The organism is Klebsiella sp. Shm-1 (genome assembly GCF_040804525.1).
Taxonomy (GTDB): Bacteria; Pseudomonadota; Gammaproteobacteria; order Enterobacterales; family Enterobacteriaceae; genus Klebsiella; species Klebsiella pneumoniae.
Genome location: NZ_CP161823.1, coordinates 4,889,464 through 5,240,714, shown reverse-complemented (window position 1 = coordinate 5,240,714; position 351,251 = coordinate 4,889,464). Strand labels below are relative to the sequence as shown.

Genomic DNA, 351,251 nt, shown 5'->3' with positions numbered 1-351,251 from the left:
GGCGGACTCCACTCGAACATAAAATCGATATCAAAGAAAAACTGAAACAATCGTGATTGTTGGCACACGTCGACAAGACCCTGCATTAGCCGAAAAGCCCCTGCACAAAAGGGGTGACGTGCGAACCGCTATCTGCGGTTATTACCCGCTGCGGATCCGGGGATCGCGATCGGGACCGGGGATCATAGCCTAAACTGAGAAAGAGATCTTGTGTTTCTCAACAGATTCTTCCCGATTTATCCACAGGAAGGATCGAAACCGGGTAAGTGTAATCGATCCTGCGGGGAGTGAAGCACGATTTCCGCCGCATATTGGAAAAATTAATGAGCTATGCCGCTTTTGGGCGGAAACGATCTAATAAAGATCCTTGCGGATCCTTGCGCTTTACTGGCCAGGCCGTATAATCCCCCACCCGGCGCGTAATGCCCGTTTTCGTCACGCGTCTCAGCTTATTTTTTGTGCGACGAGGTGCGAGAAATAAGGAAAGAGAATTGACTCCGGAGTGTACAATTATTACAATCCGGCCTCTTTAATCACCCACGCTGAGGCGTAAGTCGTTCGAAGTTCGTTCGGGTCTACGCAAAAGTCAGTGAATTTATTCAAGTTTAGGTAGAAATCGCCATGAAACGCACTTTTCAACCGTCTGTACTGAAGCGCAACCGTTCTCACGGCTTCCGTGCTCGTATGGCTACTAAAAATGGTCGTCAGGTTCTGGCACGTCGTCGTGCTAAAGGCCGCGCTCGTCTGACCGTTTCCAAGTAATAAAGCTAACCCTGCGTGGTTAAGCTCGCATTTCCCAGGGAGTTACGCTTGTTAACTCCCAGTCATTTCACTTTCGTCTTCCAGCAGCCACAACGGGCTGGCACGCCGCAAATCACCATCCTCGGCCGCCTGAATTCGCTGGGGCATCCCCGCATCGGTCTCACCGTCGCCAAGAAAAACGTGAAACGCGCACATGAACGCAATCGGATTAAACGTCTGACGCGTGAAAGTTTTCGTTTGCGTCAACATGAACTCCCGCCAATGGATTTCGTGGTGGTGGCGAAAAGAGGGGTTGCCGACCTCGATAACCGTGCTCTCTCGGAAGCGTTGGAAAAATTATGGCGCCGCCATTGTCGCCTGGCTCGCGGGTCCTGATCGGCCTGATTCGAGTTTATCAGCGCCTGATTAGTCCGCTACTCGGGCCGCATTGTCGTTTCACCCCAACCTGTTCTCAATACGGAATTGAGGCCTTACGCAGGTTTGGAGTGATAAAAGGCAGTTGGTTGACGATGAAACGCGTATTAAAATGCCACCCTTTACACCCTGGTGGTGACGATCCCGTCCCGCCTGGACCATTTGATACCAGAGAACACTAACGATGGATTCGCAACGCAATCTTCTTATCATCGCTTTGTTGTTCGTGTCTTTCATGATCTGGCAAGCCTGGGAGCAGGACAAAAATCCGCAGCCCCAGCAGCAGACCACGCAGACTACGACCACAGCAGCGGGTAGCGCCGCCGACCAGGGCGTACCGGCCAGTGGCCAGGGGAAACTGATTACGGTTAAAACCGACGTGCTTGAGCTGACTATCAACACCAACGGTGGCGATATTGAGCAGGCGCTGCTTCTGGCGTATCCAAAAACGCTGAAATCGACCGAACCGTTCCAGTTACTGGAAACCACGCCGCAGTTTGTCTACCAGGCGCAGAGCGGCTTAACCGGCCGTGACGGTCCGGATAACCCGGCAAACGGCCCGCGTCCGCTGTACAACGTCGATAAAGAGGCGTTTGTGCTGGCCGATGGCCAGGATGAGCTCGTTATCCCGCTGACCTACACTGACAAAGCCGGCAACGTCTTCACCAAAACCTTCACCCTGAAGCGCGGTGGCTATGCGGTGAACGTGGGTTACAGCGTGCAGAATGCCAGCGAGAAGCCTCTGGAAGTCTCGACCTTCGGTCAGCTGAAGCAGACCGCTGCGCTGCCGACCAGTCGCGATACGCAGACCGGTGGCCTGTCCACGATGCATACTTTCCGTGGCGCCGCGTTCTCCACTGCGGATTCGAAATACGAGAAATATAAATTCGATACCATTCTGGATAACGAAAACCTGAACGTCAGCACCAAAAACGGTTGGGTTGCCATGCTGCAGCAGTACTTCACCACCGCATGGGTGCCGCGGAATAACGGGACGAATAACTTCTACACCGCCAACCTCGGCAACGGCGTTGTCGCTATTGGCTACAAATCGCAGCCGGTACTGGTGCAGCCAGGCCAGACCGACAAACTGCAGAGCACGCTGTGGGTCGGCCCGGCTATTCAGGACAAAATGGCTGCCGTTGCGCCGCACCTGGATCTGACCGTCGACTACGGCTGGCTGTGGTTCATCTCCCAACCGCTGTTCAAGCTGCTGAAATTCATCCACAGCTTCCTCGGCAACTGGGGCTTCTCGATCATCGTTATCACCTTTATCGTTCGTGGCATCATGTACCCGCTGACCAAAGCGCAGTACACCTCCATGGCGAAGATGCGCATGCTGCAGCCGAAGATTCAGGCCATGCGTGAGCGTCTGGGCGACGATAAACAACGTCAAAGCCAGGAGATGATGGCGCTGTATAAAGCGGAAAAAGTAAACCCGCTGGGCGGCTGCTTCCCGCTGATTATTCAGATGCCGATCTTCCTTGCGCTGTACTACATGCTGAGCGCCTCGGTTGAACTGCGTCATGCGCCGTTTATCCTGTGGATCCACGACCTGTCTGCTCAGGACCCGTACTACATCCTGCCGATCATCATGGGCGCGACCATGTTCTTCATCCAGAAGATGTCGCCGACCACCGTGACCGACCCGATGCAGCAGAAGATCATGACCTTTATGCCGGTCATCTTCACGGTGTTCTTCCTGTGGTTCCCGTCTGGCCTGGTGGTGTACTACATCGTCAGCAACCTGGTCACCATTATTCAGCAGCAGCTGATTTACCGTGGTCTGGAGAAACGTGGCCTGCATAGCCGCGAGAAGAAGAAATCCTGATACTCTTCATTCTTCAAGCCGCAGATGCGTTGGCTTCATTAGTTCGCCCCAGTCACTTACTACAGTAAGCTCCTGGGGCCTCACTAACTTGCCGCCTTTCTGCAACTTGAATTATTTCGAGTATCTACGGTAGCGTTAATGCCAGAGAAGGCGGTCAATGGACCGCCTTTTTTACATCTACATAGAGAGTCACCATGAGCCATAACGACACTATCGTCGCCCAGGCAACCCCTCCGGGACGCGGGGGTGTGGGCATCCTGCGTATCTCCGGCCTTAAGGCGCGCGACGTCGCGCAGGCGGTGCTGGGCAAGCTGCCGAAGCCGCGCTATGCCGACTACCTGCCGTTCAACGACGTTGACGGTACCCCGCTGGATCAGGGGATTGCGCTGTGGTTCCCCGGGCCGAACTCCTTTACCGGGGAAGATGTGCTTGAGCTGCAGGGCCACGGCGGCCCGGTCATTCTCGACCTGCTGCTTAAACGTATTCTGACCCTGCCGGGCCTGCGCATCGCCAGGCCGGGTGAGTTTTCCGAGCGCGCGTTCCTCAACGACAAGCTCGATCTGGCGCAGGCAGAGGCCATCGCCGACCTTATCGACGCCAGTTCAGAGCAGGCGGCGCGCTCGGCGCTGAATTCGCTGCAGGGGGCGTTCTCCGCGCGGGTGAATCATCTTGTGGAAGCGCTCACTCACCTGCGCATCTACGTGGAAGCGGCCATTGACTTCCCGGATGAAGAAATCGATTTCCTTTCCGACGGCAAAATTGAAGCCCAGCTGAACGAGGTGATGGCCGATCTCGACGCCGTCCGCGCTGAAGCTCGTCAGGGCAGCCTGCTGCGCGAAGGGATGAAAGTGGTGATCGCCGGGCGGCCAAATGCCGGTAAATCAAGCCTGCTGAACGCCCTGGCGGGCCGCGAAGCGGCGATCGTCACCGATATCGCCGGTACCACCCGCGACGTGCTACGCGAGCATATCCATATCGACGGCATGCCGCTGCATATCATCGATACCGCAGGCCTGCGCGATGCTAATGACGAAGTGGAACGTATCGGCATCGAGCGCGCCTGGCAGGAGATTGCCCAGGCCGATCGGGTGCTGTTTATGGTCGATGGCACCACCACCGGCGCCGTTGACCCGGCGGAGATCTGGCCAGACTTTATCGAGCGCCTGCCCGCTAAATTGCCGATTACCGTAGTGCGCAATAAAGCCGATGTCACCGGCGAAGCGCTCGGTATCAGCGAAGTAAATGGCCACTCACTTATTCGCCTGTCGGCACGTACCGGCGACGGCGTGGAGGTGCTACGTAACCACCTCAAGCAGAGCATGGGCTTCGATACCAATATGGAAGGCGGCTTCCTCGCCCGCCGCCGTCACCTGCAGGCCCTGGAAGAGGCGGCGAACCATCTGCAGCAAGGCAAAGCCCAGCTGCTGGGCGCCTGGGCCGGCGAGCTGCTGGCGGAAGAGCTGCGCCTCGCGCAGCAGGCGCTGAGCGAGATCACCGGGGAGTTCACTTCCGACGATCTGCTGGGCCGCATCTTCTCCAGCTTCTGCATCGGTAAGTAACCGTCAGTCCGTAAACGTTCACTAACCCGTATTAACGCCGCGTTAATGCGGGTTTTTTCTTGCCCTTTGCAACGCAACGTTCTCTACTTTTATCTCCCCCTCTGCCGCGAGACTAAAACATGACCGTTGAATATACCGTGATCGAGAAGGTGCCCTCCGCCGAAGCGTTTTGCCACCTGCGGGTAGCCGCCGGCATGTCGCCGCGCCCCCTGGAAGGCGCCAGAGCCGGACTGCCGCATAGCTGTTATGGCGTACATATCCTCTGGCAGGAGACGCCGATCGCGATGGGACGCATCGTCGGCGACGGCGCGATTAATTTCGATATTGTCGACGTCGCCGTCGATCCGGCTCACCAGGGAAAAGGCCTTGGCCGGCTGGTGATGGAGAAGCTGGTCGCCTGGCTGGACGCTAACGCCTTTGATGGCGCCTACGTTACGCTGGTGGCGGATGTGCCGGAACTGTACGCGAAGTTCGGCTTCGAAAGCGTTCGCCCGGAGAGCGAGGGGATGGCCCGCGTCTGGCGAACCCGCAGTCGTTAGCTCGCATTTCCTGCCAGGAAAAGAGCGTTGTCCAAATGGCAACTCGTCTTACGGCGCGTTCCTCACTATGCTGAACGCCATTCACATCGCGAGGATCCCATGACACGCTTTCTTCTCTGCAGCTTTGCCCTGGTTCTGCTCTACCCCTCCGGCATCGATATGTATCTGGTCGGCCTGCCGCGTATTGCTCAGGACCTGGGGGCCAGCGAGGCGCAATTACATATCGCCTTCTCGGTCTATCTGGCCGGTATGGCCTCCGCGATGCTGTTTGCTGGCCGCATCGCCGACCGCTCGGGGCGTAAGCCTGTCGCTATTGTAGGTGCAGCGATCTTTGTTATCGCCTCCCTGCTCTGCGCCCAGGCGCATACCAGCAGCCACTTCCTCATCGGACGCTTTATCCAGGGGATCGGCGCCGGCAGCTGCTACGTGGTGGCTTTCGCTATCCTGCGCGATACGCTGGACGACCGTCGCCGCGCCAAGGTGCTGTCGTTGCTCAACGGCATCACCTGCATTATCCCCGTCCTGGCGCCGGTGCTTGGCCACCTGATTATGCTGAAATATCCGTGGCAGAGCCTGTTCTACACGATGACCGGCATGGGCGTCATGATCGCTGTGCTGTCGGTCTTTATCCTGCGTGAAACGCGGCCGACGGCGCCTCCGCAGGCAGCGTCACCGCAGCATGACGCTGGCGAATCGCTGTTGAACCGCTTTTTCCTCAGCCGCTTACTCATTACCACCCTCAGCGTGACGGTGATCCTGACCTACGTTAACGTCTCGCCGGTACTAATGATGGAAGAGATGGGGTTCGACCGGGGAACTTACTCAATGGCGATGGCTCTGATGGCGATGATCAGCATGGCGGTCTCCTTCTCAACGCCGTTCGCCCTGTCGCTGTTTAATCCCCGCACCTTAATGCTGACCTCACAGGTGCTGTTTCTGGCGGCAGGCGTGACGCTGAGCCTCGCGACTCGCCAGGCCGTCACCCTGATCGGGCTGGGCATGATTTGCGCCGGCTTCTCCGTTGGGTTCGGCGTCGCGATGAGCCAGGCGCTGGGGCCGTTCACGCTGCGCGCGGGCGTCGCCAGCTCGGTCCTCGGCATCGCGCAGGTGTGCGGTTCATCGCTGTGGATTTGGCTCGCCGCCATCATCGGACTCAGCGCAATGAATATGCTGATCGGGATACTCATTGCCTGTAGCATAGTGAGCCTTGTTTTGTTACTGGTCGTCACCCCGCCGCGGGTTGCGCAATACGATGAAGAAGCCGCTGTCGAGTCTTGATCTTAATTTACTCCTCTGCCTGCAGCTCCTGACCCAGGAGCTCAGCGTTACCCGTACGGCGAAGCGGATGAACGTTTCGCCGTCAGCGGTGAGCAAGTCGCTGGCCAAACTGCGCGCCTGGTTTGACGATCCGCTGTTTGTGAAAACCCCGCTGGGCCTGGCGCCCACGCCGCTGGTCAGCAGCATGGAGCAGGATCTGGCGGACTGGATGCAGATGGGCAACCAAATCCTCGATAAACCGCACCATACCATGCCCAGCGGCCTCAAATTCGAACTGGCGGCGGAAACGCCGCTGCTGATGATCCTGTTTAACACCCTCTCTCAGCGCATCTATCAGCGCTATCCGCAGGCATTGATTCGTTTGCGCAACTGGGACTACGACTCCCTGGACGCCATCATCCGCGGTGAGGTGGATATCGGCTTCTGCGGACGCGAAAGCCATCCGCAGTCGCGTGAGCTGCTGAGCCTGCTGCCGTGGTATATCGATTTTGATGTGCTGTTCACCGACCTGCCGCAGGTCTGGCTGCGCGCCGATCATCCGGCGCTCAGGGAAGAGTGGGATCTGGCGGCATTCTTACGCTATCCGCATATCACTATCTGCTGGGAACAACGCGATACCTGGGCCCTGGACGACGTGCTGCAGGAGCTGGGGTATAAGCGTAACGTGGCGCTGACCGTGCCGGGGTTTGAGCAATCACTTTTTATGGCCGCTCAGCCGCAGCACACCATGCTGGCCACCGCGCCGCGCTACTGTCAGCACTATAATCAGCAGCACCAGCTGCCGCTCGTCTCCCGGCCGCTCCCCCTGGAGGCGCAGCATCTGGAAAAGCTGCGCGTTCCCTTCACCCTGCTATGGCATAAGCGCAACAGCTACAACCCGAAGCTTGTCTGGCTTAGAGATACGCTGAAAGCGCTCTATTCCGGTACGCTTTAAGCCTTGTTTCGTGCCCATAGCACCTTATTTGCGCAAGAATTTGTAAAATTCAAACAAATTCCCTTTTCAATGGGGGATTTCGGCATTAAAACCTGTTAATACCAGGCGATAATAGCGCCCGCAGTTTTATCCAGACCATTACTCACGGAGCGACGTATGGCAACGCATTTTGCAAGAGGGATACTCAGTACCGGGGAGCCGCTATCGACACGTTTGTCAGCGGCCTGTCATCAATCCGCACGTCTTCTCCCGACATATCGCCAGGCTCGCTTTTGCGCGTCGCGCTCGCTGCTTGCCGAGCTGCTGTTTATGCTTTACGGCATCAGCGAGCTGCCTGAAATCATCAACGAAGCCAATGGCCGACCGGTTTTTAGCGATCGCCAACTCCCCCGCTTTTCGATCGCTTATACTGGCAATATCGTTGGTGTTGCCCTCACCACCGAGGGGGATTGTGGCCTCGACATGGAACTGCAGCGCACTGTCCGCAGCCACGACGCCGACCGGCACAATTTCAGCAACAATGAGAATCTGTGGATTAACATACAGCATGATCCGGACGAAGCGCGCAGCCAGCTGGTAGCGCTGCGCCGCAGCGTGCTAAAGCTGACCGGCGAAGCATCAACGCAGCTGCAGCTGCTGCCCGGCTCTGGCCGCCTGCGCACCGCCGGCAGTCAGCCAATCGAAGCGGTATGTGACGCCGAATCGCTGCTGGTATGGTCCATTGCCGCAACCCCGAACATCGGCTCGCTGAAGGTCTGGGAATATGATGCTAAGGGAGGTGACTGGCGCAGCCTGGCGGATGCGCAGCAGCGCGCACGCGAACCGTCAGCCCGCCTGATGCGCTTTACCAGCTTACCCATGGAAAAAACCTTATCCCTCAATTGACCGGTCTTGCCGGCATCATGATCCAAAGGAGCAATCATGTCAGATACCTTGAAAGTGGTTACGTTACTCGGCAGCCTGCGTAAAGGGTCGTTTAATGGAATGGTCGCGCGCACCCTGCCCGGCATCGCGCCAGCGGGCATGGATATCTCCGCGCTGCCGTCGATCGGTGATATCCCGCTGTACGATGCTGATATGCAGGAGGAAGAAGGTTTTCCGCAGCGCGTGCAGGAGATTGCGCAACAGATCCGCGAGGCGGATGGGGTAGTGATAGTCACTCCAGAATATAACTATTCCGTGCCTGGCGGCCTGAAAAACGCCATCGACTGGCTGTCACGCCTGCCCGAGCAGCCGCTGTCCGGCAAACCGGTACTGATTCAGACCAGCTCAATGGGCGCCATCGGCGGTGCGCGCTGCCAGTATCATCTGCGGCAGATTCTGGTCTTCCTTGATGCGATGGTAATGAATAAACCGGAATTTATGGGCGGCGTCATCCAGAACAAAGTGGATCCGCAGGCGGGTGAAGTGGTCGATCAAAGCACACTCGACCATCTGCGCGGCCAGCTGACCGCCTTTGGCGACTATATTCGGCGGGTTAAAGCATAAAAAAAGCCCGGCAGCGATGCCGGGCTTTTTCATCATGCGTGCGGATTAATGTGCATCGATAAAGACAATTTTCAGCACGAACAGCAGCGAAACGATAATCACACACGGGCTGAGCTCGCGCAGCCGGCCGGTACCGATCTTCATCACGCAGTAAGAGATAAAGCCCAGGGCGATACCTTCGGTGATCGAGAAGCTAAACGGCATCATCACTGCGGTGATGAACGCAGGCACCGCCTCGGTCAGGTCGCTCCACTTCACGCGCGCGAGGCTGGAGGTCATCAGCACGCCAACGTATATCAGCGCGCCCGCGGCGGCATAGCCAGGAACCATCCCCGCCAGCGGAGAGAGGAAAATAACCAGCAAGAACAGGATACCAACGACAACGGCGGTCAGGCCGGTACGCCCGCCCACGGAAACGCCGGAAGAAGATTCGATATAGGCCGTCACCGACGAGGTACCGATGAAGGAGCCCGCCACCGACGAGACGCTATCGACAAACAGCGCTTGCTTCATGCGCGGGAATTTACCGTTGGCATCCGCGAGACCCGCTTTATCCGTCACGCCAATCAGCGTCCCGGAGGAGTCAAACAGGTTGACCAGCATAAAGGAGAAGATCACGCCGGCCAGGCCCAGGTTCAGGGAGCCCGCCAGATCGACCTGACCAATCACCGAAGCCACGCTCGGCGGCGCCGAGACGATCCCGGTGTAATGCACGTCGCCCAGCATCCACCCCAGCAGGGTGGTCACAACGATAGAGACCAGTACCGCGGCGTGAATGTTGCGCGACGCCAGAATCGCGATGATAAAGAAGCCCAGCACGCCCAGCAGTACGCTGTGGGAAGTCAAATGACCAATGCTGACCAGCGTTTCCGGATTGGCGACAATCACCCCGGCGTTTTTCAGGCCCATCATGCCGATAAACAGGCCGATACCGCTGGTGATACCTACACGCAGGCTAAGCGGAATATTGGCGATCATCCAGTAACGTACGCGGAAGATGGTCAGCAGCAGCAGGCCCACGGCGCCCCAGAAGATGGCGCCCATGCCCACCTGCCACGGCAGCCCCATCGCCTGCACCACCACAAAGGCGAAAAAGGCGTTCAGGCCCATCGCCGGCGCCAGGGCGACCGGCAGGTTCGCGAACAGACCCATCAGGATACTGCCGAAAGCGGCAATCAGACAGGTGGTCACAAACACGGCGCTGGTATCCATGCCCGCTACGCCAAGAATTTGTGGGTTAACAAAAACGATATACACCATCGTCAGGAACGTGGTGAAACCGGCGATGGCTTCGGTGCGCACCGTGGTGCCGTGCTCGCGCAGCTTAAATACGCGCTCCAGCAGACCCTGGCCAGAAGACTGGCTGGTTTGTTGTTGACTCATTATCGGTTTCCGAACGTAAGGAGGGAAAATTCGAGGCTATCCTATACCAAATTACGGCACCAGGCGCGGTTGTATGGTAATTTTTTTCATTTATTTTGCTTATACGGCAACGATTGCGTCGCGGCATTGAGCATTACGAAAACGTTAAACTTGTTAATATGGAAAGGCTATGACTCAACCAGAAGCAGTATTTTTTGACTGTGACGGCACGCTGGTCGACAGCGAGGTGATTTGCTCCCGCGCCTACGTTCACATGTTTCAGGAATTCGGCATTACGCTGGACCTCGCCGAGATTTTTAAGCGCTTCAAAGGTGTGAAGCTGTACGAAATTATCGACACCATCAACGCTGAGTATGGCGTTAACCTGCAAAAGGCCACCCTGGAGCCGATTTACCGGGCGGAGGTCGCTCGCCTGTTCGATAGCGAGCTGGAGGTGATTCCCGGAGCCCAGGCGCTGCTGGATGCGGTAAGCGTCCCGATGTGCGTGGTTTCCAATGGCCCGGTCAGTAAGATGCAGCACTCGCTCGGACGCACCGGCCTGCTGCGCCATTTCACTGACCGCTTGTACAGCGGCTACGATATTCAGCGCTGGAAGCCCGACCCGGCGCTGATGTTTCATGCGGCAGAGGCCATGCAGGTAAAAGCCGAAAACTGTATTCTGGTGGATGACTCCAGCGCCGGCGCTCAGTCGGGGATTGCCGCCGGCATGGAAGTGTTTTATTTCTGCGCCGATCCGCACAACCAGCCGATCGATCATCCCAAAGTGACGACCTTTACCGATCTGGCAGAGCTGCCGGCATTGTGGCAGGCGCACGGCTGGGATATCACGCGTTAAGGGCCTGGTGAGCGGCACGTTGGCATCGATGCCCCCCCGCTATGCGTCTGCGTAAGCGGGGAATAGAACTAGCGGCTTTTTATTGCTGCAATTCCGCCGCCGCCGCTTTATCGGCAATAATCACCAGTGAAGGGTGCAATTTGAGCACTGAAGCCGGCACCTGCACGCTGACCGGACCTTCCACCACTTGCTTTAACGCGTGCGCTTTTGCCGCACCGCTGACAATTAGCAATAAATTTTTCGCCGCCATCACGCTTCTCGGCCCCATGGTGACATAGCTGTCTGGTACTGCCGAGATATCCCCGCCCATCTCGCTGTTAGCGATAAGAGCAATCATTTCCCCATGAATCGGCACTTCGACCGTCTGATCATGAAAGCGGGTGGTATTCGGCAGGTTGCCGCAAAAATGGCCGTCGGCCCCCAGCCCCAGCACCATCAGATCCAGACCGCCAGCCTCTTCCAGCTGGCGATCGTGCTGAGCGGCGTTGTCCAGCGTCAGCTTGTGAATGTTCTCTTCTTTGATCTGCGCCGGGGTAAAAAACAGCTGGCGCAAATTAGATATCGTGACGCCTTCTCGCGACTGGCCGCGAAAAGGGATCTCATCGAAGTTGTAATAGTGCACCCGATCATAGAATGCTTTGCCTTTCACGGCGGCGGTCAAATGCTCATACATCCGCTTTGGCGTGCTCCCCGCCGTCACCGCCAGATTCACCCGCCGCGGCGCCGTGATATAGCCCAGAACATGATGGCTGGCGACCAGGCTCATCTCTTCATAATCTTCGGTCACAATCATTTTCATCTTGTCGTCCTTCACAAGCACAAAACGGGGGCTGAAGGCCCCCTAAAGGTTATTTAAACAGTTTTTGCACAAACTCGGCGTAGGCCGGGCGCCAGACGTCCATTTCATGGTTCAGGCCGGGATACTGGTGGTAATCAAATTTAATCTGCTGTTTTTCCAGCTCGCTTTTCAGACCAGCAATGTCTTTACCGGTCACAGAATCTTTTTCCCCGACGACCACGGTAAAGTTACGCAGCTGCTTATTGATCGCGTCAGGCTGCTTCAGCTGCGCTTCCACGCCGGCATTCGGCACCGTGGTAGTCGTAACGCCGCTAAAGGTGGCGAGCCAGCCAAAGCTCTCCAGATGATTCATTCCGGAAACCAGCGCCTGATAACCGCCCTGCGAGAGGCCCGCCAGCGCCCGACCGTCGGCATCTTTACGCACGTTAAATCGGGCATCGATCAGCGGAATAATATCCTGCATGAGCTCTTTATCCGCCGCCTGCGCATTAAGTGGATAGAAGGTTTTGCGCCGCTCCTGCGGCGGGAAGTTTTCCGCGACCGCTTCCGGGATATCGGTTTCGGTATCCGGGACCACCACCAGCATCGGCTTAATCTTGCCCTCCGCCAGCAGGTTATCCATGATTTGCGGGATCCGCCCCTGATCGATGGCCGACAGGCCGCTGTCGCCAAAGCCATGATAGAAATAGAGCACCGGCAGCGGATCGCCGGTTCCGCTATAGCCCGGCGGCGTCCAGACATAGAGACGACGTTCGGCGTTCAGAGCCTTCGAGTGATAGGTGAGGGTGCGCAGATCGCCATGCGCAACCTCCCGATCGTCAAGAATACTGCCCGGCACCAGAATCAAACTGGTGTTCACCTGGCGCTGCGGCTTCTGATAGCGGCTGCCGGTATCTACCGAGCGGAAGCCATCCACATCGAAATAGTATTCATAGAGATTGGGCTTCATCGGCTCGCTTTTCCATGTCCAGACTCCGTGCGCTGCTTTGGTCATGTCGTGCGAGACAAAGGAGTCCGGCGTGGCGCCAGTCACTATCGAGACCCGCCGGGCATCAGGGGCAAACAAGCGGTAAGTGATACTCTTATCCGCGTTAACCTGGGTGATAAAGTGGCTCACCGGCAGGCTTGGGTCCGACATCGCGGGTAATGGCGCCGCCTGGAGGGTAAACGCCGCGCCCGCCAGCGCCAGGGCGAAATAAATTGCATGTCGTTTCATCGTTGTTCCTCTTTCGTTGTGTCCGTTCAGTTATCGTCTCACCACCAGATTTCCGCCTGCGCCCCCACGGCAAACTGATCGTTCTTCCCGTCTTCAAAAATGCTGGTGGTATTATTCGCGGCCTTATCCAGGTCAATATCCTTCGCTTTAATATAGGTGGCATAGAAACGAATTTCCGGGCGCGAGGTCAGCATACTGGTATTGACTTTGAAGGTATGGAACAGCGTGGTCTTGTAGCCGGACTCGTTATATTTCTTGCCGGTAACATCTTTGTTTTGCTGTTTGAAGTACCCCAGCTCGACGCCGGTCTGGTTATATTTATCCCAGATATAAGCCGGTCGCAGAACCGTACGGATAGATTCAAAATCGGAGTGGGCCCCGGTTTCGTAGCTATAGACGTCGTTACCAAAAGAGTAGACGATGGCATTCGCCATAATAACGTCATCGCGTAAATAGGTTTCCCCCTGCGAGGTTAAGCGCACGGCGGTGCCATTGGTATGATCGCCATAATAGCGGCCATTAAAGGTGGTATAAGGGCTGGATCCGGCATAGCGTGAGAAGCTGCTGGCAATAGAGTTATTGGCCAGTAAGAAAGAGAATTCGTTAAAGCCGCCGTTAGCAAATTTCTGCGTTAACGAGGTACCAGCCATCCAGGTATCTTTCCACGGATAATAACCTTCATTGCCCTCTTTATATTTCTCAGAGGAACTTTGGTTGGCGGCGACATAGCGTCCGCTAACCATCAGGCTGGCTTTATCCCACAGCGGAATCTCTTTGTAACGAACGTCCAGGGTGTTGGTGTTAATTTGCTGCTTATTGCTTAAAGAACGGTCATAATCATCGACATCTTCGCGAATCAACGCGATATCGAATTTCCCGGCGCCCACCTGCCAGTTTTCCAGCCCTACGCCGGCCGCCGCATCGGTTCTCTGCGTTTTCCAGTCCAGCATCTGGATTTCAATTTTTGGTGCCCCGTGTTTGCCGACCCAGAAATCGGCTTCCGGCGCAAACGGCAGGAACCCTTTGGTGTTAACATACATATCCGAGAATTGAATGTAGTTTTCGCCGCCGGCATTGTCACCAAACCAGCCAGTGGAATACTGCTGGCCGACGTTCCCGTCGAGCATCACGATGGCGTCGACGCGTTTATCGCCTTCCTGAAACACCCGCTGCTTCAGCTGCAGATCGAACCAGCCGGAATATTCATTGCCCAGGCGGCCAAGCGAACCGATCGCCCATGATTTTGGCGAGCCGTGCGAGGCGGTCCCCCAGCCGGAACGGAAGTAGCCGTTATAGCTAAAGCCAATTTCATCTTTCACGAACTTGCTAAAGTCTTTCAGCGTCATCGCGCTGTAGGCTGGCGCGCCATCGGTGACAGGTTGTTGATTTTTAACCAGCACCGCATCCGGTTTAACCGCCGTTTTCGGCCCGGCAGTCGCCCCCCCGGTCTTGCGCTTCTGACCTTCCGCAGGAGGAGACCATGAGGCCCAAATCTGGTCTCTTTTTCTTTCCTGGTCCTGATATTTTTTGAGCTCTTTTTGCGTGTCTTTGAGCGCTTTTTCCAGCAGCTCAAGCCGTTGTTCCACCGTCAACTGGCTCGCTAGCAGATTAGTTGAATAACAAAGTGGCGCCAGCAAGACTATCGCCGAAGCGATCCTGTTTTTTCTCATCATAATATTCCCTTATATAATCATTGGCGTAAATAAAACACGACAACAACCCTATTCCGTGCCGGTGCTAATAGCCGTATCCATACCGTTTGACGTCGCGGCGGCTGTTATTTTTGCGGTTAGACAAAAACAAAAAAACCTGAAGAAGACCATCTGCCTTGGCAGATAATCCTCTTCAGGTTTTGCCCGCGCATCGCGGTAGCAACCCTCATTCAGCCATTATTGGCCCGCATAAAACAAAAAACCTGATATCGCCCCCAGGAGCAATATCAGGTTTTGCCTGCTGTCGCAGTCACAATCCGTTTAAACCATCCTGAGCGTTAAAACTCAGGGAGTGGCAGCTGATTGTTACGCGATAAAATGAATAACTCAAACGGGCAGATTGTTAATTGTGACGATAATCTCAGCAATCTCGCTGCCGCGGGGTAAAACATATCTAATTCTGATAAATCCATTTACCAGAATTAGACAGAATGATTATTACTCTTTCGGATCTTTGCCAGCGAGCAGTTTATCCAGCTCATCGCCGCCAACGTGACGGAAATCCTGACCTTTGACGAAGTAGAAAATATATTCGCAGATATTCTGGCAGCGGTCGCCGATACGCTCGATGGAGCGCGCGCAGAACAGCGCGGTCAGGACGCTGGGGATAGTGCGCGAGTCTTCCATCATGTAGGTCATCAGCTGACGCACGATGCCTTCATACTCCTGGTCGACTTTCTTATCTTCGCGATAGATACGTACCGCTTCGTCGAGATCCATACGCGCAAACGCATCCAGTACGTCATGCAGCATCTGCACCGTGTGGCGGCCCAGCGATTCGAGGCTCACCAGCAGCGGCTGGTGCTGCTGGGAAAACTTCTCCAGCGCGGTGCGGCAGATTTTATCCGCCACGTCGCCAATGCGTTCCAGCTCAGCGATAGTCTTGATGATCGCCATCACCAGGCGCAGGTCGCTGGCGGTAGGCTGGCGCTTGGCGATGATGCGCACGCACGCTTCATCGATAGCCACTTCCATCATGTTGACCTGCTTGTCGCCGTCGATGACGCGTTTCGCCAGATCGCTGTCCTGGTTATGCATGGCGGTGATGGCATCAGAGAGCTGCTGTTCCACCAGCCCACCCATGGTCATCACCTGGGTGCGGATATACTCCAGTTCAGCGTTGAACTGGCCGGAAATATGTTTGTTAAGATTTAGGTTGTCCATGGTGTCTCCTGATTGCCCAACTGGTGAGAGCCTGAAAGCACAAGGGCAAATCAACCGTAGCGGCCAGTAATATAATCTTCAGTTTGTTTCTTCGCGGGCTTAGTGAACAGGTCATCCGTGTTGCTGAACTCAATCAGCTCGCCAAGATACATAAATGCCGTATGGTCGGAGCAACGCGCAGCCTGCTGCATGTTGTGAGTCACGATAACGACGGTGTAGTCCTGTTTCAGCTCGGTGATCAGCTCTTCGATACGCCCGGTGGAGATCGGGTCCAGCGCGGAGCACGGCTCATCAAGCAGCAGCACTTCCGGGCGGATCGCGATACCGCGGGCAATGCACAGACGCTGCTGCTGACCACCGGAGAGAGAATACCCGCTCTGGTGCAGTTTATCTTTGGTTTCGTTCCATAATGCGGCTTTGGTCAGCGCCCACTGCACGCGCTCGTCCATATCGGCACGGGACAGCTTTTCAAACAGGCGCACGCCGAAGGCGATATTGTCGTATATGGACATCGGGAACGGCGTTGGTTTCTGGAACACCATGCCAACCTTAGCGCGCAGCAGGGCGATATCCTGGGTGTTAGTCAGAATGTTGTCGCCATCCAGCAGGATCTCACCTTCCGCGCGCTGCTCCGGATACAGTTCAAACATCTTGTTGAACGTGCGCAGCAGGGTGGATTTACCACAGCCTGACGGACCGATAAACGCCGTCACCTGGTTTTTGGTGATATCCAGGTTGATGTTCTTCAGGGCATGGAATTTGCCGTAGTAGAAGTTCAGGTTACGAACTGAAATCTTACCCGGAGCTGTATTCACCATACTCATCTCAATCTCTTCCTCATTCAGCGCAGCAGTTGCTGCGCCGCAAAAAATTAACCGTGTTTCTTCTTGGCGAAGATAACGCGCGCCAGGATGTTCAGCAGCAAGACGCACAGGGTGATAATCAACACCCCGGCCCATGCCAGTTGCTGCCACTCCGCAAACGGACTCATGGCAAATTTGAAAATGGTCACCGGCAGGTTAGCAATCGGCTGCATCATGTCGGTGCTCCAGAACTGGTTGGACAGCGCGGTGAACAGCAGCGGCGCCGTTTCCCCGGCGATACGGGCAATAGCCAGCAGGATCCCGGTCATAATCCCTGAGACGGAGGCTTTCAGGGTGATCGCCGAGATCATCTTCCACTTCGGCGTCCCCAGCGCATAGGCCGCTTCACGCAGGCTATCCGGCACCAGCTTCAGCATGTTTTCGGTGGTACGAATAACGATAGGCACCTGCAGCAGCGCCAGCGCGATAACGCCCGCCCAGCCCGAGAAGTGCTGCATCTGCGCCACCACAATGGTGTAGACGAACAGACCCACCACGATAGACGGCGCGGAAAGCAGAATGTCGTTGATAAAGCGGATGATTTCCGCCAGCACCGACTTGCGGCCATACTCCGCCAGATAAATTCCGGCGAGGATACCCAGCGGCGTACCAAATACGGTTGCCCACAGGATCAGCAGGCCGCTGCCGGCGAGGGCGTTAGCCAGTCCACCGCCCGCCGTATTCGGCGGCGGCGTCATTTCGGTGAACAGCGCCAGACTCATGCCGTCGAAACCGCGGGTTATCGTCGCCATCAGGATCCAGATAAGCCAGAACAAACCAAACGCCATGGTCGCCATCGACAGCGCCAGAGCGATACGGTTCTTCATGCGGCGTTTGGCCTGCATCTTGCGACGGGATTCCGCCAGTTCGGCGGTAGTTTGCAATTCAATGGTCGCCATTAGCGTGCCCCCTCATTCTTCGCGAGGCGCATAATCATAAACTTCGACGCGGCCAGAACGATAAAGGTGATAACGAACAGGATCAGGCCCAGCTCCATCAGCGCCGCCACGTGCAGGCCGGTTTCCGCTTCGGCGAACTCATTAGCCAGCGCGGAGGTAATACTGTTCCCCGGCATATACAACGAGATGCTGTCGAGCTGGTAGGTGTTGCCGATGATAAAGGTGACCGCCATGGTTTCACCCAGCGCGCGGCCCAGACCGAGCATCACCCCGCCGATCACCCCATTCTTGGTGAACGGTAAGACAATGCGCCAGATCACCTCCCAGGTGGTGCAGCCGATGCCATAGGCCGACTCTTTCATCATCACCGGGGTCTGTTCGAAAACATCGCGCATGACCGCAGCGATGTAAGGGATGATCATGATGGCCAGAATGACGCCAGCGGCGAGAATACCGATACCAAAAGCCGGGCCGGCAAACAGCGCGCCGACGAACGGGATGGTCGACAGGACGTTGCCGACCGGCTCCTGGAAGTAAGTCGCAAACAGCGGGGCGAAAATAAACAGGCCCCACATGCCGTACACGATGCTCGGGATTGCCGCCAGCAGCTCAATCGCAATGCCCAGCGGACGCTTGAGCCAGGCGGGGGACAATTCTGTCAGAAACAGCGCGATGCCGAAGCTCACCGGAACGGCGATCAGCAGCGCGATAAAAGAGGTGACCAGGGTTCCGTAAATCGGGACCAGCGCGCCGAAGATCTCGTTAGGCGCATCCCACTCTTTGGTCCACAAAAAGGCAAAGCCAAACTTTTGAATGCTCGGCCAGGAAGAGATGATCAGGGAAACGATGATGCCGCCCAGCATCAATAGCACAATCAGCGCAGCCAGTTTTACCAGCGCACTGAAAATCATGTCACCCTTTTTCCCCGGAGGGGTAAATGCAGGCTTGGTTGCAGCCATAGATTACTCTTTACGTATTAAAACTTGTTCGAATAAATGCCCGGTGGCGTTGGCTCCCGGGCCTACAGTCTGAACCGTAGGGCGGGCAGCGCCTGAACGCCCCCGCCATCTTCGTCAAAAATCTACTGTTAGTACAGCGCTTTACCGCTGCTGTCTTTGACGTTGGTTTTCCATGCCGCGCGAACCTGCTCTACCACGCTTTCCGGCAGCGTCGCGTAATCCAGCGCATTCGCTTCTTTCCCGCCGTTTTTATACGCCCAGTCGAAGAACTTCAGCACTTCAGCGGTCTGTTCCGGCTTGTTCGTCGCCTTATGCACCAGGATGAAGGTGGTTGAGGTGATCGGCCATGCATTCTCGCCTTTCTGGTTGGTCAGGTCCTGAGCGAAAGACTTGCTCCAGTCAACGCCTTTTGCGGCGTTAGCGAAGTTGTCTTCAGTCGGGCTAACCGGCTTGCCGTCGGCAGAGACCAGTTTGGTGTAGGCCAGGTTGTTTTGCTTAGCGTAAGCGTATTCGACGTAACCAATCGAGCCCGGCAGACGCTGAACAAAGGCGGCGATACCATCGTTGCCTTTACCGCCCAGACCGGTTGGCCAGTTTACGGTAGAGCCGGCGCCAATTTTCGATTTCCACTCTTCATTCACTTTGGACAGGTAGCTGGTGAAAACGAAGGAGGTACCAGAACCATCGGCGCGGCGGACCACGGCGATGTTCTGCGACGGCAGCTTCAGGCCCGGGTTGAGCTTAGCGATCGCTTCGTCATCCCATTTTTTAATTTTACCCAGGTAGATATCACCGAGGGTTTTGCCATCCAGCACCAGCTCGCCAGATTTCACGCCAGGCAGGTTAACCGCCAGTACCACGCCGCCAATCACGGTGGGGAACTGGAACAGACCTTCCTGAGTCAGTTTGTCATCAGCCAGCGGAGCATCAGAAGCACCGAAATCAACGGTGTTGGCAATAATCTGCTTAACGCCACCAGAGGAACCAATACCCTGGTAGTTCACTTTATTGCCGGTTTCTTTCTGATAGGTATCAGCCCATTTGGCATACACCGGCGCAGGGAAAGTTGCGCCTGCGCCAGTCAGGCTTGCTGCTGCGAAGGCAGAGAAAGCGCTCATCGATAAGGTCGCGGCGACAACTGTTGCGACGGTGGTACGCATAACGTTCATAATGTCTCCTGCTGGGATTCGTAAATCATTGTTTCGAGGCTATGGTGAGCAAAATAGGTCAAAGAGGTGACAGTAAAATGTACGAATTATGACAGTTTTATGACAGGCCGGGAGAGTGGATTTTACGCCAAATAATACGCTTATAACTCAGATGGTTATCTTTAATCATGACCGTGCAATGTCAAAATAATTTTCTTTTTATGACGGCGAAATCGGACCGTAAAACGATCGTTTGTCATCTACCGCCAGCCAAAATATTACGCACGTAATCGGTGGAAAACAGCAGGTGCAAATAAAAAGGGCCGCCGTCGGCAGCCCTTTGCAGGATAGGATGCTTTACTCAACCGTTACCGATTTCGCCAGGTTACGCGGCTGGTCAACGTCAGTGCCTTTGATCAGCGCGACGTGATAAGCCAACAGCTGCAGCGGAACCGTATAGAAGATAGGGGCGATGGTCTCTTCCACATGCGGCATCTCAATGATGTGCATGTTATCGCTACCGTTGAAGCCGGCTTCACCGTCGGCGAAGACGTATAGTTCACCGCCGCGGGCACGAACCTCTTCGATGTTGGATTTCAGTTTTTCCAGCAGTTCGTTGTTCGGCGCCACCACAATCACCGGCATTTCCGCATCAATCAGCGCCAGTGGGCCGTGCTTAAGCTCGCCCGCCGCATAGGCTTCCGCGTGAATGTAGGAGATCTCTTTCAGCTTCAGCGCCCCTTCCATAGCGATCGGATACTGATCGCCACGGCCAAGGAACAGCGCATGGTGCTTATCAGAGAAGCGCTCTGCCAGCTGCTCAATACGCTTGTCCTGGGAGAGCATCTGCTCGATACGGTTCGGCAGAGCCTGAAGGCCGTGCACGATATCATGCTCGATAGACGCATCCTGACCTTTCAGTCGCGCCAGTTTCGCCACCAGCATCAACAGCACGGTTAGCTGAGTGGTAAAGGCTTTGGTCGAGGCCACGCCGATTTCCGTTCCGGCTTTGGTCATCAGCGCCAGATCGGACTCGCGCACCAGCGACGAGCCCGGCACGTTGCAGATGGCCAGCGAGCCGAGATAGCCCAGCTCTTTCGACAGACGCAGCGCCGCCAGGGTATCGGCGGTTTCACCGGACTGGGAGAGGGTGATCATCAGGCTATTGCGACGCACTGCGGACTTGCGATAGCGGAATTCGGAGGCGATTTCCACATCGCACGGGACGCCGGCTAACGCTTCGAACCAGTAGCGGGAGACCATCCCGGAGTTATAGGAAGTCCCGCAGGCAACTATCTGAATATGTTCAACCTGAGCCAGCATTTCATTGGCGTTCGGCCCCAGTTCGCTGAGATCCACTTCGCCATGGCTGATGCGCCCGGTCAGGGTGTTCTTAATCGCGTTCGGCTGCTCGAAAATCTCTTTCTGCATATAGTGGCGGTAGATACCTTTATCGCCAGCGTCATACTGCAGATTGGATTCGATCTCCTGGCGCTTCACTTGCGCAGCGGACTTATCAAAAATCACCACCGAACGGCGAGTCACTTCCGCGATATCGCCTTCTTCGAGGAAGATGAAGCGGCGGGTAACCGGCAGCAATGCCAGCTGGTCGGAAGCGATAAAGTTTTCACCCATCCCCAGGCCAATTACCAGCGGGCTACCGGAGCGGGCCGCCAGCAGAGTTCCCGGGTCACGGGTATCCATGATCACCGTACCGTAGGCGCCGCGCAGCTGCGGGATAGCGCGCAGGACGGCTTCACGCAAGGTACCGCCTTGTTCCAGCTCCCAGTGCACCAGATGGGCAATAACTTCGGTATCGGTCTCGGTGACGAAGACATAGCCGCGAGACTGCAGCAGGGCGCGCAGCGGCTCATGGTTTTCGATGATCCCGTTATGGACCACCACAATGTGTTCAGAAACATGCGGATGCGCATTGCTCTCAGACGGTTCGCCGTGCGTCGCCCAACGAGTATGGGCGATCCCGGTACCACCGTGTAACGGTTGCTCTTCTACCGCCTGAGCCAGCATCTGAACTTTACCCAGGCGACGCACGCGGGTCATATGACCTTCGCTGTCGACCACTGCCAGACCGGCAGAGTCATAGCCACGGTATTCCAGACGACGTAAACCTTCGAGAAGGATTTCAGCAATATCACGCTGCGCGACTGCGCCAACAATTCCACACATAGTTAAATTTCCTGATAATGGCGATATGCCATGCGTTGTCGCTGACCTGTATTTGCCCGTTTTCCGGGCGCCCCGAGCCTTGTAGAGAGTGGGGTTATTGTTATGGTACTGCCTGCGGACGGGGATCTATGTTGACCCTCTCATCCTGGTTCGCCGGGAAAATTTCCCCGGCGATAATCCAAATTATTTCTTCTTCACCGGACGCTGCCAGCCCTGTTTGTGGACCTGCGGTACGCGGCTCAACACCAGTTCGTTATCGGCGATATTGCGTGTGACGGTGGTGCCGGCGGCGATCGTGACGCCGTTGCCTACCGTGACCGGGGCCACCAGCTGGGTATCCGAGCCGACAAAGACATCATCGCCAATAATCGTTTTATGCTTGTTCGCACCATCGTAGTTGCAGGTGATGGTGCCCGCGCCGATATTGACGTTATCGCCAATCTCCGCATCGCCCAGATAGGTCAGATGACCCGCCTTGGAGCCTTTCCCGAGACGCGCTTTTTTCATTTCCACGAAGTTACCAACGTGGGCGCCTGCCAGCAGTTCGGCGCCCGGGCGCAGACGGGCAAATGGACCGATGGTGCAGGCCGCCTGCAGCTGGGCATCTTCCACCACGCTGTAGGGGCTAATTTCGCAGTCATCGCCGATGGTGCTGTTTTTGATCACGCAGCCGGCGCCGATTTTCACTCGATCGCCCAGCACCACGTTGCCTTCCAGAATAACGTTAGTATCGATCTCTACATCGCGCCCGTGCTGCAGCGTACCGCGCAGATCGAAACGCGCCGGATCGCGCAGCATCACGCCCGCCAGCAGCAGCTTTTCGGCCTGCTCCGCCTGGTAGACGCGCTCCAGGCGCGCAAGCTGCAGGCGGTTGTTGACGCCTTCGACTTCGCTCAGGCGCTGCGGATGCACTGCGACGATCTGGTGTCCTTCCTGGTGCGCCATGGCGATGATATCGGTGATGTAGTATTCGCCCTGAGCGTTGTTATTGGTGAGTTTCGCCAGCCAGCGCTTTAGATCCGCTCCGCCGGCGATCAGGATCCCGGTGTTGATTTCCTGGATCTGGCGCTGGGCCTCGCTGGCATCTTTGTGCTCAACGATGCCCGTCACCTGGCCATTTTCACGGGTAATGCGGCCATAGCCGGTTGGGTCATCCAGCTTCACCGTTAACAGACCAATCCCACCCTGTGGTTTCGCGGCGCGCAGGCGCTGTAGCGTCTCAACGGAGATCAGCGGCACGTCGCCATAGAGCATCAGGATGTCTTCATCATCATTGAAGAATGGCGCCGCCTGCTGCATAGCGTGCCCGGTTCCGAGCTGCTCGGCCTGCAGCACCCAGTTCAGGTTGTCTTCATGCAGAGTCTGACGTAGCAGATCGCCGCCGTGGCCGTATACCAGGTGTACCGCACATGCGCCTAAATCGTTAGCGGCATCAATGACATGCTGCACCATTGGCTTCCCGGCCAGGGTATGCAGCACCTTAGGAAGATCGGAATACATGCGGGTCCCTTTGCCTGCAGCAAGGATAACCACGCTCATCGCACTATTTGACATACTCATCCTGACGGTAGTTAGAACGAAAAGTAAAAGCCTTTCACGTTGAAATTTCTACATATTTTTCATCATAAAACGAGACGTGGAGAAAACGTCCAGGCTCACTGTTTTACCCCATTTTATGACGCTATTTTTAACCACTGCAAATCAGTTTAACGCTGAAAAAGGAGGGCGGGGTGGAGAATCATTAACTATCTCACTGCTTTTGCTGTTTTTTCGCCACCTGAATAAAGCCGCAGCGGCAGGCGTTTATCAGCACCCACAGCGGGAAGAACCAGGATAAATATTCGCCAGTCGCTGGCGGGGGAGGGCGGTAAAGTGATGGATGCTATCCATAAAAAACGAAAGGCCACCTATCAGGTGACCTTCTTTTCCCGGTTTCACATCGCCAGTGTTGTCGTTTTGATGGGCGATACGTCGTGTCAGCGGGCGAGATAGCGCGGAGCTTAGAAGCTCAGGACGCTAAATTTAGCGATGATTTTATGGAACAGTTTCATGAGGATTTCCTGACGCAGGTGCAGTTTATAACGCTCTTTTTTGTGATATACATCACAAAAAAGAGTTTACGCCTCATCATTTAACTAATCAATAACAATTAAGGGTGAATGCTGTTTTCACTTCATCCGCTCGTCAGCAGCGGGCAATAAAAAAAGCCAGCCTGGAACCCAGACTGGCTTTTTACGTTCAAGCCGGTGTTACATCGCTTTTTTGGTCAACTCGATAACGCGCAGTTTAGCGATCGCTTTGGCCAGTTCCGCAGACGCCTGAGCGTAATCCACATCGCCGTGAGAGCTCTTAATGTGCTCTTCCGCTTTGCGTTTCGCTTCCAGCGCTCGCGCTTCGTCGAGGTCCTGACCGCGAATTGCGGTATCCGCCAGGACGGTCACGCTGCCAGGCTGCACTTCAAGAATGCCGCCGGACAGATAGATAAACTCTTCATGACCGTGCTGTTTAACGATGCGAATCATACCAGGCTTAATGGCGGTGAGCAGCGGCGCGTGGCCCGGGTAAATACCCAGTTCACCTTCGCTACCCGTTACCTGGATTTTTTCGACCAGACCAGAGAACATTTGTTGCTCTGCGCTGACGACGTCCAGGTGGTAAGTCATTGCCATATCACCCTCCGATTAAGGCGTTAAAGTTTTTTGGCTTTTTCCACGGCTTCGTCGATGGAACCGACCATGTAGAACGCCTGCTCTGGCAGGTGATCGTATTCGCCTTCCATGATGCCTTTAAAGCCACGGATGGTGTCTTTCAGCGCCACGTATTTGCCCGGAGAACCGGTAAAGACTTCTGCCACGAAGAACGGCTGGGACAGGAAGCGCTGGATCTTACGCGCGCGAGCTACCACCAGTTTGTCTTCTTCAGACAGTTCGTCCATACCGAGGATGGCGATAATGTCTTTCAGTTCCTGATAACGCTGCAGGATGGACTGAACGCCACGCGCGGTGTCGTAGTGTTCCTGACCAACAACCAGCGGATCCAGCTGACGGCTGGTGGAATCCAGCGGGTCAACGGCCGGGTAGATACCCAGGGATGCGATCTGACGGCTCAGTACTACGGTTGCATCTAAGTGAGCAAAGGTAGTGGCTGGGGATGGGTCAGTTAAGTCATCCGCCGGTACGTATACCGCCTGTACGGAGGTGATAGAACCGGTTTTGGTGGAGGTGATACGTTCCTGCAGAACGCCCATCTCTTCCGCCAGGGTCGGCTGATAACCTACCGCTGAAGGCATACGACCCAGCAGCGCGGATACTTCAGTACCGGCCAGGGTGTAACGATAGATGTTATCGACGAACAGCAGTACGTCACGACCTTCGTCACGGAATTTCTCAGCCATGGTCAGGCCGGTCAGCGCAACGCGCAGACGGTTTCCCGGCGGCTCGTTCATCTGGCCGTACACCAGGGATACTTTATCGATAACGTTGGAGTCGGTCATTTCGTGGTAGAAGTCGTTACCCTCACGAGTACGCTCACCTACGCCCGCAAACACAGAGTAACCGGAGTGCTCGATCGCGATGTTACGGATCAGCTCCATCATGTTTACAGTTTTACCTACACCCGCACCGCCGAACAGACCAACTTTACCGCCCTTGGCGAACGGACACATCAGGTCGATAACTTTGATGCCGGTTTCCAGCAGTTCCTGAGAGCTGGACAGCTCTTCATAGGACGGTGCCGCGCGGTGGATAGCCCAACGCTCTTCTTCGCCGATGTCGCCTTTCATGTCAACCGGTTGACCCAGTACGTTCATGATACGACCCAGCGTTGCTTTACCTACCGGGACTTCGATCGGGTGCTCGAGGTCTTTTACATCCAGACCGCGGCGCAGACCATCAGAAGAACCCATGGCGATGGTACGTACGATACCGCCGCCCAGCTGCTGCTGAACTTCCAGCACCAGAACTTCATTACCATTCTGTACCTCAAGGGCTTCGTACACGCGTGGTACGGCATCCTGAGGGAACTCGACGTCGACCACGGCGCCGATTACCTGGACAATCTTTCCAGTAGCCATCTTAAATCCTCTACGAAATAACCTGGTTAAACCGCGGCGGCCCCCGAGACGATCTCGGTGAGTTCCTGAGTAATGCTGGCCTGACGAGCTTTGTTGTATACCAACTGCAGCTCTTTAATCAGGCTGCCGCCATTATCGGTCGCGGCTTTCATCGCCACCATACGGGCGGCCTGCTCGCTGGCCAGGTTTTCAACCACGCCCTGATAAACCTGAGATTCGACGTAGCGGCGCAGGAGGGTATCCAGCAGCGCTTTCGGATCGGGCTCATACAGGTAATCCCAGGATTTACGTTTCAGATCAGCATCTTCTGATGCCGGTAACGGCAGCAGCTGAGTGATCGTCGGAACCTGAGACATGGTGTTAATAAATTTGTTGCTGACAACGTACAGCTTGTCCAGACGGCCTTCATCATAGGCCTGCAACATCACTTTTACCGGGCCGATCAGTTCGGACAGGGATGGGTTATCCCCCATACCGGTCACCTGTGCAACCACGTTGCCGCCCACGGAGTTAAAGAAAGAAACGCCCTTAGAGCCGATCATTGCGAGGTCGCACTGAACGCCTTTATCGGACCATGCTTTCATTTCCGCCAGCAGTTTCTTGAACAGGTTAATGTTCAAGCCGCCGCACAGACCACGGTCGGTCGACACCACCAGGTAGCCCACGCGCTTAACGTCGCGTTCTTCCAGGTAAGGGTGCTTATATTCCAGATTACCGTTCGCAAGGTGACCAATCACTTTGCGCATAGTATCTGCGTAAGGACGGCTGGCCGCCATGCGCTCCTGCGATTTACGCATTTTGGAAGCGGCGACCATCTCCATCGCTTTAGTGATCTTTTGCGTGTTCTGGACGCTTGCGATCTTACTACGTATCTCTTTTGCGCCGGCCATGAGCTTCTCCTCAATGCCTTGCGGCCTGCCCTAAGACAGACCGCCAGACGTTACCAGGACTGGGTTGCTTTGAAGGAATCGAGGATGCCTTTCAGCTTGCCTTCGATTTCGTCGTTATAGCCACCGGACTGGTTAATCTCTTGCATCAGCGGAGCGTGATCACGGTCGACGTAAGCCAGCAGAGCGGCTTCGAAGCTACCGATTTTCGCCAGTTCTACATCAGCCAGGTAACCACGTTCTGCTGCGAACAGAACCAGAGACTGCTGCGCGACGGACATCGGCGCATACTGTTTCTGTTTCAGCAGCTCGGTCACTTTCTGACCGTGGTCCAGCTGTTTGCGGGTTGCATCGTCAAGGTCGGATGCAAACTGGGAGAACGCCGCCAGTTCACGATACTGCGCCAGCGCGGTACGGATACCACCGGACAGTTTCTTCATGATCTTGGTCTGCGCTGCACCACCAACACGGGATACGGAGATACCCGGGTTAACCGCAGGACGAATACCGGCGTTAAACAGGTTGGTTTCCAGGAAGATCTGACCATCGGTAATAGAGATTACGTTGGTCGGAACGAATGCGGAAACGTCACCCGCCTGCGTTTCGATAATCGGCAGCGCGGTCAGAGAACCGGTTTTCCCTTTCACTTCACCTTTGGTGAAGGCTTCAACGTATTCGGCGTTAACACGCGCAGCACGCTCCAGCAGACGAGAGTGGAGGTAGAATACGTCGCCCGGGAACGCTTCACGTCCAGGCGGACGACGGAGCAGCAGGGAGATCTGGCGATAAGCAACAGCCTGTTTAGACAGATCATCGTAAACGATCAGCGCATCTTCACCGCGGTCGCGGAAGTATTCGCCCATTGCGCAACCAGCGTATGGCGCCAGGTATTGCAGTGCAGCAGATTCAGATGCAGTCGCTACCACTACGATGGTGTTAGCCAGCGCGCCGTGCTCTTCCAGTTTACGCACCACGTTAGAGATGGTGGACGCTTTCTGACCGATAGCGACATAGACGCACTTGATGCCGGAATCACGCTGGTTGATGATGGCATCGATAGCCAGCGCAGTTTTACCGGTCTGACGGTCGCCGATGATCAGTTCACGCTGACCACGACCGATTGGGATCATGGCGTCAACGGATTTGTAACCGGTCTGTACCGGCTGATCGACGGACTGACGTTCGATTACGCCCGGCGCGATCGCTTCAACGGCGGAGAAACCGTCGTTTTCCAGCGGACCTTTACCATCAATTGGCGCGCCCAGGGTGTTAACCACGCGGCCCAGCAGGCCACGGCCTACCGGAACTTCCAGGATACGGCCAGTACATTTCACCTTCATGCCTTCGGCGAGGTCAGCGTACGGACCCATTACCACCGCACCTACGGAGTCGCGCTCCAGGTTCAGTGCGATAGCGTAACGGTTACCCGGCAGGGAGATCATCTCGCCCTGCATACATTCGGCAAGGCCGTGGATGCGGATAACACCGTCACTTACAGAAACAATAGTACCTTCGTTATGAGCTTCGCTCACAACATTGAACTGAGCAATGCGCTGCTTGATCAGTTCGCTGATTTCGGTGGAATTCAGTTGCATGCTCCAGTCCCCTTAAGACTGCAAGACGTCTGCAAGGCGCTCAAGACGGCCGCGTACGCTGCCATCAATGACCATATCACCCGCACGGATGATAATACCTGCCATAACAGACTTATCGATTTTGCAATTCAGCTTAACTTTGCGTGACAGACGTTTTTCCATCGCGCTGACGATCCTGGCAAGCTGTTCATCACTCAGTTGGTTGGCAGATATTACTTCTACCTCTGCGATGGCCTCACTGGCCGCGCGCAGGTGAATGAATTGCTCAAGAACGTCCGGGAGCACCTTCAGACGATTATTTTCCGCCATCACCTTAATCAGGTTCTGGCCATTTTCGTCGAGTTGCTCGCCGCAGATAGCGATAAACGCTTCTGAGAGCGTTTCCGGCGCCAAAGCACCGGAGAGAAGCTCTGCCATTTGGTCGTTTTTGGTCACTTCGGCGGCAAACGCCAGCATATCCTGCCAGCGTTCAACACTGTTGTGTTCGACGGCAAAGTCAAAAGCTGCTTTGGCGTAGGGGCGAGCTACCGTTACAAATTCAGACATCAGCCCCTCCCTCCTTACAGTTCAGCGACAAGTTTATCCACGATGTCGCTGTTAGCAGCTTCATCCACGGAACGTTCGATGATCTTCTCGGCGCCAGCAACAGCCAGGATAGCGACCTGCTTACGCAGCTCCTCGCGTGCACGTTTACGCTCAGCATCAATTTCAGCCTGCGCTTGTGCAACGATTTTGGTGCGTTCCTGTTCTGCTTCAGCTTTAGCTTCGTCCAGAATCTGAGAGCGGCGCTTGTTCGCCTGCTCAATGATTACCTGGGCTTCCGCTTTCGCTTTTTTCAGCTGGTCGGTCGCGTTGGCCTGTGCAAGGTCCAAATCTTTCTTAGCGCGTTCTGCAGAAGCTAAACCGTCAGAAATCTCTTTCTGGCGTTTTTCGATGGCAGCCATTAAAGGCGGCCATACGTATTTCATGCAGAACCATACGAAGATAACAAACGCGATGGCCTGGCCGAGGATTGTTGCGTTCATGTTCACAGCACAATACCTCTTTAATTAACTCTGTGGCTTAGGTTTCTAACAACTTACTACGCGACGGCGAACATCACGTACAGACCCAGACCTACAGCGATCATCGGGATAGCATCCACCAGACCCATAACGATAAAGAACTGAGTACGCAGCAGAGGGATCAGATCCGGCTGACGCGCTGCGCCTTCCAGGAATTTACCTCCGAGGATGCCGATACCGATCGCAGCACCGATTGCCGCCAGACCCATCATCACAGCGGCAGCCATGTACAGCAGATCCATATTCAGGTTTTCCATGACAGTCTCCAGTTTGTTTCAGTTAAAACGTAGTAGTGTTGGTAAAAAATCAATGCTCTTCAGATGCCATCGACAGATAGACAATCGTCAGAACCATGAAGATGAAGGCTTGCAGCGTAATAATCAGGATGTGGAAAATGGCCCAAGGCACATTCAGAACCCACTGTGACCACCACGGCAACAGACCAGCAATCAGAATGAAAATCAGCTCACCGGCATACATGTTGCCGAACAGTCGCAGACCGAGAGAGACCGGTTTGGACAGCAGGCTTACCCCTTCAAGGATTAAGTTGACAGGAATGAACGCCCAGTGATTGAACGGCTGCATGGTCAGTTCTTTAACGAACCCACCAACGCCTTTCATTTTGATGCTGTAGAAAATAATCAGGATGAACACGCCAAGCGCCATCGACAGGGTGATGTTCACGTCGGCAGACGGAACCACGCGCAGTGCAGGCAGGCCGAGTATGTGCTCACCGATCCAAGGTAAGAAATCGATAGGCAAGAGGTCCATCAGGTTCATCAGGAAGACCCAGACGAACACGGTCAGCGCCAGCGGCGCGATAACCTTGCTCTTGCCATGGTACATGTCTTTGACGCTGCCATGGACGAAGCCGATGATCATTTCGATGAAGGTTTGGAATTTCCCTGGTACGCCGCTGGTCGCTTTCTTAGCAACGCTACGGAACATGGCAAGGAACAGCAGACCGAGAACCACCGAGAAGAACATGGAGTCAATGTTGAGCGTCCAGAAGGTGGCTGTGTGGTTGTGCGGATCCACCAGCGAGAATGTACGCAGGTCCAACTGAAGGTTGTTCAGATGGTGTCCTATGTAATCCTGCGGCGTCATATTTTCTGAAGCCATGATGCCTTTACCCTTTGTTGTTAATTACAGCTGGCGCCAGAACTTGTACCACCAGCACCAAAACCCACGTCACGATCAGTGGCAAAAATACCACTTTTAAAACGGCCAGCGCCACCGCCAGAAGGGCGAAGGTCAGCAACACCTTGAAGGCTTCACCGAAGGCGAAGGTCCAGGCCACACGGCCTTTTGCTGGTGTATGCGCCTGATGACGCCAGGCAAAAATTATAAACATCAGATTTGGCAAGGCCACTGCCAAACCGCCGCATACAGCGGAAATGCCCCAGAAGGGGTCTTTGAGGCTGAACAGCAGTCCATTTGCCATTACTGCCAGTAACTGAATAAACAGAAGCTTGCGAGCAACGTTTCGACTCAAGAGCGACACTGACATCACGTTTTTACTCCTGCTCCCTTTGAGGTATGTCGCGTGTCGTATAAAACGTCCTTTAAGACGAAGAGTCAAGCATCAAAAAGCGGACAAATTATACGGTGACGCCCCGTGATTTCAAACAATAAGTAGCAAAATAGTGAATAAATGTTTAATTATTTTCCAACGGACAACTTTCCGTGCATTTCAGCGTTCTGTGAGCGGTCATACAAAACTGCAAATAACGAGGAAACACGGCAATTAAAGCGTGCATCAGATCACATAATAAACATTTCAAGCGCCCTTTAATGAATCAAGGACATAAAACACTATTTTTCATGCTTTTGATATTCAAGATAAAAAGTGAGGACATTATCTAAAACAACCTCACATACAATAAAAACCTTTTATTGACATTTATAATAAAAATTTAACATCACTATGCTGTTCATCATTGTCGATTTTTAGCACCCTGATATTTTCAAAGTTGACTATTTTGTCAGTGAATCACTTACGCTAAGTTAACTGCAAGAAAAGCCTTAGTAAAAACAAGGTTAAATGCAGCCCGTTAATATCGGGGGACGTCCTTTATTTTTGTAACATGCGCGGGCCACATTTTTTCCACATTTTTTGATAAAAATTAACTCGATTTTGGCTTAATCACCACCAGGTGCCGCTCCCCTTCCAACCGAGGAACATGCAGCTCAATCACCTCGACAATGTCATACCCTTCCGGCAGACTTTCCATTTCTTCTTTTTGCGCTAACCCTTTGAGCGCATAGAAGTGACCATTCGCTGCAGGCAGATGATGGCACCAGCTCACCATATCATTAAGCGATGCGAAAGCGCGGCTTATCACGCCATCAAACGGCGGCTCGGCCGGGAAGGCTTCCACGCGGCTCTGCACCGGGGTGACGTTATCCAGCTTCAGCTCGTGCTGCACCTGACGCAGGAAGCGCACGCGCTTGCCAAGGCTGTCCAGCAGGGTGAAATGTGACTCCGGACATACGATGGCCAACGGGATCCCCGGCAACCCCGGGCCCGTACCAACATCGATAAAGCGCGAGCCCTGCAGATAAGGCGCCACGATGATGCTGTCGAGAATATGACGCACCAGCATCTCATTCGGATCGCGAACGGAGGTCAGGTTATAGGCTTTGTTCCACTTATCGAGCAGTCCGACGTAAGCCACCAGCTGATTTTTCTGGTGATCGGTGAGCGAAATACCCGCTTCATCCAGCAGACGAGAAAGTTTGTTGAGCACGGTAAGTACCTTCAAAAAATAATGAGCCCGGAGGCGCTAACGCTTACCGGGCTATGAATGATAAAGGCGAACGCTGATTATGCAACTGGGAAATCAGCGCGGCAGGCAGCCGCAATCAGGCGCTGCGGCGCAGCATCCCCTGCTTTTTCAGCCAAACCAGCAAAATAGAGATCGCCGCCGGGGTGATCCCGGAGATACGTGACGCCTGCCCTATCGACGACGGTTTATGGTCGTTCAGTTTGGCAATCACCTCGTTAGACAGCCCAGTGACCTGGCGGTAGTCGAGAGTCGCTGGCAGCAAGGTATTCTCATTGCGCTGTTGTTTCTCAATCTCATCCTGCTGGCGCGCGATATAGCCCTCATACTTCACCTGGATCTCTACCTGCTCAGCCGCCTGACGATCTTCCAGTCCCGGGGTGAATGGCGAGAGTTGAACCAGCTGTTCGTAGGTCATTTCCGGACGACGCAGCAGATCTTCGCCGCTAGCTTCACGCGACAACGGCGCGGTCAGGTGAGCGTTCACTTCGTTGGCGCTCTCTGCCTGCGGATTCACCCAGGTGGATTTCAGACGCTGGCGTTCACGTTCGATGCTTTCCAGCTTCTCGTTGTAGCGCGCCCAGCGTTCGTCATCCACCAGACCCAGCTCGCGCCCCTGTTCGGTCAGACGCAAATCGGCGTTGTCTTCGCGCAGCATCAGACGATATTCAGCGCGGGAAGTAAACATGCGGTACGGTTCTTTGGTACCCAGGGTGCAGAGGTCATCTACCAGCACGCCGAGGTAAGCCTGATCGCGACGCGGCGCCCAGCCCTCTTTTTCCGCAGAGAAGCGGGCGGCGTTAAGTCCGGCCAGCAGCCCCTGAGCCGCCGCCTCTTCATAACCGGTGGTACCGTTGATTTGGCCGGCGAAGAACAGACCCTGAATAAATTTGCTCTCAAGCGTTGGCTTCAGATCGCGCGGGTCGAAGAAATCGTACTCAATAGCGTAGCCTGGACGGACGATCCGCGCATTCTCCATCCCCTGCATCGAGCGGACGATTTGCATTTGCACATCAAACGGTAGGCTGGTGGATATACCGTTCGGATAAATTTCGTTTGAGGTCAGTCCTTCCGGCTCGAGGAAGATCTGATGCTGGTTGCGATCGGCAAAGCGCATGACTTTGTCTTCGATCGACGGGCAATAGCGAGGTCCGATCCCTTCGATCACTCCGGCGTACATAGGACTGCGATCGAGGTTATTGCGGATCACATCGTGGGTTTTCTCGTTAGTGTGGGTGATATAGCACGGTACCTGGCGCGGATGCTGATCCGCGGATCCCATGAACGAGAAGACCGGCATCGGGTTATCGCCATGCTGCTGCGCCAGCACGCTGAAATCGATGGTGCGCGCGTCAATACGCGGCGGAGTACCGGTTTTCAGACGACTTACGCGCAGAGGCAATTCACGCAGACGACGAGACAGCGGGATAGACGGCGGATCGCCGGCGCGGCCGCCGCTGTAGTTGTCCAGACCAATATGGATTTTGCCGTCAAGGAAGGTCCCGACGGTCAGCACTACCGCTTTAGCGCGGAATTTGAGGCCCATCTGGGTGACGGCGCCCACGACGCGATCGTTTTCGACAATCAGATCTTCAACCGCCTGCTGGAAGATCATCAGGTTCGGCTGGTTCTCCAGCGCGGTACGTACTGCCTGACGATAAAGCACGCGGTCAGCCTGGGCGCGGGTGGCGCGCACTGCCGGTCCTTTGCTGGCGTTTAGTATCCTAAACTGAATACCCGCCTGATCGATCGCTTTGGCCATCAAACCGCCGAGCGCATCCACTTCTTTTACCAGGTGTCCTTTCCCAATGCCGCCAATCGCCGGGTTGCAACTCATTTGCCCCAGCGTGTCGATATTGTGTGTCAAAAGCAGGGTTTGTTGACCCATACGCGCTGCGGCCATTGCGGCCTCAGTGCCTGCATGACCCCCGCCAATGATAATGACGTCAAAAGGATCCTGATAAAACATGGTGGTCTGCCTCGCATAAAGCGGTATGAAAATGGATTGAAGCCCGGGCCGTGGATTCTACTCAACTTTCGTCTTTCGAGAAAGACTCCGGGATCCTGAGTATTAAAAAGAAGATCTTTATATAGAGATCTGTTCTATTGTGATCTCTTATTAGGATCGACTCTCTTTGTGGATAAGTCGGATCCGCGAAGTAAGATCAAAAGCTTAAGAAGGATCACTATCTGTGAATGATCGGTGATCCTGGTCCGTATAAGCTGGGATCAGAATGAAGGGTTATGCACAGCTCAAAAACCATACTACGGTTATTCTTTGGATAACTACCGGTTGATCCAAGCTTTTAAGCATGGTTATCCACAGAAGATCGGACGATCTTTACAATTCTCAGAGCAAATTTTTCCAGGATCCCAGCCAGATTTCCGCTGGATCCTCCGGAATTTCGTGTTCAAGGACGTTGATCTTCAGCGTCTCACCGATCTGTTTTGCCCCGCAGGCCTTCAGCGCCGCTTCTAATTTATCGATCGCGCCGCAAAAGGTGTCGTATTCGCGGCTGCCGATCCCTATAGCGCCAAAGCGCACGGCGGAAAGATCGGCCTGCTTCTCCTGCAGCGCGTCATAGAAGGGAACCAGGTTGTCGGGAATGTCGCCGGCGCCATGGGTGGAAGAGATAATTAACCAGATCCCTTGCGCCTGCAGATCGTCCACCAGCGGACCGTGCTGGATTTCAGTGCTATAGCCGGCTTCTTCCAGCTTTTCCGCCAGATGCTCTGCTACATATTCCGCACTGCCCAGGGTGCTGCCGCTGATAAGTGTAATGTCTGCCATAGATCGCCGATCGCCCGCTCAACTGTTCAGAGTGGCGTATTGTACGCTGTGAGCGAGCTGGGATCTACCTGTGGAAAAATGTGGGATTAAAAAAAGCGATCAGGGCTTGATGGTGCGCATGATCGGGTTCTGCAGCACGATCAGAGTTTCAGTGGACTGAATTTCATCGATTGTTTGGATCTTGTTGATAAGTACCTGCTGCAGAGCATCGATGGATTTACACATCACCTTAATAAAGATGCTGTAGTGGCCGGTGGTGTAGTAAGCCTCGGTGACCTCCTCCAGACTTTCCAGGCGGGCGAGGGCGGAGGGATAGTCTTTGGCGCTTTTTAAAATAATGCCGATGAAGCAACCGACGTCGTAGCCCAGCTGCTTGGGGCTGACGTCAATGCGCGCGCCGGTAATGATACCCGCCTGCTTCATCTTTTCGACGCGCACGTGAATGGTGCCCGGGCTGACGCTGAACTGTTTGGCCAGTTCGGCATAGGCGGTACGGGCGTTGGCCATCAGCGCATCAAGAATGCCGCGGTCCAGATTGTCGATCTGATAATTTTCCATATCTTTTTCTTATGAAGTTTGAGGGGTCTTACTATTTTAGCGCCATATTTTAATGAATTGAAAGTTGATGCGCCTTTTTATTGATTGATTATTGTATTGCCGCCCTGTTTTGTTGCTTAATCAATGGCAACAGGACGCAGGAGTCATAAAAATGAAAACCGCATATATCGCAAAACAACGCCAGATCAGTTTCGTTAAATCCCACTTTTCCCGTCAGCTGGAAGAGAAGCTTGGCCTGATTGAAGTCCAGGCGCCAATCTTAAGCCGCGTGGGCGATGGGACGCAGGATAACTTGTCCGGCTGCGAGAAAGCGGTTCAGGTAAAAGTGAAAACACTGCCCGACGCCCAGTTCGAAGTGGTTCATTCGCTGGCGAAGTGGAAGCGTCAAACCCTGGGACAACACGACTTCAGCGCGGGCGAAGGGCTGTACACGCACATGAAAGCCCTTCGCCCCGATGAAGACCGTCTGACGCCTATCCATTCCGTCTATGTTGACCAGTGGGACTGGGAGCGCGTGATGGGGGATGAAGAGCGTCACGTCGGCACCCTGAAGGCAACCGTCGAGGCGATCTACGCCGGGATCAAAGCCACCGAGCTGGCGGTCAGCCAGGAGTTTGGCCTGACGCCATTCCTGCCGGAACAGATCCATTTTGTTCACAGCCAGGAGCTGCTGAGCCGCTATCCGGAGCTTGATGCCAAAGGTCGTGAGCGGGCTATTGCCAAAGAGCTGGGCGCCGTCTTCTTAATTGGTATCGGCGGCAAACTAGCTGATGGCAAGCGCCACGACGTGCGTGCGCCGGATTATGATGACTGGAGTACTGAGGTTTCTGAAGGTTTTGCCGGCCTGAACGGCGATATCCTGGTGTGGAACCCGGTGCTGGAGGATGCGTTCGAGATCTCCTCGATGGGGATCCGCGTTGACGCCGAGGCGCTAAAGCGCCAGCTGGCGCTGACCGGCGATGAAGATCGCCTGAAACTGGAGTGGCACCAGGCGCTGCTGCGCGGCGAGATGCCGCAGACTATCGGCGGCGGCATTGGCCAGTCTCGTTTGACGATGCTGTTGCTGCAGCTTGACCATATTGGTCAGGTGCAGTGCGGCGTATGGCCAGCGCAGGTTCGCGAAAGCGTTTCCGCGCTGCTGTAACGATTAGCGCCGCCAGCGTCGCAGCAGGCGGCTACGCAGCCCGGTGTCAAAGCGCCAGATATGATCGAAGATGCGCATGATGCCGGGTTTGCCGTGAACCGACATCGCCACCGCGTGAAAACGGTGCTGATGCTTACGCTGTAACTCCCCCACTTGAGCAATCACCTCATCCGGCAACCGTTGGGCAATAAAGTCGGAGATCACCACGGCATCCGCATCCACCCACTGCGGGTTTTGCAAACGTTCAATAATGGCGCGAAAACAGCTGGCCAGATCGGTGCCGCCGCGAAAACGCTGGCTCAGGAAACGGATCGCCTGCTCCAGTCCGCTCTCGCTGGTCAACTCGTAATGCACCACTTCGCTGGAAAACAGCATAATGAAGCAGCGACGGTTATCGGCCAGCGCGATGCGCATCAGGGCCAGACAAAAGGCCTTAGCGCACTGTTCGTTAAAACCGCCCATCGATCCTGACGTATCGACGCAGACAATGAACGGCCCGCGCGGTTGCTCATCAAAATCCTGCCGCGTTACCGGGCGTTCGGTAATTTTCTCGCGCCAGGCATCGCCGTGTAGCCGGTAGGTGAGCAGCTGTTTCTCCACCAGCTTGCGATAAAATTCAAACTCCAGCTCCGTGATGCCAAGCGTCGCCAGCTCCGGCGGCAGCAGGCGTAGAATGTCGTCGCTCTGCTGGAGGCCGTCGACCTGTTCAGGCACCGTTGCCGGCTCGCGTACCAGGCTGCGGAAGGTTTCCATCGGCGCATCTTTCTTCGGCACGGATTTCGCTTCCCTTGAACGCCCCAGCTGTTCCGCCAGCTGCAGCAGCTCCGGTTGCTGGTTAAGAAAATCGCCATAGCGCACGATCAGCTGGTAGTCGCCTCGTTTGAGTTCGCCGGCGCTCATATCCCACAGGCGTCCGGCGGCGGTATCATTTTCCGCCAGCACCGGATCGAGCTGACCGCTGAGCGTCATTCGTTCCTGGACCTCACTGAGCAACTGGTCGCGCTCCTCGTCCAGCAGCTGCTGGTTAAGGCTGGTGGCTTGCACCACCAGGCTCAGGCGCCAGCGCTGTAAAAACAGCGTATGCAGCGCCGGGGTAAAGGTGGCATTGTCATCCACCAGCTTCTGCGCCTGGGCGGCAAAAGGGGACTGGAGCTGGTGCAGTTTGCCGAGAATTTGCGGGAGCTGGACGATAAACTGCGAGGTAGAGAGCAGCTGAGCCTGCTGATAGGTTTGCACTTCGGCGTCCAGATCCGGCGGGATGTTAACTTCTTTTAAGCGGGCGCGAACGGCTTCCCGCCAGCGCGGAATATCCGCCGCGATGATGTTTTTCAGGCGGGGAAATTTTTCAAAGAACACCGCCAGTTGAGGAGAGGCCAACAGCGCCAGCAGCATCTCCTCGATCATTCCCTCTTCGCTGACTGCCAGCATGACATTCAGCATATCGAGCGTCATGGCTGCTTCGCCTGTTTAATCTGCGCGCCGACGTCCTGCAGGCTGGCTTCGATTCTTCCCAGCCATTCGACCGGGATAAACAGGCACTTTTGCTGCTCGCTGAAGCGGTTGTGTTGCTGGTGCCACTCATCATCCAGCGCTTCCAGCTGCTGGCGAATTTCCGCCGGCATATTCTCCTGCGCTGCGCTGCCGGGCAGCGCGAGGCGTGAGCCCTGCAGGCTCACATCGCGGACGACCAGATGCTGGCTGGTGTCGACATCCATATTGAGTAGTTGAGCAAAGCCGATCCCGTTGAGCTTACCGCGGATCTCGCCGCCCTTTTCCAGCCAGTTGGCTAACGCCTCGCGTTCAAAAGTAATGTGGATCACTTCCATATCGTGAAGTTTGAGCGGCTGCTGCAGCAGCAGCGTCAGGGTGGTCCCCTGGATCTCCGCCGGCAGTTCATAGTGCGGTTTGCGGCTAAACATCCCGCCAAGGCGGGTGACCTTCAGCGCCGTTTTGTCGCTTTGCTGTTGTTGGATCTGAATGCGTCGCTGCACAATCGCCCCCAACCGCGTCAGCATCGCCTGCTGTTGCCAGGCGTGACAGGTCATGAGCGTTTCCAGCTGCTGCGACATCAGGTTCATACTTTCGACGTTGTGCCACAGACAATCTTTCAGCAGGATTAGGTCGATCGGCGCGATGCTGTCGCGGCCGCTGAAGAAGGCGCTGGCCTGCAGCAGGCGAATAGCCTTTTTCCAGCGGCGATCCGAGACGTAGGGGGCATTTGGCAGGGCGTCCAGCTGCTGGCGGAGCTGGAATATCAGCTCAAACACCGCGTCCGGCAGTTTAATATTGCCGATCTGCTGCTGCCATTGGGTAAATTCCTCGTCGCTCACCTGCAGCGCGCTGGGCACTGGATTGCTGTTTTCATCCTGCTGGCTGACCAGCATCGAACGGAAATTACCTTTATCCTGCACTTTATCAAGCCATAGACGGATCAGCATTCGGTCATACAGCGCTTCCAGGCTGCTGTCGGCTTCCGGGAGTTCGTTCGACGCGGCCACCAGCAGGCGCATTGGGATTTTCTCTTCATGCGCGCCATTGCGGAAGTGACGTTCGTTAATCGCCGTCAGTAGGGTGTTGAGGATAGCCGGACCTGCTTTCCATATTTCATCGAGAAACACGATTTCCGCTTCCGGCAGGTAGCCGGCGGTTAAACGTTCGTAACGGCCTTCATCTTTCAGCGCCTGAATGGACAGTGGCCCAAAAACCTCTTCCGGGGTGGAGAAGCGGGTCATCAGGTATTCAAAAGCGCGCGCCTGCTGGAAGGCGAATTTGAGGCGGCGGGCAATCAGGCTTTTGGCGATCCCCGGTGGACCAAGCAAAAAAACGCTCTCGCCGCTGAGCGCCGCCAGCAGGCAGAGGCGTATCGCGTGGCTGCGTTCAAAGAGTCCTTTTTCGAGTGCCGCGCTGAGCCGGGAAATTCTTTCAGCCAGTAAATGTGTTTGAGCCATAATTGAGTTGCGTGCTTTGTCATGTATCGTTATTGGGACGAGTATAGATGTTAGAGCCGGGGCGGTAATAGCCTGAAGAATCGATTTATTTTTTTTGAGCCAGGTTAATATGGTGTCTGTTAGGGGTACGATTTCACAAATAATCGTGCATACTGTGCGCTTTTTGTGGGCCAAGGGACTAGGCACACATTTGTTTTATAAACGAAAAGACTAGTCTATGAGCACTGATAATAAACAATCGTTGCCGGCGTTAACGCTGGCGGCCATCGGCGTGGTGTACGGCGATATCGGTACCAGTCCACTGTATACCCTGCGCGAATGCCTGTCAGGTCAGTTTGGCTTTGGCGTAGAGCGCGATGCCGTTTTTGGCTTTTTGTCGCTGATTTTCTGGCTGTTAATCTTTACCGTATCGATCAAATACATCACCTTCGTGATGCGGGCGGATAACGCCGGGGAAGGCGGGATCTTAACGCTGATGTCGCTGGCCGGACGTAATACTTCGGCCAGAATGACCTCCGTGCTGGTGATCCTCGGCCTTATCGGCGGCAGTTTCTTCTATGGCGAAGTGGTGATTACCCCGGCGATTTCGGTAATGTCGGCGATAGAGGGGTTAGAAATTATCGCCCCGCAGCTGGATACCTGGATTGTCCCTATCTCCATTATCGTGCTCACCCTGCTGTTTGTGATCCAGAAGCACGGGACTGGCATGGTCGGCAAGCTGTTTGCGCCGATTATGCTGATCTGGTTCCTGTTGCTGGCGGTGCTGGGCGCGCGAAGCATTTACGCTAATCCGGAAGTTCTGCAGGCGCTGAACCCCTACTGGGCTGTGCACTTTTTCCTGCAATACAAGACCGTTTCCTTTATTGCGCTTGGCGCGGTGGTGCTGTCGATTACCGGGGTGGAAGCGCTGTACGCCGATATGGGCCACTTCGGCAAACTGCCGATCCGCGTTGCCTGGTTCTCCGTCGTGCTGCCCTCGTTGGTGCTGAACTATTTTGGCCAGGGCGCGCTGCTGCTGAAGCACCCGGAAGCGATTAAAAACCCGTTCTTCCTGCTGGCGCCTGAGTGGGCGCTGATCCCGATGCTGATCATCGCCACGCTGGCGACGGTTATCGCCTCCCAGGCAGTGATTTCCGGGGTCTTCTCCCTGACCCGTCAGGCAGTGCGTCTGGGCTATCTGTCGCCGATGCGCATTATCCATACCTCGGAAATGGAGTCCGGGCAGATTTACATTCCGTTCATTAACTGGCTGCTGTACGTTTCTGTGGTCATCGTTATCGTCAGCTTTGAGCATTCGTCTAACCTGGCGGCGGCGTATGGTATCGCCGTAACGGGCACCATGGTGCTGACCTCCATTCTGTCGGCGACCGTGGCGCGCAAAAACTGGCACTGGAACAAGCTGTTTGTCGGTCTGATGCTGGTGGCCTTCCTGTGCATTGATATTCCGCTGTTCTCGGCGAACCTCGATAAGATTGTCTCCGGCGGCTGGCTACCGTTGTCCCTGGGGATGGTGATGTTTACGGTGATGACGACCTGGAAGAGCGAGCGTTTCCGCCTGCTGCGCCGGATGCACGAGCATGGCAACTCGCTGGAAGCGATGATCTCTTCGCTGGAGAAGTCACCGCCAGTGCGTGTGCCGGGTACTGCGGTGTATATGTCCCGCGCCCTGAACGTGATCCCGTTTGCCCTGCTGCATAACCTGAAGCACAACAAGGTGCTGCATGAGCGAGTGATCCTCCTGACCCTGCGTACCGAAGATGCGCCTTACGTGCATAACGTTCGCCGGGTGCAGATTGAGCAGCTGTCACCGTCCTTCTGGCGGGTGGTGGCCAGCTACGGCTGGCGGGAAACGCCTAACGTTGAAGAGGTGTTCCACCGCTGTGGCCTGGAAGGACTCAGCTGCCGGATGATGGAGACCTCGTTCTTTATGTCGCATGAGTCGCTGATTATCGGCAAACGGCCATGGTATCTGCGCCTGCGCGGTAAGCTTTATCTGCTGCTGCAGCGTAACGCCCTGCGGGCGCCGGATCAGTTTGAGATCCCGCCAAACCGGGTTATCGAGCTCGGTACCCAGGTCGAAATCTGATGTCAAAAAAGCCCTTCCGTTACGAAGGGCTTTTTGTTTCTCACTCCGGTTGTTATGTCCTGTCGCTGCCTCGCGAAACGTTTCGATGGCGATCACATTTCTCTCTTCTGGTGATGGTTTTCTGCTCACGCATTGATAATAATTATTTTAGCGAAACGTTTCGCTAGTGGAGCAAAAGAGAAAAAATGAAAAAAGGCACCGTACTTAACGCTGATATTTCCGCGGTCATTTCCCGCCTGGGCCACACCGATACGCTGGTGGTCTGCGATGCCGGATTACCGGTTCCCCGCAGCAGCACGCGCATTGATATGGCGCTAACTCAGGGCGTACCTTCATTTATGCAGGTGCTGGAAGTGGTGACGACGGAAATGCAGGTTGAAGCGGCTGTCATCGCGGAAGAGATTAAAACCCATAATCCGCAGCTCCACGCGACGTTGCTCACTCACCTCGAGCAGCTGCAGCAGCACCAGGGAAATACCATTGAAATTCGTTACACCAGCCATGAGCAGTTCAAAAAACAAACCGCAGACAGTCAGGCGGTAATTCGCAGCGGGGAGTGTTCCCCGTTTGCGAATATCATTCTCTGTGCCGGCGTCACGTTCTGAGGTCGCCGTCATGGAAGCCTTATTGCAACTGAAAGGGATCGACAAAGCGTTCCCTGGCGTCAAGGCGCTCTCCGGCGCGGCGCTGAATGTCTATGCCGGCCGGGTGATGGCGCTGGTAGGGGAAAATGGCGCCGGCAAGTCCACTATGATGAAGGTGTTGACCGGGATCTACACCCGTGATGCCGGCTCTTTGCTGTGGTTAGGCAAAGAGACGACCTTTAACGGCCCAAAATCCTCCCAGGAAGCCGGGATCGGCATTATCCATCAGGAACTGAACCTGATCCCTCAGTTGACGATCGCCGAGAACATCTTCCTTGGCCGCGAGTTCGTTAACCGTTTTGGCAAAATCGACTGGAAGCAGATGTATGCCGAAGCCGACAAGCTGTTGGCAAAGCTGAATCTCCGCTTTACCAGCCAGAAACTGGTGGGCGATCTATCGATTGGCGATCAGCAAATGGTGGAGATCGCCAAAGTGCTGAGCTTCGAATCGAAAGTCATCATTATGGATGAACCGACCGATGCGCTGACCGATACCGAAACCGAATCGCTGTTCCGCGTCATCCGCGAACTGAAGTCGCAGGGGCGCGGTATCGTCTATATCTCCCACCGTATGAAAGAGATCTTCGAGATTTGCGACGACGTGACGGTCTTTCGTGACGGGCAGTTTATCGCCGAGCGCGAGGTCTCGTCGCTGGATGAGGACCGACTTATCGAGATGATGGTCGGCCGTAAGCTGGAAGACCAATATCCACACCTCGATAAGGCGCCCGGCGCGGTGCGCCTGAAGGTCGACAACCTCTGCGGCCCGGGGGTGGATAACGTGACCTTTACCCTGCGCCAGGGGGAGATCCTCGGCGTTGCCGGGCTGATGGGCGCCGGGCGGACCGAACTGATGAAAGTGCTGTACGGCGCGCTGCCGCGCAGCAGCGGTTCCGTGACGCTCGATGGCCGCGAAGTGGTGACCCGTTCGCCGCAGGATGGTCTGGCGAACGGCATTGTCTATATCTCCGAAGACCGTAAGCGCGATGGTCTGGTTCTCGGGATGTCGGTAAAAGAAAACATGTCCCTGACGGCGCTGCGCTATTTCAGCCGGGCGGGCGGTAGTCTTAAGCATAAAGATGAACAGCAGGCGGTGAGTGATTTCATCCGCCTGTTTAACGTGAAAACGCCGTCCATGGAGCAGGCGATCGGCCTGCTTTCCGGCGGCAACCAGCAAAAGGTCGCCATCGCCCGCGGGCTGATGACCCGGCCGAAGGTGCTGATCCTCGATGAACCGACCCGCGGCGTCGACGTCGGGGCGAAGAAAGAGATCTACCAGCTCATCAACCAGTTCAAAGCCGACGGCCTGAGCATCATTCTGGTCTCCTCCGAGATGCCGGAAGTGTTGGGCATGAGCGATCGCATCATAGTGATGCATGAAGGGCATCTCGGCGGTGAATTCACACGCGAGCAGGCCACCCAGGAAGTATTGATGGCTGCCGCTGTGGGCAAGCTTAACCGTGTGAATCAGGAGTAAGAAAGATGACAACCCAGGCTGTTTCTGGTCGCCGCTATTTCACAAAAGCGTGGCTGATGGAGCAAAAATCGCTGATTGCCCTGCTGGTGCTGATCGCGGTGGTATCGACCATGAGCCCCAACTTTTTTACCGTCAATAACCTGTTCAATATTCTGCAGCAAACCTCCGTTAACGCCATTATGGCGGTAGGGATGACGCTGGTCATACTGACCTCGGGGATCGATCTGTCCGTCGGTTCCCTGCTGGCGCTCACCGGTGCGGTGGCAGCGTCGATCGTTGGCATTGAGGTTAATGCGCTGGTGGCGGTCGCGGCTGCCCTCGCATTAGGTGCGGCGATCGGCGCAGTCACCGGGGTGATTGTAGCGAGAGGCCGCGTGCAGGCCTTCATCGCCACCCTGGTGATGATGCTGCTGCTGCGCGGCGTAACCATGGTGTACACCAACGGCAGCCCGATCAATACCGGCTTTAGCGATAATGCCGATCTGTTCGGCTGGTTTGGCATCGGGCGTCCGCTGGGGATCCCAACGCCGGTATGGATCATGGCGATTGTCTTCCTGGCGGCCTGGTACATGCTGCACCATACTCGCCTGGGCCGTTATATTTATGCCCTGGGCGGTAATGAAGCGGCGACGCGTCTGTCCGGGATTAGCGTCAATAAAGTTAAAATTATCGTTTACGCCTTGTGCGGAATGCTGGCTTCGCTGGCCGGGATCATCGAAGTGGCGCGTCTCTCCTCCGCGCAGCCGACAGCGGGGACGGGCTATGAGCTGGACGCCATTGCGGCGGTGGTGCTCGGCGGCACCAGCCTCGCTGGTGGCAAAGGACGCATTGTCGGCACGCTGATTGGTGCGCTGATCCTTGGCTTCCTGAATAATGGTCTTAATCTTTTAGGCGTTTCTTCCTATTACCAGATGATCGTTAAAGCGGTGGTGATTTTGCTGGCGGTACTGGTAGATAACAAAAAGCAGTAACTGAGAACTCTACAGGACATCTTAACTATGAATATGAAAAAACTGGCGACCCTGGTCTCTGCTGTTGCGCTAAGTGCGACCGTTAGCGCGAACGCGATGGCCAAAGACACCATCGCTCTGGTTATCTCTACCCTCAACAACCCGTTCTTCGTGTCGCTGAAAGACGGCGCGCAAAAAGAAGCTGACAAGCTGGGCTACAACCTGGTGGTGCTGGATTCCCAGAACAACCCGGCGAAAGAGCTGGCGAACGTCCAGGATTTAACGGTGCGCGGCACCAAGCTGCTGCTGATCAACCCCACCGACTCTGATGCCGTCGGCAACGCCGTGAAGATGGCGAACCAGGCGAAAATCCCGGTCATCACTCTCGACCGTCAGGCGACAAAAGGCGATGTCGTGAGCCATATCGCCTCTGACAACGTGCAGGGTGGGAAAATGGCTGGCGATTACATCGCGAAAAAAGTGGGTGAAAGTGCAAAAGTCATTGAGCTGCAGGGCATTGCCGGAACTTCTGCGGCGCGCGAGCGTGGCGAAGGCTTTAAACAGGCCGTGGCGGCGCACAAATTCAACGTCCTGGCCAGCCAGCCGGCCGATTTCGACCGCACCAAAGGCCTGAACGTGATGCAGAACCTGCTGACCGCACATCCTGACGTCCAGGCAGTGTTCGCGCAAAATGATGAAATGGCGCTGGGCGCCCTGCGCGCGCTGCAGACCGCAGGCAAGTCCGATGTGATGGTGGTTGGATTTGACGGCACTCCGGATGGCGAAAAAGCAGTAAACAGTGGCAAACTGGCGGCGACCGTCGCACAGTTGCCGGAGCAGATCGGCGCGAAAGGCGTTGAGACTGCTGATAAGGTACTGAAGGGCGAAAAAGTGGAAGCTAACTACCCGGTTGAGCTGAAGCTGGTCGTTAAGCAGTAATATGCGATTCGGACTGGCAACGGTCCGAGGGACAATATAAAAAAAGAAAAGCAGGGCATGCGCCACCGGATCCCGGTGGCGCGCTTTCCCGGGAACAGAAATGATGAAAACTGCAGGCAAACTTGTCGTCCTTGGCAGTATCAATGCCGATCACATTCTTAACCTTGACGCTTTCCCGACGCCGGGCGAAACCGTCACCGGCCACCATTATCAGGTGGCGTTCGGTGGAAAAGGGGCCAACCAGGCGGTGGCCGCCGGGCGCAGCGGAGCGGATATCGCGTTTATCGCCTGCACCGGCGATGACGATATCGGTGAACGCATCCGTCGTCAGCTGGCGAGCGATAAAATCGACGTGGCGCCCGTGCGCGCGGTTGCCGGGGAAGCGACCGGGGTGGCATTAATTTTCGTTAACGCTGAAGGTGAGAATGTCATCGGTATTCATGCCGGCGCCAATGCGGCGCTTTCCGTCTCCCAGGTTGAGGCGGAAAAAGAGCGTATCGCCAGCGCACAGGCGTTGTTGATGCAGCTGGAGTCGCCGCTGGAGAGCGTCATAGCGGCGGCGAAAATCGCCCATCACCATCACACCACCGTGGTGCTGAACCCCGCGCCAGCGCGTGAACTACCGGATGAACTGCTGGCGCTGGTGGATATTATTACCCCTAACGAAACCGAAGCGGAAAAGCTGACCGGTATTCGCGTTGAGAGTGACGAAGATGCGGCAAAAGCCGCCGACGTGCTGCATGCCAAAGGCATTGGTACGGTGATGATCACCCTCGGCAGCCGCGGCGTCTGGCTCAGTGCCGAAGGCGAAAGCCGCCGGATCCCAGGGTTTCGCGTACAGGCCATTGATACTATCGCGGCCGGTGATACCTTTAACGGCGCGCTGGTGACCGCGCTGCTGGAAGGGACCGCCCTGCCGGAGGCGATTCGCTTTGCGCATGCCGCAGCGGCGATCGCCGTAACCCGCAAAGGCGCTCAGCCGTCCGTGCCTTGGCGCACAGAGATCGATGAATTTTTAGCGCAACAGGGGTAATGCTTGGCTACGATGAAAGATGTGGCCCGCATCGCGGGCGTTTCCACATCGACGGTGTCACACGTCATCAATAAGGACCGCTTTGTCAGCGAGGCGATTACCGCCAAAGTTGACGCTGCGATCAAAAGCCTCAACTACGCCCCCTCTGCGCTGGCGCGTAGCCTCAAGCTCAATCAAACCCGTACCATCGGCATGCTGATCACCGCCAGTACCAATCCGTTTTATTCGGAGCTGGTGCGGGGCGTGGAGCGTAGCTGCTTTGAGCGGGGTTATAGCCTCGTGCTCTGCAATACCGAAGGTGATGAGCAGCGAATGAATCGTAATCTGGAGACGCTAATGCAAAAACGCGTCGATGGATTACTCCTGCTGTGCACGGAGACTCATCAGCCCTCCCCGGAAATCATGCAGCGCTATCCGTCGGTACCGACGGTTATGATGGACTGGGCCCCCTTTGATGGCGATAGCGATCTGATTCAGGATAACTCGCTGCTCGGCGGCGATATGGTGACCCAGTATCTGATTGACCAGGGGCATTCACGCATTGCCTGTATTGCCGGCCCGCTGGATAAAACCCCGGCGCGCCTGCGTCTTGAAGGCTATCATGCCGCGATGGCGCGCTGCGGCCTGCCGGTTGCCGAAGGATATGTGGTGACCAGTGATTTTGAGTTTGGCGGCGGGTTTAGCGCGATGCAGCAGCTGCTGGCGTTGCCGCAGCGTCCGCAGGCGGTGTTTGTCGGTAACGATGCGATGGCGGTTGGCGCTTATCAGGCGTTATACCAGGCCGGGCTGCAGATTCCGCAGGATATGGCGCTGGTGGGCTACGATGATATTGAGCTGGCACGTTATATGACGCCGCCATTGACCACCATTCACCAGCCAAAGGATGAGCTGGGGGAACTGGCCATCGACGTACTGATCCATCGCATGGCCGATCCGCAGCAAAAACAGCAGCGCGTTCAGTTAACGCCGGAGCTGGTGGTTCGCGGTTCCGCTTAGCGTTTATGCCGCTCGCTAATCAGGTTGCGGCCATCCTTCGCTCTTAACAGCATAAACATCAGCGCCGATATAATGGTTATCACGCCCATGGTTATAAAGGTGTAGTGAAACTGCTGTACCGTGCTTGCATTATCAAAACCTTCATAGAAGCGTAGCACCGCAGCGCTGATGGCCACCCCGAGACTAATTGAAAGCTGCTGGGTGACGGCCAGCAGGCTGTTGCCGCTGCTGGCATTATCATCGGTCAGATCGGCCAGGGTAATGGTATTCATGGCGGTAAACTGCGTGGACATCGCCATCCCCAGCACGAACAGCGGCAGAAGAAGCATCCACAGCGGCATCTCTGGCGACTGCAGCGAGAACTGGGCGATCATAAGGCCAATAAACACGGTGATCCCCACCAGGGTCTTACGATAGCCAAACCAGCGCAGCACCTGGGTAACGGTGGATTTCGCAATAATCGAGCCGATAGCGGTGGGGGCGATCATACAGCCGGCGATAATGGCCGGATAGCCGAAACCAACCTGCAGCATCAGCGGCATCAGAAACGGTACGCAGCCGGTACCCAACCGCGTGGCGAGGTTGCCGGCAATGCCGACCGAGAACGTATGGGTCTTAAATAAAGAGAGCGAGATAAGCGGCGTCGGATGGCGACGCGCGTGACGCACATAGGCCACGAGCAGTAACAGACTGACGGCAATCACGGCCAGCGCCTGCCATGTCGCCACGATTTTTTCCCCAAACAGTTCAATACCGCTGGAAAATAACACCAGACTTAAGCCAAATAACAGAAAACCGCCTATATCGAAGCGTCGGCGCGGCGTTGTGAAATTTGGCATGTATTTACGGGCGTACAGAATGCCAATTACGCCGATCGGAATGTTTATCAGGAAAATCCAATGCCAGCTGGCCCAGGTCACAAATACCCCGCCGAGTACCGGGCCCAGAATCGGCCCCACCAATCCCGGCATGGTGACAAAGTTCAGGACCGGCAACAGTTCGCTGCGGGGGTAGGCACGCAGCAGGGCCAGCCTCGCCACCGGCATCATCATCGCCCCACCGATCCCCTGAATTACGCGAAAAATGACCAGTTCCGTTAAGGAACTGGAGAGGGCGCAGGCGAGGGAACCGAGGGTGAACAGGCTAACGGCGATGATAAAGACCCGGCGCGTGCCGAAGCGATCGGCCAGCCAGCCGCTGACCGGGATCAGCATCGCCACCGTCAGCGTATAGCTGATAATGGCCGACTGCATCGCTAAGGGAGAACGATTAAGACTGTGGGCGATAGCCGGGAGGGCGGTGTTAAGAATGGTGGCATCCAGCGCCTGCATAAAGAAGGCCATCGCCGCGATCCACGGCAGGCCAGCCATGCTGCGCCCTTTTTTTCCGCTCATGCCAAATCCTTGTTATTGATTTACGTGGTGTGGGGCGTTCAACAATGCCTGGCAGGCGAGCAACGCCCCCGGCGCATCACTGTTAAGAATGGCATCGACAATCGCCTGGTGGAGATCGAGCTTCACCACTTCATTTTGCGTAATCGACGTGAAGTAGGTGTGGTAGACCGAATGAAACAGCGAGGCGAAAGAGCTGAGGAAAGGATTACCGCTCATTTCATAGATATGTTCATGCCAGGCCATATCGACTTCTATCCAGCGTTCGCGCTGAAAATGGCGTTTCAGAGCAATCATCTCTTCCATTAATGTATTGAGCTGCGCTTTTTGCCCGGCGGTGCCGTTGGCGGCGGCGAGAAAGCAGGCCTGTGGCTCCAGGCTGCTGCGCATGACGAGAAAGTGGCTCACCACCTCTTCGAAGTTATCTTCTGTTAGCCACCAGGAGAGCAGTTCCTTATCAAGGAAATTCCAGCTGCTGCGCGGCATCACCCGGGTGCCAATGCGAGGGCGGGGCAGCAGCATGCCTTTTGCAGTAAGCGTCTTCACCGCTTCGCGGACGGCGGTACGGCTTACGCCGAACTGCTCCCCCAACTCCATTTCGCCGGGAAGAATGCTTTCCGGCTGATATTCGCCAGTCAGTATTTTTTGGGCGAGCTTTTCGGCCAGTACCCAGGAAATGTTCTTTTGTGCCGCCAGTTGCTGTGCGCTTAAAGACATAAATGCCGTTCCTTTCTTTCCTCTACTCTAACAGTATGCCACCAGGCGCCCCGTTTCGTCGGTTAAAACGGCAAAACGGCGGTTTTTTGCGACATTCCTCGCCGCATTGTTGAAAAAAGAGACGGTTGAAAACTTTTTTTGCATTTCCCCTTGTCACCTCAGAATTACTCCCTATAATGCGCCTCCACTGACACGGAACAACGGCAAACAAGCCGCCGGGTCAGCGGGGTTCCGGTGAGAACCTCGCAGAGAAAAGCAAAAATAAATGCTTGACTCTGCAGCGGGAAAGCGTAATATGCACACCCCGCGCCGCAGCGAAAACGAAGCGGCACTGCTCTTTAACAATTTATCAGACAATCTGTGTGGGCACTCAAAGTGACATGGATTCTTAACGTCCTCGGACGAAAAATGAATACCAAGTCTCAAGAGTGAACACGTAATTCATTACGAAGTTTAATTCTTTGAGCATCAAACTTAAATTGAAGAGTTTGATCATGGCTCAGATTGAACGCTGGCGGCAGGCCTAACACATGCAAGTCGAGCGGTAGCACAGAGAGCTTGCTCTCGGGTGACGAGCGGCGGACGGGTGAGTAATGTCTGGGAAACTGCCTGATGGAGGGGGATAACTACTGGAAACGGTAGCTAATACCGCATAATGTCGCAAGACCAAAGTGGGGGACCTTCGGGCCTCATGCCATCAGATGTGCCCAGATGGGATTAGCTAGTAGGTGGGGTAACGGCTCACCTAGGCGACGATCCCTAGCTGGTCTGAGAGGATGACCAGCCACACTGGAACTGAGACACGGTCCAGACTCCTACGGGAGGCAGCAGTGGGGAATATTGCACAATGGGCGCAAGCCTGATGCAGCCATGCCGCGTGTGTGAAGAAGGCCTTCGGGTTGTAAAGCACTTTCAGCGGGGAGGAAGGCGGTGAGGTTAATAACCTCATCGATTGACGTTACCCGCAGAAGAAGCACCGGCTAACTCCGTGCCAGCAGCCGCGGTAATACGGAGGGTGCAAGCGTTAATCGGAATTACTGGGCGTAAAGCGCACGCAGGCGGTCTGTCAAGTCGGATGTGAAATCCCCGGGCTCAACCTGGGAACTGCATTCGAAACTGGCAGGCTAGAGTCTTGTAGAGGGGGGTAGAATTCCAGGTGTAGCGGTGAAATGCGTAGAGATCTGGAGGAATACCGGTGGCGAAGGCGGCCCCCTGGACAAAGACTGACGCTCAGGTGCGAAAGCGTGGGGAGCAAACAGGATTAGATACCCTGGTAGTCCACGCCGTAAACGATGTCGATTTGGAGGTTGTGCCCTTGAGGCGTGGCTTCCGGAGCTAACGCGTTAAATCGACCGCCTGGGGAGTACGGCCGCAAGGTTAAAACTCAAATGAATTGACGGGGGCCCGCACAAGCGGTGGAGCATGTGGTTTAATTCGATGCAACGCGAAGAACCTTACCTGGTCTTGACATCCACAGAACTTTCCAGAGATGGATTGGTGCCTTCGGGAACTGTGAGACAGGTGCTGCATGGCTGTCGTCAGCTCGTGTTGTGAAATGTTGGGTTAAGTCCCGCAACGAGCGCAACCCTTATCCTTTGTTGCCAGCGGTTAGGCCGGGAACTCAAAGGAGACTGCCAGTGATAAACTGGAGGAAGGTGGGGATGACGTCAAGTCATCATGGCCCTTACGACCAGGGCTACACACGTGCTACAATGGCATATACAAAGAGAAGCGACCTCGCGAGAGCAAGCGGACCTCATAAAGTATGTCGTAGTCCGGATTGGAGTCTGCAACTCGACTCCATGAAGTCGGAATCGCTAGTAATCGTAGATCAGAATGCTACGGTGAATACGTTCCCGGGCCTTGTACACACCGCCCGTCACACCATGGGAGTGGGTTGCAAAAGAAGTAGGTAGCTTAACCTTCGGGAGGGCGCTTACCACTTTGTGATTCATGACTGGGGTGAAGTCGTAACAAGGTAACCGTAGGGGAACCTGCGGTTGGATCACCTCCTTACCTTAAAGAACCTGCCTTTGTAGTGCTCACACAGATTGTCTGATGAACGTAAAGAAGCAAGGCGTCTTGCGATTGAGACTTCAGTGTCCCCTTCGTCTAGAGGCCCAGGACACCGCCCTTTCACGGCGGTAACAGGGGTTCGAATCCCCTAGGGGACGCCACTTGCTGGTTCGTGAGTGAAAGACGCGTGCCGATGTATCTCAAAACTCATCTTCGGGTGGCGTTTGAGATATTTGCTCTTTAAAAATCTGGATCAAGCTGAAAATTGAAACGACACACAGTCAATGTGTGTTCGAGTCTCTCAAATTTTCGCAATCAGAAGTGAAACATCTTCGGGTTGTGAGGTTAAGCGACTAAGCGTACACGGTGGATGCCCTGGCAGTCAGAGGCGATGAAGGACGTGCTAATCTGCGAAAAGCGTCGGTAAGGTGATATGAACCGTTATAACCGGCGATGTCCGAATGGGGAAACCCAGTGCAATTCGTTGCACTATCGTTAACTGAATACATAGGTTAACGAGGCGAACCGGGGGAACTGAAACATCTAAGTACCCCGAGGAAAAGAAATCAACCGAGATTCCCCCAGTAGCGGCGAGCGAACGGGGAGCAGCCCAGAGTCTGAATCAGCTTGTGTGTTAGTGGAACGGTCTGGAAAGTCCGACGGTACAGGGTGATAGTCCCGTACACCAAAATGCACAGGTTGTGAACTCGAAGAGTAGGGCGGGACACGTGGTATCCTGTCTGAATATGGGGGGACCATCCTCCAAGGCTAAATACTCCTGACTGACCGATAGTGAACCAGTACCGTGAGGGAAAGGCGAAAAGAACCCCGGCGAGGGGAGTGAAAAAGAACCTGAAACCGTGTACGTACAAGCAGTGGGAGCACCTTCGGGTGTGACTGCGTACCTTTTGTATAATGGGTCAGCGACTTATATTCTGTAGCAAGGTTAACCGTATAGGGGAGCCGCAGGGAAACCGAGTCTTAACTGGGCGTTAAGTTGCAGGGTATAGACCCGAAACCCGGTGATCTAGCCATGGGCAGGTTGAAGGTTGGGTAACACTAACTGGAGGACCGAACCGACTAATGTTGAAAAATTAGCGGATGACTTGTGGCTGGGGGTGAAAGGCCAATCAAACCGGGAGATAGCTGGTTCTCCCCGAAAGCTATTTAGGTAGCGCCTCGTGAACTCATCTTCGGGGGTAGAGCACTGTTTCGGCTAGGGGGTCATCCCGACTTACCAACCCGATGCAAACTACGAATACCGAAGAATGTTATCACGGGAGACACACGGCGGGTGCTAACGTCCGTCGTGAAGAGGGAAACAACCCAGACCGCCAGCTAAGGTCCCAAAGTCATGGTTAAGTGGGAAACGATGTGGGAAGGCACAGACAGCCAGGATGTTGGCTTAGAAGCAGCCATCATTTAAAGAAAGCGTAATAGCTCACTGGTCGAGTCGGCCTGCGCGGAAGATGTAACGGGGCTAAACCATGCACCGAAGCTGCGGCAGCGACACTATGTGTTGTTGGGTAGGGGAGCGTTCTGTAAGCCTGCGAAGGTGTGCTGTGAGGCATGCTGGAGGTATCAGAAGTGCGAATGCTGACATAAGTAACGATAAAGCGGGTGAAAAGCCCGCTCGCCGGAAGACCAAGGGTTCCTGTCCAACGTTAATCGGGGCAGGGTGAGTCGACCCCTAAGGCGAGGCCGAAAGGCGTAGTCGATGGGAAACAGGTTAATATTCCTGTACTTGGTGTTACTGCGAAGGGGGGACGGAGAAGGCTATGTTAGCCGGGCGACGGTTGTCCCGGTTTAAGCATGTAGGCTGGTTGTCCAGGCAAATCCGGATAATCAAGGCTGAGGTGTGATGACGAGGCACTACGGTGCTGAAGTAACAAATGCCCTGCTTCCAGGAAAAGCCTCTAAGCATCAGGTAACATCAAATCGTACCCCAAACCGACACAGGTGGTCAGGTAGAGAATACCAAGGCGCTTGAGAGAACTCGGGTGAAGGAACTAGGCAAAATGGTGCCGTAACTTCGGGAGAAGGCACGCTGGTGTGTAGGTGAAGCCCCTGCGGGTGGAGCTGAGACCAGTCGAAGATACCAGCTGGCTGCAACTGTTTATTAAAAACACAGCACTGTGCAAACACGAAAGTGGACGTATACGGTGTGACGCCTGCCCGGTGCCGGAAGGTTAATTGATGGGGTTATCCGTAAGGAGAAGCTCTTGATCGAAGCCCCGGTAAACGGCGGCCGTAACTATAACGGTCCTAAGGTAGCGAAATTCCTTGTCGGGTAAGTTCCGACCTGCACGAATGGCGTAATGATGGCCAGGCTGTCTCCACCCGAGACTCAGTGAAATTGAACTCGCTGTGAAGATGCAGTGTACCCGCGGCAAGACGGAAAGACCCCGTGAACCTTTACTATAGCTTGACACTGAACATTGAGCCTTGATGTGTAGGATAGGTGGGAGGCTTTGAAGCGTGGACGCCAGTCTGCGTGGAGCCAACCTTGAAATACCACCCTTTAATGTTTGATGTTCTAACGTTGGCCCCTTACCGGGGTTGCGGACAGTGTCTGGTGGGTAGTTTGACTGGGGCGGTCTCCTCCCAAAGCGTAACGGAGGAGCACGAAGGTTAGCTAATCCTGGTCGGACATCAGGAGGTTAGTGCAATGGCATAAGCTAGCTTGACTGCGAGCGTGACGGCGCGAGCAGGTGCGAAAGCAGGTCATAGTGATCCGGTGGTTCTGAATGGAAGGGCCATCGCTCAACGGATAAAAGGTACTCCGGGGATAACAGGCTGATACCGCCCAAGAGTTCATATCGACGGCGGTGTTTGGCACCTCGATGTCGGCTCATCACATCCTGGGGCTGAAGTAGGTCCCAAGGGTATGGCTGTTCGCCATTTAAAGTGGTACGCGAGCTGGGTTTAGAACGTCGTGAGACAGTTCGGTCCCTATCTGCCGTGGGCGCTGGAGAATTGAGGGGGGCTGCTCCTAGTACGAGAGGACCGGAGTGGACGCATCACTGGTGTTCGGGTTGTCATGCCAATGGCACTGCCCGGTAGCTAAATGCGGAAGAGATAAGTGCTGAAAGCATCTAAGCACGAAACTTGCCCCGAGATGAGTTCTCCCTGAGACTTTAAGTCTCCTGAAGGAACGTTAAAGACGATGACGTTGATAGGCCGGGTGTGTAAGCGCAGCGATGCGTTGAGCTAACCGGTACTAATGAACCGTGAGGCTTAACCTTACAACGCCGAAGATGTTTTGGCGGCGGATTTGAGAATTTTCAGCTCTGATTCAGAGTCCGAAGGATTTTGCGCTGAGACAAGGCGGCAAACGACGCGATGGAAGGAGCATACATAAGTATGTGACTGACACTCGCGAGAGCAGCCAACGCAGTATGAGCGCAAAAGACACAGGACGAGCACAAAGAATTTGCCTGGCGGCACTAGCGCGGTGGTCCCACCTGACCCCATGCCGAACTCAGAAGTGAAACGCCGTAGCGCCGATGGTAGTGTGGGGTCTCCCCATGTGAGAGTAGGGAACTGCCAGGCATCAAATAAGTGAAGAGCCCATCCTGCCGGATGGGCTTTTTGCGTTTCTGTCGTCCGGCCAGCGTGCCGGCATGTCTCCCCGGTGGCGCTGCGCTTGCCGGGGCTACGGATCCGACACGGGGCTACGTCCCTGTGGCCGGACAAGGTGCGCAGCACCGCCTCCGGGAAAATCCCTCCTATATCACCGTCGATAAATGACTATTGCCTCTCTAACCAACTCACAATAAATGTCGCGATCTGTGGTACATCATTTAAATCCAGCAGCGGAAGTGAGGTCGCGATCGATACATCGCTGGCCACGGCGATGGTATGCTCATCAATTACCAGCTCTTCTACACGATGGCCGCTGTTTTGCCGAAAAAGCAGGATCTTCGGCACGGGTTCATGTTTGAACCCCTCCACTAAAACCAGGTCCAGTTTGCTGGCATCCATTCGACTGACCAGCCACGTGAGATCTAATTCCGGCTTCTCTGGCGTCTCGGTCATCAATGCCCACCGCTGTTCGCTGGCGACAATAGTTTGCGCAGCGCCCGCCTTACGCAGTTCATAGCTATCTTTGCCCGGCTTATCCACGTCCATATCATGATGGGTGTGCTTTATCAGTCCCGGGCGTAATCCTAGAGCGCAAAGCTCAGGGATAAGACGCTTTAATAATGTTGTTTTTCCGGTACCGCTCCATGCGGCGATCGCCAGTAATGGGATCATGATGGCTCCTGCATCTGCTGCAAATCTTCGAGCGTATTTACATTAATGAAAGCAGTTTTCACATCGCTGAAATTCACCGGGCGCCCACCCATTTGTCGCATAAAAACCATCACCCTGCGCTCTCCATGTGCCAGATAAGCCTCCAGTTCCGGAATGATTTGACGATGAACTAATGCAACGGCAGGATGATCCCGTTCGCCGTCATGGGCCCAAACGACCGGTGCGTCCCCTCTCTGCTGGATAAAGCGCTCCACCAAAAAGGACGGAATGAACGGCGTGTCGCAGGGGCAAAAAACAAACCATGGGCTCGCGACCTGCTGCATCACAGCAAGCATTCCGGCCAGCGGCCCCTGATAACCCTCCTGTATGTCTCGAAAGACCGGATATCCGCTGGCACGCCACTGTTCAAGATGACGATTGGCGCTAATGACTAACTCATCTACCTGCAGGGCTAATGCTTCCGCGACGTGTCGCCAGAGAGGGCGACCATTTAGCGCCTGTAATCCTTTATCAATGCCGCCCATCCGCGTGGCCCTGCCGCCCGCCAGCACGACGCCGGTTATCGCCTCGCTTTGCATATGAATATCGCCTCTTTCATTGTGGGATTGACCCTGTTAACTTGTCCCTATCAAGAGTAAGGAGCATGACCATGAAATGTAAACGTCTGAATGAAGTAATTGAACTCCTCCAGCCAGCCTGGCAAAAAGAGCCTGAACTGAACCTGATGCAATTTTTGCAGAAGCTGGCGAAAGAGGCCGGCTATGATGGCGAACTGAGCGATCTTTCCGACGATATTCTGATCTATCACCTGAAGATGCGCGACTCTTCCAAAGATGCTGTCATCCCGGGTATTCAGAAGGATTATGAAGAGGACTTTAAAACCGCGCTGCTGCGCGCCCGCGGGGTAATAAAAGAGTAAAAGGTTGTAAGCGCTACCGCGTAAAGTGCAATGAGATGATATCCTGAACTATTCGTACGATTATCGGATGTCAGGATGCACGATAAGGCTTTTACTTTTCAGACGCTTCGCCCGGATACCATTATCGATGGGTTATTCGATCTGGGTATGCGGGTGGACTCCGGTCTCACCCCGCTAAACAGCTATGAGAACCGCGTTTATCAGTTCCAGGACGAAGAGCGCCATCGCTATGTGGTAAAGTTCTATCGTCCTGAGCGCTGGTCCGCAGAACAGATCCTTGAAGAACACCAGTTTGCGCTTCAGCTTGTAGAAGATGAAGTGCCCGTTGCTGCGCCGCTCTTATTTAATGACAGCACGCTTCATCAGCATCAGGGATTCTACTTTGCCGTTTTCCCAAGCCTTGGCGGTCGTCAGTTCGAAGCGGATAACCTTGATCAGATGGAATGGGTTGGCCGCTATCTGGGGCGCCTGCACCAGACGGGCTGCAAACAGCGCTTTACTGCCCGCCCGGAAATTGGCGTGCAGGAGTACCTGCTGGAACCGCGTCAGGTGTTTGAGCAGGCGACGCTGATCCCCTCTGGCCTGAAGGCCGATTTCCTGAAGGCGACCGATAAACTCATTGCTGCCGTCATGGAGCAATGGCACGGCCGCGGGAACACGTTGCGCCTGCACGGTGACTGCCATGCCGGTAATATCCTCTGGCGCGACGGACCACTGTTTGTCGACTTAGACGATGCGCGTACCGGCCCGGCGATTCAGGATCTGTGGATGCTGCTCAACGGCGATAAGGCTGAACAGCGTATGCAGCTGGAGACTATTGTCGAGGCCTATGAGGAATTCAGCCCCTTTAACAGCGATGAAATCGCGCTGATTGAACCTTTACGCGCTATGCGACTGGTTTATTATCTGGCGTGGTTGCTCAGACGCTGGGACGATCCCGCTTTCCCGGTCAATTTCCCCTGGTTAACCGGGGAGGATTACTGGCGGGGGCAGACGTCGACTTTTCTTGAGCAGGTGAAGGTTCTACAGGAACCCCCGCTTCAGTTAACGCCAATGTATTAATGTGATATATCCAGGAGAGAGTAAATCATGAAAAAAGTTTGGCTGGCGCTGGCTGGTATGATTCTGGCTTTTAGTGCATCCGCTGCCCAGATCACCGACGGCAAGCAGTACATCACCCTTGATAAGCCGATAGCTGGCGAGCCGCAGGTGCTCGAGTTCTTTTCGTTCTACTGCCCGCACTGCTACCAGTTTGAAGAAGTGCTGCATGTCTCTGACAATGTGCGTCAGAAACTGCCGGAAGGCACTAAAATGACCAAATACCACGTTGAGTTCCTGGGTCCGCTGGGCAAGGATCTGACGCAGGCATGGGCGGTGGCCATCGCGCTGGGCGTTGAAGACAAAATTACTGCGCCGATGTTCGAAGCCGTGCAGAAAAACCAGACTGTGCAGAGTGTGGCTGACATTCGTAAAGTGTTTGTCGATGCTGGCGTGAAAGGGGAAGACTACGATGCCGCATGGAATAGCTTCGTGGTGAAATCTCTGGTCGCTCAGCAAGAGAAAGCGGCAGCCGATCTGCAGCTGCAGGGCGTACCGGCTATGTATGTTAATGGTAAATACCAGCTGAATCCGCAGGGGATGGACACCAGCAATATGGATGTCTTCGTCGCTCAGTATGCGGATACCGTGAAGCAACTGGTAGAGAAGAAATAAAAAAAACGCCGGTCACTGACCGGCGTTACTTTATCTGTTTTGCAATAGCTACCGTTCTTTGTCCCTCATGATGTCAGTCAACTGACGGTCTTTCTCTTCCCATAGGCCATTCAGCCAGCGCTGGAAGCTGCGCTTAAAGTTCTTATCGTTAACGTAATCGCCGTGCAGCTCTTCGCCAATAGGGACCAGATTGATACGGACCACAATGCGCGTCAGGCGGCCGCTTAACATATCGTAAAATGGTCTTGTATGATTATCCGGGTAGCACAGCGTGACGTTCAGCAGTTTATCGAACTGCGAACCGAGTACGTTGAGCGCCATGGCGATACCAGCGGCTTTCGGCGGTAACAGGTTGTGGTAAGGAGAGCGCGTTTCGCGCTTTTTTTCTTCGGTAAAACGCGAGCCTTCCACAAAATTGACGATAGTCGTCGGATGCGCGCGAAATTTTTCACACGAACGGCGGGTGGTTTCGACATCTTTACCGCGGCGCTCCGGGTGACGAATAAGATAGCTGCGCGAGTAGCGGCGCATAAAAGGCATATCCAGCGCCCAGCAGGCGAGGCCAATGAAGGGTACCCACGCCAGCTGTTGTTTAAGGAAGTACTTATTCATCGGAATATGCTTGCGGAACAGCACGCACAGCACCACGATGTCTGCCCAGCTGTGGTGGTTGCTGATCAGCAGATACCAGTTCTTTTTGTTCAGGCCTTCCAGACCCTGGACGTCCCATTTTAGCCAGGGATTGAGATGCAACAGCAGCGCCAGCCCTTCGCACCAGCAGTACATCATAAAATTGCAAAAAACGGATATAGAGCGCCATACCGCTGGAATGGGGACCAGCAGTTTAATCAGCCCGGCGACGATGATCGGTACAGAGCAGATAATGGTGACTAAGATGGTTAAGGCGATACTCAGCGGAAGTGTTATCGCAGCGAGTAATCTCGACATAGTTAGTTTATTCAGAAAGTTAGGCTGACAAAGAGCGCCTTTAAGCTGCGCAAGAGGCTGATTTTACCAGAAAACGCGGCAAATGACGGGTCTTACCAGAACAGAAAAAAACAAGGATCTTCTATCCACATGGAAGATTAGGTCATCAAATTAATGCCAGGATCGTTGATCTGTTTTTAAGTGGTTGATAAATAGTAAATAATACTATTTATTCATTTATTTTCAGGGGCGGATAAGCTGACGTTGTAAAACTATACACAAAGTTATCCACAAGCTAAGTTGTCGCGCGATCGCGACGATCGTTGAATCTTTTCCGCGAATTGCGGGAAAAATTCAGGATTTCATGCCCGTCTGTGGCATCCTTTATCCATAATCTGATAAACAGGCACGGAAATTATGGTTCAGATCCCAGAAAACCCTCTCATCCTCGTTGACGGCTCCTCCTATCTTTATCGGGCGTATCATGCGTTTCCGCCGCTGACTAACAGCGCAGGGGAGCCCACCGGGGCTATGTACGGCGTACTGAATATGCTGCGCAGTTTGATACTGCAGTATCAACCGACTCATGCCGTCGTGGTCTTTGATGCGAAAGGGAAAACCTTCCGTGATGAATTGTTCGAGCATTACAAATCTCACCGCCCGCCGATGCCGGACGATCTGCGCGCGCAGATTGAGCCGTTGCATAAGATGGTGAAAGCGATGGGGCTGCCGCTGATGGCAGTCCCGGGCGTCGAAGCTGACGATGTGATTGGCACCCTGGCGCGGGAAGCGGAAAGGGCAGGTCGCCCAGTCCTGATCAGCACCGGCGATAAAGACATGGCCCAGCTGGTGACGCCGGGCATCACCCTGATCAATACCATGACCAACACTATCCTCGGGCCGGATGAGGTGGTTACTAAGTACGGCGTCCCGCCGGAGCTGATTATTGATTTCCTGGCGCTGATGGGCGACTCCTCGGATAACATTCCCGGCGTGCCGGGCGTGGGCGAAAAGACCGCCCAGGCGCTGCTGCAAGGCCTCGGCGGCCTTGATACGCTGTATGCGGAACCGGAGAAGATCGCTGAACTGAGCTTCCGCGGCGCGAAAACGATGGCGGCGAAGCTCGAGCAGAACAAGGACGTGGCTTATCTCTCTTATCAGCTGGCGACCATCAAAACCGACGTCGAGCTGGAGCTCACCTGCGAAGAGCTGGAGGTGCAGCCGCCGGCGGCAGACGATCTGCTGGCGCTGTTCAGACAGTATGAATTTAAGCGCTGGACCACCGACGTTGAGGCCGGAAAATGGCTGCAGGCTAAGGGGGGCAAACCGGCTGCGAAACCTGCAGTGCCTGCAGCAGCGGCAGAAGCGGAAGAAGAGGTTGAAGCCGCTACTGCACTTTCAGCAGAGCATTATGTCACTATCCTTGATGAGGCTACGCTGCTCACCTGGATCGATAAGCTGAAGCAGGCGCCGCTCTTTGCCTTTGATACGGAAACCGACAGCCTGGATAACATCTCCGCCAACATGGTTGGTCTTTCATTCGCTGTTGAGCCAGGCGTGGCCGCCTATGTCCCGGTAGCGCATGATTATCTTGATGCGCCGGATCAGATCCCGCGCGAGCGCGTGCTGGCGCTGCTTAAACCGCTGCTGGAGGATGAGAAGGTGCTCAAGGTCGGGCAAAATCTCAAATACGATCGCGGCATTTTGGCTAATTACGACATTGAGCTGCGCGGGATTGCGTTCGATACCATGCTCGAGTCTTACATTCTCGACAGCGTGGCGGGCCGCCACGATATGGACAGTCTTTCCGACCGCTGGCTGAAACATAAAACCATTACCTTCGAAGAGATCGCTGGCAAGGGTAAGAATCAGCTCACCTTTAACCAGATTGCGCTGGAAGAGGCTGGTCGCTACGCGGCGGAAGATGCCGACGTTACGCTCCAGCTGCATCTGAAGATGTGGCCGAAGCTACAGCAGCATGAAGGCCCGCTGAATATCTTCCAGCATATTGAAATGCCGCTGGTGCCGGTGCTGTCTCGCGTTGAGCGCAACGGCGTTAAAATCGACCCCGCCGTGCTGCATGCGCACTCGCAGGAAATTGCCCAGCGCCTGGTTGAGCTGGAGCAGCGAGCACATGAGATCGCCGGGGAAGCGTTTAATCTCTCCTCCACCAAACAGCTGCAAACGATCCTGTTTGAAAAACAGGGTATCAAGCCGCTGAAGAAGACGCCGGGCGGTGCGCCGTCCACCTCTGAAGAGGTGCTGGAAGAGCTGGCGCTCGATTATCCGTTGCCGAAAGTGATTCTGGAGTATCGTGGGCTGGCGAAGCTGAAGTCGACCTATACCGATAAGCTGCCGCTGATGATTAACCCCAAAACGGGCCGCGTGCATACCTCCTATCATCAGGCGGTCACCGCCACCGGCCGTTTGTCGTCTACCGATCCAAACCTGCAAAACATTCCGGTGCGTAACGAAGAAGGGCGCCGTATTCGCCAGGCGTTTATCGCGCCGGAAGATTACGTCATTGTCTCGGCGGACTACTCGCAAATCGAGCTGCGCATTATGGCGCACCTGTCGCGGGATAAAGGCCTGCTGACCGCCTTCGCGGAAGGGAAGGATATTCACCGGGCGACGGCGGCTGAAGTATTTGGCTTACCGCTGGACAGCGTCAGCAGCGAACAGCGGCGTAGTGCGAAAGCCATCAACTTCGGTCTGATCTACGGCATGAGCGCCTTTGGCCTGGCCCGCCAGCTGAACATCCCGCGTAAAGAAGCGCAGAAGTACATGGATCTTTATTTCGAGCGTTATCCGGGCGTCCTGGAGTATATGGAGCGCACCCGCGCACAGGCGAAGGAGCAAGGGTATGTTGAAACGCTGGATGGCCGTCGACTCTATTTGCCGGATATCAAGTCCAGCAATGGCGCTCGTCGTGCCGGCGCGGAGCGTGCGGCGATTAACGCCCCGATGCAGGGGACGGCTGCGGATATTATCAAGCGGGCGATGATTGCCGTTGATGAATGGCTGTGGAGCGAGAAACCTCGCGTGCGGATGATCATGCAGGTTCACGATGAACTGGTCTTTGAAGTGCATAAGGATGAGCTCGATGCCGTATCGAAAAAGATCCACGAACTGATGGAGAATAGCACTACGCTGGCGGTACCGTTGCTGGTGGAAGTGGGCAGCGGCGAAAACTGGGATCAAGCGCACTAAGTATACAAAGCGCAACGCGATTTTCTGTAAGTAAGCAACATAACTTATAGAGTTTTGTGAGGATCATTTGAATTTGCTATGTAAATAGTGAAAAAAAACTACAAAAAATGCTTTATCCGTGAGCGAAAGAAGAGTAAAGTTATTCGCGTAGGGTACAGAGGTAAGATGTTCTATCTTTCAGACCTTTTACTTCACGTAATCGGATTTGGCTGAATATTTTAGCCGCCCCGGTCATTTATGACCGGGGCGTTTTTTATTGCGCGAAAGAAAAGTTTTAGGCTGTGAAAACAACGTAGTATGAACGTCCGGATAGGGCGCTACGCGCCGTTATCCGGAAAAAGCGGGGGTTACTCGGCGTCTTCGACGGCTTCTTGCGGCGGGATTTCGTTAAACCAGCTATCCAGCTTCTGTCGCAGCTTATCGACGCCAGATTTTTTCAGCGAAGAGAAGGGTTCAACCTGGACATCGCCATTGAAGGCCAGTACCGCTTCACGCACCATATTCACTTGCGCTTTACGCGCGCCGCTGGCGAGTTTATCGGCTTTGGTGAGCAGTACCAGCACCTGAATATCGCTCTCTACCGCCCATTCGATCATCTGCTGATCGAGATCTTTAAGCGGATGACGTATGTCCATCAGCACCACGAGACCCTTCAGGCAAAGACGTTTTTCCAGGTATTCCCCCAGCGCGCGCTGCCACTTGATCTTCATCTCTTCGGGTACTTGCGCATAACCATAGCCGGGCAGGTCGACAAGGCGCTTGCCCTCAGCGACTTCGAACAGGTTAATCAGCTGCGTACGCCCCGGGGTTTTGGAGGTACGCGCCAGGTTCTTCTGATTAGTCAGCGTATTCAGCGCGCTGGATTTTCCCGCGTTGGAGCGGCCGGCGAACGCCACTTCAATACCGGTATCGGCAGGAAGATGGCGGATATCTGGCGCGCTAGTGACAAAGTGCGTCAGTTGATAATTCCAGTTGGTCAAGACGGTCGTCTCCGTTAAAACAGGCTATGGCAGGGATTATACCTGAACAGCAGAAAAAGGCTGTTTTTACCGCACGCCGTTCCTGTAAGTAAAAACCATATGGTTTGTGAGACATTGACTATTCTTTGTATAGGACATACCTGAGGAAAATAAGACAAAACATATTTAAAGTATTGAAAATTAATCAATTATAGAAATAGAGAATTCTGAAAATAGATTTTTAACTGCCAGACTGGTTGTCGATTTTTGTCAACAAGGTAAAGTAATACACAACGGCGGGGATGCTGAAAGGATTAGGACTCAGGACGAGGAGTCAGGAAGCGCCAGGAGGCGAAGACCACAGGATAGTCAGGATGACGCGCGTCTTGGAGACGTTTTACAGGGAAAAGGAAGAAACAGGGACCGTTGGACGCTAAGGGAAAGACAGGGTGAGTCGTTAGCGAACAGGGAAAGAAGAGCCCGTTAAGGGTGGTCAGTGAGGAAAAAGGCGACAGAGTAATCTGTCGCCTTTTTTCTTTGCTTGCTTTCTGCTAGATTCCGCCTCAATTCTATACTGAATACTACTGTCTGAAGATTACACATCATGAAAAAACCGACATCCGCCACCCGTGGCAAATCCGGCCGCAAGTCGCGTGAAGAGTTAAATCAGGAAGCTCGCGATCGCAAACGGCAGAAGAAACATCGTGGCCACGCGGCAGGCAGTCGCGCGAACGGCGGCGATGCGGCTTCAGCGGGTAAAAAACAGCGTCAGGCGCAAGATCCGCGCGTGGGTAGCAAAAAACCGATCCCGCTGGGCGTGAGCGAAAGCAGCGCTCCAGCCCCCAAGCAGCATAAACCAAAGAGCGAGAAACCTATGCTTTCACCGCAGGCTGAGCTGGAGTTGCTGGAGAATGATGAGCGCCTGGACGCGCTGCTGGAACGTCTGGAAGAGGGCGGCACCCTTAATGCTGAAGAGCAGAGCTGGGTGGACGCCAAACTGGATCGCATTGATGAGCTGATGCAGCAGCTCGGCCTCTCTTACGATGATGAAGATGAAGAAGAGGAAGAGCGTCAGGAAGATATGATGCGTCTGCTGAAGGGTGGAAACTAACATTTGCATCCCATCGGATTCCCGGTACTCCTTATAACCCTTCTGGTTATATGTTATCTGCTGTGGTTATTCGTTAAACTACGACGGTTGTCGCGGCGTCAGAAATGGCTGCGCAACCGGCTCATGACCCGCGGTGCGGTGGGGCCGGGACGGCGTACCCGTCGGCGGCACCATCGGAAGGAGTGAGCATGTCTGAGCAGATAATCGACTGGGATCTGGCCCTGATCCAGAAATATAACTATTCCGGGCCGCGCTATACCTCGTATCCCACCGCGCTGGAGTTTTCACCGCAATTTGGCGCGGCGGAATTCGATGCCGCTGTGGCCCGTTACCCACAGCGTCCCCTGTCGCTGTACGTGCATATCCCGTTTTGCCATAAGCTGTGTTATTTCTGCGGCTGCAATAAGATAGTCACCCGCCAGCAGCATAAGGCCGATCAATATCTCGATGTCCTTGAGCAGGAGATCATCCACCGCGCGCCGCTGTTTGCCACTCGCCAGGTGAAGCAACTGCACTGGGGGGGCGGCACGCCAACTTATCTCAATAAGGCGCAAATCAGTCGCCTGATGGATCTGTTGCGCAGCCATTTTCATTTCAGCGCGGAAGCCGAGATCTCCATTGAGGTCGATCCGCGTGAGATCGAGCTGGATGTCCTCGATCATTTACGCGCTGAGGGTTTCAACCGCCTGAGTATGGGCGTACAGGACTTCAATAAAGAGGTTCAGCGTCTGGTTAACCGTGAGCAGGACGAAGCGTTCATCTTTGATTTGCTCAACCATGCGCGGGAGATTGGTTTTACCTCGACCAATATCGACCTCATTTATGGCCTGCCGAAGCAAACGCCGGAGAGCTTCGCCTTTACCCTGCAAAAGGTCGCCGAGCTCAATCCTGACCGCCTGAGCGTGTTTAACTATGCGCATCTGCCCACGCTCTTTGCCGCTCAGAGGAAGATTAAAGATGCCGATCTGCCCTCCGCTGAGCAGAAGCTGGAGATCCTGCAGGAAACCATCGGCTCGCTGACGACGGCAGGCTATCAGTTTATCGGCATGGACCATTTCGCCCGTCCCGATGATGAATTAGCGGTCGCGCAACGTCACGGCGTACTGCATCGTAATTTCCAGGGCTACACCACTCAGGGCGATACCGATCTGCTGGGGATGGGCGTTTCGGCGATCAGCATGATTGGCGACAGCTACGCCCAGAACCAAAAAGAGCTCAAGCAGTACTACCAGCAGGTAGCAGAGCAAGGGAACGCCCTGTGGCGCGGGATCGCGTTAACTCGCGATGACTGTCTGCGTCGCGACGTGATTAAAGCGTTGATCTGTAACTTCCAGCTGGATATCGCGGCGGTCGAGGCGCAGTGGGACGTGGATTTTGCGTCTTATTTCGCCGAGGATCTGAAGCTGCTGGCGCCGCTGGCGCATGACGGGCTGGTGGCTGTGGATGATAAGGTCATTCAGGTGACGGCGAAAGGCCGCCTGCTGATCCGCAACATCTGTATGTGCTTTGATGCCTACCTACGGCAAAAGGCCCGGATGCAGCAGTTCTCACGGGTTATTTAATATTTTCCCCCTCTCCCGCAGGAGAGGGGGAACAATTAGCTGAACAGCCCGACCAGCGCAGCGCACAGCACGGCAGCGACTGCCGTTTGTGGCGTGTGACTCGCAGCGGCGCCGCTCGATATCATACTCACCAGTGATTCAAACATGATGCTCTCCCCTAATGCCGGGCACGATCATACTCAACTCATCGGAACAGTAAAGTACAAAATAGCAGCACTTTGCGCCGATCGGCTATTTTTCATCATGCTGTTGAACCCTACTCCATACCCAATTCTTTTAGCTTACGCGTCAGGGTATTACGTCCCCATCCCAGCAGGCGCGCAGCCTCCTGTTTGTGTCCCTGGGTATGGCGCAGGGCGGTCGTTAGCAGCGTGCGTTCCATTTCGGGTTGCGCTTCTGAGAGCAGGTTTTGATGACCGGATCGCAACGCCCGATCGGCCCACTGACCCAGCAGCGTCGCCCAGCTGTCAGGCTGCATCTGCGTTGGGCTATCAGGAATCGTGGTCTCAAACAGTTCGCTCGGCAGATCCTGCGTCAGCACCTCCTGGCCGGCGGCCATGACGGTGAGCCAGCGACAGGTGTTTTCCAGCTGACGGACGTTGCCTGGCCACGCCAGGCGGGTCAGCGCTGTCTCCGTTTCCGGATGCAGCTGTTTGGCTTCAACGCCGAGCTCGCGGGCGGCTATCTGCAGAAAATGGCGGGCCAGGCGTGGAATATCTTCCCGGCGCTCGCGCAGCGGCGGTAAATGCACCCGGATGACGTTCAGGCGGTGGAACAAATCTTCACGAAATTTCCCCTCCTGCACGCGCTGTTCCAGGTTCTGGTGGGTAGCGGCGATGATCCGCACATCGACCTTGACCGGCGCGTAACCGCCCACGCGATAAAACTGACCATCCGCCAGCACGCGCAGCAGACGAGTCTGGACATCAAGCGGCATATCGCCAATTTCATCCAGGAACAGCGTACCGCCGTCAGCCTGTTCAAAGCGACCCTGACGGACGGTATTGGCGCCGGTAAAGGCTCCTTTTTCATGGCCGAACAGCTCGGACTCAATCAGGTCCTTGGGGATCGCCGCCATATTCAGCGCGATAAACGGCGCTTTTGAGCGTGGACTATGGCGATGCAGGGCATGTGCGACAAGCTCTTTACCGGTACCGGATTCGCCATTGATCAGCACGCTGATGGATGAGCGCGACAGGCGGCCAATAATGCGAAAGACATCCTGCATAGCTGGCGCTTCGCCGATGATGTCGGCGGTTGGGCTACTTATCGGCGCATTTCGCGGCTGCTGCTGCTCTTGATAGTGGCTTATCGCCCGGTCGACGAGGGCGACGGCTTCATCGATATCAAAAGGTTTGGGCAAATAATCAAAAGCGCCCTGCTGATAAGCGCTGACCGCGGCGTCCAGATCGGAATGCGCGGTCATTATGATGACCGGAAGCATTGGATGGCGCTGCTTAATCTGTTTGAGCAGCGCCAGACCATCCATTCCCGGCATACGGATATCTGACAGCAGTACATCCGGGGTTTTGGTGGTGAGGGCATCTAGCACCTCATTGCCGCTTTCGAACGTTGTGCAGCTCAAGCCGGCTCCGGTGAGCGCGCGTTCAAGCACCCAGCGGATGGAGCTATCGTCATCAACGATCCAGGCTATCCCTCGTTGCATAAACACCTCTACTTCCGAATAGGCAGGTATACCGAAAATTCGGTATGACCCGGCCAGCTGGTGAATTCAATTTTGCCGGAGTGCTGATCGATAAGGCTACGGGCGATAGATAAGCCCAGGCCGGTACCGCCTTCGCGGCCGCTGACCATCGGATAGAACAGCGTATCCTGGAGATGGGGCGGAATACCCGGGCCATTATCTTCAACGTCGATGCGGGCGGCGAGGCGATAACGCACCCCGTGCAGCGTCAGCTGGAAAGCGGTGCGGGTGCGAAGAATAATTTCGCCCCCTTCCGGCCCCAGAGCCTGCAGCGCATTACGGACGATGTTCAGCAACACCTGTTCAATTTGATCCGGGTCGTGGGGTAGCTCTGGTAGGCTGGGGTCGTAATCGCGGATCAACTTCACGTTGTCCGGCAACTCCATGGAAACCAGTTTAACTACCCGTTCGGCGACTTTGTGGATGCTTTCGGTAACGTGCATGCCCGGATGCTGTGGTCCGAGCAGGCGGTCGACCAGATTTCTTAACCGGTCGGCCTGCTCAATGATCACTTTGGTATATTCCGTTAGCGCCGGGTCGGGCAGCGCTTTGCTGAGCAGCTGGGCCGCGCCGCGCAGGCCGCCTAACGGGTTTTTTATCTCATGCGCCAGGCCGCGGACGAGGTCGCGAGCGGCGACCTGCTGCGCATGCTGCAGCTGCTCCTGGCTCAGGCGGCGCTGATTATCCATCGGCGCCATTTCCAGCAGAATAAAGCCTTCCGGCAGCCGCTGGGCGGTCAACGACAGGATGTGCGAACGGCCATCGATAACCAGCGTCACTTCGTTATCGGTAAACCCCTGGCCCGCCTGCAGGCTCTCCTGCATCAGCCCGATATTCAACGAAAAATAGCTCAACAGCTCAGGTAATGGGGTGCCAAACAGCTTGCGCGAGCTCTGCGCCAGCAGCTGCTGCGCCGCAGGGTTGGCAAAGTGCACCGCCAGGTCATCATCGACCAGTAAAATACTGTTGATAAGGGAGTTAAGGATCTGCCCAGCATCGGGCAGTGTGCCTGTTGCCATTCGACAGTCTCCTGAAAATGAATGCACCAATTTAGTGCAGTATAGCTTTTTATCGGTAAAAAGCTCGCGAGATCAGCGTGTTGGTGGAGAAAAAAGCCCATCCTGAGATGGGCTGAAAGTTTCCACGGCAACAAAATATCCCGGGCATCTCGCGCCACAACACTACATACCCTGGATTTACAGCAAAATTAGACGCTGTAGTACAGTTCGAACTCAACCGGATGCGGAGTCATGCGTACGCGGTCGTTCTCTTCCATACGCAGGGCGATGTAGGCATCGATAGCGTCATTGGTGAACACGCCGCCAGCGGTCAGGAACTCGCGGTCAGCATCCAGGGCCTGCAGGGCTTCTTCCAGAGAACCGGCAACCTGCGGGATCTCTTTCGCTTCTTCCGGCGGCAGGTCATACAGGTTTTTATCCATTGCTTCGCCCGGATGGATTTTGTTCTTGATACCATCAAGGCCAGCCATCAGCAGCGCCGCAAAGCACAGGTACGGGTTGGCAGCCGGGTCCGGGAAGCGCACTTCGATACGACGCGCTTTCGGAGAGGTCACCACCGGAATACGGATAGAGGCAGAGCGGTTACGGGCAGAGTAAGCCAGCATAACCGGCGCTTCGTAACCCGGGACCAGACGCTTGTAGGAGTTGGTGGTCGGGTTCGCCAGGGCGTTGATGGCTTTAGCGTGTTTGATTACGCCGCCGATGTAGAACAGCGCCTGCTCAGACAGACCGGCGTATTTGTCGCCGGAGAACAGGTTGGTACCGTTTTTCGCCAGGGACATATGGCAGTGCATGCCGGAGCCGTTGTCGCCGAACATCGGTTTCGGCATAAAGGTCGCGGTTTTACCAAAGCGGTGAGCGACGTTGTGAACAACGTATTTGTAAATCTGAATTTCATCCGCTTTTTTGGTCATGGTATTGAAGCGGGTTGCCACTTCGTTCTGACCTGCGGTTGCTACTTCATGGTGATGGGCTTCAACAACCAGACCCATCTCTTCCATGATCATACACATGGTGGAACGGATGTCCTGAGAAGAGTCTACTGGCGGAACCGGGAAGTAACCCCCTTTCACGCCCGGACGGTGACCTTTGTTACCGCCTTCGTATTTGGTGGAGGAGTTCCACGCACCTTCAATGTCATCGATCGCGACATGGGAGCCGGAGATAGAGGCGCCAAAACGGATGTCGTCGAACAGGAAGAATTCTGGTTCTGGCCCGAACAGGACGGTATCAGCGATGCCGGTGGCGCGCAGGTACTCTTCAGCGCGTTTCGCGATGGAGCGCGGGTCACGGTCATAGCCCTGCAGGGTGCCTGGCTCGAGGATATCGCAGCGGATGATCAGGGTCGGTTCTTCGTAGAACGGGTCAATGACCGCGGTGGACGCGTCCGGCATCAGGACCATGTCAGATTCGTTGATACCTTTCCAGCCACCAATCGAGGAGCCATCAAACATTTTGCCTTCTTCGAAGAATTCGGCATTTACCTGATGAGACGGAATCGTGACGTGCTGTTCTTTACCTTTGGTATCGGTGAAGCGCAGATCGACAAACTTCACTTCGTGCTCGTTCAGCATCGTCAAAACGTGTTCAGCGGACATACTTAAACTCTCCCGGATTGGTCATTGTCGTCGTGGTAACGAAAACTTCATACTGCTTAAAAGTGGCGTTGTTGCCTTAAAAAAAATAAAGCGAAATCTGTGCCAACTTTTAAATGCCCTATAAAACGCTGTATCATGCGCACCATAGTGCAAAAGGACTGCACCATGATGGAGATAATGCACCAAAATAGTGCTTCAGTGTGAACATTGAGCACCATTTTGGTGCAATTTTTGTTACGGTGCCCTTTTATCGCTCCGTGAAAGCGGTCACAAAGAAACTCTGCAATACTTGTTTGCGGAGGATGTTTGTGATCCTGTTCAGTCCTTCGCTTAATACGTGTACAATAACGCGCTATTTCTAATGCCTGAGGCAAAGTTGTGATCGAAAATCTGCGTAATATCGCCATCATCGCGCACGTTGACCATGGTAAAACTACCCTGGTTGACAAGCTGCTACAGCAATCCGGTACGTTCGACGCACGTACTGAAGCACAAGAACGTGTGATGGACTCCAACGATTTGGAGAAAGAGCGTGGGATTACCATCCTCGCGAAAAACACCGCAATCAAATGGAATGATTACCGTATCAACATCGTTGATACCCCAGGGCACGCCGACTTCGGAGGTGAAGTTGAGCGTGTTATGTCCATGGTTGACTCTGTGCTGCTGGTGGTAGATGCCTTTGATGGCCCGATGCCGCAAACGCGCTTCGTGACCAAAAAAGCTTTTGCCCACGGTCTGAAGCCGATCGTGGTCATCAACAAAGTTGACCGCCCGGGCGCGCGTCCGGACTGGGTTGTCGATCAGGTGTTCGACCTGTTCGTTAACCTCGATGCGACCGACGAACAGCTGGACTTCCCGATCGTTTACGCGTCCGCGCTGAACGGTATCGCGGGTCTGGATCACGAAGACATGGCTGACGACATGACCCCGCTGTACCAGGCGATTGTCGATCGCGTGCCGGCGCCGGACGTTGATCTTGACGGTCCGCTGCAGATGCAGATCTCCCAGCTGGACTACAACAACTACGTTGGTGTTATCGGCATCGGCCGCATCAAGCGCGGTAAAGTGAAGCCGAACCAGCAGGTCACTATCATCGATAGCGAAGGCAAAACCCGTAACGGTAAAGTCGGTAAAGTGCTGACTCACCTGGGTCTGGAGAGAATTGAGAGCGACGTAGCTGAAGCTGGCGACATTATCGCGATCACCGGTCTGGGCGAGCTGAACATCTCCGACACCATCTGCGACCCGCAGAATGTCGAAGCGCTGCCGGCCCTGTCCGTTGATGAGCCGACCGTTTCCATGTTCTTCAACGTCAACACCTCTCCGTTCTGCGGTAAAGAAGGTAAGTTCGTTACCTCTCGCCAGATCCTGGACCGTCTGAATAAAGAGCTGGTGCACAACGTGGCGCTGCGCGTTGAAGAAACCGAAGACGCTGATGCGTTCCGCGTTTCCGGCCGTGGTGAACTGCACCTGTCCGTTCTGATTGAAAACATGCGTCGTGAAGGTTTCGAGATGGCGGTTTCCCGTCCGAAAGTTATCTTCCGCGAAATCGACGGCCGTAAGCAAGAGCCGTTCGAGAACGTGACGCTGGACGTCGAAGAGCAGCATCAGGGTTCTGTCATGCAGGCGCTGGGCGAGCGTAAAGGCGACCTGAAAAACATGAATCCGGACGGTAAAGGCCGCGTACGTCTCGACTACGTGATCCCAAGCCGCGGTCTGATCGGCTTCCGTTCAGAGTTCATGACCATGACCTCCGGTACCGGTCTGCTGTACTCCACCTTCAGCCACTACGACGACGTTCGTCCGGGCGAAGTGGGCCAGCGTAACAACGGCGTACTGATCTCCAACGGTCAGGGTAAAGCGGTAGCGTTCGCGCTGTTCGGTCTGCAGGATCGCGGTAAGCTATTCCTCGGCCACGGCGCTGAAGTTTACGAAGGCCAGATTATCGGTATTCACAGCCGTTCCAACGACCTGACGGTAAACTGCCTGACCGGTAAGAAACTGACCAACATGCGTGCGTCTGGTACTGACGAAGCCACGGTTCTGGTTCCGCCGGTTAAGATGACCCTGGAGCAGGCTCTGGAGTTCATCGATGACGACGAACTGGTAGAAGTTACTCCGACCTCTATCCGTATCCGTAAACGTCACCTGACCGAGAACGACCGTAAACGCGCGATGCGCGGTGCAAAAGAAGAGTAATTTTTTCTTCTTGTTGTTCGCTAAACCCCGCCTCACCGGCGGGGTTTCTTTTTTTCATTCCTGCATCACACGCCAATAGTCAAATCCAGCCTTTCCCGCTAAAGTTAATTTTCCACGGCGCGGAAGGAGACAAAAATGCTCTATATCTTTGATTTAGGTAATGTGATTGTCGACATTGACTTCAACCGGGTATTGGGAGCCTGGAGCGATTTAACCCGCATCCCGCTGGCGACGCTGAAGCAGCATTTCACCATGGGTGAGGCTTTCCATCAGCATGAGCGCGGCGAGCTCAGCGATGAAGACTTTGCCGCCGCCATGTGCCATGAAATGAATATGCCCCTCAGCTATGAACAGTTTGCTCACGGCTGGCAGGCGGTGTTTGTCGCGCTGCGCCCGGAGGTGATTACCATCATGCATAAACTTCGTGCCCAGGGGCATCGGGTGGTGGTGCTCTCCAATACCAATCGTCTGCACACCACGTTCTGGCCCGATGAATACCCGGAAGTGCGCGCGGCCGCCGATCGCATTTATCTGTCGCAGGAGATGGGATTGCGTAAGCCTGAAGCGCAAATTTATCTGCGAGTACTGGAAGAAGAGGGGGTTTCCGCCGCAGATACGGTCTTTTTTGATGATAACGTCGATAATATAGCAGGGGCCAACCGGTTGGGGATCACCAGTATCCTGGTGACTGGTAAGGAGACCATCCCTGACTATTTCGCGAAACAGCTATGCTAAAAACCGTTCATCAAAAATTACTCCACCATACCCGGCCGCTGCTGGCGTGGCTAAAGCTGCTGTGGCGGCGCATTGATGAAGACCATATGACCACTCTGGCGGGGAACCTCGCCTATGTGTCATTACTGTCCCTGGTGCCGCTGATTGCCGTCGTGTTCGCGCTGTTTGCGGCCTTTCCTATGTTCTCCGAAGTCAGCGTGCAGATCCGTCATTTTATCTTCGCCAATTTTATTCCGGCGACCGGGGATGTAATCCAGGGATATATCGAGCAGTTCGTGGCCAACTCCAGCCGCATGACCGCCGTAGGCGCCTTTGGCCTGATCGTCACCTCGCTGCTGCTGATGTACTCGATCGACAGCGCGCTAAACACCATCTGGCGCAGCACGCGCAGCCGCCCCAAAGTTTATTCCTTTGCCGTTTACTGGATGATCCTGACCCTCGGCCCGCTGCTGGCGGGCGCCAGCCTGGCGATCAGTTCCTATTTGCTGTCGCTGCGCTGGGCAAGCGACCTGGACGGCGTAATTGATAATCTGCTCCGCCTATTTCCGCTGATCCTCTCCTGGGCAGCGTTCTGGCTGCTCTATAGTATTGTACCGACTACCCAGGTACGTAACCGCGACGCGGTGATCGGGGCGCTGGTGGCGGCGCTGCTGTTTGAGGCAGGTAAAAAGGCGTTTGCCCTCTATATCACCACCTTTCCGTCCTATCAGCTAATTTATGGGGTGATTTCGGTGGTGCCGATTTTGTTCGTCTGGGTGTACTGGACCTGGTGTATCGTCTTGCTTGGCGCTGAAATTACTGTCACTCTCGGTGAATACCGCAAACTTGAAACAGAAGAAACAGAACAACCATGATTGCATTAATTCAACGCGTATCCCGTGCAAGCGTTACCGTGGCGGACGAGGTGACGGGCGAAATTGGCCCAGGGCTTCTGGTGCTGCTGGGCGTCGAGAAAGACGATGATGAACAAAAGGCGAATCGCCTTTGTGAACGCGTGCTGGGCTACCGCATCTTCAGCGATGCGGAAGGGAAAATGAACCTGAATGTCCAGCAGGCGGGCGGCAGCGTGCTGGTGGTTTCGCAATTTACGCTGGCGGCCGATACCGAGCGGGGGATGCGACCGAGCTTCTCGAAAGGCGCTGCCCCTGACCGCGCTGAGGCGCTGTATGAGTATTTCGTCGCCCGCTGTCGCCAGCAGGAAATGCACACCCAGACCGGAAGATTCGCTGCGGATATGCAGGTTTCTTTGGTCAATGATGGTCCCGTGACCTTTTGGTTGCAGGTATGACCCAGCTTCCGGGCAGGCTGCGGGTAACAAAAGAGAGTACGACTATGTATCACCTTCGTGTACCGCAAACAGCAGAAGAGTTAGAGAGCTACTACCAGTTCCGCTGGGAGATGCTGCGTAAGCCGCTGCATCAGCCTAAGGGATCGGAACGTGACGCCTGGGATGCGATGGCGCATCATCAGATGGTAGTGGATGAAGAGGGCAACCTGGTTGCCGTCGGCCGGCTATATATCAATGCGGAGAATGAAGCCTCCATCCGCTTTATGGCTGTGCATCCCTCGGTGCAGGATAAAGGGCTGGGTACGCTGATGGCGATGACCCTGGAGTCCGTCGCGCGTCAGGAAGGGGTTAAGCGGGTTACCTGCAGCGCGCGCGAAGATGCGGTGGAATTTTTCGCCAAGCTCGGATTTGTCAATCAGGGTGAGATCACCACCCCGACCACCACGCCGATCCGTCATTTTCTGATGATCAAACCGGTCGCGTCGCTGGACGATATTTTGCACCGCGGCGACTGGTGCGCACAGCTCCAGCAGGCGTGGTATCAGCATATTCCGCTGAGTGAAAAAATGGGCGTACGTATTCAGCAGTACACCGGGCAGAAATTTATTACCACCATGCCGGAGGCGGGGAACCAGAATCCGCACCATACGCTGTTCGCCGGCAGCCTGTTTTCGCTCGCTACCTTAACCGGATGGGGGCTTATCTGGCTGATGCTGCGCGAGCGGCACCTGGGAGGCACCATTATTCTGGCGGATGCGCATATCCGCTACAGCCAGCCTATTAGCGGCCGCCCCAGCGCCATCGCCGACCTCGGTTCTCTGAGCGGCGATCTCGACCGACTGGCGCGCGGGCGTAAAGCCCGCGTGCAAATGCAGGTGGAGCTTTTTGGCGACGATAAACAGGGCGCCGTTTTCGAGGGGATCTACATCGTGTTGCCGGCGAAGCCCTTTGGCTCGTACGAAGAGGGCGGCAACGAGGAAGAGTAAGCGCCTGCGGCAGTTATCGTCCTGGCGATGCCACACGCCAGGCGATATCCCGCATGGCATCACGCGCGGCGTTGCTGATGCCTCCCAGCTGAAAGAAGCCGTGGATCACCCCCAGATAGCGCTGACAGGAACTCTCCACCCCTTGCTCCGTCAGCCTTCGGTACAGCACTTCGCCCTCATCACGTAAAGGATCGAACTCCGCCGTCAGAATGTGGACCGGTGGCAGACCGTGAAAATCTTCGCGCCACAGCGGACTGGCATCCGGATGGGTAGCGGGTGTGGCCGCTAAATACATTTCGTAGCCGCTAAGCAGCGTGTCCCGGGTAATGATGTAATCCTCGCCGTTGCTGGCGTAGCTTGCCATGCTGGCGGTAGCGTCGAGCATCGGGTAAATCAGGATAAGCTGTGCAGGCTGCCATGCTCCCGCCGCTTTCAGGCGCAGAGCCGTGACCAGGGCGAGATGCCCGCCGGCGCTGTCGCCGGCCAGGGTGATGCGTGATGCGTCAACGCCAAGCTGCTCCGCGTGCCGGTGGATAATCATGACACCTTGTTCTGCGTCATCGTGCGCCGCCGGAAAGGTATGCTCCGGCGCCAGGCGGTACTGTACAGCGATCACCCGGCAACCGCTGAACATGGCTAACTGACGGAGTTGGTTATCGTGGGTGGTAAAGCCGCCGCTGACAAAACAGCCGCCGTGGTAGTAGATAAGCGTGGGTAGCAGGCCGTCGGCTGTGGGCGGTGAAACGACGCGGAAGTGCATACCCTCCAGGGTGATATCCTCCACCCGCACTCGCGTTTCCGTCTCCCCGGCGAGTACCGCACTGGCGATATAGCCGGCCCTCCGATCATCAATATGCTGATCGCGTGATGACGGACGACCTGCCGCAATAAATGCCTCAACCAGAGAAGCAATCCCTTTTTCCAGCGCCATATGAAGTTCCTTATACTGTTTTAATATCCAGTGTTATAGCCTGGATTATGGCGAAAAGACAGGCCTGTTGAGGTCGCCTGTGCATTATGGAAAGCGGCTCGCAAAAAAGAGTTTACCTGACAAAATCCTGTTTGTTTCCGATTCCAAAAGCTGTAGATTGCTCATAACTTCATCACTGGTGATATACTTGAGGTATATATGAGCATGATGGCTGAAAGGGATATGGGCAGAATTCTTCTCGATTTATCAGACGATGTCATTCAACGTCTCGATGACCTCAAAGTGCAGCGTAACATTCCGCGAGCGGAACTGTTACGTGAAGCGGTTGAACAATATCTGGAGAAACAAGATCGAGCTAAAGATACCATCTCCAGTGCGCTGGGTCTGTGGCAAGACTGCGAAGAAGACGGCATGGAATATCAACGTCAGCTACGCAAGGAGTGGTAATGACCTCCGGATCTGCGCTTTTTGATACCAATATTCTTATTGATTTATTTAGCGGGCGTCGCGAAGCCAAACAGGCGCTGGAGGCCTGGCCACCGCAGAATGCGATCAGTCTGATTACCTGGATGGAGGTGATGGTTGGCGCTAAAAAATATCACCAGGAGCAGCGCACGCGAATGGCGCTGAGCACCTTTAATATCATTAACATCTCACAGGATATTGCAGAGCGAAGCGTTGCGCTGCGGCAGGAGTATAAGCTTAAGCTGCCGGATGCCATCATTCTGGCGACGGCGCAACTCCATCGTCTGGAACTAATTACGCGGAATACGAAGGATTTTGCCGGTATTCCTGGCGTAGTCACGCCGTACGAAATCCACCCTGAATAATTCGAGTGGCAGGAGGACGACAAGTGAGCGATAAACTCGTCTGAAACGAATATCTCCAGCCAAAGGTTGGCCTCTGATAACGGTCAGTGACGCGTGTGAATAATCCCTGCGCACGTTCGTGTCACAAGAAGGAAAACGGGCGACAAGAGCCGCCCGAAATCATACTGCAGAACTTACTCCCCTTCGCCGGGGAACATGAACGGGTTAATTGAGCTTCTGGCGAAGCCCTCCTGTTCCATGCGGGCGTCGAGCACCAGGGAGGCCAAATCGTCGGCGACGGCTTCGACTTTCGGATCCTTCTCCTGATACATAATCTTCAGGTAGGTTCCGCAGTCGCCGCAGCTTTCGGCTTTCACCGCCGCCTGCTCGTTGTCCAGCGACCAGTAGTGCAGGTCGCGGCTCTGCTCGCAGTTGCTGCACTTGACGCGTACTAAGTGCCACTCAGTTTCGCACAGGTTGCAGTGCAGATAGCGCAGCCCCTGAGTGGTGCCGATTTGCACGATGCTGGAGACCGGCATCGAGCCGCACACCGGGCAGAACTGGCGCTGTTCGCCGTATTCGGCGCGCGCTTTTCCTGGGATCAGACTGGCCATCTGCGCCCAGTAGAGCGACAGCGCAGCCCAGATAAACGGCGCTTTGTCGCTACTGACGGAGGCGAAATCGGAAACAAACAGCGCGCTGGCCATCTGCTCCAGCTCCTGCTCAGAGGCTTTTTCCAGATTCTCAATGACCGCCAGCGCCGGGCCGCTCATCTCCGGCTTCAGCTCGGCAATCAGCGAGTGCAACAGCTTGTGCCAGTGCTTGTCGCGCGGCAGGACGTGGATATCCAGCGGCGGCTTGCCCTGTTCGCTGGCCGCTTTAATGCGGGCGGTGAGATCCATCTGCAGCGGATGGTCGTACAGCACTACTTCCTGGGCATGGGCAATCAGCGCGGCAAAGCGCAGGTAATCGCCTAGCGGGTTATTAGCGGCCAGCTCGCGCAAGCGTTCAGCGCGGCGGTTATACAGATTTTTCAGCCTGGGGAACAGTAACGGCGGAATTGCTTCCGCCGTGCGTTTCTCGCTCGAACCCAGCTCGTCTTGCGGGATTATGCGAATACTCATTCAGATGACTTATCCTGTTTCTGGCGGACCTCTCGGTACCAGCGCGGGTGATGTTTCTTCGCCCACGTTTTGGTAACCCAGCCTTCCACCATCGCGGTAATGGTGCCTTTCACCCAGAGGGCGGCGTAGATATGCACCATGATAACCACAATTAACGCCACTGCGGCAAATGAATGCAGCATCAGCGCAAATCGGATCACCGGGATTGAGAAAGCCGGCGCAAAATACGGACGCCAGATGATCACACCGCTCACCAGCAGCAGTACCAGGAAGATAATCGCCGCCCAGAATACGCATTTCTGGCCGAAGTTATAGCGCCCGGTATCGCCCACCTCCTCGTTGACGACGATCTTACGAATATTCTTCGCCCAAAAGATATCATCCCGATTGATTAGGTTGTGATGCCAGTAACGGAAAAACATGATGATAAACGACGCGAACATCACTACCCCGACGAACGGGTGGAGAATTCGCGCCAGCTGCGGCGTGCCGAGGATATGCATCAGCCAGTTAAAGGACGGGAAGAAAAAGCCTAACCCGCTCACCGCCGCCAGGACGAAGCAGAAGGCGGTGACCCAGTGGTTGATGCGTTCCGGCGCCGTGTAGCGCACGATGGTGTCACGTCTTTTCATTTGCGCACCTCGTCTTTCTCTTCATGCAGATTGTCCTCTTCCTCTTCCGCGCGGTTCGGACCGACGCCGACGTAGTGGAAGATACTGGCTGCGAAGGTCGCGGCGAAGCCGACGGCCGCCAGCGGTTTCCAGATGCCTTTCCAGAACTTGACGGTCTGGCTGATCTCCGGGTTTTCCGGCAGGCCGTGGTACAGATTCGGCTTGTCGGCATGGTGCAGCACGTACATGACGTGGGTGCCACCGACGCCGGCCGGATCGTACAGGCCCGCATTGTCATAACCGCGGGTTTTCAGCTCAGCCACGCGTTCGCCGGCCAGCGTTTTCATATCCTCTTTGGAGCCAAAGTGGATTGCGCCGGTCGGGCAGGTTTTCACACAGGCTGGTTCCTGGCCGACGGTCACGCGGTCTACGCACAGGGTACATTTGTAGACGCGGTTGTCTTCCGGGCTCAGACGCGGTACATCGAACGGACAGCCGGCGATACAGTAGCCGCAGCCGATGCACTGCTCGGACTGGAAGTCGACAATGCCGTTGGCGTACTGAATGATCGCGCCTTCTGACGGGCAGGCCTTCAGGCAGCCCGGGTCCGCGCAGTGCATGCAGCCATCCTTGCGGATGAGCCATTCCAGCTTGTCGTTTTGTTCCACCTCCGAGAAGCGCATGACCGTCCATGACTTGGCGGTCAGGTCCGCCGGGTTGTCATACACCCCGACATTGTGACCGACTTCATCACGAATATCGTTCCATTCGGAGCAGGCCACCTGACAGGCTTTGCAGCCGATACAGGTGGTGACGTCGATAAGCTTCGCCACCTCCTGCTGGTGGTCCCGCGCCTGAGGCGCGGGGGTGAAACCGTTAGTCGCGGAACGACGAATAATATCTTGCGATTGGTAAGCCATAAGTCGTCTCCGTTACACCTTTTCCACGTTCACAAGGAAAGCTTTGAACTCCGGCGTCTGCGTATTCGCATCACCGACGAACGGCGTCAGGGTATTGGCAATAAAGCCTTTTTTCGCCACGCCCTCATAGCCCCAGTGAATAGGAATGCCGATGGTATCGATATCCTTACCGTCAACTTTCAGCGTGCGAATACGTTTGGTCACCACCGCCTTGGCTTTGATATAGCCGCGGTTGGAGGAAACTTTCACGGTATCGCCGTGGCCGATGCCGAGCTTATTCGCCAGTTTTTCCCCGATCTCCACGAACTGTTCCGGCTGGGCGATGGCGTTAAGTAGCGCATGCTTGGTCCAGTAGTGGAAGTGCTCGGTCAGACGGTAAGTGGTGCCGACGTACGGGAACTTCTCGGCCTTACCCATCTGCTCGAGATCGCCTTTGAAGACGCGAGCGGCCGGGTTAGAGACCACGTTCGGGTGCAGCGGGTTGGTCCCGAGCGGCGTTTCAAACGGCTCGTAGTGTTCCGGGAACGGTCCTTCCGCCATCTTGTCGATAGCGAACAGACGGCCCATCCCTTCCGGCTGCATGATAAACGGACCGACGTCGCTGCCAGGCGCGGCGGCGCTGTAGTCCGGAATATCCACGCCGCCCCATTTGGCGCCGTCCCATTTCAGCAACTGACGCTTCGGATCCCACGGTTTACCCTGCGGGTCCGCGGAGGCGCGGTTATACAGGATGCGGCGGTTGAGCGGCCAGGCCCAGGCCCAGCCCAGGGTATTGCCGAGACCGGATGGATCGGCGTTATCGCGGCGCGCCATCTGGTTACCTTCCGGCGTCCAGCTCCCGGCGAAGATCCAGCAGCCGCTGGAGGTGGTGCCATCATCTCGCAGCTGCGCAAAGGAGCTCAGCTGTTGGCCTTTCTTGACGATCACCGCGCCGGTTGCCGGGTCGGTGATATCCGCCAGCGCTTTACCGTTGCTTTCCATCGCCACTTCTTCCGATGCCGGCTCGTGTGGCGTGGAGTAGTTCCACGTCATGTTGAGCACCGGCTCCGGCGCCGGGCCACCCTCTTCGGCATACATCTTACGCAGGCGAGTGAAGATACCGGCGAGAATTTCACCATCGGTGACGGCGATCCCCGGGGCGTCCGCGCCTTTCCAGTGCCACTGCAGCCAGCGGCCGGAGTTGACGATAGACCCATTCTCTTCGGCGAAGCAGGTGGAGGGCAGACGGAACACTTCGGTCTGGATTTTCGCCGGATCGACATCGTTCGACTCACCATGGTTTTGCCAGAAGGTGGACGTTTCGGTATTGAGCGGGTCGATAGTCACGAGGAACTTCAGCTTCGACAGGGAAGCGACGACCTTGTTTTTATTCGGGAACGAGGCGACCGGGTTAAAGCCCTGGCAAATATAGCCATTCACTTTGCCCTGATTCATCATCTCGAAGTACTGCAGAACGTCGTAGCTCTTATCCCACTTCGGCAGCCAGTCATAGCCCCAGCTGTTTTCCGCGGTGGCTTTGTCGCCGAAGAAGGCTTTCATCATGGAGACGAAGAACTTCGGATAGTTGCCCCAGTAGTTGACCTGGTCTTTCAGTAGCGGCTTCGGCGTGTTAGCCGTCAGGTAGGTCTGCAGGTCGGCCTGTTTTTCGTTCGGCAGCGACATGTAGCCTGGCAGGCTGGTGGAGAGCAGGCCGAGGTCGGTCAGACCCTGGATATTGGAGTGGCCGCGCAGGGCGTTGACGCCGCCGCCCGCCATCCCCATGTTGCCGAGCAGCAGCTGGATCATCGCCATGGTGCGGATATTCTGCGCACCGATGGAGTGCTGGGTCCAGCCGAGAGCGTACAGGAACGATGCGGTCTTATCCGGCGCGCTGGTTTCAGCAATGTATTCACAGACTTTGAGGAAGTCGGCCTTCGGCGTACCGCAGATGTTTTCGACCACATCCGGGGTATAACGGGAAACATGCTGCTTCAGCAGGTTCCAGACGCAGCGCGGATGTTGCAGCGTAGTATCGCGTTTGGCGAAGCCGTTTTCGTCCAGCTCATAGTTCCAGCTGGTTTTGTCGTACTGACGTTTTTCTGCGTTATAGCCGCTGAACAGCCCGTCGTCGAAGCTATAGTCCTCACGCACGATCAGGCTGGCGTTGGTGTAGGCTTCGGTGTATTCACGGTTGAATTTTTCGTTATTCAGCAGATACAGGATCACGCCCGACAGGAAGGTAATGTCGGTACCGGAACGAATCGGGGTATAGAAATCAGCCACCGACGCCGTACGCGTAAAGCGCGGATCGATAACGATGAGCTTGGCGCCGTTATGAATTTTGGCTTCCATCGCCCAGCGGAACCCCACCGGATGCGCTTCTGCGGCGTTACCGCCCATCACTACGACCAGGTTGGCGTTTTTAATATCAACCCAGTGGTTGGTCATCGCACCGCGACCAAATGTTGGAGCAAGACTTGCTACCGTTGGTCCGTGTCAGACACGCGCCTGGTTATCCACCGCCAGCATCCCGAGGGCGCGGGTGAATTTTTGCGTTAAATAGCCGGTTTCGTTACTGGAGGCGGAGGCGCACAGCATCCCGGTAGTCAACCAGCGGTTGACGGTGGTGCCGGCGTCGTTTTGCGCGATAAAGTTGGCGTCGCGGTCCTCTTTCATCAGCTTGGCGATGCGATCGAACGCTTCGTCCCAACTGATTTGCTGCCATTTATCGGAGCCTGGCGCGCGATATTCCGGGAATTTCAGGCGGCTTTCAGAATGGATAAAGTCCACCAGACCAGCCCCTTTCGGACAGAGCGCACCACGGTTGACCGGATGATCCGGATCGCCTTCGATATGGAAAATGGATGCTTTGGCGTTTTTCGCGCCGTCGCCGAGGCTATACATCAACAGCCCACAGCCGACAGAACAGTATGTGCAGGTGTTACGGGTTTCGCGCGTGCGCAGCAATTTGTACTGCCGTGTCTCCGCGAGCGCAGTTGCCGGGGCAAAGCCCAGCGCTGCTGCCGTGGTTCCCGCCATACCGCCAGCGCAGATCTTAAAGAACTGCCTTCTGCTGACCTGCATGGTTCGCTCCTTGTTTCGACATTGTCACATGTAGTTATTTGCTTTGCGGTGAAGGCCGCAAAGGTTCAGAATTAGGGCAAATTTCCCTCATTCCTGAAGGGATAAAAACAGAATACCACATTGTGTGTATGCCTGTTCCAATACGGTTAAAGCAAAGTGAACAAGAAGCCTCTCGAACAAATCAAAAACGTGACGAATGTCACAGGATATCGCCAGGTCTCCCTCTGGAAACGCGAGGATCTGCAACACCCTCAGCCAGATGAGTTAGCGGAAGAGGTGCCCGTCGCGCTGGTCTACAACGGTATCTCCCACGTGGTGATGATGGCCTCCCCGAAAGATCTGGAGCAATTCGCCGTCGGCTTCTCCTTATCCGAAGGGATTATCGAGCACCGGCGGGAGATTTTCGGCATGGACGTGGTAGCGGTGTGCAACGGCCTTGAGGTGCAGATTGAGCTCTCCAGCCGGCGTTTTATGGGCCTCAAAGCCCGGCGTCGCGCGCTGGCCGGGCGCACCGGCTGCGGCGTATGCGGCGTCGAGCAGCTCAATGATATTGGTAAGCCGGTCCAGCCGCTGCCGTTCACTCAGTCGTTCGATTTAGCCAATCTCGATCAGGCCCTGGCGCATCTTAACGACTTTCAACCGGTTGGCCGGCTCACCGGCTGTACTCACGCGGCCGCGTGGGTCCGGTTGACGGGCGAACTGGCGGGCGGGTTTGAAGACGTTGGCCGGCATGTCGCCCTGGATAAATTGCTGGGCCGGCGGGCGGAAGTCGGCGAGGGGTGGCAGCATGGCGCCGCGCTGGTCTCCAGCCGCGCCAGTTATGAAATGGTGCAGAAGGCGGCGATGTGCGGCGTCGAGATCCTGTTCGCGGTCTCGGCGGCCACCACCTTAGCAGTGGAAGTTGCCGAGCGCTGCAATCTGACGCTGGTGGGCTTTTGCAAGCCGGGCAGGGCGACAGTTTACACCCATCCGCAGCGTTTAATTGCGGGTTAAATATTGGTCAATAAATTTGAACAATGACAGCAAATCCTTCCGCTTTTTGTTTAGCGATGTGCGGGATACTATTTAACACATCAAGGCACAGCGCCTTATCTAAACAACTAAATGAAAGGGTTTATATCATGAAAAGCATCAAAACTTTTGTCGCAGTAATCGCTATGGCCGCCTCTTTCGCTTCCTTCGCTGCTGAAACCGTGACCGCAACCGCCTCCACAATGGACGGCGCGGAAGCGAAAATCGCCGCACAGGCGCAGGCTGCCGGCGCTTCGTCTTACAAAATCACCGAAGCGTTTACCGGCAACCGCGTGCATATGACTGCCGAACTGAACAAATAAGCGTATAGCAACTGTCGAAAGAGCGCCTCAGGGCGCTTTTTTTGTTTTCGTTTTCCGCTTCCCGTCTCTGCGAAATTTGCCAATATTTTCCTCTGCTACGAAAAAAATGTGGCACTAATCACGTTTCCGTTCTTTTCTTAAATCCTCCTTTTTATGGCAAAGGAAAGGTCAGCACGCCTGAATATCTCGATTTTTTAACGCCATGAAATTTAAAGATATTAAAAACAGAAAGCGATGGAGATCACTCTCTTTAAATGGGATATGTATCACAAAAATAGGTGTTTCGCCGTACCTGTCAACTATTCACTGCGGTAATTTAATACGCATTATGTGATCTTCATTGCAAATAGAAGGCTTGTACTCAGGGAAAAATGTTGTCAGGCAAATGAGCGAGGATGCGTCATGAAAATTGGTATCGTTATTAGCGGCGGGGATGTTTCTGGAATGAATAATTTTATATTCCAGATAGCCAGGCAGGCTAATGCTGATATCACGCTGTTTAATGGCGGTATTCCAGGGCTACTGGAGAAAAGTCATCAGGATATGGCGTGGCGCGATCTGGTTGATTATTCAATTACCGCGGTGCCGATCATTACCTCGGGGCGAACCAGTCGCAAACTGCAGCGCAGTGAATATGAAAGCATTGCTAAAAAACTTAAATCTCTGCGTATTGATGTGCTCATTATGGCCGGGGGGGATGGCAGCCTGCAGTTTCTGAATACCCTTAGTGAATTTGAGATTAATTGCTTTGGTGTGGGAATGACTATCGATAATGATGTGTATGGCAGTGATTATACGATTGGTTTTTCCACGGCCTGTGAGCAAATTATTAAAGAAGTCTCTCGTTTAAGAAATACCGGAAGAGCGCTGCCCGGTCGGGTTTTTATGGTTGAGATATTAGGAGGCTATTGTGGAGAACTAACGTTGCAGTCCGCCATTAAATGTAATGCGGATATTGCCCTGATCCCGGAGGCACAGATGCCGTTGGCCGTGCTCGCGGAACGGATTACCCGGAAGCTGAGTACGCAGAATAGCGTCGTTATCCTCTGCTCAGAAGGCTATACCAAAGAGTACTCTCCCGGCTTTCAGGGGGCGATTGATACCATGATTAAACAGCTGGAACCACAAATAGGTGTCCGTATCCGTAAAACGATCGTCGGCTATGGTTTACGCAGCGGTGATCCAACCTGCGAAGAGATTTATCAGGGCACTATAATGGCCAGTGAAGTGGTTCGCTGTATTCAGTCAGGTATGAAAAATAAAGCCATAATAATTAATTCCAGTAACAAACCTATTCCGATTGATTTAGTCAGTATGAAAAAACGTCTGGTCGATACTGAAGGACATCATTATAAACTTGCCAAGCAACTCAATATTATTTGAGGAGACCCTCCATGCTGAAAATTTTATGCGTATGTGGCTGCGGCCTCGGTTCAAGCTTTGCCATTGAAATGACGGCGAAGGCAGTTTTAAAGAAGCTGGAAATTCCCGCTCATATTGAACACACCACCGTTTCCGAAGCTGGGGCTTTTAAATCGGATATGATTCTGACGCAAAAAACCTTTGCCGACATCTTAACCGCCGATGCCAGTGAAGAAGAAATTAAACGTGTCGTGGTATTGAATAAACTTACTGATAAAGAGGAGATTGAAACTAAGATCGTCGCATTCTTAAAAGAACGTCATCTGAAGGTGGCTGATTATGAATAGCTTCGTTGCGTTTATCGTTAAGGATTTACTCGGCCAGGCATCCATTCTTATTGCTTTTATTGCCATGCTTGGCCTGATCCTGCAAAAGAAATCGCCAGGCAAAACCGCGGAAGGGACATTTAAAACGCTGCTCGGTTTCTTAATTATGATGGCCGGGATAAACATCATTGTCGCCACGCTGACCTTCCTGAATGATATCTTCACCCAGGGATTTGGCATGAAAGGCTATATTACCGATGTGGCCGCCATCGCCGGGTTAGCGAATCGGGAATTAGGTTCGGAGGTGGCGCTGACGCTGCTGGTGATCTTTGCCGTCAATATTATTATCGCCCGGCTGACGCCGCTGAAATATATTTTTCTGACCGGCCAGGCGCTACTGTGGATGGCGACGATCGGCGCCGTGATTGGCTATAAGTCCGGGCTCACCGGCGTACCGCTGATTTTAACCGGGGGCATCTTCGGCGGCGTGATGGCGGTGTTAATGCCGGCCCTGGCGCAGCCGGTGGTCAGGCGCATTACCGGGTCTGACGATGTGGCCCTGGGGCACTTCTGTACTATCGGCTATCTGGTGCAGGCTGCGGTCGCTAAAGTGGTCGGAAAAGGCTCTCGCTCCACGGAAGATCTCGAACTGCCTGATAACTTTAAGTTTCTGCAGGATACCTATCTGGCCATGGCGGTGGTGATGGTGCCGATGTATCTCATCCCGGCTATCGCGGCGGGGCCTCAGTACATCGCGCAGTTCTCCGGCGGCATTAATTACCTGATGTATGCCTTCATGCAGTCCATTCAGTTTGTCGCCGGGGTCTTTGTCCTCTATAGCGGCGTGCGTTTATTACTCAATGAGCTGGTGCCGGCTTTTCGCGGTATCGCGATGCGTATTGTCCCGGATGCAAAGCCCGCTCTCGATTGCCCGGTGCTATTTCCCTATGCGCCGAATGCGGTGATTGTTGGATTTCTGGCAACGACTGTCGGCTCGATTATCGGCATGCTGGTTTTCCCGATGTTCGGCCTGGCGATGATTCTCCCCGGGCTGTTAACCAACTTTTTCGCCGGCGGTACGGCAGGGGTATTTGGCAATGCGCTGGGCGGACGTCGCGGGGCGATGATCGGCGGGGTGATTCACGGCCTGTTTATCACATTTCTGCCGGCCATTCTGGTACCCATGCTGGAGAGCTACGGCTTTACGGGCGTCACCTTCAGCGATTCAGACGTCATTAGCTCCGGTCTGGTATTAGGCCACGCCTTCCAGAATAACTGGCTCTTTGTCGCCTTGTTTATTGTGTTTGTCGCCGCACTGGCATGGTTTGTAAACGGTAAATCCGCTAAGCCGAAAGGGGAAAGTGTTCATGAGTCTGTATAATTTTAATGAGATTTTAAAAATCGCTCAGGAAAGAGATTTTAAAGCGATTGGCTCGTTTAACTTGCACTGTATTGAGATGTTACCGGCTTTTTTCAAAGCCGCGCAAAACAGCCGCAGCCCATTAATGATTCAAATATCAACCGGTACCGCAGAGTATCTGGGGTATCGGTTACTGGTCGATGCCGTGCGTTCATTAGCAGACAGTGAAAATATCCCGACCTGCCTGCATCTCGATCACTGCTCCGATATTAAAGCCATCGAGACGGCAATGAATGCGGGCTTTTCTTCGGTGATGTACGACGGGTCTCACTTAAGCCTCGAGGAAAATATCGGTAACACGCGGATTGTGGTAGAAATGGCCCGGCCGCGGAATATTACGGTAGAAGGTGAGCTGGGGGCGATCGGCGGGTCAGAGGATGGAAAAGCGGTGGCTGCCGAAGATATCTGTTTTACTACCGTCGAAGACGCGACGCGTTTTGTGAAGGAGACACAGGTCGATATGCTGGCCGTCTCCGTGGGCACTGTGCATGGCCTGTACACAGGTAAAGCGCAGATACAGCATGCGCGGCTGAAGGCGATAAGCGAAGCGACGGGCGTGCCGCTGGTGCTGCATGGCGGCACAGGTGTCAGCGATGAGGATATGCGGCTGGCCGTCACCGAAGGGATTAATAAAGTGAACGTCGGAACGGAAATGAACGTGCAGTGGGTCGATCGCTGTAAATCAACGTTTGAGAAAGGAAAAGTAAATGACAGCGTACGGAAATTTTTAATTCCCGCCAACCAGGCAGTGACTGCCGTATTAATGGAAAAAATGGCGCTATTTAAATAGCGTTTTTACCGACACATATCTTTTGTTGCCCTGTCTTCCGCCAGGGAGGGAGCTTGCTATGTTTGAATCATTGAAAACGCTGTGGAAAAAAGAGCAAAACCCGCTGCAGGATTATGATCAACAGTCCCGTCAGCTGGCGGAAGAGATCGCCAGACTGGAAGGCGAATTACAGCGCCAGCCCGATAATAGCGACGTGCAAAAAACATTGATGTTGACTTACAACCGGGCATTATCGGTATATGCCAAAAGTAAGAGCCACCGGCAGGATATCGATGCGCTGTTTCTGCAGATTGATAATTTACGCAATATTATTCGCCGCAATATCTAGGAACAGAGAATGACCATAAAAGAACTGCTTATTGAGGCCGATGCCATTCAGGTTGGCGTTGTGGAGTCCGACTGGCAGCGGGTAATAAAGCTGGCTGCCCGCCCGCTGGAGGCAAAAGGCTTTATTTCGACGGAATATAGCCAGGCGGTGATCGACAATACTTTAAATCATGGCGCTTATTACGTTTTTGATGAAGGGATTGCCATCCCCCATGCCCGCCCCGAATGCGGCGTCAGACGCAACTGCTTTAGCCTGGTGGTGCTGGAAAAGCCTATTCCCTTTGCGGACAGTGAAAAAGCGGACATTGTTATTATGTTTGGCGCCCGGGACAGCAATGCGCATATCGAGGAGGGCATCCGTTCCATCGTCGCGCTGCTGGATAATAATGACACCATGGCCAAACTGCGGACGGCCCGCAGCCGGGAGGAGGTTGTCGCATTACTATGAACAGACATCTGACCCCAGGCTGCAAAACGGCCATTTTAATCAACGGCATTCCGGCGTCGGGGAAGAGCACCATTACCCGTTTGCTGGCGGAGACCTTTAGCCTGCCGGTATTGACGATCGACGGCATCAAAGAGCCGTTTATGGCGCGCCTGGCCCCTGTCGACCGGCCGATGAATCGCCAGCTGGGCTGCGCGGCGTATGAGGTGATCTGGTCGATTGTCGGCGCATCGCCTGCCAGCATGGTCTGGTTGATCGACGCCTGGTTCGGCTTTCAGCCGCGGGAGACCTTGCAGAGACTGCTACAGCAGGCGGGCGTGGAGCAGGTGATTGAGGTCTGGAACCATATCTCTCCGGAGCTGGCCGTCGCGCGCTATGCCTCGCGGCTGGCGACGCGGCCGCCGGGCCACCCCGGAGAAGAGTATTTGCCGGAGCTGGCCCAGCTGGCCGGGCGGGCGCAGCCCATGTCGTTAGGACCTGTACTGACGATAGACCAGCGGCACCCGCTGCAAATCGAACCGGTTATTCAGTGGCTTGAAGGCACGATCGCCGGACAGCACAGCGGTTTTACAGATTACGCTTACTCGTCCTAGGGCATACCCGCCAGGCGCAGCAGCGCGGTCACCACGGCGGCGGCGATAATCACGCCGATCAGCGGGACCTTGCGCCAGGCGAGGAACACAGCGAAAGCAACGCCCAGAACGCGCGCCATACCGGCGAAATGTGCGCCCTCATAGAAAGTGGTGGCCAGGGCGACGGAAAAAAGCAGCACCGTCGCCGCATCGGAAAGCAGCGCCTGCGAGCGCTCGGAAAATGCCAGCCGATTGCCGAGCTTCGCGCCGCCGAGGCGCATCAGATAGGTTCCCAGCGACAGGATGGCGATACCGGCGATAAACAGCGTCATATTGCCCATTATTTTTTCCTCGACAGTAAACCGAACAGCGAAAGCAGCACCGGCAACCCGGTGGGCACAAACGGTACGGCGGCAAGCGCCAGCGCGGCGCCGCTGGCGGCGCGGATCAGCGTAGTGCGGTTTTTAAAGGCCGGGATCACCAGCGCCAGCAGGATCGCCGGGAAGACCGCATCAAGCCCGATGGTTTCCGGCGCTGGCAGCAGTTTGCCGACGGCCGCGCCGGTTAGCGTACCGAGGGGCCAGATCAGCGCGACGCCAGCGCCGCACAGCCAGTAGGCCGCTTTGCGCTGCGCGGGGGTGGGCTGCGACAAGCCAAAGACCACGCTCTCGTCGTTCATAATGTGGCATCCGATAAAGCTTAAGGCGCGCCGACCAACCAGTTCGCGTACGGTCACCCCGAACGGGATATGACGCGCATTGACTAACAGGCCGGCGGCGGCGGCGGCCAGCGGACTACCGCCGCTGGCGACAATGCCGATAAACATGAATTCAGAAGCGCCTGCCAGCACGGACACCGAAAGCAAGAGCGGCACCCATAAAGGGAAGCCGTAAGCCACCGCCAGCGACCCATAGGACATGCCCACCACCCCGACGGCAAGGCAGACCAAAACAATCGCTTTTATCGTGTCTCCGCTGAGACTGGAGAGAGTTTGTTTCATATCACTTAGCCATATCGAACGAATTTCCATTATAATGAACATATAATGATCGTTTTTCAAGGCGAACGAATTGTTCGATATAAAAAACAAGGGGCGGGTATGACACAGCCAATCAGCGTTATCGCCAAAAGTCTGGTGCGGGAGCGGGCGCGGACCGGGCTTTCGCTGGCGGAAGTCGCGCGTCGGGCGGGTATCGCAAAATCCACGCTATCGCAACTGGAGTCCGGCAACGGCAACCCGAGTCTGGAAACGCTGTGGTCGCTCTGCGTAGCGCTGGATATTCCATTTGCCAGGCTGCTTGAGCCGCAGGTGAACAAAACGCAGGTGATCCGCCGCGGCGAGGGGACCAAAGTGGTGGCAGAGCAGGCGAACTATCAGGCCATTTTGCTGGCCGCCTGTCCGCCCGGCGCGCGTCGGGACATCTATTTGCTGCTCACCCAGCCCGGCGCCGACCGCATTTCGCATCCGCATCCGCCAGGCTCGGTGGAACATATTATCGTCACCCAGGGGCGGGCGCGGGTAGGGCTAACGTCGGCGCCGGAAGAGCTCGGCGAGGGCGACTATATCTGCTACCCGGCGGATCAGGAGCATGTTTTTCAGGCGCTGGAGCCGGATACGCAGGCCCTGCTGATCGCTGAGCAAAACTGACATCGCGTCGGCGGGGGACGCGCGCTCGCTGGACGTCATAGCCATATTGCGGGAAACTAGCTTTCCTATGCGAAAACAGGGATTTTTATGTCGCTGAAAGCCATTGCCAAACAACTTGGGATCTCCGTCACGACCGTCAGCCGGGCGTTGAACGGCTACGACGATGTGTCGCAGGAGACCCGCGCCCGGGTTGAGGCTGAAGCGCAGCGCCGGGGCTATCGCCCCAACACTTTCGCCCGCCGCCTGAAAATGGGCACCATCGATGCCGTTGGTCTCGTCTTCCCTGTCCGCCCCGCGCCGCTCAACAATAACGTTTTTCTCGAGATGGTCGGGGAGATCAGCCATGAGCTGGCGCGCCATGACATTGATTTGTTGCTGATCGCCGATGATGAGCAGGCGGATAAACATGGCTATATGCGCATGGTGCAGGGCCGTCGCGTCGATGCATTAATCGTGGCCCATACTCTGGATGACGATCCGCGGCTGGCGCAGCTGCAGGCCTCCGGCTTTCCGTTTCTGGCGCTCGGCCGTAGCCGCCTGGCGCAGCCCTACGCCTGGTTTGATTTCGATAACTATGCCGGCACCTGCCGCGCCACCCGCCATCTGATTCAACAGGGCCACCAGCGTATCGCTCTGCTGGGCGAGAACAACAATCAGGCGTTTATTTTGCAACGGCGTAACGGCTACCTCGATGCCCTGCGCGAGGCGGGGTTATCCGATGCATGGCTGCGTAGCGTGCCGGCGACGCGCCGCGGCGGCTATCAGGCCACGCTGGAGCTGCTGCGTCTGCCTGAGCCGCCTACCGCGATTATCACCGACTGCAACACCCATGGCGATGGCGCCGCGATGGCGCTCGCCCACCTGGGGCGTTTAACCGGCGACAACCGCGTCGCCCTGGTGGTATACGACGGGCTGCCGCAGGACAGCATCATTGAGACCGATGTCGCCGCGGTGATCCAGTCCACGCGCCAGGGCGTGGGAAGGCAGATTGCCGATATGGTGCGTCGCTTAATCGCTGGGGAGGATCTCGCCACGCTGCAGGTGCTATGGCAGCCGGAATTTTTCCCGGGCGAAACCGCCTGATCTTACCCCTTTTTAACCCGTAATTCTGAAGCCGATCACGGATCCGAAACGTTTTGGTTGGCATCCGAAACGTTTCGGATCAACAGTAAGACATTCCTTGTGATGGAGATGTCTGATGTCTGATTCGCTGATTCACCTGCAAAGCGCCGGTGCCGATATTGTAATTAAAACCCGCCCTTTCGCCGAAATTGTCTACTGGGGACCGCATTTAAGCCACTTTTCGCCGCAGGATGCCGACAGCCTGACGCGCCCGGTCGCCAACGGCAGACTGGATGTTGATTCGCCAGTGACCTTAATGGCGGAGCTGGGCCATGGTCTGTTTGGCGCGCCGGGCATTGAAGGCCATCGTCAGGGGCTGGATGCCTCTCCGCTGTTCACCACCAGCGAAGTGCGGCACGAGGGCCAGACGCTGACCCTGGTCAGCGAAGATCCGCAGGCCGGCCTGCGCCTGCAGAGCGAGATCGCGTTGGATGCCAGCGGCGTGCTGAGCGTGCGCCATGGCGTGACCAATCTGCGCGCCAGCCCATGGCAGGTGGATCGCCTGGCGGTCACATTGCCGGTCGCCGAACGCGCTCGCGAGGTGATGGCTTTCCATGGCCGCTGGATCCGCGAGTTTCAGCCTCATCGCCTGACGCTGGAGCACGACAGCTTTGTGCTGGAGAACCGCCGCGGGCGCACCTCTCACGAACATTTCCCGGCCCTGATCACCGGCAGCCGCGCCTTTAGCGAGATGCAGGGTGAAGTTTGGGGCGTGCATCTGGCCTGGAGCGGTAACCATCGCCTGCGGGCGGAGGTGAAAACCGATGGCCGTCGCTATCTGCAGGCCGAGGCGCTCTATCTGCCGGGCGAAATGGCGCTGGCGGAAGGGGAAACCTTGTGGACGCCGTACCTGTATGCCAGCTACTCGGCGAATGGGCTGAACGGCATGAGCCAGCAGTTCCATCGTTATCTGCGCGAACGGATTATTCGTTTCCCGGGCAACAAATCGCGCCCGGTGCATCTCAACACCTGGGAGGGGATCTATTTCGACCACGACCCGGACTACATCATGCGTATGGCCGACGAAGCGGCGGCCCTGGGCGTCGAGCGCTTTATTATCGATGACGGCTGGTTTAAAGGGCGCAACGACGACTGGGCGGCGCTTGGCGACTGGTATCTCGATGAGAAAAAATACCCCTACGGCCTGACGCCGATTATCGATCACGTGAAGTCTCTAAGTATGGAATTCGGTATCTGGGTGGAGCCGGAAATGATTAACCCGGATTCCGATCTGTACCGGGCGCACCCGGACTGGGTGCTGGCGCTGCCGGGCTATACCCCGCTGACCGGCCGCCATCAGTTTGTCCTGAACCTCAACATTCCCGAAGCGTTTGATTATCTGCTGGAGCGGATGAGCTGGCTGCTGGGCGAGCATGCGGTGGACTACGTGAAGTGGGATATGAACCGCGAGCTGGTGCAGCCTGGGCATCAGGGACGCGCCGCTGCGGACGCGCAAACGCGCCAGTTTTACCGCCTGCTGGATACGCTGGTGGCCCGTTTCCCGCACATTGAATTTGAATCCTGCTCCTCCGGCGGCGGACGGATCGATTATGAAGTCCTCAAACGCAGCCATCGCTTCTGGGCTTCTGACAACAATGACGCCCTTGAGCGCAACACCATCCAGCGCGGCATGAGCTACTTCTTTCCACCCGAGGTAATGGGCGCGCATATTGGCAATCGCCACTGTCATGCCACCTTCCGCCAGCATAGTATCGCCTTTCGCGGCCTGACGGCGCTGTTCGGTCATATGGGCCTTGAGCTGGATCCGGTGAGCGCCGATGAAGAAGAGCGCGCCGGATACCGAAAATATGCAGCCCTGCATAAACAGTGGCGCGACGTGATCCATCACGGCGTGCAGTGGCGAATAGATATGCCGGACGCCACCACCCTTGCCCATGGCGTCGTCAGCCCGGATAAAGCGCAGGCGATCTTCCTCGTTAGCCAGCTGGCGATGCCGGACTACACCCTGATGGCGCCGCTGCGCCTGGCGGGCCTGGAGGCGAGCGCCCGCTATCAGGTGACGCTCCTCGATCATCCGAACATTCAGATCACCGGCGAGGGCGGCCACACCATGCGGAAGCTGCCGGCATGGATGACGACGCCGCAGACGGTGAGCGGTGAGTGGCTGCAGCAGGCGGGGCTGGCGCTACCCATCCTCGACCCGGAAAGCGCCATTCTGATTGGTCTGCAACGCGTGTGATGGTATCGGGCCGCGCTGCGGCCCTTCTTGAGGAAAATATAATGAACCCGACCGTCTGTACCCACAAAAACAACCCCAACTTCTGGATTTTCGGGCTGTTCTTCTTTCTCTACTTCTTCATCATGGCCACCTGCTTTCCGTTTCTGCCGATCTGGCTGTCGGACGTCATCGGCCTGAATAAAACCGAAACCGGCCTCGTTTTCTCCAGCCTGTCGCTGTTCGCCATCTGTTTCCAGCCGATCCTCGGAGTGATCTCTGACAAGCTGGGGCTGAAAAAACACCTGATGTGGATCGTGACCGTTCTGCTGGTGCTGATTGCTCCCTTCTTCCTTTATGTTTTCGCTCCGCTGCTGAAAACCAATATCTGGCTCGGGGCGCTGAGCGGCGGCGCCTATATCGGCTTTGCATTCTCCGCAGGCGCCGGCGCGATGGAGGCCTATATCGAACGGGTAAGCCGCAACAGCGGGTTTGAATACGGCAAGGCGCGCACCTTTGGCTGCCTGGGATGGGCGCTGTGCGCGACTACCGCCGGAATGCTGTTCAGCATTAATCCCGAATGGGTGTTCTGGATGGGGTCGGCCGCCGCGCTGCTGCTGGTGGTGCTGGTGGCCATCGCCAAACCGCAGGCCAGTCAGTCCGCGCAGGTAATGGACTCGCTCGGCGCCAATCGCCCGGCGATCGATTTAAAAACGGCGGTGCGCATGTTCCGCCAGCGTAAGATGTGGATGTTTATTCTGTATGTTATCGGCGTGGCCTGCGTGTATGACGTTTTCGATCAGCAGTTCGCCACCTTCTTCAAATCGTTCTTCGCGACCCCGGAAGCGGGCACCCGCGCCTTTGGTTTCGCCACCACTGCGGGAGAAATATGTAACGCCATCATTATGTTCAGCTCGCCGTGGATTATTAACCGTATCGGAGCGAAGAATACCCTGCTGATCGCCGGGATGGTGATGGCGGCAAGAATGATTGGCTCTTCCTTCGCCACCACCGCCGCGGAAGTCGTAGCGTTGAAAATGCTCCATGCGCTGGAGGTGCCGTTCCTGCTGGTGGGCGCCTTTAAATACATCACCGGCGTGTTTGACGTCCGGCTGTCGGCGACCATTTATCTGGTGGGCTTCCAGTTCGCCAAGCAGGTGGCGGCGATCTTTCTCTCCGCTTTCGCCGGCAATATGTACGATCGGATCGGCTTTCAGGATACCTATATGATCCTCGGCGGTATTGCCCTGACCGTCACCTTAATCTCCGCGTTTACGTTAGCGGGTAAGACGAAAACCGAGCCGCTGCGCGATAATGCAATGACCGTTTAATCGACCGGCCTCCCGTCTGGAGGGAGGCCAGTTATTTTTACGCCAGATAAAACACTTCTTTGAGCTCCGCGCTCAGCGGGCTGTTGTCCGGGTTGCTGGGCATCACCTCGCGCATGTATTTCCACCAACGCTGGCATACTTCCGTGCTGGCGACCGCTTCCCAGCGGGCTTCCGATTCAATCTCCACCGTCGCGAACAGGAGATGGCGTTCTTTATCGAGATAGATGGCGTAGTGGTGCGCGCCGTGATCCTTCAACACTGCCTCCAGCTCCGGCCAGATGGGGTTATGGCGGCGCTGGTACTCCTCGTGCGCGTCGGGGTTCACCTGCATGACGAAGGCTTTACGGATCATAAGGCCTCCAGATAGAGCTCGCGAACCTCATCGCGGCTGGCGGGGCGCGGGTTACACGGCGCGCATGGGTCGGCCAGCGCTTTATCCAGCCAGCCTTCGATATCGGCTTTGCTGACGCCAAGCTGGCTAAAACCCTGGGGGATCCCTACGCGTTTGCTCAGCGTGCGGATGGCATTGATGGCCTCCATGCTGGCAGCTTCATCGCTCATGCCGCGAGTATCGACGCCCATCGCCTGCGCCACGCGGGCAAAGCGCGCCACCGCGTTCGGGCGGTTAAAGTTTTCGATGATCGGCAGCAGGATGGCGTTGCATACCCCGTGCGGCAGATTATGGGTGGCGCCAGGCTGATGGGCCAGGGCATGTACCAGCCCGAGACCGGCGCTGTTGAACGCCATGCCCGCCAGATACTGGCCAAAGGCCATCTGCTCGCGGGCCTGCAGATCGTGCCCATCGTCTACCGCTTTCGGCAGCCACAGGTTAATCAGACGAATGGCCTCGAGGGCGTTGGCGTCGGTCAGCGGATGGGCGCCAACGGAGACAAAGGCCTCGATGGCGTGGGTCAGGGCATCCATGCCGGTGGCGGCGGTAACGGCTGGCGGAATGTCGAGCATCACGCTGGCGTCGTCGACGGCGATATCCGGGATCAGGTTCGGGTCGATAATCACCTCTTTCACCTGCCGCTCGCTATCGATAATTACCGCGTTGCTGGTCATCTCCGCCGCCGTGCCGGCGGTGGTGTTGATGGCCACCAGCGGCACGCCAGCGTTTTTCACTTTGCCGACGCCGGAGTAGGCGGTGGAGGGGCCTGGGTTGGCGGTGAGGATTTTTATCGCTTTGGCGGTATCAATCGGGCTACCGCCGCCGAAGGCGATCAGGTAATCGCAGCGGGCCGCCTGGTAAGCCGCATAGCCTTGCTGCACCAGCGCTTCGGTGGGGTTGGGGAATACCTCGTCAAATAGCTGATAAGCCATCTGCTGTTCATCCAGCGCGGCGAACAGGCTGTCCAGCAGGCCCAGCTTCACCAGCTGACCGTCGGTGACGATCAGCGCCTTGCCCCACTGTTTGCCCGCTACCAGCTTGACCATATCACCGATCGCGCCTGCGCCGTGGAGGCTGATTTTAGGTAGTGCCAACATAAAACTCATGATAATTCTCCTTAATGTTGATTTTGGGAAATCCGTTTCCCCTACCCTGACCCTCTCCCGCAGGGAGGGGGCCAGGGTGAGGGGGAAATTAACATCGTCTTCGCTGCATCATCCGCCGGGTAATAATCGGCAGGGAGATCACCACGATCAGCATGGCGCCGATAATCACCGACATCACGATGCCGGGGACGTTCAGCAGGCTCAGGCCGAAGGTCACCAGCCCCATCAGAAAGGCGGCGATGATCACCCCGGGCATGCTGCCGGAGCCGCCGAGAATATTGACGCCGCCGAGCACCGCCATGGTGACAACCGCCAGCTCCCAGCCCATCGCCAGGGTGGGGCGGGTACTGCCGAGCCGTGAGGTCAGCAGGACTGCCGCCAGCCCGGCCATCAGCCCAACCAGCGCGAACAGCACCAGGTTATGACGCTTAACGTTGATCCCAGAGAACCAGGCGCCGGTCGGGTTATTGCCGATGGCGTAGGTCCGGCGACCAAAGTTGGTTTTATGCAGCAGAAAGGTGAAGGCGGCCGCGAGGAGGATAAACAGCGCAAACTCAAAAGAGAGCGCCCCCCACACGTACCCCTGGCCGAACCAGGCAAAGCTCTCCGGATAGTGATTGAGTGCCTGATCGCCCAGCAGGATATAGGTGATGCCGCGATACAGGCTCATGGTGCCGATGGTGATCACAATGGACGACAGGTTAAAGCGGGTCACCAGCAAGCCGTTGAACAGGCCGCACAGCAGACCTACGCCCAGGCCGATGACCACCAGCAGCGGAGTGTCCATCCCCGCTGCCGCGCAGAAGCCCATCACCGTTGAGCTGAGCGCCATCGTCGAGGCTACCGACAGATCGATTTCCCGGGCGATAATCAGCATCGCCATCGGCAGGACGACGATCGCCTTCTCGGTAAAGGTAAAGGTGGCGTCCGACAGGTTCCAGATATTGAGGAAGTACGGGGAAGCCACGGCGTTGCCGATAAATACCGCCAGGGTGACCGCCAGTAAAAACCCTTCCCAGCACAGCAGGCGGCGCAGCGGCGACGGCGCGGCCGGGGCGTTTTTCATCTCTTCAGATACCATCATTTTGCTCATGATTTCACCGCCTGTTTCTGTCTGGCTAACGCCGCGTTGCGCAGGATTAACCGCCCGTGACCGCGATTGCCGCGCTCGTTGAGCAGCACCGCCATGACGATCACCGCCCCGGAAATCGCCATTTGCCAGAAGGGCGAGATGCCGATCACCGGCAGGGCGTTATTAATGACCCCGAGGAACAGCGCGCCGCACAGGCAGCCCAGCACCCGTCCGCTTCCGCCCATGGTGCTGATACCGCCGATCACGCAGGCGGCGACCACCTGGAGTTCAAAACCGTTGGCGACGTCGACATAGGCGACGGCGAAGCGCGAGATCCACAGATAGCCGCAGAAGCCGGCCAGCGCGCCGGAGAGACAGAAGCTGACGAACTGCATTTTTCCGGCGTTAATGCCGGTGTAGTATGCCGCCGTCGCGTTGCCGCCCGCGGTGTATAAGGCCCGGCCGGTGCGGCTGTAGTGCAGGAAATAACCCACCAGCAGCAGCGCGGCGATGGCGCACCAGCTCAGTAGCGGCAGCCCAAGGAGGGGGCTGCGCGGCAGACTGAGAAAATCAGCACTCATCTGATGTGAGTTAACCCAGCCGCCGTCAGTCAGCAGGAAGATAATGCCGCGATAAATGCTCATGGTGCCCAGGGTCACCACAATGGCGGGAATGCCGAGGCGCCAGACCAGCAGGCCGTTAATTACTCCCATCAGCAGGCCCAGCAGAGTCGCCAGCGCCAGCAGCGCTACCACCGGAATACCCGGATAGTGGGCGTTAAGCAGGGCGACGATCATCCCGGTCAGCGCCAGGTTGGCGGCCATCGACAGATCAATGCCTTTGGTGAGCAACACCATCATCTGGCCGAGGGCGAGGATGATAAGGATGGCGGTATCGTTAAACATCTCCACCAGATTGCCCGGTGAAACGAACGACGGCGCCCGGCTGCCGATGGCGCCGATCATCAAAATAATGACCACCGCCAGCAGCGCTTCGCGATGTTTCAGCCATGCGTGTCCCATCATGCCGCCTCCTGGCCGATGCCGCTAGCGGCGCTAACGATGGTTTCCGCCGTCGCTTCCCCGGCCCGGTACTCGGCGACCATCTGCCCTTCGTGCATTACGATAATCCGGTCGGCCATGCCCATCACTTCCGGCAGCTCTGACGACACCATAATCACCGCCAGCCCCTGGCTGACCAGCTCGGACATAAACTGATGCACGGCGGCCTTTGAGCCGATATCGATGCCTTTGGTCGGCTCATCGAGAATGATCACCTCGGGCTGGGTCGCCAGCCATTTGCCAATCACCACTTTCTGCTGGTTGCCGCCGGAGAGGGTCTCCACCGGCTGCCGCCAGCTGAAGGCTTTTACCTGCAGGCGCGAGGCGTACTCGTCGGCCAGCCGCCATTCCCGGGCGTCGTTCAGGACGCCGTTAGGGTTGAGCTTGCTGAGCTGCGGTAAACTGATGTTCTGGGCGATAGGCAGGGCGATGATCGCTCCCTGTTTCTGCCGCTCTTCCGGCACGCAGACGATGCCCGCGCGGATGGCGTCGGCGGGCTGGTGAAAGCGCATGGTTCTGCCGTTCAGGCGGATCTCGCCGGAGGAGGGGCGCGAGACACCGGAGAGCGCCTGCATCAGCTCGGTGCGTCCGGCGCCCACCAGGCCGTAAAAGCCGAGAATTTCTCCCTTGCGCAGGCGGAAGCTGATATGGGCAAACTCGGTAGGATGACAGAGATCGGTCACCTCCAGCACCGTTTCTCCGGGGGTGCAGTCGACTTTCGGGTAGGTTTGGCTGATCGCCCGGCCCACCATCATCGACACCATCCGCTCTTCGGTGATGTCGCTTATCGCCCCGGAGCTGACGTACACCCCATCGCGCAGGATGGTGTAATAATCGGCCAGCTCGAAGATTTCATCGAACTTATGCGAGATAAACAGGATCGCTTTGCCGTCCTGCTTCAGACGCTCAACGATGTGATAAAACTCGAGGATTTCATGCTGGGAAAGCGCGGCGGTCGGCTCATCGAGGATCACCACCTGGGCGTCGAAAGCCAGCGCCCGGGCAATCGCCACCATGTGACGCTGGGCGATGCTGAGGGTTTTCAGCGTGGCTCGCGGGTCGATCTGGACTTCCAGCCGGGTGAGGATCTCGTTGGCTCTGCGGTGCATCGCCGGCCAGTCGAGCGTTTTCAGCAGTCCCTTATACAGATACTGGCCGACGAAAATGTTTTCGCTGACCGAGAGTTCGTCAAACAGCACGGTTTCCTGGTGAATGGCGGTGATCCCTACCTTATGCGCCGACTCCGGCGTTGGCAGATGAATGGGGATCGCTTTATAGAGGATCTCGCCCTCTTCGGGCTGATAAATACCGGTCATCACTTTGACCAGCGTGGATTTCCCCGCGCCGTTTTCGCCGATTAAGGCGGTCACTTTGCCGGGCCAGAGATCAAGCTGCACGTTCTCAAGGGCGCGCACACCGGGAAAAATTTTGGTGATCCCCTTCAGCGACAGCAGTGGCGTTGATGCTGACATGATAGTTCTCCACAAAAATCACCCCTCACCCTAACCCTCCCCCACAGGGGCGAGGGAACGGTCCGGCGTCCGCTGGCCGCATCGCGCAGAGGGCCGGGGTGAGGGAACAAGGATTAGAAAATTTTCGAGAACTTATCGATGTTGCTCGCATCGTAGACAAACGGCTTGGCCATCGCGCCATTCCCCTCGGCGTCCAGCTTCACTTTGCCCAGCTTGCCCATACTGGCTTCGGTTTTGGTCGCCGTGCCTTTGACTAAATCGTCGGCCAGATAGGTGGCGGCGTAGCCCAGGTCAATCGGGTTCCAGATGGCGAAGCTTTTGCTGGCGCCGGACTTGATCGCGCCGGCCATTTCCGACGGCAGCCCCAGCCCGGTGACATACACTTTGCCGATTTTGCCCTGGTCCTTCACCGCCTGCGCGGCGGCAACAATCCCCACCGACGACGGCGAGACAATGACTTTCAGGTCCGGATATGATTTCAGCAGACCCACCGCTTCGCGGTAGCTTTTATCCGACAGATCGTCACCGTAGGCGACGGTGACCAGCTGCACCGACGGATACTGCGGTAGCACCTTTTTCATCTCCTCAATCCAGATGTTCTGGTTCGTGGAGGTTGGGGTGGCGCTTAACACGGCCACCTCGCCTTTCTCAACGTTCAGCGCCTGCAGCGCATCGGCGGCAAGCTTGACGTTGGTTTCGCCAATTAAGGCGTTATTTGAGGGGTTAAGATGGATCTGACGGCCTGCCGGCGCCACGCCGGAGTCCCATGAGACCACCTTGATGCCGCGCTGCATCGCTTTTTTCAGCACCGGCACCACCGCGTCCGGATCGTTGGCGGAAATGGCGATCGCATCCACCCCCTGGGCGATCAACCCGTTCAGCACGTCGATCTGCGCCTCGGCGGTGGTAGTGGTCGGGCCGGTGTAGATCACTTTGACATCACCTAACTCCTTGGCTGCCTGTTGGGCGCCAACGTTGGCGGCTTCGAAGAAGCCATTTCCCAGCGATTTCGCCACAAGGGCGATTTTAACTTCGGCTAAGGCGGAACCGGACAACGCCAGGGCGGCAACGGTGAGGATCAAGCTTGTCTTTGTTTTCATTGCTTTTACTCCACATGAGTTAGTTTTGTAGGGTTTGCAGGTGATATTTCGCCCCGTCTCGGTGAGCGGGGCGCGATGTTGTTATGGATAAAGATCTAAAGCGGACTGCAGCGGCTGCACGTTGAAGCGTTTGCCAAGGGCGATAAGCTCGTCGCGGGTGATGGTCTGCTTCATCCCGCCCATCGACAAGACTTTCACCAGCACTTCGGCGGACTTCTCGGCGGTATCGATCAGGCCGAAGGTCTCATCCAGCGTGGGGCCGCTGCCGAAGACGCCGTGGAACGGCCACAGCACCAGCGAGTGTTTTTGCATGGTTTCGGCGGTCGCCTGGCCGATTTCATCGGTGCCCGGCACCATCCACGGCAGAATGCCGACGCCATCCGGGAAGACCACCAGACATTCGGTGCTACCTTCCCACAGCTTACGGGTGAAAAGATCGCTGTGGTTCTCCAGAACATAGGTCAGGGCGATCAGGTTGGTGGCATGGCAGTGCATGATTACCCGGTCTTTGCCGCCGGTCAGTTTGATGCGCTCGCTGTGCGACAGGAAGTGTGCCGGCAGCTCGGAGGTCGGGACGGCATCCTCCGTCAGGCCCCACAGGATATGGTATCCCGCGCCGTCGCTGTCGACCTTCACCACGCCGAGGTTAGCGGCCGGGTCGAGCTGGACGTTACGGAAGAATTTGCCGGAGCCGGTGACGATAAACGGCTGGTTGGCCAGGGTTGGCATCGGCTGGCTGAGGGCGATATAGCGCGGTTTGGCGTGGAAATCCGCCGCGTAAGGTTCGATATCCGCTTCATCCAGACGCAGCGTCAGGTTGCCGCCGTTGCGTTCGTCCCAGCCTTTCAGCCAGGCGTCGGAGGTGGCTTTGATCATGCCCTGGACGAACCAGGCGTCGATAATGGTCTGCATAGTCTTGTCTTTCCTGTTGATTCGGTGCGGGGTTGACCCCCTCACCCTAAATATGTGCGTGCCCCCGGATTGCGCCGTAAACGGCTTATCCGGGCTACCGGTTCGTAGCCCGGGTAAGGCGTCAGCCGCGACCCGGGGAAGCTCGTGCATTACCCGCGCTGGCTCAGAACCGCATTCTCATAAGCCCGTACGCTGTCCAGCCACTGGCTGCCCGCCGGCGTGTCGTGACGCTGACAGTACATCTCCCAGATGGCCTGCCACGGCAGCGATTTTTGCTCTTCGAGCAGCGCCAGGCGGGCGGTGTAATCGCCGTCGTTCTCCAGCTGGCGCAGCTGGGCGGTCGGTTCCAGCAGGGCGCGCAGCAGCGCTTTTTTCATATTGCGGGTGCCAATCACCCAGGCCGCGATGCGGTTGATGGAGGCATCGAAGAAGTCGAGGCCGATGTGCACGCGGTCAAACAGGTTATGGCGAATGATTTCGCTGGCGATGGCCTGGGTTTCATCATCCAGCAGCACCACGTGGTCGCTGTCCCAGCGCACCGGGCGGCTGACGTGCAGCAGCAGGCGCGGGATGTAGAGCATGGCGGCGGAGATCTTGTCGGAGATCACTTCCGTCGGATGGAAGTGGCCGGCATCGAGGCACAGCGCCGTCTGACGGCTGGTGGCGTAACCCATATAGAACTCGTTGGAGCCGACGGTGTAGCTTTCGGCGCCGATGCCGAACAGCTTGCTCTCCACGGCGTCGATATGGTGCGCCGGGTCGAGCTTCTCGCTGATCACCTCATCAAGGGCGTTCAGCAGCCGCTGGCGCGGGGCGAAGCGGTCAACGGTTATATCCTTCATGCCGTCCGGCACCCAGATATTCATCACCGACGGCGTGCCCAGCTGTTCGCCAAAATAAGCGGATACGCGGCGGCTGGCTTTGCAGTGGTCGATCCAGAACTGGCGGATCTCATCGTTGGCGTGCGACAGGGTAAAGCCGTCGGCGCTCAGCGGATGCGAGAAGCAGGAGGGGTTGAAATCCAGCCCCAGTTTGTTGGCTTTCGCCCACGTAACCCAGTTTTTAAAGTGCTCCGGCTTAATCTCATTGCGCGCTACCGGCGCGTCGGATTCCAGGTAAATAGCGTGCAGATTGAGACGCTTTGGCCCCGGGATCAGGCTCAGCGCCTGCTCAAGGTCGGCGCGGAGTTCTTCTGCATTGCGCGCTTTGCCCGGGTAGTTGCCGGTCGCCTGGATACCGCCGGTCAGGCTTCCCGCCGGGTTTTCGAAACCGGCGACGTCGTCACCCTGCCAGCAGTGCATGGAGACGGGCAGACGGTCCAGCTGGCGCAGGGCCTCCTCGACATCCACGCCGACGGCGGCGTAGCGCTGCTTAGCAATTTCCCAGGCTTGTTCAAGTTGAGTGGTCATGCGCAAAGCTCCTTGGTCTGTTGTGGCTGAAACTGCGCCACGAAACGGGCAATTTCACTATCAGGATTGGGGGTAAAAGTGGTGAGCGCCGCGTTGCCGCGCACTACCTGACGAAACTCATCGACATTGGCCAGCTCGTCGAGGGTCATTAACTGGATGCCGATATTGCCGAGGGTGGAGGCCTCTATCGGGCCGGCCACGACGGCGATCCCGCAGGCGTCAGCGCACAGCTGGTTGAGCTGCGTGTTCTGACAGCCGCCGCCGACGATATGCAGCTGGCTGAAGGGGTGGCCGCGCAGCGCCGCCAGCTCGTTAAGCACCCGGGCGTAGAGCAGCGCCAGGCTGTCGAAAATGCAGCGCGCCAGTTCGGCATCGCTTTCAGGAACCGGCTGCCCGGCGTCGCGACAGGCGGCCTGGATCTCGGCGCTCATACTGGCCGGGTTGATAAAGCGGTCATCGTTGCAGTCAATTATGAAGCGGCACGCCGGTAGCGCGGCGGTGCGGGCGATCAGCCCCTGCAGGTCGCTGACGTTTTGCTCTTTTAGCACCCGCTGCAGCAGCCACAGGCCCATGATATTTTTCAGCACCCGATAGCGGCCTTCGGCTCCGCCTTCGTTGGTGATATTGGCCTGCAGCGCCGCGTCGCAGGTGTACGGCGTCAGGCTTTCAAACCCCATCAGCGACCAGGTGCCGGAGGAGAGATAGGCGGCATGGCGGTCGGCCAGCGGGGAGGCGATCACCGCGCTGGCGGTGTCGTGGCTGGCGACAGCGACTACCGGAATTCGGTTACCCTGCGGGCAGATCCAGTGGCCTATCACATTGCCGGGGTGGGTCGGCTTTCCGAACCACGCCAACGGCGCGCCGGTCCAGTTCAGCAGCGTCTCATCCCAGCTATCGCTGTTAATATTGACCAGCTGGGTGGTGGTGGCGTTGGTATATTCCCAGTTCAGATTGCCGGTCAGGCGGAAGCTGAAATAGTCGGGGATCAGCAGGGCATGGGCAGCCTGACTGACCAGCTCCGGCTGCTGCTCCACCAGCGCGCGCAGCTGATAAAGCGTGTTAAACGGCAAAAACTGAATGCCGCTGCGGCGATAGATTTCCGCCCGGCCCAGCTGCGCTTCAGCGTGACGCAGCAGGCCCTGGGTGCGGTCGTCACGATAGGAAATCGGCAGCCCGACGCGCTGGCCCTGCTTATCCAGCAGGACATAATCTACCCCCCAGGTATCGATGCCGATACTGTCTATCAGAATGCCCTGCTCACACACTTTCTCCAGCCCGCGGCGGATCTCGCCTTCCAGGCTATCTACATCCCAGCAGTCGAAGCCGTCTACTTTCTGCAGACTATTGGTGAAGCGATGAATTTCGCGCAGCGTCAGGGCGCGCGGCCCGGGCTGATAGCTGGCGAGCATCACCCGCCCGCTGGAGGCGCCTAAATCGACAGCGACACAATGACGAATACTCATGAAACGATCCTTCTTAAAATCATTGTCCGCAGTCTAAAAAAGGCCGTTTACTGACACCTTCTCGCTACGGACAGCCAAAACTGGCCGCTGGCAAGAAAGCAAAGGTGACCGTGAGGGACATCACAGTTTGCGGTTTTAGGGGATGGCGAGGGGGATGTGATGGCCTCCGCAGTTCCGCATCTTTCCGGCTGATTCTTGAAAAAGCGGCAGGATTTACGAATTTCGCGGTCAAAAATTGAAGGCCGGATAGCCAACCCTTCATTACTATCAGCCGGTGACTGATAATTTTTCTCATTACGAGGGTGGCATCATGACCATATTGCACAGTACGGATTTCTTTAAGGCCGGGATCTCGACGGTGGCTATTGAACCCCGCCTCCCTCAGTCGGCCTTTCCGGAACATCACCATGATTTCCATGAAATAGTTATCGTGGAGCAGGGATCGGGTATTCACGTCTTCAATGGCCAGCCCTACACCATTGGCGGCGGTTCGGTCTGTTTTATCCGCGATCACGACCGCCATCTTTACGAGCACACGGATAATCTGTGTCTGACCAATGTGCTCTATCGCGCGCCGGATGCGTTTCGCTTTCTCGCCGGGGTCAGTCAACTACTGCCCCAGGAACAGGAAGGAAACTACCCCTCGCACTGGCGGGTGAATCAAACCGTCCTGCAACAGGTGCGGCATATCGTGGCGCAGATCGAGGCCGTGGGGAGCGATACGGATACTCATGCCGTCGCCAGCCGTGAGATCCTGTTTATGCAGCTGCTGGTGCTGTTACGTAAAAGCAGCCTTGCGGAAGAGGCCACCAACAACGATGCGCGGCTGAATCAGCTGTTGGCCTGGCTCGAAGACCATTTTGCGCAGGAGATCTGCTGGGAGGAGGTGGCGGCGCAGTTTTCGCTGTCGCTGCGTACGCTGCACCGCCAGCTGAAGCAGCAGACCGGTCTGACGCCACAGCGCTATCTTAATCGGGTGCGCCTGATGAAAGCCCGCCACCTGCTGCGCCACAGCGATGAAAGCGTGACTGATATCGCTTTTCGCTGCGGCTTCGGCGACAGTAACCACTTTTCGACGCTTTTTCGCCGGGAGTTCGACTGGTCGCCGCGCGATATCCGCCAGGGGCGCGACGCCATTCTTCAGTAACGCGAGAAGAGTCAACGTATTGCAGACTAAAAACGCGAATAATGCGCCGTTATCCGCGTTTGGAGTGTGAGCCGTGGCCGGTCTGATTTTACGTAAAGAGGAGTTTTTCCCTTCCGCCACACAGGCAGTGGCGGTGGCAGACCGCTACCCGCAAAATGTCTTTGCCGAACATACCCATGAGTTCTGCGAGCTGGTGCTGGTGTGGCGAGGCAACGGGCTGCACGTCCTTAACGATCGCCCCTGGCGCATTACCCGCGGCGATCTGTTCTACATTCGCGCCGAAGATAAACACTCCTATGCTTCCGTTAACGATCTGGTTCTGCAGAACATCATCTATTGCCCGGAGCGGCTGCAGCTCAATTTTGACTGGGCCGGGGCGATCCCTGGCCTCTTCGGCACGCCGTGGAAGCCCCACTGGCGCATGGGCAGCACAGGTATGGCGCAGGCGCGCCAGGTGATTAGCCAGCTTGAGCATGAGTGCGCCCGGCGCGACGCGCAGGGAAATGCGATGGCCGAACTGCTTTTTGCCCAGCTGGCGCTGACGTTGCAGCGCCATCGCTACGCGACGGATGATCCCGCGGCGACGCAGCGCGAAGCGCTGCTGGACAAACTGCTGGCCGCGCTGGCGGCCAGCCTTAGCCGCCCCTTTGTTCTGGAGCGTTTCTGCGAGCAGGAGGGCGGCAGCGAGCGGGCGCTTCGCCAGCAGTTTCGCCAGCAAACCGGGATGACCATCAATCACTATTTACGCCAGCTGCGGATCTGCCATGCGCAGTATCTGCTGCAGCATACCGAGCGCTTAATCGGCGATATCGCCATGCAGTGCGGCTTTGAGGACAGTAACTACTTTTCGGTGGTTTTTAGCCGGGAAATCGGCATGTCGCCGGGGCAGTGGCGGCAGCGCAGTCGCGCCGCCGCCTGAAGAGCGTCGTTGTCAGGCATATGATCCGGTGATTAACTGGCCATTCCCAGACCGACGATATTGGCGGCGATGATAATCACCACGCAGCCGAGGCTCAGGACGCTCACCGGACGACGGCCGGCGTTGTTCCACTCCTTCAGCACCAGACCCACCACACCGCCGCACAGCACGTAGAAACTCATGTGCAGCATCCAGCTCATATAATCATACTGCGCCGGAATGCTGGCGTGGCCCCAGGCATAGAAGAAGAACTGGAGGTACCACATCAGACCGCCGAGGGCGGAGAGCAGAAGGTTGCTGATGATAAGCGGTTTGGCCAGCGAGAAATCGGCTTTGACTGACAGGTTCTTCACTTTCGCCAGACGAATAAAGCAGAAGCCAAGGTTAACCAGCGCCCCGCCGCCCATAATCACCACGTAGCTTGGCAGCGCTGCGTACAGCGGGTCGACGCCGAGCGCCGCGGCGGCATCATGCATCGGTTTGGCGGCGTTCATCGCGAACGACATCCCTGCGGAGAAGATACCGCACATTACCGCCAGCAGAAGCCCTTTCTTCAGATTGAACTCTTCGGCTTTGATGCCCATTTTGCGCTCTTTCAGCTGGCCTGCGCGGGTGACGATGCCGACGCCAATCACCGCCACCAGCACGCCGAGCAGCGTCATTTGACCGCCCTGGGTGTGCATCAGCACTGCAAACTGACCGTTAATAATCGGCGTCATCAGCGTGCCGACAATCAGCGTGATGCCAATGGCGATGCCAATCCCCATCGACATGCCAAGATAGCGCATGGTCAGGCCATAGTTGATATTACCAATGCCCCACATGGCGCCGAACAGAAAGACCGGCAGCAGCGTGGAGGCGCTAAAAGAGCGGTAGTAGGCCCAGAAGTCGGGTAACAGCGTGGCGCTGATGGCCCAGGGCAGAATCAGCCAGGAGACGATCCCCCCGACCGACCACATGGTTTCCCACGACCAGTGTTTTACTTTCTTGAACGGGGCATAGAAACAGGCGGCACTGGCGGCCCCTATCAAATGCCAAAAAATACCCATCGTAATCGCGTGGTTCATTGATTTTATCCTCATCTTTTTTATCGGAGACGGCGGCTTCCGATGGGATGAGTGTAAAAATTGGCAGCTTTGGCCGCCTTCAGGACGTTGCCACAGGATGGCGAACCCTGGCAACCATGGGCTTAATTAGTTGTTCTACATCACAAAACGACGGGTATTTCTTCTGGTTATATCCATATGAAAAATACGGCATTGATAAGCATTTTCAATACCATTTAATTAACTATAATGGACAAACTGCTTACGCGGCGTTAACACTTGAGCCGCTCGACAATAATGGAGATGATTATGAGCTATACCCTGCCATCCCTGCCTTACGCTTACGATGCTCTGGAACCGCACTTCGACAAGCAGACGATGGAGATCCATCACACTAAACACCACCAGACCTACGTGAACAATGCCAACGCCGCGCTGGAAAGCCTGCCGGAGTTCGCTAACCTGTCCGCTGAAGAGCTGATTACCAAGCTGGATCAGCTGCCGGCTGACAAAAAAACCGTACTGCGTAACAACGCCGGCGGCCACGCGAACCACAGCCTGTTCTGGAAAGGCCTGAAAACCGGTACCACCCTGCAGGGCGACCTGAAAGCGGCTATCGAGCGCGATTTCGGTTCCGTGGAGAACTTCAAAGCGGAATTCGAAAAAGCCGCTGCTACCCGTTTCGGCTCCGGCTGGGCGTGGCTGGTCCTGAAAGGTGACAAACTGGCCGTTGTCTCCACCGCCAACCAGGATTCCCCGCTGATGGGCGAAGCCATTTCCGGCGCTTCCGGCTTCCCGATTATCGGCCTGGACGTCTGGGAACACGCTTACTACCTGAAATTCCAGAACCGCCGCCCGGACTACATCAAAGCCTTCTGGGACGTAGTGAACTGGGACGAAGCTGCAGCGCGTTTTGCCGCCAAAAAATAAGGTTGCATTGCGCTAAAAGAGAAGCGAGTCTGATGACTCGCTTTTTTTATATCTGTAGCAAGGAGAGCAGCCATGCATTATCCGGTGAATGTCTTTGTCGGCAAAATCAGGGACTACGCGGGCAGTCGCCCCAGCGCGATCGACAAAATCCAGGTCGACGGAGAATTGCAGCTCGGCGATCTCGGTCTCGATGGGGACCAGCAGGCGGAGAAGAAAATCCACGGCGGGCCGGACCGCGCGCTGTGTCATTATCCGCGCGAACACTATGCCGACTGGATCCGTGACTTCCCCCAGCAGGCCGAGCGGTTCTGCGCGCCGGCGTTCGGCGAAAACCTCTCCACCACCGGGCTTACCGAGCAAAACGTTTATATCGGCGATATCTTTCGCTGGGGCGAGGCGCTGATCCAGGTCACCCAGCCGCGATCGCCGTGCTTCAAGCTCAACTTTCATTTTGCGATCAATGATATGGCGCAGCTGATGCAAAACAGCGGAAAAACCGGCTGGCTGTACCGGGTGATTGCCGGAGGGCAAGTTTCCAGCGATGCGCCGCTCGAGCTGGTTTCCCGGCTGAGTGATGTCAGCGTTCATGAGGCCGGGGCGATTGCCTGGCAGATGCCGTTTGATGATGATCAGTACCACCGCTTATTGTCGGCAGCGGGCCTGTCTGTTAGCTGGAGCCGAACGATGCAGAAACGGCGTTTAAGCGGCAAGATAGAGGATAGTTCGCGGAGATTATGGGGGAAATAATCCCCCATATTAAGTATTCCCGGGGATGCTCCCGGCGCAGCGCCGCACAGCGCAGGCCGGGTCGGCGTCAGGTTCGTTTATACAGCGGCAGCCAGATTGTTAAACGCAGACCACCCAGCGGGCTGTCGTCGGCCTTCACCCAGCCGCGGTGCTGCTGAATAGCGGTTTCGACAATCGCCAGCCCCAGGCCGGTGCCGCCGGACTCGCGGTCGCGCGCCTCGTCGGTCCGGTAGAATGGCCGGAAAATCTGTTCGCGATCTTCCGGGCTGACTCCCGGGCCGTCGTCATCGACGTTAACCGTAATCCCGTCTTTATCCACCGAGAAGCTGACGGAAATTTTCGTATGCGAGTAGCGCAGGGCGTTGCGCACGATATTCTCCAGCGCGCTTTCCAGCGCATTAGGGTTACCGTACAGCGGCCATGGGCCCGGCGGATACTCAACGGTGAAAGATTTCCCCATCTGCTCAGCTTCAAAGGCCGCATTGTCCAACACTTCGTTCCATAGCTGATTGGCTTTCACCGTCTCGCTGACCAGGGCGTTTTTCGCCTGATTGCGCGACATCACCAGCAGGTCGTTGATCATGCTGTCCAGCCGGTGCGCTTCAGTTTCGATACGCTCCAGCTCCTTACTCTCTCCGCTGCGGCGACGCAGCAGGGCGGTACCTAATTGCAGGCGCGTAAGCGGCGTGCGCAGCTCGTGCGAGATATCGGACAGCAGCCGCTGCTGGCTGGTCATCATCCGCTCCAGGGCCGTCACCATCTGGTTAAAACTGGCGCCAGCGGCTAAAAACTCCTGCGGCCCGGCTTCCAGCTCCGGATGCTGGCGCAGGTTGCCCTGGGCGACTTCATCGGCGGCATTTTTCAGCTTACGCGCCGGTTTCGCCAGGCTCCACGCCAGCCACAGCAGCAGCGGGGCGCTGACCAGCATCGTGACGATTAGCAGCAGCAGCGGCCGGTCAAACAGCAGGTTGATAAAGTCGGATTGTGAGGTGCTGGCGGGACGAATCAGATAGAGCTGATAGTTATCCTCCCCGTCCCGGACGGAAAACGGGCCCACCATTTCCAGGCGGCCATAGCGTTTTTTCTGCGGATGATCGGCGTTATCGGCCTGGCCGATAAAGTTACGAATGATCTGCATTTCGTTGCGTTCTGCGCCGATCACGCGGCCTTCGCTGGTCACCAGCAGCAGGCGTTGTCCCGGAGGCGCCCATTTATCGATGGCGCGAAACAAACGACGCCACCACATCAGGTCGTTTGGCGGATCGTTGGCCAGCTCGGCCTCGACGTGCTGCTCGATCATGATGCCCTGACGCTGCTCGCTTTCCAGCAGCTCGGTCATCTGCCGGGAATCCAGTTTGGGCAACATCAGCACCAGCATCAACACCAGCGCCAGCGTGAGCCAGAAGATGGCGAAGATGCGTGCAGTCAAACTTCCAATCATGAAGCGGAAACCATCAGATACCCGCGGCCACGCAGCGTTTTAAACCACGGATGGCCATCTTTGCGCTCCGGCAGCTTACGCCGCAGGTTGGAAATATGCATATCGATGGCGCGGTCGAACGGCGTCAGGCGCTTGCCTAACACTTCCTGGCTTAAATGCTCACGGGAGACTACCTGACCGAGATGCTGCGCTAACAGATAGAGCAGGGTGAACTCGGTGCCGGTGAGCTCCAGCGTCTGGCCATCGAAATTGGCTTCCTGGCGGCCCGGATTGAGGCTTAAGGCATCCACTTCCAGGGTTGGTGAGCCGGCTTCGGTCGTCTGCTGCTGCTCGCTCCAGTGGGAACGGCGCAGAATCGCGCGTATACGGGCCACCAGCTCGCGATCGTTGAATGGCTTAGGCAAATAGTCATCCGCGCCCAGCTCGAGGCCGAGAACGCGATCCAGCTCGCTTCCGCGCGCTGTTAGCATGATAACCGGAGTCTGGTGTGTCTGACGCAGCTCTTTCAGCGTATCGATACCGTTTTTCTTCGGCATCATCACGTCGAGCAGCAATAAATCAACGCTGTCGTCCAGAAGGGCCAGCGCCTGTTCCCCATCATGGGCCACCAGCACGTTAAAACCTTCCATATCGAGCAGCTCTTTTAACAGGGAGGTGAGCTCCCGGTCATCATCAACTAACAGGATTTTATTCATTGTTTAAATACCTCCGAGGCAGAAATTACGTCATCAAGGCCCGCTAATCCATGACTTTACGTTGTTTTACACCCCCTGACGCATGTTTGCAGCCTGAATCGTAGACTGTCTCTCGTTGAATCGCGACACAAACGTTTTGGGAGTATGTGATGCGCAATGTTATCGCTGCCGTCATGGCCTCAACGCTGGCGCTAAGTGCATATAGCCAGGCCGCTGAAGTCGTTACCAGCGTTAACTGGCTCCCCGGAGACGACGGGGGACAGCGCGGTAGCCAAAGCCATATGTTTGACGGCATAAGTTTAACCGAGCAGCAACGTCAGCAGTTACGGGATCTTATGCAACGGGCACGCCACGACAGGCTCCCCGTTAATGTTAGCGAAATGGAGACAATGCATCGCCTTGTCACCGCAGAAAATTTTGATGAAAACGCTGTGCGCGCTCAGGCAGAAAAGATGGCGCAGGAACAGGTTGCCCGCCAGGTCGAGATGGCTAAGGTTCGCAACCAGATGTACCACCTGCTTACGCCAGAGCAGCAAGCGGTTTTAAATGCTAAGCACCAGCAGCGTATGGATCAGTTGCGTGAGGTTGCAAGGATGCAGAAAGGCTCAGCGATGATGCTTTCGAGTAGTAGCAACACCCTGCAACCCCAGTAACAAACCCTGTTTTCCTTGCCATAGACACCATCCCTGTCTTCCCCCACATGATGTGGGGGTTTTTTTTGCCCTTTTTACGGTAAATCAACTCCTTCGCCTATCCCGTGAGCGTCACAAGTTCGGGTTATACTAAGCGCATTGCAGGAGAAGGAGCCTATATGAATCAATCTTATGGCCGGTTGGTCAGTCGCGCCGCTATCGCCGCGACGGCTATGGCCTCCGCGTTACTTTTGATCAAAATTTTTGCGTGGTGGTATACCGGTTCTGTCAGTATTCTGGCTGCGCTGGTGGATTCGCTGGTGGACATTGCCGCCTCGCTGACCAACCTGCTGGTGGTTCGCTATTCGCTACAGCCTGCTGATGAAGAACATACCTTTGGTCATGGCAAAGCGGAGTCGCTGGCGGCGCTGGCGCAAAGCATGTTTATCTCCGGCTCGGCGCTGTTCCTGTTTCTCACCGGCATTCAGCACCTGGTGCGTCCGGAGCCGCTGCAGGCCGCCGGCGTCGGGGTCGTCGTCACATTGATCGCCCTCGTTAGTACGCTGGCGCTGGTGACTTTCCAGCGCTGGGTGGTGCGAAAAACCCAGAGCCAGGCGGTGCGGGCGGATATGCTTCATTATCAGTCTGATGTTATGATGAACGGCGCCATTCTGGTGGCGCTGGGCCTCTCCTGGTACGGCTGGCATCGCGCCGACGCGTTGTTTGCCCTGGGGATTGGCATCTATATTTTATATAGCGCGCTGCGGATGGGCTATGAGGCGGTTCAGTCACTACTCGACCGCGCCTTGCCTGACGAGGAGCGTCAGGACATTATCACCATCGTGACCGCATGGCCCGGCATCCGCGGGGCGCACGATCTACGAACGCGGCAGTCAGGGCCGACCCGCTTTATTCAGATTCATTTGGAAATGGAAGATAACCTCCCGCTGGTGCAAGCCCACGTGATTGCAGACCAGGTGGAGCAGGCGATTCTGCGCCGTTTCCCGGGGTCCGATGTCATTATCCATCAGGATCCCAGCTCTGTGGTGCCAGCGGCGCAGCAGGGCTTTTTTGAGCGTTAGGTTATAGTCTGTAAACTCGATGTAAAAATGTGGGGCAGATCGGCATTTTTTGTATAAATTACCGCCGTTTGGTCTGACCTGAATCAATTCAGCTTGAGGCGTTTGATATACTATTGTCATTAGCGTCGTGCACTCCTGGTGAGGGAGCGCTTCAGGCAACAGAATTATTTTTTGCTTCCTAAGTTCAGAGGTAGTCATGATTAAGAAAATCGGTGTGTTGACAAGTGGCGGTGATGCGCCGGGCATGAACGCAGCAATTCGTGGCGTTGTGCGCGCGGCATTAACGGAAGGTCTGGAAGTTTTTGGAATCTATGACGGTTACCTCGGATTGTATGAAGACCGTATGGTTCAGCTCGACCGTTACAGCGTTTCCGACATGATCAACCGCGGCGGCACCTTCCTGGGCTCCGCTCGCTTCCCGGAATTCCGCGAAGAACACATCCGCGCTGTGGCTATCGAAAACATGAAGAAGCGCGGCCTGGACGCGCTGGTGGTTATCGGCGGTGACGGTTCCTATATGGGGGCGATGCGCCTGACCGAGATGGGCTTCCCATGCATCGGCCTGCCGGGCACTATCGACAACGATATCAAAGGCACTGACTACACCATCGGCTTCTTTACTGCCCTGAGCACCGTGGTGGAAGCGATTGACCGTTTGCGCGACACCTCCTCTTCGCACCAGCGTATCTCCGTGGTGGAAGTGATGGGCCGTTACTGTGGCGACCTGACCCTGGCGGCGGCGATTGCCGGCGGCTGTGAGTTTATCATGGTGCCTGAAGTGGAATATACCCGTGACGATCTGGTGGCAGAAATCAAAGCCGGTATCGCGAAAGGGAAAAAACACGCTATCGTGGCCATCACCGAGCACATGTGCGACGTTGACGAGCTGGCAAGCTACATCGAGAAAGAGACTGGCCGTGAAACTCGCGCCACCGTCCTCGGCCACATTCAGCGCGGCGGTTCCCCGGTTCCTTACGACCGCATCCTGGCTTCCCGCATGGGCGCCTATGCGATTGAGCTGCTGCTACAGGGCCATGGCGGCCGTTGCGTCGGCATCCAGAACGAGAAGCTGGTGCACCACGACATCATCGATGCCATCGAGAACATGAAGCGTCCGTTCAAGAACGACTGGCTGGATTGCGCGAAGAAACTGTACTAAGTTACGCGCCGGATAAACAAAAGGCCTTCTCATGGAGAAGGCCTTTTTTATGGCGGAAGGTTTATTCGATATCCAGCGGGTCTTCCGACAGGATCATCCCGGTGTTATCGGCATACAGATGGTCGCCGGAGAAGAAAGTCACCCCGCCGAAATTGACGCGCACGTCGCTTTCGCCGATGCCTTCGCCAGCCGCGCCGACCGGAATAGCCGCCAGCGCCTGAATACCAATGTCCAGCTCCTCAAGGTCGTCAACCTGGCGCACCGCGCCATAGACCACCAACCCTTCCCATTCATTCTGGACGGCCAGACGCGCCAGGTCAGCGTCAATTAACGCGCGTCGTACTGAGCCGCCGCCGTCGATCAGGAGAATATGACCACGGCCATTCTGCTCGAGCAGATCGTAGAGCAACCCGTTATCCTCGAAACATTTAACCGTAATGATCTGTCCACCAAACGACGACCGTCCTCCAAAGTTAGAGAACAGCGGTTCCACGACGTTGACATCTTCCTGGTAGATGTCACAAAGCTCGGAAGTATCGTATTTCATAGGCTTAACGTTCAGTTGCTGCGAGAGTTTTTAGTATATCCCGCGAATCGCATTGTTGGCAAAATCATCAATTGTTAATTGATATTTGTCAGTTAAGCCATCAGCTTACTGGCAATAATTCCGATAACAAACAGCAGGTTGGTTAGTAAAGCCCCTTTGACCGTCTTTTCGAGCATTGGCCGCATCGCCAGCGGATCGGATTCGCGCAGGACGTAGCGCGCCTGTTTCACCAGCAGCGGCGTGGCGAGAATAAACAGCCAGCCCCAGGCTGAATGCAGCGCCAGCAGGTTAAACAGCGCCAGACACAGCAGGGCGCCGAGCAGCAGGCAGGCATGATAGCGGCGGGCATTGACCGGGCCCAGGCGCACGGCGAGGGTGTTCTTCCCGTTCTGCCGGTCGCTGTCGATATCGCGCAGATTATTGATGTTCAGCACGGCGGTCGCCAGCAGACCGCAGGCTGTCGCCGGCAGAAAAATGGCCGCTTCCACATTATGGGCTTGCAGATACCAGCTGCCGAGGACGCTCAGCCAGCCGAAGAAAACGAGTACTGAGATATCACCCAGACCAATATATCCATACGGACGGGTGCCCACCGTGTAGGTGATGGCGGCCACGATAGACAGGCCTCCCAGGGCGAGGAAGCCGATGAAATCGCCGACGCTCTGCCAGGCGGCGCACAGCAGCGCCAGACCAAACAGGCAGATGAGTACGACGGTGACGATCAGAGCGCGCTTCATCTGCTGGGGGGTAATCACCCCTTTCTGCATCCCGCGCAGCGGCCCGATGCGATCCGGTTTATCGCTCCCCTTAACCGCGTCGCCGTAGTCATTGGCGAGGTTGGAAAGAATTTGCAGCAAGCCGGCGGTGATCAGCGCCAGCAGGGCAACCCAGGGATCAAAATGGCCCTGCTCCCAGGCAAGGACGGTGCCAACAATAATCGCGGCAAATGCCAGCGGTAACGTTTTAGGACGCAGGCTTTCCAGCCACGCCTGTGAACGGCTGATATCAGTCATAGTTATTCTAGCCAATAAAAATGGGGGCGATAGCCCCCATCAACAGTGATGAAAATGCATTGCACCGGATTATAGGATAAAACGGCTCAGATCTTCATCTGCCACCAGAACATCCAGGTGTTTACTCACATATTCGGCATCAATAGTGACGGTCTGGCCGTTCATCTCGCTGGCATCATAGGAGATATCTTCCACCAGGCGCTCCAGCACGGTGTGCAGGCGACGCGCACCGATGTTCTCGGTGGTTTCGTTTACCTGCCATGCGGCCTGGGCGATGCGCTTGATGCCGTCTTCGGTGAATTCGATGTTCACCCCTTCGGTCGCCATCAGCGCCTTGTACTGCACGGTGATGGAGGCATTCGGCTCGGTCAGGATGCGCTCGAAGTCGTGGGTGGTCAGCGCCTTCAGCTCAACGCGGATCGGCAGACGCCCCTGCAGTTCCGGGATCAGATCGGATGGGCTGGCCACCTGGAATGCGCCGGAGGCGATAAACAGGATGTGGTCGGTCTTGACCATCCCATGTTTGGTGGAGACGGTGCAGCCTTCCACCAGCGGCAGCAGGTCGCGCTGTACGCCTTCGCGGGAGACGTCCGGGCCGGAGGTGTTGCCGCCGCGCTTACAGATTTTGTCGATTTCGTCGATAAAGACGATACCGTGCTGCTCTACAGCGTCGATGGCTTCCTGCTTCAGCTCTTCCGGATTGACCAGTTTGGCCGCTTCTTCTTCAATCAGAAGCTTCATCGCGTCTTTGATTTTCAGCTTACGCGGTTTCTGCTTCTGACCGCCGAGGTTCTGGAACATAGACTGCAGCTGGCTGGTCATCTCTTCCATGCCCGGAGGGGACATGATTTCAACGCCCATCGGCGCCGCAGCGAGATCGATTTCAATCTCTTTATCGTCCAGCTGGCCTTCACGCAGTTTTTTACGGAACGCCTGGCGCGCTGCAGACGGTTCCTGCGACGGCTCAGTCTGGCCCCAGTTGTTCTTCGCCGGTGGGATCAGCACGTCAAGCACGCGCTCTTCCGCCAGCTCTTCCGCGCGGTAACGGTTCTTATCGATGGACTGCATGCGAACCATTTTGATCGCCGCATCGGTCAAATCGCGGATGATGGAGTCCACTTCTTTACCGACATAGCCCACTTCGGTGAACTTCGTCGCTTCAACTTTGATAAACGGCGCGTTGGCCAGTTTTGCCAGACGACGGGCGATTTCGGTTTTACCGACGCCGGTTGGGCCGATCATCAGAATGTTTTTCGGCGTGACTTCATGACGCAGCTCTTCGTTAAGCTGCATCCGACGCCAGCGGTTACGCAGGGCGATAGCAACAGAACGCTTGGCGGCGTCCTGACCGATAATGTGTTTGTCCAGTTCGCTGACAATTTCGCGTGGGGTCATTTCAGACATGGGAGATCCTTACGCTTTAGAAGGTAATTCTTCGATGGTGTGGAAATGGTTGGTATAGATGCAGATATCACCTGCAATATCCAACGCTTTCTCGGCGATGTCGCGCGCGCCCATATCGGTATTTTCCAACAGCGCGCGGGCCGCGGCCTGGGCGTAAGGACCGCCGGAGCCGATAGCAATCAAATCGTTTTCCGGCTGTACCACGTCACCGTTACCGGTGATGATAAGCGACGCGTTTTCGTCCGCGACGGCCAGCAGCGCTTCCAGTTTGCGCAACATCCGGTCAGTTCGCCAGTCTTTGGCCAGCTCAACGGCGGCCTTCACCAGATGGCCCTGGTGCATTTCCAGTTTACGTTCAAACAGTTCGAACAGCGTGAAGGCGTCGGCGGTGCCGCCAGCGAAACCGGCAATCACTTTGTCGTTGTACAGACGACGCACTTTCTTCACATTGCCCTTCATCACGGTGTTGCCCAGCGTGGCCTGGCCATCACCGGCAATAACAACATGGCCGTTACGGCGAACACTTACAATTGTAGTCACGAGCAGACCCCTTGGTTGCAAAAGCGGAACAGGGGCCCCGCGCTGTCCGCGGGGCCGAATGCAATTATAGATGGGGGGGATTTTGAGGGTTTCAACCCCTGGCGGCGAGACGAATGCAGTTCGCGTGTCCAGCCATCTTCAGGCGGGTGATCATCTCGTTGGCGCTTTCTTTGCCTTTCAACGGGCCAATAACCACGCGGTTCCAGCCGTTGTTAGTGGTAATGTGCGAAGCAAACCCTTCGAAAGCCAGCTGAGCGCGGACGGTTTCGGCCTGCTCGGCGCCTTTAAAAGAGCCGCACTGGATCATCCAGCTACGATCGTCTTTCTTCTCGGCAGTGGTTTTCGGCGCTTCTTCCACCCGAGCTACCGGCGCCGCGGCCTGGGTACGCGGCTGCGTGGTATTGGTATGCGCTGGCGTCTGCAGCAGATCCTGGTACGGCTGCTGGTTTGACGCGGTCTGCTTCGGCTGTTGCTGCTGAACCGGCTTCGGCTGCTGTTGGACGGTCTGCGCCTGAGTCTGCGCCCACTGTTGCTGCTGCGCCTGCTGCTGTTGCTGCGCTAAACGCTGACGCTGAAGCGTCTGCTGGCGCTGCGCCGGCGTTTGTTCGTTCCATGGCACTTCGGTCAGCTGGGTCGGCTGCTGGCGCATATCGGCCTGCATCTGGGCGAGCAGCTGGCGCTGCTCGTCGGTCAGCTGTTCCGGTTTCATGACTTCGCCACCGGCGGTCGGTTCGGTCGGCGCGCGGACGCCAGGCTGGCGGCTTTCCAGCTCTTTAATATAGCGCCAGCGCTCTTCCGGTTTGGGCGGCAAGCCGTTGCCGGCGGCCTGGCGATTTTGCATCGCTTCCGCTTCTTCTTTCTTATGATGCGTAATGAAATAGAGGCCACCGATAAAGGCCACCAGCACAGCCGCCGCGATCGCCACCATCGCCGGTGAAATCGCCGGAAGGCTGCTTTGCTTATTCCTTGAGCTTCGGGTCGTGCTCTTTTTGCGCCGCGAAGAAGCCGGTTGGCTGCGGCGTACATAATCTCGTTGTGCCACTATCGTTTCGCTGTCTTATATTCGTTCGTCAGCCCGCCATGTTACTTAAGCGGCGGGCCTTTGACCAGAAGAGCAGGCCCGAAAGCCTGATGGTTATCGTCTGATTTTTTGCGTACTGCCGCGAACAATCAGTTCGCAATCGAGCAGACGCGAGCCGCTGTTCACGTTATGCCCCTGCATTTGCTCCAGTAATAGCAGCATTCCTTCACGGCCGATATCAAACCGTGGCTGTGAAACCGTGGTCAACGGCGGATCGCAAAATTCAGACAACGCGATGTTATCGAAGCCGACAATTGACAGGTCGTCCGGCACTTTCAGACCGCGACGTTTTGCCAGCGATAAGGCGCCCAGCGCCATCACATCGCTATGGCAAAAGACCGCCGTGGGCGGCACCGGCTGCGCCAGCAGCTGCTCCAGCGCATTGGCGCCGGCTTCGAAGGTAAAGTTGCCGCGAGCAATATAGTGCGGATCGACGGTGATACCGCTGCGGCGCAGCGCCTGCACATAACCCTGCAGGCGATAATGGCACAACGGCATATCTTCCGGGCCGGCGATACAGCCGATACGCTGATGTCCCAGCTCGTGGAGATAATTTACCGCGTTAAAGGCCGCCGTCAGGTTATCGATATGGACGGTGGGCAGCTCCAGCTCCGGCGCAAACTCATTCGACATGACCATTGGCGGCAAATTGCGCTGCTCTTCCACGCTGGCGTCAAACGGCAGGCGCGAGCTGAGCAGCACCATGCCGTCGATCTGCTTGGTGATGATAAGGTCGATAAAGGTTTTTTCTTTCTGATTCTGGTGGGCGCAATCGCCGATTAACACCAGATAGCCGTGCTCGGCGGCAGTGACTTCAATACCGCGGATCACTTCACTAAAGAAGGGATCGCAGATATCCGGGACGATCACGAGGATCGTTCGCGATTCGTTGCGCTTCATATTGCGTCCGAGCGACTGCGGTAAATAGCCGACTTCCAGCGCCGCCTGCTCGACCCGGTTACGGGTGGCTTGCGACACCTTATCAGGGTTCATCAACGCTCGGGACACGGTTGCCGTGGAAACGTTTGCCTTGAGGGCGACGTCTTTCATGGTGGCGGCAACCACTTGTTTTTTGGGCTTCACCTGGTTTCTCCTCGCTGAATGGCGCTGGCATTTCCCTTGGGCGCTAACTGCTGCATCATTTTTATCAGATAGTCGCGGCAGTGAGTTACAGAATTTTCATGAAAAACGTGATGCTTGTTAAATTTTTCGATCCGGCTCGCAAGAGAAGGCTTATCCTTCAATCGGATCGACATCCAGCACCCACTTCACTTTTCTCGCCTCCGGAAGCGTATTGATCAGCGCCAGCGTACCGCTAACGATATGTTGCAGACGCACCCGCGAAGGATGCTGCAGCAATATTTGCCAGCGCCAGCGGCCGCCGCGCTTTGGCGCCAGCGCCGGAACCGGACCGAGCACCCATAGCTTTTCGTCGGCCAGCGGGCTGGCCTGCAGCAGATTGCGCAGCTGTTGTAAAAACAGCGGCGCCTGCTGGTTGTTATGGTCTTCCGCACGAATCAGCACATGGCTGGTCCACGGCGGCAGCTGCATCGTCTGCCGCTCTGCCAGCGCCTGTTCGGCAAAGGCGTCGTAGCCTTTATACAGCAGGGTCTGCAGTAGAGGGTGTTCCGGATGGTGGGTTTGAAGAATGACCTCGCCCTGTTTTCCTGCCCGGCCCGCTCGTCCGGAGACCTGGGTATAAAGCTGAGCGAAACGCTCTGCGGAGCGGAAATCAGCGGAAAACAGCGCCCCGTCGACATCCAGCAGGGAGACGAGGGTGACGTCCGGGAAGTGGTGCCCTTTGGCCAGCATTTGGGTGCCAATCAGAATACGCGCCCCGCCGCGATGGACGGCGGCGAGATGCTCCTCCAGCGCTCCTTTGCGGCTGGTGGTATCGCGGTCGATACGCGAGATAGGCACCTCAGGGAACAGCGGCGCCAGGGCCTGCTCCAGCTGCTCGGTGCCGATCCCTACCGGCACCAGATGCGTGGAGCCGCAGGAAGGACACTGGCGCGGGATTGGGCGCTGGCTGTCGCAATGGTGGCAGCGCAGATGGTGCTGCGCCTGGTGCAACGTATAGTAACTGTCGCAGCGCGGGCATTCCGCTATCCAGCCGCAATCGTGGCACAGCAGCGCTGGCGCAAAGCCGCGGCGGTTAAGAAACAGGATCACCTGGTTATCCGCTTGCAGGTGCTGGCGCATACGGCTAATCAGCGCGGGAGACAGGCCCGCCTGCAGCGGTTGCCCTTTGAGATCGAGCACGTGCTGCTGGGCCGGGCGCGCATTGCCCGCGCGTTTGCTTAAGGTTAACTGGCGATATTTACCCTGGCGGACGTTATGCAGAGTCTCCAGCGCCGGCGTCGCCGAGCCGAGAATTATCGGGATCTGCTCGCTGTGGGCGCGCCATACCGCCAGGTCGCGGGCATGGTAGCGCCAGCCTTCCTGCTGCTTGTAGGAGCTGTCATGCTCTTCGTCGATGACGATGACGCCGAGATCTTTAAATGGGGTAAACAGCGAGGAGCGGGTGCCGATCACAATGGCCGCTTCGCCATTTTTCGCCTTCAGCCAGGCCGAGAGACGTTCGCTGTCATTGAGCCCGGAGTGCAGCACTTCCACCGGCGCGTTAAAGCGCTGGCGAAATCGGGCGATGGTTTGCGGCGTCAGGCCGATCTCCGGCACCATCACCAGCGCCTGGCGCCCCTGCGCCAGCACATTCTCCAGCACGCTCAAATAGACTTCCGTTTTCCCGGAGCCGGTAATACCCGCCAGCAGCCAGGCGGAGAAACGATCGGCGGCGCTGTGGATCGCCCCGACGGCGGTGGCCTGCTCGGTATTCAGGCGCAGGCGTTCGCCGGCAACCGAATACGCGCTGCGCCAGTCGGTGAGGGCGGGCGCTTCGCAGGCCAGCTCCGCCAGCCCTTTGCCGCGCAGCGCCTGCAGCGCCGCTTCATTGAATTCCAGTTCGCCAACCTGATGACGCCAGATTTTGCCCTGGCGCAGCGCCGCCAGCGCCTGCTGCTGCTTCCGGGAGCGTTTCAGACCGTTAAGGTCGACAACCTGCCCCTGCTCGGTGGCGAACCAGTACCACAGCGGCGTGGCGCTGGCGGGTTTGCCCTGGCGCAGCATAACGGGTAATGCATGGAACAGCACATCGCCGATCGGGTGATGGTAATACTCAGCCGCCCACATCAGCAGTCGCCAGACAGTCGTGGAGAAGGCCGGCTCGTCGTCCAGCGCTTCGGCGACCGGTTTTAGCTCATCCAGCGGCAGTTCGCTGCGCTCGCTCACCGCCGCGACAATGCCGATCCGCTCCTGTTTGCCGAACGGCACCCGCACCCGACAGCCCGCTTTGACCGCCATGCCTTCAGGCAGCAGGTAGTCAAAAGTGCGCGGTAGCGGAACGGGTAGGGCAACGTGGGCGACGGACATGTCATCTTCCTGACTTGAAATCTGGCGGGATAGTATACACATTACGATAAGGCGGCGCGGATCAGTTTGCATATGCTGGTCAAATTCTGTATGATTCGCCGCCTTTGATGCGCTTTATATCGCATTGAAGATTGACCATTACCGCGTGCTTCACGCTGTCAGCAGCGTAGAAGGCGACGGGAAATTACTAATATCGCGTGGTGTCTGGCGTTAGGGCTGGAAGAGCGACGCGGCCTTAACTGAGGTTCTCCCATGAAAAAAGGTATTCACCCAAATTACGACGAAATTACTGCTACCTGTTCTTGCGGTAATGTCATGAAAATCCGCTCCACCGTTGGTCACGACCTGAACCTCGACGTGTGCGGCAAATGCCACCCGTTCTTCACCGGCAAACAGCGTGATGTTGCTACCGGTGGCCGTGTTGACCGCTTCAACAAGCGCTTCAGCATCCCGGGCAGCAAGTAAGTTGCCAGAAGAAGCCGCCTCAGGGCGGCTTTTTTGTCTCTCCCGCCTGCCTGGGCGGGAAAGAAAAAAGGGCGGAAGATTATTCCGCCCTTTTTATCGTCTCAGTATTCCCACGTATCCGGGTCGATTCCCAGTTCACGCATAATCGCTTTCGCCGCTTCCGGGATCTCATCGCTGCGCTCTTTACGCAGGTCTTCATCGTTAGGCAACGGTTGTCCGGTAAAGGCATGCAGAAACGCTTCGCACAGCAGCTCGCTGTTGGTCGCGTGACGCAGGTTATTCACCTGACGACGCGTGCGTTCATCGGTGAGGATTTTTAACACCTTCAGAGGAATGGAAACCGTAATTTTCTTTACTTGTTCACTCTTCTTACCGTGCTCAGCGTATGGGCTGATATATTCGCCGCTCCATTCAGCCATGAGATACCTTAATCCTCTGTTTATTAGTGAAGGGCCAGAATATTCCGCCCGGGCTATAATTGCGCGTAGTTTACCGTATGCGCGGGCTTTCTGACATGAGATAAGCCGCCGACGACGTGCGCTAATGCATATAATTTTAACGGCTATTTGCACTTTGCTCAATCTATACGCAAAGAAGTTTAGATGTCCAGATGTATTGACGTCTATTGTGACAATGATTACTCTGGAGCCTGACTTTTCACCGATTCAGCCCAGGAACTTCCCAACATGACGCGTAAACAGGCCACCATCGCAGTGCGTAGCGGTTTAAATGACGACGAGCAGTACGGTTGCGTTGTCCCGCCGATTCACCTCTCCAGTACCTATAACTTCACCGGCTTTAATGAACCGCGCGCCCACGACTACTCCCGTCGTGGCAATCCGACGCGCGATGTGGTGCAGCGCGCCTTAGCGGAGCTGGAGGGCGGCGCCGGCGCGGTGCTGACCAATACCGGAATGTCGGCGATCCTGCTGGTGACGACGGTGTTCCTTAAACCTGGCGATCTGCTGGTGGCGCCGCACGACTGCTACGGCGGCAGCTACCGTCTGTTCGACAGCCTGGCGAAGCGCGGCTGCTATCGCGTCCAGTTTGTCGATCAAAGCGATGAGCAGGCGCTGCGGGCGGCGCTGGCGGAAAAACCGAAGCTGGTGTTGGTGGAAAGCCCAAGTAATCCATTGCTGCGGGTGGTGGATATTGCGAAAATCTGTGGTCTGGCGCGTGAGGCCGGGGCAATTAGCGTGGTGGACAACACCTTCCTGAGCCCGGCGTTGCAAAACCCGCTGGCGCTGGGCGCCGATCTGGTGCTGCATTCCTGTACCAAATACCTCAATGGTCACTCCGATGTGGTGGCCGGGGTGGTGATTGCCAAAGATCCGGCAACTGTCACCGAACTGGCATGGTGGGCGAATAATATTGGCGTCACCGGCAGCGCCTTCGACAGCTATCTGCTGTTGCGCGGGCTGCGGACGCTGTCTCCACGGATGGAAGTGGCGCAGCGAAATGCCCTGGCGATCGTTGAGTATCTGAAAACCCAGCCGCTGGTGAAAAAGCTGTATCATCCATCGCTGCCGGAAAACCAGGGGCATGAAATTGCGGCGCGTCAGCAAAAAGGTTTTGGCGCAATGTTAAGCTTCGAGCTTGACGGTGACGAGCAGACGCTGCGCCGTTTTCTGAGCGGGCTGTCGCTGTTTACACTGGCGGAATCGCTGGGGGGCGTTGAAAGCCTGATTTCCCATGCGGCAACGATGACGCATGCCGGCATGGCGCCTGAAGCGCGTGCCGCCGCCGGAATTTCAGAAACGCTCCTGCGTATATCGACCGGTATTGAAGATGGTGAAGATTTAATTGCCGACCTGGAAAATGGCTTCCGGGCAGCAAACGAGGAATAAAGATGAGTGTGATTGCGCAGGCAGGGGCGAAGGGTCGTCAGCTGCACAAATTTGGTGGGAGTAGTTTAGCGGATGCGAAATGTTACCTGCGCGTCGCGGGGATCATGAAGGAGTATTCGCAGGCGGGGGATATGATGGTCGTCTCCGCCGCTGGCAGCACCACCAACCAGCTGATCAGCTGGCTTAAGCTTAGCCAGAGCGATCGCCTTGCTGCGCATCAGGTTCAGCAGTCGCTTCGCCGCTATCACACCGAGCTGATTGGCGGTCTGCTGGAGCCTGCGGCGGCGGATACGTTGATAGCCGCCTTTATCCACGACCTTGAGCGTCTGGCTGGTCTGCTGGACGGCGGGGTTTCCGAAGCGGTCTATGCGGAAGTGGTCGGCCATGGGGAAGTGTGGTCCGCGCGCCTGATGGCGGCGGTCCTCAATCAGCTGGGTATGGAAGCCGCCTGGCTGGACGCGCGCGCGTTCCTGCGCGCGGAACGCGCCGCGCAGCCGCAGGTGGATGAAGGATTATCCTATCCGCTGCTGCAGCAGCTGATGGCGCAGCATCCTAACAAACGTCTGGTGGTGACCGGCTTTATCTCCCGCAACCAGGCCGGCGAAACCGTCCTGCTGGGCCGTAACGGGTCTGACTACTCTGCCACCCAGATCGGCGCGCTGGCGGGCGCCTCCCGGGTCACTATCTGGAGCGACGTTGCCGGGGTGTACAGCGCGGATCCGCGCAAGGTGAAAGACGCCTGCCTGCTGCCGCTGCTGCGTCTGGACGAAGCCAGCGAGCTGGCGCGCCTGGCCGCGCCGGTGCTCCATGCCCGCACGCTACAGCCGGTTTCCGCCAGTGATATCGATCTGCAGTTACGCTGCAGCTACACGCCGGAACAGGGTTCCACACGCATTGAGCGCGTGCTGGCCTCCGGTACCGGCGCACGGATTGTCACCAGCCATGACGACGTCTGCCTGGTGGAGTTCCAGGTGCCGGCCGGTCACGATTTCAAACTGGCGCATAAAGAGCTGGACGCTCTGCTCAAACGCGCCCAGCTGCGCCCGTTAGCCGTTGGCGTCCATGCCGACCGTAAGCTGCTGCAGTTCTGCTATACCTCCGAGGTGGCCGACAGCGCGCTGAAATTGCTCGATGAAGCCGGTCTGCCGGGCGAGCTGCGTCTGCGTCAGAAGCTGGCGCTGGTGGCGATGGTGGGCGCGGGAGTCACCCGTAACCCGCTGCACTGCCACCGTTTCTGGCAGCAGCTCAAAGGGCAGCCGGTGGAGTTCACCTGGCAGTCTGAAGAGGGGATCAGCCTGGTGGCGGTGCTACGCGCCGGGCCGACGGAAAGCCTGATCCAGGGGCTGCATCAGTCCTTGTTTCGCGCCGAAAAGCGTATTGGCCTGATGCTGTTCGGCAAAGGGAACATTGGTTCCCGCTGGCTGGAGCTTTTCGCCCGTGAACAAACTACGCTCTCGGCGCGTACCGGTTTCGAGTTTATTCTCGCCGGCGTAGTCGACAGTAAACGCAGCCTGCTGAATTACGACGGGCTGGATGCCAGCCGGGCGCTGGCTTTCTTCAACGATGAAGCGGTGGAGCAGGATGAAGAGTCGCTGTTCCTGTGGATGCGCGCGCACCCGTATGATGATTTAGTGGTGCTGGACGTCACCGCCAGCGAACAGCTGGCCGACCAGTATCTTGATTTCGCCAGCCATGGCTTCCACGTCATTAGCGCCAACAAGCTGGCGGGCGCCAGCAGCAGTGATAAATATCGTCAGATCCACGACGCGTTTGAGAAAACGGGGCGCCACTGGCTATATAACGCCACCGTGGGCGCCGGCTTGCCGGTGAACCATACGGTGCGCGACCTGATTGACAGCGGCGATACTATTCTCGGCCTGAGCGGTATCTTCTCGGGAACGCTCTCCTGGCTGTTCCTGCAGTTTGATGGCACCGTGCCGTTCACCGACCTGGTGGATCAGGCGTGGCAGCAGGGGCTGACCGAGCCGGATCCGCGCGTCGATCTGTCCGGTAAGGATGTGATGCGTAAGCTGGTGATCCTCGCGCGGGAAGCGGGCTATGACATCGAACCGGATCAGGTGCGTGTGGAATCACTGGTGCCGGCGCACTGTGAAGAGGGGTCGGTCGATCACTTCTTTGAGAATGGCGAAGAGCTGAACGAGCAGATGCTGCAGCGTCTGGAAGCGGCCCGCGAGATGGGGCTGGTGCTCCGCTACGTGGCGCGCTTTGATGCCAACGGCAAAGCACGCGTCGGTGTGGAAGCGGTACGCGAAGAGCACCCGCTGGCGGCGCTGCTGCCGTGCGATAACGTGTTTGCCATCGAAAGCCGCTGGTATCGCGATAACCCGCTGGTGATCCGCGGGCCCGGCGCCGGGCGCGATGTGACCGCCGGGGCGATCCAGTCGGATATTAACCGCCTGGCGCAGCTGCTGTAAGCGTCGCGTTATACTCTTGAACCAGTGAGGCCACTATTTGCGTTACGCGCCCTGCGGAATACAGGGCGCTCTGCGCAAACGCGGGTCTGTTTTTCAGCCATATTGTAAACCGTCGGCTGGCCGCAAGGTCTGGTAGAAAGGCGTTCTCTTCTGCAGTGCCGGCAAGCCGGCAGACCATTTTCTGATTCTCTTCCTGCGTCCAACGCTGCCATGAGTTTTGCCACCAGCCATGATGGGTTTTCCCCTGTAGCTGCCACGGAGCCGGGCTGGCTGGGTTCCTTATCTCTTCTTCCACATACCATAGATCGCCTTGCCGCTGACGAAAAAGCGGCGCCCAGGCAACGATCGCCGCGCCGCGTAAAAAGCATTCATGCGCAATAACGTGCGTTTTCACCTCTGGAAACCGCTGGCTGAGCAGTTTGAAATGACCGTGCGCGGCGATAACCGGGCGCAATATATTGCCGCGGGCATGGCGCTTTTGCATTGCGCTGCCGTACTGGATTTCATCGAACTGACTGCGTTGTAAAAAGCGCATTTCAGTGAGAGAAATACGTTGAATAATATCGTCAGTCTCCTCCCTGTCGGCTTGTCCGCCGCGCCAGTGATAGCGTAATGATTCGCCTACCGCGAAAGGAGTGAAATTAGAGGTAAGATGAATAACATTACCGCGCACGGCATCAAAGCTTAATAAAAAATAGAGCTTTTGCCCGGCGGCATTACCCTGGAATGGCGCTATCAACGGTACGCTGCAAATACGTCGTGGGGCTTCAATTGGGGCGATGTGTGGGAATTTTGGCGTCCAGACCTTTTTACAGTGGCGGCACTGAAGGCGTTGCGTACCCTGCGGATTGCGGCCGTAGCGAATAGTATCCCGCTGATAGCATACCGGGCAAAAATAGCCGTAGCGGCGGGCATGATCCGTCAGATAAGCCGCCAGCCAGGGGCGGAATTCCCGTTCGCTAAACAGGGGGGGATAGCTGCCGCAGGCTGCGCAGTAGAGCGCCGGGTAGCCCAGCCGAAAATTCGGGAAATGATACTCAGCCGCAGACGGTAAACCTAAATTACGGCAGCCAAAAGTTTTACAGGCATTAATGGTAAAGAGAGTATCCACTGGCAGGTCAATACCAACGATTTTTACAGGTCGTTAATTTTGTCCTGCTCAGGTTGCATACAACTGTGAATGCTCTCACATAAAAAAGTCTTTCAGAACGTAACTTAGCGGTTCTTTATCACTCTGAAAGGAACTCCGATGAAACTAAAAACAATGAGCGCAGCACTTCTGTTGACTTTGCCTTTCTGGGCCTGCGCCAAAGATGTCACCATCATTTATACCAACGATCTTCATGCCCATGTCGAACCTTATAAAGTGCCATGGATAGCGGATGGTAAACGAGATATTGGCGGTTGGGCGAATATCACGACGATGGTGAAACAGGAAAAAGCGAAAAATAACGCGACCTGGTTTTTTGATGCCGGAGATTATTTTACCGGGCCTTACATCAGTAGCCTGACGAAGGGTAAAGCGATAATCGATATTATGAATACGATGTCCTACGATGCGGTGACTATCGGTAATCATGAGTTCGATCACGGCTGGGATAATACGCTGCTTCAGCTTAGCCAGGCGACATTCCCGATTGTTCAGGGCAATATTTTTTATCAGAACAGCGATAAATCGTTCTGGGATAAGCCCTATACCATTATCGAAAAAGATGGCGTGAAAATTGGCGTGATTGGCCTGCACGGCGTGTTTGCTTTTAATGACACCGTTTCTGCCGCGACGCGAGTGGGTATCGAAGCGCGTGATGAGGTGAAATGGCTACAGCATTATATCGATGAACTTAACGGTAAAGTGGATCTGACCGTGGCCCTGATCCATGAAGGCGTCCCGGCGCGTCAGTCGAGCCAGGGGGGAACCGATGTGCGTCGTGCGCTGGATAAAGATATTCAGACTGCGGGTCAGGTGAAAGGTCTGGACGTTTTAATTACCGGCCATGCTCACGTTGGCACACCGGAGCCCATTAAAGTGGGTAATACGTTGATTCTTTCTACCGATAGCGGCGGCATCGATGTGGGTAAACTGGTGCTGGATTATCAGGAGAAACCGCACCAATTCACGGTGAAGCACTTTGAGCTGAAGACGCTTTATGCCGATGAATGGAAGCCTGATCCGCAGACAAAACAGGTCATCGACGGCTGGAATAAGCAACTTGATCAACTGGTGCAGCAGGTCATTACACAATCGCCCGTTGAACTGACCCGTGCGTATGGTATCTCTTCGCCGTTGGGCAATCTTGCCGCTGACGCCTTGCTGTTGGCAGCAGGTAGGAGTACGCAGATGGCGTTAACCAACTCGGGCGGGATCCGTAATGAAATCCCCGCCGGAGCGGTAAGCATGGGGGCCGTTATCAGCACCTTCCCGTTTCCCAACGAGCTGGTCACCATGGATCTAACCGGGAAGCAGTTGCGTAGCCTGATGGAGCATGGCGCCGGGTTGAGCAACGGCGTGCTGCAGGTCTCCCGGGGACTGGAAATGAAGTATGACAGCAGCAAACCTGTGGGCCAGCGCGTTGTGTTATTCAGGCTAAACGGTAAACCGATTGACGATACGACGGTTTACCATATTGCCACCAACAGCTTCCTTGCAGATGGCGGCGATGGTTTTGTCGCGTTTACCGAGGGGCAGGCGCGTAATACCTCCGGCGGCTATTACGTTTCAAATGCGGTCGTAGACTATTTCAAAGCCGGGCAAAAGAAGATAACGGATGAGCAGCTTAACGGGCAGCGCGTTGTCGATGTGAAGAAATAAGTTTTTAAGGCCGGGCAGTCAGCCCGGCCTTAAGCGATCAGTGGGCCGCAAATACCGCCCTGGCGGCAAACAGGCCGTTGAGGGCCGCCGGGAATCCGGCATAGACTGCCATCTGCATGATCGCTTCCGTAATCTCCTCTTGCGTCAGGCCGACGTTTAATCCTGCGGCAATGTGTACTTTCAGCTGTGGCTCGGCGTTACCCAACGCCGTGAGCGCGGCGATGGTGGCGATTTCCCGGCTGCGTAAATCGAGCCCTGGCCTGGCGTAAATATCGCCGAAGGGGAACTCAATCAGATAGCGGGCGAAATCGGGGGCGATATCCCGCAGGCTGTCGACGACAGCTTCCCCGCCCTTACCATCCACCCGCTGAAGCATTTCCTGACCGATGATATAACGTTCGCTGGACATCGTTTTTTCCTCTCTGTGATGGTGCGTTAAGAGGAAGGGTAGGGAAGTGTGCCGGACTTGAGTAATACCCTTTTCGTGATACCTTTTCAGTATGACAACTTCAAGATTACATTCTCTGGATATTCGCCTGCTGCGCGCCTTTGCCGTGGTAGCGGAGGAAAATAACATCAGCCGGGCGGCGCAGCGGTTATTTATCTCGCAGCCGCCGCTGACCCGCCATATCCGCCATCTGGAAGCGCAGCTGGGGGTGACGCTGTTTCAGCGCCATAGCAAAGGCCTGATCCTGACCGACGCGGGTAAAGAGGTGCTGGAGATGATTCAACCTCTGCTGGCGCTCCAGGAACGCACGCTGGCGGCATTGAGTGAGCTCGCCGTTCACTCGCCGCAGGCTCTACGTCTGGGCGTGACGACGGCCTTCGAACAGGGCATTTTCGCCGCCGTTGAGGCTGCGCTGAGCGAACATACCCGCGCGTTGCATATCACCCGCCACGCCTCACCGGCGCTGGCTCAGCAGGTACGCAAAGGCAAACTCGATGCGGCGCTGGTCGCGCTGCCGCTCAATACTGAAGGGCTGCACCTGCACCCATTGCCGTATCATGAGCCGCTCATTGCGGCATTACCGGCCTCCTGGCCGGAAGCCGCCAGGCCAGGGCTGACGTTAAGCGCGCTCAATCATCGGCCGCTGTTCTGGTTTAAACGCGAGCGTAATCCTGGTTTCTTTGACTACACGCGCCGCATTTTCGACCGGGCTGGCTATGCCCCGACGTATGTGGAAGAGCCGGCCGAGCATGATGTGCTGCTGGCGCGTATTGCGCGCGGGGAAGGCATGATCCTGCTGCCGGCGTCCTTTTCCGCGATTCAGCGTCAGGGGGTGGCGTTCTGCCCGGTGGCTGAGGGCGACGCGATGCCGTTAAGCCTAGGGGTTATTTATCCGCCTCACCAGGCAGAGTCCGTGCAGCAATGGCTTTCTCTGCTGGATGGCATTCTGGCGACTGGCTAGTCTCAGGCTGACTCGCGAGCCACCTTATATTGCCCACCGAGCCGCTTCCTGTGCGTGGCCAGGTGATCGGAAGATGAACTTTTTTCATGTAGGTGACCTATTCCTCACTCTTTACGCAGATTTTTCTATTGACGCCCGCGCGCTTTTCCGTCATTTTTACATCTGGACGTCTAAACGTATAGAAGTTCGCAATATAACAGCCATTACATGCGATTGATGAGGTAAGGTATGAGCTTTTTTCACGCCAATCAGCGGGAAGCCCTGAATCAGAGCCTGGCGGAAGTCCAGGGCCAGATTAATGTGTCTTTTGAATTCTTTCCGCCGCGCACCAGTGAAATGGAGCAAACCCTGTGGAAATCCATCGATCGCCTGAGCAGTCTGAAACCGAAGTTTGTTTCGGTAACCTATGGCGCGAACTCTGGCGAGCGCGATCGCACCCACAGCATCATCAAAGGCATTAAAGAGCGAACCGGTCTGGAAGCAGCGCCGCACCTGACCTGTATCGATGCCAGCCGCGATGAGTTGCGCACTATCGCTCAGGATTACTGGAACAACGGTATCCGCCATATCGTCGCCCTGCGCGGCGACCTGCCGCCGGGCAGCGGTAAACCGGATATGTACGCCGCCGATCTGGTGACGTTGCTGAAAGAGGTAGGCGATTTTGATATCTCTGTCGCCGCGTATCCGGAAGTGCATCCGGAGGCGAAAAGCGCGCAGGCGGATTTACTGAACCTGAAGCGCAAAGTAGAAGCAGGGGCCAACCGCGCGATCACCCAGTTCTTCTTCGATGTGGAAAGCTACCTGCGTTTTCGCGATCGCTGCGTCTCGGCAGGCATCGACGTGGAAATCATTCCCGGTATCCTGCCGGTCTCCAACTTTAAACAGGCGAAAAAGTTTGCGGATATGACCAACGTCCGTATCCCGGTGTGGATGTCAAAAATGTTCGAAGGGCTGGATAACGACGCCGAAACCCGTCAACTGGTGGGGGCGAATATCGCCATGGACATGGTGAAGATCTTAAGCCGGGAAGGGGTCAAGGATTTCCACTTCTACACCCTGAACCGCGCCGAGATGAGCTACGCCATCTGCCATACGCTGGGCGTACGCCCGGCCTGAGTTTTCATTAACGTTTAGTGCGATGGCGAAGCCGGTATTCGCCATCGCTTTTTTTTGCCCAAAACGCTGATACAGGTCAGGGGAGAGCAGAAGATAAAGCGCGTATAGTGCCAGCCTGATAATTGACAGGGATGGGTTATGCAATGGCAAGGAAGAGCGATCCACTGGCGTTTGGCGGGTTGGCGTTATTAACGCTGATCTGGAGCTTTAGCTGGATCGCGATGAAGCAAGTGACGAGCTATATCGGCGCTTTTGACTTCACGGCGCTGCGCTGTATTTTTGGCGCCGTGGTGCTATGGATAGTGATGTTGATCCGCGGTAAAGCGCTCAAGCCGACGCCTTTCGGCTACACCCTGGCGATCGCGTTATTGCAAACCTGTGGCATGGTCGGTCTGGCACAGTGGGCGCTAATGAGCGGTGGCGCCGGTAAAGTGGCGATCCTGAGTTATACCATGCCATTCTGGGTTGTGGTGATGGCCGCGTTATTCTTAGGTGAGCGCATGCGGCGATGGCAGTATATCGCCATCGGGGCGGCATGCGTGGGCCTGATACTCGTACTTCAGCCTTGGCAACTCGACTTTACCTCCCTGAAAAGCGCCTTGCTGGCGATCCTCTCTGGCGTGAGCTGGGGGGCAGGTGCGATCGTCGCGAAGCGTATGTATACCCGGTATCCGCAGGTTGATTTGCTGGCGCTAACGACATGGCAGATGCTATATGCCGCCGTAGTAATGAGCGTAGTGGCCTGGCTCGTCCCGCAACGGGCGGTAGACTGGCAGCCCGACGTTTTCTGGGCCCTGGCTTACAGCGCAATCCTTGCAACGGCGCTGGCCTGGAGTCTGTGGCTTTTTGTACTGCGTAATTTACCGGCAAGTATAGCCGGTCTGAGTACGCTGGCCGTACCGGTCTGTGGCGTGCTATTTTCCTGGTGGCTACTACATGAAAATCCAGGAAAGGTGGAAGGTTGTGGCATTGCGTTGATAGTACTGGCGTTGGCGATGATCAGTATCAAGAGACGAGGGGCATAGCCTGCTCCGGCCTGTAGAGATGCATAAAAAACACCCGGCTGATGCCGGGTGTTTTGCTCTGGTTTATTCCCATTCCTGCAGGAAGCGCTGACCATACTGGTCGGCCACCAGCAGCGCGGCGTAGACCTGGTCGGAATCAACGCCGCCCGGCATATTGTGAATGGTTTCGCCTTCAGCGCAGGCGGCTTCCGCCACCAGACGCATTTTGGTCGGGATATCACCTTTGATATCCAGCTGCGCCAGGGTGATCGGCAGCCCAACGCTGTGGCACAGCGCGGCGACGGTCTCTATTTCGTCCACCGGCGCATTTTCCAGCACCAGCTGCGTCAGGGTTCCGAACGCCACTTTTTCCCCGTGATAATAGTGATGGGCGTCAGGGATGGCCGTCATGCCGTTATGAATCGCGTGCGCCGCCGCGAGACCACCGCTTTCGAAACCCACGCCGCTCAGATAGGTGTTGGCTTCCACCACCCGCTCCAGCGCCGGGGTGACCACGTGCTGTTCGGCGGCCAGCATCGCTTTTTCACCCTCTTCGAGTAAGGTGTTGTAGCATAGCTCGGCCAGCGCCAGCGCCGCCTGGGTGCACTTCCCGCCCGCCATGGTGGTGGCGCCGCTACGGGAGCAGGCGCGGGCTTCGAACCAGGTAGCCAGCGCATCGCCAATCCCGGCGGCCAGCAGGCGGGCCGGCGCGCCGGCAACGATCTGCGTATCGACAATGACCATGTTGGGGTTGCGCGGCAGCATCAGGTAGCTGTCGAATTCCCCTTCGTCGGTGTATATCACCGACAGCGCGCTGCACGGCGCATCGGTGGAGGCGATGGTGGGGGCGATCGCCACCGGCACATTCATAAAGTGGGCCAGCGCTTTCGCGGTATCCAGGGTTTTGCCACCGCCGATCCCCAGCACGGCGGTGCACTTCGCGTTGCCGGCGATATCGCGTAGGCGGTTGATTTCATTATGCGAACACTCACCGCCAAACGGCGCGATTTCGGCCGCCAGGCCAGCGTCGGCCAGGCTTTTACGCAGCATCTCTTCCGCAAACCCCAGGACGAACTTATCACCGACCACCAGCCAGCGCTCGGCCAGCGGTTTCAGATAGTCGCCGAGGCGCTTGATGGCGCCTGCGCCCTGGATATATTTGCCTGGTGATTGAATAATGCGATCCATTTCGATTCCTCCTCGATGACCGTGACGCCGCCCGCAGGCGGCTCGCGGATCCGGTTACAGATTCAGCGTGCCAAAGGCGTTATTCCAGTCTTGTTCAAACTTCTCTATGGCTGACTCTACCGCAGGGGTGCCGAGCATTTGTTGCGCTACATCTAGTGGAAGGGTGATTGCTTCGCAGCCAGCCAGCAGACAATCCAGCGCCTGGCGTGGCGTTTTGAAGCTTGCCGCCAGAACTTTGCTCTCGGGCGCATGCATTTCCAGCAGGGATTGCAGCTCCTGCACCATGCGGATGCCGTCCCCGCCCTGGGCGTCGACGCGGTTAACGTAAGGCGCGACGTACTTTGCGCCGGCCAGCGCGGCCAGCAGGCCTTGCGAAGCGCTGTAGACGGCGGTGCCAAGGGTCGGGATGCCTTCTTTCTTCAGCAGTTTGATAGCGGCGAGCCCTTCGGCGGTGACCGGGATTTTGACCACAATGCCCGGCACGGCATTGCTCAGACGTTTGGCCTCTTCCACCATGCCCTGCGCGTCGCGGCTCATGGTCTGCGCGAAGAGGGTGCCCTCCGGACCGACGGCTTTTTGCAGGCGCGGCAGCACATCCCAGACCGGGACTTTACCGGCGGCGATAATGCTCGGGTTGGTGGTTACCCCGGCCAGCGGGTAGATGCGGGCCAGGCGTTCCACTTCGGCGACGTTGGCGGTATCCAGATAGAGTTCCATTGTGTTTTCCTCAATGCTTAATTCGGTGCTGTCGTTGAGGTAAGCATACGGCTTTCGTTCGAAGGATAGCCAGATGACAAATTTGCCAAAAACTGGATAAATGTACGCATCGTGATTAAGGATGATTTAGATCACATTTATCGGCGCGGGCTGGGATGGGAGGTAACTATAGCGCGCACAAAAGTCAGGTTTAACACACAAAAATCTAGTTTTTTACCGGGGATGCTTTTTCCGTCAGCTGGCTATGGTACTGGCGGCGGTATTCAGACGGCGAGCGTTCCGTAGTTTTGCGGAACAGGCGGCAGAAGTAGTTGCTGTCGGCGAAGCCGCAGGCGTGGGCGATGTCTTTCACTTTCATATCGTGGCCCTTCAGCAGCATACGGGCCTGTTCGAGACGAATATGGTTTAGATATTCATTGAAGCCCATTGGCCCACATTTCTGGAACAGATGGGAAAGATAGTTGGGAGAGAGGTAGAACGCCTGGGCCACCGATTCCCGGCTCAGCGGTTCCGCATAATGGATGTCCATATATTGGCGGATCGCTTCAAACAACGCCTGGCTGCGCGAGGAGGTTTGCGCCTGGCTGCCGAGAAGATCATGGCAGTGGCTGAGCAGGCTGACGACGATGCTGCGGGCGGTTTGCTGCTCCTGCGGTTGCATCCGGAGTTCATTGAGCGCCTGCAGCAGAAATGATCCGACGCGCGGCCCGCGGCGCAGCGCCTGCCGCTTGTCGACAACAGTTATCGCCTTGCCATTCCAGTGCTGCAGCGAGCACTCCAGCTGCTGCTTAGCGAACAGGATGCTTAACAGCAGGCAAGGCGCTTGCCACTGCGGGCAGTTCCAGCTATCGCCAGGAATATAGAGCACGTCGTTGGCTTCGAGGGGAGGGGCGTTATCGCCGAGCGCCTGGTCGGGCAACTGCCCATCGAGGAGGATATTCAGACGGGGAAAATCCACCTGCACCACCGGCTCAGCAGGCGAGCGCGTCTCGCCGGCGAAATAAACCCGGCCGAGGCTGGTCTGCTTTTTTAGCAATGCATCAATAAGCTGATTGATATCGTTGTCCATCATTCTTCCGTTCAGCGCATCACCCTTTTCATCATACCGGACATTATTCCAGCGGTAAAAGCGCTTGCCTGTCGCTCTTGCCTCCCAGATAAGATATGTTATATCGTAACAATTTGTCGCCATTGATAGCAAACTCAGGAGAGAGTAATGACCAGAAAGATCCCCCTGCTGGCCTTAGGATTCGGCATGGCTTTAGCCAGCGCCCAGGCGTTCGCCCACGGCAACCATAGCCATGGCCCGGCGTTAACCGAAGTGGAGCGTCAGGCCAGCGAAGGCATTTTTGCGGATAAAGATGTGCAGGACCGCGCGCTGAGCGACTGGGAAGGCGTCTGGCAGTCGGTGAACCCGTATCTGCTCAACGGCGATCTCGATCCGGTGCTGGAGCAGAAGGCGAAAAAGCCCGGCGGCAAGAGCGTGGAGGAGTATCGCGCCTATTATAAGAAGGGCTACGCCACCGATGTGGAGCAGATTGGCATTGAAGATGACGTGATTGAGTTCCACGTTGGCCAGACCGTCAATAGCTGCAAATACCGCTATTCAGGCTATAAAATTCTGCATTACGCCTCCGGTAAGAAGGGCGTGCGTTATCTGTTCGAGTGCCAGCAGGGCGATGCCAACGCGCCGAAATTTGTGCAATTCAGCGACCATATCATTGGCCCGCGTAAATCACAGCATTTCCATATTTTCATGGGCAATGAATCACAGGAGGCGTTGCTGAAAGAGATGGATAACTGGCCGACCTATTATCCGTATGCGCTGCATAAAGAACAGATCGTTGATGAGATGCTGCACCACTAGAACGGGCGGAAAACCCCCGGCCGGGCGGCCGGGGAGAGATAGATTAACCGGTGTTACGCATACCGGCGGCGACGCCGGCGATGGTGACCATCAGCGCTTGTTCAACGCGCGGATCCGGGTCCTTGCCCTCTTCTTCAGCCTGGCGTGAACGGTGCAGCAGTTCCGCCTGCAGGACGTTCAGCGGGTCGGTATAGATATTACGCAGCTGGATAGACTCGGCGATCCACGGCAGGTCGGCCATCAGATGGGAGTCGTTGGCGATGGCCAGCACGACGTTGATATCGGCAGCCAGCAGCTTGCGCAGCTCGGAACCCAGCGCCCACAGCTCCGGCTTCACCAGGCGCTGATCGTAGTACTCCGCCAGCCACAGGTCGGCCTTCGAGTAAACCATCTCCAGCATGCCGAGGCGGGTAGAGAAGAACGGCCAGTCGCGACACATGGCTTCCAGTTCACTCTGTTTTCCACCTTCGACCACCTTCTGCAGCGCAGCGCCAGCGCCCAGCCAGGCCGGCAGCATCAGGCGGTTCTGGGTCCAGGCGAAGATCCACGGAATGGCGCGCAGCGACTCGACGCCGCCGGTTGGACGACGTTTTGCCGGACGCGAACCCAGCGGCAGTTTGCCCAGCTCCTGCTCCGGGGTCGCAGAGCGGAAGTAAGGGACGAAATCTTTGTTTTCACGCACGTAGCCGCGATACATCTTGCACGACACGTCGGACAGCTCGGCCATGATGTCGCGCCATTCTGCTTTCGGCTCCGGCGGCGGCAGCAGGTTGGCTTCCAGAATGGCGCTGGTATACAGCGACAGGCTGCTGATGGTGACTTCCGGCAGGCCGTACTTAAAGCGGATCATCTCGCCCTGCTCGGTAACGCGCAGGCCGCCTTTCAGGCTTCCCGGCGGCTGCGAGAGCAGCGCGGCGTGGGCCGGCGCGCCGCCGCGGCCGATAGAGCCGCCGCGACCGTGGAACAGCGTCAGTTCAATACCGGCTTTTTCGCAGGTTTTGATCAGCGCGTCCTGCGCCTGGTACTGCGCCCAGGAGGCGGCCATCACGCCGGCATCTTTAGCGGAGTCAGAGTAGCCGATCATGACCATCTGCTTGCCCTGGATAAAGCCGCGGTACCAGTCGATATTCAGCAGCTGGGTCATGACGTCGTTGGCGTTGTTGAGGTCATCCAGCGTTTCGAACAGCGGGGCCACCGGCAGAGCAAAGCCAATCCCGGCTTCTTTCAGCAGGAGATGAACCGCCAGCACATCGGACGGCGTTTTCGCCATCGAGATCACGTAGGCGGCGATCGATCCGCGCGGCGCCTCGGCGATCACCTTGCAGGTGTCGAGAACTTCACGCGTCTCTTCGCTTGGCTCCCACTGGCGCGGCAGCAGCGGACGTTTGGAATTCAGTTCGCGGATCAGGAAAGCCTGTTTGTCGGCTTCCGACCAGCTTTCGTAGTCGCCGATCCCGAGGTAACGGGTCATTTCACCCAGCGCTTCGGTATGGCGGGTGCTTTCCTGACGAATATCAATACGCACCAGCGGTACGCCGAAAGACTTCACGCGGCGCAGGGTGTCGAGCAGTTCGCCGTTGGCGATAATGCCCATGCCGCAGGCCTGCAGCGATTTATAGCAGGCGTACAGCGGCTCCCACAGCTGCTCGTTCTGAGTGATCAGTCCCGCCGGTTTCGGCAGCTTCTGACCTTTCAGACGCGCTTCCAGCCAGGCCTGGGTCTCCATCAGCTGAGAGCGCAGTTTTTTCATCAGATAACGGTAAGGTTCCTGAGCGCCCTCGGCGCCAGCCAGGGCGCGCAGCTCGTCGGTACACTCCACCATCGACAGTTCGGAGATCAGCACCTGCACGTCTTTGAGGAACAGGTCGGTCGCTTTCCAGCGGCTGAGCAGCAGCACGTGGCGGGTGATGTCGGCAGTCACGTTCGGGTTGCCGTCGCGGTCGCCGCCCATCCACGAGGTGAAACGCACCGGGACGAAGTCCACCGGCAGCTGATAGCCAAGGTTGGCTTCCAGCTGTTCGTTCAGCTCGCGCAGATAGTTAGGCACCCCTTCCCACAGGCTGTTTTCCACCACCGCGAAGCCCCATTTGGCTTCATCGACCGGGGAAGGGCGGTGCTTACGAATTTCATCGGTATGCCACGACTGGGCGATCAGCTGGCGCAGACGGCGCATTAGCTGATGGTGCTCGTAGTCAGCGATATCTTTGTTGTCCAACTGCTTAAGGCAGTTGTTCACTTCCACCATTTTATGGATCAGCGTCCGGCGGGTGATCTCGGTCGGGTGGGCGGTTAACACCAGCTCCAGAGACAGCGATTCCACCGCTTGTTTGATGGTCTCTTCGTTGAGATTGGGTTGGTCTTTGAGCTTTCTCAGGGTACGCGCAATGACTTCCGGATTGCTGGCCGCTTCGCCATTGGCCGAAATGCTGTGGTACTGCTCAGCGGTGTTGGCCAGATTCAGAAACTGGCTGAAGGCACGGGCCACCGGCAGCAGTTCGTCGTTTGACAAATTCTGCAGCGTGGTCAGCAGCTCCTGGCGGTTAGCTTCGTTGCCGGCGCGTGAAGATTTGGACAACTTACGGATAGTTTCGACACGATCAAGAATATTTTCTCCCAATGCATCCTTGATGGTATCGCCCAGCACCTTGCCGAGCATACTGACATTACTACGCAATGCGGAATATTGTTCGTTCATGTTACCCCAGACACCCCATCTCATTTTATTTTGTTATATCCGCTGCGCTGGAACGTGAGCAACGGATAAGCAACCCGTCTTTTATAAAGCCACGTAAATACCCCCACGTCAATTACTGCGAAATCGCTTCAGCAAACGAGTAAATCGCCGTAATTTGCGAAATTTAATTCAGGGAGCGCTGGATAAGTATCGCTTATGGAAATGTGACGATCGTCACCGTTCCGCCCCGGGAGAACGGGGCGGAAAAAGAGGGCGATTTTAGTGCCAGCAGAAGTGATGAACCACCTGGCTAATCAGCTCCCGGGTCGGCTTGATAAAGCGCGTCTCCAGATACTCGTCAGGCTGATGGGCCTGATTGATGGAGCCCGGGCCGAGAACCAGCGTCGGACACAGCGTCTGGATAAACGGCGCTTCGGTGCAGTAATTCACCACGTCGGTCTGCGCGCCAAGCAGTTTCTCGACCACCTGCACCAGCTTATGGTCCGGCGGGCACTCGTAGCCGGGGATCGGCGGATGCAGCTCAGAGACCGTCAGGCGGCCCGGCCAGCGTTCGCTGACCGGGGCCAGCGCCTCGCCCAACAGACCATTAAGATCGTTTAGGGTCATCCCCGGCAGCGGGCGGATATCCATATGCAGTTCACAGCAGGCGCAGATACGGTTTGAGGCATCGCCGCCATGGATAGCGCCCAGGTTGAGGGTTGGGTAAGGGACCGTAAACGCCTCGAAGTGATAGCGCTCTTTAAGCAGATCGCGCAACTGCATAATCCGGCCGATGGCGTCGTGCATCAGCTCAATCGCGTTGACCCCGCGCGCCGGATCGCTGGAGTGGCCGGACTGGCCCTGAATACGGATCGCGTTGGACATATGGCCTTTGTGGGCGCGGATCGGCTGCAGGGAGGTGGGCTCGCCGATGATGGCGCAGTCCGGGCGCAGCCGGGTGGTTTCGGCAAAGTAGCGCGCGCCGGCCATGCTGGTCTCTTCGTCGGCAGTGGCCAGAATATATAGCGGCTTTTTCAGCGTGGTGACGTCGACATCGCGCAGGGCGTCGAGAATAAAGGCGAAGAAGCCTTTCATATCGGCCGTGCCGAGGCCGTAGAGCTTGTTATCGTGTTCGGTGAGGGTGAACGGGTCGCGCGTCCAGCGGCCATCATCGAACGGCACGGTATCGGTATGCCCGGCGAGCAGCAGGCCGCCGGCGCCGTGTCCGGTGCTGGCCAGCAGGTTGAATTTATGGCGCGTATCCGGCACCGGCTGTATCTCAACATTGAAGCCGAGATCGCGGAACCAGCCTGCCAGCAAATTGATTAAAGACTCATTGCTTTGATCGAGAGCCTCTTCGGTCGCGCTGATGGATGGTGTGGCGATCAACGCGCGGTAAATCTCGATAAAGGGCGGTAAATTGTTTTTCATTGTTGACACACCTTGGGTCGTGATAGTATCAATATTCATGCATTTATTGTGAATAAAAATACAATATCGTTGAGCGTAAGAAAACCCATCGAATGTAAGGAGATGCGCTTCCAATGTTAAATACGCTGATTGTGGGTGCCAGTGGTTATGCCGGCGCAGAGCTGGTGACCTATATCAATCGTCATCCGCATATGAACATAACCGCTTTGACGGTCTCCGCGCAAAGCAATGATGCGGGAAAATTAATTTCCGACCTGCATCCGCAGCTCAAAGGCATTGTCGATATGCCGCTGCAGCCGATGTCCGATATCAGCGAATTCAGCGCTGGCGTGGACGTGGTGTTTCTCGCCACCGCGCACGAAGTGAGTCACGATCTGGCGCCGCAGTTCCTTGCCGCTGGCTGCGTGGTGTTCGATCTCTCCGGTGCCTTCCGCGTTAACGATGGGGCGTTCTACGAAAAATATTACGGTTTCACTCATCGGCATCCCGACCTGCTCAAACAGGCGGTGTATGGTCTGGCGGAGTGGAGCGCGGATGCGCTTAAAGACGCGCAGTTAATCGCAGTGCCAGGCTGCTATCCGACGGCGGCGCAGCTGTCGCTGAAGCCGCTGATTGAGGCCAATCTGCTGGATCTCAACCAGTGGCCGGTAATCAACGCTACCAGCGGGGTGAGCGGCGCGGGTCGTAAGGCCGCGATCGGCAACAGCTTCTGTGAAGTTAGCCTGCAGCCGTACGGCATATTTAACCATCGCCATCAGCCGGAGATTGCCAGCCACCTCGGGGCAAAGGTAATTTTTACCCCGCACCTGGGTAATTTTAAGCGCGGCATCCTGGAAACCATTACCTGCCGCCTGAAGCCGGGCGTCGGCCATGCGCAGATCGCGGCGGTTTACCAGCAGGCTTACGCCGATAAACCACTGGTACGTTTATATGATAAAGGCGTGCCCGCTTTGAAAAGCGTCGAAGGCCTGCCATTCTGTGATATCGGTTTTGCCGTGCAGGACGATCATCTCATCGTCGTCGCGGCAGAGGATAACCTGCTGAAAGGCGCCGCAGCGCAGGCGGTGCAGTGCGCGAATATTCGTTTCGGCTTCGCTGAGACGCAGTCTCTTATTTAAGGTGTGATGATGAACCCATTAATTATCAAACTTGGCGGCGTATTACTCGATAGCGAAGAAGCGCTGGAGCGCCTGTTTACCGCGCTGGTTAACTACCGTGAAGCGCACCAGCGTCCGCTGATTATCGTCCACGGCGGCGGCTGCGTGGTGGATGAGCTGATGAAGCAGCTCAACCTGCCGGTGCAGAAGAAAAATGGCCTGCGCGTTACGCCGGCTGAGCAAATCGACATCATCACCGGCGCGCTGGCGGGAACCGCCAACAAGACGCTGCTGGCGTGGGCGAAAAAACATGGTATTTCCTCGGTAGGCCTGTTCCTCGGCGATGGCGATAGCGTGAAGGTCACGCAACTGGATGCTGAGCTGGGCCATGTCGGGCTGGCGCAGCCGGGCTCCCCGGCACTGATTAACACCCTGTTAGCGGGCGGTTACCTGCCGGTGGTGAGCTCTATCGGGGTGACCGATGAAGGCCAGCTGATGAACGTCAACGCTGACCAGGCGGCGACAGCGCTGGCGGCCACCCTGGGGGCGGATCTGATCCTGTTGTCTGACGTTAGCGGTATCCTCGACGGTAAAGGGCAGCGCATTGCCGAGATGACCGCCGAGAAAGCGGAGCAGCTGATCGAGCAGGGAATTATCACCGACGGCATGATTGTTAAAGTGAATGCGGCCCTTGACGCCGCACGTGCTCTGGGTCGTCCGGTGGATATCGCCTCCTGGCGTCACGCCGAGCAGCTGCCGGCGTTATTTAACGGCACGCCGATCGGCACACGTATTCTGGCTTAAGATTTCATGCCCGGCGGCGCGTCGTCTGCCGGGCTTACAAGACCGTAGGCAGGGCGGCACAATGCCGCCGGCGGAACTAACGAATAAAGGAAGCATGTTATGGCACTTTGGGGCGGGCGTTTTACACAGGCAGCAGATCAACGGTTCAAACAGTTCAACGACTCGTTGCGCTTCGACTATCGTCTGGCGGAGCAGGATATCGTTGGCTCTGTCGCCTGGTCGAAAGCGCTGGTAACGGTCGGCGTTCTGAGTGCCGCTGAACAGCAGCAGCTGGAAGAAGCGCTGAACGTGCTGCTGGAAGAGGTGCGCGCCAATCCGCAGCAAATCCTTGCCAGCGATGCCGAAGATATTCACAGCTGGGTGGAAGGCAAGCTGATCGATAAAGTGGGCCAGCTGGGCAAGAAACTGCACACCGGGCGCAGCCGTAACGACCAGGTCGCCACCGATCTTAAACTGTGGTGCAAAGATACCGTTGTCGAACTGCTCTCGGCGAACCGCCAGCTGCAGAGCGCGCTGGTGGAGACCGCCCAGCAGAATCAGGACGCGGTAATGCCGGGGTATACCCACCTGCAGCGCGCCCAGCCGGTGACGTTCGCGCACTGGTGTCTGGCCTACGTTGAAATGCTGGCGCGTGACGAAAGCCGTCTGCAGGACGCGCTGAAGCGCCTCGACGTCAGCCCGCTGGGCTGCGGCGCGCTGGCGGGGACGGCGTATGAAATCGACCGCGAGCAGCTGGCCGGCTGGCTGGGCTTTGCCTCCGCCACCCGCAACAGCCTCGACAGCGTGTCCGATCGCGATCATGTGCTGGAGCTGCTTTCCGATGCGGCTATCGGCATGGTGCATCTGTCGCGCTTTGCGGAAGATTTGATTTTCTTTAACTCCGGCGAGGCGAACTTCGTCGAGCTTTCCGACCGTGTAACCTCCGGCTCCTCGCTGATGCCGCAGAAGAAAAACCCGGACGCCCTGGAGCTTATCCGTGGCAAATGCGGCCGCGTGCAGGGTGCGCTGACCGGCATGATGATGACGCTGAAAGGACTGCCGCTGGCCTACAACAAAGACATGCAGGAAGATAAAGAGGGGCTTTTCGACGCCCTGGATACCTGGCTCGACTGCCTGCATATGGCGGCCCTGGTGCTGGACGGCATTCAGGTAAAACGCCCGCGCTGTGCGGAAGCGGCGCAGCAGGGCTATGCCAACGCCACTGAGCTGGCGGATTATCTGGTGGCGAAAGGCGTACCGTTCCGCGAGGCGCACCATATTGTCGGTGAAGCGGTAGTGGAAGCCATTGCGCAAGGGAAACCGCTGGAAGCGCTGACCCTGGCCGATCTGCAGAAATTCAGCCCGGTGATTGCGGACGATGTGTATCCGATCCTGTCGCTGCAGTCCTGCCTCGAGAAACGCGCAGCGAAAGGCGGCGTCTCGCCGCAGCAGGTAGCCCAGGCTATCAACGAGGCGAAGGCTCGTTTAAGCTAATCCTTAGATATCTGCCCTCCCTGACCCGGCCAAGCCCAGCGACGCCGGGTTTTTTATGCAAAAAAAAAGCGGACGCAAGGTCCGCAAAAGTTCACGTTGGCTTTAGTTGTTCGGGTAGAGAAACAGTGTGACGGGTCAGTGATTTTCACAGGTAGACCGTCTTTATGGGCGTATTATTGAACAGAAAACTTGATAGGGATAATCGTTCGTTGCTATGCTATCTATCGCCATGGACTATCGTGGCGATGGAGGATGAATAATGAATATTCGCGATCTTGAATACCTGGTAGCGCTCGCCGAACACCGCCACTTCCGGCGGGCGGCTGACTCATGCCATGTGAGCCAACCGACGCTCAGCGGACAGATCCGCAAGCTGGAGGATGAGCTTGGCGTCATGCTGCTGGAGCGCACCAGCCGTAAGGTTCTGTTTACCCAGGCGGGGCTGTTGCTGGTGGATCAGGCGCGTACCGTGTTACGCGAAGTAAAAGTGCTCAAGGAAATGGCAAGCCAACAAGGGGAAACCATGTCCGGGCCGCTGCATATCGGCCTGATCCCGACAATTGGCCCGTACCTGCTGCCGCACATCATTCCGATGCTGCATCAGACCTTCCCGAAGCTGGAAATGTATCTGCACGAAGCGCAGACCCATCAGCTGCTGGCTCAGCTCGACAGCGGTAAGCTCGACTGCGCCATCCTGGCGCTGGTCAAAGAGAGCGAGGCCTTTATCGAGGTGCCGCTGTTCGATGAGCCGATGATGCTGGCTATCTATGAAGATCATCCGTGGGCGAACCGCGATCGGGTGCCGATGTCGGATCTGGCCGGTGAAAAGCTGCTGATGCTGGAGGATGGCCACTGTCTGCGCGATCAGGCGATGGGCTTCTGCTTTGAAGCGGGGGCGGATGAGGATACCCACTTCCGCGCGACCAGCCTGGAAACGCTGCGCAATATGGTGGCGGCAGGCAGCGGCATTACCCTGCTGCCGGCGCTGGCGGTGCCGCAAGAGAGAAAACGCGATGGCGTAGTCTACCTGCCGTGCATTAAGCCAGAGCCAAGACGCACCATCGGTCTGGTTTATCGTCCGGGCTCCCCGCTGCGCAGCCGCTATGAACATCTGGCGGAGGCCATCCGCGGCACGATGGATGGCCATTTCGACAAGGCGTTAAAACAGGCGGTTTAAGCCGTTCAGCGCGGCAACCCGGTACGCTTCCGCCATGGTCGGGTAGTTAAAGGTGGTGTTGACGAAGTACTCAATGGTGTTGCCACCGCCTTTCTGCTCCATGATCGCCTGGCCGATATGAATAATTTCGGCCGCGCGCTCGCCAAAGCAGTGAATGCCAAGGATCTCCTTGGTTTCACGATGGAACAGGATCTTCAGCGTACCAACGCTCATACCGACGATTTGCGCCCGCGCCAGGTGTTTAAACTGGGCGCGGCCCACCTCATACGGCACTTTCATCGCCGTCAGCTGCTGCTCGGTTTTCCCGACGGAGCTGATTTCCGGAATGGTATAGATCCCGGTCGGGATATCTTCAATCAGATGCGCTGAGGCTTCGCCTTTCACCAGCGCCTGGGCGGCAATGCGTCCCTGATCGTAAGCGGCAGAAGCCAGGCTTGGATAGCCGATGACATCGCCAACCGCATAGATGTGCGGAAGGGCGGTCTGATACATGCTGTTGACCTTCAGCTGACCGCGGCTGTCGGTCTGCAGACCGATATTTTCCAGCGCCAGGGTGTCGGTGTTGCCGGTGCGGCCGTTAGCGTACAGCAGGCAATCGGCCTTCAGCTTTTTGCCGGACTTCAGGTGCATGATCACCCCGTCATCCACCCCTTCAATTTTCTCATACTCCTCGTTGTGGCGAATAACCACGCCGCTGTTCCAGAAGTGATAAGAGAGCGAGTCTGACATCTCCTGATCGAGGAAGGCCAGCAGACGATCGCGGGTGTTGATCAGATCGACCTTCACCTCCATGCCGCGGAAGATCGACGCATATTCACAACCGATCACCCCGGCGCCGTAAATGATCACATGGCGCGGCTCATGCTGCAGGCTGAGAATCGAATCGCTGTCATAGATGCGCGGGTGGTGGAAATCGACATCCGCCGGATGGTAGGGACGCGATCCGCAGGCGATAACGAATTTCTCCGCGGTCACAGTCTCGACCGTGCCGTCATGGCACTCCAGCGCCAGAGTATGCTCATCCACGAAGTGGGCATTGCCCTGCAGAATTTCACAGTGGTTGCGCTCATAGAATCCCTGGCGCATATGAGTCTGCTGGTTGATGACGCTGTCGGCATGGTTAAGGATGTCGGCGAAAGAAGAGCGAAGAAGGCGGGAGTGGTCGCTGTAGAGGGGGTTTTGGTTAAACTCGATAATACGGCTGACGGCATGGCGGAGGGCTTTCGACGGGATGGTGCCCCAGTGGGTGCAACCGCCGCCGACATTATGGTAGCGCTCAATGACGGCAACGCGTGCTCCCTGTTTCACCAGTCCCATGGCGGCGCCTTCCCCGCCAGGACCGGAACCAATCACTATTGCATCATAATCCCAAGAGTGTGACATGGCATTACTCACCTGTTTTATACATAAAATAAACACGATGATAACATTCGCTGCGCTTTAACCCAATTATCGTTGTGCTTTTTTGCAGCATAAAAGCAGAAACGGCTCGTAAACAATCATTCACAATCCAGGGCAAACCGATTAGTTTTAATCTCTGGTATAGTGCCAGCAGGGCTATTGGAAGGATTCATACATCGTGATGGGCGTAAGAGCACAACAAAAAGAAAAAACCCGCCGTTCGCTGGTGGAAGCGGCATTCAGCCAACTTAGCGCTGAGCGGAGTTTCGCCAGCCTGAGCTTGCGTGAAGTGGCCCGGGAAGCAGGGATCGCGCCGACGTCCTTTTATCGTCATTTTCGCGACGTCGATGAGCTGGGCCTGACGATGGTCGATGAGAGCGGACTGATGCTGCGCCAGCTGATGCGCCAGGCGCGCCAGCGGATAGCCAAAGGCGGCAGCGTGATCCGCACCTCGGTCTCCACCTTTATGGAATTTATCGGTAACAACCCGAACGCCTTCCGCCTGCTGCTGCGTGAGCGCTCGGGAACTTCTGCGGCGTTTCGCGCCGCCGTCGCACGCGAGATCCAGCACTTTATTGCGGAACTCGCCGACTATTTAGAACTCGAAAACCATATGCCGCGCGCCTTTACCGAAGCGCAGGCTGAAGCTATGGTCACCATCGTTTTTAGCGCTGGCGCGGAAGCGCTGGATGTCGGCCCTGAGCAGCGCCGGCAGCTGGAGGAACGGTTGGTACTGCAGCTTCGAATGATCTCGAAAGGCGCGTATTACTGGTATCGCCGTGAACAAGAAAAAATGTCACATCATTCCGAATAACGTGAAGGACGAGCAATGAAACACTCAGTTCAAGATAAAGGTACGCTGCTGCTGGCGCTGATTGCCGGGTTATCCATTAATGGCGCCTTTGCGGCGCTGTTCAGTTCGATAGTTCCGTTTTCCGTCTTCCCCATTTTATCCCTGCTGCTGACGGTCTACTGTCTGCATCAGCGCTATCAGAATCGCAGTATGCCCGTTGGGCTACCGGGCCTGGCCGCCGCCTTTTTTATTCTCGGGGTGCTGTTGTACAGCACCGTCGTGCGTGCGGAGTACCCGGATATCGGTTCTAACTTCTTCCCGGCCGTTCTGTCCGTCGCGATGGTCTTCTGGATCGGCTACAAGATGCGTAACCGCAAAGATACCGCAGCCGAGTAAGCCGCCAGCGGTAAAAAAACCGGCAATATGACGTTGCCGGTTTTTTTGGGCCTATTTGCGGGTCAGCAGGACGCCGCACTCCATGTGGTGGGTATACGGGAACTGGTCGAACAGCGCCAGCCGGGTAACGTTGTGCGTCTGGCTTAGCGTTTCCAGATTGCGACACAGCGTTTCCGGGTTGCACGAAATGTACAAAATACGCGGATAGGCCTGCACCATTTTTTCCGTCTCGCTGTCCAGCCCGCTGCGCGGTGGATCGACGAAGATGGTTTCGCACTGATAGCTATGCAGATCGATACCCTGCAGCCGGTTGAACTGCCGCACCCCGTTCATCGCCTGAGTAAACTCTTCCGCCGCCATGCGGATAATCTGCACGTTGTCGATATGGTTAGCGGCGATGTTGTACTGCGCCGCCGCCACCGACGGTTTGGCGATTTCGGTGGCCAATACGCGATCGAAATTACGCGCCAGCGCCAGCGAGAAGTTACCGTTGCCGCAGTACAATTCCAGCAGGTCGCCAGTCGCCCCTTTGGTGACATCCAGTGCCCACTCCAGCATCTGAATGTTCATGGCCGCGTTCGGTTGGGTAAAGCTGTTTTCCACCTGACGGTAGATCATCTCCCGCCCGCCAACCGGCAGGCGTTCATCTATATAGTCTTGATCGAGCTCGATTTTGGTTTTGGTCGCCCGCCCAATCAGATGCACATTGAGCCCCTGGGCTCGCAGGGCGTCACGCAGCGCCTCCGCTTGCTCACGCCAGGCATCGTCCAGCTTTTTATGATACAGCAGCGAAACGACCGCCTGGTTGCTGAGGGTGGTCAGATAGTCAATCTGGAACAGCTTCTGGCGTAGCACGGGATTGTTGCGTACGCCCTCCAGCATGGCGGTCATCAGCTGATTGATCAGCGCGCTGGCGGCCGGGAAGCTGTCAACGCGAATCCGCGACCGGGTCTGCTGATCGAAAATAATATGGTACAGATCGTCGCCATCGTGCCACAGACGGAACTCGGCGCGCATACGGTAGTGGCTGACCGGCGAACGAAACACTTCCGGAACCGGCGCGGCAAAAGGCGCCATCATGGTTTGCAAACGGACGACTTTTTCTGCCAGCTGCGCTTCGTATTGTTCGGTAGGAAGGTGTTCGGGGGTCATGATGTATCCTGAATAAAATAAGTACGCGGGGATTGTAGGGAAAGCGCCGGGGATGTCCAGCCTCGAATGCCGCGGGAAATATAATTAGCAGTCTGGACATCTATATGGTTCTGATTGTAGCATTCGCCTACCGGTCCTGTGAGTTAAAAGGGAACCCAGTGGAAATCTGGGGCTGACGCGCAGCGGTAAGGAAGGTGAGAAATGAGCGCACTCGGTGCAGACACTGCGGCTAGCCGTGGGAAGTCATTATTTCTTGAAACAGCCTCCAAGCCCGAAGACCTGCCGGAATACGTCGCACTGGGTTTTATCGTCGCGAGCAACTGATAAAACCTGCGGCATCCTTTTTCTGTTTCGGATGCTTTTACAATGATTAAAAAAGCTTCGCTGATGACGGCCTTATCCGTCACGGCATTTTCCGGCTGGGCGCAGGATAGCAATTCAGATACGTTGGTGGTGACAGCAAACCGTTTTCAACAGCCGGTCAATACCGTGCTGGCGCCGACCGACATTGTGACGCGCGATGACATCGACCGCTGGCAGTCCAAAGATTTAAACGATGTCATGCGTCGTCTTCCCGGGGTCGATATTGCCCGCAACGGCGGCATGGGGCAGAGCGCTTCGCTGTATGTTCGGGGGACGGAGGCTCGTCACGTGCTGGTGCTGATCGACGGTGTGCCGATGGCGCGTCCGGGGATCTCCAACGGCGTAGATATCAGTCAGATCCCTATCTCACTGGTCCAGCGGGTGGAATACATCCGCGGCCCGCGCTCCGCGGTGTACGGCTCCGGAGCGATCGGCGGGGTGGTGAACATCATCACCATGACCGACGCTGAGCGTTCGCAGATCAACGCCGGCGCGGGTACGAACGGCTATCAGTCCTATGACGGCGCCTTTAACAAGCGGTTTGGCGATACGTTGGTTACCGCTGCTGGCGCCTATCAGACCACCAAAGGGTTTAACGTCCAGCCGAATTCCTCTTACAGCGGCGACAGCGATCGCGACGGCTACCGCAATAAAATGCTGTGGGGCGGGGTACAGCATCAGTTCGATGACAACTTCTCGGGGTTCTTCCGCGGCTATGGTTATTCCGCCAACGCTGACTATGACCAGGGTAACTGGGGCTACGCAGGTGGAAACGATGAAGATCAATCCTATACCCAATCCTGGGATACCGGTCTGCACTACCACTCCGGAATTTACTCCTCCCAGCTGATTGCTAACTATCAGCGCATCAAAGATTACAACTACAGCAGCGACGCTGGCCGCTATGCCGCGGGCACCACCCTGGATGATATGGAACAGCGCTATATCCAGTGGGGAAATAATGTTGTGGTAGGCCATGGGGCAGTGAGCGGCGGCGTTGACTGGAAACAAGAGAAGCTGAAATCCAGCGGAACGACCAGTACCGACGTGTATAAGCGTGACACCACCGGTCTTTATCTGACGGGACAGCAGCAGATTGACAGCGTGACGCTGGAAGCTTCCGGCCGTGAGGATCATGACGAGCAGTTTGGCTGGCACGGTACCTGGCAGACGGCCGCAGGCTGGGAATTTATCGACGGTTATCGGACAACGCTCTCGTACGGCACAGGATTCCTCGCCCCCTCCCTCGGGCAGCAGTACGGTGCAGAACGCTTTGGCATCGCCTCTAACCCGAATCTGAAGCCAGAGGAGTCGAAGCAATGGGAAGCGGGCCTTGAAGGGTTAACGGGGCCGGTCGACTGGCGCCTCTCCGCGTATCGCTATGAGATTCAAAACCTCATCGATTACGACAACAACGCCTATTACAACGTCAAGTCGGCGACGATTAAGGGGCTGGAGTGGACGGGGAATATAACCACCGGGCCGGTGGAGCACCATCTGACGCTGCAGTATGTTGACCCTCGCGATGATGAAACCAATAAGATCCTCTATCGCCGGGCGAAGCAGCAGGTGAAATACGAGCTGAACGGCCAGGTCTACGATCTGGGGTGGGATGTGACGTATCACTACATCGGCAAGCGTTACGATTATGACTACGACAACTCGCGTACCGTCAATATGGGTGGGTTGAGCCTCTGGGATGTCGGTTTATCGTATCCCGTCACCTCACACCTGACAGTTCGTGGTAAAATAGCCAACCTGTTCGATAAAGATTACGAGACAGTTTATGGCTACCAATCTGCAGGACGGGAATACACCTTGTCTGGCAGCTACACCTTCTGATCCACGTCCCACCGTGCTGGTGTTTGATTCCGGCGTCGGTGGGTTGTCGGTTTATAATGAGATTCGGCAGCTGCTGCCGAATCTGCATTACATCTATGCTTTCGATAACGTTGCCTTCCCCTATGGCGAGAAGAGCGAGGAGTTTATCGTTGAGCGCGTTGTGGAAATCGTCACTGCTGTCCAGCAGCGTTATCCCCTGGCGCTGGCGGTGATCGCCTGCAATACCGCCAGTACCGTCTCCCTGCCTGCCCTGCGTGAAAAGTTCGCTTTCCCCGTCGTTGGCGTGGTGCCGGCGATCAAGCCCGCCGCCCGTTTAACGGCGAACGGCATTGTTGGCCTGCTGGCGACGCGCGGTACCGTAAAGCGTCCTTATACCCGTGAGCTGATCGACCGCTTTGCCAATGAATGTCGGATTGAAATGCTGGGGTCGGCGGAGCTGGTGGAGCTGGCGGAAGCGAAGCTGCACGGCGAGCCTGTGCCGTTAGAAGAGCTGCGCCGTATCCTGCGCCCATGGCTGCGGATGCAGGAGCCGCCGGATACGGTGGTGCTGGGCTGCACCCACTTTCCTCTTTTACAGGAGGAGCTGCAGCGCGTTCTGCCGGAAGGCACACGGCTGATCGATTCCGGCGCGGCGATTGCCCGTCGCACCGCCTGGCTGTTAGAGCATGAAGCGCCGGATGCGAAGTCCAGCGACGAGAATAAAGCATTCTGCATGGCGCTGACGGCAGAAACAGAACAGCTTTTACCCGTTCTGCGTCGCTATGGCTTCTCGACGCTGGAAAAATTACCGCTCTAAGGGCGTTTTGCACAAAAAAGAGACGGTTGAATAATTTTTTGAAAACAGGGCTTGTCAACGTCTCAGAACTCCCTATAATGCGCCTCCACTGACACGGAACAACGGCAAACAAGCCGCCGGGTCAGCAGGGTTTTGGCGGTGAAGTTCAGCGCTAAAAACTGACAGAGAAAAGCAAAATAAGGGCTTGACTCTGAATGAGGAAAACGTATTATACGGGACCTCGCAACGGTGAGCTGAAAGCCGCGTTGCAACTGCTCTTTAACAATTTATCAGACAATCTGTGTGGGCACTCAAAGTGACATGGATTCTTAACGTCCTCGGACGAAAAATGAATACCAAGTCTCAAGAGTGAACACGTAATTCATTACGAAGTTTAATTCTTTGAGCATCAAACTTAAATTGAAGAGTTTGATCATGGCTCAGATTGAACGCTGGCGGCAGGCCTAACACATGCAAGTCGAGCGGTAGCACAGAGAGCTTGCTCTCGGGTGACGAGCGGCGGACGGGTGAGTAATGTCTGGGAAACTGCCTGATGGAGGGGGATAACTACTGGAAACGGTAGCTAATACCGCATAATGTCGCAAGACCAAAGTGGGGGACCTTCGGGCCTCATGCCATCAGATGTGCCCAGATGGGATTAGCTAGTAGGTGGGGTAACGGCTCACCTAGGCGACGATCCCTAGCTGGTCTGAGAGGATGACCAGCCACACTGGAACTGAGACACGGTCCAGACTCCTACGGGAGGCAGCAGTGGGGAATATTGCACAATGGGCGCAAGCCTGATGCAGCCATGCCGCGTGTGTGAAGAAGGCCTTCGGGTTGTAAAGCACTTTCAGCGGGGAGGAAGGCGGTGAGGTTAATAACCTTGTCGATTGACGTTACCCGCAGAAGAAGCACCGGCTAACTCCGTGCCAGCAGCCGCGGTAATACGGAGGGTGCAAGCGTTAATCGGAATTACTGGGCGTAAAGCGCACGCAGGCGGTCTGTCAAGTCGGATGTGAAATCCCCGGGCTCAACCTGGGAACTGCATTCGAAACTGGCAGGCTAGAGTCTTGTAGAGGGGGGTAGAATTCCAGGTGTAGCGGTGAAATGCGTAGAGATCTGGAGGAATACCGGTGGCGAAGGCGGCCCCCTGGACAAAGACTGACGCTCAGGTGCGAAAGCGTGGGGAGCAAACAGGATTAGATACTGGTAGTCCACGCCGTAAACGATGTCGATTTGGAGGTTGTGCCCTTGAGGCGTGGCTTCCGGAGCTAACGCGTTAAATCGACCGCCTGGGGAGTACGGCCGCAAGGTTAAAACTCAAATGAATTGACGGGGGCCCGCACAAGCGGTGGAGCATGTGGTTTAATTCGATGCAACGCGAAGAACCTTACCTGGTCTTGACATCCACAGAACTTTCCAGAGATGGATTGGTGCCTTCGGGAACTGTGAGACAGGTGCTGCATGGCTGTCGTCAGCTCGTGTTGTGAAATGTTGGGTTAAGTCCCGCAACGAGCGCAACCCTTATCCTTTGTTGCCAGCGGTTAGGCCGGGAACTCAAAGGAGACTGCCAGTGATAAACTGGAGGAAGGTGGGGATGACGTCAAGTCATCATGGCCCTTACGACCAGGGCTACACACGTGCTACAATGGCATATACAAAGAGAAGCGACCTCGCGAGAGCAAGCGGACCTCATAAAGTATGTCGTAGTCCGGATTGGAGTCTGCAACTCGACTCCATGAAGTCGGAATCGCTAGTAATCGTAGATCAGAATGCTACGGTGAATACGTTCCCGGGCCTTGTACACACCGCCCGTCACACCATGGGAGTGGGTTGCAAAAGAAGTAGGTAGCTTAACCTTCGGGAGGGCGCTTACCACTTTGTGATTCATGACTGGGGTGAAGTCGTAACAAGGTAACCGTAGGGGAACCTGCGGTTGGATCACCTCCTTACCTTAAAGAACCTGCCTTTGCAGTGCTCACACAGATTGTCTGATGAAAAACAGCAGTAAAAACCTCTACAGGCTTGTAGCTCAGGTGGTTAGAGCGCACCCCTGATAAGGGTGAGGTCGGTGGTTCAAGTCCACTCAGGCCTACCAAATTTGCGAAGCAAATTTGAAGAGGTTGCAAACGATGGGGCTATAGCTCAGCTGGGAGAGCGCCTGCTTTGCACGCAGGAGGTCTGCGGTTCGATCCCGCATAGCTCCACCATCTTTACTGCGAACACAAGAAAACTTCAGAGTGAACCTGAAAAGGTGCACTGCGAAGTTTTGCTCTTTAAAAATCTGGATCAAGCTGAAAATTGAAACGACACACAGTCAATGTGTGTTCGAGTCTCTCAAATTTTCGCAATCAGAAGTGAAACATCTTCGGGTTGTGAGGTTAAGCGACTAAGCGTACACGGTGGATGCCCTGGCAGTCAGAGGCGATGAAGGACGTGCTAATCTGCGAAAAGCGTCGGTAAGGTGATATGAACCGTTATAACCGGCGATGTCCGAATGGGGAAACCCAGTGCAATTCGTTGCACTATCGTTAACTGAATACATAGGTTAACGAGGCGAACCGGGGGAACTGAAACATCTAAGTACCCCGAGGAAAAGAAATCAACCGAGATTCCCCCAGTAGCGGCGAGCGAACGGGGAGCAGCCCAGAGTCTGAATCAGCTTGTGTGTTAGTGGAACGGTCTGGAAAGTCCGACGGTACAGGGTGATAGTCCCGTACACCAAAATGCACAGGTTGTGAACTCGAAGAGTAGGGCGGGACACGTGGTATCCTGTCTGAATATGGGGGGACCATCCTCCAAGGCTAAATACTCCTGACTGACCGATAGTGAACCAGTACCGTGAGGGAAAGGCGAAAAGAACCCCGGCGAGGGGAGTGAAAAAGAACCTGAAACCGTGTACGTACAAGCAGTGGGAGCACCTTCGGGTGTGACTGCGTACCTTTTGTATAATGGGTCAGCGACTTATATTCTGTAGCAAGGTTAACCGTATAGGGGAGCCGCAGGGAAACCGAGTCTTAACTGGGCGTTAAGTTGCAGGGTATAGACCCGAAACCCGGTGATCTAGCCATGGGCAGGTTGAAGGTTGGGTAACACTAACTGGAGGACCGAACCGACTAATGTTGAAAAATTAGCGGATGACTTGTGGCTGGGGGTGAAAGGCCAATCAAACCGGGAGATAGCTGGTTCTCCCCGAAAGCTATTTAGTAGCGCCTCGTGAATTCATCTTCGGGGGTAGAGCACTGTTTCGGCTAGGGGGTCATCCCGACTTACCAACCCGATGCAAACTACGAATACCGAAGAATGTTATCACGGGAGACACACGGCGGGTGCTAACGTCCGTCGTGAAGAGGGAAACAACCCAGACCGCCAGCTAAGGTCCCAAAGTCATGGTTAAGTGGGAAACGATGTGGGAAGGCACAGACAGCCAGGATGTTGGCTTAGAAGCAGCCATCATTTAAAGAAAGCGTAATAGCTCACTGGTCGAGTCGGCCTGCGCGGAAGATGTAACGGGGCTAAACCATGCACCGAAGCTGCGGCAGCGACACTATGTGTTGTTGGGTAGGGGAGCGTTCTGTAAGCCTGCGAAGGTGACCTGTGAGGGTTGCTGGAGGTATCAGAAGTGCGAATGCTGACATAAGTAACGATAAAGCGGGTGAAAAGCCCGCTCGCCGGAAGACCAAGGGTTCCTGTCCAACGTTAATCGGGGGCAGGGTGAGTCGACCCCTAAGGCGAGGCCGAAAGGCGTAGTCGATGGGAAACAGGTTAATATTCCTGTACTTGGTGTTACTGCGAAGGGGGGACGGAGAAGGCTATGTTAGCCGGGCGACGGTTGTCCCGGTTTAAGCATGTAGGCTGGTTGTCCAGGCAAATCCGGATAATCAAGGCTGAGGTGTGATGACGAGGCACTACGGTGCTGAAGTAACAAATGCCCTGCTTCCAGGAAAAGCCTCTAAGCATCAGGTAACATCAAATCGTACCCCAAACCGACACAGGTGGTCAGGTAGAGAATACCAAGGCGCTTGAGAGAACTCGGGTGAAGGAACTAGGCAAAATGGTGCCGTAACTTCGGGAGAAGGCACGCTGGTGTGTAGGTGAAGTCCCTGCGGATGGAGCTGAGACCAGTCGAAGATACCAGCTGGCTGCAACTGTTTATTAAAAACACAGCACTGTGCAAACACGAAAGTGGACGTATACGGTGTGACGCCTGCCCGGTGCCGGAAGGTTAATTGATGGGGTTATCCGTAAGGAGAAGCTCTTGATCGAAGCCCCGGTAAACGGCGGCCGTAACTATAACGGTCCTAAGGTAGCGAAATTCCTTGTCGGGTAAGTTCCGACCTGCACGAATGGCGTAATGATGGCCAGGCTGTCTCCACCCGAGACTCAGTGAAATTGAACTCGCTGTGAAGATGCAGTGTACCCGCGGCAAGACGGAAAGACCCCGTGAACCTTTACTATAGCTTGACACTGAACATTGAGCCTTGATGTGTAGGATAGGTGGGAGGCTTTGAAGCGTGGACGCCAGTCTGCGTGGAGCCAACCTTGAAATACCACCCTTTAATGTTTGATGTTCTAACGTTGGCCCCTTACGGGGTTGCGGACAGTGTCTGGTGGGTAGTTTGACTGGGGCGGTCTCCTCCCAAAGCGTAACGGAGGAGCACGAAGGTTAGCTAATCCTGGTCGGACATCAGGAGGTTAGTGCAATGGCATAAGCTAGCTTGACTGCGAGCGTGACGGCGCGAGCAGGTGCGAAAGCAGGTCATAGTGATCCGGTGGTTCTGAATGGAAGGGCCATCGCTCAACGGATAAAAGGTACTCCGGGGATAACAGGCTGATACCGCCCAAGAGTTCATATCGACGGCGGTGTTTGGCACCTCGATGTCGGCTCATCACATCCTGGGGCTGAAGTAGGTCCCAAGGGTATGGCTGTTCGCCATTTAAAGTGGTACGCGAGCTGGGTTTAGAACGTCGTGAGACAGTTCGGTCCCTATCTGCCGTGGGCGCTGGAGAATTGAGGGGGGCTGCTCCTAGTACGAGAGGACCGGAGTGGACGCATCACTGGTGTTCGGGTTGTCATGCCAATGGCACTGCCCGGTAGCTAAATGCGGAAGAGATAAGTGCTGAAAGCATCTAAGCACGAAACTTGCCCCGAGATGAGTTCTCCCTGAGACTTTAAGTCTCCTGAAGGAACGTTAAAGACGATGACGTTGATAGGCCGGGTGTGTAAGCGCAGCGATGCGTTGAGCTAACCGGTACTAATGAACCGTGAGGCTTAACCTTACAACGCCGAAGATGTTTTGGCAGATTTGAGAGAATTTTCAGCTCTGATACAGATTAATCGATACGTCGGTGAGACGTGTTGATAAAACAGAATTTGCCTGGCGGCACTAGCGCGGTGGTCCCACCTGACCCCATGCCGAACTCAGAAGTGAAACGCCGTAGCGCCGATGGTAGTGTGGGGTCTCCCCATGTGAGAGTAGGGAACTGCCAGGCATCAAATTGCAGTAAGCCGGGGTGACAACCGGTGGTAATAAAGCGAAGAAATTCGGTGGAGCGGTAGTTCAGTCGGTTAGAATACCTGCCTGTCACGCAGGGGGTCGCGGGTTCGAGTCCCGTCCGTTCCGCCACTTATTTAACATTAAGCCTGCTCAAATAGCAGGCTTAGTGGTAAGAAAATTTTAGGGGCGTAGTTCAATTGGTAGAGCACCGGTCTCCAAAACCGGGTGTTGGGAGTTCGAGTCTCTCCGCCCCTGCCATTTATAAGAATCCTTTGCTCAGGCAAAGGATTTTTTTTTATCTCTAATCTCCATTGGCAATATCCCCGACGAAAATACCTTGCTGATCTCCGTCCATGGAGAGTAGCGTTTATTCCAGAATAGGGTTTTTCAGGATCTCATGGATCTGCGCCTGCTTATCGCTATTTTGTAACCAGATCGCATAAAGTGGACGGGATAACGTAGCGCTGTCCATGACCGTATGTAACCCATGCTTCTCTTTCGCCCAGCGAACAGGTAGCCAACAGCAGCCGTTCAGGCGCGATAATTGCTGATAGATCAGTTCAGCTGAAGAGGTAGTGAGCAGCGGAACATCATCGCTTCCTATCAGTCCCACTTCGTTTTGCTGAAAATCAGGCCCCCATTCAAGGCGCAAGTAATTCAATTCATTTCTGTTTTTTGCAGGCGATGCGCAATACAGGGCAAGAGTAAAATTACCCAACAGCTGGCTGCTTAATTCATCCATCTTCGGCGATTCGGTGGTGATCAGCAGATCCAACTGGCGTTCGTGAAGCTGTTTAACCAACGACTGCCGCTGCGCGATACGGGCTTCAAACTGGAGATTGTAAGGTGCGCTGTAGAGGGTACCGAGCCAGCTGTTAAGCATACATTCCCACAGGGAGGCGCTGGCCCCAATGGAGAATTCATTATGTCGCGAAGAGTGTGCCACCTCCTTGCGCGCAGCCTGCCAGGTATTCATGAGCGTTTCGGCATAGGGGAGGAGCTTTTCGCCGGCGGTCGTCAGGCGGATGTTATTACGATGACGGGTGAACAGATTCACACCAAGTTGATTTTCCAGCTGACGAATACGAAAGCTGACTGCTGACTGTGTCAGGTAAAGCGCCTCTGCTGCTCGCCCAAAGTGACGAGTTCTACTCACTTCCAGGAAAGTCTTGAGCAATTCCGTATCCACACCGTTCTCCACAAAATTATTTGTCGTGATGATTTAAATGTTTTGTTTGACGCTCTGTCAAGCGTAACTAATACTCCGCGCCATAAATAGCTCGGCCAAAGAATCAGGAGCGTGTAGGATGGCGGAAAGCTTTACGACGACTAATCGTTTTTTCGACAATAAAAATTATCCACGCGGGTTCTCCCGTCACGGTGATTTCACCATCAAAGAGGCGCAACTGCTGGAACGTCATGGTTATGCCTTTAACGAACTGGAACTGGGTAAGCGCGAACCTGTTACCGAAGATGAAAAACAATTTGTCTCGGTGTGCCGTGGTGAACGTGAGCCGGTGACGGAAGCAGAACGCGTATGGATTAAGTATATGGCGCGTATCAAGCGGCCGAAGCGTTTCCATACTCTGTCCGGCGGCAAACCGCAGATGGAAGGCGCTGACGATTACACCGAAAGCGATGACTAAGAAAAAAGGGCGTAAGCCCTTTTTTTACGCCATCATTTTCTGCAGATGGTTGAGCATCCGATCTATTGCCCGATAGCTGAGCGCCTCCTGCAAATGACAGCGTTCAATCTCTTCAACCTCTGCCAGATCGGCAATGGTTCTCGCAACCTTTAACAGACGCTGCCAGGCGCGAATAGAAAGCCCCAGCTGCGTTAGCGTCTGTTCCAGCCAGACAGCATCCTCCCGCCTTAAGCGACAGCAGTTCTTCATTTCACGATTCTCAAGATGGGCATTGAGTTTATTTTGCCTGAGCATTTGTCGTTCACGCGCCGCCAGCACCCGCTGCCGGACCGTTGCGCTCGATTCTTCGCCCTGCGAGCCCTGACTCAGTATTCCTGGCGGCGGCAATGGGATCTCTAAGGAAAGATCGAAGCGGTCGAGGAAGGGGCCTGACAGGCGTCCAAGGTAGCGCAATGTCTGCTCCGGCGATGCACGATTATGTTTACCCTGATAATGTCCTGTCGGGCTTGGATTCATCGCTGCAATAAGCTGAAAGCGCGCCGGATAGTCAATTTTGGCGCGCGAGCGTGATATGTGGATCTTGCCTGACTCAATGGGTTCGCGTAGCGCATCCAGTACCCGCCGCTCAAACTCCGGCAGTTCATCAAGAAACAGCACGCCATTATGGGCCAGGGAAATCTCACCGGGGACCGGTATCGAGCCGCCGCCCACCATCGCTGCCAGCGAGGCGCTATGGTGGGGGGCGCGGAACGGCCTCTGACGCCACCGCGTCTTTGCGGTGTGGAGGTTGACCAGACTCTGTATGGCCGCGCTCTCCAGCGCTTCCTGATTGCTTAATGGCGGCAGGAGACCGGGGAGTCGGCTGGCTAGCATGGTTTTCCCGGTCCCGGGCGGGCCTATCAGGAGCAGGTTGTGACCACCGGCGGCCACAATCTCCAGCGCTCGTTTGCCCTGCTGCTGGCCGATAACATCGAGCAGATCTTCGTAGCGTTCATCCCGAGCAGGCGCCTCGGCGAGAGGCGGCGAAAGCGATGTCTGCCCCGCAAGAAATGCGCAAACCTCCTGCAGATGGTCGGCGACCAGACAATCGCTGCCGCCGATCAGGCCGACCTCCGCCGCATTGTCAGAGGAGACGACAATGCGCCGGCCGGCTTTGATGGCCTCCATTGCGCTGGGGATCGCCCCTGGAACGCCTCGTAACCCACCTGTAAGGGCGAGTTCGCCCACAAACTCATATTGATTCAGTCGCGTCGTGTTGAGCTGCTCTGAGGCAACGAGAAGCGCGAGAGCGATGGGCAGATCGTATCGTCCGCCTTCTTTGGGCAGATCCGCTGGCGCCAGGTTAATGGTTATCTTCTTCGCAGGAAAAGCGTAGCCGCTGTTGATCAGGGCGCTGCGGACCCGGTCGCGGGCCTCTTTCACGGTGGTTTCCGGCAGCCCGACCATAGTTAGACCAGGAAGACCGTTGCTGAGATGAACCTCAACGGTAATCAATGGCGCTTCGATACCGAGCGCCGCGCGAGTATAGACGATAGCGAGCGACATAAAACCTCCTGGACAGAGAAGAATTATGGTTGGCATGACGTAAAGCGAGAATGGAAAAAGTGCGAATTTAGAACTGCGTATCCATACTTTTCGCGGCACATCGTTACATTTAGCCGAAAATGGACGTTTGATCGCAAAACAGAGCTATGTTGGCAAAGAGGGCGCCGAAGAGCGCGGCAGGGGTGAGAAAACTGAATTTTTTTCATTTTTGATTTTTTTCATATAAAACAATTATTTTTATTGAAACCGTTAGGCTGATCAGCAACGAAGATATAAAAAAATCTTGTGCTTTATGTGATGTCTGTGGTAACTCTTTAGGTATTCCTTCGAACAAGAAGCCAGAAAGTATAGAAAATGACAGCCCTTCTACGAGTGATTAGCCTGGTCGTGATTAGCGTGGTGGTGATTATTATCCCACCGTGCGGGGCTGCACTTGGACGAGGAAAGGCTTAGAAATCAAGCCTTAACGAACTAAGACCCCCGCACCGAAAGGTCCGGGGGTTTTTTTATAACTGAAATAACCTAAGCGAGGAGCAGATGATGACTTTTAGCATAAAATTCTGTTTCTCCCGATTTATGACGGGGAACTAACTATGAATGGCGCGCAGTGGGTGGTACATGCTTTGCGGACACAGGGAGTCGACACAGTTTTTGGCTATCCGGGTGGCGCAATTATGCCGGTTTACGATGCACTGTATGACGGCGGCGTGGAGCACCTGCTGTGCCGGCATGAGCAAGGGGCAGCCATGGCGGCCATTGGTTATGCGCGAGCAACCGGTAAAACCGGGGTGTGTATCGCGACGTCCGGCCCGGGCGCGACCAATCTGATCACCGGCCTGGCGGACGCCCTGCTTGACTCTATTCCCATCGTAGCCATCACCGGCCAGGTGGCCGCACCCTTCATCGGCACGGATGCGTTCCAGGAAGTAGACGTTCTCGGTTTGTCACTGGCCTGTACTAAGCACAGTTTCCTTGTGCAGTCTCTGGACGAACTGCCGCGGGTTATTGCTGAGGCTTTCCAGGTGGCAAACTCAGGCCGTCCAGGTCCGGTGCTGGTTGATATCCCTAAGGATATTCAGATGGCGCAGGGCGACCTCGATCCCCATTTCTCTACCGTCGCCGATGAGATGGCATTTCCGCAGGCGGAAGTGGCGCAGGCTCTGCAGATGCTGGCCCAATCGCAGCAACCGATGCTGTATGTTGGCGGCGGGGTCGGCATGGCGCAGGCGGTACCGGCTTTGCGCGAATTCCTGGCGGTGACCAGGATGCCGGCAACCTGCACCCTGAAAGGGCTGGGCGTGGTGGATGCTGATTATCCCTATTATCTCGGCATGCTGGGAATGCACGGCACTAAGGCGGCCAACCTGGCGGTACAGGAGTGCGATCTGCTGATCGCCGTCGGCGCGCGCTTTGACGATCGCGTGACCGGTAAGCTCAATACCTTCGCACCGCATGCCAAAGTGATCCACATGGACATCGATCCGGCGGAGCTGAACAAGCTGCGTCAGGCGCATATCGGTCTGACAGGCGATCTGAACTGCCTGCTGCCGGCGCTGCAGCAGCCGTTAGCTATCGATGGCTGGCGCGAGCGGAGTGCCGCACTGCGTGCCGAGCATGCCTGGCGTTACGATCATCCCGGTGAGGCAATCTACGCGCCGCTGCTGCTGAAGCAGCTTTCCGACCGCAAGCCGGCGGACAGCGTGGTGACCACCGACGTTGGCCAGCACCAGATGTGGTCGGCTCAGCATATGACCTATACCCGCCCGGAAAACTTTATCACCTCCAGCGGCTTAGGCACCATGGGCTTTGGCCTGCCGGCCGCCGTTGGCGCCCAGGTGGCGCGCCCTAACGATACGGTGATCTGTATCTCCGGTGACGGCTCCTTCATGATGAATGTACAGGAGCTGGGCACCGTTAAACGCAAGCAGTTACCGCTGAAGATCGTGTTACTCGACAACCAGCGGTTAGGGATGGTTCGACAATGGCAGCAGCTGTTTTTCCAGGAACGTTATAGCGAAACCACTCTGACTGATAACCCTGATTTCCTCACGCTGGCCAGCGCCTTCGGTATTCCTGGCCAACACATCACCCGTAAAGACCAGGTTGAAGCGGCACTCGACACCATGCTTTCGAGCCAGGGGCCATACCTGCTTCATGTCTCAATCGACGAACTTGAGAATGTCTGGCCGTTGGTGCCGCCCGGCGCCAGTAACTCTGAAATGCTGGAGAAATTATCATGATGCAACATCAGGTCGCTTTACAGGCACGTTTCAACCCGGAAACCTTAGAGCGCGTGCTGCGCGTTGTCCGCCACCGGGGTTTCCACATCTGCGCAATGAACATGGAAACCGCGCCGGACGCACAGAACATAAATATCGAATTGACCGTTGCCAGCCCGCGGCCCGTCGAATTACTGTTTAGTCAATTAAGCAAACTGGTCGACGTTGCCTGCGTCGAGATCCAGCAACCCACATCACAACAAATCCGCGCCTGAGCGCAAAGGAAGAAAAATGACGACGAAAAAAGCTGATTACATTTGGTTCAATGGCGAGATGGTTCCGTGGGGCGAAGCGAAAGTTCATGTGATGTCCCATGCGCTGCACTACGGTACCTCGGTATTCGAGGGGATCCGTTGCTACGACTCGCACAAAGGCCCGGTGGTGTTCCGTCATCGCGAACATATGCAGCGTCTGCATGATTCAGCCAAAATTTATCGTTTCCCGGTCTCCCAGAGCGTCGACGAATTGATGGAAGCCTGCCGCGAAGTCATTCGAACCAATAATCTGACCAGCGCTTATATCCGTCCGCTGGTGTTTGTTGGCGATGTCGGCATGGGGGTAAACCCGCCTCCGGGTTACAACACTGACGTGATCATCGCGGCGTTCCCATGGGGAGCCTACCTCGGCGCAGAAGCGCTTGAGCAGGGGATCGATGCAATGGTCTCTTCCTGGAACCGCGCGGCGCCGAACACTATCCCGACGGCAGCGAAAGCCGGTGGTAATTATCTTTCCTCGCTGCTGGTTGGCAGTGAAGCGCGTCGCCATGGCTATCAGGAAGGTATCGCCCTCGATGTTAACGGCTATATCTCCGAAGGCGCAGGGGAAAACCTGTTTGAAGTGAAGGATGGTGTACTGTTCACCCCGCCGTTTACCTCTTCCGCGCTGCCGGGCATTACCCGCGACGCCATTATCAAGCTGGCGAAAGATCTTGGTATCGAAGTCCGCGAGCAGGTGTTGTCCCGTGAATCCCTGTATCTGGCGGATGAAGTCTTCATGTCCGGCACTGCGGCGGAAATCACCCCGGTACGCAGCGTGGACGGCATCCAGGTCGGCGCAGGCCGTCGCGGTCCGGTAACCAAACGCATTCAGGAAGCCTTCTTTGGCCTCTTCACCGGTGAAACAGAAGATAAATGGGGCTGGTTGGATCCGGTAAGTAAGTAATTAAAAATGGGACGGCACGCACCGTCCCATTTAATAAACACAGATGGGAGTAAAAAGAGCATGCCTAAGTACCGTTCCGCCACCACCACACATGGCCGCAATATGGCGGGCGCCCGCGCGTTGTGGCGCGCAACCGGAATGACCGATGCCGATTTCGGCAAACCGATTATCGCCGTCGTTAACTCCTTTACCCAGTTTGTCCCCGGGCACGTGCACCTGCGCGATCTCGGCAAACTGGTTGCCGAGCAGATTGAAGCCGCCGGTGGCGTGGCCAAAGAATTCAACACCATCGCAGTGGATGATGGGATCGCTATGGGCCACGGGGGTATGCTCTATTCACTGCCATCCCGCGAGCTGATCGCCGACTCGGTGGAGTATATGGTTAACGCCCACTGCGCTGATGCCATGGTTTGTATCTCCAACTGCGACAAAATCACCCCGGGGATGCTGATGGCCTCCCTGCGTTTGAATATTCCGGTGATCTTTGTTTCCGGCGGCCCGATGGAAGCCGGGAAGACCAAGCTGTCAGATAAAATCATCAAGCTTGACCTGGTGGATGCGATGATTCAGGGGGCGGATCCGAAAGTGTCCGACGAGCAGAGTAATCAGGTGGAACGCTCCGCCTGCCCGACCTGCGGCTCCTGTTCCGGGATGTTCACGGCGAACTCCATGAACTGCCTGACCGAAGCGCTGGGCCTGTCGCAGCCGGGCAACGGCTCTCTGCTGGCGACCCACGCCGATCGTAAGGAGCTGTTCCTAAACGCCGGGAAACGTATCGTGGAGCTGACCAAACGCTATTACGAGCAGGATGACGCTTCCGCGCTGCCGCGCAATATCGCCAGCAAGGCGGCCTTTGAGAACGCTATGACGCTGGATATCGCCATGGGCGGCTCCACCAATACCGTTCTGCACCTGCTGGCGGCGGCGCAGGAAGCTGAAATCGACTTCACCATGAGCGATATCGATAAGCTCTCCCGCAAAGTGCCGCAGCTGTGTAAGGTGGCGCCGAGCACGCAGAAATACCATATGGAAGATGTGCATCGCGCCGGCGGCGTGCTGGGCATTCTGGGCGAGCTGGACCGCGCCGGGCTGCTGAATCGCGAGGTCAAAAACGTCCTTGGCCTGACGCTGCCGCAGACCCTGGAACAGTACGATGTGATGGTGACCCAGGACGACGCGGTGAAAAAAATGTTCCGCGCCGGCCCGGCGGGCATCCGTACCACCCAGGCGTTCTCGCAAGACTGCCGCTGGGATACCCTGGATGACGATCGCGCCGAAGGCTGTATCCGTTCTCTGGAACACGCTTACAGCAAGGACGGCGGCCTGGCGGTGCTGTACGGCAATTTCGCAGAAAACGGTTGTATCGTGAAAACCGCCGGCGTGGACGACAGCATCCTGAAATTTACCGGTCCGGCGAAAGTATATGAGAGCCAGGACGATGCGGTTGAGGCCATCCTCGGCGGTAAAGTCGTGGAAGGCGACGTCGTGGTGATCCGCTACGAAGGGCCGAAAGGCGGGCCGGGGATGCAGGAAATGCTTTACCCCACCAGCTTCCTGAAGTCGATGGGGCTGGGCAAAGCGTGCGCGCTGATCACCGATGGCCGTTTCTCCGGCGGCACCTCAGGGCTCTCTATCGGTCACGTCTCTCCGGAAGCGGCGAGCGGCGGCAACATTGCGCTCATTGAAGATGGCGACATGATCGCGATTGATATTCCGAACCGCAGCATCCAGCTGCAGCTGAGCGATGCGGAAATTGCGGCGCGTCGTGAAGCCCAGGAAGCGCGTGGCGACCAGGCGTGGACGCCGAAGAATCGCCAGCGTCAGGTCTCCTTTGCTCTTCGCGCCTACGCCAGCCTGGCGACCAGCGCCGACAAAGGCGCGGTACGCGATAAATCCAAGCTGGGTGGCTAATCATGGCGGATTCACAACCCTTGTCCGGCGCCCCTGAGGGCGCCGAGTACCTGCGAGCAGTGCTGCGCGCGCCGGTTTATGAAGCGGTGCAGAAAACGCCGCTGCAAAAAATGGATAAGCTCTCGTCGCGGCTGGATAACGTTATTCTGGTGAAGCGTGAAGATCGCCAGCCGGTACACAGCTTTAAGCTGCGCGGCGCTTACGCGATGATGTCCAGCCTGACTGCCGAACAGAAATCCCACGGGGTGATCACCGCTTCGGCGGGCAACCATGCCCAGGGAGTGGCGTTTTCCGCATCGCGGCTGGGCGTTAAGGCGCTGATCGTGATGCCGGTAGCGACCGCCGATATCAAAGTCGATGCCGTTCGCGGCTTTGGCGGCGAAGTGCTGCTGCACGGCGCCAACTTTGACGAAGCGAAGGCGAGAGCGATTGAGCTGGCGCAACAGCAGGGTTTTACCTGGGTGCCGCCGTTCGATCACCCGATGGTCATCGCCGGACAGGGAACCCTGGCGCTGGAGCTGCTGCAGCAGGATGCCCATATTGACCGCGTATTCGTCCCGGTGGGCGGCGGCGGTCTGGCAGCGGGCGTGGCGGTGCTGATCAAGCAGCTGATGCCGCAGATCAAAGTGATCGCGGTGGAGGCGGAAGATTCTGCTTGCCTGAAGGCGGCGCTGGACGCAGGCCATCCGGTGGATCTGCCGCGCGTCGGCTTGTTTGCCGAAGGCGTGGCGGTCAAACGCATCGGCGATGAAACGTTCCGTTTATGCCAGGAGTATCTGGACGATATCATCACCGTCGATAGCGATGCTATCTGCGCGGCGATGAAGGATCTGTTCGAAGATGTGCGGGCGGTGGCGGAGCCTTCCGGCGCGCTGGCGCTGGCGGGGATGAAAAAGTATATCGCCCAGCATAACATCCGCGGCGAGCGTCTGGCTCATATTCTGTCCGGGGCCAACGTCAACTTCCACGGCCTGCGCTACGTGTCCGAGCGCTGCGAGCTCGGGGAACAGCGCGAAGCGCTGCTGGCGGTGACGATCCCGGAAGAGAAAGGTAGCTTTTTGAAGTTTTGCCAGCTACTGGGGGGCCGCTCGGTGACGGAGTTCAACTACCGCTTTGCCGATGCCAAAGACGCCTGTATTTTTGTCGGGGTACGCCTGAGTCGTGGCCTGGAAGAGCGCAAAGAGATCCTCCAGTTACTGAACGACGGCGGCTACAGCGTGGTGGATCTCTCTGATGATGAGATGGCTAAGCTGCATGTGCGCTATATGGTCGGCGGCCGGCCGTCAAAAGCGCTGCAGGAGCGGCTGTTCAGCTTCGAGTTTCCGGAATCGCCGGGGGCGCTGCTGAAATTCCTGCATACCCTTGGCACCCACTGGAATATTTCATTGTTCCACTACCGCAGCCACGGCACTGACTATGGTCGGGTACTGGCGGCCTTCGAGTTGGGCGAGCACGAGCCGGACTTTGAAACTCGTCTCAATGAGCTGGGCTATGAGTGCCACGACGAAACGCATAACCCGGCATTCCGCTTTTTCCTCGCGGGTTAGTGGTTGGGAAGAATTTTCCAGAAAGCATCAATAAGCGGCTCATGCAGCCGCTTTTTTTGTGCGCAAACACCCAGCTCAAACGGCGTTTGCTCATCACTGCGCTCCAGGATCATCACCCTGTTGCGTACCGGCTCCGGACTGTTCTCCAGCACCACTTCCGGCAGCAGCGCCACGCCGCATCCCAGGGCGACCATCGACACCATCGCTTCGTGCCCGCCGACGGTGGCGTAGATCGACGGATTGCTGATTTTATGCCGCCGAAACCACAGCTCGATGCGCCGACGTACCGGCCCCTGGTCGGCCATGATAAAGGGCACTGTCGACCAGTCGGGGCGCTCGACGGTCACCTGGTTGCGCACCGGGCAGGGAAGGGCCGGGGCAATTAACACCACGGCGAGGTTCTCCAGCATCGAAAACGCCACCGACCCTGGCAGAGTCTCCGGCTTACCGGCAATCGCCAGGTCGGCTTCGCCGGTGACGACCTTCTCCATAGCGTCGGCGGCGTCGCCGGTCGAGAGCTTGATCTCCACCGAGGGGTGCGCGGCGCGAAAGCGGTCGAGGATCGGCGGCAGATGGCTATAGGCGGCGGTGACGGAGCAGAAGATATGCAGCTCGCCGGAGAGCGAAGGGCCCTGCTGATCGATGACGTGACGAAGCTGCTGATACTGCAATAAAGTCTGTTGGGCAAAGGTACGTAACTCTTCCCCGGCTTCGGTAAGGGTCACCGTGCGATTATCTCGCACGAACAGCGGCTGGCCGAGGTCCTCTTCCAGGCGTTGGATCTGGCGCGAAAGCGTCGACGGGCTGACGTGCATGGCCCGCGCGCTGCGGCCAAAATGGCGGCTTTCCGCCAGATGCAGAAAGGTTTTCAGATCGCGTAAATCCACGGCGCGTACTCCCCGGTTTTGTATTTCATAAAATGCAACGTGACGTTGTGAATATATCAATTTCCGCAATAAAATTCCTGTCATATAGTAAGTTCATTCTCGCAAAAGCGAACCGAACAATAAGCACGACACAACATCACGGAGTTACAGACATGGCTAACTACTTTAATACACTGAACCTGCGCCAGCAGCTGGCACAGCTGGGCAAATGCCGCTTTATGGCGCGCGACGAATTCGCCGATGGCGCAAGCTACCTTCAGGGTAAAAAAGTGGTCATCGTCGGCTGCGGCGCGCAGGGCCTGAACCAGGGTCTGAACATGCGTGACTCCGGCCTGGATATCTCCTATGCGCTGCGTAAAGAAGCGATCGCTGAGAAGCGCGCCTCCTGGCGTAAAGCGACTGAAAACGGCTTCAAAGTCGGCACTTATGAAGAGCTGATCCCGCAGGCCGACCTGGTGGTTAACCTGACGCCGGACAAACAGCACTCAGACGTTGTGCGCTCCGTACAGCCGCTGATGAAAGACGGCGCAGCGCTGGGTTACTCCCACGGCTTCAACATCGTGGAAGTGGGCGAGCAGATCCGTAAAGACATCACCGTGGTGATGGTGGCGCCGAAGTGCCCGGGCACCGAAGTGCGTGAAGAGTACAAACGCGGTTTCGGCGTACCGACGCTTATCGCGGTACACCCGGAAAACGACCCGAAAGGCGAAGGCATGGCGATTGCCAAAGCATGGGCTGCGGCGACAGGCGGCCACCGCGCGGGCGTGCTGGAATCTTCCTTCGTGGCGGAAGTGAAATCTGACCTGATGGGCGAGCAAACCATCCTTTGCGGCATGCTGCAGGCGGGTTCTCTGCTGTGCTTCGACAAGCTGGTGGCGGAAGGTACCGATCCGGCGTATGCAGAAAAACTGATTCAGTTCGGCTGGGAAACCATCACCGAAGCGCTGAAGCAGGGCGGCATCACCCTGATGATGGATCGCCTCTCCAACCCGGCGAAACTGCGCGCTTATGCGCTGTCCGAGCAGCTGAAAGAGATCATGGCGCCGCTGTTCCAGAAACACATGGACGACATTATCTCCGGCGAATTCTCCTCCGGCATGATGGCGGACTGGGCGAATGATGATAAGAAACTGCTGACCTGGCGTGAAGAGACCGGCAAAACCGCCTTCGAAACCGCGCCGCAATATGAAGGCAAAATCGGCGAGCAGGAGTACTTCGATAAAGGCGTTCTGATGATCGCGATGGTGAAAGCGGGCGTTGAGCTGGCCTTCGAAACCATGGTGGCCTCCGGCATCATCGAAGAGTCTGCTTACTACGAATCACTGCATGAGCTGCCGCTTATCGCCAACACCATCGCCCGTAAGCGTCTGTATGAGATGAACGTGGTTATTTCCGATACCGCTGAATATGGTAACTACCTGTTCTCTTACGCTTGCGTACCGCTGCTGAAAGAGTTCATGACCACCCTGCAGACCGGCGACCTGGGCACAGCGATTGCCGAAGGCGCGGTAGATAACGCGCAGCTGCGCGATGTGAACGAAGCGATTCGCAGCCACGCTATCGAGCAGGTTGGTAAGAAACTGCGCGGTTATATGACTGATATGAAGCGTATCGCGGTAGCCGGCTAATTCCTCGTCGTCTTTCGACTTGCCGATGCGTTGGCTACGGTACGTACACCCCAGTCACATAGTAATCTTTGTTCCTGGGGATGTACTTCCTTGCCGCCTTCCGGCAAGCCGAAATCCATAGAGGCATGGATTTGTTTAGTAGGCCTGATAAGCGAAGCGCCATCAGGCAAAAACCCGGAGATTAAGATCCCCGGGTTTTTTTATTATTTCCGGTACAGCACTTTGATGATGTGGTAGCCGAACTGGGTATGCAGCGGGCCGGTTGGCTCCAGTTCAGGGCAGGAGAAGACCACTTTATCGAAGGCTGGTACCATCTGGCCCTGGCGGAACTCACCCAGATCGCCGCCGCGTTTGCCTGACGGACAAATGGAGTGTTTCTTTGCCAGCTTGCCGAAATCGGCGCCGTTTTTGAGCTGCTCGAGCAGATCGAGCGCCAGTTTCTCTTCTTTTACCAGGATATGCAGTGCTGCCGCGGTTTTAGCCATGATTGCGCCTTGAGTGAGTTGGGATAAATCAGGGCGCCATAGTATCACGCGCTAGCGGCGATACAGCACCTTGATGATGTGGTAGCCGAATTTGGTTTTCACCGGGCCATAGGGTTTGAGCAGCGGACAGCTGAAGACGGCTTGATCAAACGGACCGACCATCGCGCCTTGCTGAAACTCGCCTAAGTCGCCGCCGTTGCGGCCAGACGGACATTTAGAATAGCGTTTCGCCAGATGATCGAAGCTGACGCCCCGCTCCAGTTTGGCGAGGATCTCCAGCGCCAGTTTCTCTTCTTTGACCAGGATATGCAGGGCCGCTGCGCTTTTTGCCATGACATCATTCTCAGGATGGTTTGCGTGGCTGACACTTTACCATCAGTCAGTAAATCTCGGCTCCGCTTTCTGCTACAATCCCCACCCCGTTCGAAGATTGAGCAAGACTCCCATGCGTTTAAACCCTGGCCAACAACAAGCCGTCGAATTCGTCACCGGACCGTGCCTGGTGCTGGCGGGCGCCGGTTCCGGTAAGACCCGCGTTATTACGAATAAAATCGCCCACCTGATCCGCGGCTGCGGCTATCAGGCGCGCCATATCGCGGCCGTGACCTTTACCAACAAAGCCGCGCGCGAGATGAAAGAGCGTGTTGGGCAAACGCTGGGGCGCAAAGAGGCGCGTGGGCTGATGATTTCCACCTTCCACACTTTGGGGCTGGATATCATTAAGCGCGAATACGCTGCGCTGGGTATGAAGTCTAACTTTTCCTTATTCGACGATACCGACCAGGTGGCGCTGCTTAAGGAACTGACCGAAGGGTTGATCGAAGATGACAAAGTGGTGCTTCAGCAGCTGATCTCGACGATCTCCAACTGGAAAAACGATCTAAAAACCCCGGCGCAGGCCGCCGCTGGCGCGAAAGGCGAACGGGATCGTATTTTCGCCCACTGCTATGGGCTATACGACGCGCACATGAAGGCCTGCAATGTTCTCGATTTTGACGATCTGATCCTGCTGCCAACGCTGCTGCTGCAGCGCAACGAGGAGGTGCGCGAGCGCTGGCAAAATAAGATCCGCTACCTGCTGGTAGATGAGTATCAGGATACCAATACCAGCCAGTATGAGCTGGTGAAACTGCTGGTGGGTCAGCGGGCGCGCTTTACCGTGGTGGGCGATGACGACCAGTCGATCTACTCCTGGCGCGGCGCGCGGCCGCAGAACCTGGTGCTGCTCAGCCAGGACTTCCCGGCGCTGCAGGTGATCAAGCTTGAGCAGAACTACCGCTCATCCGGGCGTATTCTGAAAGCCGCCAACATTTTGATCGCCAATAACCCTCACGTCTTTGAAAAGCGGCTGTTCTCCGAACTGGGATATGGCGCAGAGCTGAAAGTGCTCTCCGCCAACAATGAAGATCATGAAGCGGAGCGCGTGGCCGGGGAGCTGATCGCCCACCACTTCATTAATAAAACCAATTACAAAGACTACGCGATCCTTTATCGCGGCAATCACCAGTCGCGGGTCTTTGAAAAGATGCTGATGCAGAACCGCATCCCGTACAAAATCTCCGGCGGCACGTCGTTCTTTTCGCGTCCGGAAATTAAAGATCTGCTGGCCTATCTGCGCGTGCTGACCAACCCGGACGACGACAGCGCCTTCCTGCGTATCGTCAACACGCCGAAGCGCGAGATCGGCCCGGCGACGCTGCAAAAGCTCGGTGAGTGGGCGATGGGCCGCAACAAAGGATTGTTCACCGCCAGCTTTGATATGGGTCTCAGCCAGACGCTGACCGGGCGCGGCTATGAATCCCTCACCCGCTTCACCCACTGGCTACGCGAGATCCAGCAGCTGGCCGAACGCGAGCCGGTCAACGCCGTGCGCGATTTGATTCGCGGGATCGACTACGAATCCTGGCTATATGAAACCTCGCCCAGCCCGAAAGCCGCGGAAATGCGCATGAAAAACGTCAACCAGCTGTTTACCTGGATGACCGAGATGCTGGAAGGCAGCGAAATCGATGAGCCGATGACCCTGACCCAGGTGGTCACCCGCTTTACCCTGCGCGACATGATGGAGCGCGGCGAATCGGATGAAGAGCTGGATCAGGTGCAGCTGATGACTCTCCATGCGTCAAAGGGGCTGGAGTTCCCCTACGTTTATCTGGTGGGAATGGAAGAGGGATTGCTGCCGCACCAAAGCAGCATTGATGAAGATAACGTCGATGAAGAGCGACGGTTAGCCTACGTTGGCATCACCCGTGCGCAGAAAGAGCTGACCTTTACGCTCTGTAAGGAGCGCCGGCAATATGGCGAGCTGGTGCGTCCTGAACCGAGTCGTTTTCTGCTGGAGCTCCCTCAGGACGACCTTATCTGGGAGCAGGCACGCAAAACCATTACGCCTGAAGAGCGGATGCAAAAAGGCCAGGCCAACGTCGCTAATATTCGGGCGATGCTGGCAAAGGCGAAAAAAGCTTAGCGTCTCAGGCGATAAACTGCTGCCAGGCGGCGGAGAAGGGCATCACCAGTATTAGCGAGGGCAGCATATTGGCGGTAGGGAAGGCACGGATCCCGCACAGACGGAAACCGGTCGCCAGCATAATGATGCCGCCGCAGGCGGTGAAGTCGGCGATCATCGACGGATTGATTAACGCCATGATAAAGGTTGCCGCGAAAAACAGGATAACGAAAACAATTAGCTGGGGAATAAAGATCACGGTGATGATATACCCCAGCGTGGAGGCGAAAATCGCGGCAGTAAAAAAGTCGAGGATCGACTTGGTCAGCAGAATGGTCGGGTCGCCGGTCATCCCTTCGGTTAAGGCGCCGAAGATGCCGGTACCGCTGGCGCAGAACAGGATCAGCACGGCGATAAACTGATTCATAAAATCTTCCGCACCGACGCTGGCGCTGGACTGCGCCGGAAAGATACGTTCAATGGGGCTGCGCAGCGTTGTTCCGGCTCGTTCAATCCATTTTTCAATATTCAACAAGCCGCCGATAATCGTGCCGACAATAATAGCCAGGGCAATCGGCGGCAGGTTATGTAATTTATTGACAAAGAATATGCCCATACTGATTGAGATCAGTCCGGCGATCAACGGTAAGGTTTTTTTGAAATGTTCCGGAATAAAACGATTCAGTGAAGCGCCCGCCAGCGCACCAACGAGAAGCGAGCCGCTACAGACAAATATACCTATAGCCATAATTTATTTTCCCTAATAAAAATCAGGGCCTGAATATACAGGCCCTGAAATATTTAAATTAATTATTTAATGTTAAATACGCGGCTGGCATTACCCCAGGCGATTTTCTCTTTCAGGCCTGCTTCAAGTTCTAAAGGATCAAACCAGTCGCAGGCCTGATGAATATCTTCATACGGATAATCGACAGAGAACATCACGCGATCGGCGCCCATGACTTCAATAGCATTATTCAGTGAATGGGTATTGAAATGGCCGCTGGTGGTAACGATGAAGTTATTCTGCAGGTAGTGCATTAACGGTTTTTCCGCTTTACCCAGACCGCAGCCGAAACGCTGACGATAAAGACGATGTTGAGTGCGCGGCAGCATATGTACCAGCCCTTCGCCGAGGTGACCCAGCACCAGATTGAGGTTAGGATAACGATCGAACAGACCGCTCATCATCAGACGAATAGCATGCACTGCCGTTTCCTGAGCGAAGCCCCAGGCAGAGCCGATCAGGCTTTCGTAACCGGTATAGATGCCGCGCGCCGGGCCTTCCAGCGGTTCACGAGGATGCAGATAGACAGGCACGTTCAGCTCGTTGACCTTATCCCAGAATACCAGCATGGATTCGTCATCAAGATACAGGCCATGCTCGCTATCTTTAACGTTGGTGTAGCCGTTGATCAGCGCACCTTTCATGCCTAACTTTTTCACGGCGCGCTCCAGCTCTTCCGCCGCGGCTTCCGGGTTCTGCAATGCCAGGGTGGCGAAGGCGCTGAATTTGTCCGGATTTGGCTTAACATAATTCTCAACGATAAAATCGTTGGTATCGCGGGCAAAAGAGACGGCTTTGGCTTTATCTAAAATAGACTGGGCGCCAGGTGAAGTCAGAGAAAGAATTACATGATCAATATGACGCTGCGCCATTTCTTCCAGCTGAGTGCTGCGATCCAGCAGGCGGCGTTCAACATCTTTCATATATTCTGTGCCGTTACGACCTGCTTCACCAGATGAATCCCACAGACGGTTATTTTCAGGAGTGGATACGTGTTCTTCTAAAGCAATTTTTCCGCGCATGATATTTTCCTTGCGATATGAGTCAGTGTGGCTTGATGCGAGGAGAATAAAAGCTTTCACGTATTACCAGCAATAAACCAAACGTAATAGGGGTTATTAATAAAACCAATACACGGGCGTATTTTGTTACTTAGATTTTAATAGAAGTACTCTGCTGTGCGGGATCGGCAAGCGTAGCGATCAGCGAGCGTAGCCAGATATGTCCGGGATCGCGGTGCAGCCGCTGATGCCAGACCTGACGGATGGCGATTTTGGCGAGGGGAAAAGGCAGCGGCCAGCTGCGGCAGGGATAGCGCCGGGTGATATGCCGCGCCACCTGTTCCGGGACGGCGGCAATCATATCGCTTTCGGCCACCAGCTCACCGGTACCTAAAAAACTTGGTAACGTTAGCGCAATGCGCCGGGGCATGTGGTGCTCATCAAGCAGCTTATCCATATCGCCATGGGCAGTCCCCTCCACGCGGATCGCCAGATGCTTTTCCTGGCGCCAGTCTTCGGCGCGGAGCTGTGCGCGAATGCGAGGATGGTTTTCCGCAGCCAGGCAGACATATGATTGATCGAAGAGATGTTGCTGGTAGACGCTTTCCGGAAGCTGCGTCAGATAGCCGATCGCGAGATCGCATTTCCCGGATTCGAGGGCGTTGAGGGTCTGCTCATCCAGATTCTGTACCGTAAAGGTGATCCCGTCCGCCGCCTGCTGCTGGAGCGCAATTTGCAATAAAGGCAGCAGCGTCATTTGGCTGATATCGGTCATACCGATCGTAAAATTACGCTGGCTCTGCTGGGGAAGAAATTCAGGTTTGACCGCTAAATCGTTATCGGCAAGCTGGAGAAGAGTCGAGATGGTGGGGGCGATCGCGTCCGCTCGCGGCGTCGGGATCATCCGCTGCCCGACCCGGACAAACAGCGGGTCAGCAAAATGATCTCGTAGTTTTTTCAGCAAAAGGCTGCCGGTGGGCTGGCTGATATCGAGCGCGTCCGCTGCTGGGGAAACATTGCCCAAGCGGTAGAGCGCAGAGAAAAAGCGTAGCGATTTGAAATCCAGTTCTTCCCGCATCCGCCCTCCTGGCTGGATATTATTTCAGCGTATCGCCGCTGGCGACCCGAAGTATCCAGTGGACGTAGCTTTGCCACTGACACTCCTGATCGACCATCTCCCGACCCAGCGGATGTTCATCCAGCCAGTTTCCCGGCAATATCAGCGTCAGTTGTTCGTCTTGAGCGGTCAGCTGAATGGCGGGCAACAGATCGTCGCGCCGCCGGCTGGCAAACAGGATTGCCAGTCGCAGCAGACGACACAGATGCTCAGCCACCCGCGGCGGGACGGCATTCTGTTGATGAAGCGAAGAGAGGTCGATAGCGTTAGTCTGGTTAAGGAGCAGCGTGGCAATCAGCTTCTTCTGCGCCGGGGTAAAGCCCGGCAGGTCGAGGTTATTGACCAGATAGGCGGCGTGCTGCGGCGCGCGCTTAAAATCCACGCTCAGCCCAATCTCATGCAGCGCACAGGCGCTAAGGAGTAAATCACGGCTTAGCGGATCCAGCTCCCAGCTGCCATCCAACTGACTGAGCAGATGACTGGCAAGGCCGCCGACGCGCTGGGCCTGTTCGGTGTCGATCATAAAACGACGCTGAATATTACGCAGCGTGCGGCTGCGGATGTCCTGCTCAACGGAGAGATGCAGCATGCCGTACACCAGGCCTTCGCGTAACGCGCCGCCCGCGAGGGTCATACACTGAATATTCAGTTCGCTGAAGATAGCGATCAGGATCGCCAGCCCGCTAGGAAACACCAGCGCCCGCTCAAGGGTTAAGCCTTCGATCTCCAGCTCTTCCAGACGTCCGCACTGGATAGCGCGCTGTTTAAGCTGCTGGAGTTTGGCGAGGGTGATTCGTTCATCCATCCCCTGCGCCATCATAATTTCCTGCAGAGCCTGAACGGTGCCGGAGGCGCCAACGCACACTTTCCATCCGTGATAGCGCAGCACATCGGCGACGGGCAGTAGTACCTCGCGCGCAGCCGCTTCGGCGAGATCGAAATTCTCTTTCGTCAGACTACGGTCGGCAAAATAGCGTTCAAGCCAGGTGACACAGCCCATCGACAGGCTAAACAGCGAGGTTGTTTGTGCGCCGGTCCCGGTCACCAGCTCGGTGCTGGCGCCGCCGATATCGACCACCAGGCGCTGATCGGCGCCGCCGGTGGTGTGGGCGACACCCTGGTAAATCAGGCGCGCTTCTTCTTCGCCGCTGATCACTTGCACTGGAGTGCCGAGGATCTCCTGCGCTTTCGCCAGAAACTCCCCCGCATTGACGGCAAGACGCAGCGTGGCGGTGGCCACGACGCGGATTTGCGTCGGCGGAATATCCTGCAGGCGCTCGGCAAACAGGCGTAAGCACTGCCAGCCCCGTTCCATCGCTTCTGCGGAGAGGGTGTTGTCGCTATTCAGGCCGGCGGCCAGTCGAACCTTACGCTTAATGCGGCTCAGCGTCTGGATGCTGCCCGCCACCTCGCGCACCACCAACATATGGAAACTATTGGAGCCCAAATCAATGGCGGCATATAGCGAGGTGGAGCTCATACTCTTCATCGTTCAGAAGGCTCCCTGGTCGGTGGGGCGCTTAGGCCCGATCCACATCACTGAGCGGGTCGCCAGAGGAAGGTCGCCCTGGCAGATTCTGAATGACTGAGCGTATGGCATAGATCTCTTAACCTGAACGACGACGATTGCGCGGTGGACCGTTACGGCGCGGGCCGTTGCCTGGGCGCGCACGGGTCAGACGCAGCGGCTTAGGCAGGTCGGTCATCAGCGCGTCCGGGTTGTACTTACTGACCGGAATTGAGTGACCAATATAGGTTTCGATCGCCGGCAGATTCAGCGCATACTCTTCGCAGGCGAGGCTAATGGAGTGACCGCTGGCGCCAGCGCGACCGGTACGGCCGATGCGGTGAACGTAATCTTCGCAGTCGTCCGGCAGATCGTAGTTAAAGACGTGAGTCACGGCCGGAATATGTAAGCCACGGGCGGCAACATCGGTCGCGACCAGAATATCGAGGTCGCCACGGGTAAATTCTTCGAGAATGCGCAGACGTTTTTTCTGCGCCACGTCGCCGGTCAGCAGACCTACGCGATGGCCGTCGGCGGCGAGATGGCCCCAGATATCTTCGCAACGGTGCTTGGTATTGGCGAAAACGATGGCGCGATCGGGCCACTCTTCTTCCAGCAGCGTCTGCAGCAGGCGCATTTTTTCTTCATTGGAAGGGTAGAAGAGCTCTTCTTTAATACGGTGGCCTGTCTTCTGTTCCGGCTCGACTTCAACGTACTCGGCGTTATTCATTTGTTCGAACGCCAGTTCGCGGACGCGATAAGAAAGGGTCGCGGAGAACAGCATGTTCAGGCGCTGAGTGGCCGGCGGCATGCGGCGGAACAGCCAGCGGATATCTTTAATAAAGCCGAGATCGTACATGCGATCGGCTTCGTCCAGCACGACAACCTGAATGGCGCCGAGGTTAATGTGGTTCTGCTTCGCGTAATCGATCAGACGACCAGTGGTGCCGATCAGAATATCGACGCCGCTTTCCAGCACTTTCAACTGCTTATCGTAGCCGTCGCCGCCGTAAGCCAGACCCAGCTTCAGACCGGTGGCCTGCGCCAGTGGCTCAGCGTCGGCGTGGATCTGTACCGCCAGTTCACGCGTCGGCGCCATAATCAGCGCGCGCGGTTGGTTAACCTGGCGATCGGCGATAGCCGGGTGAGAGAGAAGATAATGAAACGTTGACGTCAGGAACGCCATCGTTTTACCGGTACCGGTTTGCGCCTGCCCGGCGACATCGCGGCCTTCCAGCGTCAGCGGAAGGGCGAGGGCCTGAATGGGTGTGCAATTATGAAACCCTTTCTTTTCAAGGGCTTCAATGACTGCCGGGTGCAGGGCGAAGTCGGAAAACTTCTGTTCTGTTAAATGTGTTTTGCTCATAGTGTGGTAGAATATCAGCTAACTATTGCATTAAGAAAGCGTATCCGGTGAAATAACGTCAACCTTTCGTTGGCGGTGTACGAAATTATTCAAGGTACGTCTACGGTAACTGAACGAATCCAGGATAGCTTAGACTACTAAGCGAGTCGGGAGCGATAAATCTGCAGCATGCAGTTCGCGTTCGGGCACCCTGGCGTCAACAGGCGAGTCCATGATGGATTGCGCCAGTTGGCAGGCCAGAGAATTGAGGTATCCTGAAGAATAGCGTGCATAACGTAGCCGCAGCGCGTCGTTGATGGCTACGACACCAACACACCAGGCTTATTCCTGTGGAGTTAAATATGAGCGATAAAATTATTCACCTGACTGACGACAGTTTTGACACGGACGTACTCAAGGCTGACGGGCTGACCCTCGTCGATTTCTGGGCAGAGTGGTGTGGTCCGTGCAAAATGATCGCCCCGATTCTGGATGAGATCGCTGAAGAGTATCAGGGCAAACTGACCGTAGCTAAGCTGAACATTGACCAGAACCCGGGCACTGCGCCGAAATACGGCATTCGCGGTATCCCAACCCTGCTGCTGTTTAAAAACGGCGAAGTGGCGGCCACTAAAGTTGGCGCCCTGTCCAAGGGTCAGCTGAAAGAGTTCCTCGACGCTAACCTGGCGTAAGCGAATTGCTGTTCCGGCGTCCAGATTCCTATTTTTTGCGGAACTCTGGACGCCCGGCTGGAGTCGTGCTAAGTTAATCCACAGACTTCGTTTTAAACATACCTTGTTTGAATCTTGTTTTACCCGAAGCATCCCGCATAAATGCGCGTGAAGCTAATAATTCCGGGCTTTTCACTCATTCCGTCTAGTCGTTTCAGTTCTGCGTTCTTTCCTGTGACCAGGCAACGTACAGACACGAGATGAAGGCCGTTAACAGGCATGGAAGTTCCTGCCATACCATTCACAACATTAAGTTCGAGATTTACCCCGAGTTTAAGAACCCACACCACTATGAATCTTACCGAATTAAAGAATACGCCGGTTTCTGAGCTGATTACTCTCGGCGAAAATATGGGGCTGGAAAACCTGGCTCGTATGCGTAAGCAGGATATTATTTTTGCCATCCTCAAGCAGCATTCGAAGAGTGGCGAAGATATCTTTGGCGACGGCGTACTGGAGATACTGCAGGATGGATTTGGATTCCTCCGCTCCGCAGACAGCTCCTACCTCGCCGGCCCTGACGACATCTACGTATCCCCCAGCCAAATCCGCCGTTTCAACCTCCGCACTGGTGACACCATTTCCGGTAAGATTCGTCCTCCGAAAGAGGGTGAACGTTACTTTGCGCTGCTGAAAGTTAACGAAGTTAACTACGACAAGCCGGAAAACGCGCGTAACAAGATCCTGTTCGAGAACTTAACGCCGCTGCACGCGAACTCTCGCCTGCGTATGGAGCGTGGTAACGGTTCTACCGAAGACTTAACCGCTCGCGTACTGGATCTGGCCTCCCCGATTGGCCGCGGCCAGCGTGGTCTGATCGTCGCGCCGCCGAAAGCCGGTAAAACCATGCTGCTGCAGAACATCGCGCAGAGCATCGCATACAACCACCCGGACTGTGTCCTGATGGTACTGCTGATCGACGAACGTCCGGAAGAAGTGACCGAGATGCAGCGTCTGGTGAAAGGTGAAGTGGTTGCTTCCACCTTTGACGAGCCGGCATCCCGTCACGTGCAGGTTGCCGAGATGGTTATTGAGAAAGCGAAACGTCTGGTTGAACACAAGAAAGACGTTATCATCCTGCTCGACTCTATTACCCGTCTGGCGCGTGCCTACAACACCGTGGTTCCGGCTTCCGGTAAAGTGTTGACCGGTGGTGTGGACGCCAACGCCCTGCACCGTCCGAAGCGTTTCTTTGGTGCGGCACGTAACGTCGAGGAGGGCGGTAGCCTGACCATCATCGCCACGGCGCTGATCGACACCGGTTCCAAAATGGACGAAGTTATCTACGAAGAGTTTAAAGGCACCGGTAACATGGAACTGCACCTCTCTCGTAAGATTGCTGAAAAACGCGTCTTCCCGGCTATCGACTACAACCGTTCCGGTACCCGTAAAGAAGAGCTGCTTACCACTCAGGAAGAGCTGCAGAAAATGTGGATCCTGCGCAAAATTATCCATCCGATGGGTGAGATTGATGCGATGGAATTCCTCATCAATAAGCTGGCAATGACCAAGACGAATGATGACTTCTTCGATATGATGAAGCGCTCGTAAGGTAAAAAAAGCCAAAAACGCCACGCCTTTGCGTGGCGTTTTCATTTTGGGGTTTGTATGATCCAGAGACAGAGAAAGCGGGACGAAAGTTGTCGTATAATGGCGCCGGATAGCAGGCGGAGACAGCTTTAACAGACTAAAATCTATACAATAAATTTGTAATGTTCTGCTTTTCCCCTTCTGGAGTTGGGGCATCATCGCTATACTTCCCGGATTAACTATGCTGAGAGCACATGCGTTGTGAATTTACTCACTGCTATTACTGAATTAATCAGTATTTTCTTATTCACGACCCTCTTTATTTTTGTCGCGCGGAAAGTGGCAAAAAAGATCGGGTTAGTGGATAAACCCAACTATCGCAAACGGCATCAGGGGTTGATTCCGTTGGTCGGTGGTATCTCAGTTTATGCAGGTATCTGTTTCACTTTCGCCATCGCCGATTATTATATTCCTCACGCCTCGCTGTATCTGGCCTGCGCGGGGGTATTGGTGCTGGTTGGCGCGCTTGACGATCGCTTCGACATCAGCGTGAAAATTCGCGCGGTCATTCAGGCCGCGATCGCCGTGATTATGATGATGGCAGGGAATCTGCATCTGAGTAGTTTGGGCTTTATTTTTGGCTCGTGGGAACTGGTGCTGGGGCCCTTCGGCTTCTTCCTGACGCTGTTTGCCGTCTGGGCCGCTATCAATGCGTTCAACATGGTCGATGGTATCGACGGCCTGCTCGGCGGACTGTCATCGGTCTCTTTTGCGGCGACCGGGATTATCCTTTGGTTTGATGGTCAGTACAGCCTGGCGATGTGGTGTTTCGCGATGATCGCCGCCATTCTACCCTATATTCTTCTCAATCTTGGCGCCCTCGGCCGCCGCTATAAAGTCTTTATGGGTGACGCCGGCAGCACGATGATTGGCTTCACCATCATCTGGATCCTGCTGGAAACCACGCAAGGTAAAACGCATCCCATTAGCCCGGTGACCGCGCTGTGGATTATCGCTATCCCGCTGATGGACATGGTGGCGATTATGTATCGCCGCCTGCGCAAAGGCATGAGTCCTTTCTCACCGGACCGTCAGCATATTCATCATTTGATCATGCGCGCCGGGTTTACTTCCCGCCAGGCGTTTGTCCTGATTACCCTGGCCGCCGCCCTGCTGGCGCTGGTTGGCGTCGTGGCGGAATACACCCGCATTGTGCCGGAATGGGTGATGTTAATTCTCTTTTTGGTAGCCTTCTTTCTTTATGGCTACTGTATTAAGCGCGCCTGGAAAGTGGCGCGCCTGGTTAAGCGCATCAGACGCAGAATTCGGCGACACAGCGGCAATAATCCGAAACTAACCAAGTAGAGCTGGGGATGTGATGACTCAACCATTACCGGGAGCACAAGCAGTGAACGTTGAGAACGAGCTGGATATTCGCGGGCTGTTTCGCGCTTTATGGGCAGGAAAAGGCTGGATAGTCGGCGGCGCCGTACTCTTCGCCGCCATCGTGCTGGTGTACACTTTCTTTGCTCGCCAGGAGTGGAGCGCCACGGCGATCACCGATCGGCCTACTGTCAATATGTTGGGGGGATACTATTCCCAACAGCAGTTCTTACGCAATCTGGACATTAAAGCCGACCTCGCCTCGGTCGACCAGCCTTCCGCCATGGATGAAGCGTATAAAGAGTTCATCATGCAGCTGGCCTCCTGGGATACCCGGCGCGATTTCTGGCTGCAAACGGACTACTACAAGCAGCGTCAGTCGGGTAATGCCCGCGCTGATGCGGCGATGCTGGATGACCTGATTAACAATATCCAGTTTATGCCAGGCGATGCGGCCAAGAGCATTAACGACAGCGTCAAACTGACCGCCGAGACCGGGCAGGATGCCAATAATCTGTTGCGTCAGTATGTGGCCTTCGCCAGCCAGCGGGCGGCAGGCCATCTTAACGACGAACTTAAAGGCGCCTGGGCGGCGCGGACGGTGCAGATGAAGGCGCAGGTGAAGCGCCAGGAAGAGGTGGCCGAGGCCATCTTCAACCGCCGGACGCACAGCGTGGAGCAGGCGCTGAAGGTGGCTCAGCAGCACAATATTTCACGTAGCGAAACGGATGTTCCTGCCGATCAGTTGCCGGATTCAGAGCTATTTTTATTGGGCAGGCCGATGCTGCAGGCCAGGCTGGAAAACCTGCAGGCCGTCGGGCCGGAATATGACCTCGATTACGACCAGAACCGCGCCATGCTGAGCACGTTGAACGTCGGTCCAACGTTAGATCCGCGTTTTCAGACTTACCGGTATTTGCGGACGCCGGAAGAACCTGTAAAACGCGATAGCCCGCGCCGTGTATTTCTGATGGTGATGTGGGGGATTGTGGGTGCGCTAATCGGCGCAGGCGTGGCGTTATCGCGTCGTCGTGTCCTGTGATTGCGGCCTGTGGTGAAGGGCAGATGACCTTCATCGCCTAATCGAAGAGAATCGATGTGAAAGTACTAACTGTATTTGGCACGAGGCCGGAAGCCATCAAGATGGCGCCTCTGGTCCATGCGCTGGCAAAGGATCCTCATTTTGAGGCGAAAGTATGCGTGACCGCGCAGCATCGGGAGATGCTCGATCAGGTGTTGAAACTTTTCTCTATTGTCCCGGACTACGATCTCAACATCATGAAGCCGGGGCAGGGGCTGACCGAGATCACCTGTCGCATCCTTGAAGGGCTGAAGCCGGTGCTGGAGTCGTTTAAACCCGACGTGGTGCTGGTGCATGGCGATACCACTACCACCATGGCGGCGAGCCTGGCGGCGTTTTACCAGCGGATACCGGTGGGTCACGTAGAGGCCGGCCTGCGCACCGGCGATTTAAGTTCGCCGTGGCCGGAAGAAGGCAACCGTACGTTGACCGGCCATCTGGCGACATACCATTTCGCCCCCACGGAAACCTCGCGGCAGAACCTGCTACGGGAAAATATTGCCGACAGTCGCATCACGGTCACCGGGAATACGGTCATTGACGCCCTGTTCTGGGTGCGGGATCGGGTGCTGGGTGATGAAGCGCTACGGGAGACCCTGCTGCAGCGCTATCCTTTCATCAGCCACGGTAAAAAGATGATTCTGGTTACCGGCCACCGGCGGGAAAGCTTTGGGCTCGGTTTTGAACAGATCTGCCAGGCGCTGGCCGAGATAGCCCATACCCACCCTGAGGTGCAGATTGTCTATCCGGTTCACCTGAATCCTAATGTCAGCGAGCCGGTGAATCGTATTCTTGGTCATATTGACAATGTGATGTTGATTGAACCGCAGGATTACCTGCCGTTCGTCTGGCTGATGGATCGCGCCTGGCTGATCCTGACCGATTCCGGCGGCATTCAGGAAGAGGCCCCCTCGCTGGGTAAGCCGGTGCTGGTCATGCGCGATATGACCGAACGTCCGGAAGCGGTGGCCGCCGGCACCGTGTGTCTGGTGGGCACCGACAGCCAGCGCATCGTCGCGGAAGTGACGCGACTGCTGGAGGATGATGCTGCATACCAGGCGATGAGCCGCGCGCATAATCCCTATGGCGATGGCGAAGCATGTCGTCGCATTTTGTCTGCACTTAAAAATAATCAGGTAACGCTATGAGTTTTTCTACCATTTCAGTGATTGGCCTTGGCTATATCGGGCTGCCAACCGCTGCCGCGTTCGCCTCCCGGCAGAAGCGGGTGGTCGGCGTTGATGTTAATCAACATGCCGTGGAGACCATTAACCGTGGAGAGATTCATATCGTGGAGCCGGATCTGGCGAGCGTGGTGAAGACCGCGGTCGAGCAGGGGTATTTAAGCGCCACCACCACCCCGGTGGAGGCGGATGCTTACCTGATTGCCGTGCCGACGCCGTTTAAAGATCGCCACGAGCCGGATATGGTGTTTGTCGAGTCGGCCGCCAAATCCATTGCGCCGACGTTAAAGAAAGGGTCGCTGGTGATCCTCGAGTCCACCTCACCGGTCGGGTCGACCGAACAGATGGCCGAGTGGCTGGCGGAGATGCGCCCGGATCTTAGCTTCCCCCAGCAGGTGGGTGAAGCGGCAGACGTGAATATCGCCTACTGCCCGGAGCGGGTATTGCCCGGTCAGGTGATGGTCGAGCTGATTAAAAACGACCGCGTTATCGGCGGCATGTCGCCGGTCTGCTCCGCTCGCGCCAGCGAGCTGTATAAAATCTTCCTTGAAGGCGAATGCGTGGTGACCAACTCGCGCACCGCCGAGATGTGCAAGCTGACGGAAAACAGCTTCCGCGACGTCAACATCGCTTTTGCCAACGAACTGTCGCTGATTTGCGCCGACCAGGGGATTAACGTCTGGGAGCTGATCCGCCTGGCGAACCGCCATCCGCGCGTCAATATCCTGCAGCCGGGCCCGGGTGTTGGCGGCCACTGTATCGCCGTCGACCCATGGTTTATCGTGGCGCAAAACCCGCAGCAGGCGCGTCTGATCCGCACCGCTCGCGAGGTCAACGACCACAAGCCGGAATGGGTTATCGAACAGGTGAAAGCGCAGGTGGCGGACTGCCTGAATGCCACCAACAAGCGGGCCAGCGAACTGACGATCGCCTGTTTTGGCCTCGCTTTTAAACCGAATATTGACGACCTGCGCGAAAGTCCGGCGATGGAAATTGCCGCGCAGATTGCCCGCTGGCACAGCGGCACGACCCAGGTGGTTGAGCCCAACATTCACGCGCTGCCGAAGAAACTCGATGGACTGTGTACGCTGGCGACCCTTGAGGCGGCGCTGGCCAGCGCCGATGTGCTGGTGATGCTGGTCGATCATAACCAATTTAAAGCCGTTAGCGGCGATAGCGTCACCCAGGCGTTTATCGTCGACACCAAAGGAGTGTGGCGGTGAGAACCATTCTGGTCACCGGCGGCGCGGGCTTCATTGGTTCGGCGGTAGTGCGGGAGATTATCCAGCACACCGCCGATCGCGTGGTGGTGGTGGATAAACTGACCTACGCCGGCAATTTAATGTCGCTGGCGCCGGTGGCGCAGGATGCGCGTTTCGCCTTTGAACAGGTGGATATCTGCGACCGCGCCGAGCTGGATCGCATTTTTCGTCAGCATCAACCGGATACGGTGATGCACCTGGCGGCGGAAAGCCATGTCGATCGTTCGATTGACGGCCCGGCGGCGTTTATCGAGACCAATATCGTGGGCACCTATACGCTGCTGGAGGCGGCCCGTAGCTGGTGGAATACCCTGGCTACGGCGCAAAAATCGGCGTTTCGCTTCCATCACATCTCCACCGATGAAGTGTATGGCGATCTGCACGGCAGCGATGATTTCTTTACCGAGACCACGCCCTATGCGCCAAGCAGCCCCTATTCGGCTTCGAAAGCCAGCAGCGACCACCTGGTGCGCGCCTGGCTGCGAACCTATGGCCTGCCGACGCTTATCACCAACTGCTCAAATAACTACGGCCCGTATCACTTTCCCGAGAAGCTGATCCCGCTGACGATCCTTAACGCGCTGGCGGGCAAGCCGCTGCCGGTGTATGGCAATGGACAACAGATCCGCGACTGGCTGTACGTGGAAGATCACGCCAGAGCGCTGTATCTGGTGGCGACCCGCGGCGAACCGGGCGAAACTTACAATATCGGCGGTCATAACGAACGTAAAAATATCGAGGTGGTGGAAACCATTTGTCAGCTGCTGGAAGAGCTGGCGCCGGATAAGCCGCAGGGCGTGGCGCACTATCGCGATCTGATCGCCTTCGTTGCCGATCGTCCGGGCCACGATCTGCGCTATGCCATTGATGCTTCGAAGATTGCCCGCGAGCTGGGCTGGACGCCGGCAGAGACTTTCACCTCCGGTATGCGTAAGACCGTGGCGTGGTATCTGGCGAACGAGGCCTGGTGGCGTCGGGTTCAGGACGGAAGCTATCAGGGCGAGCGTCTTGGGCTGCAAAGCTAATCATCTCTGGGGGGAATGATGAAAGGTATTATTCTGGCGGGCGGTTCCGGAACGCGGCTACATCCCATCACCCGCGGCGTATCGAAGCAGCTGTTGCCGATCTACGATAAGCCGATGATCTACTACCCGCTGTCGGTATTAATGCTGGCCGGGATCCGTGAGATCCTGATTATCACCACGCCGGACGACCTACGTGATTTCCAGCGCCTGCTCGGCGATGGCTCAGAGTTTGGCATTGCGCTGCACTATGCCGTACAGCCGACGCCGGATGGTTTAGCCCAGGCGTTTATCATCGGAGAAGCCTTTCTTAACGGCGAACCGGCGTGTCTGGTGTTAGGCGACAATATCTTCTTCGGCCAAAGCTTTAGCCCGAAGCTGCGCAGCGTCGCTGCCCGCACGGAAGGGGCGACGATTTTTGGCTATCAGGTGATGGATCCTGAGCGCTTTGGCGTGGTGGAGTTTGATGATAACTTCCGTGCGCTATCGCTGGAAGAGAAGCCGAAGCAGCCGAAGTCGAACTGGGCGGTCACCGGTCTCTATTTCTACGATGGCAAGGTGACGGAGTATGCCAAACGGGTCAAGCCATCCGAGCGCGGCGAGCTGGAAATCACCTCCATCAACCAGATGTATCTGGAGGATGGCGCATTGACCGTCGAACTGCTTGGACGCGGCTTTGCCTGGCTGGACACCGGCACCCACGATAGCCTGATCGAGGCCAGCATGTTCGTGCAGACCGTCGAGAAGCGCCAGGGCTTTAAAATCGCCTGTCTGGAAGAGATCGGCTGGCGTAACGGCTGGCTGGACGACGACGGCGTCAAACGTGCGGCGAAGCGGCTGGAAAAAACCGGCTACGGCCAATATCTGCTGGATCTGCTCCGTGCCCGTCCGCGCCAGTATTGACCCCCTGGAGTGGGAGAACCGCTTCTTTGCCGTGAACAGCGCGATCGTGCGCTTTGACGAGCACGCGCCGCGGCTGACGCCTGAGGCGCTGGCGGGGTGGTCGCGAGTGCAGGCGAAGATCGCCGCCAGCGACACCGTCCGGCTGGACGCGCTGCAGCGGCTGGGTTTTCAGCTGGTGGAAGGTGAGGTCGATCTGGCGCTGCCGGTGGGCAGCCCTGCAGATGCCGGCGCAGACGTCGCCGTGGAAGCGGATATTGCGCCGCTGCGCGAGCAGGCGGCGCAGGCATTTGCCATGAGCCGCTTTCGCGCGCCCTGGTACGCTGCCGACGCCAGCGGCCGCTTCTATGCCCAGTGGATTGAAAATGCGGTGCGCGGCACCTTCGATCATCAGTGCCTGATTTATCGCCATCCTGAGGGCGATATTCGCGCCTTTGTCTCCCTGCGGCAGATCACTGCGACCGAAGCGCGTATCGGCCTGCTGGCCGGACGCGGCGCCGGGGCGCAGTTGATGCAGGCGGCGCGGTACTGGGCCGCCTCGCGCGGACTTTCTACACTGCGGGTGGCGACCCAGATGGGCAACACCGCCGCGCTTAAACGTTATATTCTCAGCGGTGCTAACGTGGAAAGCACCGCCTACTGGCTATACAGGTGACCCCCATGATCCCATTTAACGCGCCGCCGGTGGTTGGAACCGAGCTTGATTACATGCAGTCTGCGATGAACAGCGGCAAGCTGTGCGGCGACGGCGGCTTTACGCGCCGCTGCCAGCAGTGGATGGAGCAGCGATTTGGCACGGCAAAAGCGCTACTGACCCCTTCCTGCACGGCTTCGCTGGAGATGGCCACGCTGCTGCTGGATATCCAGCCGGGCGACGAAGTGATTATGCCCAGCTATACCTTTGTCTCCACCGCCAACGCCTTTGTGCTGCGCGGGGCGAAAATCGTCTTCGTTGATATCCGTCGCGATACGATGAATATCGACGAAACGCTCATCGAAGCCGCCATCACCGATAAAACCCGGGCGATTGTCCCGGTGCATTATGCCGGCGTAGCCTGCGAGATGGACACCATCATGGCCATCGCCGACAAATACAACCTGTTTGTGGTGGAAGACGCCGCGCAGGGGGTGATGTCCACCTACAAGGGGCGCGCGCTGGGCACCATCGGCCATATCGGCTGCTTCAGCTTCCATGAAACCAAAAACTACACCGCCGGCGGTGAGGGCGGGGCGACGCTGATCAACGATCGCACGCTGGTGGAACGCGCGGAGATTATTCGCGAAAAAGGCACCAACCGCAGCCAGTTCTTTCGCGGCCTGGTGGATAAATATACCTGGCGGGACATTGGCTCCAGCTATCTGATGTCCGACCTGCAGGCCGCCTATCTGTGGGCGCAGCTGGAAGCGGCGGAGCGCATCAACCAGCAGCGCCTGGCCCTGTGGCAGAACTACTATGATGCGCTGCTGCCGCTGGCGCGCGCCGGGCGTATCGAACTGCCGACGGTTCCGGCCGACTGCGGGCAAAACGCGCACATGTTCTACATTAAGCTGCGCGATATCGAGGATCGCAGCAGACTGATCGCCTGGCTGAAAGAGGCGGAGATCCTCGCGGTATTCCATTACATTCCCCTGCACAGCTGCCCGGCAGGCGAACAGTTCGGCGAATTCCGCGGTGAAGACCGCTACACCACTCAGGAGAGCGAGCGTCTGGTACGCCTGCCGCTGTTTTACAATCTGTCTGTGGTGAACCAGCGGACGGTGATTAACTCGCTGCTGAGCTACTTCTCCTGATATGTCGTTAGCAAAAGCCTCACTGTGGACGGCGGCATCGACGCTGGTCAAAATCGGCGCCGGTCTGCTGGTCGTCAAGCTGCTGGCCGTCTCGTTTGGGCCGGCGGGCGTTGGCCAGGCCGGTAACTTCCGGCAACTGGTCACCGTACTCGGCGTGCTGGCCGGGGCCGGGATATTTAATGGCGTCACGAAGCTGGTGGCGCAGCATCACGACGATCCCCCGCGCCTGAAGCAGGTGGTGGGCACCTCGTCGGCGATGGTGCTTGGCTTTTCCACCCTGCTGGCGCTGGTATTTTTACTGGCGGCGGCGCCGATAAGCCAGGGGCTGTTCGGCCATACGCACTATCAGGGGCTGGTACGCCTGGTGGCGCTGGTGCAGATGGGGATCGCCTGGGCGAATTTCCTGCTGGCGCTGATGAAAGGCTTTCGCGATGCGGCGGGTAACGCCTTCTCGCTGATTGCCGGGAGCCTGATCGGCGTGGCGGCTTACTATGCTTGCTACGTGTTGGGAGGCTATCAGGGCGCGCTGCTGGGGCTGGCGTTAGTTCCAGCGCTGGTGGTGGTCCCGGCGGGTATTATGCTCTGGCGGCGGGGTAATATCCCGCTGAGCGCCCTGCGTCCGCGCTGGGATAACGGTCTGGCGGGACAGCTATCGAAATTTACCCTGATGGCGCTGATAACCTCGGTGACCCTGCCGGTAGCCTATGTGATGATGCGTAATCTGCTGGCGGCGCATTACGGCTGGGAGGCGGTCGGGATCTGGCAGGGGGTGAGCAGCATCTCCGATGCCTACCTGCAGTTTATTACCGCCTCGTTTAGCGTCTATCTGCTGCCGACGCTGTCGCGGCTGAGCGCCAAAACGGATATCACCCGCGAGATAGTCAAGTCGCTGAAATTCGTCCTGCCGGCAGTAGCGGCGGCGAGCCTGACGGTCTGGCTGCTGCGCGATTTTGCCATCTGGCTGCTGTTTTCCGATCGCTTTACCGCGATGCGTGACCTGTTCGCCTGGCAGCTGGTGGGCGACGTTTTAAAAGTAGGCGCCTACGTCTATGGCTATCTGGTGATCGCCAAAGCGTCGCTGCGTTTTTATATTCTGACGGAAATCAGCCAGTTCGCACTGCTGACCGCATTCTCACACTGGCTTATACCGGCGCACGGCGCGGTTGGCGCGGCGCAGGCATATATGGCCACTTATATTGTTTATTTCGCCCTTTGTAGTGGCGTGTTTTTACTCTGGCGTAAACGGGCATGACAGCACTGATACATGTACTGGGATCGGATATCCCGCATCATAACCAGACCGTACTGCGGTTCTTTAACGACGAACTGGCCGCCGACCCGCAGGCCAGGAGATTTATGATCGTCGGTGATGAGGCCAGCGTGCGTGATGGGTATCCGGCGCTGGACATCACCTGTTATCCGGGGAAAAAGGCGCTGGCGCAGGCAGTGATTGCTACCGCGAAAGCCAACCGCCAGCAGCGCTTTTTCTTCCACGGCCAGTTCAATACCGGGCTGTGGCTGGCGCTGTTGAGCGGTGGCATCCGCCCGTCGCAGTTTAACTGGCATATCTGGGGGGCGGATCTGTATGAAAATTCTGCCAGCCTGAAGTTTCGCCTGTTCTATCCGCTGCGCCGTATGGCGCAGGGGCGGGTAGGGCGCGTTTTCGCCACCCGCGGCGATCTCAGCTGGTTCGCTAACCGCCATCCGCGCGTCCCGGGCGAGCTGCTCTACTTCCCGACCCGTATGGATCCGGCGCTGAATACCCTGGCCGATAACGCTCCGCGCGGTGATACCCTGACTATTCTGGTGGGCAACTCCGGGGATCGCAGCAATGAACATATTGCCGCGCTGAAGGCAATCCATCAGCAGTTTGGCGATACGGTAAACGTCATCGTGCCGATGGGCTATCCAGCGAAAAACGACGCCTATATCAATGAGGTTCGCGAGGCGGGGGCGGCGCTGTTTAGCGGTGAGCATCTGCAGATCCTCAGCGAGAAGCTGGAGTTTCATGATTATCTGGCGCTGCTGCGCCGCTGCGATCTGGGCTATTTTCTGTTTGCCCGCCAGCAGGGGATCGGCACCCTGTGTCTGCTGATTCAGGCGGGCATCCCCTGCGTGCTCAATCGGGAAAACCCGTTCTGGCAGGATATGGCCGAGCAGCATGTGCCGGTGCTGTTCACCAGCGACGCGCTGGACGTCAGCGTGGTGCGCGAAGCGCAGCGTCAGCTGGCGAGCGTGGATAAATCCGCTATCGCCTTCTTCCGGCCGAACTATCTGACGGGCTGGCGGCGGGCGCTACGGTTAGCGGCGGAGGGGCAGGCATGACGTTAATGCAATTTAGCGGGCTGCTGGTGGTCTGGCTGCTGTCGACGCTGTTCATCGCCACAGCCACCTGGTTTGAGTTCCGTCGGGTACGCTTTAACTTCAACGTTTTTTTCTCGTTGCTGTTTCTGCTGACCTTTTTCTTCGGCTTCCCGCTGACCAGTATTCTGGTGTTCCGCTTTGACGTCAGCGTGGCGCCGCCGGAGATTTTGCTGCAGACGCTGCTGATCGCGGTGTGCTTCTACGCAGTCTACTACGTGACCTATAAAACGCGGCTGCGTTCGGCATCGCGTGAGGTTGCGCATCGCCCGCTGTTTACCATGAACCGGGTGGAAACCCATCTGGCGTGGGGCATTTTGATGGGGCTGGCGCTGCTGTGCGTCGGCATCTTCTTCGCCCACAACGGTTTCCTGCTGTTTAAGCTCAACTCCTACAGCCAGATTTTCTCTGCTGAAGTGTCCGGCGTGGCGTTGAAGCGCTTCTTTTACTTCTTTATTCCGGCGATGCTGGTGGTCTATTTTCTGCGCCAGGATTATAAGGCGTGGATCTTCTTCCTCGTCAGCACGGTGGCCTTTGGTTTGCTGACCTACGCCATCGTCGGCGGGACGCGCGCCAATATCATCATCGCCTTCGCCATCTTTCTGTTCATCGGTATTATTCGCGGCTGGATCAGCCTGTGGATGCTGGCGGCGGCGGGTGTGCTGGGTATTGTCGGCATGTTCTGGCTGGCGCTGAAGCGCTACGGGATGAACGTCAGCGGCGACGAAGCGTTTTATACCTTTCTGTATCTCACGCGCGACACCTTCTCACCGTGGGAGAACCTGGCGCTGCTGCTGCAGAACTACGACAAGATCGATTTCCAGGGTCTGGCGCCGATGATCCGCGACTTCTACGTCTTTATCCCCAGCTGGATGTGGCACGGTCGCCCGACGATGGTGCTCAATACCGCCAACTACTTTACCTGGGAAGTATTAAACAACCATTCGGGGCTGGCGATTTCGCCGACGCTGATTGGCTCGCTGGTGGTGATGGGCGGCGTCTGGTTCGTACCGCTGGGCGCCGTGGCGGTAGGGTTGATTATTAGATGGTTCGACTGGCTGTATGAGCTGGGCAACCGGGAGAGCAATCGCTATAAAGCGGCTATCCTGCACAGTTTCTGTTTCGGCGCTATCTTCAACATGATAGTGCTGGCGCGCGAGGGGCTGGATTCGTTCGGCTCCCGCGTGGTGTTTTTCCTCGTGATCTTTGGTATCTGCTTGCTGGCGGCGAAACTGCTGTACTGGTTCCTGGATAGCGTGGGACTGATTCATAAGCGCGTAAAACCGCTTTCGCAACCGCAAGTCTGAGAAGGATGGACATGACTGGGACCATTTCCGCGCCGTTGTACCTGTTAAGAGGGCTGCAGCTCATAGGCTGGCGCGATATGCCGCACGCTCTGGATTATTTGTTTGCCGACGGCGTTCTCCGCGAGGGGACGCTGGTAGCCATTAATGCTGAGAAAATGCTGGCCGTAGAGGATAACCCGGAGGTACGGGCGCTGATTGAGGCGGCGGAGTTTAAATATGCCGATGGCATCAGCGTGGTGCGTTCGCTGCGCAAAAAATACCCGCAGGCCCAGGTATCCCGCGTCGCCGGGGCCGATCTCTGGGAAGCGTTAATGCAGCGCGCCGGCGCTGAAGGGACACCGGTGTTTTTGGTTGGTGGTAAACCTGAGGTCCTGGCGCAGACAGAATCCAGGCTGCGTCAGCGCTGGCAGGTGAACATCGTCGGCAGCCAGGACGGTTATTTCACCCCTGAGCAACGCCAGGCATTGTTCGAACGCATTCGCGACAGCGGGGCGAAAATCGTCACCGTCGCGATGGGGTCGCCGCGCCAGGAGATCTTTATGCGCGACTGCCGGCGCCTGTATCCGCACGCGCTGTATATGGGCGTCGGCGGCACTTACGATGTTTTTACCGGGCACGTCCATCGGGCGCCGAAGTTCTGGCAGGATCTGGGGCTGGAGTGGTTCTATCGCCTGCTTTTGCAGCCGAGCCGTATCAAAAGACAGTTCCGTCTGCTGCGCTATTTACGTTGGCATTATTCCGGTAAGCTCTGATATTCCACTGCAACCAGGCGAGTTTGCATACATATTCTGTGTAATCTCTTCACTCGCCTGATACTTTATTTGCCATTTCCGCAAAATTAATTAACCATTCGCAGGCTTCATACGCGCCGGGGAGACCTGCGCGTCGGCAAGGCTATGGTTTCAGTTAATAACAATAACCGGGAGTACCCGGAATACGGCAAACACAAGAGGATATATGACTGAGAAAAAAGCGGAGCTTCAGCGTGGACTGGAGGCCCGGCATATTGAACTGATCGCCCTTGGCGGGACGATTGGCGTGGGGTTGTTTATGGGGGCGGCCAGTACCTTGAAATGGGCTGGGCCTTCCGTGCTGCTGGCGTACATTATCGCTGGCCTGTTCGTCTTTTTCATTATGCGCTCAATGGGCGAAATGCTGTTCCTTGAGCCTGTCACTGGCTCCTTCGCGGTGTATGCGCATCGCTATATGAGCCCCTTCTTCGGCTATCTGACCGCGTGGTCCTACTGGTTTATGTGGATGGCGGTGGGGATCTCGGAGATTACCGCCATCGGGGTCTATGTGCAGTTCTGGTTCCCGGAGATGGCGCAGTGGATCCCGGCGTTGATTGCCGTGGGGCTGGTGGCGCTGGCGAACCTCGCGGCGGTCCGGCTGTACGGTGAAATCGAGTTCTGGTTCGCCATGATAAAAGTGACCACCATTATCGTGATGATCGTCGTGGGTCTGGGCGTCATTTTCTTCGGCTTTGGCAACGGCGGCCACTCCATCGGTTTTGGTAATCTCACCGAACATGGTGGTTTCTTTGCCGGCGGCTGGAAGGGCTTCCTGACGGCGCTGTGTATCGTGGTCGCGTCCTATCAGGGGGTGGAGCTCATCGGCATTACCGCAGGTGAAGCGAAAAACCCGCAGGTGACGCTGCGCAGCGCGGTGGGCAAAGTGCTGTGGCGGATCCTGATTTTCTACGTCGGCGCGATTTTCGTTATCGTCACTATCTTCCCGTGGGATCAAATCGGCTCCAATGGCAGCCCGTTCGTACTGACGTTTGCCAAAATCGGTATTACCGCGGCGGCGGGAATTATCAACTTCGTGGTGCTGACGGCAGCGCTTTCCGGCTGCAACAGCGGAATGTACAGCTGCGGACGTATGCTGTACGCCCTGGCGAAGAACCGTCAGCTGCCGGCGGCGATCGGTAAGGTATCGCGCAACGGCGTTCCGTCCGTCGGTGTGGCGCTGTCGATTCTGATCCTGCTGGTGGGCTCCTGCCTGAATTACATTATTCCTAATCCGCAGCGGGTGTTCGTCTATGTCTATAGCGCCAGCGTCCTGCCGGGGATGGTGCCCTGGTTTGTGATCCTGATTAGTCAGCTGCGTTTCCGTCGCGTGCATCAGGCGGCGATTGCCAGCCATCCGTTCCGTTCGCTGCTGTTTCCGTGGGCCAACTATTTCACGATGGCCTTCCTGATCTGCGTGCTGGTCGGGATGGGACTGAATGATGAAACCCGCATGTCGCTCTTCGTCGGCATTATTTTTCTGGCCGCCGTCACCCTGATTTATAAGGTGTTTGGCCTCGGAAGACAGGGGCAAGTCAATAATACGGCTGAATAACCGTCAAAACGAACAAAGCATGAGCAAACGATAATTTTCTTTAAAAAGGCACTAGACAGCGGGGTAGGAAGTCCGTATTATCCGACCCCGCAACGGCGCTAAGCGCCCGTAGCTCAGCTGGATAGAGCGCTGCCCTCCGGAGGCAGAGGTCTCAGGTTCGAATCCTGTCGGGCGCACCATTAACCCGGTGCTGGAGCTGCGGTGGTTTTAATACCGCGTAAAAGGTTTGCAGTGGTGGCTATAGCTCAGTTGGTAGAGCCCTGGATTGTGATTCCAGTTGTCGTGGGTTCGAATCCCATTAGCCACCCCATTATTTGATAGAGTTGTGAATTTGCGAAGGTGGCGGAATTGGTAGACGCGCTAGCTTCAGGTGTTAGTGTTCTTACGGACGTGGGGGTTCAAGTCCCCCCCCTCGCACCACGACTTTAACGAATTGAACTAAAAATTCAAAAAGCAGTATTTCGGCGAGTAGCGCAGCTTGGTAGCGCAACTGGTTTGGGACCAGTGGGTCGGAGGTTCGAATCCTCTCTCGCCGACCAATTTTGAACCCCGCTTCGGCGGGGTTTTTTGTTTTCTGCTGCCGTCCGCCATCTCTTATTTCTCTGATCTTGCTGATAAAAAATCTTCTCTTTGCTTAAGAATACGCGTCAGGAAAACTCTCAATTCATCACTGTGGTAGATGCAATTTCCCCGGATCCTGTGCGATAATAACCGGGTAGATGCTCATTCCATCTCTTATGTTCGCCTTCGTGCCTCATAAACTCCGGAATGATGCAGAGCCGTTCTTACGGTGCTTATCGTCCACTGACAGATGTCGCATTTATGCCTCATCAAACACCATGGACATTACGTTGAGTGAAGCACCCAATTTGTTGTCAAACAGACCTGTTTTAACGCCTGCCCTGATTTCAGCGCAGGCGTTTTTTTCTTTCAGGGATCCGTCAATGCGAAGGCGGGGGAGAAGGGCTATCGCCCCGCAGGAGGCGATAGCCATGCCAGGTTATGGCTGAGGATTATTCTGCAGCGTCAGCAGCAGTCCATCGCGGCGCATAGCGGCGGCTTCTTCCGGCTGATGCAGGCGGTCCAGGGCATCCGCCAGCCAGGCGTAATCAAAGGCATCCGGACGCTGCTTAAGCGCGGCGCGGAAGGCGATGCTGGCCTCCTGCCATTCGCCGTGCCGCATCAGCGACTGGCCCAGGGTGCTCCACAGCAGCGGACGGTCGCCAACGGCTTTGATCTGCTGGCGCAGCACTTTCTCCAGCTGTTCCGGGTTATTGGTCTTCAGACGCGGGATCGGCATCACCAGACGGTCATCATACTGTTTCTTCAGACCATCAATAATAATTTGCTGCGCGGTATCGTGATCGTCGCTCTCGATGAGGCGCTCGGCCATCGCCACCTGCAGCGGCACCAGCGCCCGCGTTTTACGGCTCTGGTTGCGCCACCATTCGCGTAGTCCTTCGCTGCCGCCATCGGCCAGCGCTTTATCCATCAGGCCAACCCAGGCCAGCTGTTCCAGCGCCGCGCGGTGCGCTTCATCGCCGACGTTAGCTTTCGCCATCGACGGAATGATGTCCAGCAGCGACTGCCAGGCGCCGGTGCGGGTGTATGCCTGTTCGGCGAGGCGCAGCACTTCCGGATGACGCGGGGTAATTTCCAGCAGCTTATCGATGCCATGGCGCGCAGCGTGATTTTCATTACGCGCCAGCTGCAGGCGAACGCGAGTGATTTCCACCGGGATCAGGTCATCGCCCGCCAGCTCGGTGGCGCGCTCCAGATGCTGGTTGGCCCGCGCTTCATCGCCGCGCTGCTGGGCCGCTTCCGCCGCCAGCAGATAGTTCACCACCGGCTGTTCGGCGTGATCGGCATTTTTCGCCATCAGCTTCTCAACCTGCTGGTAATCACCTTCCGCCAGCTTAAGCAGCGCCTGCTCGGTTTGCTTACGCGCGCGACGGCGTTTACGGCCGACAAACCAGCCGCGCGTATGCGCCCCGGTGCGGAAAATGCGGCGCAGCAGCCATTCAATGGCGAACAGCACCACCATGGCGAGGATCAGGATGATCACCAGCCCGGTCACGCTGGTCTCGATATTGTAATTATCGGTCTGGATCAGGACGTAGCCCTGATGCCCGGCGATCATCGGGCCGAGCACGATCCCGGCGATCAACAGTGCGAAGAGTAAAAGAATTTTCAGCATGCGTTACTCTCCTTGCGGCGCAGCGGGGGCGGCCGGCGCAGCAGGTGCGGGCGAAGGCGCGCCGCCCGCGGTAACGGCAGGCTGCGCCATCAGGTTGCGCACTCGGGTCTGCATCAGTTTTTCCAGCAACGCCTGACTCTGCAGCGTTTCCGGCACCGTCATGGTAATGCTTTGCTGACTGAGCTTATCCACCTCGTCGAGGAAGGCTTTGGTGGTGGCGTCATCGGTATCATAATAGGCGCGTACCCAGGTCGAGACGTTATCCAGCGACTGTTTCCAGGTCTCTTCCTGATGGCGCGGAACTGCCTGCGCGGCGACCAGCAGGCGAGAGCGAATATTTTCCCGCAGATAGATATCCTGATTCGGCGCCAGCAGCGGGACCGCCGTTTCATCGCGGCGGCGCACGGTGATAAAGTTGTCCATAAAGTTCTGCCAGCTTTTCTGCAGGTTGACGCGCCATTCGCTGATAGAGCTGGAAAGCTCATCGCTATCAGCGTCCATCGGCGAATCGTCATCGTTATTATCGGCCAGCCGCAGGTTATCGATTTGGTTCGCCAGCTGATTAACCTTGAGGATCATGCCGTCATAGTCCACCTGGCTTACCGCGGAGAGGGTGGCGATGTCGTCGGTGATCGCCCGGCGGGCGCCGATGAGGCTTGGGTCGTTCATGTCGGCGAGGCTGGCGTCAGCGCTTTTCAGCAGCGCGGCGGCGGTGGTGACATCCTGATCGCTCCACAGCTTACGTCCCGCCAGCTTGACGAGGAAGTCGGCCTGGGCCAGCAGCCAGGTTTTGGCATCGCTACCGGAAATCACCGCCACTTTTTGCTGCAGCTCATCCAACTGTTTGGCCAGCGTCTCCTGCTGATGTTTGGCTTCGTTTAGCTGGTCGGCCTGCTGTTTGATAACACCTTCCAGTTCACTTTTTTGATTTTCCTGCGCTTTTTGCAGCGCCGCGACCTGGCTTGCTAATTCAGAGGTAGTTGCGTTTTGCCGCGTGGCCTGTTGTTTGTTCAGGCCATACAGGCCGATGCCGGCGGCTATCGCAATGGCGATAGCGATCGCGCTGAGCGCCAGGCTGGTTTTATTGCCTGCCTTCTTCTTCTCAGTGTTCTCTGGCTGTGGTGTGGTCTCCACGGCCTCCCTGGTCTCTTCAACCACGGCGGATTGATTTTGTTGTTCCGTCATTATGGCTTCCAATGTTGAGAGTTATTGTAATGCGCGTAGCAGCGCATCGTTGTCGGCGCTATCGGCAACCTGAATCTCCTGCCAGCCCAGTTCCCGGGCCTGAAGGGCCAGACGTTCGCTGACAACGACAACGCGGCAGTGCAGGAGCCACTGTTCGCGATACCATTGCGGTATTAACGACCATAGCTGCTGCAGCATCTCGCCGCTGGTGACCACCAGCGTGGTGACTCCGCGAGATTGCCAGCGCATCGCTTCTTCTGCGCCATCGTAATGTTTTGCACTACGTTGATAACATTCACAAAATGTGACCCTGGCGCCGCGCTCGGTCAGCGTCGCGCCTAAGAGTTCCCGCCCGCCATTGCCGCGTAGGATCAGCGCATTTTTCCCGGCAATGTTTTGTAATTCAGGTAATTGTAGCAAGACTTCGCTAATTTCCCGATCTAACGGGTAATGGATATGCTGCCCACTGACCGTATGCAGGGCCAGCGCCGTCGTGCGGCCAATGGCAAAATAGCGCGGAGAAGTGGGCCAGGGCAGGCCCTGCAGCTGCAGACGGGCATGGGCGAATTCCACCGCATGCTGGGATAGCGCAAATAGCAGATCGTCGGGCCCCAGTCGGGCAAGCGCATCGCCCAGCGCGGGAAGCTCCCTGCCAGGCGTAAATTCTATCAGCGGAAAGCTCCAGGCCACGCGTCCCATGGCCCGCAGACGGCTGACCAGCGCTTCTCCTTGCGGTAGTGGACGAGTGACCAGGATGCTCATCGCGGGGCTTCTCCATCATAAACCGCCGCGAGAATCTCGCGGGCGCCATTATCCAGAAGCTCTTCCGCCAGCGAGATGCCGAGGGCTTCCGCTTGTTCCGCTGGCCCGCGTCGTTCGCCGCGCACCAGCTGTGAACCATCCGGAGCGCCAACCAGCGCCCGCAGCCACAGTTCCCCGTCCTTCAGTTCCGCATAGCTGCCGATCGGCACCTGGCAGCCGCCTTCGAGGCGGGTGTTCATCGCCCGCTCGGCGCGCACGCGCACCGCCGTTTCCGTATGGTTGAGAGGCGCTAACAGCCCCCGGGTCCATGCATCATCAAGACGGCATTCGATGCCGACCGCGCCCTGGCCGACCGCCGGCAGAGATTGCTCAGGCGACAGCGGCTGGCGAATACGCGCTTCCAGCTGCAGGCGCTTCAGGCCGGCGGCGGCGAGGATGATGGCGTCGTACTCGCCGTTATCCAGCTTACTCAGCCGGGTACCGACGTTACCGCGCAGAGAGCGGATCGCCAGGTCCGGACGGGTGGCGGCCAGCTGGCACTGACGGCGTAAACTTGACGTGCCAACGACGCTGCCGGCCGGCAGTTCGTCAATCGAGGCATAGCGATTGGAGACAAACGCGTCGCGCGGATCGTCGCGCTCGCAGATAGTCACCAGCCCCAGGCCCTCCGGGAATTCCACCGGCACATCTTTCATCGAATGGACGGCGATATCGGCGCGCCCTTCGAGCATGGCGAGCTCTAACTCTTTCACAAATAAGCCTTTGCCCCCCACCTTTGCCAGCGGAGTATCAAGGATGACATCCCCGCGCGTGACCATCGGCACCAGCTCGACCTTCAGTCCGGGATGCGCTTGTTCCAGGCGCGCTTTAACATACTGCGCCTGCCATAGCGCAAGCGGGCTTTGCCGTGTGGCAATTTTCAAAACTTTGTCTAACATGCTTGTTACCGTCATTATCGACCACTATCCATCCTAACATTGTTGTCTTACGGATGTTAGTTTTCACGGTTTATGTGGGAGGTGGCTCCGGCCCACTCTTTTTTAACCTTTCATGCGCGTGGCGGTTGCCGGAGACGTAGTGAGGAATTTACAGGTAATAAACGGTGCTACACTTGTATGTAGCGCATCTTTCTTTACGGTCAATGAGCAAGGTGTTAAATTGATCACGTTTTAAACCATTTGTCAGTCCGCTGCTCATCACAACCACACCGACGACGAATGGTGACGGTTTTTGTTGAAATACTGAAATCCTCCGTACTATTGTACCTCGGGTTTTTGAACATCAGGCGATATGTCTTGTACCTCTATATTGAGACACTGAAACAGAGACTGGATGCCATCAACCAATTGCGCGTGGATCGCGCGCTTGCTGCCATGGGACCCGCTTTCCAGCAGGTTTACAGTCTACTGCCAACGTTATTACATTATCATCACCCGCTGATGCCGGGTTACCTTGACGGTAACGTTCCCCGTGGCATTTGCCTCTACACGCCTGATGAAACCCAACGCCACTATCTTGAAGAACTGGAGCTGCATCGCGGTATGCAGACTCAGGAGCCGCCGAAAGGCGAGCTGCCGATCACCGGCGTCTACTCGATGGGCAGTACTTCCTCCGTCGGCCAGAGCTGCTCTTCCGATCTTGATATCTGGGTATGTCACCAGGCCTGGCTGGATAGCGAAGAGCGCCAGCTGCTGCAGCGAAAATGCAGCCTGCTTGAGAGCTGGGCTGCCTCGCTCGGCGTGGAAGTCAGCTTCTTCCTGATCGACGAAAACCGTTTCCGTCATAACGAAAGCGGTAGCCTCGGCGGCGAAGACTGCGGTTCGACCCAGCATATCCTGTTGCTTGATGAGTTCTACCGCACCGCGGTGCGCCTCGCCGGCAAGCGTATTCTGTGGAATATGGTGCCGTGCGATGAAGAAGAGCATTACGATGATTACGTGATGGGGCTGTATGCCCAGGGCGTGCTGACGCCTAACGAATGGCTCGATCTCGGCGGCCTCAGTTCGCTGTCGGCGGAAGAGTACTTCGGCGCCAGCCTGTGGCAGCTGTATAAAAGTATCGACTCCCCCTATAAAGCGGTGCTGAAAACGCTGCTGCTGGAAGCCTACTCCTGGGAATACCCCAATAACCGCCTGTTAGCGAAAGATATCAAACAGCGTTTGCACGACGGGGAGATTGTCTCCTTCGGCCTCGACCCGTACTGCATGATGCTGGAGCGCGTGACCACCTATCTGCAGGCCATCGAAGATGAAACCCGCCTCGATCTGGTGCGCCGCTGCTTCTACCTGAAAGTTTGTGAAAAACTCAGCCGCGAACGCGCCTGCGTCGGCTGGCGTCGCGAAGTCGTCAGCCAGTTGGTGAATGCCTGGGGCTGGGACGAAAAGCGTCTGATGATGCTCGACAACCGCGCCAACTGGAAAATCGATGAAGTGCGCAAGGCGCACAACGAACTGCTCGACGCCATGATGCAGAGCTATCGTAATCTGATCCGCTTCGCGCGGCGCAATAACCTTAGCGTATCCGCCAGCCCGCAGGATATTGGCGTGCTGACCCGTAAGCTGTATGCGGCCTTTGAAGCGCTGCCGGGGAAAGTGACGCTGGTAAACCCGCAAATTTCGCCGGATCTGTCGGAACCGAACCTGACCTTTATCCACGTGCCGCCGGGCCGCGCCAACCGTACCGGTTGGTATCTGTACAACCGCGCGCCGGACATGGAATCGATCATCAGCCATCAGCCGCTGGAATATAACCGTTATCTTAATAAACTGGTGGCCTGGGCCTGGTTTAACGGCCTGCTGACCTCACGCACCCGCCTGTTTATTAAGGGCAACGGCATCGTCGATCTGGCGAAGCTGCAGGAGATGGTGGCCGACGTGTCGCACCACTTCCCGCTGCGCCTGCCGGCGCCGACGCCAAAGGCGCTGTACAGCCCGTGCGAAATCCGCCACCTGGCGATTATCGTCAACCTCGAATATGACCCAACCGCGGCCTTCCGCAACCAGGTGGTGCACTTCGATTTCCGTAAGCTGGATGTTTTCAGCTTCGGCGAAGAGCAAAAATGCCTGATCGGCAGCGTCGACCTGCTGTATCGCAACTCGTGGAACGAAGTGCGTACGCTGCACTTTAACGGCGAACAGGCGATGATCGAGGCGCTGAAAACGATCCTCGGCAAAATGCACCAGGACGCCGCGCCGCCGGACAGCGTGGAGGTGTTCTGCTATAGCCAGCACCTGCGCGGCCTGATCCGCACCCGCGTGCAGCAGATGATCTCCGAATGTATCGAACTGCGTCTCTCCAGTACCCGCCAGGATACCGGGCGCTTCAAAGCGCTGCGCGTCTCCGGCCAGACGTGGGGGCTGTTCTTCGAGCGGCTTAACGTTTCGGTGCAGAAGCTGGAAAACGCCATTGAGTTCTACGGCGCTATCTCGCACAACAAGCTGCACGGGCTGTCGGTGCAGGTGGAAACCAATCACGTTAAGCTGCCGGCGGTGGTGGATGGCTTCGCCAGCGAAGGGATTATTCAGTTCTTCTTTGAAGACGCGGATAACAACGACAGCGGCTTTAACATCTATATTCTTGATGAGAGCAACCGCGCCGAGGTCTATCATCACTGCGAGGGCAGTAAAGAGGAGCTGGTGCGCGACGTCAGCCGCTTCTATTCGTCATCGCACGATCGTTTCACCTACGGCTCCAGCTTTATCAACTTCAACCTGCCGCAGTTCTATCAGATTGTCGAGGTAGACGGGCGCACCCAGGTGATCCCTTTCCGCACCCAGGCGATTGCCGCTGCGATACCCACCAGCCAGGACGTTACCGCCTCGCCGGTGCTGCAGCAGCGCTACTCGTAGATTTGGCCCGGATAAGGCGCGATGCGCCGCTATCCGGGAAACACGTCATTAACGGAATTTCACCGTCTCACCGGCCTGCTGGCTCGCCGCCTGCTCCAGCAGATCCCAGAAGGTTTCGCCGCTGCGATCGCAGATCCACTCGTCGCCTTTGAGATCGAAGTGATAGCCGCCCTGTTTGGTGGCCAGCCACACCTGGTGCAGCGGCTCCTGACGGTTAATAATGATTTTGCTGCCGTTTTCAAAGCTGATGGTCAGCACGCCGCCGTTGATTTCGCAGTCGATGTCGCTATCGCCGTCCCAGTCGTCCAGACGTTCTTCGATGGTCATCCACAGGCTATCGGCCAGGCGATGGAATTCACTGTCGTTCATAATTTGATTCTGCTTTTTTGATTTTTGAAGATGGGCCGCAGTATAGCGCGAAACAAAAGCGCGCGCAGTCGGATGCTAAAGGCTTGCTTTTACGTCTTCTCCTGCGATGATAGAAAGCAGAAAGAATGAATCACGGGCAACTATCAATGAAAAACGTTTTTCCTACGCTTGCCGTTTTGTTTGCGATCTTCAGCCTGACCGGCTGCGGTCTGAAAGGGCCTCTCTATTTCCCACCGGCGGACAAAACCGCGCCGCCGCCGACCAAACCGGTTAACCCTGGCATTCAGAGCGCAACGCCGGATCGTAACGATCGTGGCGATATCGGTGGTCCGAGCCAGGTCAATTACTAACGATAACGTTCTGTTCCGCGCAACTGGAGTAGATGATGCAGTTCTCTAAAATGCATGGCCTTGGCAACGATTTTATGGTCGTTGACGCGGTAACGCAGAATGTTTTTTTCTCGCCGGAGCTGATTCGCCGCCTGGCGGATCGCCACCTTGGCGTCGGGTTCGATCAGCTATTGGTCGTCGAACCGCCCTACGATCCGGATCTGGATTTCCACTACCGGATCTTTAACGCCGACGGCAGCGAAGTGTCGCAGTGCGGCAACGGCGCGCGCTGTTTTGCCCGCTTCGTCCGGCTGAAAGGCCTGACCAATAAACGTGATATCCGCGTGAGTACGGCCAACGGGCGTATGGTATTAAGCGTAACGGAAGACGATCTGGTGCGGGTGAACATGGGCGAGCCCAACTTCGAGCCGTCCCAGGTGCCGTTCCGCGCCAACAAAGCGGAAAAGACCTATATCATGCGTGCCGCCGAGCAGACAGTATTGTGCGGCGTGGTGTCCATGGGAAATCCGCACTGCGTCATCCAGGTTGATGATGTGGATACGGCAGCGGTGGAAACTCTCGGCCCGGTGATGGAAAGCCATGAGCGTTTTCCGGAGCGCGCCAATATCGGCTTTATGCAGGTGGTCGGCCGGTCTCATATCCGTTTGCGCGTCTACGAACGCGGCGCGGGGGAAACCCAGGCCTGCGGCAGCGGCGCCTGCGCCGCGGTGGCGGTGGGGATCCAGCAGGGGCTGCTGGCGGAAACGGTACGCGTGGAATTACCCGGCGGTCGACTTGATATCGCCTGGAAAGGCCCGGGCCAGCCGCTGTTTATGACCGGCCCGGCGGCCCATGTCTATGATGGATTTATTCATTTATGAAACCAATCGGGGAAGAACAGCAGGAGGTTGCCAGCGCGTTGAACGATCGCGCAGTGGTGGACTATCTGTTGCAACATCCTGAATTTTTTATTCGTAATGCCGCCCAGGTCGAACATCTCCGCGTCCCGCATCCGGTACGCGGTACGATTTCGCTGGTGGAGTGGCACATGATGCGGGCGCGTAACCATATTCATGTGCTGGAAGAGAATATGTCGCTGCTGATGGAGCAGGCGGTCGCTAATGAAAGCCTGTTCCAGCGCCTGCTGCAGCTGCAAACGCGGCTGGCGGCGGCGGAGAGCCTCGACGATATGCTCAACCGCCTTCACCGCTGGGCACGCGAGCTGGGGCTGGCGGGCGCCACGGTGCGCCTGTTTCCTGACTGCTGGCGCCTCGGCGCGCCCTCGAAGTTTACCCATCTGGCATTAAACCGGCAGGCGTTTGAGCCGATCCGTATTCAACGTCTGGGCCAGGCGCGCCACTATCTTGGGCCGCTGAACGGCCCGGAGCTGCTGGTGGTGCTGCCGGAGGCGAAGGCCATTGGGTCTGTGGCGATATCGCTGCTGGGGGGCGATAATGCCCCGGGGGTGATGCTCTTCAGCAGCCGCGATGCGCAGCATTATCAGCCAGGGCAGGGGACGCAGCTGTTGCAGGAGATTGCCCAGATGCTGCCCGGCCTGCTGGAGCGCTGGATTGAACGCGCATGACCGATTCTCCTCTCTTCTCCGCCGTCGCCCGCTTTCTTCGCCATCTTGGCGTTGAACGCCAGCTCAGCCCGATCACGTTACTGAATTACCAGCGACAGCTGGACGCGCTGATCGCCCTGGCGGATGAGGCGGGCCTGAAAAGCTGGTCGCAGTGCGATGCCGCTCAGGTGCGAAGCTTTGCGGTGCGTAGTCGCCGCGCGGGGTTAGGCCCGGCAAGCCTGGCGCTTCGCCTGTCGGCGCTGCGCAGTTTCTTCGACTGGCTGGTCGGTCAGGGCGAGCTCAGCGCCAATCCGGCGAAGGGGATTGCCGCGCCGAAAATTCCCCGCCACCTGCCAAAAAATATTGACGTCGATGACGTCAATCGACTGCTGGATATCGATCTCAACGATCCGCTGGCGGTGCGCGATCGGGCGATGCTGGAGGTGATGTACGGCGCGGGATTGCGTTTGTCCGAACTGGTCAACCTGGATATCAAACACCTCGATCTCGAAAGCGGTGAGGTCTGGGTGATGGGCAAAGGCAGCAAGGAGCGTCGTTTGCCGATCGGTCGCAACGCGGTGGCATGGATTGAGCACTGGCTGGATTTGCGCGGCCTGTTCGGTACCGATGACGACGCGCTGTTTTTGTCGAAGCTGGGCAAACGTATTTCGGCGCGCAACGTACAGAAGCGATTCGCCGAGTGGGGCATTAAGCAGGGGCTGAACAGCCATGTGCACCCGCACAAGCTGCGCCACTCCTTTGCCACCCATATGCTGGAGTCGAGCGGCGATCTGCGCGGCGTGCAGGAGCTGCTGGGGCATGCTAACCTCTCCACCACCCAAATCTATACCCATCTTGATTTTCAACACCTTGCCTCGGTGTACGATGCCGCGCATCCGCGCGCTAAACGGGGGAAATAATGCGTTTTTACCGACCTCTGGGCCAGATTTCCGCGCTGACGTTTGACCTGGACGATACCCTTTACGATAACCGCCCGGTGATTGACCGGACGATGCACGAGTCGCTGGCCTTTGTGCGCAGCTACCATCCTTCGCTCAGCCAGTTCGACGCCCATGAGCTTAATCAGCTGCGTCAGACGCTGCTGGCTGCTGAACCTGAGATTTATCATGACGTGACCGTCTGGCGCCACCGTGCGCTGGAGTTAGGTATGCGTAATGCCGGGCTCTCCGCCGAAGCGGCGAAAGCGGGGGCCGATGCGGCGATGGAACACTTCGCCCACTGGCGCAGCCGCGTCGATGTCCCGCAGGAAACGCACGATACGCTGGCGAAGCTGGCGAAGAAGTGGCCGCTGGTGGCGATTACCAATGGCAACGCCCGCCCGGAACTGTTCGGTCTGAGCGACTATTTCCGCTTCGTGCTGCGCGCCGGGCCGGATGGCCGCTCCAAGCCGTTTGCCGACATGTACCACCTTGCGGCGGAGCGTCTGAATGTGCCGCTCGGGCAGATTCTGCACGTCGGCGATGATCTGACCACCGACGTGGCCGGCGCTATTCGCTGTGGGATGCAGGCCTGCTGGATCAAACCGCAAGGCGCGGACCTGATGCACACCGCGGACAGCCGCCTGCTGCCGCATATTGAAATTTCACGGTTGGCATCTCTGACCTCGCTGATATAATCACCAGTCACTCTGTATATATTAACAGGGGTTCGTGGAACCCCTTCTCTTCCGGCGGTGCCAATGGACGTTTCTTACCTGCTCGACAGCCTTAATGACAAACAGCGTGAAGCCGTAGCGGCCTCGCGCACCAATATGCTGGTTCTGGCAGGGGCGGGCAGTGGTAAGACGCGCGTTCTGGTGCACCGTATCGCCTGGCTGCTGAGCGTGGAGAACTGTTCCCCGTATTCCATTATGGCGGTGACCTTTACCAACAAAGCGGCGGCGGAGATGCGTCACCGTATCGGCCAGCTGATGGGCACCACCCAGGGCGGCATGTGGGTGGGCACCTTCCACGGCCTGGCGCACCGTTTGCTGCGCGCGCACCATCTGGATGCCAACCTGCCGCAGGACTTCCAAATCCTCGACAGCGAAGACCAGCTGCGTCTGCTGAAGCGTCTGATTAAGGCGATGAACCTCGATGAGAAACAGTGGCCGCCGCGCCAGGCAATGTGGTACATCAACAGCCAGAAAGATGAAGGACTGCGCCCGCATCATATTCAGAGCTACGGCAACCCGGTCGAGCAGACCTGGCAGAAGGTCTATCAGGCCTATCAGGAAGCCTGCGACCGCGCCGGGCTGGTGGACTTCGCCGAGCTGCTGCTGCGCGCCCACGAGCTGTGGCTGAACAAACCGCATATCCTGCAGCACTACCGCGAGCGCTTCACCAATATCCTCGTCGATGAATTCCAGGATACCAACAACATTCAGTACGCCTGGATCCGCCTGCTGGCGGGCGATACCGGCAAGGTAATGATCGTCGGCGATGACGATCAGTCTATCTATGGCTGGCGCGGCGCGCAGGTCGAGAACATTCAGCGCTTCCTTAACGACTTCCCCGGCGCGGAAACTATTCGCCTGGAGCAGAACTATCGTTCAACCAGCAATATTCTTAGCGCTGCCAACGCCCTGATTGAAAACAACAACGGGCGCCTGGGCAAAAAGCTGTGGACCGACGGCGCCGACGGCGAGCCGATTTCGCTGTACTGCGCCTTCAACGATCTCGACGAAGCGCGCTTTGTGGTGAACCGAATTAAAACCTGGCAGGAGAACGGCGGCGCGCTGGAGCAATGCGCCATTCTCTATCGCAGTAACGCCCAGTCGCGTGTGCTGGAAGAGGCCCTCCTGCAGGCCAGCATGCCGTACCGTATCTACGGCGGCATGCGCTTCTTCGAGCGTCAGGAAATCAAAGACGCGCTCTCTTACCTGCGCCTTATCGCCAACCGCAACGACGACGCGGCCTTTGAGCGCGTAGTCAATACGCCGACCCGCGGCATTGGCGACCGCACGCTGGACGTGGTGCGCCAGACGTCGCGCGATCGCCAGCTGACGCTATGGCAGGCCAGTCGCGAGCTATTGAAAGAAAAAGCGCTGGCCGGTCGCGCCGCCAGCGCCCTGCAGCGCTTTATGGAGCTGATTGACGCGCTGGCGCAGGAGACCACCGATATGCCGCTGCACGTTCAGACCGATCGGGTGATTAAAGACTCCGGCCTGCGCGCGATGTACGAGCAGGAGAAAGGCGAGAAGGGCCAGACCCGTATTGAAAACTTAGAGGAGCTGGTGACGGCGACGCGCCAGTTCAGCTACAACGAAGAAGATGAAGATCTGATGCCGCTGCAGGCGTTCCTCTCCCACGCCGCGCTGGAAGCGGGCGAGGGGCAGGCGGACACCTGGCAGGACGCGGTTCAGCTGATGACCCTGCACTCGGCGAAAGGGCTGGAGTTCCCGCAGGTGTTCATCGTCGGCGTCGAAGAAGGGATGTTCCCGAGCCAGATGGCCCTTGATGAAGGCGGCCGCCTGGAGGAGGAGCGTCGCCTGGCCTACGTCGGCGTAACGCGCGCCATGCAGAAGCTGACGCTGACCTATGCGGAAACCCGCCGTCTGTACGGGAAAGAGGTTTATCACCGCCCGTCGCGCTTTATCGGCGAGCTGCCGCAGGAGTGCGTAGAAGAAGTGCGTCTGCGAGCCACGGTGAGCCGCCCGGTAAACCATCAGCGACTGGGCGCGCCGATTGCCGAGAGCGATACCGGCTACAAGTTAGGCCAGCGCGTACGGCATCCGAAGTTTGGCGAAGGCACTATTGTCAACCTCGAAGGCAGCGGCGAGCACAGCCGGCTGCAGGTGGCTTTTCAGGGCCAGGGAATCAAATGGCTGGTGGCGGCTTACGCCCGGCTGGAGGCAGTGTAACTTTAAGAAAAATATCATTATTTTGTAATATTCTGCTACCTTTATACGTTAAGGCGCCTGATTTGCGCTTTCGCGTTCCGTTGCGTGTTGACGCCGATTTTGCGCTGGCGTAACATGCGCGCACGATTACGCTAAGAGGACATTCGCCTTGGACACACCCAGTAGATGCTGGCTCAACTTCCTGTCATTCAGGAACAACTCCTAAGGCTATCCTCTTATGCTGATAGCCTTAGCGGTTGTCAGCGACCTGCCCCATTCCCGTCGCGCTGAGTCAGGCTTAATGGTCTGAAACCCAATTTGTTTCTGTGTGCCCACCGAACTGTCCGATAATTTTTTTGCATTGGGAGTCCCGGTCATGCTGAGCGCATTTCAACTGGAAAACAATCGTTTAACGCGCCTGGAAGCCGATGAGATCAAACACCTCGCCAGCTCGGTGTGGGTCGATCTGGTCGAGCCTGACGACGATGAGCGAAGCCGCGTGCAGACGGAACTGGGTCAAAACCTGGCGACGCGCCCGGAACTGGAAGATATCGAAGCCTCCGCGCGTTTCTTTGAAGATGAAGACGGGTTACACATCCACTCGTTCTTCTTTTTTGAAGATGCCGACGATCACGCCGGCAACTCTACCGTGGCGTTTACCATCCGCGAAGGCCGCCTGTTCACGCTGCGCGAGCGCGAACTACCCGCTTTCCGCCTCTACCGTATGCGCGTGCGTAACCAGACGCTGGTCGACGGCAACGCCTACGAACTGCTGCTCGACCTGTTCGAGACCAAAATCGAGCAGCTGGCGGATGAAATTGAAAACATCTACAGCGACCTGGAAAAGCTGAGCCGCGTCATTATGGAAGGCCATCAGGGCGACGAGTACGACGAAGCGCTGTCGACGCTGGCGGAACTGGAAGATATCGGCTGGAAGGTGCGCCTCTGTCTGATGGATACCCAGCGCGCGCTGAACTTCCTCGTGCGCAAGGCGCGCCTGCCGGCGGGCCAGCTGGAGCAGGCGCGGGAGATCCTGCGCGATATCGAATCTCTGCTGCCGCACAACGAATCGCTGTTCCAGAAGGTGAACTTCCTGATGCAGGCGGCGATGGGTTTTATCAATATCGAGCAGAACCGCATTATCAAGATCTTCTCGGTGGTCTCGGTGGTATTCCTGCCGCCAACTCTGGTGGCCTCCAGTTACGGGATGAACTTTGAATTTATGCCGGAACTACACTGGAGCTTTGGTTATCCGGGAGCCATCGTGTTTATGATGCTGGCCGGCCTGGCGCCATATCTCTACTTCAAGCGTAAAAACTGGCTGTAAAAAAAGGGAGCGTCGGCTCCCTTCTTTACTGGCTGATGCAGGCTTAGCCTCTGCGCAACCGGCGCTGGGTATACAGCGCATCGACGATAAACACCGCCAGCGCGACCCAGATAAAGCCAAAGGTCACCATTTTATCCTTGCCCGGCACTTCGCCGTAGAACGTCACCGCCAGCAGGAACATCAGCGTTGGGCCGATGTACTGGAAAAAGCCCAGCGTGGAGAGCCGCAGACGCGTTGCCGCCCCGGTAAAGCACAGCAAAGGGATGGTGGTCACCACGCCCGCGGCCATCAGCAGCAGATTGAGCGACCAAGGGTTCTCGCCCATATGGCTGGTCGGGCTGTCGGTGATGCCGAACAACCAGATTGCCGCCACCGGCAGCAGCCACAGCGTTTCCACCAGCATGCCGGTTTGCGCATCGACAGCAATTTTCTTTCGCACCAGGCCGTAAAAGGCAAAACTGAAAGCCAGCCCAAGACCGATTATCGGCAGCGAACCAAAGGTCCACAGCTGGACCAGCACGCCGCAAAAGGCGAGGAGCACCGCCAGCCACTGCAGACGACGGAAGCGTTCGCCGAGGAAAATCATCCCCAACAAAATATTCACCAGCGGGTTGATAAAGTAGCCGAGGCTGGCTTCCAGCATATGGTGGTTATTCACCGCCCAGATGAACAACAGCCAGTTACCGCCGACCAGCACTGCCGAGAGCGCCAGCAGGAAGATCTTGCGCGGCGTTTTCAGCAGCTTTTTCACCTGTGGCCACTGGCGGCTGACGCTGATGAGCGCCACCATGAAGAAGAAAGACCAGATCACGCGATGGGTTAGAATTTCATCGGCGGGAACATAGTAGATAAGTTTGAAGTACGCTGGCGCGATACCCCAGATAAAGTAGGCGGCGAGGGCCAGAATGATCCCCAACCGCGTCTGTTTCGCATCCATCGGTAAAATCCATTGCCAAAGAGAGTGATGTTACTCGATTTTGGCCAATCAACCCACCATATAGGTGGCCGTTGCGCTGGCAATATAGACCTGAGCTTCGTTATGCAGTTCCACGCGGGCAACCGCCACTTTATTGCCGGCGCGCAGCAGGGTGCTGGTGGCGGTAAAACGTTCGCCGCGGCCCGGACGCAGATAGTCCACGCGCAGGTCGATGGTTCCCATACGGGAAAGCCGTTGGCGCAACTCTTCTTCGTTGATGGTGTCATGGCGGGTAAGGGTACTGCCGACGCAGACCAGGCCAGCGGCAACGTCCAGCGCGGAGGCGATCACCCCGCCATGCAGAATGCTTTGCGCCCAGTTGCCGACCATCATCGGCTGATTATTAAAGCTAAGCTGGGCAAACGCTTTTTCGTAGCGTTCCAGTTCGAGACCGAGGGCGCGGTTAAACGGCATGTGATAGACGAAAATCTCCCCTACCAGTTTCAGGGCTGCTTCGGCAGTAAGTTCAGACATAACACCGGTTCCATTCGTTAATAAAATGTTGATTTTATGCTTCTAAAATATTGATTTCCACTTTCGGAGCGGATTAGGGGGCAGGTGATTAATAAACAGGTAGAATGGCTTCAGGTTAAACAAAAATAAAAACTATTTTTCAGGAGACCAGCATGCGTATCTCTTTGGCCTGCCTGGTGGCGCTGTGCGCGCTACCGGCCGGTGTTATGGCGCAGGACGCGTCGGTACACGACAAACCGGCAGTGCGCGGCAGCATTATCGCCAACCTGCTCCAGGACCATGATAATCCTTTCCTGCTCTACCCTTATGAGAGCAACTATCTGCTCTATACGTGGACCAGCGACCTCAATAAAGAGGCGATCCGCAGCTATGACTGGGCCGAAAATGCCCGTAAAGATGAAGTGAAGTTTCAGCTAAGCCTGGCGTTCCCGCTGTGGCGCGGTATCCTGGGCGATAATTCGCTGCTGGGCGCGTCCTATACCCAGAAATCCTGGTGGCAGCTCTCTAACAGCAAAGAGTCGGCGCCGTTTCGCGAAACCAATTATGAACCCCAGCTGTTTTTGGGCTTTGCGACCGACTACCAGTTTGCCGGCTGGACGCTGCGCGATATCGAGATGGGGTATAACCACGACTCGAATGGGCGTTCCGACCCCACCTCGCGCAGCTGGAATCGGCTTTATGCCCGCCTGATGGCGCAAAACGGTAACTGGCTGGTGGAAGTGAAGCCCTGGTATGTGGTGGGCAACACCGATGATAACCCGGATATCACCAAATATATGGGCTATTACCGGCTGAAGGTGGGCTACCAGCTGGGAGAGGCGATCCTCAGCGCGCAGGGGCAATACAACTGGAACACCGGCTACGGCGGGGCGGAACTTGGCGTGAGCTATCCCATTACCAAACATGTTCGCGCCTATACGCAGATCTACAGCGGCTATGGCGAGTCGCTTATCGACTATAACTTTAACCAAACGCGCGTCGGCGTCGGGCTAATGCTCAACGATCTGTTTTAATCGTTGCACTCTGGCTCGCAGGCGCTGAAAATAGCGCCTGTTTTCTTTTCAGGCAAATGGGGTCAACGTGGCACAGGCGGAAGTATTAAATCAGGAATCGCTGGCTAAGCAGGTTTTACAAGAGACCTTCGGCTACCAGCAGTTCCGTCCTGGCCAGGAAACGATTATCGAGACGGCGCTCGAAGGCCGGGACTGCCTGGTGGTCATGCCGACCGGTGGCGGCAAGTCGCTGTGCTATCAGGTGCCGGCGCTGGTCATGGGCGGTCTGACGGTCGTGGTCTCACCGCTGATCTCGCTGATGAAGGACCAGGTCGATCAGCTGCTGGCCAACGGCGTGGCGGCGGCTTGTCTGAACTCGACGCAAAGCCGCGAGCAGCAGCAGGAGGTGATGGCCGGCTGCCGCAGCGGGCAGGTTCGTCTGCTGTATATCGCGCCGGAACGGCTGATGCTGGATAATTTTCTTGAGCATCTGGCGAACTGGAACCTGGCGATGCTGGCGGTAGACGAGGCGCACTGTATCTCGCAATGGGGCCATGACTTCCGTCCGGAATATGCCGCGCTGGGCCAGCTGCGTCAGCGGATGCCGCAGATCCCGTTTATGGCGTTGACCGCCACCGCCGATGATACCACCCGCCGCGATATCGTCCGCCTGCTGGGGCTTAACGATCCGCTGATTCAGGTCAGCAGCTTCGACCGTCCAAACATCCGCTATATGCTGATGGAGAAATTCAAGCCGCTCGATCAGCTGATGCGCTACGTTCAGGATCAGCGCGGCAAATCGGGCATTATCTACTGCAACAGCCGTTCGAAAGTGGAAGACACCGCCGCCAGGCTGCAAAGCCGCGGTATTAGCGCGGCGGCTTACCATGCCGGTCTGGAAAACGACGTGCGCGCCGAGGTGCAGGAGAAATTCCAGCGCGACGATCTGCAGATCGTGGTGGCGACGGTGGCCTTCGGGATGGGCATTAACAAGCCGAACGTCCGCTTTGTGGTGCATTTTGATATTCCGCGCAATATAGAATCCTACTATCAGGAGACCGGCCGCGCCGGGCGTGATGGCCTGCCGGCGGAAGCGATGCTGTTTTACGATCCGGCGGATATGGCGTGGCTGCGCCGCTGTCTGGAAGAAAAACCCGCCGGGCCGCTACAGGATATCGAACGGCATAAGCTGAATGCGATGGGGGCGTTTGCCGAAGCGCAGACCTGTCGCCGTCTGGTGCTGCTGAACTATTTTGGCGAAGGGCGTCAGGAGCCGTGCGGCAACTGCGATATCTGTCTTGACCCGCCAAAGCAGTACGATGGCTTAATGGACGCCCGCAAGGCGCTTTCAACGATTTACCGGGTCAATCAACGCTTCGGAATGGGTTACGTGGTGGAGGTCCTGCGCGGGGCCAACAACCAGCGCATCCGAGAGATGGGCCACGATAAGCTGCCGGTTTACGGTATCGGCCGGGAGCAAAGTCACGAGCACTGGGTGAGCGTGATCCGCCAGCTGATTCACCTTGGGCTGGTGACGCAGAATATCGCCCAGCACTCCGCGCTGCAGCTGACCGAAGCCGCGCGACCGGTGCTGCGTGGCGAAGTGCCGCTGCAGCTCGCCGTGCCGCGTATCGTGGCGCTGAAGCCAAAGGCGATGCAGAAATCCTTTGGCGGCAATTACGACCGTAAACTGTTCGCCAAGCTGCGTAAATTACGTAAAGCGATCGCCGACGAAGAGAACATCCCGCCATATGTGGTCTTCAACGACGCGACGCTTATCGAGATGGCCGAACAATCGCCGCTGACCGCCGGCGAGATGCTCAGCGTCAACGGCGTGGGGACACGCAAGCTCGAGCGTTTCGGGAAGCCGTTTATGGCGCTGATCCGGGCGCATGTTGATGGCGACGATGAGTAGTCAGCTGGCTGAAAAAGTGCCAGAATAGTTTCTCTCTTCATTATTTTCCTGCGAGTTAACTATGCTGATGCTTTTCCTCACCGTGGCGCTGGTGCATATCATTGCGCTGATGAGCCCGGGGCCGGACTTTTTCTTTGTCTCACAAACGGCCATCAGCCGCTCGCGCAGAGAGGCGATGATGGGTGTGCTGGGGATCACCTGCGGCGTCATGGTCTGGGCGGGAGTGGCGCTGCTCGGCCTGAACCTGATCCTCGCCCGGATGGCGTGGCTGCATAACATTATAATGGTCGGCGGGGGCCTGTATCTATGCTGGATGGGCTACCAGATGCTGCGTGGCGCGCTGAAAAAAGAGAAGGTGGCCTCGGCGGAGCCGCAGGTGGAGCTGGCCCGCAGCGGACGCAGCTTCGTGAAGGGATTGCTGACCAATCTGGCGAATCCGAAAGCAATTATCTACTTCGGCTCGGTGTTTTCGCTGTTCGTGGGTGACAGCGTCGGCGCCGGCGCGCGCTGGGGCATTTTCCTGCTGATTATCGTTGAGACGCTGGCCTGGTTTATGGTGGTTGCCAGCCTGTTCGCCCTGCCGGGGATGCGCCGCGGCTATCAGCGGATGGCGAAGTGGATCGACGGTATCGCCGGTACGCTGTTTGCGGGCTTCGGCATCCACCTGATTATCTCGCGTTAACCGGCATGCTGTTTCCCACCCGGTTGTTTCCGGGTGGGAAAGTATCAGTGGCGAAGCCGCTGCAGCTCGTCTTCAGACAGACCGGTCATTTCCATAATCGCCTGGTCATCAATACCGCGACTGCGCATCGCTTCGGCAACCTGCACCAGAGCCTGGTGTTTCCCTTCTTTTATGCCTTGCTGTACGCCTTCCCTGATGCCTTTCTCCATACCTTCTGCAAGCCATGTTTCCGCCAGCGTCATCAGTAATCCTCCATGCTGCGGCACGCGCTGTGCCAGCCCGTACAAGAGTGTCCGAGTATCTTCGGCATCCCCTGCCTGAGCCATATAGTTTACCAATACGGTGATTTGTTGTCCGCTCATCTGCTCCAGCATTAAGAGGTGGGTCAACTTATCCAGCAATTGCGCCATATCGCGCTGGCGGATGTGCTTTTGCACCAGCGTCAGGGCTGCCATGCTGCGGTGCTGCATGATGTCGTCGTCGGGGATCACCGTGATATCGACCAGCGGAAACGCCCCGCTATACAGCTGGCTGGCGGTCTCAGGATCGGCAAAATTATCCAGCCAGCGCATCGACCAGGGATAGGGGCTGCGTCGTCCCTGATAGAAGAGAATAGGGATAACCAGAGGCAGCGTTTTATGGCCGCTCTCCAGGTGCCGCTGCATGGCGGCGATGGCATAGCGCATTAAGCGAAAGGCCATCAGCTTATCGGGTGCGCTCTGGTGCTCGATCAGAACATGGACATAGCCCGCACCGCGGGTGGTTTCCAGCGAATATAGGATATCGCTGTAGTAAGGCCTGAGATCGTCTTCAAGAAAGCTGCCGGATTCCAGACGCAGGGTGTCCAGTTTGCAGATCTGTGTTAACGACGGAGGCAGGTGGAGCTCGATAAAATCGCGCGCCGTCTCTACCCGTGAGAGAAAAGTTTTAAATACCGCATCATGAGGGGTCGCCGTTTCCGCCATTGCCGTTCATCCATGAATCACGTATCTGGCGGCATCCTGGCACGGCGGGTTCAGCGCCGACAGCGGGCAAAAAAATTAATTACCCACTTTGCGCGCCGGCTCGCGCAGAGAGAAAGCGTCGTTCACCTGGCGAGCCTCTCTTTGCGAGCGAGATTCCATGATTCAGGCATGGCGGGCGGAGGCGAGCAGCGCCCCGACCAGCATAAACAGTGAACCAAAGACTTTGTTCAACGCCTTCATCTGCTTTGGCCCTTTGATCCATGCGGAAATGCGCTGCGCCAGGGTCGCATAGCCAATCATCACAATGATATCGACGACGATGGTGGTGACGCCCAGAACGATATATTGCATCACCTGCGGCTGGTGCGGCAGGATAAACTGCGGAAACAGGGCGGCCAGAAAAACAATGCTTTTGGGATTGGTGAGATTTACGAACACCGCGCGCTGAAACAGTTTGCCGCGCGTCTGCGCCTTCGCCAGCGTATTCAGGTCGATCGCCCCTGCCGCCCGCCATTGCTGGATACCCAGCCAGATCAGGTAGGCGGCGCCGGCCCATTTCAGCACCTCAAAGGCCAGCACCGAGCGGGAGAAGAGAGTGCCGAGACCAACGCCAACCAGCACGATATGAATGGCCAGCCCAGTCTGCAAACCGGCAATCGACGCCGCCGCGCCGCGGTATCCGTGGTTAATGGAAGTGGTCATGGTATTAATCGCTCCGGAACCCGGCGACAGGCTGAGAATAATTGATGTCAGCAGGTAGGCGAACCACCACTCAATGGTCATGAGAAACTCCCTGATTGTCTGTTTTTATGCCACAATACGCTATTGTGTCAGCATTGTGTGATACACGGTAAAAAAACGATTTTCAGCGGTTAACAGGGGTGTAAACCCGATGTTTGGGCAGAAAAAGGACTGGGAAACACGAGAAAACGCGTTTGCGGCCTTTAGCATGGGGCCGCTGACGGATTTCTGGCGACAGCGCGAAGAAGCTGAATTTAAAGGCGTCGACGATGTACCGGTACGCTTTGTCCGCTTTTGCGCGCAACATAACGATCGTCTGGTGTTGATTTGCCCCGGGCGCATTGAAAGCTACGTGAAGTATGCTGAAGTGGCCTACGATCTCTTTCACTGCGGCTTTGACGTGATGATCATTGACCATCGCGGGCAGGGACGCTCGGGCCGCCTGCTCTCAGATACCCACCGCGGACACGTGGTTAACTTCAGCGACTATGTTGATGACCTGGCCGCGCTCTGGCAGCAGCAGGTGGTTCCTGGACACTGGCGAAAACGGTTTATCCTTGCCCATTCTATGGGCGGAGCGATTGCCACGCTTTTTCTGCAACGTTACCGGGCGCATTGCGATGCAATAGCGCTCTGCGCGCCGATGTTCGGGATTATCATTCGGCTGCCGGACTGGATGGTGCGCCATATTCTCGACTGGGCTGAGGGCCATCAGCGCATTCGCGAAGAGTATGCTATCGGCACCGGGCGCTGGCGGGCGCTGCCTTTTGCCGTTAACGTGCTGACGCACAGTCGGCAACGCTATCGTCGCAACCTGCGCTTCTATGCCGATGAGCCGCGGCTGCAGGTCGGCGGTCCGACCTGGCACTGGGTGCGTGAGGGCATGCTGGCCGGCGACGAAGTGCTGGCGAATGTGGAAAAAGATACCGCCCCGACGCTGCTTTTACAGGCGGAGGAGGAGCGGGTGGTCGATAATCTGATGCACGACCGCTATTGCGAATTACGGGCCGCTGCCGGCCATCCCTGTGAGGGCGGTAAGCCGCTCGTCATTGAAGGGGCATATCATGAGATCCTTTTTGAAAAGGACGCTATGCGCTCAGTCGCGCTCAATGCCATCGTCGAGTTTTTCAATCGACATACTTAATCCGACGATAACGCTCGTCGCCCTGCTTAGAGGTTAACTTTTTTATGTACCAGGTTGTTGCGTCTGATTTAGACGGCACGCTGCTTTCCCCCGATCATTTCCTGACCCCGTATGCCAAAGAGACGCTGAAGCTGCTGACCGCCCGTGGGATCAATTTCGTCTTCGCCACCGGCCGTCACTACATCGACGTCGGGCAAATCCGCGATAATCTCGGCATCCGGTCGTACATGATCACCTCTAACGGCGCCCGCGTTCACGATAGCGATGGTCAGCAAATCTTTGCCCATAACCTCGATCGCGATATTGCCGCCGACCTGTTTGAGATCGTGCGTAACGACCCGAAAATCGTCACTAACGTTTATCGGGAAGACGAGTGGTATATGAACCGCCATCGTCCGGAAGAGATGCGCTTCTTCAAGGAGGCGGTGTTTAACTTCAAGCTGTATGAGCCGGGCGAACTGGATCCGCAGGGGATCAGCAAAGTATTCTTTACCTGCGAGGATCATGAGCATCTGCTGCCGCTGGAGCAGGCGATGAACGCCCGCTGGGGCGATCGGGTGAATGTCAGCTTCTCCACCTTAACCTGCCTGGAAGTCATGGCGGGTGGGGTATCGAAGGGGCATGCGCTGGAGGCGGTGGCGAAGATGCTCGGCTACACTCTTTCCGATTGCATCGCCTTCGGCGACGGTATGAACGACGCTGAGATGCTGTCGATGGCTGGCAAAGGCTGCATCATGGCCAACGCCCACCAGCGGCTGAAGGATCTGCATCCGGAACTGGAAGTGATCGGCAGTAACGCCGACGATGCTGTCCCGCACTACCTGCGTAAGCTATACCTCGACTGAAAAAGATTGACGACTGGCGAATAAGTGTCCAGTCGTCAACCAGACTCTTCGCTACAATGCCTGTTCTTTATCCAACGAGACGACCATTGTGGCGCTGTTAATTATCACCACTATCCTGTGGGCCTTTTCTTTTAGCCTGATTGGCGAATACCTGGCCGGTAGCGTCGACAGCTATTTTTCGGTGCTGATGCGCGTGGGCCTGGCGGCGCTGGTGTTCCTGCCTTTCCTGCGCACGCGCGGCCAGTCTCCGCGCACGATCGTGCTCTATATGCTGGTGGGCGCGATGCAGCTAGGCATCATGTACCTGCTGGCTTTCCGCGCCTATCTCTATCTTACGGTCTCGGAATTTCTGCTGTTTACCGTGTTTACTCCCCTGTATATCACACTGATCTACGACCTGCTCAGCGGACGTAAGCTGCGCTGGGGCTATCTGCTGAGTGCCGCGCTGGCGGTGCTGGGGGCGGCGATTATCCGCTATGACAAAGTCAGCGATCATTTCTGGACCGGGCTGTTACTGGTACAGCTGTCAAACCTCTGCTTCGCCATCGGTATGGTGGGGTATAAGCGTCTGATGGAGGTGCGTCCGATGCCGCAGCACAATGCCTTTGCCTGGTTCTATGTCGGGGCCTTTATCGTGGCGGTGGCGGCGTGGTTTATGCTCGGCAACGCCCAGAAGCTGCCGACCACCACGCTGCAGTGGAGCGTGCTGGTGTGGCTCGGCGTGGTGGCTTCCGGGCTGGGTTACTTTATGTGGAACTATGGCGCCACCCAGGTGGATGCCGGCACGCTGGGGATCATGAATAACGTCCATGTCCCCGCCGGGCTGCTGGTTAACCTTGCCATCTGGCAGGAGCAGCCGCACTGGCCGAGCTTTATTAGCGGAGCGTTGGTGATCCTGGCCTCGCTGTGGGTCCATCGCCGCTGGGTCGCTCCGCACTCCGGACAAACGGCAGATGATCGCAGGCGTGGTTCCGCGCAGAGCGAATAAACGCTTCGGTGACCGGTTGACGCTGTTCGCCATCGCGAACGGCCGCGTACAACCGGCTCCATAATCCCTCACCCAGGGTTTTGGTGACCACCAGGCCCTGGCGTTCAAAGCTTTCCACCACCCAGTGCGGCAGCGCGGCGATGCCCATCCGGGCAGCCACCATCTGAATCAACAACAGCGTGTTATCGACGCTTTTCAGCTGCGGGCTGATGCCGGCCGGCTGCAGGAAGTGGCGCCAGATATCGAGGCGCCCGCGCTGCACGGGATAAATCAACAGCGTTTCCGCGGCCAGATCCTCCGGGGTAACCAGCGTCTTCATAGCTAACGGATGCTCGGGCGCCAGCACCAGACGCACCTCAAAATCAAACATCGGCGAGTAGTGCAGGCCGCTGCGCGGCAGAATATCGGAGGTCATCACCAGATCCAGTTCACCCTGCTGTAGCGCAGGCTGTGGGTCGAAGGTGACGCCGGAATGGAAGTCGACCTCCACATGTGGCCAGCGGGCGCGGAAATTCTCCAGCGCCGGCGTCAGCCACTGAATACAGCTGTGACATTCGATAGCCAGCCTCAGCCGGGTCTGCTGTGGTTCGTTACAGTCCTGCAGGGCACGAGCGATCTGCGGCAGCACCTGGTTGGCCAGCTGTAAGAGGATTTCCCCCTGAGGAGTAAAACGCAGCGGCTGGCTCTTACGCACAAAGAGACGAAAGCCAAGGCGCTGTTCCAGATCGCTGAACTGGTGAGACAAGGCGGACTGGGTCTGGTGCAGGGCCGCTGCCGCACCCGCCAGTGAACCGCTGTTCCGCAACGCTTGCAGCGTTTTCAGATGTTTAATTTCGATCATGAAAGTCCTTCACTTCGCCATGAGCAATTTGCGCTTGAGGAATATACAGTAACTGTCAATTATGGATGTGTAAACATCTGGACGTCTAAAACTCGTCATATTTCGACTTGCAGATGCGTTGGCTGCCTTGCTTACCCCAGTCACTTCCTTCAGTAAGCTCCTGGGGATGCGCATCGTTGCCGCCTTCCGGCAAGCCGAACTATTGAGATTTTTTCTTCAGATTCAATGAAATAAGAGAGGAACAAAAATGACAATTATTAACCACACCCTCGGTTTTCCTCGCGTTGGCCTGCGCCGCGAGCTGAAAAAAGCGCAAGAGAGCTACTGGGCGGGCAACGCCACTCGCGAGGAACTGCTGGCGGTAGGCCGTGAGCTGCGCGCCCGTCACTGGGAGCAGCAGAAACAGGCGGGCGTTGATCTGCTGCCGGTGGGGGATTTCGCCTGGTACGACCATGTTCTGACTACCAGCCTGCTGCTTGGCAACGTGCCGGCTCGTCATCAGAACAAAGACGGATCCATCGACATCGATACCCTGTTCCGCATTGGCCGCGGCCGCGCGCCGACTGGCGAACCGGCCGCCGCTGCGGAAATGACCAAATGGTTTAACACCAACTATCACTATATGGTGCCGGAGTTCGTGAAGGGCCAGCAGTTCAAACTGAGCTGGACCCAACTGCTGGATGAAGTAGACGAAGCGCTGGCGCTGGGCCACAAGATCAAGCCCGTGCTGCTGGGGCCGGTAACCTATCTGTGGCTGGGTAAAGTGAAAGGTGAACCGTTTGACCGCCTGACCCTGCTGAATGCCATCCTGCCGGTTTACCAGCAGGTGCTGGCCGAACTGGCGAAGCGCGGCATCGATTGGGTGCAGATTGATGAACCGGCGCTGGTGCTGGAGCTGCCGCCAGCGTGGCTGGAGGCCTTTCAACCGGCTTATGACGCCCTGCAGGGCCAGGTGAAGCTGCTGCTGACTACCTATTTTGAAGGCGTTAGCGACAATCTCGCGACCATTGCTGCGCTACCGGTCCAGGGGCTGCACGTCGATCTGGTGCACGGCAAAGATGATGTTGCCGAACTGCACAACCGCCTGCCGGCCGACTGGCTGCTGTCCGCGGGCTTGATCAATGGGCGTAACGTCTGGCGCGCCGATCTCACCGAAAAGTATGCGCAAATTAAAGACCTCGTCGGTAAGCGCGAGCTATGGGTCGCGTCATCCTGCTCTCTGCTGCATAGCCCGATCGATCTAAGCGTGGAGACGCGCCTTGATGCGGAAGTGAAGAGCTGGTTTGCCTTCGCGCTGCAGAAATGCGGTGAGCTGGCGCTGCTGCGCGATGCGCTGAACAGCGGCGATACGGCGGCGATTACCGAGTGGAGCGCGCCAATCCAGGCCCGTCGCCATTCGACCCGCGTGCACAACGCGGAGGTGGAAAAACGGCTGGCGGCGATCACTGCTCAGGACAGCCAGCGCGCCAGCCCCTATGAGGTTCGCGCGCAGGCACAGCGCCAGCGCTTTAACCTGCCGAAATGGCCGACCACCACCATCGGGTCATTCCCGCAAACGACCGAGATCCGCGGCCTGCGCCTGGACTTCAAAAAGGGTAACCTTGACGCCAGTCATTATCGGACGGGGATTGCGGAACATATTAAGCAGGCGATCGTCGAGCAGGAGCGGTTAGGTTTAGACGTACTGGTGCACGGGGAGGCCGAGCGGAACGACATGGTGGAATACTTCGGCGAACATCTGGACGGTTTTATCTTCACGCAAAACGGCTGGGTGCAGAGCTATGGTTCCCGCTGCGTGAAGCCGCCGGTGGTGATCGGCGACGTCAGCCGTCCGCAGGCGATCACCGTCGACTGGGCGAAGTACGCGCAGTCGCTGACCGACAAGCCGGTGAAAGGGATGCTCACTGGACCGGTGACCATTCTGTGCTGGTCCTTCCCGCGGGAGGATGTCAGCCGTGAAACCATCGCGAAACAGATTGCGCTGGCCCTGCGTGATGAAGTGGCGGATCTGGAGGCGGCGGGGATCGGCATCATCCAGATTGATGAGCCGGCGCTGCGCGAAGGGTTACCGCTGAAGCGCAGCGACTGGGATGCCTATCTGCAGTGGGGTGTGGAAGCCTTCCGCCTTAATGCTGCGGTCGCCAAAGACGACACGCAGATCCATACTCACATGTGCTATTGCGAGTTCAATGACATCATGGACTCCATTGCCGCGCTGGACGCTGACGTGATCACCATTGAAACCTCGCGGTCCGATATGGAGCTGCTGGAGTCGTTCGAAGCGTTCGAGTACCCCAATGAGATCGGGCCGGGAGTATATGATATTCACTCGCCAAACGTGCCGAGCGTGGAGTGGATCGAAGCGCTGCTGAAGAAAGCTGCGCAGCGTATCCCGGTGGAGCGACTGTGGGTTAACCCGGACTGCGGCCTGAAAACTCGCGGCTGGCCGGAAACCCGCGCCGCGCTGGCGAATATGGTGCAAGCGGCGCGAAATCTGCGCCAGTCCGCCTAATCGTTACGCGAAAAATCAAAAAGGAGGCATTTGCCTCCTTTTTTCATGCTTAGGGCGATTACCCTTTTTTACCGCCATACTGAGCAAACCAGGCGAGCATCCGCTGCCAGCCATCTTTGGCTGACTCTTCATGATAGCTGGCGCGATAGTCGGCGTTAAAGGCATGATCGGCTTCGGGATACACCACGATTTCCGCCGTGGCGTTGGCTGCCCGCAGCGCCTGACGCATAGTCTCGACGGTGTCCTGCGGAATGCTGGCGTCTTTAGCGCCGTACAGACCAAGCACCGGGGCGTTGAGATCGACGGCGATATCTACCGGGTGCTTCGGCGAATTCAGTGATTTTTCTCCCACCAGCTTACCGTACCAGGCCACTGCCGCTTTAAGCTGCGGGTTATGCGCGGCATACAGCCAGGTAATGCGTCCGCCCCAGCAGAAGCCGGTGATCAGCAGACGATGGGCATCGCCGCCGTGGCGCGCCGCCCAGCTGGCGACGTGGTCGAGATCCGCCAGCACCTGCGCGTCCGGCACCTTGCTGACCAGCTCTTTGAACAGGGTCGGGATATCGTGGTACTCATCCGGATCGCCCTGACGGAAGTACAATTCAGGCGCGATAGCCAGATAGCCTTCCTGTGCCAGGCGGCGACAAAGATCGCGAATATGTTCATGCACGCCGAAAATTTCCTGTACCACGATAACGATCGGCAGCGGACCGTCGGCATTTTTCGGGCGGGCGTGGTAGGCCGGCATGTTTTCACCCTGAGAGGGAATCGACGTCTCTCCGGCGATAATATGCTCTTCCGGCGTATGAACGGCGGTTGCGGCGTGTGGTGAAGCTGCAGGTGCGAATCCAGGTTGCTTGGTGGTGGTCATGGTATTCTCCGTACCCTTATTTATTAGCGCATCAGTAACTATAGACCCTTTACCTTTAGTTCGTGCGGTAATAAAGCACAGTGCCTGAAAGCGGCTATCTTTTGTTCTGTGATGATGAATATAACTTGTTAATGTGATGTGTATCACTATTTACTGAAAAACAACTGCAATCATTATTGGTCTTGGTGACTATCATCACAAAATGTTGCCAGGGGCTTCTGTACAGTACCGTTTTGCTTCTGCTGATAATTCGACCCACAGAGGAGTTTTTTATGTCCAAGTCTGATGTTTTTCATCTCGGCCTCACCAAGAACGATTTACAAGGGGCTACGCTGGCTATCGTCCCTGGCGATCCGGAGCGTGTGGAAAAGATCGCCGCGCTGATGGATAAGCCGGTTAAACTGGCATCTCACCGCGAATTTACCTCCTGGCGCGCGGAGCTGGACGGCAAACCAGTGATCGTCTGCTCTACCGGCATCGGCGGCCCGTCGACTTCCATCGCCGTGGAAGAGCTGGCGCAGCTGGGGGTGCGTACCTTCCTGCGTATCGGCACCACCGGCGCGATTCAGCCACATATCAATGTTGGCGATGTGCTGGTGACTACCGCCTCCGTTCGTCTGGACGGCGCCAGCCTGCACTTCGCGCCGATGGAGTTCCCGGCCGTCGCAGACTTCGCCTGTACCACCGCGCTGGTGGAAGCGGCGAAATCAATCGGCGCCACCACCCATATCGGCGTGACTGCCTCCTCGGATACCTTCTACCCGGGCCAGGAGCGTTACGACACCTTCTCCGGCCGCGTGGTGAGCCGCTTCAAGGGCTCAATGGAAGAGTGGCAGGCAATGGGCGTGATGAACTATGAAATGGAATCCGCCACGCTGCTGACCATGTGCGCCAGCCAGGGCCTGCGCGCCGGGATGGTGGCTGGGGTTATCGTGAACCGTACCCAGCAAGAGATCCCTAACGCCGAAACCATGAAGCAAACCGAAAGCCACGCGGTGAAAATCGTCGTGGAAGCGGCGCGTCGTCTGCTGTAACTCAACACTTTCCCTGTCAGGCCGGATCCTCCGGCCTTTCTTTTTTGCGTCGCCTCTCGCAGGAAATTCCTTTTAAACTGGACGTTTGTACAGCACAATTCTATTTTGTGTCATCAGGTTATCGCAGGGGGCGTCGTGGATCTCTCCATTATTATCAGCGCGGTTATCGCACTGGCAGCCGGGTTAATGGTCGGCTGGCTGGCGACCAAAGCGCGCGCCGATCAAATTCGGGCCGATCTCATCGAGGAACGGCGAGAGTTGGATATTGAGCTGAGCGCCGCCCGCCAGCAACTGGCGCAGGAGGCCCACTGGCGTGAGGAGTGTGAGCTGCTGAACAACGAGCTGCGCAGCCTGCGGGATATCAATACCTCGCTCGAGGCCGATCTCCGTGAGGTCACCACCCGGCTCGAATCCACCCAGCTGCATGCGGAAGATAAGATCCGCCAGATGATGAACAGCGAGCAGCGCCTTAGCGAGCAGTTTGAAAACCTCGCCAACCGTATTTTCGAACACAGCAACCGGCGGGTCGATGAGCAAAACCGCCAGAGCCTGCATGGCCTGCTGACGCCGCTACGCGAACAGCTGGACGGGTTCCGCCGCCAGGTGCAGGAGAGCTTTGGCCAGGAGGCGCGTGAAAGACATACCCTGGCGCATGAGATCCGCAATCTGCAGCAGTTGAACGCGCAGATGGCACAGGAGGCGCTGAACCTGACCAAAGCGCTGAAGGGGGATAACAAAACTCAGGGCAACTGGGGGGAAGTGGTCTTAACCCGCGTGCTGGAGGCCTCCGGCCTGCGCGAAGGCTATGAGTACCAGACTCAGGTCAGTATTGAGACCGACAACCGCTCGCGGATGCAGCCGGACGTTATCGTGCGCCTGCCGCAGGGTAAGGACGTGGTGATCGACGCCAAAATGACCCTGGTCGCCTATGAGCGCTATTTCAACGCCGAAGACGACTACACCCGCGAAGTCGCGCTGCAGGAACACCTTGCCTCGGTGCGAAACCATATTCGCCTGCTGGGACGCAAGGATTATCAACAGCTGCCTGGCCTGCGCTCGCTCGACTATGTGCTGATGTTTATTCCCGTTGAGCCGGCGTTCCTGCTGGCCATCGATCGCCAGCCTGAGCTCATCAGCGAGGCGTTGCAAAATAATATTATGCTGGTCAGCCCGACGACGCTGCTGGTAGCCCTGCGCACTATCGCCAATCTGTGGCGCTATGAGCACCAGAGTCGTAACGCGCAAAAGATTGCCGAGCGGGCGGGGCGCCTTTACGACAAAATGCGCCTGTTTGTGGATGATATGTCTGCCATCGGCCAGAGCCTGGATAAGGCGCAAGAGAGCTATCGCCAGGCGATGAAAAAGCTCGCTTCCGGGCGTGGTAATCTGCTGGCTCAGGCGGAGGCCTTTCGCGGCCTGGGCGTGGAGGTCAAGCGCGGGATTAATCCTGATTTAGTCGAACAAGCTACAGCTCAGGACGAGCAATATCGTCTCGAAGATGAGGATAACCTGCCGGAAAATGACGCATTTTCACCCGACTCTGCCGAGACGGTGCGTAGCCGGGAGGCGGCTCCGCCACGCTGAAACGTATGGGAAATGCGCTGAGTCTGATACACTCAGTGAACATTTTCTTGAAAAGCAAGCAGGCATAGAGATGGTTGAGGATTCACAAGAAACGACGCACTTTGGCTTTCAGACGGTCGCTAAAGAGCAGAAAGCAGATATGGTGGCGCATGTATTCCATTCTGTCGCCGCAAAATATGATGTGATGAACGACCTGATGTCGTTTGGGATCCATCGTTTGTGGAAGCGTTTCACCATCGACTGCAGCGGCGTACGTCGCGGGCAGACCGTGCTGGATCTGGCGGGCGGTACCGGTGATTTGACGGCCAAGTTCTCCCGCCTGGTAGGGGAAACCGGCCGCGTCATGCTTGCTGATATCAATGATTCTATGCTCAAAATGGGCCGCGAAAAGCTGCGCAATATCGGCATCGTAGGCAACGTTGAGTATGTTCAGGCCAACGCGGAAGCCCTGCCTTTTGCTGATAATACCTTTGACTGCATCACCATCTCTTTCGGTCTGCGTAACGTGACCGACAAAGAGAAAGCGCTGCGTTCGATGTACCGCGTGCTGAAGCCGGGCGGACGTCTGCTGGTGCTGGAGTTTTCTAAACCCATTATCGAACCGCTGAGCAAAGCCTACGACGCTTACTCCTTCCATATCCTGCCGAAGGTGGGCGAGCTGGTGGCAAAAGATGGCGACAGCTATCGCTACCTGGCGGAATCTATTCGTATGCATCCGGACCAGGAAACCCTGAAAGGGATGATGCAGGATGCGGGCTTCGAAAACGTGGATTACTACAACCTGACGGCGGGTATCGTTGCTTTGCATCGCGGTTACAAGTTCTGACAGGAGGGACGCTATGCCTTTCACACCCCTGGTTACCGCTGGCATTGAAACGGCGCTGAATACTTTCCTCTGGCGCGACAAAGCGCTTAAACCCGCTCGCCAGCGCCTGTTGGGCAAGGTATTGCGGGTCCAGCTGCAGGATTTCGCCACGCCCGTGGTGCTGGTATTCAGCGAACGCCAGGTTGACGTCCTGAGCGCCTGGGACGGAGAGGCCGATTGTACCGTGATTACCCGGCTCAGCGTGCTGCCAAAACTGCGCAATCGTCAGCAGCTCACGGCGCTTATTCGCAGCGGTGATCTGGAAGTGCAGGGCGATCTGCAGGTGGTGCAGAATATGGTCTCCCTGTGCGACCTGGCAGAGTTTGATCCCGCTGAACTGCTGGCGCCCTATACCGGCGATATTGTGGCCGAAGGCGTCGGTAAAGTCCTGCGCGGCGGCGCTCAGTTTCTGCTGAAGGGCGCAGAACGCCAGCAGCGCTATGTCGCGGAAGCGATCACTGAAGAGTGGCGGCTGGCGCCGGGGCCGCTGGAGCTGGCCTGGTTTGCTGAAGAGACAACGGCTATTGAGCGCGCGCTGGCCGCACTGGAAAAACGGCTGGAAACGCTGGAGGGCAAATGACGCCAGGAGAATTACGGCGCCTGTATTTCATCATCCACACCTTTTTGAGCTACGGGCTCGATGAGCTCATCCCCAAAATGCGGATCACGCTGCCGCTGCGTATCTGGCGGCGGATGCTGTTCTGGATGCCAAACCGCCATCAGGATCAGCCTCTTGGCGCCCGCCTTCGGCTGGCGCTCCAGGAGCTGGGGCCGGTGTGGATAAAATTCGGCCAGATGCTTTCCACCCGCCGGGATCTCTTTCCGCCGCATATTGCCGATCAGCTGGCGCTGTTGCAGGACCGCGTGGCGCCCTTTGAAGGGAAGCTCGCGCAGCAGCAGATAGAGAAAGCGATGGGGGGGCTGCCGGTCGAGACCTGGTTTGATGATTTCTCCGTTGAGCCGTTAGCCTCGGCGTCCATCGCCCAGGTGCATACCGCGCGTCTGAAAGAGAATGGCAAAGAGGTGGTGATCAAGGTTATCCGCCCGGATATTTTGCCGATCATTAAAGCGGACATGAAGCTCATCTACCGCCTGGCGCGCTGGGTACCGCGTCTGCTGCCTGACGGTCGTCGTCTGCGCCCGCAGGAGGTAGTTCGTGAATATGAAAAAACGCTGCTGGATGAGCTGAACCTGCTGCGGGAATCCGCCAACGCTATTCAGCTGCGGCGTAATTTCGAAGACAGCCCGATGCTGTACGTGCCGGAGGTGTACCCCGACTACTGCAGCGAAAGCATGATGGTAATGGAGCGCATTTACGGTATCCCGGTGTCCGATGTGGAGGCGCTGGAGGCCCAGGGCACCAATATGCAGCTGCTGGCGGAGCGGGGCGTGCAGGTCTTCTTCACCCAGGTGTTCCGCGACAGCTTCTTCCATGCCGATATGCATCCTGGCAACATATTCGTCAGCTACGAGCATCCGGAAGATCCGCAGTATATCGGCATCGACTGCGGTATTGTCGGCTCACTGAACAAAGAAGATAAGCGCTATCTGGCGGAAAACTTTATCGCCTTTTTCAACCGCGATTATCGTAAAGTTGCCGAGCTGCACGTCGATTCCGGTTGGGTTCCGCCCGATACCAACGTTGAAGAGTTTGAGTTCGCGATCCGCACGGTCTGCGAGCCGATCTTTGAGAAGCCGCTGGCGGAGATCTCCTTCGGCCACGTGCTGCTTAATCTGTTCAATACCGCGCGGCGTTTCAATATGGAAGTCCAGCCGCAGCTCGTTTTACTACAGAAGACATTACTTTACGTAGAAGGGGTAGGCCGGCAGCTCTATCCTCAGTTAGACTTGTGGAAAACGGCGAAGCCTTTCCTCGAGTCGTGGATCAAAGATCAGGTCGGCATTCCGGCGCTGGTGCGCGCGTTTAAAGACAAAGCGCCGTTCTGGATCGAAAGAATGCCGGAAATACCTGAGCTGGTGTATCAGAGCCTGCAGCAGAGCAAACAGCTGCAGACCAGCGTCGATACTATTGTGCGGGATATGCGTGTGCGTCATGTGCGCCAGGGCCAATCCCGTTACCTGTTTGGTATAGGCGCGGTTTTATTGCTCAGTGGTACGCTGCTCTTTATCCATCGCCCTGAGTGGGGAATGATGCCCGGTTGGCTGATGGCCGGCGGTGTGGTGACCTGGCTTATTGGCTGGCGGAAAACCCACTGATCGGTTCGCCTCTTCATGACGCAGGCTTATTTGCGCAAAATCATGTCGGCGGCCTGACGAAGAGGCGGCTCGCAGGATGGCGTGTATAATGCGTCCACACAATTCATCATCTGTCATAGGGGAACGTGTATGGGTGGTATCAGTATTTGGCAGTTATTAATTGTTGTCGTCATCGTAGTTCTGCTTTTTGGGACGAAGAAGCTGAGCTCGCTGGGGTCTGACTTAGGGGCATCTATCAAAGGCTTTAAAAAAGCCATGAGTGATGATGATAAACCCGAAAAGTCGGCGCCAGACGCAGATTTCACGGCGAAAACCATCGCCGATAAACAGGATGATGCAAAAAAAGACGAGACAAAACGCCACGACAAAGAGCAGGTGTAACTCGTGTTCGATATTGGTTTTAGTGAACTACTGCTGGTGTTTGTGATTGGCCTCATTGTTCTGGGGCCACAGCGGCTTCCCGTAGCGGTTAAAACGGTAGTTGGCTGGATCCGTACGTTACGCTCGCTGGCGACCACGGTACAAAATGAGCTGGCCCAGGAGCTAAAACTGCAGGAGTTCCAGGAGAGCCTGAAGAAGGTGGAAAAGGCTAGCCTGAATAACCTGACGCCGGAGCTGAAAGCCTCGATGGATGAACTGCGCGAGGCCGCGGAGTCGATGAAGCGCTCCTATAGCGCCCACGATCCCGAAAAAGCCAGCGACGAAGCCAATACCATCCTTAATCCGGTGGTCAAAGGCAGCGAAGCGCAGCGCCAGGACGTCACGCCGGCGACGGCAGAACATCAAGCCAGCGCTCCGGCTCATGCGCCAGATCCCGTTGCCGACGAGCAATCTGCTTCACCGGCTGACCTTCAGGCAGAGAAAACGTCCGCTACGGCGGCAGCTCCCCATTCTTCCCCCGCATCGAGTGATAAACCGTAAACATGGGCGTAGACGATACACAACCGCTAATTTCGCATCTGATTGAGCTGCGCAAGCGTCTGCTCAACAGCATCATTGCTATTCTGGTGATCTTCCTGGCGCTGGTCTATTTCGCCAATGATATCTACCAGCTGGTCTCGGCCCCGCTTATCAGTAAGATGCCTGTGGGCGCGACGATGATCGCCACCGATGTCGCTTCACCTTTCTTTACGCCGATAAAGTTGACCTTCATGGTGTCGGTGATCCTGTCGGTGCCGATTATTCTTTACCAGGTATGGGCCTTCGTCGCGCCGGCGTTGTATAAGCACGAACGCCGGCTAGTGGTGCCTTTACTGGTATCCAGTACCCTGCTGTTCTATATCGGCATGGCTTTCGCCTATTTTGTCGTGTTTCCGCTGGCGTTCGGCTTCCTGACCCATGCGGCGCCGGAAGGGGTGCTGGTCTCGACCGATATTCGCAGCTATCTCGACTTCGTGATGGCGCTGTTTATGGCATTCGGGGTCTCCTTTGAGGTGCCGGTCGCCATTGTGTTGCTCTGCTGGATGGGCGTTACCACGCCGGAAGACTTGCGTAAAAAAAGGCCGTATGTGCTGGTGGGTGCCTTCGTGGTGGGCATGCTGCTGACGCCGCCGGACGTATTCTCGCAGACGCTGCTGGCCATTCCGATGTACTGTCTGTTTGAAGTCGGGGTGTTCTTCGCCCGCTTCTACACCGGGAAGCGCCTGACGCGCGATGACGACGCCGCGGCCGAAGCTGAAGCCGCAGAGCACAGAGAAGAGTAATACCGCCAACCGCCCGTCAGGGCGGTTGGCATATGGGAGCGATCATGTTTGATATCGGCGTTAATCTGACCAGTTCGCAGTTTTCCCGCGATCATGATGAGGTAGTGGCGCGCGCCCTGGCGGCGGGGGTTAACGGCATGCTGCTGACCGGCACAAATTTGGCGGAGAGCCAGCAGGCGCAGAAACTGGCGAGCCGCTATTCCGGCTGCTGGTCCACGGCGGGGGTTCATCCCCATGACGGTAGCAGCTGGACGCCAGCGGTCGCCGAGGCGATTTATACCCTCGCCGGCGAGCCGCAGGTGGTGGCGATAGGCGAGTGCGGTCTGGATTTTAACCGGAATTTTTCCACGCCGCACGAGCAGGAGGTAGCGTTCAGCGCCCAGCTGGCGCTGGCCGCTGAGCTGTCGATGCCGGTGTTTTTGCACTGCCGCGACGCCCACGATCGGTTTCTGACGCTGCTTAAACCCTGGCTTGAGAAGATCCCGGGCGCGGTGCTGCACTGCTTTACCGGCAGCCGCAGCGAGGTGCAGGAATGCCTGGATCTGGGCCTGTTTATTGGTATTACCGGTTGGGTATGCGATGAGCGGCGGGGACTGGAGCTGCGCGAGCTGCTGCCGGCGATCCCGGCGGAACGTCTGCTGCTGGAGACCGATGCGCCTTATCTGCTGCCGCGCGACCTCAAGCCGAAACCGGCCTCGCGGCGTAACGAGCCCGCGTATTTGCCGCATATCCTGGCCAGCGTCGCGGCCTGGCGCGGCGAGGAGGCGCAATGGCTGGAGGCGCAAACGGACGCAAACGTCAGGGCGCTGTTTGGCGTCGACATTAACGGCGTTTAGATTTTCTGGAAGTCGGTATTTTTAACGCTCTGCAGGACTTGCTTATTCAGCAGGTTTAACAGCAACATAGAGCGCGCTTCGCCGTCGGGCTCGGTGAAGATCGCCTCCAGGCCTTCAAACGCGCCGTCGGTGATTAGCACACTATCGCCCTCATGCGGCGTTTCCGGGTCGGTAATACCTTCCGGTTTGTAGATAGAAAGCTGATGGATGACCGCCGAGGGGACGATAGCGGGTAGGGCGCCAAAGCGCACGAAGTTGTTAACCCCGCGAGTGGCGCTGATGGTGGTGGTATGAATCACCTCTGGATCGAACTCAATAAACAGGTAGTTCGGGAACAACGGTTCGCTGACCATGGTGCGTTTACCGCGAATGATTTTTTCCAGCGCAATCGTCGGCATCAGGCAGTTAACTGACTGACGTTCCAGATGTTCCTGGGCTCGTTGTAGCTGCCCACGTTTGCAATACAGTAAGTACCAGGCTTGCATAATGACTCATTCCACTTCTAATAACGGCAAGCATAACAAATGGCTGGTGTAATCGCGAAAGCCATTATAATTGAAATCCAAATTTCAGCGTTCTTTCACGCTAATTTAACAAAATTACAGCATCGCGCCGTCGAACACCGTATAATTAGCCGCCTGTAGAGAGGTCAATAACACTTCCATGAAATATCACGATCTTCGCGACTTTCTGACACTCCTGGAACAACAGGGCGAACTAAAACGTATCACTCTGCCGGTCGATCCTCACCTGGAAATCACCGAAATTGCCGACCGGACTCTGCGCGCCGGCGGCCCGGCGCTGCTGTTTGAGAATCCGAAAGGCTACACCATGCCGGTGCTGTGCAATCTGTTCGGCACGCCGCGTCGCGTGGCGTTGGGGATGGGGCAGGAGGATGTCAGTTCGCTGCGCGAGGTGGGTAAACTGTTGGCCTTTCTGAAAGAACCTGAGCCGCCAAAAGGCTTCCGCGACCTGTTTGATAAGCTGCCGCAGTTCAAGCAAGTGCTGAATATGCCGACCAAACGCCTGCGCGGCGCCCCCTGTCAGCAAAAAATCATCCAGGGCGATGATGTCGACCTGAATAAAATCCCGATTATGACCTGCTGGCCGGAAGATGCCGCGCCGCTGATCACCTGGGGGTTGACGGTAACCCGCGGGCCGCACAAAGAGCGGCAGAACCTGGGGATTTATCGCCAGCAGTTGATCGGCAAAAACAAACTGATTATGCGCTGGCTGTCTCATCGCGGCGGCGCGCTGGATTTCCAGGAGTGGTGCGCGGCGCGTCCGGGCGAACGCTTCCCGGTTTCCGTGGCGCTTGGCGCCGATCCGGCAACCATTCTTGGCGCGGTGACGCCGGTGCCCGATACCCTGTCGGAATATGCTTTCGCAGGCCTGCTGCGCGGCACCAAGACCGAAGTGGTTAAGTGCGTTTCCAATGACCTTGAAGTGCCGGCCAGCGCGGAAATTGTGCTAGAAGGCTACATTGAGGCCGGTGAAATGGCGCCGGAAGGCCCGTATGGCGATCACACCGGTTACTATAATGAAGTGGACAGCTTCCCGGTATTTACGGTAACCCATATTACCCAGCGTGAAGACGCGATTTATCATTCTACCTATACCGGCCGACCGCCCGATGAGCCAGCGGTGCTGGGCGTGGCGCTGAATGAAGTCTTTGTGCCGATCCTGCAAAAGCAGTTCCCGGAAATCGTTGATTTCTATCTGCCGCCGGAAGGGTGCTCCTATCGCCTGGCGGTGGTGACCATGAAAAAACAGTACGCGGGACATGCCAAGCGCGTAATGATGGGCGTCTGGTCGTTCCTGCGCCAGTTTATGTACACCAAGTTCGTGATTGTCTGCGATGACGACGTCAATGCACGCGACTGGAACGATGTGATTTGGGCGATCACTACCCGTATGGACCCGGCTCGTGATACGGTACTGGTAGAGAATACGCCAATTGATTATCTGGATTTTGCCTCGCCGGTTTCCGGCCTGGGTTCAAAAATGGGGCTGGATGCCACCAACAAATGGCCTGGCGAAACCCAGCGTGAATGGGGTCGCCCAATCAAAAAAGATCCTGCCGTTACGGCGCGTATTGACGCCATCTGGGATGAACTGGCCATCTTTAAACAACAGTAAGCGGGGCTAACGCCGCTGTTTTGCTCTATTGACCCGACAGAGGGGACGCATGACAACCTTAAGCTGTAAAGTGACCTCGGTGGAGGCGATTACCGATACCGTATATCGTGTTCGATTAGTGCCGGAAGCGGCATTTTCCTTCCGTGCCGGCCAGTATCTGATGGTGGTAATGGATGAGCGCGACAAGCGCCCGTTCTCCATGGCTTCCACGCCGGCGGAACAGGAATTTATCGAGCTGCATATCGGCGCCTCGGAGCTCAATCTGTACGCGATGGCGGTCATGGATCGCATTCTGAAAGAGCGTGAAATTGAGGTTGATATTCCGCATGGCGAAGCGTGGCTGCGCGATGACGAAGATCGCCCGCTGATTCTGATCGCCGGCGGTACCGGATTCTCTTATGTGCGTTCTATTCTGTTAAGCGCGCTGGCGCGTAACCCGGATCGCGATATCGCCATTTATTGGGGCGGCCGCGAGGCTAAGCATCTGTACGATCTGGCCGAGCTGGAAGCGTTAAGCATCAAGCATCCGAATCTGCGCATCGAGCCGGTGGTTGAACAGCCGGAAGAAGGGTGGCGTGGTCGCTCCGGTACGGTACTCACCGCCGTGCTGCAGGATTACGGTACGCTGGCCGAGCATGACATCTACATTGCCGGTCGTTTTGAGATGGCCAAGATCGCTCGCGACCTGTTCTGTAACGAGCGCGGCGCGCGTGAAGATCGCCTGTTTGGCGATGCGTTTGCGTTTATCTGAAAATAAAAAACCCGCCCCTGACAGGCGGGAAGAACGGCAACTAAACCTGCTCTCTTCGCCATAGCCGCCAGGTTCTGGTGGCAATGGCGTTGAGATACCCTTTCGCTTAAACCCGCTCAAACACGGTAGCGATCCCTTGTCCCAGGCCGATACACATGGTGGCGAGGCCGAACTGAGCGTCTTTGCGCTCCATCTGGTTGATCAGCGTGGTGCTAATACGCGCCCCGGAACAGCCCAGCGGATGACCGAGCGCGATCGCCCCGCCGTTGAGGTTGATCTTCTCATCGATCTGCTCCATTAAGCCCAGATCTTTAATACACGGTAGGATCTGCGCGGCAAATGCTTCATTCATTTCAAAAACGTCGATATCACTGGTGGATAAGCCCGCTTTTTTCAGCGCCAGCTTTGAGGCCGGAACCGGGCCATAACCCATAATGGACGGGTCGCAGCCGACCACCGCCATTGAACGGACGCGAGCGCGCGGCTTCAGCCCCAGCTCGCGAGCGCGGCTTTCGCTCATCAGCAGCATCGCCGCTGCGCCATCGGAAAGGGCGGAAGAGGTACCCGCCGTTACCGTACCGGTCACCGGGTCAAACGCCGGTTTAAGCGTGGACAGCGTCTCGACGGTGGTTTCCGGGCGGATCACCTCGTCATAGTTAAAGGACTTGAGTACGCCATCGGCATCGTGGCCGCCGGTGGGGATAATCTCCGCTTTGAATGCGCCGGACTGGGTTGCGGCCCAGGCACGAGCGTGAGAGCGCGCGGCGAACTGATCCTGCATCTCGCGGCTAATACCGTGCAGACGCGCCAGCATCTCCGCAGTCAGCCCCATCATCCCTGCCGCCTTTGCCACGTTGCGGCTGAGGCCCGGATGGAAATCGACGCCGTGGCTCATTGGCACATGGCCCATGTGCTCGACGCCGCCAATCAGGCAGACGCTGGCATCGCCGGTCATGATCATACGGGCCGCATCGTGCAGCGCCTGCATGGAAGAACCGCACAGACGGTTGACCGTATTTGCTGGTACCGAATGCGGGATCTCCGCCAGCAGCGCCGCGTTTCGGGCGATGTTAAAACCCTGCTCGAGGGTTTGCTGCACGCAACCCCAGTAGATATCGTCTATCGCGCTTGCCTCAAGCGACGGATTGCGCGACAGCAGGCTACGCATCAGGTGCGCGGAGAGGTCTTCCGCGCGCACGTGGCGAAATGCGCCGCCCTTCGAACGGCCCATCGGGGTGCGAATTGCATCGACAATGACAACCTGTTCCATTGTGACTCCTTAAGCCGTTTTCAGAGCGCCAACCGGACGGGCTGGCTCTACCTGGGGATAATACGCTTCGTTATGGCGCGCTTTGTCACGCAGACCGGCTGGCACTTCATACAGCGGGCCAAGGTGCTGGTATTGCTGCGCCATATCGAGATACTTCGCGCTGCCGATGGTGTCCAGCCAGCGGAATGCGCCGCCGTGGAACGGAGGGAAGCCCAGGCCGTATACCAGCGCCATATCCGCTTCCGCCGGGCTGGCGATAATGCCTTCTTCCAGGCAGCGGACGACTTCGTTAACCATGGGGATCATCATGCGGGCGATAATCTCTTCATCGCTGAAATCGCGCTTCGGCTGGCTGACGTCGGCCAGCAGGCTGTCGACGGCAGCATCTTCTTCTTTCTTCGGCTTACCTTTGCTGTCGTCTTTATAGCGCCAGAAGCCGAGGCCGTTCTTCTGGCCGAAACGGTTGGCGTCAAACAGGGCGTCGATGGCGTCGCGATAATCTTTCTGCATCCGCTGCGGGAAGCCCGCCGCCATGACCGCCTGAGCATGGTGCGCGGTATCGATGCCGACCACGTCCAGCAGATAAGCCGGGCCCATCGGCCAGCCAAACTGTTTCTCCATCACTTTGTCGACTTTGCGGAAGTCCGCCCCGTCGCGCAGCAGCTGGCTGAAGCCGGCGAAGTAGGGGAACAGTACCCGGTTGACGAAGAAGCCGGGACAATCATTCACCACAATCGGCGTTTTGCCCATTTTGCTGGCCCAGGCCACCACTTTGGCAATGGTATTATCCGAGGTTTTTTCGCCGCGGATCACTTCAACCAGCGGCATGCGATGCACCGGGTTAAAGAAGTGCATACCGCAGAAGTTTTCCGGGCGCTGCAGAACGCTGGCCAGCTCGCTGATGGGGATCGTTGAGGTGTTGGACGCCAGCACGGTATCCGGGCGCACTTTTGACTCGGTTTCCGCTAGTACGGCTTTCTTCACTTTCGGGTTTTCCACCACCGCTTCAACGACGACGTCCACGCGGTCAAAACCGCTGTATTCCAGCGTTGGCTGAATGGTGCTAATCACTCCGGCCAGCTTCAGACCGTCGATTTTGCCGCGTTCCAGCTGTTTATTCAGCAGTTTCGCCGCTTCGGTCATACCCAGGGTCAGCGATTTGTCGCTGATGTCTTTCATCACCACCGGCACGCCCTTCCAGGCCGACTGGTAAGCGATACCGCCGCCCATAATGCCAGCGCCCAGGACGGCAGCATGCTTCGGCGTCTCGACATCTTTGGTCAGCTTTTTCGCTTTCGCTTTGACGTACTGGTCGTTCAGGAAGATACCAACCAGCGCGCGGGCCTCATTGGTATGGGCCAGCGGGACAAAGCTTTTATTTTCCAGCACCAGGGCTTCTTCACGACCAAGACGCGCGGCGGCTTCAATGGTTTTGACCGCGGTGATCGGCGCCGGGTAATGCTTCCCGGCGGTTTGCGCGACCATGCCTTTGGCAATCGTGAAGCTCATGGCGGCTTCAATTTTGCTGAGCTTCAGCGGCTCCAGCTTCGGCTGACGTTTCGCTTTCCAGTCCAGGTCGCCATTCATGGCCTGACGTAGGATCGCCAGCGCGCCGTCGCGTAGTTTTTCCGCAGCGACCACGCCATCCACCAGGCCGATTTTCAGTGCTTGATCGGCGCCGACGTCTTTCCCGGCGGCAATAATTTCCAGCGCGCTATCGGCGCCGAGCAGGCGCGGCAGACGCACGGAACCGCCGAAGCCGGGCATAATGCCGAGCTTGGTTTCCGGCAGCCCAATGCGCAGATCCGGCGTCGCCAGGCGGTAATCGGTCGCCAGCACGCATTCGCAACCGCCGCCCAGCGCATAGCCATTGACGGCAGAGATTGTGGGGACGGGGAGATCTTCCAGACGATTGAAGACGCTGTTAGCAAAATGCAGCCACTGGCTTAACTGCTCCTCAGGGACCAGGAACAGCGAGAGGAATTCGGTGATATCCGCGCCGACGATAAATGCCGCTTTTTCAGAGCGCAGCAGCAGACCTTTGAGATCGCTTTGTTTTTCCAGTACGTCCAGCGCATGACCGAGGCTGGCTACGGTTGCGGTATCAAGCTTGTTGACCGAACCTGGGGCATCGAACACCAGTTCGGCGATGCCATCTTCCAGCCAGTCGAGGTACAGGGTGTCGCCTTTGTAGAGCATGTCAGTCTCCTGAATCCAGCAATATGATCTGGTCATACCAGATGAAACGGAGTGTGGAATTTATGTTAAAGAATTGCAAATTAGTCTTTAAATAATTGCTGGTCGGATCACATCCGGCGGAAATCACCCGCACGCAGGTCGATGTGCTAAGATGCGGTGTATCACGATCCCATAAAAGCAAAGGATAAAAGATGGAATCCCTGGCCGCGCTCTATAAAAATCATATTGTTACCCTACAAGAACGTACCCGCGACGTCCTGGCCCGTTTTCAAATGGATGCTCTGCTGATTCACTCCGGCGAGCTGGTTAACGTCTTCCTTGATGACCATCCGTACCCGTTCAAGGTCAATCCGCAGTTCAAAGCCTGGGTGCCTGTGACTCAGGTGCCTAACTGCTGGCTGCTGGTGGACGGTGTGAATAAACCGAAGCTGTGGTTCTATCTGCCGGTAGATTACTGGCATAACGTTGAGCCGTTGCCGACCTCTTTCTGGACCGAAGAGATAGACGTGATCGCGCTACCGAAGGCCGATGGCATCGGCAGCCAGCTGCCTGCCGCTCGCGGTAATATTGGATATATCGGCCCGGTGCCTGAGCGCGCGCTGGGCCTGGGTATCGCCGCGGATAAGATCAACCCGAAAGGGGTTATCGACTACCTGCATTACTACCGGGCTTACAAAACCGATTACGAGCTGGCCTGCATGCGTGAAGCGCAGAAGTCGGCGGTGAATGGTCATCGTGCGGCCTACGAAGCTTTCCAGTCGGGGATGAGCGAATTCGATATCAACCAGGCCTATCTCACCGCCACCGGCCATCGTGATACCGACGTGCCTTACAGCAATATTGTCGCGCTGAATGAGCATGCCTCCGTCCTGCACTACACCAAACTGGACCATCGTGCCCCGGCGGAGATGCGCAGTTTCCTGCTCGACGCCGGTGCGGAATATAACGGCTATGCCGCAGATCTGACGCGCACCTGGGCGGCGCACGGCGATAACGACTTTGCCCATCTGATCAAAGACGTTAACGATGAGCAGCAGGCGCTGATTAGTACCATGAAGGCCGGTACCAGTTACATTGATTACCATATCCAGTTCCATCAGCGTATCGCGAAGCTGTTGCGTAAACACCAGTTGGTTACCGACATGAGCGAAGAGGCGATGGTGGAGAATGACCTGACCGGGCCGTTTATGCCGCACGGGATTGGCCATCCGCTGGGTCTGCAGGTGCATGATGTCGCTGGCTTTATGCAGGATGACACCGGTACGCATCTGGCGGCGCCGTCGAAATACCCGTATCTGCGCTGCACCCGTATTATCGAGCCGCGGATGGTGTTAACTATTGAACCCGGCATCTACTTCATCGAGTCGTTACTGGCGCCGTGGCGTGAAGGCCCGTTCAGCAAGCACTTTAACTGGCAAAAAATTGACGCCATGAAGCCGTTCGGTGGGATCCGTATCGAAGATAACGTGGTGATTCACGAAAACAGTATCGAAAATATGACGCGCGATCTGAAGCTGGCCTGATGGAGAGCTGGTTAATCCCGGCGGCGCCGGTTACCGTCGTTGAGGAGATTAAAAAAAGCCGTTTTATCACGCTGTTGGCGCATACCGACGGCGTGGCGGCGGCAAAAGCTTTTGTCGAGTCCGTCAGAGCGGATCACCCTGATGCCCGCCACCACTGCGTGGCGTGGGTCGCGGGGCCGCCTGATGATTCGCAACAGCTGGGGTTTTCAGACGATGGCGAACCGGCGGGAACGGCGGGTAAACCGATGCTGGCGCAGCTGATGGGAAGCGGCGTCGGCGAGATAACCGCTGTCGTCGTGCGTTACTACGGTGGTATCCTGCTGGGCACCGGCGGTCTGGTTAAGGCCTATGGCGGCGGGGTGCATCAGGCGCTGGCGCAGCTGACGACGCTGCGCAAGACGCCGTTAACGGCATATACTTTGCAGTGTGAGTATGGGCAACTGGCCGGCGTCGAAGCGCTGCTCGCCCAATTCTCCGGAAACGTCGTTGAAAGCGAATATCTGGCGTCAGTTCGGCTGCGCGTGGCGCTTCCCCAGGCCGAAGTGGCGGCTTTTTCAGCAAGACTGGCTGATTTTAGTCGTGGTTCATTGCAATTACTGAAGATTAACGAATAATCCCCTCTGTTTTTTGCCTATCAAAGGAAGCGCCAGAGATGCATTTTCGCGCCATAACCCGAATCGTTGGACTGCTGGTCATCTTGTTTTCGGGGACGATGATCGTCCCGGGATTAGTGGCCCTGATATATCGCGATGGCGCGGGACGGGCCTTCACTCAAACCTTCTTTGTCGCTCTGGCGATCGGCTCCATGCTGTGGTGGCCGAATCGTAAGCAAAAAGGCGAACTGAAATCTCGTGAAGGGTTTCTGATCGTGGTGCTGTTCTGGACCGTGCTGGGGAGCGTGGGGGCCTTGCCCTTTATCTTCTCCGAACAGCCGAACCTGACGGTGACGGATGCCTTCTTCGAGTCATTTTCCGGCCTGACGACGACCGGGGCGACCACTCTGGTGGGGCTGGACTCGCTTCCGCACGCTATCCTCTTTTATCGCCAGATGCTGCAGTGGTTCGGCGGCATGGGGATCATTGTGCTGGCGGTAGCGATTCTGCCTATCCTCGGTGTCGGGGGGATGCAGCTCTACCGCGCGGAAATGCCCGGCCCGCTGAAGGATAACAAGATGCGTCCGCGTATTGCCGAGACGGCGAAGACATTGTGGCTCATCTATGTGTTACTCACAATCGCCTGCGCATTGGCGCTCTGGTTTGCCGGTATGCCGGCGTTCGATGCGATCGGGCACAGTTTCGCCACCATCGCCATCGGCGGTTTCTCGACTCACGATGCCAGCGTCGGCTATTTCAACAGCCCGATGATCAACTCCATCATTGCCATCTTCCTGCTGATCTCCGGCTGTAATTACGGTCTGCATTTTTCGTTGTTGAGCGGACGCAGCCTGAAGGTGTACTGGCGCGACCCCGAATTTAGGATGTTCATTGGCGTCCAGTTGACGCTGGTCATCGTCTGTACGCTGGTGCTATGGCTTCATAACGTGTACGGCTCGGTGTTGACGACGCTGAACCAGGCGTTTTTCCAGGTGGTGTCGATGGCGACCACCGCGGGGTTCACCACCGATAGTATTGCACGCTGGCCGCTGTTCCTTCCGGTGCTGTTGCTGTGCTCCGCATTTATCGGCGGCTGCGCTGGCTCCACGGGCGGTGGATTAAAAGTGATCCGTATTCTGTTGCTGTTCAAGCAGGGCAACCGTGAGCTGAAGCGGCTGGTGCACCCGAATGCGGTGTATAGCATTAAATTAGGTAACCGCGCGCTGCCGGAACGTATTCTGGAAGCGGTATGGGGATTCTTCTCCGCCTATGCGCTGGTCTTTATCATTAGTATGCTGGCGATTATCGCCACCGGGGTGGATGACTTCTCTGCTTTCGCCTCCGTGGTGGCGACATTGAACAACCTCGGGCCTGGGCTCGGCGTCGTCGCGGATAACTTTGCCACCATGAACCCGGTCGCGAAATGGATCCTGATTGCTAATATGCTGTTTGGTCGTCTGGAAGTGTTCACCTTACTGGTGCTCTTTACCCCCACTTTCTGGCGCGAATAACAGGAGTGCTCGTGAAAACTTTAATTCTCTTCTCCACCCGCGACGGGCAGACCCGTGAAATCGCTTCGTTTCTCGCTTCTGAGCTTAAAGAGCTGGGCATCGATGCGGACACCCTGAACCTGAACCGTACCGATGTCGTCGAATGGCATCACTACGATCGGGTGGTCATTGGCGCGTCGATTCGCTACGGGCACTTTCATCCGGCGGTGGACCGCTTTGTGAAAAAGCATCTGGCAGCATTGCAGGCGCTGCCGGGGGCATTCTTTTCGGTTAACCTGGTGGCGCGTAAACCCGAGAAGCGCACGCCGCAGACCAACAGCTATACGCGTAAGTTTCTGCTGAACTCGCCGTGGCAGCCGCAGAGCTGCGCGGTATTTGCCGGCGCGCTGCGCTACCCGCGCTACAGCTGGTACGATCGGTTTATGATCCGCCTGATTATGAAAATGACCGGGGGTGAAACGGATACCCGCAAAGAAGTGGTCTATACCGACTGGCAACAGGTATCCCGGTTTGCTCGGGAAATCGCACAAATGGCGCGCAAATAGCGCGTAAAACTCGCGTTGTGATGGAAAATCGAGCGAACGAAAAGTTTTTTTGCATTTCCCCTTGTCACCTCAGAATTACTCCCTATAATGCGCCTCCACTGACACGGAACAACGGCAAACAAGCCGCCGGGTCAGCGGGGTTCCGGTGAGAACCTCGCAGAGAAAAGCAAAAATAAATGCTTGACTCTGCAGCGGGAAAGCGTAATATGCACACCCCGCGCCACAGCGAAAACGAAGCGGCACTGCTCTTTAACAATTTATCAGACAATCTGTGTGGGCACTCAAAGTGACATGGATTCTTAACGTCCTCGGACGAAAAATGAATACCAAGTCTCAAGAGTGAACACGTAATTCATTACGAAGTTTAATTCTTTGAGCATCAAACTTAAATTGAAGAGTTTGATCATGGCTCAGATTGAACGCTGGCGGCAGGCCTAACACATGCAAGTCGAGCGGTAGCACAGAGAGCTTGCTCTCGGGTGACGAGCGGCGGACGGGTGAGTAATGTCTGGGAAACTGCCTGATGGAGGGGGATAACTACTGGAAACGGTAGCTAATACCGCATAATGTCGCAAGACCAAAGTGGGGGACCTTCGGGCCTCATGCCATCAGATGTGCCCAGATGGGATTAGCTAGTAGGTGGGGTAACGGCTCACCTAGGCGACGATCCCTAGCTGGTCTGAGAGGATGACCAGCCACACTGGAACTGAGACACGGTCCAGACTCCTACGGGAGGCAGCAGTGGGGAATATTGCACAATGGGCGCAAGCCTGATGCAGCCATGCCGCGTGTGTGAAGAAGGCCTTCGGGTTGTAAAGCACTTTCAGCGGGGAGGAAGGCGTTAAGGTTAATAACCTTGGCGATTGACGTTACCCGCAGAAGAAGCACCGGCTAACTCCGTGCCAGCAGCCGCGGTAATACGGAGGGTGCAAGCGTTAATCGGAATTACTGGGCGTAAAGCGCACGCAGGCGGTCTGTCAAGTCGGATGTGAAATCCCCGGGCTTAACCTGGGAACTGCATTCGAAACTGGCAGGCTAGAGTCTTGTAGAGGGGGGTAGAATTCCAGGTGTAGCGGTGAAATGCGTAGAGATCTGGAGGAATACCGGTGGCGAAGGCGGCCCCCTGGACAAAGACTGACGCTCAGGTGCGAAAGCGTGGGGAGCAAACAGGATTAGATACCCTGGTAGTCCACGCCGTAAACGATGTCGATTTGGAGGTTGTGCCCTTGAGGCGTGGCTTCCGGAGCTAACGCGTTAAATCGACCGCCTGGGGAGTACGGCCGCAAGGTTAAAACTCAAATGAATTGACGGGGGCCCGCACAAGCGGTGGAGCATGTGGTTTAATTCGATGCAACGCGAAGAACCTACCTGGTCTTGACATCCACAGAACTTTCCAGAGATGGATTGGTGCCTTCGGGAACTGTGAGACAGGTGCTGCATGGCTGTCGTCAGCTCGTGTTGTGAAATGTTGGGTTAAGTCCCGCAACGAGCGCAACCCTTATCCTTTGTTGCCAGCGGTTCGGCCGGGAACTCAAAGGAGACTGCCAGTGATAAACTGGAGGAAGGTGGGGATGACGTCAAGTCATCATGGCCCTTACGACCAGGGCTACACACGTGCTACAATGGCATATACAAAGAGAAGCGACCTCGCGAGAGCAAGCGGACCTCATAAAGTATGTCGTAGTCCGGATTGGAGTCTGCAACTCGACTCCATGAAGTCGGAATCGCTAGTAATCGTAGATCAGAATGCTACGGTGAATACGTTCCCGGGCCTTGTACACACCGCCCGTCACACCATGGGAGTGGGTTGCAAAAGAAGTAGGTAGCTTAACCTTCGGGAGGGCGCTTACCACTTTGTGATTCATGACTGGGGTGAAGTCGTAACAAGGTAACCGTAGGGGAACCTGCGGTTGGATCACCTCCTTACCTTAAAGAACCTGCCTTTGCAGTGCTCACACAGATTGTCTGATGAAAAACAGCAGTAAAAACCTCTACAGGCTTGTAGCTCAGGTGGTTAGAGCGCACCCCTGATAAGGGTGAGGTCGGTGGTTCAAGTCCACTCAGGCCTACCAAATTTGCGAAGCAAATTTGAAGAGGTTGCAAACGATGGGGCTATAGCTCAGCTGGGAGAGCGCCTGCTTTGCACGCAGGAGGTCTGCGGTTCGATCCCGCATAGCTCCACCATCTTTACTGCGAACACAAGAAAACTTCAGAGTGAACCTGAAAAGGTGCACTGCGAAGTTTTGCTCTTTAAAAATCTGGATCAAGCTGAAAATTGAAACGACACACAGTCAATGTGTGTTCGAGTCTCTCAAATTTTCGCAATCAGAAGTGAAACATCTTCGGGTTGTGAGGTTAAGCGACTAAGCGTACACGGTGGATGCCCTGGCAGTCAGAGGCGATGAAGGACGTGCTAATCTGCGAAAAGCGTCGGTAAGGTGATATGAACCGTTATAACCGGCGATGTCCGAATGGGGAAACCCAGTGCAATTCGTTGCACTATCGTTAACTGAATACATAGGTTAACGAGGCGAACCGGGGGAACTGAAACATCTAAGTACCCCGAGGAAAAGAAATCAACCGAGATTCCCCCAGTAGCGGCGAGCGAACGGGGAGCAGCCCAGAGTCTGAATCAGCTTGTGTGTTAGTGGAACGGTCTGGAAAGTCCGACGGTACAGGGTGATAGTCCCGTACACCAAAATGCACAGGTTGTGAACTCGAAGAGTAGGGCGGGACACGTGGTATCCTGTCTGAATATGGGGGGACCATCCTCCAAGGCTAAATACTCCTGACTGACCGATAGTGAACCAGTACCGTGAGGGAAAGGCGAAAAGAACCCCGGCGAGGGGAGTGAAAAAGAACCTGAAACCGTGTACGTACAAGCAGTGGGAGCACCTTCGGGTGTGACTGCGTACCTTTTGTATAATGGGTCAGCGACTTATATTCTGTAGCAAGGTTAACCGTATAGGGGAGCCGCAGGGAAACCGAGTCTTAACTGGGCGTTAAGTTGCAGGGTATAGACCCGAAACCCGGTGATCTAGCCATGGGCAGGTTGAAGGTTGGGTAACACTAACTGGAGGACCGAACCGACTAATGTTGAAAAATTAGCGGATGACTTGTGGCTGGGGGTGAAAGGCCAATCAAACCGGGAGATAGCTGGTTCTCCCCGAAAGCTATTTAGGTAGCGCCTCGTGAATTCATCTTCGGGGGTAGAGCACTGTTTCGGCTAGGGGGTCATCCCGACTTACCAACCCGATGCAAACTACGAATACCGAAGAATGTTATCACGGGAGACACACGGCGGGTGCTAACGTCCGTCGTGAAGAGGGAAACAACCCAGACCGCCAGCTAAGGTCCCAAAGTCATGGTTAAGTGGGAAACGATGTGGGAAGGCACAGACAGCCAGGATGTTGGCTTAGAAGCAGCCATCATTTAAAGAAAGCGTAATAGCTCACTGGTCGAGTCGGCCTGCGCGGAAGATGTAACGGGGCTAAACCATGCACCGAAGCTGCGGCAGCGACACTATGTGTTGTTGGGTAGGGGAGCGTTCTGTAAGCCTGCGAAGGTGACCTGTGAGGGTTGCTGGAGGTATCAGAAGTGCGAATGCTGACATAAGTAACGATAAAGCGGGTGAAAAGCCCGCTCGCCGGAAGACCAAGGGTTCCTGTCCAACGTTAATCGGGGCAGGGTGAGTCGACCCCTAAGGCGAGGCCGAAAGGCGTAGTCGATGGGAAACAGGTTAATATTCCTGTACTTGGTGTTACTGCGAAGGGGGGACGGAGAAGGCTATGTTAGCCGGGCGACGGTTGTCCCGGTTTAAGCATGTAGGCTGGTTGTCCAGGCAAATCCGGATAATCAAGGCTGAGGTGTGATGACGAGGCACTACGGTGCTGAAGTAACAAATGCCCTGCTTCCAGGAAAAGCCTCTAAGCATCAGGTAACATCAAATCGTACCCCAAACCGACACAGGTGGTCAGGTAGAGAATACCAAGGCGCTTGAGAGAACTCGGGTGAAGGAACTAGGCAAAATGGTGCCGTAACTTCGGGAGAAGGCACGCTGGTGTGTAGGTGAAGTCCCTGCGGATGGAGCTGAGACCAGTCGAAGATACCAGCTGGCTGCAACTGTTTATTAAAAACACAGCACTGTGCAAACACGAAAGTGGACGTATACGGTGTGACGCCTGCCCGGTGCCGGAAGGTTAATTGATGGGGTTATCCGTAAGGAGAAGCTCTTGATCGAAGCCCCGGTAAACGGCGGCCGTAACTATAACGGTCCTAAGGTAGCGAAATTCCTTGTCGGGTAAGTTCCGACCTGCACGAATGGCGTAATGATGGCCAGGCTGTCTCCACCCGAGACTCAGTGAAATTGAACTCGCTGTGAAGATGCAGTGTACCCGCGGCAAGACGGAAAGACCCCGTGAACCTTTACTATAGCTTGACACTGAACATTGAGCCTTGATGTGTAGGATAGGTGGGAGGCTTTGAAGCGTGGACGCCAGTCTGCGTGGAGCCAACCTTGAAATACCACCCTTTAATGTTTGATGTTCTAACGTTGGCCCCTTACCGGGGTTGCGGACAGTGTCTGGTGGGTAGTTTGACTGGGGCGGTCTCCTCCCAAAGCGTAACGGAGGAGCACGAAGGTTAGCTAATCCTGGTCGGACATCAGGAGGTTAGTGCAATGGCATAAGCTAGCTTGACTGCGAGCGTGACGGCGCGAGCAGGTGCGAAAGCAGGTCATAGTGATCCGGTGGTTCTGAATGGAAGGGCCATCGCTCAACGGATAAAAGGTACTCCGGGGATAACAGGCTGATACCGCCCAAGAGTTCATATCGACGGCGGTGTTTGGCACCTCGATGTCGGCTCATCACACATCCTGGGGCTGAAGTAGGTCCCAAGGGTATGGCTGTTCGCCATTTAAAGTGGTACGCGAGCTGGGTTTAGAACGTCGTGAGACAGTTCGGTCCCTATCTGCCGTGGGCGCTGGAGAATTGAGGGGGGCTGCTCCTAGTACGAGAGGACCGGAGTGGACGCATCACTGGTGTTCGGGTTGTCATGCCAATGGCACTGCCCGGTAGCTAAATGCGGAAGAGATAAGTGCTGAAAGCATCTAAGCACGAAACTTGCCCCGAGATGAGTTCTCCCTGAGACTTTAAGTCTCCTGAAGGAACGTTGAAGACGACGACGTTGATAGGCCGGGTGTGTAAGCGCAGCGATGCGTTGAGCTAACCGGTACTAATGAACCGTGAGGCTTAACCTTACAACGCCGAAGATGTTTTGGCGGATTTGAGAGAATTTTCAGCTTAGATTCAGAGTTGAGTACGCAATAATTTGCGCAGCAGCAAGGCGACAAGCGACGGAAAGGAAGGAGCATACTGAAGTATGTGACTGACTTTACGAGCGCAGGCAACGCAGCTGATGCGATAAAGAATTGCGTACTGAGCACAAAGAATTTGCCTGGCGGCACTAGCGCGGTGGTCCCACCTGACCCCATGCCGAACTCAGAAGTGAAACGCCGTAGCGCCGATGGTAGTGTGGGGTCTCCCCATGTGAGAGTAGGGAACTGCCAGGCATCAAATAAAGCAAAAAGCCCGGTCGAAAGACCGGGCTTTTTGTTTTATCTGTTGTTTGTCGGTGAGCGCTCTCCAGAGTAGGACAAATCCGCCGGGAGCGGATTTGAACGTTGCGCAGCAACGGCCCGGAGGGTGGCGGGCAGGACGCCCGCCATAAACTGCCAGGCATCAAACAAGTGAAGAGCCCATCCTGCCGGATGGGCTTTTTGCGTTTCTGTCGTCCGGCCAGCGTGCCGGCATGTCTCCCCGGTGGCGCTGCGCTTACCGGGGCTACGGGCCTGTCGCGTTCTGTAGCCCGCACCGGTACACCACATCACCACCGGTAACGCCCCGCAATATCATTGCCCCTGTAATCAGACAAGCCTTCCCCCGCCAGATACGATAAACTAACGCCGATTTTGCATCAGGAAGCCACTATGAACCACTCCCTCAAACCCTGGAATACCTTTGGCATTGAACGCTTCGCCAAGACGATAGTACGCGCCGAAACTGAGCAACAGTTGCTAAGCGCCTGGCAAACCGCTGCCGCGGCAGGCGAACCCACGCTGATCCTTGGGGAAGGCAGTAATGTCCTGTTTCTGAACGACTATGCCGGTACGGTGATCCTCAACCGGATTATGGGGATCGAGGTGAGCGAAACGCCGGAAGCCTGGCGCTTGCACGTCGGCGCCGGCGAAAACTGGCATCAGTTGGTGCAGTTCACGCTACAGCATGCGATGCCAGGTCTGGAAAATCTGGCGTTAATCCCTGGCTGCGCAGGATCTTCGCCGATCCAGAATATTGGCGCCTACGGCGTTGAGCTACAGCGGGTTTGCGAATATGTTGACTGCATTGAGCTGGAAACCGGGCGTAAGCAACGTCTTTCAGCCGCGGAATGCCGTTTTGGCTATCGCGACAGTATCTTCAAACATGAATATCAGGACCGCTATGCCATCGTCGCGATTGGCTTATCGTTAGCGAAAACATGGCAGCCTGTACTGAGTTACGGTGATTTAACGCGTCTCGATCCGCAGACCGTCACGCCGCAGCAGGTATTTGATGCGGTCTGTCATATGCGAATGACTAAATTGCCGGATCCAAAGATTAACGGTAATGCCGGCAGCTTTTTTAAGAACCCGATCGTCAGCGCTCAGATTGCGGAAGCGCTGCTGGCGCAGTTCCCTCATGCACCGCACTATCCGCAGGCAAATGGCAGCGTCAAGCTGGCCGCTGGCTGGCTAATCGATCAATGTGAGCTCAAAGGACAACGCATCGGCGGCGCTGCCGTCCATCGGCAGCAGGCGCTGGTACTGATTAATGAAGATCGAGCGACCAGCGAGGATGTGGTGAAACTTGCTCATTATGTTCGCCAGCGGGTGGGTGCGAAATTCGATGTATGGCTTCAGCCCGAGGTGCGCTTCATTGGCACGCATGGTGAAGTCAACGCAGAGGAGAGCATTGCGTGAAAGACCATACTATCCCTTTAACGCTAATTTCTATCCTTGCTGATGGCGAGTTTCACTCTGGCGAACAGCTTGGTGAGCAGTTAGGCATGAGCCGGGCGGCGATTAATAAGCACATCCAGACCTTACGTGACTGGGGCGTCGATGTGTTTACTGTGCCGGGCAAGGGTTACAGCCTGCCGGAGCCTATTCATCTATTAGATGAGAAAAAGATTTCTCAAGAGATAGACCATGGCCGAGTGACGGTCCTTCCCGTCATCGACTCTACTAACCAGTATTTGCTGGACAGGCTTGATGAGCTGACGTCCGGAGATGCCTGTGTGGCTGAATATCAGCAAGCAGGGCGAGGCCGGCGAGGCAGAAAATGGTTTTCGCCCTTTGGCGCGAATCTCTATCTCTCGATGTACTGGCGTCTGGAGCAGGGCCCGGCAGCGGCTATTGGTCTAAGCCTGGTGATCGGTATTGTGATCGCTGAAGTTCTGCAGCAGCTCGGGGCCGAACAGGTTCGCGTGAAATGGCCAAACGATATTTACCTGCAGGATCGTAAGCTGTCAGGGATCCTCGTGGAACTGACGGGGAAAACGGGCGATGCCGCACAAATCGTCAGCGGCGCGGGTATCAACCTTGTGATGCGTCGCGTGGAGTCTGATGTCGTCAATCAGGGATGGATCAGCCTTCAGGAAGCGGGGGTGGTCATCGACCGTAACCTCCTCGCCGCGCGCCTGATTAAAGAGCTGCGCCTGGGACTGGAGCTGTTCGAGCAGGAAGGATTGGCTCCCTATCTACCGCGCTGGGAAAAACTGGATAACTTTATTCATCGCCCGGTGAAACTGATTATCGGTGATAAAGAAATTTACGGCATTTCGCGTGGCATTGACGCCCAGGGCGCACTATTGCTGGAGCAGGATGGTGTAATAAAAGCCTGGGTGGGTGGTGAAATATCATTGCGCAGTGCAGAATAAAAAAGGGAGCTTCGGCTCCCTTATTTTATTTACGTAAGCGTACCTGATTCACTGAGTGATTGGCGCTCTTAGTCATGATCAGGCTGGCGCGCTCGCGAGTTGGAAGAATATTTTCTTTAAGATTCATTAGGTTGATTTCATTCCATAGCGAAGTGGCAATATCTACCGCTTCTTCCTTCGAGAGCTTAGCGTAATTATGGAAATAGGAATCCGGATCGGTAAACGCCCCTTCCCGGAATTTAAGAAAGCGGTTGATATACCAGCTTTTCAATAATTCTTCCGGGGCATCGACATAAATAGAAAAGTCGACAAAATCGGAAACGAATACATGATGGGGATCGTGCGGATAATCCATTCCACTTTGCAGAACATTCAGCCCTTCAAGAATTAAAATATCCGGTTGCGCGACGGTTTTGTCACCGTTGGGAATAACATCATAAATCAGATGGGAATAAACCGGCGCGGTTGCCTGCGGTACCCCTGATTTGAGATCGGAGACAAACTTCACCAGGCGATGCATATCATAGGACTGCGGAAAGCCTTTCTTCTTCATTAACCCACGTTCTTTTAAAACCGAGTTAGGGTGCAAAAAACCGTCAGTGGTAATGAGTTCGACATGGCGATGCTCCGGCCAACGACTAAGCAAAGCTTGCAGAACGCGGGCGGTGGTGCTTTTTCCTACCGCAACGCTGCCAGCGATACTGATAATATAGGGAATTCGCTGACCATTGGTGCCAAGAAATTGTTCGAGAACAGCCTGGCGACGCAGGTTAGAACTGATATAGAAGTTGAGCAAACGCGACAGCGGCAAATAGATCTCGGCAACCTCTTCCAGAGAGAGATCTTCGTTGATGCCTTTTAACCGCGTGATTTCTTCCTCGGTTAACGTCATCGGGACAGAATCACGAAGTGCAGCCCATTGGTGGCGGTTAAATTGTAGGTACGGTGTCATTAACGTCTGCTCTTTTTGGCTCATAAGCATGTTCTTACTATCACCGAATACCTTGAAACGGTGATGCTTCACACGAGTTAATCAGGACAATGGGCAGGAGGGTAACACCAGATTGCCGGGAATAATAAGAAAAAAACTCATTGAATGCTGCTTTCTCGCGCCAGCATCACAAGAGAAGAATAAGTTTCTTATTCTTTGCAAAGCATGGCCTTTGCTAACAGGCTAGGTTAGCGGCCTGAATCTTTTCCGTCAGCGGTCAGCATGCGATAGAGGTAACCGGAGATGATCGGACAGCGCCTGAAGCGCCGAATTATTGGCGAATATTTGCACTCCGCTGCTTGAAATTACACCGTTTTTTCGCGTGAGAGCACAAAATGTGAGCAAGAGAACGTTTTATGCAAATTTTTAGTTGCATGAACTCGCTCCTCTCCCTAGAATGCGCGCTACTTGATGCCGACTTAGCTCAGTAGGTAGAGCAACTGACTTGTAATCAGTAGGTCACCAGTTCGATTCCGGTAGTCGGCACCATAACAATTTGGGTGGGGTTCCCGAGCGGCCAAAGGGAGCAGACTGTAAATCTGCCGTCATCGACTTCGAAGGTTCGAATCCTTCCCCCACCACCACTTTCTGGCGACGCTTTGCGGAGCCGGAGTTGGTTGGGTAAACTAATCAGCTCAATACTAAAGAGAGCAGTCTCTTTAGTATTACAGAAAGAACTGGGTAGCCGAGTTTCAGGATGCGGGCATCGTATAATGGCTATTACCTCAGCCTTCCAAGCTGATGATGCGGGTTCGATTCCCGCTGCCCGCTCCAGACGTGCTGATATGGCTCAGTTGGTAGAGCGCACCCTTGGTAAGGGTGAGGTCCCCAGTTCGACTCTGGGTATCAGCACCACTTCTTTTCTCTCCTTCCCTGTTTCTCTTCTGTTATGTTCATTCAACAAGTCGGGCATGTTGCCTGGTTGATGTGGTGATATCACCGATTTATCCGTGTCTTAGAGGGACAATCGATGTCTAAAGAAAAGTTTGAACGTACAAAACCGCACGTTAACGTCGGTACTATCGGCCACGTTGACCATGGTAAAACAACGCTGACCGCTGCCATCACTACCGTACTGGCTAAAACCTACGGTGGTTCCGCTCGCGCATTCGACCAGATCGATAACGCGCCGGAAGAAAAAGCTCGTGGTATCACCATCAACACCTCTCACGTTGAATATGACACCCCGACTCGCCACTACGCGCACGTAGACTGCCCGGGCCACGCCGACTATGTTAAAAACATGATCACCGGTGCTGCGCAGATGGACGGCGCGATCCTGGTTGTTGCTGCGACTGACGGCCCGATGCCGCAGACTCGTGAGCACATCCTGCTGGGTCGTCAGGTAGGTGTTCCGTACATCATCGTGTTCCTGAACAAATGCGACATGGTTGATGACGAAGAGCTGCTGGAACTGGTTGAGATGGAAGTTCGTGAACTGCTGTCTCAGTACGATTTCCCGGGCGACGACACCCCGATCGTTCGTGGTTCTGCTCTGAAAGCGCTGGAAGGCGACGCAGAGTGGGAAGCGAAAATCATCGAACTGGCTGGCCACCTGGATACCTATATCCCGGAACCAGAGCGTGCGATTGACAAGCCGTTCCTGCTGCCGATCGAAGACGTATTCTCCATCTCTGGTCGTGGTACCGTTGTTACCGGTCGTGTAGAGCGCGGTATCATCAAAGTAGGTGAAGAAGTTGAAATCGTTGGTATCAAAGAAACCGCGAAAACCACCTGTACTGGCGTTGAAATGTTCCGCAAACTGCTGGACGAAGGCCGTGCTGGTGAGAACGTAGGTGTTCTGCTGCGTGGTATCAAACGTGAAGAAATCGAACGTGGTCAGGTACTGGCTAAGCCGGGCACCATCAACCCGCACACCAAGTTCGAATCTGAAGTGTACATCCTGTCCAAAGACGAAGGCGGCCGTCATACTCCGTTCTTCAAAGGCTACCGTCCGCAGTTCTACTTCCGTACTACTGACGTGACTGGCACCATCGAACTGCCGGAAGGCGTAGAGATGGTAATGCCGGGCGACAACATCAAAATGGTTGTTACCCTGATCCACCCGATCGCGATGGACGACGGTCTGCGTTTCGCAATCCGTGAAGGCGGTCGTACCGTTGGCGCGGGCGTGGTTGCTAAAGTTCTCGGCTAATCGCTGATAACATTTGACGCAATGCGCAATAAAAGGGCATCATTTGATGCCCTTTTTGCACGCTTTCACACCAGAACCTGGCTCATCAGTGATTTTATTTGTCATAATCATTGCTGAGACAGGCTCTGAAGAGGGCGTTTATACACCAAACCATTCGAGCCTCAGGGCGACGGCTAATCAACTCCTTCTTTGCAACAGCAGGGCAGGAGTGACACCACCGTCAACATTGAAGCAATTTGAATAGTTAAGTGTATAATCCGAAACTTAATTTCGGTTTGGATCGCCTCGCCCCCGCGGGGTGAAATTGTTTGTAGAATACTTCTGACAGGTTGGTTTATGAGTGCGAATACCGAAGCTCAAGGGAGCGGGCGCGGCCTGGAAGCGATGAAGTGGATTATCGTTGCCGTGCTGCTGATCGTGGCGATCGTGGGCAACTTCCTTTATCGTGACATTATGCTGGCGGTGCGTGCGCTGGCCGTGGTTATTCTTATTGCTGCTGCCGGTGGCGTCGCGCTGTTGACGACGAAAGGTAAGGCGACCGTTGCTTTTGCTCGCGAAGCGAGAACCGAAGTTCGTAAAGTGATTTGGCCGACTCGCCAGGAAACGCTGCATACTACGCTGATTGTTGCTGCCGTGACTGCAGTAATGTCACTGATCCTGTGGGGACTGGATGGTATTCTGGTTCGCCTGGTCTCCTTTATCACTGGCCTGAGGTTCTGAGATGTCTGAAGCTCCTAAAAAGCGCTGGTACGTCGTTCAGGCGTTTTCCGGTTTTGAAGGTCGCGTAGCCACGTCGCTGCGTGAACATATCAAATTACACAACATGGAAGAGTTATTTGGCGAAGTCATGGTCCCGACCGAAGAAGTGGTTGAGATCCGTGGCGGCCAGCGTCGCAAAAGCGAACGTAAATTCTTCCCGGGCTATGTCCTGGTTCAGATGGTCATGAACGACGCAAGCTGGCACCTGGTGCGCAGCGTACCGCGCGTGATGGGCTTCATCGGCGGCACCTCTGACCGTCCGGCGCCGATCAGCGACAAAGAAGTCGACGCCATCATGAATCGTCTGCAGCAGGTTGGCGATAAGCCGCGTCCGAAAACGCTGTTTGAACCGGGTGAAATGGTTCGCGTTAACGACGGTCCGTTCGCTGACTTTAACGGCGTGGTGGAAGAAGTGGACTATGAGAAGTCCCGCCTGAAAGTTTCCGTTTCTATCTTCGGTCGTGCGACCCCGGTAGAACTGGACTTCAGCCAGGTTGAGAAGGCGTAAGTCGGCGATCAAAAAAGCAGCGATTTAATCGTTGCATAGGGCGCGAAATTGGCATACAATTCCGCGCCTTTTGTTTTTATGGGCCCGGCCCGTAAAACGATGTTTAATCACGGGGAGCTTCTCTGAAGCGTTAATACCCAATTTGAGGATTTAAGAATGGCTAAGAAAGTCCAAGCCTACGTCAAGCTGCAGGTTGCAGCTGGTATGGCGAACCCGAGCCCGCCGGTCGGCCCAGCACTGGGTCAGCAGGGCGTGAACATCATGGAATTCTGCAAAGCGTTCAACGCCAAAACTGATTCCCTGGAGAAAGGTCTGCCGATCCCGGTTGTTATCACCGTTTACGCTGACCGTTCCTTTACCTTTGTTACCAAGACTCCGCCGGCTGCTGTTCTGCTGAAGAAAGCTGCAGGCATCAAGTCTGGTTCCGGTAAGCCGAACAAAGATAAAGTGGGTAAAATCTCCCGCGCTCAGCTGCAGGAAATCGCGCAGACCAAAGCTGCCGACATGACTGGTGCCGACATTGAAGCGATGACTCGCTCCATCGAAGGTACTGCACGTTCCATGGGCCTGGTAGTGGAGGACTAAGAAATGGCTAAACTGACCAAGCGCATGCGCGTGATCCGTGAGAAAGTTGATGCAACTAAACAGTACGACATCAACGAAGCCATTGCTCTGCTGAAAGAGCTGGCCACCGCTAAATTTACCGAAAGCGTAGACGTTGCCGTTAACCTCGGCATCGACGCTCGTAAATCTGACCAGAACGTCCGTGGCGCAACTGTACTGCCGCACGGTACTGGCCGTTCCGTTCGCGTAGCCGTATTTACCCAAGGCGCAAACGCTGAAGCTGCTAAAGCTGCAGGCGCTGAGCTGGTAGGTATGGAAGATCTGGCTGAGCAGATCAAAAAAGGCGAAATGAACTTTGACGTTGTTATTGCTTCCCCGGATGCAATGCGCGTTGTTGGCCAGCTGGGCCAGGTTCTGGGTCCGCGTGGCCTGATGCCGAACCCGAAAGTAGGTACCGTAACTCCGAACGTTGCTGAAGCGGTTAAAAACGCGAAAGCAGGCCAGGTTCGTTACCGTAACGACAAAAACGGCATCATCCACACCACCATCGGTAAAGTGGACTTTGACGCTGACAAACTGAAAGAAAACCTGGAAGCTCTGCTGGTTGCGCTGAAAAAAGCAAAACCGACTCAGGCGAAAGGCGTGTACATCAAGAAAGTTAGCATCTCCACCACTATGGGTGCAGGTGTTGCAGTAGATCAGGCTGGCCTGAACGCTTCTGCAAACTAATGCCTTTACGTGGGCGGTGATTTTGTCTACAATCTTACCCCCACGATTCTGTCAATAAGACAGACGCTATGCGAGTCATTTGAATTGCAGCAAGGCAGCAATCGAGTGAATCACCGGGAGTGTAGTTAACTACATGACCGGTGTGAACGAGAGCAGCTAACGCCGCTGCGGTTCGAAGGACGAAGTCATAGGAAGAATTTGTTCGTTGGAGCCTGGCCTATCCAGGCCTCCGTCGAAGACCGCAGGTGTTTCGCAAGAAACTTAATCCCCTGCGTAGACGGTGACAGAACGCTAAGATTATTTTTGGATATTCTGGCTTGTTTCTGCTCACCGTATTTAGACGCTCTTTTCGTTGAATTGAGTGAAGTGAGTTCCAGAGCATAGGCTCTGGCAAACATCCAGGAGCAAAGCTAATGGCTTTAAATCTTCAAGACAAACAAGCGATTGTTGCTGAAGTCAGCGAAGTAGCCAAAGGCGCGCTGTCTGCAGTAGTTGCGGATTCCCGTGGCGTAACTGTAGATAAAATGACTGAACTGCGTAAAGCAGGTCGTGAAGCTGGCGTATACATGCGTGTTGTTCGTAACACCCTGCTGCGCCGCGTCGTTGAAGGTACTCAGTTCGAGTGCCTGAAAGACACGTTTGTTGGTCCGACCCTGATTGCATACTCTATGGAACACCCGGGCGCTGCTGCTCGTCTGTTCAAAGAGTTCGCGAAAGCGAATGCAAAATTTGAGGTCAAAGCCGCTGCCTTTGAAGGTGAGCTGATCCCGGCGTCGCAGATCGACCGCCTGGCAACTCTGCCGACCTACGAAGAAGCAATTGCACGCCTGATGGCAACCATGAAAGAAGCTTCGGCTGGCAAACTGGTTCGTACTCTGGCTGCTGTACGCGATGCGAAAGAAGCTGCTTAATCGCAGTTATCTTTGTAAAGCATTCGCTTACGTATAAACTTATTCTGATATTCAGGAACAATTTAAATGTCTATCACTAAAGATCAAATCATTGAAGCAGTATCCGCTATGTCCGTAATGGACGTTGTTGAGCTGATCTCTGCAATGGAAGAAAAATTCGGTGTTTCCGCTGCTGCTGCTGTAGCTGTAGCTGCTGGCCCGGTTGAAGCTGCTGAAGAAAAAACTGAATTCGACGTAATTCTGAAAGCTGCTGGCGCTAACAAAGTTGCTGTTATCAAAGCAGTACGTGGCGCAACTGGCCTGGGTCTGAAAGAAGCTAAAGACCTGGTAGAATCTGCTCCGGCTGCACTGAAAGAAGGCATCAGCAAAGACGACGCTGAAGCTCTGAAAAAATCTCTGGAAGAAGCTGGCGCTGAAGTTGAAGTTAAATAAGCCAACCCTTCCGGTTGCAGCCTGAGAAATCAGGCTGAGGCTGGTGACTTTTTGGTCACCAGCCTTTTTGCGCTGTAAGGCGCCAGTAGCGTTTCACGCTGTTTGACTACTGGTTTGCCTCTCAATGCTTGTTTCTATCGACGACTTAATATACTGCGACAGGTTAGGGTTCCTGGGCTGTGTAAATCGCAATGAAATGGTTTAAGCGTGATAGCAACAGGCATTGCGGAAAGTGTTCCATTTTCCGGTCAACAAAATAGTGTTGCATAAAAAACTGCCCTCTGCGGGCAGATGGGTCGACTTGTCAGCGAGCTGAGGAACCCTATGGTTTACTCCTATACCGAGAAAAAACGTATTCGTAAGGATTTTGGTAAACGTCCACAAGTTCTGGATGTGCCATATCTCCTTTCTATCCAGCTTGACTCGTTCCAGAAGTTTATCGAGCAAGATCCTGAAGGGCAGTATGGTCTGGAAGCTGCTTTCCGTTCCGTATTCCCGATTCAGAGCTACAGCGGTAATTCCGAGCTGCAATACGTCAGCTACCGTCTGGGCGAACCGGTTTTTGACGTTAAAGAATGTCAGATCCGTGGCGTGACTTATTCTGCACCGCTGCGCGTAAAACTGCGTCTGGTGATCTACGAGCGCGAAGCGCCAGAAGGCACCGTCAAAGACATTAAAGAACAAGAAGTCTACATGGGCGAAATTCCGCTCATGACCGACAACGGTACCTTTGTTATCAACGGTACCGAGCGTGTTATCGTTTCTCAGCTGCACCGTAGCCCGGGCGTCTTCTTTGACAGTGACAAAGGTAAGACCCACTCCTCCGGTAAGGTTCTGTATAACGCACGTATCATCCCTTACCGCGGTTCCTGGCTGGACTTCGAATTCGACCCGAAAGACAACCTGTTCGTTCGTATCGACCGTCGTCGTAAGCTGCCGGCTACCATCATCCTGCGCGCGCTGAATTACACCACTGAGCAGATCCTTGACCTGTTCTTCGAAAAAGTGGTCTTTGAAATTCGCGACAACAAGCTGCAGATGGAGCTGATTCCGGAGCGTCTGCGCGGTGAAACTGCCTCCTTCGATATCGAAGCCAACGGCAAAGTGTACGTTGAGAAAGGCCGTCGCATCACGGCTCGTCATATCCGTCAGCTGGAAAAAGACGATATCAAGCATATCGAAGTGCCAGTTGAATATATCGCGGGCAAAGTGGCGGCTAAAGACTATATCGATGAAGCGACTGGCGAACTGATCTGCCCGGCGAACATGGAGCTGAGCCTGGATCTGCTGGCTAAGCTGAGCCAGTCTGGCCACAAGCGTATCGAAACGCTGTTCACCAACGATCTGGACCACGGCCCGTACATCTCTGAAACGGTACGCGTCGACCCGACTAACGATCGTCTGAGCGCGCTGGTAGAAATCTACCGCATGATGCGCCCTGGCGAGCCGCCGACTCGTGAAGCCGCTGAAAGTCTGTTTGAGAACCTGTTCTTCTCAGAAGACCGCTACGATCTGTCCGCGGTTGGTCGTATGAAGTTCAACCGTTCTCTGCTGCGCGACGAAATCGAAGGTTCCGGTATCCTGAGCAAAGACGACATCATCGAAGTGATGAAGAAGCTCATCGATATCCGTAACGGTAAAGGCGAAGTGGACGATATCGACCACCTCGGCAACCGTCGTATCCGTTCCGTTGGCGAAATGGCGGAAAACCAGTTCCGCGTTGGCCTGGTACGTGTAGAGCGTGCGGTGAAAGAGCGTCTGTCTCTTGGCGATCTGGATACCCTGATGCCTCAGGATATGATCAACGCCAAGCCGATTTCCGCAGCAGTGAAAGAGTTCTTTGGTTCTAGCCAGCTGTCTCAGTTTATGGACCAGAACAACCCGCTGTCTGAGATTACGCACAAACGTCGTATCTCCGCACTCGGCCCAGGCGGTCTGACCCGTGAGCGCGCAGGCTTCGAAGTTCGAGACGTACACCCGACCCACTACGGTCGCGTATGTCCGATCGAAACGCCTGAAGGTCCGAACATCGGTCTGATTAACTCCCTGTCCGTGTACGCGCAGACCAACGAATATGGCTTCCTTGAGACGCCGTATCGTAAAGTGACCGACGGTGTGGTTACTGACGAAATTCACTACCTGTCTGCTATCGAAGAAGGCAACTACGTTATCGCTCAGGCGAACTCCAACCTGGATGAAAACGGCCACTTCGTAGAAGATCTGGTTACCTGCCGTAGCAAAGGCGAATCCAGCTTGTTCAGCCGCGACCAGGTTGACTACATGGACGTATCCACCCAGCAGGTGGTATCCGTCGGTGCGTCCCTGATCCCGTTCCTGGAACACGATGACGCCAACCGTGCATTGATGGGTGCGAACATGCAACGTCAGGCGGTTCCGACTCTGCGCGCTGATAAGCCGCTGGTTGGTACCGGTATGGAACGTGCTGTTGCCGTTGACTCCGGTGTTACTGCCGTGGCTAAACGTGGCGGTACCGTTCAGTACGTGGATGCTTCCCGTATCGTTATCAAAGTTAACGAAGACGAGATGTACCCGGGCGAAGCAGGTATCGACATCTATAACCTGACCAAGTACACCCGTTCTAACCAGAACACCTGCATCAACCAGATGCCTTGCGTGTCCCTGGGCGAACCTATTGAGCGCGGCGACGTGCTGGCAGACGGCCCGTCCACCGACCTCGGTGAGCTGGCGCTGGGTCAGAACATGCGTGTAGCGTTCATGCCGTGGAACGGTTACAACTTCGAAGACTCCATCCTCGTTTCCGAGCGTGTTGTCCAGGAAGACCGTTTCACCACTATCCACATTCAGGAACTGGCGTGCGTGTCCCGTGACACCAAGCTGGGGCCGGAAGAGATCACCGCTGACATCCCGAACGTGGGTGAAGCTGCGCTCTCCAAACTGGATGAATCCGGTATCGTTTATATCGGTGCGGAAGTGACCGGCGGCGACATTCTGGTTGGTAAGGTAACGCCGAAAGGTGAAACCCAGCTGACGCCGGAAGAGAAACTGCTGCGCGCGATCTTCGGTGAGAAAGCGTCTGATGTTAAAGACTCTTCTCTGCGCGTACCGAACGGTGTCTCTGGTACCGTTATCGACGTTCAGGTCTTTACCCGTGACGGCGTAGAAAAAGACAAACGTGCTCTGGAAATCGAAGAGATGCAGCTGAAGCAGGCCAAAAAAGACCTGTCTGAAGAACTGCAGATCCTCGAAGCCGGTCTGTTCAGTCGTATCTACGCGGTGCTGGTCTCCGGTGGCGTTGAAGCTGAGAAGCTCGACAAGCTGCCTCGCGATCGCTGGCTGGAACTGGGCCTGACCGACGAAGAGAAACAAAATCAGCTGGAACAGCTGGCTGAGCAGTATGACGAACTGAAACACGAGTTCGAGAAAAAACTCGAAGCGAAACGCCGTAAAATCACCCAAGGCGACGATCTGGCACCGGGCGTGCTGAAGATTGTTAAGGTATATCTGGCCGTTAAACGCCGTATCCAGCCTGGTGATAAGATGGCAGGTCGTCACGGTAACAAGGGTGTTATCTCTAAGATCAACCCGATCGAAGATATGCCGCACGATGCTAACGGTACGCCGGTAGATATCGTACTGAACCCGCTGGGCGTACCGTCTCGTATGAACATCGGTCAGATCCTTGAAACTCACCTGGGTATGGCTGCAAAAGGCATCGGCGATAAGATCAACGCCATGCTGAAACAGCAGCAGGAAGTCGCGAAACTGCGCGAATTCATCCAGCGTGCTTACGATCTGGGCGCTGACGTTCGCCAGAAAGTTGACCTGAATACCTTCAGCGATGAAGAAGTTCTGCGTCTGGCTGAAAACCTGCGTAAAGGCATGCCGATCGCAACGCCGGTATTCGACGGTGCGAAAGAAGCTGAAATCAAAGAGCTGCTGCAGCTGGGCGACCTGCCGACTTCCGGTCAGATCACCCTGTTTGATGGCCGCACCGGTGAACAGTTCGAACGTCCGGTAACCGTGGGTTACATGTACATGCTGAAACTGAACCACCTGGTCGACGACAAAATGCACGCTCGTTCCACCGGTTCTTACAGCCTGGTTACTCAGCAGCCGCTGGGTGGTAAGGCGCAGTTCGGTGGTCAGCGCTTCGGTGAGATGGAAGTGTGGGCGCTGGAAGCATACGGCGCGGCCTACACCCTGCAGGAAATGCTCACCGTTAAGTCTGATGACGTGAACGGTCGTACCAAGATGTATAAAAACATCGTGGACGGCAATCACCAGATGGAACCGGGCATGCCGGAATCCTTCAACGTACTGTTGAAAGAAATTCGCTCGCTGGGCATCAACATCGAACTGGAAGACGAGTAATTCTCGCTCAAACAGGTCACTGCTGCCGGGTTAACGCCCGGCAGCGGAATGTGCTAACTCCGACGGGAGCAAATCCGTGAAAGACTTATTAAAGTTTCTGAAAGCGCAAACTAAAACCGAAGAGTTTGATGCGATCAAAATTGCTCTGGCTTCGCCAGACATGATCCGTTCATGGTCTTTCGGTGAAGTTAAAAAGCCGGAAACCATTAACTACCGTACGTTCAAGCCTGAGCGTGACGGCCTTTTCTGCGCCCGTATCTTTGGGCCGGTAAAAGATTATGAGTGCCTGTGCGGTAAGTACAAGCGCCTGAAACACCGCGGTGTGATCTGTGAGAAGTGCGGCGTTGAAGTGACCCAGACTAAAGTGCGTCGTGAGCGCATGGGCCACATCGAGCTGGCATGTCCGACTGCGCACATCTGGTTCCTGAAATCCCTGCCGTCCCGTATCGGTCTGCTGCTGGATATGCCGCTGCGCGATATCGAACGTGTACTGTACTTTGAATCCTATGTGGTTATCGAAGGTGGCATGACCAACCTCGAACGCAACCAGATTCTGACGGAAGAACAGTACCTGGACGCGCTGGAAGAGTTCGGTGACGAATTCGACGCGAAAATGGGCGCGGAAGCGATCCAGGCGCTGCTGCGCAATATGGATCTGGAGCAGGAATGCGAGCAGCTGCGTGAAGAGCTGAACGAAACCAACTCCGAAACCAAGCGTAAAAAGCTGACCAAGCGCATTAAGCTGCTGGAAGCTTTCGTTCAGTCTGGCAACAAGCCGGAGTGGATGATCCTGACCGTTCTGCCGGTATTGCCGCCAGATCTGCGTCCGCTGGTTCCGCTGGACGGTGGTCGTTTCGCGACGTCTGACCTCAACGATCTGTATCGTCGCGTGATCAACCGTAACAACCGTCTGAAACGTCTGCTGGATCTGGCTGCGCCGGATATCATCGTACGCAACGAAAAACGTATGCTGCAGGAAGCGGTTGACGCCCTGCTGGATAACGGTCGTCGCGGTCGTGCGATCACCGGTTCTAACAAACGTCCTCTGAAATCTTTGGCCGATATGATCAAAGGTAAACAGGGTCGTTTCCGCCAGAACCTGCTCGGTAAACGCGTTGACTACTCCGGTCGTTCTGTTATCACCGTAGGTCCATACCTGCGTCTGCATCAGTGCGGTCTGCCGAAGAAAATGGCGCTGGAGCTGTTCAAACCGTTCATCTACGGCAAGCTGGAACTGCGTGGCCTGGCCACCACCATCAAAGCCGCTAAGAAGATGGTTGAGCGCGAAGAAGCTGTCGTTTGGGATATCCTGGACGAAGTTATCCGCGAACACCCGGTCCTGCTGAACCGTGCGCCAACCCTGCACCGTCTGGGTATTCAGGCATTCGAACCGGTTCTGATCGAAGGTAAAGCCATCCAGCTGCACCCGCTGGTTTGTGCGGCATACAACGCCGACTTCGATGGTGACCAGATGGCTGTTCACGTACCGCTGACGCTGGAAGCCCAGCTGGAAGCGCGTGCGCTGATGATGTCTACCAACAACATCCTGTCCCCGGCGAACGGCGAACCAATCATCGTTCCGTCTCAGGACGTTGTACTGGGTCTGTACTACATGACCCGTGACAGTGTTAACGCCAAAGGCGAAGGCATGGTGCTGACTGGCCCGAAAGAAGCTGAGCGTATTTATCGCGCCGGCCTGGCCTCTCTGCATGCGCGCGTTAAAGTGCGTATCACTGAATACGAAAAAGACGACAATGGTGAGTTTGTCGCGAAAACCAGCCTGAAAGACACGACCGTTGGCCGTGCCATTCTGTGGATGATCGTACCGAAAGGTCTGCCGTTCTCTATCGTGAACCAGGCGCTTGGTAAGAAAGCGATCTCCAAGATGCTGAACACCTGTTACCGTATTCTGGGTCTGAAACCGACCGTTATTTTTGCGGACCAGACGATGTACACCGGCTTTGCTTACGCAGCGCGTTCAGGTGCATCCGTTGGTATCGATGACATGGTCATCCCGGAGAAAAAATACGAAATCATCAGCGAAGCGGAAGCGGAAGTTGCTGAGATTCAGGAACAGTTCCAGTCCGGTCTGGTGACCGCGGGCGAACGCTACAACAAAGTTATCGATATCTGGGCTGCGGCGAACGATCGTGTATCCAAAGCGATGATGGATAACCTGCAAACCGAAACCGTGATTAACCGTGACGGTCAGGAAGAGCAGCAGGTTTCCTTCAACAGCATCTACATGATGGCCGACTCCGGTGCGCGTGGTTCTGCGGCACAGATTCGTCAGCTGGCTGGTATGCGTGGTCTGATGGCGAAGCCGGATGGCTCCATCATCGAAACGCCGATCACCGCGAACTTCCGTGAAGGTCTGAACGTACTCCAGTACTTCATCTCCACCCACGGTGCTCGTAAAGGTCTGGCGGATACCGCACTGAAAACAGCGAACTCCGGTTACCTGACTCGTCGTCTGGTTGACGTTGCGCAGGACCTGGTCGTCACTGAAGACGACTGCGGCACCCTGGAAGGCATCACCATGACGCCGGTTATCGAAGGTGGCGACGTTAAAGAGCCGCTGCGCGATCGCGTACTGGGTCGTGTGACTGCGGAAGATGTTCTGAAGCCGGGTACCGCGGATATTCTGGTTCCACGCAACACGCTGCTGCATGAGCACTGGTGTGACCTGCTGGAAGCGAACTCCGTTGACTCCGTCAAAGTGCGTTCCGTTGTATCCTGTGACACCGACTTTGGCGTCTGCGCGCACTGCTATGGTCGTGACCTGGCGCGTGGCCACCTCATCAACAAAGGTGAGGCTATCGGCGTTATCGCGGCACAGTCCATCGGTGAGCCGGGTACACAGCTGACGATGCGTACGTTCCACATCGGTGGTGCGGCATCTCGTGCGGCTGCTGAATCCAGCATCCAGGTGAAAAACAAAGGTAGCATCAAGCTCAGCAACGCGAAGTCGGTTGTGAACTCCAGTGGTAAGCTGGTTATCACTTCCCGTAATACCGAGCTGAAGCTGATCGACGAATTCGGTCGTACCAAAGAGAGCTATAAAGTACCTTACGGTGCGGTTATGGCGAAAGGCGACGGTGAGCAGGTTGCCGGCGGTGAAACCGTCGCAAACTGGGATCCGCACACCATGCCGGTTATCACCGAAGTTAGCGGTTTCATCCGTTTCACTGACATGATCGACGGCCAGACCATTACTCGTCAGACTGACGAGCTGACCGGTCTGTCTTCGCTGGTGGTTCTGGACTCTGCAGAACGTACCGCAGGTGGTAAAGATCTGCGTCCAGCACTGAAAATTGTTGATGCTCAGGGCAACGACGTTCTGATCCCAGGCACTGATATGCCTGCTCAGTACTTCCTGCCGGGTAAAGCGATTGTTCAGCTGGAAGATGGCGTACAGATCAGCTCGGGTGACACCCTGGCGCGTATTCCGCAGGAATCCGGCGGTACCAAGGATATCACCGGTGGTCTGCCGCGCGTTGCGGACCTGTTCGAAGCACGTCGTCCGAAAGAGCCGGCTATCCTGGCTGAAATCAGCGGTATCATTTCCTTCGGTAAAGAAACCAAAGGGAAACGTCGCCTGGTTATCACCCCGGTAGACGGTAGCGAGCCGTACGAAGAGATGATCCCGAAATGGCGTCAGCTCAACGTGTTCGAAGGTGAACGTGTGGAACGTGGTGATGTGGTTTCCGACGGTCCGGAAGCACCGCACGACATTCTGCGTCTGCGTGGCGTACATGCTGTGACCCGTTACATTGTTAACGAAGTCCAGGACGTATACCGTCTGCAGGGCGTTAAGATTAACGATAAGCACATCGAAGTTATCGTTCGTCAGATGCTGCGTAAAGCCACCATCGAAAGCGCAGGCAGCTCCGACTTCCTCGAAGGCGAGCAGGTGGAATACTCCCGCGTCAAGATCGCGAACCGCGAACTGGAAGCGAACGGCAAAGTGGGCGCAACGTTCTCCCGCGATCTGCTGGGTATCACCAAAGCGTCTCTGGCCACCGAGTCCTTCATCTCCGCGGCATCGTTCCAGGAGACCACTCGCGTGCTGACCGAAGCAGCCGTTGCGGGCAAACGCGACGAACTGCGCGGTCTGAAAGAGAACGTCATCGTGGGTCGTCTGATCCCGGCCGGTACCGGTTATGCGTATCACCAGGATCGTATGCGCCGTCGCGCTGCTGGCGAGCTGCCGGCGGCACCGCAGGTGAGTGTGGAAGAAGCGTCTGCCAACCTGGCAGAGCTGCTGAACGCAGGTCTGGGCGGTTCTGACAACGATTAATCGTTGATGCACTGCTAAAAAGCCGGTCAGGTTTCCTGACCGGCTTTTTTTATTGTCTATTTTCCGCCGCTTTCCCGGCCCTTAATTACATTTACGACATATTAAATCTTCATTTTCTTAGCAATTAATTCATGCAAAATATCTATTAAAAGCCTTTTTCTAAAACCTTTCTTTATGTATGGGTAAAACTTCTACTCATATCAAAAAATAATCAATTCAAAGGGTATATATTCAAAATACCTGATGAATCATGGGATTACTTCTGTTGCTGTATCTTCGGCGCGACGGCGCTGGAGAGGGATAGCCGCATCTCATGCTTCTCCCGGTCAGGCGCAGAAATAATCCCGACAGGCAGGTAGGGATCATTTTTAGATCTGAGTGGACAGGCTCTGGGGGCTGCATGGAATTCGCGATACAACTCATTATTATATTAATTTGTCTGTTTTATGGTGCCCGAAAAGGGGGTATTGCGCTGGGGCTGCTGGGCGGCATCGGTTTGGTGATCCTCGTATTTGTTTTTCATCTCCAGCCGGGCAAACCGCCGGTTGATGTGATGCTGGTGATCATTGCAGTGGTAGCCGCCTCGGCGACCCTGCAGGCGTCCGGCGGTTTAGACGTGATGCTGCAGATTGCCGAGAAGCTGCTGCGGCGTAACCCGAAATATGTTTCTATCGTGGCGCCTTTCGTCACCTGCACGCTGACCATCCTCTGCGGTACCGGCCACGTGGTGTATACCATCCTGCCGATTATCTACGATGTGGCGATTAAGAATAACATTCGTCCGGAGCGTCCGATGGCCGCCAGCTCCATTGGCGCTCAGATGGGGATCATCGCCAGCCCGGTCTCGGTGGCGGTGGTATCGCTGGTGGCGATGCTGGGAAATTTTACCTTTAACGGGAAACACCTGGAGTTTCTCGATCTGCTGGCGATAACCATTCCGTCCACGCTGCTGGGTATTTTAGCCATCGGTATCTTCAGCTGGTTCCGCGGCAAAGACCTGGATCAGGACGAAGCCTTCCAGGCGTTTATTGCGCTACCGGAGAACCGCCATTACGTCTATGGCGATACGGCGACCCTGCTGGACAAAAAGCTGCCGACCAGCAACTGGATAGCAATGTGGATTTTTCTGGCCTCTATCGCCGTGGTGGCGCTGCTTGGCGCTTTTTCTGAACTGCGCCCGGCCTTTGACGGTAAACCACTGTCGATGGTGCTGGTTATCCAGATGTTTATGCTGCTCTCCGGAGCGCTGATCATCATCATTACAAAAACTAACCCGGCATCGATTTCCAAAAATGAGGTCTTTCGTTCGGGAATGATCGCTATCGTCGCGGTGTACGGCATCGCGTGGATGGCGGAGACCATGTTTGGCGCGCACATGACCGAGATTAAAGGCGTGCTTGGTGAAATGGTAAAAGAGTATCCGTGGGCTTATGCCATCGTGCTGCTACTGGTTTCGAAATTTGTGAACTCCCAGGCGGCAGCGCTGGCGGCGATTGTGCCAGTAGCCCTGGCCATCGGCGTCGACCCGGCCTATATCGTGGCTTCTGCGCCGGCCTGCTATGGCTACTATATTCTGCCGACCTACCCAAGCGATCTGGCGGCGATCCAGTTTGATCGCTCAGGGACCACCCATATCGGCCGCTTTGTGATTAACCACAGCTTTATCCTGCCCGGGCTCATCGGCGTCGGCGTCTCCTGCGTGTTTGGCTGGGTATTCGCGGCGATGTACGGCTTTCTGTAAGAAGGACGGGCGCCGGCAGCGACGCCCGTTAAATCCGTGAGATTATTGCGCGAGGGGCAGACGACGATAGAGTTCAATCATGTCGGTCGCCAGATCCTGAATGACCATAGCGTTCATCAGATGGTCCTGGGAATGCACGGTGATCAGGTTGACCGGCAATTTACCGCTGCCTTCATCCATGCCGATAAGCTGGGTCTGAATTTTATGCGCATGTTTGACGAACTCATGGGATTCAGCCATGGCCTGCTCCGCGGCGGCAAAATCGCCTTTTCGCGCCAGCTGTAGCGCCGTCAGCGCCGCGCTACGTGCGGAACCCGCGTTAACCAGCAGCTCCATGATGATCGTTTCTAAATCTTCCATCGATTACTCCAGCATCTTAAGGGCTTTATCCAGAACGGCATCACCTTTCATCATGCCGTAGTCCATCATATCGATCACGGCGACCTTCTTGCCGAACGGGTCGGCCAGCGCCTGCAGCTTCGCCTGCTCATATTTCACCTGCGGGCCGAGCAAAATAATGTCGGCGGCGGCCAGATTATCTTTAAACTCAGCGACCGGTACGGCCTTGATAGAGACCTCAACACCCTTCTTCTGCGCGGCATCTTGCATACGCTGAACCAGCATGCTGGTAGACATACCGGCGGCACAGCACAAAACGATATTCTTCATAGTCAGTGGCCCTTGTGTTCCGTGATGTCTTATCTTTATCGCGGCCCTGTCGATGCGACAACCGCTTTACCGTGATTGTGTGTAAGGCATCACACAATAATTGAAACCGGTTTCATTTTTTCCGGAAAAAATAAAAAAGCCCACCGAAGTGGGCGGTGGCGGCGCTGAAGTCTTACGCGCGCAGGATACGGTTTTTACCCTGCTGTTTGGCTTTGTACAGCGCTTCATCGACGCTCACCACCAGCTTATCCAGTGGCTCCATATTCCATTCCCCAAGTCCGGCGCTGAAGGTGACCGTCAGGCCATCTTCGCGCCAGGTGCGTCGTTCGACGTTTATCCGCCATGTTTCCAGCAGCGTGCGGGCGTTATCGATATGTTCGGCAGGAAAGACCACCGCGAACTCTTCACCGCCGTAGCGATAGAGGGATATCTCCAGCGGCTGGAGGACCTGCAGCCCTTCGCGAGCGACGTTACGCAGGACGATATCGCCATTGAGGTGGCCCCAGGTGTCGTTGATCGATTTAAAGTTATCGATATCGACCAGCGCGAGGGCGAATGGTTGGTGATCGTTCATCAGGGCGGCAATATCGCTGTCGAAGGCGCGGCGGTTTTTGCAGCCGGTGAGAGCGTCGATGGTCGCCTGGCGGACGTAGGACAGTTCGCGCTGTTTATTGGTTTCAATCGCTTTACTCAGCATCGCCTCAAGGCGCGGGGCGCGTTTGACGTCACCGGTTTTAATCGCATTGATGATATTCATCAGCACGGTACGGGAAGCATGACGCAGATAAAGACCGAACAGGATAATAATGATCGCTGCGAGAGTGAAACCGCCGATCACTAAATTGGTCTCATGACGTGTCAGATTGACCAGGGTGGCGTTATCGACACGGAAAATCACAAACCAGTCGGGATTGGTAAAGGAGTAATAGTAATACCAGGTGTCGCTCCCGGGATCGTAAAGCTGCCCCTCTCCGCTGGTCATTTTATCCATCAGCTCGTCCCTGACGAAGGGTTTAAACAGCGCGCCCGGGTCGGAGTGCAGGACCACTTTGCCATCCCGTTGCACCACAAAAAATTCCCCCTGTACGGGGGCCACCATCTGGCGCAGCGCGAACCCCATGGAGGTGAGATCGAGATGAAAGGCCAGGCTGCCCTTGAGTTTCCCTTCCGGGGTAATGATGGGTTTGAAAATGGTAATCGTCGGATGGTGGGTGAAATAATCCATATACGGACTGGTGTAGTGGCTGAAGGTGCTGGCTTCCGCCTGTTTGATAAACCAGGGCCGCGTTTTGGGATCGAAAGCCCGGCTGTCTTCGTTTTCCAGCACCTCCGGGGCGCGCAGATAGTGGCCCTCGGTATCCGCCAGCGAGATGGATGAGACGCTTGGCATCATGTTCTGTAACTGCATCAGCGTGGTTAACCCTTTCTCCGGCTCCACATTGACTGCGCGATTCAGTTCGTCATTGCGGGCAAAGAAGGCGGCTGCGCGCCCGAGGATAAAATCATTTTCCCGCAGCAGGGTTTCCGTATAGTTGATCGCCAGGTTATGGGTAAAATTGCGGTTAATATCGTGATAATCTTCGAGAAAATCTTTCTGTTGCGCCAGAGTCACAAAAATAGCGATCAGCATAAAACTGAGCAAAATACCGGCAAACCCCACGACGATCGGCGTCGTAAAAGAGAGCTTTCTGTTGTGTAGAGCCATGAATCGTTAATCGTCCCGGATGTATAAACCATGGGTCCGAACGCAGGTTGCGTCTGGGACGCCTGCCGATCGAATCAGTTCACTATTGCTCAATTATAACTCTGAGGCCTTCATGTATCGTGATTTATATTCGGCGATAATGTGCAGGCCTCTGCTCAGCGCGGAGAGGCAGGGCGAAAATGAGGAAGAAAAGGTTCGCCCTGGTCAGCGTCCGCTGCTGACCCGGGCAGAATAGAAAAACGGCGTCGGGCGGGCCAGCCTCCGTTTTTCATCTCTCGTGCAGGCGCGCAAAATTATCAGGCGTTTACACTGTACATCATGAGGTTTGCGAAGCGCGTCCCAGCCAGCTATCCCAGTCTTTCCATACCGGCTGCAGGCCGCGGGCGGCCAGCGCGCTGGCGACCACTTCAGGGCGGCGATCGTCGTGCGGGGCAAATTGCTCGAGCTCCGGATGATCGTCGGCGTAGCCGCCGGGCTGGGTTTTAGAGAAGGCGCTGACGTTATTGATCGCCAGCGGGATCACCCGGTCGCGGAACCAGGGTGATTCGCGGGTGGATAGCGACAGCTCAACCTCTGGCGCCAGCAGGCGGAAGGCGCAGATAGTTTGCACCAGCTGGCGCTCATCCATCAGCGAAGCCGGTTCAATACCGCCGGCGCAGGGACGCAGGCGCGGGAAGGAGACCGAATAGCGGCTGCGCCAGTAGCGCTGCTGCAGCCACAGCAGGTGCTCAGCGACTATAAAGCAGTCCACTCGCCAGCTGTCGGAAAGGCCGATGAGCGCGCCAAGGCCGATCTTATCGATCCCCGCCGCGCCTAAGCGATCCGGCGTATCCAGCCGCCAGAAGAAATCCTGCTTTTTTCCTTTCAGATGGTGTTGGGCGTACATGCTTTCATGATAGGTCTCCTGATAGACCATCACCCCGTCGAGCCCCAGGGTTTTCAGCTCGGCATACTCTTCAGTCGCCAGCGGCTGCACCTCCATATGCAGCGAGGCAAACTGGCTGCGGATAGCCGGTAGGTGCTGACGGAAATAATCCATTCCCACCTTACCCTGATGTTCGCCGGTCACCAGCAGCAGATGCTCAAAGCCCAGGTTGCGGATCGCGGCGCACTCGCGGGCAATCTCGGCGGCATCCAGCGTCTTGCGCTTAATGCGGTTGCTCATCGAGAAGCCGCAGTAGGTGCAGTCGTTAGCGCACAGGTTGGAGAGATACAGCGGCACGTAGAAGCTGACGGTATTGCCGAAGCGCTGCCGGGTGAGGCGCTGCGCGCGCTGGGCCAGCGGTTCAAGGTAATTGGCCGCGGCAGGCGAGAGCAGGGCCATCATATCATCGCGGGTGAGCTGTTTGGCCGCCAGCGCCCGTTCGACGTCGGCGGCGGTTTTGCTGTTGATGCGCAGGCGGATATCGTCCCACTCCAGCTGCCGCCAGCGATCGCTAAAGGTTTTCATGCCAGCGCCTCCAGGAATCCGGTGAGCGGGCTGGTGGCCTGCGCCTGCGTACTGCGTGCCCCCGGTCCGGCCTGACGCGCCAGTAATCCGGCATCGATCGCCATACGGAAGGCGCGGGCCATGGCCACGGGGTCGTCGGCGACGGCAATGGCGGTATTGACCAGCACCGCGTCCGCGCCCATCTCCAGCGCCTGCGCCGCATGGCTCGGGACGCCGATCCCGGCGTCGACCACCACCGGGACCGTCGCCTGCTCGATAATAATCTCCAGCATGGCTTTGGTTTCCAGCCCCTGATTGGAGCCGATCGGCGCACCCAGCGGCATCACCGCCGCGCAGCCTACCTCTTCCAGTCGTTTACACAGCACCGGATCGGCGCCGCAGTAGGGCAGCACCACGAACCCTTCGCGGACCAGCAGCTCCGCCGCTTTCAGGGTTTCAATCGGGTCGGGCAGCAGCCAGCGGGCGTCCGGGTGGATCTCCAGCTTCAGCCAGTGGGTACCCAGGGCTTCCCGCGCCAGGCGGGCGGCAAACACCGCCTCTTCCGCCGTCTTGGCGCCTGAGGTATTCGGCAGCAGGCTGACTCCCGCCGCCAGCAGCGGGGCGAGGATGGCGTCATTGCGCTGGCGTAAATCGACGCGCTTCATCGCCAGGGTTACCAGCTGGCTGCCCGAGGCGCGAATCGCCTCGACCATTACCTCCGGGGCGGCGAATTTGCCGGTACCGGTGAAAAGATGGGATTCAAACGTTTTGTCTGCAATACGTAACATGTCAGCCTCCAGCGATAACCTGAAAAAGCAGGACCCGATCGCCTTCCTGCAAGAGATGATCTTCCCACCGGTCGCGCGGCAGGATGTGTTGATTGAGCGCCAGCGCAACGCCAGGCTGCTGCTGTTCGAGCTGGGTCAGCAGGGCGCTGACGCTGAGATTGTCGGCGCACGCCAGCGGCTCGTCGTTAAACCAGATCTGCATGCCGCCCTCCGCACACCGGGCAGCTCCGGGAACGCTGTAGCGCAAGGGCGCGCCAGTTGCTGGTGCGGGCGTCGAACAGCCGCAGGGTGTTGCGCGGCGTCGCCATGCCGCTGAGCAGCTTAATCGTCTCCAGCGCCTGCAGGGTGCCCATCATGCCGACCACCGGGCCGACGATCCCCGCGGTGCGGCAGTTGCGCTGCGGTTCATCGCTTTCCGGCCACAGGCAGCGATAGCAGCCCTGCGTCCAGGGCGGGGTGAGCACCATCAGCTGACCGCCGAAGCCCACGGCGCTGGCGGTCACTAACGGGGTATCGAGGGCCACACAGGCGGCATTGATCGCCTGGCGGGTGACCATATTATCGGTACAGTCCAGCACCACGTCCGCTTTCGCCACTTCGGCGCGGAGCGCCTCGCCGCTTAAGCGCTGCTGGAGCGCCACCAGTTTGATCTGCGGGTTTAGCTGGCTGAGCCGGGTCTGTGCCGCTGCGGCTTTTGGCCGATCGATATCCGCGCTGGTGAACAAGATCTGCCGTTGCAGGTTGCTGAGATGCACCGCGTCGTCATCGGCCAGGGTGAGCGTCCCGACGCCAGCCCCGGCCAGATAGAGCGCCGCCGGGGAGCCCAGCCCGCCAAGGCCGATAATCAGCACTCGACTGGCTAACAGCTTCTGCTGCCCTTCGATGGCAATATCCTCCAGCAGCAGCTGGCGGCTATAGCGCATAAAGTCGTGATCATTCATCGCCCGCTCCCGCCAGCGCCAGCAGTTGGTCGGTCGCTGCCCGCCAGTCCGCCGCCTGGGTGATGGCGCTGACCACCGCGATGCTGCCGACGCCGGTCGCCAGTACCCCCGGCGCCTTTTCCAGGCTTATTCCGCCGATCGCCACGGTGGGGTAATCCGCCAGGCGTTGAATATGTCTGGCAAGCTGCTCGAGGCCCTGCGGCGCGGAAGGCATCTGTTTGGTTTGCGTCGGGAAGACGTGACCTAGCGCGATGTAAGAGGGGCGCGCCGCAAGGGCGACATCAATTTCCATATCATCGTGAGTAGAGACGCCAAGACGCAGCCCGGCCTGGCGGATAGCGCTCAGATCGGTGGTTTCCAGATCTTCTTGTCCGAGATGCACGCCATAGGCCTGGTGCTTAATCGCCAGCTGCCAGTAATCGTTAATGAACAGTCGGGCGTGATAGCGGCGACCAAGGGCGATGGCGGCGATCACGTCATCCTCAACTTCGCTGTCGCGCCGGTCTTTGATGCGTAACTGAAGGGTACGTACCCCAGCTTTGAGCAGGCGCTCAATCCACGCCACGCTGTCCACCACCGGGTAGAGTCCGAGACGAAACGGGACGGGTGGAAAATCAGGTTGATACATCAGGCTTCCTCCTGTTTCAGGTAGATTTCGCCGCCGCGGGCGCGGAAGTTATTCGACATATCGGCCATGCCGGCTTCGATACTTTGCTTCGCGGCGTAGTCGCGGACCTCCTGAGTGATTTTCATCGAACAGAATTTCGGCCCGCACATGGAGCAGAAGTGGGCGACTTTGCCGGACTCCTGCGGCAGGGTTTCATCGTGATAGGCCCGCGCGGTGAACGGGTCGAGCGCGAGGTTGAACTGGTCTTCCCAGCGGAATTCAAAACGCGCTTTTGACATCGCGTTGTCGCGGATCTGCGCCCCGGGGTGGCCTTTCGCGAGGTCGGCGGCGTGGGCGGCGATTTTGTAGGTAATCAGCCCCTGTTTGACATCCTCTTTGTTGGGCAGGCCGAGATGCTCTTTCGGCGTGACATAGCACAGCATGGCGCAGCCGAACCAGCCGATCATTGCCGCGCCGATACCGGAGGTGAAATGGTCGTAGCCCGGCGCGATATCAGTGGTGAGCGGCCCCAGGGTGTAGAACGGCGCTTCGTGGCAGTGCTCCAGCTGTTCGGTCATATTGCGGCGGATCATCTGCATCGGCACGTGGCCAGGGCCTTCAATCATCACCTGCACGTCATATTCCCAGGCGATTTTCGTCAGTTCGCCGAGGGTGCGCAGCTCGGAAAACTGCGCCTCATCGTTGGCATCCTGAATGGAGCCGGGGCGCAGGCCATCGCCCAGCGACAGCGACACGTCATAGGCGGCGCAGATTTCGCAGATTTCGCGGAAATGCTGGTAGAGGAAGTTTTCCTGATGATGCGACAGGCACCACTTAGCCATGATTGAGCCGCCGCGCGAGACGATACCGGTCAGGCGCTTCGCCGTCATCGGGACGTAGCGCAACAGTACGCCGGCGTGAATCGTGAAGTAATCGACGCCTTGCTCGGCCTGTTCCAGCAGGGTATCGCGGAAGACTTGCCAGGTGAGATTCTCGGCGATGCCGTTGACCTTCTCCAGCGCCTGGTAAATCGGCACGGTACCAATCGGCACCGGGCTGTTGCGCAGGATCCACTCGCGGGTTTCGTGGATATAGCGGCCGGTGGAGAGGTCCATCACCGTGTCGGCGCCCCAGCGGGTTGACCAGACCAGTTTCTCGACCTCTTCTTCGATGGAAGAGGTCACCGCCGAGTTGCCGATATTGGCATTCACTTTCACCAGGAAGTTGCGGCCGATAATCATCGGTTCAGACTCCGGGTGGTTGATGTTGGCGGGGATGATGGCGCGTCCGGCGGCCACTTCATCGCGAACAAACTCGGGGGTGATGTTTTCCGGAAGGTGGGCGCCGAAGCCTTCACCTGCGTGCTGCTGGCGCAGAACCTCGCTGCGGATACGTTCGCGACCCATGTTTTCGCGAATGGCGATGAACTCCATCTCCGGGGTGACTATCCCCTGGCGGGCGTAGTGCAGCTGGGTAACGCATTTGCCAGCGACGGCGCGTTTGGGCGTCAGCAGGCCGCTGAAGCGCAGCTCATCGAGACCGTCGTCGGCCAGCCGCGCTTTGGTATAGGCCGAGCTGCGTTCGCTGATCGGCGCGCAGTCGTTACGCGCGTCGATCCACGGCTGGCGCAGCTTTGCCAGCCCCTGGCGGACATCAATGCTAATATCCGGGTCGCCATACGGCCCGGAGGTGTCATACACCGGGATCGGTTCGTTGGTTTCGTACCGGGGGTTATCTTTATCGCCGCCGACGAGAGTTGGGCTGAGCTGAATTTCACGCATCGGGACGCGGATATCCGCTTGTGAGCCGTGAACATAGATGCGGCGTGAATTAGGAAAAGCGGTACCCGCCAGCGTATCAATGAATCGCTGCGCGTGCTCGCGTTGTTCCCGACGGGTTAGTTTGGTAGTAGACATAGCGCATTCCAGTTAAAAAAGGACATGGCTTGTCAGACGACGGATGGAGTAACAGATGCGATCGGCCCTGACGGACTGACGCGAACAGCAGTTTACTCTTGTTCCCTTCGCAGGTATTAGCCTGATCAGGTTCCGCGGATCCCGAATTAACGGTCTCAGCCTTTTCCACGTTAGCCTGCGCATGGAAAATAGGCACTCCGACAAGATGAAATCCCTCCGCAGAGGGATAATGTACGTAAATTACGCGTTAACGGTTCACAACTCAAGCGGTCGGCGCAATATTATCGCGCACGTCATTGCTCAGGTTATGGGCGACAGCCAGGGCGATCAGTTTATCTTCCAGCGCGAAACGCGCCTCCAGCGACTCGCCGATATCCGACAGCGCCTGCTGAAATTCAAGATAGTTATCGTGATCGATGGCGTTTTCGAGGCAGGTATCGTAGTAGTCCATCATCTGCTGGGTATTGGCTTCCAGCTGCGGGTAAAGCCGGGTGGCGGCTAAAAGAGGGGTATCGCCTTCCATTTCGCCAATAATGCGTTCATAAATACTAAAATGACCGGATGAGAGGTAATCCACCAGACTTTGGCAAAAGTCATCCAGCGCCTTTTCGTTTAGCCGCATAAACGACTCTTTGCCCGGTTTCAGGCCAACCAGGTTGTAGTAAGCCACGAGCAGATGCTTACGCACTTGTAGCCAGCGATCGACCAGTTCATTACTACCGCCAACGCGCTCCGTCAGATTTTCCAGCTGGTTTAGCATGATTGACTCCGCTAGTTTTGATTTAAATCTGCTCACCAAAATGTAAATATAATGTTAACAACATGCCAGTGAAGCAAAGGTAGTGCAATAGATATGGATCGTATTATTGAAAAATTAGATCGCGGCTGGTGGGTTGTCAGTCACGAACAAAAATTATGGTTGCCTGGTGGAGAATTACCACATGGCGAAGCGGTTAATTTCGATCTTGTCGGCCAGCATGCGCTGCATATTGGCGAGTGGCAGGGCGAGTCCGTGTGGATGGTGCGCCAGGATCGTCGCCATGACATGGGATCGTTGCGCCAGGTGCTGGATCAGGATCCGGGACTCTTCCAGCTGGCTGGGCGGGGGATCCAGCTCGCCGAATTTTATCGCTCGCATAAATTTTGCGGTTACTGCGGCCACCCGATGCATGCCAGCAAAAGCGAATGGGCGATGCTGTGCAGCCACTGTCGTGAACGTTACTACCCGCAAATTGCCCCCTGCATTATCGTGGCAATCCGTCGCGACGATGCGATCCTGCTGGCGCAACATACGCGCCATCGCAACGGCGTGCACACCGTGCTGGCCGGCTTTGTCGAGGTCGGCGAAACCCTTGAGCAGGCGGTGGCTCGCGAGGTGATGGAGGAGAGCGGTATTCGGGTAAAAAATCTGCGTTACGTGACCTCTCAGCCATGGCCGTTCCCGCAGTCGCTGATGACCGCCTTTATGGCGGATTACGCAGATGGCGAGATCGTGGTCGACAAAAAAGAGTTACTGACCGCGGACTGGTATCGCTATGACGACCTGCCGCTTCTGCCGCCGCCGGGGACAGTGGCGCGGCGGCTAATCGAAGATACCGTCGCGATGTGTCGGGCAGAGTTCGAGTGACATGTTACACTGGGCGTATCAACGCTAAAGGAATGTAAAAATGACCGAACTGAAGAACGATCGTTACCTGCGCGCGCTGCTGCGTCAGCCGGTTGATGTCACCCCGGTGTGGATGATGCGCCAGGCGGGCCGCTATTTACCTGAGTACAAAGCCACCCGTGCGCAAGCGGGCGACTTTATGTCGCTGTGTAAAAATGCCGAGCTGGCCTGCGAAGTGACGCTCCAGCCGCTGCGCCGTTACCCGCTGGACGCGGCGATCCTCTTTTCGGACATCCTGACCATCCCGGACGCCATGGGGCTGGGGCTGTACTTTGAAGCTGGCGAAGGTCCGCGCTTCACCTCGCCGGTAAAAAGTAAAGCCGACGTCGACAAGCTGCCGATCCCGGATCCGGAGCAGGAGCTGGGCTATGTAATGAACGCCGTGCGCACCATTCGCCGCGAACTGAAAGGCGAAGTGCCGCTGATCGGTTTTTCCGGTAGTCCATGGACGCTGGCTACGTACATGGTGGAGGGCGGCAGCAGCAAGGCCTTCACCGTGATTAAAAAGATGATGTACGCCGAGCCGCAGGCGCTGCATGCGCTGCTGGATAAGCTGGCGAAGAGCGTTACCCTGTATCTCAACGCGCAGATCAAAGCCGGCGCGCAGTCGGTGATGATTTTTGACACCTGGGGCGGGGTGCTGACCGGCCGCGACTATCAGCAGTTCTCCCTCTACTACATGCATAAGATCGTCGATGGCCTGCTGCGGGAAAACGAAGGCCGTCGCGTGCCGGTGACCTTGTTCACCAAAGGCGGTGGTCAGTGGCTGGAAGCGATGGCGGAGACCGGCTGCGATGCGTTGGGTCTCGACTGGACCACCGATATTGCCGATGCTCGCCGTCGCGTGGGTAACAAAGTAGCGCTGCAGGGCAATATGGATCCGTCGATGCTCTATGCGTCCGCCCCGCGTATTGAAGAAGAAGTGGCGACCATTCTTGCCGGCTTTGGCCAGGGGGAAGGCCACGTCTTTAACCTTGGACACGGTATTCATCAGGACGTTGACCCCGAGCATGCGGGCGTCTTTGTTGAGGCTGTGCACCGTCTGTCCGCACCCTATCACCAGTAGGAGATAAGCCCTATGGATTTAGCCGCACTACGTACCCAACAGCAACAGTTAGCCGCGTCGGTAGAGCGTGCGGATCGACTGGATCGCGAACCGCCGGCGTTGATCGGCGGCGCGGACGTCGGGTTTGAGCAGGAAGGGGAGATCACCCGGGCTGCGATGGTGCTGCTGACCTGGCCTGAGCTTGAGCTGGTGGAGTATCAGGTGGCGCGGGTCGCCACCTCTATGCCCTATATTCCCGGCTTTCTCTCGTTTCGCGAAACGCCTGCGCTGCTGGCGGCGTGGGAGCAGCTTTCGCAAAAACCGGACCTGCTCTTCGTTGACGGACACGGCATTTCTCATCCCCGGAGATTGGGCGTCGCCAGCCATTTTGGCCTGATGATTGATGTGCCGACTATCGGAGTGGCGAAAAAACGCCTGTGCGGCAAAATTGGCGACCTGGGTGATGAGCCTGGCGCGCTGGCCCCGCTGATGGATAAAAATGAGCAACTGGCCTGGGTCTGGCGCAGCAAAGTGCGCTGCAACCCGCTGTATATTAGCACCGGCCACAGGGTAGGCATGGACAGCGCTTTAATGTGGGTTGAGCGTTGCATGCGAGGCTACCGTCTGCCCGAGCCGACGCGCTGGGCCGATGCGGTGGCGTCCCGTCGTCCGTCGTTTGTGCGTTGGCAAGCAAATCACAGCTGATTCAGGTACACTGCGCCTAATTTCTGACTTCGAGAATTCATCATGTTACAAAACCCGATTCACCTGCGCCTGGAGAAGCTGGAAAGCTGGCAGCATGTCACTTTTATGGCCTGCCTGTGCGAACGTATGTATCCCAACTACGCGATGTTCTGCAAGCAAACCGAGTTTGGCGACGGCCTGCTTTATCGTCGTATCCTGGACCTGATCTGGGAAACGCTGACGGTTAAAGATGCGAAGGTGAATTTCGACAGCCAGCTGGAGAAGCTGGAAGAGGCGATCCCGGCGGCAGATGATTTCGACATGTACGGTGTCTATCCGGCCATAGACGCTTGCGTGGCGTTGAGTGAACTGATTCATTCTCGTCTGAGCGGCGAAACGCTCGAGCACGCGATCGAGGTGAGCAAGACCTCCATCACCACCGTGGCGATGCTGGAAATGACCCAGGAAGGTCGCGAAATGACCGACGAAGAGTTGAAAGCGAATCCGGCGGTAGAGCAGGAATGGGATATTCAGTGGGAAATTTTCCGCCTGCTGGCCGACTGTGAAGAGCGTGATCTTGAGCTGATAAAAGGCCTGCGCGCGGACCTGCGCGAGGCTGGCGAGAGCAATATTGGTATAAATTTTCAGCAGTGAGACCAGAAAACGTGATTTACCGCCTGAATTGTAGCGTCTGAAGGCTTCCATTCCGCCCCCCGTCTGGTCTACATTTGGAGGGCGAAAAAAAGTGGCTATCGGTGCGTGTATGCAGGAGGGTGCTTTTTTGGCATTTCCGTCGCACTCGATGCTTAGCAAGCGATAAACACATTGTAAGGATAACTTATGAACAAGACTCAACTGATTGATGTAATTGCGGACAAAGCTGACCTGTCCAAAGCACAGGCTAAAGCTGCCCTGGAATCTACCCTGGCTGCAATTACTGAGTCTCTGAAAGAAGGTGATGCTGTTCAACTGGTTGGTTTCGGTACCTTCAAAGTGAACCACCGCGCTGAGCGTACTGGCCGCAACCCGCAGACCGGTAAAGAGATCAAAATCGCTGCAGCTAACGTGCCGGCATTTGTTTCTGGCAAAGCACTGAAAGACGCAGTTAAGTAAGACCGCGTGGCAGTGAACAGTTTTATCGAAGGGGCTATTAAGCCCCTTTTGTCTGTCTGGCGCCGGCCTCTGGCGCTGGCGGGCATCCTGTTGCTGACTGCCTGCAGCCACGACACGTCGCTACCGCCGTTTACCGCCAGCGGATATGCGGACAATCAGGGAGCGATGCGCATATGGCGTAAAGATTCTGGCGATGAAGTCCATCTTCTCGCCGCCTTCAGCCCGTGGCGTCACGGGGACACCTCGACCAGCGAATATCGCTGGCAGGGCGATCAACTGGCGCTTATCGAACTCAATGTCTATGGCAAACCGCCGGAACATATTCGCGCCCGTTTCGACGCGCAGGGCGATCTGAGCTTTATGCAACGGGAAGTGGACGGGCAGAAGCAGCAGCTCTCCAGCGACCAGGTCGCGCTATATCGTTATCGCGCCGAACAGATCCGCCAGACCAGCGACGCCCTCCGCCAGGGGCGGGTCGTCCTGCGGCAGGGGCGCTGGAACGCTGCCGCGCATACCGTGCTGACCTGCGAAGGGCAGACGGTTACGCCCGACCTCGATAGCCGGGCCCTGGCGCACATTGAACGCCGCCAGAGCCACGCTTCCGCCGCAGTGAGCATTGCCTGGCTGGAGGCGCCGGAAGGCTCTCAACTGCTGCTGGTCGCCAATGAAAACTTCTGCACCTGGCAGCCGACGGAAAAAAGCTTCTAACCTTTACCAGTGGTTCATGCCCATATGACCGCCGGCGCTACCGCGACAGCCGCCATATCCCATTCCTGCGCCGCGGGGAACGCCTGCCTCAGCCAGGGCGATATCAAACTTCACCCGCTGCTGATCCAGCTTCTGGCGTAAGCCTTCCATCTCCTGAGCGACAGCTTCAATCTTCCCGCTGTCCGGCTTTTGCGCCGTGAGCAGCGCATTGTACTCATAGCGTTTGGACTGCAGCTGCTGGCGCAGGGCGCTGGTTTGCGCATAGTAATCGTTATGCAGCTTTTGCACGGTAGCCTGCTGCTCCTGGGTCAGCTGACTGTAGCCCTGGTTGCCCATCCCGTTATTGTTGCCCCAGTGGTGGTTGGCCCAGGCCGCGTTGCTGGCGAAGGTCAGCGCGGCAAAGGTAACGAGGGCGAGAGGTAAGGTACGGTTCCGTTTCATGGCATTTTCTCCTGTGTGGTTTCCCTCGGTATTGCATCTTCCATGCCAGTCTGAAAAAGCCCGTCTGTGTGGGCCTGCCGAAGCCGTTGCCAAGGAGAGCGAGTAAAAATGACCCGTTCCGCCAGGGTCAGGCGAGTCATTTTTACTCGCTTAAGCGCAGGCGATATGTTTGAGAGCAGGATTGGCCGCGCGGAAACATGGCATGATTTCTGCTGAAGGAGCCTGCAGATAGTGAAAAAGAGATGACAAGGACTCGCCGATGAAGATCAAATCTCTCTCCCGGGACGCCGCCGCTGGCGCGCTGAGCTGGCTGCTGACCGGCACGGTTGTGCTGCTGGTCATGCTGTTCTCCGCGATGATCGTCCGCGACTACGGTCGCGAGACGACCGCTGCCCGACAAACCATTGAAGAGAAAGGGAGCGTGCTGATCCGCGCGCTGGAGTCCGGCACGCGCGTCGGGATGGGGATGCGTATGCATCATGCGCAGCTGCAGGCCCTGCTGGAAGAGATGGCCTGGCAACCGGGCGTCCTGTGGTTCGCGGTGACCGATGAAAACGGTAAAATTATCGCCCATAGCGATCCGCAGCAGGTGGGTAAAACGCTGTATAGCCCGGCGCAGATGCGTGCGTTAGCGGTTGGCGAACAGGCCCGCTGGCGCCGGCTTAGCGAACCGCAGCCGGCGCTGGAGATCTATCGCCATTTTCGCCCGCTTAATCCGGCCCGCGGCCACCATATGGGAATGATGAACCGCGGCAATAGCGCCCTGGCTCAGGCCATCGTCCCGCAGGTGATTTTTATCGCCTTTGATAGCCGCGAGCTGGATGCCGCGCAGGCCCGCGGGCAGCGGAATATGGCCATCATGCTGGGTGCCGCCGCGCTGGTGATAGCGGCGACGATCCTCGCTCAGTTCTGGTTCCGCCGCTATCGTCGCTCGCGGAAACAGCTGCTGGAGGCGATGGCCCGCAAGGAAAAGCTGGTGGCGCTTGGCCATCTGGCGGCGGGGGTCGCGCACGAGATCCGCAACCCGCTCTCGTCGATTAAAGGGCTGGCGAAATATTTTGCCGAGCGCACGCCGCCTGGCGGCGAGTCGCATCAGTTAGCCCAGGTGATGGCCAAAGAGGCTGATCGCCTGAACCGGGTGGTCAGCGAGCTGCTGGAGCTGGTCCGGCCCGCCCATCTAAACTACCAGACAGTCGATATCAACGCGCTTATCCGCCACTCATTGCAGTTGGTAAGCCAGGATGCGCAGAGCCGCGGGATCGCGCTGCAATTTACTCCGCGACCTGAGTTAACCACGATCAGCGCCGACCCCGATCGCCTGAATCAGGTGCTGTTGAATCTGTACCTGAATGCAATGCAGGCGATTGGCCGTGACGGCGTCATTCGCGTAACAGCAAGCGAAGCCGATCGTCAGCGGGTGAAAATCGTCGTCACGGATAGCGGTAAGGGGATGAGCGATGAAGAGTTACAGGCTATCTTCACGCCGTATTTCACCACCAAGGCGGACGGCACCGGGCTGGGGCTGGCCGTAGTGCAGAATATTATCGAACAACATGGCGGGACGATCCGCGCCGAAAGTCAGCCGGGAGCTGGAGCGATATTTACGCTTTGGTTACCGGTGGATGCTCAACGGAGGGAAGATGAGCAGCGATAAAGTACAGATTCTGGTCGTTGATGATGACATCAGCCACTGCACGATCCTGCAGGCGCTGCTGCGCGGCTGGGGCTATCAGGTGGGGTTGGCTCACAACGGCCTGCAGGCGCTGGAGCAGATCCATCAGCAGGTCTTCGACCTGGTGCTGTGCGATATCCGTATGGCGGAGATGGACGGTATCGCAACGTTAAAAGAGATTAAGGCCTATAACCCGGCGATACCGGTTCTGATCATGACGGCGTTTTCCAGCGTCGGTACGGCGGTAGAAGCTATTAAGTCCGGGGCGCTGGATTATCTGGTTAAACCGCTGGATTTTGACACCCTGCAGCAGACGCTGGTTCAGGCATTGGCGCACACCCGGCAGAGCGAGAGCGACCCCAGCGTTGCGACGGATTCACGGTGGGGCATGATTGGCGACAGCCCGGCGATGCAGGCGCTTCTTAACGATATTACGCTGGTGGCCCCTTCGGACGCGACGGTGCTGATTTATGGGGAGTCGGGAACCGGTAAGGAGCTGGTGGCGCACGCCATCCACGCCTGCAGCGAGCGTCGTGACAAGCCGTTGGTCACGCTCAACTGCGCGGCGCTGAATGAGTCACTGCTGGAATCCGAGCTATTCGGTCATGAAAAAGGGGCGTTTACCGGGGCGGATCGGCGGCGGGAAGGACGCTTTGTCGAAGCGGATGGCGGCACGCTGTTTCTTGATGAGATAGGCGATATCTCGCCAGTGATGCAGGTCCGCTTGCTGCGGGCGATTCAGGAGCGGGAGGTGCAGCGGGTCGGCAGCAACCAGACGCTTGCCGTTGATGTGCGGCTTATCGCCGCCACCCATCGCAACCTTGCGGAAGAGGTGAGCGCCGGGCGCTTTCGCCAGGATCTCTATTACCGACTCAACGTCGTGACCATCGAGATACCGCCGCTGCGCCGGCGACGGGAAGATATTCCGCAGCTGGCGCAGCATTTTCTCAAACGCTATACCGAACGCAATCGTAAGACGGTAAAGGGGTTCACGCCACAGGCGATGGACCTGCTGATCCACTACCCCTGGCCGGGCAATATTCGCGAGCTGGAAAACGCGGTGGAGCGGGCGGTGGTGCTACTGACCGGAAACTATATCTCTGAGCGAGAACTGCCCCTGGCGATCGCCGGTACGCCGCTGCCATCAGTCGGGAGCGAGGAGGGGGGAATTCAGCCGTTAGTGGAAGTGGAGAAAGAGGTGATTCTGGCGGCGCTGGAAAAAACGGGCGGCAACAAAACCGAAGCCGCCCGTCAGTTAGGCATTACGCGCAAAACGCTGCTGGCGAAACTTAGCCGTTAGCCTTTTCACGTTCGATGGCGCGCCAGCCGATATCGCTACGGCTAAAGCTACCGTCCCAGCGAATGTCGGTCAGCAGCTGATAGGCGCGCTGCTGCGCCTGCGCCACGGAGTCACCCAGCGCGGTGACGCACAGCACGCGCCCGCCGTTGGTGACCACGCGCTGGTCGTCAGACAGTTTGGTGCCGGCGTGGAAGACCTTACCGTCTGCGACTTCCTGCTGCGGCAGGCCGTAGATCTCATCGCCCGTATTGTAGCTGCCCGGATAGCCGCCGGCGGCAACCACCACGCCCAGCGACGCGCGGTCATCCCACTCGGAGGTTTTCTCGTCCAGCTTGCCCGCGCAGGCGGCGAGGCACAGCTCGACCAGGTCGGACTTCATGCGCAGCATGATCGGTTGGGTTTCCGGGTCGCCAAAGCGGCAGTTGAACTCAATCACCTTCGGGTTGCCCTGCTTGTCGATCATCAGACCGGCGTAGAGGAAACCGGTATAGGTGTTGCCTTCAGCGGCCATGCCTTTCACGGTTGGCCAGATAATCCGCTCCATGGTGCGCTGGTGGACTTCGTCAGTAACCACCGGCGCCGGGGAGTACGCCCCCATCCCGCCGGTGTTCGGGCCGGTATCGCCGTTGCCGACGCGCTTGTGATCCTGGCTGGTGGCCATCGGCAGGACGTGCTCGCCGTCGACCATCACAATAAAGCTAGCCTCTTCGCCATCGAGGAACTCTTCAATCACGATGCGGTGGCCTGCGTCGCCAAAGGCGTTGCCGGCCAACATATCTTTGACCGCCGCTTCGGCTTCCTCGAGGGTCATCGCCACGATAACGCCTTTACCCGCCGCCAGACCGTCGGCTTTGATGACGATCGGCGCGCCTTTCTCGCGCAGATAAGCCAGCGCAGGCTCCACTTCGGTGAAGTTCTGGTATTCCGCCGTCGGAATATGATGACGGGCGAGAAAATCTTTGGTGAAGGCTTTTGAGCCTTCCAGCTGCGCGGCGCCTTCGGTTGGCCCGAAGATGTTCAGCCCGGCGGCACGGAACGCGTCGACCACGCCAATGACCAACGGCGCTTCCGGGCCAACGATGGTCAGATCGATGTTCTCATCCTGCGCGAAGCGAAGCAGCGCCGGAATATCGGTGACGCCGATGGCGACGTTTTGCAGCGACGGCTCCAGAGCGGTACCGGCGTTGCCCGGCGCGACGTAGACGGTATCAACCAGCGGCGACTGAGCCGCTTTCCAGGCCAGCGCGTGCTCGCGCCCGCCGTTGCCGATTACTAATACTTTCATCTGCTGCTCCAGGAATTAATGGCGGAAGTGGCGCATGTCGGTGAAGATCATGGCGATGCCGTGTTCGTCAGCGGCGGCAATCACTTCGTCGTCACGGATAGAGCCGCCCGGCTGAATAACGCAGGTGATGCCTACCGCGGCTGCGGCATCGATGCCGTCGCGGAACGGGAAGAAAGCGTCAGAGGCCATGGCGGAACCTTTCACTTCCAGACCTTCATCACCGGCTTTAATTCCGGCGATTTTCGCTGAGTAGACGCGGCTCATCTGACCGGCGCCTATGCCGATGGTCATATTATCTTTGGCATAAACGATGGCGTTGGATTTGACGAATTTCGCTACTTTCCAGCAGAACAGCGCATCGCGCAGCTCTTGCTCGCTCGGCTGACGTTTGCTGACCACGCGCAGTTCGCCCGCGGTGACCATACCGAGATCGCGGTCCTGAACCAGCAAGCCGCCATTGACACGTTTGAAATCGAGACCCGCGACGCGAGCATCCCACTGGCCGCAGACCAGTACGCGGACGTTCTGCTTAGCGGCGGTGATTTGCAGCGCTTCTTCGCTAGCGGATGGCGCGATGATCACTTCGACGAACTGCCGAGAGATGATCGCCTGCGCGGTTTCAGCATCCAGCTCGCGGTTAAAGGCAATGATGCCGCCGAACGCGGAGGTCGGGTCGGTTTTGTAAGCGCGATCGTAGGCGTCAAGAATCGAGTTGCTGACGGCAACGCCGCACGGGTTGGCGTGCTTAACGATAACGCAGGCCGGCTCGTTGAACTCTTTTACACACTCCAGCGCCGCATCGGTATCGGCAATGTTGTTATAGGAGAGCGCTTTGCCCTGCAGCTGAGTGGCGGTCGCCACGGAGGCCTCTTTTACATTCTCTTCTATATAGAAAGCCGCCTGCTGGTGGCTGTTTTCGCCGTAGCGCATATCCTGCTTCTTAATGAAGTTCAGATTCAGGGTACGCGGGAAGCGGCCAGCGGCTTCTTTGCTTTCGCCGTGATAGGCCGGAACCATGCTGCCGAAGTAGTTGGCGATCATGCTGTCGTAAGCGGCGGTGTGTTCGAAGGCTTTAATGGCGAGGTCGAAGCGGGTGGCCAGCGTGAGGGAACCTTCGTTGGCGTCCATCTCATTAATGATGGCGTCGTAGTCGCTGCTCTTAACCACGATGGCGACATCTTTATGGTTCTTCGCCGCGGAGCGCACCATAGTCGGGCCGCCGATATCGATGTTTTCCACCGCGTCTTCCAGCGAGCACCCTTCACGAGCGACGGTCTGGGCGAACGGGTAAAGGTTCACGACAACCATATCGATAGGCGCGATACCGTGTTGCTGCATGATACCGTCATCCTGACCGCGACGACCGAGGATGCCGCCGTGTACTTTCGGATGCAGGGTCTTCACGCGTCCATCCATCATTTCCGGGAAACCGGTGTAGTCAGAGACTTCGGTAACCGGCAGGCCTTTATCTGCCAGCAGGCGAGCGGTGCCGCCGGTGGACAGCAGCTCGACACCACGAGCGGAAAGCGCCTGCGCGAATTCGACGATACCGGCCTTGTCAGAAACACTGAGCAGAGCGCGGCGGACTGGACGACGTTGTTGCATGGTATTAAATCCCCAGGATTTGAACATTACAGAGAGCGTTAGGTGAGTTTTTGCCTAAAAACTCACCTAACGCACCCAACCGGGCATCCGTGTCATAGCGCGGCATTGTAACGAAAACGTTTGCGCAACGCTCGCGAATTTTTATGTTTCTCTCCAGGCCGGTGATTCTCCTTATATATAGCTGGCGATCCACGGGGCTAGCGGTCATGTTTTTACGCTCTCCTGTGGATAATTCTGTGTGTAACGAGGTATAAAGCGGGGTTTTGCTGGGGAATGCAGCAGTCAGTCATTTTTCTGCCATTTTTCTATTGCGGACGCTCGAGAACTCCCTATAATGCGCCTCCATCGACACGGCGGATGTGAATCACTTCACACAAACAGCCGGTTCGGTTGCAGAGAAAAATCCTGAAAAACGGGTTGACTCTGAAAGAGGAAAGCGTAATATACGCCACCTCGCGACAGAGCGCTAAAGCGCGTCGCAACTGCTCTTTAACAATTTATCAGACAATCTGTGTGGGCACTCAAAGTGACATGGATTCTTAACGTCCTCGGACGAAAAATGAATACCAAGTCTCAAGAGTGAACACGTAATTCATTACGAAGTTTAATTCTTTGAGCATCAAACTTAAATTGAAGAGTTTGATCATGGCTCAGATTGAACGCTGGCGGCAGGCCTAACACATGCAAGTCGAGCGGTAGCACAGAGAGCTTGCTCTCGGGTGACGAGCGGCGGACGGGTGAGTAATGTCTGGGAAACTGCCTGATGGAGGGGGATAACTACTGGAAACGGTAGCTAATACCGCATAATGTCGAAAGACCAAAGTGGGGGACCTTCGGGCCTCATGCCATCAGATGTGCCCAGATGGGATTAGCTAGTAGGTGGGGTAACGGCTCACCTAGGCGACGATCCCTAGCTGGTCTGAGAGGATGACCAGCCACACTGGAACTGAGACACGGTCCAGACTCCTACGGGAGGCAGCAGTGGGGAATATTGCACAATGGGCGCAAGCCTGATGCAGCCATGCCGCGTGTGTGAAGAAGGCCTTCGGGTTGTAAAGCACTTTCAGCGGGGAGGAAGGCGGTGAGGTTAATAACCTCATCGATTGACGTTACCCGCAGAAGAAGCACCGGCTAACTCCGTGCCAGCAGCCGCGGTAATACGGAGGGTGCAAGCGTTAATCGGAATTACTGGGCGTAAAGCGCACGCAGGCGGTCTGTCAAGTCGGATGTGAAATCCCCGGGCTTAACCTGGGAACTGCATTCGAAACTGGCAGGCTAGAGTCTTGTAGAGGGGGGTAGAATTCCAGGTGTAGCGGTGAAATGCGTAGAGATCTGGAGGAATACCGGTGGCGAAGGCGGCCCCCTGGACAAAGACTGACGCTCAGGTGCGAAAGCGTGGGGAGCAAACAGGATTAGATACCCTGGTAGTCCACGCCGTAAACGATGTCGATTTGGAGGTTGTGCCCTTGAGGCGTGGCTTCCGGAGCTAACGCGTTAAATCGACCGCCTGGGGAGTACGGCCGCAAGGTTAAAACTCAAATGAATTGACGGGGGCCCGCACAAGCGGTGGAGCATGTGGTTTAATTCGATGCAACGCGAAGAACCTTACCTGGTCTTGACATCCACAGAACTTTCCAGAGATGGATTGGTGCCTTCGGGAACTGTGAGACAGGTGCTGCATGGCTGTCGTCAGCTCGTGTTGTGAAATGTTGGGTTAAGTCCCGCAACGAGCGCAACCCTTATCCTTTGTTGCCAGCGGTTCGGCCGGGAACTCAAAGGAGACTGCCAGTGATAAACTGGAGGAAGGTGGGGATGACGTCAAGTCATCATGGCCCTTACGACCAGGGCTACACACGTGCTACAATGGCATATACAAAGAGAAGCGACCTCGCGAGAGCAAGCGGACCTCATAAAGTATGTCGTAGTCCGGATTGGAGTCTGCAACTCGACTCCATGAAGTCGGAATCGCTAGTAATCGTAGATCAGAATGCTACGGTGAATACGTTCCCGGGCCTTGTACACACCGCCCGTCACACCATGGGAGTGGGTTGCAAAAGAAGTAGGTAGCTTAACCTTCGGGAGGGCGCTTACCACTTTGTGATTCATGACTGGGGTGAAGTCGTAACAAGGTAACCGTAGGGGAACCTGCGGTTGGATCACCTCCTTACCTTAAAGAACCTGCCTTTGTAGTGCTCACACAGATTGTCTGATGAACGTAAAGAAGCAAGGCGTCTTGCGATTGAGACTTCAGTGTCCCCTTCGTCTAGAGGCCCAGGACACCGCCCTTTCACGGCGGTAACAGGGGTTCGAATCCCCTAGGGGACGCCACTTGCTGGTTCGTGAGTGAAAGACGCGTGCCGATGTATCTCAAAACTCATCTTCGGGTGACGTTTGAGATATTTGCTCTTTAAAAATCTGGATCAAGCTGAAAATTGAAACGACACACAGTCAATGTGTGTTCGAGTCTCTCAAATTTTCGCAATCAGAAGTGAAACATCTTCGGGTTGTGAGGTTAAGCGACTAAGCGTACACGGTGGATGCCCTGGCAGTCAGAGGCGATGAAGGACGTGCTAATCTGCGAAAAGCGTCGGTAAGGTGATATGAACCGTTATAACCGGCGATGTCCGAATGGGGAAACCCAGTGCAATTCGTTGCACTATCGTTAACTGAATACATAGGTTAACGAGGCGAACCGGGGGAACTGAAACATCTAAGTACCCCGAGGAAAAGAAATCAACCGAGATTCCCCCAGTAGCGGCGAGCGAACGGGGAGCAGCCCAGAGTCTGAATCAGCTTGTGTGTTAGTGGAACGGTCTGGAAAGTCCGACGGTACAGGGTGATAGTCCCGTACACCAAAATGCACAGGTTGTGAACTCGAAGAGTAGGGCGGGACACGTGGTATCCTGTCTGAATATGGGGGGACCATCCTCCAAGGCTAAATACTCCTGACTGACCGATAGTGAACCAGTACCGTGAGGGAAAGGCGAAAAGAACCCCGGCGAGGGGAGTGAAAAAGAACCTGAAACCGTGTACGTACAAGCAGTGGGAGCACCTTCGGGTGTGACTGCGTACCTTTTGTATAATGGGTCAGCGACTTATATTCTGTAGCAAGGTTAACCGTATAGGGGAGCCGCAGGGAAACCGAGTCTTAACTGGGCGTTAAGTTGCAGGGTATAGACCCGAAACCCGGTGATCTAGCCATGGGCAGGTTGAAGGTTGGGTAACACTAACTGGAGGACCGAACCGACTAATGTTGAAAAATTAGCGGATGACTTGTGGCTGGGGGTGAAAGGCCAATCAAACCGGGAGATAGCTGGTTCTCCCCGAAAGCTATTTAGGTAGCGCCTCGTGAACTCATCTTCGGGGGTAGAGCACTGTTTCGGCTAGGGGGTCATCCCGACTTACCAACCCGATGCAAACTACGAATACCGAAGAATGTTATCACGGGAGACACACGGCGGGTGCTAACGTCCGTCGTGAAGAGGGAAACAACCCAGACCGCCAGCTAAGGTCCCAAAGTCATGGTTAAGTGGGAAACGATGTGGGAAGGCACAGACAGCCAGGATGTTGGCTTAGAAGCAGCCATCATTTAAAGAAAGCGTAATAGCTCACTGGTCGAGTCGGCCTGCGCGGAAGATGTAACGGGGCTAAACCATGCACCGAAGCTGCGGCAGCGACACTATGTGTTGTTGGGTAGGGGAGCGTTCTGTAAGCCTGCGAAGGTGACCTGTGAGGGTTGCTGGAGGTATCAGAAGTGCGAATGCTGACATAAGTAACGATAAAGCGGGTGAAAAGCCCGCTCGCCGGAAGACCAAGGGTTCCTGTCCAACGTTAATCGGGGCAGGGTGAGTCGACCCCTAAGGCGAGGCCGAAAGGCGTAGTCGATGGGAAACAGGTTAATATTCCTGTACTTGGTGTTACTGCGAAGGGGGGACGGAGAAGGCTATGTTAGCCGGGCGACGGTTGTCCCGGTTTAAGCATGTAGGCTGGTTGTCCAGGCAAATCCGGATAATCAAGGCTGAGGTGTGATGACGAGGCACTACGGTGCTGAAGTAACAAATGCCCTGCTTCCAGGAAAAGCCTCTAAGCATCAGGTAACATCAAATCGTACCCCAAACCGACACAGGTGGTCAGGTAGAGAATACCAAGGCGCTTGAGAGAACTCGGGTGAAGGAACTAGGCAAAATGGTGCCGTAACTTCGGGAGAAGGCACGCTGGTGTGTAGGTGAAGTCCCTGCGGATGGAGCTGAGACCAGTCGAAGATACCAGCTGGCTGCAACTGTTTATTAAAAACACAGCACTGTGCAAACACGAAAGTGGACGTATACGGTGTGACGCCTGCCCGGTGCCGGAAGGTTAATTGATGGGGTTATCCGTAAGGAGAAGCTCTTGATCGAAGCCCCGGTAAACGGCGGCCGTAACTATAACGGTCCTAAGGTAGCGAAATTCCTTGTCGGGTAAGTTCCGACCTGCACGAATGGCGTAATGATGGCCAGGCTGTCTCCACCCGAGACTCAGTGAAATTGAACTCGCTGTGAAGATGCAGTGTACCCGCGGCAAGACGGAAAGACCCCGTGAACCTTTACTATAGCTTGACACTGAACATTGAGCCTTGATGTGTAGGATAGGTGGGAGGCTTTGAAGCGTGGACGCCAGTCTGCGTGGAGCCAACCTTGAAATACCACCCTTTAATGTTTGATGTTCTAACGTTGGCCCCTTACCGGGGTTGCGGACAGTGTCTGGTGGGTAGTTTGACTGGGGCGGTCTCCTCCCAAAGCGTAACGGAGGAGCACGAAGGTTAGCTAATCCTGGTCGGACATCAGGAGGTTAGTGCAATGGCATAAGCTAGCTTGACTGCGAGCGTGACGGCGCGAGCAGGTGCGAAAGCAGGTCATAGTGATCCGGTGGTTCTGAATGGAAGGGCCATCGCTCAACGGATAAAAGGTACTCCGGGGATAACAGGCTGATACCGCCCAAGAGTTCATATCGACGGCGGTGTTTGGCACCTCGATGTCGGCTCATCACATCCTGGGGCTGAAGTAGGTCCCAAGGGTATGGCTGTTCGCCATTTAAAGTGGTACGCGAGCTGGGTTTAGAACGTCGTGAGACAGTTCGGTCCCTATCTGCCGTGGGCGCTGGAGAATTGAGGGGGGCTGCTCCTAGTACGAGAGGACCGGAGTGGACGCATCACTGGTGTTCGGGTTGTCATGCCAATGGCACTGCCCGGTAGCTAAATGCGGAAGAGATAAGTGCTGAAAGCATCTAAGCACGAAACTTGCCCCGAGATGAGTTCTCCCTGAGACTTTAAGTCTCCTGAAGGAACGTTAAAGACGATGACGTTGATAGGCCGGGTGTGTAAGCGCAGCGATGCGTTGAGCTAACCGGTACTAATGAACCGTGAGGCTTAACCTTACAACGCCGAAGATGTTTTGGCGGATTGAGAGAATTTTCAGCTCTGATACAGATTAATCGATACGTTGGTGAGACGTGTTGATAAAACAGAATTTGCCTGGCGGCACTAGCGCGGTGGTCCCACCTGACCCCATGCCGAACTCAGAAGTGAAACGCCGTAGCGCCGATGGTAGTGTGGGGTCTCCCCATGTGAGAGTAGGGAACTGCCAGGCATCAAATAAAGCAGAAAGCCCGGTAGAAAGACCGGGCTTTTTGTTTTTGCGTTTAAAAAGAACCCCGTCCCGAAAGGTGCGGGTTTTTTTGCTGTGTGGGGTATATCTCCCCCGGTGGCGCTGCGCTTGCCGGGGCTACGGATCCTCGGCCACCTGCTGGCCGAGGGGACATCAATGCCGCAAAGTTACCGACGTCAATCGTAGTCTGCTTCAGCCTGCTGCTCATACATCAAATTCAATAACGGATACGGTTGCCCCAGATCGTCCGTTTCAGAGCGCCCTGTCACCCTAAAACCCATCTTCTGATAAAACCCGACCGCTTGTTCATTCTGCTCATTTACATTGGTCGTCAGCTTCGGCGTTAACGACAGCGCATGCTCAATCAGCAACTTCCCCACGCCACAGCCGCGGACATCCGGATCGACGAACAGCGCATCCATATGATCTCCGGTCAGCAGCATAAAGGCGATCGGCTGGTCTTCCGTATTAACCGCCACCCACAGCGGAGCCTCCGGTAAAAATGCGCGTACCATCTCCTCCAGCTCCTTTCGATACGCTTTTGTCAGAAAATCATGCGTGGCGTCGACCGACCGACACCAGATCGCAGTCAGTTTATCCCCTTCATCAGGCCGGGAACGGCGGATGTTAATAACCATACTTTCTCCTTTTCTACATTCTTATATTCTAACTCAACAAGCGCCGTGAAATTTTCTCACCGTGAACATGCAGACTCGACATTCACCCGATTCCTGGTTATCTTCAGCTATCTGGATGTCTAAACGTTTATACGTATGCTATGAGGTAATACAGTTATGCCAATTCGGGTGCAGGACGAGCTGCCAGCCGTCAATTTCTTGCGCAATGAAAACGTCTTCGTAATGACGACAACACGTGCAACGACTCAGGAAATCCGCCCCCTGAAGGTGTTAATCCTCAACCTGATGCCGAAGAAAATCGAGACGGAAAATCAGTTCCTGCGTCTGCTATCAAACTCTCCGCTGCAGGTGGATATCCAGTTATTACGTATCGATGCGCGCGAGTCGCGTAATACCCCTGCGGAGCATCTGAATAACTTTTACTGTAATTTCGATGAGATCTGCGATCAGAACTTTGACGGCCTGATTGTTACCGGCGCTCCTTTAGGCCTGGTTGAGTTTAACGATGTTGCTTACTGGCCGCAGATCAAACAGGTGCTGGAGTGGGCCAAGGATCACGTCACTTCGACGCTGTTCGTCTGTTGGGCGGTTCAGGCCGCGCTGAACATTCTGTACGGCATTCCCAAGCAGACCCGCGCCGAAAAGATTTCCGGCGTCTATGAACACCATATTCTTCATCCGCACGCCTTACTGACCCGCGGTTTCGACGACTCTTTCCTGGCCCCGCACTCACGCTATGCTGATTTTCCGGCCGGACTTATCCGCGACTATACCGATCTTGAGATCCTCGCGGAGACGGAAGAGGGCGATGCGTATTTGTTCGCCAGCAAAGATAAGCGCATCGCCTTTGTCACCGGCCACCCGGAGTACGATGCCAATACCCTGGCAAGTGAATATTTCCGCGATGTGGAAGCCGGTTTGAACCCTGAGATACCTCATAACTATTTCCCACAAAACGACCCGCAGAACAAACCGCGCGCCACCTGGCGCAGCCACGGCAATCTGCTGTTCGCTAACTGGCTTAACTATTACGTCTACCAGATTACGCCATACGATCTGCGTCATATGAATCCGACGCTGGAATAATACTCTATGTGAGACGATCCTAAAGCGTTTCAGCATTTTGCCTCTGGCACCTTCGGGTGCCTTTTTTATTTCCGAAATTCACTTCATACGCGAGGATAACTTTAATTTCATTGTTATCAATGTGTTAATGATAAATTAAAATTAAAATGGAAATTGTTTTTGATTTTGGAAATTAATTGAGTAGTCTTAATTGTGCTGAGCGAAAACTGCACAACGATCTTTCGCTCGCTTCCAGCGGATCAACCAAGAGGAGCAGCACAATGACGCAGCAGGCGACAATCACCGATGAACTGGCCTTTAGTCAGCCCTATGGCGAGCAGGAGAAGCAGATCTTAACGCCTGAGGCGGTAGAATTTCTGACGGAACTGGTGAGCCGCTTTACGCCGGCGCGCAATAAGCTGCTGGCCGCTCGTTTGCAGCAACAGCAGGCTATTGACGACGGGCAGCTTCCGGATTTTATTTCGGAAACTGCTTCCATTAGAAATGGCGACTGGACTATTCGCGGTATCCCGGCTGATTTGCAGGATCGCCGCGTGGAAATCACCGGCCCCGTCGAGCGCAAGATGGTCATTAACGCGCTGAATGCCAACGTCAAAGTCTTTATGGCGGACTTTGAGGATTCGCTGGCGCCTGACTGGCGCAAAGTCATTGATGGTCAAATCAACCTGCGCGATGCCGTGAACGGAACCATCAGCTACACCAACGAGGCCGGCAAAATCTATCAGTTGCAGCCCAATCCCGCTGTGCTGGTATGCCGTGTGCGCGGCCTGCATCTGCCGGAAAAGCATGTGACCTGGCGTAATGAGGCCATCCCCGGCAGCCTGTTCGATTTTGCGCTCTATTTCTTTCATAACTACCAGGCGCTGCTGGCGAAAGGAAGTGGTCCCTACTTCTATCTGCCAAAAACACAGGCCTGGCAGGAGGCGGCATGGTGGAACGATGTCTTCAGTTTTACGGAAGATCGCTTTGACCTGCCGCGGGGCACCATCAAGGCCACGCTGCTGATTGAGACGTTGCCAGCGGTGTTCCAGATGGATGAGATCCTGCATGCGCTGCGCGACCATATTGTTGGCCTGAACTGCGGCCGCTGGGATTACATCTTCAGCTATATCAAGACGCTGAAAAACCATCCGGATCGCGTACTGCCGGACCGGCAGGTGGTGACGATGGATAAACCCTTCCTCAGCGCCTACTCACGCTTGTTGATTAAGACCTGCCACAAACGCGGCGCGTTTGCGATGGGCGGTATGGCGGCGTTTATCCCGAGCAAAGATACCGAACGTAACCGCCAGGTGCTGAGTAAAGTCACCGCCGATAAAGAGCTGGAGGCCAACAACGGTCACGATGGGACCTGGATCGCCCACCCGGGCCTGGCGGATACCGCCATGGCGGTGTTTGACCGCGTGCTGGGCGATAAGCCGAATCAGCTCTCGGTCACCCGGAGCGAGGATGCGCCAATTACCGCTGAACAACTGCTGGCTCCCTGCGAGGGCGAACGCACGGAAGCCGGAATGCGCGCCAACATTCGCGTGGCGGTGCAGTACATCGAAGCGTGGATCTCCGGCAACGGCTGCGTACCGATTTATGGCCTGATGGAAGACGCCGCAACGGCCGAGATCTCGCGCACCTCTATCTGGCAGTGGATCCATCATCAGAAAACCCTGAACGACGGTACCCCAGTCACTAAGGCGCTGTTCCGCCAGTGGCTGGCGGAAGAGCTGATGGTGATTCAGGAGGAGCTGGGAGAGCACCGCTTCAGCCACGGCCGCTTTGACGATGCGGCGCGACTGATGGAGCAGATCACCACCTCCGACGAGCTAATTGATTTTCTGACATTGCCGGGCTACCGCCTGCTGGCCTAATCGCCAGATGGTGTGGTTCGCCATTTAGTCCTTCACCTATGAGCCTGGGGAGCCAGGAAATTATATGGAGCATCTGCACATGAAAACCCGTACCCAACAAATCGAAGAATTAAACAAAGAATGGACGAACCCGCGCTGGGAAGGCATTACCCGTCCCTACAGCGCGGAAGAAGTGGTGAAGTTACGCGGCTCGGTGAATCCGGAATGCACGCTGGCGCAGCTTGGCGCGGCGAAACTGTGGCGTCTGCTGCACGGGGAGGCGAAAAAAGGGTACGTCAACAGTCTCGGCGCGCTGACCGGCGGCCAGGCCTTGCAGCAGGCGAAGGCGGGTATCGAAGCCATTTATCTCTCCGGCTGGCAGGTGGCGGCGGATGCTAACCTGGCGTCCAGCATGTATCCGGATCAATCGCTGTATCCGGCCAACTCGGTACCGGCGGTGGTGGATCGGATCAACAACACCTTCCGCCGCGCCGATCAGATCCAGTGGTCAGCGGGAATTGAACCGAACGATCCGCGCTTTATCGACTACTTCCTGCCGATCGTGGCGGATGCGGAGGCCGGTTTTGGCGGCGTCCTGAACGCCTTTGAGCTGATGAAATCGATGATTGAAGCCGGTGCAGCGGCTGTTCACTTCGAAGATCAGCTGGCATCGGTGAAGAAGTGCGGCCATATGGGCGGTAAAGTGCTGGTTCCGACTCAGGAGGCGATTCAGAAGCTGGTGGCGGCGCGTCTGGCGGCCGACGTGATGGGGGTCCCGACGCTGGTCATCGCCCGTACCGATGCCGACGCCGCGGATTTAATTACCTCAGACTGCGATCCGTACGATCGTGAGTTTATTACCGGGGATCGCACCAGCGAAGGGTTCTTCCGCACACACGCCGGGATCGAGCAGGCGATCAGCCGCGGGCTGGCCTACGCGCCGTATGCGGATCTGGTGTGGTGTGAAACGTCGAAACCGGATCTCGAGCAGGCGCGCCGCTTTGCCGAGGCTATCCATGCGCGTTTCCCGGGCAAACTGCTGGCCTATAACTGCTCGCCGTCGTTTAACTGGAAGAAAAATCTCGATGATAAAACCATCGCCAGCTTCCAGCAGCAGTTGTCGGTCATGGGATACAAATACCAGTTTATTACCCTCGCGGGGATCCACAGCATGTGGTTCAACATGTTCGACCTCGCCCATGCCTACGCTCAGGGTGAGGGGATGCGCCACTATGTTGAGAAAGTGCAGCAGCCGGAATTCGCCGCCGGGCCGGAAGGCTACACCTTCGTCTCGCATCAGCAGGAGGTGGGCACCGGCTACTTCGACAAGGTCACCACCATTATCCAGGGCGGTACCTCGTCGGTAACGGCGCTGACCGGCTCGACCGAAGAAGATCAGTTTTAAGCCATGCCCGGTGGCGCGACGCTGACCGGGCCTGCAAGAGGACGCAGGCCGGATAAGCGAGCGCGCCATCCGGCATGACGTGGCGCCGGATGGGGGAAAGCGATGACGCGTGGTCTTGAATTACTGATTGCCCAAACGATATTGCAGGGATTTGACGCGCAGTATGGGCGTTTTCTTGAAGTCACTTCCGGCGCGCAGCAGCGCTTTGAACAGGCTGACTGGCACGCCGTGCAGCAGGCGATGAAGCAGCGGATCCATCTCTACGATCACCACGTGGGCCTGGTAGTAGAGCAGCTGCGCTGCATCACCGAAGGGAAAAGCACCGACGTCGATTTTCTTCTGCGGGTGAAACAGCAGTACACCCAACTTTTACCGGATTACCCTCGCTTTGAAATTGCTGAGAGCTTTTTCAATTCGGTCTACTGCCGCCTGTTTGACCACCGCTCGCTGACCCCCGAGCGGCTCTTTATTTTCAGCTCGCAGCCCGAGCGACCCTTTCGTACCCTCCCGCGACCGCTGGCGAAAGATTTCTTTCCGGAACGCGGTTGGTCGCACCTGCTGGGTAAAGTACTGTCCGATCTGCCGCTGCGGCTACCGTGGCAAAACAAAGCGCGGGATATCGGCTATATCATTGCCAGTCTGCAGGAGGCGCTGGGGGAGGAACTGCTCGCCACCTGTCATCTGCAGGTCGCCAATGAGCTGTTCTACCGCAATAAAGCCGCCTGGCTGGTGGGCAAACTGGTCATGCCGATGGCGACGCTGCCTTTTTTGCTGCCGATCCACCGCAGCGAAGAGGGTGAGCTGTTTGTTGACACCTGCCTCACAACCCATGCCGAAGCGAGTATCGTTTTTGGCTTCGCGCGTTCCTATTTTATGGTTTATGCGCCGTTGCCCGGCGCCCTGGTGGAATGGCTGCGCGAGATCTTGCCGGGTAAAACGACGGCCGAGCTGTACATGGCGATTGGCTGTCAGAAGCACGCCAAAACCGAAAGCTATCGCGAATATCTACACTACATTACTCGCTGCGATGAGCAGTTTATTGAAGCGCCGGGTATTCGCGGGATGGTGATGCTGGTGTTTACCCTGCCGGGCTTTGACCGGGTGTTTAAGGTGATCAAGGACCGCTTCGCGCCGCAGAAAGAGATGACCGCCGCCCATGTGCGGGCTTGCTATCAGCTGGTAAAGGAGCATGACCGCGTCGGGCGGATGGCGGACACCCAGGAGTTTGAAAATTTCGTGCTGGATAAACGGCAAATCGCGCCGGCGCTGCTGGCGCTGCTGCAGGCGGAAGCGGGGAACAAACTCACCGATCTCGGCGACCGCATCGTCATCAGCCATCTCTATATTGAACGGCGAATGGTGCCGCTCAACCTGTGGCTGGAGCAGGTTAACGGCCAGGCATTGCGTGATGCGGTAGAAGAGTATGGCAATGCTATCCGCCAGCTGGCCGCCGCCAACATCTTTCCCGGCGATATGTTATTTAAAAACTTCGGCGTCACCCGCCATGGCCGGGTGGTGTTCTACGACTATGATGAAATCTGCTATATGACGGAAGTGAATTTTCGCGAGATCCCGCCGCCGCGCTATCCGGAGGATGAGCTGGCCAGCGAGCCGTGGTACAGCGTTTCGCCTGGCGATGTGTTTCCGGAGGAGTTCCGCCACTGGCTGTGCGCCGACCCGCGCATTGGGCCACTGTTTGAAGAGATGCATGCCGACCTGCTGCGCGCCGACTACTGGCGCGCACTGCAGATGCGGATTAAAAACGGCCATGTGGAAGATGTCTACGCCTACCGGCGCAAGCAGCGTTTTAGCGTGCGCTATGGCGCCGACAGTAGACCAGATAAGGCGTTTACGCCGCCATCCGGCAAGGTGCGCCGATCTGCCTGATGGCGCTACGCTTATCAGGCCTACTTAAAATGCCCTTCTGGGGCATTTTTTTATTTAACCCCGCCATACGCCAGCGTCACTTCCTTCGCCGCCTTGATCACCAGCGCGCCCAGCTCAGTCACCCGATCATCGGTCATACGCGAGATGGGGCCTGAGATGGAGATTGCCGCGAACGGTTCGCGATGTTCATCGTAAATGCAGGCGGCGACGCAGCGCAGGCCGAGCGCGTGCTCCTCATCATCGAAAGAGTAGCCCCGCTTGCGGGTCTGGGCTAAATCTTCCTTCAGATGCAGCGGGGAGACCAGCGTGGCATGCGTATAGGCATGCAGCCCTTTACGGTGCAGCAGACTGGTGACCTGCTCTTCGCTCAGCTGCGCGAGAAACGCCTTCCCGGCGCCGGAAGCGTGCATCGGCAGTTTACCGCCGATTGGCGCCGACATCCGCATCAGCTGGGTGCACTGCACCTGATCGATAATGATCGCCTGGTGGTCGCTCTGGTCGAGCACCGCTAAATTCACCGTTTCACCGGAATCTTCCATCAGCTGGCGCAGGATCGGGTGGACAATGGCCAGCAGATTGCGGCTTTGTAGAAAGCTGCTGCCGACCACGAAAGCATGCGCCCCTACGGCCCAGTGACCCAGCTCGCCAACCTGGCGGACGAAGCCCAGCTGTTGCATGGTGGTCAGCAGACGGTGAGTCGTGGAGTTGGGCAGACCCGCCTGCTGCGCCAGTTCGGTCAGCGCGACGCTGCTGTGGGACTCGGCAATCCATTCGAGTAATTTCAGGCCGCGGGTCAGCGACTGAACCTGACCGCCAGCCTGCTGGGCAGTGGCAGCCGCGGGTTTTCTGCCGCGTTTCGCGGGAATGGGGGTTGTGGCCATCGCGAACTCCTTTTTCTGTATCGTGGAAATAATTTTCGTTTTATTTGGCAATAATGCAATCACATCCGGACTCATCGGAGGAGTGAAGCTGAACATGTCTCATATTGCCCGTTGTTGTCTTTTCCGCTCCGGTGGTTTATGCCAGTATGGTTTGTTGGCTATTTGGCCTGAGTCGAGCGTTGTCGGGAGCAAGTGTGAGCAGCAAAGTTGAGCAACTGCATCAGCAGTTAAAAGAACGTATTCTGGTTCTGGATGGGGGCATGGGCACCATGATCCAGGGCTATCGTCTGAGTGAGCAGGACTTTCGCGGTGAGCGCTTTGCTGACTGGCCGTGCGACCTGAAAGGCAACAACGACCTGCTGGTGCTCAGCAAACCCGAAGTGATCCGCGAGATCCACGATGCCTATTTCGAGGCCGGCGCGGATATCGTTGAGACCAACACCTTTAACTCGACGACCATCGCGATGGCGGATTACCAGATGGAATCCCTGTCGGCCGAGATCAACTTTGCCGCGGCGAAGCTGGCCCGCGCCAGCGCCGACGCCTGGACGGCCCGCACGCCGGAAAAACCGCGCTATGTCGCGGGCGTGCTTGGCCCGACCAACCGCACCGCTTCTATTTCGCCTGATGTGAACGATCCGGCGTTCCGTAATATTACCTTTGACCAGCTGGTGGCCGCCTATCGCGAATCCACCCGGGCGCTGGTGGAAGGCGGCGTGGATCTGATCCTGATTGAAACGGTATTTGACACCCTGAACGCTAAAGCGGCTATCTATGCGGTGAAAGAGGAGCTGGAGGCGTTAGGCGTTGACCTGCCGCTGATGATCTCCGGGACCATTACCGATGCCTCCGGCCGCACGCTTTCCGGACAGACCACCGAAGCCTTTTATAACTCGCTGCGTCACGCCGAAGCCTTATCGTTTGGTCTGAACTGCGCCCTCGGGCCGGACGAGCTGCGGCAGTACGTCCAGGAGCTGTCGCGCATTGCCGAATGCTACGTCACCGCGCACCCGAACGCCGGCCTGCCCAACGCTTTCGGCGAATACGATCTGGACGCCGACACCATGGCGACGCAAATTCGCGAATGGGCGGAAGCCGGTTTCCTCAATATCGTTGGCGGCTGCTGCGGTACCACCCCGGAGCATATCGCCGCCATGAGCCGGGCGGTAGCGGGCCTGCCGCCGCGTCAGTTGCCGGAAATTGCGGTGGCCTGCCGCCTCGCCGGCCTGGAGCCGTTGAATATCGGCGACGATAGCCTGTTCGTTAACGTCGGTGAACGAACTAACGTCACCGGCTCGGCGAAATTTAAGCGGCTGATTAAAGAAGAGAAGTACAGCGAAGCGCTGGACGTTGCGCGTCAGCAGGTGGAAAGCGGCGCGCAGATTATCGATATCAACATGGACGAGGGGATGCTCGACGCGGAAGCGGCGATGGTGCGTTTCCTTAACCTGATTGCCGGCGAGCCGGACATTGCCCGCGTGCCGATCATGATTGACTCCTCCAAGTGGGAAGTCATTGAAAAGGGCCTGAAATGTATTCAGGGCAAAGGCATCGTTAACTCGATTTCGATGAAAGAGGGCGTCGAATCCTTTATCCACCATGCGAAACTGGTTCGCCGCTACGGCGCCGCGGTGGTGGTGATGGCTTTCGACGAGGTTGGTCAGGCCGACACCCGCGAACGTAAAATTGAGATTTGCCGTCGCGCCTACAAAATCCTCACCGAAGAGGTCGGCTTCCCGCCGGAAGATATTATCTTCGACCCCAATATCTTTGCCGTCGCCACCGGTATCGAAGAGCATAACAACTACGCACAGGACTTTATCGGCGCCTGCGAAGACATCAAACGCGAGCTGCCGCATGCGCTAATCTCCGGCGGGGTCTCCAACGTCTCCTTCTCCTTCCGCGGTAATGACCCGGTACGTGAGGCGATCCACGCCGTATTCCTCTACTACGCGATCCGCAACGGCATGGACATGGGGATCGTCAACGCCGGTCAGCTGGCCATCTATGATGACCTCCCGGGCGAGCTGCGCGACGCGGTCGAAGACGTGATCCTCAACCGCCGCGATGACAGTACCGAACGGTTACTTGAGCTGGCGGAAAAATATCGCGGCAGCAAAGCGGACGACGGCGCGAATGCCCAGCAGGCGGAGTGGCGCACCTGGGAAGTGAAAAAACGCCTCGAATATTCGCTGGTGAAGGGCATTACCGAATTTATCGAACAGGACACCGAAGAAGCGCGTCAGCAGGCCGCCCGCCCGATTGAGGTCATTGAAGGGCCGCTGATGGACGGCATGAATGTGGTCGGCGATCTGTTCGGCGAAGGCAAAATGTTCCTGCCGCAGGTGGTGAAATCCGCCCGTGTAATGAAACAGGCGGTGGCCTACCTTGAGCCGTTTATTGAAGCCAGTAAAGAGCAGGGCTCCAGTAACGGCAAAATGGTGATTGCCACGGTAAAAGGCGACGTTCATGACATTGGCAAAAACATCGTCGGCGTGGTGCTGCAGTGCAATAACTACGAAATCATCGATCTTGGCGTGATGGTCCCGGCGGATAAAATTCTCAAAACGGCCAAAGAGGTGAACGCGGATCTAATTGGTCTTTCCGGGCTGATTACCCCATCGCTGGACGAGATGGTTAACGTGGCGAAAGAGATGGAGCGCCAGGGCTTTACCATCCCGCTGCTGATAGGCGGCGCGACCACCTCGAAAGCGCATACGGCGGTGAAAATCGAGCAGAACTACAGCGGCCCGACCGTTTACGTACAGAACGCCTCGCGCACCGTCGGCGTGGTGTCTGCGCTGCTCTCGGACACGCAGCGCGACGAGTTTGTCGCCCGCACGCGCAAAGAGTATGAAACGGTGCGTATCCAGCATGGGCGTAAAAAACCGCGTACGCCGCCGGTGACCCTTGCCGCCGCGCGGGAAAACGATCTGGCCTTTGACTGGGAGAGCTACACGCCGCCGGTGGCTCATCGTCTGGGAGTACAGACGGTGGAAGCCAGTATCGAGACTCTGCGCAACTACATCGACTGGACGCCGTTCTTCATGACCTGGTCGCTGGCGGGTAAATATCCGCGCATTCTGGAAGATGAAGTGGTAGGGGAAGAGGCGCAGCGCCTGTTCAAAGATGCTAACGAGCTGCTGGATAAGCTGAGCGCAGAGAAAACCCTGAACCCGCGCGGCGTGGTGGGTCTGTTCCCGGCCAACCGCGTGGGCGACGATATTGAAATCTATCGCGATGAAACCCGCACCCACGTGCTGACGGTGAGCCATCATCTGCGCCAGCAGACGGAGAAGGTCGGCTTCGCCAACTACTGCCTCGCCGATTTTGTCGCGCCGAAGCTGAGCGGCAAGGCGGACTACATCGGCGCCTTCGCCGTGACCGGCGGCCTGGAAGAGGACGCGCTGGCGGACGCCTATGAAGCGCAGCATGATGACTATAACAAGATCATGATCAAGGCCATCGCCGATCGCCTGGCGGAGGCCTTTGCCGAGTATCTGCATGAGAAAGTGCGCAAGGTTTACTGGGGATATGCGGCTAATGAGAACCTCAGCAATGAGGAGCTTATTCGCGAGAACTACCAGGGGATCCGACCGGCGCCGGGATATCCGGCCTGTCCGGAGCACACCGAAAAGGGGACCATCTGGCAGCTACTGGACGTCGAAGCCCATACCGGCATGAAGCTCACCGAATCGTTCGCCATGTGGCCGGGCGCATCGGTTTCCGGCTGGTACTTCAGCCATCCGGATAGCAAGTACTTCGCCGTGGCGCAGATCCAGCGCGATCAGGTCGAAGATTACGCGCTGCGTAAAGGAATGACGCCGGCGGAGGTTGAGCGCTGGTTAGCGCCTAATCTGGGCTATGATGCGGACTAGTCGTCATCTTTCCTTACAACAAACAAGGCGCTCTGTGAGCGCCTTGTCTCTTTATTGAGGTTAACCCCTTATACTGAGATAGGTTCCTGAACTTCGGAAAACCTATAACGATAAGGAGAAGCTGATTCCGTGTTAACTCTGCTACACCTGTTGTCCGCGGTTGCTCTGCTGGTGTGGGGCACGCATATCGTGCGTACCGGGGTGATGCGCGTCTATGGCGCTCGCCTGCGTACCGTTCTCAGTAGCAGCGTAGAGAAAAAGCCGCTCGCCTTCTGCGCGGGTCTTGGCGTGACTGCGCTGGTGCAAAGCAGTAACGCCACCACCATGCTGGTGACCTCATTTGTCGCCCAGGATTTAGTGGGTCTGATGCCAGCGCTGGTGATGGTGCTGGGGGCCGACGTCGGGACGGCGCTGATGGCGAGGGTGTTGACCTTCGACCTGTCGTGGCTGTCGCCGTTGTTGATATTTATCGGGGTGATTTTCTTCCTCGGCCGCAAGCAGACCCGCGCCGGGCAGCTTGGACGGGTGGGGATTGGTCTGGGGCTGATCCTGTTGGCCCTCGAGCTGATTGTCCAGGCCGTACACCCCATAACCCAGGCGAACGGCGTGCAGGTGATTTTCGCCTCGCTGACCGGCGATATCATGCTGGATGCCTTGATTGGCGCCGTATTTGCAATCATTAGCTACTCCAGCCTGGCGGCGGTGCTGTTAACGGCGACGCTGACCGCGGCGGGAGCGATCTCTTTCCCGGTGGCGCTGTGTCTGGTGATTGGCGCCAACCTGGGATCGGGGCTGCTGGCGATGCTTAACAACAGCGCGGCGAACGCGGCGGCGCGCCGGGTGGCGCTGGGCAGCCTGCTGTTTAAGCTGGTGGGGAGCCTGATTATTCTGCCGTTCGTCCATCCGCTGGCCGCGGCGATGCACAAGCTGCCGTTGGCCGAGTCCGAGCTGGTTATCTACTTCCACGTCTTTTACAACCTGCTGCGCTGCATCGCGATGGTGCCCTTTGCCGGACCGATGGCGAAGCTGTGCCAGCGTCTGATCCGCGATGAGCCCGAGCTGGATAACCATCTCAAACCCAAGCATCTCGACCCGTCGGCGCTGGACACCCCGGCGCTGGCGCTGGCCAATGCCGCGCGTGAGACGCTGCGTATTGGTGACGCGATGGAGCAGATGCTGGAGAGCCTGCACAAGGTGATGCATGGCGAACCGCGTCAGGAGAAAGAGCTGCGCCGTATGGCGGATGATATCAACGTACTTTACACCGCTATTAAGCTCTATCTGGCGCGAATGCCAAAGGATGAGCTGGCGGAAGAGGAATCCCGGCGCTGGGCGGAAATTATTGAGATGTCGTTAAACCTCGAACAGGCGTCCGATATCGTCGAGCGAATGGGCAGCGAGATCGCCGATAAATCGCTGGCGGCGCGGCGCGCCTTCTCGGTAGAAGGGTTAAAGGAGCTGGACGCCCTGTACGATCTGCTGCTCAGCAACCTGCAGCTGGCGATGTCGGTCTTCTTCTCCAGCGATGTGCCCAGCGCCCGCCGCCTGCGGCGCAGCAAACACCGGTTCCGCATTCTTAACCGCCGCTACTCGCATGCGCACGTTGACCGTCTGCATCAGCAGAACGTGCAGAGCATCGAAACCAGTACGTTGCACCTGGCGCTGCTGGGGGATATGAAGCGTCTGAACAGCCTGTTCTGCTCGGTGGCTTACAGCGTGATGGAGCAGCCGGATGAAGACGACGAACGGGATGACTACTAAGACGGGTTATTTTCCCCGTTTATGTCGCTTCTTTTTTGGCGCGATAGCCCTCCCGGGAGGTGGCTGACGCCTTTCCCGGGAGGGAGACACTAGCTTCTGGCAAACGCCGAGGCTTCTGCCACCAGCGCATTATCCGGCCGTACGCCGGTATAAAGGGCGAACTGCTCGACGGCTTGCAGGGCAATAACTTCCGCACCGCTGATGGTTTGCTTACCCCGTTGTTGCGCCAGGCGGATCAGCGGAGTTTCCGCCGGCAACGCGACCACGTCAAACACGACGCTGGCCTGGGCCACCATGGCCTCGCTGAACGCCAGCGTGTTGCTTTCCGCTCCCCCCGCCATGCCCAGCGGTGTGACATTGACCAGAATCTCGGCTGCGATCCCTTCGGGCAGGGGCTGCCACTGAAAGCCATACTGTTTTGCCAGCGCCAGGCCGCGCTGGCGATTGCGGGCCGCAATGATCACGTCGCGGAAACCGGCATCACGGAAGGCGGCAATGACGGCTTTCCCCATGCCGCCGCTACCCTGAATCATCACTCTGGCGTTGGTATCGAGCCGATGGCTGGCGATCAGGCTTTTGACCGCGATGTAATCGGTGTTTAGCCCGGTTAACTTCCCGTCGTCGTTGACGATGGTGTTGACGGAGTCGATGACTTTTGCTGACGGATCGATCGCGTCAAGAAACGGTATGCAGCTCTCTTTAAACGGCATGGAGACCGCACAGCCGCGGATACCCAATGCGCGAACCCCTTTTACCGCCGCCTCAATATCCTTAGTCGTAAAGGCTTTGTAGAGGTAGTTCAATCCCAGCTTGTCATACAGATAGTTATGAAAGCGGGTGCCGAAGTTGCCGGGGCGACCCGCCAGGGAGATGCACAGCAGCGTATCGCGGTTAATCATGCGTAATATCCTCCGCGTGGGCCAGCAGATACGCTTCAGCCTCCTGGGACCAGATCCCATGGTGACGCGCCACAATCGCTGCCAGTTCGGGATCGGCGATCTCGCCCAGCGGCGTGAGCGGGAAGGCTTTTCCGGTATACACCAGCTTTTTTCCCCCGCCGACGGCAGGCAGATCGAGGGTGGTTTCGCCCGCGGCGTTCAGGCCGAGAATATGGGTGACCACTTTCGCCGTCTGGACCTTTTTCGCCTGCATCAGCGCCACCGCGGCGCGCATATCGTCAGTATTACCGCCGGAGGTGCCGACGTAGTGGGTGAAGGCGTAGTGCACGTCGTAGAAGTTGATCGGGGCGCTGAATTGCTTATCCTGGGGGCCAGCAAAGAAGTTCAGGCAGCCGTCCGGAGCCAGCAACGAGGAGGCCAGGGTGATCAGCTGTTCGTTTGGCACAAACACGAAGATATCGTCGAAGCCATGGCCGCCGCTGAGCGCCAGCAGCGTATCGCGACTGGCCTCATGGCCGTCGAGGTAGTGGATCAGCGTCTGCGGCTCAGAGGGGTAATGACGGCGGGCGTAGCTGAGCTTCGGCTTATTGGTATCGGTCACTACCAGTAGTGAAGGATTGATGGGGCCGTGCAGCGCATAGTCGATAGCCAGCAGCCCCATCGGCCCCGTCCCGCCCAGGATCAGAGTGTGTCCCTGAGGACGGATCCCCATCACGTGGTTGTAACTCCCCTCCTGCAGATGATAATTGGCGTTGAAAGCGCCAATGACGCAGGAGAGCGGCTCCACCAGCGATCCTTCAAACCAGGTATCCCCCTCCCAGGTGAGCAGGCAATCCTGCGCCATCACCTCATTGGGGATCACCACATGGGTGGCTTCGCCACCGATCCATGGGAATGAGTAGCCGGGGCAGTCGGGTCGGTCGGGCAACTGCAGGTTGGCCTGGATCACGTAGCGCTGCCCTGGCTGAAACTTATGCTGCCACTTTTTACCGACGGCAAGGATTTCGCCGCAGAATTCATGACCGATAATAATGGGCCTGGTGGCCACATCATCTGGCACCTTTTTATGATCGGCACCCTGATTGGCCTCTTTCCATGAGGAAAGACACAGGCTGTCCGTGACCACCCGGGCGAGGATCTCATCGTCCTGCATCGCCGGGAGGGTAAAGGTTTCCAGGCGCAGGTCTCGTTTGCCATACAGGCGCAGGGCCGTTGTTGTTTGCATAAACCACCTCATCCCCTTCATCTTTCGGGGCTATGTTGTTGACGTCACCCCGGCATCGCCGGGGCGGAATAATCAGGACAGAAAGCCGAGGGCGTTGCCGATAATGCCTAAGCCGAAAAGGGCGAAAATCAGCCAGACCGGATTCACTTTCTTGTTCAGCAGACGCACCATCAGTAGCGTCAGGCCCAGCGCCAGCAGGCCGGGGCAGAGCTGATCGAGGATGTTCTGGACGGTCATCGTGACGGTGGCGCCGTCTGCACCGGGCGTTTGGGAAACCACCAGCGGCACATTGATGGTGGTCCATTTGGTCACCAGCACCCCCATGACAAACAGGCCGAGAATGGAGGCGCCTTCAGTCAGCTTCTGCAGCAGGTTACCGCCCATATCGCTGACGATATTGACCCCTTTACGGAAGCCCAGTTGCAGGCCGTACCACTTCATTGCCAGCCGCACTGCATTGAAAATAAAGAAAAATAACAAAGGTCCCAGAATGTTGCCGGAGAGGGCCAGCGAGGCGCCAAGGGCCGCAGTAATCGGCCGCAGCGTGCCCCAGACCAGCGGGTCGCCGACGCCGGCCAGCGGGCCCATCAGACCCACTTTGATGCCGTTGATAGCGCCATCGTCAATGGCCGCGCCGTTAGCCCGGGCCTCCTCCATGGCGGCGGTGACGCCGATCACCGGGCCACACACCGCCGGCGTGGTATTAAAGAACACCAGATGACGCTTCAGCGCCGCGACCTGATCGGCTTTGAGCGGATACAGGCGTTTGATCGCCGGGATCATGTCGTAGCAAAACCCCAGGCCATGAATACGTTCGAAGTTAAAGGAGGCCTGCTGGAGGTTGGAGCGGAGAAACATGCTCACCAGGTCGCCTTGCGTGATTTTTTTCTGTTCCATTTTCGGCTCCATTAGTCGTCAAGCTGGTCAAGGGCGGGGGCAGAGGGGGCAGTGGAGGCGGCGGGTTCAGCCTTACGCCACTGTGGATTGAGCTGGATGTAGATCAGCGCGATGATGACGCCCACGCCGCCGAAGGCCAGCAGGCTGAAGTCGAGATAACCCCCGGCGAGAAAACCGAGGAAAAAGAAGGGCATCAGGTATTTCACGCCCATCATTCGCAGCACCATCGCGTAGCCCACGACGACAATGAAACCACCGGCAATCTGCAGGCCGCGGGTGACGAATTCCGGGATCGCGCTGAGCATACTGCTGACCATATCCGCGCTAACGAACAGCGAGACCACCAGCGCCGGGATTGCCACGCGCAGTGCCTGCACCCCCAGTGCGGAGACATGCAGCAGGTCGATGGTGCGAAAGCGCGCCTCCTCGGCCGCTTTGTCCGCGGCGTGCTGGAACACCACGGTAATGGTACGGGCGAAAACGGTCAGCACCTGCCCGGCGGCGGCCACCGGCAGAGCAATGGCGATACCGGTGGCAATGCTCTGGTGGCCCACAATCACCAGAATGGCGGAGATAATGCTGGCCAGCGCCGAATCTGGCGACTGCGCTGCCCCCACGTTCATCCAGCCGAGGGCGATCAGCTCCAGCGTACCGCCGAGCATAACCCCGGTTTTTAAATCGCCCAGGATGAGGCCAATCACGGTACAGGCGATAAGGGGCCGATGGGTCTGAAATTCATCCAGCACGCTGCCCATTCCGGCAATACAGGAAAAAATAAATATGGCTATTATCTGTAGGGTACTAATTTCCATAATTTATGACCTTTAAGGTGTGAGTCATCCTGCCTGCTACGGCATATCACAACAGGCGCTATTTTTTATTCGCAGAAAGCTGTTTCGTTAATTTTGTCGAGAATATTGACTGACGGATCTGATGCGACCACGCGTAAATCGAGTTTTACGCCCAGTTTATCGAGTTCACGGAATGCCTGAATATCCTGCGGATCCAAAGAAACGGCTTTGGTTAGCTGTTTTTTACCGGGTCGCCAGGCCATGCCACCAATATTTAACGTGGCGATCTGCACGCCCTGGCGCACCATCGTTAAAACATCGTGTGGATTGGTAAATAAATAAAAGACGGTCTCGTCCTGATATTGCGGGTTATGATAGACCGCAACCGCTTTTTCCAGACTGACAACGTTTACCTTCATGCCTGGCGGAGCCGCCTGGCGCAACAGGGTCCGGCGAACCTCATCGTTAAATACATCGTCATTGCAGATAATTATCCGCTGGGCGTTGGCGACTTTTGACCACACGGTGGTGACCTGGCCATGAATCAGTCGGTCATCAATACGGGCGAGGGTAATTTGCATCAGAACTCCTCCTCAACGGTTTCTGGCTGCTGCCAGACCACACAGCACTGACTGGCGATGGCCTGCAGATGCTGGCATAAGTCATCGGCGCTCAGGGTATGCTGGTTATCCACCAGCTCGAGCGCCAGCGGCAGCGACAGGCCGCTAATCACCCGGATCTGCGGGTGACGCATTGCCAGCCCGGCTGCGGCATTCCATGGGCTTCCGCACTGCAAATCTACCGCGATTACCCACTCCTCATCGGTGTGGGCGCTTACTAACTTTTCCAGGTTAATGGCGATATCCGCCGCGTTTTCGCCGGGGACAAACGCGACGGCGCTGACGTTAACCTCGCCGTAGACCATGCATACCGAATCAAGCATGGCCCCGGCCAGCTGGCCGTGGGCGCAGAAGATAGCGTGAACCATACTGCCTCCTTAACCGCGCGTTTTTCCGCCGGCAATGTTAGTGGTGACTCCGGTGATGTAGCTGGCGCGCGCTGACAAGAGATAGCAAACAAAATCAGCCACTTCCGAGAGCTTTCCTGCCCGCCCGATGGGAATGGCGTTTTTGGTATATCCCTCGCGAAGTTGCTCGACGGTGATATTGCGCGTCCAGGCCAGCGCCTCTTCATATTCCAGTGTCCGCAGACCGGTTTTTTCGAGGATCCCCGGCGCAACGCCGACCACGCGGATCCCATATTTACCCAATTCTTTGGACCAGGAGCGGGTAAAGCTGTTGAGCGCGGCCTTGGTCGCGGCGTAGCAGCTTTGACCTTCAGAACCTTCCAGGCCGCTCTCCGAAGAGACATTGACAATCACACCGGCGCGCTGTTTGACCATTTGACGCGCCACCGCCTGCGACATGAAAAACACCCCTTTCTGGTTGATATTGACCATTTTTTCAAAAGCGGCTTCGTTTAATTCATAGCGGCCGGCCGGTGCTTTTTCGTCGACTAATAAACGCGGGAAATTCACGCCAGCGTTATTGACCAAACCATCAATACGCGACCAGCGCTGAATAATGGCATCGATAGTCTGTTGCACCTCTGTCGCGCTGGAAATATCCGTCGGCCAGAAGTGATAATTATCGCCATTGTGATGACGATCGCCGCCATGAATATCAATCATCTGGACATGAGCACCTTGTGATAATAATTCATCGACAATGGCCAGCCCAATTCCCGAGGCACCGCCGGTCACGATAATGACGTTATCTTTTAAATTTAACCAGGTATTCATTATTCACTCCCATTTCTTTAGATAAAGGGATCCCCCGCAGCGGGTGCTGCGTGAAATCATATCCTGTGTGTTATTTCAGTAATAACTCAGCCGTTTCTCTGTTTGTCACCAGACAATTAATATAGCGTCCGTGCAATGCGCCAAGAATGCCAGAGTATTTCTCTTCCCCCATGGCGATGCCGATGGAATAGCGAGCCTGGCGCAGCTTCGCCATTTCGATCGACAGGGTTTTTTCGCTCATATTGGTATCGACTAACCCGCCGTTAATATCGTAGAAACGCGAACAGATATCCCCGGCGACGTGGCGGGCGTTGAGATCGTCGCTCTCTTCGCTGCCGTAGAAGGCGTGCCAGTTTGCGCCGTCGCGAATGGCCGGTGAACCAATACCCACCAGCGCCACATCCAGGCTGTCCCAGTAGGATGAGATGGTTTTAAAGTGCTGGGACTGCATGATGCCGTTGCGGATCAGCGGGTTATCCAGCAGGGCTGGAAAATCGGCAAGGTGGGATTCCGCTTTCAGTCTGGCTGCCGCGCCGTAGGTTAAGGTGTTCACATGGTAGCGGCTCTCCAGTTTACCGGAAGGTCCACCGATGATGGGGACGCAGATCACCTGGCGTGACTGGCTGGCCTGCGGCAGGTTCTCCACCAGCGAACGCACGGCGCGGCCCCATGAAAAACCGATGATATCGCCTGGCTCCAGCAACCGATCGACAAGCAGGGCGCCATGCTGGCCCATCGCACTCAGCTGTTCTTCTTCCAGCAGCCCATCGCTGCTGGCAACCACCGCCTCTTTCAGGCCAAATTTTTGCTTGAGCTGTTGCTCGAGCCACAGGTTTTCATTGTAGTCATAGTTGATGGCGATGGTAACAATGCCCTGCTCGCGGCCGCGCTTCAGCAGGCGACTGATGGTGGTGCGATAGATCCCCAGCTCGCGAGCAATTTGCGCCTGAGTCATATCCTGCTCGTAATAGAGCTGGGCGATTTTGACAATCAACCGGATATCGTCACTGTTTTCCATGGTCATCTGCAGGCTCCTGCACATTTGTGCAAATCGCGGGTTTGTGCTGTTGATCTGATATAACCCTATTAGAGCCACCGTTTAAAGCGATTTTCTTTTATTTCATCACCCTAATCTGGCGAATAATCTTGCACATTTGCGTTATCAATAGCGGGTTGTTGGCACCTTTGTGCATTGCACGCTAAATCGCTGATTCTGTGATATTTCATCATGCAAAGTTGCCAGGCGTTGAGCGGGACACTTTTGTGAAAAAAGGCGTAGTCGATCACACCTTGCGCCGGAGGGCGCAAAGGCACATCTTTTTTCTCGCCCACAAGGTAGGGTATATTTCGCTTTTACAGGAGAATCTATGCTGCCCGACTCATCAACCCGATTAAATAAATACATCAGTGAAAGCGGCATCTGCTCGCGTCGCGAAGCGGACCGCTTTATTGAACAAGGCAACGTCTTTATCAATGGCAAGCGCGCCACTATTGGCGATCAGGTGAAGCCTGGCGATTTAGTCAAAGTGAACGGACGGTTGATTGAGCCGCGCGAAGCGGATGATCTGGTGCTGATTGCGCTGAATAAGCCGGTCGGCATTGTGAGCACCACGGAAGACGGCGAGCGCGACAACATTGTCGATTTCGTCAACCACAGCAAGCGTATCTTCCCTATTGGCCGTCTGGATAAAGATTCACAGGGGCTGATCTTCCTCACCAACCACGGCGATCTGGTGAACAAGATCCTGCGCGCCGGCAACGACCATGAAAAAGAGTATCTGGTGACGGTCGATAAGCCGGTGACCGATGAGTTCATTCGCGGCATGGGCGCGGGGGTACCGATTCTCGGGACCGTGACCAAAAAATGTAAGGTAAAGAAAGAAGCGCCGTTCGTTTTCCGCATCACTCTGGTGCAGGGGCTGAATCGCCAGATCCGTCGTATGTGCGAGCACTTTGGCTATGAAGTGACGAAGCTTGAGCGTACGCGGATCATGAACGTGAGCCTGACGGGGATCCCCTTGGGTGAATGGCGTGATCTAACCGATGACGAGCTGATCGACCTGTTCAAGCTGATTGAAAACTCCTCTTCCGAAGCGAAGCCGAAAGCCAGGCCGAAGGCCAAAGCGGCGACTCCCGGCATCAAGCGCCCGGTGGTGAAGATGGAAAATAGCAACGATAAGGGCCGCCCGGCTGGTAACGGGAAACGTTTCACCCAGCCGGGACGTAAAAAGAAAGGGCGTTAACGCCTGCCGCGGGTCGGCGTATTCGCCGACCAGGAAAAGGTCGCTTCCTTATCCGTTTTATAAGCCTGCTGTTTTCTCACCTGGCGGGCTTTCTTCGCTTCCGCTTCACGCTGCGCCATCAGCTTATCGATATATTCCTTTTTCACGCTGTTCGTTTCCGCATTGCTCAGCGGGCGGCCATGCGCAATACGCGCGCGGTCAAGCAGCGTTTTCAATTCGCGCTGTTCGCGCTCGGTCATCTCTTTTTGTGTAATACGGGGGAGTGCCATGGTGGTGCCCTCAGTCAGACCAGAGCACCCAGTGTACGGCAATGAATATTTTACTGATAGCCTGTATGGCAACTAAAGCAGGCACACGCCCGGGCCTGCGCCCGGACGTATCACGCTCAGCGCTTGTCGGCTTTTTTGGCGATGGGCTTTCCTGACCAGTACCCGGCCAGCAGCGAACCGGACAGGTTATGCCAGACGGAGAACAGCGCGCCCGGCAGCGCCGCCAGCGGGCCGAAGTAAATTTTACCCAGCGCGGCCGCCAGGCCGGAGTTCTGCATCCCCACCTCGATCGCCAGCGTACGGCAGGTGGATTCATCAAAACCAAACAGACGTCCGCCCCAGTACCCGCCAAGCAGACCAATAGTGTTATGCAGGATCACCGCGATAATCACCACCAGGCCGACGGAGGCGATATGGGCGGCGGAACCCGCCACCACCGCGCTGATGATCGCCAGAATGCACACCATCGAGAAGGCGGGCAGGAACGGCTCTACCGCTTTCACCACCTTCGGCAGCAGATGATGGACAATCAGTCCCAGCGCGATGGGAATGACCACAATCTGCAGAATGCTGAGCAACATGCCCATGACGTCGACCTGAATATGCGCGTCGACGTACAGACGGGTGAGCAGCGGTGTCGCCACGACGCCGACGAGGGTGGAGACCGAGGAGATGGTCACCGACAGCGCCACATCCCCTTTGGCAAGAAAGATCATCACGTTGGAGGCGGTCCCGCTGGCGACGCTGCCGACCAGCACCATCCCGGCGGAAAGCTCCGGCGGCATATGAAACAGCAGCGCCAGCAGCCAGGCGGCGAGCGGCATCACCAGATAATGGAGAAAGATCCCCGCAGCGACCGGCGCCGGGCGCGACAGGACGCGTTTGAAATCCTCCAGCTTCAGATGCACGCCCATACCGAACATGATCAGCATCAGCAGGGTGGTGACCCATGGGCCAATTGGGGTGAAGGTGGTGGGAGTGTAATAGGCCAGAACGGAGAGCAGCAGTGCCCATAACGGGAACAGCCGCGTCAGAGTTGCGAGCATGTTGTGTTCCTTGCGATACGCGAACCGGGCCGCGCCATCCCGATGGGCGGCGAGCAGGTCAGCTGGTTGTGTTGATGTTGTTATAAAAAAGCCGGGTTCGAGCCCGGCTATAGGTATTGTTTATCGTGCTAAGGAATTTTATTCAAACAAATTATGATGCAGCTTCTGCACAACCTTCTCCGCATCGTCGCCCGGCACCAGGAAGCACAGGTTGTGGCTGGAGGCGCCATAGCAGATCATGCGGATGTTAAACGGCTCGAGGACGCCAAAGACCTCTTTGCCGACGCCGCAGGCTTTCGACAGCTCATTGCCAATCAGGGCGACCAGCGCCAGATTTTCTTCCACTTCCACGCGGCACAGCGAAGAGAGCTCGGTCAGCAGCGCCTGGGTCAGCAGGGTATCGCCCGCAGAGGTCGAGCCGGTGGTGTCCATGGTCAGGGCCACGCTCACTTCGGAGGTGGTGATCAAATCAACTGAGATGTTATGGCGCGCCAGAATACCGAACACTTCGGCGAGGAAGCCGCGGGAGTGCAGCATATTCAGGCTGTGCAGCGTCAGCAGCGTTTGCCGGCGACGCAGCGCCAGCGCGCGGAACAGCGGCGGGTTCTCGGTGGTTTTACACACCAGCGTACCGCCCGCTTTAGGCTCTTTACTGGAGCCGACAAACACCGGGATATCGCTGCGCACGGCAGGCAGCAGGGTCGCCGGATGCAGCACTTTGGCGCCAAAGGTGGCCATTTCCGCTGCCTCTTCAAAGGCGATGACGTCGATGCGTTTCGCCGCCGGCGCGACGCGCGGGTCGGTAGTATAGATCCCCGGGACATCGGTCCAGATATCGACGCGGGTGGCATTCAGCGCTTCGCCGAGCAGAGCGGCGGTATAATCGCTGCCGCCGCGGCCGAGGGTGGTGGTGCGGCCTTTCGCTTCGCTGCCGATAAAGCCCTGGGTCACCACCAGGCCTTCCGCCAGGCGCGGCGCCAGCTGCTGCTGGGTCAGTTCGGCGACGGCGGCGATGTCCGGTTCGGCGCGGCCAAAGCGATCGTTAGTGCGCAGCACTTTACGGGCGTCAAACCACTGCGCCTGAATACCGCGTTCACGCAGAATTTCCACAAACAGCAGGGTAGACATCAGTTCGCCATGGCTGACCAGTTCGTCGGTCAGGGCGGTTGAGGAGGCGAGCGCGGCGGCTTCCGCCAGCGTCGTGATATTTTCCAGCAAGCGCTCAATCTCTTCGCGGATCACGTTGGGATAACGCAAACGCTCCAGAATATTGAACTGGATCTGACGCAGAGCGTCCAGCTGGGAAAAACGTTCGGTGGGTTCCAGCCCTCCCGCTAAGGCCACCAGAATGTTGGTCACGCCGGCAGAGGCGGAGAGCACAACAATACGGGTATTGGCATCGAGCAGCGCCACATCGATGCTGCGGTTCATTGCGTCAAAATCAGCAACGCTGGTGCCGCCAAATTTGGCGACGACTAGATCTGTCATAACAACCTCGTGTCAGGGGGCCTGACTTATTAAAACGATTCCTGAGCACCGATCCTGGCAGGGGCTGGACGCCGCCGGATCGCAACAAAATGTCTTAATAAGCCAGGCCAAATTATTCAGCCATGGCACAAGGGAAGAGCGATAAACAGGGTGGCGCAGAGTGATAAACAACTACGATGTCACCCAGAAGTGCTCCACCTTGTAGACCCGACTCACCGCTTTGGGCGCTGAGGTGTTCGGGTATGAAACGCCCGACTGCGAACGTTTCTGGTGACAACCCAGGGGATTCAGCCCCTGTGGCCGGCGAGGAGCGTGACCAGACGCTCTTTCACCTCGGCGTTGCTCCCCCTCACGTATCTTCCCCGGACTGGTTCCTCCAATACGGTTACCTGGGCAACGCACCTCTTCTGGCAATTACTGACGTCTTTCACCTGGCCGGGGGAACAGGGACATTATATCCCCCGCGAATACCCTTTCGCTGTAGCGTGAAATGCGCGAGCAATAGATACCTACCAATACGTAAGCACTGCGGATATATAAAGGCTTAACGCCAGCTATGTCAACGCTGCGGTTATGCGGATTTTTCATGCCTCTGCGGCTAACAGAAAAAAGCCTTATGATAGCTATACTAATGGGGCTTTTTACTCCGTTTTGACCCGATTCCTGACCGGCGTCAGGGTCAAGTCACAAAAATCATCACAATTTTCCGTCACCGGCGCTACAATCGACCGAAGTCACAATCTCAAATCAGAAGAGTATTGCTAATGAAAAACATCAACCCAACGCAGACCTCTGCCTGGCAGGCATTACAGAAACACTTCGACGAAATAAAAGATGTCACTATCAGCGAGCTTTTCGCCAAAGATAGCGACCGTTTTTCTAAATTTTCCGCGACGTTCGACGATCTGATGCTGGTGGACTTCTCCAAAAACCGCATCACTGAAGAGACGCTGGCTAAACTGCAGGATCTGGCGAAAGAGACTGACCTGGCGGGCGCTATCAAGTCGATGTTCTCAGGTGAGAAGATCAACCGCACCGAAGACCGCGCGGTACTGCACGTCGCGCTGCGTAACCGCAGCAATACGCCGATTGTGGTTGATGGCAAAGATGTGATGCCGGAAGTGAACGCTGTGCTGGAGAAGATGAAAACCTTCTCCGAAGCGATTATCTCCGGTAGCTGGAAAGGCTACACCGGCAAACCGATCACCGACGTGGTTAACATCGGTATCGGCGGCTCCGACCTCGGTCCTTTCATGGTGACCGAGGCGCTGCGTCCGTATAAAAACCACCTCAACATGCACTTTGTCTCTAACGTCGATGGCACCCATATCGCCGAAGTGCTGAAGAACGTGAATCCGGAAACGACTCTGTTCCTGGTGGCGTCCAAGACTTTCACTACCCAGGAAACCATGACCAACGCCCACAGCGCGCGCGACTGGTTCCTGGCAACCGCGGGCGACGACAAGCACGTGGCGAAACACTTCGCCGCGCTTTCCACCAACGCGAAAGCGGTTGGCGAGTTCGGCATCGACACCGCCAACATGTTCGAATTCTGGGACTGGGTTGGCGGCCGTTACTCCCTGTGGTCGGCGATTGGTCTGTCCATCATTCTCTCCGTGGGCTTCGACAACTTCGTTGAGCTGCTGTCCGGCGCGCATGCGATGGATAAGCACTTCTCCACCACTCCGGCGGAGAAAAACCTGCCGGTGCTGCTGGCGCTGATCGGCATCTGGTACAACAACTTCTTCGGTGCGGAAACCGAAGCGATTCTGCCGTACGACCAGTACATGCACCGCTTTGCCGCTTACTTCCAGCAGGGCAACATGGAGTCCAACGGTAAGTATGTTGACCGTAACGGCCACGCGGTAGACTACCAGACTGGCCCAATCATCTGGGGTGAGCCGGGCACCAACGGTCAGCACGCGTTCTACCAGCTGATCCACCAGGGCACCAAAATGGTACCGTGCGATTTCATCGCTCCGGCTATCACCCACAACCCGCTGTCTGACCACCATCAGAAACTGCTGTCTAACTTCTTCGCCCAGACCGAGGCCCTGGCCTTTGGTAAATCCCGCGAAGTGGTTGAGCAGGAATATCGCGATCAGGGTAAAGACCCGGCGACCCTGGAGCACGTGGTGCCGTTCAAAGTGTTCGAAGGTAACCGCCCGACTAACTCCATCCTGCTGCGTGAGATCACCCCGTTCAGCCTCGGGGCGCTGATTGCCCTGTACGAGCACAAAATCTTCACCCAGGGCGCGATCCTCAACATCTTCACCTTTGACCAGTGGGGCGTTGAGCTGGGCAAACAGCTGGCTAACCGCATCCTGCCGGAGCTGAAAGACGGCAGCGAAGTTAGCAGCCACGACAGCTCTACTAACGGCCTGATTAACCGTTATAAAGCCTGGCGCGCATAACGCTTGCGCAGCTAAGACGGAATGCCGACCCTTTGGTCGGCATTTTTATTTATAGCCGCCGCAGCAGCCTCGCCGGATTCCCCGCCCACACGCCTTTCTCGGTAATGGACTTCGTTACCACGCTGCCCGCGCCTATCACCACCCCATCGCAGATGCTGACGGCCAGAATCGTGGCGCCGCTGCCGATCGACACGTCATCGCCAATCTCGATCCGCCCCCAGCTGGCGCGGTCGGCGTTTGGTTTACCCTCGCGAAACAGGTCGTTGGCAAACATCACGCCGTGACCGATAAAGCAGCGCTGGCCGATGGTGACGTACTCGCAGATAAAGGTATGGGACTGAATTTTACTGTTCGCGCCGATGCGGGTATTTCCCTGGATCTCAACGAACGGCCCGACGAAGACGTTATCGCCGAGCTGGCAATCATAGAGGTTGGCGGGCTGGTAAATAACGACATTTTCCCCACAAACGACGTTACGTACGCCGGTATCACGAAGCTCAGGCATAGTTCCTCTCAAATCGGTTTGGCCAGAATATGTAAGGTGCTTTGCTGGCTGGCGGAGTGGAAAATCGTGTCTCTGATGTGCTGCATCCCCTGGCGTTCGTAAAAACGGCGCGCGGCGGGATTCGCGGCGAGTACTTCCAGCCACAGCCAGCTTTCACCGGCCGTTTTTGCTCGCGTCTCGACGGCGTGAAAAATATGCTCGCCGTAGCGGTGGCCAGTCTTCCCCGGCATCAGGTAGAGCTTATGCAGCAGCGTACCAATCTTGCCGTCGTCAGCCATTCGCTGCTGATAGCTATATTTAGCGAAACCAACAGGAGAGGGGGCTTCGGCGATGAGCCAGTGTTGGGTCGCATCCGCAAGACTCCGACGTAGCGCATCTTCGGCATATTCTTGCTTAAGAAATAACGCCAGTTCATCGGCATCGCGCCAGAGATGAGCAAAGTGGTGATGATAGCTGGCATAGCCCATCGCGCTAAGCTGGGGCGCGTCCTCGGGACATGCCTGTCGAATAGTTAACATGCTGCGTTCCTCGCGTCGTTCTGCGGCTATATTGCCTGTAAAGTGAACAATGTGGAACGACAAAAATCGGTGGGAGAAGGCTGGAGGCGCTCCCTCCAGCCTGGGGGTTAGCGGGCGAAAGCGATCGCTTCGATTTCGACGCCGGCATCTTTCGGTAACCTTGCCACCTCCACACAGGAGCGCGCCGGAAAGGCCGCCTGGTGTTCGATAAAGAAGGCCTCGTAGGCGGCATTGATGGCGGCAAAATCCGCCAGGTCTTTGACAAACACCGTAGTTTTAACGATCTGCCTGACCGTGAGTCCGGCGGCTTCGACGATGGCTTTCACGTTCTCCAGTGATTGCCGCGCCTGTTCGGCGATATCGCCTGGCATGGTGCCGTCCAGCGGATTAATCGGCAGCTGACCGGAGGTGATGGTCATCGCGCCGAGATTGACGCCCTGCACGTACGGGCCGATAGCGGCAGGCGCGTCAGCGGTGGTAATAATCATACGGTTTATCCTTCAAACGGTTACATAAAATAATTTAACAACACCAGCGAGCCGACGCCGCTCACTACCACCCACACCAGACCTAAACGGAAGCTGGCGAGCGTGCAGATGATGGCGGCGATCACCTTCGGATTTTTTAAGTCGAACTCCATGCTGGAATTCACGCTCAGGATCTGAATGGTGATGATGGCCGGCAGAACGGTGACCGGCACGAAGCGTAGCGTTTTGGTCACCCGCTCGGACATCTGGATCTTGCCGGCCAGGCCGATAAACGAGAAACGGATGAGAAAAGTCACCGCGGCCATGCCCAGCGTCAGGGCGATAAAATAGCTATTACTCATTTTCCATCGCCTCCACTAACGGCATATCGGATTCGGTTTTTGCCATCTGCTTGCGCTCTTCCGCCAGGTCGACGCACAGGCCGGCGAGGACGCCAAGCACTGAGGCGACGACGATACCCAGCGAATAGGGTAGGACCACTAACAGCACGCCGGAAACGGCGGCTACAACCGCGGCGACGGTGCAGGCCTGGCTTTTAATTTGCGGCACCACGATGGCGATAAAGGCGGCGACCATGGCGAAATCGAGACCGTATTTCTCAATGTGGGGAAACGAGGCGCCGACCAGCGCGCCAAGAAAATCAGCCAGCACCCAAATCGCCCAGAAGGTAATCATCGCCGAACCATAAAACAGATATTTTTCCTTTTTATTTCCTTCCATCTCTTTGACGGTGGTGGCATACACCTCGTCGGTGAGCGCATAGGACATAAAGCATTTTTTAAAGAATGAAGCTTCGCGCACGGTGCCGGAAATAGAGGCGCTATACAGCACGTGGCGAAGATTGATAATTAATGTGGTGAAAATAATCACGCCGAGCGTGGCGCCGGTTTTTAACATATTCAGTGCCAGCATTTGCGCCGAGCCGGCAATGACGATCGCCGACCACGCCGTACTCTGCCAGACGCTCATGCCCGCGCTAACGCTTAATGCGCCGACAATAAATGAAAATGGAAAGTCGCCGATGCATAGGGGCATAATAGCGCTGGCGCCGCGGAAGATGACTTTTTTATTCATCTGCTATACCTGCTAATTTATAAATAATAGTGTGGGTAGAGTACGTTAATCGGGACCTGCTCTTTCAGGCCCGTGAAATGGTATTATTTAGCGACCATAATGCTGATAATTTCTTTATCGGTGAGAGTCATTGGTTTAATCACCAGACGGCACAGGTTATTAATAGTCTGCTCGACATCGGCGCAGACAATACCGTCATTGGCGCCAGCGCAGCTATTTTGCATGGCCATTAGTACCGCCTTAAAGGCGCTGGATACCACTGACGAGACTTTCATCGCGCAGCTGTTGGAAGCGCCATCACAAATCATGCCGGTAATATCGCTGACCATATTAATAATTGCGGTATTAATGGTGTTGATGTCGCGGGTAAACAGCCATGCCATACCGGCGGCGGCGCCCATAGCGGCGGTTGAGGCTGCGCATAGCGCAGATAAGCGCGTATAACGAGAATGAATTGAGATGGCGGTGAGATGAGAGAGAGACAAAGCGCGAGCCAGGGTCTCTTCATCGACGCCGAGATGCTCTGCAACCACCACTACCGGCATGGTTGCTGTAATGCCCTGATTGCCTGAGCCGAAGTTAGACATCGCTACCACCGGCGCGCCGCCCATGCGGGCATCTGAAGCGGCGACGGTGTTGATGATCACCTTGCTTAACAGATCGTTGCTCATCAGGCCGTTTTTCACTGCGTCAGAAAAGGTACCGTTAATGTTCAGGCCATATTTTTTTGTTTTGCCTTCTGCCGCCAGCGCGGAGTTTAAGCGCGCGGCGTCGAGAATAAAGCGAATATCATTAAAGTCGACGCAATTAATAAAGTCGTAAGCCTGTTGTAGCGAGAAAGTGGGCAGCGTTTCGCGCTGGGTGCGCGTATTCTGTTTTTCGCTTAATGGCTGCGGCTGGCCATTAATATAAAGTTCGACCACGTTGGTGTGGGTTCCTTTGACCACGACACGACAGCAATTCTCGCCAGCAGAGAGGGTTAGATCGAGATGAATAAAATCAGGAGTCTCTTCGACGGCAATATCAACGGCGTTATTGGCGATCAGCTTCTGCGCCATTTCAACGTGTCGCGGAGTGATATCTTCCAGCGTTTTTAATCCCTTTTGCGGGTCGCCGCCAAATGCGCCAATTGCGGCTGCCAGCGGTACACCGCAAACGGTGGTGCCGGGTATGGTGACGCCCATCGCGTTTTTATAAAGATTGGCGGAAATAAAACCGCTAATTTTAGTGCAAGGCTGATCCAGATATTGTGCGGCGTAGGCGGCCGCGAAGGAAATAGCGACGGGTTCAGTACAACCTAAAGCCGGGGCGACCTCTTGTTTGAGCCATTTTACGTACAGGGAAGCGTTATCGGTGTTCATAATGATTTAATGTCCAAAATTAAATTTTATTCAGCTGCGATAATGCTAAGACAAAAGATAAGAAAAAACTTACCCTAATAACCATAAAAAGACTGTGGTTTGGAGAAAAATTTTATCTTATGGGAGGTTTTAAGATACACCTGTTTCAAAAAGTAAACTTTTTATATTTCAGTTAGTTGGTTTGATTCGTTCTAAGCGTAACGGATGATTTTGTTAATCTGCTCACAGCGTTGCTGGAAGGACAATTTTCTCTTGTTCGTACTTTTCGAATCAATAGCCCGGAGATAGCGTAAGACGAAGGAATCATAGGTAGATCTGGATCACACTTTTGCGCTATACAGATCGACAACGTTCATGCATTTGAGGTGTCACTATGCCGTCGGTATATCGTCCGCTGGTTAATTTCGTTGCGAAGGCCATGCAGGCCGTGCTGAATCTGGCACTGCTGTGCCTGGGAATTATTCTGGTGGTGTTCCTGGGAAAGGAGACCCTGCATCTGGCGCACGTACTGTTTACGCCGGAGCCGGTGAGTAAGTACAAGCTGGTCGAAGGGCTGGTGGTCTATTTTCTCTACTTTGAGTTTATCGCGCTGATTGTTAAATATTTTGAATCCGGTTTTCACTTTCCACTGCGCTATTTCGTCTATATCGGTATTACCGCGATTGTGCGGCTTATTATCGTCGATCATGAGTCGCCGCTGGCGGTGCTCATTTACTCCGCGGCGATCCTGATCCTGGTGATTACGCTCTGGCTGTGTAACTCCAATCGCCTGAAACGCGAATAAAAAAAGCGGCCTCCAGGGCCGCTGACCAACAGTCACAAATAGAATTTATGTAGGGTCCAGTTGAGGATAGCAGTGGCATTGACCTTACTTTTTCAGCTGAGGGCGACGGCGACAATACCCGGTTGGGGTCGTGTATTGCGGCTAGACCGTCGGCCCTCCTCTGAAATTTGGGGCCGGTGTTACAAAAAAATTAACCTTTCACTCCACCCGCCGTCAGGCCATTAACCAGCCAGCGCTGCGCCAGCAGGAAGACAACCGTGATCGGAATGGCGGAGAGCACCGCCGCGGCGGCAAAGTCGCCCCACAGATAGTTCTGCGGGTTGAGATACTGTTGCATACCTACCGCCAGGGTATAGCTGTTCACATCGCGCAGCAGCAGCGAGGCGACCGGCACTTCGGTGATGGCCGCGATGAACGACAGAATAAACACGACTGCCAGAATCGGCACCGACAGCGGCAGCAGCACCAGACGGAAAGCCTGCCATGGGGTCGCGCCATCCAGCGCCGCCGCTTCTTCCAGCGAGCCATCGATGGTTTCGAAGTAGCCTTTAATCGTCCAGACGTGCAGCGCGATACCGCCCATGTAGGCAAAGATGACGCCGCCGTGGGTGTTGAGGCCGACGAACGGGATGTACTGGCCCAGGCGGTCAAACAACGCGTACAGGGCAACCAGCGACAGCACCGCCGGGAACATCTGGAAAATCAGCATCCCTTTCAGCAGGGTCGCTTTCCCCGGGAAGCGCATACGGGCGAAAGCGTAAGCGCAGGTGGTGGAGAGGGCGACGATGCCGATCGCGGTGATCCCGGCGACCTTAATCGAGTTCCACAGCCACAGCAGGACCGGGAACGGCGGCGGCGTGACGCGGCCATCGGCGTGTTCGACGCTGAAGCCTAACGCCAGACGCCAGTGCTCCCAGGAGATGGTATCCGGGATCAGGCTGCCGGTGGCGAAGTTACCCTCGCGCAGCGAGATGGCGATAACCATCAGCAGCGGAAACATAATCGCGGCGATAAAAATCAGTAGCAGGAGATGCGTGGTAAATAAACGTAGCTTCTGCGATTTGGGTTGGACCATAGCCATTATCGTTATCTCCCTTAATCAAACTTCATGCGCGTGGCTTTCAGATTCACAATCGCTAACGCGCCAACCAGCAGGAAGATTAGCGTTGCGATAGCCGCCGCCAGGCCGAAGTCCTGACCGCCGCCGCCTTCAAAGGCGATGCGATAGGTGTAGCTCACCAGCAGGTCGGTATAACCGGCCGGGGTGGTGGTGCCGAGACGGTCCGGACCGCCGTTGGTCAACAATTGAATCAGGACGAAGTTGTTAAAGTTAAAGGCGAAGCTGGCGATCATCAGCGGCGTTAGCGGCTTAATCAGCAGCGGGAAGGTAATTTTAAAGAAGTTCTGGAACGGGCCGGCGCCATCCATTGCCGACGCTTCGTACAGATCGTCCGGAATCGCCTTCAGCAGCCCCATGCACAGGATCATCATGTACGGGTAGCCCAGCCAGGTGTTGACGATGATGATCATGGTGCGCGCGGTGGTCGGGTCGCTAAACCAGGCCGGCTTAATGCCGAACAGCGTGCTGAGCATCATGTTGATTTCACCAAAGCTCTGGTTGAACAGCCCTTTGAAAATCAGAATCGAAATAAACGACGGTACGGCGTACGGCAGAATCAGCAGGACGCGATAAATCGCTTTGCCTTTCAGCGCTTCCCACTGCACCAGGCAGGCGAGGATCATCCCCACCGCGACGGTCAGCACCACGGTCAGCACCGAGAACACCACCGTCCAGACGAAGATCGCGAAGAACGGTTTCTGAATGCCTTCATCGTGGAAGACGCGGGTAAAGTTGTCCCAGCCGATAGTCACAGTGTAGCCCGGGCTCAGCTTCTCATTGCCCCAGCTGCCGTCGGCGTTAATTGCCTGGTAGAAGCCGACGTCGTTGTTCGGGCGGTATTTAACGTGGGTCTGATTGTTGGTCAGTACCCCGTCTTCGCCGAGGGTATACAGAGGCTGGGTACCGGAGAACTGGCGCAGGGAGCTCATGATGACTTTGCTGTCATCCGGCAGCACAGCGGTCAGCTGGTTCAGCGCGGTGCGATTCTGGGTAATCACGCGCAGGTTGGCGCGCTCGCCTTCCGGCAGGGCGTCGGTTTCTTTTAACGCCAGCTTCTGCTCGCCGCCAAATTTAAAGGCGTCAGAAAGGTAGTTTTTACCGCTTTCGCCGTCGGTCAGCGCCAGCTTCCACTCGTCACCCGCAGGGATCAGCGTGAAATTATAGGCTTTGCCGGCCTGGAAGGAACGATCCATCAGCACCTGCTGCGCACGCTCAAAGGTCAGCTGGTTGGTGCTGCTGTAGTTGGTAAACGCGATAGCGATAGTGCAGATCAGCGGAAACAGGACAAACAGGCCCATGCCGGCGAGGCCGGGATAAACATAGCGCCAGGCATAAGCCTTGCGATTAGCGAAAATATACAGGCCAACTGAGCTTAAAATCAGCGTCATGATGGCGAACAGGTACTCCCCCTGGGCGTACATCAAAACAACAAGGTAACCCACCAGCAGGCACAGTAAGCCAATCACAGACCATGTGAGTTGCGGGCTTTGCCACCAGTGTCTCTTTTTAACGGCATCCATGGGGATCATCCTCTACAGCGGTGAAAACTTATTTGTCAGGTGGCGCTTCGCTTGCCTGACCTACGGTCCGAGCCGTAGTGGTAGGGCGGGTAAGCGCGCGCGCCACCCGCCGTTTTCTTACTTAGTGATACGGCTCTGTGCATCTTTCAGCGCAGCATCGACAGTCTGGCGACCGCTGGCGGCGTTGATAACCGCGGTACGAACGGCATACCAGAAGGCAGACATCTGCGGGATGTTAGGCATGATTTCGCCTTTCTGGGCGTTCGCCATGGTGGCAGCGATGCGCGGATCTTTTTCCAGTTTTTCCTGGAAGGATTTCAGCGCCACGGCACCCAGCGGTTTGTCGTTGTTAACGGCTTCCAGACCCTGATCGGTCATCAGGTAGTTTTCGAGGAACTCTTTGGCCAGCTCTTTGTTCGGGCTGGCGGCGTTGATCCCCGCGCTCAGCACGCCAACGAACGGTTTCGATGGTTTGCCTTTAAAGGTTGGCAGCAGGGTCACGCCGTAGTTAACCTTGCTCTTATCGATGTTAGACCACGCCCACGGACCGTTGATGGTCATCGCGGTTTCGCCTTTGTTGAAGGCCGCTTCCGCGATGGAGTAATCGGTATCGGCATTCATGTGCTTGTTCTTGATCAGGTCAACCAGGAAGGTCAGGCCCGCTTTCGCGCCTGCGCTGTCCACGCCGACGTCTTTCACATCGTACTTGCCGTTTTCAAACTTGAACGCGTATCCGCCGTCGGCAGCGATCAGCGGCCAGGTGAAGTACGGTTCCTGCAGGTTGAACATCAGCGCGCTCTTACCTTTCGCTTTCAGTTCTTTATCCAGCGCCGGGATCTCTTCCCAGGTCTTCGGCGGGTTCGGCACCAGGTCTTTGTTGTAAATCAGGGACAGGGCTTCGACTGCGATCGGGTAGGCGATCAGTTTGCCGTTATAGCGAACCGCATCCCAGGTGAACGGATAGAGTTTGTCCTGGAACGTTTTGTCCGGGGTGATTTCCGCCAGCAGGCCCGACTGCGCGTAGCCGCCGAAACGGTCATGCGCCCAGAAGATGATGTCCGGGCCGTCGCCGGTCGCCGCAACCTGCGGGAATTTCTCTTCCAGCTTGTCCGGGTGTTCTACGGAAACTTTAATGCCGGTGTCTTTTTCAAACTTTTTACCCACTTCAGCGAGGCCGTTGTAGCCTTTGTCGCCGTTAATCCAGATAACCAGCTTACCTTCTTCAATTTTTGCGAGGGCAGAGGCGGAAAACATCATCGTGGTCAGTGCCGACAGCGCGAGGATGCGAGCGCCAGTTTTGATTTTCATATACCCGTCCTTTTTGGTGTTGTACTCGTGGATACACTTCGGTGGCTTAACGATGATGAGTTTCCTTTTTTAACAACCCCTTTCCATCCTCCCCAGGTCTACGCCCCACCCGCTGGTTGTGTGATCTCCATTGCAAAAACGGCCGTATTGCGTCCTGGAGCACAGAAAAAAGCGCCCAATTTTGTCGCCTCCATCACGAAATCACGCTCCGCCCGCCATCCCCCGCGGCGAGAGCCAATCTCTCATCCTCCCATCTCCTCCCCCATAAAAAAGCCGGGGGGTGGAGGATTTACCTGCGTAATGAATGCCGCATAGTCGACCCATCTTGAATGTGACTGTTAGTGACAGGTTGTAACGAAGGGAGAAGGGCATGGCGAGCGTACAGCTGCGAAATGTAACGAAAGCCTGGGGTGACGTGGTGGTATCGAAAGATATCAATCTCGATATCCACGAAGGGGAATTCGTCGTGTTTGTCGGGCCATCGGGCTGCGGCAAATCTACCCTGCTGCGTATGATTGCCGGGTTAGAAACTATTACCAGCGGGGACCTGTTTATCGGTGACACCCGCATGAACGAGATCCCACCGGCAGAACGCGGCGTTGGGATGGTATTCCAGTCTTATGCACTCTATCCCCACCTTTCCGTTGCGGAAAATATGTCGTTTGGCCTGAAGCTGGCCGGCGCGAAAAAAGATCTGATTAACCAGCGGGTGACTCAGGTTGCGGAAGTGCTGCAGCTGGCCCATCTGCTGGAGCGTAAACCGAAAGCCCTCTCCGGCGGTCAGCGCCAGCGCGTGGCGATTGGTCGTACGCTGGTGGCAGAGCCAAGCGTTTTCCTGCTGGATGAGCCGCTTTCCAACCTCGATGCCGCCCTGCGCGTCCAGATGCGTATCGAAATCTCCCGTCTGCATAAGCGACTGGGCCGCACCATGATCTATGTCACCCACGATCAGGTGGAAGCGATGACCCTCGCCGACAAGATCGTGGTCCTCGACGCCGGCCGTGTGGCGCAGGTTGGGAAACCGCTGGAGCTCTATCACTATCCGGCTGACCGCTTCGTTGCCGGCTTCATTGGTTCACCGAAGATGAACTTCCTGCCGGTCAAAGTCACCGCGACGGCTATCGATCAGGTGCAGGTTGAACTGCCGAACCGTCAGCAAATCTGGCTACCGGTGGACAGCGCCAACGTGCAGGCGGGCGCCAATATGTCCTTAGGTATTCGACCGGAGCATTTATTGCCCAGCGATATCGCCGATGTAACCCTTGAAGGCGAGGTCCAGGTCGTCGAACAGCTCGGTCACGAAACGCAAATTCATATCCAGATCCCCGCCATCCGTCAGAACCTGGTTTACCGCCAGAACGACGTGGTGTTGGTAGAAGAGGGAGCCACATTCGCTATCGGTTTGCCGCCAGAACGTTGCCATTTATTCCGTGAGGATGGCACCGCTTGTCGTCGGCTGCATAAAGAGCCGGGCGTGTAAGGCTTCCCATTAAAAAAGCGCGAACCCGGCTGGCGATATACCGGCGAAGCGTGCAAAGAAAAGCAATGATCTCAGGAGATAGAATGATGATTACTCTGCGCAAACTTCCTCTGGCGGTCGCCGTCGCAGCAGGCGTGATGTCTGCTCAGGCGCTGGCTGTCGATTTCCATGGCTACGCGCGTTCCGGCATTGGCTGGACCGGCAGCGGCGGCGAGCAACAGTGCTTCAAAGCAACCGGCGCTCAAAGTAAATACCGTCTTGGTAACGAATGTGAAACCTATGCGGAACTGAAGCTGGGCCAGGAGCTGTGGAAGGAAGGGGATAAGAGTTTTTATTTCGATACTAACGTTGCCTATTCCGTGAATCAGGAAGATGACTGGGAAAGCACCTCTCCGGCGTTCCGTGAAGCCAACATCCAGGGTAAAAACCTGATCGACTGGCTGCCGGGCTCCACGCTGTGGGCGGGTAAACGCTTCTATCAGCGTCATGACGTTCACATGATCGACTTCTACTACTGGGATATCTCCGGCCCGGGTGCAGGTCTGGAAAACGTTGACCTTGGCTTCGGTAAGCTCTCTCTGGCCGCTACCCGTAACTCAGAAAGCGGCGGCTCTTATACTTTCTCCAGCGATGACACCAAAAAATATGCTGCGAAAACTGCCAACGACGTCTTTGATATCCGTCTGGCGGGTCTGGAAACCAACCCGGGCGGCGTGCTGGAGTTAGGGGTCGATTACGGCCGTGCTAACCCGCAGGATGACTATCGCCTGGAAGACGGCGCGTCGAAAGACGGCTGGATGTGGACCGGTGAACATACTCAGTCTATCTGGGGCGGCTTCAACAAGTTTGTGGTTCAGTACGCCACTGACGCAATGACCTCCTGGAACAGCGGCCACTCTCAGGGGACCAGCATCGATAACAACGGCAGCATGATCCGCGTTCTGGATCACGGCGCGATGGACTTCAACGATGACTGGGGCCTGATGTACGTGGCAATGTACCAGGACGTGGATCTGGACAGCAAGAACGGTTCTACCTGGTACACCGTGGGTGTCCGTCCGATGTACAAATGGACGCCGATCATGAGCACCCAGCTGGAAATCGGTTACGACAACGTGAAATCCCAGCGTACCAGCGAAAACAACAACCAGTACAAAATTACTCTGGCTCAACAGTGGCAGGCAGGCAACAGCGTCTGGTCTCGTCCGGCTATCCGTATCTTCGCAACCTACGCGAAGTGGGATGAAAACTGGGGCTACAGCAACACCTCCGGTCTGCAGACGAAAGACAGCAGCGGAAGCGGCGCTTTCACCTCCAGCCGCGGTGACGACAGCGAAGTTACCTTCGGTGCCCAGATGGAAGTGTGGTGGTAATACCGTCCGCAGGACGGGTGTAACCTGGGAGGGGCGTCAGCCCCTCCTGATTATTCAGGGTTAGCGCGCTATTGCCTGGCTACCGCTAAACCGATGCTATCCAAGGTGAGAAGAATGAAAATGAAGAAAACTCTCGTCGCTCTGTGTTTATCCGCAGGGATGTTGGCATGCGTGCCGGGGATGAGCCTTGCCGATGTTAACTTTGTACCGCAGAACACCAGCGCCGCGCCGGCTATTCCAGCCAGCGCGCTGCAGCAGCTGATCTGGACGCCTGCCGATCAATCAAAGACGCAGAGCGTTGATTTAACTACCGGCGGTCAACGCCTGGATGTCCCGGGGATTGTCGGACCGGTCGCCGCCTGGAGCGTGCCGGCCAATATCGGTGAGCTGACCCTGACGCTCGACAGCGAACTGAACAAACATAAGCAGATTTTTGCGCCGAACGTGCTGATTCTCGACCAGAACATGACGCCCGCGGCGTTCTTCCCCAGCAATTACTTTACCTATCAGCAGCCGGGCGTGATGACCGCTGACCGCCTGGGCGGCGTGATGCGCCTGACCCCGGCGCTGGGCCAGCAAAAGCTCTATGTGCTGGTGTTTACCACTGAAAAAGATCTCCAGCAGACCACGACCCTGTTGGATCCGGCGAAAGCCTATGCCAAAGGCGCTGGCAATGCGGCCCCGGATATCCCGGATCCGATCGCTAAACATACCACCGATGGCGTGCTGAAGCTGAAAGTGAAAACTAATAGCACTTCCAGCGTGCTGGTGGGGCCGCTGTTCGGCTCTTCCGGCCCGGGTCCGGTAACCGTCGGCAACACCGCGGCGCCGGTAGCCGCGCCAGCCGCCGCCGCGGCGCCGGCCGCCAAAAGCGAGCCGATGCTCAGCGATACCGAAACCTACTTCAACAATGGTATTAAGCAGGCGGTGAAACAAGGTGACATCGACAAAGCCCTGAAATTGATGAACGAAGCTGAGCGCCTCGGCTCGAAATCCGCTCGTTCCACCTTTATCAGCAGTGTAAAAGGCAAGGGGTAATCGTCTCCCCACAATGCTGATGTTTAGGCACAGCCTTTAGGTGCATCCTCCGGGATGCACCTTTTTTTGCACGCGCGGCAGCCTGTTGCATGGCTGTTGCGTGAATGATCGTATATTGACGTTTGCCCGCCACCAACCGCCTATTCTGCGATACAATGCTTTCACGTTATGTACCGGAGAATCAGGCATGTCCCATCCTGCGCTTACGCGACTGCGTGCGCTGCGCTATTTTGCCGTTATGCCATCCCTGCCGCCGCCGCTAAGTGACTGGCTGCTGCTGGAGGACTCAATGACCCAGCGCTTTGAACAACAAGGAAAGCAGGTCACCGTGACCCTGGTTAACGAAGGGTATATCGGCCGTGACGCGCTGACTGACGAAGCGGCGCTGCTGCCCGACGAGCCGCGCTACTGGCTGCGGGAGATTATACTCAATGCCGATGGCGAGCCCTGGCTGGCCGGGCGCACGGTGGCGCCGGAGTCGACGCTGTGTGGTCCGGAGCTGGCGCTACAGCAGCTCGGGCAAACTCCGCTGGGCCGATACCTGTTTACGTCGTCGACATTAACCCGCGATTTTATTGAAATTGGTCGCGATGCAGCGCTGTGGGGGCGTCGTTCCCGCCTGCGGCTGAGCGGCAAACCCCTGCTGCTGACCGAGCTTTTTTTGCCTGCGTCGCCGTTGTACTAAGAGGAAGAAAAAATGGAGTGGAGTCTGTCGCAGAATAAGCTGTTGGCGTTTCATCGCCTGATGCGCACTGACAAACCGATCGGCGCTTTGCTGCTGCTGTGGCCGACGCTGTGGGCGCTATGGGTGGCCTCGCCGGGCGTCCCGCCGCTGTGGATCCTGGCGGTATTCGTCGCCGGCGTCTGGCTGATGCGCGCCGCCGGCTGCGTGGTGAATGACTATGCCGACCGAAAATTTGATGGTCACGTAAAGCGTACCGCCCGCCGTCCGCTGCCGAGCGGCGATGTTACCGAGAAAGAGGCGCGAACGCTGTTTATCGTGCTGGTGCTGCTCTCTTTCCTGTTGGTGCTCACCCTCAACACCATGACCATTCTGCTGTCGGTGGCGGCGCTGGCGCTGGCGTGGGTCTATCCGTTTATGAAGCGCTACACTCATCTGCCGCAGGTGGTGCTGGGCGCGGCCTTTGGCTGGTCGATCCCGATGGCCTTCTCGGCCGTCAGCGAATCGCTGCCGCTGAGCTGCTGGCTGATGTTCCTCGCCAATATTCTGTGGGCGGTGGCCTACGATACCCAGTATGCGATGGTGGATCGCGATGACGACGTTAAGATCGGCATCAAGTCGACGGCGATCCTGTTTGGCGAAAACGATCGTCTGATTATCGGTATCCTGCAGGTGGCCGTACTGGCGCTGATGGGCGCGGTGGGTTGGCTGAATGGGCTGGGCTGGGAATATTACTGGTCGCTGTTCGTGGCGGCGGGTCTGTTTGGCTGGCAGCAGAAGCTTATCTTCAATCGCGACCGCGATAACTGCTTCAAAGCGTTTATGAACAATAACTACGTCGGGCTGGTGCTGTTCCTCGGCCTGGCGATGAGCTACCTGTAACCTCCTGTCCGCTGCCCCCCGGCATTCCGGGGGGCAGCAAACGCCGCGTTACGCGTCGTCCTGCGTGACGCTCTCAATGGTCAGTCGGACATCCGACGTAATCAAGTCCGCCAGCATCCGATAAACCTTCAGGGTCTCTTCCGGCTCGGCGTCGCCGGTGTCGCTGATATAGCCTTCATCGCGCAGGGTCAACACCAGGGTGCTGAACACCGCTTTGTCGAAGAACTCCGGCGCATTGATGCCGTGTAGCACCGACAGACGCTGGGCCACGGTGCGACTCTCTTTTTCCAGCGAGCTGCGGTTGATCGCCGGGTTAGCGCTCAGCAGCCAGAAGGTGATGGCATAGCGCTGCAGCGTCTCGCGGGCGCCAGCGGCCAGCAGCTGCAGGGAGCGAGAGTGCGACGGGTTGAGGCTCATGACATCGCCATCGACGACGATCAGCTCCTGACGCAGCATCTCGGCAATCAGCGCATCCACCACTCCGGCCAGCTCCGCTTTTTCCCAGCGCAGGAACAGCTCGGCCTTGAGGAACGGATAGAGTGTTTCCACATGACGCAGCACTTCGGCGCGGCTGAGATGACGATGCTGAGTCACCAGAGCGGCTAACAGCGACGGCATCACCAGCATATGGGCGATATTGTTGCGATAGTAGGTCATCAGCACCGCCTGCTCGCGCGGCAGGATGATGATGTCGCCAATGGTGTCCTTCTCCACTTCGAACTTGTTCATCTGCAGTGCATGATCGATGAGCTCGCTGGCTGAAGCGGATGGGGCGGTCGCATCCGGAGAATAGGGCACATTGCGCAGCAGCGCGAGGTAGCACTCTAACTGCTGGGTGAGCTGCTCACGGGTCAGCGAACGCTGGCGGGAGGCCAGTAGCGCCGTACAGCACAGGTTCATGGCGTTGGCCGCGCCGGCGTTATTGATGCGCACCATCAGGTCAGCGGCGATGCTATTCACCGTCGGCGTCAGCCAGGAGGGGCGAACCGCTTCGATCGGGTCGATCGCTTCCCGCCAATCCGGCACATGCTGGTTAAGATAGGTCATCAGCGGCAGCGGTTCGCCGAAGTTAACGTAACCCTGGCCCAGGTTGCGCAGCTTGCTCAAGCCACGCACCATCTGCGGCAGACTCTCTTTCTCTTTAGTGGCGCCGCGCAGCTCTTTGGCGTAGGTTCCTACCTCCATCACGTGCTCATAGCCGATGTAAATCGGCACCAGGGTGATCGGTCGGGTTCCGCCGCGCAGCATCGCCTGGATGGTCATCGACAGCGTACCGGTCTTCGGATCGAGCAGGCGGCCGGTACGGGAGCGGCCGCCTTCGACGAAATACTCCACGGAATAGCCGCGGCTGAACAGTTCGCCAAGGTATTCGCGGAACACGGTGGAATAGAGTTTGTTGCCCTTAAAGGTGCGGCGAATAAAGAAGGCGCCGAGGCGGCGGAAGATCGGCCCGGCCGGCCAGAAGTTGAGGTTGATGCCCGCCGCGATATGCGGAGGGACCAGCCCCTGATGGTACAGGACGTAGGAGAGCAGCAGATAGTCCATGTGGCTGCGGTGGCAGGGGACATAGACAATTTCATGGCCGTCGTGCGCCAGCTGGCGTACGCGCTCGGCGTTATGCACGTTGATACCCTGGTACAGGCGGTTCCAGGTGAAGCCGAGAATGCGGTCGGTCAGGCGGATCATCTCGTATGAGAAGTTCGCCGCAATCTCTTCCATCAGCGCGATAGCGTTCTGCTGTGCCTTCTCGTGCGAAATTTTCTTGCTGCGCGCTTCGTCTTCCACCGCGCGGGCAATCGCTTTCGAGGCCAGCAGTTTATTAAACAGATCCTGGCGGGCCGGCAGACGCGGGCCGACGGCGGCCAGCCGCTGGCGGGCAAAATGCATGCGAGCGACGCGAGCCAGCTTCTGGGCGATGATCTTATCGGTACCGTGCTCATCCGCCATGCGGCGCAGCGAAACGGACGGCGAGAAGCGCACGAAGCTGTCGCGGCCGAGCCAGGAGACGGCGAAAAATTTCTGAATACCGTTCAGCATCCGCAGCGGCGGATTGACTTCTCCTTTCTCGCGACCCGGCGAACGGCCGAACATGACCGAAACCGGCACCATTTGCACATCGAGGTCCGGATGGTTGCGGTGCAGATCGAGGTAATCGTGGAACAGCTTGATGGACTCTTCTTTTGGCGTGTAATAAGTAAATACGCGCGGCCCACCGTGGATGAATACGTAACGCGGCAGCAGGGCGCCGTCGATTTCCAGCGGTTCAAGCGGGTCAGGTAAATCATGCGCCAGGCATTGGGCGCGCAGCGTCAGCAGGTCCGCCTTCGAATTATAGGGCAGGACGTACATGACCGGACGCGAGGTATCGAGTCCTAATTCCTGGGCAGGCTCTGCCGGAATAGACTTGCTTTTTACCAGCACCTGTAATGGTAAATTCAGTAATTTATAGTAAATTCGTTGCCAGCCGGACATAAACGATGTGAAGCCTCTGGTTAATCATGCAAATGCGCGGCAAGAATAACAGAAAGTGGGCAAAATTTCCGTTACCACGCGGCAAACGCGCACACTCATCGACGTCATTTACGTAAAAAGGTTTTGTGATGGCCAATAATACCACCGGGTTAACCCGGATCATTAAGGCGGCAGGTTACTCCTGGAAAGGATTTCGCGCGGCGTGGATCAACGAGGCTGCGTTTCGTCAGGAAGGCGTCGCCGCTATCGTGGCCGTCGCGGTAGCCTGCTGGCTGGACGTCGACGCCATCACCCGCGTATTGCTGATTGGCTCGGTCCTGCTAGTGATGATAGTCGAAATTCTCAACAGCGCGATTGAAGCGGTTGTGGACCGTATCGGCTCGGATTTTCACGAGCTTTCAGGGCGCGCCAAAGATATGGGGTCAGCGGCGGTTCTGCTGGCGATTATCATCGCGCTGATCACCTGGGGAACGCTGCTGTGGAGTCATTATCACTAACGTTCTTCGCTAACCCTCGCAAAATATGAACAATCCGCCGATTTTTGTGTGCCATGTGGTTCCAAAATCACCGTTAGCTGTATATACTCACAGCATAACTGTATATACACCCAGGGGGCGGAATGAAAGCGTTAACGACCAGGCAGCAAGAGGTGTTTGATCTCATTAGGGATCATATCAGCCAGACGGGCATGCCGCCGACGCGTGCGGAAATTGCTCAGCGCTTGGGGTTCCGTTCCCCAAACGCGGCGGAAGAACACCTGAAAGCGCTGGCGCGTAAAGGCGCGATCGAGATCGTCTCCGGCGCTTCTCGCGGTATTCGCCTGCTGACGGAAGAAGAGCAAGGCCTGCCGCTCATCGGCCGCGTCGCCGCCGGTGAGCCGCTGCTGGCGCAGCAGCATATTGAAGGCCACTATCAGGTCGACCCGTCGATGTTTAAGCCCAACGCCGATTTCCTGCTGCGCGTCAGTGGGATGTCGATGAAAGACATCGGTATTCTGGATGGCGATTTGCTGGCGGTCCACAAAACCCAGGATGTGCGTAACGGTCAGGTGGTTGTCGCGCGTATCGATGAAGAAGTGACGGTGAAGCGCCTGAAAAAGCAGGGCAATGTCGTTGAACTGTTGCCGGAAAACAGCGAGTTTTCCCCGATCGTCGTCGATCTGCGCCAGCAGAGTTTTACCATTGAGGGTCTGGCCGTTGGCGTGATCCGTAATGGAGAATGGCTGTAGCGCCTGCCTCTGCGCAGCGTCATCTGTTGCGTGACGCTGCGACGTTTTTCCTCAATCAGGTCCTCAAACATGCTGCTCAACGCTGCCGATAAAGCGCTGTGGCGTCTTGCCCTCCCTATGATTTTCTCCAACATCACCGTCCCGCTGCTGGGGCTGGTGGATACGGCGGTGATCGGCCACCTGGACAGCCCGGTATACCTCGGCGGCGTAGCGGTCGGGGCGACGGCCACCAGTTTCCTCTTCATGCTGCTGCTGTTCCTGCGCATGAGCACCACCGGGCTCACCGCTCAGGCCTGGGGCGCCAAAGATCCGCAGCGCCTGGCGCGGGCGCTGGTGCAGCCGCTGGCACTGGCGCTGGGCGCCGGGGTGCTGATTATCCTGCTTCGCCTGCCGCTAATTGACCTCGCTCTGCATATTGTCGGCGGCAGCGAGGCGGTGCTTGAGCAGGCGAGACGGTTTCTCGAAATTCGCTGGCTCAGCGCCCCCGCCTCGCTGGCCAACCTGGTGCTGCTCGGCTGGCTGCTGGGCGTCCAGTACGCCCGGGCGCCGGTTATTCTGCTGGTGGTGGGTAATCTGTTGAATATTGTGCTCGATCTGTGGCTGGTGATGGGCCTGCGAATGAACGTCCAGGGAGCGGCGCTGGCCACGGTCACCGCGGAGTACGCCACCCTCATTATTGGCCTGCTGATGGCGAAGCGGGTGCTGACGCTGCGCGGCGTGTCGCTGGCGATGCTGAAAAACGCCTGGCGCGGGGATCTGCGCCGTTTATTGGCGTTGAATCGGGACATCATGCTGCGCTCGCTGCTGCTGCAGCTGTGCTTTGGCGCGCTGACCGTATTCGGCGCCCGTCTGGGCAGCGACATCGTGGCGGTTAACGCCGTACTGATGACCATGCTGACCTTTACCGCCTACGCGCTGGATGGCTTTGCCTATGCCGTGGAGGCTCACTCCGGCCAGGCCTACGGCGCGCGCGACGGTAGCCAGTTGCTGGAGGTGTGGCGGGCGGCCTGCCGGCAGTCCGGCATGGTGGCGCTGGCGTTTGCCCTGATTTACAGCCTGGCGGGGCAGTACATTATCGCGTTGTTAACCTCACTGCCTTCCCTGCAGCAGCTGGCCGATCGCTATCTGATCTGGCAGACGATCCTGCCGGTGGTCGGCGTCTGGTGCTATCTGCTGGACGGCATGTTTATCGGCGCGACGCGCGGCGCTGAGATGAGGAACAGTATGGCGGTCGCCGCGGCGGGGTTTGCCGTGACGCTGCTTACGCTACCGGTGCTTGGCAACCATGGTCTGTGGCTGGCGCTGGCGGTGTTCCTCGCCCTGCGCGGCCTGTCGCTGGCGCTGATCTGGCGTCGTCACTGGCGACGCGGCACATGGTTTAGTTAGTCATCTCCCGTCATTGCCGTTAGCCGTGACCTTCCCCGGTCGCGCTACGCTTACAGGGCGATTCAATAGCCCGGCTCAGCGTGGCGCAAGCCGGGAACATCCTCTTCGCGTTATCCCGCGGTGCGATGGTTAAAAATTCCGAATAACGAATAGACGCCAGCATTCTCATCTATAGTTAATACCATGTCCGGCACAAAACGGGCTGTAAACCCACCGAATGATGAGGACGTTATTATGAATAAAGACGAAATCGGCGGTAACTGGAAACAGTTTAAAGGTAAAGCCAAGGAACAGTGGGGCAAACTTACCGATGATGATATGACCGTAATCGAAGGGAAGCGCGACCAGCTGGTCGGCAAAATTCAGGAGCGTTACGGCTATGAGAAAGATCAGGCTGAGAAAGAAGTCTCAGACTGGGAGCATAAGAACGACTATCGCTGGTAGCGTTCCTTGATCCGAAGAATGAAGCATTTGTGTTAGTGCCTGTCTGAATGGCGCACGGACGCGCCGTTAACCCTTTTTCCCGCTGCGGCAGCCGCTCAGCGGGCTTTCTTTTTGAGCTGAATAGTATGATCGTGCTGGCAGTGTCCCGGGGTGCTGCAGGCTTCGACTTCCACGCAGCCCGCGCAAAGCCCGTGAGCTTCTATCACATTGTGGCGCAGGGCAAACCCCATGCGGGCCGCCAGCGTATGCATGATATCTTCCACCCCTTCCGCCGCTTCTTCTTTTACCACGCCGCAGCGGTCGCAGATAAACATGGCCGAGCTATGGGTCGGCTGGTCGAACAGATGGCACAGCACATAGCTATTGGTTGACTCTACCTTATGGACAAAACCCTGCTCGAGTAAAAACTCCAGCGCACGGTAAACCGTCGGCGGCTTCGCCTGCGGCTCTTTCTCACGTAGCAAGTCCAGCAGATCGTAGGCGCTGATTGCCCCTTGCTGCAGGCTCATCAGGCGCAACACTTCCAGACGCTGTGGAGTCAGGCGTACGCCGCGCTGTGCGCAAAGCTTTTCAGCATGCGCTAACATCTCTTGCGAAGGGGTCTTATCCATGAGCATCCTCGGGTTGCGTGAATTTGAATCTGTTACTTTATCACGTTCCTCAGAAAACACCGAGAGCCGGCAGGTGATACGGGTCATACTTCAGGTTGTCGGCACCGGCGCCCGTCCCGGGCGCTGGCCGCTTATTCTCGAGCAGACTACGCCTTAGCCGCTCGCTAAAACCACCATGTCCGATTTAATCACAACACGCCCGACCCTGGGTATGCTATATCTGAAGTGTCTCATTTTCGGGAGAAAACGATGAAACGACCTGATTGCATTCGCCACTGGCGCGAACTGGAAGGGCCCGACGATGCTACTTATCCCGACAGCCCGGAGCGTTTTTCAATCGGCGCGCCGCTGGGGCGAGGTTTACGTCTCAACCGGCTGGGGATCCACCACGAGCGGCTGCCGCCCGGGCGGCGCACCTCTTATCCACACGCGGAGAGCGATGAGGAAGAGTTCATCTACGTGCTGGAGGGCTATCCGGAAGTGTGGATAAACGGCTATCTCTGGAAGCTGGAGCCCGGCGACAGCGTGGGTTTTCCCGCTGGTACCGGCATCTGCCACACCTTTCTCAATAACACCGAGCAGGAAGTTCGTCTGCTGGTGGTGGGCGAGGCCAACAAGAAGTACAACCGCATTTATTACCCGCTCAATCCCGGCTATGCCGCGACGCGCCAGGATCGTTGGGTTGACCATCCGCCGCAGTTCTTCGGTCCACACGACGGTAAGCCGCGGAAAAAGTAATCATTTCAGGTGAGGGGCGAAGCGCGGCTCACTATGCGCCTGTGGTGTATCTTTATGCTATAGTAGCGCCCCTTTTTACCCGGATGCTTATTTATTCGCCATGATGCCTGAATCAACGTCACCTGTTTTCCCTGCTCACCGCTTCTCCATCGCGCCGATGCTCGACTGGACCGACCGACACTGCCGCTACTTCCTGCGGCTGCTGTCGCGGCATACGCTGCTGTATACCGAAATGGTGACCACCGGGGCGATTATTCACGGCAAAGGGGACTATCTGGCCTATAGCGAAGAAGAGCACCCGGTTGCTCTGCAGCTCGGCGGCAGCGATCCCCAGGCCCTGGCGCAGTGCGCGAAGCTGGCTGAGGCGCGCGGCTATGATGAGATCAACCTCAACGTCGGCTGCCCCTCCGACCGCGTGCAGAACGGGATGTTTGGCGCTTGCCTGATGGGCAATGCGCCACTGGTGGCCGACTGCATCAAGGCGATGCGCGATGTGGTGTCGATTCCGGTCACGGTGAAAACCCGTATCGGCATTGACGACCAGGATAGCTATGAGTTTCTGTGTGATTTCATTGAGACGGTCTCCGGCAAGGGCGAGTGTGAGATGTTTATTATTCACGCCCGCAAAGCCTGGCTCTCCGGCCTGAGTCCAAAAGAGAACCGCGAGATCCCGCCGCTGGATTACCCCCGCGTCTGGCAGCTGAAGCGCGATTTCCCCCACCTTACGATGGCGATCAACGGCGGCATCAAATCGCTGGACGAAGCCAGAGTACAGCTTGAGCATATGGATGGGGTGATGGTCGGGCGTGAGGCCTATCAGAACCCGGGCATTCTGGCCTCGGTCGACCGCGAAATTTTCGGCGTCGCCGGCGCGGATGCCGATCCGGTAGCGGTGGTGCGAGCCATGTACCCCTATATTGAGCGCGAGCTCAGCAAGGGCACCTATCTGGGCCATATTACCCGCCATATGCTGGGGCTGTTTCAGGGGATCCCCGGCGCTCGCCAGTGGCGTCGCTACCTGAGCGAAAATGCGCATAAAGCCGGCGCCGATATTGCGGTGCTGGAGCATGCCCTGAAGCTGGTGGCCGATAAACGTTAATTTCTGACCAAAACCTGGTGAAATTGACCACGCCTCGCGCACCGTCGCGGGGCGTTTTCTTTTAAAGTCAAGTGCTTATGTTTGGCATGCTTTTTGTAATACCTGCAGAGTGAAGTATTCATTCTTTGGGTAGAGAACCATGCTGGAACTGCTATTTGTCATTGGATTTTTTGTCATGCTGCTGGTCACCGGCGTATCGCTGCTGGGGATTATCGCGGCAATCGTGGTGGCGACGGCGCTGATGTTCGTCGGCGGGTTGTTCGCCTTGATGATCAAATTACTGCCGTGGCTGCTGCTGGCGGTGGCGGCGGTGTGGATTATTCGGGCGCTGAAATCCCCGAACGGAAACGCTTTTCGCGACAATAACCGTTGGCGTTACTAAGGTATTGAGGGGTGCGTCACAACCTGAACAATTTTGCAGACAACCGCGTAGGCATTGCTGCGCAAATCTGTCACTATTAGCGCGTTAACGAATTCATCGCGCTGTACCCTACATACAGCCGAACTAAAAAAAAGTAAGGGCTTCCCAGGTGGAAGCCCTAAACTTTTGCCCCTTCCGCCAACTTATGGCAGCAGCAAACTCGAACCCTGCGTCACCCGGCTCTCCAGAACTTCATGCGCCCGCCGCGCTTCGCTCAGCGGATAGATCTGACTTTCAGCCACGTCCACTTTAATCACCCCGCTGGCGATCAGCGAAAACAGTTCACTGCAGGCTTCCTCCAGTTCTTCCCGGTTGGTGATATAGCCCTGCAGCGATGGGCGAGTGACGTACAGGGAGCCTTTTTGATTCAGGATCCCCAGATTAACGCCGGTCACCGGACCGGAGGAGTTACCAAAGCTGACCATCAGGCCGCGGCGCTGCAGGCAGTCCAGAGAGGCCTCCCAGGTATCTTTCCCCACCGAGTCGTAGACGACGGCCACTTTCTTACCGTCGGTGAGCGCCTTGAGCCGCTCCACGATAGACTCCTCGCGATAGTTAATCACCTGCCAGGCGCCCGCCTCTTTGGCGCGCTGCGCTTTCTGCGAGCTGCCGACGGTACCGATAAGTTTCGCCCCCAGCGCTTTCGCCCACTGACAGGCTATCAGCCCCACGCCGCCAGCGGCCGCGTGAAACAGGAACATCTCATCAGGCTTAATTTCATAGGTTTTGCGCAGTAGATACCAGACCGTTAATCCTTTGAGGAACGACGCGGCGGCCTGTTCGAAAGAGATAGCGTCCGGCAGGACCGCCGCTTTGTCGGCCAGCACATTGTGTACCGTGCTGTAGGCGCCGAGCGCCGACTGGGCGTACACCACCCGATCGCCTACCTTAATATGCGTGACCCCATGGCCAACTTTACTGACGATGCCGGCCGCCTCGGTGCCCAGGCCGCTCGGCAGCGACGGCGGCGGATAGAGGCCGCTGCGAACATAGGTGTCGATATAGTTGATGCCGATGGCTTTGTTTTCGACCTGAATCTCATGTTCTGCGGGATCGCGTGGCGTGAACTCAACCGCCTGAAGCACCTCCGGTCCCCCGTGTTTCGAAAATTCGATGCGTGTTGCCATGTTCGCTCCTGTGTTGTTCCGAGATTATTCAGTAAGCTTAACAGCCTGCGCCGGCGGCGACGGATTTTCTTACCCGCCTCAGGCCTGCCACGCTTAATGGGTTCTTTAGCGGCAATGGCTTTCTCGCTATACTGTCACGCTCTTTTCCGGATCGGTGAAATGTTAGGCTATGGCAGGAAATAAACCCTTCAACAAACCACAGACAGAAACCCGCGAACGCGATCCGCAGCTCGCCGGGCTGAAAGTCCCGCCGCACTCGATTGAAGCGGAGCAGTCGGTGTTGGGCGGTTTAATGCTGGATAACGAGCGCTGGGACGACGTCGCCGAACGCGTCGTTGCCGACGACTTTTATACCCGTCCGCACCGTCATATTTTTACCGAGATGGCGCGCCTGCAGGAGTCCGGCAGCCCGATTGACCTGATTACGCTCGCCGAGTCGCTGGAGCGTCAGGGGCAGCTGGACAGCGTGGGCGGCTTCGCCTATCTGGCCGAATTGTCCAAAAACACGCCCAGCGCGGCTAACATCAGCGCCTATGCCGACATCGTGCGCGAACGCGCGGTGGTGCGCGAAATGATTTCGGTGGCCAACGAGATCGCCGAAGCCGGCTTCGACCCGCAGGGGCGAACCAGCGAAGATCTGCTCGACCTCGCCGAATCCCGGGTTTTCAAAATCGCCGAAAGCCGGGCCAACAAAGACGAAGGGCCGAAGAACATCGCCGATGTCCTCGATGCCACCGTCGCCCGTATCGAACAGCTGTTCCAGCAGCCCCATGACGGCGTCACCGGGGTCAATACCGGCTACGACGACCTCAACAAAAAGACCGCCGGCCTGCAGCCGTCGGATCTGATTATCGTCGCCGCCCGTCCATCCATGGGTAAAACGACCTTCGCGATGAACCTCGTGGAAAACGCGGCGATGCTGCAGGACAAACCGGTATTAATCTTCAGTCTCGAGATGCCCTCGGAACAGATCATGATGCGTTCTCTGGCCTCGCTGTCGCGCGTCGATCAGACCCGCATTCGTACCGGTCAACTGGACGACGAAGACTGGGCGCGGATCTCCGGCACCATGGGCATCCTGCTGGAAAAGCGCAATATCTATATCGATGACTCCTCCGGCCTGACGCCGACGGAGGTGCGCTCCCGCGCGCGGCGTATCGCCCGCGAGCACGGCGGCATCGGACTGATTATGATCGACTACCTGCAGCTGATGCGCGTGCCGTCGCTCTCCGACAACCGTACCCTTGAGATTGCCGAAATCTCCCGCTCGCTGAAGGCGCTGGCGAAAGAGCTGCAGGTGCCGGTGGTGGCGCTGTCGCAGCTTAACCGCTCGCTGGAGCAGCGCGCCGATAAGCGCCCGGTCAACTCCGACCTGCGTGAGTCCGGCTCTATCGAACAGGATGCCGACTTAATCATGTTCATTTACCGTGATGAGGTCTATCACGAGAACAGCGATCTTAAAGGCATCGCGGAAATTATCATTGGTAAACAACGTAACGGCCCGATCGGCACCGTGCGACTGACCTTTAACGGCCAGTGGTCGCGTTTCGATAATTATGCCGGTCCTCAGTATGATGATGAGTAATCCTTCCGCCTTCTTTTATTAAGGAATTCAAATGCAAGCGGCAACTGTAGTTATCAACCGCCGCGCTCTGCGACACAACCTGCAACGTCTGCGTGAACTGGCGCCCGCCAGCAAACTGGTTGCGGTAGTGAAAGCGAACGCCTACGGACACGGTCTTCTCGAGACCGCGCGAACGCTGACCGACGCCGACGCCTTTGGCGTCGCCCGCCTGGAAGAGGCGCTGCGCCTGCGAGCGGGGGGCATCGCCCAGCCGATCCTCCTGCTGGAAGGCTTTTTTGCTGCGGAAGACCTGGCGGTGATCGCCGCCCTGCGCCTGCATACGGCGGTGCATAGCCCCGAACAGCTGGCGGCGCTGGAGCAAGCCGATCTCCCCGAGCCGGTGACCGTGTGGATGAAGCTGGATACCGGCATGCATCGCTTAGGGGTGCGCCCGGAGGAAGCCGAGGCGTTTTATCAGCGTCTGAGCCAGTGTAAAAACGTCCGCCAGCCGGTGAACGTGGTGAGCCACTTCGCGCGCGCCGATGAGCCGACCTGCGGCGCCACCGAACGCCAGCTGGACATCTTCACCACCTTTACCGAAGGCAAGCCGGGCTTGCGCTCTATCGCCGCCTCGGGCGGCATTCTGCTGTGGCCGCAATCGCATTACGACTGGGTGCGCCCCGGAATTATCCTGTATGGCGTGTCGCCGCTGGACGATCGCTCCACCGGGAAAGATTTCGGCTGCCAGCCGGTGATGACCCTGACGTCCAGCCTGATTGCGGTGCGCGAGCATAAAGCAGGGGAGCCCGTCGGGTACGGCGGCACCTGGATCAGCGAACGCGATACCCGTCTCGGCGTGGTGGCGATGGGCTATGGCGACGGTTATCCGCGTGCGGCACCGTCGGGCACGCCGGTGCTGGTCAATGGCCGGGAAGTGCCGATTGTCGGCCGGGTGGCGATGGATATGATCTGCGTTGACCTCGGACCGCAGGCCCAGGATAAGGCCGGCGATGCGGTAGTGCTGTGGGGAGAGGGGCTCCCGGTAGAGCGCATCGCCGAGATAACGAAAGTGAGTGCTTACGAACTTATTACGCGACTGACCTCCCGCGTCGCCATGAAATACTTCGACTAAGCCTCTGGCGTACCGGATAGCACAGAGGCTGATCCGGTACGCACCAGGCCTGCGGCGCTCAAAAAAGCGGTTTATACCGCTGCGCGGTCACTTTCCCCTCAACATCCTCTCGACCTGCCGTCATATCCGGTTTATTGTGTAAGAACCTGCCCCATGTAAACCTGGAGATACATCGCGTGTTTCAAAAAGTTGACTCCTACGCCGGCGACCCTATTCTTTCTCTGATGGAACGCTTCAAAGAAGACCCGCGAAGCGACAAAGTCAACCTGAGTATCGGGCTTTACTACAACGATGACGGCATTATCCCGCAGCTGCAGGCGGTGGCGGAAGCGGAAGCACGCCTGAACGCCGAGCCGCATGGCGCCTCGCTGTATCTGCCAATGGAAGGGTTGAGCGGCTACCGTCAGGCGATTGCGCCGCTGCTGTTTGGCGCAGAGCATACCGCGCTTAAGCAAAATCGCATTGCCTCTATTCAGACGGTCGGCGGTTCGGGCGCGCTGAAGGTCGGGGCCGACTTCCTCAAACGTTACTTTCCTGAGTCTCATGTCTGGGTCAGCGATCCGACCTGGGAAAACCACATCGCCATTTTTGAAGGGGCTGGCTTCGAAGTAAGTACTTACCCCTGGTTTGATAAAGCCACCAACGGCGTGCGCTTTGAGGACCTGCTGGCGACGCTGCAAACGCTGCCGGCCCGCGATATTGTGCTGCTGCACCCTTGCTGCCACAACCCGACCGGCGCCGACCTGACGCCAGCCCAGTGGGACCGCGTGGTTGAGGTATTGAAAGCGCGTCAGCTGATCCCCTTCCTCGACATCGCCTACCAGGGCTTTGGCGGGGGGCTGGAAGAGGATGCCTACGCCATTCGCGCCATCGCCAGCGCCGGGATGCCGATGCTGGTCAGCAACTCGTTCTCCAAAATTTTCTCGCTGTACGGGGAGCGCGTCGGCGGTCTGTCCGTGGTCTGTGAAGACAGCGAAACCGCGGGCCGCGTGCTGGGGCAGCTGAAGGCCACCGTGCGCCGCAACTACTCCAGCCCGCCGAGCTTTGGCGCGCAGGTGGTGGCGACGGTGCTGAACGATGCCGGGCTGAAAGCCACGTGGCAGGCGGAAGTGGACGCCATGCGCGCGCACATCCTGACCATGCGCCAGGCGCTGGTCGACGCGCTGCAGCAGGTTGCCCCTGGCAGCAAAGTGGATTACCTGCTCAAGCAGCGCGGGATGTTCAGCTATACCGGATTTAGCGCGGCGCAGGTGGATCGTCTGCGCGACGAGTTTGGCGTCTACCTGATTGCCAGCGGACGCATGTGCGTGGCGGGGTTAAACTCACGTAATGTTCAGCAGGTAGCGAAAGCTTTTGCCGCGGTAATGTAAGCCGCTCTCCAGCAGGTT

The 351,251-nt window shown here is 56.4% G+C and carries 304 protein-coding genes, 16 tRNA genes, 12 rRNA genes and 3 riboswitches; of the genes, 196 read left to right on the top strand and 136 right to left on the bottom strand.

The genetic code is table 11. From position 1 onward, the window contains the following. The first annotated feature begins 621 nt into the window (after positions 1-621). From rpmH to AB1E37_RS25470, 10 genes are all read left to right on the top strand, one after another. Positions 622-762: a 50S ribosomal protein L34 gene (gene rpmH / locus AB1E37_RS25515; RefSeq protein WP_000831330.1), complete on the top strand. Its 141-nt coding sequence runs from the start codon at positions 622-624 to the stop codon at positions 760-762. Between the two features lie 15 nt (positions 763-777). Then, complete coding sequence (gene rnpA / locus AB1E37_RS25510) at positions 778-1,137, top strand: ribonuclease P protein component (RefSeq protein WP_004151535.1); 360 nt, start codon at positions 778-780, stop codon at positions 1,135-1,137. Then, positions 1,101-1,358, top strand: a complete 258-nt coding sequence (gene yidD / locus AB1E37_RS25505; protein WP_004151536.1) for a membrane protein insertion efficiency factor YidD — start codon at positions 1,101-1,103, stop codon at positions 1,356-1,358. The genes rnpA and yidD overlap by 37 nt, the downstream gene beginning before the upstream one ends. Positions 1,359-1,360: 2 nt before the next feature. After that, the gene (gene yidC / locus AB1E37_RS25500) at positions 1,361-3,007 is read left to right on the top strand and encodes a membrane protein insertase YidC (RefSeq protein ID WP_004150295.1); all 1,647 of its coding nucleotides are present in this window, start codon (positions 1,361-1,363) and stop codon (positions 3,005-3,007) included. 194 nt (positions 3,008-3,201) lie between these two features. Then, on the top strand, positions 3,202-4,566 hold the full coding sequence (gene mnmE / locus AB1E37_RS25495; RefSeq protein ID WP_004181597.1) for a tRNA uridine-5-carboxymethylaminomethyl(34) synthesis GTPase MnmE: 1,365 nt from the start codon (positions 3,202-3,204) through the stop codon (positions 4,564-4,566). A gap of 119 nt (positions 4,567-4,685) precedes the next feature. Further along, positions 4,686-5,105: a GNAT family N-acetyltransferase gene (locus AB1E37_RS25490; protein ID WP_004151539.1), complete on the top strand. Its 420-nt coding sequence runs from the start codon at positions 4,686-4,688 to the stop codon at positions 5,103-5,105. Between the two features lie 99 nt (positions 5,106-5,204). Beyond that, a complete protein-coding gene (locus AB1E37_RS25485) occupies positions 5,205-6,383 on the top strand; it encodes an MFS transporter (protein ID WP_020805050.1) in 1,179 nt (392 codons plus the stop codon). Then, on the top strand, positions 6,358-7,317 hold the full coding sequence (gene yidZ / locus AB1E37_RS25480) for an HTH-type transcriptional regulator YidZ (protein WP_004181599.1): 960 nt from the start codon (positions 6,358-6,360) through the stop codon (positions 7,315-7,317). The genes AB1E37_RS25485 and yidZ overlap by 26 nt, the downstream gene beginning before the upstream one ends. 309 nt (positions 7,318-7,626) lie before the next feature. Then, positions 7,627-8,202: a 4'-phosphopantetheinyl transferase superfamily protein gene (locus tag AB1E37_RS25475; protein WP_004145098.1), complete on the top strand. Its 576-nt coding sequence runs from the start codon at positions 7,627-7,629 to the stop codon at positions 8,200-8,202. A gap of 36 nt (positions 8,203-8,238) precedes the next feature. Further along, positions 8,239-8,805 (top strand): NADPH-dependent FMN reductase, encoded by a 567-nt coding sequence (locus tag AB1E37_RS25470; RefSeq protein WP_004151543.1) that lies wholly within the window; start codon positions 8,239-8,241, stop codon positions 8,803-8,805. 45 nt (positions 8,806-8,850) lie between these two features. Here the strand turns inward: AB1E37_RS25470 and AB1E37_RS25465 are convergent, their stop codons facing one another. After that, positions 8,851-10,188, bottom strand: a complete 1,338-nt coding sequence (locus tag AB1E37_RS25465) for an NCS2 family permease (RefSeq protein ID WP_004145100.1) — start codon at positions 10,186-10,188, stop codon at positions 8,851-8,853. 169 nt (positions 10,189-10,357) lie between these two features. Here AB1E37_RS25465 and yieH point away from each other — a divergent pair, with 169 nt between their 5' ends. Beyond that, complete coding sequence (gene yieH / locus AB1E37_RS25460; protein ID WP_004901610.1) at positions 10,358-11,023, top strand: 6-phosphogluconate phosphatase; 666 nt, start codon at positions 10,358-10,360, stop codon at positions 11,021-11,023. Between the two features lie 79 nt (positions 11,024-11,102). Here yieH and AB1E37_RS25455 read toward each other — a convergent pair whose 3' ends face one another. From AB1E37_RS25455 to asnC, 23 genes are all read right to left on the bottom strand, one after another. Further along, positions 11,103-11,822 carry a glucosamine-6-phosphate deaminase gene (locus AB1E37_RS25455; protein WP_004901614.1) on the bottom strand — a complete coding sequence of 240 codons (720 nt, stop codon included), beginning with the start codon at positions 11,820-11,822 and terminating at the stop codon, positions 11,103-11,105. 49 nt (positions 11,823-11,871) lie between these two features. Beyond that, positions 11,872-13,038 carry an esterase gene (locus AB1E37_RS25450; protein ID WP_014599291.1) on the bottom strand — a complete coding sequence of 389 codons (1,167 nt, stop codon included), beginning with the start codon at positions 13,036-13,038 and terminating at the stop codon, positions 11,872-11,874. 38 nt (positions 13,039-13,076) lie between these two features. Beyond that, on the bottom strand, positions 13,077-14,711 hold the full coding sequence (locus AB1E37_RS25445) for a carbohydrate porin (protein ID WP_004150305.1): 1,635 nt from the start codon (positions 14,709-14,711) through the stop codon (positions 13,077-13,079). Positions 14,712-15,188: 477 nt separating this feature from the next. Continuing rightward, positions 15,189-15,914, bottom strand: coding sequence for a phosphate signaling complex protein PhoU (gene phoU, locus AB1E37_RS25440; RefSeq protein WP_004145007.1), 726 nt, complete (start codon positions 15,912-15,914; stop codon positions 15,189-15,191). Positions 15,915-15,964: 50 nt separating this feature from the next. Continuing rightward, positions 15,965-16,738, bottom strand: a complete 774-nt coding sequence (gene pstB / locus AB1E37_RS25435; protein ID WP_004145006.1) for a phosphate ABC transporter ATP-binding protein PstB — start codon at positions 16,736-16,738, stop codon at positions 15,965-15,967. Positions 16,739-16,785: 47 nt separating this feature from the next. Next, the gene (gene pstA / locus AB1E37_RS25430) at positions 16,786-17,676 is read right to left on the bottom strand and encodes a phosphate ABC transporter permease PstA (protein WP_004151547.1); all 891 of its coding nucleotides are present in this window, start codon (positions 17,674-17,676) and stop codon (positions 16,786-16,788) included. Beyond that, positions 17,676-18,635 carry a phosphate ABC transporter permease PstC gene (gene pstC / locus AB1E37_RS25425; RefSeq protein ID WP_004145004.1) on the bottom strand — a complete coding sequence of 320 codons (960 nt, stop codon included), beginning with the start codon at positions 18,633-18,635 and terminating at the stop codon, positions 17,676-17,678. Before pstC ends, pstA begins: the two co-directional genes overlap by 1 nt. A 128-nt stretch (positions 18,636-18,763) precedes the next feature. Further along, complete coding sequence (pstS, locus tag AB1E37_RS25420) at positions 18,764-19,804, bottom strand: phosphate ABC transporter substrate-binding protein PstS (RefSeq protein ID WP_004150308.1); 1,041 nt, start codon at positions 19,802-19,804, stop codon at positions 18,764-18,766. 336 nt (positions 19,805-20,140) lie between these two features. Beyond that, positions 20,141-21,970, bottom strand: coding sequence for a glutamine--fructose-6-phosphate transaminase (isomerizing) (gene glmS, locus AB1E37_RS25415; protein ID WP_004150309.1), 1,830 nt, complete (start codon positions 21,968-21,970; stop codon positions 20,141-20,143). Positions 21,971-22,153: 183 nt separating this feature from the next. Next, a complete protein-coding gene (gene glmU, locus AB1E37_RS25410; RefSeq protein WP_004151550.1) occupies positions 22,154-23,524 on the bottom strand; it encodes a bifunctional UDP-N-acetylglucosamine diphosphorylase/glucosamine-1-phosphate N-acetyltransferase GlmU in 1,371 nt (456 codons plus the stop codon). A 695-nt stretch (positions 23,525-24,219) separates the two neighbouring features. Beyond that, complete coding sequence (locus tag AB1E37_RS25405; protein WP_001251971.1) at positions 24,220-24,639, bottom strand: F0F1 ATP synthase subunit epsilon; 420 nt, start codon at positions 24,637-24,639, stop codon at positions 24,220-24,222. Positions 24,640-24,659: 20 nt separating this feature from the next. Beyond that, positions 24,660-26,042, bottom strand: coding sequence for a F0F1 ATP synthase subunit beta (atpD, locus tag AB1E37_RS25400; protein WP_004144997.1), 1,383 nt, complete (start codon positions 26,040-26,042; stop codon positions 24,660-24,662). Positions 26,043-26,068: 26 nt separating this feature from the next. Next, entirely contained in the window at positions 26,069-26,932 is an 864-nt protein-coding gene (gene atpG, locus AB1E37_RS25395; protein ID WP_004144996.1) for a F0F1 ATP synthase subunit gamma, read from the bottom strand. A 50-nt stretch (positions 26,933-26,982) separates the two neighbouring features. Then, positions 26,983-28,524, bottom strand: a complete 1,542-nt coding sequence (gene atpA / locus AB1E37_RS25390) for a F0F1 ATP synthase subunit alpha (RefSeq protein WP_004144995.1) — start codon at positions 28,522-28,524, stop codon at positions 26,983-26,985. A gap of 12 nt (positions 28,525-28,536) precedes the next feature. Continuing rightward, positions 28,537-29,070: a F0F1 ATP synthase subunit delta gene (gene atpH, locus AB1E37_RS25385; protein ID WP_004144994.1), complete on the bottom strand. Its 534-nt coding sequence runs from the start codon at positions 29,068-29,070 to the stop codon at positions 28,537-28,539. Positions 29,071-29,084: 14 nt separating this feature from the next. Further along, positions 29,085-29,555 (bottom strand): F0F1 ATP synthase subunit B, encoded by a 471-nt coding sequence (atpF, locus tag AB1E37_RS25380; RefSeq protein WP_004107293.1) that lies wholly within the window; start codon positions 29,553-29,555, stop codon positions 29,085-29,087. A gap of 50 nt (positions 29,556-29,605) precedes the next feature. Beyond that, on the bottom strand, positions 29,606-29,845 hold the full coding sequence (gene atpE, locus AB1E37_RS25375) for a F0F1 ATP synthase subunit C (RefSeq protein WP_000429386.1): 240 nt from the start codon (positions 29,843-29,845) through the stop codon (positions 29,606-29,608). 49 nt (positions 29,846-29,894) lie between these two features. Beyond that, entirely contained in the window at positions 29,895-30,710 is an 816-nt protein-coding gene (gene atpB / locus AB1E37_RS25370; protein WP_004173838.1) for a F0F1 ATP synthase subunit A, read from the bottom strand. A 7-nt stretch (positions 30,711-30,717) separates the two neighbouring features. After that, complete coding sequence (gene atpI, locus AB1E37_RS25365; protein ID WP_032447963.1) at positions 30,718-31,098, bottom strand: F0F1 ATP synthase subunit I; 381 nt, start codon at positions 31,096-31,098, stop codon at positions 30,718-30,720. A 616-nt stretch (positions 31,099-31,714) separates the two neighbouring features. After that, a complete protein-coding gene (rsmG, locus tag AB1E37_RS25360; protein ID WP_004151554.1) occupies positions 31,715-32,338 on the bottom strand; it encodes a 16S rRNA (guanine(527)-N(7))-methyltransferase RsmG in 624 nt (207 codons plus the stop codon). 115 nt (positions 32,339-32,453) lie between these two features. Beyond that, a complete protein-coding gene (gene mnmG / locus AB1E37_RS25355; protein WP_004144989.1) occupies positions 32,454-34,343 on the bottom strand; it encodes a tRNA uridine-5-carboxymethylaminomethyl(34) synthesis enzyme MnmG in 1,890 nt (629 codons plus the stop codon). Positions 34,344-34,724: 381 nt separating this feature from the next. Then, positions 34,725-35,165 (bottom strand): FMN-binding protein MioC, encoded by a 441-nt coding sequence (gene mioC / locus AB1E37_RS25350; protein ID WP_004144988.1) that lies wholly within the window; start codon positions 35,163-35,165, stop codon positions 34,725-34,727. Between the two features lie 99 nt (positions 35,166-35,264). Then, on the bottom strand, positions 35,265-35,723 hold the full coding sequence (asnC, locus tag AB1E37_RS25345) for a transcriptional regulator AsnC (RefSeq protein ID WP_002882510.1): 459 nt from the start codon (positions 35,721-35,723) through the stop codon (positions 35,265-35,267). A gap of 151 nt (positions 35,724-35,874) precedes the next feature. Between asnC and asnA the strand changes: the two genes are divergently transcribed. After that, entirely contained in the window at positions 35,875-36,867 is a 993-nt protein-coding gene (asnA, locus tag AB1E37_RS25340; protein ID WP_002882514.1) for an aspartate--ammonia ligase, read from the top strand. A 3-nt stretch (positions 36,868-36,870) separates the two neighbouring features. Here asnA and viaA read toward each other — a convergent pair whose 3' ends face one another. Next, positions 36,871-38,319, bottom strand: coding sequence for an ATPase RavA stimulator ViaA (gene viaA / locus AB1E37_RS25335; RefSeq protein ID WP_002882517.1), 1,449 nt, complete (start codon positions 38,317-38,319; stop codon positions 36,871-36,873). Beyond that, positions 38,316-39,815 carry an ATPase RavA gene (gene ravA, locus AB1E37_RS25330; RefSeq protein WP_004151555.1) on the bottom strand — a complete coding sequence of 500 codons (1,500 nt, stop codon included), beginning with the start codon at positions 39,813-39,815 and terminating at the stop codon, positions 38,316-38,318. The genes viaA and ravA overlap by 4 nt, the downstream gene beginning before the upstream one ends. 217 nt (positions 39,816-40,032) lie before the next feature. Between ravA and kup the strand changes: the two genes are divergently transcribed. The 7 genes from kup (at position 40,033) to rbsR (ending at position 47,940) form a co-directional block, all read left to right on the top strand. Continuing rightward, a complete protein-coding gene (kup, locus tag AB1E37_RS25325) occupies positions 40,033-41,901 on the top strand; it encodes a low affinity potassium transporter Kup (RefSeq protein ID WP_002882520.1) in 1,869 nt (622 codons plus the stop codon). 185 nt (positions 41,902-42,086) lie between these two features. Further along, entirely contained in the window at positions 42,087-42,506 is a 420-nt protein-coding gene (rbsD, locus tag AB1E37_RS25320; protein WP_002882527.1) for a D-ribose pyranase, read from the top strand. 10 nt (positions 42,507-42,516) lie between these two features. Next, positions 42,517-44,022, top strand: a complete 1,506-nt coding sequence (gene rbsA / locus AB1E37_RS25315) for a ribose ABC transporter ATP-binding protein RbsA (protein WP_002882529.1) — start codon at positions 42,517-42,519, stop codon at positions 44,020-44,022. A 5-nt stretch (positions 44,023-44,027) separates the two neighbouring features. Then, positions 44,028-44,993, top strand: coding sequence for a ribose ABC transporter permease (gene rbsC / locus AB1E37_RS25310; protein ID WP_002882531.1), 966 nt, complete (start codon positions 44,028-44,030; stop codon positions 44,991-44,993). 27 nt (positions 44,994-45,020) lie between these two features. Beyond that, positions 45,021-45,911 carry a ribose ABC transporter substrate-binding protein RbsB gene (gene rbsB, locus AB1E37_RS25305; protein ID WP_002882536.1) on the top strand — a complete coding sequence of 297 codons (891 nt, stop codon included), beginning with the start codon at positions 45,021-45,023 and terminating at the stop codon, positions 45,909-45,911. A 100-nt stretch (positions 45,912-46,011) separates the two neighbouring features. Next, the gene (rbsK, locus tag AB1E37_RS25300; RefSeq protein ID WP_004144980.1) at positions 46,012-46,944 is read left to right on the top strand and encodes a ribokinase; all 933 of its coding nucleotides are present in this window, start codon (positions 46,012-46,014) and stop codon (positions 46,942-46,944) included. A 3-nt stretch (positions 46,945-46,947) separates the two neighbouring features. Further along, positions 46,948-47,940 carry a ribose operon transcriptional repressor RbsR gene (gene rbsR, locus AB1E37_RS25295; protein ID WP_367776945.1) on the top strand — a complete coding sequence of 331 codons (993 nt, stop codon included), beginning with the start codon at positions 46,948-46,950 and terminating at the stop codon, positions 47,938-47,940. On the opposite strand, the gene mdtD is transcribed toward rbsR, so the two are convergent. Both mdtD and AB1E37_RS25285 read right to left on the bottom strand, forming a co-directional pair. Then, positions 47,937-49,334 (bottom strand): multidrug transporter subunit MdtD, encoded by a 1,398-nt coding sequence (gene mdtD, locus AB1E37_RS25290; RefSeq protein ID WP_002882539.1) that lies wholly within the window; start codon positions 49,332-49,334, stop codon positions 47,937-47,939. The genes rbsR and mdtD overlap by 4 nt on opposite strands. A 12-nt stretch (positions 49,335-49,346) precedes the next feature. Further along, the gene (locus AB1E37_RS25285; protein ID WP_002882540.1) at positions 49,347-50,048 is read right to left on the bottom strand and encodes a FadR/GntR family transcriptional regulator; all 702 of its coding nucleotides are present in this window, start codon (positions 50,046-50,048) and stop codon (positions 49,347-49,349) included. A gap of 476 nt (positions 50,049-50,524) precedes the next feature. Here AB1E37_RS25285 and AB1E37_RS25280 point away from each other — a divergent pair. The 4 genes from AB1E37_RS25280 to rrf (AB1E37_RS25265) all read left to right on the top strand — a co-directional run bounded on the left by AB1E37_RS25280 (position 50,525) and on the right by rrf (AB1E37_RS25265) (position 55,616). Next, positions 50,525-52,064: ribosomal RNA gene (locus AB1E37_RS25280) — 16S ribosomal RNA — on the top strand. Positions 52,065-52,149: 85 nt separating this feature from the next. Continuing rightward, a tRNA-Glu gene (locus AB1E37_RS25275) sits at positions 52,150-52,225 on the top strand. Between the two features lie 182 nt (positions 52,226-52,407). Then, positions 52,408-55,309, top strand: a 23S ribosomal RNA gene (locus AB1E37_RS25270). A gap of 191 nt (positions 55,310-55,500) precedes the next feature. Beyond that, positions 55,501-55,616 (top strand): 5S ribosomal RNA (gene rrf / locus AB1E37_RS25265). Together the 16S, 23S and 5S rRNA genes with 1 tRNA gene alongside form the textbook arrangement of a ribosomal RNA operon. 198 nt (positions 55,617-55,814) lie before the next feature. On the opposite strand, the gene mobB is transcribed toward rrf (AB1E37_RS25265), so the two are convergent. After that, entirely contained in the window at positions 55,815-56,321 is a 507-nt protein-coding gene (gene mobB, locus AB1E37_RS25260; RefSeq protein WP_002882596.1) for a molybdopterin-guanine dinucleotide biosynthesis protein MobB, read from the bottom strand. Beyond that, a complete protein-coding gene (mobA, locus tag AB1E37_RS25255) occupies positions 56,318-56,899 on the bottom strand; it encodes a molybdenum cofactor guanylyltransferase MobA (protein WP_032448326.1) in 582 nt (193 codons plus the stop codon). The genes mobB and mobA overlap by 4 nt, the downstream gene beginning before the upstream one ends. Before the next feature lie 71 nt (positions 56,900-56,970). Between mobA and AB1E37_RS25250 the strand changes: the two genes are divergently transcribed. The 3 genes from AB1E37_RS25250 (at position 56,971) to dsbA (ending at position 58,953) form a co-directional block, all read left to right on the top strand. Beyond that, positions 56,971-57,240, top strand: coding sequence for a YihD family protein (locus tag AB1E37_RS25250; RefSeq protein WP_002882612.1), 270 nt, complete (start codon positions 56,971-56,973; stop codon positions 57,238-57,240). A gap of 75 nt (positions 57,241-57,315) precedes the next feature. Beyond that, positions 57,316-58,302 (top strand): serine/threonine protein kinase, encoded by a 987-nt coding sequence (locus tag AB1E37_RS25245; protein ID WP_002882726.1) that lies wholly within the window; start codon positions 57,316-57,318, stop codon positions 58,300-58,302. A gap of 27 nt (positions 58,303-58,329) precedes the next feature. Further along, a complete protein-coding gene (dsbA, locus tag AB1E37_RS25240; RefSeq protein ID WP_004146224.1) occupies positions 58,330-58,953 on the top strand; it encodes a thiol:disulfide interchange protein DsbA in 624 nt (207 codons plus the stop codon). Between the two features lie 48 nt (positions 58,954-59,001). Here dsbA and AB1E37_RS25235 read toward each other — a convergent pair whose 3' ends face one another. Continuing rightward, a complete protein-coding gene (locus AB1E37_RS25235) occupies positions 59,002-59,901 on the bottom strand; it encodes an acyltransferase (protein ID WP_004150336.1) in 900 nt (299 codons plus the stop codon). Positions 59,902-60,297: 396 nt separating this feature from the next. Between AB1E37_RS25235 and polA the strand changes: the two genes are divergently transcribed. Next, complete coding sequence (gene polA / locus AB1E37_RS25230) at positions 60,298-63,090, top strand: DNA polymerase I (protein WP_032448327.1); 2,793 nt, start codon at positions 60,298-60,300, stop codon at positions 63,088-63,090. Positions 63,091-63,437: 347 nt separating this feature from the next. Here polA and yihA read toward each other — a convergent pair whose 3' ends face one another. Beyond that, a complete protein-coding gene (gene yihA / locus AB1E37_RS25225) occupies positions 63,438-64,070 on the bottom strand; it encodes a ribosome biogenesis GTP-binding protein YihA/YsxC (RefSeq protein WP_002882734.1) in 633 nt (210 codons plus the stop codon). Between the two features lie 583 nt (positions 64,071-64,653). Between yihA and yihI the strand changes: the two genes are divergently transcribed. After that, positions 64,654-65,160 carry a Der GTPase-activating protein YihI gene (yihI, locus tag AB1E37_RS25220; protein WP_002882743.1) on the top strand — a complete coding sequence of 169 codons (507 nt, stop codon included), beginning with the start codon at positions 64,654-64,656 and terminating at the stop codon, positions 65,158-65,160. Positions 65,161-65,348: 188 nt separating this feature from the next. Beyond that, positions 65,349-66,722 carry an oxygen-independent coproporphyrinogen III oxidase gene (gene hemN / locus AB1E37_RS25215; RefSeq protein ID WP_002882745.1) on the top strand — a complete coding sequence of 458 codons (1,374 nt, stop codon included), beginning with the start codon at positions 65,349-65,351 and terminating at the stop codon, positions 66,720-66,722. A gap of 35 nt (positions 66,723-66,757) precedes the next feature. On the opposite strand, the gene AB1E37_RS25210 is transcribed toward hemN, so the two are convergent. The 4 genes from AB1E37_RS25210 to glnA form a co-directional block, all read right to left on the bottom strand. Beyond that, on the bottom strand, positions 66,758-66,868 hold the full coding sequence (locus AB1E37_RS25210; RefSeq protein ID WP_004152951.1) for a YshB family small membrane protein: 111 nt from the start codon (positions 66,866-66,868) through the stop codon (positions 66,758-66,760). Positions 66,869-66,978: 110 nt separating this feature from the next. Further along, positions 66,979-68,388, bottom strand: coding sequence for a nitrogen regulation protein NR(I) (gene glnG, locus AB1E37_RS25205; RefSeq protein ID WP_002882749.1), 1,410 nt, complete (start codon positions 68,386-68,388; stop codon positions 66,979-66,981). Positions 68,389-68,396: 8 nt separating this feature from the next. Further along, positions 68,397-69,446: a nitrogen regulation protein NR(II) gene (glnL, locus tag AB1E37_RS25200; protein WP_004146229.1), complete on the bottom strand. Its 1,050-nt coding sequence runs from the start codon at positions 69,444-69,446 to the stop codon at positions 68,397-68,399. 188 nt (positions 69,447-69,634) lie between these two features. Continuing rightward, entirely contained in the window at positions 69,635-71,044 is a 1,410-nt protein-coding gene (glnA, locus tag AB1E37_RS25195; RefSeq protein ID WP_002882753.1) for a glutamate--ammonia ligase, read from the bottom strand. A gap of 378 nt (positions 71,045-71,422) precedes the next feature. On the opposite strand from glnA, the gene typA reads away from it, so the two are divergent. The 5 genes from typA to fabY all read left to right on the top strand — a co-directional run bounded on the left by typA (position 71,423) and on the right by fabY (position 76,255). Next, the gene (gene typA, locus AB1E37_RS25190) at positions 71,423-73,246 is read left to right on the top strand and encodes a ribosome-dependent GTPase TypA (protein ID WP_002882755.1); all 1,824 of its coding nucleotides are present in this window, start codon (positions 71,423-71,425) and stop codon (positions 73,244-73,246) included. A gap of 135 nt (positions 73,247-73,381) precedes the next feature. Beyond that, the gene (gene yihX, locus AB1E37_RS25185; protein ID WP_004901669.1) at positions 73,382-73,981 is read left to right on the top strand and encodes a glucose-1-phosphatase; all 600 of its coding nucleotides are present in this window, start codon (positions 73,382-73,384) and stop codon (positions 73,979-73,981) included. Beyond that, the gene (locus AB1E37_RS25180; RefSeq protein ID WP_002882807.1) at positions 73,975-74,835 is read left to right on the top strand and encodes a virulence factor BrkB family protein; all 861 of its coding nucleotides are present in this window, start codon (positions 73,975-73,977) and stop codon (positions 74,833-74,835) included. The genes yihX and AB1E37_RS25180 overlap by 7 nt, the downstream gene beginning before the upstream one ends. Continuing rightward, a complete protein-coding gene (gene dtd, locus AB1E37_RS25175) occupies positions 74,832-75,269 on the top strand; it encodes a D-aminoacyl-tRNA deacylase (protein WP_002882809.1) in 438 nt (145 codons plus the stop codon). Before AB1E37_RS25180 ends, dtd begins: the two co-directional genes overlap by 4 nt. Positions 75,270-75,313: 44 nt before the next feature. Further along, entirely contained in the window at positions 75,314-76,255 is a 942-nt protein-coding gene (gene fabY / locus AB1E37_RS25170) for a fatty acid biosynthesis protein FabY (RefSeq protein WP_004178031.1), read from the top strand. Between the two features lie 13 nt (positions 76,256-76,268). Here the strand turns inward: fabY and AB1E37_RS25165 are convergent, their stop codons facing one another. Continuing rightward, a complete protein-coding gene (locus AB1E37_RS25165) occupies positions 76,269-77,186 on the bottom strand; it encodes an alpha/beta hydrolase (protein WP_004901674.1) in 918 nt (305 codons plus the stop codon). Between the two features lie 204 nt (positions 77,187-77,390). Here AB1E37_RS25165 and AB1E37_RS25160 point away from each other — a divergent pair, with 204 nt between their 5' ends. Further along, positions 77,391-77,633 carry a CopG family transcriptional regulator gene (locus tag AB1E37_RS25160; protein WP_004150355.1) on the top strand — a complete coding sequence of 81 codons (243 nt, stop codon included), beginning with the start codon at positions 77,391-77,393 and terminating at the stop codon, positions 77,631-77,633. Next, positions 77,633-78,016 carry a type II toxin-antitoxin system VapC family toxin gene (locus AB1E37_RS25155; protein ID WP_002882817.1) on the top strand — a complete coding sequence of 128 codons (384 nt, stop codon included), beginning with the start codon at positions 77,633-77,635 and terminating at the stop codon, positions 78,014-78,016. The genes AB1E37_RS25160 and AB1E37_RS25155 overlap by 1 nt, the downstream gene beginning before the upstream one ends. Before the next feature lie 173 nt (positions 78,017-78,189). Here the strand turns inward: AB1E37_RS25155 and fdhE are convergent, their stop codons facing one another. The 4 genes from fdhE to fdnG are packed head-to-tail and all read right to left on the bottom strand — an operon-like array spanning position 78,190 to position 83,713. Beyond that, complete coding sequence (gene fdhE, locus AB1E37_RS25150; RefSeq protein ID WP_367776943.1) at positions 78,190-79,119, bottom strand: formate dehydrogenase accessory protein FdhE; 930 nt, start codon at positions 79,117-79,119, stop codon at positions 78,190-78,192. Further along, entirely contained in the window at positions 79,116-79,751 is a 636-nt protein-coding gene (gene fdoI / locus AB1E37_RS25145) for a formate dehydrogenase cytochrome b556 subunit (protein ID WP_004901683.1), read from the bottom strand. Before fdoI ends, fdhE begins: the two co-directional genes overlap by 4 nt. Continuing rightward, positions 79,748-80,650: a formate dehydrogenase subunit beta gene (gene fdxH / locus AB1E37_RS25140; RefSeq protein ID WP_004901686.1), complete on the bottom strand. Its 903-nt coding sequence runs from the start codon at positions 80,648-80,650 to the stop codon at positions 79,748-79,750. Before fdxH ends, fdoI begins: the two co-directional genes overlap by 4 nt. A gap of 12 nt (positions 80,651-80,662) precedes the next feature. Then, positions 80,663-83,713 (bottom strand): formate dehydrogenase-N subunit alpha, encoded by a 3,051-nt coding sequence (fdnG, locus tag AB1E37_RS25135; protein WP_085921749.1) that lies wholly within the window; start codon positions 83,711-83,713, stop codon positions 80,663-80,665. 156 nt (positions 83,714-83,869) lie between these two features. Between fdnG and fdhD the strand changes: the two genes are divergently transcribed. From fdhD to AB1E37_RS25090, 9 genes are all read left to right on the top strand, one after another. Beyond that, positions 83,870-84,706, top strand: a complete 837-nt coding sequence (fdhD, locus tag AB1E37_RS25130) for a formate dehydrogenase accessory sulfurtransferase FdhD (protein ID WP_002882828.1) — start codon at positions 83,870-83,872, stop codon at positions 84,704-84,706. Positions 84,707-84,834: 128 nt separating this feature from the next. Next, positions 84,835-85,047, top strand: coding sequence for a YdgH/BhsA/McbA-like domain containing protein (locus AB1E37_RS25125; RefSeq protein ID WP_002882830.1), 213 nt, complete (start codon positions 84,835-84,837; stop codon positions 85,045-85,047). A 402-nt stretch (positions 85,048-85,449) separates the two neighbouring features. Further along, complete coding sequence (locus AB1E37_RS25120) at positions 85,450-86,430, top strand: 6-phosphofructokinase (RefSeq protein WP_002882831.1); 981 nt, start codon at positions 85,450-85,452, stop codon at positions 86,428-86,430. Positions 86,431-86,441: 11 nt separating this feature from the next. Further along, positions 86,442-86,756 (top strand): PTS sugar transporter subunit IIB, encoded by a 315-nt coding sequence (locus AB1E37_RS25115; protein ID WP_004151864.1) that lies wholly within the window; start codon positions 86,442-86,444, stop codon positions 86,754-86,756. After that, positions 86,749-88,116, top strand: a complete 1,368-nt coding sequence (locus AB1E37_RS25110) for a PTS sugar transporter subunit IIC (RefSeq protein WP_004150366.1) — start codon at positions 86,749-86,751, stop codon at positions 88,114-88,116. The genes AB1E37_RS25115 and AB1E37_RS25110 overlap by 8 nt, the downstream gene beginning before the upstream one ends. Beyond that, positions 88,103-88,945 carry a class II fructose-bisphosphate aldolase gene (locus AB1E37_RS25105; protein WP_002882856.1) on the top strand — a complete coding sequence of 281 codons (843 nt, stop codon included), beginning with the start codon at positions 88,103-88,105 and terminating at the stop codon, positions 88,943-88,945. The genes AB1E37_RS25110 and AB1E37_RS25105 overlap by 14 nt, the downstream gene beginning before the upstream one ends. A gap of 58 nt (positions 88,946-89,003) precedes the next feature. Then, a complete protein-coding gene (locus tag AB1E37_RS25100; protein ID WP_002882858.1) occupies positions 89,004-89,273 on the top strand; it encodes a hypothetical protein in 270 nt (89 codons plus the stop codon). A gap of 9 nt (positions 89,274-89,282) precedes the next feature. Continuing rightward, complete coding sequence (locus tag AB1E37_RS25095) at positions 89,283-89,720, top strand: PTS sugar transporter subunit IIA (protein ID WP_002882861.1); 438 nt, start codon at positions 89,283-89,285, stop codon at positions 89,718-89,720. Continuing rightward, the gene (locus AB1E37_RS25090) at positions 89,717-90,310 is read left to right on the top strand and encodes an ATPase AAA (protein ID WP_002882862.1); all 594 of its coding nucleotides are present in this window, start codon (positions 89,717-89,719) and stop codon (positions 90,308-90,310) included. The genes AB1E37_RS25095 and AB1E37_RS25090 overlap by 4 nt, the downstream gene beginning before the upstream one ends. Here AB1E37_RS25090 and AB1E37_RS25085 read toward each other — a convergent pair. Both AB1E37_RS25085 and AB1E37_RS25080 read right to left on the bottom strand, forming a co-directional pair. Further along, on the bottom strand, positions 90,307-90,630 hold the full coding sequence (locus AB1E37_RS25085; protein WP_002882863.1) for an AzlD domain-containing protein: 324 nt from the start codon (positions 90,628-90,630) through the stop codon (positions 90,307-90,309). The two genes, AB1E37_RS25090 and AB1E37_RS25085, sit on opposite strands and share 4 nt — an antisense overlap. Continuing rightward, positions 90,630-91,289: an AzlC family ABC transporter permease gene (locus tag AB1E37_RS25080; protein ID WP_004195589.1), complete on the bottom strand. Its 660-nt coding sequence runs from the start codon at positions 91,287-91,289 to the stop codon at positions 90,630-90,632. Before AB1E37_RS25080 ends, AB1E37_RS25085 begins: the two co-directional genes overlap by 1 nt. 99 nt (positions 91,290-91,388) lie before the next feature. Between AB1E37_RS25080 and AB1E37_RS25075 the strand changes: the two genes are divergently transcribed. From AB1E37_RS25075 to AB1E37_RS25060, 4 genes are all read left to right on the top strand, one after another. Then, complete coding sequence (locus AB1E37_RS25075) at positions 91,389-91,937, top strand: helix-turn-helix domain-containing protein (RefSeq protein ID WP_002882865.1); 549 nt, start codon at positions 91,389-91,391, stop codon at positions 91,935-91,937. A gap of 87 nt (positions 91,938-92,024) precedes the next feature. Continuing rightward, complete coding sequence (locus AB1E37_RS25070; protein WP_004146243.1) at positions 92,025-93,020, top strand: substrate-binding domain-containing protein; 996 nt, start codon at positions 92,025-92,027, stop codon at positions 93,018-93,020. Positions 93,021-93,135: 115 nt separating this feature from the next. After that, the gene (locus tag AB1E37_RS25065) at positions 93,136-95,259 is read left to right on the top strand and encodes an alpha-galactosidase (protein WP_014599294.1); all 2,124 of its coding nucleotides are present in this window, start codon (positions 93,136-93,138) and stop codon (positions 95,257-95,259) included. Positions 95,260-95,300: 41 nt separating this feature from the next. Further along, positions 95,301-96,566 carry an MFS transporter gene (locus AB1E37_RS25060; protein WP_002882868.1) on the top strand — a complete coding sequence of 422 codons (1,266 nt, stop codon included), beginning with the start codon at positions 95,301-95,303 and terminating at the stop codon, positions 96,564-96,566. Positions 96,567-96,603: 37 nt separating this feature from the next. Here the strand turns inward: AB1E37_RS25060 and rhaM are convergent, their stop codons facing one another. The 9 genes from rhaM to rhaB all read right to left on the bottom strand — a co-directional run bounded on the left by rhaM (position 96,604) and on the right by rhaB (position 106,552). Further along, the gene (rhaM, locus tag AB1E37_RS25055; protein ID WP_002882870.1) at positions 96,604-96,918 is read right to left on the bottom strand and encodes an L-rhamnose mutarotase; all 315 of its coding nucleotides are present in this window, start codon (positions 96,916-96,918) and stop codon (positions 96,604-96,606) included. Further along, positions 96,915-98,063 (bottom strand): lactaldehyde reductase, encoded by a 1,149-nt coding sequence (gene fucO, locus AB1E37_RS25050; RefSeq protein WP_002882871.1) that lies wholly within the window; start codon positions 98,061-98,063, stop codon positions 96,915-96,917. Before fucO ends, rhaM begins: the two co-directional genes overlap by 4 nt. 88 nt (positions 98,064-98,151) lie before the next feature. Further along, complete coding sequence (locus tag AB1E37_RS25045) at positions 98,152-99,156, bottom strand: ABC transporter permease (RefSeq protein ID WP_002882873.1); 1,005 nt, start codon at positions 99,154-99,156, stop codon at positions 98,152-98,154. After that, positions 99,153-100,160, bottom strand: coding sequence for an ABC transporter permease (locus AB1E37_RS25040; RefSeq protein ID WP_004901717.1), 1,008 nt, complete (start codon positions 100,158-100,160; stop codon positions 99,153-99,155). Before AB1E37_RS25040 ends, AB1E37_RS25045 begins: the two co-directional genes overlap by 4 nt. After that, a complete protein-coding gene (locus AB1E37_RS25035; RefSeq protein WP_004151860.1) occupies positions 100,157-101,668 on the bottom strand; it encodes a sugar ABC transporter ATP-binding protein in 1,512 nt (503 codons plus the stop codon). The genes AB1E37_RS25040 and AB1E37_RS25035 overlap by 4 nt, the downstream gene beginning before the upstream one ends. A 113-nt stretch (positions 101,669-101,781) precedes the next feature. Next, entirely contained in the window at positions 101,782-102,768 is a 987-nt protein-coding gene (gene rhaS, locus AB1E37_RS25030; protein WP_002882880.1) for a rhamnose ABC transporter substrate-binding protein, read from the bottom strand. Positions 102,769-102,849: 81 nt separating this feature from the next. After that, the gene (gene rhaD, locus AB1E37_RS25025; RefSeq protein ID WP_002882882.1) at positions 102,850-103,680 is read right to left on the bottom strand and encodes a rhamnulose-1-phosphate aldolase; all 831 of its coding nucleotides are present in this window, start codon (positions 103,678-103,680) and stop codon (positions 102,850-102,852) included. A 149-nt stretch (positions 103,681-103,829) separates the two neighbouring features. Continuing rightward, positions 103,830-105,089: an L-rhamnose isomerase gene (rhaA, locus tag AB1E37_RS25020; RefSeq protein ID WP_004150375.1), complete on the bottom strand. Its 1,260-nt coding sequence runs from the start codon at positions 105,087-105,089 to the stop codon at positions 103,830-103,832. Then, positions 105,086-106,552: a rhamnulokinase gene (gene rhaB / locus AB1E37_RS25015; protein WP_032448330.1), complete on the bottom strand. Its 1,467-nt coding sequence runs from the start codon at positions 106,550-106,552 to the stop codon at positions 105,086-105,088. The genes rhaA and rhaB overlap by 4 nt, the downstream gene beginning before the upstream one ends. A gap of 310 nt (positions 106,553-106,862) precedes the next feature. Here rhaB and rhaS (AB1E37_RS25010) point away from each other — a divergent pair, with 310 nt between their 5' ends. Both rhaS (AB1E37_RS25010) and rhaR read left to right on the top strand, forming a co-directional pair. Beyond that, positions 106,863-107,699: an HTH-type transcriptional activator RhaS gene (rhaS, locus tag AB1E37_RS25010; RefSeq protein ID WP_004146257.1), complete on the top strand. Its 837-nt coding sequence runs from the start codon at positions 106,863-106,865 to the stop codon at positions 107,697-107,699. A 73-nt stretch (positions 107,700-107,772) separates the two neighbouring features. After that, entirely contained in the window at positions 107,773-108,618 is an 846-nt protein-coding gene (gene rhaR / locus AB1E37_RS25005; protein WP_002882891.1) for an HTH-type transcriptional activator RhaR, read from the top strand. Between the two features lie 32 nt (positions 108,619-108,650). On the opposite strand, the gene rhaT is transcribed toward rhaR, so the two are convergent. After that, positions 108,651-109,685, bottom strand: coding sequence for an L-rhamnose/proton symporter RhaT (rhaT, locus tag AB1E37_RS25000; RefSeq protein ID WP_002882892.1), 1,035 nt, complete (start codon positions 109,683-109,685; stop codon positions 108,651-108,653). 288 nt (positions 109,686-109,973) lie between these two features. Between rhaT and sodA the strand changes: the two genes are divergently transcribed. Beyond that, entirely contained in the window at positions 109,974-110,594 is a 621-nt protein-coding gene (gene sodA, locus AB1E37_RS24995; protein WP_002882894.1) for a superoxide dismutase [Mn], read from the top strand. Positions 110,595-110,666: 72 nt separating this feature from the next. Next, positions 110,667-111,341 (top strand): 6-hydroxyaminopurine reductase, encoded by a 675-nt coding sequence (gene yiiM, locus AB1E37_RS24990; protein ID WP_002882896.1) that lies wholly within the window; start codon positions 110,667-110,669, stop codon positions 111,339-111,341. A gap of 67 nt (positions 111,342-111,408) precedes the next feature. Here the strand turns inward: yiiM and cpxA are convergent, their stop codons facing one another. Both cpxA and cpxR read right to left on the bottom strand, forming a co-directional pair. Next, the gene (cpxA, locus tag AB1E37_RS24985; protein ID WP_002882898.1) at positions 111,409-112,782 is read right to left on the bottom strand and encodes an envelope stress sensor histidine kinase CpxA; all 1,374 of its coding nucleotides are present in this window, start codon (positions 112,780-112,782) and stop codon (positions 111,409-111,411) included. After that, the gene (gene cpxR / locus AB1E37_RS24980) at positions 112,779-113,477 is read right to left on the bottom strand and encodes an envelope stress response regulator transcription factor CpxR (RefSeq protein ID WP_002882901.1); all 699 of its coding nucleotides are present in this window, start codon (positions 113,475-113,477) and stop codon (positions 112,779-112,781) included. The genes cpxA and cpxR overlap by 4 nt, the downstream gene beginning before the upstream one ends. Before the next feature lie 149 nt (positions 113,478-113,626). Between cpxR and cpxP the strand changes: the two genes are divergently transcribed. The 3 genes from cpxP (at position 113,627) to pfkA (ending at position 116,350) form a co-directional block, all read left to right on the top strand. Next, a complete protein-coding gene (cpxP, locus tag AB1E37_RS24975; RefSeq protein WP_002882903.1) occupies positions 113,627-114,130 on the top strand; it encodes a cell-envelope stress modulator CpxP in 504 nt (167 codons plus the stop codon). A gap of 158 nt (positions 114,131-114,288) precedes the next feature. Beyond that, positions 114,289-115,191, top strand: a complete 903-nt coding sequence (gene fieF / locus AB1E37_RS24970; RefSeq protein ID WP_002882907.1) for a CDF family cation-efflux transporter FieF — start codon at positions 114,289-114,291, stop codon at positions 115,189-115,191. A 196-nt stretch (positions 115,192-115,387) separates the two neighbouring features. Beyond that, a complete protein-coding gene (gene pfkA / locus AB1E37_RS24965) occupies positions 115,388-116,350 on the top strand; it encodes a 6-phosphofructokinase (RefSeq protein WP_002882911.1) in 963 nt (320 codons plus the stop codon). A gap of 61 nt (positions 116,351-116,411) precedes the next feature. Here the strand turns inward: pfkA and rraA are convergent, their stop codons facing one another. The 7 genes from rraA to priA all read right to left on the bottom strand — a co-directional run bounded on the left by rraA (position 116,412) and on the right by priA (position 124,364). Further along, positions 116,412-116,897 carry a ribonuclease E activity regulator RraA gene (gene rraA, locus AB1E37_RS24960; RefSeq protein WP_002882913.1) on the bottom strand — a complete coding sequence of 162 codons (486 nt, stop codon included), beginning with the start codon at positions 116,895-116,897 and terminating at the stop codon, positions 116,412-116,414. Positions 116,898-116,989: 92 nt separating this feature from the next. Beyond that, positions 116,990-117,910, bottom strand: coding sequence for a 1,4-dihydroxy-2-naphthoate polyprenyltransferase (gene menA / locus AB1E37_RS24955; protein WP_002882914.1), 921 nt, complete (start codon positions 117,908-117,910; stop codon positions 116,990-116,992). Between the two features lie 69 nt (positions 117,911-117,979). After that, entirely contained in the window at positions 117,980-119,314 is a 1,335-nt protein-coding gene (gene hslU, locus AB1E37_RS24950) for an HslU--HslV peptidase ATPase subunit (protein ID WP_002882917.1), read from the bottom strand. Positions 119,315-119,323: 9 nt separating this feature from the next. Further along, positions 119,324-119,854: an ATP-dependent protease subunit HslV gene (gene hslV, locus AB1E37_RS24945; RefSeq protein ID WP_002882918.1), complete on the bottom strand. Its 531-nt coding sequence runs from the start codon at positions 119,852-119,854 to the stop codon at positions 119,324-119,326. A gap of 91 nt (positions 119,855-119,945) precedes the next feature. Beyond that, positions 119,946-120,896, bottom strand: coding sequence for a cell division protein FtsN (ftsN, locus tag AB1E37_RS24940; protein WP_004901737.1), 951 nt, complete (start codon positions 120,894-120,896; stop codon positions 119,946-119,948). 93 nt (positions 120,897-120,989) lie between these two features. Then, a complete protein-coding gene (cytR, locus tag AB1E37_RS24935; protein ID WP_002882921.1) occupies positions 120,990-122,018 on the bottom strand; it encodes a DNA-binding transcriptional regulator CytR in 1,029 nt (342 codons plus the stop codon). Positions 122,019-122,168: 150 nt separating this feature from the next. After that, the gene (gene priA, locus AB1E37_RS24930; protein WP_004901742.1) at positions 122,169-124,364 is read right to left on the bottom strand and encodes a primosomal protein N'; all 2,196 of its coding nucleotides are present in this window, start codon (positions 124,362-124,364) and stop codon (positions 122,169-122,171) included. Between the two features lie 252 nt (positions 124,365-124,616). On the opposite strand from priA, the gene rpmE reads away from it, so the two are divergent. After that, positions 124,617-124,829, top strand: coding sequence for a 50S ribosomal protein L31 (gene rpmE, locus AB1E37_RS24925; RefSeq protein ID WP_002882922.1), 213 nt, complete (start codon positions 124,617-124,619; stop codon positions 124,827-124,829). Positions 124,830-124,930: 101 nt separating this feature from the next. Here rpmE and metJ read toward each other — a convergent pair whose 3' ends face one another. Further along, the gene (metJ, locus tag AB1E37_RS24920) at positions 124,931-125,248 is read right to left on the bottom strand and encodes a met regulon transcriptional regulator MetJ (RefSeq protein WP_002882924.1); all 318 of its coding nucleotides are present in this window, start codon (positions 125,246-125,248) and stop codon (positions 124,931-124,933) included. A gap of 267 nt (positions 125,249-125,515) precedes the next feature. On the opposite strand from metJ, the gene metB reads away from it, so the two are divergent. Continuing rightward, positions 125,516-126,676, top strand: coding sequence for a cystathionine gamma-synthase (gene metB / locus AB1E37_RS24915; protein WP_004150388.1), 1,161 nt, complete (start codon positions 125,516-125,518; stop codon positions 126,674-126,676). A gap of 2 nt (positions 126,677-126,678) precedes the next feature. Beyond that, a complete protein-coding gene (locus AB1E37_RS24910) occupies positions 126,679-129,111 on the top strand; it encodes a bifunctional aspartate kinase/homoserine dehydrogenase II (RefSeq protein WP_002882944.1) in 2,433 nt (810 codons plus the stop codon). Here the strand turns inward: AB1E37_RS24910 and AB1E37_RS24905 are convergent. Further along, the gene (locus AB1E37_RS24905) at positions 129,086-130,222 is read right to left on the bottom strand and encodes a hypothetical protein (protein WP_004187291.1); all 1,137 of its coding nucleotides are present in this window, start codon (positions 130,220-130,222) and stop codon (positions 129,086-129,088) included. The genes AB1E37_RS24910 and AB1E37_RS24905 overlap by 26 nt on opposite strands. 138 nt (positions 130,223-130,360) lie before the next feature. On the opposite strand from AB1E37_RS24905, the gene AB1E37_RS24900 reads away from it, so the two are divergent. Continuing rightward, on the top strand, positions 130,361-131,920 hold the full coding sequence (locus tag AB1E37_RS24900) for a bifunctional UDP-sugar hydrolase/5'-nucleotidase (RefSeq protein WP_032448331.1): 1,560 nt from the start codon (positions 130,361-130,363) through the stop codon (positions 131,918-131,920). Between the two features lie 37 nt (positions 131,921-131,957). Here AB1E37_RS24900 and AB1E37_RS24895 read toward each other — a convergent pair whose 3' ends face one another. Beyond that, complete coding sequence (locus AB1E37_RS24895) at positions 131,958-132,329, bottom strand: carboxymuconolactone decarboxylase family protein (RefSeq protein ID WP_002882947.1); 372 nt, start codon at positions 132,327-132,329, stop codon at positions 131,958-131,960. Positions 132,330-132,420: 91 nt separating this feature from the next. Between AB1E37_RS24895 and AB1E37_RS24890 the strand changes: the two genes are divergently transcribed. The 3 genes from AB1E37_RS24890 to AB1E37_RS24880 all read left to right on the top strand — a co-directional run bounded on the left by AB1E37_RS24890 (position 132,421) and on the right by AB1E37_RS24880 (position 135,470). Beyond that, positions 132,421-133,329: a LysR family transcriptional regulator gene (locus AB1E37_RS24890; protein WP_004895139.1), complete on the top strand. Its 909-nt coding sequence runs from the start codon at positions 132,421-132,423 to the stop codon at positions 133,327-133,329. A gap of 228 nt (positions 133,330-133,557) precedes the next feature. Further along, complete coding sequence (gene metF, locus AB1E37_RS24885) at positions 133,558-134,445, top strand: methylenetetrahydrofolate reductase (RefSeq protein ID WP_002882952.1); 888 nt, start codon at positions 133,558-133,560, stop codon at positions 134,443-134,445. A 143-nt stretch (positions 134,446-134,588) separates the two neighbouring features. Next, positions 134,589-135,470 carry a DMT family transporter gene (locus AB1E37_RS24880; RefSeq protein WP_032448333.1) on the top strand — a complete coding sequence of 294 codons (882 nt, stop codon included), beginning with the start codon at positions 134,589-134,591 and terminating at the stop codon, positions 135,468-135,470. A gap of 63 nt (positions 135,471-135,533) precedes the next feature. Here AB1E37_RS24880 and AB1E37_RS24875 read toward each other — a convergent pair whose 3' ends face one another. The 3 genes from AB1E37_RS24875 to AB1E37_RS24865 all read right to left on the bottom strand — a co-directional run bounded on the left by AB1E37_RS24875 (position 135,534) and on the right by AB1E37_RS24865 (position 138,546). Continuing rightward, positions 135,534-136,637 carry a glycerol dehydrogenase gene (locus AB1E37_RS24875; protein WP_004146274.1) on the bottom strand — a complete coding sequence of 368 codons (1,104 nt, stop codon included), beginning with the start codon at positions 136,635-136,637 and terminating at the stop codon, positions 135,534-135,536. Between the two features lie 54 nt (positions 136,638-136,691). Next, positions 136,692-137,354 (bottom strand): fructose-6-phosphate aldolase, encoded by a 663-nt coding sequence (gene fsa, locus AB1E37_RS24870; protein WP_004177977.1) that lies wholly within the window; start codon positions 137,352-137,354, stop codon positions 136,692-136,694. A 205-nt stretch (positions 137,355-137,559) separates the two neighbouring features. After that, positions 137,560-138,546, bottom strand: coding sequence for an AraC family transcriptional regulator (locus AB1E37_RS24865; RefSeq protein ID WP_004150392.1), 987 nt, complete (start codon positions 138,544-138,546; stop codon positions 137,560-137,562). A gap of 24 nt (positions 138,547-138,570) precedes the next feature. On the opposite strand from AB1E37_RS24865, the gene zinT reads away from it, so the two are divergent. Next, entirely contained in the window at positions 138,571-139,221 is a 651-nt protein-coding gene (gene zinT, locus AB1E37_RS24860; protein WP_004187297.1) for a metal-binding protein ZinT, read from the top strand. A 43-nt stretch (positions 139,222-139,264) separates the two neighbouring features. Here the strand turns inward: zinT and ppc are convergent, their stop codons facing one another. Then, the gene (gene ppc / locus AB1E37_RS24855; RefSeq protein ID WP_004181636.1) at positions 139,265-141,916 is read right to left on the bottom strand and encodes a phosphoenolpyruvate carboxylase; all 2,652 of its coding nucleotides are present in this window, start codon (positions 141,914-141,916) and stop codon (positions 139,265-139,267) included. Positions 141,917-142,174: 258 nt separating this feature from the next. Continuing rightward, on the bottom strand, positions 142,175-143,326 hold the full coding sequence (gene argE / locus AB1E37_RS24850) for an acetylornithine deacetylase (RefSeq protein WP_004177969.1): 1,152 nt from the start codon (positions 143,324-143,326) through the stop codon (positions 142,175-142,177). Positions 143,327-143,439: 113 nt separating this feature from the next. Here argE and argC point away from each other — a divergent pair, with 113 nt between their 5' ends. The 4 genes from argC (at position 143,440) to oxyR (ending at position 147,877) form a co-directional block, all read left to right on the top strand. Next, positions 143,440-144,444: an N-acetyl-gamma-glutamyl-phosphate reductase gene (argC, locus tag AB1E37_RS24845; RefSeq protein ID WP_004177967.1), complete on the top strand. Its 1,005-nt coding sequence runs from the start codon at positions 143,440-143,442 to the stop codon at positions 144,442-144,444. 6 nt (positions 144,445-144,450) lie between these two features. Next, a complete protein-coding gene (argB, locus tag AB1E37_RS24840) occupies positions 144,451-145,227 on the top strand; it encodes an acetylglutamate kinase (RefSeq protein ID WP_004187843.1) in 777 nt (258 codons plus the stop codon). Between the two features lie 99 nt (positions 145,228-145,326). Then, positions 145,327-146,700: an argininosuccinate lyase gene (gene argH / locus AB1E37_RS24835; RefSeq protein ID WP_004146283.1), complete on the top strand. Its 1,374-nt coding sequence runs from the start codon at positions 145,327-145,329 to the stop codon at positions 146,698-146,700. 259 nt (positions 146,701-146,959) lie between these two features. Beyond that, the gene (oxyR, locus tag AB1E37_RS24830; RefSeq protein ID WP_002883015.1) at positions 146,960-147,877 is read left to right on the top strand and encodes a DNA-binding transcriptional regulator OxyR; all 918 of its coding nucleotides are present in this window, start codon (positions 146,960-146,962) and stop codon (positions 147,875-147,877) included. On the opposite strand, the gene sthA is transcribed toward oxyR, so the two are convergent. Continuing rightward, positions 147,860-149,260 carry a Si-specific NAD(P)(+) transhydrogenase gene (gene sthA, locus AB1E37_RS24825; RefSeq protein ID WP_002883016.1) on the bottom strand — a complete coding sequence of 467 codons (1,401 nt, stop codon included), beginning with the start codon at positions 149,258-149,260 and terminating at the stop codon, positions 147,860-147,862. The two genes, oxyR and sthA, sit on opposite strands and share 18 nt — an antisense overlap. A gap of 196 nt (positions 149,261-149,456) precedes the next feature. On the opposite strand from sthA, the gene fabR reads away from it, so the two are divergent. Beyond that, positions 149,457-150,092: an HTH-type transcriptional repressor FabR gene (gene fabR, locus AB1E37_RS24820; protein ID WP_004151856.1), complete on the top strand. Its 636-nt coding sequence runs from the start codon at positions 149,457-149,459 to the stop codon at positions 150,090-150,092. Between the two features lie 15 nt (positions 150,093-150,107). Then, the gene (locus AB1E37_RS24815) at positions 150,108-150,467 is read left to right on the top strand and encodes a YijD family membrane protein (RefSeq protein WP_002883021.1); all 360 of its coding nucleotides are present in this window, start codon (positions 150,108-150,110) and stop codon (positions 150,465-150,467) included. Between the two features lie 51 nt (positions 150,468-150,518). Here the strand turns inward: AB1E37_RS24815 and trmA are convergent, their stop codons facing one another. Continuing rightward, positions 150,519-151,619, bottom strand: coding sequence for a tRNA (uridine(54)-C5)-methyltransferase TrmA (gene trmA, locus AB1E37_RS24810; RefSeq protein WP_002883023.1), 1,101 nt, complete (start codon positions 151,617-151,619; stop codon positions 150,519-150,521). Positions 151,620-151,733: 114 nt separating this feature from the next. Next, positions 151,734-151,921: riboswitch (cobalamin riboswitch) on the top strand. A 64-nt stretch (positions 151,922-151,985) separates the two neighbouring features. Here trmA and btuB point away from each other — a divergent pair. The 9 genes from btuB to AB1E37_RS24765 all read left to right on the top strand — a co-directional run bounded on the left by btuB (position 151,986) and on the right by AB1E37_RS24765 (position 160,358). After that, a complete protein-coding gene (gene btuB, locus AB1E37_RS24805; RefSeq protein ID WP_004146288.1) occupies positions 151,986-153,824 on the top strand; it encodes a TonB-dependent vitamin B12 receptor BtuB in 1,839 nt (612 codons plus the stop codon). Beyond that, positions 153,769-154,620 (top strand): glutamate racemase, encoded by an 852-nt coding sequence (gene murI / locus AB1E37_RS24800; RefSeq protein WP_002883026.1) that lies wholly within the window; start codon positions 153,769-153,771, stop codon positions 154,618-154,620. Before btuB ends, murI begins: the two co-directional genes overlap by 56 nt. A 396-nt stretch (positions 154,621-155,016) precedes the next feature. Next, a 16S ribosomal RNA gene (locus AB1E37_RS24795) occupies positions 155,017-156,554 on the top strand. A gap of 69 nt (positions 156,555-156,623) precedes the next feature. After that, a tRNA-Ile gene (locus tag AB1E37_RS24790) sits at positions 156,624-156,700 on the top strand. Between the two features lie 36 nt (positions 156,701-156,736). After that, positions 156,737-156,812 (top strand) — tRNA-Ala (locus tag AB1E37_RS24785). 169 nt (positions 156,813-156,981) lie between these two features. Next, a 23S ribosomal RNA gene (locus tag AB1E37_RS24780) occupies positions 156,982-159,882 on the top strand. Positions 159,883-159,979: 97 nt separating this feature from the next. Beyond that, positions 159,980-160,095: ribosomal RNA gene (gene rrf, locus AB1E37_RS24775) — 5S ribosomal RNA — on the top strand. Between the two features lie 57 nt (positions 160,096-160,152). After that, positions 160,153-160,229 (top strand) — tRNA-Asp (locus tag AB1E37_RS24770). Between the two features lie 53 nt (positions 160,230-160,282). Beyond that, positions 160,283-160,358 (top strand) — tRNA-Trp (locus AB1E37_RS24765). Positions 160,359-160,467: 109 nt separating this feature from the next. Here the strand turns inward: AB1E37_RS24765 and hdfR are convergent. Continuing rightward, a complete protein-coding gene (gene hdfR, locus AB1E37_RS24760) occupies positions 160,468-161,289 on the bottom strand; it encodes an HTH-type transcriptional regulator HdfR (protein WP_004181639.1) in 822 nt (273 codons plus the stop codon). 118 nt (positions 161,290-161,407) lie between these two features. Between hdfR and AB1E37_RS24755 the strand changes: the two genes are divergently transcribed. Further along, positions 161,408-161,746 carry a DUF413 domain-containing protein gene (locus AB1E37_RS24755; RefSeq protein ID WP_004146520.1) on the top strand — a complete coding sequence of 113 codons (339 nt, stop codon included), beginning with the start codon at positions 161,408-161,410 and terminating at the stop codon, positions 161,744-161,746. Positions 161,747-161,770: 24 nt separating this feature from the next. Here the strand turns inward: AB1E37_RS24755 and AB1E37_RS24750 are convergent, their stop codons facing one another. Further along, on the bottom strand, positions 161,771-163,291 hold the full coding sequence (locus tag AB1E37_RS24750; protein ID WP_002883134.1) for a YifB family Mg chelatase-like AAA ATPase: 1,521 nt from the start codon (positions 163,289-163,291) through the stop codon (positions 161,771-161,773). Between the two features lie 354 nt (positions 163,292-163,645). Here AB1E37_RS24750 and ilvL point away from each other — a divergent pair, with 354 nt between their 5' ends. From ilvL to ilvA, 7 genes are all read left to right on the top strand, one after another. Further along, positions 163,646-163,744, top strand: a complete 99-nt coding sequence (gene ilvL / locus AB1E37_RS24745; protein ID WP_001311244.1) for an ilv operon leader peptide — start codon at positions 163,646-163,648, stop codon at positions 163,742-163,744. A gap of 84 nt (positions 163,745-163,828) precedes the next feature. Beyond that, positions 163,829-163,882, top strand: a complete 54-nt coding sequence (ilvX, locus tag AB1E37_RS24740; RefSeq protein WP_201281575.1) for a peptide IlvX — start codon at positions 163,829-163,831, stop codon at positions 163,880-163,882. A gap of 2 nt (positions 163,883-163,884) precedes the next feature. Beyond that, on the top strand, positions 163,885-165,531 hold the full coding sequence (ilvG, locus tag AB1E37_RS24735; protein ID WP_002883142.1) for an acetolactate synthase 2 catalytic subunit: 1,647 nt from the start codon (positions 163,885-163,887) through the stop codon (positions 165,529-165,531). Further along, entirely contained in the window at positions 165,528-165,785 is a 258-nt protein-coding gene (gene ilvM / locus AB1E37_RS24730; RefSeq protein WP_002883170.1) for an acetolactate synthase 2 small subunit, read from the top strand. The genes ilvG and ilvM overlap by 4 nt, the downstream gene beginning before the upstream one ends. Positions 165,786-165,801: 16 nt before the next feature. Further along, positions 165,802-166,731 (top strand): branched-chain-amino-acid transaminase, encoded by a 930-nt coding sequence (gene ilvE / locus AB1E37_RS24725; protein WP_002883171.1) that lies wholly within the window; start codon positions 165,802-165,804, stop codon positions 166,729-166,731. 60 nt (positions 166,732-166,791) lie between these two features. Further along, positions 166,792-168,642 (top strand): dihydroxy-acid dehydratase, encoded by a 1,851-nt coding sequence (gene ilvD, locus AB1E37_RS24720; RefSeq protein WP_002883173.1) that lies wholly within the window; start codon positions 166,792-166,794, stop codon positions 168,640-168,642. 2 nt (positions 168,643-168,644) lie between these two features. Then, positions 168,645-170,189, top strand: a complete 1,545-nt coding sequence (gene ilvA / locus AB1E37_RS24715) for a threonine ammonia-lyase, biosynthetic (protein ID WP_002883174.1) — start codon at positions 168,645-168,647, stop codon at positions 170,187-170,189. Here the strand turns inward: ilvA and ilvY are convergent. Beyond that, complete coding sequence (ilvY, locus tag AB1E37_RS24710; RefSeq protein ID WP_002883176.1) at positions 170,186-171,076, bottom strand: HTH-type transcriptional activator IlvY; 891 nt, start codon at positions 171,074-171,076, stop codon at positions 170,186-170,188. The genes ilvA and ilvY overlap by 4 nt on opposite strands. 152 nt (positions 171,077-171,228) lie before the next feature. Here ilvY and ilvC point away from each other — a divergent pair, with 152 nt between their 5' ends. Beyond that, complete coding sequence (ilvC, locus tag AB1E37_RS24705) at positions 171,229-172,704, top strand: ketol-acid reductoisomerase (RefSeq protein ID WP_002883178.1); 1,476 nt, start codon at positions 171,229-171,231, stop codon at positions 172,702-172,704. 203 nt (positions 172,705-172,907) lie between these two features. Here ilvC and ppiC (AB1E37_RS24700) read toward each other — a convergent pair whose 3' ends face one another. Next, a complete protein-coding gene (ppiC, locus tag AB1E37_RS24700; protein ID WP_002883180.1) occupies positions 172,908-173,189 on the bottom strand; it encodes a peptidylprolyl isomerase PpiC in 282 nt (93 codons plus the stop codon). A 51-nt stretch (positions 173,190-173,240) separates the two neighbouring features. Continuing rightward, positions 173,241-173,522 carry a peptidylprolyl isomerase PpiC gene (gene ppiC, locus AB1E37_RS24695; protein ID WP_002883181.1) on the bottom strand — a complete coding sequence of 94 codons (282 nt, stop codon included), beginning with the start codon at positions 173,520-173,522 and terminating at the stop codon, positions 173,241-173,243. Positions 173,523-173,634: 112 nt separating this feature from the next. Here ppiC (AB1E37_RS24695) and rep point away from each other — a divergent pair, with 112 nt between their 5' ends. Next, positions 173,635-175,656 carry a DNA helicase Rep gene (gene rep / locus AB1E37_RS24690; RefSeq protein WP_004181641.1) on the top strand — a complete coding sequence of 674 codons (2,022 nt, stop codon included), beginning with the start codon at positions 173,635-173,637 and terminating at the stop codon, positions 175,654-175,656. Between the two features lie 4 nt (positions 175,657-175,660). On the opposite strand, the gene AB1E37_RS24685 is transcribed toward rep, so the two are convergent. The 5 genes from AB1E37_RS24685 to rhlB form a co-directional block, all read right to left on the bottom strand. Beyond that, a complete protein-coding gene (locus tag AB1E37_RS24685) occupies positions 175,661-176,383 on the bottom strand; it encodes a DUF554 domain-containing protein (RefSeq protein ID WP_002883185.1) in 723 nt (240 codons plus the stop codon). 62 nt (positions 176,384-176,445) lie between these two features. Further along, the gene (locus AB1E37_RS24680; protein WP_004901827.1) at positions 176,446-177,444 is read right to left on the bottom strand and encodes an amidohydrolase family protein; all 999 of its coding nucleotides are present in this window, start codon (positions 177,442-177,444) and stop codon (positions 176,446-176,448) included. 130 nt (positions 177,445-177,574) lie between these two features. Then, on the bottom strand, positions 177,575-178,501 hold the full coding sequence (locus AB1E37_RS24675) for a LysR family transcriptional regulator (protein ID WP_032448334.1): 927 nt from the start codon (positions 178,499-178,501) through the stop codon (positions 177,575-177,577). 19 nt (positions 178,502-178,520) lie between these two features. Continuing rightward, positions 178,521-180,029, bottom strand: coding sequence for a guanosine-5'-triphosphate,3'-diphosphate diphosphatase (gene gppA, locus AB1E37_RS24670; protein WP_004150419.1), 1,509 nt, complete (start codon positions 180,027-180,029; stop codon positions 178,521-178,523). A 118-nt stretch (positions 180,030-180,147) separates the two neighbouring features. Continuing rightward, positions 180,148-181,413 carry an ATP-dependent RNA helicase RhlB gene (rhlB, locus tag AB1E37_RS24665; protein ID WP_002883222.1) on the bottom strand — a complete coding sequence of 422 codons (1,266 nt, stop codon included), beginning with the start codon at positions 181,411-181,413 and terminating at the stop codon, positions 180,148-180,150. A gap of 341 nt (positions 181,414-181,754) precedes the next feature. Here rhlB and trxA point away from each other — a divergent pair, with 341 nt between their 5' ends. The 19 genes from trxA (at position 181,755) to AB1E37_RS24570 (ending at position 198,826) form a co-directional block, all read left to right on the top strand. After that, positions 181,755-182,084 (top strand): thioredoxin TrxA, encoded by a 330-nt coding sequence (trxA, locus tag AB1E37_RS24660; RefSeq protein WP_002883224.1) that lies wholly within the window; start codon positions 181,755-181,757, stop codon positions 182,082-182,084. A gap of 330 nt (positions 182,085-182,414) precedes the next feature. Next, positions 182,415-183,674: a transcription termination factor Rho gene (gene rho / locus AB1E37_RS24655; protein ID WP_002883293.1), complete on the top strand. Its 1,260-nt coding sequence runs from the start codon at positions 182,415-182,417 to the stop codon at positions 183,672-183,674. 240 nt (positions 183,675-183,914) lie between these two features. Further along, a complete protein-coding gene (gene wecA, locus AB1E37_RS24650; protein WP_002883295.1) occupies positions 183,915-185,018 on the top strand; it encodes a UDP-N-acetylglucosamine--undecaprenyl-phosphate N-acetylglucosaminephosphotransferase in 1,104 nt (367 codons plus the stop codon). Positions 185,019-185,031: 13 nt separating this feature from the next. Then, positions 185,032-186,078 (top strand): ECA polysaccharide chain length modulation protein, encoded by a 1,047-nt coding sequence (gene wzzE / locus AB1E37_RS24645; protein WP_002883296.1) that lies wholly within the window; start codon positions 185,032-185,034, stop codon positions 186,076-186,078. Positions 186,079-186,134: 56 nt separating this feature from the next. Continuing rightward, positions 186,135-187,265: a non-hydrolyzing UDP-N-acetylglucosamine 2-epimerase gene (gene wecB, locus AB1E37_RS24640; RefSeq protein WP_002883297.1), complete on the top strand. Its 1,131-nt coding sequence runs from the start codon at positions 186,135-186,137 to the stop codon at positions 187,263-187,265. Beyond that, complete coding sequence (wecC, locus tag AB1E37_RS24635) at positions 187,262-188,524, top strand: UDP-N-acetyl-D-mannosamine dehydrogenase (protein WP_004186361.1); 1,263 nt, start codon at positions 187,262-187,264, stop codon at positions 188,522-188,524. Before wecB ends, wecC begins: the two co-directional genes overlap by 4 nt. Next, on the top strand, positions 188,521-189,588 hold the full coding sequence (rffG, locus tag AB1E37_RS24630; RefSeq protein ID WP_004181645.1) for a dTDP-glucose 4,6-dehydratase: 1,068 nt from the start codon (positions 188,521-188,523) through the stop codon (positions 189,586-189,588). Before wecC ends, rffG begins: the two co-directional genes overlap by 4 nt. Before the next feature lie 18 nt (positions 189,589-189,606). Beyond that, positions 189,607-190,488 carry a glucose-1-phosphate thymidylyltransferase RfbA gene (gene rfbA / locus AB1E37_RS24625; protein ID WP_002883307.1) on the top strand — a complete coding sequence of 294 codons (882 nt, stop codon included), beginning with the start codon at positions 189,607-189,609 and terminating at the stop codon, positions 190,486-190,488. Beyond that, positions 190,466-191,140, top strand: a complete 675-nt coding sequence (gene rffC, locus AB1E37_RS24620; protein WP_004146507.1) for a dTDP-4-amino-4,6-dideoxy-D-galactose acyltransferase — start codon at positions 190,466-190,468, stop codon at positions 191,138-191,140. Before rfbA ends, rffC begins: the two co-directional genes overlap by 23 nt. Before the next feature lie 5 nt (positions 191,141-191,145). After that, a complete protein-coding gene (gene rffA / locus AB1E37_RS24615; RefSeq protein ID WP_004901839.1) occupies positions 191,146-192,276 on the top strand; it encodes a dTDP-4-amino-4,6-dideoxygalactose transaminase in 1,131 nt (376 codons plus the stop codon). Between the two features lies 1 nt (position 192,277). Continuing rightward, positions 192,278-193,528 (top strand): lipid III flippase WzxE, encoded by a 1,251-nt coding sequence (wzxE, locus tag AB1E37_RS24610; protein WP_002883312.1) that lies wholly within the window; start codon positions 192,278-192,280, stop codon positions 193,526-193,528. Then, positions 193,525-194,601 carry a TDP-N-acetylfucosamine:lipid II N-acetylfucosaminyltransferase gene (locus AB1E37_RS24605; protein ID WP_004901843.1) on the top strand — a complete coding sequence of 359 codons (1,077 nt, stop codon included), beginning with the start codon at positions 193,525-193,527 and terminating at the stop codon, positions 194,599-194,601. Before wzxE ends, AB1E37_RS24605 begins: the two co-directional genes overlap by 4 nt. Further along, on the top strand, positions 194,598-195,944 hold the full coding sequence (gene wzyE / locus AB1E37_RS24600; protein WP_004901848.1) for an ECA oligosaccharide polymerase: 1,347 nt from the start codon (positions 194,598-194,600) through the stop codon (positions 195,942-195,944). Before AB1E37_RS24605 ends, wzyE begins: the two co-directional genes overlap by 4 nt. Before the next feature lie 11 nt (positions 195,945-195,955). Then, positions 195,956-196,696 carry a lipopolysaccharide N-acetylmannosaminouronosyltransferase gene (wecG, locus tag AB1E37_RS24595; RefSeq protein WP_004186366.1) on the top strand — a complete coding sequence of 247 codons (741 nt, stop codon included), beginning with the start codon at positions 195,956-195,958 and terminating at the stop codon, positions 196,694-196,696. 205 nt (positions 196,697-196,901) lie between these two features. Beyond that, positions 196,902-198,287, top strand: a complete 1,386-nt coding sequence (locus AB1E37_RS24590; RefSeq protein ID WP_002883322.1) for an amino acid permease — start codon at positions 196,902-196,904, stop codon at positions 198,285-198,287. Between the two features lie 102 nt (positions 198,288-198,389). Further along, positions 198,390-198,466, top strand: a tRNA-Arg gene (locus tag AB1E37_RS24585). Between the two features lie 55 nt (positions 198,467-198,521). After that, positions 198,522-198,597, top strand: a tRNA-His gene (locus AB1E37_RS24580). A gap of 23 nt (positions 198,598-198,620) precedes the next feature. Next, positions 198,621-198,707, top strand: a tRNA-Leu gene (locus AB1E37_RS24575). 42 nt (positions 198,708-198,749) lie between these two features. Then, a tRNA-Pro gene (locus tag AB1E37_RS24570) sits at positions 198,750-198,826 on the top strand. Positions 198,827-199,287: 461 nt separating this feature from the next. Here AB1E37_RS24570 and hemY read toward each other — a convergent pair. From hemY to hemC, 4 genes are read right to left on the bottom strand one after another with little or no spacing between them, the layout of a single operon-like run. Next, entirely contained in the window at positions 199,288-200,484 is a 1,197-nt protein-coding gene (gene hemY / locus AB1E37_RS24565; protein WP_004150428.1) for a protoheme IX biogenesis protein HemY, read from the bottom strand. Between the two features lie 3 nt (positions 200,485-200,487). Further along, entirely contained in the window at positions 200,488-201,669 is a 1,182-nt protein-coding gene (hemX, locus tag AB1E37_RS24560) for a uroporphyrinogen-III C-methyltransferase (protein WP_284302713.1), read from the bottom strand. A gap of 21 nt (positions 201,670-201,690) precedes the next feature. After that, positions 201,691-202,431, bottom strand: coding sequence for a uroporphyrinogen-III synthase (gene hemD, locus AB1E37_RS24555; RefSeq protein WP_004901862.1), 741 nt, complete (start codon positions 202,429-202,431; stop codon positions 201,691-201,693). Next, positions 202,428-203,369, bottom strand: coding sequence for a hydroxymethylbilane synthase (gene hemC, locus AB1E37_RS24550; protein WP_002883381.1), 942 nt, complete (start codon positions 203,367-203,369; stop codon positions 202,428-202,430). Before hemC ends, hemD begins: the two co-directional genes overlap by 4 nt. 357 nt (positions 203,370-203,726) lie before the next feature. On the opposite strand from hemC, the gene cyaA reads away from it, so the two are divergent. Beyond that, the gene (cyaA, locus tag AB1E37_RS24545) at positions 203,727-206,279 is read left to right on the top strand and encodes a class I adenylate cyclase (protein ID WP_002883383.1); all 2,553 of its coding nucleotides are present in this window, start codon (positions 203,727-203,729) and stop codon (positions 206,277-206,279) included. A gap of 48 nt (positions 206,280-206,327) precedes the next feature. Here the strand turns inward: cyaA and cyaY are convergent, their stop codons facing one another. Continuing rightward, the gene (gene cyaY, locus AB1E37_RS24540) at positions 206,328-206,648 is read right to left on the bottom strand and encodes an iron donor protein CyaY (protein ID WP_002883389.1); all 321 of its coding nucleotides are present in this window, start codon (positions 206,646-206,648) and stop codon (positions 206,328-206,330) included. 146 nt (positions 206,649-206,794) lie between these two features. On the opposite strand from cyaY, the gene AB1E37_RS24535 reads away from it, so the two are divergent. The 8 genes from AB1E37_RS24535 to corA all read left to right on the top strand — a co-directional run bounded on the left by AB1E37_RS24535 (position 206,795) and on the right by corA (position 213,709). Further along, positions 206,795-206,998, top strand: coding sequence for a lipoprotein (locus AB1E37_RS24535; protein WP_004901868.1), 204 nt, complete (start codon positions 206,795-206,797; stop codon positions 206,996-206,998). A 35-nt stretch (positions 206,999-207,033) separates the two neighbouring features. Then, positions 207,034-207,858, top strand: a complete 825-nt coding sequence (gene dapF, locus AB1E37_RS24530; protein ID WP_002883394.1) for a diaminopimelate epimerase — start codon at positions 207,034-207,036, stop codon at positions 207,856-207,858. Then, positions 207,855-208,562 carry a DUF484 domain-containing protein gene (locus AB1E37_RS24525; RefSeq protein ID WP_002883395.1) on the top strand — a complete coding sequence of 236 codons (708 nt, stop codon included), beginning with the start codon at positions 207,855-207,857 and terminating at the stop codon, positions 208,560-208,562. The genes dapF and AB1E37_RS24525 overlap by 4 nt, the downstream gene beginning before the upstream one ends. After that, a complete protein-coding gene (gene xerC / locus AB1E37_RS24520) occupies positions 208,559-209,461 on the top strand; it encodes a tyrosine recombinase XerC (RefSeq protein WP_002883396.1) in 903 nt (300 codons plus the stop codon). The genes AB1E37_RS24525 and xerC overlap by 4 nt, the downstream gene beginning before the upstream one ends. Next, a complete protein-coding gene (gene yigB, locus AB1E37_RS24515; protein ID WP_002883397.1) occupies positions 209,461-210,177 on the top strand; it encodes a 5-amino-6-(5-phospho-D-ribitylamino)uracil phosphatase YigB in 717 nt (238 codons plus the stop codon). Before xerC ends, yigB begins: the two co-directional genes overlap by 1 nt. Positions 210,178-210,240: 63 nt before the next feature. Then, positions 210,241-212,403 carry a DNA helicase II gene (uvrD, locus tag AB1E37_RS24510; RefSeq protein WP_002883398.1) on the top strand — a complete coding sequence of 721 codons (2,163 nt, stop codon included), beginning with the start codon at positions 210,241-210,243 and terminating at the stop codon, positions 212,401-212,403. A gap of 148 nt (positions 212,404-212,551) precedes the next feature. Continuing rightward, a complete protein-coding gene (gene ysgD, locus AB1E37_RS24505) occupies positions 212,552-212,608 on the top strand; it encodes a YsgD/CorL family protein (protein WP_349815745.1) in 57 nt (18 codons plus the stop codon). Between the two features lie 150 nt (positions 212,609-212,758). After that, complete coding sequence (corA, locus tag AB1E37_RS24500; RefSeq protein WP_002883400.1) at positions 212,759-213,709, top strand: magnesium/cobalt transporter CorA; 951 nt, start codon at positions 212,759-212,761, stop codon at positions 213,707-213,709. A gap of 43 nt (positions 213,710-213,752) precedes the next feature. Here corA and rarD read toward each other — a convergent pair whose 3' ends face one another. Together rarD and yigI are read right to left on the bottom strand one after the other, a co-directional pair. Continuing rightward, positions 213,753-214,646, bottom strand: coding sequence for an EamA family transporter RarD (gene rarD, locus AB1E37_RS24495; protein ID WP_004187777.1), 894 nt, complete (start codon positions 214,644-214,646; stop codon positions 213,753-213,755). Positions 214,647-214,694: 48 nt separating this feature from the next. Continuing rightward, positions 214,695-215,159: an acyl-CoA thioesterase YigI gene (gene yigI / locus AB1E37_RS24490; protein WP_002883404.1), complete on the bottom strand. Its 465-nt coding sequence runs from the start codon at positions 215,157-215,159 to the stop codon at positions 214,695-214,697. 152 nt (positions 215,160-215,311) lie between these two features. On the opposite strand from yigI, the gene pldA reads away from it, so the two are divergent. The 3 genes from pldA (at position 215,312) to rhtC (ending at position 218,748) form a co-directional block, all read left to right on the top strand. Continuing rightward, positions 215,312-216,172, top strand: coding sequence for a phospholipase A (gene pldA, locus AB1E37_RS24485; protein WP_002883408.1), 861 nt, complete (start codon positions 215,312-215,314; stop codon positions 216,170-216,172). 67 nt (positions 216,173-216,239) lie between these two features. Continuing rightward, positions 216,240-218,066, top strand: a complete 1,827-nt coding sequence (gene recQ / locus AB1E37_RS24480) for an ATP-dependent DNA helicase RecQ (RefSeq protein WP_004152055.1) — start codon at positions 216,240-216,242, stop codon at positions 218,064-218,066. Between the two features lie 61 nt (positions 218,067-218,127). Further along, positions 218,128-218,748, top strand: a complete 621-nt coding sequence (gene rhtC, locus AB1E37_RS24475; RefSeq protein WP_004152056.1) for a threonine export protein RhtC — start codon at positions 218,128-218,130, stop codon at positions 218,746-218,748. Between the two features lie 44 nt (positions 218,749-218,792). Here rhtC and AB1E37_RS24470 read toward each other — a convergent pair whose 3' ends face one another. Together AB1E37_RS24470 and rhtB are read right to left on the bottom strand one after the other, a co-directional pair. After that, positions 218,793-219,713, bottom strand: coding sequence for an Rpn family recombination-promoting nuclease/putative transposase (locus AB1E37_RS24470; protein WP_004901884.1), 921 nt, complete (start codon positions 219,711-219,713; stop codon positions 218,793-218,795). A gap of 162 nt (positions 219,714-219,875) precedes the next feature. After that, complete coding sequence (gene rhtB, locus AB1E37_RS24465; RefSeq protein ID WP_004181651.1) at positions 219,876-220,496, bottom strand: homoserine/homoserine lactone efflux protein; 621 nt, start codon at positions 220,494-220,496, stop codon at positions 219,876-219,878. Positions 220,497-220,605: 109 nt separating this feature from the next. On the opposite strand from rhtB, the gene pldB reads away from it, so the two are divergent. From pldB to AB1E37_RS24450, 3 genes are all read left to right on the top strand, one after another. Then, positions 220,606-221,598: a lysophospholipase L2 gene (pldB, locus tag AB1E37_RS24460; RefSeq protein WP_002883412.1), complete on the top strand. Its 993-nt coding sequence runs from the start codon at positions 220,606-220,608 to the stop codon at positions 221,596-221,598. 44 nt (positions 221,599-221,642) lie between these two features. Continuing rightward, positions 221,643-222,443: a sugar/pyridoxal phosphate phosphatase YigL gene (gene yigL / locus AB1E37_RS24455; RefSeq protein ID WP_029884314.1), complete on the top strand. Its 801-nt coding sequence runs from the start codon at positions 221,643-221,645 to the stop codon at positions 222,441-222,443. 88 nt (positions 222,444-222,531) lie between these two features. After that, a complete protein-coding gene (locus AB1E37_RS24450; protein ID WP_002883414.1) occupies positions 222,532-223,431 on the top strand; it encodes a carboxylate/amino acid/amine transporter in 900 nt (299 codons plus the stop codon). Here the strand turns inward: AB1E37_RS24450 and metR are convergent. Next, a complete protein-coding gene (gene metR, locus AB1E37_RS24445; RefSeq protein WP_002883415.1) occupies positions 223,319-224,272 on the bottom strand; it encodes an HTH-type transcriptional regulator MetR in 954 nt (317 codons plus the stop codon). The genes AB1E37_RS24450 and metR overlap by 113 nt on opposite strands. 247 nt (positions 224,273-224,519) lie before the next feature. On the opposite strand from metR, the gene metE reads away from it, so the two are divergent. Further along, a complete protein-coding gene (metE, locus tag AB1E37_RS24440) occupies positions 224,520-226,784 on the top strand; it encodes a 5-methyltetrahydropteroyltriglutamate--homocysteine S-methyltransferase (protein WP_002883416.1) in 2,265 nt (754 codons plus the stop codon). Positions 226,785-226,842: 58 nt separating this feature from the next. On the opposite strand, the gene AB1E37_RS24435 is transcribed toward metE, so the two are convergent. After that, complete coding sequence (locus AB1E37_RS24435) at positions 226,843-227,655, bottom strand: dienelactone hydrolase family protein (protein WP_004901889.1); 813 nt, start codon at positions 227,653-227,655, stop codon at positions 226,843-226,845. A 272-nt stretch (positions 227,656-227,927) separates the two neighbouring features. Between AB1E37_RS24435 and udp the strand changes: the two genes are divergently transcribed. From udp to tatD, 9 genes are all read left to right on the top strand, one after another. Continuing rightward, positions 227,928-228,689, top strand: a complete 762-nt coding sequence (gene udp, locus AB1E37_RS24430; RefSeq protein ID WP_002883419.1) for a uridine phosphorylase — start codon at positions 227,928-227,930, stop codon at positions 228,687-228,689. 135 nt (positions 228,690-228,824) lie between these two features. Further along, the gene (gene rmuC / locus AB1E37_RS24425) at positions 228,825-230,273 is read left to right on the top strand and encodes a DNA recombination protein RmuC (RefSeq protein WP_002883420.1); all 1,449 of its coding nucleotides are present in this window, start codon (positions 228,825-228,827) and stop codon (positions 230,271-230,273) included. A gap of 70 nt (positions 230,274-230,343) precedes the next feature. Beyond that, on the top strand, positions 230,344-231,099 hold the full coding sequence (gene ubiE / locus AB1E37_RS24420) for a bifunctional demethylmenaquinone methyltransferase/2-methoxy-6-polyprenyl-1,4-benzoquinol methylase UbiE (protein ID WP_002883421.1): 756 nt from the start codon (positions 230,344-230,346) through the stop codon (positions 231,097-231,099). Positions 231,100-231,112: 13 nt separating this feature from the next. Beyond that, a complete protein-coding gene (locus AB1E37_RS24415; protein WP_002883422.1) occupies positions 231,113-231,718 on the top strand; it encodes an SCP2 domain-containing protein in 606 nt (201 codons plus the stop codon). Continuing rightward, positions 231,715-233,355, top strand: coding sequence for a ubiquinone biosynthesis regulatory protein kinase UbiB (gene ubiB / locus AB1E37_RS24410; RefSeq protein WP_002883424.1), 1,641 nt, complete (start codon positions 231,715-231,717; stop codon positions 233,353-233,355). Before AB1E37_RS24415 ends, ubiB begins: the two co-directional genes overlap by 4 nt. A gap of 129 nt (positions 233,356-233,484) precedes the next feature. Beyond that, positions 233,485-233,736, top strand: coding sequence for a Sec-independent protein translocase subunit TatA (tatA, locus tag AB1E37_RS24405; RefSeq protein WP_002883425.1), 252 nt, complete (start codon positions 233,485-233,487; stop codon positions 233,734-233,736). A 3-nt stretch (positions 233,737-233,739) separates the two neighbouring features. Beyond that, entirely contained in the window at positions 233,740-234,276 is a 537-nt protein-coding gene (gene tatB / locus AB1E37_RS24400) for a Sec-independent protein translocase protein TatB (protein WP_004181653.1), read from the top strand. Between the two features lie 2 nt (positions 234,277-234,278). Further along, the gene (gene tatC, locus AB1E37_RS24395) at positions 234,279-235,058 is read left to right on the top strand and encodes a Sec-independent protein translocase subunit TatC (RefSeq protein ID WP_002883427.1); all 780 of its coding nucleotides are present in this window, start codon (positions 234,279-234,281) and stop codon (positions 235,056-235,058) included. A gap of 32 nt (positions 235,059-235,090) precedes the next feature. Further along, positions 235,091-235,894 (top strand): 3'-5' ssDNA/RNA exonuclease TatD, encoded by an 804-nt coding sequence (gene tatD, locus AB1E37_RS24390; RefSeq protein WP_004146458.1) that lies wholly within the window; start codon positions 235,091-235,093, stop codon positions 235,892-235,894. On the opposite strand, the gene rfaH is transcribed toward tatD, so the two are convergent. Continuing rightward, on the bottom strand, positions 235,891-236,379 hold the full coding sequence (rfaH, locus tag AB1E37_RS24385) for a transcription/translation regulatory transformer protein RfaH (protein ID WP_002883430.1): 489 nt from the start codon (positions 236,377-236,379) through the stop codon (positions 235,891-235,893). The two genes, tatD and rfaH, sit on opposite strands and share 4 nt — an antisense overlap. A gap of 178 nt (positions 236,380-236,557) precedes the next feature. On the opposite strand from rfaH, the gene ubiD reads away from it, so the two are divergent. Then, a complete protein-coding gene (gene ubiD, locus AB1E37_RS24380; protein WP_004146456.1) occupies positions 236,558-238,033 on the top strand; it encodes a 4-hydroxy-3-polyprenylbenzoate decarboxylase in 1,476 nt (491 codons plus the stop codon). Positions 238,034-238,082: 49 nt separating this feature from the next. Then, positions 238,083-238,784, top strand: a complete 702-nt coding sequence (gene fre, locus AB1E37_RS24375; RefSeq protein ID WP_002883448.1) for an NAD(P)H-flavin reductase — start codon at positions 238,083-238,085, stop codon at positions 238,782-238,784. A gap of 106 nt (positions 238,785-238,890) precedes the next feature. On the opposite strand, the gene fadA is transcribed toward fre, so the two are convergent. Both fadA and fadB read right to left on the bottom strand, forming a co-directional pair. Further along, complete coding sequence (fadA, locus tag AB1E37_RS24370) at positions 238,891-240,054, bottom strand: acetyl-CoA C-acyltransferase FadA (RefSeq protein WP_004150456.1); 1,164 nt, start codon at positions 240,052-240,054, stop codon at positions 238,891-238,893. 9 nt (positions 240,055-240,063) lie between these two features. Beyond that, positions 240,064-242,253, bottom strand: a complete 2,190-nt coding sequence (fadB, locus tag AB1E37_RS24365) for a fatty acid oxidation complex subunit alpha FadB (RefSeq protein WP_004901902.1) — start codon at positions 242,251-242,253, stop codon at positions 240,064-240,066. A gap of 191 nt (positions 242,254-242,444) precedes the next feature. Here fadB and pepQ point away from each other — a divergent pair, with 191 nt between their 5' ends. The 11 genes from pepQ (at position 242,445) to birA (ending at position 254,399) form a co-directional block, all read left to right on the top strand. Next, the gene (gene pepQ / locus AB1E37_RS24360; protein ID WP_004152060.1) at positions 242,445-243,776 is read left to right on the top strand and encodes a Xaa-Pro dipeptidase; all 1,332 of its coding nucleotides are present in this window, start codon (positions 242,445-242,447) and stop codon (positions 243,774-243,776) included. Beyond that, positions 243,776-244,390 (top strand): IMPACT family protein, encoded by a 615-nt coding sequence (locus tag AB1E37_RS24355; RefSeq protein ID WP_002883449.1) that lies wholly within the window; start codon positions 243,776-243,778, stop codon positions 244,388-244,390. Before pepQ ends, AB1E37_RS24355 begins: the two co-directional genes overlap by 1 nt. 38 nt (positions 244,391-244,428) lie before the next feature. Beyond that, a complete protein-coding gene (gene trkH, locus AB1E37_RS24350; RefSeq protein ID WP_002883450.1) occupies positions 244,429-245,880 on the top strand; it encodes a Trk system potassium transporter TrkH in 1,452 nt (483 codons plus the stop codon). Between the two features lie 11 nt (positions 245,881-245,891). Next, a complete protein-coding gene (gene hemG / locus AB1E37_RS24345; RefSeq protein ID WP_002883453.1) occupies positions 245,892-246,425 on the top strand; it encodes a menaquinone-dependent protoporphyrinogen IX dehydrogenase in 534 nt (177 codons plus the stop codon). Between the two features lie 387 nt (positions 246,426-246,812). Then, positions 246,813-248,351 (top strand): 16S ribosomal RNA (locus AB1E37_RS24340). Positions 248,352-248,420: 69 nt separating this feature from the next. After that, positions 248,421-248,497 (top strand) — tRNA-Ile (locus AB1E37_RS24335). A gap of 36 nt (positions 248,498-248,533) precedes the next feature. Continuing rightward, positions 248,534-248,609, top strand: a tRNA-Ala gene (locus AB1E37_RS24330). 169 nt (positions 248,610-248,778) lie between these two features. Next, a 23S ribosomal RNA gene (locus AB1E37_RS24325) occupies positions 248,779-251,682 on the top strand. Between the two features lie 196 nt (positions 251,683-251,878). Beyond that, a 5S ribosomal RNA gene (gene rrf / locus AB1E37_RS24320) occupies positions 251,879-251,994 on the top strand. 417 nt (positions 251,995-252,411) lie between these two features. Continuing rightward, entirely contained in the window at positions 252,412-253,440 is a 1,029-nt protein-coding gene (murB, locus tag AB1E37_RS24315; RefSeq protein ID WP_004901905.1) for a UDP-N-acetylmuramate dehydrogenase, read from the top strand. Then, complete coding sequence (gene birA, locus AB1E37_RS24310) at positions 253,437-254,399, top strand: bifunctional biotin--[acetyl-CoA-carboxylase] ligase/biotin operon repressor BirA (RefSeq protein WP_002883521.1); 963 nt, start codon at positions 253,437-253,439, stop codon at positions 254,397-254,399. Before murB ends, birA begins: the two co-directional genes overlap by 4 nt. A gap of 25 nt (positions 254,400-254,424) precedes the next feature. Here the strand turns inward: birA and coaA are convergent, their stop codons facing one another. Further along, the gene (gene coaA / locus AB1E37_RS24305; RefSeq protein ID WP_002883524.1) at positions 254,425-255,375 is read right to left on the bottom strand and encodes a type I pantothenate kinase; all 951 of its coding nucleotides are present in this window, start codon (positions 255,373-255,375) and stop codon (positions 254,425-254,427) included. Between the two features lie 428 nt (positions 255,376-255,803). On the opposite strand from coaA, the gene AB1E37_RS24300 reads away from it, so the two are divergent. From AB1E37_RS24300 to dcuB, 14 genes are all read left to right on the top strand, one after another. Next, positions 255,804-255,879, top strand: a tRNA-Thr gene (locus AB1E37_RS24300). Positions 255,880-255,889: 10 nt separating this feature from the next. Continuing rightward, positions 255,890-255,974: transfer RNA gene (locus tag AB1E37_RS24295), tRNA-Tyr, on the top strand. 115 nt (positions 255,975-256,089) lie between these two features. Continuing rightward, a tRNA-Gly gene (locus tag AB1E37_RS24290) sits at positions 256,090-256,164 on the top strand. A gap of 5 nt (positions 256,165-256,169) precedes the next feature. Continuing rightward, positions 256,170-256,245, top strand: a tRNA-Thr gene (locus AB1E37_RS24285). 115 nt (positions 256,246-256,360) lie between these two features. After that, positions 256,361-257,545 carry an elongation factor Tu gene (gene tuf, locus AB1E37_RS24280; protein WP_004174069.1) on the top strand — a complete coding sequence of 395 codons (1,185 nt, stop codon included), beginning with the start codon at positions 256,361-256,363 and terminating at the stop codon, positions 257,543-257,545. Positions 257,546-257,881: 336 nt separating this feature from the next. Next, on the top strand, positions 257,882-258,265 hold the full coding sequence (gene secE, locus AB1E37_RS24275) for a preprotein translocase subunit SecE (protein WP_002883772.1): 384 nt from the start codon (positions 257,882-257,884) through the stop codon (positions 258,263-258,265). A 1-nt stretch (position 258,266) separates the two neighbouring features. Beyond that, positions 258,267-258,812 carry a transcription termination/antitermination protein NusG gene (nusG, locus tag AB1E37_RS24270; RefSeq protein WP_001287521.1) on the top strand — a complete coding sequence of 182 codons (546 nt, stop codon included), beginning with the start codon at positions 258,267-258,269 and terminating at the stop codon, positions 258,810-258,812. A 156-nt stretch (positions 258,813-258,968) separates the two neighbouring features. Further along, positions 258,969-259,397, top strand: a complete 429-nt coding sequence (rplK, locus tag AB1E37_RS24265; protein ID WP_002884034.1) for a 50S ribosomal protein L11 — start codon at positions 258,969-258,971, stop codon at positions 259,395-259,397. A 3-nt stretch (positions 259,398-259,400) separates the two neighbouring features. Then, positions 259,401-260,105: a 50S ribosomal protein L1 gene (gene rplA / locus AB1E37_RS24260; protein ID WP_002884036.1), complete on the top strand. Its 705-nt coding sequence runs from the start codon at positions 259,401-259,403 to the stop codon at positions 260,103-260,105. Positions 260,106-260,518: 413 nt separating this feature from the next. Next, a complete protein-coding gene (gene rplJ, locus AB1E37_RS24255; RefSeq protein WP_001207203.1) occupies positions 260,519-261,016 on the top strand; it encodes a 50S ribosomal protein L10 in 498 nt (165 codons plus the stop codon). Positions 261,017-261,082: 66 nt separating this feature from the next. Beyond that, positions 261,083-261,448, top strand: a complete 366-nt coding sequence (gene rplL, locus AB1E37_RS24250; RefSeq protein ID WP_002884142.1) for a 50S ribosomal protein L7/L12 — start codon at positions 261,083-261,085, stop codon at positions 261,446-261,448. Positions 261,449-261,772: 324 nt separating this feature from the next. Next, positions 261,773-265,801 (top strand): DNA-directed RNA polymerase subunit beta, encoded by a 4,029-nt coding sequence (gene rpoB / locus AB1E37_RS24245; RefSeq protein WP_004901914.1) that lies wholly within the window; start codon positions 261,773-261,775, stop codon positions 265,799-265,801. A 76-nt stretch (positions 265,802-265,877) separates the two neighbouring features. Then, positions 265,878-270,101, top strand: a complete 4,224-nt coding sequence (rpoC, locus tag AB1E37_RS24240) for a DNA-directed RNA polymerase subunit beta' (RefSeq protein ID WP_002884146.1) — start codon at positions 265,878-265,880, stop codon at positions 270,099-270,101. A gap of 400 nt (positions 270,102-270,501) precedes the next feature. Continuing rightward, a complete protein-coding gene (gene dcuB, locus AB1E37_RS24235) occupies positions 270,502-271,842 on the top strand; it encodes an anaerobic C4-dicarboxylate transporter DcuB (protein ID WP_002884148.1) in 1,341 nt (446 codons plus the stop codon). Between the two features lie 42 nt (positions 271,843-271,884). Here the strand turns inward: dcuB and AB1E37_RS24230 are convergent, their stop codons facing one another. The 10 genes from AB1E37_RS24230 to AB1E37_RS24185 all read right to left on the bottom strand — a co-directional run bounded on the left by AB1E37_RS24230 (position 271,885) and on the right by AB1E37_RS24185 (position 280,657). Continuing rightward, a complete protein-coding gene (locus AB1E37_RS24230) occupies positions 271,885-272,202 on the bottom strand; it encodes a PTS lactose/cellobiose transporter subunit IIA (protein WP_004212847.1) in 318 nt (105 codons plus the stop codon). A gap of 3 nt (positions 272,203-272,205) precedes the next feature. Then, positions 272,206-272,466, bottom strand: a complete 261-nt coding sequence (locus AB1E37_RS24225) for a PTS sugar transporter subunit IIB (RefSeq protein ID WP_004198931.1) — start codon at positions 272,464-272,466, stop codon at positions 272,206-272,208. A gap of 217 nt (positions 272,467-272,683) precedes the next feature. Next, complete coding sequence (locus AB1E37_RS24220) at positions 272,684-274,216, bottom strand: sensor domain-containing diguanylate cyclase (protein WP_023283119.1); 1,533 nt, start codon at positions 274,214-274,216, stop codon at positions 272,684-272,686. A gap of 316 nt (positions 274,217-274,532) precedes the next feature. Then, positions 274,533-275,666, bottom strand: a complete 1,134-nt coding sequence (thiH, locus tag AB1E37_RS24215; RefSeq protein WP_032448191.1) for a 2-iminoacetate synthase ThiH — start codon at positions 275,664-275,666, stop codon at positions 274,533-274,535. Next, entirely contained in the window at positions 275,663-276,433 is a 771-nt protein-coding gene (gene thiG, locus AB1E37_RS24210) for a thiazole synthase (protein ID WP_004146302.1), read from the bottom strand. Before thiG ends, thiH begins: the two co-directional genes overlap by 4 nt. A 1-nt stretch (position 276,434) precedes the next feature. Continuing rightward, entirely contained in the window at positions 276,435-276,635 is a 201-nt protein-coding gene (gene thiS / locus AB1E37_RS24205) for a sulfur carrier protein ThiS (RefSeq protein WP_002884183.1), read from the bottom strand. Continuing rightward, entirely contained in the window at positions 276,619-277,374 is a 756-nt protein-coding gene (gene thiF / locus AB1E37_RS24200) for a thiazole biosynthesis adenylyltransferase ThiF (RefSeq protein WP_004177871.1), read from the bottom strand. Before thiF ends, thiS begins: the two co-directional genes overlap by 17 nt. Then, on the bottom strand, positions 277,367-278,002 hold the full coding sequence (gene thiE / locus AB1E37_RS24195; protein WP_029602890.1) for a thiamine phosphate synthase: 636 nt from the start codon (positions 278,000-278,002) through the stop codon (positions 277,367-277,369). The genes thiF and thiE overlap by 8 nt, the downstream gene beginning before the upstream one ends. Beyond that, positions 278,002-279,897 (bottom strand): phosphomethylpyrimidine synthase ThiC, encoded by a 1,896-nt coding sequence (gene thiC / locus AB1E37_RS24190; protein ID WP_032448192.1) that lies wholly within the window; start codon positions 279,895-279,897, stop codon positions 278,002-278,004. Before thiC ends, thiE begins: the two co-directional genes overlap by 1 nt. Positions 279,898-279,982: 85 nt before the next feature. After that, a riboswitch (TPP riboswitch) is annotated at positions 279,983-280,107 on the bottom strand. A 52-nt stretch (positions 280,108-280,159) separates the two neighbouring features. Next, positions 280,160-280,657, bottom strand: coding sequence for an Rsd/AlgQ family anti-sigma factor (locus AB1E37_RS24185; protein ID WP_002884324.1), 498 nt, complete (start codon positions 280,655-280,657; stop codon positions 280,160-280,162). A 93-nt stretch (positions 280,658-280,750) separates the two neighbouring features. Between AB1E37_RS24185 and nudC the strand changes: the two genes are divergently transcribed. The 6 genes from nudC to AB1E37_RS24155 all read left to right on the top strand — a co-directional run bounded on the left by nudC (position 280,751) and on the right by AB1E37_RS24155 (position 285,113). Further along, a complete protein-coding gene (gene nudC, locus AB1E37_RS24180; RefSeq protein ID WP_002884327.1) occupies positions 280,751-281,524 on the top strand; it encodes an NAD(+) diphosphatase in 774 nt (257 codons plus the stop codon). A gap of 40 nt (positions 281,525-281,564) precedes the next feature. After that, positions 281,565-282,629 carry a uroporphyrinogen decarboxylase gene (gene hemE / locus AB1E37_RS24175; protein WP_002884329.1) on the top strand — a complete coding sequence of 355 codons (1,065 nt, stop codon included), beginning with the start codon at positions 281,565-281,567 and terminating at the stop codon, positions 282,627-282,629. A 12-nt stretch (positions 282,630-282,641) separates the two neighbouring features. Next, positions 282,642-283,313 carry a deoxyribonuclease V gene (gene nfi / locus AB1E37_RS24170; protein ID WP_032448193.1) on the top strand — a complete coding sequence of 224 codons (672 nt, stop codon included), beginning with the start codon at positions 282,642-282,644 and terminating at the stop codon, positions 283,311-283,313. Between the two features lie 42 nt (positions 283,314-283,355). Then, positions 283,356-283,946, top strand: coding sequence for a YjaG family protein (locus AB1E37_RS24165; RefSeq protein ID WP_002884331.1), 591 nt, complete (start codon positions 283,356-283,358; stop codon positions 283,944-283,946). A 186-nt stretch (positions 283,947-284,132) separates the two neighbouring features. Further along, positions 284,133-284,405 (top strand): nucleoid-associated protein HU-alpha, encoded by a 273-nt coding sequence (gene hupA / locus AB1E37_RS24160; RefSeq protein ID WP_002884342.1) that lies wholly within the window; start codon positions 284,133-284,135, stop codon positions 284,403-284,405. 12 nt (positions 284,406-284,417) lie between these two features. Then, on the top strand, positions 284,418-285,113 hold the full coding sequence (locus AB1E37_RS24155; protein ID WP_002884344.1) for a DUF1481 domain-containing protein: 696 nt from the start codon (positions 284,418-284,420) through the stop codon (positions 285,111-285,113). A gap of 3 nt (positions 285,114-285,116) precedes the next feature. Here AB1E37_RS24155 and zraP read toward each other — a convergent pair whose 3' ends face one another. After that, on the bottom strand, positions 285,117-285,554 hold the full coding sequence (gene zraP, locus AB1E37_RS24150) for a zinc resistance sensor/chaperone ZraP (RefSeq protein ID WP_002884346.1): 438 nt from the start codon (positions 285,552-285,554) through the stop codon (positions 285,117-285,119). Positions 285,555-285,813: 259 nt separating this feature from the next. On the opposite strand from zraP, the gene zraS reads away from it, so the two are divergent. Beyond that, positions 285,814-287,208 carry a two-component system sensor histidine kinase ZraS gene (gene zraS / locus AB1E37_RS24145; RefSeq protein ID WP_023302348.1) on the top strand — a complete coding sequence of 465 codons (1,395 nt, stop codon included), beginning with the start codon at positions 285,814-285,816 and terminating at the stop codon, positions 287,206-287,208. Then, on the top strand, positions 287,195-288,526 hold the full coding sequence (zraR, locus tag AB1E37_RS24140) for a sigma-54-dependent response regulator transcription factor ZraR (protein WP_004192667.1): 1,332 nt from the start codon (positions 287,195-287,197) through the stop codon (positions 288,524-288,526). The genes zraS and zraR overlap by 14 nt, the downstream gene beginning before the upstream one ends. On the opposite strand, the gene purD is transcribed toward zraR, so the two are convergent. Continuing rightward, positions 288,516-289,811, bottom strand: a complete 1,296-nt coding sequence (purD, locus tag AB1E37_RS24135; RefSeq protein WP_002884357.1) for a phosphoribosylamine--glycine ligase — start codon at positions 289,809-289,811, stop codon at positions 288,516-288,518. The two genes, zraR and purD, sit on opposite strands and share 11 nt — an antisense overlap. 15 nt (positions 289,812-289,826) lie before the next feature. Next, positions 289,827-291,416, bottom strand: coding sequence for a bifunctional phosphoribosylaminoimidazolecarboxamide formyltransferase/IMP cyclohydrolase (gene purH, locus AB1E37_RS24130; RefSeq protein WP_032448194.1), 1,590 nt, complete (start codon positions 291,414-291,416; stop codon positions 289,827-289,829). A 627-nt stretch (positions 291,417-292,043) separates the two neighbouring features. Here purH and AB1E37_RS24125 point away from each other — a divergent pair. The 4 genes from AB1E37_RS24125 (at position 292,044) to rrf (AB1E37_RS24110) (ending at position 297,040) form a co-directional block, all read left to right on the top strand. Then, positions 292,044-293,583 (top strand): 16S ribosomal RNA (locus tag AB1E37_RS24125). An 85-nt stretch (positions 293,584-293,668) separates the two neighbouring features. After that, positions 293,669-293,744, top strand: a tRNA-Glu gene (locus AB1E37_RS24120). A gap of 182 nt (positions 293,745-293,926) precedes the next feature. Then, positions 293,927-296,828, top strand: a 23S ribosomal RNA gene (locus AB1E37_RS24115). A 96-nt stretch (positions 296,829-296,924) separates the two neighbouring features. Continuing rightward, positions 296,925-297,040: ribosomal RNA gene (rrf, locus tag AB1E37_RS24110) — 5S ribosomal RNA — on the top strand. Positions 297,041-297,234: 194 nt separating this feature from the next. Here rrf (AB1E37_RS24110) and AB1E37_RS24105 read toward each other — a convergent pair. Next, positions 297,235-297,696, bottom strand: coding sequence for an acetyltransferase (locus AB1E37_RS24105; protein WP_004178258.1), 462 nt, complete (start codon positions 297,694-297,696; stop codon positions 297,235-297,237). Positions 297,697-297,852: 156 nt separating this feature from the next. On the opposite strand from AB1E37_RS24105, the gene metA reads away from it, so the two are divergent. From metA to aceK, 4 genes are all read left to right on the top strand, one after another. Beyond that, on the top strand, positions 297,853-298,782 hold the full coding sequence (gene metA / locus AB1E37_RS24100) for a homoserine O-succinyltransferase (protein WP_004146576.1): 930 nt from the start codon (positions 297,853-297,855) through the stop codon (positions 298,780-298,782). 260 nt (positions 298,783-299,042) lie between these two features. Continuing rightward, a complete protein-coding gene (gene aceB / locus AB1E37_RS24095) occupies positions 299,043-300,644 on the top strand; it encodes a malate synthase A (RefSeq protein WP_002884559.1) in 1,602 nt (533 codons plus the stop codon). Between the two features lie 79 nt (positions 300,645-300,723). Next, entirely contained in the window at positions 300,724-302,028 is a 1,305-nt protein-coding gene (aceA, locus tag AB1E37_RS24090) for an isocitrate lyase (RefSeq protein WP_029602897.1), read from the top strand. A gap of 102 nt (positions 302,029-302,130) precedes the next feature. Continuing rightward, positions 302,131-303,915 carry a bifunctional isocitrate dehydrogenase kinase/phosphatase gene (gene aceK / locus AB1E37_RS24085; RefSeq protein WP_002884575.1) on the top strand — a complete coding sequence of 595 codons (1,785 nt, stop codon included), beginning with the start codon at positions 302,131-302,133 and terminating at the stop codon, positions 303,913-303,915. 50 nt (positions 303,916-303,965) lie between these two features. Here the strand turns inward: aceK and iclR are convergent, their stop codons facing one another. Next, positions 303,966-304,796 carry a glyoxylate bypass operon transcriptional repressor IclR gene (iclR, locus tag AB1E37_RS24080; protein ID WP_002884578.1) on the bottom strand — a complete coding sequence of 277 codons (831 nt, stop codon included), beginning with the start codon at positions 304,794-304,796 and terminating at the stop codon, positions 303,966-303,968. A gap of 194 nt (positions 304,797-304,990) precedes the next feature. On the opposite strand from iclR, the gene metH reads away from it, so the two are divergent. Both metH and AB1E37_RS24070 read left to right on the top strand, forming a co-directional pair. Continuing rightward, entirely contained in the window at positions 304,991-308,674 is a 3,684-nt protein-coding gene (gene metH / locus AB1E37_RS24075) for a methionine synthase (protein ID WP_004178260.1), read from the top strand. A 129-nt stretch (positions 308,675-308,803) separates the two neighbouring features. After that, positions 308,804-310,435 (top strand): Na/Pi cotransporter family protein, encoded by a 1,632-nt coding sequence (locus AB1E37_RS24070; RefSeq protein WP_004177864.1) that lies wholly within the window; start codon positions 308,804-308,806, stop codon positions 310,433-310,435. Positions 310,436-310,524: 89 nt separating this feature from the next. On the opposite strand, the gene AB1E37_RS24065 is transcribed toward AB1E37_RS24070, so the two are convergent. From AB1E37_RS24065 to AB1E37_RS24030, 8 genes are all read right to left on the bottom strand, one after another. Beyond that, positions 310,525-311,334, bottom strand: a complete 810-nt coding sequence (locus AB1E37_RS24065) for a shikimate 5-dehydrogenase (protein WP_020803742.1) — start codon at positions 311,332-311,334, stop codon at positions 310,525-310,527. Then, positions 311,327-312,559 (bottom strand): L-sorbose 1-phosphate reductase, encoded by a 1,233-nt coding sequence (sorE, locus tag AB1E37_RS24060; protein WP_002884587.1) that lies wholly within the window; start codon positions 312,557-312,559, stop codon positions 311,327-311,329. The genes AB1E37_RS24065 and sorE overlap by 8 nt, the downstream gene beginning before the upstream one ends. Positions 312,560-312,631: 72 nt before the next feature. After that, entirely contained in the window at positions 312,632-313,456 is an 825-nt protein-coding gene (locus AB1E37_RS24055) for a PTS system mannose/fructose/sorbose family transporter subunit IID (protein ID WP_002884590.1), read from the bottom strand. An 11-nt stretch (positions 313,457-313,467) separates the two neighbouring features. Further along, a complete protein-coding gene (locus tag AB1E37_RS24050) occupies positions 313,468-314,268 on the bottom strand; it encodes a PTS mannose/fructose/sorbose transporter subunit IIC (protein ID WP_002884608.1) in 801 nt (266 codons plus the stop codon). A gap of 65 nt (positions 314,269-314,333) precedes the next feature. Beyond that, entirely contained in the window at positions 314,334-314,828 is a 495-nt protein-coding gene (locus AB1E37_RS24045) for a mannose/fructose/sorbose PTS transporter subunit IIB (RefSeq protein WP_004151751.1), read from the bottom strand. Beyond that, positions 314,828-315,235, bottom strand: coding sequence for a PTS sugar transporter subunit IIA (locus AB1E37_RS24040; protein WP_002884611.1), 408 nt, complete (start codon positions 315,233-315,235; stop codon positions 314,828-314,830). The genes AB1E37_RS24045 and AB1E37_RS24040 overlap by 1 nt, the downstream gene beginning before the upstream one ends. Before the next feature lie 9 nt (positions 315,236-315,244). Next, positions 315,245-316,048, bottom strand: coding sequence for an SDR family oxidoreductase (locus tag AB1E37_RS24035; RefSeq protein WP_032448196.1), 804 nt, complete (start codon positions 316,046-316,048; stop codon positions 315,245-315,247). 70 nt (positions 316,049-316,118) lie between these two features. After that, on the bottom strand, positions 316,119-317,066 hold the full coding sequence (locus AB1E37_RS24030) for a sugar-binding transcriptional regulator (protein ID WP_002884616.1): 948 nt from the start codon (positions 317,064-317,066) through the stop codon (positions 316,119-316,121). 349 nt (positions 317,067-317,415) lie between these two features. On the opposite strand from AB1E37_RS24030, the gene rluF reads away from it, so the two are divergent. Further along, positions 317,416-318,291 (top strand): 23S rRNA pseudouridine(2604) synthase RluF, encoded by an 876-nt coding sequence (gene rluF / locus AB1E37_RS24025; protein ID WP_002884619.1) that lies wholly within the window; start codon positions 317,416-317,418, stop codon positions 318,289-318,291. Here the strand turns inward: rluF and AB1E37_RS24020 are convergent. The 3 genes from AB1E37_RS24020 to lysC all read right to left on the bottom strand — a co-directional run bounded on the left by AB1E37_RS24020 (position 318,288) and on the right by lysC (position 321,094). After that, positions 318,288-318,560 (bottom strand): DUF3811 domain-containing protein, encoded by a 273-nt coding sequence (locus tag AB1E37_RS24020; RefSeq protein WP_002884625.1) that lies wholly within the window; start codon positions 318,558-318,560, stop codon positions 318,288-318,290. The two genes, rluF and AB1E37_RS24020, sit on opposite strands and share 4 nt — an antisense overlap. A 116-nt stretch (positions 318,561-318,676) precedes the next feature. Beyond that, positions 318,677-319,606, bottom strand: a complete 930-nt coding sequence (gene panS, locus AB1E37_RS24015) for a ketopantoate/pantoate/pantothenate transporter PanS (RefSeq protein ID WP_002884627.1) — start codon at positions 319,604-319,606, stop codon at positions 318,677-318,679. Between the two features lie 138 nt (positions 319,607-319,744). After that, positions 319,745-321,094: a lysine-sensitive aspartokinase 3 gene (gene lysC / locus AB1E37_RS24010; RefSeq protein ID WP_004146591.1), complete on the bottom strand. Its 1,350-nt coding sequence runs from the start codon at positions 321,092-321,094 to the stop codon at positions 319,745-319,747. Positions 321,095-321,273: 179 nt separating this feature from the next. Next, a riboswitch (Lysine riboswitch) is annotated at positions 321,274-321,509 on the bottom strand. 349 nt (positions 321,510-321,858) lie between these two features. Between lysC and pgi the strand changes: the two genes are divergently transcribed. After that, complete coding sequence (pgi, locus tag AB1E37_RS24005; RefSeq protein WP_023280733.1) at positions 321,859-323,508, top strand: glucose-6-phosphate isomerase; 1,650 nt, start codon at positions 321,859-321,861, stop codon at positions 323,506-323,508. Between the two features lie 49 nt (positions 323,509-323,557). Here the strand turns inward: pgi and AB1E37_RS24000 are convergent, their stop codons facing one another. The 6 genes from AB1E37_RS24000 to AB1E37_RS23975 form a co-directional block, all read right to left on the bottom strand. Further along, entirely contained in the window at positions 323,558-324,013 is a 456-nt protein-coding gene (locus tag AB1E37_RS24000) for an acyltransferase (RefSeq protein WP_004177857.1), read from the bottom strand. Between the two features lie 8 nt (positions 324,014-324,021). After that, the gene (locus tag AB1E37_RS23995) at positions 324,022-324,531 is read right to left on the bottom strand and encodes a GNAT family N-acetyltransferase (protein ID WP_004153543.1); all 510 of its coding nucleotides are present in this window, start codon (positions 324,529-324,531) and stop codon (positions 324,022-324,024) included. A 107-nt stretch (positions 324,532-324,638) separates the two neighbouring features. Then, positions 324,639-325,019, bottom strand: a complete 381-nt coding sequence (locus AB1E37_RS23990; RefSeq protein ID WP_032448197.1) for a Rid family detoxifying hydrolase — start codon at positions 325,017-325,019, stop codon at positions 324,639-324,641. Positions 325,020-325,039: 20 nt separating this feature from the next. Next, positions 325,040-325,360 (bottom strand): AzlD domain-containing protein, encoded by a 321-nt coding sequence (locus AB1E37_RS23985; RefSeq protein WP_004177855.1) that lies wholly within the window; start codon positions 325,358-325,360, stop codon positions 325,040-325,042. Next, positions 325,353-326,093, bottom strand: a complete 741-nt coding sequence (locus AB1E37_RS23980) for an AzlC family ABC transporter permease (protein WP_004177854.1) — start codon at positions 326,091-326,093, stop codon at positions 325,353-325,355. Before AB1E37_RS23980 ends, AB1E37_RS23985 begins: the two co-directional genes overlap by 8 nt. 83 nt (positions 326,094-326,176) lie before the next feature. Further along, positions 326,177-327,454, bottom strand: coding sequence for a serine dehydratase subunit alpha family protein (locus AB1E37_RS23975; protein WP_032448198.1), 1,278 nt, complete (start codon positions 327,452-327,454; stop codon positions 326,177-326,179). 373 nt (positions 327,455-327,827) lie between these two features. On the opposite strand from AB1E37_RS23975, the gene psiE reads away from it, so the two are divergent. Next, on the top strand, positions 327,828-328,238 hold the full coding sequence (psiE, locus tag AB1E37_RS23970; protein WP_002884721.1) for a phosphate-starvation-inducible protein PsiE: 411 nt from the start codon (positions 327,828-327,830) through the stop codon (positions 328,236-328,238). Between the two features lie 190 nt (positions 328,239-328,428). Here psiE and malG read toward each other — a convergent pair whose 3' ends face one another. The 3 genes from malG to malE form a co-directional block, all read right to left on the bottom strand. Next, the gene (gene malG, locus AB1E37_RS23965; RefSeq protein WP_002884725.1) at positions 328,429-329,319 is read right to left on the bottom strand and encodes a maltose ABC transporter permease MalG; all 891 of its coding nucleotides are present in this window, start codon (positions 329,317-329,319) and stop codon (positions 328,429-328,431) included. 14 nt (positions 329,320-329,333) lie between these two features. Next, positions 329,334-330,878 carry a maltose ABC transporter permease MalF gene (gene malF / locus AB1E37_RS23960; RefSeq protein WP_032448199.1) on the bottom strand — a complete coding sequence of 515 codons (1,545 nt, stop codon included), beginning with the start codon at positions 330,876-330,878 and terminating at the stop codon, positions 329,334-329,336. A gap of 117 nt (positions 330,879-330,995) precedes the next feature. Next, complete coding sequence (gene malE, locus AB1E37_RS23955) at positions 330,996-332,186, bottom strand: maltose/maltodextrin ABC transporter substrate-binding protein MalE (protein ID WP_009309456.1); 1,191 nt, start codon at positions 332,184-332,186, stop codon at positions 330,996-330,998. 370 nt (positions 332,187-332,556) lie between these two features. On the opposite strand from malE, the gene malK reads away from it, so the two are divergent. The 5 genes from malK to ubiA all read left to right on the top strand — a co-directional run bounded on the left by malK (position 332,557) and on the right by ubiA (position 337,641). Next, positions 332,557-333,666 carry a maltose/maltodextrin ABC transporter ATP-binding protein MalK gene (gene malK, locus AB1E37_RS23950; RefSeq protein WP_002884743.1) on the top strand — a complete coding sequence of 370 codons (1,110 nt, stop codon included), beginning with the start codon at positions 332,557-332,559 and terminating at the stop codon, positions 333,664-333,666. Positions 333,667-333,749: 83 nt separating this feature from the next. Next, a complete protein-coding gene (locus AB1E37_RS23945) occupies positions 333,750-335,039 on the top strand; it encodes a maltoporin (protein ID WP_002884747.1) in 1,290 nt (429 codons plus the stop codon). Between the two features lie 114 nt (positions 335,040-335,153). Continuing rightward, a complete protein-coding gene (malM, locus tag AB1E37_RS23940) occupies positions 335,154-336,077 on the top strand; it encodes a maltose operon protein MalM (protein WP_004151749.1) in 924 nt (307 codons plus the stop codon). 187 nt (positions 336,078-336,264) lie between these two features. Next, on the top strand, positions 336,265-336,762 hold the full coding sequence (ubiC, locus tag AB1E37_RS23935; RefSeq protein ID WP_002884807.1) for a chorismate lyase: 498 nt from the start codon (positions 336,265-336,267) through the stop codon (positions 336,760-336,762). Positions 336,763-336,774: 12 nt separating this feature from the next. Beyond that, positions 336,775-337,641: a 4-hydroxybenzoate octaprenyltransferase gene (ubiA, locus tag AB1E37_RS23930; protein WP_002884808.1), complete on the top strand. Its 867-nt coding sequence runs from the start codon at positions 336,775-336,777 to the stop codon at positions 337,639-337,641. A gap of 48 nt (positions 337,642-337,689) precedes the next feature. Here ubiA and plsB read toward each other — a convergent pair whose 3' ends face one another. After that, positions 337,690-340,113 carry a glycerol-3-phosphate 1-O-acyltransferase PlsB gene (gene plsB, locus AB1E37_RS23925; RefSeq protein ID WP_004178269.1) on the bottom strand — a complete coding sequence of 808 codons (2,424 nt, stop codon included), beginning with the start codon at positions 340,111-340,113 and terminating at the stop codon, positions 337,690-337,692. A gap of 128 nt (positions 340,114-340,241) precedes the next feature. Between plsB and AB1E37_RS23920 the strand changes: the two genes are divergently transcribed. The 3 genes from AB1E37_RS23920 (at position 340,242) to dinF (ending at position 342,727) form a co-directional block, all read left to right on the top strand. Then, positions 340,242-340,610, top strand: a complete 369-nt coding sequence (locus AB1E37_RS23920) for a diacylglycerol kinase (RefSeq protein WP_002884819.1) — start codon at positions 340,242-340,244, stop codon at positions 340,608-340,610. A gap of 122 nt (positions 340,611-340,732) precedes the next feature. Continuing rightward, positions 340,733-341,341: a transcriptional repressor LexA gene (gene lexA / locus AB1E37_RS23915; RefSeq protein WP_002884822.1), complete on the top strand. Its 609-nt coding sequence runs from the start codon at positions 340,733-340,735 to the stop codon at positions 341,339-341,341. 69 nt (positions 341,342-341,410) lie between these two features. Further along, entirely contained in the window at positions 341,411-342,727 is a 1,317-nt protein-coding gene (dinF, locus tag AB1E37_RS23910; RefSeq protein WP_004151748.1) for an MATE family efflux transporter DinF, read from the top strand. Positions 342,728-342,746: 19 nt separating this feature from the next. Here the strand turns inward: dinF and AB1E37_RS23905 are convergent, their stop codons facing one another. After that, positions 342,747-342,896: a hypothetical protein gene (locus AB1E37_RS23905; RefSeq protein WP_004219133.1), complete on the bottom strand. Its 150-nt coding sequence runs from the start codon at positions 342,894-342,896 to the stop codon at positions 342,747-342,749. A 65-nt stretch (positions 342,897-342,961) separates the two neighbouring features. Here AB1E37_RS23905 and AB1E37_RS23900 point away from each other — a divergent pair, with 65 nt between their 5' ends. After that, positions 342,962-343,171 (top strand): CsbD family protein, encoded by a 210-nt coding sequence (locus tag AB1E37_RS23900; protein WP_004151747.1) that lies wholly within the window; start codon positions 342,962-342,964, stop codon positions 343,169-343,171. Positions 343,172-343,266: 95 nt separating this feature from the next. Here AB1E37_RS23900 and zur read toward each other — a convergent pair whose 3' ends face one another. Beyond that, entirely contained in the window at positions 343,267-343,782 is a 516-nt protein-coding gene (gene zur / locus AB1E37_RS23895; RefSeq protein WP_002884931.1) for a zinc uptake transcriptional repressor Zur, read from the bottom strand. 249 nt (positions 343,783-344,031) lie between these two features. On the opposite strand from zur, the gene AB1E37_RS23890 reads away from it, so the two are divergent. The 3 genes from AB1E37_RS23890 (at position 344,032) to pspG (ending at position 346,001) form a co-directional block, all read left to right on the top strand. Then, positions 344,032-344,520, top strand: a complete 489-nt coding sequence (locus AB1E37_RS23890) for a cupin domain-containing protein (protein ID WP_002884935.1) — start codon at positions 344,032-344,034, stop codon at positions 344,518-344,520. 100 nt (positions 344,521-344,620) lie between these two features. Next, positions 344,621-345,619 carry a tRNA dihydrouridine(20/20a) synthase DusA gene (gene dusA, locus AB1E37_RS23885; RefSeq protein ID WP_002884937.1) on the top strand — a complete coding sequence of 333 codons (999 nt, stop codon included), beginning with the start codon at positions 344,621-344,623 and terminating at the stop codon, positions 345,617-345,619. A gap of 139 nt (positions 345,620-345,758) precedes the next feature. Further along, positions 345,759-346,001 (top strand): envelope stress response protein PspG, encoded by a 243-nt coding sequence (gene pspG, locus AB1E37_RS23880; protein WP_004178271.1) that lies wholly within the window; start codon positions 345,759-345,761, stop codon positions 345,999-346,001. Between the two features lie 182 nt (positions 346,002-346,183). Here the strand turns inward: pspG and AB1E37_RS23875 are convergent, their stop codons facing one another. Then, the gene (locus tag AB1E37_RS23875; protein WP_004186480.1) at positions 346,184-347,167 is read right to left on the bottom strand and encodes a quinone oxidoreductase; all 984 of its coding nucleotides are present in this window, start codon (positions 347,165-347,167) and stop codon (positions 346,184-346,186) included. 169 nt (positions 347,168-347,336) lie between these two features. On the opposite strand from AB1E37_RS23875, the gene dnaB reads away from it, so the two are divergent. From dnaB to tyrB, 3 genes are all read left to right on the top strand, one after another. Beyond that, complete coding sequence (gene dnaB / locus AB1E37_RS23870) at positions 347,337-348,752, top strand: replicative DNA helicase (RefSeq protein ID WP_002884942.1); 1,416 nt, start codon at positions 347,337-347,339, stop codon at positions 348,750-348,752. A 31-nt stretch (positions 348,753-348,783) separates the two neighbouring features. Further along, complete coding sequence (gene alr, locus AB1E37_RS23865; RefSeq protein ID WP_117116874.1) at positions 348,784-349,863, top strand: alanine racemase; 1,080 nt, start codon at positions 348,784-348,786, stop codon at positions 349,861-349,863. Between the two features lie 176 nt (positions 349,864-350,039). Beyond that, positions 350,040-351,233 (top strand): aromatic amino acid transaminase, encoded by a 1,194-nt coding sequence (gene tyrB, locus AB1E37_RS23860; RefSeq protein WP_367776872.1) that lies wholly within the window; start codon positions 350,040-350,042, stop codon positions 351,231-351,233. Positions 351,234-351,251 lie beyond the last annotated feature (18 nt).

Excerpts from the sequence above, each read along its gene's own strand:
- rhaS (WP_002882880.1), bottom strand. The coding sequence starts at position 102,768 with ATGAAAACAAAGACAAGCTTGATCCTCACCGTTGCCGCCCTGGCGTTG.
- fabY (WP_004178031.1), top strand. The coding sequence starts at position 75,314 with ATGTATCACCTTCGTGTACCGCAAACAGCAGAAGAGTTAGAGAGCTAC.
- aceB (WP_002884559.1), top strand. The coding sequence starts at position 299,043 with ATGACGCAGCAGGCGACAATCACCGATGAACTGGCCTTTAGTCAGCCC.
- ubiD (WP_004146456.1), top strand. The coding sequence starts at position 236,558 with ATGAAATATCACGATCTTCGCGACTTTCTGACACTCCTGGAACAACAG.
- rbsD (WP_002882527.1), top strand. The coding sequence starts at position 42,087 with ATGAAAAAAGGCACCGTACTTAACGCTGATATTTCCGCGGTCATTTCC.
- rhaM (WP_002882870.1), bottom strand. The coding sequence starts at position 96,918 with ATGATCCGTAAAGCCTTCGTCATGCAGGTGAACCCCGACGCGCACGAG.
- AB1E37_RS23900 (WP_004151747.1), top strand. The coding sequence starts at position 342,962 with ATGAATAAAGACGAAATCGGCGGTAACTGGAAACAGTTTAAAGGTAAA.
- mobB (WP_002882596.1), bottom strand. The coding sequence starts at position 56,321 with ATGATCCCATTACTGGCGATCGCCGCATGGAGCGGTACCGGAAAAACA.
- fadA (WP_004150456.1), bottom strand. The coding sequence starts at position 240,054 with ATGGAACAGGTTGTCATTGTCGATGCAATTCGCACCCCGATGGGCCGT.
- AB1E37_RS24050 (WP_002884608.1), bottom strand. The coding sequence starts at position 314,268 with ATGGAAATTAGTACCCTACAGATAATAGCCATATTTATTTTTTCCTGT.
- hemC (WP_002883381.1), bottom strand. The coding sequence starts at position 203,369 with ATGTTAGACAAAGTTTTGAAAATTGCCACACGGCAAAGCCCGCTTGCG.
- purH (WP_032448194.1), bottom strand. The coding sequence starts at position 291,416 with ATGCAACAACGTCGTCCAGTCCGCCGCGCTCTGCTCAGTGTTTCTGAC.
- rhtB (WP_004181651.1), bottom strand. The coding sequence starts at position 220,496 with ATGACCATTGAGTGGTGGTTCGCCTACCTGCTGACATCAATTATTCTC.
- argE (WP_004177969.1), bottom strand. The coding sequence starts at position 143,326 with ATGAAAAACAATTTACCGCCCTTTATCGAGATTTACCGCGCGTTGATC.
- AB1E37_RS24000 (WP_004177857.1), bottom strand. The coding sequence starts at position 324,013 with ATGCCTGAGCTTCGTGATACCGGCGTACGTAACGTCGTTTGTGGGGAA.
- corA (WP_002883400.1), top strand. The coding sequence starts at position 212,759 with ATGCTGAGCGCATTTCAACTGGAAAACAATCGTTTAACGCGCCTGGAA.
- AB1E37_RS24890 (WP_004895139.1), top strand. The coding sequence starts at position 132,421 with ATGACAACTTCAAGATTACATTCTCTGGATATTCGCCTGCTGCGCGCC.
- xerC (WP_002883396.1), top strand. The coding sequence starts at position 208,559 with ATGACCGATTCTCCTCTCTTCTCCGCCGTCGCCCGCTTTCTTCGCCAT.
- ilvG (WP_002883142.1), top strand. The coding sequence starts at position 163,885 with ATGAATGGCGCGCAGTGGGTGGTACATGCTTTGCGGACACAGGGAGTC.
- priA (WP_004901742.1), bottom strand. The coding sequence starts at position 124,364 with ATGTCCGTCGCCCACGTTGCCCTACCCGTTCCGCTACCGCGCACTTTT.
- AB1E37_RS24030 (WP_002884616.1), bottom strand. The coding sequence starts at position 317,066 with ATGGAAAACAGTGACGATATCCGGTTGATTGTCAAAATCGCCCAGCTC.
- murI (WP_002883026.1), top strand. The coding sequence starts at position 153,769 with ATGGCTACCAATCTGCAGGACGGGAATACACCTTGTCTGGCAGCTACA.
- AB1E37_RS23945 (WP_002884747.1), top strand. The coding sequence starts at position 333,750 with ATGATGATTACTCTGCGCAAACTTCCTCTGGCGGTCGCCGTCGCAGCA.
- mnmG (WP_004144989.1), bottom strand. The coding sequence starts at position 34,343 with ATGTTTTATCAGGATCCTTTTGACGTCATTATCATTGGCGGGGGTCAT.
- AB1E37_RS23920 (WP_002884819.1), top strand. The coding sequence starts at position 340,242 with ATGGCCAATAATACCACCGGGTTAACCCGGATCATTAAGGCGGCAGGT.
- rfbA (WP_002883307.1), top strand. The coding sequence starts at position 189,607 with ATGAAAGGTATTATTCTGGCGGGCGGTTCCGGAACGCGGCTACATCCC.
- AB1E37_RS24525 (WP_002883395.1), top strand. The coding sequence starts at position 207,855 with ATGAAACCAATCGGGGAAGAACAGCAGGAGGTTGCCAGCGCGTTGAAC.
- AB1E37_RS24220 (WP_023283119.1), bottom strand. The coding sequence starts at position 274,216 with ATGGCTCTACACAACAGAAAGCTCTCTTTTACGACGCCGATCGTCGTG.
- murB (WP_004901905.1), top strand. The coding sequence starts at position 252,412 with ATGAACCACTCCCTCAAACCCTGGAATACCTTTGGCATTGAACGCTTC.
- AB1E37_RS24105 (WP_004178258.1), bottom strand. The coding sequence starts at position 297,696 with ATGGTTATTAACATCCGCCGTTCCCGGCCTGATGAAGGGGATAAACTG.
- yigB (WP_002883397.1), top strand. The coding sequence starts at position 209,461 with ATGCGTTTTTACCGACCTCTGGGCCAGATTTCCGCGCTGACGTTTGAC.
- ilvD (WP_002883173.1), top strand. The coding sequence starts at position 166,792 with ATGCCTAAGTACCGTTCCGCCACCACCACACATGGCCGCAATATGGCG.
- iclR (WP_002884578.1), bottom strand. The coding sequence starts at position 304,796 with ATGGCCACAACCCCCATTCCCGCGAAACGCGGCAGAAAACCCGCGGCT.
- AB1E37_RS25445 (WP_004150305.1), bottom strand. The coding sequence starts at position 14,711 with ATGATGAGAAAAAACAGGATCGCTTCGGCGATAGTCTTGCTGGCGCCA.
- cpxP (WP_002882903.1), top strand. The coding sequence starts at position 113,627 with ATGCGCAATGTTATCGCTGCCGTCATGGCCTCAACGCTGGCGCTAAGT.
- thiE (WP_029602890.1), bottom strand. The coding sequence starts at position 278,002 with ATGTATCAACCTGATTTTCCACCCGTCCCGTTTCGTCTCGGACTCTAC.
- yidD (WP_004151536.1), top strand. The coding sequence starts at position 1,101 with ATGGCGCCGCCATTGTCGCCTGGCTCGCGGGTCCTGATCGGCCTGATT.
- atpG (WP_004144996.1), bottom strand. The coding sequence starts at position 26,932 with ATGGCCGGCGCAAAAGAGATACGTAGTAAGATCGCAAGCGTCCAGAAC.
- AB1E37_RS24035 (WP_032448196.1), bottom strand. The coding sequence starts at position 316,048 with ATGAATACCTGGTTAAATTTAAAAGATAACGTCATTATCGTGACCGGC.
- rbsB (WP_002882536.1), top strand. The coding sequence starts at position 45,021 with ATGAATATGAAAAAACTGGCGACCCTGGTCTCTGCTGTTGCGCTAAGT.
- AB1E37_RS25080 (WP_004195589.1), bottom strand. The coding sequence starts at position 91,289 with ATGAAACAAACTCTCTCCAGTCTCAGCGGAGACACGATAAAAGCGATT.
- AB1E37_RS24910 (WP_002882944.1), top strand. The coding sequence starts at position 126,679 with ATGAGTGTGATTGCGCAGGCAGGGGCGAAGGGTCGTCAGCTGCACAAA.
- tuf (WP_004174069.1), top strand. The coding sequence starts at position 256,361 with ATGTCTAAAGAAAAGTTTGAACGTACAAAACCGCACGTTAACGTCGGT.
- AB1E37_RS25075 (WP_002882865.1), top strand. The coding sequence starts at position 91,389 with ATGACACAGCCAATCAGCGTTATCGCCAAAAGTCTGGTGCGGGAGCGG.
- ubiC (WP_002884807.1), top strand. The coding sequence starts at position 336,265 with ATGTCCCATCCTGCGCTTACGCGACTGCGTGCGCTGCGCTATTTTGCC.
- AB1E37_RS25115 (WP_004151864.1), top strand. The coding sequence starts at position 86,442 with ATGCTGAAAATTTTATGCGTATGTGGCTGCGGCCTCGGTTCAAGCTTT.
- AB1E37_RS25120 (WP_002882831.1), top strand. The coding sequence starts at position 85,450 with ATGAAAATTGGTATCGTTATTAGCGGCGGGGATGTTTCTGGAATGAAT.
- zraS (WP_023302348.1), top strand. The coding sequence starts at position 285,814 with ATGAAGATCAAATCTCTCTCCCGGGACGCCGCCGCTGGCGCGCTGAGC.
- AB1E37_RS24605 (WP_004901843.1), top strand. The coding sequence starts at position 193,525 with ATGACAGCACTGATACATGTACTGGGATCGGATATCCCGCATCATAAC.
- AB1E37_RS25245 (WP_002882726.1), top strand. The coding sequence starts at position 57,316 with ATGCACGATAAGGCTTTTACTTTTCAGACGCTTCGCCCGGATACCATT.
- rhaD (WP_002882882.1), bottom strand. The coding sequence starts at position 103,680 with ATGCAGACCATTATCGACGCCTGGTTCGTCCAGGGCATGATCAAAGCC.
- AB1E37_RS25210 (WP_004152951.1), bottom strand. The coding sequence starts at position 66,868 with ATGTTTGAATCACTGGTGAGTATGATATCGAGCGGCGCCGCTGCGAGT.
- rhaS (WP_004146257.1), top strand. The coding sequence starts at position 106,863 with ATGACCATATTGCACAGTACGGATTTCTTTAAGGCCGGGATCTCGACG.
- rplJ (WP_001207203.1), top strand. The coding sequence starts at position 260,519 with ATGGCTTTAAATCTTCAAGACAAACAAGCGATTGTTGCTGAAGTCAGC.
- aceK (WP_002884575.1), top strand. The coding sequence starts at position 302,131 with ATGACGCGTGGTCTTGAATTACTGATTGCCCAAACGATATTGCAGGGA.
- purD (WP_002884357.1), bottom strand. The coding sequence starts at position 289,811 with ATGAAAGTATTAGTAATCGGCAACGGCGGGCGCGAGCACGCGCTGGCC.
- rpmE (WP_002882922.1), top strand. The coding sequence starts at position 124,617 with ATGAAAAAAGGTATTCACCCAAATTACGACGAAATTACTGCTACCTGT.
- zur (WP_002884931.1), bottom strand. The coding sequence starts at position 343,782 with ATGGATAAGACCCCTTCGCAAGAGATGTTAGCGCATGCTGAAAAGCTT.
- dcuB (WP_002884148.1), top strand. The coding sequence starts at position 270,502 with ATGGAATTCGCGATACAACTCATTATTATATTAATTTGTCTGTTTTAT.
- hslU (WP_002882917.1), bottom strand. The coding sequence starts at position 119,314 with ATGTCTGAAATGACCCCACGCGAAATTGTCAGCGAACTGGACAAACAC.
- atpE (WP_000429386.1), bottom strand. The coding sequence starts at position 29,845 with ATGGAAAACCTGAATATGGATCTGCTGTACATGGCTGCCGCTGTGATG.
- lexA (WP_002884822.1), top strand. The coding sequence starts at position 340,733 with ATGAAAGCGTTAACGACCAGGCAGCAAGAGGTGTTTGATCTCATTAGG.
- wecG (WP_004186366.1), top strand. The coding sequence starts at position 195,956 with ATGACTGGGACCATTTCCGCGCCGTTGTACCTGTTAAGAGGGCTGCAG.
- rho (WP_002883293.1), top strand. The coding sequence starts at position 182,415 with ATGAATCTTACCGAATTAAAGAATACGCCGGTTTCTGAGCTGATTACT.
- AB1E37_RS25070 (WP_004146243.1), top strand. The coding sequence starts at position 92,025 with ATGTCGCTGAAAGCCATTGCCAAACAACTTGGGATCTCCGTCACGACC.
- polA (WP_032448327.1), top strand. The coding sequence starts at position 60,298 with ATGGTTCAGATCCCAGAAAACCCTCTCATCCTCGTTGACGGCTCCTCC.
- ilvA (WP_002883174.1), top strand. The coding sequence starts at position 168,645 with ATGGCGGATTCACAACCCTTGTCCGGCGCCCCTGAGGGCGCCGAGTAC.
- rfaH (WP_002883430.1), bottom strand. The coding sequence starts at position 236,379 with ATGCAAGCCTGGTACTTACTGTATTGCAAACGTGGGCAGCTACAACGA.
- AB1E37_RS24880 (WP_032448333.1), top strand. The coding sequence starts at position 134,589 with ATGGCAAGGAAGAGCGATCCACTGGCGTTTGGCGGGTTGGCGTTATTA.
- rbsK (WP_004144980.1), top strand. The coding sequence starts at position 46,012 with ATGATGAAAACTGCAGGCAAACTTGTCGTCCTTGGCAGTATCAATGCC.
- gppA (WP_004150419.1), bottom strand. The coding sequence starts at position 180,029 with ATGAAGAGTATGAGCTCCACCTCGCTATATGCCGCCATTGATTTGGGC.
- hemN (WP_002882745.1), top strand. The coding sequence starts at position 65,349 with ATGTCTGAGCAGATAATCGACTGGGATCTGGCCCTGATCCAGAAATAT.
- AB1E37_RS24685 (WP_002883185.1), bottom strand. The coding sequence starts at position 176,383 with ATGGCTATAGGTATATTTGTCTGTAGCGGCTCGCTTCTCGTTGGTGCG.
- rhaT (WP_002882892.1), bottom strand. The coding sequence starts at position 109,685 with ATGAACCACGCGATTACGATGGGTATTTTTTGGCATTTGATAGGGGCC.
- fucO (WP_002882871.1), bottom strand. The coding sequence starts at position 98,063 with ATGAGTTTTATGTTGGCACTACCTAAAATCAGCCTCCACGGCGCAGGC.
- asnC (WP_002882510.1), bottom strand. The coding sequence starts at position 35,723 with ATGGAAAATTATCAGATCGACAATCTGGACCGCGGCATTCTTGATGCG.
- AB1E37_RS24040 (WP_002884611.1), bottom strand. The coding sequence starts at position 315,235 with ATGGTTCACGCTATCTTCTGCGCCCACGGCCAGCTGGCCGGGGCCATG.
- fdxH (WP_004901686.1), bottom strand. The coding sequence starts at position 80,650 with ATGGCTTACCAATCGCAAGATATTATTCGTCGTTCCGCGACTAACGGT.
- argH (WP_004146283.1), top strand. The coding sequence starts at position 145,327 with ATGGCACTTTGGGGCGGGCGTTTTACACAGGCAGCAGATCAACGGTTC.
- AB1E37_RS25065 (WP_014599294.1), top strand. The coding sequence starts at position 93,136 with ATGTCTGATTCGCTGATTCACCTGCAAAGCGCCGGTGCCGATATTGTA.
- rpmH (WP_000831330.1), top strand. The coding sequence starts at position 622 with ATGAAACGCACTTTTCAACCGTCTGTACTGAAGCGCAACCGTTCTCAC.
- viaA (WP_002882517.1), bottom strand. The coding sequence starts at position 38,319 with ATGACGCTCGATATGCTGAATGTCATGCTGGCAGTCAGCGAAGAGGGA.
- thiC (WP_032448192.1), bottom strand. The coding sequence starts at position 279,897 with ATGTCTACTACCAAACTAACCCGTCGGGAACAACGCGAGCACGCGCAG.
- ubiE (WP_002883421.1), top strand. The coding sequence starts at position 230,344 with ATGGTTGAGGATTCACAAGAAACGACGCACTTTGGCTTTCAGACGGTC.
- aceA (WP_029602897.1), top strand. The coding sequence starts at position 300,724 with ATGAAAACCCGTACCCAACAAATCGAAGAATTAAACAAAGAATGGACG.
- kup (WP_002882520.1), top strand. The coding sequence starts at position 40,033 with ATGAGCACTGATAATAAACAATCGTTGCCGGCGTTAACGCTGGCGGCC.
- AB1E37_RS25110 (WP_004150366.1), top strand. The coding sequence starts at position 86,749 with ATGAATAGCTTCGTTGCGTTTATCGTTAAGGATTTACTCGGCCAGGCA.
- dsbA (WP_004146224.1), top strand. The coding sequence starts at position 58,330 with ATGAAAAAAGTTTGGCTGGCGCTGGCTGGTATGATTCTGGCTTTTAGT.
- wecC (WP_004186361.1), top strand. The coding sequence starts at position 187,262 with ATGAGTTTTTCTACCATTTCAGTGATTGGCCTTGGCTATATCGGGCTG.
- yigI (WP_002883404.1), bottom strand. The coding sequence starts at position 215,159 with ATGTCTGAACTTACTGCCGAAGCAGCCCTGAAACTGGTAGGGGAGATT.
- pepQ (WP_004152060.1), top strand. The coding sequence starts at position 242,445 with ATGGAATCCCTGGCCGCGCTCTATAAAAATCATATTGTTACCCTACAA.
- malF (WP_032448199.1), bottom strand. The coding sequence starts at position 330,878 with ATGGATGCCGTTAAAAAGAGACACTGGTGGCAAAGCCCGCAACTCACA.
- ilvC (WP_002883178.1), top strand. The coding sequence starts at position 171,229 with ATGGCTAACTACTTTAATACACTGAACCTGCGCCAGCAGCTGGCACAG.
- AB1E37_RS24815 (WP_002883021.1), top strand. The coding sequence starts at position 150,108 with ATGAAACACTCAGTTCAAGATAAAGGTACGCTGCTGCTGGCGCTGATT.
- AB1E37_RS23875 (WP_004186480.1), bottom strand. The coding sequence starts at position 347,167 with ATGGCAACACGCATCGAATTTTCGAAACACGGGGGACCGGAGGTGCTT.
- AB1E37_RS24230 (WP_004212847.1), bottom strand. The coding sequence starts at position 272,202 with ATGGAAGATTTAGAAACGATCATCATGGAGCTGCTGGTTAACGCGGGT.
- wzzE (WP_002883296.1), top strand. The coding sequence starts at position 185,032 with ATGACTCAACCATTACCGGGAGCACAAGCAGTGAACGTTGAGAACGAG.
- tatC (WP_002883427.1), top strand. The coding sequence starts at position 234,279 with ATGGGCGTAGACGATACACAACCGCTAATTTCGCATCTGATTGAGCTG.
- AB1E37_RS25060 (WP_002882868.1), top strand. The coding sequence starts at position 95,301 with ATGAACCCGACCGTCTGTACCCACAAAAACAACCCCAACTTCTGGATT.
- hupA (WP_002884342.1), top strand. The coding sequence starts at position 284,133 with ATGAACAAGACTCAACTGATTGATGTAATTGCGGACAAAGCTGACCTG.
- rplL (WP_002884142.1), top strand. The coding sequence starts at position 261,083 with ATGTCTATCACTAAAGATCAAATCATTGAAGCAGTATCCGCTATGTCC.
- AB1E37_RS24895 (WP_002882947.1), bottom strand. The coding sequence starts at position 132,329 with ATGTCCAGCGAACGTTATATCATCGGTCAGGAAATGCTTCAGCGGGTG.
- rbsC (WP_002882531.1), top strand. The coding sequence starts at position 44,028 with ATGACAACCCAGGCTGTTTCTGGTCGCCGCTATTTCACAAAAGCGTGG.
- rplK (WP_002884034.1), top strand. The coding sequence starts at position 258,969 with ATGGCTAAGAAAGTCCAAGCCTACGTCAAGCTGCAGGTTGCAGCTGGT.
- mnmE (WP_004181597.1), top strand. The coding sequence starts at position 3,202 with ATGAGCCATAACGACACTATCGTCGCCCAGGCAACCCCTCCGGGACGC.
- metE (WP_002883416.1), top strand. The coding sequence starts at position 224,520 with ATGACAATTATTAACCACACCCTCGGTTTTCCTCGCGTTGGCCTGCGC.
- AB1E37_RS25100 (WP_002882858.1), top strand. The coding sequence starts at position 89,004 with ATGTTTGAATCATTGAAAACGCTGTGGAAAAAAGAGCAAAACCCGCTG.
- pldB (WP_002883412.1), top strand. The coding sequence starts at position 220,606 with ATGTTTGGGCAGAAAAAGGACTGGGAAACACGAGAAAACGCGTTTGCG.
- fsa (WP_004177977.1), bottom strand. The coding sequence starts at position 137,354 with ATGGAACTCTATCTGGATACCGCCAACGTCGCCGAAGTGGAACGCCTG.
- nfi (WP_032448193.1), top strand. The coding sequence starts at position 282,642 with ATGGATTTAGCCGCACTACGTACCCAACAGCAACAGTTAGCCGCGTCG.
- zraP (WP_002884346.1), bottom strand. The coding sequence starts at position 285,554 with ATGAAACGGAACCGTACCTTACCTCTCGCCCTCGTTACCTTTGCCGCG.
- pstA (WP_004151547.1), bottom strand. The coding sequence starts at position 17,676 with ATGGCGACCATTGAATTGCAAACTACCGCCGAACTGGCGGAATCCCGT.
- dnaB (WP_002884942.1), top strand. The coding sequence starts at position 347,337 with ATGGCAGGAAATAAACCCTTCAACAAACCACAGACAGAAACCCGCGAA.
- yidC (WP_004150295.1), top strand. The coding sequence starts at position 1,361 with ATGGATTCGCAACGCAATCTTCTTATCATCGCTTTGTTGTTCGTGTCT.
- AB1E37_RS24055 (WP_002884590.1), bottom strand. The coding sequence starts at position 313,456 with ATGGAACAGAAAAAAATCACGCAAGGCGACCTGGTGAGCATGTTTCTC.
- glnA (WP_002882753.1), bottom strand. The coding sequence starts at position 71,044 with ATGTCCGCTGAACACGTTTTGACGATGCTGAACGAGCACGAAGTGAAG.
- glnG (WP_002882749.1), bottom strand. The coding sequence starts at position 68,388 with ATGCAACGAGGGATAGCCTGGATCGTTGATGACGATAGCTCCATCCGC.
- hemX (WP_284302713.1), bottom strand. The coding sequence starts at position 201,669 with ATGACGGAACAACAAAATCAATCCGCCGTGGTTGAAGAGACCAGGGAG.
- rffA (WP_004901839.1), top strand. The coding sequence starts at position 191,146 with ATGATCCCATTTAACGCGCCGCCGGTGGTTGGAACCGAGCTTGATTAC.
- trxA (WP_002883224.1), top strand. The coding sequence starts at position 181,755 with ATGAGCGATAAAATTATTCACCTGACTGACGACAGTTTTGACACGGAC.
- alr (WP_117116874.1), top strand. The coding sequence starts at position 348,784 with ATGCAAGCGGCAACTGTAGTTATCAACCGCCGCGCTCTGCGACACAAC.
- AB1E37_RS24590 (WP_002883322.1), top strand. The coding sequence starts at position 196,902 with ATGACTGAGAAAAAAGCGGAGCTTCAGCGTGGACTGGAGGCCCGGCAT.
- AB1E37_RS25485 (WP_020805050.1), top strand. The coding sequence starts at position 5,205 with ATGACACGCTTTCTTCTCTGCAGCTTTGCCCTGGTTCTGCTCTACCCC.
- argB (WP_004187843.1), top strand. The coding sequence starts at position 144,451 with ATGATGAACCCATTAATTATCAAACTTGGCGGCGTATTACTCGATAGC.
- mobA (WP_032448326.1), bottom strand. The coding sequence starts at position 56,899 with ATGCAAAGCGAGGCGATAACCGGCGTCGTGCTGGCGGGCGGCAGGGCC.
- ppiC (WP_002883180.1), bottom strand. The coding sequence starts at position 173,189 with ATGGCTAAAACCGCGGCAGCACTGCATATCCTGGTAAAAGAAGAGAAA.
- ppiC (WP_002883181.1), bottom strand. The coding sequence starts at position 173,522 with ATGGCAAAAAGCGCAGCGGCCCTGCATATCCTGGTCAAAGAAGAGAAA.
- yihX (WP_004901669.1), top strand. The coding sequence starts at position 73,382 with ATGCTCTATATCTTTGATTTAGGTAATGTGATTGTCGACATTGACTTC.
- thiH (WP_032448191.1), bottom strand. The coding sequence starts at position 275,666 with ATGAAAACCTTTAGCGATCGCTGGCGGCAGCTGGAGTGGGACGATATC.
- menA (WP_002882914.1), bottom strand. The coding sequence starts at position 117,910 with ATGACTGATATCAGCCGTTCACAGGCGTGGCTGGAAAGCCTGCGTCCT.
- nusG (WP_001287521.1), top strand. The coding sequence starts at position 258,267 with ATGTCTGAAGCTCCTAAAAAGCGCTGGTACGTCGTTCAGGCGTTTTCC.
- pgi (WP_023280733.1), top strand. The coding sequence starts at position 321,859 with ATGAAAAACATCAACCCAACGCAGACCTCTGCCTGGCAGGCATTACAG.
- secE (WP_002883772.1), top strand. The coding sequence starts at position 257,882 with ATGAGTGCGAATACCGAAGCTCAAGGGAGCGGGCGCGGCCTGGAAGCG.
- wzyE (WP_004901848.1), top strand. The coding sequence starts at position 194,598 with ATGACGTTAATGCAATTTAGCGGGCTGCTGGTGGTCTGGCTGCTGTCG.
- rhtC (WP_004152056.1), top strand. The coding sequence starts at position 218,128 with ATGCTGATGCTTTTCCTCACCGTGGCGCTGGTGCATATCATTGCGCTG.
- glmU (WP_004151550.1), bottom strand. The coding sequence starts at position 23,524 with ATGTCAAATAGTGCGATGAGCGTGGTTATCCTTGCTGCAGGCAAAGGG.
- pfkA (WP_002882911.1), top strand. The coding sequence starts at position 115,388 with ATGATTAAGAAAATCGGTGTGTTGACAAGTGGCGGTGATGCGCCGGGC.
- pldA (WP_002883408.1), top strand. The coding sequence starts at position 215,312 with ATGCGTATCTCTTTGGCCTGCCTGGTGGCGCTGTGCGCGCTACCGGCC.
- fieF (WP_002882907.1), top strand. The coding sequence starts at position 114,289 with ATGAATCAATCTTATGGCCGGTTGGTCAGTCGCGCCGCTATCGCCGCG.
- metJ (WP_002882924.1), bottom strand. The coding sequence starts at position 125,248 with ATGGCTGAATGGAGCGGCGAATATATCAGCCCATACGCTGAGCACGGT.
- tatA (WP_002883425.1), top strand. The coding sequence starts at position 233,485 with ATGGGTGGTATCAGTATTTGGCAGTTATTAATTGTTGTCGTCATCGTA.
- pstB (WP_004145006.1), bottom strand. The coding sequence starts at position 16,738 with ATGAGTATGGTGAATACAGCTCCGGGTAAGATTTCAGTTCGTAACCTG.
- AB1E37_RS24225 (WP_004198931.1), bottom strand. The coding sequence starts at position 272,466 with ATGCTGGTTCAGCGTATGCAAGATGCCGCGCAGAAGAAGGGTGTTGAG.
- glmS (WP_004150309.1), bottom strand. The coding sequence starts at position 21,970 with ATGTGTGGAATTGTTGGCGCAGTCGCGCAGCGTGATATTGCTGAAATC.
- metF (WP_002882952.1), top strand. The coding sequence starts at position 133,558 with ATGAGCTTTTTTCACGCCAATCAGCGGGAAGCCCTGAATCAGAGCCTG.
- AB1E37_RS24185 (WP_002884324.1), bottom strand. The coding sequence starts at position 280,657 with ATGCTAAACCAGCTGGAAAATCTGACGGAGCGCGTTGGCGGTAGTAAT.
- AB1E37_RS25490 (WP_004151539.1), top strand. The coding sequence starts at position 4,686 with ATGACCGTTGAATATACCGTGATCGAGAAGGTGCCCTCCGCCGAAGCG.
- lysC (WP_004146591.1), bottom strand. The coding sequence starts at position 321,094 with ATGACAGATCTAGTCGTCGCCAAATTTGGCGGCACCAGCGTTGCTGAT.
- atpB (WP_004173838.1), bottom strand. The coding sequence starts at position 30,710 with ATGGCTTCAGAAAATATGACGCCGCAGGATTACATAGGACACCATCTG.
- atpH (WP_004144994.1), bottom strand. The coding sequence starts at position 29,070 with ATGTCTGAATTTGTAACGGTAGCTCGCCCCTACGCCAAAGCAGCTTTT.
- panS (WP_002884627.1), bottom strand. The coding sequence starts at position 319,606 with ATGCTCGCAACTCTGACGCGGCTGTTCCCGTTATGGGCACTGCTGCTC.
- hemY (WP_004150428.1), bottom strand. The coding sequence starts at position 200,484 with ATGCTGAAAATTCTTTTACTCTTCGCACTGTTGATCGCCGGGATCGTG.
- wzxE (WP_002883312.1), top strand. The coding sequence starts at position 192,278 with ATGTCGTTAGCAAAAGCCTCACTGTGGACGGCGGCATCGACGCTGGTC.
- yihI (WP_002882743.1), top strand. The coding sequence starts at position 64,654 with ATGAAAAAACCGACATCCGCCACCCGTGGCAAATCCGGCCGCAAGTCG.
- cpxA (WP_002882898.1), bottom strand. The coding sequence starts at position 112,782 with ATGATTGGAAGTTTGACTGCACGCATCTTCGCCATCTTCTGGCTCACG.
- AB1E37_RS25160 (WP_004150355.1), top strand. The coding sequence starts at position 77,391 with ATGATGGCTGAAAGGGATATGGGCAGAATTCTTCTCGATTTATCAGAC.
- atpD (WP_004144997.1), bottom strand. The coding sequence starts at position 26,042 with ATGGCTACTGGAAAGATTGTCCAGGTAATCGGCGCCGTGGTCGACGTC.
- rhlB (WP_002883222.1), bottom strand. The coding sequence starts at position 181,413 with ATGAGCAAAACACATTTAACAGAACAGAAGTTTTCCGACTTCGCCCTG.
- AB1E37_RS25035 (WP_004151860.1), bottom strand. The coding sequence starts at position 101,668 with ATGTCAGCATCAACGCCACTGCTGTCGCTGAAGGGGATCACCAAAATT.
- dapF (WP_002883394.1), top strand. The coding sequence starts at position 207,034 with ATGCAGTTCTCTAAAATGCATGGCCTTGGCAACGATTTTATGGTCGTT.
- rraA (WP_002882913.1), bottom strand. The coding sequence starts at position 116,897 with ATGAAATACGATACTTCCGAGCTTTGTGACATCTACCAGGAAGATGTC.
- AB1E37_RS23890 (WP_002884935.1), top strand. The coding sequence starts at position 344,032 with ATGAAACGACCTGATTGCATTCGCCACTGGCGCGAACTGGAAGGGCCC.
- mioC (WP_004144988.1), bottom strand. The coding sequence starts at position 35,165 with ATGGCAGACATTACACTTATCAGCGGCAGCACCCTGGGCAGTGCGGAA.
- AB1E37_RS24755 (WP_004146520.1), top strand. The coding sequence starts at position 161,408 with ATGGCGGAAAGCTTTACGACGACTAATCGTTTTTTCGACAATAAAAAT.
- AB1E37_RS24065 (WP_020803742.1), bottom strand. The coding sequence starts at position 311,334 with ATGATTAACCGCGATACGCTGCTGTGCATCTCCCTGGCGGGTCGCCCC.
- metA (WP_004146576.1), top strand. The coding sequence starts at position 297,853 with ATGCCAATTCGGGTGCAGGACGAGCTGCCAGCCGTCAATTTCTTGCGC.
- AB1E37_RS24435 (WP_004901889.1), bottom strand. The coding sequence starts at position 227,655 with ATGACCACCACCAAGCAACCTGGATTCGCACCTGCAGCTTCACCACAC.
- AB1E37_RS24415 (WP_002883422.1), top strand. The coding sequence starts at position 231,113 with ATGCCTTTCACACCCCTGGTTACCGCTGGCATTGAAACGGCGCTGAAT.
- AB1E37_RS25180 (WP_002882807.1), top strand. The coding sequence starts at position 73,975 with ATGCTAAAAACCGTTCATCAAAAATTACTCCACCATACCCGGCCGCTG.
- thiS (WP_002884183.1), bottom strand. The coding sequence starts at position 276,635 with ATGCAGATCTGGTTTAACGACGAGCCGCTGGCGTGCGCCGACAATCTC.
- rbsA (WP_002882529.1), top strand. The coding sequence starts at position 42,517 with ATGGAAGCCTTATTGCAACTGAAAGGGATCGACAAAGCGTTCCCTGGC.
- coaA (WP_002883524.1), bottom strand. The coding sequence starts at position 255,375 with ATGAGCCAAAAAGAGCAGACGTTAATGACACCGTACCTACAATTTAAC.
- trkH (WP_002883450.1), top strand. The coding sequence starts at position 244,429 with ATGCATTTTCGCGCCATAACCCGAATCGTTGGACTGCTGGTCATCTTG.
- malG (WP_002884725.1), bottom strand. The coding sequence starts at position 329,319 with ATGGCTATGGTCCAACCCAAATCGCAGAAGCTACGTTTATTTACCACG.
- AB1E37_RS25045 (WP_002882873.1), bottom strand. The coding sequence starts at position 99,156 with ATGAGCAAAATGATGGTATCTGAAGAGATGAAAAACGCCCCGGCCGCG.
- rplA (WP_002884036.1), top strand. The coding sequence starts at position 259,401 with ATGGCTAAACTGACCAAGCGCATGCGCGTGATCCGTGAGAAAGTTGAT.
- metB (WP_004150388.1), top strand. The coding sequence starts at position 125,516 with ATGACGCGTAAACAGGCCACCATCGCAGTGCGTAGCGGTTTAAATGAC.
- AB1E37_RS24535 (WP_004901868.1), top strand. The coding sequence starts at position 206,795 with ATGAAAAACGTTTTTCCTACGCTTGCCGTTTTGTTTGCGATCTTCAGC.
- uvrD (WP_002883398.1), top strand. The coding sequence starts at position 210,241 with ATGGACGTTTCTTACCTGCTCGACAGCCTTAATGACAAACAGCGTGAA.
- AB1E37_RS25285 (WP_002882540.1), bottom strand. The coding sequence starts at position 50,048 with ATGTCTTTAAGCGCACAGCAACTGGCGGCACAAAAGAACATTTCCTGG.
- psiE (WP_002884721.1), top strand. The coding sequence starts at position 327,828 with ATGCCGTCGGTATATCGTCCGCTGGTTAATTTCGTTGCGAAGGCCATG.
- yieH (WP_004901610.1), top strand. The coding sequence starts at position 10,358 with ATGACTCAACCAGAAGCAGTATTTTTTGACTGTGACGGCACGCTGGTC.
- ilvL (WP_001311244.1), top strand. The coding sequence starts at position 163,646 with ATGACAGCCCTTCTACGAGTGATTAGCCTGGTCGTGATTAGCGTGGTG.
- AB1E37_RS25470 (WP_004151543.1), top strand. The coding sequence starts at position 8,239 with ATGTCAGATACCTTGAAAGTGGTTACGTTACTCGGCAGCCTGCGTAAA.
- AB1E37_RS25405 (WP_001251971.1), bottom strand. The coding sequence starts at position 24,639 with ATGGCAATGACTTACCACCTGGACGTCGTCAGCGCAGAGCAACAAATG.
- AB1E37_RS24045 (WP_004151751.1), bottom strand. The coding sequence starts at position 314,828 with ATGCAAATTACCCTCGCCCGTATTGATGACCGACTGATTCATGGCCAG.
- AB1E37_RS25465 (WP_004145100.1), bottom strand. The coding sequence starts at position 10,188 with ATGAGTCAACAACAAACCAGCCAGTCTTCTGGCCAGGGTCTGCTGGAG.
- trmA (WP_002883023.1), bottom strand. The coding sequence starts at position 151,619 with ATGACCCCCGAACACCTTCCTACCGAACAATACGAAGCGCAGCTGGCA.
- pstC (WP_004145004.1), bottom strand. The coding sequence starts at position 18,635 with ATGGCTGCAACCAAGCCTGCATTTACCCCTCCGGGGAAAAAGGGTGAC.
- AB1E37_RS25250 (WP_002882612.1), top strand. The coding sequence starts at position 56,971 with ATGAAATGTAAACGTCTGAATGAAGTAATTGAACTCCTCCAGCCAGCC.
- AB1E37_RS24875 (WP_004146274.1), bottom strand. The coding sequence starts at position 136,637 with ATGGATCGCATTATTCAATCACCAGGCAAATATATCCAGGGCGCAGGC.
- yigL (WP_029884314.1), top strand. The coding sequence starts at position 221,643 with ATGTACCAGGTTGTTGCGTCTGATTTAGACGGCACGCTGCTTTCCCCC.
- fdoI (WP_004901683.1), bottom strand. The coding sequence starts at position 79,751 with ATGAAAAGACGTGACACCATCGTGCGCTACACGGCGCCGGAACGCATC.
- AB1E37_RS25475 (WP_004145098.1), top strand. The coding sequence starts at position 7,627 with ATGCTTTACGGCATCAGCGAGCTGCCTGAAATCATCAACGAAGCCAAT.
- yiiM (WP_002882896.1), top strand. The coding sequence starts at position 110,667 with ATGCATTATCCGGTGAATGTCTTTGTCGGCAAAATCAGGGACTACGCG.
- rpoB (WP_004901914.1), top strand. The coding sequence starts at position 261,773 with ATGGTTTACTCCTATACCGAGAAAAAACGTATTCGTAAGGATTTTGGT.
- ilvM (WP_002883170.1), top strand. The coding sequence starts at position 165,528 with ATGATGCAACATCAGGTCGCTTTACAGGCACGTTTCAACCCGGAAACC.
- fre (WP_002883448.1), top strand. The coding sequence starts at position 238,083 with ATGACAACCTTAAGCTGTAAAGTGACCTCGGTGGAGGCGATTACCGAT.
- zinT (WP_004187297.1), top strand. The coding sequence starts at position 138,571 with ATGACCAGAAAGATCCCCCTGCTGGCCTTAGGATTCGGCATGGCTTTA.
- rhaA (WP_004150375.1), bottom strand. The coding sequence starts at position 105,089 with ATGACCACTCAACTTGAACAAGCCTGGGAAATTGCTAAGCAGCGCTAC.
- dusA (WP_002884937.1), top strand. The coding sequence starts at position 344,621 with ATGATGCCTGAATCAACGTCACCTGTTTTCCCTGCTCACCGCTTCTCC.
- cyaY (WP_002883389.1), bottom strand. The coding sequence starts at position 206,648 with ATGAACGACAGTGAATTCCATCGCCTGGCCGATAGCCTGTGGATGACC.
- tatD (WP_004146458.1), top strand. The coding sequence starts at position 235,091 with ATGGGAGCGATCATGTTTGATATCGGCGTTAATCTGACCAGTTCGCAG.
- pstS (WP_004150308.1), bottom strand. The coding sequence starts at position 19,804 with ATGAACGTTATGCGTACCACCGTCGCAACAGTTGTCGCCGCGACCTTA.
- sorE (WP_002884587.1), bottom strand. The coding sequence starts at position 312,559 with ATGCAAACAACAACGGCCCTGCGCCTGTATGGCAAACGAGACCTGCGC.
- AB1E37_RS25450 (WP_014599291.1), bottom strand. The coding sequence starts at position 13,038 with ATGAAACGACATGCAATTTATTTCGCCCTGGCGCTGGCGGGCGCGGCG.
- rhaB (WP_032448330.1), bottom strand. The coding sequence starts at position 106,552 with ATGAGTATTCGTCATTGTGTCGCTGTCGATTTAGGCGCCTCCAGCGGG.
- AB1E37_RS23990 (WP_032448197.1), bottom strand. The coding sequence starts at position 325,019 with ATGATTATTACCACCGCTGACGCGCCTGCCGCTATCGGCCCGTACGTG.
- AB1E37_RS25155 (WP_002882817.1), top strand. The coding sequence starts at position 77,633 with ATGACCTCCGGATCTGCGCTTTTTGATACCAATATTCTTATTGATTTA.
- AB1E37_RS24900 (WP_032448331.1), top strand. The coding sequence starts at position 130,361 with ATGAAACTAAAAACAATGAGCGCAGCACTTCTGTTGACTTTGCCTTTC.
- plsB (WP_004178269.1), bottom strand. The coding sequence starts at position 340,113 with ATGTCCGGCTGGCAACGAATTTACTATAAATTACTGAATTTACCATTA.
- metR (WP_002883415.1), bottom strand. The coding sequence starts at position 224,272 with ATGATCGAAATTAAACATCTGAAAACGCTGCAAGCGTTGCGGAACAGC.
- glnL (WP_004146229.1), bottom strand. The coding sequence starts at position 69,446 with ATGGCAACAGGCACACTGCCCGATGCTGGGCAGATCCTTAACTCCCTT.
- mdtD (WP_002882539.1), bottom strand. The coding sequence starts at position 49,334 with ATGAGCGGAAAAAAAGGGCGCAGCATGGCTGGCCTGCCGTGGATCGCG.
- btuB (WP_004146288.1), top strand. The coding sequence starts at position 151,986 with ATGATTAAAAAAGCTTCGCTGATGACGGCCTTATCCGTCACGGCATTT.
- AB1E37_RS23985 (WP_004177855.1), bottom strand. The coding sequence starts at position 325,360 with ATGAGTAATAGCTATTTTATCGCCCTGACGCTGGGCATGGCCGCGGTG.
- hemE (WP_002884329.1), top strand. The coding sequence starts at position 281,565 with ATGACCGAACTGAAGAACGATCGTTACCTGCGCGCGCTGCTGCGTCAG.
- AB1E37_RS25105 (WP_002882856.1), top strand. The coding sequence starts at position 88,103 with ATGAGTCTGTATAATTTTAATGAGATTTTAAAAATCGCTCAGGAAAGA.
- ravA (WP_004151555.1), bottom strand. The coding sequence starts at position 39,815 with ATGGCTCAAACACATTTACTGGCTGAAAGAATTTCCCGGCTCAGCGCG.
- AB1E37_RS25165 (WP_004901674.1), bottom strand. The coding sequence starts at position 77,186 with ATGGCGCTGGAAAAAGGGATTGCTTCTCTGGTTGAGGCATTTATTGCG.
- asnA (WP_002882514.1), top strand. The coding sequence starts at position 35,875 with ATGAAAACCGCATATATCGCAAAACAACGCCAGATCAGTTTCGTTAAA.
- ppc (WP_004181636.1), bottom strand. The coding sequence starts at position 141,916 with ATGAACGAACAATATTCCGCATTGCGTAGTAATGTCAGTATGCTCGGC.
- AB1E37_RS24165 (WP_002884331.1), top strand. The coding sequence starts at position 283,356 with ATGTTACAAAACCCGATTCACCTGCGCCTGGAGAAGCTGGAAAGCTGG.
- AB1E37_RS25095 (WP_002882861.1), top strand. The coding sequence starts at position 89,283 with ATGACCATAAAAGAACTGCTTATTGAGGCCGATGCCATTCAGGTTGGC.
- AB1E37_RS25235 (WP_004150336.1), bottom strand. The coding sequence starts at position 59,901 with ATGTCGAGATTACTCGCTGCGATAACACTTCCGCTGAGTATCGCCTTA.
- pspG (WP_004178271.1), top strand. The coding sequence starts at position 345,759 with ATGCTGGAACTGCTATTTGTCATTGGATTTTTTGTCATGCTGCTGGTC.
- zraR (WP_004192667.1), top strand. The coding sequence starts at position 287,195 with ATGAGCAGCGATAAAGTACAGATTCTGGTCGTTGATGATGACATCAGC.
- fdhE (WP_367776943.1), bottom strand. The coding sequence starts at position 79,119 with ATGAGTATTCGCATAATCCCGCAAGACGAGCTGGGTTCGAGCGAGAAA.
- AB1E37_RS23995 (WP_004153543.1), bottom strand. The coding sequence starts at position 324,531 with ATGTTAACTATTCGACAGGCATGTCCCGAGGACGCGCCCCAGCTTAGC.
- malE (WP_009309456.1), bottom strand. The coding sequence starts at position 332,186 with ATGAAAATCAAAACTGGCGCTCGCATCCTCGCGCTGTCGGCACTGACC.
- thiF (WP_004177871.1), bottom strand. The coding sequence starts at position 277,374 with ATGAATGATCACGACTTTATGCGCTATAGCCGCCAGCTGCTGCTGGAG.
- ubiB (WP_002883424.1), top strand. The coding sequence starts at position 231,715 with ATGACGCCAGGAGAATTACGGCGCCTGTATTTCATCATCCACACCTTT.
- rep (WP_004181641.1), top strand. The coding sequence starts at position 173,635 with ATGCGTTTAAACCCTGGCCAACAACAAGCCGTCGAATTCGTCACCGGA.
- dtd (WP_002882809.1), top strand. The coding sequence starts at position 74,832 with ATGATTGCATTAATTCAACGCGTATCCCGTGCAAGCGTTACCGTGGCG.
- udp (WP_002883419.1), top strand. The coding sequence starts at position 227,928 with ATGTCCAAGTCTGATGTTTTTCATCTCGGCCTCACCAAGAACGATTTA.
- atpA (WP_004144995.1), bottom strand. The coding sequence starts at position 28,524 with ATGCAACTGAATTCCACCGAAATCAGCGAACTGATCAAGCAGCGCATT.
- rluF (WP_002884619.1), top strand. The coding sequence starts at position 317,416 with ATGCTGCCCGACTCATCAACCCGATTAAATAAATACATCAGTGAAAGC.
- AB1E37_RS23905 (WP_004219133.1), bottom strand. The coding sequence starts at position 342,896 with ATGAGAATGCTGGCGTCTATTCGTTATTCGGAATTTTTAACCATCGCA.
- phoU (WP_004145007.1), bottom strand. The coding sequence starts at position 15,914 with ATGGACAACCTAAATCTTAACAAACATATTTCCGGCCAGTTCAACGCT.
- thiG (WP_004146302.1), bottom strand. The coding sequence starts at position 276,433 with ATGTTACGTATTGCAGACAAAACGTTTGAATCCCATCTTTTCACCGGT.
- AB1E37_RS25090 (WP_002882862.1), top strand. The coding sequence starts at position 89,717 with ATGAACAGACATCTGACCCCAGGCTGCAAAACGGCCATTTTAATCAAC.
- AB1E37_RS24675 (WP_032448334.1), bottom strand. The coding sequence starts at position 178,501 with ATGCGGGAAGAACTGGATTTCAAATCGCTACGCTTTTTCTCTGCGCTC.
- ubiA (WP_002884808.1), top strand. The coding sequence starts at position 336,775 with ATGGAGTGGAGTCTGTCGCAGAATAAGCTGTTGGCGTTTCATCGCCTG.
- AB1E37_RS24470 (WP_004901884.1), bottom strand. The coding sequence starts at position 219,713 with ATGGCGGAAACGGCGACCCCTCATGATGCGGTATTTAAAACTTTTCTC.
- AB1E37_RS24680 (WP_004901827.1), bottom strand. The coding sequence starts at position 177,444 with ATGCGCGGAAAAATTGCTTTAGAAGAACACGTATCCACTCCTGAAAAT.
- AB1E37_RS23980 (WP_004177854.1), bottom strand. The coding sequence starts at position 326,093 with ATGAATAAAAAAGTCATCTTCCGCGGCGCCAGCGCTATTATGCCCCTA.
- fadB (WP_004901902.1), bottom strand. The coding sequence starts at position 242,253 with ATGCTCTACAAAGGCGACACCCTGTACCTCGACTGGCTGGAAGATGGC.
- ilvE (WP_002883171.1), top strand. The coding sequence starts at position 165,802 with ATGACGACGAAAAAAGCTGATTACATTTGGTTCAATGGCGAGATGGTT.
- atpI (WP_032447963.1), bottom strand. The coding sequence starts at position 31,098 with ATGTCAGTGTCGCTCTTGAGTCGAAACGTTGCTCGCAAGCTTCTGTTT.
- malK (WP_002884743.1), top strand. The coding sequence starts at position 332,557 with ATGGCGAGCGTACAGCTGCGAAATGTAACGAAAGCCTGGGGTGACGTG.
- malM (WP_004151749.1), top strand. The coding sequence starts at position 335,154 with ATGAAAATGAAGAAAACTCTCGTCGCTCTGTGTTTATCCGCAGGGATG.
- nudC (WP_002884327.1), top strand. The coding sequence starts at position 280,751 with ATGGATCGTATTATTGAAAAATTAGATCGCGGCTGGTGGGTTGTCAGT.
- yidZ (WP_004181599.1), top strand. The coding sequence starts at position 6,358 with ATGAAGAAGCCGCTGTCGAGTCTTGATCTTAATTTACTCCTCTGCCTG.
- AB1E37_RS25455 (WP_004901614.1), bottom strand. The coding sequence starts at position 11,822 with ATGAAAATGATTGTGACCGAAGATTATGAAGAGATGAGCCTGGTCGCC.
- dinF (WP_004151748.1), top strand. The coding sequence starts at position 341,411 with ATGCTGCTCAACGCTGCCGATAAAGCGCTGTGGCGTCTTGCCCTCCCT.
- AB1E37_RS24020 (WP_002884625.1), bottom strand. The coding sequence starts at position 318,560 with ATGGCACTCCCCCGTATTACACAAAAAGAGATGACCGAGCGCGAACAG.
- hemD (WP_004901862.1), bottom strand. The coding sequence starts at position 202,431 with ATGAGCATCCTGGTCACTCGTCCACTACCGCAAGGAGAAGCGCTGGTC.
- oxyR (WP_002883015.1), top strand. The coding sequence starts at position 146,960 with ATGAATATTCGCGATCTTGAATACCTGGTAGCGCTCGCCGAACACCGC.
- rarD (WP_004187777.1), bottom strand. The coding sequence starts at position 214,646 with ATGGATGCGAAACAGACGCGGTTGGGGATCATTCTGGCCCTCGCCGCC.
- sthA (WP_002883016.1), bottom strand. The coding sequence starts at position 149,260 with ATGTCACACTCTTGGGATTATGATGCAATAGTGATTGGTTCCGGTCCT.
- argC (WP_004177967.1), top strand. The coding sequence starts at position 143,440 with ATGTTAAATACGCTGATTGTGGGTGCCAGTGGTTATGCCGGCGCAGAG.
- AB1E37_RS25085 (WP_002882863.1), bottom strand. The coding sequence starts at position 90,630 with ATGGGCAATATGACGCTGTTTATCGCCGGTATCGCCATCCTGTCGCTG.
- AB1E37_RS25125 (WP_002882830.1), top strand. The coding sequence starts at position 84,835 with ATGAAAAGCATCAAAACTTTTGTCGCAGTAATCGCTATGGCCGCCTCT.
- AB1E37_RS23975 (WP_032448198.1), bottom strand. The coding sequence starts at position 327,454 with ATGAACACCGATAACGCTTCCCTGTACGTAAAATGGCTCAAACAAGAG.
- AB1E37_RS24355 (WP_002883449.1), top strand. The coding sequence starts at position 243,776 with ATGGAGAGCTGGTTAATCCCGGCGGCGCCGGTTACCGTCGTTGAGGAG.
- AB1E37_RS24750 (WP_002883134.1), bottom strand. The coding sequence starts at position 163,291 with ATGTCGCTCGCTATCGTCTATACTCGCGCGGCGCTCGGTATCGAAGCG.
- sodA (WP_002882894.1), top strand. The coding sequence starts at position 109,974 with ATGAGCTATACCCTGCCATCCCTGCCTTACGCTTACGATGCTCTGGAA.
- AB1E37_RS24865 (WP_004150392.1), bottom strand. The coding sequence starts at position 138,546 with ATGGCGACAAATTGTTACGATATAACATATCTTATCTGGGAGGCAAGA.
- cpxR (WP_002882901.1), bottom strand. The coding sequence starts at position 113,477 with ATGAATAAAATCCTGTTAGTTGATGATGACCGGGAGCTCACCTCCCTG.
- AB1E37_RS25040 (WP_004901717.1), bottom strand. The coding sequence starts at position 100,160 with ATGATGGGACACGCATGGCTGAAACATCGCGAAGCGCTGCTGGCGGTG.